Origin of the sequence: Hydrogenovibrio thermophilus, assembly GCF_004028275.1 — a bacterium.
Classification (GTDB): Bacteria; Pseudomonadota; Gammaproteobacteria; order Thiomicrospirales; family Thiomicrospiraceae; genus Hydrogenovibrio; species Hydrogenovibrio thermophilus.
Window position 1 is genome coordinate 2,157,844 of record NZ_CP035033.1, and the last position, 455,051, is coordinate 2,612,894.

Consider the following 455,051-nt stretch of genomic DNA (forward strand, 5'->3'; position numbering starts at 1 on the left):
ATTGGCCAACCTCATAACATCGTACGCCACTCGGATGTACCCAAGCGGGTGTTCAAAGACATGTGGCACACCCTGAAAATGGGGGCGACCTGGTCGCAAGTGGTGAAAAACCGCCGCAAAGACGGCGGTTACTACTGGGTCAAAGCCAATGTGTCGCCCATTTATGAAAACAACCGGCACGTCGGGTATCTATCGTTTCGGACCCACGTCTCGGAATCCGAGAAAGCCGCCACAGCCGAAGCCTACCGCCAAATCAATGCCGGAAAACGTCATATCCAGTACGGTAAAGTCTATCAAGGCATCAACTGGCCACAGATGAATTGGATGGCTCAAATGGCGCCGCAATGGCAACTGACGCTCTTGATGACGGTTTTTGCCGTCATCCCGTTTATCTGGCTGACGCAACACTTTTTGTCCGTCGGATTATTGGCGGCCATCAGCGCCATGATGTTGATTCCCGCCTTTCTTTACGGTTTACGGCTGTCCCGTTTTCAACAAAGCATTCAAAAAGCCCTGCAAAATGTCTCCGCCAACGAACCGATCAATATGAGCTGCCATCGCCCTAAACACTTCGTCGGGCAACTCATCAACCCAGTGATTTCAGCCGCCATTTCGATTCGCTATGCGATTGAAGACAATCAGGCCAAAGTCGATGAAGCGGCCAAACTGCAAACCGCCATCAACCAGATTTCCAGCAATTTGATGATTACCGACGCCAACCTCAACATCGTTTATATGAACGATGAAATGCAGCGTTTCATGCAGACGGAAGAAGCCAAGCTCAAAGAGTATCTCCCACAATTCGAGGCCGGCAACCTCATTGGCCAGAACATCGATATTTTTCACCACAACGCCCAGCATCAACGTCAATTGCTCAACGAATTGAAAGAGCCTTATGTCGCCAACATCCAAATCGGCGACACCCATTTGGAAGTGAACACCATTCCCATTTTCAATCGTGCCGGTAGCCGCACCGCCACTTTGGCGGAATGGCGAGATAAAACCCAGGAAATCCAGTTGATTAACCAGGTACAGAAAACGGTCAACGCGGCCAAAAACGGACTGTTGGATCAACGCATCGACCTGAGCCGTGTGTCGGGGCTGGCCCGAGAGCTAAGTGGCGCCATCAATGAAATGATGGAAACCATCGAACACCCGATCAGCCAAGCGGTGGACCTAGGGGTCGCGCTCTCGGAAGGCAATTTGACCCAGCACATGCAAGGTGAATTCAAAGGCCGATTCGCCCTATTACAAGACAGTCTGAATGTTGCCGTGGAAAATCTCTCCAATATGATGAACCAGACCCGCATCGCCATCCATAATGTCAACACCTGCGCCAATGAAATCAGCCAATCCAGTTTGAGTTTGAACGAGCGTACTCAGTCCCAGGCCGCCTCTTTGCAGCAAACCGCCGCCAGCATGGAACAGATGACCTCAGCCGTACAACAAAACGCCGATAATGCCGGCAAATCGAGTCAGGTCACCCAGACCACCGCACGCCAAGCGGCGCAAAGTGAAACCGTCATGAGCAAAGCGGAAGACTCGATGAAGCAAATTCACGAATCCAGCCAGAAAATAAACGAAATCATCGGTTTGATCGACAGCATCGCTTTCCAAACCAATCTATTGGCGCTGAACGCCGCCGTGGAAGCCGCCCGTGCCGGCGAGCACGGCAAAGGCTTTGCCGTCGTCGCCGGCGAAGTGCGTAGTTTGGCGGGTAAAAGTTCGGAAGCGGCACGTGATATTCGCCAGTTGATTGAAGACACGGTTTCCAAAGTATCGGAAGGCACCGACCAGGTTCGTGCCTCCGGCGAAGAACTGCATAACATTGTCGCCGCCATCGAAAACGTTAACGAAATGATTGACGACATTGCCGTGTCCAGCCACGAGCAATCGGAAGGCGTCAAACAAGCCAACCAGGCCATCGCCGACATCGACAGTGCCGTTCAGGAAAATGCGGCACTGGTCGAGGAAACCACCGCCATGGCCGAAGACCTCAGCGGCATGGCGGAGTCCATGGAATCCAATGTCGCCCAATTCACCTTGAAACCGCCCACACACGAACACAATGCCCTGAAAGTCGGTAACTTCGACTTTGCTGCTGCTCGCCGCGCGCACCGCCAGTGGCGAGTCAAAGTACGTGCTTACCTGAACGACTTCGAGATCGACTTCAACCGACAATCGGCCGATGACCCGACGCTCTGCCCCCTCGGCACCTGGCTCTATCAAGAAGGTCAGACGTATCAAAGCTTGCCGTCTTTTCAGGTACTGGAAAAATCCCACGCCAACCTGCATGCCTTCATCGGCCGCATTTTCGATTTGAAAGACATCGGCGATATGGAACAAGCCAATGACGAAATGCAAAAACTGGAAGGCCTCAGTCTCGAAGTGATTGAGCACATTCATGCACTGGAAGATGAAATATCAATGGGTGAAAGCCGACCGCAAAAAGCCATTAAACCTGAAATTCAAGCGCCTGAATCCAGTCAACCACAGCCGAACAAGGTTACCCGAATCCACCAGGCCTCGGCGCCGATTAAACAAGAACACCCAGACCTGGATCTCGCCGCCGCCACGCCCCAGTCCCCCTCGGAACCGGAGGACGACTGGAACGATTTTTAAAAACCACATTTGTTCCTCAAAGTGAAAAACGCCCCTGAAAGATGGATTTAAGGGGCGTTTTTGTTTGCAAACGCCGTATTTTCCCTTATGCTTAGACCGTCTTAGTTTAAACCGTTTTACCCGATTACGGAGAGTGTGCATGTTCGAAATTGCAAAGCAGCGATTAGGAGAAGTCTTCAAACACATTGAAGTGGACGAAGAGGTCATCAACCGGTTATCGGTTCCGAAACGTTCCATCAAAGCCAGTATCCCAGTACGAATGGATGACGGCAGTTTGCAAATATTCACCGGTTACCGCGTGCAATACGACGACACTCGCGGTCCGACAAAGGGCGGCATTCGTTATCACCCGCGCGTCAATCTGGACGAGGTCACCTCCCTGAGTTTCTGGATGACAGTCAAATGCGCCGTGGCCGGGTTACCCTTCGGCGGCGCCAAAGGCGGCATCACCGTGAACCCGAAAGAACTGTCGCAATTGGAAATCGAACGTTTGTCACGTGGCTACATTCGCGCCTTTGCCGATGTGCTGGGGGAAACGCGGGACATTCCCGCACCGGACATGTACACCAACGCCACTATCATGGGGTGGATGGCCGACGAATATTCCGTCATCGCCCGCCGCCAGATTCCCGGCATCATCACCGGGAAACCGCTGCACTTGAATGGATCGGAAGGCCGCACCCAAGCCACCGGACAAGGTGCCTTGTTCTGTCTGAGCGAATACGCCCGCCGCCAAGGCTGGGACATTCAAAACACCACCATCGCCGTGCAAGGCTTCGGTAACGCCGGTTACCATTTCGCCCGTCTGGCGCAACAGGCCGGCTATCGCGTCATTGCCGTGTCCGATTCAAAAGGGGCGGTTTGCACCGCCAGCGGACTAAACATCGACGACATCAAACAATTCAAAGACGAAACCAGTGAATTGAATTCCGTCTATTGCGACGGCTCGGTCTGCAATGTGATCGAACACGAAACCCTCACCAACGAAGAACTGCTGGAAATGGACGTCGATGTTTTGGTGCTGGCCGCCATGGAGAACCAAATCACTCAGGAAAACGCCGATAAAATTCGTGCAAAAACCCTATTGGAAATCGCCAACGGCCCCATTTCCCCTCAAGCGGATGAAATCCTGCAAGCGAAAGGCACCCAAGTCATTCCCGACGTACTCGCCAACTCCGGCGGGGTGACGGTCAGTTACTTCGAATGGGTCCAGAATCGTTCCGGCTTTTATTGGGACGCCGACGAAGTGGAAAGGCGCCTCGATAAAATCATGCGACGCGAAGCCAACGTGATTTACGATTTGGCGATTCGCTATCAAACCAGTTTAAGAACCGCCGCCTATATTCACGGCATCGACCGCCTGGCCGGCGCCATCGACCAACGCGGCAACCATAAACTCTTCAAAAAACCCATCTAATTCCCCCATCCGACGGACTGTTTTTTCAGTCCGTTGCCGCTATAATAGACACCCAATTCCCATTTGGACAGGCTTGGCAAACGGTACAGACCGTGAAACGCCCAACCAGCCAACGACAGACACGAGGTGATTTCTATGGATTCGACAATCTGCTTTATCGGTGCGGGCAATATGTCCCTCAGCCTCATGGGCGGCTTGCTGGCCAGCGGCTACCCGAAGGATAAAATTCTGGCGACCGACCCCAGCGCGGATCGACGCCAGGAAGTCACCCAGTCACTCGGCATACCCTGCCTGGAAAGCAATACTGAAACCGCCGCTCAGGCCGACATCATCCTGCTGGCGGTCAAACCGCAACAGTTGGAACCGGTCTGCAAGGAACTGGCCGACACGGTGAAAGCGAAAGGCGCACTGGTGATTTCCATTGCGGCGGGTGTCCGAACCAGTGACATCGCTTTCTGGCTGGGTGGCGAAGCGGCCATTGTCCGCACCATGCCCAACACCCCGGCCCTGATTCGCAGCGGTGCCACCGGCCTGTTCGCCACTTCGGCCGTTTCCGACAGCCAGAAAGACCAAGCCGAAAACATTCTGCGCGCGGCTGGCCTGACGGTTTGGGTGCCGCAGGAAAGCGACCTGGACATTGTCACCGCCATCTCCGGCAGCGGCCCGGCTTACTATTTTCTGTTTATGGAAGCCATGCAAGCCGCCGGCCAGAAACTCGGACTGGATGAGTCCACCGCCCGTCTGCTAACGATTCAGACCGCATTCGGCGCGTCGAAAATGGCCCTGGAAAGTCCGGATGATTGCGCCACCTTGCGCCAGAAAGTGACGTCGCCGAACGGTACCACGGAAAAAGCCATTCAGACATTCGAACAGCACGACTTACGTGCTATCATTGAGGAGGCTATGACCGCCGCGAAAGATCGCGCCATCAGTCTGGCCGATGAATTGGGCACGACCCACAACAATTCCTAATCGAGTACACAGGAGCAAAGCATGTCCCCAGTCGGTGAAGGCGGTTTATTTCTCATTCAATTTTTAGCAGGCCTGGTGATTTTCGTCTTGATTCTGCGCTTTTTCATGCGGGCCACGCATGTGGACTGGCGCCACCCGATCGTCAACTTTGTCGCCAAAGTCACCAACCCGCTGTGCGCGCCCTTGAATCTGGCGTTACCGAAACCGGGCCGCTGGGACTGGAGCGCGCTGCTCACCGCCATGATTGTTCAAGCTTTGTTCGTCGTACTACTGGGCTTCTTAACCGACCGCAGCTTCTCCGTCGGACTGATTGCGATTTCCTCGGTGACGGAAATTCTCAATCAAATGCTCGACATGATGTTCTGGTTAATCATCATTCAAGTGGTGTTAAGCTGGGTATCGCAAGGTTACAACCCGAATACGGCGATTTTCTATCAACTGGCCGAACCGATTCTGCGCCCTTTCCAAAAAGTGATTCCGCCGATCGGCGGCCTGGACTTATCGCCGATTGTGGCCATCATCGCCATCAAGCTGACCCAAATTATTGTGGTGGGGTCCATTGCTCAACTGGGGCAAAGCTTACTATAATAACGCCACGCTGGCGGTTTCTGGCAAACCGTCGGCCACCCCGTCTCATGGCACGTTCATGGATGAACCCTTAACTCAACGAAGATTGTAACGCAACAGATGACAGATTCGATTGGCCTCGTCGCGCCTCAAACAATGCATGTTTCGACCCCTCTGGAAATGGTCAGCGGTTCCGTATTGCCGGAATACGACCTGGTGTACGAAACCTATGGCACCTTGAATGACGATGCCTCCAATGCCGTGCTCATCTGTCACGCCCTCAGCGGCAACCACCATGTCGCCGGTCAATACGAAGGCGAAAAAGCGCGCGGCTGGTGGGACGGCTATATCGGCCCCGGCAAACCGATCGATACCGATCAATTTTTCGTGGTGTGCTCCAACAACCTGGGCGGTTGCCACGGTTCCACCGGCCCGGCCAGCATCAACCCGGAAACCGGCAAGGTCTACGGCCCGGACTTTCCGATTGTCACCTGTAAGGACTGGGTACACAGTCAAAACACCCTACGCGAGCATTTGAACATTGATCGCTGGGCCGCAGTCATCGGCGGTTCGATGGGCGGCATGCAGGTCATGCAGTGGGCCATGGACTATCCGGATAAAATCCGCCACGCCGTCGTGATCGCTTCGGCCCCGAAACTTTCCGCGCAAAACATCGCCTTTAATGAAGTGGCGCGCCGCGCCATTATGACCGACCCGGATTTCCACAACGGGCGTTTCATTGAAATGAACACCACCCCGAAACGTGGCTTGGCGCTGGCTCGCATGTTGGGGCATCTTACCTATTTGTCGGACGATATGATGGGCTCGAAGTTCGGTCGAGAACTACGTGAAGGCAAACTCAAATACAATTTCGACGTCGAATTCCAGGTGGAAAGTTACTTGCGTTACCAAGGCGAAAAATTTGCCACCAAACAAAACTTCGACGCCAACACCTACCTGCTGATGACCAAAGCCCTGGACTACTTCGACCCGGCGTCGGAATACGACGACAACCTCACCGAAGCCCTGGCCGGTGCCACGGCGAAATTCCTAGTGGTCTCCTTCACCACCGACTGGCGTTTTTCGCCGGAACGTTCGCATGAAATCGTCAAGGCGTTGCTCGATAACGACGCCGACGTCTGTTACGCCGAAGTCAGTTCGCAGCACGGTCACGACGCCTTTTTATTGCCGAACGACCATTACGAAGGCGTCTTCCGCACTTACATGAAGCGGGTGCTGACCGATATTCAGGAAACGTCCAACACGGAGGAGCACGCATGACTTTCAATCACATCTCCCCCGAATTCAAATTGATTGCCGATTGGATTGAACCCAACAGCCGCGTGCTGGACTTGGGCTGTGGCGAAGGTCAATTATTGGCCTATTTGAAACAGACCCATAACATCACCGGCTATGGCATGGAAATCGACCCGCAAAACAACATCAAGGCGATTGAAAACGGCATCAACGTCATTCAAAGCAATCTGAACAGCCACGATATTTGCGATTATTTCGATGAAGACTCATTCGATTTCGTCATTATGACCCAGGCACTGCAAGTGGTGAGCCGCCCGGATTTATTGCTGGACGAAATGCTCACCGTCGGCAAACAAAGCATTATCACCTTCCCGAACTTCGCGCACTGGCGCAACCGCGCGCAACTGTTCTTCGGCGGGCGTATGCCACAGAACGCCAGCTTGCCGAACCCCTGGTATAACACACCCAATATCCATCTCTGCACCTTCAACGATTTCGAAGACCTCTGCGAAGAAAAAGACATCGAAGTCGTGGCCCGAACCGTGGTCAACAGCAAACACCAGCCGTCTTTGGCGATGAAGTTCGCACCGAACTGGCTGGGTGAAATTGCCCTGTATCAAATCCAGCGTAAATAAAGTTTTTGTCATTTGACAAACATGAAATTTTTGTTAAGATTTCACATCCAAAATCAATAATAATTATCATTTATTTTATGAATCCAATTACAAAGCTCAATCAGGAAACCGTCAGCCTCGCGGATTGCCGCCAGGATCAGACCTGCCGCATCCTTGCCTTGACCGGCGATTTGGCCTGCAAACTGCATTTGGTCAACCTGGGCTTTCATACCGACAGCCACCTGAAACTGAGCATGATTCGCAATCAGTGCTACATTGTTTCCGTGGACGGTAGCCGTTTTGCATTGGATGCCAGCCTCGCCAAGAACATCCAGGTTCAACTGCTTTCATGAAACGACCGCTTCCGAATGCAACGCCGCATCATATCGCGTTGATCGGCAGCCCGAATTCCGGGAAAACCACGCTTTTCAACCGCCTGACCGGGGCCAACCAGACCACCGGCAACTGGCCGGGTGTGACCGTCGAGAAAAAAGTCGGTCATTTTCAAGTCGGCCATGAAGCTTATCAACTGACCGACCTACCGGGCATTTACAGCCTGGAAAACTCCTCCCATTCAGGGCTGGACGAACAGGTCGCGCGCGACTTCCTGCAACACGAACACCTGGATTTACTCATCAATGTGGTCGACGCCACTTGCCTGGAACGCCAACTGTTCCTGACCGCACAACTGCTGCACATGGGGCTGCCGGTGGTGGTGGCGTTGAATCGAATGGACCGCTTGGAAAAAGCCCACCTCGAAATTGACATCGACACTCTGTCCGAAAAACTCGGCTGCCCGGTCCTGCCGATTTCCGCCTATTACAATCAAGGCATCGACGAATTAAAAGAAAATCTACCAGGCCTGGCGGAAAAGCATACACCCCTGCATTTCGACCTGCCGGATGCCCTGCACCACTCGGTTCACAGCATCCGCGACCGTTTGTATGACGAGCCCAGTGCCGAGTCCTGCTGGCTGGCGTTGCAATACTTGATTGACCCGAACAAAGCGCCCTTTTCGTTACGGACCTTTGCCGCGGACGAAAAGCAGCGCCTGGAAGACCATTACGATGAAGAACTGGCCCTGATTGCGGCCGATTTATATTTCCAATTCGCCCACGAGGCTGCACACACCAGTCAAACCCATACCGACAAATTCACCCGCGACACCACCTCGATTATCGACCATTGGGCGCTACACCCCTGGCTGGGCATGCCGATTTTCCTCGGCATCATGTACTTGATTTTCGCCTTGTCGATTACCATCGGTAATGTCTTCATCGACTTTTTCGACATCGGCGCTCAAGCCTTATTCGTGGATGGCCCGGCTCAAGTGATGAACGCTCTGCACAGCCCCGAATGGCTGACAGTATTACTGACCCAGGGTGTCGGCGGCGGCTTGCAAGTCGTAGCGACGTTCATCCCGGTCATCGGCGGCCTATTCCTACTCTTATCGATACTGGAAGAAACCGGTTACATGCAACGCGCGGCGTTTATCATGGACCGCTTCATGCGCCGCCTCGGTTTGTCCGGCCAAGCGTTCATTCCGCTGGTGGTCGGTTTCGGCTGTAACATTCCGGCCGTGCTCGCCAGCCGTACCTTGCCGGACGAACGGGTTCGCATTATGACGGTCATGATGACGCCATTTATGTCTTGCAGCGCCCGTTTGACGGTCTATGTGCTGTTTGCCACTGCCTTCTTCGCCGATAACGCCACACTGCTCGTGTTCTCGCTGTACCTCATCGGAATCTTAGCCGCGGTCGTCACCGCGCTTTTGCTGAAACACACTTTGCTGCAAGGCGAAACCGCTCCGCTGCTGATGGAACTGCCGACTTACCACCGCCCGTCACTGATGAACATCGGGCTGAACACCTACAACAAAATGAAAGGCTTTATTTTCGGCGCGGGTAAAATCATCGTTGTCATCGTTTTACTGATTAATGTCTTCAACAGCCTTGGCACGGACGGCTCGTTCGGCCATGAAAACCAGTCGGATTCGGTCTTGAGCAGCATTGCCAAAACCGCGACCCCCATCGTCGAACCGCTGGGCGTGAATGAGGACAACTGGCCGGCGACCGTCGGTTTATTGACCGGGATTCTCGCCAAAGAAGTCGTGGTCGGTGCGCTGGATGCGCTGTATCAATCCATGGACGAAGTGCCGCAAGCGGAAACCACCGACGAATACGACTTCTGGGGTGAAATCGCCACCGCTTTCCAGACGATTCCGGAAAACCTGCAAAAATTCATCACCGACCTGACCGATCCACTTGGTTTGGAAGCCCTCACCAGCACCTCCGATTCCGAAAAAGCGGCCGAAGAACTGGACATCGCCGCCACGACATTGGATAAGATGGTCAAACACTTCAACGGTGAAGTCGCCGCTTATGCCTATTTGCTGTTGGTCTTGCTGTACTTCCCGTGCGTGGCGACCTTCGCCGCCATCAAAAAAGAACTGGGCTGGCGCTGGGCCAGTTACAGCGGCGTTTGGAGCCTCTTCCTCGGTTACAGCGTGGCCGTAAGCTTCTATCAAATCATGACGTTCAATGCGCACCCGGTTACCAGCAGTGTTTGGCTGGGGATTTTCGCCGCCGGTTATCTATTGCTGTACGCCCTCTTGAAACGCATCGGCCAAAAGTCGTATCATTCGATTAATACCCAATTTTAACCACGGTGGGGTCCAATGATTCTATTGGAGCTGAAACGTTACATCCGAACACACCAAAATGTCACAGAAGAAAACATTCTGAACCATTTTGACATCTCCCCCGATACGCTGGAAGGCTTGATTCGCCCCCTCATCGACCAAGGCCACATCAAGGAGTCTTTCGCCCAGGCCAGTTGCGCCAGCGGACAATGCCAATCCGGCTGCGGACACAATGACGCCGACAAACACTACTTCTGGACCGACAAACGCCACAAATCCCTGACGATTCCATTGGAAATCCAACCCGCCGCCCATTAAAAATTTTTTACCCCATTCCGGGAATTGGCATTGACTTTGCATGTAGGTTGGACAACTATAATGGGCACCTCGATTAACCCCGAATAAAATTCTGCGGGACTTAAAGGTCACTTATTCTAGGCGCGACTCGCCGGTCTTAGTCATTCTATGGCCAAGAGTCGTAACAACGAAGAAGTGGTCTTTAAGCCCCGCCCGAAGGGGCTTAGCCAAGTTCGCCAGTTCTACGTTGTGAACGTTTGCAAGGTCTAGACATTCCTTCACGTTCACGCCTTGATCTGACAAACTTGGCGTTGCCAGAATTCATTGGGGGTTAATCGAGGTGCCCTAATCCTACAACGAAACGAAGTAGCACCGCTCCCATGAATAGATGGTTTCAAAAAGGCAATTCCAGACGGTTTTTCCGAATCGACATGCCGGTTCGGCTTTTCATCACCCCGTCGTCTCCGATTAAGGATCGGGAAATTTATGCCACCGGCGTCGATTATTTTCCGCCGATTGTCCAAAAGCTGATTGCCAAACAAAAAAGCGACACCTTGTATTGGTTGGGCCGCATCCAGGATCAAAAAGTCCTGGTGACCGAGCTGTTCAACGAGGTCATCGACTTTGTGGAGTTTTTCGGCGAGTGCGCCAAGTCGCTTTCCCAGGGCATCAACCCCCGTCTGGACCCAAAGTACTGGGTGCAGATCAATCAGAAGAAACAAGGCTTCCAAAAGGTCGAGGCGCTTCACCAGTCGTCACCGAAGACCTACCGTTATTTCAAGATGATTGAAGAGAAATACATGACGTTTCTGGAGTCGATGATTCACAGCATCACCCACTCCACGGCCAGCCAGTTCGAAGCGAACATCCAACTGCCCTACGCCTTTAAAATCGACGAAACCATCGAGCTGTTCAAAAACGAGAAATTCGCCAAAATTCCACTGGTGCAATCGATTTATTCGCTGTGCTCCCTGATGGATACCTATCTGGAAGCCTATCGCCAGATCAACGACGACAATGTGATGCGACAATATCCGCAGGAATGGCGGCTGCAACAAGCCAACGTCAGTGCCTCAGGCCTGGCGGTTTTACTGAATAAGCGTTTTCAGCCCTTCGAAAAAGTCGATGTGTTTTTCTATTTCCCGTCCCACGACAAAACCTTGCAGTTCAGCGGCAATATTGTCGATATCCGCACCATCGACGATGCCTACAAGGAACGGGTCGCCATCAACTTTGAATTTCCGGATGGCAAGAGTCAGGATTTCCTGCAAAATGAAATTCAGCGCTTCGAAATCGAAGAATGCATGCACTTTAACTTCGCTTAGAGGAATTTGATTACACTATGCCAGGTCGCAATCACACAGTCGAAGCCGGATTTTTGGACGCCCTCCCCGCCTCCTATCGAGACGCGGCCGCCGACCTCCTGCATTTCTATCGTCTGAGTCAATTGCTGGACATGCGCCAGAACGGCGTTTACCCGGAAGTTCAGGATCGCTTCGACCTGAAACCGATACAGTGGTTTGAAATTCTGGACGCCGTCATCCTCACCAAAGTGAGCTATTTCGACGTCACCACCCAAATGAGCCCCAAACACATCAACAAACTGTTGGAAATCACCGCGTTTGCGTTACACCATCCCGGCGCGCCCTTATCGGAAATCTACCAACTGGTGGAAAAGGATTATCATTTTTTCGCCGACTGGCTGAAACAAGTGCAGGAAGTCCGTATGGAGTTCGTCAAACACGCCAAAGCCAAAGGCCTGCTCTAGCAACCTCTGATTCAATCAGTGGCTCCAACAATCAATAGAAAATGTCAGAACAGTGCCAAGCCGTTCTTTGACGCCAAAGACATGGCGTCCTGCAGTTCACGGTGCTGCTCGAACAGCGTGATGATTTCGGCGTGCTCACGGCTGAGAAACTCGAACTCCACCCCGATCTTATAGGCAAACTCGCTGTTTTTCAGCGCCTTATTCAATACGATTTTGCCGCGGCACACCAAAATATTATCGTCCAATTGCATGAAAATATTCATGTGCGCGAACTTTTCGAAGGTCTCGTTGGTGTTGAAACTGAAACCGCCCGCACTGATATTAACCGGCATCACCGGCCAGGAACCCGGGTCGGAAATCGAATGGTAAGCCTCTTTCAAGCGGGCGAAAACGGTTTCGTAAAAATTGAGTTTTTGAATCAATAATTCCAGTGCTTTGGCGGGCAAAATGCCGCGTTCGCTTAATTCACCTAAATTGGATACGTAATCGGTCTCGTCGAAGTTCGGTTTGATTTTACGCGGAAACAGGAAAATTTTACCGTCGATGCTGTTCTGCACCGACTCAATCAACTCATGAAGGTGATCGCTGACCTGCAGGTAAAAGCCCTCGATCAACGGGCCGACCTTGGAAACGTTACTGACTTCCGGCGGAGTGATTTTGCGGTCTTCGCGTAACCGGAACTTATAGTCGTGGCGTAAACGCGGATCGTGCCCTTCGATGATGTCGTCCAGCAACCAGGCCATGTAATCGATGCGGTGATTCAGCATGTGGAAAATCCGTAACGCATCGGATGTCGGCGAAAAAGCCTCGCTCAACAACTCCCGAATGTCATGATCCAGTTCTTCAAGATGAAACGCTTCCTGACGTTTAATCAACTTATCGCGGTTCACGCGCAAATGACGGCCCTGCACATCCACTGTTTCAAAATACAGCGGAATCTCCACATCGTATCGAAAAAAACGTCTTACATTCGCCACTCTTGGGCCGTCCTTTATTATGCTTGCTTAATCGTGATTCTAGCCAGGCCTGGTCATTTTTCGACCACTGTATTTTTATATCAGCAAATGGCGTTGAATGAAATGGGCAATATCACGGACTTCCTCGGCACACACCTGATGCGGCATCCCCGGATAGACGTGCCACTCCACCGCCCGCCCGAGCGTTTGCAAGGCGTCGCGTGACGACTCGGCCACGGTGAAAGGGCAAATCGGATCGGCCGTCCCATGCCCCAGAAAAATCGGGCAGGCATCCGGCTGGACATAAGCATCCGCCAGCGCATCCTGATGCGGAAAATAAGTCGACAACCCCATGATACCGGCCAGCGGCGCTTCATAACGCAACCCGGCTTGCAGGACAATCACCCCGCCTTGCGAAAACCCAGCCAGCAGAATGCGCTCGCTTGGAATCCCTTTCGTCTGTTCCGCCCGAATCCAACCGTGTACTTGGGCCAGACTTTGCTCAATACCCGGCCAATCAACCTGTTCCGTTAGATGAATGGTCTTAATGTCATACCAGGCCGTCATGGGTTCCCCCAAATTCACGGTGACCGGCTGCACCGGAGCATTCGGAAACACAAAACGAATGCCATGGTCTTCCGGTAACCCCAGATGCGGCAACAACCCTTCAAAGTCATGGCCGTCGGCTCCCAGACCATGCAGCCAAATCACGCTGGCGTTGGCGGTTCCTTGGCGGGGTTCAATGATAATGGGCGGTTTTCCTTCCGGCATTCGAGTTCCTCATTCCCTGTTCACGTCCGTTGATTGTCGATATTTTACCCAAACCCGCGCCTGCTCCGCCAACTTTCCGGCGCAAGATGCAATGTTTTTCATTTGCGGTACGGATAGGCTAAAATAGCGCCTTTAATCACACCGGGGATGGCCGACCATGTTTCGCTTCCAAAATGCAGGTTCTCAACACATAACGCGCAGGGCAACGGCCGTCAAAGCGTTATTCGGTGTTCTATTGCTTGCCATTGGCAGCATCAGCCTTTCCGGCTGCGGAAAAAAAGGGCCGCTATACCTGCCTGAAAAACCGCAGGAAGTGACCGAGGAATCGTCCACAACCGAGACGGCCACCGACAACGCGGCAGCCCCAGCGCCCGATACAGAACCGACCGAACAATCGACCGAACCCAAACAGGAAACACCATGAGCCAAATCCCACAACCTTTCCATTATCAGAACGACACCCTTTATGCCGAAGGCTGCCCGCTGGAGAGTCTGGCTCAGCAATACGGGACCCCGCTGTACGTTTACTCGCGTGAAGCCTTTGAAGAACGCTGGCAAGCGTTCGACACCGCTTTCGGCGACCAACCGCATCTGGTCTGCTACGCGGTCAAGACCAACTCCAATCTGGCGATTTTGAACCTTCTGGCACGCCTGGGTTCCGGCTTCGACATCGTCTCGCAAGGCGAGTTGGAACGCGTCTTGAAAGCCGGCGGCGATCCGGCCAAAGTGGTGTTTTCCGGTGTGGCGAAAAAACCGGCTGAAATCGAACGCGCCTTGACTGTCGGCATCCGCTGCTTCAATATCGAATCCCACGCCGAGTTGGACCGCATTCAATCGGTCGCGCAGCGCCTCGACATCGTTGCGCCGATTTCGATTCGCGTCAACCCGGATGTCGACGCCAAAACCCACCCCTATATTTCGACCGGCTTAAAAGACAACAAGTTCGGCGTGGACATCAACACCGCCCCGCAACTCTATGCCGATGCCCAAAAACTGTCTCATATCGATATCATCGGCATCGACTGCCACATCGGTTCGCAACTGACTGAAATCACCCCGTTTGTCGATGCGCTGGAACGGGTTTTGAAGCTGAAAACCGCTTTGGAAGCACAAGGCATTCACCTGCACCATCTGGACTTGGGCGGCGGCTTGGGCATCCAATACACCGACGAGCAGCCGCCGGCGGTGCGCGATTACATCCTGGCGATTCTCACCAAATTGAATGACCCGTCGATTGAAGTCATTATCGAGCCGGGCCGGGCCATTGCCGGAAACGCCGGCGTTCTGCTGACGGAAGTCGAATACCTTAAACCGACCGAGCACAAGAATTTCGCCATTATCGATGCCGCCATGAATGACCTGATTCGCCCGGCACTGTATCAGTCCTACCAGACCATTCAGCCGGTTACACAACGCAAAGACGGTGACGAGGCCGAATGGGATATCGTGGGGCCGGTATGCGAAACCGGCGACTTTTTAGGCAAAGACCGCCGCTTGAACTTGAAAGCCGGAGACATCTTGGCGGTCATGTCATCCGGCGCCTACGGTTTCACGATGAGTTCGAACTACAATACTCGCCCGCGCGCGGCCGAAGTGTTGGTGGACGGCGACCAGGCTTATGAAATCCGTCCGCGCGAAACCTACGACGATTTGATGGGATCGGAAAAATTATTACCTACCGTCTAAAAGATAAGAAATTTCCGGGCTAGTTTTCCGGGATTTCATAACGCCCGGCCAACCAAAGATGAATGGCACTGAGTTGCTCGGACGTCGGCAGCTGGTTTTCTCCCTGACGCACCCGCGCCAGCTTGGGCATTTCTCCCGGCGCGTCTCCCTTCGACGCCGTTTCGGACAGGTGCAACAAAATGCCCACCAATTCGCCATGCAACTGCCATACCCATAACGCGGCTTTACCGGCTTCGTAATCCGGCCAATCGGTCAACCAGTAGTGATTCTGCAAATGGCTCAAGGCCTCCCATTCGGCTTTTTGCGTCAAACGCACCGGATGACTGCACAAGTCCTCCGGCGGCAATGTGTGCGATGCGGATTCGGAAAACCACCAGGCCTGGTAGATTTTCTCCACATCCACCAGATAACGACAAGCACCGATGGCATCCAATTCGGACGCCGGTACGTGTAACCATTCGGCCGCGCGATAAACATCCTCCAACTGGGCAATCAAGCTTTGGCATTGCATCGGCCGACACGGCAATTGCGCCAGGGAACGATGCAAGCGGGAACCAATCAGTTGCGGAAAGCGTGCCGCCAAGGACAAGGCCATGGAATTCACCCTTGGCAAGGTTTGCAAGCCCTCCAAACGGTCTTCATCCATCACGCAGACTTCCACAAAATCGGAAATTTCTTCGGTCACATACCGTAAGCGCAACTTGCGTAGAAACTGCACGGTTTCCTGCTTGCCCGGCCAGCCGATTTCCGCCACCATCTGAGTACGTTTATCGTTCAACAATGCAACGATTTCCGCCTCCGGCAACCCGGAGGCAACCAGTCGCCACGCCAGCATCGGGGAATGGTCCAATAGCTCCAGCAATTGCGGATAGCGCCCCACATAATGCAACAGCGCCAATTGATGGGTCGGGAACAAGGCACAACTGTCTTTGACCCAATTGGGAATCTGTTTTCGCCAAGCACCGAGTTGACCGTAATCCGGCCAACTCAAAACGGCCAAGTCGTCGGGATAAGCCGGTACCGGTTCGGAACCGACCATCATATTGTCCCAGCCGGGAATGCCTAAAACTCCCATTTTCGGCATCCACTGACGCCCATCCACCCAAAGCACTTGGGCATCGATATCCCAATAACAGTGTTTGGCCAACTGTTTCTGTTGAATGGACAAGGCGGGTTTCATCATAGGACTCCGTCTTACCAGCTTTTGCCGACTTTAAAGAAGAAGGACTTGAGGTATTCGGTTTCCGGAATCGCCGGATGCACCGGATGATCCGGCGCTTGATGACATTGGTCGAACAACTGGATTTGACGGTCGACATGACGACTGGCTTGCTGAATTTGATTCAGCAAAGCGTCACGACTCATATGATGCGAACAGGAAGCCGACACCAGAATCCCATCGGTGTTCAATAAACGCATGGCCAATTCATTGATGCGGCGATAGCCTTCCGAACCGGCCTTGAAATCTTTCTTACGTTTGACGAACGCCGGAGGATCGACGATGACCACGTCGTATTTATGCGCTTCGGTCAACAAGGCTTTCAACACATCAAACGCATTGCCTTCGACGGTGATAACGCGATCAATCACCTCGTTCAGCACGGCGTTTTGTTCCAAACCGTCCAATGCAAAGGCCGAAGCATCCACACAGGTGACTTCCGAAGCACCCGCCACGGCCGCTTCCACGCCCCAGCCGCCCAAATAACTGAACACGTCCAGCACCGTCTTGCCTTTCACCAATGACTGCAAGCGTGAACGCGCCGAACGGTGGTCGTAAAACCAGCCGGTCTTCTGACCGTCTTCGGCGGGAATCACAAAACGGGCGCCGTTTTCTTGCATCTGAATGGATTCCGGTAAGGTTCCGATGGCCACTTCCGTGTACAGCGGCAGCCCTTCCAGTTCACGACTGCCGGTATCGTTACGCAACACCAATGCCTGCGGGTGATACAGGTTCTCGATGGTTTGCACCAGTTCGTCTTTCATGGCTTCCATACCCGCCGTGGTGATTTGCGCCACGAAAACGTCGCCGAAACGGTCGATGACCAAGCCCGGCAAACCGTCGGATTCACCAAAGACCAAACGATAATAAGGCGCATCGTAATTCAGTTCACGCAGAGCTTGCGCGGCTTGAATGCGTTTTTTCAAAAACGCCTGATTGAAGGATACTTTCGGGTTACGGCTCAACAGACGCCCGCAAATCAAGGTATTCGGATTGATGTAGGCCACACCGATGGCTTTTCCGTTGGCGGCTTCCACCGTCACCACCTGCCCGGGTTCGAAGTTTTTCAACGGTGAGACCTGCGTATCGACCTCGTTACTGAAAATCCACAGATGGCCTTGTTTGAGACGTTTTTCTTCGTTCTTTTTCAGTCTTAAAACCGCTTCGGTCATAGTGTTTCCTTAAGTGAATTTGGTGCCCTAAACAAAAAGGGCATCGAGCCCGCAGCGCAACGGCCGCGAGGCTTTATGCCCTTTTGAAATAATGCGACGAACGTCGGCTTACTGGTCGATCATCGCTTGATAGTCTTGGTCCGATAGAAGGTTGTCCAATTCGGACGCATCGTGCGGGGCGATTTTGAACAGCCAGCCGCCATCGTAAGGTTCGTCGTTGACCAGTTCCGGCTCGTCTTCCAATTCGGTATTCACCTCGACGATTTCACCGCTCAAAGGCGCAAAGATATCGGAAGCGGCCTTCACCGATTCCAACGACATGATTTCTTCGCCCTGGGAAATGTCGGTACCGACTTCCGGCAGGTGCGCCGCCATCAAATCGCCCAACGACTCCTGAGCGAAATCGGTGATACCGACAACGGCTTCACCGGATTCATTGATATACACCCATTCATGCGACTCCGCATACTTCAAATGATTTGGTAAAACGCTCACGGCGATACTCCATACAATTAAATTCGAATCTGCCGCAAATCATACCAAAAAACGCGATAAAAAACCGATAAAGACCGGAAGCGGAATCCAGCGAAAAAACCACCAGGCCTGGTGGTTTTCGGACGAAAGGGAGGTTACAGGGTGCGGTCGATTTCCACCCGGTTACGGCCTTGCTGCTTGGCCAGGTACAGCGCTCGGTCGGCGCGTTTATAGAAGCTTTGCAGGCTGTCATCGGCTTGAAGCTGCACCACCCCGAGACTGATAGTGACCGAAAGCCGTCCTTTGTCGACCGCCAAATCCGCCACGGCTTCACGATAGCGTTCCGCCAGAATCAAGGCGCTTTCCAACTGGGTGTCCGGCAGCATGACGGCGAATTCTTCGCCACCGACCCGGCAGACTTCGTCCCGGGCACGCAGCAGACTTTTCAGGGTTTGCGCCACTTCCACCAGCACCTTATCGCCCATATCGTGGCCGTGGGCATCGTTGACCTGTTTGAAGTGGTCGACATCTAGGAAAACCATACAGAAAGGGTTCGGACGTTCAGCCATGACCTTCTGAAGGTATTGATTGAAATAATGCCGATTGTGCACACCGGTCAATTCGTCGTGCACAATCAAGTGTTCCAAGCGGCTCTTATAATGTTCTTCTTCGGTGATGTCGGTCATCAGCACACTGACGTAATCGGTTCCGAAGTGCGACGAAATATCGGTGGCTTTGACCAAAAAAATGTAATCCCGGTCGTGCCATCGAATCTTGGCGTAGTGCGATTTATCCTTGTTTTCCACCACATAATCAAACCAGTAGGTGCCGTCCATATAGCGCCGCAAATAGCCCTCTTCCGGCACGAACAGCTCGCAGATGCAATGATACGACTGATGAAATTCCTCGACGTTCTGAAAGGTATCGAAGAATTCGAAAAACCGACGGTTGGCGAACAGAATGCGGCGATGGTTCGAAACATACACGATTTCCGTCGACGTATCGAACACCTCGAAGAAAAAGCGTTTTTCCAGCTCGGCCTGACGCTTGAAATACATCATCGCCAGCAGGAAAATCAGCAACAGCACGATGAACAGGGTCATAACGATGAACTGCTTCTGGGTATCGTACACGTGGATGAATTCAAAGCTGTCCAACGGCTTCAAGGTGACCCAGGTCGCCATCGGTTGACCGCTGAGATCGGAAATATGACGAGTCACCACCAGGTAACCGTCAAACACCATATAACCGGAGTGCTTAAACGCACGTTCGACCCCGTAACGTTCAATCAACGCGACATCCGGTTCGGTGGCATCGATATTCGCCACATAATAATCATCGATGAATTTGCCCGTGAAGGCGTTGGTCAATTGCTTACGATAGCGTTTATCCACCAGCACCACCGAATGGACATGACTCATTTCCGACAAGGCCTGGTCGATGGAGTCGATTTGCGAAATCACATCCACCATCCCCAAAAACCGGTCGTTATCATCGAAAATCGGCACCATGGATTTAAACGTCAAAGCAAACTTTCCGACACTGAAGTTATTGATCCGGCGCGGGTTTTCAATCATGGAAGCGATATCTTTTCGCACCGGAGTCAGGTTGTCGCCTTTTTTAGTGGTCCAACTCCGCGCCAAACTCACACCGTTTTTGTCCACCAACTGAATCCACACCCCTTTGTATTTGGTCAGGGTCTTTAACTGATGGGTGTAATGAGCCAGTTTTTTCTGTAAATCTGGGTCACCGTTGAGCAAAGCATTTTTGAAATTCGGCGGCGAGGTCATCGCCACGGCCAACGCCTGGGTAGTGTTTTGCTTTTCTTTGATCAAGACATCGACTTTTTCAATCAGGGACGATTGATAGAATTGGAATTCCTGATTGCGCGCCTCGTCGACCTGCCATGCGTAGAGCATATAGACTACCGGGGAAAGCAACAAAGTTCCCAATAGCATCAGCCAATACAAATGCTGGTTGATCAGGCGAAAAAAGTTCGGCATAGAATAGGCTTTAAAAAATAAAGGAAATTGTCCTGTTTTTCGGCTCCCGCGTCCAATAAAAGACTGAAGTACAAGAATAAAATAAACTAATTTTACTCCCTTGACCAGCTTCTTGAACCTGTCAGCCCCAAGCCTTATCGCCAAGTTCCTGAATCACCGAACGCAGTTCATAGCTGCAAGACATCCATATGGGTATGACTTTTGAACTGCTGAGATTCCATTTTTTGCAATACATCACTCAATAACCGTACCGCCTCGGTAATGTACGGACCTTTATTCAACATCACGCATTCCGCACGTTGCGACATAGCGGCATCGGTGATTTCCGGGCGCGAAATACGCCCGTCTTTGACAAAGGATTCCATCACTTGCGTGGCCCAAACAACAGGAATATGTGCCGCCTCACACACCCTTAGAATCTGGTCTTGCACTCCGGCCATGCGAACACTGCCTAACTCCACCGCCAAATCCCCCCGCGCCAACATCACGCCCAGTTCGATATTCCGCGCCAAGCCGACGGCCAAAATCGTCGGAAGCTGACGCACGGCTTTCGCCGTTTCGATTTTCGCCAGAATCGGCAAAGGTTCCACGCCTTTTTCACGCATCCGGTTATGTAACCGTAAAACATCTTCCGCGCATTCGGTAAACGACAGACCGACCATATCCGCATGCTGACAAACGAAATCGAGATCATGCTCATCTTTGTCGCTGAGTGTCGGTAACGCCAAATCCGTATTCGGAAAGTTGAGGCCCTTTTCCGGTTTCAAACGGACGCCGCCCGGCCCCACCTGAGTCATATCAATCAGCAGGGCCTCATCCCGTTTAGCCATCACCTCACCGCCCATTTTGCCATCATCAAACCAGACGCTGTCACCGATGGACACCATCGCAATCACATCCGGGCAAGTGACTGTCACCATGGCATGCACCGACAGGCCAAAGACCGCTTCCATCTCGGGAAAACGCGCTTTATCACGGCACAGAAGCACTTTGTCATGTCGGTGAATTTTCGGGTAAACGCCTTTTTGGCCCTTTTGCCCGCTTGCGAATTTTTCACGTGTTTTTTGCGATGCCGCCTGGCCGACCTGAATCTCCCCGGTGCGGATTTTGTGCCCCGCCAAATCCATCAAAATCGGACAGGTGACACCCAACGCCTCGGCCTCACCACGAATATGACGAACCATTTTTGACCAGGCCTGGTCATTATCATGTGCACAATTAATACGGGCGCAATTCATGCCCGCCGCCAAGAGCGACTCCACCAAGGCCGGGTGATCGGCCGCTTCGGAAGGCAGGGTCACCAAAATGTATTCGCTCCGGTTTTCTGGCCGAGCACCGAACAAACGACTTGCCCGCTTTTGCAACGCATGATAACCGGCTTCATATCCCAAGCACCATTCGGCCTTTTCAGGGACATAAGCCATCCCCTCCACCGCAAGCGATAGAACATTTAACACCGCATCGATATTGGACAGCACATGCGGCTCCACTCGCCCCAAGGACGACAGCCCGGCCGCCGCTAATCCCGATTGCAGCGCATGAAGATTTTCCCGGCGCATGACCTGATAATTGAGCAGATTATGCAAACTGAACAGTCGTCCGTCGTCGTTTGTTTGCACATCAATTGATTGCAACTCTGTTTGCGTCTCGCTCAGGATACGCGTTCTCAAAGCTTTCAAACGAACGAATAAACTTTCCAGGGAAACGGCTTCTCCCGGCTTCATTTCAAAATGCGTCATACCCACCTCGCTTCCAAGCCAACATCGTTTCAGAATAGCCACCGAAATTGACAACCAAATGAAACCTATTGGATTTTCCCAGGCGTCACAACAACGCACTTAACAGCGGTTCTGTGCTTTTCGGCGGATTCTGCTGTTAATACGCCAGCGAAACCCTTATAATGAGCGCGTTTCAAAAACACTTCCCATAACGCGCCCGTAGCTCAGCTGGATAGAGCGTTGCCCTCCGGAGGCAAAGGTCTGGGGTTCGAATCCCTTCGGGCGCGCCATTACACAGCCTTTCTTATCCATCAATAACGCATTCGGCCATACTCTCCCCTAGCCGGGCTATAAAAAATTACTTAGTTTTTTAGTGGATTGGATTGGGTATAATATTGTCATTATCTCTAAGAAAAAGACTGATTCAATGAGCGCAAAAGACAACCAATCCCTCGACCTCTACATCGGAAAAATCATCAATAATGTTCGGAAGAAACAAGGCCTGACCATCGCGGAAATTTCCGAACAGTCCGGTGTCAGCCGAGGGATGTTGAGCAAAATTGAAAACGGACAGGTGTCCCCAAGTCTGGACTCGTTGTTGAAAATCTCACGCGCGCTCGGCGTGCCGATTTCGGCGTTCTTCAAGGAATTCGATTCGGAAGAAGGCGGCGCTCAATTGGTCAAAGCGGAAGAAGCGCTTGAGGTGGTTCGTCGCGGCACCAAAGTCGGGCACACTTATCACCTGCTGGCTTACGACTCGGGCCCTCACAAAACCTTCGAGCCTTTCTTGATTTCCTTGGATAACAAAAGCGAGATCTTCCCGACCTTTGCGCACGAAGGTTCGGTGTTCATGTATCTGTTGGAAGGTGAAATGATCTATCGTCATGGCAAACAGACCTATCACATGAAGCCGGGCGACTCCTTGACCTACAACGCACAAATCTCCCACGGACCGGAAGAATTGCTGCAAGTGCCGATTAAATTTCTCAACATCATCTACTACAACCAGAGTGCACCAGAATAAAAAACTCCGTTTCCAACCCGGTGCAACAACTTTCCGATTTCATCTCAAATTCCTTTCAGATTAAAACTAATACCTTGAAATTAAATACAATTTAATTCTTGGTACTAAACTTCCTTTCTTCCTCGCAGGTATTTGTTCCATACCTAAAAAAACTTAACCAAATTACCTTTGCTATCAAAGGTAATTTGGTTCTTTTTAGTTTCTCGTTCAGGGGAGGTCGCATATGAAGTTAGTGAAAGCGATCATTAATCCTTACAAGTTGAATGATGTCCGTGACGCGCTTTCCGATTTAGGAAGCTACGGACTGACCACAACGGAAGTGAAGGGTTATGGTCGTCAAAAAGGACAAAAGGAAATCTATCGCGGTGCAGAATACGAAATCTCTTATGTACCCAAGATTATGATTGAATTGGCGATTTCGGACGATGCGCTCGACAGTGTCGTGGCTTGCATATCCGAAACAGCCAGAACCGGGAAAGTGGGAGATGGCAAAATTTTTGTCATGCCAATCGAAGAAGTCATCAGAGTTCGTACCGCTGAAACGGGAGATGACGCTTTATAAAAGAAGTGAACATGGAGTAATTTTATGGAAGGAAATTTTTTACAACTATCCTATGCACTGGATACGTTTTACTTTTTGATGAGCGCCGTGCTCGTCATGTGGATGGCCGCCGGGTTTGCCATGCTGGAAGCCGGTCTGGTTCGCAGCAAGAACACGGTTGAAATCTTAACCAAAAACGCACTGCTTTACAGTGTTGCCTGTACTATGTACCTGATTGTCGGGTATAACTTCATGTACCCTGGCGACCCAATCAGCGCTTACCTACCTAACATCTCGTTCCTGTTGGGCGCGGACAATGCGGTTGACGCCGTAGTCGCTGGCGGAGACGGTGCACCTTACTACTCAGGTATGTCTGACTTCATCTTCCAGGCGGTTTTCGCGGCTGCGACGATGTCGATTGTTTCCGGTGCGATTGCTGAGCGAATGAAGCTTTGGCCTTTCTTGGTGTTCGCGGTTGTCATGACGGCGTTCATCTACCCTATGGAAGGTTACTGGAAATGGGGCGGCGGCTGGTTGGATCAGCTAGGCTTCCAAGACTTCGCCGGTTCCGTTGTTGTTCACATGGCTGGTGCCGCTGCCGCTTTGGCTGCTGTAATCCTGGTCGGACCACGTCTTGGTAAATACGGTCCTAACGGTGAAGTCCGTGCGATTCCAGGTGCGAACCTTCCGATGGCAACCCTAGGTATGTTCATTCTTTGGATGGGCTGGTTCGGGTTCAACGGTGGTTCTGAGCTGATGATTTCCAATGTTGACGAAGCGAACGCCGTTGCTGCGATCTTCGTAAACACGAATGCGGCTGCTGCCGGTGGTATGATTGCCGCTGCATTGTTGGGACGCTTCATGTTCGGTAAGACCGACTTGACCATGGCGATCAACGGTGCCTTGGCCGGTCTGGTATCCATCACGGCTGAACCGCTAGCGCCAACACCTGGTTTGGCTCTGATCATCGGTATGGTCGGTGGTATCATCGTGGTACTTTCCGTCATCGGTATGGACAAAATGAAGCTTGACGATCCAGTCGGTGCGATCTCCGTTCACGGTACCGCCGGTATCTGGGGTATCTTCGCGGTATTGTTCAGCAACTCCGACGCGACTTTCATGGGTCAGTTGATCGGTACGGTTGCAACATTCGCTTGGATGTTCATCGCTTCGTTCATTGTTCTTTACATCATCAAGAAAGCGGTTGGCCTACGCCCAACTGAAGAACAAGAACAAGAAGGCTTGGACGTTGAAGAATGTGGTATGGAAGCTTACCCAGAATTCAACCAGAAAAACTAAGTCCGACTTAGATGTAAAGAAACGAAAAACCGCCGTTCTCATACGGCGGTTTTTTCATTTTTGAAAGCCCTTAATAAAAACGGGATTTTTTATTAAGTGTTTTTAAAAGGTAACTACAATAGATGTCAACGCAGATCAGACAAGCCTCTTTTCAGGACATTCCCGAAATGGTCGTCCTACTCAAATCCTTATTCGCGCTGGAAGCCGATTTCGATTTCGATATCGACAAGCAAGTCAAAGGCATCGGTTTCATCATCGAGAACAAGGATTGCTGTTATCTGGTGGCCGAATCGAATAACCACGTCATCGGTATCTGCAGTGCACAATGGGTGTATTCCACTTCGGAAGGCGCCAAGTCCGCCTGGATCGAAGATCTGATCGTCCACCCGACCCATCAAGGCAAAGGGATCGGCAAACTGTTATTGAACGCGATACTGGACTGGTGTGAACAGCAGGGCTGCACGAGAGCACAACTGGTGTATGACAAAGACAACATCAACGCCATTGCGTTTTATGAGAAAGCCGGCTGGCAAATGACGAATCTCGGCGTTTTGAAGATTCACCCGGCCGAGTAACAAGAAACGCCCGAGGAATCTCGAGCGCCATGTATCATAAATTTAAAGAAGTTCCGACAGAACGCCTCAAGCGTCCCGAACCAGATAGTCCAGCAAATCGAACAATACCGGCCGCACCGTCAGCATTTTAACTTCCGGTTCGGCCAACATAACGCCGGGTTGCTGAACATAGTCCCCTTCCGTCATCTGCTCGCCGATTTCATCAACCCACTCTTGAATAATCGTTGGCGTCACTTCCGGATGACATTGCAAACCGATGATGCGTTCACCAAGCTGGAACCCTTGATTCGGACAGACTTTACTTTCAATCAGACGCTTGGCCCCTTCCGGCAACGCAAAGGTTTCACCGTGCCAATTGAAAATCTCCAACGCGTCCGGAAAACGGAAAACCGTCGCGTCGTCGCTCACATTCGAGACGGTATGCCAACCGATTTCCACTTCCGGGTTATCGGTGACTTTCGCACCCAGTGCCGTGGCAATCAACTGCCCACCCAGGCAAATGCCCAATAACGGAATATCGGCTTCAATCACATCGCGAATATACTGCTTCTCCGCCACCAACCAAGGGTAATTGACCTCGTCATTCACACTCATCGGACCGCCTAATGCAATCACCAGGTCCGTGGATGCCAAATCAGGATAACGCACGTTGGGTTCATACAAAACCACGGTTTCGACCGAGGCCGATTTCGCCTGCAACCATACCTCGATTTGCCCGAGCCGTTCAAACGGCGCGTGCTTTAACACCACCACATTCATGCCCCATCTCCTATCAAGTCATTGCCTGTTTATCAGACACATTTAATCAAAAAAGCCTAACCGCCTAAAACAAAAAAAGCCGTGCGCCACACTCATGAAATGGCTAACACGGCAAACGAAACGAAAAATACAAACTTATGAAGAAACCATCATTTTTAAGACAGTTGATGTCGCTCGCAAGCGATCAAGGTGTTTTCCAGCAGGGTCGCAATGGTCATCGGCCCCACACCACCCGGTACTGGCGTGACATGGGCCGCCACGTCCATCGCCGCCTTATCGACATCGCCGGTCAGGGAACCGTCTTCCAAACGGTTGATACCCACATCGATGACGATGCAGCCCGGTTTCAACCAATCCGCCGGAATAAAGCCCGGCTTACCGACCGCCACCACCAGGATGTCGGCCATGGCGACGTGGGTTTTCAAGTCCGCCGTGAAGCGGTGACAAACCGTGGTTGTCGCACCGGCCAACAACAGCTCCAGCGACATCGGGCGGCCCACGATATTGGACGCGCCCACAATCACCGCATGCTTGCCTTTGGCGGACAAACCGTAATGGTTCAACAGCGTCATGCAACCGTATGGCGTACAGGGACGCAAGGTCGGCATCCGCACCGTCAAACGGCCGATGTTATACGGGTGGAAACCATCCACATCCTTATCGGGATGGATGTTCTCAATCACGGTTTCGGCATCGATGTGTTCCGGTAACGGCAACTGAACCAGAATCCCGTCAATCGAACTGTCGTCGTTCAATTGACGAATCAAATCCAATAGCTCGGTTTGCGTGGTCGAAGACGGCCAATGCCAGGACTTGGACACGAAGCCCACTTCCTCACACGCCCGTTTCTTGTTGTTCACGTAAACCGACGACGCCGGATCGTCACCAATCAGAATAACGGCCAGGCCTGGCGCTCTCAGGCCCTGCGACAAACGCATATCGACCTGATCTTTGATTTTGTCGCGAACCGCTTTTGAGACGGCCTTACCGTCAATAATCTTTGCGCTCATGGCTCAACCTTTAATAGTTTGATTTACCCGGAATCCAGCCTGTTCCTGCCAAAGGCACACCGGCCATCGCCGCCGCTTCGACATTCAAAGCCACCAGATCTTCCGGTTCCAGGTTGTGCAAGTGGGACTTACCACAGGCACGCGCCAACGTTTGCGCTTCCATCGTCAGCACTTGCAGATAGTTGGCCAAACGCTTACCGGCTTCTTCCGGATTCAGACGCGCCGCCAATTCGGTGTCTTGCGTGGAAATCCCCGCTGGGCATTTACCTTCATGGTAATCGTCGTAGAAACCGGCCGCTGAACCGATTTTTTGGTACTCGGCATCCCATTTCGGGTGGTTACAGCCCAACGCCACCAATGCAGCCGTTCCGATGGCGACAGCGTCCGCGCCCAACGCCATGGCTTTCGCCACATCGGCGCCACTGCGAATCCCGCCGGAAACAATCAACTGAACCTTACGGTGCATGTCCATTTCCTGCAAGGCGCGAACCGCCTGTGGAATCGCCGCCATGGTCGGAATCCCGACGTGCTCGATAAAGACGTCTTGCGTCGCCGCCGTACCGCCTTGCATACCATCGACAACGATGACATCCGCACCGGCTTTCACCGCCAACTTCACATCATAGTAAGTACGCGTTGCACCCACTTTGATGTAAATCGGTACTTGCCAATCGGTGATTTCACGCAATTCCTGAATCTTGATGGCCAAATCGTCCGGTCCTGTCCAGTCCGGGTGACGACAGGCACTGCGTTGGTCGATGCCTTTCGGCAGGTTACGCATCTGCGCGACACGGTCGGTGATTTTTTGCCCCAACAGCATCCCGCCGCCGCCCGGCTTGGCACCTTGCCCCAAAACCACTTCAATGGCGTCGGCCTTACGCAAATCATCCGGGTTCATCCCGTAACGAGACGGCAAGTATTGATAAACCAGCGTTTTGGACGTTTTACGCTCTTCCGGCGTCATCCCGCCGTCGCCGGTGGTGGTACTGGTGCCCACCATGTTGGCACCGCGTCCCAGAGCTTCTTTGGCATTGGCGGACAAGGCACCGAAACTCATCCCGGCAATGGTCACCGGAATATCCAACTTAATCGGGTTCTTGGCGAAACGCGTGCCCAAGGTCACGTCGGTACCGCATTTCTCACGGTAGCCTTCCAACGGATAACGCGACATACTGGCGCCCAGGAACAATAAATCATCGAAATGCGGGACCTTACGCTTCGCACCGAAACCGCGAATGTCGTAGATGCCCGTTTCCGCCGCACGTTGAATTTCATGAATCACGTCACGGCTAAAAGTTGCGGATTCGATTAATCCAGGTTGTTTCATCGTCATATCTGACTCCTTGCAATTAGGTTAATGCCTTAATACGCCGAGGCGTTATCGACTTTAAAGGTATACAGCTGGCGGGCTGAACCGTAACGGGTAAAGCTATGCGGGTCCTCATCACTACCGGCTTCTTTCAACAATGCGGACAGTTCCTCGATGTGCTCCGGACGCATTTCTTTCTGAATGCAATCCGCGCCCAGGGACTCGACCTTACCTTTGACATACAAATGGGCTTCGTACAAGGAATCCCCCAACGCCTCACCGGCGTCACCACAGACAACCAAACAACCCGACTGCCCCATAAAGGCACTCATGTGACCGACCGAGCCTTTCACAACGATGTTGACGCCTTTCATGGAAATACCGCAACGGGCGGCGGCATCGCCATCCACCACCAACAGGCCGCCATGTGCCGTGGCTGCGGCCGACTGGCTGGCATTGCCTTTGACGTGCACCTTACCGGACATCATATTTTCCGCCACGCCTTGACCGGCGTTACCGTTAACGATGATTTCCGCTTCTTTGTTCATGCCCGCGCAATAGTAACCGGCATGACCGTTCAAAGTAATCTTCGCAGGCTGGTCCATCCCGACCGCCAGGTTGTGGTCACCACTGATGCCGTTCACCACCACTTCCGTGGTTTTGTCTTTCGGCAAATCATGCAAGGCTTGATTCACCTCTCTGACCGTTTGTGTTTTCAAATCAAATTCCATGGCAATTCCTTTTTCTTATTCGTCTTGTTTCTCAATCAGCCTTTACCCCAGAAATACACTTTTCCTGGATCGGGTTCCCACAATTTAGCGTTCTCGATGCCCGGCAAGGAGGACAACGCATGGTACTCAGACGCCATGGCCACGTAATCGTCCGTTTCCGCCATGACCGCCGGCTTACACGCGATTGGGTCACGCACCACCGCGAAGCCGTCTTTGGTTCCGACCGTAAAGGTGAAAAAACCGTCCAAATCTTCAATGGCCCCTTCCAACGCTTCTTTTACGCTGGCGCCTTCACGCAAACGCCAGGTCAGGTAACCGGCCGCCACTTCGGAATCGTTTTCGGTTTCAAACTGGATACCTTTGTGCTCCAGCTCTTCACGCAGGCGGTTATGGTTCGACAAGGAACCGTTGTGCACCAGGCACAAATCCATCCCGGTCGAAAACGGATGCGAACCTTCCATCGTCACGCCGCTTTCCGTCGCCATACGGGTATGACCCACAATATGCGACCCTTTCATGCCCGCTAGGTTGAAACGTTCAGCGATGTTTTCTGGCAGTCCGACTTCTTTCAGAATCTCGATGGAACGCCCCACGCTCATGATGCGGATAGTCGAATCGAATTCAGCGATGGTTTCACGTACCGGCGCTTCTTCGGCTTTCATTTTCAGCACCGCCGCATTGGCGTTGTGCATCACGGAAACCGGCGTGCTATAGGTTTCTTCAAGCGCTTCGGCCAACATATGCCAAGGATAATGCTCGTCTTCATGTTGCAGCGTCAGCTTAATCATATCGTCGGACACTTCGTCCCCGTAAATCGCAAACCCGGCACTGTCCGGTCCGCGCCCTGTCATGGCAATCAGCATCGGCTCGAACAGCTTGCCGAGTTGACTCTCAAGTGCGCTGTTTTTCAAATATAACCCTACAATTCCACACATGAGCCTTCTCCTTTAAAAATACTCTGCATAACGGTTTAACTCCCAATCGGACACATGGCGCTGGTATTCAACCCATTCCATGCGTTTGATATCAATAAATTCTTTCATGAAGTTCTCGCCGAACTGTTCGACGAACAACGAATCTTCTTCCAACTCGTCCAAGGCTTCCGACAAGGATTGCGGCAGGGTATCAATCCCTCTTGCCTTGATTTCATCCAACGACAAGCCGTAGTGGTTGATATTTTGCGGCTCGCCCGGGTTCAATTTCTTCGCCACTCCGTCCAAGCCGGCGGCAATGATGGCGGCGGTCACCAGATACGGGTTGCACCCGGTATCCGGCAAACGGAACTCCAAACGCCCATAAGGCACGCGAACCATCGCCGAACGGTTGTTATCGCCGTAGCTGATAAACGCCGGCGCCCAGGTCGCGCCGGACAGAGAACGCCCGACGACCAGACGCTTATAGGAGTTCACCGTCGGCGCGGCAAACGCACATAACGCTTTCGCGTGATGCATCAATCCGCCCAAGAAGTCATAAGCCAGTTCCGACAATCCCATGTTGTTTTTGTCGGAATCGTCTTTGAACAGGTTATTTCCCTGGTCATCGGTAATCGACAAGTGGAAATGGAACCCGTTCCCGGTGCGGTTGGCATTCGGCTTCGGCATAAAAGAGCAGATCATGCCCATTTCATTGGCGATTTCGCTGCCGGCCATGCGCACAAAGGTGATGCGGTCTGCCGAAGTTTTCGCGTCGGAATAGGTGTAGTTGATTTCGAACTGACCGTTGGCGTCTTCGTGGTCAATCTGATAAACATCGAATCCGACCTGCTGCAGGGAATCGACGAATTTTTCCAAAAATGCGCGGGAACGCGACAAGCCTTTATAGTCGTAACACGGTTTGTCCAAGGTATCGCTTTCGTCATACGGCATCAAATGCCCGTCTTCATTGCGTTTCAGCAAGCTGAATTCTGGCTCGATCCCGGTGTTCAAGGTCCAGCCTTTTTCGCTCAAACGCTCGATTTGTTTCAACATGATGTGGCGCGTATCGTATTCATAAGGCTTATCATGCACGTGACCGGTACAGGCCACACGCGCATACCCCGGTTGCCAAGGGACGATACTCAAAGTGCTTAAATCCGCTTTGGCCATATAATCGCCGTCGTGCGGTTCCATGCCCAAGCCCCAGACGGCGAACCCGGCAAACCCGGCACCGTCTTCCACAATCGACTCCAGGCAACTGGCCGGAACCGACTTGGTTTTGGCGACACCGTGGATATCGACAAACTGGGCCAGAATGTATTTAATCTGGTTGTCTTCAAGGAATTTTTTGGCTTCTTCAATCGTCATCTTGGCACTCCATTTTTAAAAAAGGGGATTTTTGTATTTGCTGGCTCAAGGTTTCCTGGAAGTAGTGTCCAAAAGTCGGATCACACCCAAGAATGAGCGGTGCATCGGCTTCTGGAACCAACAGCCAGGCCGAGACACCCGCAATCGAGACCATCAGGAAATCACCCGGCTGACTTTGACGGAAGTCGTAAATACACACTTCCGACATCAAAGCTTTCCAGTTGCCCGACAGTTCAAAAATCGCATCCCCTCTTTGGAATGCATATTGGTTGTTTTCGGATACAGCTTCCAACGGTTGTTCAACGCAGACATAGAGTTCTTCTTCACCCAATTTGGCGACGAATTGGTCTTTCGCCACCGATTGATATTGAAAAACGTCCAGGCCTGACGCCCCGAAGGAAGCCAAAACATCATTAAGGCCTTCCCCGCGAAAATGCATTAGAGTCGGCATTGTCTTCGGTGTAATCTGTAAACTCATGCCGCGTCTCCTTCTGCCGTTTCGTCCGGTTTTTGCATTAACCCTTCCGGATCATAGAAAGGGGTTTTAACCACTTTTGCCTTCACAAATCGACCGTCGGTCAATTTGATGCTCAGCACATTATTCGCCATTGAATAATCGGTTGAAATCATCGCCAAACCGATGACCTTTTTCAGCGTGGCACTGCGACCGATACTGGTCACACGCCCAATCATCTCGTCGGCTTCAATCACAAGATTCGACTCCAGCGGCTGGTCGCTCGGGTTGTCAGACAACAATTCGAACCCAACCAGGGTACGCATCTTGGTTTCTTTCAATCTCACCAAACTCGGTTTGCCGAGGAAATACGGTTTTTTGAAATGCACCGCCCATGGCATATTGGCCTCGAACGGGTTGGTCAAGCCATCGGTATCTTGGCCGACAATGATGTGGCCTTTCTCCAAACGAAGCAGTCGTTGGGCTTCCACACCGAACGGCTTGATACCATAGGCTTGACCGGCACTCATCAGCGCCTTCCAAATGGTCAGTGCCGATTGCGAATCGGTATGGATTTCATACCCCAATTCGCCCACGAAACCGACCCGAATCAAGGTGACATCCAACCCCAGCATTTTGCCTTGGCGCATCGCCAGATACGGGAAGGCTTCCGTCGATAAGTCAATATCACAAAGCTGTTCCAGAATCTTGCGGCTGTTCGGACCGGCCAGGTTCATGGCACCAATCTGCCCAGTGCGGTTCAGTACCGTGACCTTCAAGCCCCACTCGATGACTTTTTTCTGAATCAAGCGGTAGGCCGAATCCGAAGTCGATGTCGTGGTGGTCACATAAAAATGTTCGTCGGAATATCGAATCGCGACACCGTCGTCGATGACCACACCGGAATCGTCCACCATCAAGGCATAACGACTGGCGCCAATCGCCATATTAGACATGCGCATGGTGTACAGTCGGTCCATCAACTCCCCGGCATCCCGTCCGAAAACATCCAGCTTGCCCAGCGTCGAAACGTCAATCAACCCGACGTAATTTCGTACCGCTTGCACTTCAGCCTGAATCGAGGCTTCACGGGTCATTTCGGTTGGATAATATTCCGGTCTCAACCAGTTACCGGCTTCCATAAAACAGGCGTTTTCTTCTTCGTGAAACGGATGGATCGGCGTCAAACGCTCCGGACGGAAACGCATCCCACCCAAGTGCGAAACCGGTGTTGGGTGGAACATTGGTCTCGCGGTCGTGGAACCGGTTTGGTCGATGGTTTTCCCCGTCAGCTTCGCCAACATGCGGATGCCATTCATATTGCTGTGTTTGCCTTGGCTTGGCCCCATACCGATGGTTGAGAAACGTTTCATCAACTCGATATTGTCGAACCCTTGCGCAATCGCCCCTTTCAAATCCTTGATCTGAATATCTTCATCGAAGTCGACAAACTCTTTCCCTTTCGGATGCGCCCAAATCGGGTACGGATGCGAATGCGCTTCTGTGGCACGGTAATCTTCAACTTCCGGCAATGCCTGGCCTTTCATATATAAAGCCGCCGCCAGCCCGGCTTGTTCGCCGTCCTTAATCCGGTTTTCAATGTCGTAAACACCGTTGATGCGGCCGCACGCGAACACACCTTCCGGCAAGGTCACCGGCAGCAACTGCTCCACGGTGGCGTTGTAACCGAATTTAGCGCCCGCCTGATACAAAGGTGCGCCGGCCGGTGCCCAGCCCACGCTCATCAACAAGCCGTCACACAACAAACGTTTTTCCATGCCGTTGGTTTTGAAAATCACGCCTTCCAGGTGTTTGCGCCCCAGCGCTTCGACCATTTCCGCGTTTTCATACACCACCATGCCGGCCTGTTTGGCTTGCTCGACCCACTCGCCTTCGGTGCGCCCGGTATCGATAATCGCCTTCACCACCAAACCGTTCTGATGCAAGTCGAGCGCCGCACGATAGCCTTCGGCATTAGCGGTCAGCACCACCGATTCGGCACAAGGGGCGACGGCATAACGCGTCATCAAACGTTGCGCGGCGGAAGCATTCATCACCCCCGGTAAATCGTTGTTACGAAACACCGCCGGTTGCTCAAACACGCCGGTGGCGACCACCACCGATTGCGCCGACAACTTGATCAATCCCTCTTCGGTATTGACCGACAGCCAGTGGTCGCCGTAATACCCGGCCACATAGGCGGATGTAATCACATGGATATTCGGTGTGGATTCGATGGTTTCTTTCAAGTAATGGCGGTTCAATGTCTGCGCACTTTCATTCACAAACTGATAATCCAACGAACCGCCGATGTGCGGATTTTCGTCAATCAAACAGACATCCACGCCTTGCTTGGCCGCTTGAATGGCCGCCGCCATCCCCGAAGGCCCGGCGCCGATGACCGCGACATCACAATGACGATAACGCTTTGGCTTACGTTCTTCAGTCCAACTTGTATCCACTTTGCCCAGGCCTGCCATCTCGCGAATCAATCGCTCCCATTTCGGGAACAGAAATTTCGGTGAATAAAAGGCTTTATAGTAGAAACCGACCGGCAGAAATTTTCCGATTAATTCCACCAAAGCGCCCTTGTCATTCGCCAGAGAGCCAAAGGTATTCACGGCGGTCAGTGACATGCCGTTTTCCGGCGTCACCACATCGCCGCGGACATTCGGTCTGTCCTCGGCCTGAAACAAGGCATTCACATCGTGGTTGGCCAAACTCATCACACCGCGACGACGGTGATATTTAAAGCTGCGGCCCAGCACTTTGGTGCCTTCGGCCCACAAAGCGCTAGTGATGACATCACCTTTGAAACCCTTGACCGGCTGCCCTTCGAATTCGAAGGTCACCGCCGCTTTGCGATCAATCCATTCCAATGGCTGTGGCGCGAGTCTAAGCTTCATGTGCAATTCCTTTATTCGCAAACTCGACCTGAGTGATTCGATCGGTCAACGTATTTCGTTCAAATAAAAACCAGATTCCCGTCGGACGGTGATACCACCATTCGGTCTGGGTTTGCGGCGCGCCGTTATGGTAGAAAACATAATCCGCCCATTCTTTTTCTGACACCGTTTCCTGATCCGGTTCGCGCTCCAGCCGCCCACCGTAGGTGAACTCGCTCAACGCTCTTCTTCCCAAACTTGGACACGTAACAAATTTCATACTGTCTCCTTAGTGACCGACCGACGCCGCGCCTTTCTCACCCACCAACTCAAACTTGGCGTAGCGATCCAGACTGAACGGCTTGATCAATTCGTGTGTCGAATCGGTGGCCACGGTATGCGCCATGGTTTTTCCGCTGACCGGTGTCGCTTTAAAGCCCCAGGTGCCCCAACCGGCATCCAGATAAAACCCTTCCACATCGGTTTTACCCATAATCGGTGCGAAATCCGGAGTGATATCACTCATCCCGGCCCACTGACGCATGATTTTCAAGCGACTGGTGAACGGGAACAAATCCATCATCTGGTCGGTCAAACCTTCCACAAAATCCAGCGTCGACCGAGTTGAATGCAATTCCGCCGGATCCACCGACGCCCCCATGACCAACTCACCACGCGACGACTGACTGACGTAAACGTGCAAACTGCCGGATACCACAATCGTGTCCATAAACGGTTTCACCGGTTCGGTCACGCAAGCCTGCAACGGGAAAATCTCAATCGGGGTTTTAATGTCCAGCATTTCGGTGATGCGTGGCGTAGAGCCTGCCACCATCGAAATCACTTTCTTGGCTTCGACAAACCCTTTGTCCGTTTCCACGCCGACAACCTTGCCGCCTTTGGTTTTAATATCCGTCACCTGGGTTTTCTGATGAATTTCCACCCCACGCATTTGCGCGCCTCGGGCATACCCCCAAGCCACCGCATCATGACGCGCCACCGAACCCGGTGCATGGTACAAAGCGCCCATCACCGGATGCTGACCGTTACAGGACATGTCCATGTAAGGCACTTCTTTTTTGATGGTGTCCACATCGACGACTTCACTGTCGATGCCGTGATGTTTATTCACCTCTGCACGCCATCTCATGGTGCGCATCGCACTATCGGTGTGCGCCAACGTAAAATGGCCTCGCGTCGAATAGAAGATGTTCAAATCGAAATCGTCGCTCAAATCCTCGAACAATTTCAGGCTCTCGTCGTAGAACTTAACCCCTTCAGACGTCAGGTAATTCGAGCGTACGATGGTGGTATTACGGCCGGTGTTTCCGCCGCCGATATACCCCTGCTCCAAAACCGCCACATTGGTGATACCGTGTTCTTTAGCCAGGTAATAAGCACAGGCCATTCCATGACCGCCGCCGCCGATAATCACGACGTCATAAGCCTTTTTCAGCGGCTTTTCTTCCGGGAAAAAACGCGGTTCGTCTTCCGATTTTTTCCAGGCGTATTTCAGTAATCTGAGTGGCATTCAAGTCTCCTAAGCGAACACAACGGTTTTATTGCCGTAAACCAACACTCGGTCTTGCAAGTGGTACTTCAAGCCGCGTGCCAATACATTCTTTTCAACATCTTTCCCGAGCACCACCATCTCTTCGGCGGACTCGCTGTGCGACACGCGCGCCACGTCCTGCTCGATAATCGGTCCGGCATCCAGATCTTCGGTGACATAATGACAAGTCGCCCCAATCAGCTTCACCCCGCGCTCGTACGCTTGATGATAAGGCTTGGCCCCGATAAACGACGGCAGGAAACTGTGGTGGATATTGATAATCTGGCCTGGGTATTTTTGGCATAACGCCGGCGGAATGATTTGCATGTAACGCGCCAACACGATGGTATCCGCTTGATAGTGATCCACCCAGTTAACGACCTCGTCAAACACCTGCGGCTTATTCTCAGGCGTTACCGGAATATGCAGATACGGAATGCCGTACCATTCGACCAAGCCTTTCATATCCAAATGGTTGGAAATCACGCACGGAATCTCGCAGTCGATTTCGCCACTGCTCCAGCGATACAACAAATCCGCCAGACAGTGATCCTGCTTACTCACCATAATCAACACTCGTTTTTTAAGGCTTGAGGCCGTCAACTGCCACTTCATGTCGAATTCGTCGGCGATTTTGGAAAAGGCTTCGCGAAACGCCGTTTCATCCATTTGGATGTCGGTGATTTCGTTACGCATAAAAAACTGACCGGTGTGTCTATCCGCGTGATGATTCGCCTCGGCGATCATGCAATCGTTTTCCGCCAAAAAAGTCGACACTTTGGCGACGATTCCCACACGATCCGGGCATGAGATGGTTAAAACATATGAATTTTGCTGCATTATTTTCCCCTCGAGAAACTTTGATTCATATATTAAGACTTCTTCATTTTCATTTCAAGAACTTTTTGTTCATTTTATGAAAATATTTTTAACGTAACGAAATGCCGGACTGAACCCAAGATTAAGGAGAAGGAAATGAATAGCGAGACAGCCCGGTTAGACAGGACTTGAAAGAAAAAGCGTCTAAAAAACCAAATGATGATGGCTTATATAAGATCGGTTAAAACGAAAATGAAACACCCAAAAAGGTATACCGACCGTTTGACGATCAAAATATCGACAGTCTCGTTATATAGACAGTTATATAAATGTATAAGAAAGTGGATATAAAAGGGTGGCGCTTTATAGAAAGGCCCTTAGCAGACTGTACGTCTTCTTTATAAAAGGACAATAAAATGCTTTTGAAAAATGAATCCGGGCTGGACGCTGAAATGCGGGCACAAAAAAACCCTCGTATTGAGAACCAATAAAAGGGCTTAAGAATGTAAAACAGAGATTATACGGCGGTAACGTTCTCTGCTTGTGGCCCTTTCTGACCTTGCGTCACTTCCATGGTAACCGATTGACCTTCGGCCAATGTCTTGCGGCCGGTTCCGTTAATGGCTGAGAAGTGAACGAACACATCCTTTCCGCCCTCTTGCTCGATGAAGCCGAAGCCTTTCTCATCGTTGAACCACTTAACTTTGCCTGTAACTAAATCTGACATGCTTTTTCCTTTCTAACAAATAAAACAACTCCCAAACCCTGACTGAAATTTAAAAAATTTAAACTTGTCAAAAACTTAGGAAATTTCATTATAAGGAAAATCCATAGAAATTCTTATTAATTTTTCGTATTTCCGAAAAAAGTCAAAAGTGTCGTAAAAAAGCCACAGAACAACAGCTTAACCGCTGAATCCCCTCTAACGATAAGCAGTGATTTCGGACCGCAAAGCCAACTCCGCCGGATAAGGGTGGAAAAACACCTGTGTTTCCAGGTAGTCGGAACCATAATGACTCAAGAACTGCTGCAACACCTTAATCACCGCAATCAACGGCACAATACCATTGCGGAACTCCTCAACCGTTTCCCGATAATGTGTCTTTTCCTGTTCGGTCAGCTGTTTTTTGAAGTAGCCGTAAAGATGGTCCAGCACATTAATCACACTGCCGCGCTTGGAGCGGTGTGCCAATAACGCATGCAATTTGGTTTCATACGCTTTCAAACAATCCGCCAGATTTTCCTGAGTGGTCTCCGCCACAATCGGCCCCATCTCCCGATAAATCGATTCAGACTTCGACAACAGCAGATATTTATGATCACGATGAAAGGCCTGAAAGGCTGCCACCGACGGATGCCCCGACATGAACTCACGCCAGCGCGCGGTGGTGAACACCCGCATCATAAAGTTTTCCCGCAACCAGGCATCCTGCAAACGGCCTTCTTCCTCCACCGCCAATTCAGGTGCCTGATGTTGCAATTCCGCGGTAAACAATCCCTGGCCCATTTTATCTTGCGAACCGAACCATTCCCCGCTCGGACGATAAATCTTGATGCGTTCCAGCCCGCAAGTGGGTGAACGCGACTTCACCACGGCGCCGTCAACCCCCTGCTGCAACAGCTTCGGCACCATTTTGTCGTTATAACGTTGAATGCCCTCGGTCACATCCTGCTCGGTGCGCGTGCCGCGCACACGAATCGTACCGTCGACATTCACCAGCCGAATGGTCTCTCTTGGCGTTCCCAGCACCGGCGCTTCCGGGCAGAACGGCAAAAAATCGGCGTATTTCGCCAAAGCTTGATTGATAAAGTCGTCCTGAGCATGACCACCGTTATAACGGCATTCCGTTCCCCGCAAGCAGTCGGACACGGCAATTTTCAATCTCGGAAAGTGTTCCCCGGAAGCGGGCAATGACGTCGACGTCGGCATAATCGGCTCCTTACAATATGACAAAATCATTCCAGGAATGATATGTTATACAAAACATATACAATATTGTACAACCACTACAATTCAATTATACTCTTTTCTCATCGACTGACATCCTTCCCAAGCGAAAGGAAACCGTCGCGCCGTTTACCTGACGGTAAAATCGGTCTAAAATGGCGCAAGCCCTTATCCGGAACCAGTACAGGAACCCTTATGGAATACAAAAACTACACCGCTTACCAACACGGTTCGGAACCCGCTGTCGGCGTTCTGATCACCAACCTGGGCACACCCGACGCCCCCACCAAAGAAGCGCTGAAACCCTATTTGAAAGAATTCCTGATGGATCCCCGCGTCGTGGAACCGCCACCGGCGCGCTGGTTATGGAAATTGATTCTGAACCTCATCATTCTGAACACCCGCCCGGCGAAATCGGCGGAAGCCTATGAAGAAGTTTGGGGACATTACGGCGAAGGTTCGCCTTTATTGGACATCAGCAACCGCCAGTTGGCCGACATCGAAGAAAAGGTGCGCGGCCATTTCAGCGGTCGCGTTGAATTTGCGCTGGGCATGCGTTACGGCAACCCGTCGATTGCCGATGCACTCAAATCCTTGCAGGAACGCAATGTACAACGCCTGATTGTTTTACCGTTGTATCCGCAATACGCCGGTGCCACCACCGCCTCCACCTTCGATGCCGTCACCGCGGAACTGCAAACCTGGCGCTGGATTCCGGAACTGCGCTTCGTGCGCAATTACCATAAACACCCCGGCTACATCAAAGCGCTGGCGAATAGCATCCGCGAACACCAGGAAAAACACGGCAAACCGGATTTACTGGTGATGTCATACCACGGCATCCCGAAACGTTATTTCGATAACGGCGACCCTTACCCATGCGAATGCCGCGCCACCTCACGACTGGTGGCCGAAGAACTCGGTATTGGCCCGGACGATTACATGGTCACCTTCCAGTCGCTGTTCGGGAAAGAGGAATGGGTCAAGCCTTACACCGACGCCACCTTGAAAGGCTTACCGTCCAAAGGCGTCAAACACCTGCAAGTCATCTGCCCGGGCTTCTCCGCCGATTGCTTGGAAACCATCGAAGAAATCGACCAGGAAAACCGCGAGTATTTCGAAGAAGCCGGTGGCGAAACCTTCAGTTACATCCCGGCGCTGAACGACCGCGACGATCACACCAACGCGTTAATGGAAGTGATTTTGCAACAGACCAAAGGCTGGCCGGAAAGAGACGGTTTTGATGAATCGGCCGCGCAAGCCGAACGGGAATTGCAAGCCAAGCTGGCGCGTGCGCAAGGCGCGAAGCATTAAAAGGCATTCCACCGACGTTCGACAAGCGCGTTAAACGAAACGGCGTTACGCTTTTTTCTGCCCGAGTGACACGGTCGAGCCCGTAGCATTCGGGCTGTCCATCAGAAAGCGCACCGCTTGCCAAATCGATGCCTCGCCCGGTTCCACCGGAATGGCGCTTTCCGCCAAACGCTTCTGGCGATACGCGTCGGAATCTTCAGGATGAAAAATCACCAGGCCTGGTGCAATGTTATTGACTTTAATGTGCGGCGCAAACGCTTGGGCAAACGATTGGGTCAAGGAGGCCAAGCCCGCCTTCGACGCCAGATAAGCCGCATAATCGGCATGGCCGTCCGCCACTTTCACATCCGTCAAGGCCACAATATCCGCGGTGGTGGCCGACGTCTTTTCCAGTAACGGACGGCAGGCCTGGTTAATTCGATACGGCGCGTCCACATGCACCGCCAACAGGTCGGCCAGCAAACCCGGTTGTGCATTCACTTGCGCATCGGTCGCCCAGAGCGAGGCGTTGTGAACAACCGCACGCAAGCTCGCGACCCGTTGCGGCAAACGCTGTAAGAAGGTGTTCAAAGAAGCGGAATCGGTGAAATCCACTTGAAACCCTAAAGCGCCCTGCGCTTTCAGCTCATCCACCGCCGGACGTTCGGTGCGGTACGTAAAGACCACCACTTGGCCTTGCGCCAAAAATTGTTTCGCCAGATACAAGCCGATGCGCTGCCCGGCTCCGGTAATCAAAACGGCGTCTTTTAGCATGGCAGTCAATGCGACAACTCCTTATTTCCAGGCCATTTTCCAGCCAAGGCCGTTTAAGCATTTTCGCCAGGCCTGGGCAAAGTTCATATTGCCCTATTCTAACGACTTTATGCGCCCTTTTATGCGGTTTTTGGCATCGGCTGCGCTTTCAGCACCAACAGCCCGGCCGACAACACCATCAACGCCGACAACCATAACGTCATTTCCATACCCGACACCTGATACACCCAGCCGGATAATACCGTGCCAGCCAGCCGCCCGGCGGCATTGGCCATATAGTAGAAACCGACGTCTTTAGAAGTGCCGTCCGCATCGGCATACGACACGATCAAATACGAATGCACCGCCGAGTTCAAGGCAAACACCACCCCGAACACCAGTAAACCGCCCACCAAAATCACTTGCGGAGAATAGGACAAGGTCGCCGCCATCAGCGCGGGCACAACCGCCAAGGCCAAGGCCAGTTTCATCGCCGTGGTGCGCGTCGGGTTGTGTTCTTGATCGGCGTCGCGCCCCTTTTTCAACCCGGTCCATTTCGGTGTGGTCGCCTGCACCACGCCATAACCGATAATCCACAGCGCCATAAAGGTGCCCACTTCGGTGTGCGACCATTGCAACACGCCTTGCAGATACACCGGCAAAGCCACCACAAACCATACGTCGCGTGCGCCGAACAAAAAGAAGCGCGCGCCGGACAACCAGTTAATGGCCGGCGACTTGGAAAACATTTCCTGGAATTTCGGCTTGTTTTGCGCCTTGCCCAATTGCCCGTCCAGATAAATAATCGAAAAGAACAGCGGCACCAGAATCAACATCACCAACACGAACAACGCATACTGAAAGCCCACCGCGCCCAGCAGCACCGCACCGACAAAAAATCCAACCCCTTTCAAGGCGTTTTTCGAACCGGTCAGCACCGATACCCAGCGATACAATTGCCCGTCCGTATCCGATGCCAAGCTTTTAATCGCGCTTTTCGCCGACATTTTATTGAGGTCTTTGGCAATACCGGACAAGGCCTGCGCCGCCATCACATAGGCCACGGTTAGCCACTCCGGCGACACCACCAACATCATCAAGGCAATGACCTGCAAACCCAGACCGATGTTCATGGTCACGTTCAGCCCCAGACGAGCGCCCAACCAACCGCCAAACAAGTTGGTGACGATGCCGAAAAACTCATAGAACAAAAACAGCATGGCAATTTCCAGCGGACTGTATCCCAACTGATAGAAAAACAACAATACCAACATGCGTAAAGCGCCGTCGGTGATGGTAAAGGCCCAATAATTCGCGGTAATCAAGCCGTATTGTTGTTTCAAAGACATCGCCATCCGTCTTACTCCTGAGCTGCCGCCCGCTGATTCAGATCGCCGACCTTCACCGCCAGTTCCATCATGCGGGTGACATAGCCGATCTCATTGTCGTACCAGGCCAGCAATTTCACTTGCGTGCCATTCACCACCATCGTCGAAGGTGCATCAATCACCGAGGAACAGGTTTCGCCCTCATAATCCACCGACACCAACGGACGCTCTTCATAGCCAAGAATGCCGTCCAGATAGGTTTCCGAGGCTTCTTTCAGTAGACGGTTCACTTCGTCCACCGAGGTTTCCCGTTGCATTTCCAACACCAAGTCCGTCAGAGACGCATTCATAAACGGCACCCGCACCGCTAGGCCATTCAGCTTACCGTTAAGTTCCGGGAAAATGGTACCAATGGCCTTGGCTGAACCGGTGGTGGTGGGAATCAGCGATTCAAATGAAGCCCGCGCACGGCGCAAGTCTTTATGACCGTGATCCACCACCTTCTGAGTGTTGGTGCGGTCGTGCATGGTGGTGATACTGCCATGCTGGATGCCGATTTTTTCGTGCATCACTTTTATCACCGGCGCAATGCAATTGGTGGTGCAGGACGCCGCTGTGACAATCGGGTCCAGGCCTGGCGAAAACACCGTATCATTGATGCCCATCACAATGTTCTTAATCTCTTCCTTCATCGGTGCGGCGACAATCACTTGCTTGACGCCCTGATCCAGATACGGCTGCAAAGCGGCACGAGTGCGAAATTCACCGGTGGCTTCAATCACCACATCCACGTCCAAGTCGCCCCAAGGCGTGTCGGCAATCGCCTCATTCGAGGAGTAACCGATCAGACAATCTTCGACCCGAATGCCGCCGTCTTCCACCTCGGCTTCATGCCACCAGCGTCCGTGCGCCGAGTCAAAATGCAGCAAATGCGCCGAGCCTTCAGCATCAGTCGCCGTCTCATTGATGTGTACAAATGCCACATCCGGCCAGTCGTAGGCCTCACGCAAGGCCAAGCGGCCCATGCGTCCGAATCCATTAATCGCCACTCGTAATTTTTTCATGCTCACTTCCTTATTATTCAGCTTCATCACCACGTTCTAGACCAATCTCATCCAGCTTCTGCTTCAACTTTAATCTTTCCAGTTTTTCAAAGGGCAAAATAGTAAACAACTTAATTCGGGTATCCAGAACCCGCAACACCTCTTTATACTGTTTCAAAGGGTTATCCCCTTCCACTCTTTGCGGGTCTTCCACGCCCCAATGCGCGGTCATCGGTTGACCCGGCCACACTGGACAAACTTCCCCTTTGGCTTTATCACACACGGTAATCACAAAATCCATTACAGGCGCACCCGGCTGAGCGAATTCATCCCAGCTTTTGGTGCGTGGAGGCTCCATTCGAATTTTTGAATGTTGTAACACCGTTAAGGCATCCTCATTGACCGAATCCTTAGGATGACTGCCCGCACTGTAAGCTTTAAACCGACCCTTGCCCCAATGATTCAATAAGGCCTCGGCCATCACACTGCGTTTGGAATTGCCGGTACATAAAAATAAAACATTAAACATTTAAAACTCCTAAAAAACACATAGTCTAAAAATACGTTTATTTCAACAAGCCAGTTCACCGGGTTCCATGACGCTTTTTTGAGGGTTTTATGACAACCAGGCTTTTATCTGTTCACGAGACGGAATACCGCCGGAATGCACCACGGCTTCATCGATCACCACACCGGGTGTACTCATGACCCCATAAGCCGCGATTTCCGCAAAATCCTCAACCTTTTCCAATTCAATCGCCACCTTCAACTCTTCGGCCACGCTTTCAATGAGCTTGGCCGTACTTTGACAATTGGCGCAGCCGCTGCCCAACACTTTCACGACCTTGGCATCTATTGCATTGTCACCACAGCAGGAAGTTTTTTCTGGTGCTGATTCTGCACCTTCACAAAATCCATTAGACGCCGATTGTTGAGACGAACTTTCCCCACAACAGCCGCCTTTTTCCGATGACTTGTCACCTGCCCCAGCCGGGGTCGGTGTTACCGGAGCCGAAGTCCCGCAAGTGCCGCCAGGACAACATTCGCCAGTTTTTGACAATTTACCCAGCATTTGCGACGGACACCAGCCAGTAAAAGTCGCCTGCAAGCCCATGCCGGCGGCAAACACCGCTAACCACAGCCAATTCCAGCCTGCCAAATCAGTTTGCCCGGTGGCGTGCGCCAACGCAATCGCCAACAACACCATCAGCGTCATCATCCGCACCATTAAGTTCCCTTTCATTGTTTCACTCTCCTAATCATTCAACACTCTCTAAATCGCCCAGGCCTGGCTAAAATCAACCAAACTTCGGTCACACCGCAAAAGCGGCATTAAAACCATAACCCACCAACACAAACGCCACGCACAAAACCCCAACAAACACCGCCAAGGCCGGCCAACGAATCACTTTTCGTAAAATCAGCAATTCCGGCAGCGACAAAGCCGCAATACTCATCATCAGTGCCAGACTGGTGCCAATGGGCACGCCTTTATTCAACATGGCCTCGATAATCGGAATCACTCCGGTCGCATTGGAATACAGCGGCACACCGACCAGCACGGCCGCGGGCACACTCCACCAGTTGCCCGCATCAGCCAAAGTGGATTCGATCCAGGCCTGCGGCACATAACCATGGAAAGCCGCTCCAACACCGATGCCCGCCAGTACCCAAACCCAAATGCGTTTAACAATAATTTTTACCTCATTCCAGGCAAAGGCATGACGACTGACCAAACCGCCGCTTTGTGCCTGAGCTTCCTGTGCCTGACGCATTTTGATGTCCCACACATAAGCTTCCACCCAGCGTTCCGGTTTAAACCATTCCATCACCATCGAGCCGATATAAGCCACCACCACACCGGCCAACACATACAGCAAAGCCACTTCCCAGCCGAGAATGCCGATCAGCAGCACCACTGCCACCTCGTTAATCATCGGGCTGGCAATCAAAAACGCGAAGGTGATGCCCAACGGAATACGCGCTTCCACAAAGCCGATGAACAACGGCACCGAGGAACAGGAACAAAACGGTGTCACGCCGCCCAAACCAATCGCCAACGAACGGCCCAGCCACTTCGGCTTACCGGCCACCACGTCGCGCACCTTTTCAGTCGACACAAAGGCCCGCAACAATCCCATCAAATAAATAATCACCACCAGCATGACAAAAATTTTCAGGGTATCCATCACAAAAAACTGAACGGCACTGCCCAGAGCGGACTCTTTCCCAAGCCCCAGCCATTCGAACGCAACCTGGTTTCCGATCATGTCAAACATTTCATTTCTCCATAAGCACGCCGCACAAATCAGAAAGCGCTTTTAAACAACACTAAATATGCATAAACAGATATATTAAAACCTCTTGACGGAAAATACAATCAAATCAATCACAAAATTGATACAATAACGTAACAATTAATACTGTTTTGCCGAGCCAGACCTGTGGGTATATTTGCTCAAATGGCTATCCGGCGCTATGATAAACGCTAGCACAACATAGGAATTCCACCCGTGACCTTAGACCGCACTGCACAGATTTTTAAAGCTCTCTCCGAACCGCTGCGTTTGCGTATTCTGCACTTGCTGTTGCTCCGGGATTCTCTGTGCGTTTGTGACTTGGTTACCGTTTTAGAACAAGGGCAAAGCACCATTTCGCGCCACCTCACGTATCTGAAAAACGCAGGCCTGGTGAAATCATGGCGAGAAGGCACCTGGATGCATTACGAACTGGTCAATAACACCCCGGCTCCGCTGTCCTTCGAAACCCTGAAAAACCACCTGACCCAGTTGCCGGAATGCGAAACCGACTTCGCCGCTTTGCAAGAATACGAAAAAAACCAACCGCGTTGCTGCCAGATCGACTGAAGGCCATCACGACATTCAATTCAACAACCTCCAAAAATTCCCATTAATCGCAATTAGTCAAACCCTAAAGAATTTTATATAATACTTGGCTCCCTGAATTCGAATGGATTGAAACTCCTATGCAAAATCGTACATTTGATGTCGTGATCGTCGGCGGTGGTATCACCGGAACCGCGCTCGCCTATACACTGGCTAAATACACCGACATCAAGTCCATCGCCATCCTGGAAAAATACGGCTCTTTATCCCCGTTGAACTCCAATGCGCGCAGCAACAGCCAAACGTTGCACTGCGGCGACATCGAAACCAACTACACTTTGGAAAAAGCCATTTCCGTCAAGCGTACCGCCAATATGCTGGTGAAGTACGCCGAACAGGTCGATAAAAACGATTTCCTGTATAAGTTCCCGAAAATGATTCTAGCCGTCGGCGACGACGAATGCGAGCGTCTGGAAAAACGCCATGAAGAATTCAAGGAAGGCTTCCCTTACATGGAACTGTGGGACGCCGAAAAAATTGCCGAAGTCGAACCCAAGGTTGCGCTGAAAGACGGCAAACCACGCCCGGAACGCATTTTAGCCAGCGGTTGTACCGACGAATATTCCGCCGTCAACTACGGCAACCTGTCGAAATCCTTTATCGACAGCGCCCGTAAAACCGGCAAGGATATCCGGGTTTCCCTCAGCTCCAAAGTGGACCGCATCATCGAACTGGAAGACCACTACGAACTGCAAACCGCGCACGGCACTTATGTCGGCCGTTTTGTCGTGGTGTCCGCCGGGGCGCACAGTTTGTTACTGGCCAACCAACTCGGCCACGGCATGAACCTGTCCACCCTGCCGATGGCCGGCAGCTTCTATTTCGCGCCGAAAGTGCTGAACGGCAAAGTCTACACCATGCAAAACGACAAACTGCCGTTCGCCGCACTGCATGGCGACCCCGACTTAACCGAGCCGGACAAAACCCGCCTAGGGCCAACCGCCCTGGTTCTGCCGAAACTGGAACGCTACACCGGCGGCACCTATATGGACTTCTGGCGCTCGCTGAAACTGGACACAAAAGTCCTGCGCGTGTTTTGGGATTTAATGAAAGACAGCACCATCCGTAATTACATTTTCCGCAACTTCCTGTTTGAAGTGCCGTGGTTGAACAAAAAGCTGTTCGTCAAAGACGCCCGCAAAATCCTACCGGATTTAACCACCAAAGACCTCACCTACGCGGAAGGTTACGGCGGCGTCCGCCCGCAGGTCATCGACAAGACCACCAAAGAACTCAAATTGGGCGAAGCCAGCATCGTGCCCGAGCACGACAACATCATCTTTAATATGACACCGTCGCCGGGTGCCACGACGTGTCTAGGCAACGCCTATCGCGATGCGAAAATCATCTGCGAACGTCTTGGCGTCAACCTGAAGCACGACGAACTCGTCAACGACTTGCTGGATGGCAAAGATCTCTGACACCCCAACTCCCGTTACCCTGGTAACGGGACTGCTCGGCAGCGGCAAAACCACCGCCATTCACCGACTGTTACAGCAACGCCCCGCCGGCGAAAACTGGGGCCTGCTCATCAATGAATTCGGCGAAATCGGCATTGACGCCGCTACCCTCGATGCCGACAGCCCATGGATTGAAGACGTCACCGGCGGTTGCATCTGCTGCAGCGCCCAATTCGGTTATCGCCAAGCTTTGCAAAAGCTGTTACAGCATCCATTGGACCGCATTTTGGTCGAACCCACCGGGCTCGGCCATCCGGCACAGGTCATCGACACCTTAAAACAATTCCAACCCCATATCCGAATCGCCGGTGTGTTGCTGGTCATCACCCCACAACAACTGACGCCGGAACGCTGGGCCAAATCGGCGGTGATGCGCGACCTGGTCAACCTCGCCGATACGGTTCTGCTCAATAAAACCGACCTCGCCAGCGACGACGACATCCGCCAGGCCAAACAACTGTTACAACAAACTTACCCGCCGAAAGAAGCGATTCTGCACACCCATTTGAATGCCGAATGCAACTTTCCGCCAGGCCTGGTGGATTTTAAACAAACCCAACCGGCCTTTACCCTGCTCAGCGGCCTGCATGAACACCAGCAACAAACGGATACCTGCACTCTACCGGGCGAATCCAAACTACCGCATTGCCTGCAACGCCAAGTCCAAACCGGCCACACCACCAGCGTCGGTTGGCAATTCGATGCCAATATTCAATTCAACCGTGTCGCCCTGAAAGCGTTTATTGAAGAGCAATCTCACCTGATTCGCGCCAAAGGCGTGCTGCGTACCGGCAACGAATGGCAATTACTGAACGTCGTCGACGGTCAAATCCAATGGCAGGACATGGCCTGGCGTCAAGACAGTCGGCTGGAATTATTATTCGAAACCGCCTCAGATAATGCCTCGAACACCTTTATCGACCAGTTGGAAACCGCCCTCAACACCTGCCTGATCGACCGCTCTTAAAATTACTTATGAGAAATTTTATTTATTATCATGAATTATTTTCACAGTAAATGATACCCATTCCCACAAGATATGGTATACTTCTCCTCTTTTTTAAAATATGAGCCCAACTTTGTTTTATCCGGGCGGACCGAACAAAGACCTCAATCAAAGCCGAAGGAAATTGCATGACGAAGCACATGCCCGATATCGCTTGCCAACCCCACCAAGACCCACAGGGAAAACTCAACTGGGTCGGAATGAGTGGCATTGAACTGCCAATCCAGCTACAACAAGATTCGCAAAACACCCTAACCCTATCCTCGCAGGTACAAGCCTACGTCAGCCTGGACGATCCTTTAAGCAAAGGGATCCACATGTCGCGCCTGTATCTGATTCTAGATGAAACCGGCTCGAAAGCGCCGTTAACACCGGCCAGCATCCAAAATATGCTGCAGGCCTTTATCGAATCGCACCAAGGGCTCAGCCAAAACGCCTTTGTCGAATTCCGTTTCGATTATTATGAAAGACGCCGCTCCCTGAAATCCGATAACTCCGGCTGGAAACACTATCCGTGTACGATGCGCGGTGAAATGCGAGACGGACAATACGAATGCGAAGTCAGCATCAGCGTGCCCTATTCCTCCACTTGCCCCTGTTCCGCAGCCCTGTCTCGCCAATTGATTCAGGAAGCCTTCGAACAGCAATTCAACGGTCAAGCGCTGGACTACAACCAGGTGCTGGAATGGCTCGGCACGCCGGAAGGCATCTGCGCCACGCCGCACAGCCAGCGCTCTTATGCGCAGATCAAACTGAAAGTGGATGCGTCGCACGACTTAAACCTCTCCACCGTCATCAACCAGATTGAAGACGCGGTGAAAACGCCGGTGCAATCCACCGTCAAGCGCGAAGACGAGCAGGAATTCGCCCGTCTGAACGCCACCAACCTGATGTTCTGTGAAGACGCCGCGCGTCGCATGCAAGCCAAACTGGAAAGCTGCACCGAATATCAAGACTATTGGGTGCGCGTCAACCACTTGGAAAGCCTGCACCCGCACGATGCGGTGGCGATTGTCACCAAAAACGTACCGGGCGGTTACAGCGACGAACCTAACTTTATGGATCGTTTCGAGCACTAAACGCACGACACTTGTGCCACCCATCAAAAAAGCCGCTTTTCAGCGGCTTTTTTATAATCGTCAAACAGATTCAAAAACGCCCAGGCCTGGGTATTTTTCAGATTCGGTTCAAACACGACTCAAGCAATCGGCAACGCCGTTTTATCCACCACTTTACGCAAGACAAAACTGGTGTGCACCCCGCTGACACCTTCGATTTGAGTAATGTGATTGAGCAGTAAATCCTGATAGGCCTCCAAATCCTTCACCACCACTTTCAACTGGTAATCGGCGGTTTGGCCCGTGAGCAGCAGACATTCCACCACATTCGGCAAGGCCTGTATCGCGTCGTCAAACGCTTCAAACCGTTCATGCGTGTGCTTGTCCATGGAAATGTGCACCAACGCCATTAAATCCAACCCCAATGAACGCGCGTCCAACAGCGCGCGGTAGCCGAGAATCACCCCGGCGGCTTCCAAAGCTTTAAAACGGCGCAGACACGCCGACGGCGACAAACCGATTTGATCGGCCAATTCCTGGTTGCTCAAACGGCCGTTATTTTGCAACGCATTGAGAATGGCTTTGTCGTATTTATCCAGTTTATTGAGCATATTCTTAACCATTTATTTAACGTTTATTTTTATCCTGGAAATAAAATATCAAATAAACAGATAAAATTGAAATTAAATTGCTAAAAATGTGCTTTTTAATCACGTTTTCACAATTTAATCGCTTCAAGATGTTGTTACAATTTTTGCCAGAGAGCAAAGAACTTGCACACTCTACGAGAACTCCAATTTTAAAACCGACAGGAAAACCGATGAACAGCATGAGACCTGAAAAATATCGCCCAACGGCCACCCCGGATTTACCCAATCGTCAGTGGCCGGACCGTCGCCTTACCCAGGCGCCGATTTGGGTGAGTGTCGACTTACGAGACGGCAACCAAGCTTTGGCCAACCCGATGACCGTCGAGCAAAAGCTGAAGCTGTGGGATCAGTTGGTTGCGATTGGCTTCAAAACCATTGAAATCGGCTTTCCGTCGGCCAGCCAATTGGAGTTTGACTTTACCCGCCGTTTGATTGAGGAAAATCGCATCCCCGAAGACGTGACCGTTCAGGTTCTGGTCCAGGCCAGGGAGCATTTGATCAAACGCACCTATGAAGCGCTGCAAGGCGTGAAACAAGCGGTGGTGCATGTTTACAACACCACTTCTACCGTACAACGCGAAAAAGTTTTCTGTAAATCGAAAGCGGATATCAAAACCATGGCGATTCAGGGCGCGCAATGGGTGAAAACCTATGCCGAACAATACCCGGAAACCCAATGGACCTTTGAATACTCCCCGGAAAGCTTTTCCCAAACCGAAACCGATTACGCCGTGGAGGTCTGCCAGGCGGTCATGGACGTTTGGCAACCGACAGTGCACAACCGTTGCATTTTGAACCTGCCATCCACCGTGGAAAGCACCTCGCCCAACCGTTATGCCGACCAGATCGAGTATTTCGTGACCCATTTGAAAAACCGCGATGCGGCGATTATTTCGGTCCACACCCATAACGACCGCGGCTGTGCCGTGGCGGCGGCCGAACTGGCGATGCTGGCCGGAGCCGAACGCGTGGAAGGCACCTTACTGGGCAACGGCGAACGCACCGGTAATATGGACATCGTCACGCTGGCGATGAACCTTTACAGCGAAGGCATCGACCCGCAATTGGATTTATCCCGCCCCGACGATTGGATTCCGGTGTTGGAAGAAGTCACCCGCATCGACACCCATATCCGTCATCCGTGGGTCGGCGAAGCGGTTTACACCGCCTATTCCGGCAGCCACCAGGACGCCATCCGAAAATGCCTGATGCGCCAACAGGACGACGAGCCTTGGGATGTGGCCTATTTACCGATCGACCCGATGGACATCCATCGCAGTTACGAAGCGATTATCCGCGTCAACAGCCAATCCGGCAAAGCCGGTGCCGCCTTTGTACTGACGCAGGAATATGGATTGAATCTGCCGAAATGGGTTCAGCAGGATTTCGCCCCCGTCGCACAATCGGTGGCGGAAGACGCCGGCGGCATTGTCAGTCATCAAACGCTGTTCGAGGCCTTCAACCGTCATTACGGCATCAACCAGCCGCAAGCCACCTTGAACAATTACCAACTGTCCCGAAAAGACGGCAAAGAACATTTGAGCGTGGAGGTCAACGGCGAAACCTGGCAAGGACAAGGCAACGGCACTTTGAGCGCGCTGTGTGATGCCTGGCAAAGACGCACCGGCAAGCAAGTGGACGTGTTGGACTACAGCGAACATGCCATGCAGCAAGGCAAGGAAGCGAAAGCCATCGCCTATGTGTATGTGAAACAAAAATCGCAAAACACCATCGGCATCGCCACGGCGGACGACACGGTTTCCGCCATGATTCAAGCGTTATTGTCCACCATCAAGCCCTAAGTCCAACGCCATTCGTCCCCGACAAAACCGCCAGGCCTGGCGGTTTTCGGGCTTTCACATTCCTTTCATAAATGCCCCCGTATTTTTGCTAAGATGAGCGTTCAACCGCTCAATCTTTTCGTTTTTTCATCAAGAGGAAATCACCATGTTATTGAAAAAACACCCTCTCGCCTGGGCGCTGGCCGCCTTATTGCCAACCCTCCCGTTCACGACCACTTTGGCCGATAACGCCCACTTGAAAGGTGTCGGGTTCGCCACACCGGAAGCCATGGAATACGAAGCCGACAGCGACACTTATCTGGTCGCCAACATCAACGGCAGCCCGTTTGAAAAAGACGACAACGGCTTTATTTCCAAGTTGTCACCGGACGGCGAAGTGATTGAATTGAAATGGTTGGATGGCGCCAGCGACGACATCGCACTCAACGCGCCGAAAGGCATGGTGACGCAAGACGGTAAACTCTATGTGGCCGACATTGACCGTCTGCGCGTGTTCGATTTGAGCAGCAAAAAACAATTGGACGACATCGTTTTTCCCGGCAGCAGCTTCATTAACGGCGTCAGCCCGGCACCGGACGGCGGCCTGTACGTCACCGACAGCGGCATGGCACCCGGCTTCAAACCGTCCGGCACCGAAGCGATTTACAAAGTCGATGCCGGAGGAAAAGTCATTAAACTGAAAAGCGGAAAACTCGGCCATCCGAACGGCGTTTACGCCAAAGGCGACACACTCTGGATGGTCACGCTTGGTTCCGGCCAGCTTCGCACCATGACACTGGACGGCACGGAAACCTCGCGCATGACCTTGCCGTTCAATCGTCTGGACGGCTTGATTGTGACCAATGACAACCGCCTCATCACCTCCAGCTGGAAAGCCAAAGGGGTTTACGAAATTACCCCTGACGACCATTTGGAATTGATTGTCGGCGACCTGGAATCTCCGGCGGACTTGGGCTACGACAGCAAACGCAACCGCTTGTTGATTCCGTTGTTCCTGAAGGACGAAGTGGTCATTTACTCATTGGAAGACTGAGTCTCTGACAACCAAACAGACAATAAAAAAGGGCCTTTCGGCCCTTTTTTATTCGTATCGAATTCAAAGCATTGACTTAAAAATCGCCGCCGGTGATTTCATTGTAAATGCGTCGGGCGTTGTTTTTCGCCGCTTGGTCAAAGACCGGACGATCTTTATACATCGATTGGTCGATGTTTTCAGCATCTTCCTGGTTACCACCGTTATCCACGACTTTCTGCACTTCTTTCTGCACATACTTGAAGTAGTCATAGGTTTGCTTCTTCACCGTGGCCATATCGGTCGGCGTTCCGTGCCCCGGAATCACATGCACGTCGGACGGAATTTGCGACATCATGTTTTCGAAAGACGCCACCCACTCCATGCTGTTGGTGTAAGCAAACATCACCGGCATCCGCTCGTTGAAGCCCAAATCACCGGTCATCAACACCTTACGGGTCGGAATGTACACGCTGGTAGACGCCGGCGTATGCCCTGGCCCAAAATCCATCAAAATGAACTTTTCACCGCCGCCGACATCGACGCTCAATTTATTATTGAAGGTGGTGAATTTGTCGGACACGTTGCGCGCCATATTGGTGATGGAATTGCCGACTCGCAAGGCCCATTCGGCCTTAATTGCATCAAACGACTGGTCAAACTGCATATTGGCCAATTCGCTGGAATACAGGTGCTTCACGCCGACATCCCACCAATAACTGGCCCCCAGATAGGCGTGGCCCTGGTTGTTTTCGACCGCGACCCACTTAACCGGTTTATTGGTGATGCGCTTGATTTGCTGATGCACGCTGTAGGCAATCGCCGGATTGGCCCCAGCGTTAAAAACAAACACACCATCCTTGAAAAGGACAAAGGAAATATTATTGTTCAGTCCAAAGTTGGACGGATTATGCCAGATTTGACTGCCGACAATGGTGTACACACCGTCGGTCACCTTCACCGCTTTCGGCAACGGCAGTTCGTCGCCAATGTAACCGGCTTTCTTCATGGTCGATTTGACTTCATTCACATAGGTATTGGCCGCGCTGGCGGCTACGTTACCATTCCCCATCTCTTTGGCCCAGGCTTCAAACCCGGCGGTATAAGGGTCTTCCGTATCGGCCGAAAACGTCTGCGGACTGACCAGAGCACTGCTGATCAGAATGATCGTACCTAACTTGGAAATGACTTTCATCTTTCCTCCATCTATTATCTTTTGTGTGTGGTTCACATCTTTACCTAGGGGCTGAAACAGGTTCAGTTACAGGCATCATAACATTCGTAATGCCTTATCCCCATTGATGTTTTTAATCGCTGACAAAAGTTTTCGATGAGTAAAAACCCTTAAAACGGATTTTCTTTTAGGTTCGGTCGAGTAAATCGGAATTTTTATGGGCGTAGACATCAAAGATGGTGATGGCCATGGCGGCGATGACCGGCCCGAAAAACAAACCGATCATACCGAAATGAATCAACCCGGCGAAGGTGGACAGCACCGTAATCAAGGTATGATTGGCCACCGCCAAATCATCCGTGCCACTGCCGATGGAGCGGGCGATTTTCTGAATCAGCATCGGGCGCACGATATTATCGATAACAAAACCGTTTACGAAAGCCCCGAAGAACACCACCACCCCGGCGCCGACATAATTACCCTGCGCCAGCAGCACCAACGTCAGCGGAATCCAAACCAACGCCGCGCCGACAATCGGAATAAACGACGTGATTGCAATCGCCATCCCGATAAACAAGCCAGGCAAGCCGAGTCCCCAGGAAACAAACGCAAACACCAGACCTTGCATAAACGCGATGCCCAGCACCGACAACAGCAAGATGCTCGATAGGTTGGAAAAACGATTCATGATCATGGTGTCGTAATAGTTTTCCAACGGCGATAAGACTTTCAGGTGATGCGCGATGCGGTGGCCGTCACGGTAGAAAAAGAATAACGCAAACACCGCCAGCAGAATAAAGGTCAAAAACGATGTGGTACTGCCGAAAACCCCGCTGACCAGAAACACGATGGTATCCTGCGCAAACTTGATGATTTTGCCGGAGTTCTCGCGCAATTGTTCAATCAATTGCGCTTGGGTTTCTTCCGGAATGGGGATGATCTTGACCAGGTTTTGGTTTAATTGCGCGAAACTGTCCGGCGTCTGCTGCGACAACCATTGCTGCGCCTGACCGAAAATATGCCCCACCTGCAAGCCCACTTCCAGCAGCAAATAGGTGACCGGTACAATCACCGTCAAAAACACCACCGTGCTCATGATCGCCGACGCATACGTTTCCGAGCGGTTGACTTTGGGTAGAATCTTCAAATACATTGTATAGGTCGCGGTCGCCAGAATCATGGCGAACAACAACGCTTCCAGAAACGGCGAGAAGAGCCACAGCAATCCAATGATGGCTGTCAGCAACAAAAGGATCAAAAAACCTTCTTCGTAGGGTGCGTTTGAGCGCATAATATCAACCTGTCAGAGAAAACAAGCACTAATCTATCATGAACAGCATCATCAAAAAAGTTTTAATTCGCCCGGCCGGCGCCCTGCAAATCCTCTCCTACAAAGAAGCCCAACAGCTTTGTGACCAGACCGAAACAGGCTTGAACGAAGTCTTCCGTCGTTGCAGTTTGGCGGTTCTCAACACCGGCACCAAAGACGACAACGGCATGGCGCTTTTGGAAGCGCATCCGGACTTTCAGATTCAGGTGCACATTAAAGGCCGCGGCTTGCAGATTGAAATCGACAACGCGCCGGAGAATGCCTTCGTCAACGGCGAGATGATTGAAGGTCTGCAAGAACATTTAACCGCTGTGATTCGTGATTTGATTTACGCTCAGAACGAAATCATCGACAGCCAGGAATTCAACCTGGAAACCCCATTCGGGCTGACCAATGCCATTTTCCACATTGCCCGTAACGCCTGCTTGATGAAGCCCGACGTCGACCCGAACATCGTCACCTGTTGGGGCGGCCATTCCATTCCGTTGGAAGAATACAAATACACCAAGCAGATCGGCTACCATCTTGGCCTACGTCGCTTGGACATCTGCACCGGCTGCGGACCGGGCGCCATGAAAGGCCCGATGAAAGGCGCCGTGCTTGGCCATGGCAAACAGCGCTACAAACACGCCCGCTTCATCGGCCTGACCGAACCGGGCATAATTGCCGCCGAAGCGCCGAATGCCATCGTCACCGAGCTGGCGATTTTCCCGGACATCGAAAAACGCCTCGAAGCCTTTATGCGCTTAGGGCACGGCATTATTATTTTCCCGGGCGGCGCCGGCACCATGGAAGAAATTCTCTACTTGCTGAGCGTGTTGCTGCACCCGCAAAACAACAACATCCCTTTCCCGGTGGTCTTGACCGCGCCCGAATCCGGACAGGCCTACTTCGATGCCGTGCTGGAATTCATCGAACACGCACTCGGCAAGGAAGCGGTGCGCAAACTGACCGTCCTCATTGATCGCCCGGAAGAAGTCGCCGACTTCATCGAAGAAGGCATCCAAGACGTCAAGGCCTTCCGTAAAGCTACCAGTGATGCTTACTACTACAACTGGAACCTGCACATTCCTTACGAACTGCAACAACCTTTCGTGCCGACACATGACAGCGTGGCCGCGCTGGAGCTGCATAAAGACCAACCGACTTACCATTTGGCGGGCCAGTTGCGCAATGTGTTCTCCGCCATCGTGGCCGGTAACGTCAAAAGCGAAGGCATCGCGCAGATCAATGAACGGGGTCCGTTTGAAATCAATGGCGACCCGGAAATCATGAAACGCATGGACAATCTGCTCAAGTCGTTCGTCGCTCAACGCCGCATGAAATTAGGCACGGAGCATTACGAGCCCTGCTATAATATCGCCACGGGCGAATAGCAAGCAAAACGCTTTCATTGTGTGAGTCCGACCGATCAACCGTGCTCAAGCCATCACGTGAGTCCAGCATGACATTTGAAGAATTAGACCTTGACCCGGTGCTGCTGAGCGCCATCGAAGAACAGCATTTCCACAAACCGACCCCGATTCAAGCGGAAGCGATTCCCGAAATGCTGCTCAGCAAGGACGTACTGGCTGGTGCCGCCACCGGCACGGGTAAAACCGCCGCCTTCGTGCTACCGGCCCTGCAATTCTTGCTGGATGTTCCCAAACCCAGCCGCCACCCTCGCGTGCTGATTCTGGCCCCGACGCGAGAGCTCGCATTTCAAATCCATAAGGTCGTCAAACAACTCGGCACCCACTGTCCTTTCCGTTCCAATATCGTCACCGGCGGTTTCGCCTCCGACAAGCAATTGGAAATTCTGAAAGCCGACATGGACATACTGGTCGCCACGCCGGGCCGTTTGCTGAACATCATGACCAAGGAATTCATCGACTTGTCCGATGTGGAACTTCTCATCATCGACGAAGCCGACCGCATGCTCGATATGGGGCAAGGGCCGGACGTTCTGGCGTTGATTGAAGCCATTCCCGGCGATTTTCAAGCCGCCTGCTTTTCCGCCACCCTCGGCGGGTCAGGACTGGCGAAATTCGCCGAAGAGATTCTGGATGAACCCAGCGTCATTCAAGTGGATGCGCCGAACCAACAATCCGACCAAATCCAACAATTCGCCTATCTGGCCAACGACAAGACCCATAAACAAGCGTTATTGAAATCGATTCTGGAAGACGACACCTGCCAAAGCGCGATTGTTTTCTGCAACAAAAAAGACCGCGCCATCGAACTGGCTGATTGGTTACAGGCCGAAGGCGTGTCCAGCACCGTATTGCACGGCGACTTTATTCAAGCCAAGCGTCTGGAAAAGACCAATAAATTCAAACAAGGTAAAATCAAGGTACTGGTTGCCACCGACGTCGCCGCTCGCGGTTTGGACATTCTCAATGTCACCCACGTCATCAACTACGACGTACCTTTCCGTGGAGATACTTATATCCACCGCATCGGTCGAACCGGCCGCGCACAACAAGTCGGCATTGCCATCAACCTAGTGGAACGCCATGACCTATCCAACCTGCAACGCATCGAATATCACCTCAAACAGCGCATTCCGCTGGCCAAAATTCCGGGGTTGGAGCCCAACTTCAAGCTCAAAGACACCCTGAAAAAACCGAAGAAGAAAAAGAAAAAAGACACCAAAGCGAAGAAAAAACGCTAAAACCCCTCCCACTTTTCCCTGCACATTTCTTTCACACTTTTCAGCTGGAAAAATTTAACTAAATAGTTAAACTATATAGTTAATTATTATGCATTTCTGAAGAAGCACTATGAAACCAAACACCCGAAAACCGAACGCAACCGCCCTGAAAATCCAGCTTTGTGCGACCGAAATGTTTGCTGAAAAAGGATATGAAGGCACCATCATGGATGAGTTGACGGAGCGAACCGGAGTCAACAAGGCCAGTATTTACTACCATTTCCGCGACAAAGCCACGCTCTATGAACATTGCCTGACCCAACTGTTCGCCAGCGTAGCCGCCCCGGTTGCCGATGCCGTCGACCAGGCTTCGACACCTCACGAAAAGCTTGCAATCTTCATTCAAAGCTTTGCCGAACAAGCCCGTGAAAAACCCGCCATGCCGTCGATACTGATGCGCGAAATCGCTTCCGGAGGCCAACACATGCCCGATACCGCGCGTCAACAAATGCAGCGTTTGCTATCGACCTTGAAAAACCTATTAAACCAGGGACAACAAGAAGGCATATTCGAGTCATTCAATGCTTTGACACCGCATTTCATGGTCATTGGCAGTCTGTGCTTTTTCCTCACCAGCCAACCCATGCGCGATCGCATCGACAGCCCGGAAAAGATCGACCCGGAACTGAACGAATTTACGCACCAACTGATTCGAATTCTACAATCAGGCCTGGCCAAAACCACCAAAGGAGCATGACATGAAAACCGTATTACAACGCCTCGCATTAAGCACCCTGTTCACTCTAATCTCACTTCCTGCATTCTCAGCCGATAACCGAACCGTCGTCTGGCTCAACGAAGAAGAACAAGCCATGTTGCTCAGCGAAATGCGCCAGTTTTTGGTTGCCAGCCAAAAAATTCTAGCGGCCAGCTTGAAAAATGACATGGAAACGGTTGAAGCAACCGCTCGTAACGTCGGCATTCAGCAAATGCGCTCGACACCGCCCAGCTTGAGAGCCAAACTGCCAAAAGGCTTTAAAGCTTTAGGACCACAAGTACATCGAGGTTTTGAAGACATCGCCAACGAGGCGGGAACTCTTGGAGATTCAACGGTGATATTGAAACGCCTCGCGCAACTGCAAAAAAACTGCATCGCCTGCCACGCGGCGTATCGAGTAAAAGCCACGGCAACCTTGACTGAAAAGTGACCAGGCCTGGTCAGAATTGCCATTTCAACGCCCAACTTCATCGGACGTTGAAATGGTGAATCGGTTCACGAAACGAACCGGAAAACGATGAGTCGTTAATCGATAATGGTATCCGCGTCACTTTTCGACCCAGGTTCCAATGACAGCTGGTCGAAGTAATAATGCGACAAGGCGATGACCGCCAGTACCGGTGCGAAAAAGCTGATAATCGGGAACACACTCAAAGCATACAGCACCCCGACGGCGAAAGTCGGCGGCCAGTTCGTCAGCGGCTTCAAGCGGCTGAACAAGGCTTCCGGCAGAATCACCTGCCCCACATCCAGCACCACCGCATAACGGAAAAACAAGAACCCGATCAACCAAAACCACACCACATTGATGAGCGGCACAAACAGCAGCGGGAAAGTCACAATCAACAGCAGCAAAATCAACAACCCGAATTTCACCAGTTTCCAAATCATGCCCAACATCGAGCCGTGACCGTGGTATTCGGTGTGCGGATAATGTTTGTCATGCACCGCTTTCACCAGCGAATCGGTCATAAAGCCGGTCACGATCATTGCGAACAACAGCACCAGATAACTGCCGAGCACGATGCCCAGCAACCCGGCAATCACCGCGACAGTAAAGCCCAAAAACCAGAGCACCAATCCGCCCACCAACGGAATCGCGCCGATGGTGTTCTCGGCTTGAAGCTTCCAACTTTCAAAGTCCTGTACAAACGCACTCTGCGTAATGAAGTCGCTCGTCAACAACAGGCCGAATACGCCATACCCCATCAACGAAACCAAAACCAGGCCAACGGCGAACGGAATAAACAGCCGAATCAGAATGGCCGGTTCTTTCAAATCGACCAGGGTTTTCCAGAGCAATGTCATTATTTAATCCAAATGCTTTTAATATTAGTGAATTCGCGAATGCCTTGTCCCGACAGTTCACGCCCGTAACCGGAATGCTTAATTCCTCCGAACGGCATGCGCGGATCGGAAAAGGTAATGCTGTTAACAAAGGTCGCGCCCGATTCCATGCCACGTGCCATGGTTTCCGCCGTGGCCGAATCATTCGACCAGATGGAACCGCCCAAACCGAAGTCGGTGGCATTGGCCAGCCCGAGTGCATGCGCCGGCTCGGTGGCTTTCAATACAATGGCGACCGGCCCGAAAAACTCCTCGCTGAACGCCGGCATATTGCTGGTCACATCCGTCAGAATGGTGGGCGCATAATAACACCCCGGGCGATCCAACTGATAACCGCCGGTGACGATTTTCGCCCCCATTTCAACCGACTTGGTGACTTGTTGATGCAACTCGTCGAGCAAATCCTGACGCGCCATCGGCGCCAAGGTCGCATCCGATTCCATCGGATCACCCGCTTCGAACTGTGACTCCACCGCCGTTTTAAAGCGCTCGATAAAGTCATCGATAATCCCCGCGTCCACGATAAAGCGCTTGGAAGCGATACAACTTTGCCCCATATTCATGAAACGCCCTTTCACCGCATTTTCCACCGCTGTCTGAATATCGGCGTTATCCAGCACGATAAAGGCATCGGAACCGCCCAATTCCAGCACGGATTTTTTCAACTCTTCCCCGGCGACACTGGCCACTTTACGACCGGCCGGTTCACTGCCGGTCAAAGACACGGCTTTGACCGCCGGATGGCGAATCACCGACTCCACCTTATCGGAACCGATCATCAAGGTCGTGAAGACCCCGTCCGGGTATCCGGCCTTACGGAACACTTCTTCAATCGCCAAAGCACACTGCGGCACGTTGGAAGCGTGTTTCAACAAACCGATGTTACCGGCGGTAACGGTCGGTACCGCAAACCGCAATGCCTGCCAGAACGGGAAATTCCACGGCATTACGCCCAGCACCACGCCCAGCGGCAAATAGGCCACATAGCTTTTGCTGGCATCGGTTTCAATCATTTCATCGGCCAGAAACCGCTCTGCATTTTCGGCATAGTAATCGCACAACCAGGCGCACTTTTCGATTTCGGCCACCGCTTCAGCGTAACGCTTGCCCATTTCCAGCGTAATCAACTCCGCCAAGACTTCCTTGTCGTCCAACAACACATCGCCCAGGCGATTCAACAATGCGATACGGTCGGACAGCGGCGTCAGTTTCGACCAGTCGGCAAAGCCGTAACCGGCTTGCGTGACCATCTCGTCGAGCGTGGCTTGATCCCAGGTATCGAATTCGGCTAACAGTTCATTGGTTGCGGGATTGATTGATTGCATCATAGTCGTTCCTTCTTTGGTTACGGCTGAACGTAAACACGGTCCATTCTAGAATGGCGGCCTCGCCGCCGAAAAGGTTAAGGGTTATCCATGGCCTGTTGCGCCCAAGCCGAGGCTGACAGCAGCAAATTGGCCAAATCGGAAATGCCGACTTCGCCATAACGAAGATTGGCGACGGTTTCTCCGGCACTTTCCAATTGTTTCAAGCACGACAGCGCTTCCCCCATCGGGCCACGATAATGAATCAAGGCCTCTTTCACTTCATCGGACAAAGGCATTTCGTCGAGAATTTCGGCAATCGGGGCGCGGAAAAACGCGCCCAGATTTGAGAAAAGGCCGACCAAAAAGAAAGTGTCGCGTTCACGGGCATGACCGGTTTTTTCAGCCAACTTTTCACAGAAATTAGCGCGCATCAGCGAGGTGGTCAAGAGTTCTTTCGGCGCATCTTCCAAATCGCCCAGCATCATCATATTGACCCAGAACTTCAAACGCTTCAGCCCCATGTATTTCAAGGCATCGGAAACCGACTCGACCTTGATGGGAATCATGGTCGCCGGATTGTTCACCGCCACCAATAACTTGTGCGTCAAGGCGACATCCTGGCTCAAAATGCCGGACAGTTCTTCGAATTTGGTTTTGGGGTCGTTGATTTTGGACATCAACTGCAACAAGGTCAGCTTGTTGCCGGTCAATTTCTGACCGTTCATCACCACTGGATTGGTGAAAAAGTAGCCCTGAAAATAATCGAAACCGATGCGTTTGAGATAATTGAACATCTCTTCGGTTTCCACCCGTTCCGCAATCACCTTGACGCCTTTTTCATGCAAATCCTGCAACATGGACTTCATTTTGACTTCGGAGTGAGCTTCGTTATCGATTTTGACGAAATCGCTAATCGAGGCCAACTTAACGCTGGATTCATCATCGATAAAGTTATCCAGCGCAATGGCGGAACCTTCCAGCTTCAAGGCCTTCAAGCTTTTGAGAATCTCGACGTCCTTATTCACGTCGTTGGGGATTTCCAACACGATGTTATGGTTCTGGTCGAAACTCGGCCATTTCGCTTTGGCAATCAACTCGCGCGGCAACTGCATCACCGCCGCATGAGAACCGACAATCGACTGAAACCCGATTTCGGATTCGGTCTTTTCCAACAATTGTTCAGTGGCTTCAATGGTGGTTTGGTTGGGGTTCAGTCCTTGATGAAATTCCAGCTCATACGCAAAGACTTTCATATTACGATCAAGAATCGGTTGGCGGCCAATAAAAACTTCTGACATGATTCATTCCTATTGCACTCAGAGTGACGCTTTCGTCGACGACGATTGTTATGTTTGATACGTTTTCACGCGTACCTCAAACTTTAACGCCGAGCCAGAACGAACGCAAGCAAAAATGGTTGGGCCAATCCGAAAGTTGGGCCAAATCATCTGACTTTCCGCCAGGCCTGGTGGTTTCGGGAATGTGATCGGCAGATGAACATCTCGCCGCCGACATGGCCTTACAATGGCATTTGAAATACATGCTTCCAAATACATTGGGCGTCGCCGCCCTGTCACAACGATTTACTGAAACCTAAGCGATGACCGTTAGAAATTCAATTTATAAAAATTTATTTCTGTATTCGCTAAAATTATAAAAACCGAATTGACGAAAAAGAGACCGACTATGGCATTTTCTTAAGGCATTTAGCGAACCTAAACAGACCCAGTGTCGGTCGACAGCCGGGCTGTCACCACTTATTTTGAACACACAACTTTTGAACCATATAACGGAAGCGCCTACTTCACGATCATACGGCGAACCCCATCTCTCTGATCTTGGGCCATTGATTATGACCGACATTCTAAAAATTAGCTTGCTGGGGGTTTTGTTATTCACCCTGACGTCTTGTGCAATCGCTCCCAAGCAAGCAACCGAAAGCAATGTCCAACTGGAACAGGAATTTAGGCCGTTATTTTTAAATTCCTCTCTCAAACACCCAATCCAAGCGGGGAAAGGCTTTTCCTATTATTTTTCCGAGAAAACATTAAACTCGCCAGAAAGCAGTGGATTTTTACCGTTAAGCGACCCGATGGATGCGTTTTCGGCCAGATTGTTTCTCATTGATAACGCCCGCGAGACAATCGATATTCAATATTATCTTTTTCACAATGGTGACACCACATCGATTCTGATTGATCACATTTTGCAGGCGGCGAACCGGGGCGTGAAAGTCCGAATATTGCTGGATGATTTGGACATCGCCAGCAAAGACAAAATCTTGTCGATGACCAATCTTCACCCCAATATTGAAATCAAACTGTTTAATCCAATTTATTTTCGAAAAGTCCTGCGAAACTGGTCCCTGGTTTTTAATATGGATACGTTGGGGCGGCGCATGCATAACAAATCTCTGACCGCAGATGGTTTGGCGACCATTATTGGCGGGCGCAATATTGGAGATGAATACTATGCCGCCGATGATGGTCGCTTGTTTCTAGACTTTGATTTGATGAGCGTCGGCCCTTTTGCGAAAGAGGTGGAATATCAATTTGATGTCTACTGGCAAAGTGATTGGGCGGTTGCCATTGATCAACTGGCCAAATATAAATTTGAAAGAGAAGACTTTAAAGAAAGTTTAGAGGCTTATGATTCATTATTGGAATCAAAAAACGTCCTCGAAACCAGACAAAAGCTGGCAAAGACTCCCTTTTCAAAACGCTTTCAGAAAACCGAAGGTTCCCATTATTTAGACGTCTTCTATGCTCGACCGAAATTTTACTTTGACCCGCCGAAAAAAGTCAGCGCGCAGATGGATCACAACAAAACCATCAGTGGTCAAATAGGTTCATCGATAAACGTTGAAAAAGAAATCATGATCGTTTCGCCTTACTTCATTCCTTCGCCTCAAACCATCAAGGATTTCGAACAGTGGATCCGTCAAGGCATCAAAGTCACGGTCATTACCAATTCAATGGCTTCCACCGATGTCGCCGTGGTCTACAGCGGTTATCGTGAGTACAGAGATGCATTATTACAAATGGGCGTTCATCTTTATGAGTTACGCCCTAGAGTCATTATCAATGAATACCCTCATTCGGTGAACCCTCGCGAACAGCATTTGTCTTTGCATACCAAATTAATGTTGATTGACGGGCGCTATCTCGTGGCCGGTTCGGCCAATATGGATCCAAGATCGAAACAGCTAAATACCGAATTGGTGGCCATCCTCGATCAGCCGGTACTGGCCCAACAAACCCAAACTCAAATAGAGAAAGTGCTCAATGGTCATTATGTTTACAAACTGGCTTGGGACCCGATTCCGGAAAGTGAAAAAGCCAATGCTTACGAAGACTATGGCGTAGCTTGGCATTATCTGGAGGATGGAAAACCCAAGGTGGCTTACCATTCCCCGGAAACCAGCCTCTGGCGCAAATTCTCCGTCGGCTTTATGTCTTTGTTTCCAATAGAAGGCTTGTTATAAACGCCTGAAAAGTCAAAAATTTTACCGTTCTGGCCACTCTGTCCACGACAGCACACGGAGTCTAATGCGCCTCATCGGCTTCATGCGTTCCATCGGTCACCGTTTTAGCCAGGCCTGGTGAAAATGCGGATTCCGCTTAACGGGTAAATGTCAGGCGTTGTCCTGGCGTAAACTCGGCGAATTTGCCTTGGTGGTATTTCAGTTCGCCATTAACGATGGTGCTCATCACCGACGATTTGAAGGTGTGGCCTTCCCAAGGCGACCAACCGCATTGGTAGAGATTATTTTCTCGGGTGTCGGTATGCGGACGGTTCATGTCCACCAACACCAAATCGGCGGCATACCCTTCACGGATAAAGCCGCGCTTTTCAATCTGGTAACGGATGGCGACGTTGTGCGAGGTTTTCTGCACCACGGTTTCCAAATCGAACACCCCGTCATGCACCATATCCAGTAACGCCGTCAGCGATTGCTGCACCTGTGGCAAACCGGCCGGCGTGCCGAAGTAGGAGTCACTTTGTTTTTCTTCCCAGGTGTGCGGCGCATGGTCGGTGGCAATGATGTCGATCCGCCCTTCTTTCACCGCTTGGCGAATGGCATCACGATCGGACTGTTGTTTGATGGCCGGGTTACATTTGATCAAACCGCCTTTTTCCGCGTAATCGTCGGCGGTAAACCACAAATGATGCACACAGGCTTCGGCGGTGATTTTTTTGCCTTCGACTGGCCCCGGGGCAAACAACGCCATTTCTTCGGCGGTGGTCAAATGCAGAATGTGCAAATCGGCCCCGGTTTTCTTCGCCAAATCCACCGCAAAAGACGACGACTTATAGCACGCCTCCCGACAGCGAATATCCGGATGGTATTGCATCGGAATCGCATCACCGTATTTTTCGCGATACAGGGCTTCCTGTTCTTTAATCATCGGCGTGTCTTCGCAATGTGTGGTAATCAAGGTCGGGCTGTGGGTGAAAATATCGGTCAACGCCTGCTCACGATCCACCAGCATGTTCCCGGTGGACGCTCCCATGAAAATCTTCACCCCGCAGGTCGCGTTCGGATCCAGTGCTTTGACTTCTTCGATGTTGTCGTTGGTGGCGCCCAGATAAAACGAGTGATTGGCCCAAGCGGTTTTGGCGGCCAGTTCATACTTGGCTTCCAAATTTTCCAACGTGGTGGTGGTCGGTTTCACGTTCGGCATGTCCATAAAGGTCGTTGTACCGCCCGCGATCGCCGCTTTCGATTCAGTCGCAATACTGCCTTTGGCCGGGAACCCAGGGTCGCGAAAATGCACTTGGTCATCGATAAACCCAGGCAATAAATGTTGGCCGGCCGCGTCGATGGTCACGTCCGCCGCCACCGACAACTGCGGTGCGATTTGCGCAATCACGCCATCTTGAATAAACACATCGGCTTCAAAAATTCGGCCTTCGTTAACGATTTTGGCTTGGGTAATCAATAAACTTTTCATAAAACGGACTCTTGTATTGCAATGCGAATAACATCATTTTAAACCCTTGAACCGATTTGCACAGCGAAAACCCATGAAATTTTCATATCCTGACAAAATCATCTTCACGCAACCGTGAATGTGATAAAGTAACACTTTCTATTTTCAACCGAGAAAACCGCTTCCGTCATGAACCCGTTCAAATGGCTTGTCATTCTGCCGATTCGCTTTTACCAGCTATTCATCAGTCCATTACTGGGGCCACGCTGTCGCTTTTATCCGAGCTGTTCCCACTACACCATTGAAGCGATACAACAACACGGTGTCTTGTGTGGATTATGGCTGGGCGTCAAACGGGTCTCCAAATGCCATCCCGGCAACCCTGGCGGTGTTGACCCGGTGCCGGAATGCGGTTGCTCGCATCATGACAAGAAGGCTTCGACCGCCGACAAGCCCCCGACTTCCGTATCTGAGTCCGAAGACCGTTCGAAAGACTGAGCGCAAATTTCATTTTATCGTCATCTAGCGGCTCTATACTGCCTGTCACGAACGGCTGTCTTTGCAACGCCACACCGAATCCCTCTTGTAAATCGGCCTAGAAAGAGGAAAATATGAAGGTTGGCACTCGGCCAGCTGCACAGTCGACCATAACAACAATATCAGAGGACGCCATGGAAACCGAAACGACGATTGACACCCCCTACATCAACCAAGAACGAAGCTTACTCGAGTTTAACCGTCGCGTTTTGGCCCAAGCGAAAAACCCCGACATTCCATTGTTGGAACGCTTGAAATTTCTATGTATTTCCAGCAGCAACATGGATGAATTCTTTGAGGTGCGCCTAGCCAGTCTGTATGAGTTGTGCAAAGATCCGTCCGCACGCACCCAACCCGACAACCTGACGCCGCACGACGCCATTGAGGTGTTGTCGGACGTGGCCCACGAATTGGTGGACGACCAATACCACACCCTTAATAACATTCTGATTCCCGAACTGGAAAAAGAAGGGGTTCGTTTTCTGCGCCGCAACCACTGGACCGACCAACAAAAAGAATGGATCCGTAACTATTTCATCAAATCCTTACAGCCGGTGATGAGTCCGATGGGGTTAGATCCGTCACACCCTTTCCCGAGACTGCTGAACAAGAGTTTGAACTTCATCGTCTCGTTGGAAGGCAAAGACGCTTTCGGACGCTCCAACGGTTTAGCCATCGTACAGGTACCGCGTTCCTTGCCGCGCATCATCAAACTGCCGCCGGAAGCCACCGACGGTTCGAACGATTTCGTTTTCCTATCATCCGTGTTGCACTCCAACGTCTCCAACCTCTTTCCGGGTATGACCGTGACCGGCTGTCACCAATTTCGTATCACCCGTAACACCAATTTGTTCATCGACGAAGAGGAAGTGGACGACATTATGAGCGCACTGGAAGGCGAACTGAGCAGCCGTCAATACGGCGGCGCCATTCGTCTGGAGGTCTCCGACAAGTGTCCGAAAAACATGTACGAATACCTGATGGACCGCTTCAACCTGAACGAAGAACAACTCTATCAGGTCAACGGTCCGGTGAACCTGCACCGCCTCAACGCCGTGCCGGATTTGGCCAAACGACCAGACCTGCTGTTCGAACCTTATTCACCGAGACAGTTGACGGTCAAGGAAGCCAAACAAGGCGCGTTCAAACTCTTTACCCGCAACAAGGCGCCGCAAACCCTGTTTGACCAAATTCAACAGCGCGACATCCTGTTGCACCACCCGTACGATTCTTTCACGCCGGTCATCGAGTTCCTGCAACAGGCCGCCAAGGACCCGAACGTACTAGCGATTCGCATGACCCTTTACCGAACCGGTGAAAAATCGGCGATTATCGACGCCTTGGAAAAAGCCGCCAAAAACGGCAAGGAAGTCACCGCCGTGGTAGAACTGCGTGCCCGCTTCGACGAGGACAACAACATCATCCAGGCCAACCGCCTGCAGGATGCCGGGGTCAATGTGGTTTACGGCGTGGTCGGTTACAAGACCCACGCCAAGATGATTCTGGTGGTGCGCCGCGAAGGCGAGCATTTACGCCATTACGTCCATCTCGGCACCGGTAACTATCACCACATCACCACACGTTTCTACACCGATTTCGGATTGTTTTCCGCCCACCCGGAAATGGGACGTGATGTCTCAAAAATCTTCCAACAACTGACCAGTTTGGGCGACACCAAAAACTTGCAGGTGCTGTTGCAGTCCCCGTTCACCTTACAGAGCGGCATGGTTGAACGCATTCAACGCGAAGCGGAAAACGCCCGGCAGGGCAAACCGGCGCGCATCATTGCCAAAATGAACGGTTTGCAGGAACAAGGCATGATTGACGCTCTCTACGAAGCGTCTCAGGCCGGCGTGGAAATCGACTTAATCGTGCGCGGCATTTGCAGCTTACGCCCCGGCGTGCCGGGCTTATCGGAAAACGTTCGGGTCACCAGCATCATCGGTCGTTTCCTGGAACACCACCGCGTCTATTACTTCGAAAACAGCCAGGGCGAGCCGGAACTTTTCTGTTCCAGTGCCGATTGGATGCGCCGCAACCTCTTCTCGCGCGTGGAAACCTGCTTCCCGATTCTGGACAAAAAACACTTCCAGCAAGTCTATACCGAAGGGTTGGCCATTTACCTAAACGACAACACCGGCGCTTGGCAACTGCAAGCCGATGGCTCCTACACTCAAAAAGCCCCGGCCGACGGCGAAGAACCCTTCAACGCCCAGCGCTGGCTGATTGAAAAATATTCCAGCTAAAACGATTGCCCGACCATTAACCGACTAAGCGCCGATGGTCAGTCGGCGTGGTTCATCGTTTGCGAATCATCCATTTTCACAGTAAGCTGTAACAGACAGGTCAGGGACGGCCGATTTTCATTTTCGCCAAAAGCGAGTAAACTATGCCCCTTTTTCGCCAACTCAGTAGCTTAAAATGACAGAAACGACCGCCGAACCGAATCAAAATATCTACGCCGCCATCGACCTCGGCTCCAACAGTTTCCACATGGTCATCGCTCGCGAAGTCCACGGTCAGCTACAGATCATCGACAAGCATAAAGAGATGATTCGGTTGCGGTCAGGCCTGGACAAAAAAGGTTATTTGACCCCACAAGCCTTTCAAAACGGCATCGAATGTCTGGAACGTTTCGGCCAGTTGATTAAAAACATTCCGTCCCACCAAGTCCGCGCCGTCGGCACCAATACCCTGCGCAACGCCAAGAACAGCCATGAGTTTCTCAGCCAGGCACGACAAGCCCTTGGCCACAGCATCCAAATCATCGCCGGACAGGAAGAGGCCCGCCTGATTTACCTCGGCGTGGCGCACGGTCTGCCGCAAAACGACGAGCAACGCCTGGTGATGGACATCGGCGGCGGCAGTACCGAATACATCATTGGTCAGAACTTCACCTACAGTCACCTCACCAGCACCGAAATGGGCTGCGTCAGCATCACCCAAAAGTTCTTTTCCAAGGAAGACATTACGGAAAAACGCATGAACAAAGCGATTTCCGCCTGCCGTCAAATCATCCGCCCGCACCTGTTGAAACTGACACGCCTTGGCTGGGACTGCGCTCTGGGCGCTTCCGGCACCATCAAGGCCATCGGCACCATCCTGAAAGACAATGACTGGAGCCCTTCCGGTATCACCTTAGACGGCATGTACCAGTTGCGGGACGCGATGATTGCCTCGGATTCGCTGGCCACTTCCGGCATTCAAGGCTTGAAAGACGAACGGGTGCCAGTGTTGCCGGGCGGCTTGGCGATTCTCATCGCCACCTTTGAGGAACTGAAAATCGATCAGATGCAGGTGTCTTCCAACGCCTTGCGCGAAGGCCTGATATTCGACACCCTTGGCCGCCTGTTCGCGGAAGACGTGCGCGAAACCAGTGTCGCCGCCGCCCAGGCCTGGTTAAAAATCGACTTACAACAGGCCAACGCCATCGCCCGTACCAGCGAGATGCTGTACAAACAGGCCCACAACAGTTGGCAATTGCACGACGGCGATTACAGTTATGAAAAGTTATTGAACTGGGCGGCGCGCCTGCACGAAGCCGGCATGGCGCTGAGCTACAAGCGTTACCGTCATCACAGTGCCTATTTGATTGAAAATTCCGAATTGGCGGGTTTCACCCAGGAAGAAAAGCAGATGCTGTCGGCCATGTTATTGAACCATCGCGGCAAGTTCGTGCCGGATGTCTACGACAAGTTCGATGCGCCACACAACAACAAACTCAAATACCTGACCGTCTTGCTGCGCTTGGCGGTGCGTATTCACCGCGGGCGTGAAACCGACATTCCGGACATTCTGCTCTACATTGAAGACGAGCGCAGCATTCGCCTGCAATTCGAAAACGACTGGCTGCCGGAACACCCACTCACCCAGCTTGACTTGGATGTCGAAGCCGGGCGTTTGGCCGCCGCCGGTTTTGAACTGACGTATCAGTAGAATCGCAATCAGTAAACGTCGAACTGCACCCGTCGGCTCTTTTTCCAGTCGTGCCACAGTGCTTCGGCAGCCGCTTCGTCCAACCCGCCCTCGGTTTGCAATATCTTCAGCAACACGCTTTCCACGCCCACTTTGAGCTGGTTTTTGTCGCCGCACAAATAAAAGAACGCTCCGTCCGACAATAATTTCCAAACCGCAGCACGGTCTTCCCAAAGTCGATCCTGCACATACACTTTATGCGCCTGGTCGCGGGAAAAGGCGGTGCGTAAATGCAAGCCTTGGGTTTCCCACTCCGCCAGAGTGGTCTCGAACAGATGACTTTTATCTCGATGGGTTTCCCCGAAAAACAACCAGGCCTGGTGATTTTGCACACAACGCTCTTCCAGAAACCACTCCTGCAAAAAACCGATAAACGGCGCAATACCGGTACCCGCACCCACCATAATGATCGGCGCCGGTTCACACAACGCATCTTCCAAAGCATGCGGCAATTTGAAGTTACGGTTTTTGCTCAAGGCGACATCAATGACGTCACCCGACTGCAACGCACTCAACGCCGTGGTGACCAGCCCTTTACGCTCCCGCTCGGCACGCTCGAACGCCACCTTGCGATACACCAAATCCACGCGTTTGTCGCCCACCGCCTTCGGGGCGGAAGCGATGGAATAATATCGCGGCGCCAAGGGCGCCAACAGTTCACAAAAGGACAGGCCTTTGAATTGTGGATACGCCTCCAGCAGATCGACGATGTCGCGCCCTTCGGCGTACGCCATCATCTCCGCACGGTCGGCCCAATCGTCCAATCCTTCCTGACGTTTGAGCTTGTTCAGAATCGCCGGACTCAGCTGCGTCAGTTCCAGATGATAATGCAAGGCTTCGCGCACCGGCATTTCACCCAACCGCCGTAGCTCAATCCGTTCGTCGCCGGACAGTTCCAGTTTCTGCAACACCAACTCGACCAGCTCGGGGGAATTTTCGGCCGACACCATCAACCAGTCTCCTGGCAGGTAATCGAGCGCGTCTTCGGTTTCCAGACCGATGTGAAACACATCTTTTTCCGGATGGTCAGGCGTCAAAAGTTCGTTGAATAGCACTTTGGCTTGCATGGAATGTCCTCACGATTCGTGTTGGCCATCCATTATAGGATGCAACGGCTTTTTTACAAAACCGTTGCCAGAGAGTAATAAGGATACAAAAAAGAAATCGGTCTGAATCAGCCACGCAGGTTTTCAATCAACACACTGAGCCACGGCGCAGTGGCCAGAATGGTCACCGCCGACATCAACCCGGAAATCAACCCGATACCGACCTGCGGAATCAGGTTATTGTTTTTGATTTCGATGTCGGACATTTGACGCTCGACGGCGGCGAAAATATCGACTTGTTTTTTCAGCAAACTGTTCAAGGTCCGAATCTGCTTGAACAGCAATTGCTGCTCTTTTTCGACCTTATCACGCGACTTTTCGGAAACCGCTTCCAGATCATGCATTTGTTTCGCCAACTGGCCAATGGAGGCATCCATCTGTTTGACCAGACTTTGAATCGCCACTTTATCGTCTTTCAGCCACTCGAAATCCGGCGAAACCATGTCTTCCATATCAATCGAATTGAACTCCTCCGCCTGGTTCTGGGCGCGATGACGTCTGAGCGCCTGTTCCAACAATACGCTTTTCGAGCCGAGAGGTTCCACTTTACTGAGGTCAATAGCCATTTTTCCGTCCTTTTATGAGTGATGCGAGGTGACAAAAAGTGTCAATATTCCGTCACCTGAATTGTCTTTGTGACATCACTTGCAGGATGTGTGCCAATTTCGTTTTTTCTGCACTACGCGATTTAACGGATGCCTGATAGAGCGCCTTTCGAGCGGACAGAAATGCATAAAAAAATATATGATTTCAGTGGCAAAAAACTTTATCCCTAAAGTGCTTGAGAAAAAAAAACCGCATGGTTAAGATAACCTGACGAAAAGGAATGAATACACACGAATGAACAAAGCAAAATTTATTGAATTTATCATGGAAGCCGGCGTCTTGAAGCTGGGCGAATTCACATTGAAATCGGGCCGTAAGAGCCCTTATTTTTTTAATGCCGGTCTCTTCAACACCGGCGGGCAACTTGCCCAGTTGGCGGAAGCTTACGCGGCCACCATCTCCGACAGCGGTGTCGGGTTCGACGTTCTCTTCGGCCCCGCTTATAAGGGCATTCCGCTGGCGGCCACCACCAGCGTCGCATTGGCGAAAGATTTTGCTTTAGACAAACCCTATGCGTTTAACCGCAAGGAAGCGAAGGATCATGGTGAAGGCGGCACCATTGTCGGCCACCCGTTGGAAGGCGATGTGCTGATTATTGATGATGTCATCACCGCCGGTACGGCGATTCGCGAATCGATGGAAATCATCCGTTCGCACGGTGCCCGGCCAGCCGGCGTGGTGGTTGCATTGGATCGAATGGAGCGCGGCCAGGGAACCCAATCCGCCATTCAGGAAGTGGAAGCGGAATATGGCATTCCGGTCTTCAGCGTGATTGACCTGAACGATATCATCGACTTTTTGACCGAACAAAGCGATGATTCGACCATTTTGGCATCCATGAAAGATTACCGTGCCAACTACGGCATTGACACCTGACGAATGTAAACAACCAGTGAGTAAGCGACGACGTGGCAAATAAACTTCGAGAGCTGCTGTTATTGCGGCATGCGAAATCCGACTGGAAAAAACCGGACACGGCCGACATCGACCGCCCGATTTCCGATAAAGGAAAAAAAGCCGCCTGCAAAATCGCTCATTGGTTCGGCGAACAGAACATTTGGCCAGACCTGGTGTGGGTCTCACCGGCCAAACGTGCGCAACAAACGCTCAAGCGCCTGAATTTGCCAAAAGACATTCCGGTCGAAACCCAGGACGCCTTGTATATGGCCGATCGAACCCAACTGCTGGCCTTATTGGCCAAGATACCGGATGGATTCGAACGGGTGTTGCTGATTGGCCACAACCCCGGCTTTGAGGACTTGATTCATTTTCTCATTGGCGACCCGAAAGAAGACGGTACCAAATTACTGCCGACGGCGGCGTTAGCGCAAATGGTATTAGGCCATAACTGGCAACATTTATCCGCGGGTGATGGACGTTTATCGCACATAACCCGTCCGAAAGACATCGCTCGGCCTTGCAAGGAAAAGGACGCTCCCGCAAGCTGACAAATTTGGCTGGGCATACTTTATGCTAAGCGATTGATTCAATAAGACAATAACAACGATAACAACTCAATAAAACTGTCAGAGGCACCGGTATGACACAAGCAAACAGACCCCTTATCGATGAACAAGTCGAAATTCCGGATTACTATCGGATCATTTCCCGAACCGACCTTCAAGGAACCATCCTGGAAGCCAATTCCGAATTCATCGAGGTCAGTGGCTATCCTACCGATGAAATCATCGGCCAACCCCACAACATTTTGCGTCACCCGGACGTGCCAAAAGCCGTCTTCAAGGACTTTTGGGATACGCTGAAAGCCGGACTTTCCTGGACGCAAATCGTCAAAAACCGCACTAAAGACGGTCGCCACTACTGGGTCAAGGCCAACGCCGCTCCGATTGTTGAAAACGGCAAATCCATCGGCTACATTTCCGTCCGCACGCCCGCCACCAAAGAAGAAATCGCCACCGCCTCAGCGGCCTATAAAGGCATTAATGCCGGGCGCCTAGTGATTCACCGCGGCAAAATCCAAAAACCATCCAGTTATCGTTTCGACCAACTCAATCCGTTTAATCGCATGAAAATCATGAGCAAACTGGCGGTCACCGGTTTGATCCTGGTCGTGCTCGGTTTTGCCATCAGCGCCACGCTTGCGGAAATCGACTACTTAAAGGCGGAAGACGAAAACGCACAAATTCGTAAAGAACAGATTGTTCGCGATCTCGACAACTACGTCTCCAAATATGAACTCGTCAGCTTGAATACAGCCATCGGATTAGCCGCCAACCCGGATGTGATTCGTTCACTGGAAAGCGGCGATAACCGTCTCGCCAAAAAAGCCTTGGACGAAGATTTCAATTTGATTAAAAAGGTATCCGGTCAAACGGTTCGTGCTCACATCCATGATGCACGCGGCCACTCTTTCCTACGTTCCTGGCGCGATAAATCCGGTGACGACCTGAAATCGTTCCGCTATACCGTCAACCAGGTTCGCGAACGCCAAACAGCCGTCACCGGCATTGAGCTGGGCCGTGCCGGTGCCGCTATCCGCAGCTTGTCACCAATATTCAGCGAAGACGGCTCCACGTTCCTCGGTTCCGTCGAAATCGTCTCCAGCATTAAATCCCTGGTGAAATTCCTGCAAAACGACGCCATTGATTACGTTTCACTGTTCACCCCTAACGCGTTGGATATCGCGGTCAAAGCCAAAGACAATCCGAAATTCGGTAACCTGACGCTGGCCAGCACCACGGATTTCGCACCGGAAACCGTCGAAAAATTGAAAGCCATCGATATCAATCGCTTGATTGATAAAGGTCAGTTGATTGCCAACGGCGCTTTCTACGCGTTGAAGCCGATTACCGATACCAATGGAGATATGATCGGTTACCACATTTTCATTGAGGACATGACCAAGCTCAATGGCTTAAACAAAGCGGCCGCCAACGCGGCCATCGATTCGGTCGTCAATGTCGGCGTTTCAATGCTGGCACTGATCATCATCTTCCTATTACTCATCAAAACCAATGTCATTCGTCCGTTGAAGCGTATTGTCGACGTCATGACTCACGCCACGGAATCCGGCGATTTGAGTACCCGTGTCGACGCGTCCCATAAAGATGAAATGGGGCAGTTGGCCGAAGCTTATAACAACCAGATGCAATCCGCACAAGTCTCACTGGGTGAAGCTGGCCGCATGATGAAAGACATCTCCGAAGGCCGCCTGAAAACCGAAACCATCATTCCGATGACCGGCGATTATCAGGTCATGAAAACCAATCTGAATAATGCCTCCAAAGCCTTGCAGGAAACCTTTGGCGAAGTGCGCGGTATCCTCAAGGAAATCCGCGCCGGTAACTTCAACTACGAAACACACCACCAGACCCGCGGCGATTTCAGCGATGCGATGAAAGACGCCCAAGCCGCCATGACCATTCTGAAAGGCGTTTTCTACGAAGTGAACGAACTGATGAGTCAAGTTGCGGAAGGCTTCTTCGGCCGCCGAATCACCTCAAAAGCCGAAGGTGAAATCCAGGAATTGAAAGACAACATCAATGCCTCACTGGACAAACTGGAAAGCATCATCCAACAAACCACCCAAGTCATGATTGCCCAAGGCACTGGCGATTTACGTGCGCGTATCGACATGGAAACCGACGGTACTTTGGCGGTTTTGAAAGCCGGGATCAACAGCTCCATCACCAACATCGGTAGCTTGCTGTCGCAATCGACCTATTCCATCAAAAAACTGTCCGATGGAACCATCAAGATTTCCAACGACATCTCCGATTTGTCGGCTCGCACTCAGCAGCAGGCCGCGTCATTGGAAGAAACCGCCGCGAGTATGGAACAAATCACCTCCACCATCCAGCAAACCGCCAATAACGCGAAAGAAGCCAATGAAGCCGCCACGGCGTCTTTATCGGAAGCCCGCGAAGCCAATCAAGTAGTGCACAAAACCATTGAGTCCATCAATGAAATCAACGAAGCCAGTGCCAAAATTTCCGAAATCACCGCACTCATTGACAGCATCGCTTTCCAAACTAACCTGCTAGCGTTGAACGCCGCAGTGGAAGCCGCGCGTGCCGGCGACCACGGCCGCGGCTTTGCCGTGGTAGCCGGTGAGGTCCGAACGCTGGCCGGTAAATCCGCCGATGCCGCGAAAGACATTCGTCAGTTAATCGACAATACTGTTGAAAAAGTCCACGAAGGCGCAAAACTGGCGGATGAATCCGGAAAGGCACTGGAACTGATCAACGACTCCATCGCTCGGATCGGCAGTTACGTCAGCGAGATTTCCCAAACCTCCGCCGAACAGGCCAAAGGGGTTGAACAGGTCAATATCGCTATCAGCAGCATTGACCAGGTGACGCAACAAAACTCCACGCTGGTGGATGAAACCGCCGAACGAACCGCAGAGATGAGTCGCTTGGCCGAAAGTGTCGATGAATTGATTGGCACCTTCAAAATCGATTTGGATCAAATCGCTTTCCGGACGGCGATGGAAAGCGGCATGTTTACCTTTGCCCACGCGCGCCGCGCCCACCGCCAATGGAAAGGCATCATCACCGCTTATGTGGAAGGCATCGACATTGAGTTTGACCATGCCGCGGCGACCGACCACCACAAATGTGCGCTCGGTCAATGGTATTACGGTCCGGAAGGTCAGAAATACATGCACCTTCAGGAAATGAAGGATGTTGAGAAATGGCACGCCGAGTTGCACGCCATCATCAAACGCATTCTGGAAGCCAATAAAGTCGACGATACCGAAGCGGTCAAACATGAATTCCGCAATCTTGACCACGCCAGCGAAGAAGTCATCAAATACTTGTCCTTGGCCGAAAAAGCCGTGGTCCGAGAAGCTAGGTTGCATGAAGACACCACACAGACATCCGCGGTTAGCGGTCGCCCCACCCCCAAACTGGCGGCGTCCAAAACCCCGGAAGCCAAACCGGAAAAACCGGCCGCGAAACCGGAGGACAAACCGACAAGCTCTGGTAGTAAGCCAAGTAAGCCGGCTCCGGAAGCTGGCTTGCAAAAACCGGCGCCTTCCCAACCGAAACAGGATAATGGTGATGAATGGGGTGAATTCTAAAACCTCATTGCTTAGCCCATTTCAACCCGCAAACAAAAAAGCCCCTTCAGATTTCTGAAGGGGCTTTTTTATAACATAGACACGACTAAATTGACTGGCTCAAACGGCTCTTACAATCAAAGCGACACCAACACACACCGTGACCACTTCAAAACTGCGTTTCACCAATTGATTGCCTTTGATAATTGAAAAATGCGCGCCCAGGTAACCACCGATTAGCGACCCCAGAATCAGGGCCGGCAACCAATCCCATTGAATGTGGCCAAGCCACCCTAACGTGGCGGCACCAAAGCCGTTCCAAAAAATCCCCACCAATACCAACGTATAAGCCACCGCGGCCTTATAGTCCAAACCAAACCACACAATCAACCAAAGGGTGACGAACAGCCCGGAACCGGATGTCAGAGAGCCATTCACGGCACCGATTGCAAACAAGACCAAACCGCCCAACAGCAGGCCTGGCAGGTTTCGGTGTTTAGGATCGGACACATGCCCTAAATCGGGTTTAAAATAAGAGTAAGCTCCCAGACTCAGCGTCAATATTCCCAGTGCCAATTGCGCCCAACGGTCATCCACCTGCAAAATGAGGTTGGCGCCCAGCAGCACTCCCGGCAAGCCTGACAGCAGGATCAAACCGACAAAACGGACATCGAATTGAGAGGATTGCAAATGCCGGGCCGTGGCGCCCAGCCCGAGAAACACACTGGCGACTTTATGAGTCGCAAGGGCCACGCTGAACGGCAACCCCAAAAACAATAACGCCGGTAGCTGTAACAGGCCGGCGCCCCCGCCCGCCAAGGCGGATAATAGATTGGCTACAAACGAAATAACGAATAACAGCAACTGATCCTGCATGTGTCGTTACCCGTTCCAGCCGTTAAATCGAACCACTATCGCGAAGTGATTAAGGTGCCGACACCTTCATCGGTGAAGACTTCCAGCATCACCGCATGTTCGACACGCCCGTCGATAATGTGTGCCGATTTCACGCCACTCTGCACCGCATCCAGTGCACACTGGATTTTCGGCAGCATACCGCCGTAAATGGTTCCGTCTTGAATCAACGCATCCACCGTGCTGGCATTCAACCCGGTGAGCAATTCACCTTGCTTGTCCAACAAGCCCGGGGTATTGGTCAACAACATCAATTTCTCGGCTTGCAGTGCTTCCGCGACCTTGCCCGCCACCAAATCGGCATTGATGTTATAGGAATGACCTTCGTAGTCGACCCCGACCGGTGCGATGACCGGAATAAAATCGTCCTGAATCAACATATCCAAGACCTTGGTATTGATGCGCACCACTTCACCGACATGCCCCAAATCAATTAACTCCGGCGCATTCAAGGATTCGTTAAAGGTCGTCATTTCCAGTTTACGGGCCTGAATCAAATTACCGTCCTTGCCGGTCAACCCCACGGCATTCCCCTTGTGTTGGTGAATGAGGTTAACGATTTCTTTATTGACCATGCCGCCTAACACCATTTCCACGATGTCCATGGTTTCCGAATCGGTTACACGCATCCCCTGGATGAATTCGGATTCCTTACCCACTCTCTCCAACAGGTTGCCGATTTGCGGGCCGCCGCCATGCACCACCACCGGGTTCATGCCCACCAGCTTCATCAAAACAATGTCACGTGCAAAGCCGTTTTTCAACGACTCTTCCGTCATGGCGTTGCCACCATATTTCACCACGATGGTTTTACCGGCAAATCGTTGAATATAAGGCAAGGCCTCCGCAAGAACGGAAGCGATGTTCTGAGCTTGAGCTTTATTTAAATTCATGGTGTTCTGAACTCTCATGACGGACTCTTAACAAAAGGGGTTAAAGCGCTTATTCTACCATTTTTGATCGCCGTCAACGCCTTAAACCGATTGGCTTTTGCTTGAGTCAAAGCCTGAGCATCGCTACAATGCAAGCATTCACACAAATTTAGGATGCACGTATGCGACTCCTCGTCTTACTTCTGACGGCCACAATGCTCGTCACCGGCTGCGAAAGCCTTTCCAAACAACCGTCTTCTCCGCAAGATGACGTCATGATTGACCTCAAAAACAAAAACAATGCCGATGCCACCAAAATTCTGTCCAATGTCTTGCAAGATAACGGCTACACCGTGCGCAAAGTCTCCCAGGATCAATTCATCGTGACCTATAACCAGCATAATTACATTCTGGAACCGAAATTGATGAAAAACAGCTTGAGCCGCATAGTGGTCAGCCGTTTGTTTGAAATCAAAGAAGAGTATCAACACTCGCCGAAACTGTTTGTTCTCGTGACCTCCTTGAACCGCGATCTGAACTTTGCCAAATTCTCGATTCTGCCCGGTAACCGGGCCGGCCATGTGCAAACCGCCATCACCTTCGCCCACGAAACCGTATCATTGGATGAAATCAAGCAATTCATTGCCTGGTTCGACGACAGCTTGGCGGAAGTCAAACAGATGGTTCCGCGCGAAGCGCTGGACATGATCAAGCACACCTCCCGCCAGTAAACACTCACCGCCGGTGTGCGAATCAGGTTCCGTCAGAATAGCGGCTTTCGATTTTTTCCAGCAACGCCTTTCGCTCGGCGATAGCCTGTCGAATGTATTCGAATAACTGTTCGAAAAAGTTTTTCGCGTCGTCGGGCTTGTCCGATTCGGTGGTATCAAATACCGATTGACCGGCTTGATTCAGACGTGCCTGCCAGCTATTCTGAGCCTGCTGCATTTGGTTCATCGCCACCGCAAAAGCTTCAAACTGTTCCACCTGACGCTCCGAAAACAAACCCGTCGCTTCGACGTCCAACTCATCATCCGAGACACGATCACTCAAATCGATGGACTGCGCCGTTCGAACCTCGCCGTCTTCCATCAAGACCATCCCGGCGGCTTTTACCTGCCCCAACAGTTCCCCTTGTGAGCTACGTAAATCGCCGCTTTGTTCAACGTTACCCAAATAAATCGCGCCCACGCCTTTGGAAGCCAAACTTACCAATTGAGTGTCGTTCGATTGATCCGTCCAAAGTTGTAATTGTTTAAAAATCGGGTCGGCCTCATCAATCCAGCCATTGCCGTCGACATCATACTTCGCCAAATCGGTGAAACCGTTACCGCTTTCGGTGCCGAACAGCTCGGAGCCATCATTCACCTGACCGTCGCCATTCAGGTCCAATACCAAGTAACCGCTGCCACTTCCCAACTGCGCCAGCGACTGTTCGTCGCCGTCACCATTTAAATCAAACTCAAAATATTGATCGCTCAAGGCCACCGAATCCGTTCCGAAATTGATGACCAACGGGTCGCTCATCACCTGAGCGCTCATGGTTGCTTTGGTCTCGGCGGAAATACTTGTCATCGAGGTATGCGAGGTAAACAAATTGAAATTGATGCTGCGGCCATCGGCCAGTGTCACCTGGCCTCCGGCCGACATAGCGGAATAGGACTGGGTCTGAATCGTCAATTGATGCGCAAACTCGAAGGTCACCTCACCACTGACACTCAAATTCGGACCGTCTCCGGCCGGAAACACTCTCTGGTTGGCGATACTGGCGGCTTCGCCGGCCAAACTGACTTGAACGAGCTGTTTCGTCAAGTACTCGCGCTGGTGTACGGTTTGAACGTCACCATCAGTGACTTCGGACGCCGACTCAAATCTCTGACGGGAATCGTTACGATAATGGAATTGCTCGGATTGCTGAAAATTGACACTCAGGTTCAAGGCTCTCAAACCACCTGGCGCCGTATTGATGCTCTCGCCGACGGCCACCACGGTTTTATCCGAGCGTTGCGCGTCATAGCGATGATACTGCTCGAGCTGAACAGCAGAAGATTGGATAATCATAAGTGTACTCCACGATATTAAACAACTTTCCCTTATTTAAATCACGGCACCACACACCGTGAATCGTAGAATCACATTTTCATTTCTGGTCGATGAACTGTGACAGCCTGGCGTTTGGAGGTTAGCCTCTCTGTGTATTATTAATCACCAAGCCTGATGTCTGTATCGACCGTCGGAGGATTTTATTGAGTATCAATCGCGGAAATTATTAAACTGTAATGGCATTTCCAGGTCTTCCATGCCTTTCAACAACTGCATCACCCCTTGCAGGTCATCGCGTTTTTTACCGGTCACACGAATGCTGTCTTCCTGCTTGGCCGCTTGCACTTTCAACTTGGAATCCTTAATGGCTTTAATGATTTTTTTCGCCAAGGCCGCATCCAAACCTTCTTTCATCTCCACTACCTGTTTGGCGGATTTCAACTGAATGTCCGGATCTTTGACGTCCATGCATTTCACATCGATGCCACGGCGATTGGCTTTTTGAATCAAAATGTCCAACATCTGCTGCAACTGAAAGTCGGACTCGGTTTTCATGGTCACCATGGAATCCTTCAGCTCGAAACTGGAACCGGTTCCCTTGAAGTCATAGCGGGTGGTCACTTCTTTATTGGCTTGGTCCACGGCATTGGTCAGTTCATGTTGGTCCAATTCGGAAACGATGTCGAATGAAGGCATAAGTTCTCCTAAAAATAATCATCCCTAAAAACGGCCAGGCCTGGGCGTTTTGGTTCAAGTCACAAAGCCGGATACCCTTTTGGGAACCACTTCAAAAATCGTATTTTAGCACTTAACATCGCCAGGATGTACTTTACAACCGACTGACCATTCCGAAAGGCTACCGGAACGTGATAGGATATTCTTTTTCAGCAACCCAATATCAGAACCGCTCCGCAATGAAATCATCCTCATCAGAACCTTACCCGATTGCGGACACCGCCCGCCAGATTCAACCGTTTCACGTCATGAAAATTCTCGGCGAGGCCAAAGCCCTTGAAGCGCAAGGACGCGACATCATTCACATGGAAATCGGCGAGCCGGATTTCAGCTCTCTACCGCAGGTACATGATGCCGTACAACAGGCGATGAATGCCGAACAAACGCATTACACCCCCACACTCGGCTTACCGGAGCTGCGCACAGCCCTATCGGACTTCTACCAAAACTTCTACGGCGCCGAAGTACCGTCAGAACGCATTATGCTCACCCCGGGCTCATCCAGCGGGTTACAACTGTTGTTGACCGCCTTGCTGAACCCCAAAGACAAGGTCTTGATGCCCGACCCGGCCTATCCTTGCAACCGCGAATTCGTGCGACTGCTGCAAGGCCAGCTCATCAGCGTGCCCGTCACCGAAAGCACCCGTTACCAGCTGACGTTATCGTCACTGAAATCTCATTGGCAAGACGGCATCAAAGTGGTGATGGTCGCCAGCCCTTCCAACCCCACCGGCACGGTTATTGAAGCCGATGAGCTGGTGGCCATGGCCGAGTTCGCGGCGCAAAAAGGTGCCTATTTGTTGGTGGATGAAATCTATCAGGGCTTGGTGTATGACCGTCCCGCCGAATCCATTCTGAGCCGCTGCGCCCACTTGGAGAATGTATTGGTCATCAACTCCTTCTCGAAATTTTTCTGCATGACCGGCTGGCGCCTGGGCTGGTTAGTGGCGCCGGATTTTCTAATACCGACATTGGAACGCTTGGGTCAAAACCTCTTCCTGTCCGCACCGACCCTATCACAATACGGCGCTTTAGCGGTTCTAAAACCGGACGCACTGGCCGAGCTGGAGCGACGGCGCCAAACCTTCCAACAGCGTCGCGACGCCTTGATGGACGCCATGCAATCGGCTGGGTTCGCACCGCGACTCTGTCCGGATGGGGCCTTTTATCTGTACTGGGATATTTCCGCGTTCAGCGACGATGCCGAAGCCTTTTGCCTGGAACTGCTGCATGAAACCGGTGTCGCCCTGACCCCCGGCACCGACTTCGGCGACTATCGCGCTAAACAACATGTCCGCCTTGCCTACACCAACGATGAAGCAACCCTGTTACGTGCCGTGGACAAACTAAAAGGGGCGCTCCTCAAGCGGGCGCCCCTTTCAGATACACCGAATTGAACCGTTTGGCCGGTTCGACAAATCAAGTCGAACCAATCAATACACGTCGCAACTCATTAATGGATTCGTTCGACAACATTAACTCTTCTTGCGCTTCAGCCAAGTACTGACGGGCTTCTTCGGTCATATAGGCCCCAAACGAGACTTCATTGACGATGACATTGGCGATTTTAACCATCGCCATCATGCCACGCACTTTTTCCTGACCGATATTGGAGTGCGACATGTGGTGCAACATAATCACATTCAGCATTTCCACCGGCAACTTCCACTTCTGGCCAATCAAAATACCGATATCGGTATGCGCCGAACCGTAACGCTCGATTTCTTTTTGCACCCCACTGACCGGGTTGGTGTTAATCAACGAAAACACTTTAAGGTAATTTTCAGGATCTTTGGTCGCCAACAACAAGCAACCCCCATTATGGAACAAACCTAGCAAGTAAGCTTCGTCACGCGAGACGCCATGCACGTATTCCGACAGTTCGGCACAACAAAAAGCCGTATCTTTGGAATGCTCGATGATTTCCTGAACCTCACGGGTATTGAACAAGTTTTGAATGGCCGCGGATAACACCAGGTTTTTCAAGTTGTTATAACCCAACACATCGACCGCTTCCCGAATCGATTTGACCGGCGTTTTCAACTTCATGATCGGGGAATTAACGATACGAATGACTTCGCCGGAAAGCTTGGTGTTGCTTTCGATGATTTCGGTGATTTGCTGGTTATTGGGAAATTTGCTGGAGAGTGCGGAATCCAACTCCATGATTTCTTTCGGTAGGTCGGGAATTTTCACTCCCTGAATGGCTTTTATCGCCCCTCTGAGTCGTTGCTCCATGAACGTTCACTGTCTTATCATTATATAATCGTGAATCCTATTTTAATCAGGACGCGCACATTACACAATATAAAACAGCGCATAAAATCCGGATATTTTCATACGCTTAAAACGGTAGCCTCAACGTCGGCTCGACCGCCAACATCAGCGCTTTGAAACGCTGCTGAATCCGGGCCAGCGCTTCCGGCGTTTCCCCTTCAAACCGCAAGACGATTACCGGCGACGTATTGGAAGGCCGAATTAGCCCCCAGCCATCGTCGAAATCGACCCGTAAACCGTCCAAGTCAAACACCTTGGCATCGCTGAAATCGGCTACGGCTTTGATTTTGTCCATAAAGGCATAATGCTGCCCTTCTTCAAACGGAATATCGATTTCCGGCGTGTTATAGGCATTCGGCAGCGCCGCGAATAGCTCGGCGGCGGTTTGCGACTGAGCGGACAAGATTTCCAGCATGCGGGCGGCGGTGTAAACCCCGTCGTCAAATCCATACCAACGCTCCTTGAAAAACATATGGCCGGACACTTCACCGCCCAACGCCGCGCCGGATTCGCGCATTTTGGCCTTCATATAGGAATGCCCGGTTTTCCACATGGTGGCGCGACCGCCTGCCGCTTCAATGACCTTCGGCAACAAGGCCGTGCATTTGATATCGTAAATCACTTCCGCACCCGGCTGGCGGGTTAACACATCCTGTGCGTACAACATCATTTGCCGGTCCGGATACAAAGGTTCTCCGCGATTATCCACCACGCCACACCGATCACCATCGCCATCAAATGCCAAACCCACATCGGCCTCCAACGCAACGACTTTTTCAGCCAGGTCTTGCAAATTCTTCAATTTCGCCGGGTCGGGATGGTGATTCGGGAAGGTGCCGTCCACCTCACAAAAAATCGCCGTCACATCGCACCCCAAGGCTTCGATAATCTCCGGTGCAAAGGCGCCGGCAATGCCGTTACCGGCATCCACCACCACTTTTAAAGGGCGTTTTAACGCGATACCGGAAAGGATACGCTCACGGTAGGCCGGAAAGATGTCGTAGGTCTGATAATCGCCAGGCCTGGCGGATTCGACAAAATCGTCGTTTTGAATACGTTGCAGCAGTTTTTGGATGTGTTCGCCATAAAGCGTGACGCCATCAATGACCATTTTGATGCCATTGTAGTCCGGTGGATTATGGGAGCCGGTAATGACTACACAGGAATGCCCGCCGGGCAAGGTCTCAGCGGCGAAATACACCATCGGCGTCATGACCGCACCGAGATCAATCACCTTGACGCCGGTCGAACGCAACCCTTCCGACATCAAATGCGCAAAGCGTTCACCGGACAAACGTCCGTCGCGGCCGAGCACGATCTGCGCCTCGCCGGCGGCCAACATTTCCGAACCCAGCGCCTGCCCGACATAATAGACCGTTTCCTCGGTCATGGCTTGGTCGACAATGCCACGGATGTCGTAAGTCCGAAAGATACGCGGGTCAACGTGAGCCATGAGGTTTCCTATTTCGAATCAAAATCATCGCGCCATCATACCGCCTTAACATAACAGGGATATGACAAGCTTTTGGGGCGTTCCGTTCAGTGTGTTCCGGTATGCCCAAAACCGCCTTCACCGCGCTCGGTGGCATCACCGAATTCCTCGACTTGGGTAAACACGGGTTGCAACACCGGCACAATCACCATTTGTGCAATGCGTTCACCCACCTCAATCCTATAGGCTTGATCGCTTCGATTCCAACAGGAAACCATCAAAGGACCTTGATAATCGGAGTCGATCAGTCCCACCAAATTGCCAAGCACAATACCATGTTTATGCCCAAGCCCCGAACGCGGCAACAACATCGCGGCCAATCCGGGGTCATCCAAATGAATCGCCATCCCGGTCGGAATCAACACCGTTTGCCCCGGCTCGATGGTCATGGCCTCGTCAATACAAGCACGCAAGTCCAATCCGGCGGAACCGCGTGTGCCGTAAGTCGGCAGTTCGATTTCATTCCCCAGACGCGGGTCGAGAATTTTGTATTGCACTTGCATGGTCATCCGTCTTTCCTTCTTCCAAATTGAAAACGAATTTATTCTACACCAACCGAGTCCACCATAAGACGCAAATAGACTGAGCAACACACCCCCGAAGAAGCTTTGACTCCACCCAAGACATCCAGTAGGATTGCAAACATCATTTTTACGGAAGCCTGCCTGTGAACGAACTCACTCTGATTTTATTATTGACCTTATTCGCCGGAGCCTGTATTCCACTGGGCGGTCTTTTGGGCTATTTTGAAAGCATCCGGCCGAGATGGCTGGAAAATGAACTGCGCCACGCCATCATCGCTTTCGGTGGCGGTATTCTGGTGGCTGCCGTGGCCTTGGTACTGGTGCCCGAAGGAAAGGAATACGTTCAGCACGACTTGGGAAGCGTGTTGATCTTCTTGGCGGGCGGCGTGTTCTTTTTTATGATGGAACGTTTTTTAGGCTTGAAACGCCGCGAAAAACCGCAGTTTACCGCCATGTTACTCGACTACCTGCCGGAGTCGTTAGCCTTAGGCGGAGCTTTCGCGCTGGGTTCACCGACGGCACCGTTACTGGCACTATTCATCGGCCTGCAAAACCTGCCGGAAGGCTTCAACGCCTACCGTGAACTGGTCGCTCAACCCGGCAGCAGCAAACGCAAAATTCTCGGTTTCATGCTGCTATTGGCTCTATTAGGCCCCATCATCGGCCTGCTGGGCTACACCTATTTTGCCGAAAGTGAAGCCCTGCTCGGTGCCGTGATGCTGTTTGCCTCCGGCGGTATCCTGTATTTGATTTTTCAGGACATCGCACCTCAGTCACGAATGCAACACCATTGGGCACCGCCATTAGGCGCGGTGCTTGGTTTCTGCCTGGGACTGCTGGGGCAAAGCCTGGTTACAAGCTAAGTCTCAACGCAAGACATGCAGGAAGTGCATGTGCTTGTGGTAGTGATCAATAATGTCTTGGATGATCGCTTGTTTCGACCAACCCATGACGTCATAATCCTGACCGCCTTCCTGCAAATGAATCTCCGCCCGGTAATAATGCGCGGTTTCGTCCATTTCATCTTCCGGTAACTCCACTTGCGTGAACTCCGGTTTCAAGTGCGAACGGCTGCGAACCTCATAAACAAAATCGGTTTCGTCCCCGTGCCGGACATTCAGTTTCACCCGATCTCGCTCCGAATCCAGCTCCACCACCGCGTCGAGTCCTTGCGTCTGCAACTCCCGGGTCACTTCGTCACAGGCCTGTTTCGCCACGGTACGAATGTAACGGCTGACGACGGTTTTACTCGGATAATCGACAATATTATGCAAGCGTTGCTTCCAGTTATCGTCCAAGGCGGACGGTGCCGGCGACACATTCATTTGCAAGCTTTCGCGTTTCGCCAAATCCACCCGTAACGCCATAATCAGGCCATAGGTCGCGACCAACAGTACCAGCGAGAACGGCAAGGCACTGGCAATGGTCATGGTTTGCAGCGCTCCCAGCCCACCGGCCAACAAGAGAATCGCGGCAATCAGCCCCACACCGATGACCCAATAAAGTCGCTGCCAAAGCGGCGTGTCATCCCGCCCGTTGGAACACAGCATATTAACCACCAGCGCTCCGGAATCTGCCGAGGTGACGAAAAAGATCACCACCATCAAAATGGCGATAAAGGACAAAATATCGCCAAACGGAAAATGCCCCAGGAACGCGAACAAGGCAATGGCGACATCTTCAGACACCACTTCGCCTAAGCTCGCCATGCCCTGGTTCATAATCATGTCGATGGCCGAGTTCCCGAAAAAGGTAAACCACATCATACTGAAGCCCACCGGCACGAACAGCACGCCGGTTGCAAATTCACGAATGGTGCGCCCGCGCGACACCCGTGCAATGAACAACCCCACAAACGGTGCCCAGGCCAGCCACCAGGCCCAGTAAAGGATGGTCCAACCGCCAATCCAATCGGTTTTTTCATACGCAAACAAGAAAAATGTCTCTTTGACGATGCTGGACACATAATTCCCGGCATTTTGAATCAACGCCTGCAACAAAAACACCGTGGACCCTAAAAACAGTACCAACAACATCAAGGTGACGGCCAGCCCCATATTCAATTCCGACAGACGACGAATGCCTTTATCCAACCCGGTCGCCACCGAAATGCCGGCCAAACCGGTCACAGCGACAATCAACACCACCTGTGTCCAGACGCCGACCGGCACATCGAACAGGTAATTCAAACCACTGTTCATCTGCAGCACCCCATAGCCGAGCGACGTGGCAATCCCGAAGATGGTGCCGATCACGGCGAAGACATCCACCGCATGCCCAATCGGCCCATAAATACGCTCACCGATAATCGGGTAAAGTGCCGAACGCAGTGTCAACGGCAAACCGTGTCGGTAGCTGAAAAACGCCAATATCAACGCGACGATGGCATAAATCGCCCAGGCGTGCATCCCCCAATGGAAAAAGGTGATTTTCATCGCACTGCGCGCCGCTTCAACACTTTCCGGTTCGCCAACCGGCGGTGATAAAAAGTGCATCACCGGTTCCGCGACCCCGAAAAACATCAGGCCGATGCCCATCCCGGCGGAAAACAACATTGAAAACCAGGTCAGGTTGGAATAGTCGGGCGTGGCGTGATCCGGCCCGAGCTTGATATCGCCATAACGCGACAGCCCCAGGAACACCACCGTGATGAGCAGAATCGCTACCGTTAAAACATAAAACCAGCTGCCGTTATCGACAATCACATCTTGCAAGTGCCCGAAAAAATTGTCCGCGTGGGTCGGCAATACCACCGCATAAAGCAGCAATAAAATGACCAGGCCTGATGCGGTATAAAAAACCGGCGGATTGAGTTTGGCGGCTTCCGGCTTTGTCTCTGGCGAATTGTCTGACGATGTCGTTTGATTCATGGGAGTGTCCTTATCGGTTATCGCTTGTCGGTTTTCAGTATTGAGAGTTGGGCGTAATCGCCACGCTTAGAAGTAAAAATCGACTGTGAGGTATAAGGCGGAAAAATCCCCTTCGCCGACATTGCCATCCATGCCGATATAACCGTCTTGCGTCAGATACTCGGCATACAACCAGCCGGGGCCGTAATCGTATTTGATGCCCGGCGCATAGGCCGACACCAAGCCCGCCGGATTGCCTTTGGTTTGCGAATCCGCCCAGGAAGCATCCAGATAATAAGTCCAGTTGCCGGTCGAGCGACCAATTTCAAAGGCATAACGTGTGTTTTCAATGTCTTTTTCCAAACCTTCACTGTCTGCATAATGGTCTGGCAAGCGGCGTTGGGTTTGAATCACCTGAGCATTGACGAATGTCGCTCCGAAATGGCCTTTGTAATAGACGACACCGGCGGCATGGTTACCGCTCACAGGGTGGTTGCCGACATCATCGCCATTCTCATCGTAAATATCTTGCAATTGACCGGTCTGTAACGATACCCCGACCTGATGGTCTTCATTCACGTTGACGGCAAAATTCCCCACCCAGGTCTGGACTTTTCGATAACGGGTTTTTCCCCCGCTGTGCGAACCCCAGTGGTTATTATCGTCCATGGTGTCACTGCTGGTATCACCGAAGTCGTCCTGATGATAATAGGCGAAATCGTATAAGATTTTTTCCGTCTGACCGTGCCATTTCAAGCCCACATCCATTTGATCGCCATAGCCACCGATGAGCATGTCGCCCGGCCAGAAGTTATAGGTTTTCCAGCCGAAAGGCACTTGGCTTTTACCGATTTTGAGGGTGTTGTTTTTAATCAGGTCAAACCCTACCCAAGCCCGTTTCATCGACATTTGGTTACCGGTGGAATTATGCTCCGGATCGGTGAAACTTCCCGGTCCCATACGCCATTCCGCCGAGTAAGACCAAATACCTTTGCCCGGGTCGGCCGCGCCGTCCGCATAGATGATAAAGGCCTCATCCCCAAAGTTACCGTTATTGGGTTCGTCGGAACCGTCATCAAAGCTGTAGTTGTAATTAAACCAGACACCGCCGGCAAAATTGTATTCGGCCTGAGCCGACGTGCCCAGTAAGGCTAATAACGAGAATAAACTGAGTTGTACCTGACGGACCGATGGCATAGATCACCTTATTGTTCTGATTTTCAAACATGCACCCAAGCGAATGACGGCTTGAATGAATTGGAACACGCTCGCTGGATTGAGCATGATTTGACCGAGATCAAAGACTCGAAAAACCACTTTTTGAAAGTGAAAAGACGTCGCAATGGCGCGACAAAACTGTTTTTATTGGGGTTATTCTACTGTGTTGGCGCTGGGCCGTCAAAATAACGGCTTGCAAAACACTCCGTCAGAACCTGGTTTCAGGCATTATCGGCATCGGCATACGCCGCTTTGATTTCCAGAATCTGCGGCAATATTGCGATAAAACACTCCACCAGGTAGGGGTCGAAATGCTCTCCTTTCTCGGACTCGATAAGGTGCACCGCTTTTTCAACACTCCAGGCTTTTTTGTAAGGGCGCTCGGAGGTTAGGGCGTCAAAGACATCGGCGATGGCGACAATTCGTCCGGAGATGGGAATATCCTCCCCCAGCAATCCTTTGGGATAGCCCTTGCCATTGTATTTTTCATGATGCGTCAGCGCGATTTCATAAGCGATTCTCAACACTTCCGAATCGTGCCCTTCAAGAATTTCCGCCCCGATTTCCACATGACGCTGCATTTCAAAGTATTCGTCGTCGGACAACTTGCCCGGTTTCAACATGATTTCGTCGGAAATCCCGATCTTACCGACATCGTGCATCGGCGAGGCAATCCGAATCATATGCGCCTTGTTTTTACCCAGGCCGGCCTTCAAGGCGATTTTTTCGGAATAAAAACTGACCCGTTTAACATGGTTTCCGGTTTCGTTATCACGGTATTCGGCTGCCCGCCCAAGCCGATAAATGATTTCGTGATGCGCATCTTCCAAGGCTTTGGTTCTTTCCCAGACCTTTTTTTCCAACATTTTATTCTGTTGGCGCAACATCTTTTTCATCAACCAATTTTCCAGCTGAATTTCGATACGCTTTAACAGCTCATAACGATTGAACGGTTTCATCACATAATCGCTGGCACCGCCTCTCAACGCTTTCACACGGTTATCCTGGTCATTTTGTGCCGTCAGCATAATGACCGGCGGCACGCTGTCGACGGTGAAATGCTGTTTAATCAATGCCAAGCACGCAAATCCATCCAATATCGGCATATTGATATCCAGCAACACCAAGTCAATGTCGAGCTGATTTAACAATAGGCTCAACTGCAACGGATCCTTAGTGGTATGGACATGGCGAAACCCCTCAACATCCAACAAATCCCGCACCAAATCTAGGTTCATTTGCTGGTCGTCAATGACCAGAATATTCGTCTCGTGAATTTGATCCCTAAACATCGGCCATTCCTTTCGCTTTGGCGATGATGGCCGTCACATCCGAGTCCGATAATTCGGCGGGCAGGATACAATCGACATCGTCCAGAACAAAATCGGCCATCAGACAGTAAATCATCCTGGCGGACTCGGCCATGATGTTTTTATAAGCGTGAATCGTTTCCGTTGCCTCTTGTGGTGCCAGGCGTTTGCCCAGCAAAACCAAGTTCGGTTGATAGGACGTCAGCATATCCAACCCCAATTCAAGCGTCGGCGCAATGTTCAATTCCACACCGTTCAAATCATGACTGGCTTCCGCCATCAATCGCATATTGTTCGGGTTATCATCCACCAACAACACCTTGACCAGACAATCCGAGCATTCAAATTCGGTCAACACCTCCGAGGCCTCGTCGACGGCCGTTACGCCGGATGGAGTCAACGGAAGCGCCACCCAGAAAGATGAACCCTTGCCTTCTTCACTGCTGAATCCGATTTCACCATCCATCAACTCGACCAGCTTTTGCGTGATACTGAGCCCGATACCGGTGCCTTCGATGTCCGACGTTTCCTGCCCAAGCCGTTTATAAGCCGCAAATACCTGGGGTTGCTTTTCCAACGGAATACCATAACCCGTGTCCGTCACCGCAATACGGACATGCTTTTGTCCTCCGGGTAATGCAATGGTCTGCGCCTTGAGTTCAAGAGTGCCGTTCGGACGGTTGTATTTCACGGCATTCGACAGTAAGTTCAGTAACACTTGTTTGAATCGCAACCCATCCACATCGATTTTACGGTCGAAATCCGGCCAGGCGATTGGCAACACATCGATACGGTGCTTTTTCGCCAAAGGTTCGATGGTCGACAGGCAACTTTTCACCAGATTCTCCAAGCACGTCGGCTCGATATTGATATCGACTTCCCCTTCCTCGATTTTGGAAAGCTCCAGCAGCTGATTAATCAGTGCCAACAGATGCTCACCACTGTCGGCGATATTGTGCACCTGCCGTAACTGACGTTCCGCCAAGCCGTCATCTTTCAGCAACTCGGCAAAGCCGATAATCGCATTCAGTGGCGTCCGAAGTTCATGACTCATGCTGGATAAGAAATCGCTTTTGGCTTGGTCGGCTTTTTCCGCGCGCTTGACCGCCTCAATCAAATTTTGTTCGGCTTGTTTACGTTCTGTGACATCCTGCACGATACCGAGCATTTTGATGGCTTCACCCGTTTCGGATCGCACCACATCACCGCGTTCCTGCAACCAGCGCACCGTGCCGTCACCCCAGACCACCCGGTGTTCCACATTGTAGTCCTCGCCCTTTTCGACACAGGCGGTAATGGCATCCAACACCGTTTGTCGGTCGTCTGGATGCAAGGCGTCGACAAAATTATCAAAATTGGATTCCATTTCAACGCGTTCGCCACCAAACAAAGGCGCAATCCGGTCGGACCAATAGAGTTCGCCCGTTTGAATATTCCAATCCCAGGTACCGATATTGGCAAAACTCTGGCTGCGGCTCAAACGATCTTCACTGGTTTTCAAAGCACTTTCCGCCAGTTTGACATCGGTAACATCCTGCGCGAAACCGGAAATGAAAATCACATTGCCAGCCTCATCAAACACCGGATGGCCTTGTTGCTGGATGTAACGCAGTGTTCCATCGGCTCGAATGATGCGATGCACAAACGCATAACCTTCGGGGTCCGCCAGTTTGGCTTTGGCGGCGACCACATAATCGTAGTCGTCCGGATGGACAATCGACTCGAACCCTTCGATATCCGGCGGGAAACTCTCACGGTCGTAACCGAAAATATCATAAATGGTGTCGGACCATTCCAAAGTCTGATCATTCACATTCAATTGCCAATAACTGATTTTGGCCATGGACTGCGCGTCCAACAGACGCTGCTCGGTTCGCTTGATATGTGTGACGTCGGTTCGGATGGAAATGTATTTTTCCGGGCGGCCTTTGGTATCGAGAATCGGGATGATACTCGACTCCACCCAGTAGAGTTCGCCCGACTTGGCTCGGTTGCACACTTCACCTCGCCAAGGGCGCCCGGAAGCGATGGTACGCCACATCTCGGCAAAAAACTCTTGCGGGTGTCGTCCTGAGTTGACAATGCGGTGATCCTGCCCCAACAACTCATCCCGCGTATAGCCACTGACACGACAGAAGGTGTCGTTGACTTCGATGATGCGCCCTTTGCGATCCGCCACGGAAATAATGTTATGGAAATCCAACCCGGTTTTATAGTCGATGGCTTTTTGCAGAGCGTTATCGGCCGCCTCGGTGAAATAACGCAAATCCCGTTCATGATCCAAACGCGCCAGGATTTGCGCCCCTAAACGGTAAACCGACGTCCCTTTCGGCAACACCACATCTTCCTGATAGTGATTAAAGGCATCCAGTTTCGCTAAATGCTCCGGGACGGTCTGAAAATGAAACACCGGCACCATTTTCATATTCGGAAACTGGCGCAACGCCGTGTGCATGGAGGCCGCGTCATCCGTCGCATCCTGATTCAGCACGATGGCGTTCGGCAGGCCGTTACGAACGGCCGCCAACGCTTGCGCCGCTTCGTAGTAATGCGCCGTGTGCACCCCCAATCCACGCAAATGCGTTTCTAGGTCCCGGCATTCATCACCCTGACCGATCAAACAAACGCGATAGGGTTGATACTGTGCCGCAATATTATGATAAAGCTGATAAAAATGACGCCGGAAATAGAAACTGTCTTCCGGCCAGACAAAAAAGAATTGGAACCCGTGCCGGGATAAATCCAATCGCAAGGCCATGTCTTCGCTGGACGCCAAGTAAATGGCCTGTTCCAACGGAAAATGCTGCGCCATGACATTGGCGAGAAACGACAGATTGTGCTGTTCGTTTTCAGGCAACGAGAAGACCAGAATATCCCGTCGACGTAGTCCGGACAATTCCGTCGGAGAGTGGAAAATCACTTCCTGCAAACTCAAACCGCTGGTTCGGCGTGACAAGTCGTTGATTTGTGAATCCGGGACACCGTAAAAACACAGTCTTGGCGCGTCCTCTTCCCGCAAGGATTCCGTCTCGACACTTTCCGCCAGTCGGTTCCGGAGCGCCTTCAACTCCACCAAAAAGTCATCGAACCCTTCAAACGTCGGATGGATATCGTTCATCATCCGCCGCTTCAAACGGGCAAACCCGTCGGAAAAAGCGTTCATGCCATAAGATTTCAACGTGTAAGACAGAGAATCCAACACACAGAAAAGCGTGTCCAGTTCCATCTCGAACGACATGGAATCGAAATCTGAAAACGGTTCGATCACCTCATCCAGTCGCTGAAGAATCAACGTCCGGAATTCGGCTTGTTTCGGTTGATACGAGTGCATAGTCTGTAATCTATTTTTCAGCCGGATTGGATTGTCCTATCCATTTGCTTTTTATCAGATTATACACATACACATAATTTTAGGAAGGAAATAAAAAATTCAAATGAATGGCGAGGGTTTCCGACCATAAGGCCCGAAAACCCACCCGAAAGGGCTTAATCGTCGACGAAGTCGTCACACGATTATTTTGCGCACTTATAAATGTCGAACTTTTGCATGCCGCCAATCACGGGGGAAACCGCAACCACCGAATCACCGCCCATGGTACCGGCGTCGTTCTTAGCGATATTGATCAGTTCTTTTTGAACCTTCTCTTCCGAAAATTCAACGCCCCCCAACGAACTCTGAACCTGAGCCGTGGTGGTGCCCAGCTTTTCACAGCCGGTGACATTAAACGCTTTCACCACAGAAACGCTTTTCGATGCCTCGGTCGGTTTATTAAAAGTACAGCCACTGACCGTTAACAAGGACGCGACAACCACGCTCGCCAATGGAAGAATGAAACGTTGCTTCAACGCTGGTGCTTTCATAATGCCTCACTTAATTTAGGATTACTTTGAAACAGGGAGTTCGTATCAAATTGTACGCGAGAAACGGCGGACGTTAAATACGGCCCCTTCCTTTCTCATGTAAATGAACATTAAATACGCTAGTCTAAAAATGCCCAGGCCTGGACGTTTTAAAAGGACGTTTCCGCAATGAACGCCAACAGCTCGAATGCTTGTTGCGACTTGGACGACGGCGTCAATGCCCGTTCCTGGGCTTCGGTCATCAAGGTCAACTGGTTGTCGTCGGTTTCAAACCCCAGCCCGTCCCCGACACGGTTGGCGCAAATCATGTCCAGCCCTTTTCGGGCGCGTTTTTCTCGCGCGTGCGCCAGCACATCGTCCGTTTCGGCGGCAAATCCCACCACGAAAACATCCGGATACTGTTGCGCCACCGTGGCGACGATATCGGGGTTCTTTACCAAACGCAAGGTCATGTCATCCTGACCGGCCTGTTTTTTCAACTTACGGTCATGCGCCGTTTCCGGCCGAAAGTCGGCCACCGCCGCCGCACTGATAAAGACATCCTGCTGTTTGACCTGCTCGGTCACCGCCGCCAACATCTCCTGAGCGGACACCACATCCACCCGTCGAATCTCGGGATGGGCGGACAGCGCGACCGGCCCGGCCACCAACGTCACGACCGCGCCTAACTTCCGGGCGGTTTCGGCAATGGCAAACCCCATTTTGCCGGAACTGCGGTTCCCCAGAAAACGCACCGGATCCATCGCTTCCTGCGTCGGCCCCGCCGACACCAACAAACGTTTGCCCTGCCAATGTTTCGCCAATTCCACCCAGGCCTGGGCGTTTTTCGTGATGTCCGCGATCTGCTGCTCCACCGCCACATAAATCGCCGGGGGTTCCGGCAGGCGCCCGGCACCGGTTTCGCCGCAGGCCTGCTCGCCTTCTCCCGGCGGAATCACTTGCCAACCGCGTTGCTGCAGTACCGCCAGGTTTTCCTGAGTGGCCTCATTTTGCCACATCAAACGGTTCATGGCCGGTGCCAACATTTTCGGCTTATCCGACGCCAGGCACAGAGTCGTCAACAAATCATCGGCGCGCCCCATTCGGAACTTAGCGAGGGTTTCCGCCGAACACGGCGCCACCAAAATCACATCCGGCCAGCGTGCCAATTCAATGTGGCCCATCCCTGCTTCCTGAGTTTCATCAAACAATTGGTCGCGCACCGGATGGCCCGACAAAGCTTGAAAAGACAACGGCTGAATAAACGCCTTGGCCCCCTCGGTCATCACCACCTGCACCTCATGCCCGGCTTTGACAAACAGTCGCACCAATTCCAGTGCTTTATAGGCGGCTATGCCGCCGGTGACGCCCAATAAAACCTTCATGACCGCTACCCGGCTTCCGATGCCTGGGAGGCCAATGCCAGCAATTCCGGAGTCATTCGCACCGGCCGACCGTTTTGCACAGTGGCGCCGTAAGTTTTCGCCGCCACCACCAAGGTGCCGTCTTCTTTATAAATGTTCTGGGCGAACACCACTTTAACACGTCCCTGCAGCACCACTTCCACCGTCACATAAAAACGGTCATGCGGGCGCAATGACGCTTTATAATCCACTTCGGCACGAATCACCATCAAGTCGATCCCTTGCGCCGCTAAAGCCGCGAAATCCACTTGGTTGGCCAATAAAAATTCGTGACGCGCATGCTCCAGATAATTTTGGTAAACGGCGTTATTGACCACGCCCTGCAGATCGCACTCATAATCGCGGACGGCCATTTCAAGTTTAAACATTGCCAGTGAAAACCCTTTTCATTAAGATGGCGATTATCTTACCAAAAATTCCGTAAAAACATGGCAATTACCGATTGGCACGAAAACGACCGTCCGCGTGAAAAACTCCTCAACTTCGGCCCCGAACACCTCAGTGACGCCGAACTGCTCGCCATTTTCCTACGCGTCGGCGTGCAAGGCAAAAGCGCCGTCGAACTGGCGCAGGATTTACTGGACCACTTCGGTAGTCTGCACCAACTGCTCAATGCCGACGAAACGGAATTTTGCGAAGCCAAGGGACTCGGGCAAGCCAAATTCGTTCAACTCCAAGCGGTTTTGGAAATCTCACGGCGCCACTTTGAATCCGGGTTGACCAAAGGCGACGCCTTGACTGACCCGGAAAACGTCGCTCGGTTATTGCAACACCACATCGGCCAGCAGGCACGGGAAACCTTTGGTTTGGTCTTGCTGGACCAGCAACACCATTTTATCGCCTTTGTCCCGCTCTTTACCGGCACCCTGAATCAAGCCTCGGTACACGCCCGTGAAGTCATCCAGACCGTTCTGGACCATCAGGCAGCGGCAGTGATACTGGCGCACAATCATCCGTCCGGCGACCCAACGCCCAGCCAAGCCGACCTGGATTTGACCCAACGCTTGAAGCAGGCCTTGGACATGATTGATGTGCGTTGCTTGGATCACATTATTTTGGGCGATCATGGACGGTGGACGTCCCTTGCACAGCAAGGGCATTTGTAACCATGCACCAAGCCCGATACTGGATAACGCCCTCTTTTTGGTTAGGTGTTATTTGGGTTTGGACGGGGTTTCTGCTATCGCTTTGGATCAGCTGGCACCTGTTGGCCAAAGCGGATTTCTTCTATCCGGTTTGGTACGACCACGCCGGCATTCACGAAAACATTGAACGTTATGCCCCCGACAACCGTTACCGAGAAGGGTTTGAGAATACCTCTCGCAGCGAACGTCTGGCGCTGTTTCACGGCATTGTCGAGTCGATTCAACACCAAGGGAAAGGGTTGGACACGTTGGTTTATCGTCATGAAGGGCAAAGCATTTTACTGTTACGCCCTCCGGAAATCGGTCATTTGCAGGATGTCGCCAACCTGGTCTCTTGGTTGAACCGAGCAGGCCTGGTCGTTTTCGGCATTTGGCTTCTTGTCGGTGCATGGCAACTCAAGCGCCACCAATACACGACTTTCCGCCAGGCCTGGTGGTTTCTGGGAATCGGCCTGGGGGTCACCGCACTGCTCTTGGCTCTGCTCGGAGCGGAAAAGGTATTCTACCAACTGCATGTCTGGGTGTTTCCGCCGGAACATCCCTGGTTCTTTTTCTACGAAGACTCGTTAATGAGCACTTTGATGAAGGCGCCGGATTTATTCGCGTACATCGCCATCGCATTGGTCGTGACCGCCGGATTGATTTTTAGCTTGCTACTCTACACCGCACAACGCTTCCAAACACAGGCGGACCGCCTAAAAAGCCGTTGAATTTACAGAAAAAAGATTTTTTTAACCCCCAACACAACATTTCCATGCGAGACGCTTGCTTTTTGATTGGATTTTATGGATAATTCCGCTTCTTGTTTTTCACAGTCTTACCCAGGCTGTTTTAACATAGAAATATTCGAATATTTTTAATGTCAGGGGTAGCGAGATTCGCTAACCTTTTTTGAGAGGAATTGAGAAATGTCCAAAGTCTGCCAAGTAACAGGAAAGAAGCCTGTAGTCGGTAACAATGTTTCCCACTCTCATCGTAAAACTCGTCGTCGTTTTTTACCTAACCTACAAACTCACCGTTTTTGGGTTGAGAACGAAAGCCGTTTTGTAAAACTACGCGTTTCCACTTCTGGAATGCGTGTTATTGATAAAAACGGTATTGAGTCAGTGCTTGCAGAAATGCGTGCACGTGGTGAGAAAGTTTAAGGGAGCCCGACATGCGCGATAAAATTAAACTTCAATCGACAGAAAGCGCTTATTTTTATACAACCGATAAAAACAAGCGTAACATGGCCGGAAAATTCGAGATCAAGAAATACGATCCGATTCTGCGCAAGCATGTTCTCTTCAAAGAAGCCAAAATCAAATAAGTTCTATCCGACTTAGATGATGACCCAGCTCAAAAGGCTGGGTTTTTTTATGCCTGAAATTCAGGCTCCGACACGGTTTCCTCACCCCAATGCATGCCAATGCCTGCGTTTCAAGCGACAGCGTCCGGCTTCACCATCACCACCTGATTGCGCCCCTGCTGTTTGGCCGCATAGAGCGCTTCGTCCACCAAATGGTAAACCTGATCTGTCCCCGACAGGTCTTGCGGTTGCAGGAAGGCGGCTCCCACGGAAATCGTCAGATAACCATGCTGCGAGCTTTCATTCCGAACTTTTAGCTCTTCCACGTCTCGGCACAGGTCTTGCAAGTGCTCCTGTAAAGCGGCTTGTGACTTGAAGTTTGCCAGCACAAAAAACTCTTCCCCGCCCATTCGGAAAATCACATCGGTTTCACGGGCAAAGTGTTTTTTCAGCAAATCCGCCACTTGCTTCAACACTTCGTCCCCTTTCTGATGACCGTAATGGTCATTGATTTTTTTGAAGAAATCGATATCGAGCATCGCCACCGACAAAGGGACTGCATCCCGTTGCGATCGTTTCAACTCCCGCCCGAACACTTGATTGAAATAACGACGGTTATACAAGTCGGTCAGGTCATCGGTAATGGAAATCTGCTCGATACGCTTACGGTCGGAAATGTCCACCCGGGTCGCCCAGACCTGGTCAACCCGCCCCCAGAGGTTGCGTACCGGCGTCAAGGTCAACTCCACCCAATAAGGTTTGTCGTCGGCGGTACGCCCTTCCATTTCCCCACGCCAGGTACGTCCTGCCAATACCCAGTTCTGAATATAATCCTGTTTACTTTTCGGCAGATCGTCGAGATAAGAGCGTCCTAACAGTTCTCGCTCGTTATAGCCGGTCAAACGGCAATAGGACTCGCTCACCCAATCGAAGGTCAAGGATTCCAGATCAATCAAGGTCGCATAGGTCAACTCGTGGATTTGATTGATGTAAACCTGTTGCTTGTTTTTTTGATAACGATAAAACATCACCAAAAACAGCATGGTCAACACCACCACCAAAATCACCAAAGCGACCTCAAACAACTGGCGTTTATCCAGACGATTCACCATTTCCAACTGAATCCAGTGATTGAAAATTTCCCGGCGCTCCTCATCACTGATGGACGCCAACCCTTTCTGTAGAATACTGAACAGAGCCGGCTTGTCTTTGCGCACCCCGATGGCCAGCTCGAAACGGTGTTCGGATTGCCCGATGACATGAATACCGGTCAAACCATATTTGTTGATGGCATAGTTAATCGCCCCCAGGTTACCGGAGTACACCATGGCTCGACCGTCAATCACGGCTTCCAGGCCTTCTTTCACCGAGTTCACCGGCAACAACTTGATTTGCGGGTAGTTTTTGGCCAATGTCTCATGCGACCAATAGCCTTTCACCACCGCCACCGTGTGGCCGTTTAATTGTTCATAATCCGGAATCACCGACAGCTCTTTTTGCCCGACCAATACCATCGGGAACGACAGGTACGGCTCGGTAAACTGCATATACTCGGAACGCTCCGGGGTCGCCACGGCGCAGGAAAAGGCATCGTATTCCCCCTCCTGCGCCAACTTCAACACCTCGGCCCAAGGTCGAGTTTGGTCGACCTGAAAACGCAACCCGGTTTTTTGCGACAACAGTTGAAAATATTCGGCGGCGATGCCTCGGTAACGTCCTTTGGAATCGATGAACTCAAACGGCTCCCAATCAATGTCATTCGCCAGATAAACTACTGGGTTCTGTTCGATATACGCCAATTCTTCCGGTGTAAACACATAACTGGCCGCATTGAAAATAAAGTCCTTCATATCGAGTTGATTGAACACCGAAGCCGAAATCAGCCCGACTTCCTTGGCTTCGGCCGCCGTGGCCAACAGTTTTGCCGGTTCAATCGTCCCGATCGGCGTCAACCCGGATTTCACATAGTGCACCGTCACCTTGGCTTCGTTGAGCAAGGCTTCCCGCGATTTGACCACCGGATAATGCGCCAAAATATAATCCACCACTTCAGGCTGATGCTGCAACGCATAGCGCCAACCCCGAATGGTGGCTTCCTTGAATCGCTGCACCACTTCAGGGTGACGGTTGGCAAAACGTTCGGAGGTGATAATCAAATCGCCGTAACTTTGCACCCCGAAGGTTTTCGGGTCCACGGCATAATAAGGGATGCCCTCTTGCTGAAGACGAAAAGGCTCATTGGTCATGTAGGCGCCATACAAGTCCACCCGGTGATTGATAAAGTCGTTCAAATCACCCGAAGGAGGAATCGACTTCAACGGCTTTTGGGTCACGGTATTGGCTTTGTTGATCAGGCTTTGAATCTGGAGGTTGCTGAAGTGCATGACATCCATGCCGCTCATGTCTTTGAGGTCTTCAACCGGCTTGTGGGCCAGCAACACCATCGGCGAAAACTGGAAAGAACTCATCACCAGCTTAATCGGCGCGCCTTTGGCGTAATCGACGATTACCGAACTGTAAGCCGTGGCAAAGTCAGCCCGACCGTTAACCACTTCATTGACCATATTGGTGCCGGGCTTCCAGCTTTTGACGGTCACATCCAACCCGGCATTTTGATAATAGCCTTGCTTGATGGCGGCGTAAAAACCGGCGAATTGAAATTGATGATTCCAGTTAACCTGAACGGTGATAGGCGTCAGTGTCTGAGAGAAAGCCTTGGCGGAAAACACCAAGCCGACCAGCAGTGCGGAAATCCATAAAGGGCGAAAGGGCATAGCGAGTGCAAACCGTTATTATTGTGTTTGCCATCATTATAAAAAATTTACCCTACTTTAAAAGAGATTAATTAGAATAAATTCACGCTGTCCTGCGCTCAATCACGTATGCATTGAACCCCGGCGTCAGGAAACGACGCCATACAAACGGCGTTTGGCTTCCCGCATCGCCGGCGGTACCTTGGCCCAGTTTTCCGGAAAATCCTTGGACTGAAATTCACGCAATGCATTATAAGCGTCTTCAATCAAGCTGAAACTCGCGACCACGCCGTCGTGATTGGCAACGCAATACCCTAATTCATCGCAGTCCACATAATAATCTTGTGTGTTCATTTGTTCACCCTCCTGATACTCGAAGGTTTTTTATTTTTTCCCTTGCCTTAATAGTGCTATCGACCATTTAACGGAAAGGTTAAGGCCTCATATTCTGAAAACTGGCTTTTTACGCCAACTGCATTAGAATATTGACACCTGAAATCGTTTAATCACATCAAGAAAGAAACATGCCAGAATTACCGGAAGTCGAGACCACCAAACGCGGCATTCAGCCGAATGTCGAACAACAAACCATCCGCGACATCATTATTCGCGATGCCCGCCTGCGTTGGCCGGTGGACACGACTCTGCCGAAAAAACTCCCAGGCCTGGTGATTTCCGCAATTCGCCGCCGTGCCAAATACTTACTGCTGGAAACCGAGCGCGGTCATCTCATCATCCATTTAGGCATGTCCGGTAACTTACGAGTCTTGCCGCACGACCATCCGCACGTCAAACACGACCACATCGATTTGGTTCTGGACAACGGCTATTTGCTGCGTTATCACGACCCGCGCCGTTTCGGCTGCTGGCTGTGGACGGAAGCCGCCCCCGAAGAGCACGACTTGCTTAAAACGCTGGGACCGGAGCCCTTAACCGATGCTTTCAACGCCGACCACCTGTTGCAAAAAGCTCAAAACCGAAAAGTGGCCGTCAAAACCTTCATCATGACCAACGCCGTGGTGGTCGGCGTCGGCAACATCTACGCCAACGAAGCCCTGTTTCTCAGCGGCCTGCATCCGACGCGCCCCGCGCACAGCCTGACGCACCCGGAAGCCGAACAGTTGGTCGACCACATCAAACAGGTGTTGGCCGCCGCCATCGAACAAGGCGGTACCACCTTGAAAGACTTTCTCAGCCCAAGTGGCCAGCCAGGCTATTTCGAACAAAAGCTGCACGTATACGGCCGCGACAAACAACCTTGTCCGACCTGTGGCCGTCCCGTGCAAAAAACCGTGCTGAATCAACGTGCCGCCTACTTCTGCGAACATTGTCAAAAGTAATGCACAACCCTGAAGATAGCCTGCGTGTCGTCCCTGACACCAAAAAGCGACTTGAGCGCATGAAAAAAAGCTTCTAATATAGCCACATAATAGCCACATAGATTTCACTGGACACTTCGATTCCGACGCAGGCCATATGAACACCTTCTTCTCGACAATCCGCTCGTTTCCTGTCTGGCTCGCCGTCGGACTGACATCACTGACGTTTGCACTGTCCAGTTGCGACTCGTCCTCGCCATCGAATATCGAGCAATGGCCGTTGAACGACGCCTGTGAGCTGCATCAGTCCGCCTGCCAAACTCAGCATGAAAAGCAAAACATCACCATCGACATACGCCCTAAACCGATTCGGGTGGCGCGCACCTTGACCGTCCGCGTCAAGCTCGACAACATTTACGCCAGCAAAGTGGAACTCGATATTTCCGGCTTGAATATGTACATGGGCTATAACCGCGTCACCCTTTTCCCATTACCGGGCCAACCCGGTTTTTACGAAGGCAAATCCATGCTGGCCTTCTGCACCAATGACCGCATGGACTGGCAACTGACCGTCATCGCCACTCAGGAAGATGGCGAAGTCATTCAAGCGCCCTTCTTATTGGTTACGCATAATCGCTGAATAATTCTTTAAAAGCCTCCGGCGTTTGTGTCAGAATAAAATCATTCTGTCCAACAACTTATCGCTGTAAGAGGTTTGAGATGAAGTGGTTTCAAAAAACGCCTGACGAGGTTTTACAACAGCTCGACAGCCACCGAGAGGAAGGGTTGTCCCCCGAGCACATCACCGAACGCCAACAGACCTTCGGTTCGAACAGTCTCACTCAAGCCGAAAGCATTTCACCGTTTCGGTTATTCCTGAAGCAGCTGAAAAATCCATTATTGGTGGTGCTGGCCTTCGGCGCGCTCTTATCGTTTTACACCGGGCATACCGTCGATGCCATGGCCATCACCATCATCATCCTCATCAATGCCCTGATTACGTTTTTTCAGGAGCTCAAAGCGCAAAAATCCATCGACGCCCTCAAAGATATGGCCGCACCCAAGTGCATGGTTCGCCGCGAGCGAAAATGGCAAGAGATTTCCGCCGCCGAATTGGTACCCGGCGACCTCATCAAGCTACAAACCGGCGACATCGTTCCCGCCGACGGCCGTTTAATCGAGGTCACCCGTTTGGAGGTCGACGAAGCACCGCTAACCGGCGAATCGGATTTGATTCATAAAAAAACCGAAGCCCTGAACGAGGCCGATCCGACACTGGGCGATCAGGTCAATATGGTGTTCATGAGCACCTCCGTCAACCACGGTCACGGTTTGGCGGTGGTCACCGCCACAGGAATGAAAACCGAGGTCGGCAAAATCGCCAGCTTGATGCAAAGCACCGACAACCGCCTGACGCCGCTCCAAAACCGCATCGCCAAACTGTCACACACCTTGATCTGGGCCGCCCTATTCATCGTCGCCGTCATTGTCGGCATCGGCTTACTGAAGGGGTTGGATCCCATAGGGATGGTCAACACCAGCATTTCCTTAGCCGTCGCCGCCATACCGGAAGGCTTGCCCACCGTCGTCACCATTGTGCTGACACTGGGCGCCAAACAAATGATGCGCAACAAGGCCCTGGCCAAACAATTGGCCTCGGTCGAAACATTGGGCTCCACTTCGGTTATTTGTTCGGACAAAACCGGCACCTTAACGCAAAACAAAATGCAAACCGTCAGTGTCTGGGCCGCGGGCGAATATTACCGAATCAGTGGACAAGGCTACGAGCCGACCGGCGACTACACCGACATCCACGGACGCACCCGAACCCCGAAACACCACTTTCATCTCAATCGCATGCTGGAAATGTCCGCGCTCTGCAACGATACCACCTTACTGGAAGAAGACGGTCATTACCGGATTCAGGGCGTTCCCACCGAAGGCGCGATTTTGGTGGCCGCCGCCAAAGCCGGCATTGACAAAGAGGCCTTGATGGCCACCCATCAACGAGTCGTGTCCCACCCGTTCGATCCCAAACGCAAAATGATGAGTGTCATTGTCCGTGATGCGGACGGCAATCACACGCTCATCGTCAAGGGTGCGCCGGACGTCATCCTCAAGCACTCCGAAGTCATCGAATACGCCGACCAACGTCGCGACATCGTCAGTAACCCCAACCTGATTGACGACGTCATCCACGAGTTCGGTACTCAGGCGTTACGTACTCTGGCGGTCGCTTATCGCCCGTTGCGTCCCGACGAGATTGAACAGCCGTTGGAAGAGTTGGAAAACCGTCTCATCATCACCGGCATTCACGGCATTATCGACCCGCCGCGCCCCGAAGCCACCCAAGCGGTCAAGGAATGCCATTCCGCCGGCATTCGCGTGGTGATGATTACCGGCGACCACGCCATCACCGCCAAAGCCATCGCCCGTCAGATGGACATCATCGACTCGGACGACGAACTGGTGATGACCGGTGCCGAATTGAATCAAATCAGCGATGAGGAACTGCAACGATTGGCACCGAAAACATCGGTCTTCGCACGGGTGACACCGGAACACAAACTGCGCATCGTCAAGGCCTTGCAGTCCAACGGCGAAGTCGTCGCCATGACCGGCGACGGCGTCAACGATTCCCCGGCTTTGCGTAAGGCCGACATCGGTATCGCCATGGGCATCACCGGCACCGGCGTCGCCAAAGAATCCGCCGACCTGATTTTGCTGGACGACAACTTCGCCACCATCGTCCATGCCGTGCAAGAAGGCCGCCGCATTTACGACAATATCCGCAAGTTCATCCGCCAGGGCCTCACCGCCAACGTCAGTGAGGTATCGGCGATACTCTTCTCGTTTCTGATTATGATTGGCGAACCGCTGCTGACATTGGCGCCCCTGATGATTCTCTGGATCAACCTGGTCAGCGACGGGATGCCTTCGCTGGCGCTGGGCGTCGATGAAGCGGAAGGCGACGTAATGCAACGTAAACCGCGGGCCGGCAACGAAAGCTTCTTCGCCGACAATCTCGGCACGCGCATCGTGATACGGGGGTTGATTATGGGCGGCCTGACCTTTGCGATGTTCATGTACGCGCTCAACCTGAACCTATCACTGGAATACGCTCAAACACTCGCCTTTATGACGTTGATTTTCGGCCAGCTGGTGCATGTGTTCGACGCGCGCACCTTCACCACGCTTTATCACCGCAACCCGTTCAGCAATCATTTGCTGCTGTGGGCGGTATTCGGATCGGCCTGTGTGTCATTGTTGATGGTCTACACACCGTTCGGCAACCTGGCGCTCGGCACCACGCCACTGGAACCGCAGCACTTGTTGATGACACTGTTCATCGCCGCACTGCCAACATTCATCCTGTCCGGCCTGAAAGAAATATTTCACATGAAATGGCTATAACGCCAACTGAAATGAAAAAATGCCCAGGCCTGGGCATTTTCCGGAAAGCGGACCGTCCGACAAGAAAGGAGGATTCGATGATTTATTCGGTCACCGCGACCGATTTAATCAGGGCAAAAACCGCCAGGCCTGGCTGAATCTTCAGTCGTTCCGCCGAGTGTTGGGTCACTTCCGAAAACAGTTGCTGGCCGTCCGACAAGCGTAAGCGCACCAACAAACGGTGCTGGCCTTGCGGAATCAACTCGGTGACTTCCGCGGGAAAATGGTTAATGATACTCAGGTCTTTCGGGTCGGACAGAGCCAAACTGACGTCCCGCGCCAATACCCGCACCCGAATGGTTTCCTTATCCTTCGGCACGGCCTCCGACAACCAAATGGTTTCGGTTTCGCCCAAACGCGCCGGTTGAAGCCCATCCTGCATTGGCAACGGACTCGCCTGCAACACCGACACCGCGCCCTGCTCGTCAAACAACGGCGAATCCGGACGCGCCAATGCCTGTTGCAACGTCTCGACGGTTTCAACCCGACCGTTTTGCATGAACAGCACCCGGTCGGCCAGACGCTCGACTTCCGCCGGCGCATGGGTGATGTAGAGCACCGGCAAACGGTAGGCCGCCACCAATTCTTCAATCAGCATCAGCATTTCCGCTTTGGCACGCCAATCCAATGCCGACAAGGGTTCGTCCATGCACAACAATTTCGGGCGCATCAACAACGCACGGGCAATCGCGACCCGCTGACGCTCGCCCCCGGACAAATACGTCACGGCACGGTCGAGTTTATCGGCAATGCCGACCCGCTGCACAATCTCCTCAAAGTTTTCCAGCTCGATGCCTTTCGGCAGGCGCTTGACGCCGTACATCAGATTCTGGCGTACCGTCATATGCGGAAACAGCGCCGCATCCTGAAACACGAAACCGATGTGGCGTTGCTGCGTCGGCAAGGCGGCTTTACCGTCCTGCCAAACCTCGTCACCCACTCGAAGTTCGCCGCGCGTTGCTTTATCCAAGCCACTGATGGCGCGTAGCAAAGTACTTTTGCCACTGCCGGAGCGGCCAAACAAAACCGTCACACCCTGCAACGGAATTTCAAAACGGCCGGAGTCCAAACAAAAACTGCCCAAGTCCAGTTGAAGACGGCCTTGCATCACAGGTTGCTTCTGCATCGTCTACCCTACCTTCACACTGAAACGGCGGTTGAGGGCATACACCAACATCAAAACCGATAATGAAAAAATCAACATCAAGGCCGACAGGAAATGCGCCTGATCGTATTCCAAACTTTCCACATGGTCGAAAATATCAATCGACACCATGCGGGTTTCCCCTGGAATATTGCCGCCGACCATCAGCACCACGCCGAATTCACCGACGGTATGCGCGAAAGTCAGCGTGGCTCCTACCAGAATCCCCCGACGCGACAACGGCAAAACAATGGTCCAGAAACGGTCTAAAAACGATGCGCGCATGGTCGCAGCCGCGTCCAGCAGGCGATGTGGAATCGCCTCAAAAGCATGCATCAACGGTTGAATGGTAAACGGCAGGGAATAGATAACGGAACCGATGACCAAACCGGTTTTACTGAAGGTCAACTGCCCCTCGAAACCGAACCAACGCAACACTTCGGTCACGGTGCCGTTGGGGTTGAACAAAATCAGCAGATAAAACCCCAGCACCGTCGGCGGCAGCACCAATGGTAAGGCCACCAACGCTTCCAAAAACACTTTGTTGGACGAGCGCATTTGCGCCATCCACCAGGCCAAAGGCGCCCCCAGCACCAGAAGAATAACCGTGGTCAAGGTCGCCACCTCCAGCGTCAGCCAGATCGGTTGCAAATTGATTTCCGTACCGAAGATTTCCAACATGATGTCTCTTTTCCGCTCCCATAAAAAAACGACCAGGCCTGGTCGTTTTTTTCAGACAAAGGCTATTGTAACTTAGCTGACGTTATAGCCATAACGTTTGATAATCTCGATGGCTTTCGGCGTCTTGATGAATGCCATAAAGGCTTTGGCCGCCGCATTCTTTTCACCTTGTTTAGTCAGAAGCGCGCCTTGGTTAATCGGCTTATAGTCCGACTGCGGCACCACCCAGTATTGACCTTTTTTGTACACCGGACTTTGCGGGTCCACCACTTGCGACATGGCGACAAACCCGATTTCGGCATTGCCGGTGGCGACGTATTGGAAAGCATGGGCGATGCTTTCACCATTGACAATTTTCGATTTCACGTCCTGATACAAACCTTCTTTTTTCAAGAACGCCACCGCACGTTCACCGTAAGGCGCGGTTTTCGGATTGGCGACCGCCAGGTGATTGTATTGTTTCGCTTTCAAGACCTCAATCGGACTGGTTTTCACCGGAAACTTCGCGCTGTACAACACAATTTGTCCTTGTGCATAGACAAAATAGCTGTCGGCCACCCCGATGCCGTCCTCAATGGTTTTCTTTGGACGACGCTCGTCCGCACCGAAAAACGCATCGAAGGGCGCCCCGTTTTTGATTTGAGCATAGAGCTTACCGGTCGGCCCGAAAGAGAACTTCACCTGATGGCCGGTCTCTTTTTCAAACACCTTGCCGATCTCTTCAATGGTTTTGGTGAAATTGGCCGCCACCGCAATTTTAGCGGTCTCCGCATACGCCATCGAGGCACTCAAAACACCCACAGCCAAGGCCAGGGTACGAATCATCGTTTTCATACAGTCACTCCGTTATGATAGTTAATACATATTACGTTTGATACATATCGTTAAATCAAAAAAATCCGACCTCAGTCGGAAACCGCCAACAATACATGACTGGCTTTGACCAGGGCGCAACATCTTGCCCCCACGGCCAGCCCCAAATTCTCGACACTCTGGTTTGTCACGATGGCAGAAATCATTTGCTCCCCTTCCAGTTGAATGGACACATCGCTGTTCACGGCGCCCTCATCCAGTTTTGTGACCACGCCGCAGAACTGGTTCCGTGCGCTGGTTTTCACCGTGCCGTTCAAGTCTTCGGTCAGAATGACCCAACTGGCTTTAATCAGGGCATACGCATCGGAACCGACTTCCAGCCCCAGACGCTCCAGACTGTCCAGCGTAATCTGCGCGATCACTTCGTTACCTTGCCCCACCGACAGGGTCACCTCACAATTCACCGCCCCTTTTTCAATTTCGGTAACGGTTCCGTGGAATAAATTTCGTGCACTTGTTTTCATGGAAATTTTCCTCATCAATTCCAATTGACTGAGCATGTTCGGCGACATCGCCTCCAGCTCCCGCATCCAATGTTGCATTTGTTCATTGAATAAGCGATAGGCCGCCAACAAGGCTTCACCGGCTTGGGTCAACACCATTCCACCACCGCCGGCACCGCCTTTCTGGGTGTGCACCAACGGTTCTTCCGCCAATTGATTCATGGCTTCAATGGCTTGCCAGGCGCCTTTGTAACTCATCCCACAAGCTTTCGCCGCCGCCGACAGGGAACCCAGTGATTCGATCTTGTTCAGCAGTTCCAAACGGCGCTGCCCGGAGCGAGACTGTTTGCTGCCCATCAAGAAAGATTGCACAAGCTGTTCGGGGAGATTGGATGCGTTCAAATGTCCGGCCTTCTTTATAACTTTAAGTACATAGCGAAGCATTATAGTCGAGCGATTGACCAACCGCAACGCCTAGGTGTTTAAATTATTTAATCGCCAAATAAATTCCCGACCTGGCTGGTAAAACTCAATTTTAACCGCCGCCAGCCATCATGTTAAGATACGCTTTTAATGCGCTATCTCTCAAGGACGAAGATGGACAGCCTCTCCCCCAAACAACCGCAAAACAACCGCATGGCCGACTTGCGGTCAACGATTCGCCGCTACCTCGGGGTCCGCGAAGCCGGCAGCAGTCATTCCGAAAAACTCATTTCAGGCCTGGGCGGTTTTCTGGCGATTCTGGTCATCCTGCTGATCAGCCACCGCTTTCTGGCACTCCCGGATGCGTTGGCCGTGGTCGCTTCCATGGGCGCCTCCGCCGTTTTGTTGTTTGCGGTTCCGCACGGTCCTTTATCACAACCCTGGCCGTTGATTGGCGGCAACCTGATTTCCGCCTTCATCGGCGTCAGCTGCGCACACTTGATCGACCCGCCGATTCTCGCCGCCAGCATTGCCGTCGGCGCGTCCATCAGCGCCATGTATTATTTGAAATGCATTCATCCGCCGGGCGGGGCCACCGCCTTGACCGCCGTCATCGGCGGCGAGAGCATCCATGCATTGGGTTACGAGTTTCTGTTGACGCCGGTATTATTGAATGTGCTTTCCATCCTGGCGATTGCCGTGTTGTTCAATGCTTTTTTTCATTGGCGGCGCTATCCGGCTTACTGGTACCAACAACAGACCGAGCCCCAACCGGCATCGCAGGACGGCTTTTCCCACAGCGATTTTTTAAATGCCTTAAAGGAAATCGATTCGTTCGTGGACATCAATGAATACGATTTGCGTCGCATTCTGGCTTTGATTGGTCATCCGAACACGCAACTTTCGTCGTCGGACATCGAACTCGGTCGAGTTTACAGCAATGGCTTGATTGGTCGGGATTGGTCGATGCGTCGCATCATTGACGAATCGGGCAGTGACGATCCGGAAAAGGACTTTGTGATTTTCAAACAAATCGCCGGTCAGGAACGCAAAACCACCGATTGCGTCACCCGCGAGGAATTCGCGCATTGGGCGAAATATGAAATGGTGCAGGAAAACGGGCTTTGGCACCGAAAAACCTCGTCAGAACCACATCCAACATTACGGAATGGATAGTTGAGAGGGAGCGTTGAAACCTTATCAACGAATAATAGAAGAATCGACCAGGCCTGGCGAAAACGGCTGTTTACAGACTGGCTTCGTCCAGCGCCTTGGCAACCACCGGGTGCACGAATTCCGAAACATCCCCGCCTAAAGCAGAGATTTCCCGCACCAGACTGGAGGAAATAAACGCGTATTGTTCCGCCGGGGTCATGAACATGGTTTCCACTTCCGGGGCCAGTTTACGATTCATCGACGCCAACTGGAATTCATACTCGAAATCGGAGACGGCTCGCAGCCCCCGCAGCAGCACGTTGCCGTCAATCTCACGCACAAAGTCCACCAATAACCCGCTGAAACCGATGACTTCGACATTGTCCATGCCCGACGTCACCTCTTTCGCCAGCGCCACACGCTTTTCCAGCGAAAACAATGAGGTTTTATTGCGGTTATCCGCCACGGCGATGACCAGCCGGTCGTAAAAACGCGCCGCCCGCTCGATTAAATCGAAATGGCCGCAGGTAATGGGATCGAAGGTGCCAGGGTAAACCGCTGTGATCGACATAATTTCACTCTTTCAGGGTAATGAATGGCGCCTATTCTACTTGAGATACGATTTCGGTTCCATGCCAAATCCGGTCGGTTATGATTTTTCGCACTGCGGCGACTTTTCCCATTCGCATACCCAATCCGGTAACGCCTCAGGTAACATCGGCCTGGCGATGGCATAGCCCTGCGCCAGTTCACACCCCATCGCCAACAGGGCTTCAAAATGCGCTTCGGTTTCCACCCCTTCGGCAATCACTTCGCGATCGAACGCTTGGGCCAGCTTCAAAATGCCGTCCACGATGGCTCGGTCATCCGAATCCATCAACATGTCGCGGATAAAGGTTTGGTCAATCTTGATGATTTTGGCCGGCAAGTGGCGCAAGTAAGTCAGGGAGGAATAACCGGTACCGAAATCGTCCAATGCAAAATGCACACCCAGTTCATGGCATTCCCGGATCAACAGACTGACATTGACGACGTCTTCCAGCGCACTGGTTTCCAAAATCTCGATTTCCAATGTAAACGGCGGTAAAGCCGGATAATCCGCCACGTATTCACGTAACGTTTCCATGAAATCGCGATGTTGGATGAAGTAGGCACCGATATTGACACTTACATTGATGTGCATGCCTTGTTCATGCCATATATTCGCTTGCTTCAACGCCGTGCGCAACACCCATTTATCCAGCTCGATACTCAGAGGCAAACCGTCCACGCTGGGCAGAAAATCGGCGGGCATCAGCAGGCCTTTTTCCGGATGCGGCCAACGCACCAAGGCCTCGACACCAATCACCCGACCTTCCTTGATATTGACCTTGGGCTGAAAGTGCAATTCCAACTGATTGTGTTCAATGGCATCGGCCATTTCGCGCTGGATGCGACTTTGCGACTTGACCATCGAATCATGGCTGACATCGAAGAAATGATAACGGTTCTTGCCTTCCTGCTTAGCCTGATACATGGCTTGGTCGGCATGGCGCATCAATTGGTCGGCATCGCCCTGGTCATCCGGATAGAAGGTCACACCGATACTGGCGGACACCGTCAAACTATGCCCCTGAACTTCAACCGGATCGGAAGCGGCCACCAACAGCCGATCCAAAATTTCCTCACAGTCCTGAATCCCTTCCAGATTGGTCAGCACCGCCACAAATTCATCGCCCCCGATTCGAGCCAGCGTGTCTTCTTCTCGTAAAGCGATTCGCATCCGCTTGGACACCTCCACCAGCAAATCGTCGCCAATGTCGTGCCCGAAGGAATCATTGATCGCTTTGAACTGATCTAGGTCGATAAACAACACCGCCAGATAACCGCCATGACGGTTAATGATGAGCATGGCCTGATTCAGCCGGTCGGCCAACAATGAACGGTTCGGCAGTTGCGTCAGTACATCGTAGTGGGCAATGTGTTCGAGTTGCTGTTGTTGCTCTTTCAATGAGGTTATGTCGGTGAACAGGCCGACGTAATTCTGGATGGAACCCTTGCCGTCTTTAATGGCACTGATGGTAATCAGCTGAGCGTAAATCGAACCGTTCTTGTCACGGTTCCACATTTCACCGGTCCAGTGCCCTTTATCAAACAGGGTTTTCCACATGGTATTGTAGAATTCTTTGGGCTGGCGTCCTGAGCTGAGAATGTTCGGATTTTTCCCGATCACTTCGTCACGTTCGTAACCGGTAATCAGCGTAAAGCCACGATTGACGTCGATAATCAATCCGTTCTTATCGGTGATGGTGATACCTTCTCGTGCATGCGTGAATACACTGGCGGCGAGGTTCAAACGCGCTTCGGCGGCACGTTTATCGGAAATATCTTCATAACTGATGACCAGACCATACTGAGGATGATCCAACGGCGTGGCGTTAACATTCAGCCAGGTACTGCCGTCCATGCGTCGAACTTCCATCAACTGATTTTTAATGGTTTTATGATCCTGCAAAGCGCGAACACTGGCATACTCATCCGGCCGCATCGGGGTACCGTCTTCCCGATAAATTTGCCAAACATCGTCGTCATAACGCCGCGAGGTATGCTCCTCTCGGGTGATACCCAACAGTTTTTCCGACGCGGAATTGCATTCTAAAATATGCCCGTCACGATCGGTCAGGGAAATGCCAATCGGCAGTATTTCAAAAATGGTTCTCAAGCGCTCTTCATTCATGGCAATCATATCTTCGACCTGCTTACGGTCGGAGACATCCATGTGCATCCCCACCATCCGGGTCGGATGCCCTTCATCGTCGCGCTCGACCACCTGCCCGCGCGATTCGATCCAAAGCCAGTCGTTATCCACCGTCGCAAGTCGATACTCGACGCTGTAGGTATCTTTATCCTCCAAATGCGCTTGCAAGCGCTCCACCGCGTGACAGTCATCCGGGTGCAACATCTGCCGCCATTTCTCGAAGCTGACTTTAAACGCATTTTCCTTAAAACCGAGCATCGTATAAGAACGTGCATCCCAAAGCATGACGTCATTGACGATGTCCCAATCCCATTGCCCGATATTGCTGGCTTCCAAAATCAGATTGAGCCGCTGGTCTTTTTCCGCCAACTGGCGTTCCTGACGCTTACGCAAGGAAATATCCCGCGCCAGCACCACAAACCTTGGTGTTTCGGTCGCATCCGACGGCGTTTTCCGTGACACGGACAGTTCGTAATATCGCCGTCCATCTTCAAAATCCAGTGCGTACTGTAATCCGAAGGATTGACCGGATTTATGGGCATTGTGCAAAGCCGTCATAATCACAATCGCCGGTTTTTCAGGTAAAACCGCTTCAACCGTCTTATTCAAAAACACATCCGGCGTCACATAAAGATGATCTGCTTCCGCCGAATGATAACTGAGAATCACGCCATTCAGGTCCACCTCAAACAACAAATCCGGCAAGGCATCGAATGTCGCTTTCAGCTCATTTCGCGCCGTTTCCAATGCCAACTGGGAAGCTTTCAATTCGGAAATATCCTGAACCAACCCCAAGTATCCGATCACATTACCCGCTTCATTCAAGATATTGGAGGCATACAGGCTGACTAAAAAACGAGAACCGTCTTTACGAATATAGGTCCACTCGCTTTGACGATGTTGATTGCCTTCCAACTGCTCGACAAAGACACCAAAGCCGTTCACCGGGCGCCCCAACAGACGCGAAAGCACGCCTTGTTGCGCCTTCACTTCCTCCTTGTCATGAAATTTCAACGGCGTCACTTTGCCGATGATTTCATCCGCGCGATACCCCAACAGCTTTTCGGCACCATGGTTGAAAGCCGTAATCATCCCCTCAGTATCCGTCGCGATAATACCGACCCCGGTAGCCGAGTTCATGATGTTGGTCAGCAGGGAGGCCACACCGTTTAAGGACTTTTGCAGTTTTTGACGCCGGTGCATCACCCACAGCAACAACAAAATCAAGAGCGCCTGAATCAGAATGCCCGCCACCAGAATCCAGGTTTGGCGCGCATAGGAGGCTTCAAGCTCCTGACGCTGGGCATCGACCATTTCTTCCAAACGGGTTTGATAGTGCCAGAAATCTTCCGACTTCTCGCGCAGAGGGGTCATGTCGTGAACCATGGACAGCAGCAAGGTGCGTCCATTGAAATCATAGGGTTCGGAATGGACTTCGACCGTACGAATTTCACCGTCCGCCAGCTCATGGCGGAAAATGAAATAATTACGGCCTTCGGATTTCGCCAGTCGGCGCTCTTCGGCCACTTGCTCCGGAGTCAGTTGATTGATTTCTTGAATGGTCATCCGCTGAAGTTGCGGAATGGAATAGCCGTAGAATTTGGCCGCCGCAGCGTTAGCTTCGACAATGTCACCGTTGGTTGGATCAACCAGCAACATGACGGAACCGCTGTCTTGAAAAAAGGTTTGAAACGTTGGATGCGCCTTCACCGCCCAAGATGCCATCAACATCCATGCAGCTAGCCATAACACACTAAATCGTTTGAGCGACATTTGCATCCATTAAGTCCCTCTTGCCTTCTGATAAACGGCTTCGGTTGCCATGATAGCCTCCCGCGCGTCATGGCAACCTCCCCTAATTTTATTCTAACGCAACGGCTCAGGCTTGCCTAACATTTCTCTTAATGACCGGATATACAAAACAATCCGTAACGCACTTCCGGGGTGGTCTTCTCACGGTGGCACCCCCAACCGTCCGGCAAGGTCGGCCAGTCCAGCGCTTTTTCCTGTTCCAAATACAGCCAGGCCTGGTCGTTTTTCAAATACTGCCCGGCAAACAGCTTATCCACCGCCGGCTGCATCAACCCTTGATGGAACGGCGGATCCAGAAACACCACGTCAAACGGTTGTCTGGCAGGTTGTTCCAACCAAACTAAACTGTCGGCTTGCACCACCTCGGCGTTCTTGGCTTGCAGTGTCGCCACATTCTGCTTGAGCTGCTCGGCATTCGACTTGGATAACTCCAAAAAAGTCACCGCGGCCGCGCCACGGGACAAGGCCTCAAACCCCAGCCCGCCGGACCCGGCAAATACATCCAGGCAATGTGCACCCGCCACATCAAACTGCAACCAGTTGAACAGTGTTTCCCGCACCCGGTCGGATGTCGGCCGCAAGCCTTGCGCATCCAACACCGGTAGCTTACGCCCCCGCCAGTCACCGCCGATAATACGGACAGCGCCCATCTGCACGGATTTTTTGCCAGCTTGTCGGCCCTGAGAACCATGTGTGCGTCGTTTTTTCGTCATTTTGTTAAGCCAGTATCGTTTATCTTTCCCGCCCATGATAACCAACTCTCACCAGGTCTGCGACTAAAAGCCCGAAAAACGCCTCGGTTTGACAAACCCTCCCCATCATTAGTAAGGTGGGCACTGGGAGTTGAAACCGCTTCTTTCATAGAAGCGGCCTTTACACGCACGAAATTGATCCGACGAGGTGAGAAATGAGTACGAGTAACAAACAAGCTTATCAAGCGAAACTCCAAGCCCAACTGGATGAATGGTCCGCCAACATTGATGCTTTGGAAGCCAAAGCCAGACAAGCCGATGCGCAGGCCCGCATCGACCTTCAAGCGGAAATCGATACGCTCAAAACCTATCAACACCAGGCGGAGGCCAAACTGGCCGAACTCAAAACCGCCAGCGACCAGGCCTGGCAAGATCTCAAACAAGGCATCGAGCAAGCACACGACAACCTAAAGCGGGCGTTACAGACGGCCACCGACCGTTTTTAAACATCAGCAGTCAAAACCACCGCTAGAAAGACTCGAAAGGCTTTCCGGAATGCTAACCGCTTAAATTCTAACCGTTTAAATAGCCGAAGCAGGGCCGGGCAAAATCACCGGGTTGCGGTTGACTCGATTCATCCCGGCCATCGCTAGCCATGACAAACCGTATTGGACAAGTCAAAGGAGGCACCATGCAACACTCAACCCGTTACCAAACCACAAAAACGCTGTCTCATACATTAAACCAGCGCCAAACCCGCAAAAGTTTGAAGCGCTCAATAAAGCCGACCAACTCAAAGCCAACTTCCAGCCAACAGGGGCGCCGGCACTTGAAGCGCCTTTTACACCCGGTATCGGAAGACCCCTGACCCAACACGCCGCAGCTCTGATCACTCGCGGCAAAGGAGGAATGAGATGAAAAAAATGTTTGAACTCATCATCAGCATCAGTTACTCCGCCGCCGCATTAGTGTTATTCGCCATGGCCTTCACCACTATCGGCTGGTCGATTTACGAAGTCGTGTCCGAAGTGGACAACGACAACCTATTGGACGGCGAATTTGTGTCGATGATGTTGCAGGCCGTCGGCGCCACCGTCATTTCGGTGGCGATCATCGACGTTGCCAAGTACATGATTGAAGAAGAGGTCTTTCGCAATAAGGAGTTGCGTTCGCCGGTTGAAGCACGCCAGACCATCACCAAAGTGATTGTCATTCTGTCGATTGCGGTCGGCATTGAAGGCTTGGTGTTCATTTTCAAAGCCGGGATTCAGGACATTACCTTATTGGTCTATCCGACGACGTTGGTGCTCGCCGCGGTGGTTCTGATCGTCGGCCTGGGGGTTTACCAGAAATTGAGCGCGACCGTTGAGAAAGAAACCTAAGGAACCGGCGCGCGTTCAACGCGCGTCTTATCAATCTTCGCTCGCTGACACCTGGTTTTTACCGTTGCGCTTGGCACGATACAGGTTGCGGTCGGCTCGGTCCACGCACTCGTTGACCGACTCTCCGGCGTGGTATTGCGCCACCCCCAAGCTGAAGGTCAAGCGTATGTCTTGCGAAAATTCAGTCGTCTCAATCGCCGCCCGCACCTTTTCAGCCAGTTGCGAGGCTTGATGCAAATCGGTTTCCGGGCAAATCAAAATGAACTCCTCTCCGCCCCAACGTCCGAAAGTATCGGTCTTCCGCACCAGATGGTGGATGGTTTCAACACTCTTGACCAACACTTCATCCCCGACCAGATGGCCGTAAGTGTCATTGACTCGCTTGAAATCGTCCAAATCCATCATCACCAGACTGAGCTTCGAATGATAACGATCTACACGCTCCACTTCGGCATCCAAAACCTGATCCAGGTATTGACGGTTATAAATTCCGGTCAAGTGATCCGTCACCGACAGAACCGACAACTTCTCATTGGAGGCGCGAAGCTCGTCTTGAGTATGCCGCAACTTGCGGTTAAAGAAAATAAACACCGCCAATAACAATAAAACCGGCGCGAGGATGAGCAACAGCTGTGTCCAGCTGTATTCTTTCTTGTAATTGATCTGAAGCCAACTGTTGGTCATTTCGACATAACGCGGTTTCGGTATTTGTTGCAACACCTTTTGAAAAATGCTCAAAAGTTCCGGCCAGTCCTGGCGAACGCCCATGGCGATATTGGCGTGGAACGGCATCTCTCCGGAAATCTGCAAATTGGTCAGACCGTACTTTTTGATGTGATAACCAATCACCGCCACATTATCGACGTAACCGAACACATCCCCGTTGGCGACGGCTTCCAAACCTTCTTTGGCATTATCGACCAACTTCAACGCCACATCCGGAAACACACTGTGTAATTTTTCATGCGCCGCATAATTCTTGACCACGGCGATGGTTTTGGAACGCAACTGGTTGAAATTGGCGATATAAGGCACCCCATCCCGCGTCGCCACCACCATCGGAAACTTCAAGTAAGCTTGCGTGAAGTTCATATAGGCCTTGCGCTCCTCGGTCTCGATCACCGCCGGCAGCACATCCTGCCGATGCGCCTTGAACTCGGCCAAGACTTCCGGCCATTTCAAATGCAGAGACGGCACAAATTCCAAGCCGGTACGCTGCGATATAAAATCCAGAAACTCGGGCGTAATGCCGGAATACTGTCCTTGTTCGTTCACGAACTCAACCGGAGCATAAGCGCGATCAACACCGATACGAATCACCGGATGTTGCTTGATCCACTCTTTTTCGCGCTGTGTTAATTGAAGTGTTTCATCCTCCGGCCGATAAATGCCTTTTTGCAAATCCACCGAGCCTTTCAACAGCCCTTGTTTCTGGAACAAGTCGGCAATGTATCGAAGCCGCCCTTCGTTTAAAGTGCCGATGGGCACACTATTCAAGTCCATCACGCTTTCAATCACCCGCGCTTCAAACATCAGGTGCTGAAAGGATTTTTTCAAGCCGTACTGTTTCAGGATATAGCGCGCCATTTCCTCTTGATGCGCCATCGCATACTGCCAACCTTTAATGGTCGCCCGGCGCATTTTGGCAACCCGTTCCGGATGCTGTTCGACCTCATCCCGCGTGGTGAATAACATATCACCATACAAGTCGATGCCATAGTTCATCGGGTTAATGACATCGTAGGGCACACCGTTTTTCTTGAAGAAGTAAGCTTCATTCGCCAGGTAACCGGCATAGGCGTCCACTTCCTTACGCACCAGCATGATAGGCGATTTATCGATAATCACCCGATCCATCACGGGTTTGACGTCCAGCTCCTCCAGCATCGCCAAAATCGGCAAACCGTCGGTGTCTTTTTTATAAAAGGCCAGTAATTTATCGTTTAATTTATAAGGGCTGTCCACCCCGGAAGACTTGAGAGTAAACAGGACTTGTGGAGAATGCTGAAAAATCGGCGCAACGATCACGATGGGTTTTTGGCGGGATTGATACAACAATAAGATACTGTCGGACACTCCATATTGCGCGTCGCCCTTCAAGACCTGTTCGATGTTGTTTTCCAGCAGGTCACGAGGATGTAGCGCAACCTCCAAACCTTCGTCTCGATAATAACCTTGCTTCTGTGCCGCGTAATATCCGGCAAACTGAAACTGATGGCGCCACTTGAGTTTGACGGTGACTTTTTCCAGCTTAGGACCGGACGACACCGGTAGGGTATTGTCCGCCGACACCGGTAGGGAGAAAAACAAGGATGAGATGACAAAGGCCAATACCGCTTGGATTATCGCCCCCCTTAACCACTGCCATGTTCGGGGCCTGTTCAGGCATGTCACCTCTACCACTGAAGTCATCCGTTTTTATCTATTATCAATATTCTTTATATGATAAACCGAACCGGCTTGCTGCACCAGCTTGGCGACAGAAAAACCTTAAAATTGAATTGGTTAAATCCGGCGTTCAACCACCTGAAAATTCGGTTTCAAAACAAGGCTAGCCAATGTAACAATGGCACCAACGTTGGAAGCACAATGGCCGTCAACACCGCCGAAAGCGCCATGGCCAAGCCGGAGAAGGCGCCCATTTCCGAACTGATTTGAAAACTGCGCGCGGTACCGATGCCATGCGCGGTTACCCCCATGGCGACTCCCTTGATGCTGTCGTCTCGAATGCCCAACCACTGAAACACCTTCACACCAATCACGGCACCGAGAATACCGGTTACCACCACCAATACGGCCGTCAACGACGGTAAGCCTCCGATCTTTTCGGAAATCCCCATTGCAATCGGCACCGTTACTGACTTTGGTGCCAGCGACAATAAGGTTTCCAGGCTCGCGCCGGTAACGTGCGCAATGGCAATCGAGCTGATTGCACCCGTCAACACCCCGGCCAACAAACCGAACGTCACCGGCAACCAGATTTTTTTCAATTTCGGGAACTGCTGATACAGGGGAATCGCCAGCGCCACGGTCGCCGGCCCCAGCAAGAAATGAATGAACTGCCCGCCTTCGAAGTAGGCTTCGTAATCCATCTCGGACAGGGTTAAAAATACGATCAGTAAGCCGATGGCGGTAATAACCGGATGCAGCAGGACATTTCGGTTCATACGCTCATACAACTTCAGCGCTAAGGTGTAGGCCACCAACGTCATCGTCAAACCGGTCAACGGCGAAGCCGACAGGTAGACCCAGAGATAAGTCAAATCACTTTCCGCCATCACCCGCCGCCTTTTTCGCCAATCGTTTTTGCGACCATTGCATCACCCACCACATGGTCAGGGCGGTTGTCACCATCGTAATCACGGTGCTGAGCAACAGCGTCAAACCGATGGGCAGCCATTCACTGGCAATACGGTGAAAATACACCATAATGCCGACCCCGGCCGGCACAAACAGTAACGACAAGTGACTCAACAAACCGTCGGACACCTCATCCAACGCTTCGGAGCTGCGCCCTCGCCACAGTAGTGCGGCAAACAACAGCATCATGCCGATGACCGGCCCGGGCACCGGCAGATTCAATACAATCGCCAACGACTCGCCTACAAGCTGAAAAATCAGCAACCAAGTTATTCCGTATAAAAACTTCATTTTCGATTTCCAAACGTTTCCATGAATCCATCTCGTGCAAAGCTCTCATTATAACTTTCAAGACGAATTGACACAGTTTTGGAATAAAAAAAACCGCCAGGCCTGGCGGTTTAAACAACGGAAAGCTTAAGTGGTCACTTTTCGATCGGTTTCACATTCGGTTCGCCGACCATCAACGTCAGCATTTTGTTTGGATGGATATGCTTACGCCAGGCGTTAAGGACGTCTTCCTTGGTCAGTTCCGCCATCTTTTTCGGAAAACGCTCCAAGTAATCCAGCGGCAAATCGTAAAAGCCGATCATCGCAATGTATCCGGCGATTTTTGAATTGCTATCGATGCGAAGCGGAAAGCCACCAATCAGGTTACTTTTAATTTCGGCCAACTTCTCATCCGGAAAATCCTTCATAAACTGCGCCAACGTTTGTTTGACGACTTCATCCGCTTCTTTGGCCGAAGCGTTTTTGGTGGACAAGCCGATTTGGAATGGCCCCGGCACTTTCATCGGATAAAAGCCGCTCGACACCCCATACACCAAGCCGCGTTTCTCACGCACTTCTTCCATTAACAACGACCCGAAGCCGCTGCCACCCAACAGATGGTTGCCGAGAAAGAGCGCATAATAGTCCGGGTCTCCGCGCTCCACACCCAATTGCGCCAAGGTATAGTACGTCTGGGTCGAGCCGAAACGGATGATTTTCGCCTGAGCTTTATCCAGCGGCTTAGGCTGCGGCAACGCCGCCGCTTTTTCGCCGGTCGCCAAGGAACGGGTCAAATCTTCCGCCATTTGCTCGGCCTGCTTGCGATCCACCGCGCCGACGATGGTCACTTGCGCATTGGCGGCCACATAATAACGCTTGTAAAAGGCCTTCAAATCCTCCACCGTCAAGGCCTCGACTGTTTTCAAGGTGCCCGGTACCGGATGAGCGTATGGGTGGTCGCCGTAGAGCTTCGCCCAGAGTTCATCCGACAACATCGCTTGCGGCTTGACGGTTTTTTGCTTCAAACCGGTCATCAGACGCGCTTTTTCACGCGCCATAATGTTTTGGCGAAACACCGGTTGCCCGACGATCTCGGCAAACAGCTTCATCGCCGGCGTCAAAATTTCCGACCGCGTCAGACTGCGTAAATGAATGCTGGCGGAATCGCGCCCTGCATTGGAACCGATTTGCACGCCCAAGTCGTTAAAGGCTTCAGAGATCTGATTTTCGTCATGCTCCGGCGTCGCCGTACCCAATAAATTCGAGGTAAAGGAGGCCACGCCCCATTGGTCGCCGTCTCGTGCCGAACCGGCATCGAACATTAATTCCACATCCACCATCGGCAGTTGCGGCGCATGGACGTACATCACCTTGGTGCCTTTGGCGGTCTGCCAAGTTTGAATATCGACTTTCGCCCAGGCCTGGGTACTTAACAAGCAGGCAAACGCGAATGCCCACACAGTCAGTTGCTTCATTCTCGTCACTATCGAACCCCTCCTTCCATCACCGGTACACTCGGGGTTTGCACGCCTTCCCCATTCGGCAGCAAGGTCGCCACCGTGACTTTATCGCGCGTCAGGTATTTTTTCGCCACGGCTTGCACCGCCTCCGGCGTGACCTGACGTAAATTTTCAACCCAGTTATCGTAGGTTTCGGTCGGCAATCCGATGCTGACCAGCGAGCCCAAGATCATCGCTTGAGATTGAATCGAATCCTGGTGAAACACATACTGGGCTTCACTTTGCGCCAGCACCCGTTTCAGTTCGTCTTCAGAAATCGGCTGTTGTTGCAACTGCTCGATTTGCTCCCAAAGCGCGGCTTCGGCTTCTTTCAACGTCTTGCCTTCCGAAGGCGTGATATTCACCATAAACAGGCTTTCCAGACGGCTGGTTTCATCGTAACTGGCGCCGGCGGACACCGCGACTTTGGAACCACGCACCAAGTGGCGCGGCAAACGCGCGCTGTCACCGCCGTCCAAAACACTGTTCAACACCGAAAGCGCATAGACTTCCTGACTGTCTTTAGCCGTCACCAACGACGGCGCATGGAAGCCCATAATCAAGCTCGGCGATTTGGTCGCGCCCTTCATCTGAATGCGGCGCTCGCCTTCCTGTTCGATTTCCACACGCGGTTTTGGCGGGGTAATGGTTTCCGGCTTATGCGCGCCGTAATAGCGTTTCGCCCATTCGTAGACCTGCTTCGGGTCGACGTCACCGACCACCACTAAGGTGGCGTTATTCGGCGCATACCACTGTTGATACCATTGCTGTAAGTCGTCGACCGTATAGGCACGGATGTCCGACATCCAGCCAATAACCGGATGATGCTGCGGACTGTTCACATAGGCCGACGCTTTGAACAATTCATAGAGTTTGGAACCCGGGCGGTCTTCAACACGCCAGCGGCGTTCTTCGGTCACCACATCACGCTCTTTTTGAAACTCCTCGTCTTTAATGACCAGGTTGCGCATGCGGTCCGATTCCAACTCCATGACTTTTTCCAGATTCTGAGTGCCGACGACTTGATAGTAAGCGGTGTAGTCATTCGACGTAAAAGCGTTATCCTGACCGCCCAACTTCGACACGACTTTGGAGAATTCACCCGGTTCCAACGACTCCGTCCCTTTGAACATCATGTGCTCCAGCATATGCGAAATGCCGGTAATGCCACCGTATTCATAATTGGAACCGACCCGGTACCAGACCTGCTGTACCACAACCGGCGCACGATGATCTTCTTTGACCAGCACTTGCATGCCGTTGTCGAGTTTGAACTTCGATATACTGGCTTGAGCCGGCCATGCCAGCGCCATCACCAGACCGAATAATCCAATTCTCACCATAGGGGAATCTCCTAAAATTAAACGAATTTCATTTATAATAACGTAATTGATTGCCGCAAGTATTGACGAAGCTTTAAAACAGGAAGCGACATGTTCAGTTTTTTAAAACGCAAAGACAAACCGTCATCCGACGAAACCCAGCCAAACGATTCAACCAGCCCCCCGGAAAACCCGGACACATCCATCGAAGCCCCCAATCCGGTCGAGACCCACGACGAGATGCCGGCACCGCCATCCGATAAAGCGGAAGATGCAGACGAAACGCCTCGCAAACCCGGCCTGTTCACCCGGCTGAAAAACAGCCTGAGTAAAACGCGTCGTAACTTTACCGACAGTCTGTCGACCTTGGTCATGGGGCGCAAAGAAATCGATGCGGATTTACTGGATGAGCTGGAAATGATTCTACTCACCGCCGATGTGGGTGTCGAAGCCACCGACAAAATTATCCAAAACCTGACGGACCAAGTCTCGCGCAAAGAGCTTAAAGAACCCGAAGCGTTAATTCAAGCACTAAAAAACCAATTGGAAGCGTTATTGGAACCGGTTTCGCAGCCTCTGAGCCTTTCAAACGACGACGGGCCCTTTGTGATTTTAATGGTCGGCGTCAACGGCGTCGGCAAAACCACCACCATTGGCAAGCTGGCGAAAAAATTCCAAAACGAAGGTAAGTCCGTAATGCTGGCGGCCGGGGACACCTTCCGCGCCGCCGCTGTAGAACAATTGGAAACCTGGGGCGAACGCAACCAAGTGCCGGTCATTGCCCAGAAAACCGGAGCCGATTCCGCCGCCGTCATTTTCGACGCCATTCAATCCGCCACCGCGAAAAAAGTCGATGTCCTCATTGCCGATACCGCCGGACGCTTGCACACGCAAGCCAACTTGATGGAAGAACTGAAAAAGGTCAAGCGCGTCATTCAAAAGGTCAACCCCAACGCACCACACGAAGTCATGCTGGTACTCGATGCCGGCACCGGGCAAAATGCCCTGAGCCAAGCACAGCAATTCCATGAAGCGGTCGATTTGACTGGATTGACCCTGACCAAACTGGACGGCACCGCCAAAGGGGGGATTGTCTTCGCCCTGGCCGAACAACTCGGCATTCCGGTTCGTTTTATTGGGGTCGGCGAAGCAATTGACGACTTGAGACCTTTCCAAGCCGATGAATTCGCTGAAGCGCTGTTCGATCAGACCGATAGCTGATTTCCATGAACCTGCCGGACACGGATAACGCCCATTACCATTACGCCTTTAAAAAAGGCTATCGCCTGGCCTTGGATGGTAAGCCCATGTCGCACATGCCCAGCAGCATCCGCCGGGATGCCGCTTTACGGGAATACTTTCAAATGGGCTGGAACCAACTGCAGGAAGAGGTCGCCAACGGCGAAGAGGACGATGCCAAAACACCTTGGCGAAGTCGTTTTGCCTGGTTCATGATGATGATGCTCGCCGGCATCGGCACCGCATCACTGATGATTACGCAAATCAACGACAAAAAAGCCGAACAACAAGCCCGTATCGATGCCCCGGCGAATGCTGAAACCGCCAGGCCTGGCGAAAATACCGCTTCCAAGGCCCCGGAAGTGAAATCGGAGCCATCTCCCGACCCCACCATTGACACCGCCATGAATACCGCGGATTTAAGCCTAATCGAAACCCCACCAGCCAACTCAACTTCTTTGCCTGAAATACCTTCTCCAGAAGCCATGACACCCAAAGCGCCCACCGAACCATCACCTTCGCATCCAGAGAAAACAGAGGCAACAAACGATGGTTTGTCATTGCTCTCCCCTCAGGCACGGCAAGATTTAGCCCAAACGCGCGAAGAAGTCCTTTATAATCAATCGGAAAAACGCGTTTCCATGGCTCCGGTTCAAGCCAGCGACATTCGAATTGAACAAGCCGTTTTGGCTGAAGAGGTGTCGAACCTAACACCAACTCAACCGCTTGGCCCCTTCGTACCGAAGTATGTACGGAAAGTGTTTTTCTTTACCCAAGTCGACCATGCCGCCGACCAGACGATATACCATCGCTGGATTTACAAAGACCGGGTGATGGCCACGGTGCCGTTGAAAATCACCAGCCAACGCTTCCGGACCTGGTCCAGCAAGCGCCTGAGCAGTGCCTGGCCGGGACAATGGCATGTCGAGGTATTGGATAACCAAGAACAAGTCATCTATCGATACTCGTTCAATTACATAACAGAAAGCGAGAGACCGTAAGCACCATGATTCGTCAGATTAAACCCGCCTTGATCTTCTTTGCACTCATTGGATTGGCCGGCTGCTCCAGCAACCCGCCAAAAGAAACCCACGATAACATTTGCTATATTTACGATCACGATTCCGACTGGGAAGAGGCCGCGCACGACTCGGCCAAGAAATGGGGCACACCGGAATACATTCTGATGGCGTTCATCCACCAGGAATCCCGTTTCACACACGATGCCCAACCACCACGGGAGTATGCATTGGGATTAATTCCGTTACCGAGAAGCTCATCCGCTTACGGCTACTGCCAAGCGCAGGACCCGGCTTGGTACGATTACCAAAAAGCCACCGGAAACTGGTCGGCACGCCGCACTGACATTGAGGACTCCCTCGACTTTATCGGTTGGTACAACTATCAATCTTACAAGCGCAACGGCATTTCACGAAACGACCCTTACAACCTTTACCTGGCCTATCACGAAGGCCAAGGCGGTTACTCCCGCAAGACCTATCAAAATAAGACCTGGCTGAAGAAAGTCGCCTATAAAGTCACTAAACGCTCAATGCTGTACAAAAAACAGTTACAAGTCTGTGACAAGCTTGCTGTAACGACTCCGGCCCCAAAGCCCCAAAAAGCTGAACCGGTCGTTCAAAACCGTACTCAACAAGCCAAGAGCCGAGGGGAATGCAATGCACCTTGGCCCTACTGTTAAATTGCCAGAGCGTCAAAAAACAGATACAAAAAAGCCGCTTTTCAGCGGCTTTTTTGTACACTCGATCTCCACGCAATGAAACGCGTCTCGATTATCCTTGGTATTTTTCAAAGACCAGAGATGCGTTGGTTCCACCGAAACCAAAGCTGTTACTCATCATCCGCGTCAACCCGGCATTTTCTTCAAGTGCCGTCACGATTGGCATCCCTTCACATTCCGGATCCATGGTCTCGATGTTAACCGATGGTGCGATGAAATCGTTTTCCAGCATCATCAAGCTGTAAATGAACTCATGTACACCCGCTGCCCCCAAAGAGTGGCCGGACAATGACTTGGTCGAACTGATTTTCGGCACTTTGGCGCCGAATACATCACGAATCGCCGCGGCTTCTTTGGTATCGCCCACCGGGGTGGACGTTCCATGTGGGTTGATGTAATCCACATCGCCGTTCACTGTCGACAACGCCAGCTCCATGCAACGTACCGCCCCTTCACCGGAAGGGGCAACCATGTCATAACCATCGGAGTTGGCACCGTAACCGGTGATTTCCGCATAGATTTTTGCACCACGCGCCAAAGCGTGTTCCAATTCCTCAACCACAACCATACCACCACCACCGGCGATGACAAAGCCATCACGGTCAGCGTCGTAAGCACGGGAGGCCTTTTCAGGCGTGTCATTATATTTGGTCGACAAAGCCCCCATGGCGTCGAACAAGACCGACATGGTCCAGTGCAATTCTTCACCGCCGCCGGCAAACACCACATCCTGCTTACCCAGTTGAATCTGCTCAACCGCGGTGCCGATGCAGTGTGCCGATGTGGAACAAGCCGAACTGATGGAGTAGTTAATGCCTTGGATTTTGAATGGCGTGGCCAAACAGGCTGACACAGTGCTCCCCATGGTACGCGTTACCATGTAAGGTCCAATACGCTTAACGCCACGCTCTTTGGCAATGCTGACGGCTTCCGTTGCATTGGAGTTGGAGCCGCCGCCGGAACCGGCCACCAGGCCGGTTCTCGGATTTGAAATTTGATCTTCGGTCAAACCGGAATCTTCCACCGCTTGTTTCATCGCAATGTAAGAGTAAGCAGCGGCATCGCCCATAAAGCGCAGTTGCTTACGATCGATATGCTCTTTGAAATCCAGGTTCTTAACCGCGCCATGAACTTGCGAGCGCATACCGTTCTCTTCGTATTCTGGGGCAAACACAATCCCGGAACGTCCGTTTTTCAAGGAATCCGTGACTTCATCTTTATTGTTTCCAAGGCTGGAAACAATCCCAACACCGGTGATAACAACTCTTTTCATGTTAAAAACTATCCGTATTTGTAAACAATCCGACTTTCAAGTCATCCGCTGAATAAATTTCACGCCCATCCACGAACAAATGAGCATTGGCAATGCCCATATATAACTTACGTTTGATGACCCGCTTGATATCAATCACATATTCGACTTTTTTGGCCTTCGGCAAGACCTGGCCATAAAATTTGACTTCACCGGCGCCTAGCGCACGTCCGCGTCCAGGACCACCGGTCCACCCCAGGTAGAAACCGATCAACTGCCACATGGCATCCAGCCCCAAGCAGCCCGGCATGACCGGATCGTTATTGAAATGGCATTCGAAAAACCACAGGTCTTCAGTTACGTCTAGCTCAGCGCGGATTTCTCCTTTCCCATAAGCCCCACCTTCTTCGGAAATGTGGCTGATACGATCAAACATTAACATCGGTGGCAATGGAAGTTGGGCGTTACCTGGGCCGAATAATTCGCCGCGCCCGCAAGATAAAAGTTCTTCTTTATTATAGCTAGACTGCTTTTCCATGTATTTTCCAAATTGACAAGTTATAAATCCTATTATAACAGTAGTGAGATTTCCATTACAACGCAATTCCCACATACAAAAAAGCCCGCGATTCCCTTTTGGAATGCGGGCTTGGAAGATGGTGCCGACAGAGGGACTTGAACCCCCAACCTACTGATTACAAATCAGTTGCACTACCAATTGTGCTATGTCGGCTGAATGCGGCGTATTATAAATTCTTACCAATTTATGTCAACTGTTTTTTATAAACTTTCGATGACCTCGACCATGCCTTGTAACGTCAGGTCTTCGACATAATCGAACGACTTATCCAGCAGGGGTTCAATGATCGGAAAGTCCCCGCCAGTCCCCACACAATCGAATCGTCGACCGGTTTCCTTTTCCAAGTCTGCCAGAAGAGCGTTCAGATAAGCCGCCACCATATAAAGCGTGCCGCCAGCCACGGCTTCAGCGGTATTGGTGGCCAACAAGCCGGAAGACATGGTCTCATCTTTCAGCTGCATTGCTTCAGGTTTCAGTGCGGTTTGATCCAACAGGCTTTGCTTCATAATCGCCAGGCCTGGCACGATAAAGCCGCCGATATGCTCTTTTTCAATGACGACATCCACGGTGATCGCCGTCCCGGCATCCACAATAAAGGTTGGCTTATTTTGCCCGGAACAGGCGCCGATAATGGCCATCCAACGATCGACTCCAAACGTCTCAAAAGCGTCATAGCCACACTGGATACCACAGCAGTTCGGCTGGGTTGCAAGATACGTCGGATAGAGTTTAAATGCCTGTTGAATCCATTCATTGAACTTCGCATTGGACTCCGAATCCACCACAGAACAGACATACACGGCATCCACATCGACACCCTGTAAACCCAAGTCGGTCAACAAGCTGTCTGAAGTCATCTCGGCATGATTGACGGATCCCAGATAGTCGTAACGGCCCTTTTTCAACGAAGCCGCTTTCAGCCGTGTATTTCCCAGTTCAAAAAAAATCAACATTCTTTATCTCACTCATAACGGCCGAATGGAAACCGCACCGGACTGGTAACGTTTCACTCGACCTTCAATCTCGACCATGGCACATGCCATCTCATCCAACCCAGTGTATCGGCCTGTTTCGGACGAGTCGTTATGATACACAATCACTTCCTGCCCCGGCGTAAAAAAATCATGATTTCGCCATTCGCCCAATTTAAAAACAGGGGGCATATCTACCATGAACAATTCATATAGTGCTACTGAAAACGATTGAAAAAAGCGCCCCGAATCCAAATCGTTCACATATTGGGCATCAAATCCGTCCCCCGATACCGGAGAACAATTCACACCCACCCCGATAATCAAATAACCTTCCTTACGCGAAGGTGACGGACTGAGCATTTCAATCAGACAGCCCGCCACTTTTTTTCCATCCAGAAAGACATCATTTGGCCACTTAACGGTCAAATTCGTGGCATGAGATGCCTCGGCAATCGATTGTCGTAGCAACAAGGCAATTTGCGCTGAAATAAACGGCATTTCGCCAATACGACCGTCGAAAGGCAGACCAATTGAAAACGTTAGCGAATCCAACGACTGCGTCCACGCACGGCCTCGCTGGCCATAACCAGCTGTCTGACTGTGCGCACGGCAAAAAATCGGTCCCGTCAACCGCCCCTCGGACAATTCGGTTTTCAGATAACGGTTGGTTGAATCAACTTCGCTTAATTCAATCGTTTGATACAGTTCAGACTTAAACGACATACACATCTCTTCAAAACCTGGAACCCCTATTGTATAAATTCCAGGCAAAAAAAAACCCATCATAAAGACGGGTTTTTAGGAATATAAGCTTGGGGATGACCTACTCTCACATGGGACCTCCCACACTACCATCGGCGCTAAGACGTTTCACTACTGAGTTCGGAATGGAATCAGGTGGTTCCATCTCGCTATGGTCCCCAAGCAATTTGGTTATGTAAGCTGTCTGTTAAACAGACAACCCACTGAATTCGGAAAAATCTCTTAAGCTTTTCTAGTCAGCTTATCTCATGCTATCTCACATGATGTCACAATGCGCTTAAAGCGTTCTTAATACTAAATCAAGCTCGAACACGTCTTCACGTCATACTTCGAGTCATTGCTCAAAAGTTACTTTTGAGTTGTATAGTTAAGCCTCACGGGTAATTAGTACTGGTTAGCTTCATCCATTACTGAACTTCCACACCCAGCCTATCAACGTCATAGTCTTTAACGGCCCTTAAGAAGACTTAAAGTCTAGGGAGAACTTATCTCGAGGCAGGTTTCCCACTTAGATGCTTTCAGCGGTTATCCTTTCCGAACATAGCTACCCGGCAGTGCCACTGGCGTGACAACCGGAACACCAGAGGTTCGTCCACTCCGGTCCTCTCGTACTAGGAGCAGCCCCTCTCAATTCTCCAACGCCCACGGCAGATAGGGACCGAACTGTCTCACGACGTTCTAAACCCAGCTCGCGTACCACTTTAAATGGCGAACAGCCATACCCTTGGGACCGACTTCAGCCCCAGGATGTGATGAGCCGACATCGAGGTGCCAAACACCGCCGTCGATATGAACTCTTGGGCGGTATCAGCCTGTTATCCCCGGAGTACCTTTTATCCGTTGAGCGATGGCCCTTCCACACAGAACCACCGGATCACTAGAACCTGCTTTCGCACCTGCTCGACGTGTCTGTCTCGCAGTCAAGCACCCTTTTACTCTTGCGCTCATTGCACGATGTCCGACCGTGCTGAGGGTACCTTCGCGCTCCTCCGTTACACTTTGGGAGGAGACCGCCCCAGTCAAACTACCCACCATACACTGTCCCTGAGCAGGATTCACTGCCCTAGGTTAGAACCTCAATAATATCAGGGTGGTATTTCAAGGATGGCTCCACAATGACTGGCGTCACTGCTTCAAAGCCTCCCACCTATCCTACACAGATAGTATCAAAGTCCAGTGCAAAGCTGTAGTAAAGGTTCACGGGGTCTTTCCGTCTAGCCGCGGGTACGCAGCATCTTAACTGCGAGTTCAATTTCGCTGAGTCTCGGGTGGAGACAGTGTGGCCATCATTACGCCATTCGTGCAGGTCGGAACTTACCCGACAAGGAATTTCGCTACCTTAGGACCGTTATAGTTACGGCCGCCGTTTACCGGGGCTTCGATCAAGAGCTTCGCCTAAGCTAACCCCATCAATTAACCTTCCGGCACCGGGCAGGCGTCACACCGTATACGTCATCTTTCGATTTTGCACAGTGCTATGTTTTTAGTAAACAGTTGCAGCCACCTGGTCTCTGCAACCCCCACTAGCTTAGAGAGCAAGTCTCATCACCGGCAGGGGCACACCTTCTCCCGAAGTTACGGTGTTATTTTGCCTAGTTCCTTCACCCGAGTTCTCTCAAGCGCCTTGGAATTCTCATCCTGACCACCTGTGTTGGTTTGGGGTACGATTCTTTATAACCTGAAGCTTAGAAGCTTTTCTTGGAAGCATGGCATCAACTACTTCGTCCAAAAGAGGACTCGTCATCAGTTCTCAGCATTAAGATCCCGGATTTGCCTAAGATCTCTGCCTACTACCTTAAACTTGCAACCATCAGCAAGCTAGTTTAGCCTTCTCCGTCCCTCCATCGCAGTTATAAAAAGTGCAGGAATATTAACCTGCTTCCCATCGACTACGCCTCTCGGCCTCGTCTTAGGGGTCGACTAACCCTACGTCGATTAACGTTGCGTAGGAAACCTTGGTCTTTCGGCGAGGGAGCTTTTCACTCCCTTTATCGCTACTCATGTCAGCATTCGCACTCGTGATACCTCCAGGATGCTTTACAACATCCCTTCGCAGGCTTACACGACGCTCCTCTACCATGCCATAAATGGCATCCACAGCTTCGGTACACTACTTAGCCCCGTTAAATCTTCGGCGCAGGCCGACTCGATCAGTGAGCTATTACGCTTTCTTTAAAGGGTGGCTGCTTCTAAGCCAACCTCCTGACTGTCTAAGCCTTCCCACATCCTTTCCCACTGAGTAGTGTTTAGGGACCTTAGCTGGTGGTCTGGGTTGTTTCCCTCTTGACTACGGACGTTAGCACCCGCAGTCTGTCTCCCATGATTGCACTTGCTGGTATTCGGAGTTTGCAATGGGCTGCTAAGCCTTGACGGCCCGCTAGACCATAACAGTGCTCTACCCCCAGCAGTGAGACATGAGGCTCTACCTAAATAGATTTCGAGGAGAACCAGCTATCTCCGGGCTTGATTAGCCTTTCACTCCGATCCACAGCTCATCCCCGCATTTTTCAACATACGTGGGTTCGGTCCTCCAGTACCTGTTACGGCACCTTCAACCTGGCCATGGATAGATCGCCCGGTTTCGGGTCTACGCCATGCTACTAGTCGCCCATTTAAGACTCGGTTTCCCTTCGGCTCCCTTATTCAGTTAACCTCGCAACATAACGTAAGTCGCTGACCCATTATACAAAAGGTACGCAGTCACCCCGAAGGGCTCCTACTGCTTGTACGTACACGGTTTCAGGTTCTATTTCACTCCCCTCCAGGGGTTCTTTTCGCCTTTCCCTCACGGTACTGGTTCACTATCGGTCGGTAGAGAGTATTTAGCCTTGGAGGGTGGTCCCCCCATGTTCAGACAGAATTTCACGTGTTCCGTCCTACTCGAATAACACTTAATAAGATTTCGCATACAGGACTATCACCTTGTATCGTCAGACTTTCCAGACTGTTCTGCTATCTTAATAAATGCTTTAGGGCTGGTCCCCGTTCGCTCGCCGCTACTTGGGGAATCTCGGTTGATTTCTTTTCCTCCGGGTACTTAGATGTTTCAGTTCTCCGGGTTAGCCTCCCACAAGGGGATATCCATAAAGGATGGGTTTTCCCATTCGGAAATCCACGGATCAAAGCTTGTTTACTAACTCCCCGTGGCTTATCGCAAGTTACTACGTCCTTCGTCGCCTTCTACCGCCTAGGCATCCACCGTGTACGCTTAGTCACTTAACTATACAACTCAAAAATAACCTTGACCTTTTGTGTTGATCCATCATCTTTTAAATACATAAAAAACCATGTCTCAATCAAAGCCTATTTCGCTGCAATGACTAAAGTTTTACGCTGACATGTTCTCGCTTGAGTTTGTATCATCACACTTGCGTGTGTTTGAACTCTTTAAGATACATTGTTACCTTGGCATTCAAGCTGTTGGAGTTGCTTGAATGCCGGTCATACAGAATATGTCGGTATTCTGTATGTTTCTAACTACACTGTCGTGCGTCCTTTCAATTTAACTTTTCAATATTGTTAAACCAAACATGACGCTCGACAGTCACTTAGAGATTTTTCCTAATTGTTAAAGATCTACTTTTCAGTCTATTGTCACCAATACGACTGTGAATAACCTCTGCTTTGTCTTTTAGTTAAAGCAGAACCTATTCACAGGTGTAGTGGTGGAGCTATGCGGGATCGAACCGCAGACCTCCTGCGTGCAAGGCAGGCGCTCTCCCAGCTGAGCTATAGCCCCATTCATTGGTGGGTCTGGGTGGATTTGAACCACCGACCTCACCCTTATCAGGGGTGCGCTCTAACCAACTGAGCTACAGACCCAGGTCGTTCTCGTTTTTCTCAGTAATTCAGAGACAATTTATGTGAAAGCTAACTTAGGCTCGCGGCCGTCTTTGTCTTAAAGGAGGTGATCCAGCCCCAGCTTCCGCTAGGGCTACCTTGTTACGACTTCACCCCAGTCATGAATCACAAAGTGGTGAGCGCCCTCCCGAAGGTTAGACTACCCACTTCTTTTGCAACCCACTCCCATGGTGTGACGGGCGGTGTGTACAAGGCCCGGGAACGTATTCACCGTGACATTCTGATTCACGATTACTAGCGATTCCGACTTCACGGAGTCGAGTTGCAGACTCCGATCCGGACTACGAGAGGTTTTATGAGATTCGCGCACTGTCGCCAGCTAGCTGCTCTTTGTACCCCCCATTGTAGCACGTGTGTAGCCCATCCCATAAGGGCCATGATGACTTGACGTCGTCCCCGCCTTCCTCCGGTTTATCACCGGCAGTCTCTTTAGAGTTCTCAACTAAATGGTAGCAACTAAAGATAAGGGTTGCGCTCGTTGCGGGACTTAACCCAACATCTCACGACACGAGCTGACGACAGCCATGCAGCACCTGTCACTGCGTTCCCGAAGGCACCAATCTATCTCTAGAAAGTTCGCAGGATGTCAAGGGATGGTAAGGTTCTTCGCGTTGCATCGAATTAAACCACATGCTCCACCGCTTGTGCGGGCCCCCGTCAATTCCTTTGAGTTTTAATCTTGCGACCGTACTCCCCAGGCGGTCAACTTAGCGCGTTAGCTACGCTACTAACCTTTTTAATAAGGCCAACAGCTAGTTGACATCGTTTACGGCGTGGACTACCGGGGTATCTAATCCCGTTCGCTACCCACGCTTTCGCACCTCAGCGTCAGTTTTAGGCCAGGAAGTCGCCTTCGCCACTGATGTTCCTCCTGATATCTACGCATTTCACTGCTACACCAGGAATTCCACTTCCCTCTCCTAAACTCTAGATTGCCAGTATCGGATGCAATTCCTAGGTTGAGCCCAGGGCTTTCACAACCGACTTAACAGTCCGCCTACGCGCGCTTTACGCCCAGTAATTCCGAATAACGCTTGCACCCTCTGTATTACCGCGGCTGCTGGCACAGAGTTAGCCGGTGCTTCTTCTAAAGTTAACGTCACAGCTAGCCGATATTAGCGACTAACCTTTCCTCACAATTGAAAGTGCTTTACAACCCTCGGGCCTTCTTCACACACGCGGCATGGCTGCATCAAGGTTTCCCTCATTGTGCAATATTCCCCACTGCTGCCTCCCGTAGGAGTCTGGGCCGTGTCTCAGTCCCAGTGTGGCTGATCATCCTCTCAAACCAGCTATAGATCGTCGCCTTGGTAGGCCTTTACCCCACCAACTAGCTAATCTAACGCGGGCTCATCCTTTAGCGATAGCTTACAAGTAGAGGCCACCTTTACTCCGTAGAGCATATTCGGTATTAGCATACGTTTCCATATGTTGTCCCCAACTAAAGGGTAGATTCCCACGCGTTACTCACCCGTCCGCCACTCGACGCCCAAGATCGCCCTCCGAAGAGTTTGTTCTTGTCGTTTCCGTTCGACTTGCATGTGTTAGGCCTGCCGCCAGCGTTCATTCTGAGCCAGGATCAAACTCTTCAGTTTAATCTTTTTACTCGATTTTTTTGTGTGCTTGTCTGCACGAATTAAACACTCGAAATTAACAGGTACATGTTTCACATAAATGTGATTAACCATATACATAGTTGTCGAGATATTTATTTTTGGACAGCTACTTACCTAAGCAACTTCCACATAAATTATCTCTGAATTACCTGATTTTTAAAGAACTCTTGGTCTTACTTTCCCTTAACTCAGTGCGCCGCACCCTGTCTCGGTAAGCCGCGTATTATAGGCGCTTGATTTTGTTTCCGTCAAGCTTTTTTTACGCTTTTTTTTCTTCCCCGTTTCCGCTTTATTCAACTCCGTTTACAGTGTTGTTTTGGCGTCTCCGTGAAAGAGATGCGTATTCTATAGCCTCTCCAGTTTTTTGCAATAGCTTTTTGCATCTTTTTTGAAAAAAATTTCAGGCCATTTTTAACAATTATTCGATTTCCCGTTTAATATCAAAGTACTTGTCGTTTTCGACCTCTTTAAAATAAAAAAACCGCCAGGCCTGGCGGTTTTTAAGACAGCGGTTTTCGCTTAAGCCTGAACGGTGATTCGGGCAAATTTTCGCTTACCGACTTGATAAACTTGCCCTTCACAATTTTCAACCGGTGCCCGGCTATCGGACACTTTTTCGCCATTCAACTTGACCGCACCTTGTTTCACCATACGATGTCCGTCGGAAGTCGACGCAACCAATCCGGCCTCTTTCAATACATTCGCCAACGGCATAACGTCGTGAAACGTGAATTCCGGCATATCATCCGGAATGGCGTTTTTGGAGAAACGGGTTTCGAAATCTTTCAACGCCGCTTCGGCACTTTCTTTATCATGGAAACGCTCAATCAACTCCAACGCCAACTTGATTTTAATGTTGCGCGGATTTTCGCCGTCTTTCACCGCCTGCTGATAACCGGCAATGGTTTCCAAGGTCTCAAACGACAAAAGTTCAAAATAACGCCACATCAATTCATCGGAAATCGACATCACTTTCCCGAACATATCATTCGGGGCATCTTTGATACCAATATAGTTCCCCAAGGACTTGGACATTTTTTGCACGCCGTCCAAGCCCTCCAAAATCGGCATCGTCAACGTACACTGAGCACTTTTACCGAAATGCTGTTGCAGGGTACGCCCCATCAACAAATTGAACTTCTGGTCGGTTCCACCCAGCTCGATGTCCGCATCCATCGCAACGGAGTCATACCCCTGCACCAACGGATACAGGAATTCGTGAATCGCAATCGGCGTATTGGATGCATAACGGTCACCAAAGTCGTTACGCTCTAACATGCGCGCCACCGTGGTGGTGCCAGCCAACTTAATCATATCCGCCGCCGTCAGCTTCGACATCCATTCGGAATTGAACACCACTTGGGTCTTGGCCGGATCCAAAATCTTGAACACCTGCTCTTTATAGGTTTCGGCATTGCGCAGCACATCGTCTTCCGACAACGGCGGGCGCGTCGCGCTTTTGCCGGTCGGGTCACCAATCATGGCGGTGAAGTCACCAATCAGGAACAAAATTTCATGCCCTAAATCCTGAAACTGCTTCAGTTTGTTAATCAAGACCGTGTGCCCTAAGTGCAAATCCGGCGCCGTCGGATCGAAACCGGCTTTCACCTTCAGCGGCTTGCCCGACTCCAATTTTTCCACCAATTCTTTCTCGACCAGAATCTCTTCGGCGCCCCGTTTGATAATCGCTAATTGTTCTTCTACTGTTTTCATCTCAATCTTTCTATTCAAAATCACTGTTTATTCTTTCTATATTCGGTTGTGCTTTACCCGCACAAAACGGTATCGGTGTTCAGCGTCAAGCGGCCCGTCATCTCGTTAACCGAGCGATAGCCGTGACGCTTCATATATCGCTCCACGCCTTTCGACACTTTTTTCACCAGCAGCGGGTCTTTGGCGATGGCGGTGCCGATGGCCACCATCGACGCTCCCGCCAGAATGAATTCAATCGCATCTTCCGCCGAGGCGATTCCGCCCAAACCGATAATCGGCACATCGTATTGCTTGGCCACTTGATAGACCTGATGCACTTTCAATAGCGCAATCGGCTTAATCGCCGGGCCGGAAAGCCCGCCTTGGTTATTACCCAATGTCGGCGTGGCGGAATCAATATCGATTTGCATGCCCATCATCGTATTAATCGCCGACAAGATATCCGCTCCGGCATCAATCACCCGGCGCGCGCCTTCGGCAATATCAGTCTGGTTCGGCGACAACTTCACAATCAACGGCTTGGTCGTACTGGCCCGACAAGCTTCGACCACGCGCGCGGCCATCTCCGGATCATTCCCGAAGGCCGCACCGCCCTTTTTCACATTCGGACACGAAATATTCACCTCGATGGCCGGCAAATCGGTTTGATCGAACAAGCGCACTACTTCCGCATACTCCTCCACCGAAGAGCCGGACACATTAATGATAAATTGTGTTTGGCTTAAATCGAGCTTTGGTAGATAATCTGCAATCACGGCATGCGCGCCCGGGTTTTGCAAACCGATGGAATTCAGCAACCCGCAAGGCGATTCCATGACGCGCTCCGGTTTGTTGCCGAGCTTCGGCTCCAAGGTGGTGCCTTTGAGAAAGACGGCCCCCACATCGCGATTGGAAAAACCGGACACCGCTTGGTACTCGAAACCGTAACCGGCATTACCGGAAGCCATCGCCACCGGGTTTGCAAACCGAATACCTTTTAAATCAACCGACAAATCAACCAAGTTTTTCACCATTACATTAAATTATGATTCACATTATTCTCTATGAACCGGAAATTCCTCAAAACACCGGCGCGCTGATTCGACTCAGCGCCAATATGGGCGCGCACCTGCATTTGATTCAACCCTATGCCTTCGACCTCAGCGAAAAGAAAGTCCGCCGCGCCGGTTTGGATTATGCCGAACTGGCCAACCTGCATGAGCACGCTTCACTCGACGCCTGTCTCGAAAACTTGCAGCCGAATCGAGTGTTCGCGTTGACGACCAAAACCGACCGTTATTATACCGAACCAAGCTTTGAAAACGGCGATGCCTTTTTATTCGGTCCGGAAAGCCGCGGCTTGCCTGCCGACGTATTGGAAAGCCTGCCCGCCGAACAGCGACTCACCATCCCAATGATACCGGGTGGCCGCAGCTTGAATCTGGCCAATGCGGTTTCCGTCATGGCTTATGAGGCCTGGCGCCAGCTCGACTTTGATATGGGTTTACCCGCCCACTGAACCGAAAAAACCACCAGGCCTGGTGGTTTTGGTGCCGATGCCAAATTGCAAACCGGCTTAAAAATGCTCGGTTTCGGAGCGCCCGTCACGGTGCATCAACGCACTCACCGCTTCTTGTGCGGTTTTTTCGCCGGTGATAATGCGATAGACCTGCTCCATAATCGGCAAATCCAACCCGTGCCGTTCCGCAATTCGCTTCACCGCTTTGGCGGCTTTGACGCCCTCCACTACCTGACCGATTTCGTCAATCACCGCATCCGACGACAAGCCCGACTGCGCCATGCGCAACCCGAAACGGCGGTTACGGGATAAATTATCGGTACAGGTTAAGACCAAATCGCCCAGGCCTGACAACCCCATCAAGGTTTCCGGCTCCGCGCCCAAGGCCGCGCCGAAACGCATCATCTCCTTCATGCCGCGTCCAATGAGCGCGGCACGCGCATTGGCCCCCAGCTGAAGTCCATCCGACAACCCGGTGGCAATCGCCATAATATTTTTATAGGCGCCACCCACTTCCACTCCGACAATATCGGACTGGGTGTACATACGAAACGTATCACAATGAAAGACATCCGCCCAGAACTGCGCTTCGGAGGCGTCGGCCGAGGCACTGACCATCGCCGTCGGTAAACCGCGCGCCACTTCATCGGCAAACGTCGGACCGGACAAAACCGCCACAGGGAAACGGTTGTGCAATTCCTGCTCGACGATCTGGTGCAACATCAAACTGCTGCCCGGCTCAAAGCCTTTGGTCGCCCAAGCGAAATGCACTGGCGCTTGATTCAAATCACGTACTTCGGCGACGTGATGCAGCACTTCGCGAAACACATGACTCGGCACCACCAGCAGAACCGCATCCGCCGAATGCAAGGCTTCGGCCAAATCACTGGTCACGGTCAAACGCTCCGGAAACGCGATTCCTTTAAGATAACGCTCGTTTTCGCGGTGTTTTTGCAACAAGCCTGCGCGTTTTGGGTCGTGTTCCCAAAGCTGAATATCGTGTCCATTCTTAGCCAAATGAATGGCCAAGGCCGAACCCCAGGCGCCAGCTCCGAGCACCGCAATACGTTGTTGAGAAGCGTTCGACGTCATGAGACCTTCAAATCAGGGATAGAAACTTTACTGCTGCGTCTCTTGCTGCTGCAAGTGGCTGGCGTACATCGCATCGAAGTTCACCGGTTCCAACAACAACTGCGGGAAACCGCCACGCGTGACCATTTCGGAAATCGCTTCACGCGCATAAGGGAACAACGTATTCGGGCATTGCGTTCCCAGCAAATAATTCAACTCGCCTTCATCAAAACCGACAATGCTGAAAATACCGGCCTGCTCGACTTCACACAAAAATGCGGTCTTATCGTCCACTTTTGTGGTCGCCGTGACACGCACCACGGCATGATACACGCCGTCTTCCAGCGAGGAGGTCTCGACATTCAAATCCACATCCAACTGTGGCTGAAACTCTTGCGTGAAAATCTCCGGTGCATTCGGTGATTCAAATGAAATGTTACGCGTGTAAATTTTTTGGATGGAAAACTGTTTTTCCTGTTGTTCTGCCATGTTCTTTCCTTAACAAGGTTAATCTGAATTCTGGATTATCCGGCCAAAAGCTTATACAGCTCTCCGGAATTGTCTGCCGCCGACAAATCGTCAAAGCCGCCGACGTGATGTTCGCCAACAAACACCTGAGGCACAGTGTTACGACCGGTCTTGGCTTGCAACTCGGCCCACATGGCACGGTCGTTACCGACATCGATCAATTGATATTCCACCCCTTTACCTTCCAGGAGATTTCTCGCCATGGTGCAGAACGGGCAGGTTTGGGTTGCGTAAACGACGACTTCCGGCATTTTCGAACTCACTTCTTTTCTCTTTTTAGTTTTTTTTTAGAAACCGGCTTATTCAAAGGCAACCCGGCGTTTTTCCAGGACAAAATCCCACCGCTCAGGTTATTCACTTCTTTAAAACCTTGTTTCACCAATTGTTTGGCCACGGAAGCCGAACGCATACCGGATTGGCAGTACACCAGCACCGGTTCGTCCTTATGCGGCAAAACCGCATCCATTTTTTTCGCCACTTCCGTGGAGGGAATATTTTCCGCTTCGCCGATGTAACCGGTCTTGAATTCCGCATCACTGCGCACATCCAACACCCAAGCACCCGAGTTATACAAACGAACCGCTTCGTCGGCATTCACACTCTTATAACCCGACACTTTGTCACCGAAATAACTGTAGAACAACATGGCGACAATCACGCCCAATGCGATGAACAGAAAAATTTGCTCTTGCACAAATTCAATAAACATTCATATTCCCTTAAATAACATCAGCCAAAATTCAAAGCTAATGATTTTAACAGTGAAACTGGTTACAATAAATGACATTTTAAAATTTTATTTGCTTTTGCGGCCAACCTACCCGAACCGCAAATATTCTTCTCAAAAGGAAACACCATGACAGACAAAGTGCAAATCGAACACAGACCAACGGGATTGATCATCTTGGATGGCTGGGGTCATCGTGAAGCGACGCAGCACAACGCCATTGCACAAGCCAGCACCCCGAACTGGGATAACCTGCTCAAACAATACCACCACACCCTGATCAACACCTCCGGCCTGGCGGTCGGCCTGCCGGAAGGGCAAATGGGGAACTCGGAAGTCGGCCACATGAACCTTGGCGCCGGGCGCGTGGTGTATCAGGAGCTGACCCGCATCCAGAAAGACATCGATGACGGTCGTTTCTTCCAAAACAACGCTTTATTGAAAGCCATCGATTCCGCCATTGACCGCAAGCGCAAGGTTCACATCCTCGGACTCTTGTCGGACGGCGGCGTGCATTCGCACATCAATCACATCAAAGCCAGCGTGCAGATGGCTCATGAGCGTGGCGCGGACATTTATGTGCACGTCTTCACCGACGGCCGCGACACCGCCCCGAAAAGCGCCATCCAGTACATTGAAGAACTGGAAAACTTCATGCAGGAGTTGGGCGGCGGCCAAATCGCTTCGGTAACCGGTCGCTACTACGCACTGGACCGCGACAACCGTTGGGATCGCGTCAAACAAACCTACGACGTCGTCGCCTGCGGCATCAGCGAACACGAAGCCAAAACCGCCAAAGAAGCGGTGGAAATGGCCTATGCGCGCGGCGAAACCGATGAATTCATTCTGGCCACCGCCATTCCACGAAAAGAAGACGGTAAACGCGTCCGCGTCAAAGACGGCGACTCGATTATTTTCATGAATTTCCGTTCGGACCGCGCCCGTCAGCTGACCAAAGCGTTCATCTTCGACGACTTCGAAGATTTCCACCGTTGCAATACACCGGTTCTGTCCGCGTTCGTCACCTTGACCGAATACAAAAAGAATTTTGAAAAATTCGGCGCTTTGATTGCCTACCGCCCGACCAAGCTGCGTAACACTTTCGGGGAATACGTCGCCAAGCAAGGCTTAAAACAGCTACGCATTGCCGAAACCGAAAAATACGCCCACGTCACCTTCTTCTTCAACGGCGGCGTGGAAGAGCCGAACGACGGCGAAGACCGCATTCTGATCAACTCGCCGAAAGTCGCCACTTACGACCTGCAACCGGAAATGAGTTTGCCGGAAGTGAAAGCCAAATTGATCGAAGCCATCAAAAGCGGCCAATACGACACGTTCATTTGCAACATTGCCAATCCGGACATGGTCGGGCATACTGGTAACTTCGACGCCTGCGTGAAAGCCGCCGAAGCGGTTGACGAAGCGCTGGGCGAAATTCTCGCCACCCTCAAGGAAGCCGGTGGCGAAGCCATTGTCACGGCCGACCATGGCAATATGGAAATGTTGTTCAACGAAGAAACCGGCAAACCGGTGACGTCACACACGACTTTCCCGGTGCCACTGGTTTATGTCGGGGATAAAAACTACCCACTGAAAACCGGCGGCGCCCTGTGCGACGTCATCCCAACCCTGTTTGACATGATGGGGCTGGAAAAACCAGAGGAAATGACGGGAACATCCTTGATCGACAAAGGATGATAAGCCTGATGGAAACGGCCAGGCCTGGCCGTTTTCACCCCTGACAAAGCCGTTCGACTCACCCGCCTCATCCTTTTGTCGGCCCACAACATTTCTCCGGGAAAGCCGGTCCGAGACATTGCGTTCAAGCCGCTAAAAAAGTATAATTTCGCACCATTTTAAATTTTTCGCACTCAGATACCCAAAAGTACCCCCAAAAAGTGCTTTTATAACAATACGTTATAAATGTTTACAGACAGGAAAACTGAATTATGAATTCACTCAACAGCTTACAAGGACTCTATTCACCCGAATTTGAACGAGAGAACTGCGGGTTTGGAATGATTGCCCAGATGGACGACAAACCAAGTCACTGGGCCGTTCAAACCGCCATCGAGTCCTTAGCCAACATGACACACCGCGGTGGCGTCGCTGCGGATTGCTGTACGGGAGACGGCTGTGGTCTATTGATCAAAAAACCGGATTCCTTCCTGCGTGAAGAAGCCAAGACGTTGGGGATGACGCTGTCTGAGAACTATGCGTGCGGGATGATTTTCCTGAATCAGGATACCGACAAGGCGGCCTTGGCGAAAAAGACTTTGGAAGACCTGCTGGCCAACAAAGGGCTTGAGGTTTGTGGTTGGCGTAAGGTACCGGTCGCATCTGATGTACTGGGGGAACAAGCCGCCAGTATGGAACCGTTGATCGAGCAGATCTTTATCAACGCCCCGGCCGACATGAGCGATGCCGACTTCAACCGTCTGCTGTTTGTCGCCCGCCGTAAAACCGAAATGGCCATCGAACCGAACGACCCGACCTTCTACATTGCCTCTTTGCACAGCCAGCTGATGTCTTATAAAGGCTTGGTCATGCCGAGAGAGCTGCCGGAATTTTACCTGGATTTGAAACAGGATCGTTTTGAATCCTCGTTGATTTCTTATCACCAACGTTTCTCCACCAATACGTTGCCACAATGGCGTCTGGCGCAGCCTTTCCGCTTTCTGGCGCACAATGGTGAATTGAACACCATCAAAGGGAACCGTAACTGGGCACTGGCACGTCAAAGCAAGTTCGAAACCCCATTAATCCCAGACCTGGCCAGTTTGAAACCATTGGTCGCTCAGGAAGGATCCGATTCCAACTCCTTGGATAACATGCTGGAAGTCCTAATGATGGGCGACATGCCTGTATTCCAGGCCCTGCGCCTGTTGATTCCACCGGCTTGGCAGAACATGCCGCACATGGACCCGGACCTGAAAGCCTTCCTGGAATACAACTCCATGCATATGGAACCGTGGGACGGTCCGGCCGGTATGGTTATCAACACCGGTAAATACGCCATCTGCGGCGTGGACCGTAACGGCTTGCGCCCAACGCGTTATGTCGTGACAAAAGACCGCCACATCACCTTTGCCTCCGAAATCGGGGTGTACAACTACCCGGCCGAAGACGTCGTCGAAAAAGGTCGCCTGAAGCCGGGGCAAGTGATTGCCGTGGATATGGAAGCCGGCCGCCTTCTGAAACCGGAAGACATCGACAACGGCTTGAAAAACGCCAAGCCATACCGTGAATGGATGGACAAAGGGTACATGCGCCTGGAAGAACGTTTGGATGCCGAAGCGCATATCTCCGACTGGGATAACGACACCGCCGACGTTTATCAGAAGTACTATCAAATCTCCTTTGAAGAACGCGACCAAGTCATCCGCGTCCTGGCCGAATCCAGTCAGGAAGCCATCGGCTCCATGGGCGACGATGCGCCGCTACCGGTGTTTTCAAGCAAAGAGCGTTCGGTATTCGACTACTTCCGTCAAATGTTCGCACAGGTCACCAACCCGCCGATCGATCCGTTGCGTGAAAACATCGTCATGTCTCTGAACACCTGTTTCGGCCGCGAGTTGAACATGTTCGACGAAGGCGAAGAACACGCACGCCGCTTGGAATCACAATCTCCGATTCTATCGCCATCCATGATGAAACAGTTGATCGGGCTGGTGGACGAAAATTATCGTAACCAACGTGTTTCACTGCACTACAATCCGGAAGAAAAAGGCCTGAAGCAAGCCATCGTCGACATGTGCGACGAAGCGGTCGAGGCCGTTAAAAACGGCACCGCCCTGCTAATTTTGAGCGACCTGGATATTGAGAAAGGTTTGATCACCATTCCATCGGCCATGGCGACCGGTGCCGTCCACCACCGCTTGATTACCGAAGGTTTGCGCCCAGAAGCCAATATCATTGTCGAAACCGGCGCCGCACGTGACCCACATCACTTCGCGGTCTTGTTCGGTTACGGTGCCACAGCCGTTTACCCTTACCTGGCGTATGAAACCATTCAGGACATGATTCGCAGTAAAGAACTGGACGAAAAAGTCGGCATTGACGCTTACATCAAAAACTACCGTAAAGGGGTGAATAAAGGTCTCTATAAAATTCTGTCCAAGATGGGGATTTCCACCATCACGTCTTACCGTGGTTCACAATTGTTTGAAGCCGTCGGGTTGAGTAAAGAGATTGTCGACTTGTGTTTTAAAGGCACTCCGACTCGCATTGAAGGGACACGCTTCGACAATTTGGAAGCCGACCTGATCAAAACCGCGAAAAACGCCTTTAACCCACGCAAATATTTGCAAGCCGGCGGCTTGTTGAAATACGTGCACGGTGGCGAATACCACGCCTATAACCCGGATGTGGTCAACTACCTGCGTGATGCTGTCCAGAAAGGCGACCAAGTGGCTTACAACAAATTTGCCAAGCTGGTCAATGAACGCCCGGCGATGACGGTTCGTGACCTGATTACCTTCAAGGACAATTTACCATCCATCGACATCAACGAAGTTGAGCCGATTGAATCGATTTTCAAACGCTTCGACTCGGCCGGTATTTCCCTTGGCGCCCTGTCTCCTGAAGCCCACGAAGCGCTGGCCATTGCCATGAACCGCATCGGCGCGCGCTCCAACTCTGGTGAAGGCGCCGAAGATCCGGCACGCTACGGCACCGAAAAAATGTCGAAAATCAAACAGATTGCGTCCGGGCGTTTCGGTGTCACCGCGCACTACTTGCGCAATGCCGAAGTCCTGCAAATCAAAGTCGCCCAAGGTGCGAAACCGGGTGAAGGCGGTCAGCTACCGGGCCACAAAGTGGATGCCACCATCGCTCGCCTGCGTCACTCGGTAGAAGGCGTGACCTTAATTTCACCGCCACCGCATCACGATATTTATTCGATTGAAGATTTGGCGCAACTGATTTTCGACTTGAAGCAAGTTAATCCAAACGCTCTGGTATCGGTCAAACTGGTGGCCGAACCAGGCGTCGGGACCATTGCAGCCGGTGTTGCCAAAGCCTATGCCGATTTGATTACTATTTCCGGTTACGACGGTGGGACCGGCGCCAGCCCGATTACCTCGGTGAAATACGCCGGTAACCCATTCGAAATGGGCTTGGTGGAAGCGCATCAGGTGCTGAGAGCCAACGATTTGCGTGGACAGGTCATTCTGCAAGCCGACGGCGGTCTGAAAACCGGCCTGGACGTTGTGAAAGCCGCCATCCTCGGGGCAGAATCGTTCGGCTTCGGGACCGCGCCAATGATCGCGCTGGGCTGTAAGTACCTGCGTATCTGCCACTTGAACACTTGTGCAGTGGGCGTTGCAACACAAGACGAGCGCTTGCGTAAAGAACACTTCATCGGCTTGCCGGAAATGGTCATCAACTACTTCCGCTTCGTGGCGGAAGAAACCCGCGAATGGCTGGCTAAATTGGGTGTAGCGCGCTTGGAAGACTTGGTCGGCCGCGTCGACCTGTTGAAGAAAATCGAACAACCGCTGACCGACAAGCAGCGCAACATTGACTTGACCGCCATCATTTCCGACGGCGGTGTCGATGCGAGCAAGCCGCAAACGGTACAAGTCGATCGTAACAACCCGTGGGATGACGGCCATATTGCCGAAGAGATCGTCAAGGAAGTCTTGCCGGCGATTGAAAGTAAGTCCGGTGGCGAATTCCAGTTCCATCTGGTGAACACCGCCCGTTCCATCGGCGCACGCGTTGCCGGTGAAATTGCCCAACGATACGGCAACCACGGTATGAAAGATCAACCGATTACCTTGAAATTGAACGGCATTGCCGGGCAATCCTTCGGGGTTTTCAACGTCGATGGTTTAAACCTGCACTTGGAGGGCGATGCCAACGACTACGTCGGTAAAGGCATGGCCGGCGGTGAAATCGTCATTCACCCACCGGAAAATCGTGCCTTTGACCCACATATGACGCCGATTGTCGGCAACACCTGTCTGTATGGCGCCACTGGCGGTAAGCTGTTCGCCAACGGTACCGGCGGTGAGCGTTTTGCCGTCCGTAACTCTGGCGCCGTCGCCGTTGTCGAAGGATTGGGGGATCATGGCTGTGAATACATGACCGGCGGAACCGTCGTCAGCTTGGGGTCGGTCGGTGTCAACTTCGGGGCTGGCATGTCCGGCGGCATGGCCTTCATCCTCGATCTGGATCGAACGCTACCGGATCGTCTGAACACCGAAATGGTTGAAGCAATTCGTATCGACACCGAATCCACCGAAGCGTATCGCATTTATCTGCGCGACCTTTTGACCGAGTACGTCGAAAAAACCGGCAGCGAGTTCGGCCAGGAAGTATTGAGTGACTTCAGCCGCTATCTGCATAACTTCTGGTTAGTCAAATCCAGAGCGATTGGTGTGGACAAACTATTGGATTTATTCGCCAACTGTGGTGATGGAGAGTAAGGGAGCGAATCATGGGAAATGTAAGACAATTTTTAGAACTTGATCGACAGCTTCCGTCCAAAAAAGAGGCGATGGAGCGTAAACAGAACTTCGAAGAAATCTACACGGAGTTTACCCCTGCTCACGCCCAAGCTCAGGCTGATCGTTGCCTGCACTGCGGTAACCCTTATTGCGAATGGGCTTGCCCGGTGCATAACTACATTCCGAACTGGTTGAAACTGGTTTCGGAAGGTAACATCATTGAAGCGGCCGAACTGTCGCACCAGACCAATTCTTTGCCGGAAATGTGCGGCCGCATCTGTCCGCAGGACCGTCTGTGCGAAGAAGCTTGTACCCTGGAAGACACTAATTTCGGCGCGGTCACCATCGGCGCGGTTGAAAAATACATCACCGACACCGCGACCGACATGGGTTGGACACCGACTCTGGAAAACGTCACTATGACGGATAAGAAAGTGGCGATTGTCGGCTCCGGACCGGCTGGCCTAGGGTGTGCTGACATTTTGATTCGCAATGGCGTTAAACCGGTGGTGTTTGAGAAAGAACAGGAAATCGGTGGCCTTCTGACGTTCGGGATTCCGCAATTCAAACTCGACAAAGACATTGTTCTGAAACGCCGCAGCATCCTGGAAGGCATGGGCGTGGAGTTCCATTGCAATACGGAAATCGGTAAAGATATCACCTTCGAACAGCTTCTAAACGATTATGATGCTGTCTTCTTGGGAATGGGGACTTATAAACCAATGGCCGGGCGCTTCCCAGGCGAAGACCTACCGCAAGTTTATAAAGCACTGGACTTCCTGATCGGCAATGTCAAACACGAACTGGGACTGAAACAGTCACCGGAGCCATTTGTTTCCATGAAAGGCAAGCGTGTTGTCGTACTGGGCGGTGGCGACACCACCATGGACTGTACCCGTACTTCGGTTCGTCAAGGCGCAGATGAAGTCTTCTGTGTCTATCGCCGCGACGAAGCCAACATGCCGGGTTCACGCGCCGAAGTGAAAAACGCCAAGGAAGAAGGCGTCCAGTTCAAGTTCAACCTGGCACCAGTGGAGGTTATCTCCGAAAACGGTCAGGTGACGGGATTGAAAGTCATCGAGACCCGCATGGGCGAGCCGGATGAAAACGGTCGTCGCCGTGCGGAAATGGTGGAAGGCTCCGAACACGTTATTGATTGTGACGCCGTGATTGTTGCCTTCGGTTTCCAACCCAACCCGCCGACTTGGTTCCGGGACCACAATATCGGTTTGACCGACTGGCAAACCGTTGTGGCTCAAGAAGAAGCCGAGTTCCCTTTCCAGACATCGAATGAAAAAGTGTTCGCTGGCGGGGATATGGTACGCGGCTCCAGCTTGGTGGTCCATGCCATCGCCGAAGGCCGAAAAGCCGCTGAAGGGATCTTGGATTATCTGGATGTTTAACCTCTTCTGAACAGCCCCCATCAAAAGGCCGGTTTTAACGGCCTTTTTTATGGCTCATTTTCTGCCACCGAATACCATAGCGCTGATATTGAATATGCTTTCAATTCAGAGTCCGAATCATTGGAGAATCGCCATGGCGTCGATTACAAATACCGACTATGCTTTGATATTGCCACAACAACGCCCAGCTGCACAGGGAAGTTCACAGCCGGCCGCCATCAAGCCGCCACCCAACTAGGAAACGGTCACTCTTTCCGCCATGGGACAAAAATTGGCATCGGCGACGGAAAATCATCCGGCAAACCGGCAAGTTCTGCCCGCAGAGAATGCCGATATGTCAGCCGGCGAAACCATCCAGTATCGAAATATCGGCGGTCTGAAAATCGCCGTTTCCGGGCACGATTACGATACGAGCCTTCCCGGCCGTTTTTCGAACCATTCACAACTCAGCACACGCGACCTCAATGACTGGTTAGCCAACAATCCCGACAAAATCAGTAAGACCGGCCTGCAGGAATTGGAGGCGACCCCGATCACCGAAGCAAACCGCTGGAAAGCTCCACAATCGGCGAGCTGGGATTCACTTTTCGTGTTGGGGTCCAGTATTGAACAGCAACTCGCCAATAAATCAGAAGATTTTGCCAGCTTAATACAGGCCACCAAACAACTTCAACAAGAATACGGTTCGGACATTAAGCTGGCCCGTGATCCGAACACCGAAAGCTATATCATGCTCAAGCCGGGCGATAATTTTTATGAGAGCGTGCAAACCGCCGATGAAGCTCTAAACGACTTCCGAAGCTATCTCTTCCATGCTGGAAGATCATCCTCCGCCATCGAACAGATTTTCAATCGACACGGCATTGCTCTTTAGTTGCAAGCCTCTCGCACTGAGTTAAATGTTTTGAATAAAGTTAAAATGACCAGGCCTGGTCATTTTCGGGTATTTGCGTCGTCACTAGAGGTTGGCGTGCCTGCCTCGCCATCTTGCCGAGAAAGCGTCTTGTCGGCAACCTGAGAGGTCATAGATTCACCGTCAGCGGTACCCTCTTGCTTGTTCTCAACGACTCCGGGCTCGTTAGATTCCTTTTTCTTTAGCTCTTCGTCGAATTCGTCATCCATAAAGATACTGTTGGCCGCGCCATCCAAGTCATCGAACTGCCCCGATTTCGCCATCCAGATAAACACCACCACGACCAAAAAGCCGAATAACAGCATCATCGGGATTAAACCAAATACAACGTCCATTTCCTCTCCTTGCTCAGGCTTTACCAGCCAAGCTTTGTCGTTTGCGCTTGGCCACGGCTTTTTTACTGTAGAAGCTGCGAATGCGCGCCGCGTTCCCAATGACCACCAGACTGCTCAACGGCATGGTGATGGCGGCGATCAGTGGCGTCAGTAATGCGGCCATCGCCAACGGCACCAAGGTAATATTATAAAGAATCGAGCTGGCAATGTTTTGTTTGATGGTCTTCAGGGTACGCTGAGACAAATCCACGGCCGTATCGACTGACAAAAGTTCGTTGTTAAGCAAAACAATGTCGGCGCAATCCATCGACACATCCGTTCCAGAACCGAGGGCAATACTGACATTGGCGCGAGCCATCGCCGGCGCATCGTTAATGCCGTCACCGACCATCGCCACCAATTCACCGTCTTTTTGATAGGCTTGAATCGCTTCGTGTTTTTGTTCCGGCAACACCTCGGCATGCACCGACATACCGCCCAATTTTTCTGCAACGGTTTCGGCCACAGCCTGGCGGTCGCCACTCAACAACGTCACTCGTTTGCCACGAGCTTTTAAACGAGCGATCATCTCGATGGCATCCTCGCGTAGCTCATCTTCCAGGAACAAAATGGCCACGACTTGTTGATCCTGAGCCACCCACACGCTGGTTTGCGCTTGCTGAGCTTTCTCGGCCTCCATTTGTACAAAATCATTCGGAAGTGAAACGCCGCTGGCTTGCAACCAAGGACCGGTTCCGATGTGATAGTGACGTCCCGTCACGGACGCCTCCACTCCTTTGCCGGGATGGGCCTGGAAAAAATCCACGCTCATATCCATATTTTTGAATTCCGGATGACGCTCCTGCAAGGTGTCGACAATGGCGCGCCCCAAAGAATGCTCGGAGTGGAATTCAATCCGTACCAAGTCTCGCCAAAGATCATTTTCCGCAACGTTTTTTCCAAAACGGGAATCCACTAACCGCATCTGGCCTTTGGTCAAGGTGCCGGTCTTATCAAACACGAAATGCTGAATATCGTTCAAAATTTCCAGCACCGCTCCGTTCTTAATCAGAATACCGTTTTGAGCCGAAACGCCGGAAGCCACCGCCGTCGCCATCGGCGTCGCCAAGCCAAACGCACACGGACAGGTGATAATCAGCACCGAAGTGGCCGCGATCATAGCTGTTTCGAAATCCGCATTGAGAATCCAGAACACAAAACTCAACGTCGCCAGCGCAATGACAACCGAGACGAACCAAGGCATGATCCGTTCGGCGGTGCACTGGATGGGTGCTTTTGAGCCTTGTGCATCTTCGACCATGTGTACGATCCGCCCGAGCATCGTATCTTGCAGAATCGATTGCACCCGTATCGACAAAGCACCATCCAGGTTCAAGGTGCCGGCCGAGACCGAGGCACCGTTTTGTTTCAGAATTTCACGTGACTCTCCGCTCAACATGGATTCATTGACATTGCCAACGCCCTCCACGACGGTGCCATCGACCGGAATTTGATCACCGGGTTTGACCAGCACCACATCCCCGGCTTTCAGTTTTCGAACCGGCACCACATCCACGCCGGACTCGGTTTTCATTCTCGCTACCTTCGGCTGCAGATCCATCAAACGGCGTGTGGAATCGATGGCTTTATTTTTGGAAATGGCTTCCAGATAGCGGCCAATCAGTAGCAAAAACATGAAGTCGATCATGGTGTCGTAATAGACGTTACCCGAATGCTGCGGGTCAATCGTTACCCAAAAGGAATACAGGTAGGTGGTCAGAATGCCCAATGAGATGGAGACATCCATCCCGACCGTTCGAGACTTCAACGATGTCCAGGCACCTGATAAAAATGGTTTCCCGGAATAGGCTAAGGTAATCGTGGCGATGATAAATTCGATCCAATGGAAGTAATGGCGGAATTCGGAATCCTGGTCCGCTCCGGCATACAGAGCCACCGAGAACCACATGACGTTCATCATGGCAAAACCGGCAAAACCAAGTCGATACAACAAATCTCGATTCGCTTTACGGAAAGCTTCTTCACTGTTGGAAGCATCATAAGGCGCCGCATCATAGCCGACGCGATTCAATTCCTGAATGATTTCGGACAACTTAATGACGTCGTTATCCCAACGCAGTTTAATTTGTTTATTGGTGAAATTGACCTTGGCCATCTGAATACCATCCAGTTTGGCCAACGTATGCTCAATTAGCCAGATACAAGCGGCACAATGAATCGCTTCGGAAATCAGAGTGATTTCGCGACGTTGAGAAAGGTCGGAAACGAATTGCGACTGAACTTCGTCGTAATCGAAAAACTCCGTATCTTTATTCGGAGGCGGAGGCGGCGACAGCAACTCGCCTTCGGGCGTACGGCGGTAGAAGCTGTCTAAACCGGCTTCATAAATTGCGTCACAGACACCGGCACAGCCGTGACAACAGAATTCTCGCTCAACCCCTTTAATGGGTTTAAGCACCCAGGCTCCCTGCTCAATCCCTTGACCGCAGTGATAGCACGTTTGTGTCATGAAAATACCTCTTAGGGCGCATCCTGAACCATAATGGAACGGCCAAGGTTAAACACTTCGTCCCCTTTGGTAATCTCCATCACCAAATCGTATTTGCCTTTTAAAGGTAAATTAATCACCCCTTTATATTCCCCCGTCTTCCCGGACGAGTTCAATTCAAGCTGCCCATCGTATTTTTTATTGGAAGGTCGGTAATAATACAAAACCGCAGTATCGACATCGAAGGCGTTATTGTCTTTGTCCAGAACGGTCACCGCCACCTCCTGGTCCTGACCTTCTTTCAAAATCGGCAAATCGATATCAAACTGCCAACCCAGCTCTTCCATATGTTTGCGGCGAGCGATGATTTCGCCCATGTTTTTGCCCTTTTCGTAGAAATCCGGTACGGTCAAGCCCGGTGCCGTCACGATCGCCATACTGACCATGAAGAAATTCACCGACAGCACGATAATCAAAATCGTGAACCAACCGATTACGAATGGGTTTTTCCAGGCGACACTCCAGTCCCGGGTATCCTTTTTAACATCTTTGTTGTCTTTGGCGTCCGTCAAGGCTTTTTCCCTCCATAAAAAAAGGCCCTTAAAATAAGGGCCTTCATTATACCTAAATTTCATTCACCACAGTATGCGTGTTTATGGAGACACTCTTAACGAACTTTCGGCCCGATAAACATGCTGCTGTAAGTGCTGCTAACCGCCGGATTATTCTGATCGGTCACCAGAATCTCGATTGGCGTATTCGCTTCCGTCAAATCTTTTTTCGGCACCCGGACCAGCAAAGTCGCAGTGCCGACATTCCCCGGTTCCACCTGAATGCTTTTCGGACCGATATAGAACAGACTTTCCGGCCCGGTCACTTCAATACTAGCATCCAAACGGGCATTGCCTTTATTCACGACCTTGACGTAATACTTGTTCTGAATCGTACGATCACTCATTTGAACGAACAGCGGTGCTCTTTCGTGCAACACTTTCACATCCAATGGTGACATGGTCGCAAGCCCCCAGATCATCGCGACCGCGGCAAAAGTCATAATACTGGAATATACAATGACACGCGGACGCTTGTATAACGGAACAAAAGCCTTGCCAGCAAATTCCGCCAGGGAAGCATAACGAATCAATCCTTTCGGCTTCTTGATTTTTTCCATCACCGAATCGCAGGCATCAATACACAAGCCACAGGTAATACAACCGAATTGCTGACCTTTACGAATATCCACGCCAGTCGGACAGACCGCAACGCACAAGTTACAATCAATACAATCACCCAGGTCTGGCTGTTCTTCACCCGGTTTAGCGCGTTTCATGCGACCGCGAGGCTCTCCTCGATCCACATCGTAAGTCGGCACAACGGTTTCGGTATCAATCATGGCCCCCTGAATACGCGCGTAAGGGCAGAAACCGATACAGACCTGCTCTCTTAAAAAGCCGGCGAAAAAAACCGTCGCCGCACCCAACGCCAGGATAATGGTCGCTTCGGTGCCGGACCACTCAAACGTGAACAAACGCGCCCACAAGCTCAGTGCAGGGTCAAAGTAAGCGACAAAGCTAAAACCGGTCATAAAACCAATGATGGCCCAAATAATCCATTTCGGCACTTTTTTACGTAATTTTGAAAAGCTAATCGGCTCTTGATCCAGCTTCATTCGTTTGTTCGGCAAACCTTCGAACTTTTCTTCCACCCAAGTGAAAATATCTGTCCACACGGTATGGAAACAAGCATAACCACACCACAAACGCCCGGCCACAGCAGTAGTGGCGGCCAGCAACAAGGCAAAGAACAACAAAATCATTGCCAATACCCAAATATCCTGCGGCAAGACCGTGATGCCAAAGAAGTGGAATTGACGATCCACTAAATTGAACAAAATGGCTTGCCGACCATCCCACTGTAGATAAGGCCCAATGAAGAACGATAGCCACATGGCGGCGATCACCCATTTAATGGTACGGAATTTACCCGGCATGCGCTTGGCATGCACCGTCCCTTCCGTGTGGACCGTTAGGAGTTCCACCCCAATGTTTTGCAGGTTTTTATTGGACGTATCCATTTCATCCAACAGCGATTTTGTTTGGTTGCTGTTTTCGTATGTGACTTTGCGTTCTTCGGACATAATCAATTCCTTCTGAATTTAACGCGACGATTGTATAAAAAAACCACTCTGACAATAAGTAATCTTTTTTATACGACCGCATAAATGAAAAAAGGCCTAATATAAAATTAGGCCTTTTTTCATAAGGTGTCCAGTGTTAAATGAATGGATTCATCAAGAATCGTCTTCATCCTTTTCCAGACCTTCCATGCCACGCGTAGCTTTCCACGCGAAGCCTACCAACGCAACAATGGTTAAAACCACGGCCCCGATGGAACCCCATAAAACCCAGTCATTATTTAACTCATTCATTTTCTGCTCCTTAATTGATACAGAATCAATTCATTCAATGAATAAAAAGCGGCGATCGGCTTATTGACCACCACCCAGTGAATAGACATAGACAGTTAAACGTTTAATGTTAACTTCTGGGTCAGGCAAACGGTCTTTAAACGCAGGCATAACAGCCAAACGAGTGCCTTTAATCGGCTCACCGTTCTTCTTAACGTTTACACCGTAAGTAATGGTTCGGATAACGTCCGCTTTATCACCACCAAAACGCCATACACCATCGGTAAAGTTGGTCGCACCCGTTGGAGCCAAAGGCTTACCAGCCGGTCCGTGACAGGCCAAACACATCCCTTTTGCATAAACTGCTTTACCGGCAGCATAGGCAGGTTCATTTCCTTTACCTTCACTCAACGCGATGACGTAATCGGCAACTTGATCGATTTCTTTGTCCGTCAAGTTCCCCATCATGCCGCGAGCCGGCATGTTACCGATACGACCGTTTGTGATGGACGCTTCGATTTGAGCGGGCTTACCGCCCCATAGCCAATCATCATCGGCCAACACAGGGAAGTCCGGGTTCCCTTGACCACCCGCACCGTGACAAGCGGCACAGTAATCACCAAACAGAACCTTAGAGGTTTTAACCGCATAGGTTTTCAACTCTTCGTTTTTCAGAATTTCGCTGACAGGCAGTGCAGCCAATTGCTCTTCCTGCTCTGCAAAACGTTTTTTACGCCAATTCTGAAGAACCTGAACCTCTTCATCATACTCTTCTATCTGTGTCCATCCGGCATACCCTTTAAACCAAGAGTTTTCCCATGGAATGGTTGGGTAATACAAGGCGTAAAACACGATCATGACGAAACCGGCATAGAAAGACAGCATCCACCACAGCGGTGGCGGGTTGTCCAGCTCGCGAATGTCTTCATCCCAAATGTGACCAGTATTTCCTTCATCTGGCCAAGGATTGTTATGTGCCATATTTTATTCTCCTCAGAATAACTTAATCATCTTCATCTAAAATCTTGAACTTTTCTTTTTCCAACTCCTCACGCTTGCTGGGACGTAATGTCCGCGCAAAGGTGTAAAGCATGCCGAAAAAGACAACGACCGTAATGATGAGACCAGCCCAATCCGACGTTGTCATGGCGGACCAGTCTGTATTCATATAGGCTTCAAGATTACTCACGATACGCCTTGCTATCGTCTAATTTAACCATTGTGCCCAACACTTGAAGGTAAGCCACCATCGCATCCATTTCGGTATAACCTTCAATGGCGGCATTGGCGTTTTCAATTTCTTCGTCGGTATAAGGCACACCCAAAGTACGCATGACCGCTAGACGTTTCGACATATCACGTTTCGTGCCGAAGAAGTCTTCGCTGACCGGATTCTCAGCCAACCAAGGATAAGCTGGCATTACAGACTCGGGTACCAAATCCTGAGGACGTAATAAGTGCATGACATGCCATTCATCAGAATATTTACCACCCAAACGCGCTAGATCAGGCCCAGTACGTTTTGAACCCCATTGCATCGGGTGATCGTAAATGGATTCTGTCGCAAGTGAATAGTGACCATAACGCTCACGTTCGTCGCGGAATGGACGAATCATTTGCGAGTGGCAGATATAACAACCTTCACGCAGGTAAAGGTCACGACCAGCTAATTCCAACGGAGTATAAGGACGAACACCGTCACCGGCTTTCCAATCGGCCAAGACCCATTGACCGTTACGGTCTTGCTTATACAAGGCCTTATCGGAAACTAGCTTACCGTTCTCATCCTGAGTAAAGGTTCTCTCCCAAACCAACTCCGGGAATTTTTCGTTCTTGACGTTACCGTACTTGTCGGTTTGTTCGGTATAGTCAACCGTTTGCTTTAGATAAAACAACGGTACGATTTCAACGATACCCGCAATCGAAACGGCTAACGCTGTCGCGATGAACAATCCAAAGATGTTTCTCTCTAGACGCTCTTGAAAATTTTTAGGTTTTTGATTATCTGACATGAGTCTATTGCTCCTCAACTCATCATTCTTAAGCTTGCGACGGGCTCCGCCCATCGCAACTGATTTAGTACGTTTTAGGCGTTCGCTGTGGCGGTCGCTGTTTGCTTAGCATTTGCCATACGGATCGTCATCACAACGTTATAAAGCATGACAACTGCACCTGAGAAGAACAACAGTCCCCCAACCGCACGCATTACATAGTAAGGGTGCATCGCAGCAACGGATTCCGCAAAGGTGTACGCCAAAGTTCCGTACTCATCATAAGCACGCCACATAAGACCCTGCATGATACCGGATACCCACATCGCAACGATGTAGAACACAGTACCGATTGTGGCAAGCCAGAAGTGGAAGTTGATCAACTTCATGGAATACATTTCCGTATTCCAAAGCTTCATCACCATGTGGTACAAGGCACCGATGGAAACCATCGCAACCCAGCCCAGTGCACCAGAGTGAACGTGACCAACCGTCCAGTCAGTATAGTGAGAAAGCGCATTGACAGTTTTCGCCGCCATGACCGGACCTTCGAAGGTGGACATCGCGTAGAAAGCCAAGGCAATGATCAAGAAACGCAAGATGTAGTCGGTACGCAGTCTGTCCCAAGCACCGGAAAGCGTCAACATCCCGTTAAGCGCCCCACCCCATGACGGAATGATCATCGCCAAAGAGATAACCGCACCCAAGGAACCGGTCCAGTCCGGTAGCGCTGTGTACTGAAGATGGTGAGCACCCAACCAAACATAACCGAACATCAACGCCCAAAAGTGGATCACGGATAAACGGTAAGAGTAAATCGGACGTTGTGCTTGCTTCGGAACGAAGTAATACATGATTGCCAAGAAACCGGCTGTCAGGAAGAAACCAACCGCGTTATGGCCCCACCACCACTGAATCATAGCGTCTTGAACACCAGAGAACAGCGAGTAAGAACGGAACAAAGAAACCGGAATCGCCAAACCGTTTACAACGTAAAGGTAAGTGATCGCAATCATCATCCCCAAGAAGAACCAGTTGGAAACGTAAACGTTTGGATGCGTTTCTTTATTACGTGACGCAATGGTCATCACGAAGTTCAACGTATAAAGCGTCCAGACTAATGCAATCGCAATCGCCAGAGGCCATTCTTGTTCATGGTATTCTTTACCAGTTGTCATCCCCAACGAGATAGTCACAACAACGGCAAGCAACCCAATCGTAAACAGAATCGCCGTCAACCAGGCCATCCCGTTACTCCATAAACGGACTCCATTCGTTCTTTGAACGGTATAGAAGGCCGTCGCCATCAATGTCATACCACCGAAGGCAAAGATAACAGTATTCGTGTGCATCACACGCAAACGCGCAAATGTAATTTCCGCGATATCAAAGTTTAACGCCGGCCATGCCAATTGCGCCGCGGCAAAGGTACCCATCAAGGTCCCCAATACCAAGAACGTAATCGCACCAACCGCTAAGTACTTCACAACACCATTATCATATTGTGGTTTTGCTGTAGTATCCATTAGTCGGATTCCCCCTTATAGTCAAAATTAATCAAGCCCACACAGCTTCCAGAGTGACCAATTCCAAAACGTCGGACTTACTTTCCTCAATGGCGAATTATAAGAATCTCCTACAACCGCACCAGCCCTGACATTCAAAAACTTAATCTAAATCAACAAATTGATTCAAAAAATGCCCGGAAAGCCTCTCCCTATGCAGAATTGACCTAAAAAATAACACGCCAATTATCGCAAAATTCAGATAAATTTTTGAACTTCTATGACAAATTTTTTTTATAACCCACATTAATTTTTCCTAACCAACCCAGGCCTGGTGGAAATTTAAACATCGAACTTCGTCAGAAAATCGCTATAATATCCGCTTTTAAAACACCCTAATTTTTATACCAAACGGGAGCATTCTCATGCGGCAAGCCACCATTGAGAGAAACACTTTGGAAACGCAAATCCGTTTATCGGTTAACCTGGATGGCGACGGAAAATCCGACCTATCCACCGGCGTTCCGTTTCTTGAACACATGCTGGACCAAATCGCCCGCCACGGTCTGATCGACCTGACGATCGATGCCAAAGGCGATACCCATATTGATGACCACCACACGGTGGAAGACATCGGTATCAGTCTGGGCATGGCGCTTCGTGAAGCCGTTGGGGACAAAAAAGGCATTAAACGTTACGGTCACGCTTACGTGCCGTTGGACGAGGCTTTGTCTCGCGTCGTCATCGACCTGTCCGGGCGCGCCGGCCTGACCTTCAACGCCGATTTCACCCGTGCCAGCATCGGTGGGTTCGACACCGAGTTGGTGGCCGAATTTTTCCAAGGCCTGACCAACCACGCCCAAGCGACGATTCACATCGACTGCCTGCGTGGCAAGAACGCTCACCACCAGGCCGAAACCATCTTCAAGGCCTTCGGCCGCGCCCTGAGAATGGCGTTGGAAACCGACGAGCGCATGGCCGACCAACTGCCGTCAACCAAAGGGGCGTTATAAGCTTATGTCCAACCAAAAGCTTGTTTCGGTCATTGATTACGGCATGGGCAACCTGCGCTCCGTCGCCAAAGCCGCGGAGCACGTCGCCCCAGAGCAGGTTCGCATTCAAATCACGGACGATGCCGACGTCATCCGTGATTCGGATGCGGTCATCTTCCCTGGCCAAGGCGCGGCCAAAGCCTGCATGAAGGCCTTGAACAACACCGGCATTGCCCACACTTTAATGAAAGCGGCGGCCGAAAAACCTTTTTTGGGCATTTGCATGGGCCTACAGGTACTCATGACCCACAGTCAGGAAAACGACGGCATCGACTGCCTGAACATCCTGCCCGGCGACGTCAAACAATTCGACTTGCAAAATCACCCAGACCTGAAGATGCCGCACATGGGCTGGAACCAAATCCACCAAACACAAGACCACCCGTTATGGCACGGCATCGAACAGGACAGTCGGTTTTATTTTGTCCACAGTTACTATGTGGTACCCACGGACACCGACACCATCGTCGGTGAAACCACACACGGCACCACTTTCGCTTCGGCTCTGGCCAAAGACAAACTGTTCGCCATTCAGGCCCACCCGGAAAAAAGCGCCGACGCCGGACTGCAATTATTCAAAAATTTTCTGAATTGGAACCAACTCTAAACCGAATCAGAATTTTCAAAGATTTAACGGAAGGAACACCATGCTACTCATCCCAGCAATTGATTTAAAAGACGGCGAATGCGTACGACTCCGCCAAGGCCTGATGGAAGACGCCACCGTATTTTCCGGCGACATCGTTGCCATGGCGGAACGCTGGGTCAACGAGGGCGCACGCCGCCTCCACATGGTTGACCTGAACGGCGCTTTCGAAGGCAAACCCGTCAACGGCTCGGCTGTTTATCAGGTGCGCGAGGCTTTCCCGGAATTGCCGATTCAAATCGGCGGCGGCATCCGCGACCTGAACACCATCGAAGCCTATCTCGAAGCGGGCGTCAGCTACTGCATCATCGGCACCAAAGCGGTTCACAACCCTGAGTTCGTCGCTGAAGCTTGCCAAGCGTTTCCCGGCCACATCATGGTCGGCCTGGACGCAAAAGAAGGCATGGTCGCCATCAACGGCTGGGCGGAAGTCACCGACCACCACGTGGCCGAACTGGGAAAACAATTTGAAAACGACGGTGTTGAAGCCATCATTTACACCGACATCGGGCGGGACGGCATGATGCAAGGCGTCAATATCGAAGCCACCCAAGCCCTGGCCCAAGCCTTGAACATTCCCATCATCGCTTCCGGCGGCATCACCAACCTAGATGACATTCGCGCCTTGGCCACCATCGAATCCGACGGCGTCACCGGGGCCATCACCGGGCGCGCCATTTACGAAGGCTCTTTGAACTTCCGTGAAGGCCAAACCCTTTCCGACGAGCTTTCCAAGGCATAAGGATTGACGCATGAGTTTAGCAAAACGCATTATTCCCTGCCTGGACGTCGATAACGGCCGCGTCGTCAAAGGTGTCCAGTTCGTGGACATCCGCGACGCCGGCGACCCAGTGGAAGTCGCCAAACGCTACGACCAGCAAGGCGCCGACGAAATCACTTTTTTGGACATCACCGCCACTGCACACGAGCGCGACACCATCGTTCACGTGGTCGAGGAAGTCGCCAGCCAAGTGTTTATTCCCTTAACCGTCGGCGGCGGCATCCGCTCGGTTGACGACATTCGTAAAATGCTCAACGCCGGCGCCGATAAGGTTGCCATCAATTCGGCAGCCATTTTCAATCCCGGCTTCGTTCAGGAAGCCTGCGACACCTTTGGATCACAATGCATTGTCGTCGCCATTGACGCCAAAAAGGTCAGTCTGGAAGGCGACCCTGACAAATGGGAAATCTTCACCCACGGCGGCCGAAAGGAAACCGGCATCGACGCCATTGAATGGGCCCAGAAAATGGAAGCGCTCGGCGCCGGTGAACTACTGCTGACCAGCATGGATCGTGACGGCACCAAAAGCGGTTTCGACATCGAACTCACACGTCGGATTGCCGATAGTGTTAAAATCCCCGTCATCGCATCCGGCGGCGTCGGTGAACTGTCGCATCTTTGCGATGGCATTCAGCTCGGCCATGCCGAAGCGGTGCTGGCCGCCAGCATTTTTCACTTCGGCGAACACACGGTGCAGGAAGCGAAAGAAATGATGCAACAATCCGGAATCGAGGTACGGTTATGAGCGATCAGATGAAGAATGACATACTGTCGCAACTTGACGCGGTTTTGGAAGCCCGTAAGTCGGAATCACCCGACACCTCCTACGTGGCCAGCCTCTACGCCAAAGGCATCGACAAGATTCTCAAAAAAGTCGGCGAAGAAGCGACCGAAACCGTCATGGCCGCCAAGGATGCCGAGCACACCGGCAAAACCGACAACCTGGTCTACGAAGTGGCCGACCTCTGGTTCCACACGCTGATATTGCTGTCCCAACAAGGACGCTCCGGCGACGATGTCATGCAAGAATTACAAAGACGTTTTGGCCTATCCGGCCACGACGAAAAGGCGAGTCGTTCACAAAACGACTCATAACCACACCCTAGAGAGCTTTGCACGAGTGGGGCGCGAGGAAAAAATGAGATAAAACTTTTCTGAATTAGGCGGAAAACGAAGCTAATAGCTGACTATTAACGAGTTTTTCAACGACATTCAGGAAAATTTTAGCCATTTTTAGCCGTGAATCCATCTCGTGCAAAGCTCTCCCCTAATAGGAAATGAACCATGACCCCTGAAAAAAGCATTTTCAGTCGCATTATCGACAAGGAAATTCCGTCCGAAATCGTCTACGAAGACGAAAAGTGTATCGTCATCAACGACATCAACCCGAAAGCCCGTGTGCATCTGCTCATCATTCCCAAAAAACCGATTCCGACATTGTTCGACTTGGCGCCGGAAGACAAAGACCTGATGGGCCACATGATGCTGCTTCTACCGCAATTGGCGCAGTCGCAAGGATTGGACGGATTCAAAACTCAAATCAATACCGGCGAGTCCGGTGGACAGGAAGTCTTCCACATCCACATCCACCTCATGGGCGAATAACCCAAGCGGATCCATCCATTAAATCGCTTAAATCACAACGAAGTGATTTGAAAAAAGACATTAGAGTCTGCTATTATTAGCGGTCATTTTACGAAAGGCCACCCTTTTTTTTACTGGAGAAACAAAATGGGCATCAGCATTTGGCAATTACTCATCATTCTAGCAATCGTTTTGGTCCTGTTCGGTGCCAAGCGTTTGAAAAACGTTGGTTCTGACTTGGGCGGCGCCATCAAAGGCTTCAAAAAAGCCGTTTCGGAAGACGAAAACAAAGACAAAGACGAGAAAGTCGCCGAACAGAAGCTTGAGAAAAAAGACGGCGAAAACGTTTTTGACGTCAAAGCCGAAGAAAAAGCGGAAGAAAAGAAAGACGAGCCTAAAGCGTAATCACGCTTTCGCCTTTCCCAACTTCCTTTTCTGCATATAACCATAGGCATGCGCTAGATGTTTGATATCGGTTTTCTTGAAATCATCGTCATCTTGGTCATCACCTTGATTGTCATCGGCCCGGAACGCATGCCCGAAGTGGCGCGTAAAATCGGCCAATTCGTCGGCAAGACCAAGCGCTTCATCAATTCCGTCAAAGACAATAGCGAAATCAGCGAAACGGTACGCGAACTGCAACACTCCATCAACTTGGAGGAGGAACGCAAACAGATTGAATCCGTAAGCCATTCTTTGCAAGATGACCTGACCAATATGCAGGACGAGTTCGGTATCGACGAACTTTCCCGTCCGTTTGGAAACGACCCGAACCAACCCGCCGAAGGATCCCAGTTCAACAAGGCGCCGGCCCAACCCGTCTTACCGGGTTCACAAGACGATAAGGCTCAACCCGACGACAAGACGGAAAAAGCCAACGCGTCCGAAGAGTCCTCGGAAAAACCGGCGACTCAAACCGCCGATACCAACAGTGTGGAAACGAATAAAACGTCATGAGCGATAGTGCCCTACCTCCTAACGACAAGGAAATGACCCTCGTCCAGCACCTGCTGGAACTGAGAAACTCCGTCACCAAAGGCATTTTGGCGATTTTGGTGCTGTTCGTCATACTGTTCCCGTTCGCCAACGACCTCTACATCTACATTTCCGAACCGTTGTCACGCTTCCTGCCGGAAGGCACCAGCATGATTGCCACCGGCGTCGCCTCGCCGTTCTTGACACCGTTCAAATTAAGCCTGGTGCTGGCCATCTACCTGGCAATGCCGTTTCTGCTGTATCAACTCTGGACCTTTATCGCGCCTGCGCTGTATAAACATGAACGCCAACTGGTCGGCCCTTTGCTGTTCTTCAGTTCCTTCTTGTTCTACGCCGGCGGCGCTTTTGCTTACTATGTCGTCTTCCCGTTGGTGTTCGGCTTTCTCTCCACGGCCGCTCCGGAAGGCGTCACCGTCGCCACCGACATCGCACTCTACCTCGATTTCGTCATCAAAATGTTCTTCGCATTCGGTTTGGCGTTTGAAGTTCCGATTGTCGTTGTCCTGCTCATCCTGACCGGCATGGTGTCACCGCAAAAACTCTCCCATGCACGCCCGTATGTCGTGGTCGGCGCCTTCATCATCGGCATGCTGCTGACACCACCGGACATCGTATCGCAAACGCTGTTAGCGATTCCGATGTGGTTGTTGTACGAAGCCGGCATCATCGTTGGTCGCACCGTGCTGAAAGCACGCAAATCCAAAGACGATGGCGCGGATGACGCTGACGAGGAATACGACAACAATGACGATTCAAAGACTCCGTCCAGCCATGCGACAAAACGCCAAGCGCCACCGGAAACCGATGACGACGAAGAATACGACACCCGTTACGCCGACCAACTCGAAGACGACGAAGACTGGGATCGAACCTTTGACGAAATCGACTCGGAATTTGCTATCCTTGAACGCGAGCATCAAAAGCGCAAAGCGGAAGAAGAAGCGCGCAAAAACGCGGATAAGCCAGCGGGAGAAGACGCCAATGACACCGACAAAACGGATGAAAAGGACACTCCAACTGACCAGCCTTCGGACTCGACCAAGCCGTCCGACGACTCATCCAGAACCGACAAATCGGATAAATAATTCCCAAAACCGACCAGGCCTGGCCGGTTTTCGTCCATTCGCATTTCGGATTGCTCGGTTGCTGCCGGTTTTATTCAGTCTGGTTGTCCTCCCCGCTTTTGCCACAACGCTGAACAATACCCTGACCAATCATCCTTCCCCTTATCTCGCCATGCACAGCGAGGATCCGGTTCACTGGCAAGAGTGGCAAGCGTCGGTTCTGAAAGACGCCCAGCGTGACAACAAACTGATTTTTCTATCCAGCGGCTATTTTGCTTGCCATTGGTGCCATGTCATGCAACAGGAAAATTACCAGGATAAAGACGTCGCCCGCCTGTTGAATCAACACTTCATCCCGGTCAAAATCGACCGCGAACTCTCCCCCGACCTCGACCGCTACCTGATTGAGTTCGCCGAAAAGGCCGCCGGTCACGCCGGCTGGCCTCAACACGTGATTCTCACCCCAAACGGCCTGCCCTTTTTCGCGTTCGTTTATCAACCCAAATCGCAACTGATGACCACTCTCCATCGCGTACAACGCCTGTGGGAGACTCAACCACAGCGCATTATTCAAGCGACGCAAAGCGGCCTCAACGAGACGCCATCTCACCCTCGACAAAATGCACCTGAACACCTGACACTGACATCATCCGAATTCCAGCGGCGTTTCAATCAGGCGCTCGGCCATCAAATGGACGACCTCAGCGGTGGCCTAAAAGGCAGCCATAAATTCCCGAACGCCAGCGTGCTATGGACAGCCTTGCAACCGAATAACACCGACGATTCTCAAGCTGAACATCGGCACGACTGGCTGCAATTGACATTGGACCAGATGCAGTCACAACATTTGTTCGATCATGTTCACGGCGGCTTTTACCGATACACCGTGGATCCGGAATGGCAAACCCCGCATTTTGAAAAAATGCTCTACAGCCAAGCCCAATTGGCCCAAGTGTATTTTCGTGCCGCACGGATTTTCCAACGCGACGATTATCTCGACACCGCGCTCCAAACACTGCGCTATGCCGAACAACACCTTTGGAACCCGGCGTCACACCTGTTTCGCGGTAGCCAATCCGCCATTGACGATCAGCAAGTGGAAGGCGGCCCCTACCTGTGGACAAAAACTGAATTACAGGCTCGCCTGACACCCGAAGAATATGCCGAAATTGACCAGGCCTGGTCATTACAGTCCTCGCCGCCCTATGAAGCCGGCTGGCACCCCAAACCGACCAACCAACACTGGGCCTCGATTCGTCGCAAATTGCAACGTGCTCCAAGCGACATCCCCACCGACGACAAAAGTTTGCTGGGCTGGAACGGGTTAATGCTTTCGGCCTACGCCGAGGCCGTTCGACAAGATGCCGCCAACCGGGCACACTGGCAAGCACAAGCCGAACAGCTTGCCAAACGCCTGATCGAACTCATGCAACAGCCACAACCACCACGCGCGCTATCGCTCGACAATCAACCTATCGGGCAGGCCAACCTGCAAGACTACGCTTATGTTCTGCAAGGTTTGAAAGATTGGCAAACCCAAGCCACTGCGCCCGCGTTAAAACAGGCCATTCACACTTTGCAACAGCAGGCGACCCAGCGCTTTTTCAGTCCGGAAGGCTGGCATTTCAGCGATGCGCCCCTGTTGCCGGGTCAGGTCGGCCACTGGGCCTTACCGGATGACGCTCTCCCCAGCCCAACCGCCATTTTGGATTGCGGAAACGCCGCACATCTGGCACACTCTCAAACGGAAATCGCACGTTATCCACTGCGTTACGCCAGTTACGGACACGCTTTGAATTGTCCGGAATCGAAATCAAACTAAGGGAAGTACACATCGCATGAGGGCGTTATGGGGTTATTGATCGTCGGGTTTATTTTATTGTTTGCGGTGACCTCGCTGCCCAACCTGTGGACCAATTACATCCTCAAGAAACACCGTCAGCCGCACCCCGACATTCCCGGCACCGGCGGCCAGTTCGCCGAACACCTGATAAAAAAGTATCGATTGCCGGTGACTCTTGAAGAAACACCGGGTGGCGATCACTACGACCCTATCGACAAAGTCGTGCGCATTTCATCGGAAAATTACCATTCCAATTCGCTGACCGCCATCACCACCGTGGCGCACGAAATCGGTCACGCCCTGCAAGATCAAGCCAACTACGAACCGTTGATGCAACGTACGGTGCTGATTGAACGTTCACAATGGATGCAAAAATTCAGCGGCATCGCGCTGATGGCCACGCCGGTGCTGATTCCGCTGTTGCACACGCCGTTGATTGGCCTGGTGACCTTCGGGGCCGGATTCATCGCCATGGGCGTGCCGGTCATCATTCACCTCACCACCTTGCCGGTGGAATTCGACGCCAGCTACAAACGCGCTTTGCCCTTGCTCAAGGAAGGCGAATACCTGGACGACGCCGACTTGAAAACGGCCCGTAAAATCCTCCAAGCCTGCGCCTTGACCTATGTGGCCGCGTCCTTATCGAGTCTGTTTAATTTATGGAAGTGGATTCGCGCCATCAAAGGGCGTTAATAGATTCAGAAAACAGACGCCTGGCATTATTGACCGGAAGCCCGCGCCAACACCCAAACCTGTATCCGCAATTCGGGAAATCGTTTTTTCAAGATTGACGCCAGCGCCTCCATGGTGGCGCCGGTGGTCATGACATCGTCCACCAGCGCCACTTCGCTCAATCCGAGCAAATCGGTCTCCGACGTCAGTGCAAAGGCACTTTTCAGATTTCGACGACGGTCTTTGGCGTTCAATAACGCTTGCGGTGGCGTTTGCTTGGCCCGCATCACCGACTGCGACAACACCGGCAGCCCCGTCCCTTTCGACAAGGATTTTGCCAACTCATAGGCTTGATTGAAGCCGCGTTCCAGCAGACGATTGACGTGCAGTGGCACCGGAATCAAAGCCTCCACGCCGCCAACGTCTAAATGCGGCGTCCAAAGCTCCGCCAGTAAACGTGCCTGGTAGAGTTGTTCGTGATATTTCAATCCCTGGATCAAATCCGCCATCACCGCTTCGTAGCGAAAACCCGCCTGGGTTTGCTCAAAACTCGGCGCCTGCGCCAAACAGGCACCGCAGACCTGAGGTGCCGACAGGGCCGGCAAGGGTTCGCCACACACCGGGCACGCCACACCAGGCCTGGCCATTTTCGCCATGACCGACTCGGACAAATCCAAATTCTGCCCGGCCGCATCCGTCACCACACAGGTCGGCGGAAACAACCACTTTTCAAACGAGTTCATATTTCTTAAGATTGTTGAACGGCTAAATACGCTATAATAACGTAACGTTACGCAACAATGGAAAGAAGAATATGGCCCTCGGTGACATTCGCAACGACTGGACGCTTGATGAAATCAAAACCATTATGAATCAACCGTTTAACGACTTGATCTTTCAAGCCCAAACGGTGCATCGCCAGTACTTCAACCCCAATGAAGTTCAGACCAGCACCCTGGTGAACATCAAGTCGGGCGGTTGTGCGGAAGACTGTGCCTATTGTTCGCAAAGCGCCCGTAACCAGACCGATGTCGAAAAAGAACAGATGATGGAAGTACAGGAAGTCATCGAGCAGGCGTTGGTCGCCAAGGAAAAAGGCGCCACTCGTCTATGCATGGGCGCCGCCTGGCGTAACCCGACCAAAAAAGATTTCCCTCGTGTGCTGGAAATGGTACGTGTCGTTAAGGATTTGGGGCTGGAAACCTGCCTGACCCTCGGCATGCTCAATGACGACCAGGTAGCGCAACTCAAGGAAGCCGGGCTGGACTACTACAACCACAATCTCGACACCTCCGAAGCCTTCTACCCGAAAATCATCACCACGCGTAATTATCAAGACCGTCTGGACACCATCGACAAGGTGCAGCAAGCCGGTATCAATGTGTGTTCCGGCGGCATTATCGGCATGGGCGAAGAACATAAGGATCGTGCCGAACTGATTCGCACCTTCGCCACCATGCGTCACCACCCGAATTCCGTACCGATTAACCTGCTGGTGCCGATTGAAGGGACCCCGCTGGCGCACATGAAAGGCCAGACCGATTCCTTTGAATTCATCCGCGTCATCGCCACCGCGCGCATCGTCATGCCGCAAACCTACGTGCGCTTGTCGGCCGGTCGAATGGAACTGCCGGACGAAGCCCAGGCTTTGTGTTTCCTGGCCGGTGCCAATTCCATTTTCTACGGTGACAAACTGCTGACCACCGACAATCCGGAAGGCGGGCACGACGAACAGTTATTCGCGAAACTCGGCATCACCATGCAGCAAAACGTCAAAGCCGAAATGGCCGCGAAAAAACTGGCGGAGCAAGCCACCGAACTGACCGCTTAACCTGAACAAGTCGGTTCCCGTCATGTCTCAAGAGTCCATCGAATCCCGTTTTGCGCCGATTTTAGCCGAACGGGAAAATGCCGCCCTCACCCGGCGCCGCCCACTCGCCACTTCGGCGCAAACCCCGGAAATGCAAATCAACGGCCTTCAAGTCGTGAATTTCTCGTCCAATGACTACCTGGGGCTCGCCAATCACCCGAAATTAAAACAAGCCCTGCAATCCGTGGACTCGCTCAGTTACGGCTCCGGCGCAGCGCACCTGGTGACCGGCCACCACCTCGAACATCATCTTCTGGAAGATGAAATCGCCGACTGGCTCGGATGTGAACGTGCGTTGCTGTTTTCCACCGGCTATATGGCCAATCTCGCTGTTCAGCAAACCTTGATGCAAAAAGGCGATTGGATTCTGGCCGACAAGCTTAATCACGCCTCTCTCATTGATGGCGCCCGCTTTTCCGACGCAGACCTGAAACGTTATCCGCACAACGACATGCAAGCGCTGGAAAAGCGCCTGAAACAGGCCCAGGCCGACAACCGCCAATGCCTGATTGTTACCGATGGAGTCTTCAGCATGGATGGCGATTTCGCCCCCTTGGATGAAATTCAAGCCTTAGCCAAAACCTACCAGGCCTGGTTGTTTGTCGATGATGCGCACGGCTTCGGCGCCGTCGGGCCGCATGGACAAGGCACCTTCGAGCATTTTGGCCTGACGCCGGACGACAACACCATTTTGATGGGCACGTTCGGCAAAGCCTTCGGCACCTCCGGCGCCTTTGTCGTCGGCAGCGAGATTCTGATTGAAACCCTGATTCAACTGGCACGCCCCTACATTTACACCACCGCCAGCTCGCCCATTAACGCCAAGGTGACGCGAGAAGCCTTGCGATTGGTACAAGACGCCGACGACGCGCGTCACCAATTGCAGCGCCACATCCAACATTTCCGCGACGGGGCCGCGCAAATCGGGCTGACGCTCTGGCCGTCGGAAAGCGCCATTCAACCGATTATGATCGGTGACAGCCAACGCGCACTGGATTGGTCGGACGCACTCAAACAGCAAGGCTATTGGGTCGGTGCGATTCGCCCACCGACAGTGCCCAAAAACACCGCACGCCTCCGCGTAACCTTATCGGCCAGCCACACGTCTGAGCAAATCGACGGCTTATTGGCCGCGCTGGCTCAGTGTGCCGATGCATTCCCATCCCAAAATTCCTAAAATAGCCGTACAATAACCGCCATGTCCGAAAACGCGAACATCACCCCCTTAACCCTTCACACCGACATGTTGCCCTATACGGGTGAAGGCGCTAAAGAAGCCGTCGAAAACCTGACCTTGATTCATGGTTGGGCCGCGGAAAACAGCATCTGGCAAGACTGGGCCATTGAATTTCTGTGTCCGCATTATCGGGTGCATTTAATCGAGTTGCCGGGCTTCGGGCAAAGCCCGCACTTTGAGCACTTGGAAAACGGCCGAATCGACCAGGCCTGGTTGGAATCCTTGATTCAGGCGTTACCCGACCACACCCACTTGCTGGGTTGGTCGCTTGGCGGGCTGCTGGCCCAGCAGATCGCCCTACGGGAGCCGGAACGAGTCAAAAGCTTGGTTTGCCTGGCCTCCACGCCCCGTTTCGTCCAGAACGACGGTTGGCGCTGGGCGGTCAGCCCGCCGTTGATGGCCGATTTCATCAAAGCACTCGGGGTGGAATACGTCGGCGTCTTAAAACAATTCTGGAACCTGCAACTGCAAGGCACCGAAAACGCCCGCCCGTTGATGAAACGCTTACGGCAACACATGAGCCATCGTAGCTTGCCGCATTATTCCGGCTTGTTGCAAGGTCTTTACTTGTTACGCGACATCGACAACCGCGACGCCTTACTGAACCTGACCCAGCCGACCCTTTGGCTGTTGGGCGAACACGACCCCTTGATTCCGAAAGAATTGATTCAAGCCTTGAGCGAACTGCAACCGGATGGTGAAACCCGCATATTACCCGGTGCCGGACACATGCCGTTCTTTTCCCATCCGGAAGACACCGCTCGCGAATTACTGGCTTTTTTACGCGCACATCCTTATCATTCATGACCATGCAACATTTCAGCCGCCCCCACATTCAACAACACTTCAATCACGCCGCCGTCAGTTACGACGAAGCGGCCGTATTGCAACGCGAAGTCGCCGCCCATCTGGACGAACGACTCGACTTGATTACCTTAGCGCCCAAAACCATTCTGGACGTCGGCGCCGGCACCGGTATCCTTACCGAAAAACTCGTCGAACGTTACCCGAAGGCTCAGGTCTTGGCGCTGGATTTATCAATTCAAATGCTGCAACGGGCTCACACACATTTAACGCGTCCGAAATGGCCGGCCTTGCCGAAAGCCCTGACCGACACCTTTAATTTGACCCGTCCCGGCGCTACCTGCCTGAATGGCGACGCCGCTCAACTGCCGTTAGCGGATGATTCGGTCGACCTCATCACCACCAACTTGATGCTGCAATGGTGCGACGACCTGGATGCGGTGTTTCAGGAGTTTCGCCGTGTGCTGCGCCCGGAAGGCTTGTTGATGCTGACCACCTTTGGACCGGACACCTTGAAAGAATTGCGCCAGGCCTGGTCGGAAGTGGATGAAACCCCGCACGTCAATACCTTCATCGATATGCACGATATCGGCGATGCCCTGATTCGTAATGGTTTCGGACAACCCGTCATGGATGTGGAACATTTCACCCTGACTTACAGCAAACCGATGGGCGTGCTGCGCGATCTCAAAGCCATCGGCGCCACCAACGCCACCGAAGGGCGTCAGCACGGCCTCATGGGGAAACAACGTTTCACCCGTATGTTGGAAGCATATGAACAGTTTCGACGCAACGGCGTGGTGCCAGCGACTTACGAAGTGATTCACGGCCATGCCTGGGCCGCGCAGGAAGTGGTGAAAGGCCCAAACCGCAGTCGCGATGGCTTGGTGGAGATCAGCCTGGACGAGTTCGCCAAACAAACCCGCCAACTTTAAAGCACAATTCAAGCGAAAAGGAATTAGTCGCCCTTGGCTGGCAGGAACGACACGCCGATCACGGCATTCAGGCCTTGCGATTGCAGTTGTTGTTGGAACTTCACGGTCAGGTTTTCACGCGCCTGTTCGAAGCTGTGCGTGGCCTGCCCTTTCAAATTCAGTTTATGACCGCCGATTTGCACGCCGTCGCTGAGCGCCTGAATGTTCAGCGCCATCCGCTCGATGTAAAAACCGTAAGCTTGCGACTGCGCCACCTCCGCCATCAAGCGAATCTGGGCCTTTTCGCCAGGCCTGGTCGTTTTGGCAATTTGAAACCCGGCCTGACTCAAAGCACTTTGCAAAGGCCCGACTAGGCGCTTCGTATCGTCGTCCGCCGTCACCACCAAGCGCATTTCGGCTTTCAAACGGGCGGTGCGCTGTTCAAACCGTTGCAGGAAATCGCTGTACGGCCGAGTATCGAAATCACGCTTTAAGGTTTCCAAAATCAATAAACGTTGCCGAAAGTCCGCCAGCGCATCGAGGCTACGGCGATAGAAAACGTATTGCCCTAAAGCACCGTCTTTCTGATGGGCGCTTTCGGCCGTTTGCAGCGTCTGCATTTGCGCATCCTGCTGACGTCGTAAATCCTCGAACAAGGCCTGACGATCTAACCCCACCAGTGCCACCGTCTTGCCGTAACCCAAACGCTCTGCACGTTCGACCTGATAATCCCGCAGCTGAATTTTTGCCACCTGGGATTGAATTTGTTTCTCCGAGGTGCGTTCCGCGTATTCATACGTGGATTGCGTGACCTGCAAACGGCTTTGGAAAGTGGCGGAAACCTGTACACTCAGTTTGGCGGCAATATCCACCAACGCGGCTTGCACCGCCTCTTCCCGCGTTCGACCTTCGCCCACCCCGTAGAGCTGGCGAGTCGTATCGGACGGTGGGTTCAGAAACCAGTCCGGCGTCGGCTTTTCAGTGGTGGAGAGCGGTTTCACGTCCTGACCGACACAAGCGGTCAGGGCGAACGAGAAAAAACAAAAGAGTAGGAATGATCTCATTGCGATATCTGCGACAGGGCTTTTTCGCGGTTGGCCATGACGTGATCGATTCGCATCACGGCCTCATTGATTTCGTCAACCGGTTCCAATTGCAGATCATCGGCCAGGTGATACAGGCGCTTGGCTTCAACCAAATCGCCTTGTGCTTCTTTGACCACGCCCAAATCGTACGCGGCGACGTAAGAACGATTACCGGTGGAATCCAGCAAGGTGCCCAGCAAACGCTCGGCCTTATCCAATCGCCCGGCTTCGATGTATTCGATGGCCAGCGACAACGTTTTCTTTTGCTCGGCGGTATAGTCGATGTCCGGGTCTTCCAACAAGGACACCGTCATATGCGTATAGTGCGGCGTCAGTTTATAGACGAAATCGGTCGCCACTTCCGACGCCAACAATTCCAGTCCGGCGGATTTGGAGGGCAGTGAACGCGAATCATCGCGGCAATGTTTCCAACGACGGCTTTTCATATAGGTATCGGCATGGATAATGTCGCCTTTTGCCACATCAATCATCTTGATATTGGCGCCCATGGAAATGGTGCGGATTTCGCACAGCACTTTATAGACGCGGAATTCGTTACATTTTTTGTCGGCGCACTGCATGCGTTCTTCGTAATGACGGTCGTCTCGTGCCGAGGCCGACGTCACCTCACCGGTTACGAAGGCTTGCGCACCGAGCAGTTCGCCCGCCTCCACCAGTTTGGCCTCATCCACCACGCCACTGTACTGAAAGCGCTGTTCTTTCAGCAACTGATCCACCTCGTTACGACTGACCGTGGTGAAATAATATTGGCCGTCCAGTTTTTGCTTGGCCAGGGTCGCTTCGATTTTTCCCGCCAACCCGACGGTGTCCTGCTCAAAAGGTGACACCGCAATCTGCTTGGTTTGAGCGGCCCGATCAATTTGCGCCGGCTCCAACACTTTCAGCTTCACGTTGGTCGCGCAGCCGACCATCGCCGACGCGCTTGCAACCAACAGACCGGCACGCGCCGCGCTCCAAATTTTCGTACTCATCATCAGAAGTTTCGTCCAAAGGGTAATTCAGAGTTTTCGACTCTCGGACCCAAAGGCCCGGATTCGTTATTATTGTATGGCCTCAACGTTGAGACTTAAGCCAGTTTTTTCTCCAGCGCATCCATCAAGTCCAGAATCGAATTCGACAGCTCCTGCACAATGATGAAGTGCACTTTCGCTTCATCGTCCTGCCCCTCGGCTTTCAAATCATAGGCTTTCATCAAGTCTTTACGCAAGTTCGGATACAGCTGCGCCATCAAAGCAAACTCCGCCACGTCGCCATAGCGTTCACGGCCTTCGCCTTGCAGCCAATGGGTAAACCCGGTCGGGTTATCGAAATCGGCTCGGGATGCGGAACCGATGTCATTGACATGGGCTTGCAGCTTGTTGACCCAGTTTTTAAAGGCACGACGCACCAAGGCACGATCCCAACTGTCTTCCGACTCCGATTTGGCCAAGGCGGAATGATCGACCTTAAAGCTCTCGATGACCGCCTGCCCACGCGTCAAACCGCGGCCCATCGTATCCTTCTGCAAATGAAAGAATCCGACCTGGCTACGCATCTGATCGGCTTCGCCACGCAAGGTGTCCGCCGCCGCCGCGGTTTCTTCAACCAAGGCCGCATTTTGCTGGGTGACACCATCCATACCTTCAATGGCGCGGTTGATTTGTTCGACACTTTGCGTCTGTTCGCCGTTGGCTAAGGCAATATCGGAAATGAACTGATGCATTTTCAAAATCACTTCCACAATGGACGCGAATTCTCTTTCGGAACGTTGCACCAGGGTTTCGCTGTGCGCGACCTGATTCACGCTGGTTTCGATCAGACTGCGAATCTCTTTCGCGGCATCCGCCGATTTACCGGCCAAAGTACGGACTTCACCGGCCACCACCGCGAATCCACGTCCCTGCTCTCCGGCACGCGCCGCTTCCACGGCGGCATTCAAGGCCAATAAATTTGTCTGGAACGCAATCGAATCAATCAAGCCGATGATGTCGGAAATCTTCTGACTCGATTCGGACAGTTCTTTCATCGACACCATGGTCTGCGACATGACCTCCGCCCCGTCATCCGCCTGCTGCTTGGCCGCGGAAGCCAGCGCCGAAGCCTCATTGGCGTTTTCGGCATTCTTACGAACCGTTTGCGTAATCATGTCCATCGACATCACCGTATCCTGCAACGTTGCAGCCTGATTTTGAATCCGATCCGACAAATCGGAACTGCCCGAAGCAATCTGGTCGGACGCATCATTCACGGTGCGAGACGACACCATCAATTCGGAAATCGCCCGCCCCATGTTTTCCAACGACGTATTGATGGCGTCTTTCATCACCCCGATTTTACCGAGATACTGGCCTTCGACGCGGCGCGTCAAATCGCCTTCCGACTGCGCGACCACCACTTCCACCGCTTCGGTGATACCGGCTTCCAGCTGATCCAGCGATTCGTTGATATTACGCTTCAGAGAATCCAGTTCGCCCGTTAACGGCGTAGTCAAACGGCTGGAAAAATTCCCTTCGGCAATGGCCTTCATCGTCTCATTGATACCGGACACGGCTTCATGGGTGTTACGCATGGCGTTTTGCAAGTCGTCCACCATCACTTTGAAGTCACCTTCAAAATGCGCTTGCGTTTCGAAATCGTACGTCGCTTCGATCAAACACTGGATAGCCCGTTCCAGTTCCGAAATCACATTCTGAATATTTTGCGCCGAATGGTTGACCTGCCCCTTGAGGATATTCAAATCGCCTTTGGCATCGGCTTTGATCCGGTATTGCAAATCCCCTTTCGACAGTGCCGAAATCATATCGGACACACTGATCATCAAATGCTGCACCGAGGTCACATAATGGTTGAAGTTACGCGCCATCTGGCCGATTTCATCGTCCACCACCACATCGGCACGTACCGACAAACTGCCTTCCTCCGAAGCGATCGACAACTTTTGCGTCAAGCGGCTCATTGGTTTCAGCACGTAATTACGCATCCGCCAGAAGACTTGAATCAGCAACAGGATAAAGCCGCCGGACATGGCCGCCTGGGCTACATAAATCATGAAGTAGGTGTCGCTGAGCAGTTTATCGAGAATGTTCATCGGCTCGGAAATCAAGTGGGCACCGATGACCTGATCCCCGGCATGGATTTTACCCAGCACCAAAAAGTCGTTGCCGACCACCGCATAACCGTTTTCCACCAACTGCGTGCGATCCGCCTGCCCCATCAAGGCTTTTAGCTTGGAATCCTCGAACCCTTTCGCAAAGCTGAACGACAGGTCCTTCGCTAAGTCCAACGCCGCATAATGGTGACGGGACTCTTTCTCCAAACCGGCAATTTGCTGTAACGGCAGGCTCACACCAACCAACCCGATGGTTTTATCCCCATAAGGCACCGGCACCAGCGCTTGAATGAACCCGCCCTCCGGCTGGAAAGTGATTCGGGTAATGGGTTCGTTCGGAATGCTATCCAGCGCAATCGGCACACCGCTGGACGCAACCTGCTTCAGGTTTTCATCGAAAATCGCCAAACCGATGCCCGGCATATTGGCACGCTTGACATACTGATCGTGGTTGACCTGCAGGATTTGCCACAAAACCGTATCCTGATGGTCGTACAGGCCGTAAATCACCGCGGAGTTCCCGGCGATCCCGACCGCATTGGTCAAGGCAATCTGGCTTTGACTGGCGATTTCCGAATCCAGGTTTTTCAGCAACAGTTCCTGGCGCTCGACCACCGCTCCAGCATAGAGGTTGTCGGCCACATTCTGCAAATACAGCTGCAAAGCGGCACTCCACACAATCGCCATCACAATCAACGGCAAAATGGTTTTGCCCATAATGCTTTTCTGCGGCAAAGGACTCCAGCGCGCCAGTCGTTGCGACAATGGCGTCACCAGCGCCCCTTTTTTAATCAGACGTTGACCGTTTTGAATCAATCGATAGGCGCTTTCCGCCAACTCGACTTCATCGTTTTTGATCGGGTTTCGAACCGACTTGTAGCCAACGATTTCACCGTTTTCCACCACCGGTGCGATATTGGCTTCCACCCAGTAGTGGTCGCCGTTCTTACGACGGTTTTTGACGTATTGATGCCACGGCTCGCCGCGCTTCAAACACGCCCAGAGGTCTTCAAAGACCTTTCCCGGCACATCCGGGTGCCGAATCATATTGTGCGGCTGGCCTTTCAGCTCAGCCCAGGTGTAGCCACTGACTTCGATAAAGGCTTCATTCGCGTAAACGATATTGCCCTGCAAATCGGTTTCCGACACCAAAATATAGCCCTGCGGAATTTGATATTCTTGTTGTGTAACAGGTCCATTGTCTCTCATTGTTATCTCTTTCCTGATGTTCGATGGCTTAAACGCACAAAAGCATCATGACTTTCAACTTCCTATCAAAAGCCTTTGCGAAATCCTCTGATTCGGTAATGTAATTATCCGTCAAAACTTAAATAAATTCTTCAGCTTGTCGCCTACGGCTTTTTCCGCTTCGCCCCCGGCTTGTTCTTTCACCAAGGATTCGAAGTCGAAATTCAGCATTTTATCCAGACTGGCGGTTTCTTTGCCCAATTCCGCTTTGTCGCCCAACAAACCATTCAACTGCTGGTTAATCGGCCCCAATTGCTCCTGAAGCTTGGCGTTCAATTGATCTTGGAATTCCGCCTTAACCTGTTGCAGCTCTTGCCCCAACACCTTGTTGAACGCGCCGGACATCAACTTATCCAGATTCGAGCTGGCGTTGATGCTCGGTGCCGTCACCTCGCCGGAAATGTCCGCTTTCACTTTGAAGGCTTTCACCTCGTCAAACAACGGCGCGATGTAACGTTTCACCTCTTTCGAAGCGCTTTGACTGACGTCCATCGCCACATCCTGATAAGCCATATCGACCACGGCATTGACTTCATCGACGCCGACCAGTGAAATCTTACCGGTCACATCCACCAAGCCCTGTTGCATCACCACCGGCAGCGTTTTGTCGCCGGAAATCGTCCAATCCGAAATTCGGTAGCCGTCCCAAACAATGTTAGCTTCGTTCAGCGGCGCTTGCGGGTCGGTAAAGTTACTTTCCCCAATCACACGCAAGGCCTGATCTTGTCCTTTCGGTTTGCCGAGCACTTCAAACAGCACCGGCAAACGGGTAGTCGGGTGATCAAACGTCACCTGACGGACACGAATGTCGATATCCCCCCAATCCAAGGTGCCGGAACCGTTGATGCGCTTGATGATGAAATCCGGTTGCGGGTCGTATTCCGGAAAAGCAACATCCACACCAAAGGCCCGCTGTGGCGCCTGTTTTTCGGTCTCGGCCGCCTGTTCGGCCTGCATGGTTTTCAGTTTGGCGATAAACGGTTCCAGTTTGCGATACCAGCTCAAACCTTCATCCGTCCAATATTGAATTTGCGGGCCGAACAACAGGTACGTCACGTTCGACAAACCGGACTGGTTCAGCGAATATTTCGACATCAGACGGTTGTAATCTTTTTCCGGCAGGTCTTTCAGCGCCACCACGTCTTTCTGGATTTTCGGTAGCTTGTTCTGTAATAAATCCTGGGCTTTTTCCAACGTTTTCTTTTTCGCTTCCAGCTCCGACTGCAGTTTTTCGAACTCGTCTTTTTTTGCCAGAATCGACTGCATATCGTTTTTACCGCCGGTCAGAGATTCGAACCGTTTTTGATAATCCTGAATTTCGGCATCGGACGGCAATTCTTTCTGCATTTCCGACCAGGCCTGGTCGATTTCGTCCAACTGCGCCTGCACCCGATTGGCCGCTTCCAAGGTTTCCAGTTTTTCGCGTGCCAGTATCTCGCTCGGGTCCGGCAAAGCCATGTCCGGCATGGCAAACCCGTCGGATTTCGAGTCTTTTTCCGTGGTATCGGTCGTCTCGGTTTTCGGCGCCTTCGCTAACGCACCGGACGTGTCACGCGGCTGGTGCATCGCCAGGCCGGTGAAATTGACGTCCTCAATCACCGTACGCCCGGCAATCAAATGATATAAATTCAAGGAAGCACTGAGGCGGCTCAACACCAACAGATTTTCCATCGGCTTGTCCGGATCGGTCACTTGCAATTCACGCAGCCCGACCTCAATCGGCATAATGCCCAAATCCAAACTGCCGATTTCGATTTTCGCCCCCCAGGCTTGGGAAGCATAATGTTCCAACTGACTCTTCAGAATGGTGGTGAAACTGAAATAGCCGATGGCGACCACCGCCACGACAATCCCGGCAAAAACGCCCAGGCCTGACCAACGCACCCAGCCTTTCGGTGCCGGTTGCGACGATTGTGTTTGCGTGTTGTTTGACGTTTCGCTCATTTCATCATCCCCGATACAAAACCGGCCCCTTCGGCGCCTTTTAACAATCGAATAATTTTGAATTTATTCGCCCACACCAAGAAGCGCTGACGGTAGGTTTTCACCAGCACCCAGAACAGCAGGAAGGCCGGCACACTCAACAGATACGCCGTCACCACACTGCCCATCACAATGGAATTATTGAAGTGCAGGAAGCGCCAGAAAGCACTGTTGTACAAGTCGGTAAACACCGGCTGCATCGTCTGCGCCTGCAAAATCCATAAACCGATTTGATTAAAGACCGGATCGAGCAGATACGCCAACCCGCTAAAGAAAAGCGTCGCCACAATGACCGCCGAAAGATTTACCCGCAAGAAGAAAATCAACGCCAACGTGATCAGGTTGTGCGGGAAAAAGAGTGGGGTTAAGCCCAGAATCATACCGAGCACGAATGAAAAGGCGATCTGACCGGAATGCTGGTTGGCATTCAACGCCTTGAACAACTTGATTAATAGGGACATGCTTTCTCCTCTAAACGGGATGAGTTAAGTCGTTTCCGGCCGTTGTCCGGAGGCCTTTAAATCGGTCGCCAAGCCATGTTTCAGGTCATCTCCTGTGGATCGACATCCAAGGACCAGCGTACCTTTTTCGCCTGGGGTGAGGTGTAAAGTTCACTTTCCACCTGCGCCAACCAAGTGTGCAACCAACCACGTTGTGCGCTTTGCAACAGCAACTGATAGCGGAACCGGCCTTGCCGGCGCAACATCGGCGCGCTGACCGGGCCAAACACCTCAAGTTCCGGCGCCTCGTCTGCCGACTCCGCCACCGAAAAATGCGAACGTAATAACTGCATTTTAGCAAAGTTCAGGCGGTTTTTAACATCATTTAAAAAGGTCCAACCGGACTGTGGGTCCACCGACTCGGCGCGCAACAGAATTTGATATTGAAACGGCGGCAACTCCGCCAAACGACGGCCTTGCAACGCCTGTTCTGCAAAGGCGCCGTAACCTTGCTCCACCAACACTTTCAATAATGGGTGTTCCGGGTGATGGGTTTGAATCAACACTTCACCGGCCTGTTCGGCGCGCCCGGCTCGACCCGACACCTGCACCACCAGTTGCGCCATCCGTTCGGCGGCGCGAAAGTCGCAACTGAACAACCCTTGGTCAATGTCCAACAACCCCACCAAGGTCACTTTCGGAAAATGATGGCCTTTGGCCAGCATTTGCGTGCCGATCAGAATATCCGCTTCGCCCTGGCTGGCCTGTTCGGTCAAGGCCATCATCTGGCCTTTATTGCGTGTGGTGTCGCGATCAACCCGCAACACCCGGTAACCCGGGAACCAAGCCGCCACGGCCTGTTCCAATCGTTCCGTGCCCTGGCCGACTTTAACGAATTCGCCGGAACCGCAATTCGGGCAAAGTGACGGCGCTTTTTCCTGGTGCCCGCAGTGATGACAGCGCAGTTCGCCCACTTGGTGATGGTAAGTCATATTGGCATCGCAACTCGGGCAGGCCGCTTGCCAACCACAGTCATGACACATCAACACCGGCGCATAACCGCGTCGGTTCAAAAACAGCAACACCTGCCCACCGCCCTGCAAATGCGCGTGCATCTGCGCTTTCAGGGTCTCGGACACACCTTCTTCCTGCGGCACACCGCGCACGTCCAGCAAACCGACCGTCGGCAAGGACGCGGTGCCGGCGCGTCGGGTCAGTTTCAGCCAATGGTAGCGGCCACTTTCGGCATTGTAGAGGGTTTCCAGCGACGGCGTCGCCGACCCCAACACCACCGGCACTTTTTCCAACTGCGCCCGGCGCACCAAACAATCCCGCGCCGAATAACGGAAACCGTCCTGTTGCTTGAATGACAAATCATGCTCTTCGTCCATAATGCACAAGCCAAGATTGTCAAACGGCGTAAAAATCGCCGAACGCGTTCCCAGCAACACCGATACCTGATGGGTTTTCACCAGCGACCAGGCGCAATGACGTTCCTTATCGTTCAAACCGGAATGCATCACCGCTACCGGCGCCTGTAAATAGGCTTCGAAACGTTTGACCGTTTGCGGTGTCAGACCGATTTCCGGCACCAGTACCAGCACTTGTTTGCCTTGCGCTATGATGGCTTCAATCAAGCCGAGATACACCTCGGTCTTGCCGCTGCCGGTCACCCCTTCCAAAAGATGCGCGCTGAAACCGTCTTGGGCCAACACCTGGTCCACCGCGGCCTGTTGTTCGGTATTCAAGATATGACCAGGCCTGGCCAGTTTTTCCCTGGACGGCAGGGCGTGCAGACAACTTTTTTCGATTTCCTCGACCCAGCCTTTTTCGATAAAACGCTTCATCGGCAAACGCCAACCGCTGAGCACCGAATTCAATTGCTCGGCGGTGACGGCGTCGGTTTGGGCGGACAGCGCTTTGAACAGCGCTTCTTGTTGAGTGGCGTTGGAAGCAATTTGGGATTCGGCGGTCTGTCCGGTTTCGGTCAACCGCCAAGCGGGCACGCCTTCCACCGTCAAAGATTCGCCCTGGCGAATCCGTTTCGGTAAGGCGGTTTGCATGACGTTGCCGATGGGTTCGTGATAATAATGACTGGCCCACTGCAACAGCGCCATTTCCGGCTCGGAGAAAATCGGGGCGGCGTCCAACACCGTGTCGATGGGTTTGATTTTGGCGGCATCGACCTCGGCTTCTTCGCTCAAAGCCATGACAATGCCGGTGTGACGCTTATTACGAAACGGCACTGTGACCCGACCACCGATCACCGGCAAAATATCTTTTTGCGTTGACGATTCGGAATCTCCTGCATCCGCCGAAGACTCATTCGGTTCCAGAGCCAATGACAGGTTTGCGGTCTCCGCATGAGCGCCATTCTCAGCGTCGTTCGAAACGGCTTGCAACGCATAATCCAACGGCGCCAAAAACGGTCCGGGCACGGCGACTTTCACAAACATAGCGCCTTCACCTTTTTTGCGGCAACCCCTCGACCGTTTTGCATGCGTTCCTTATCCACGACTGTGAAAAACCCCCTGAAAAATACGATTTATTGTACCCGCTTCTCGTCCTGAGTTCAGGTCGGCATCGCTTTTTTCGACGCAACAAATTTTCCTTATGGTGCATATGGAATTTCCATCGCCATTTACAGCTGAACCCGCTACACTATACGCACTCTTTACCCGTAGAACGGATTTTGAAAACCTGAACAAGGATGCTAAACGATGCTTGAAGACCGCCGTTATTTTACGTTGATCCACCGTGTGATTCACTGGGGCATCGCCCTGACGATGCTGTTTATTCTGCTGACCGTGCTGTTACGTATGGGATGGATGGAAAAGAACGGCATGGCCGAAGCGCTGACCTCGTCACCGCAACTAGAGGCTTACGACATCAGTCAAGAAGACGCCGTCAAAGCGGCCAAATCGATTCGCGGCAATATGTTTCAGTGGCACTTGTATGCCGGTTATTTGATGGGCGTGTTGCTACTGGCGCGTTTGGCGTATACCTACTCGCAAGGCATTTTCTACAAAGGTCCATTCAATCCGCAAGCCAGCATGCGTGAAAAGTTCCAGGCCTGGGTGTATATCGTGTTCTACACCGGCGTCGCCCTGTCGGTCATGACGGGGCTTTACATCAAGTTCGGCCCCGACGATGCGCTGGGAGACATCGCCAAAGACATGCACGTGCTTGCGTTGTGGTATCTGGTGCCTTTCCTGGTTTTGCACCTAGGTGGCATCGTACTGGGCGAAAACGGCAAGGAAAAAGGCATCGCTTCGAAAATGATCGGCGGGTAACCGCTGACGAGCTCAACCCCATAAAAAAACCGGCCACCCCATGACAGGGCGCCGGTTCACATCCAAAGCAGACCGTTCGGTTATTTTTTGTAATAAGCTTTTTTCGGGTCGATTTTATAGGTCCACGGCAAGCCGGCATTCTTCCAACCGTTTTTCAAACGAAAGCCTTTGTGCTCGCCTTCTTTGATTTTGCCGCCTTCAAAACCGTCCGTCATAATATAGACGTTTTTGTAACCGTACTGATCCAGCATTTTCGCCGCCGGTTGCGCACGGGACGAACCGGAACGGCACATCATAATATAGGTACTGTCTTCATTGGCACCCAACTTATAAGCGGCTTCTTCCAATTCGGAAACAAATGCATCGTTATTGATGGATTTATAACGCGGCTTTTTCGGATCCATTTCATTATAGACAAACAGCACCGACGGAATCATAATCTGCGCCATGTGTGTATGGCCGACGAACTGCCATTCTTCCGGTGTGCGAACATCCACCAGAATCACCTTATCGTCTTTTTTCATCATCTCATAGGCTTCTTTGGCGTCCACATACAACCCTTGCGGCGTGCGTTTTTTCGGGTCTTTGGGTTCCGGCGAGGCCATCGCTCCTTGAGCGAACAGGTTCACAAACAGGGTAGCCAATACAATCCATTGCAGTTTTTTCATATCGTTTCCTTTCATTCAATGTTAAAGAGATAATTGATGGGTAAAAAATGGGAAAAAACTGCACAACGGAGCAGAAGTGCAGAAAATCAGCTGTCATGATTTTTTTCGAGAGACGGGTTCCGCCGTTATTGAATCTTGATGTAGGAGGCACCGCCTTCCTGAAGCTCGGCCAAATACACCACACCGGAAGGCACAACTTCCACGCCCTCGTATAAGTCTGCGGCCTTCATACCGAACCCGGTCAGAGTGTTGTTGCACACCGCCAGCTTGACGTTACGCATGCTGTGCAGTCCGCTCAACCGCCCTTTAAGCTCGGCACGACGTTCTTTCAGTGGCCCGTTGATTCCGGCTTTGTCGGTATCGGTAATGAAACGCGCGCCTAAGCCGACAAACACAATACTGACGTCATACTCCTTAAACTGGTTTTCGTACTCATTGAGCATATTGTTGATGGACGTTAAGGTCGCCGAATAACGGTTCGTATCGTCAAAATCAACGTGATATACCACCTTGGCCACCTCCTCGGCCTGAGCCGGCAAGGCCCAGGTCAAGGGTAACCACAGCAGTAAAAACAACCAGTGAAATCCTTTCAATCGTTTCATAATCCCTCCCGGGTGGGTTAAAAGAGCGATTGCTCCGCTTCGGTATAAGCGAAGCTGACAAACTTCCCAATTTCGTCAAAGCCCTCGGTGTTGTCTTTGAACTGACTGACACGCGGGTCGGCCAGCACCATTTGTTTTGCTTCGGCGATGGTCATGCCTTCTTCCACCGCTTTGGCCGCGTTGTCGTAAATGCCGTGCATGATGTCTTCGTAGTTTTTCAGCAGTTTTTCATGCCCCGGCTTACCGTGGCCCGGCATCAACAGCCGGTCGCTCATGCCATCGCGAATCACCCCAAGTGTTTTGATATACCCTTGGAAAGACGTTTCGCTCGGGTTGCCGATACGATGATCCATAATGATATCGCCGACATACAGCGCCTTGTCCTCGACCACTTCCACCATAATGTCCACCGGCGAATGCGCCGGGCCGTAACTGTGCACCTTCAAGGTCACATCACCGTACTGGAAAGTTTGACCGTTTTTGACACCCACATTCGGAGCCGTCACCTTGGTACCGTCCACCGCGCCGTTGGTGGCCTTATGCATTTGATTCAGCCAGTCATCGCCCACTGCGTTGGTGATGGCGGTAATGGCATCCGGATGAGCGTAAATCGGTAACGACGGATTCGCTTCGATAAACGCATGATTGCCCAACCAATGGTCGCCGTGATAGTGGCTGTTGAAAGCGGCGATAATCGGCTTATTGAAGTGCTGTTTGATCATGCGAATCGCCATTTCACCGATTTGAACCGAGGTGCCGGTATCCAACACCACAATACCTTTCGGAGTATCGACCAAATAAATATTGGCGAAAAAGCCTTGGTTTTCAGGGGTCGGCCAAGCGCCTCGGGCATACAACACCCAAATATGGTCGGTTAACTTGACCGGCTTAACGTCTGGTACTTTGGCGCCTCTTTTCGGCATGGCCCAGGTCGCCGTCGAGGCCAGCGGCAAAACTGCCGCCCCGGCCGCGATCCCGAAAAAGCGTTTCATCAGGTCGCGTCGCACGCGATCCACCATTTGATCTTGCTGATCCTGTGAGAATTGTTGACTCATGTGTGTCTCTTTTTTGTTTCAATTAAGGTTGAAACCGGCCCTGCGACCGGCTGAATAAATGCATCATTGCTTCGGCTGGTTCACGGGCGATTCCGGGTCCAGCAAAAAGGCGACGATGTCAGCAATTTGCTCCGGCGTTAACAAATGTCCCTCACCGTTTCCGAAACGCGGCATCAGAGAACACGGATTAAACGACTTGGCATTAAAAATATATTCATAGGTATATTTTTGCATCGGCTCGCCTTGTCCCCGCATTTTGCCGAAGCCCGTCAAACTCGGCCCCATGTTACCGTTCTGCGGAAAATTCGGATCCACCGCATGGCAGGCATAACAGTTGGCACCGTTCAGTTTGGCCGGGTTGTCCGCATCCACAAATCCGGGATAACCGATACGCCCGCCATGTGCGCCTTCCACCCATTTTTTACCTTGTTTCCAATCGCCCATATAGCGGCCATGTTCCGGCAACACAATGGACGCTTTTTCACGTGCCAAAATCGACTTGGCTTGTTCCATATCCGGCTTATCATGACTGACGTTGCAGGTCTTCAATGTCGGGTCGGAAAACCGCTTCCATTCCTGTTCGTCATTCACCAGAAAACTGCGTTTCACGGCTTGCATGAACTCCGCTTCGGAGATGCGCTGACCGCGATCTTCCGCATCGTTTTTCGGGTCGTATTTGAGTTTGCGGCCATCTTCGGCGACAAAAGCACCTTCATCACTTTGGGTGGTCGCCTCGGTTTGAGGCGACGCCTCTTTCTTCGATTGCTCGTCCACACTGCCGCTCATCGACAGGGCTGACTGGCTCAAAATCAAAGCGGCCAGCGCCAGTGGAACAGACGTTAATTTTGTGTTTAAACGCATTTTGATTCCTGTTTCATCGGTTCGTTAAATTCACGACTCAAATCGATAATATTCACGATTGAGATATTCAGCGACGTCGCGGATTTCATCGTCAAACCAGCCGGTGTTGAAATTCTGGCTGCATCCGGCCACGCGTTTCACCAACGCATCAAAGGTCGGCGTCTTTTCACGGTCATAAGGTTGAGCGGCATGACAGGACAAACATTTGGCCTGCGCATGCAACTGCTGCCCCGCCGCCACATCGGCCTGCGCCGAAAACCCAATCAACATAAAGCTCAACAGTATCCATCCACGGTATTTCATCGTCGCCTCCTGATAGATGTCATTAGGCACGCGGCTTCAGACCGGGCACGCTGATTTCTTCTTTGCTTTCCGACGCTTTCTTGACTTGATATAAAATCAACGCCGCATCGATTTCCGAGCCGACTTTCAGCCACGGCAAGCGCATGGCCAATACACAACGCTCGTTACGCCACCATTGGGTACGGACATTGCCGTCCTTGTTGACGTAAGCCGGAAAGGCGCCCATCACTTTCCCCGCACGACGCGGATCGGTCATAATCGGCAGTTCCACGCCTCGAAGCACGCGCCCCGGCACGGCATGACAATGCGCGCACGACAAATCCATTGCGCCCATTCGGTGCCAGAAAGTCTTTTTTCCGAGTTCGTAAGCGTATTGCTCTTTCGGATGCTCCAAGCTCACCGAAAACGGCATGTCATTCGACTGAGCCGCCACATAGGTCGCCAATTGCGACAAGGGTGAAACACGACTGTCTTCTTCGGCGGCATTGAGATAATGAATATTCAGATACTGCTCTTGAATGTCTTCGTCGCTGAGCCCTTGCAAGGTTTTCATGCAGGTAATCAAACGACCTTCCAACGTCTCGACCTTATCGGTATCCGCAAAATAACGCGGCATTTGCGCATAAGCGCCTTCCACGACGCCCGGCCCTAAGCCAAAGTCGCATTTTTCCAGGCTGGCGTTTTTCGGCCCGGCTTTCGTGAAGAAAAGTTCTTCACCGTCGTCCACCCAGAATTCGCCCGGATTCCCTTCCTCAAGGGAATCCCGATATTCGGCAAATTTGGCATCGTCATTATCCGACGCCAATACCGGCATCGGCGTCAGACTGATCCAGGCAAAAGGCAAAACATATAGAAACTTTCTAAAATCTTGCATTGATTTCTCCCGTTGTTTGAACGGCATCGGTGGTGAGAACTCCCCGACACCTGTTGTTATCGTTCGTTAAGAGGTACTCGCCAAGCGAGGGTTTCGTTATTTCTTTTCGAACATAACGAATGCTATATCACGCTCTGTGCCAACCGATTCAAACACGGAAAATATTTTTTATTATTACTTCAATAACAACGAGTTAAAAAATAAAAAGTCAATAACACTCTCTTTTTATAGGGGCGTTTTTCATCTCAAAACGCATTGAATTTTGCAACGCGATTGCAGAATGCAATAAGGCACATCTCACTTGGACGCCTTGCCTTTCAGCTTTCGCCACAAGGTACTCGGGTCGATGCCCAACTGCTTGGAAGCCCGTAATTTATTGCCCTTATATTTATGCAGCGTCTGCTTGATCCAGTAGCTTTCAACCTCCTGAAGCGACAGATTTTCCGGAAACATCAAATGGCACGTATCTGGGTCAACCTCATCCAGTTGCGTGCTTTCCAGCAGTTCGACCGGCAGATCGCTCAACTCCACACGGTGCCCCTGACTCATAATCAGCGCACGCTGCACCACGTTCTCCAGCTCACGGACATTGCCCGGCCAGGCATACGCCCGCAAGGTATCCAGCACTCCCGGTCCACAGGCATTCACTTTCTTACCGAGGCGCGGCGCATGCTTGAACAGAAAACGCGCCGCCAGATACGAAATATCCTCCACGCGGTTGCGTAACGGTGGAATCTCCACCGGAAACACGTTCAACCGAAAATATAAATCTTCACGAAATTGGCCGCTGTCCACCAACGGCTTGAGCGGCTGATTGGTGGCGACGATCAAACGGACATCCACCTCCACTTCCGTGCGCGCACCGACCCGCAACAACTTTTTATCCTGGATGAATTGCAGTAATCGAACCTGCAACTCCGGAGTGGCGCTGTTGATTTCATCCAGAAACAAGGTGCCGCCATCCGCCGCCTCCAGCAAGCCGATGCGTCGGTCGGAAGCGCCGGTAAACGCACCCTTTTCATGCCCGAACAATTCCGACTCCAGCAGCGTCGGTGCAATCGCGCCGCAATTGACGGTCAGAAAATGGCTGTCGCGTCGCTGCCCGATCCGGTGCACGTAATTGGCAAGCACACTTTTTCCGGTACCGGTTTCGCCAATCAATAACACCGGCAGCTCCATGTCCGCCACCTGATTCAGCAGGTTCAACGTCTGTGTCATGGCGCCGCTGACCGCGACCGGGTCATTGCTCTGTTCTGGGTTCGCGTCAATACCGCCCTGTGTCAACAGGCGTTGACGGTGTTCGACAAATTGGCTGGCCCGCGCCATCACCGCCTGCAGCGATTCAACCTCGACCGGAAGCGTCAAAACATCAAACGCCCCCACCCGGAAAGATTCGATGCTTTCCTGCGCCTGGGTCGCATCCACCATCATAATCAGCAGCAATTGCGGGTTATGACGCCGTAAACGCAACCAGACATCACTGCCTTTTTGCTGATCGAATTCCGAAGTCACCATCAACACATCACTGTTACGCACGGTGTCTTCCTGCAATTCGAATAGAAATTCGTGCGCCGACACCGTCGCGCCTTCGTCTTCCAACAATGGCACGAGGGTTTCGAGAACAGCGGCGTCCGCCAGCAGATTCACTGAAATCATAAAAAGACCCTTTTCAATCAAAATTTGGAATGTCTTGAAATATCAAAATCGGCCAGGCCTGGCCGTTTGCCCGATTCGGCTAAGAAAATCCGCTGAACGCCGACGGCCAATGCGCCTCGGGAATATCGTAGAGTTGGCAGATATTGGAACGCGTCAACAGCGCCTGCGGTGCTCCGTCCCGCAGGATTTCCCCATTCTGCATCATGAGAGTTCGGGTGGCGGACATCATCGCTTGCTCCGGGTGGTGGGAGGTAAACAGAATGCAACGATGGTCCTCACCCAAGTCGCGGATTTTCTCCAGCAATTTAATCTGATTGCCGAAGTCCAATCCATTGGTGGGTTCGTCCATTAAAATATAAGGCGTCTCTTGCGCCAAGGCCCGGGCAATCAACACCAACTGGCGTTGCCCGCCGGACAATTCGGTGTAAGGACGCTGCTTCAAATGCCCGATGCCGAGCAAGTCCAGTGCATCTTCGGCCCGTTTTCGATCGGCCTGACCGGCACGATACCATTGCGATTCGGCGGCGACGACCCCCATCAGCACCATATCCAGCACGGCATACCCAAAAGCCAGCCGATGATACTGCGGTACATAACTGATCAAACGGGCCTGTGCTTTCGGCGTCAAGCTATCCGCGGCATCTCCATTGATCAGCACGCGCCCGGCCGTTTTCGGATGCAACCCCAACAGGGTTCGCAGCAAAGTGGTTTTACCACAACCGTTCGGGCCAAGCAGACTGATGATTTCACCGGCATTCAACGAGAGGTTCAAATCGGAAAACACCGTCCGTTCGCCATACGCCGCCGCCAAAGATTGAATCTGTATCATCGCCGCTCAATCCAGTCGTTGAATGCTCACGCCCAGGTCGGCCGGTTTGGCGTGGTAGAGCGAACTGAGCACGATGCCGTCCACGCCACTGGCGGCATAGGCCTCCACATTATCACGACGAATCCCGCCGGCGATCAACACGCTCAACGTTGGAAAAGACGCTTTCAGCGATTTACACCATAAAGTCAGGTCGCCGACCGGCACCTTGTCGAACTGAATGGCGTCGGCTCCGGCTTCCGCCGCTTGGATGGCTTGTGGCAAATGGTCGCATTCCACGGTGATTTTCTTTTCGCAGGCCGCCGCTTTCATTCCCCGTATCGCCGCGGGCAAGGCCTCGCGTCCGCCGATCACATTCAAATGGTTATCGAAAATCAAAACCGTTTCCGACAACCCTAAGCGATGCGGGTAAGCGCCGCCGGACAGCACCGCTTTCAGCAATTGCTTTTTCATGCCCGGCGCATGTTTGCGTGTCACCAGCAAGGGAATTTCTCCTGCTTGCTGTACCGCCGCGACCATATCGGCCGTGGCGGTGGCCACGCCACAGCCGGTTTCCAACAGATTCATCGCCACTTTCCAGCCCCGGTGCAAGGCATCGCCGCGCCCGGTGACCTTCAAAATTTCCGTTCCGGCATCGACCTGTCGTCCGCTCAGTTCACAAAAAACGGTGTCGGCACCCAATTGCTCGAAAAGACGCGCCGCTTCCTCGGTCAATGTCAGGCAGGTTGGGAGCCGAGTCGTGACCGTCAGTTCACAATATTGCGCCTCGATTCCCAGCAAGTGCGATGTCAAATCCACCAAAGGGGCGTCTTCGTTGATCCACTGCGCGATTTCTTCATTGCTAAACCAAACCATGCTGTTTGCTCCGTTATTCGCTCCGTTATTCAAGAGGCCCTATTATCGATAAAACCATCTCAAAATATACTTTATTACATATCGACTGTTCAAAAAAACACCCAGGCCTGGGTGTTTTTCCGTTTCCATCCGAAATGGTATCAGTCCACCGCGACCATCACGTTGCTGGCTTTGACGATGGCATAGGCTTCTTTCCCGACGGCCAACCCCAGAGACTCGGCGGAATTTTTAGTGATGATGGAGACCAGCTCCACGCCCGGTGCCACGACAATGACCACCTCGGTATTCACCGCGCCGGTTTGAATCGATTTGACGGTGCCTTTCACTTGATTTCTTGCACTGAATTTCATTTAAATAACTCCTATTTTATGGCATTACTTCGGTATGAAGTGAACGGCATATGACCTTTTATCCATATTACCAAAACAACATAACCAATTGATTTCATTGATATTTAAATCTTTTACATTACATTTAAAACCGATAGGAGATGTCAATCTCCATCGCTGAATTATTCGAGATTCTCTCAGGGCTGCCACCCTTTCCGGACGTTTTTCAGCGCCCAGGCAAACACCGGCAACCCAATCAACGCCGTCAAAATGCCGAGCGGAATTTCCACCGACAAGGCCAATCGAGCCACGTTATCGACCACCAGCAGATAAATCGCCCCAATCAGCGCCGATGCCGGCAGCAGAAGCCGGTTATCGGCCCCGAACAGCAAACGGGTCAGGTGTGGAATCACCAAACCGACCCAACCGATCATGCCGCCCAACGTCACGGTAATCGCGCCCAGAAAGGTCGCCAACACAATCACCAATAACCGTTTTCGCTCCACCGACACGCCCAGCGTTCGCGCTTCGTCGTCGCCAAGGCTGAGCACATTCAAGGTATGCCCCTGCGCCAACAGCAACCCCATGCCCGCCAGCATGAACGGCGCCACCCACAGCAGCAGGCCGCCCTCCACATTGGCCAGCGATCCCATCAACCAATAGACAATCGCCGGCAGCTTGTTGTAAGGGTCGGCGACGTATTTCACCACCGACAACAAGGCGGTGAACAGGGCGCCGGCAATCATCCCACCCAACACCAGAATCGTCAGATTATTACGCAGTTCACCCTTCGCCAGCATCAAGGCGATGAACACCGCCAGCAATCCGAACCCGAAACTCAATAACTGCATCATCCACACACTGTCGAACAGTAAAATGCCCAATGACGCCCCGAAAGCCGATCCGGATAACACGCCCAGCACGCCCGGCGACACCAGCGGATTCATAAACAGCGCCTGAAAAGCGGTGCCCGCCACGGCCAACGCCGCGCCAATCAACACCGCGGCAAGGATTCTCGGCAGGCGTACATCAAGCATGATATTGACCAGCAACTGATTGACTTCACCGTCCTGCGACGTCAACGACCACCATAACTGCGTCAAACTGGACAGCGGTGCAAAGTCGTAACGCCCCAACGTCAGCGACACCAAAGCCGTTAACACCAGCCCCCCGAACAGAAGTCCGAATGCGCCCAGCTTCATGTGCTGTGCCTCGCACTTAAATCCGCATTTAACGCCGCTTGCACCTGCGGCCAAACCGCCAACACGAACCACTCAAACTGTTTAAGACGTTGTTCAGGGCTGGACGTCAACGGATTCAAGGCCAAACGCGTGACGCCGGCACGATGCAACGTCAATACCTGCCCGACAATGTCCTGAGGCGTGCCCACCAGCATGCGCTGCAAGAGTTCGTCCGGCGATAACTTCGACATAGGACCTTGCCCTTTGCCCCAAAGCTGCGCTTTTTGCGCCCGGAAGGATTCGATATGTTGCCAAGCCAAGCGACGCGCCTGCTCCGGGTCGTCGTCCATAAACAGCCCGCGCGCCGCCATCAGGTCAGGCCTGGCGGATTTTGGATGTGCCTGTCGATACACGCCTGCATTCCGTTCAATCCGTTCCAAATCCCAAAACTGCGCGGCCATCAGCCCGACATCCTGACGGGCGGCCATCGTCAAACTGCTGTCATCGGCACTGGCGATAAAGGCCTCACGATGACTGAACCCGCCTTTCGGTGTCAAATCGACATTGTCCCACTGATAGAAATGGCCCTGATGCGTCACCGTCTCGCCCTTCAGCAAATCCAGCATGGCCGGCACGGCCTCGTTCATGCGCTCGCGCGACTCCGATTGCTCCGCTTTGAAAACCGCATTCTGAGATTCAAACGGCCCGCCTTTGGCAAAACCGCACAACACCCGTCCCGGTGCCAAAGCCGATAAGGTCGCCAATTGTTCCGCCACGTTAATCGGGTTATGAAATCCGACCAAAACCGCCGCCGCACCCAACTTCAAACGTCGCGTATTGGCCAGAAAGTGCGACATCAGCAAAGTGGGCACCGGCGTCAAACTGTAAGCATTGAAATGATGCTCCGTCACCCAGGCTTCTTCATAACCTAGGGTTTCCAACGACACCGCCAAATCGGTGAATCGCTGGTAGGTTCGGGTCGCGTCTTCATCCCCCAAAGGCGTGACGTGAAACATGGCCCCGAGCGTCAAGGATTTTTCAGCGCCCATTCAGCGTCCCTCCTCCCAGAATGTTACTCACCTGAACATCGGTCAGCGTCACTTGAAAAAACTGTTGATAGAAGCTTTTGACTTGCACCGCCATATCGATGCGCATCTGATCGCCGTACAACCGATTCATCAGCCATTGACTGGCCAGCAAGCGCATAAACGACGGCGGGCGATCCATCCAGCGGAAGGGCGTTTGTGGCATAAAGAACACCTGCTGATTGCGCACCGCTTTCAGATTGGCCCACTTGGGATCAAGATACACCTTGTCGTAAAAACGCCGTTCCTGTGTCACAATCGCGTCCGGGTCGTATTTCAAAAGCTGCTCGAAATTGATGGCGACTTTACCGAAACGGCTTTGCTGCGCCGAATCGCTCGGGCAAATATGCGGGTTTAAACCACCGGCCAAGGGGATCACCTCGGAATGAATGGAGCCCCGGCACTCGGTCGCCAGACCATTCGGTGATTCGGCGTAGTAAACGGTTTTGACCGGCACGCCGGACGCCGCCAGTAAATCACGGCGTTGCGCTTGCAAGGTCAAAACACGCTCGGCCGCTTGGGCCAAGGCCTCACCCCGCTCCGGCACGCCCAACCATTGACCGAGACGGCGAAACCCTAACGGGTAATCCGACAACACATCCAATTGCAACTGACACACCGGCACCCCCAGGTCCTTCAAGGTCTGCTGACGACTGAGGTGAACCGTCGCCCCGGACATCACAATCAAATCCGGTTGATTGGCCAGCAGCACTTCCATGTTCGGCGTGCGCCCTTGACCGAACCAACCACCGATGACCGGCAATTGAAAACTGGCTTCAGAGAAAATCCCTTTAGCCTGTGGCGGCGGCGGAAAGTTCCAACCGGCCAGTTTGTCCGGCGCGACGGCCATCACCAAATAGGCCAGCACCGGATTAGCGGCATAGACCTTAGAAACCGTTGCCGGCGGTTGACAGAAATCGTCCCCGGCCGACAATGCTGGGTGACTGACAAAACATAATGCGACGAATACCCCTATTCGTAAACGAAGACAGCGTGCAATAAGCATTCTAAACATCCAAATGGTCATCAAAGCTTCCGCTCTCATCGGAAGCCGAAAATAAAAAAGGTTCAAACACACAGAGTATGCTTGAACCAACCTCCCCCTAGGTAAATGACAGATAACAGAGTTAGAGGAAAACGGTTGCGGCGACTCGATCGCTAAAGTCGGCCGCGAAAATCAATAACTGGCATGCAGGTTCACCCACACAGTACGGCCCGGCATCGGGTCGCCCTCCGCCAATTCATAATCGGTGTCCATGACGTTTTTCAACACCACATTCGTGCTGAAGTGCTTGTTGATGTCGTAGGACGCCGTAGCGTTCCAAAGGTTGAACCCAGCCGTCGGACGCTCTCCGTCGGTACTGGTTTCCGACTGATCCTGATAATGCCAATCCACACCGAAATGCCATTTCGGCGCAGGGTACCAGTCCCCGTAAATGCTGACCTTGTTCTTCGGTGAATAAGTCGGCACCAAATCCTTCTCGCTCAGGTCACGATCCAAGTAGGCATACACCACGCCCAAATCCACCGTTTCGGTGACCGGCATATCCAATTGCACTTCCACCCCTTGCGAGGTCGCCGTGCCGACGTTTTGGTTCTGATTACAGGTCGTGCCGCCACACTCGGTGCTTTGCACCGTGACCGACTCGATGGCATCGGTAATGTCGGAATAGAACACATTGACCTGATAGTTCACGCGGCTCAGCTTCCCTTTGGCCCCGATTTCATAATGCGTAGCCTGTTCCGGTTCCAAATTGACGTTTGGAATGGCACTGCCCATACGATAGGAATACAAATCTTTCATATTCGGGAAACGCGACTTCAACGACACGCCGGCAAACAGGGTCTGCCCCTGAACGGTGTAATCCCCTTTGATCTGGAAGTTATTTTTGCCTTGTGTACCATCCGGGTCGTTTCTCGGGTCGCCGTCATCCGTTTTTGTCATTTCGAATTCGTCACGACGATAACCCAGCGTCAAATTGGCTTTTTCGGTCAACGCAATGGTGTCTTCCAAGCCCAAGGAATAGATATGGCTTTGGTAAGTACGCCAACTGTCGTCGAAGGTGGACGGCGAATTGTCTTTCGGCAAATCCCGTTCACGGTGCTCGTCGTACTTGATTTGCAAAGTCGCCCTCAAATCATGGTTGGCAATCGGCATGCCACCTTCCAAGCTACCGCCCATGCTGTAATCGTCATACTGCGAACGGAAAGCATAGCCTTTGGTGATGGTGTCGTAGTTGTCGTTATCATAGGAATAGAGCTTGTTTTTGAAGTTGTCGTAAAACAAACGCGACTTCACATAGCCTTTACCCACTTGCGTATGACCGACGTAATAGATACTTTCCTTATCCCACTCCGGCCAATCCCAGTAACGCACCGCCATCCCGGTATCGGAACTGCCGGCATATGGCGGCGATTCTTTCGTTCCTTCGGTACGGTAATAACTAATGGCGTATTCGTCGGTCGCATTCGGTGTGTAACCGAATTTCAGGTTCCCGGTGGCGCTTTCGCTGCCGGAATGGTCACGCGAGCCTTTCCCCTGCACGACATCGCCCGGCGCGTATTCGGTCGGACTGAAATCATCCGACAACGGATAATCGCCGCTTTCAAGACGGGAAATCCCGCCGGTCACATAAAATTTGTCCGCTCGACTGCCGACCTGAATGTTCTGGGCATTCTTGAATAAACCGTCTTCACCGGCTTCCACGCCGATGTCGGCTTCCACTTCCAATGGTCGATCCGGGCGACGGGTCACCAGGTTAATGGCACCGCCCATATTGTTCGGCCCTTCCAACAGTGACCCCAAACTCTTCGAGACTTCGATTCGGCTTAAATCACTGGTGCGGAAACGGCTCAAATCAATGTTACCGTCGTATGGAATGTAAATCGGAATGCCGTCCAGGTTGAGGGTAATCTGGCGGGAATCGAACCCGCGGATATTGGCTCGCGTCTCGGCGCGACGACCACCAACCTGCAAGGTCACACCCGGCACATATTCAATCGCCTGACCCACGTCGGTCTGGCCGTGTTGTCGGATTTCGTCCGGCGTCACCACATTCACCGGATTGGATTTCTCGGCCTGGGCCGACACCTGGATTTTCCCCAAGGTGAACACCTGGTCGTCCGAATCGTTTTGTTGCGGGTCCGCCCAAGCCGGTTGTGCAAGCAACGCGGCGATGGCGACGGTTAACTGGATATTTTTCTTATACGTCATAACAGTTTAAATCCTTTTACGTCCTCAAAATATACTTTGGTACATATCGAGAGCGTAAAAAATAGCCGTCGGCTCAACCCGCTTCTCAAACAGGTTCTGCGCGACAGCTTCCGGAGCGAATCCTCTTTCGCGCCGGATACGGAATATTTTTCGATATGTACAAAAAGAAATAACGAGGCGTTATTAGAACACGCTAATATGGTGGAATCAAACTTTTTGTAAATAAAAAAAATTATCACTCCATAAAACGGATTAATTTTCTTAAGGGCACTTATCTTGCCAGACGGCAACGCACCCTTTAAGATGGCCTTGAGATGACCTTTCACTGCCAACCGGGATTCAAACCATGAAAAAATTGCTCGCCTTGCCGTTTTTAACGCTCTCTTTGCACTTGCCGTCCGCCTTCGCGGAACCCGCCACTACCGACAGCGTTAAACAGTTGATGGAGACCACCGGCTCGACGCAAATGTCCCGCCAGATCGTACAGCAGATGATTCCGATGTTGAAAAAACTGGTGCCGGATGCACCGGATGATTTCTGGGACAGTTTTATGAAAGAGATTAACCCGGAGCAGATCAACGCCCTGGTGATTCCGATATACCAAAAATACCTGAACGAAGAAGACGTTCAAAAAATCAATGCGTTTTACGAAACTCCCACCGGCCAGAAACTCTTGAAGGTACAGCCGAAAATCGCACGGGAATCGATGCAAGCCGGCCAGGCCTGGGGCCGAGAAATCGCGCAAAAGGTGTTGAGCGAGTATGAAAAATCGCAGCGCCAGGCCACCCCGCCACCGCAAGACAACCTATTGGAGTAATTATTAAATTGATGTCAGTGGCCGAATAAGCGCGGTTGCCAATTTTCCAGTTTGCCGGACGCCAACCGCTTTTGCAACGTGCGATGCCAGGACGACGGCAGCGGCAAGTCCAATAAGGCTTCCAATTCAGAAACGTTTAAACCATCCCGATAAAACACCCGCATGATGCGCTCGATGCTCCAATCGGGATACGACCGCGCCAACAATTCGACCTCGTCTCCGGCCTGCACGTTTCCCGATTCCAACACACGCAAATACCACCCGACCTTCAGACTGTTCTGAACCTGTTGTGCCATATCCGCCACCCCGAAGCGCAGATTCAGTTTCCAGCAAGGCTGGCGTCCCTGCGACACCTCAAAACGGGCGGAACCGATCTGCCAAACATCCCCGAAACACACATCGGATTCCACCAGGCCTGACACCGACAGGTTCTCCCCAAACGCACCAGGCCTGGCCAATAATGGCGAATCAATCTGGGTTTGCCAGAAAGCATAATGCGCCGCCGGATACACATGCACCGCTTTATCCGGGCCGCCATGCACACGCAAATCCGCTTGTTGATCTCCGACCAACCCCAAGGGTTCGGCCATCACCGGGCCGGACACCGGGTGTTTGTCAATGCCACTTTCCGCCGCCTCACCCAACGCTGCCACGCGTCCGACCAAAACCGCCGCCACTTTACCGATTATCATAATTCCGCCTTTTCCTCGTGAGAACTCGACACGCGACTCGCCCCAGTTGATAGTTTTGTTTTAATACAATAAACTACTTGTATGGAATCATATAGAAAAACCCTCAACGCCGCAAGCATCGCCAATCACTTGGAAACGCAAATCCAAAATGGCGACCTGCCACCCGGCACGCCGCTGCCCACTGTTCGTGAGCTGGCCACACGCATGTCGGTTAACCCCAGCACAGTGGCCACCGCTTATCGTAACCTGCGTGCCGCCGGAATGATTGTCACCAACGGTCGAAAAGGTTCTCAAGTGGCACCGCCACCGGCGCAACTGGATTTGTCGGTCAGTTTTCCGACCGGACTGGAAGACTTCGCCAGCGGCAATGTCGACGTCGCTTTACTGCCAAAACCGGAAGCCGACTGGTTCAGCCAACAAACCGACCAAATCGGTTATGAAGCCAACCGTGACGACGACGCATTGTTGGCGTTATCCAAACAGTGGTTGGCGGCGCAACGGATTCCGCATGACAAAATCGGCTTTTTTTCCGGCACACTCGATGCCATGGAACGCATCCTGCGCCAGCGCGTCCGCCCCGGTGCGAGCGTTTTGGTGGAAGACCCTTGCTGGCCGCCGGTCATCGCATTACTGAAAAACCTCCACCTCAAAGCCATCCCGCTGGATTTGGACGAAGACGGCGCACGGGTGCCCGATGCATCGCATCAGGATGTGGCCGGTGTGATTTTGACCTTACGCGCCCACAACCCCACCGGCATCAGCCTGTCGCCGCAACGCTTCGAGGAATGGAAACAATTTCTGGAAGGCAACCCGAAAATCACCTTGATTATGGACGACTACTGGGGGCCGCTGTCCAAGCAGCCGCTGCCGGACTTGTCCGACGACTTACCGAAAAACTGGTTTTACCTGATGTCGGTCAGCAAAGCCCTCGGCCCCGATTTAAGACTCTGCATAGCCACCGGCAACACGCGCTTGATGGCAGAACTCAAACAGCACCAACTGGCCGGACCACGCTGGGTGAGTTTGTTGTTACAACGCCTGACCGCCCACCTTTGGCAAAAAATGATCGACGACAACGCTTTCGACGCGGTCGCCCAGGAATACGAGAACCGCCGTCGGTTGTTTGTCCAAGCCATGCAAAATCATCAGATACGGCTTTCGGTTCGGGAAGGACTGCACTTCTGGGTGCCGGTGCAGGACGAAGCCCTCGCGTTACAGGTGTTTTCCGCGGAGGGCATTGCGGTGCAATCCGGCCAGGCCTTCCGCATCCGCACCTCAAAAGCAATTCGCATCAGCGTCGCACATCTGACCGGCGATAAAATCCCGCAAATCGCAGACCTCACTGCAAAAGCCATGAAAGCCACATCGCAAAGGGTGCTGTAACCTCAGGTTGCCAACACCGACGCCACCCGTCGGCGTAAATCCGGCAACACCTCCCGTTCAAACCAAGGGTTCTTTTTCAGCCAATGACGGTTCAAAGGGGACGGGTGTGGCAACGGGATAATATCGGGCCAAAACTCGCGATAAGCGCGAACCGTTTCCGTCAACGACCCTTTATAAGCCGGGCCGAGATAATGTTTTTGGGCATACTGACCAATCAACAAGGTCAATTGAATCTGCGGCATCTGTGCTTTCAAGGCCTCGTGCCACAAAGGCGCGCACTCCTTGCGCGGTGGCAAATCCCCGCTGCGTCCCTTGCCCGGATAACACAATCCCATCGGCATTTGCGCAAACCAGGCCGGGTCGTAAAACACCGTGTCGTCCACCCCCAACCATTCGCGCAACAAATCACCGCTGGCATCGTTCCAGGGCAAGCCGCTTTCATGCACCTTTCGCCCCGGCGCCTGACCGACCACGAGGATGCGACTGTGTTCGCCGGCCTGCACCACCGGATTCGGTTCCAGATGCGCTTCACAGGCTCGGCATCCACGAATTTCGGTTAACAAGGTTTCCAGTTTCGACACCGCGATGCATTCCTTAAAATTTGACCAGGCCTGGCCATTTTTACCATTCGACTATTTTCATCTTTCGCCGGCCAGTGTATCCTTATAGCCTTTGCAGACACAAGTTCAGCTTAACCAGAATCATAAAAACATCCGCAGGAGTCGACATGTCTTATTTGAAAAATTTCCCCAATGCCGAAGGTTATTTTGGAGACTTCGGTGGCGCCTTTCTGCCGCCGGAGCTGGAACCGCATTTCGCCGAAATCAATCAGGCGTACCTGAACCTCGGGCGCTCGGCGGATTTTTTGAATGAGCTGAAATACATTCGCAAACATTATCAAGGCCGCCCCACACCGGTATATTACGCCCGCAACCTGAGCCGAGAAGTCGGCGCGCATATTTACATGAAACGCGAAGACCTCAACCACTCGGGCGCGCACAAACTGAATCACTGCATGGCCGAAGCGCTGCTGGCCAAACACATGGGCAAAACCAAACTGATTGCCGAAACCGGCGCCGGTCAACACGGCGTGGCTTTGGCGACCGCCGCCGCCTATTTCGGGATGGAGTGCGAAATCCACATGGGCGAAATCGACATCGCCAAGGAAGCCCCGAACGTCACCCGCATGAAATTGCTGGGCGCAACGGTCGTGCCGGTCTCGTTTGGCGGGCGTAGCCTGAAAGAAGCTGTCGATTCCGCTTTCCAATCTTACGTACCGCAAGCCGACACTGCTTTGTTCGCCATCGGTTCGGTGGTGGGGCCGCATCCCTTCCCGATGATGGTGCGCGACTTCCAATCCGTGGTCGGCCACGAAGCCCGTGAACAATACTTGGAAATGGTCGGCGAATTGCCGGATCAAGTCGGTGCCTGTGTCGGCGGCGGCTCCAACGCCATGGGCATGTTCGCCGGGTTCATCGAAGACGAAACCGTCACACTGAACGGCGTGGAACCGCTGGGCAAAGGCACCAAACTCGGTGAGCATTCCGCCACCATGACATACGGCAAACCGGGCATGATTCACGGCTTTAAATGCATGCTATTGTCCGACGACGAAGGCAACCCGGCGCCGGTTCACTCCATCGCCTCCGGCTTGGATTATCCAGGCGTCGGACCGGAACACTCCTTCCTGAAAACCGAAGGCAAGGTCAACTACCACGGCGTGACCGACCAGGAAACCCTGGACGCCTTCTACAAACTGTCCAGCATGGAAGGCATTATCCCGGCCTTGGAAAGCTCGCACGCCGTGGCCTGGGCCATGAAGCACGGCCGAGAGAATCCGGGCAGCACCCTGCTCATCAACTTGTCCGGTCGTGGCGACAAGGACATTGATTACGTTACCGAACACTTCGGTTTCGGCGAAAACGCATAATTGAAACAAGGCCCGGCTCCGGGCCTTGTTCAGCTGAACGCCCGTCCCATGCCGCACACCCTTTCCGTCAACGCCGAACCTTGCCCAGACAAAGCGCAAGCCTTGGCACAACGTTTAAATTTACCGTTAAACGAGGAATCAAACGCCCAAAACGATTTTGCTCTCGGCTGGTGGCCGGATCCCAAAGCCTTGTCCGAAACGCAAACGTTCAAACTGGCCTTGTTCCCGCCGACCAGCGGTCCGGTTTACGTCGATTTCGTCGGCGGCAAAAAGAACCATCGCCGCCAATTCGGCGGTGGCAAAGGCCAACCTCTGGCGAAAGCCGTGGCCATTCAGGATCGCCCACGCATACTGGACGCTACCGCCGGCATGGGCGGCGACGCCTTTGTCTTCGCCAGCCTGGGGTGCGACGTCACCTTGGTGGAACGCTCGCCTATCGTCGCCGCGTTACTGGCCGATGCGTTGGAACGCGGCCAGCAACCCGACGTACCGGAGGACATCCGTCAAATTGTGGAGCGCATGTCACTGGTGTGCGCCGATGCGGCCGACTATTTACGCGCGGAACGGCCGAACGTCGATGTCATTTACCTTGACCCGATGTACCCGGAAAAGAAAAAGGCCGCCGCGAAAAAGGACATGCAGGCCTTGCAAGCCCTCGTTGGCCCCGACTTGGACAGTGAAGCGTTACTGGCGGCGGCTTTGCATACCGCCGAAAAGCGCGTGGTCGTCAAACGCCCCAAAGGCGCGCCAGCGTTAAAAGGTCCCGAGCCGAATGCCACGGTGCAAAGCCCGAATACGCGATACGACATCTACAGTATCAAAGCTCTAAACCGGCCTTCTTAAGATTCAAAAGAATAAACTTTAAGAACCACTAGGAAACACTTTTGTTGTGTGGTTATTTTGGTAAAATGCTTTTACCCCCCCTTACTTAGGCGAGAAAGGATGCCCCTTTGTTTGACTCGATTGTACGACATAAGCGTCTACTGCTCCTGACACTGGGCCTATTGGTTCTGATTCAAATAACCAGTTACTATTGGATCAGCCGAATTAACGAGCAGATTGAAACCCTTCGCCACCAAAACATCGTCCAAACGCTTTCTCAGGACCTCTATCACCAAATTAGTGAAAAACAAGCGGCTTCCACGGCCATCGCGTTGACTCTGGCGAATGATGTCAGTCACCTGCTGGCCGAGCACAACGACGTTCAATACCAGGCCTTCAACGATTTGATTGCGCAAATCACCCAAAAATCCAATTATAAAAATCTTTGGGTACAGGTCATGGATTCGGATGGCGACATCGTTTACCGAAACTGGACGAAAGAAAGTACCAACGATGCGCCTGTTTCTGAGCTGAAGTTGCTACAGGCTCCGCGAAAAGACATCATCACCGATTCTTTCGATTTAACGATTCGCATCACCACACCGATTTTCCACCAGAAGCTACGCGTAGGTTTTCTGTGCTTAATTTCGCACTTCAATTCGATTCAACGCTATTTTGAAGGCAAGCACATCCAAACCCTGGCCGTCGTGCCGCCCGAACTTGCGCAAACCATGCAACACCCGTTCAGCGAACACCGTAAAGGCGGTTTCTATATCGCCAACCTGGACCCTAACCCGACGCTGATGAAGCAAATCACCGGCGCAGACCTACATCGTTGGACAAGCCAAAACGCCCGCCCCACGGTCTGGCAGGATAAACTGGTGGTTGCGATCCCGCTACGAAACCTGAATAAAGCACCACAGGGTACGCTACTGGCATTCTACCCCTTGGAAGCCACTCACCGCCTGGATGCCGGCGCGGAACTCTTAACCACCAAAAACATCACCTTAATCGCCAACATCACCCTGACATTATTATTGCTATCAGGCCTGGTCACTTTTCTCATTAAAAAACAACGCGATTATTTCCAGCGCATCATTAATGCCGAAGAAGAAATCGTACTGGTATCGAATGGCGAACGTTTGATTGATGCCAACCAACAGCTCTACAATCACTTTGATAATTTCCGTACCGACAAACGCGATTGCATTTGCGATTACTTTGTCGAAGAAGACGGATTCCTGCAAAAATACATGGGCGACCAACTCTGGCTGGACTATTTACTTGAACACCGGAACGATATTCACAGAGCCAAATGTGTCCTGCACGGAGAAACCTACATTTTCAAATTAAAGGCCCATACACTCCTACCTGGTAGCAATCTGGCTGTCGTGGTGCTGGTTGACATCACCGAGCTTGAAGCGCTCAGCGAACAACTGTTGGAACAATCCCGCATCGACGAGTTGACCCAGATCGGCAATCGGCGCTTTTTCAACGATTACATGGAACAACAAATCTCTCTGGCGAAACGTCATCGCCACCCCTTATCATTGATTTTTTTCGACATTGACCATTTCAAAAAGGTCAACGACGTTTACGGACACCAAACGGGCGATGTCGCGCTTCGTACCGTGGTCGACACCTTGTCGACACAGTTGCGCGAATCCGACGTGTTTTTCCGAGTCGGCGGCGAAGAGTTCATGATCGTGCTGGCACATCATCCACTCAATCAGGCTAAGGAAATCGCGGAACGGTTGCGCAAGCGAGTCGAACGCATTCAGGAAGCATCTCTACCGCACCTCACCATCAGTTTGGGGGTGGCCGAACTGGATACCCATGAAACCCTGGAGCAATTACTGCACCGTATCGATCTGGCTTTATATGAGGCGAAATCAAATGGGCGAAATTGCGTATGCACGGCATAGGGTCCACAAATTTTACACAATTAAAGACTGACCAAAGAGTTTAGCCGTGATAAAATTTTTTGCAAATCAATAACTAACACTGTCAAATACGAAAACCAACGTCATGCCGATACCCCTGCCCATCGCGCGCGCTATCGCTCGTTTATCGCACCGAATCCAAAGCCGAACCCGCATGGCCAGTCAGACGTTGATGTTTACCGCATTAAGCCTGATTTACCTCACCAGTCATGCACAGCAAACCCTGACCCTCGGCGTTTACGCCTACCTCACGCCGGAAAAGGTTTACCAGCAATACCAACCGCTGGCCGATTACCTCAGCCAACAACTCGGTCATACCAATATTCAACTGGCGGTACTCAACCACCGGGATCTGCGTCAGGCGTTGCGACAGGAAAAACTCGATCTGCTGCTTGTTAATCCGAGCCTGTATGAAATCGTCCGCAATGAAAACCGTTTGAGTGGCGCCATTGCCACACTGCAAACCAACTACAGCGGGCAACCGACAGCACAATTAGGCGGAGTGATCTTTACTCTGGCCACCCGACAAGACATTCAGTCCATTACCGATTTGTCGAAAAAAACCATTGCCACACCTTCCTTCAATAATGCAGGTGCCTACCGCATTCCGATTTATGAAACGCAACAATTGGGAATCCCCTCCCAACAAATGAAGTTCCTGCGCGTCGGTCAGAACGACAAGGTGGTGGAAGCCGTCCTGAACGGCCAGGCCGACGCCGGTTTTGTCCGAACCGGGATACTGGAAAACATGATTGATCAGGGCCTGTTATCTCCGGACCAGATTACCGTGTTAAACGCCCGGCAGTTTGATCATTTTCCTTTCATGGTGTCCACGCCGCTTTATCCCGAATGGCCATTCGTGGCACTGACCCATGTGGATGACGCCATGGTGCGCAAACTCTCCGTTGCCTTGTTTTCCCTCACCCCGGACAGTCCAACGTCTCAAGCCGCACGCATTGCCGGGTTTGTTCCACCACTGGACTACTTGCCGGTTGAAAATCTGCTGCGCGAACTGCACCTCGAACCGTATGACAAACCACCCGAACTGACCTGGAACATGGTTTGGAAAAACTACGCCTTCGAAATTCTGGCGGCATTCATTTTATTCCTGGCTTTGATTGCCGCGTTTTTACGCATCAGCCTGCTCAGCCAGCGTATCGCCACGGCAGCCAATCGTATCCAGGCGCAATCCACTAAACTCAGTAATGTATTGCACGCCACCCACTCGGTGACCTGGGAATGGGACGTCCCTTCCGATAAAGTTCACTTCAACACCGATATGTGGTCGAAAATCATGGGCTACGACGTCCAGGCCTATGAAGAATTCACCTTCGAAAACCGCCAAGAGCTCACCCACCCGGACGACCAAAAAGCCTTGCAAAGCGCTTTGCGTAATCACTTCAGCGGGGAAACCGATTTCTATCAGGTGGAGACCCGGATGCGTCACCAAAACGGCAGTTGGGTTTGGATTCTGTCACAAGGGAAAGTCATTGAATGGAGCGCCGACCAAAGACCTTTGAAGGTGTCGGGCACTCACACCGACATTACCCAAATCAAACAACAGGAAGCCCTGTTGGACTTCAAGTCCCAACGCGACCAGATATTGCTGAAATTGCCGGCTAATGTGGATAATTTGTCCAAAAAATCATTGATTCGTTATGCCCTGAACTTGACGGAAGAACTCACCGAAAGCCGACTCGGTTTTGTGCGCATTCTGGATGAATTCACACCGGACCAGCCACTCTCCTTCTGGTCCTCAGCCACATATGAACGTTTTTCGTCCGAGCAACTGGCACAGATCAAGCTGACGGAACGCACCTTTTGCCAAGCCGTCTTGCAGAACCGGAAATCGATGATTTTGAACGACGTCACCACCCTTGAAGACGCCGACTTTTCGGATGGTTTTACACCGAAAAAGCTATTGATCATCCCTGTGGTCGCCAACCAGCAGGTCGTCATGATTTTAGGGTTGGCCGACAAATCAACAGCTTATTCCGACATGGACCAAGAAGCCGCCGAACTGATCGCTTATGAGCTCTGGCGCATGATTCAACGCAAACGCGACCAACAACAGATTGAATCCCAGCAAGAGCAATACGAACGTCTTGTCGACGAAATCGGCCGGGATTATTGCGTTTTCAGCTTGGAGCCGGACACCGGCCGCATCACTTACATCAGTGACAGCGCCAAAGACATTTTCGGCCAACCCAAAAACGCCCTGCTCAAAACCAACATTCTGGCGGGCATCCACTGGCAGGACGACAGCCAACAGAACCTGAAAAAAGCCCTCGACAAGTTAGTGTCCCAGCACGAAAACGAAAACACGCTCGACTTGACCTTCAACACACCGCAAGGCGACGAACGCGCCATCAAGGTCATGCAGCATACGGTGCTGGATGACCAGAGTCGCTTGACATCCATTGACGGTTTGATTGAAAACATCACCGATAAAATTCAAACCGAGCACGACCTGATTCAGGCCGCCAACGTTTTCCGCCACTCTCAAGAGGCGATCCTCATCACCGACCGCCAAGGTCGTATCCTCAATATCAACGATGCCTTCACCCGCATCACCGGCTACAGTAAAGAGGAAGTATTAGGTGAAACCCCACGCGTTCTCAGCTCGGGAAAACACGATAAAACGTTTTACGCCGAACTTTGGCGCGAACTGTTCGACCAAGGCACCTGGTCCGGCGAAATCTGGAACCGTCGTAAAAACGGCGAAATCTATCCGGAAAAAATGACCGTCAGCTCGATTCTGGATGAAAACGGCTCGCCGAAAGAGTTCATCGCGCTGTTTTCGGACATCACCACCCAGAAAAAACAACAGTCGCAACTTGAGTACATCGCCCATTTCGATGCCTTGACCGGCCTACCGAACCGCACACTGCTGGCCGACCGTCTGAACCAGGCCATCACCTACTCCAAACGCCACCAATTGAATCTGGCGGTGCTGTTCATCGACCTGGACGGCTTTAAAGCCATCAACGACCTTTACGGCCATCAAGCCGGTGACGAACTGCTGATTACCATCGCCAAACGCTTCAAAAAGGCTTTGCGTGAAGAAGACACCATCGCCCGTATCGGCGGCGACGAGTTCGTGGCGGTAATTCTCGACATCGAAGATACCGGCGAAACCGACGCCTTATTGCAACGCTTGCTCGAAGATGCCAATAAATCGATGACCTTCGAAGACAACCTGCTCAAGGTCTCCGCCAGTATCGGCGCCAGCTTCTATAACCAGCAAAACGATTTGGACGCCGACCAAATCATCCGTCAAGCCGACCAAGCGATGTATCAAGCCAAAATGAAAGGCAAAAACCAGGTGTATGTGTTCGACGAAAAAACCCTCGGCAGCATGGCACAAACCCAGGAACTGATGGCTTTGGAACAAGGCGTCAAAAACGACGAGCTCCGCCTCTATTTCCAGCCGAAGATTCACCTGCGGGAAGGCCATGTACTCGGTTTTGAATCCCTGATACGCTGGCAACATCCGGAAAAAGGCCTGTTGTCGCCAGCCGCTTTCTTGCCATTGCTACGCGACCACCCGCTCAGCATCGACGTCGGCTTCTGGGTCATCGAAGCCGCCATGAAACAGATGCAGCAATGGAAAACACTCGGACTGGACATCAACCTCAGCATCAACCTTGAAGGCGAACTGTTGCAGGAACCGGATTTCATTCCACGCTTGGGTGACGTACTGAACCGTTACCCGGACATTCCGGCGCGTAACCTGACGCTGGAGATATTGGAAACCTCCGCTCTGGAAGACATTTTCAGCGTCTCGAAAACCATGACGGAATGCAGCACCAAATTGGGCGTCAACTTCTCCATCGACGACTTCGGAACCGGCTATGCGTCTCTGACCTACCTCAAGCACCTGCCGGTCACGGAATTGAAAGTCGACCAAAGTTTCGTCAAAGACCTGCACACCGAACCGCAAAGCTTGTCCATTATGGAGAGTATCATCGGCATGGGCGATGCCTTTAATCTGGACGTCATCGCCGAAGGGGTGGAAACCGACGAACAGGCCACCCTACTGCTCAAACTAGGCTGCAACATGGCACAGGGCTATCACATCAGCCGCCCCATGCCTCCGGCGGAAATCCCGGACTGGATAGCACAATGGCAACCGGCACCACACTGGCACCAAGTCGAAAAACTCGACAAACGGGATTTATCCCTGATTGCCGCCGCCACCGAACATCGCTCCTGGATCAACACCTTGCATAAATTCGTGCACGACCAAGTCGACGCCCCGCCACCACTGGAGTTATCACGTTGCGGTTTCGGTCAATGGCTCAATGCCAAAGGGCCGGAAATGATTCAGGATACAGAACGACTGGAAGCGATTCATTTAGTGCACAGCCAGGTCCATTACCTGGGCGAATTGATCATCGAGCTCAAACGTCATGGCAAGCAGGAAGATGCCATCGCCGAATTGCACCACCTCAACAGCATGAAAAACGAACTTTTGGCACACATCGACGCACTAGCAGACCAATTGTAGAAACATCCAGGCCTGGCTGAAATCACGTTTCCATACCGACCGGTTGATATTTAATCCTCAGACGATGCCATCCGCTTGCGGTGCGCCGCCAGCAACCGATCAAGATGATTGGCAAACGCCTGACGATCTTTTTGATTCAAGGGCGGCGGACCGCCACCGACTTCCACTCCGCTGGAACGCATGGACTCCATAAAATCCCGCATCGCGAGCTTCTGCTGAATGGTGCTGGTTTGATACAGCTCCCCTCGAGGATTCAAAGCATGAGCGCCTTTGGCGATCACTTCCGCCGCCAGCGGAATATCGGCCGTGACCACCAAATCGCCGGGCGAAACCCGCCGGACGATTTCATTGTCCGCCACATCGAAGCCTTTCGCCACCTGCAAAAAATGCAACCAAGGTGAAGACGGCACGCGTATGACATGATTCGCCACCAACGTCGTCGGGCATTCGGTGCGCACTGCGGCTTTGAACAGGATCTCTTTAATCACGGCCGGGCAAGCGTCCGCATCGACCCAGATATGCATTCCCTGCAATTGAGACGACACCATCTTAACGCGCCATCAACAAACGGCGGCCTTTCTGCCAGTGCCACACAAACATCAGCCCCATAACACCTCCCAACACCAAATGGATGATGCTGGCGGCCATCGACCAATCTTCATCTCCGAAATAGAAAATCCCCAACGCACTTAGCGTCAACACCAAGAGGCTACCGACCAGCAAACCGCCACTGACCCGTTGCAACTTACGCGCCCAGCCCGAGCGCATGTGAATGCTCCATAACGCCCCGACCAGCATCAAAAACAACAGACTCATGCCGGTGTGCAACGTCGCGGAAGGCGTGCGCCAGCTATTCGGAAAATCACTGAACCAATCGATATCAAGACGGAACGTAAACAAACTCGGAATCAGTAACAACCCGGTCACGAACACCACGACCACGGTCAACATCAGCGTGCCCAAAAAATACGGTGGATATCCTTTCATTCTTGCCTCTCTGAAATCACACTCTTAAAAACGCATGTCGAGCATTTTAAAGGCTTAGATGACGGGCGCCTAATTTTTTTGCCAGCGCGGAACGGGCTTCGGGTTCAGCCAAAGCCAACACCTTGGTGACACCGTCGGCCAACCAGGCAGAATCGGCTTGAACCGAAATCTCGACATCATCCGGAGAACCGCCATCGCTGTGAAAAATTTTCGACGGAAAATCCTCGCTGTGCGACGTATTCGAGCAAGCCAAGGCCGCGTTTTGCAACGTCAACGTCTGATAACCATCCGACGTCCGCAATGCCACCGGCAAAGTCACCGCCCCGAAACAGCGTAAATCCCCGCCCGCATTCACCCAGCCGTTTTCAACACCACACGCCTGCATGGCATTCACGGCGCGATCCACGGCAAACCCTTTGGCAATGCCGTCCAACGTCACCAACACCGGACGCCGCAACCGAACCGCTTCGCCGTCGATGTCTAAGTCCTCGGCCCGGCCGACCGGCAACGCCGAAGCATAACCCTCGTGTTCCGGCAAAATACCGTCTCGAACCAGATACCCGCCCACCGTACAATTGAACAGGTGATCCGAATCCAGCATCAGCTGCTTGGCCCGTTGCAGCAACGCCACCGTTGGCGCCTGCACCCTCACCCATTGGCCGGGCTGAGCATTGATTCGGCTGAGGTCGCTGTTCACATCGTGGAAACTCATTAAAGACACCACTTCTTCCAAGGCTTGAAAGGCGCGCTGAAACACCCACGCCACGTCCGATACCACCGCCGAGTCAAACCCGACTTCGACAAAAGTGCCCATCATCGGACGCATGCGTTTGGACCACGTCATTTCAAATGCTGAGAGTGGATGACCAGTAGGCGTTTCACGCCATTGGTGACGTTACGGCAGGACAAGGTGGCACCGGCGATATTGGTGATGTCTTTATTGAACTTCAGTCGGCTGGAGGCATCCGCTCCCACAAACTGTTCACGCCAGGACGCTTCCCGGACTTCGTCACCGTAAGTTTCCCGATAGTCCATGATTTCGATGCCGATCACATCGCCTTCCGGTGAAATGGCCGCTGCATAGGTAATGTATTCATGCTTGCCGATGACCTTATCAACCAGGAACCACCCCAGGAATTGGCCGTCCTTCTCGGCACGCCAGATTTGTTGTTCGTCCCAGCGTTGCCGGACATCGCTGACCTCTTCAATCCGATCTTTATCTTCATCGCTGAAGTGCAAGAAATGTTTCTGGAAAGCACTCGCCTCGGCAAACAAAGCCTGTTGTGCCTGCGGTATCGTTAAATATTCGGTCGCAAATGCCGGCTGCACAATAGCGGCCACCGGCAAGATCAACCAAGGGTTGAATGACGACATGAAGGCTCCTTAAAAGTTATAACCCAGCTTCAGACGCAACTCGTATTTCTCATGGTCCGCCAAGTGCAAGCCATTGCGGTTATCGTCACTTTCATCCGTGCCCACAATCTGTTGCGCATACGTCAGAGTGGCCCACCAAGCTTTAGCACCATAGTGAATACTCGGGCCGGCAAACACATCCCAATGATCGAACTCCCAAGTCCCGTCGGCCGGATCCAACATCTCCTGATCCACCCAGCCCTCGGCTCCGACATACCAGTTCGGCGCGAAGCGATAAGCCACACCGGTACGCAGTCGCGGTGCCACGGCCATTTCCGTGCCTTTCTCACCGTCGGTCTTCCAGGTTTCCATTTCCAACTCGATATTGGTCACCCACTGCAATTGCCCGTCCATATACGGCTTTTGCAGAATCAATTTGGTTTCCAACGCCCAACCTTCACCTTTTTCACCGGTATATGGAGTCCACCGTGTCGTATGTCAACTCACCGTAAAGCGAGAGACCCAAATCATCGGCATAAGGCGACAACACCATGTGCTTGATTTCGGCCGATACCCCACTCAACTGAAAATCGTTTTTGCTGCCGCTGATTTCTTCATCGCCGGTCGGACCGGCACATCCGGCACCGCAATCGTAGTCATGACGATAACCGTTGATGTAACCGGCAATCGACGTCCGGTTCGTCAAACCATATTCCAACTCCGCGCGCACCGCTTGCATGTTATAAGTTCCACGGCGCTTACCACCATGCTGGGTGATCCACAGATAAGCTTCTTTAGCGCCTTCCGGCAAGGTTTCCGCGCCGGTGGTGTAACCCAACAGGTTTTCATCCGCTTGAGCGACATTGCCCAAAGCGACGGCCGCCGTTAACAAGCCGGTTGCGAAGAGTCGTTGCAATTTCATTTAAGTCGTTTCTCCAGTAAAAATAAAATACAAAATCAAATCTAATTGAGATTGATTGGCATTTTAAATAAAAAGCCTTACTTATTTCAATAAAAATGCAAAAAATATTGATAATTGTTTTTATATAGAAGAATAAGGAATCGTTATTCGCAACAGACCGAGCGAACAGAACTAAACTAACAAGTTGATTTAAAATAAATTATTAGACTAAGCAAATCGCCAAATGAAATCGTACAATCTGTACCAAACTAGTTTGCACATTTCGTGCATATTTTAAATCCAGTACGGTCACGCTTGTTGCAATCGACGGAGTTCCGCCAGAAACTCAAAGCCATAACGCGCCAACTTACTTTCACCCACGCCACTGACTTGCAGCAGCTCGGCATCTGTTTGCGGCATCCGCTGCGCCATCTCGATGAGCGCCGCATCGCCGAACACCTGATATGCCGGGCGTTCTTCACTGTCGGCAATCTCTTTTCGCAAGCGTCGCAAAGTTTCGAAACGTTCCAGCTCCACACGGGACAAATCCGCTTTTTGCTGTTTTCCACCAGGCCTGGTGGTTTTTCCGATTGGATTACGGGGTTTGGCCAACTGCAAGCACACCTGCCCTTTCAGCACCTCCCCGGCTTTTTCGGTGAGCCGCAAGACCGAATATTGCTGAATGTCCTGCAGCAAGTAGCCCAAATGAATCAATTGCCGCAAAATACTGTCCCATTCCGCCGCCGAATGCTCCCGGCCAATGCCGTAAGTACTCAGCGCTTGATGGTTCAATTGCCGGATTCGTTCATTGTCCTGGCCGCGCAGCACTTCCACCACATGGCGTAAACCATACCCCTGATTCAACCGATAAACACAGGAAAGCGCTTTTTGCGCCGAAACAGTGGCATCGAAAAATTCGGGCGGGTTCAAACAAATGTCGCAATTCCCGCAATCGCTGTCGGTGGCTTCGCTGAAATAATTCAACAAAACACGACGGCGACAGGTCTGCGACTCGGCAAAATCCACCATGCTGCTCAACTTGAATCCTTCCACCCGACGCTGATGCTCATCCGGCTGATTTTCGACAAAATGCCGTGCCGTGACCACATCCTGCGCGCCATAAAGCAACAGGGCTTCGGAGGCCAGGCCGTCCCGGCCGGCACGCCCGGTTTCCTGATAATAACCTTCGATGTTTTTCGGCAAATCGTAATGCACCACGAAACGGACATTGGGCTTATCGATGCCCATGCCGAACGCCACCGTCGCCACCACGATATCCACCTCATCCCGGATGAAACGCTGGTGCACGCTGTGGCGAACCTCACCCGGCAAGCCGGCATGATACGCCTGCGCGTTATAACCGCCGGCCTGCAATTGCGACGCCACCTCTTCGACCCGCTTACGGCTCAGGCAGTAGACAATACCGCTTTCCTGCACCTCGCCGCGCGCCTCTAAAAACCGTAACAACTGCTTCATCGGCTGACGTTTTTCCAGCACGGTATAACGAATATTCGGACGGTCGAAACTGCTGATGTGAACTTTTGGCTGCTGTAAATGCAACCGCTGCAAAATGTCCTGACGGGTGGCTTCGTCGGCCGTCGCTGTCAGCGCAATGAAGGGGACCTGCGGGAAAAACGTTCTGAGCTGGCCGATTTGCCGGTATTCGGGCCGGAAATCATGCCCCCATTGCGACACGCAGTGCGCTTCGTCAATGGCGAACAAGGCGATGGGGAGCTGCTGAAGCTGTTGCAAAAACGTGTGGTTGAACAGCCTCTCCGGCGAAACATACAGCAAATCGAGCTGTCCGGTGTGCAACTGCATCAACACCTGATCGGCGGTCTGGACATCGAGCGTGGAATTGTAATAGGCGGCCTTGACGCCATTGGCTTTCAAGGCACTGACTTGGTCTTGCATCAAGGCAATCAACGGCGACACGACGATGGCCGTCCCGGATCGCAAGATAGCGGGCACTTGATAACATAAGGATTTTCCGCCCCCCGTTGGCATCAGCACAAAGCAATCTTGACCGGCCATGACATCCTCGATGATATCGGCCTGGTGCGAACGAAACACTTCGTAACCGAAAACGCTTTGCAACACGCCCAATGGCGTATTTGCACGCTCGGACGCCATCACCGAAGGGGCATTCATAAAACGAGATTGGATAATAGAGCGAAAGTCATGGCGCGTATTTTACAAAAAACCCGCCGTGATAAGAAAAGAGTTGGCGATATTTACTGGGTATCGATGCGCAACCTTGACCGATAAGGCCGCATCCGTTCAACGTCGGGCCGGCTTAGACGTAGACCCACAGCCATTTATCTTTCAAAACCGAGAACAACACTCCGTAAATCGTCACGAAATACACCACCAAATAGACGACTTCCCAAACCCAGGGTCTGAGCATCCGTTGCCAACGCGAGTGCACATAAACGGAAAATTTCGCAAAAATCGCCGACACCAAAACCACCAGCAGGACCATCATGACCAGCTGGCTGGAGGCCGCCTGCATTTTCGCGCTGAACAGAAAATACACAAACGTCAACAAAACGAATGCATATAGAAAGTACAGCACCAGATATTCGCGTTTATCCTGAACCAGTTTGTAGAAAGCGAACGCTAGCCCGTAAGCCGCGATCGCCAACACCAGAAAAGGAAGCACATCCATCCACTCAACGAACATACCACTCCCCATTTAATGAGCTCACATGAGTGCCTAAATTTAAGCCCACTCGAGTTTTACTATACCAAGCCTCAGCTTTAAAATACAAACAAAACGTATTTTTATTTACAATCATAATTAAACCAAACGGTCGTTCATTGAATGGCACATCCCGATAGAAATTGCTAGGATGTACCGATACCGAAAAGACTCTGACCAACGACCCGGTCACTTACCCAAGGAGGCCTGATGACCCTGTTTGACCATTTCCTGTCTCTGGCTCTGGAGTCCGCTCCCTGGCTGGTGCTCGGGTTGATTCTCGGCGGACTGATGAAAGTCCTGCTGCCAACCGACTTCCTCAACAAACATTTAAAACGTGATTCATTGGGCAGCGTGGCCAAAGCGACCCTACTGGGCGCCCCACTCCCGTTATGTTCTTGCGGCGTCGTGCCGGCCGCCGTCGGATTACGGCAAGCCGGCGCCTCCAAACCGGCCACCGTCTCCTTCTTGATTTCCACGCCGGAAACCGGCGTGGATTCCATCAGCGTGACCTATGCCCTAATGGGACCGGTCATGGCCGTCACGCGGGCCATCAGCGCCCTCGGTTCGGCTTTTTTTACCGGCTTACTGGTCTTGTTGTTCGATCGTTCATCCCGCGCCGAGAGTTCGGCCGCGACCTCTCCGGTTTCTGACCAATGCGAAGCCACATCCAGTTGTTGCAGCAACGGAAGTAACGAGAAACCCGCAACCTCGAGTTGCTGCGGTTCAACACCTCAACCTTCGTCCTCCGGCTGGCTGACATCCGCGACGCAAGGGCTGCATTACGCCTTTAACGACATGCTGGCCGACATCATCGGTTGGCTGACACTCGGGCTGGTATTTGCCGCGGCGGTGCAGACCTATCTGCCGCCGGATTTTCTCACCCAATGGGGTTCCGGGCTGCTGGCCATGATCATCATGCTGCTCATCGGCATCCCCATGTACGTTTGCGCCACCGCATCCACCCCAATAGCGGTGGGGCTGATTCTGGCCGGCATCTCCCCCGGCGTAGCACTGGTGTTCCTGCTGTCCGGCCCGGCCACCAATATTGGTACACTGGGCATCATCGCCAAACTGCTCGGCCGCCGCACCATGTGGCTTTACCTGTCCGGCACGGTTTTTTCAGCCCTGGCCGCCGGCTTACTGTTCGATGCTCTCCTGAATTACTGGGACTGGAACCTCACCGCAACCATGCAAGCTCACCATGACACTGTGCCGTTCTGGCTGCAAGCGGCGTGTTTGACCATTTTGGTGTTGGCGGCACTGAATATCTACCGTCGTAAATGGCGCACGGCCAAACAGGCCCCTGAACACGAATAAAACACTGAAACAAAAAAGCCCTTCCGAAGAAGGGCTGTTTTTTAGGCATATTTCCAAATATGGCCAGGCCTGGTCATGCTTCCTCTGAAATCTCGACCAAGTCGTTAAAGGCGTGCCAACTGGCGTAACCCAACAGCGGCAAAATCACCACCATCGCCACACCGGCGGTCGCCACACCGATACTGACCAGAACCCCTAAAGTCAAGGCCCATACCAGCATCACCCCTTTATGTTCCATGGTCACTTTATAACTCATGATCATGGCTTGGATGAAACCGACTTTACGGTCCGACAACATCAGCGGAATGGTCACCACACTGATGGCGAACACGAACGCCGCCACAAAGGCCCCGACGATAAAGAAGACCGTCAGGAATTCCAGCCCCGCTTCCGACATCAGGAAACCGAGCGCGCCCATGTCTTTTTCCACAATCAACAGCGATTGCGACTTGACCACCGCGACCAATAACCCGGAAATCCGCGTCCATACGGAGACCAGAACCGCCAGCGAGACGGCAAACAACGCAATATTGGTCAGGTTATGCCGCCAGACAAACATCGACTGGATTAAATCCGGCTTTCGTCCCTGCTCCAACTGCTGGGCGATGGAATAAAGCCCGGTCGCCAGGAAAGGCGCGATCATGACCACGGACGTTCCCAATGCAAATAACAGAAACGGGGTTTGACGGAACGTGGCCACCATGGCCAGAATGAAAAACAACATCATCAAGCCGTAAAACAGCGAGGCCAACGGGGCGTGAGCGATGTCCATCCACCCTTTTTTCAACCAGCTGCCGACTTGACTTACCTGTACATCTTTGGAAACGAGATGTTCGCCCGAAGGCATATACTCATCGAAACGATGGGCATGCGTTGAGATTGCACGTGGCATAACTCCCTCCTTGTCATCAGACATGATTCGGGCACTCATTGCCTTGGCTGTCGTCAAGCCGAGCAAAACGGCCCCTTGACCCGAACACTCAATAACGATTGCGAACAGCCGTTCAAGAGTGTCCAACGATTTGAATGGCATCAAGATGAAATCATTCAAATACTTGACTCCAGTTTAAGGTTATTAAGTCGATTTTCAAATGAATATTTGTTAGCATTTTCACCTAATCAATAGACAATTCGTAATATAATCAACCACTAATATCAATACTGCATAATTTTGGCAACGAATTTGCTTACCCTGTTTTCAGGTTCAATTACGACACGGATAATCAATTATGTTTTTGTGGAACACTAAAAAACCCAGCATCCTACGACGGATGTTTTCGGCCTTCATCGCTTTCGGTTTCTTCATGGGAGTATTCTTCCCCATATTCGCGCACTTGTTCGTCGAATGGAAACCCGGCATGCTGGGCTGGTTTATCTTGTCCTGCATCATCGCCGGAATCAGTATCGGGCTGTTCAATTACTGGCTGTTGAATGTCATGCTGTTGAACCGCCTCAAACGTATCGGTGAAGTGGCCAACGCCATCAGTAACAACGACGTGTCGCACAAGTGCAGCCTGGTCAGCCACGATTTCATCGGGGATATGGCCAACAGCTTCAACCTGATGTCCGGCAACCTGCGCAGCATGATCAGCCGCATCGCCGAGGTTTCGACTAAGTTGAACCAATCGGCCGAGCAGATGGTACACGTTACCCACGAAACCCAGAACAGCGTCAACCAACAGCAGCAAGGCACTGAGATGGTGGTGTCCGCCATCGACAACATGACCAGCACCGTCACCGAAATGACCAATAACACGTTTGCCGCTTCCGAAGCCGCTGAAAAAGCCAATAGTGCCACCCAGGACGGTTCGAAAGTGGTATTGGATACGGTCGCAGCGATTCAGTCGCTGGCCAACGAAGTCGAACAGACGGCCCACGCCATCCAGAACCTGAAAGAAGACAGTGAAAACATCGCCACCGTTTTGGACGTTATCAAAGACATTGCCGAACAAACCAACCTGTTGGCGCTGAATGCCGCCATTGAAGCGGCCCGTGCCGGAGAAAACGGTCGTGGGTTTGCCGTGGTGGCGGATGAAGTACGAACCCTGGCCAGCAAAACCCAGGAATCCGCCAAAAAGATCGAATCCATGATCGCGAATCTGCAGAACGCCGCCCAACAGGCGGTCGAGATTATGAATCAAGGGCGTGAACAAGCCAACAACAGCGTCACCAAGGCCAACGAAGCCGGACGCTCTTTAGAATACATTGCTTCCGCAGTGAAAACCATCAGCGACATGAACATTCAGATTGCGAATTCAGCGGAAACCCAACGCAACCAAACCGACGTGGTCAACGACAGCGTCAGCCAGATTCGCGAAACCGCCGGCACGGTCGCGCAAGGCGCCGCCAAAACCGACCAGGCCAGCAAAGAAGTGGATCTTTTTGCCACCCAGTTATCCGAGCTGATCGGTCAATTCAAAACACGTTAACGCATTCGGCAAACGCGGCGTTCGAAAACGAACCGTGTTCGCCGCTCCAGTTGATTCTATCAGGCCTTCTCTGCTTGACCGTTTGACTCGGCGCGTTCCGCCAAGGCAACGTCCAGTTCATGGGTTTTCGCCAGCGGCGAGCCGGTACGGCGGGCAATCAAGCCATAGGCCACCGGCACCACGAACAGGCTTAACAGCGTTGAAAACGCCACCCCCCACAACAGAACATACCCCAAAATCTGACGGGTCTCCGACCCGGCGCCTTCCGACAAAATCAACGGAACGGTTCCGGCACAGGTGGTGAACGCCGTCATCAAAATCGGCCGCAGACGCAATTGGGTGGCGGAAACAATTGCCGCATAGAACGACATCCCCCTATCCCGCAACTGATTGGCAAATTCCACAATCAGGATACCGTTTTTGGTTGCCAGCCCCAGCAGCAATACCAAGGCGATTTGGCTGTAGATATTCAAACTCATGCCATAGAACAGCAAAGCGAAAATCCCCCCGGCAAACGCCAGCGGCACCGTCAGCATGATGACAAACGGCTGAACAAAACTCTCGAACTGCGCCGCCAGCACCAGAAAGACCACCACCAAACCGAAAATGAACACGAAATACAATGAGCTGGACGACTTCTGGAAATCACGCGACTGGCCTTTGTATTCGATGGTCGCATGCGCCGGCAAGGTCTCCCGAACCAAATCGTTCAAATACGCCAAGCCATCGCCCAATGAATAGCCGTCCACCAAATTGGCCGAGAGGGTAATCGAGCGCACCCGATTATAACGGTTCAAACTCGAGGCCGTGGCATCTTCCGTCAACGATACGAGGTTCGACAACGGAATCATTTGCGAACCGTCGTCCGAGCTCAGGTAAATCTGATTCAGGTCCTGCGGGGATTGGAACCATTTCGGGTCGGCTTTCAACAGAATGTCGTATTCTTCGCCGTTATATTCAAAGGTCGTGGCTTTTTTCGACCCCAACAGAATCTGCAACGCCTCGGAAATTTCTTCATGCGAAATTCCCAGCGCGCGTGCTTTCGCGTAATCCACTTTCAAGCGCAATTGCGGTTTGGTCGGCTGATAGTCCCAATCCAAACCGGTTAAGCCCGGATTGGTTTGCTCGATGGCATCGTCCATCAAGCCTTTCCATTTTTCCAGTTCCTCATAACTAGAACCACCGATAACAAACTGAATCGGCTTCTGGATGCGACCGCCGATACTGGAACGCATCACCGGAATCGCTTTGACGCCGGACAAATCCGACAAATCCTTGCGCACCGCCTGCATGATGTCAAAACCGTTCCGTCGCTTGGCCCAGTCCTCCAGCACCACGATTACAAAACCGGAATTGAACACTTCGCTGTTGCTGAAAGAACGCGGTGCACGCACAATCAAACGCTTGGCTTCGCCGTTTTCCACCAACGGCATCAATCGGCTTTCGATTTCCGTCATGTAACTTTGCATGTAATCGAAAGTGGCCCCTTCCGGCCCTTTCACCATTACGAAAAAGACCCCACGATCCTCTTTCGGCACATATTCTTGCGGTACCTTCTGGGCATAATAAATCAGGGACGCCAACACAGTGAAAAAGGCCACCCACACCCATATCGGATGACGCAGGTTCTTAATCAGAAATTTCTTGAAGAAATGGTGATTCGACCAACGGGCACGGGCCGCACCAGGCCTGGTGGTTTTTGCGGTTTTGGTCGACTTGAGGATATTGGACGCCAAGGCCGGCGACAGCGTCAGCGCCACCCAGCTGGAAAACAGCACCGCCACCGCCAAAGTGATGGCGAACTCGGAAAAGAGCCGACCGATATTACCTTCCAAAAACCCAATCGGCAAAAACACCGCCACCAGCACGATGGTGGTGGCAATGACCGCAAACCCGACCTGCCGCGTTCCTAAATAAGCGGCGGCAATCGGTCGATAACCCATATCCAAATGCCGCTGGGTGTTTTCCAGCACCACGATGGCGTCGTCCACCACCAAACCGATCGCCAGCACCAACGCCAACAAGGTCAACAGGTTGACGGAAAAGCCCAGCATCCACAGTACCCAGAAGGTGGCAATCAACGACACCGGCAAGGTCACGGCGGGCACCAGTGCCGCACGCACGTTTTTCAGGAAGACCAGCATCACCAAGACCACCAGCCCGAGCGAGATGAACAAGGTCTTATACACCTCGTTCACTGCCTCCTGAACAAACACCGACGCATCGTAACTGTCTTTCAACTCCAAGCCGTCCGGTAAGGATTCGTTCACCAGCGTTTTACGCTCTCGCGCCAACTGCGCCACACTCAAGGTATTGGCGTTCGATTGTTTGATAATGCCGATACCGACCATCGGCATGCCATTACCTTTGAAGAAACGACGCCGCTCAATGGCGCCCATATAGACGTTGGCGACATCCTGTAAGGTAATCTGTCCGATTTGCGAACTTTGTTTGATGATCAGGTTTTTGAAATGCTCGACGGTTTGCAACGGTTTATCGGCCAGCAAGGTCAGCATAATGTGTTGTCCCTGCACCGAGCCGACCGGCAATTCCACATTCGAGGCACGAATCTGTGCCTCGATTTCCGACGCGGTCACGCCGTATTCGGCCATCTTTTTCGGATCCAGCCAAATCCTTAACGCAAAAGACTGCCCGCCGCCGATGCGTACCCGTGCCACGCCGTCCAACACCGAAAAGCGGTCCACAATATAACGTTCGGCAAAGTCGGTCAGTTCGGGGATGGTCATGCTGTCGCTGGCAAGGTTGAACCACATGATCGGGCTTTCATCCCCATCCACTTTCTCCACTTCCGGCGGATCGGCTTGCACCGGCAGGTCATCGGCAATGCGCGAGACCCGGTCGCGAATGTCGTTGGCGGCCGCATCAATGTCGCGGTTGATGCTGAATTCCACGGTGATTTTGGAACGGCCGTCGGTCGATTCGGACGACATGTATTCGATACCGGAAATCCCGGCGATGCGGTCTTCGATGCGTTTGGTGATGCGGCTTTCCACCACCTGAGCGGACGCCCCGAGATAGGTAGTGTCGATGGTCACCACCGGCGGATCGACATTCGGATATTCCCGCAAGCTCATGCGATCAAACGACATCATCCCGACCGCTAACAGCAGCAACGAGACCACCGTGGCCAGTACAGGCCGTTTAATGGACGTGTCCGACAACCACATTAGCGGTCACCCGCTGGCGTCGAGACATCCACAGCCGACTGGGACGAGGACTTTTTCAATAACTCCGGTTGCGGTTGTCCTTGCTGCATCGCCTTAATGCTCACCGGCCGATTCAGGGAAATGCCCATCAGCCCTTGGCTCACCACCCACTCGCCGGTTTCCAGACCACTGACCACTTGGGTCATGCGATTGCGGCGCTCACCGGTTTCGATTTCCACCCGTTCCAGCTTATAGACATCCGGTTTTTGGCCCGGCACGATGCGATAGACGAACTGACGATCGCCCAACATCAAAATCGCCGTGTTCGGCACCATCAGTTGTTCTTGCGTTGGCAGTTCAATGAACGCCTGCACCATCATCTGACTTTTCAGTTCGCCCTTAGGGTTATCCACCATGGCACGTGCTTTGACCATCCGAATGGTTTCGTCCACCCGCGGCGCAATCACTTCCAGCTGACCGCTGAAACGTCGTCCCGGATACGAGGTCGATTCGATTTCCACGGTTTGCCCCAGTTTCAAGTCTCGCAGATAACGGCTCGGCAGCAGCAAATCCAGACGCATCTGGCGCGTGTCATCCAATGATACGATTTTCGTGCCCGGTTGCACCAAGGCACCGACACTGATATTACGCAACCCGACCTGTCCGGCAAACGGCGCATAAATACGACGGTCGGCGATTTGCGCCTGAATCACTTTTCGTTTGGCTTCGGCGGTTTTCCACTGGCGATAACGTTCGTCAATCAGCGAGCGGGTCACGGTGCCGCGCCCTTCGATTTCTTTCACCCGGTCATACTGGCGCTTGGCTTCTTCCGCCGCCTCCTTGGCTTCTTCCAACAGCGCGAATTCCTCTTCGGCATTCAGCTCCACTAGCAACTGACTTTTGCGGACAAACTCGCCGTCCTTGAAATGCAGGGCTTTGACCCGCTCGGTGACATTGGCGGTAATGTCGACCGACTCTTTCGACTCCAGTCGCCCCAATACCTGTAAATGCACCGGGATGGCAATGGGCTTGACTTCATAGGCGATGACCGGAACCGGTGGCTTTTTCGTTTTTTGCACGGGGGCATCACTCGCCCACACCGCCGAAGCGGACAGACAGGTGGCCAGGAATAACAGAGCTGTTCGACGCATGTATTTCGCCTTTATCAAAAACTGCGGTTATAAAATTCAGATTATATTATGCCGGGAAGGAGCGAATGATTATGAAAATAAAATGCAATTACAATGCTTTTTCAAGCATTCGAGGATCGTTACAACTGATCCCAATAAGCGTTGTTGCCGAAACGCTCCACCAGAAAATCAATCAGCACCCGTGCTTTTTGCGACAGGAAACGGTTTTGCGGATAGACCGCATAGGCCGCGACCGGCGGGATTTCATAGTCGGTCATAATCGGCACCAGTTCACCTTTCGCCAAAGCTTTCCAGGCAATGAAGGTCGGTTGTAACACAATGCCGTGGCCGGATTTGGCCATGTTCAGCAAAAAATGGCCGTTATTGGAAAACATCTTAGCGTCCAGGTTCAGGTGATGTTCCTGTCCGTCCGGGCCGACCAATAGCCAACTCATGGCGGTTTTCGAACCGTAGCGCAACACTTGATGCTGCTTCAGGTCTTGGACGGTTTCCGGGGTACCGTGCTGTTGGAGATAATCGGGGCTGGCGCAGAGCACAAACCGAATCGGGGTGATTTTGCGCGCTTGGCTGGTCGAATCCTTCAGGTCGGTGATGCGAAAAGCCACATCGAACCCCTCTTCCACCAAATCCACTTCACGGTCGGAAAAATCGATCTGCATCGTCAGCTTCGGGTGTTGACTGGCGAACTCATCCAATAACGGTGACAAGTGTTCCAAGCCGAAAGACAGCGGCAAAGCCAACCGCAGACTGCCTTCCAGGTTATTTTTCTGTTCCCGCGTCACCTGATTCATTTCCGTCACCGCGTCCATGACATTCAGAGCACGCTGATAATACAATTGACCGGCGTCCGTGAGACTGGATTTACGCGTGGTGCGATGAATCAACTTGGTTTCCAGACGCGCTTCCAAGTCCGCCAGGCGACGGCTTACGGCCGACTTCGCCAGATTAAGCTGGTCCGCCGCCTTGCCGATACCGCCGGATTCCACCACCCGGATGAACACCTGAATATCTTCCAATTGTCCCATTTTCATCAATTCCTTAAGGTGATTTTTCGAAATTGTTCGCATTATCAGAACACTGTTTTTGCATTCTGGCGGTTTTTCCAAACGAAATCAAGCGGTAATCTATGCCCAATGGTTCCGTGCAGCACGGAAAGCGTCACACACATATTTTGGAGAAGCTTATGTCACACACCAAAGAAGTTACCTTAATCACCCGGGGCATGCCCGCTTCGGACGGCGCAGGCGTCCGCCTGACGCGTTTGATCGGCAACCCGCAACTGAAAGACCTCGACCCGTTTCTGATGCTGGACGCGTTCGAATCGGACAACCCGGACGATTACATCGCCGGTTTTCCGCCCCACCCGCACCGCGGGTTCGAAACCGTGACCTATTTATTGCACGGGCGGATGCGCCATCGCGATAACCAGGGCAACGAAGGCGTGGTTGAGCCGGGCGGCATTCAATGGATGACCGCCGGGCGCGGCGTCATCCACTCGGAAATGCCGGAACAGGAAAACGGACTGTTGCAAGGCTTCCAACTTTGGGTCAACTTGCCGTCCCACGCCAAAATGACCGAACCGGGCTATCAGGATTTCAGCCCCGAAGACGTACCGGTGGAAACCTGGGAAAACGGCACGGAAATCCGCGTCGTCACCGGCACCACCGAACGCGGTACCGTCGGGCCGGTCAAAAACGATTACGTCACGCCCACCTATCTGGATGTCAGCCTCACGGCGGACACGGAATTTGTTCAGGCATTGGAAAGCGGCAGTCACAGCTTCATTTACCTGATCGAAGGCCGGGTCTATGTCGGCGACAAAGAGGCGGCGGTGAGCCAGGGCCAATTGGCGGTGCTGTCGGACGGAGACCGGGTGCAACTGCGCGCAAGCGACAAGCCCGCGCGGTTTTTGCTGATTTCCGCCCAACCGCTGGAAGAACCGATTGCCCGCGGAGGGCCTTTTGTGATGAATACCCAAGCGGAACTGCAACAGGCGTTCGACGACTTTCGCAACAACCGTTTTTAAAATAGGGACAAAATCCACATTGGTTTCACAATCTCAACCAAGGCGATAAACCGCCAGGCCTGGCGGTTTATCGCCTTTAGAACTCCGTTTTCACGGCCGGACATGACTGGACTTTTGTCCCCGAAATCACTAGGCTGGCAAGACACAGTTTTAACAAAGAAGACAACAACGGTTACGGAGCACCCCATGAAAACGATTTCCCATCTTCCCCAACGCTTGATGCAATTACTGTTCGTGACGGCGACCAGCATCGCTTTGGCCTTCAGCCCGGTTTCCCAGGCTGCGGACGACGGTGCCAAGGCGGTTTACCATGTCGATTTCAAAGACCCGACACGTTATTCCGCTACCCTGACCTCCATCAACAACATCATCAATTATTACGAATCCGAATTGATGGAGCCGGAAATTCATTTGGTGTTTGTCGGTTACGGTCTACGCTTCACCACCGACGACGATTTGAAAGGCACGCCTTATGAAGCCGGCAAACCGTTGAAAGAACGTCGTGCCGAACTGAAAGGACGCCTGCAATCCTTAATGGACGTCCGTAACGTCAAGGTGCATTTGTGTGATAAAACCCGCGGCGAAGTCGGCCTCGACCCGTCAAAAGTGTATTCGGGCATTGAATTGACGCCGTCCGGCGTTGCCAAGATCGCCATCCTGCAAAGCGAAGGTTTTGCCTATTTGAAAATCCAATAGTTTCCTCCAGCAACGGAGTGAGGCATCGTAATTCAAACCTCCGTTGCTTTTTTCTTTCCCGCTCTACCCTTACATTTCCCCGGCTTTTTCCATTCGAGAATTGCGCTTTTTACCGTCTTTGGGGTAGAATAGCCCGAATTTGCTTATAAATGAACCAACTAGCGCCCTTCTTCAACGCTGACCGGGCCGGTTGTTTTTTTTGATTTCCCCAAGAACCCATGAGTTCGACATGACAGACTTACCGGCTTCAAGCTCCCTACCCGCCACACTGGTGCGCTTTATTCAACGACAAAACCAACTGCAACAAACCATCGGACATGCCTTTGCCTGGCTGGCGCTGACATTGGTGCTCCTGTCCGCTTTCGTGGTGTTGTACCGTTATGGCTTCAACAGCGGCTCCATCGCCCTGCAAGAAACCATTCTTTATAACCACGCCATCTTTTTCATGATGGGCATGGCTTACACTTTGCAGCAAGGCGGCCACGTGCGGGTGGATGTGTTCTACACCCGCATGAGCGAAAACCGCCAGGCCTGGGTGAATTTGATTGGCAGCCTGGTGTTGGCGTTACCGTCCATGGTCTTTATTTTCTGGGTCAGTTGGGATTACGTCACTGGAAGCTGGGCCATTCTGGAAGGTTCCTCCGAAGCCGGTGGCCTGCCGTTCCTGTACGTTCTGAAAAGTTTCATTTTAATCATGGCCTCCTTGATGGCGTTACAGATTCTCGCCAATGCCGTTGAAGCGTACTTGAAACTGTTCCAACGCCAGCAACCGGCGGTCATCGACTGGTTTCAACACCGTGAACCGGAACACGAGGAGAAACTGTAATGGAATTCCTCGCCCTGCTGTTATTCGCTCTGATTTTCATCGCCCTGATGATGGGCTTTCCGGTGGCCTTGACGCTTTCCGGCGTCTCGTTGATTTTCGCTTTGGTCGCCGTCCAGTTCGGCTGGTTTGACCTGGCCTTTTTGCAAAGCATCCCCAACCGCATTTTCGGCATCATGACCAACCCGACGCTGACAGCCGTGCCGTTGTTCGTGTTCATGGGCATCATGCTGGAAAAATCCAAACTGGCTGAGCAACTGCTCGGCACCATGGACGAAGTCATGCGCGGTTTCCGCGGCGGCCTGGGACTGTCGGTCATTCTGGTCGGCGCGCTTTTGGCGGCCAGTACCGGCATCGTCGGTGCCACCGTCGTCACCATGGGCTTACTGGCCTTACCGACCATGCTCAAACAGGGTTATTGCCCGAAACTCGCCACCGGTACCATCTGCGCCGCCGGCACGTTGGGGCAGATTATTCCGCCGTCCATCATTTTGATTCTGTTGGGAGACGTTTTGTCCTCGGCTTATCAACAGGCGCAACTGGAACAAGGCATCTTCTCGCCGGAAACCCTGTCGGTCGGCGATCTGTTTGTGGGCGCACTTTTCCCGGGCATGCTGTTGGTGGTGCTGTACATGGCGTATGTGTTCGCCATGGCAGTATTCAGACCGCACACGGTACCGGCCGATGCGAATGCCACGATTCCACCAGGCCTGGGCAAACGCGTCATTACCAGTTTGATTCCGCCGTTGGCGCTGATTGTATTAGTACTGGGTTCGATTCTCGGCGGCTTTTCCACCCCGACCGAAGCCGCTTCTCTCGGTGCCTTGGGCGCGATGCTGCTGGCCGCCGCCAAAAAACGTTTGAACCTGCAACGCCTGCAAGAAGTGATGCGCGGCACCCTGCAGGTATCCAGCATGATTTTCCTGATTTTCATCGGCGCAGCCTTCTTCTCACTGACTTTCCGCGGGCTGGGCGGCGATGATTTGATGCACGACTTCCTCACCAACCTGCCGGGCGGCGTCTTCACCGCCGTGCTGATGGTGATGGTGCTGATGTTCATTATCGGTTTCTTCCTCGATTTCATCGAAATCACCTACATCATCGTGCCGGTGGTGGCGCCGGTTCTGTTCATGATGGGGGTCGACCCGATCTGGTTGGGCATTATGATCGCCATCAACCTGCAAACCGCCTTCCTGACCCCGCCGTTCGGGTTCGCGCTCTTTTATTTGCGGGGCGTAACCCCGCCGTCGGTGGCGACCGTCGACATCTATAAAGGGGTGTTGCCGTACATTCTGATTCAGCTCTCGGTGCTGGTGATGCTGGCGGTTTGGCCGGAGTTGGCCACTTGGTTGCCAAGCGTGATTTATCAAGACTAAAAAAAGATTCTTGGCTTGGGTCAAAATACGCTATGATTAATGATATTGAGACCCAATCACATTTGTTGCACATTTATGGGAATGACAGTCGAATCGAATGCAGGCCGCTGAACTCGAAGAAAGGCATTTAAAAGCCTTAAAACTTTCTCACCAGCAGACACTCGAAATCATCAATCGTTTCGAGCAGGGGGTTATTCTCTTCACCGCCGACGCCAATCCGATTCTCTTCAACCAAACCTTCCTGCATTATTACCCGCAACTGGAGTCGTCCGAAGACTTCTTTAAAGACGTCGCACTCTTCACCCAGAAGCACCACGGCCACCGGTTCGAGTTGAAAGATTGGTTGAAACAACTGCACCAGAACATCGAATCCCCCCACCAGCAGGTCTGGTTGAAAAGCCCGCAATCCAAGGTATCGATTCCGGTTCGCTTGCAAGCCTATTGGATTGACCTCCACACCACGCCGCACATACTGTTGATTGTCTCCGACCAAACATTACACACCCAAGTCACGGCACAACGCAAACTGATGGAGGCCAGCTACGCCGGCCAGTTCGTCACCAATGCGCAAGGCTATATCCAGCATCCGAACCAGGCCTTCTCCGGCTACACCGGATTGACGCAAACCGAACTGAGCCGCATGACCTACATCGACTGGTTGCGCCAGCAGGTGTCGTTCAAAGTGCCGTTCGAAAAAGTCATTTCCGCGCTGTTGAAAGAACATTTCTGGACCGGCGAAGTGCAAGTACACGCCTCCGAAGAAAATGTTTTCTTCGCTGTGCTCAGCCTGTCGATGATTCTCGATGCGGAGCAAAACATCGAACATTTCGTCGGTCTGTTGCAAGACACTACTGACATCCGCGCGGCGCAAACCGAAATCCAGCAGTTGGCCTATTTCGACAAACTGACCGGCTTGCCGAACCAGACTTTACTGCACGACCGCATTGAACGCCTGCTGCAACAAACCGATTCGGAAACGCCCTACCATGCGCTGTACCTTATCAGCCTCGACGGTTTCAAATCCATCAACGACACTTTCGGTCATGACACCGGCGACGAACTGCTTCAACAGGTGGCCAACAAACTCAAACAGACGTTACCGGAACAAGCCTTTCTGGCACGCGTCGGCGGCGGTAACTTCTCGATACTTTACCCCAGCCAGTCACAAGACGAAGCCCTCTCGAAGCAGGACATCGCCCGTTATTCGGAAACCCTGCTGGATTTGATCGACGACCGCTACAAACTGGAAGACAGCTCGGTACACACCTCCGCCAGTATTGGCATCTGCCCTTTTGCATTGAACGACACCGTCCATTACGACAGCGACCAGTTAACCCGCTACACCAATATGGCGATGTACGAAGCCAAAAAACTGGGCGGCAACCAGGCGTATTTGTTTGAAGACACCTTAATGCAACGCGCCAAGCGCCGTTTGGAGCTGATCGAAGCACTCAACCATTCCGAACTGGACGACGAGTTTCAAATGTACTTCCAGCCGCAAGTCAATCGCGAAGGGCGTGTCGTCTCCGCCGAAACCCTATTGCGCTGGTTCCACCCGACGCTTGGCCTCGTCTCGCCGGCCAAGTTTATTCCGGTGGCCGAAGAAGGCCGACAAATCATCAAAATCGGTCTTTGGGTGTTGCACAAAGCCTTCTTGCAGGCCCGCGCCTGGAACGCCAAATACTGCGACATCCGCATCGCCATCAACGTTAGCCCGGTGCAGTTTCACGAGCAAAGCTTTATCGAGATGATCATCGGTCTCATCAAATTCACTCAGGTCAATCCACACAACATCACGCTGGAATTGACCGAAGGCGTGCTCATCAAAAACGCCAAACTCGCCCTGCAGAAAATCCAACACTTGGTCAGCCTCGGCTTTGAAGTCTCGATTGACGACTTCGGCACCGGCTACTCATCCTTGAGTTACTTGCAGAAACTGCCATTGCATGAATTGAAAATCGACAAAAGCTTCATTTCCGACGTACCCGGCAATGTCGACGACGAAGCGATTATCACCTCCATCATTCAACTGGCCGCCAGCAAACAACTCAAGATCGTCGCCGAAGGCGTCGAAACCCAAGCCCAGGCCGACTACCTGAACGCCCTCTATCCCGACATTCTGCAACAAGGGTATCTCTACGGCAAACCGCTACCGGCCGACGAATTCGAAGACGTCTTCGTCAAACCGCAAGCCAATAACAGAACCGCTTAAAACCAAACAGCCAGACCGAACTTCACCGAATTGTCACCAGGCCTGGTGATTTTTGAGATTTCACCGCGTTTTTCGCACACAACCCAAATAAAAACAGATATTTATTTCCAATTAAGGTAGAATGCCCGCTTCTTAGGAATCTTAAATGCAAAACGCCGGATTCCGATACTTTGATATGCCTGCCTGATCGTTATTCATTTTGAGATGTCCGACACAACCACATCTCATCTACTGGGGATTCGCAACTGAGATTGCAAACAGGGTGGCATTGATTCCGACTTTGCCCGAGAACAAACACAAAGTCGCCACCATGAAAAAGGAAACCTCATGAATACCGAGATCAAATTTGCCGATCTAGGGCTCTCTGCGCCCATTTTAAAAACCCTGACCGAAATCGGTTACGAAACACCGTCCCCGATTCAGGCCCAAGCCATTCCGGTTCTGCTGCAAGGCGGCGACATTCTGGGCATGGCCCAAACCGGAACCGGTAAAACCGCCGCTTTCGCGTTGCCGATTCTGTCGAATATCGACTTGAAACAAAAGTCACCGCAAGTGCTGGTGCTGGCCCCAACACGTGAACTCGCCATCCAGGTGGCCGAAGCTTTCCAGACCTTCTCACGCGGCATCAAAGGCCTGCACGTCCTGCCGATTTACGGTGGCTCGGAATACGGCACACAGATCCGTGCCCTGAAACGCGGCGTACACGTTGTCGTAGGAACGCCGGGCCGTGTCATGGACCACATCAAAAAAGGCACCTTGAAGCTGGATGAATTAAGCGCTATGGTGTTGGACGAAGCCGACGAAATGCTACGCATGGGCTTTATCGACGACGTCGAATGGATTTTGAAACACACGCCGGATTCGCGTCAAATCGCACTGTTTTCCGCCACCATGCCGAAAGAAGTGCATCGCATTGCCAACACTTACTTAAAAGATCCGACCGAAGTCATCATCAAGCAAAAAAGCTCGACGGCGTCCACCATCGACCAGAAATACTGGCTGGTGAGCGGCCTGCATAAGCTGGATGCCTTAACCCGTATTCTGGAAGCCGAAGAATTCGACGGCATCATTATTTTCGTGCGCACCAAAACCGCCACAGTCGAGCTGGCTGAAAAATTGGAAGCCCGTGGCTATGCCGCCGCGGCCTTGAACGGCGACATCGCCCAGAACCAACGGGAACGCATTGTCGACCAATTGAAATCCGGCAAGCTGGATATCCTGATTGCCACCGACGTCGTGGCGCGTGGTTTGGACGTCGAGCGTATCAGCCACGTCATCAACTACGACATTCCTTACGACAACGAATCCTACGTGCACCGTATCGGCCGTACCGGTCGTGCCGGTCGTAGCGGCACCGCCATTTTGTTTGTGGCCCCGCGTGAACGTCGTCTGTTGCGTTCCATCGAAGCATCCACCAAAAAGAAAATCCCGCAAATGGAATTGCCGACCGCGCAGGAAATCAACGACTCCCGCATCGTCCGTTTCAAAGACAAAATCGTCGACGCGGCTCAGTCCAACGATTTGGATTTCTATCAGAAAATGGTGGAAAGCATCGAAAGCGAACAGAACATTCCGGCCATCGAGATTGCGGCAGGCCTGGCGAAATTGTTGCAAGGCGACGTACCTTTCTTCCTGGACGAAAAACCGATTAAGAAAGCCGAGTTTTCCGACCGTGGCGGCGATCGCAATCGTCGCGAAAAAAGTGACCGCTCTCCACGTGGACGCCGCCAGACGCCACCAAACGAAGGCATGGAACGTTTCCGCATTGAAGTGGGTCGACAACACGGCGTCAAACCGGGCAATATCATCGGCTGTATCGCCAATGAAGCCGGTTTGGACGGTGAATTCATCCAAAAACTGAACATCGAAGATGATTACAGCTTGGTGGACTTGCCATCGCAGATGCCAAAAGATATTTTCAACGAATTGAAAAAGGCTTGGGTGTGCGGGCAACAATTAAAAATTGCACGCATCAAAGACGTTGCCCACAGCGCCAAACGTCGTCTTAAACCCCGCAAAAAACACTAACCCTTTATTTTAAAAGGGTTTTTCAAGTCTTTATTTCCAAACAACGGGCACCAATCTCTCAGGTGCCCGCTTCCCTCTTATACGCATATTAACTAAATTGTTGATTTTGAATTATTTTCATTAATATTAATCATAAGTATTTGTCTATGCAGATTCATAAAAGATTCTTTGTTGTTGCCCTGAAACCATAGTAAACTTAAGGAGAAATGTGAAAAAAAAGAGGAACAACGGCCATGTTCAAAACCATCCGCGCCAAACTGCTTGGCAGCTTCATTCTACTGACCGTTCTGGTCATCGGGATGTCGATTTTCAGTATCGTCCAAATCAATAAATCCGCCGACGGCTTCAAGGACTACCGCGAAATGGCGATTGACGGCACCGTTGCCAGCGAAGTTCAATCCAATATGTTGATGGTACGCTTGAACGTACTGGATTACATGGCGCGCCCGGCCGATGATAAGGTCAAAAATTTCCAAAAATATTACGACCAGACCGAACAAATCATTCAACAAGCACAAGCGCAAATTCAAAACCCGACCCGGGCCAAGCTGGTTGATCAAGTCGAAGAAGGTTTGGGCCAATATTACAAAGGTTTTTCGGAAATCCAGGCATTGGTCGCCCAGCGCAATGAAATTGTTTTCAACACCCTCAATGCCAACGGCCCGAAAATGGAGCAGCTTCTGACCAGCGTGCAACGCAGTGCACGGGAAGACGGGGATTCGGAAGCCGCGTTTGCCGCCGCGGAAGGTTTGAGAACCTTGCTTCTGGCACGCATCTACACCGTGAAATTCATTGAAGCCAACCTCAAAGAAGACATGGACCGCGTTCTATCGGAATTCGCCACATTGGAAGACAACATACATGCGTTGCAGCAAAGCATTCAAAACCCGGTGCGAGTCGATCAATTGAACCAGTTATTCGCCTTGACCGAAGCCTATACCAATGGCGTCAAAGCACTGAACCAAACCATCACCTCGCGCAATGAAATCTACGATACCCAGTTGGCGGTCATCGGGCCGCAAATCGCTAGCTGGTCGGAAGACATCAAGTCCTCTATCCGAGCGGAGCAGGATCGCATCGGACCGATGGTACAAGCCTTGAACGAAAACATCATCAGCACCTTGATTGTGATTTCCATTATCATCGCCGTGTTGTCGACACTGGTCGCGATTTTCATTCCGCGCACCATTGCCAACGGCTTGAGCAGCATTCAACAAAACCTGGCCAAAGTCAGCGACACCGGTGACTTCTCGATTCGTGCCAATGAAAGCCGCCAGGATGAAATCGGTGCCATGGGGCACTCGGTCAACCAATTGCTGGCCAATATGCAAGGCGCCATCAACGAAGCCAATAAAGTGGTCACCGCCATCGCGAAAGGCCAGTTCAATCAACGTGTGGAAATGGACTTGAACGGTGACCTGAACACCTTGAAAGAAGGCATCAACAATTCCGCCGATTCGGTCGATGAAACCATGCGTGAACTGGGTCAAGTGATGCAGTCCATGAACGACGGTAACTTCGACGTCTCCATGAACGTCCAAGTCGAAGGCGATTTCCTGAGAATGGTCAATAATGTCAGCGCGACCATGGAGGCTTTGAACCAAACCATCAGCGGCATCATCTCGGTGATGGACGCCATGCAGCAAGGCCAGTTCGAACACCGAGTCAATGTCGAAGCCAAAGGGGATTTGTTGCGCCTGAAAAACGGCATCAACGTCTCGATGGAAGCCTTGGAAAACGCTATTCAAGACGTGACCCGAGTGGTGGTCTCCCAGTCCGAGGGCGACCTGACCCACAACATCACCGCCGATTACCACGGTGAGCTGAAAACCCTGAAAGACGCGGTCAACACCTCCGCGGCTAAACTGACCGAGGTGGTCTCGCAAGCGGTCAACGCCACCAACGTGGTCAGCACGGCGTCTTCGGAAGTCTCGCAAGGCTCGATGGATTTGAGTCAGCGCGTACAGGAACAGGCGGCCGCGCTGGAAGAAACGTCTTCCACCATGGAAGAAATGAACTCGGCCGTTCAGAACAATACCGAACACGCCAAGCAAGCAACGGACGTCGCGCATCAAGTGCAACAGAAATCGACCGAAGGCTCGCAGGTCATGCAGGAAACCATTCAGGCCATGAACGCCATTCAGGAATCCAGCCACAAGATTTCGGAAATCGTGACCTTGATTGACGGCATTGCCTTCCAAACCAACCTGTTGGCCTTGAACGCCGCAGTTGAAGCCGCACGTGCCGGTGAACACGGCCGCGGGTTCGCGGTGGTAGCCGGTGAAGTCCGTGCCTTGGCGCAAAAATCCGCCGACGCCGCCAAAGACATCACCAACCTCATCAACGAAAGCGTCACCCGGATCGACCAAGGCACCAAACTGGCGTCCGAATCCGGTGAAATGCTGACCACCATCAACCAGTCGGTGGATGAAGTGGCGAAAATGATTGAGCAGATTGCGCAAGCATCGGTTCAACAGATGGAAGGCATCGAGCAAGTGCACCGTGCCATCAGCCAGATTGACGAAGTCACCCAGCAAAATGCCGCTCTGGTGGAAGAAACCTCCGCCGCCGCGGAAAGCATGAGTGAACAATCGGATATCCTGGCCCGAGACATGTCGTTCTTCAAAACCGGCAAAGCGGCTCAAATTGCCGCGCCGAAAGCGTCCGGTTCAAAGGCGGCCTTACCTGCCCCGAAAAAAGCCGACGCCAAACCGGCTGACAAGCCGAAAGCGGCTCAGCCGGAACCGATTCGCAGTCCGAATAAACCGGCGGCACCATCACAAGACGACGAATGGGGTGAGTTCTAAAACCCTCCTCTTTCCTTCGTTCCATAAAAAAGGCCGACAAATGTCGGCCTTTTTTATGTCTGACTTTATCCTTTCGGAATCATCATTCCAGGTACAAGTAATAAGACCCGGGACGCAGTTCCGTCAACGGACTTAGCAAATTGGTTCGAATCAAATTCATTTCCGGTGCCACGCGTCCATTCGCCATATTCGGTGAATAGGCATTGGCGTTGACATTCGCATCAAAACGATACGTCACCAAATCGCAGCGCTTGGCACCCGCCATTTGACAGGCTTGCTTCGAAGCAGCCGACAGATAGCCGACCGAATCCACCAAACCGGCTTGCACCGCATCTTTGCCCAAATAGACTTTGGCGGTTTTGATGCTTGCCATTTGCTGGTCGGTCAAGCCGCGTTCCGCTTTCACCAAACCGTAAAAGCGATTCGCCATTTCATCAATCAAACCTTGCAGATAGGTATCTTCTTCCGGCGTCATACGGCGAAACGGTGACCCCGTGTCTTTATTCGGCCCGGTTTTATAGGTTTTCACTTCCACCCCGATTTTATCGGACAACCCGACCACATTCGGCAAAATGGTGATGACCCCGACCGAGCCGGTCAAAGTGGTGGGATGCACTTGAATATGGTCCGCCGCCAACGACAGGTAATAGGCCCCGGAAGCGCCCACGTCCATCATTTGCACATACAGCGCCTTGCCGGTACGTTTTTTGAAGGACTTCAATTCGTGATAGAAAATATCGCTGGTCGTCACGCCACCGCCCGGCGAGTTGACCTTCAGCAACACCGCTTTGATGTCGTCGTCTTTTTCGGCACGACGCAACTGCATCATCACCTTATCGAGCAGCCCCGGCGAGCTGTCCAAAAAACCTTTGGAGGGCTCATTGGAAATGGCGCCTTCCACCGGAATCATCAACACCTTGCCATCCGACCCATCGACTTTTGCCACAACTTGTTCTTTCAGCGGCTCGTCGTAACTCGGGCCCAACTTGATCGTGGCGCAACCTGACAACAGACTCGCCCCCAACAATACCATTACACTTTTCTTGAACATGGGTTTTTCTCCTGTATAACGTTTCTCAGTGTACCGTTTTTCCGACCGCTGTAAAACGATATAAAAAAGCCCGACTCTGAATCAGGGCCGGGCAGGTGCTTGGAGAGCTTTTCTGAGGAAATCGTTATTGTTTTAAATCGGCGACATGATCACCTTATTGAAAACTGTACGTATCGTAAGCACGGCCATAAACGCGTCGTTTATCGGCACAGGCATCCCACGACCAACACAGCATTTTGTTGTCATACACTTCTTGATACAGCACTTTAGACGCGGCTTCGGTCCGTTTTTCTTTCACCAGCTTGGTCACGGCCTTTTCACTGCCGTCGAACGACCAAGTGTCTTCCGCTTTCGCATTGTGCATACCCAAAACAAACAAGGAAACCAGCATCACTTTGAACAAGTGTTTCATCTTTCACCTCCTGTCTTGATTCAATAAGAATATTTAATAGCAACATTATTGTTACTAATAACTAAGTTTACGGATAATGCTTTCCGATGCCAACCGAAAATAATGAAAATAACGTAAGATTCAGGGTTTCTTAAAGATTGGTCGAACGGCAAAAGATGACGTGAGCGCGCCGAAAGCAATTGTGAAAACGGCCAGGCCTGGCCGTTTTCTACACAAAAAAGAATTACAGGTTACGCGCGTTCAGGAACGCCAATTCCGAGACATTGGTCCACTTGGACACTTGCTCTTTAAAGGCTTTTTGCGACGCCCAAACTTTGGTGGACAGCGCATCTTCCGCGGCGGCTTCTTCAATGACTTCGGCCGAGAGTTTTTTCAATTCCTTCAAGACCGAATCCGGGAAGTAACGCAGTTCCACATTGTGCTTCTCAACCAATGTCTGCAACGCCTGCTGGTTACGAGCCATGTATTCCGACAACATTTCCAGATTCGCCACCTTCATCGCATTACGCACAATGCTCTGCAAATCCGCCGGCAGTGCATTGAAGGCTTCTTCGTTGATCATACATTCCATGGTGGTGCCCGGCTCGTGCCAGCCCGGTGTGTAATAGTATTTCGCCGCACGGTAAATGCCGAACGCCAAATCGTTATAAGGCCCGACCCATTCGGTGGCATCCAAGGCACCGGATTCCATCGATGGGAAAATATCCCCGCCCGGCAAGGACACCGGCACACCACCGGCTTTTTTCAGCACTTCGCCACCCAAGCCCGGCATACGCATTTTCAGGCCTTTCAAATCGGCCACGGAATTGATTTCCTTATTGAACCAACCGCCCATCTGGGTGCCGGAGTTCCCCGCCGGGTTGGGAATCAAACCAAACGGTTTGTAAGCTTCTTCCCACAGTTTCAAACCGTCGCCGTAATACAGCCAGGCGTTCATTTCATCCGGCGTCAAACCGAACGGCACCGACGAGAAAAACACCGAGGCCGGAACCTTGCCCTTCCAGTAATAGGCACCGGCGTGCCCTAGCTGCGCATTACCGCGTGACACCGCATCAAACACCTCAAAAGCGCCAACCATTTCACCGGCCCCATAGACCTTAACGTGAAGGCGACCGCCGGACATCTCATTAATCAGCTCCGCCACTCGGTTGGCGCCGGTGCCCAGGCCTGGGAAGTTTTTCGGCCAGGTGGTGACCATTTTCCATTCCACGGTTTCCATCGGTTGCATCGCCGCCGTTTTCGGTTCGTCTTTCTGTCCACAAGCGGTCATCGCCGTGGTGGCTGTCGCACCGGCAATCGCGCCGATAAAATCACGTCTTTTCATTGAATCTGTGCTTCCTTGTTAATGCTTTGACAATCAATTTAATGCCCCATATTTTGCCATTTTTTCAAGACGTTATCTTGCCTAATTTTAAATTCACCACCGGAAAATCCTTTCAAAAAAGTGGCCGGAACGCGGCTTGATGGAAAAACCACAGTCAAGAAGCATGCCTTTGATAAAATACTCCGCCAACGAAACCACCTGATTTCCAAACATCAAAGGAGCGACCATGACACTGGATGCCTTAACCGCCGAACTGAATCAACAACCCGTCGATTTCAACACGGTAATGCAAACCATCGATAGCCATTACGATTTCACCCCGACCCGCTTTCAAAACGGCGAACAAGTCAACGAGGCCGACACCAACAACGGCTCCTGCAAAATTTTCGCTTTCGCCAAATTAAACGGTCTGAGCGAACAAGCCACTCTCAATGCTTTCGGTGATTTTTATACACAGGATGTCCTGCAAAACCCGGACGGGCAAGACCATGGTAATATCCGCAATTTTATGAAAACCGGCTGGAGCGGCGTGCAATTCGATGCCATGCCACTCGCAGTGAAATAAAATGTTCGTTTTAGAAACGTCGCCCGATCGGGCGGCTTGAAAAGAAGTGTGAAAACCGTTTAAGCCTGCCTCAGGAAGAAGAAATGGCGGTCCACTTGTTGCAGTCGTCGTCCAACTCGCACAGTTTACTCTCGTAAACGGTATCCAGTTTTTCCTGCTCTTGCGGCAAAATACTGAGAATCCGCAAGCCATAAATGTACTCGCCGTTGAGTTCTTTCAACTCCACAACCTGCAATTGACAGAAATAAATGGTCAACCCGTCGATTTGAATATGGCAATCTTTCAGTTTTTGCCGACGATTGAAATGAAAGGCTTTCGCGCCCTGATTCGGGCAATGCACCCCTAAGCCTTCGCGACTGAGGCTACGCCCTTTCAACACTTCCTCCCCATTATGGAAACTAAAAGGGGTCGAAATGGCCGTCGAAATAATTTCGTCTTCTTGTGCTGTGACACCGTAAAACATGCGGGAACCTTGATAAATACTTTGATTGCGTGGAATTTCAAACTCAAAGGCAAACTTTAATAATAGTCAATTTCACTTAGTGTTCAAGCCCCAAAGGCATAATTTCCGTTAAAATTTAAATATCTCAATCCTTCCAGTGAATACCCTAAAAGACTAAATGAATACGAAATCGATGACAGCCCTTGAAAACCCTTGGCATCATCCCCATAAGCTAGTTAGCTTAAATTTTCAGGAAAAACAATGGAATATAAAGATTACTACGAAATCTTAGGTGTGGAACGCAGTGCCTCGGAAGCGGAGATTAAAAAAGCCTACCGCAAACTGGCCGCCAAGCATCACCCCGACAAACCGAGCGGGGACGAAACCAAATTCAAGGAAATCAATGAAGCCTACGAAGTATTGGGCGACACCGAAAAACGTCAAATGTACGACCAACTCGGCCCCAACTACCATAATGGCCAGAACTTCCAACCCCCACCGGACTTTGAAAGCATGTTCGGCGGCGGGTTTGGCGGTGCCGGTGGTCAGGCCGGAGGCTTCAGCGACTTTTTCGAATCCATGTTCGGCGGCGGGTTCGGCGGGCAAGGCGGTTTCGGACATCAGGGCCAAGGCTTCCAACAAAAAGGCGACGACCAAATCGTCAAGGTTTTGGTGACGCTGGAAGAAGCCGTCAATGGTGCGGCGAAATCCCTGAACCTGCAGATGCCGAACCCCAACCAGTTCGGCCAGGTCTCGCACCAACCGAAGCAATTGAAAGTGAAGATTCCGGCCGGCGTCAAACAAGGCTCGCGCATTCGTTTGAGCGGCCAAGGATCGCCCGGTTTCGGTGGCGGCCCGAACGGCGACCTATATTTGGAAGTGGACCTGCAAAACCACCCGCTTTATAAAGTGGAGGGCGACGACATTATCCTCAACCTGCCGCTGACGCCGTGGGAAGCCGCTTTAGGCACCAAGGTCGAAATCCCGACATTGAAAGGCAAGGTCAATATGAACATTCCGGCCGGCACTCAGTCCGGTTCGAAACTGCGCATCAAAGGCCGCGGTCTAGGCAAAGGCGACAAAGCCGGCAACCAATATATCTTGGTGCAAATCCACACACCACCGGCCGACAGCGACGAGGCCAAAGCCTTTTACGAGGAGATGGCGACCAAGATGCCATTCAACCCACGCGAACACTTCTAAAGCGTTCTCGCTCCTGAAATGAAAAAACCGCCAGGCCTGGCGGTTTTTTTATATTGATTTGATACCCATCGCCGACTGGAGTCGACGACGGTTCAAACATCAAATTTTGAACGGCAAACGTGCATGCAACTGGAAGTTACGTCCCATGCCCTGCGCATACCCTTTATAGGTATCGAGGAAGTCACGATACTGCACATCCATCAAGTTCTGCACGGTCAAATCCAAGTATAAGCGTTGCTTGCCGAACTTGACCCCGGTACCCGCTTCCAGATTCCACAACCAGTAATCTTTGGTAGAAGCCGTTCCGAACGGTGTGCTGTCAAACTGGCTGAAGGGTTCATAAGACCCGGCCGAATCCTTTTCGGCCACGTACTTCGTGCCCAAGCCAACGTAAGGCTTCGCCAGATACTGGCCGCTCCCAAACGTGTATTGCGCGCCTAAAGTGGCGTTATTCGCCGGCATCAAAGGCAGATCACGATTGTTTTTGGTATCGCGCCCTTGCATGATTTCCGCCGTGGCTTGCCATTGCAATTGCGGCGTCATGCGATAGGTCGCCGACCATTCAATCCCTTGAATCAAAGCATTCGTTTGTGAATTGATCATCAGACGATACGGATAATTCAAGTTCTGCGTTGGTTGGCAATTGCCGTCATGGTCGCAATACTCTTCGGTCTCGGTATTTTCCAACACGATATAATTATCCACCCAGTTGGAGTACACCGACAAAGTCGAGTGTAGATTTTCCGACTGCCAGGTCGCCGCCAATTCGGTGTTAATGGAGGTTTCCGCTTTCAAGTCCGGGTTACCCAGTTGATAGGCTTGCACCCCGCCGTGCGCGCCGGAAGCATAGAGTTCAAAAATAGACGGCGCGCGGAAGCTGCGTCCCAAGTTCCCGGTGAAGGTCCAGTTGGACGTATAGTGGTACGCCACGCCCAAAGCGCCGGACCAGTCCGAGAAGTCGCGTGAATTGTTCGAGCTGTTGTAAACCCCGGTTTCATCCCAGAAATGAGCATTTTCAGAACTTAATGGCGCTTTGACGTGCTGACTGTCGTAACGCGCACCCAATTCCACGTCCCAAGGGCCGAAGGATTGTTTCTCCACCATAAAGATGCCGGCACCGTCTTCGGTCGCGCTCGGCGTCAAATGACCGGAACGCAAATCCTGGTCTTTGGTGTAACCGCTGACACCGAATTCACCTTGCCATCCGAAGAACTCTGGATGCTCCACCGCCAATTGGTAGTCGTCGCGGTGAACAACGATGTCGAGATATTCCTCGTCATCCTTGTAATCGTCCATATCCTCATACGTCACTTCGTGCATCGCCTGACGCTGGTTGCGGGTATGAGCGTATTTCGGTTTGATGACCCAATCCCCGGCGAAAAACTCGGCCTTCAATTGGGTTTCGGAGTTGGTCAGATTCTGCCCGGCGGACGGAATCAATTCATATTCGCCCGGTGCCGCTTCCACCCCCAGATAGTTTTGTTTGGATTGCCAATAATTGTGGCGTAATTCCACTTCACCCCAATCGCCACGGTAACCTGCGCCGATCACGGCCGACTCGCCTTCAAAGTTGGTGTAAGGCGTGGTGCCTGTGACCAACGGCTTGGTGCCTGGCGGATCGCCCGGTGCCACATCACCCGCTTCCGGGCCGTCCGGCGTCACAAAGTCATTGCCGCGACGTTTGGTCACGCCCCCGACCAGACCGAAGCCATTGGAAGACAGTTTGGCCTTGGCGCCAATCATGGTTTCGTTATTATTGGAATTCACCTCGCCCATCAATTCTCCGGACGCTTTGGTCTCACCCGGCCCGGCGTAATCAATTTGCGGCCCGACCACATTCACCGCCGACTTCACCGCCTGGCTGGAATACTTCAAGCCTTGCGGCCCACGAATCACTTCCAGACGTTCGGTCAAAGCCGGGTCCACATTCGGGTTATGGCGTGTGCCTTCCGCCTGATATTCCATGGTCATGCCGTTGGACAACACCGGCAAACGCAAAGAAGTATCGCCGCGCACCACCGGCTTACCGGATTGCGGGCCGGTTTCCAGGGTATTCACGCCGGGCAAGCCGTCCAGCGCTTCACCGAGGGAAGCGGTGCCGTTGCGGTCCATTTCCGTTTTGGAGGGTTGTAAGGTGGTGGACGTACTGATATCGACCGGTTCCAACGGCGGATTCAATTGCGATTCCACGGAAATTTTCTGTAATTGGGTTGTTTGGGTCTGCTTGCTGTCTTCCGCCCAAGCCGCGTTCACCGACGCGCCACTGGCCAACAGAATCGCAGACACGAGTTTCTTGCGAAGCATGTCTTTCTCCTGAAAAGGATATCTCTTACTGATTATTAAGGGGGATTAAATAAAACGAATCAATCAGGAGAAGGCCGGCGGAGCGCGGCTGAAATAGACGGCCGCGAAGGTGGCGGCAAACGATAAAATGGAATCCGGGCGCCACACATCCCGGTAAACGGGTGTCTGCGGCAACTCGAAACTCGGCGTGAAGGCACTGGCTTGGTGCTCCACACCGTCGAAGACATTACACACTTCGGCGTGTTCATGGAACGGATGAATCTCGGCGTGCAGCAAAGCCGCCGTCTGCGCGAACAGCAACACGAACGCCAGCAACAGATGTCGCCAGGACACCGTGTCAGCGCCAAAAGGCTGAAGCCATCGCTTCGGCCGTGTGTTTGTCAGGGTTCGTCGATTCATCGTCAAAAAATACGAGTTCGTTACAGGTTGTTGGAGTATTCACTTAGCTGTTCTGAAACAACCCGCGTCGGTTACTTCTTTACATTTTCGTCATTACATTGTGTTACATAATAACATTCTCTATTTTAGCTCCTCCTGACATGAAATCCAGTGATAAATAAAATTTATTTCAAAAAGTCATCCAAATGGCCAGGCCTGGTGGTTTTTCGGTTTGTTTGACAGCTTTATGAAAGGCGCGGATTCGGCATGATTTTTTCAAACCGCATGGCTATAATGAAACCAATCGTTGCACAAAATCACTTACTAGAAGGATGCGCCATGTCTTTGTCACCCTACGCCGGAAAACCTGCCCCACAATCCATTCTGGAAAACATTCCCAAACTGATGACCGACTACTACAACCTGATTCCCGATGCCAGCAATCCGGATCAGGCGGTCGCCTTCGGCACCTCCGGCCACCGTGGCAGCGCCAGCAAAACCGCCTTCAATGAAAACCACATTGCCGCCATTTCACAAGCGATTGTCGAATACCGCGACGCGCAAGGCATCACCGGCCCGATCTACATCGGCATGGACAGCCACGCCCTGTCGGAAGCCGCTCACGCCACCGCCATCGAAGTCTTTGCCGGCAACAGTCTGGACGTCATTATCCAAGGCAAAGGCCGTTACACGCCGACGCCGGTCATTTCGCACGCCATTCTCACCTACAACGAAAACCGCACCGATGATTTGGCCGACGGCGTCATCATCACGCCATCGCACAATCCACCGGAAGACGGCGGCTTCAAATACAACCCGCCAAACGGCGGCCCGGCCGATACCGACGCCACCTCCGTAATTCAAGACCGCGCCAATGAAATCCTGATGTCCGACATGCAAGCCATCAACCGCATGCCGCTGGCCGAGGCGATGGCTTCCGAATTCGTCAAGGCCGAAGACCTCATCATGCCGTATGTCAAAGACCTCGACAAAATCGTCGATATGAAAGCCATCAAAGACGCCGGACTCAAGCTCGGCATCGACCCGCTCGGCGGAGCAGCGGTGGATTACTGGCAACCGATTGCCGACCATTACGGCTTGAATCTGGAAATCGTCAACAAACACGTCGACCCGACCTTCTCGTTCATGACGGTGGATAAAGACGGCAAAATCCGCATGGACTGCTCCTCGCCTTACGCCATGGCCAGCCTGATTGCACTGAAAGACGACTACGACATCGCCTTCGGCAACGACACCGACACCGACCGCCACGGCATCGTCACCCCGTCGGTCGGTTTAATGAACCCAAACCACTATCTCGCCGTCGCCATTCAATACCTGCTGACCCACCGTCCGAACTGGTCGGCGGACGTTAAAATCGGTAAAACGCTGGTGTCCAGCTCCATGATTGACCGCGTCGTCGCCTCCTTGGGCAAAACCCTGGCGGAAGTGCCGGTCGGTTTCAAATGGTTTGTGGACGGTTTGGTGTCCGGCGACTATGCCTTTGGTGGCGAAGAATCCGCCGGGGCGTCTTTCTTGAAAATGGATGGCACCGTCTGGAGCACCGACAAGGACGGCATTATCATGAATTTATTGGCGGCGGAAATCACCGCCGTCACCGGCAAAGACCCGGGGCAACTGTATCAAGAGCTAACTGAACAATTCGGCAACCCGGTATACAGCCGCATCGACGCACCGGCCAACCGTGAACAGAAAGCGATTTTGAAAAACCTGTCCCCGGAAATGGTCAAAGCCGACACTTTGGCGGGTGAACCGATTCTGGACAAACTCACCCATGCACCGGGCAACGGCGCGGCCATCGGTGGCCTGAAAATCACCACCGAAAACGGCTGGTTCGCCGCCCGCCCATCCGGCACCGAGGACATCTATAAAATCTACGCCGAAAGTTTTAAAGGCCAAGCGCATTTGGATGAAATTCTAAAAGAAGCGCAAGCGATTGTGAGTGAAGCTTTGAAAAAATAAAAGGATAAGAGCTTGGTTACGAGAAATGATATGAAAAAATGGATAATTGAAGGCTTGAAAGCTAATAATGGAAAAGGTTGGCCTAAAGAAATTTCAAAATACATATGGGAAAACTATGAAGCTCAATTGAAATCTTCTGGGGATTTGCTTTATACATGGCAGTATGATGTTAGGTGGGCAGCACAAAAACTTCGATATGAAGGCATCCTCAAGCCAGTTAATGGCCGCCGAGACTTACCATGGGAGTTAGCTTAAGCTCTAAAATGCATTTCAAAAAGCTTTTCTTGGTTACTAACTCGTTTCACCACCAACGCTTCCCCACTTTGAAAGCCCAAATGCAGGTCATGTTCCACGCGATTTGTTTTGTGTTTACGCGCGCTTCTGGGTTCAACTTTCCAATCGGCGATATCCGCTCGTTGAAAGCGGTGAATTTCCAGAGGAAACAGTAACACCATCTTGTCGTTGTCGGCATCCACAATCAGTTTTCGGCCCAAGCCTAAGTCCACTTCATTCACCGGTTGAAAGGCTTCGGTTTCCAACAGACGTTGGTAGGTTTGTGCCACTTCGGTTTTCAGCGCCTGATGTTGTTTAAAGCCATATCGCAATAACAGCAGCCCCGGCAACACCCACAGCCCCCAGATGGGTAAGGTGTGGATAAAACCGTTTGAGAGTTGGCTAATCGCCAACACCAAGCCGGATGCGACAATCAACGCCACCACCCACATCCATAATTTGAAGCGCGCTAAATGGCGCGGTGTAAACGTTTGATAAGCCATCCTTATATTTCCTGTTTTATTGCCTGTTTTGTTAAGAAGAGCAACTCAGTTGCAGCCCTTTTTGTTCCGGGCTTGGCGGTTTCTGAAATTCCGCCAGGCCTGGGTGTTCTTCGAAAGGTGAATGCAGCGCTTCCACCCACTGTTCTAACGGTTGATAATCACCATTTTCGGCGGCTTCGATAATGCCTTGTGCAATGTAGTTCCGCAAGACGATGGCCGGATTGACGGCCAAAATCCGTTGCTGGCGTTCCGATTCGGAAATGCCTTCCTGCTGCAAGCGGGCATCGTAACGCTGGAACCAATCGACAAAGGCGCCGGGTTGGTTCAATAACGTCATCAATTCACCTTCATCCGGTTGGTTCCATTTCGCCAAGCGGCGGAAAAACAAACTGAAATCCACCCGATGCTGATCCATCAACACCAATAAATCGCCAATCAGGTTTTTATCGTCGGGCTGTACGGTATGCAATCCGATTTTACAATTCATCTCATCGATGTACTGGCGATTATAGGTTTCCACAAAGGCTTCCAAGGCTTCGTTTTGCGCGGCTTCGTCCAACACTTTATCGAAGGCGTGCGCCAGCAGTTGGCAATTGGTGACACCGATTTTCGGTTGCTGATTATAAGCGTAACGCCCTTCGTAATCGGAATGATTGCAGATGTACTCGATTTGAAAATCGTCGAAAAAGGCATAAGGCCCGAAGTCGAAGGTTTCGCCGAGAATGGACATGTTATCGGAATTCATCACCCCGTGATTGAAGCCCACCGCTTGCCATTTCGCCATCAGCACCGCGGTGCGCTCGCAAACGGTTTTCAACAAGGCGGCACTGCGTTGCGGCTCTTCTAGCGACTGCAATTCCGGGTAATGATGTTCCACCACAAAATTGGTCAGGAATTCAAGGGTGGCCGGGCCTTTGGAGGCGGCCCACTGAAAATGCCCGAAACGGATGTGGCTGGGCGTGACACGCATCAAGCTGGCGCGCGGTTCGAAGGTTTCACGCTGCACTTGTTCGTCACTGGTGGCGATGGATAAGGCGCGCGTAGTGGGCACGCCCAGCCCGAACAAGGCTTCGGACGCCAAGTATTCGCGAATCACCGAACGCAAAACCGCCCGGCCGTCACCGCGCCGGGAATAAGGCGTGCGCCCGGCGCCTTTCAGGTGAAAGTCCCAGGCCTGGCCGTTTTTGTCTTCCCAACGCCCCAGCAACAATCCGCGGCCATCGCCCAAATCCGGGTTGTAATAGCCGAACTGGTGACCGGTGTATTTTTGTGCCAGTGGTTGCAAGTCGAACTCGGCCAAGCTGGCATCCTCCAATTGCCCGGCGGTGAGCGCAAGCAATTGTTCGTCACTCAAGTCGCAATCGATTTCCTGCATCAGCGCCCGGTTGACCGCGACGAGACGCGCGTTTTGCTGCGGCTCCGGCCAGACGGGTTGGAAAAAGGATTTCGGCAATTCGAGATACGGGTGCTGTAACATGGTTCAACCTGAGGTTTGGGGTGACGGAATCGCGCGAACGTTCTGCAAATATTCGGCAAATACTCGGCAAATACTCGGCAAAGACTGAGCGCGCTTTAAGGTTATTATAACGCGCCTTGTCAAATCCGACAGGTTTCAAAGAGCAGGTCTGGGCGTTTTTCTGTTTTCAGCTTTTTACCAACTGTGACAAGTTCAGACGCATCCGTGGGTCGAACAGTTTTTTCTGCGCCAGCCACAAGGCAATCAGCACACCCGAGGCGGTGGACACCGTAATCAGAAACATAATCATGATTTGGTATTTGACGGCTTCCATCGGGTCGATGCCGGCGAGGATTTGCCCCGTCATCATACCGGGCAAGGATACGATGCCGGCAGCGGCCAGCATATTGATGACCGGAATCATCGCCGTGTGCAGGCTTTGCTTTTTCAGGAACATCAGCGCTTCCTTGGCGGTGTAACCCAAGGCCAGTTGCGCTTCGATTTGCGCTTTCTGTTTCACGGCGCTTTTGGTCAGGGTATCCAACCCAAGGCCGATGGCGGTCATGCTATTGCCGAGAATCATCCCCAACAACGGAATGGCGTATTGCGCTTCGTACCAAGGTTGCGGCTGAATCACCAGCGTAAGCGAGAAAATCGTCAACACCAAAGCGGTCATCGACAACGACAACAATCCCACCACAAACGAGCCGGAGACCAAACCATTGGTTTGAAAACGGTAGGTCTGACGCTTGAGAATTTCATAACCGGCGAACAGCAGCATCACCACCGACACCAAGGCCACCAGCAACCAACTGTCGGCATTGAACACCCAGCTTAACCAAACGCCCATAAACAGCAGTTGCACCACCATGCGTGCGGACGCCACCCAAAGCTGGCGCGTTTGCTCGAAGCCGTTCAATAGCAGCAACAGGCCGAGCAGCAGAATCATCACCGATAAGCCGGCCAAATCATAATAACTCAGGGAAATCATTGTCATATTTTTGTTACACAACCGTCATTTGAAACTCACGCATTTGTCACTTCTACGTCAACTGGACAACTCAGAATAATACAGTTAATAGACGAGTAGAACCGCCGCACGTACCAGACGAGTCCTACGTGCCCTCCGAGCTATCCAAGAAGACGAGTTACGAAGAAACCATTATGCTGAATATCGAACAAACCATTCTCGAAAAATACCCCGATTTCAATCAGAAGCCGGGCGGCAAACAGCTGATTAAATTTCTGAAAAAGCTCACCTACGAAAACGAAATCAACCAGTTCATCGAAGAGAACAAGCACCTGCGCGGTTTTGCGTTCCTGGACAAAAGCCTGGAACATTATAACTTCACTTATCAGGTCAACAACCGTTCTTTCAACAATGTGCCGGCCGAAGGGCGCGTGGTCATCGTCGCCAATCACCCGATCGGTTCGCTGGACGGTTTGGCACTGTTGAAATTCATCCGCAGCATTCGCCCGGACGTGCGCATCGTCGCCAATGAAATGCTGGCCAATGTCGACCCCTTCCAGTCGCTGTTTTTAACGGTGGACAATATGTCCGACAAGGCCAACCATAAAGAACTTTTCAAAACCATGATCAAGGCGTTGGAGAACGAAGAGGCGGTGATTATTTTCCCGGCGGGCGAAGTCTCACGCATCCGCCCGAACGGCGTGCGCGATGGCAAATGGAAAAACGGTTTCCTCAAATTGGCGAAAAAGACCCAATCGCCGATTTTACCGATTTACATCGACGCCCGTAACTCCGCTTTGTTTTATGGTTTGTCCACCCTGTACAAACCGCTGGGCACGCTGATGCTGGTCAAGGAAATGTTCAATAAGAACGACCAACAAATCGCCTTCCATGTCGGACCGATGATTCCGTGGAAATCGGTGGCGAAATGCGACTGGCCGCTGACGAAAATCGCCAAGCTGCTCCGCAAACACGTTTACCGTTTGAACCACCCCGGCAAAGCGATTGCCAAACTGCCGTTCGAAACCGAAAACACCATCGCCCACCCGGTGAACCGCAAGGCCTTGAAAAAGGATTTGAAAAACGGCGAGCTACTGGGCCAGACGGTGGACGGCAAGAAAATCTTTCTGTTCGATTACGATGCCGATTCGCCGGTGATGCGTGAAATCGGTCGCTTGCGCGAACTGACCTTCCGCACGGTGGAAGAAGGCACCGGCGATGCCTTCGATTTGGACAAATACGATGCCGACTACCGCCACTTGGTGCTGTGGGACGAAGAGGATTTGGAAATTGTCGGCGCCTATCGCATCGGCGAATGCCAGAAAATCATCGAGAAAAACGGCATGGACGGGCTTTACACCAGCACCTTATTCGACTTGAAACCGGACATCGAACCTTATCTGCCCAATGCCCTGGAAATGGGCCGCAGTTTCGTGCAACCACGTTACTGGGGCAAGCGCAGCCTGGATTATCTATGGTACGGCATCGGCGCTTATGTAATGCGCCACCCGGAAACCAAATATTTCTTCGGCCCGGTGAGTTTGTCGGATGCCTATCCATTACGCGCCAAAGAACTGATTGTCGCCTTCTTCCAAACCCAGATGGGCTCACATCAGGATTTGGCCGTGGGGAAACGCCCTTTCGTACCGTCGCCGGATATTATAGAACTGGCGGAAAAAGAATTCAGCGGCGACTACAAAGAGAGTTACAAAAAGCTCAACAGCCTGCTGACCGAGTTCGGCGTCAAGGTGCCGACGTTGTTCAAACAATACGCGGAACTGTGCGAACCCGGCGGTTGCCGCTTTATCGACTTCAGTGTCGACCCGGATTTCAACGATTGCATCGACAGTTTGATTCTGGTGGAAATCGACAAAATCGTCCCGAAAAAACGCGAACGTTACCTGACGCCGGTCACATCCGATTAATCCATCATGCGGTCAAAGGCCGCAGCACCGAATAATAAAATATAACCGTTAAAACTTCCTTGTCTTGAACTCACCGATCGGTGAGTTTTTTTTGCCCATAAAAAAAGGGCCGGGGAAAATCCGCGGCCCTTGTAATGACAGATAAGATCATTCAATGGTTGGTTTGAATTCGATTTTGACTGAAACCTTCGTGGAAGATTATTTGACTTCCACCTTTTTGGTCTCGGCACTGCGTTCCTTTTTCGGCAGCACAACTTCCAGCACGCCGTCTTCCGAACTGGCGGATACGTTTTCGGCATCCACATTATCCGGCAGGGCAAAGCTACGCTCGAACTTGCCGTAACTGCTTTCCACGCGGTAATAGTCTTCGTCCTTGACCTCTTCCTTGGTTTTACGTTCACCGGAAATGGTCAGACGATTTTCTTTCACTTCCACATGGATATCGTCTTTTTTCACACCGGGTAAATCCACTTCGATGTGATAAGCGTAATCCCCTTCTCGTGTATTGACGGTCGGTGAAAACCCAGCCACATTCGATTCCGTGGGTTTCGGCATCATTTTTTGCAGCCGGTTTTCCAAATCCCGCAATTCACGAAACGGTTCCAACGTTCTTAAAAACATACTCATCGCACAACCCTCCTTATTAAAGAGAACAATACAACTTTCATTCAACGGTTATATGGGGTTAAGAAATTGTTATTCAAGTCTTTTCAATAAAAAACCGTACCACTAAAATATGACAAAATGCCGGACGCCCGTCAACACCTTTTAAGACTTTTTACTTAATACACATCAAGTTTTCAAAACAACCAGGCCTGGCCACTTTTCTTCTAATCGGAAGACCAGCGGTTGGACACTTTCGGCACTCCGGCTATACTGAATCACAGATACGTTTACTGCGGAGACGCCATGACCGATTCCACCCATACGCCGAAAGCGCTAAAAGCACTGGAAACGCTTTTGCATCAAGACATTCCGCTCACCCGGTCCATGGGCTTGCAGGTCATGGAGGCCACCGCCGACTCCCTGCGTTTACGCGCGCCTTTGCAAAACAACATCAACCACAAAAGCACCGCTTTCGGTGGCAGCCTGTACGCCACGGCCGTGCTCACCGGCTGGGGATTGATTCATCTCGCCCTCACCGAACACGATTTACACGGCCACATCGTCATTCAGGAAAGCCACACCCGTTTTTTGAAACCGGTGAAAGCCGACATCGAAACCCGTTGTCGATTCGAATCCGAACCGCAATTGGCGACCTTTCTGAAAATGTACCGCCGAAAAGGCCGCGCCCGCATTCAATTGACCACGGAAATATACAATGAAGCCCAGGAGCTGGCGACGGTGTTTGAAGGCCAATATGTGGTGCACCGCTGACCAAGTGAAAACGCGAATGCTTTTTATTCTTAAAGGCGCTCGCAACACCCTGTTTTATCAGCGCTTTAAGCGGATATTTCTTAAAAAACCCTTACCGGCTGTGGTAGCATTAAGGTAACTTTTTATTATGGTCAATAAACATGATAAATATAATAAAAGCCGTATTGCTAAGCGGTTTGATCGCACTCTCAGGTTGCGCCGAAAAACCCGATAAGACACTCAACATCATTGCCAATTCCTGGATTGGTTATTCGCCTCTATTCTATGCCAAGGAAAAAGGCTGGCTTGATGAACACGACATCCGTCTTTCCAGCGTGGTCTCCCTCGGCGAAAGTCTGCACATTTACCAATCCGCCAAGCTCGATGCTTTCGCCGGCACGCAATACGAATATCAGACCATGTACCGAAAAGACCCGTCGGTGATTCCGATTCTGCTGTTGGATCGCTCCAATGGCGGCGACATGATCATGGGGAATCGTTCACTCGACGCCATCAAATCCGAAAACGGTCCCATCAATGTTTATCTGGAAATCAACAGCATCAATTACCCCGTCTTCAACGACTTCATCCATCAGCACAAACTGGAAGGCAAAACCTTCAACTACATCAACAGCGACCAGATCAAACTGCAATCCGATGCCACAAATCGCACCGAACCGACACTGGTGGTGACATACACGCCGTATAACCACGAGCTGGAAAAACAAGGCTTCCAAACACTGGCCTCCACAGCAGACAGTTTAAACCTGCTGGTACTGGACGGAATATTCACCACCGAAAGCCGTTATCACGCCCACAAAGACCAGATGCTGGCACTGAAAACCCTGATCAACCACGCTATCCAGGCGCTGCATGATGACCCGAAAGAGTACTATGAAAAGGTCAAACCCTATCTGGAAAACAGCCGTTTCGAAGACTTTCAATCCAGTTTGAGCACCATCGAATGGTTGAATAAAGGTGTCTCTCCGGCGTTGCAACAACGTTTGGACGATGCCAACTTTCCCACGAGGGATCTGCTGTAAATGATCTCCATCCGCCGCTTCTTTATCACCGCTATCGTCGCTCTGGTTCTGGTTTTCTACGGAGTGTTCTTATATTACTTCCTCAACGACCAGCAAAAGAAAACCGACCTCATTCTGGAAAACATCCGCCACGACCTGTCGGAAACCGCTTACGTCGTTTCCACGGAAATGGCCACACCGCAAGAATTGCGCGAGTTCAAGTCTTTTCTGCACCGTAAAGTCGCCAACAATCCACTGGTCGCGGCCATGGCGATTGCGTCGGGCAGCAAAATCCTGATTACGACCGAACACGATATCCGTTCCGCGCCACCGAAAAAGAACACCCAGGACAAACTGAAAGGCTTATCGGCACATGAAATGTTGCGCTACGATATTTATGAAACCGATATTCCGTATTTCATCCAGAACCAACCGGCGTATTTGAAGCTATATCTGTATATCGACAAAGCCTATCTGGAAAACTATTTCGCCGAAAACACCACCAATTCACTGCTCTTTTTCGGCGTGGTGCCGTTACTGCTGCTCGGCTTGCTGTGGGGGCTGCTGAAACGCTTCGTCACCAACCCGTTGGAACTGTTACGCCAGTACGCCTATTACCAGTCGGAAATTCCAAAACGCTTCAAGCTACGTGAACTGGAATACATCCGCGCCTCCATGGTGCAGACCTTTACCCGCCTGGACGAAGAAAAAAGCGAATTGTATCGCCTGGCCCGAACCGACAACCTTTCCGGCCTCGCCAACCGAAACCATCTGAATGAACGCTTGAACTGGCTGATTTCCGAATTCTCCCGATCCGGACAGGAATTCGCCCTGCTTTTCATGGACTTGGATAATTTCAAAACCGTCAACGACACCCTGGGCCATGAAGTCGGCGACAAACTGTTGCGCAATGTTTCCAGCCTCATCAAACAGGTCTTGCGCGACTACGACATCATCGCCCGTGTCGGCGGCGACGAATTCGTCATCGTCGTCAACCACCACGGCAACGAACACGAGCTCATCAATATCATCCAACGCGTCATCGAAAAAATCAGCGACGTGCATTTGGTGGACAATCATCCCGTTAAAGTGTCCGCCAGTGTCGGCGTGGTGCTGTACCCGAAAGACGGCCAATCCATCACCACCCTGATGAAAAACGCCGACATCGCCATGTACGAAGCCAAAAACGCCGGTAAAAACCAATTCAAATTCTTTACCGAATCCCTGCATCAGCAGCTGGTGCATGAAATCGAATTGGAAAACAACATGCAACGCGCTCTGGACAACGGCGAATTTGAACTCTATTACCAGCCGAAAATCTCCGTCACCACCGGCCAAGTGACCGGCGCTGAAGCCTTGATTCGCTGGATTGACCCGAACAAAGGCGTGATTACACCGGACCGATTCATACCGTCGGCGGAAAAGTCCGGCTTGATGGTGCCATTGGGCGACTGGGTACTGGAAACGGCGGTACGCCAGCAAATCGACTGGAAAAAGCGTGGATTGGGTGACTTCCAAGTGTCCGTCAACCTGTCGCCGGTGCAACTGATCAACAATCACTTTGAAGAAAAACTCAATCGACTCATTCAGGAAAGCGGCATCACCCCCAGCAAGCTCGACGTGGAAATGACCGAATCGCAGTTCATGGAAAACTCCGAGCAAAACCTCAGCCTGTTGCACGCCATCCAACAAAAAGGCATTTCCATCTCGCTGGACGACTTCGGTACCGGCTATTCCTCACTGGCGTATTTGAAAAAATTCCCGATCAACACCCTGAAAATCGACAAAACCTTTATGGACGATTACGACACCGAATCCGGTGCGATTTTCATCGAAACCATTATCAAGATTGCTCAGACACTGAATCTGAATGTCGTGGCCGAAGGCATCGAACATCCGGAACAACTGGATTATCTGGTGAAGACGGGCTGCGAAACCTATCAAGGCTTCTTCTGTTCGCGGCCATTACCGGCGGCGGAATTTGAAAAGTTCCTGACGATGGAAAAGAGTTGCTGCCACTGACCCGGCCGCTCATCCAAAAACGTCCAGGCCTGGCGGATTTGGCTATTGACTCAAGCCGATAAATAACGCGAACGAATCGCCTGAATAAACGGTTTAAAAATGTCAGGCGTTGCGCCAGACCCGTCCGAATCCGGTTGCACCAACCACTCAAACAACGTCTGATCATTTTCCGCCAACAACGTTTCCAAAATTTCCATTTCCGCCACTTGCGATGGAACTTCCGGACTTAAATCCCGGCAATACGCCGAGAGCAAATGTTCGACTTCGGCATTACCGCGGCGGCAATTCAGTTGCAATCGTTTCCATTGCAGTTGGCGCTGTTCGAGGCTATCCGGCATCGTTTCTACCATCGTTTCCGCCACCTTTTTTAATCCAACTGTTTTTCAACCATCAAGCTTTTCAGCTCATTGATGGCCTGACTCGGGTTCAACCCTTTCGGGCAACTGGCGGTGCAGTTCTGGATATTACGACAGCGGAAGGTTTTAAACGGATCGTCCAAGGTTTCCAATCGCTCGCGCGTGGTGATGTCACGGCTGTCCACCACAAAACGCCGCGCCGCCAACAAGGCGGCCGGGCCGTGAAACTTATCCGGGTTCCACCAGAAAGACGGGCAACTGGTCGCACAACAACCGCACAGAATGCATTCGTAACTGCCATCGAGTTTTTCCCGCTCTTCGGGGCTTTGCAGGAACTCATGGTCCAAATCAACGTTTTGACCAGGCCTGGTCGCTTTCAGGAAAGGGTCCACCGCGCGGTAATGGTCGTAAAACAATTCCATATCGATAATCAAATCGCGAATCACCGGCAAGCCCGGTAACGGTTTCAACACCACCGGATCGCGTAGGCTGGACATTCGCGTAATGCAACTCAAATGGTTCTCGCCGTTGACGTTCATGCCGTCCGAGCCGCACACGCCTTCCTTGCAGGAACTGCGAAACGCCAGCGTCGGGTCTTGTTCGCGTAGCTTATCCAGCGCTTCCAGCAACATCATGTCGTCGCGAATCTCCGCATCCGGCAACTCATAATCTTGCATGTAAGGCTGCTCATCGACTTCCGGGTTGTAACGATAAATGGAAAACCGCATTGTTTTGTCCTTTTGTTAGTACACGCGAGGCTTGGGTTCGAATCCGGTCACGGTCAACGGCGTGACGCACACCGGCTTATAACGCAGACGATGGCCATCCAGAAAATACAGACTGTGTTGCAACCAGTTTTCGTCGTCACGCTCGGTAAAGTCCACGCGGGAATGCGCGCCGCGACTTTCCGTTCGTTCAATCGCGGAATGCACGGTGGCATACGCCAGCGTCATCAGGTTTTCCAGCTCCAGCGCTTCCATGCGTTCCAAGTTGAACGCCCGGCTGCGGTCGTGCAATACGGCTTCATCCAAACGCTGTTGAATCGGCTCCAAGGCTTCAATCAACGCCTGCATGGATTCCTGGTTGCGGAAAACCCCGCAACCTTCCTGCATGGCGGCTTGTAAATCGTGTTTGATGGCGGCAATGGACTCCTTGCGGTCATGCGCTGGCGCTTCCCATTTGTTCAGTCGCGCTTCCACCGGCGCCAAATCCAATCGGCGGTCGAAGTTGCGGTCCGATTTCTGCAAGTTCAACACCCGTTCGATTTCCTTGGCGGCGGCCCGTCCGAACACGACGATGTCCAATAAAGAATTCCCGCCCAAGCGGTTCGCACCGTGCACCGACACACAAGCGCATTCGCCCACCGCATACAAGCCCGGTACACTGATGGCCTGACCGCTTTCATCCAGCGTCTGCACCTGACCGTGGAAATTGGTCGGAATGCCGCCCATCATATAATGCGCGGTCGGATACACCGGAATCGGGTCGTCGCACATGTCCAAGCCCAAAAACGTCAAGCCGATGTCGCGAATGCCCGGCAAACGCTTTTTAATCATCTCCGAATCGAGATGAGTCAAATCCAGCAACACATGATCTTTATTCGGGCCGCAACCACGTCCTTCCTTCACCTCGATGGCAATGGCGCGTGACACCACATCCCGCGACGCCAAATCCTTCACATGCGGCGCATAACGCACCATAAAGGCTTCTCCTTCGGCATTGCGCAACACGCCGCCTTCGCCGCGCGCCGCTTCCGACAACAACATGCCTTTGTTCGCCACGCCGGTCGGGTGGAACTGCCAGAACTCCATGTCCTGCAACGGCAAGCCCGCGCGCAGTACCATCGCCAAACCATCGCCGGTGTTGATTTTGGCGTTGGTGTTGGTTTTGAATAGCTGGCAAGCGCCGCCCGTGGCCACCATCACTGCATGAGCGCGCAACAACTGATATTCACCGTTTTGCAGGTTCATCACCACCATACCGCCGATATGGCCAACTTCATCCTTGACCAAATCCACCGCAAAAAATTCATCAAAAAAGGTCGTGCCCGCCTGAATGTTCTGCTGATACAGGGTTTGCAAAATAGCATGTCCGGTGCGGTCCGCCGCCGCACAAGTGCGCGTGGCTTGGCTTTCGCCGAAATTGCGGCTTTGACCGCCGAACGGGCGTTGGTAGATTTTGCCTTGCTCGGTGCGGGAAAACGGCACCCCGAAATGCTCCAACTCGCGCACGATTTCCGTGGCTTCCCGGCACATGAATTCAATCGCATCCTGATCGCCCAGATAATCGCTGCCCTTGACGGTGTCGTACATATGCCAATGCCAGTTATCCTCGGTCAAGTTGCCCAAGGCCGCATTAATGCCGCCCTGCGCTGCCACCGTATGCGACCGGGTCGGAAACACTTTCGACACCACCGCCACCCGCAAATCCGACTTGGCCAATTGCAACGCAGCCCGAAGCCCCGCGCCCCCGGCTCCGACAATCACCGCATCAAAATGAAAGGTATCGACCTGCTGCAATGAAACCATTTCGCCTCTCTTCTCTTTATTCTTTAAAATCTCAGTTCGCAACCAACTGCACGGCTAAAAACACGCCATCAGCCAACACCAACAACCACACCAACGCCCAAAGCCATAATCCCGCTTGCAAGGCTCTGCGCGGCAGATAATCCAGCAACACATCCCGCAATCCGACCCAAGCGTGCACCATCAACAATCCAAAAGCCAGCAAGGACGGCCACAAAAACAGCCAATGCGACATCGCCGCTTGCAGCTGCGCGACGGATTCGGTCGGCGCTTGCCACCAGTACAACGCCGCCAAAGGGAAATACACCATCAGATACCAGGCGCTGAACCGTTGCCAAACATGCGCTCTCAAGCCGGATAACACGTTCATAACCAGACTCCCGCAAAAACCACCACCGCCCCAACGGCAAACAACGCCAATAACAGCAGGCCGGATTGCCGCCCTTTTTGCGGCTGGCTTTGCCATTGAAACGCATCATGTTCCATCATCAGATGCCGCACCCCAGCCAACCAGTGAAACCACAAGCTGACAGCAGCGAAAAACCAAATCAACTGCCCCAATGGATGCGTCAGGGCTTGCAAGGTGTCCGCTCTTTGTTCAGGAAACAAAACCCACAGATTCAACCAGACCAGGCCGGTCAACAGGAACAACAATAACCCCACACCGGTGATGCGGTGCAAAATGGAAAGAATGGCGTTTAACGGAAAGCGAAAGGCGAACAGATTGAGGTAAACGGGGCGTTTGCCGGGATGGCGATACATAAAAGAACTCCTAGCTTTTCACGACCGCTGCGTAGCGCCGTCGCGTTCATCCCCCGAATGACCGGAGGCATGACTGTCCATGAGATAATTCCAAGTATACTCCATACCCAAAATAAGGTTAACCCCACGATTTATAAAATTCACCAGGCCTGGTGAGATTATGCTTTTACGTAAAAATAAATACAGTTAAGATTAAAGCTATAGTAAATTTCAGATATATCGCGTTGACTTTATTTTAAATATGCAATATCTAAAAATAATTGGTTAATAAAATGAGATATCAATTACAAAAATGGTGGGAAATACAACAAAAGTTATGTTTAAAACTTAATCGTAGTCAGAAAATTTATCTAATCGCTTTATATACTCTGCCTATATCAACCTTATTATGGTTATTTCAATCTAATAATGACTCTATTTGGGCTTTTAGCTTTTCTATTGGCGCTCTATTTCTGGGTGTTCTCTCGGATGTAGCTTATCTATTTAACTACCTAAAAAAATACAAATTAGCAAAAAAGTTAACTATATACGGCTATGCCTTTATTTCATTTTTTTTATTGAGCTTCAGCTATCAAATAGTTAACCATTTAGCAGAGTTTGATGTAGGACTATTAACTAATACTGTTATTTTCACCTCTTTTGTTCTCCTTCCCCTCCTAATTTTTCTGGTAATTATCGTACTTCTTACTATCGGCTTGCTGCTTGCCGAAATTTATTTTTTTATTTCTCTTACCAGCACTAAGAGATTTAAAAGAACCAGCAATACTCTTTTTAAGATCAAGTCGGAAAGGTATCCAAAACACACATTTTTTGGAAGAATCGTTGCATACAGTCTGATTATTTTGATAACTTTTATGCTGGGAGCGTTCGCAAAAAAACCATACGAAAAATTACTATCCAAAAGTGTAGCTTGGTATATGTACCAATTTGAAGCCGTAAAGTACTCACGCTGCCAATTCCCAGAGGGAAAAGAAGGAAAGGCTATTTCATTAGACAATAATGAAATACTTTTTATTGAAAAAAAGAGTGATGGTTACCGGTTTCAGCCAATGAAATGTGTTGAGAAATTAAAATAATAAAAAGTAATGGTAGGAATAAGCATCCCTCTTTTTGTTTTCTTGTTTGTGGGCACCATTAGTGGTTTCCACAATTAAAACCAAAACGCCAACCCCACCCAAAACTTAATCAAAACCACGTATAAAAATAATTTTCAGGGCATTAAATTTTCCATACTCCATCGCCTATTGAAGGCATGTTATGATGCAGACTCACTACACTACGGAGGCCCCCATGAAAGCATCGGATCTGTTTGTCAAAGCGCTGGAAGCCGAAGGCGTGGAATACGTTTTCGGCATTCCAGGTGAAGAGAACCTGGATTTACTCAACTCCCTCAAAGACTCCCAAATCCAAGTCATCGTCACCCGCCACGAACAGGCCGCAGGTTTCATGGCCGCCACTTACGGCCGCCTTACCGGGATGGCCGGAGTTTGCATGTCCACCCTTGGGCCGGGCGCCACCAACCTGGTCACCGCCGCGGCTTACGCCCAACTCGGCGCCATGCCGATGGTAATGATCACCGGGCAAAAACCCGTCAAAACCAACCGACAGGGTCAGTTCCAGATTGTCGATGTGGTGGATATGATGCGCCCCATCACCAAATACACCTGCCAGATTCACAGCGGCCATAACATTCCGGCACGCATCCGCGAAGCCTTCCGCTCCGCCAAGACCGAGCGCCCCGGTGCCTCCCATTTGGAATTGCCGGAAGACATCGCCCGCGAAGAATCCGATTCGCCGGTGATCCAACAAGGCATGCACCGACGCCCGCTGGCGGAAGACAAGGCTGTGCGCAATGCGGTGGAAATGATTCAACGCGCCAAGCGCCCGCTGATTATGATTGGGGCCGGTGCCAACCGCAAAACCGCCGGGAAGATGCTGCGCCAGTTCATCGACAAGACCGGCATTCCGTTTTTCACCACTCAAATGGGGAAAGGCGTGGTGGACGAACGCCATCATTTGTATCTGGGCTGTGCTGCTCTGTCCGATAACGATTTCGTGCATTGCGCCATCCGCAATACGGATTTGATTATCAATGTCGGTCACGATGTGGTGGAAAAGCCGCCGTTCTTTATGGAACAGGACGGCTTCAAGGTGATTCACATTAACTTCACCAATGCCTCCGTCGACCCGGTGTATTTCCCCCAAGCCGACGTGGTGGGCGATATTGCCAACAGCATTTATCAAATCAAAGAACGCATCGAACGCCAGGATACCTGGAATTTCGACTGTTTTATGGAAGCCAAGCGCCAAATCGACAAAAACCTGTTGGAAGGCACCAACGACGGACGCTTCCCGATGTATCCACAGCGCGTGGTGGCGGACATCCGAAAAGTCATGCCCGACGACGGCATGATTACGCTGGACAACGGCATCTATAAAATCTGGTTTGCGCGTAACTATCTGGCTTACCAGCACAATACCATTTTGCTGGACAACGCGCTCGCCACCATGGGCGCCGGTTTGCCATCGGCCATCGCGGCCAAGTTGGTGTATCCGGAACGCCGGGTCATGGCCATCTGCGGCGACGGTGGTTTTATGATGAATTCACAGGAAATGGATACTGCCGTACGCCTCAAGCTGGATTTAGTTGTCGTCGTGCTTAACGACAACGCTTTCGGCATGATCAAGTGGAAGCAAGCCAATATGGGCTTCGAAGATTACGGGCTGGACTTGAACAATGCCGATTTCGTAATGTATGCGCAAAGTTATGGTGCCAAGGGGCATCGCATCCATAAAGCCGACGACTTGATTCCGACCCTGGAAGGCTGTTTCGAAGATGGCGGCGTGCATCTAGTCGAAATTCCAATGGATTACAGCGAAAACAACCAAATCTTGAATCATGACATTAAAGAGCTCAGCCAAGCGGTTTCGGAACAGATAAAAACCCTACTTTAAAAATGTTTCTCAAATAAAAACCTTTCTCAATCACTTGGTTTATCGCTGGGCTTATGATAAGGTGCGTTCGCAGAGTAAATTTTCTTTAATTAAAGTTTAACCACAGTAAACTTAAGGTTAAAATAAAATTAAAATACTCAGCGCACGCAGTACATAACAAGAAACATCGGACGTTTTCGGGGGAGCCATATCATGTTTGATTTCAGCCGTTCACTCAAGGCCAAAGTCATTGGAATTTCGACGCTGGTCGGTATCATCATTGCATTTTTAGTCGGCCTGACCATGTATCTGACAACGGTCAAGCCGGTGCCTGCACAAGTCGAAAAACGCATTTTCAAAGAAATGACCGCCTACATTGATGCGCAGGTCGATTTGAAAGTCAAAGGCGGCATTATCGGTGCCACCATGATTTCCCTGCAAAACAACGTCATCCAATCCCTCGCCGTGGAAGACCGCGATGCGCTGAAACCCTTTTTCGCCAATATCAAAGCCGGATTTGCCCGCAAGACCGGCTTCAAGAATATCGCCACCCAGCTGATTACCTACGATGGCCGCTCGCTCATTCGTTCCTGGGATTTGGAGAATTACGGTCAAAACGTCTCCAATAACCCGCTGATCCAGAAAGTCATGAAAGAGAAAAAAGCCTATGGTGCGCTGGGTGTCGGCGCGCGTGGCATTGGTGTTATTGCGGTGTCACCGATTTTTGAAGATGACTCGGTTCTGGGTTACACCACACTGGTACAGGGCATGGCTTCGGTCGCCAAAGATTTCCGCGCCAACCAAGGCGGCGAATGGGTGCTACTGGTGGATAAACGTTACATTGACGAGAAATACGGCAATATGCCAATCATCGAAAAGAACGAAACCATCACCGACCATTATCTGCTTGCCAGCAACCGCTGGTTCGATGCCGATACGGTTGCTTTGGTGAAGGACAGCTTTCAGCCGACTGAAGGCAAAACTCGCCGCCTTTACACCACTCAGGACAAGGTTGTGATCGACATTCCGGCGCTGGACGAGTCGGGCAACGTGATGGGCCGCCACCTGTTCGTTCTACCAAAAACCGAATACACCGGGCCAATCAATACAGCCATGAATACCGCCTGGATGTCTTTGGCGGGCGTCATTTTGGGCGTTCTTGCGCTGACAATTGCCCTGATCATTACCGTTACACGCATGGTCATCAACCCACTGAAACGCGTTCAAAAAGTCACCGGACAAATCATTGAAAGCGGCGACTTCGCGTTACGCGCGCCGGTCAACAGCCAGGATGAAGTCGGTCGTACCGGCGACGCCATCAACCAGCTTCTGGAACAGGTCTCGCAAGCCTTGACCCAAGCCAACCAAACCGTCGGCGCCATCGCCAAAGGCGATTTCTCCAAACGTCTCAACGGCGATTACAAAGGCGACCTGGAAACCCTGCAAACGGGCATCAATGAAAGTGTCGATATCATCGACCAAGTGATGAACGAACTGTCGGGCGTCATGCAAGCCATGCGCGACGGCCGCTTTGATGTTTCGCTCTCCAACCAGGGTGAAGGCGAATACCGTAAAATGATGGACAACGCCCAGCAAGCCATGTCCGAAACCAACAGCATCATCACCGACATCAATGCCGTGATGGAACACATGCGCCAAGGGGAATTCCAACACCGCGTGCAGGTAAACGCCAGCGGCGACTTGGACAGCTTGAAGCAACGTATTAATGAATCCCTCTCCACGCTGGACGAAGCGGTTTCGGACATTACTCGTGTCGTCGTCGCACAAAGTGAAGGCGACCTGACGCAAACCATCGACGCCGAATACCAGGGCGATTTGATGCGCCTGAAAAACGCCGTCAACCAATCGTTACGAAAGTTGTCGGACATCGTTTCCCAAGCCATCATCACGTCGCAAGTGGTCAACACTGCGTCGGAAGAAGTCGCCAAAGGCGCGTTGGATTTGAGTTCTCGCGTACAGGAACAAGCCGCCGCCATCGAGCAAACCTCGGCCACCATGGACGAAATGAACTCGGCGGTTCAGAACAATACCGACAACTCGCAACAAGCCGCGTCGGTAGCGCAAAAAGTGCAGACCGAATCCGAACAGGCGTCCAAAGTGATGCAACAGACCATCACCGCCATGAACACCATTCAGGAATCCAGTCACAAGATTTCCGAGATTGTCACCCTGATTGACAGCATCGCCTTCCAAACCAACCTGCTCGCGTTGAACGCCGCGGTGGAAGCGGCCCGAGCCGGTGATCACGGGCGCGGTTTCGCTGTCGTGGCCGGGGAAGTGCGTGCGCTGGCCCAGAAATCGGCCGACGCCGCCAAGGAAATCAACAGCCTGATTACCGAAAGCGTACAACGCATCGACGAAGGCACGCATTTGGCTGGCGAATCCGGTGAAGTCATCGGCAACATCACCCAGATGATCAATGAAATGTCGTTGATGATTAACCAGATTGCACAAGCCTCGACCGAGCAAGCGCAAGGTGTGGAACAAGTGCATAAAGCCATCGGTGAAATCGACGCCACCACGCAGCAAAACGCCGCCTTGGTGGAAGAAACGTCCGCCGCAGCCGAAAGCATGAGCGAACAGGCCACCGATTTGAGTCACAATATGGCCTTCTTCAAAACCAATACGGCCGGTCAACCAAAGGCCAATAAACCGGCCGCGCTATCGGCTCCGAAGCCGACACTGGAAGCGCCAAAGCCTGCGGCCCCCAAAACGGAGGCCCCAGCCAAACCGGCTCAGGCGGAAAAACCGGCCGACAAGCCAACGGAAACGGCGAAATCCATTACGCCGCCTCCACCGCCAAGCGCCGATGAATGGGAAGATTTCTAAACACTTTCTCTTTCCGTTCCAACTAAAAACGCCCGGTTCATCCGGGCGTTTTTGTTTCCAAAGTGAACAATGCTTACTGCAACGGTAAATAAATATCCGTCACCAGTTCATGCTCGTCCACTTCCGGAAACAGGTTTCGATAACGGACAAAACACGGAAAATCCCGCAAGCTTTCACCACTCTCCGGCAACCAGTCGCGATATAGAAAATACACGCTGGTGTCCATGGCATCGTGCGAGCCGTAATGCACCAGATGCGCACAACGCCCCGCCGGAAGTTCTTTATTCATCACGCCCTGAGGGTTGTCCGGAATCGGCGCTTTGACCGAGCCGCAGATATCGAACCGGAAATCCTCCGGTGCCACCGCGGCCGGGTCATCGTATAAAATGCCGAAGCTGTCGCTGGTGTCCACCGGCGAGTGGCTTGTCTGTTTGCGCCATTCGATAAAGCTCGCAATCGACTCATTCAATTGCTCATGCGACGCGCGGTGCTCTTTCACCGCAATCAATGTTTTGGGGAAATCGATGATTTCCACGGTTTTCGTTTGCATCGTTTGGTTTCCTTTTCTTGACGTTTCTGGATATTGTTGATGCCAAGAAACCCAATTCGGCTGCTTTCGAAACTGCGACGGCGTCTGCCCGAACGTTTTCTTAAACGCCCGTGAAAAGGCTTCCGAACTTTCAAATCCGGCCTGTAACGCCACATCCAACACGCGAAACTGTGGATAAAACGCCAACTGATACGACGCCCGCTTCATGCGCATTAACTGGATAAACCGGAAAACATTAATGCCCATGGCCTGCGAAAACTGCCGATGGAAATGGAATTTTGAAAAGTGCGCCACGTCGCACAACACCGCTAAGGATAAATCGTCATCGAGATGCTGCTCGATGTAATCACAAACTCGGTTCATACGCTGAAAATAAGATGCACGGCTCACTTAACAATTCCCTCTTCTTGACGGCCTCTATTATGTCCGTGCCTCGACCCGACATCCTGACCGAAATTGCGCAATTCGAAAAAGGCCCAGGCCTGGTCAAAAACCGGAATCGGCGGACTGTGCCCGGTGAAGTGTATCTTGACGATAATACTGTTTGAGTTGCTCGTATACGCCGGGAAAATGCTGTTTGAGCCGTTTCGGGGCGGTGAAGAAATACTCGGTCGTGACGGCGAAAAATTCCGCCGGAGACGTGGCGGCATAAGAATTGATGTCCGGGTTGTGGTAATGCGCCAATTGCGCCTGCAAATGCTCGAACGCCTGACTAAAAGCTTGCGTCCAAACCGCGCGGTTCATCTCCGCATGCAGTGGCGGCATGCCATTGGCTTTGCCGTTCAACATATCCAGTTTGTGCGCGAACTCATGCAACACCACATTGTGGCCGGGGTGGTTTTCCGACAATTCCGCTTCGGCTTCATCCCAAGCCAAGACCACCGGCCCGTCGTACGACCAGGACTCCCCCGCCAGAACGTTATCCTCCTGCCGCACCAAACCGAGTTCGTCGTGCGCTTCGCGCCGGACGCGAAAGGCGCTCGGATAAACGATGATGTCATTGCAGCCATCCAAGGTGTCCAACCCCAAATTCAACACCAAGAGCGCCGCCTGAGCGGAAATGGCCGCGCCCATTTCCGACGTCACCACCTGCCCTTGCGCGCCTTTGAAATATTTCCGATGCAAAAACACCGTTGCCATTTCCCGCAACCGCGCTTTTTCCACCGCACTCAAACCGTGAAACAACGGGTCGGCCGTCATCAAATGATGCCAAGTCTCATGCGGAATCGGGAAACGTTTGAGAATCCGCCGAACGCGGAAATGTTCGAGCCACTTGGCAATCATCGCGTCACTCCATCCGCTTATCGTTGCCCATCTCTTCTAACGCTTGATTAATGCGTTCTGTCAGATAATAAGGCACGTAATCATAAGCCCCGGAATTGACCATGCGTTTGCCGATTTCACTGCCGTCGGCATCGACAAAGACAATGGTCGGGAAGGTGGTGACATTATAGAGTTCTTGGAAAAAGGCATTATCGACCGGCTCGCCGTAAAAATCGCGAATGGTTTCGTCCTTGGCATCGACACGGATTTCCACCATATGCACGTAACCGTCCAGCAAGCCGTTTTCAATCATCGGCAAAATGGCGGCGTCCTTCAGCTTTTCGCACGCGCCGCAACGCACCCGGTTGAAATAAATGGCGATGGGCTGTTTATCCTGTTTGGCTTGCTTGGCCAATTGTTGGAAGTCCTCGGCCGGATTCAACGCCCAGGCATCGGCCCAAGCCGTCATGGGCGATACCCATAACCCGGCTAATAAAACCATCGCCAACCAGCCTGCAGCAGACTGTTTTATAACCTTTCGTCTCATCCTAATACGGCCTCGTGTTACATCCATGAAAAATTGCATTCCATGGATTTTACACTGGCGGGCACTATTTTTCTCGAATTAAGGCCTCGATTTGTTGAAGCGTGGCCGGATCGTCCCATTCGTGCCCGCCAAACAAGGCATAGCGAATGGTTCCTTTTTTGTCGATGACGTAGGTGCTCGGATAGGCAAAAACTCGCCAGGCCTGCACGGCGGAACCTTTCGGGTCCAGCAGAATGGGAAAGTTCACCGGATGATCGGTCAGAAACGACTCGATTTGCGGTTTTTCCTCCGCCAGATTGGCGGCGAGAATTTCAAACGGCTGGCCTTTTAAAGCAGTTTTCAAGCGGGTCATGGATGGAATTTCATGCACACAAGGCGGGCACCAACTGGCCCAGAAATTCAACAGCAGCACCTGCCCGCGATAGTCTTTCAGGTTGTGCGTCGTGCCTGCCATATCCACCAATTGCAACGGACGGTTTTGCGGCCCGGTGTAGGGTTGCAACCCCACCGAACCCGGTTTTGCCGCAACGTCAGACCTGGTCGTTTTATCGGTTTCGACTGTTTGGTTGGATTCAGAAGCCGTTTGACGCGTCGCGTCCATATAAGGAATCAACGTGTGGATCGCCGACAGCACATCCTGCAACAAGGTCTTCGCTTGCGCGTTTTCCACCGCCAAAGCATCGGGGCGGAAATAATAACGGTCGCGCACCTCCGGCATGAGCCGTAGAAACACGTCCGAGCCGCTCGCTCCCAAGGTTTCTTGCAATTCCGGTAAATGCCAACGCCAAGGGGACAGTTCCGCCTGAATCACATACACCGGCGCATCCAACCGCGACACCGACGGCCAATAATGCGCCTTTTGCCCGGCTTGCGGCGTTTCGACATACAGATTCGGATTAAGCAAAACCACCGCGATATCCGATTGCGGCGTTTGCATCGCCTCGACCAGTGCTTTCACTGCCAACGCCGCGCCCTGATTGGCGCTGATAACAATCAGCGGCAGCCCTTGCGCTTTCAGACGCTGGATTTCCTCGGCGATGACGGACGGCGGAATGCGCTCCAAACTGCTGGTGGTGGCGGGCAGGAAAAAGCTTTCGAACAGATTCGGCAAGGTGACGGTCAACCCTTTATCGGCCAAGCGTTCCGCCAGACGACGTTCCTGCGGCAACACGCCATGTTCGGACGGCACCCACAACACATTAGCTCGCGGTTGTTCCGCTTCGAACACCAACGACTCCAGCTCGCCTTCCAATCCGGTTTCCGCACGTGCCTCCAACACTGTGCCCGCCGCTTCGGCCGCCCAGCTTGACGGCCCGCTCAGCACCAGTAAACACGGCACTATCCAGTATGGCATCCATCGCATCCTTATCCACCTCTTTCCCATCCCAGGGTTATATCGACTCGGGTTTTGATCAAATTATACCGCTCGGCCGCCCACAAACCATTAGGGGAAACCCGATAAAAGCCCGATACCAATCAATAACCTTACTTTAAGTATTTGAATTTTATGGCGCAACCTTCTATATTGACACCTTAGCCAACGGTTGCCGGCACACACTGTGGTAATATTGGTTGGGCCGATTTCAAAAAACGGACGTTTTCGATTATGTGGCGTAAACTCAGCATTCAACTGCAATTGATGACTTTGATGATTGCCGTCACCGTCACGGTGGCGCTCAGTTCGCTTGCCGTGGCTTTCTGGCTCGACATTGAAGAACGCAAATCCCTCGCCATCGAACTCACCCAAACCGTGAAAAACGCCCTCGACCATGACTTGATCAACGGCATCACCCATCAGGACGCCGCCCTCTTCGCCAACCTCAAGCGACGTTTGCAAGGCTTCCCGAAAATCGACCGCGTTCTGGTTTTAAGCACCGCCGATGAGGTCATTTTCAACTATCAGCACAGTGACGAACACTACAACGACCTGGTGCAGAAAAGCACCAACAAGCCGCGTTTTTCAGGTGAAGACCTGTATGTTCGTTACCCTCTCACCGATGGGCAACAGCAATACGGCTCGGTGACCTTTATCGTCGACATTGAATCCTTCGCCACCCAGTTTCGACAACACCTGATTTTTTTGGTGATGGCGCTGCCGATTGAGTTGTTGCTGGCGATGATTCTGGCCTGGTGGATCAGCCGAAGCTACAACCAGCCGTTTACGGTGTTGGTGGAGGCGATGAAACGCAGTGATGTCGCCAACAACCGTTTCAAACGGGTTGAAACCGAGGCCCAGAACGAAGTCGGCGACCTGTTCGACGGCTATAACCACATGATCGAACGCATCGAAACCACCACCCGACAAATCCGTTTCCAATCCGAACACGACGCCCTGACCGGCCTATACAACCGCTTTTACATCGAAAATCGTTTGCGCCAAGCCCTCACCCAAGAAAGCGACAAGCCACACCTGCTGCTGTGTTTCGACCTCGACCGTTTCAAACTCATCAATGACGCAGCCGGTTACCGCGCCGGTGACGAACTGCTGAAAATGCTGGCACACAGTTGTCAGGAACAATTGCCTGACAAAGCGGTGATGGCTCGCCTCGGCGGCGATGATTTCTACGTTTTGTTGCCGGACACCGAGGCCGAGACCGGATTGAAGCAAGCGGAAAATTTACGGCAGTTGCTGGCCGACTACCGCTTTACCTGGGAAGGTTCGGCCTATTCGGTGTCCGCCACCTTCGGCGTAGTATGTTTCCGGGCGCACGACTTCACACTCGACGAACTGGTCAAAGCCACCGATTCAGCCTTTGCCGAAGCCAAATCACGCGGCCGCAACCAACTGCATCTGTATCAGCCCGACGAAGGTTACACCGAAAACCATCAACATCAGGTTCAGGTCGCCGGTTGGATAAAGGATGCCCTCAAGGCTCACTCCGGCTCACACCCCAGCCCCGGGACGGCCCGTTTCGAACTCTACGCCCAGGCCATCAAACCGTTACAAACCCAAACCTCGCAACTCGGTTACGAAGTGCTGCTGCGGATGCACGACGATCAAGGTCGTTTGATTGCACCGGATAATTTCCTCCCCACCGCCGAGCGCTACCAACTGATGACCGAAGTCGATATCTTCGTTCTCAACACCTACGTCGACACGGTGATGCAACAACCGGCGCATTTGGACAAACTCGGTCTCGTACACGTCAACCTGTCCGGTTCCAGCCTCAATCATCCGGACTTCCAGTCCAACCTCAAGCACCTGATCCAAACCCGTGATTTCCCTTGGCACAAATTGGAACTGGAAGTCACCGAAACCGCGGCGGTGGATAACTTCAACCAGGCCGTCACCTTCATTGAATACTGCAAATCGCAAGGCATCGGTCTGGCACTGGACGACTTCGGCACCGGCATGTCGTCATTCGAATACCTCAAAAGCCTGCCGTTCGATGTGGTGAAAATCGACGGCAGTTTCGTCAAAGACATGCATTCCGACCCGACCGACCACGCCGTCATTCGCTACATTCAGGAAATCAGCGCGTTACGCCACCAAAAAACCGTGGCCGAATACGTTGAGACCGAGCAGGATGTCCGGGCGCTGACCGACATCGGCGTCACCTACGGCCAAGGCTATTTCCTCGGCAAACCCAAACCGCTGACGGATTGGTTCTAACGGGGGACTCATGGTTTTACGGCTTCTGATTTATTTGCTGGTCGGCTTGTTCGTCGTGTGGTTTTTCACCGTCGGCTTAGAGCGTATCATGACCCCGCCCAAAGACCTTTCCGACATTCCGACACTGCAAAAAAACTACCAGAAAACGCCCGCCATTCGCCCGGTCACACCGCAAATGGCGCAAGCGCAGGAAGCGGAAGCCTTGCGATACCTCAACCGCATTCGTCAATCCTTGCAGCTCAACCCGCTCAGCGGCAATGCCAAACTGGCCGAGGCGGCCCGTCATCACGCCAATTATTCCACATTGAACAATATTCAGGCGCACCCGGAACAGCCAGGCCTGGCCGGTTTCACGGGTGAAACACCGCAGTTGCGCGCCAACGCCGCCGGATACCAAAGCCCGGTCGCAGAAGTCATCGCCTACAATCACGCCAGCCCCTACCCGATGGTGGACGACCTGATGTCCGCCATCTATCACCGACTCGGACTGCTGAACATGACTCAGGACCAAATCGGCATCGGCGTGGCGGGTAACGGCGAAGGCCAGGTCAAATCCGCACTAGTCGGACTGCTGGGCAATAAAACCTTGGAAACGCTGTGCGAGCAACCGCCAGCCCCCAAACCGGGCGCCTTAGCGTTCACCCAACTCTGCCCGTCCGGCGCCCCCATCCCGAAACGCGATGTCGCCCGCGCGATGAGTGCCGTCGCCAAAACCAACCCCAAACTGGTGGCCTGGCCCAAATCCGGCGCCACGGTGCCACCGGTGTTTTATGAAGAAAGCCCCGACCCGTTACCGGAGTGCAATGTCAGCGGTTATCCAGTGCACGTGCAAATCAACCCCATTTTTGTCGGTCGCATCCAATTCGATGCCGACAGTTTCCAACTTCATGAACTCATCGACGGAGAATCCCATCCGGTGGAAGCCGCCGCCATTTTCGGCAACCGCAACGACCCAAACCGACAGGAGGACGCTCCGGCGCCGAATAAAGACCAGTGGATCGCATTTTTCCCGCAACAACGTTTGAACTGGAACAGCCGTTATCAGGCGGAAATCCAGTATCGGGAAAATCACACCACCAAAACCATGCGTTGGAACTTCTTTACCGAAAAACAGCCAGGCCTGGTGGAAATCCGCCGCAGCCAAACGCTTAGCATCCGTGAAGGTCAGACGCTCACCCTCTACTTCCCGCCCAAGTCTTGTCACAACCCGGACGACATTCGCCTGCAACGCCAGATTCCGCCCGGCATCAACGCCCAGGCTCGCTTTGTGGACGGCGAAACATTACAAGTGACCTTGAAGTCCGCCCCATTCGGCGGGGCATTTAACCTGCGCTATCAGCCGGGCGATATTCAAATCCGATTTGAAGTGGACTCCTAACGTCTAAATGCCCCCATATCTAAAGCAGACGTCCGTAATGATTTCCGTTAAAATGCCGGTATGACTTCTTCCAATGCACCAAGCAACCCGGCTCAAATTTGGGCCGATGACTTATGCACACAGCTGGAACAACAGCGCCACCGTGCCTGCTTAGTGCTTTGCGGTTCAGCCGACTGGCACCAGGCCTGGTTAAAACGATTGATTCGACCCAACTGGCAAGGCCTGTTTATTGGCGAAACCAGTCCGCACCCGCAAGCGACGCCTCAAAACCCCAAACAACTCCGCCACCTACTCGGACAGGAAACCGACTTCGCGCTGTTCGACGCCGAAGCCGGTTTGGAAGCGGATGCCCTCGGCATTGTCGGCGGCTTGATTCGCGCCGGCGGTTTGTGCTTGATCTGTCTGCCGCCGAAAGCAGATTTTCTGAATCATCCCAATCCCGCTTTGGCGGCGTTTTTGAACTACCCGCTCACCCCGGAAGACAGTTTGAAAGGGTTCCAGGCACACCTGTGGCATCAGCTCCACCGACACGCGCTGTGGTTGGAAGAAAACCAAATCGACCCGGCCTGGCCAAATTTGCATCACTTACCGTCGGCCCCCTCAACACCGCCGTTAAACCGCGACGTCACCCAACCGACCGCCGACCAGGCCGAGGCCTTACACGCCATTCAACATGTGGCCTTCGGGCATCGCAAACGTCCGTTACTGCTCACCGCTGACCGGGGGCGTGGAAAATCAACCACACTCGGACTGGCCTGCGTCGCGTTATTGCAAGCCGGGAAGCGCCGCCTCACCCTTTCCGCCGCGCGCTTGCCACAGGTGCAAACAGCCTTCGATACGATTGAAAATGCGCTCCCGCAGTTGGCGCTCTCCGGTTTCGTGTTACGGGAAAAACGTCCAGGCCTGGTAATTTTCGACATCGACCAGGACGTCGCGGAAATTCGGTTCCGCGCGCCGGATGACTTAATCCGCGCACCGGCCGACACCGAACTCTTGCTGGTGGACGAAGCCGCCCATTTGCCACTACCAATGCTGTTTGCGCTGCTGAAAAGTCATTCCAGAACGGTTCTGGCCAGCACCGAACACGGGTACGAAGGCTCAGGGCGAGGCTTCCGCCTGAAGTTGACCGAACATCTTGATGCCCATTATCCGGGCTGGAAACGCCACACCCTGACCACGCCGATTCGCTGGGCGGACAAAGACCCGCTGGAAAACACGCTGAACCAACTGTTTTTGCTGGACACCGCTCCGGAAAAAGACATCACCGATCCAACCCTGATTCGTCAGGTGCAAATCGAACGCATCGACCACCCGGCCGAACTGGCCCAACCAGACAACCGTGCCGACCTGCAACGCCTGTTCCAACTGCTGACCCAAGCCCATTACCAAACTCGCCCCAACGACTTGATGCAGTTATTGGAAATTCCCAATCAACAACTCTGGGTGGCCCGAGCGCAGGGGCAAATCGTCGCCGTGCTGTTTGCGGTGGGCGAAGGCGGCTTGCCGAATGAACCCGGCCGCCGCTTTCAAGGCCACCTGTTCCCGCAACTGTTAAAACGTCATACCCATCATCCGGACTGGTTGTCATTAAACGGCTGGCGCATTCAGCGTTTGGCGGTCTGGCCTTCCGTACAGCGTCTCGGGCTAGGGCGCCAGTTGACAGCGCACTTTATCGAAGCCAACCAAACCGAAGCCGACACCCTGTCCGTCAGTTTCAGCGCCGACGCCGGATTGATTCGTTTCTGGACCTCGCTGGATTTTCAGCCATTACATCTCGGCTTGAAGCGCGACCAGGCCAGCGGCCAACATTCCGCCGCCTTGTGTTATCCGCTGACGGAAAAGGCGGCACGACTGACCCAACAAGCCCAACAACAATTCCAATCCGAATTCGCCTGGAACCTGACTCAGCCCTTCCAGCACCTGGAAAGCGATTTGGCTCTGGCGATTCTCCGTGGTCAACCGCCTGCCCTGCCGAGCCATTTTCCAAACGGTTACCTGCAAGACCAACCCTTTGAAAGCGTCGCTTTCGCCTTGCGCCAATGGACGCTGGGCCAACTCACCCAACTGGAAGATTCCGATACCTTGGCACTTTGGCTTCGCAAAGTCGTCCAGCATCAGGCCTGGTCGGATGTCGTTGCCGCATCACCTTTTCCGCACCGCAAAGCGCTGGAAGCCCACTTCAAAAACTGGTTAGCCCAACAACTGGCACCGATTTAGTCATCTTTTTTCTCGCCCGCTTCAAGGCATCTTCAAGCCTTTTTATCTCACCTGATTGATAAATTTCATGCGAATCCGGCATATAAGGGTTGCTCTAATAATTTATTTGAATACAATAATCATTATCATTAATATTAACTTAAGCGCTTAATTTCGTCTGCTGCATTTTCCGATAAGCGCCCATCAATAAACCGGCCAGACGGCATAGACGCTTTCGGCCAGATTTGGACACTGAATTGATATGGACATTTTAAAACTCTATCTCGACATTACGGTTTTCAGCCTCTTGGGACTGATGGCGTTCATCGCCACCTGGTTCACGCTGGAACGCCTGCTCGCTTACCGAAAAGTCGATGTCACCACCTACAACCATATCGATTTACTGACGGTCGACCTGACCCGTAACCTGACGATGATTTCCACCGTCGGTGCCAACGCGCCTTATGTCGGTCTGCTGGGCACCGTATTGGGCATTTTGGTGACGTTTTACGAGCTGGGCATGTCCGGCACCATGAACACCGGCGACATTATGGTCGGATTGGCGCTGGCACTGAAAGCCACCGCCGGCGGTATCGCCTTGGCGATTCCAAGCATCATTGCCTACAACCTGCTGATGCGCCGCGTCGAGGTCTGCCAAGCCGAATACCGTGCTTACGAAGCGTTGAACCAAGCCGGAGCCGCGCGCGGATGAAACGTTTCGACGACATCAATGTCATTCCGCTGATTGACGTCATGCTGGTGTTGCTGGCCGTGGTGCTGACCTCCGCCAGCTTCATCGTGCAGGATTCGCTGGACATCAAACTGCCGGAAACCGAAAGCACCACCGAATACGTGCCACCGAAAGAGAAAGTGGTGAATTTCGCCATTGATGCCGACGGCCAATTGTTTATGGATGAAAAACCGACCCAATACCCGGCGTTGCCGACCGTTTTGAAGCCGCTGAACCCGAAAACCCCGCTGGTCATTAAAGTGGACGACAAAGCGGAATTCGGACGATTCATTCAATTGGTGGACGCCCTGAAAGCCCATAACCTGACCAATCTGACGTTTTTAACCGAAAAAGCGCAGAGCGAATAGGAGGCCAAAATGCCAAAACGTACCCATACATCGCTCAAAGCCTTTGTGCTGACTCTGTTTCTATACAGCTCGGCCATCCTCGCCGCCGTCTGGCAATTCGACAGCCTGACCTACAGCGAAAAAACGCCGAACGTCCGCGAAGTGCCAATCAACATCAGCATGTATCAGACGCCAACACCGGTCAAGCCGGTTAAGGCCGTTGAACCACCGAAGCCTAAGCCTGCCGAGCCGGTAGAAGAAACCGTAACCGAACCGGAACCCATTGCGGAAATTCCGAAGCCGGAGCCGATTGCCAAGCCCAAACCAGCCAAGCAACCAAAGCCGGAACCTAAAAAAGTGGTCAAAAAAGAGGTTCCGAAGGTCGTTAAAAAGCCGGTCGAAAAACCGAAACAAACGGCCAAAAAAGCACCGACTCAGCCGGTGAAAAAAGTGGCGAAAGCCGCAACGCCGAAAGTGGTTGAACCGCAACCGGTGGAAAAAACCATTACCGAACAGCCCGCGCCTCCGACTTACAGCGCCTCGCAAATCGCCGATGCCGAAGACCGCTATCTTTCCGAACTGAGTCGCACCCTGGCGCAACTGGCGCAGGACAGTTATCCGCGACGTGCCAAACGTCGTCACTGGGAAGGCGAAGTGGTGCTGAAGTTCGTGCTCTATCGTAATGGCGACATCAAACAGCTTCAGATTGTCGACGGCGATCGTCGCACCGTTTTAAACGACGCGGCTGTTGGCATCATTAAAGACAAAATGGGAATGCGTTTCAAACCCTTCTATAAGGAAATCGAACGTAACCAATGGCACCTGACGGTGCCGGTCAACTTCTCATTGAACTGATTGAAGCATCGAAAAAAGACAAGGGCGGGATGAATCCCGCATCAGGCGCTGAACACCACCGTTTTGTTGCCGTGAATCAAAACCCGGTCTTCCAGGTGATAACGTAAACCGCGGGACAACACGGTTTTTTCGACATCCCGGCCAAGACGGCGCATATCGTCGATGCTGTGGGAGTGGCTGACGCGAATCACGTCCTGTTCGATAATCGGCCCCGCATCGAGCTCTTCGGTCACGTAATGGCAGGTTGCGCCAATCAATTTCACGCCGCGCTCGTAGGCTTGATGATACGGCTTAGCCCCGACAAAGGACGGCAGAAAGCTGTGGTGGATATTGATCACTTTTCCGGCGTAATCCACACACATTTGCGGCGGCAGAATCTGCATATACCGCGCCAACACAATGACATCGGCATCGTACCGCGCCACCAGTTCCTGCGATTTCGCGAAGGCTTCCGGTTTGGTGTCCGGCGTCACCGGCACATGATGGAACGGAATGTCATACCATTCCACCATGCGGCGCAAGTCGTCGTGATTGGCGATAACGCAGGCGACTTCACCCGGCAAATCGCCTTCGTGCCAGCGGTACAATAAGTCCGCCAAACAGTGCGATTCTTTGGACGCGAACAGTGCGATGCGTTTTGGCTGGGCCGAATCGGTGACCTGCCAATCCATTTGAAAGCGTTCCGCAATGGCGGCGAATTTCGTTTTGAAGCCTTCCAAATCGTCGTTCAACGACCCCGCCAGAATCTCGTGGCGCATAAAAAACCACTTGTTCATGGCATCGGTATGGTGATTGGCTTCCACAATGGAACCGCCTTCGTCGGCGATAAACCCGGCCACGGTGGCGACGATGCCGACCTGATCCGGACAGGAAATGATTAAACGAAACACACGACTCATTCGTTTGACGCTCTCTTAATTCGTTAACTGGTTAAAAAGAAAAGGTATTTTAGCAGAAGCGCCGCCCGACGGCACGAAAACAGAAACTATTCTCAAATCGGCCAGGCCTGGGCGTTTTACGACTGACGATTTTTCACCTCGATTGAAGGCTTGGGTATGGGGGTTTGATTCCCTTTCTGTTATACTTTTGTACCATTAATTTTATTTATTACTATTTTGCTAAACCTTACCCTGAGCGGGCCGGAATTCTATGAAAATCGTTTCTTTTAATGTCAACAGCGTGCGCATGCGCCTTCACCAACTGCAAGCTTTAACCGACCAATACGCGCCCGACATCATCGGGTTGCAGGAAACCAAGGTTCAGGACCATGAGTTCCCGATTAAAGACATCGAAGCCATGGGCTACCAAGCCATCTTCATGGGGCAAAAAACCCATTACGGTGTGGCCTTGCTTTTCAAGAACAACCTGACGTTGAAAGACAGCCAATTCGGTTGGGACCACGATGGCGACGACGCCCAAAAACGCATGATCATCGGCGACTTTGTCGATGCCGACGGAAATGAAGTCCGCGTCATCAACGGTTACTTCCCGCAAGGCGAAAACCGCAGCCATCCAACGAAATTTCCGGCCAAAGAAGCGTTTTATCAGGATTTGATGCAGTACCTGAACGAAAAGTGTTCACCGGAGCAGAACCTCATCGTAATGGGCGATTTCAATATCTCGCCGGAAGACAAAGACATCGGCATCGGCGAACCCAACCGTAAGCGCTGGTTGCGTGACGGCAAAACCAGCTTCCTGCCGGAAGAACGCGAATGGTGGGGCACGCTCATCAACTGGGGCCTGAAAGACACTTTCCGTCAAATCCACCCGGACGAAGATCGTATCTTCAGCTGGTTTGATTATCGCTCCAAAGGGTTTGCCGACGATCCGAAACGCGGACTGCGCATCGACACCTTATTGGCGACCAAACCGTTGGCGGCGAAAGCCACCGACAGCGGCGTGGCTTACGACATCCGCGCCATGGAAAAGCCGTCCGACCACGCGCCGGTCTGGACCGACTTTCAGTTTTAATGCCACGACACGCGCTTAACAGAAAACTTTAGGAACCATCATGCCGAATACCGAAATGCAGCCCATGACTCTCGTCGAAAAGCACTTGCTGAACGACACCACGCTGCTGATGAAACTCAAACCGTCCAAAGCTTTCGATTATCAAAGCGGGCAATACGTCATGCTCGGCTTGACCCCGACGGAACTCAAGCCCTTTTCCATCGCGTCCGCACCGAAAGACGACGGTTTGATTGAACTGCACATTCGCAATCAGGACAACTCCGAGTGGATGCAGGACTTGTTCGGCCTTGATACCGGTGTGACCCTATACATTCAAGGGCCGAACGACCAATATCGTTTGGATACGCCGGAGGCGCTCGCCAAAAAACAACGCACCATCTTCGTGGCCGGCGGCACCGGTTTTGCGCCGATGTTTGCGTTATTGGAAAGCTTGCTGGAACGCGGTCATGACCGACCGATTGAATTTTATTGGGGCGCTCAAATCCAAGCGGATCTTTACCGTGACGCGGAAATGAAAGCGCTGGCCGAACGTCATCCGTCATTGGGTTACACGACGGTTTTGTCTGGACAAGTGGATGAAAGCGCGCCGGAAAAACTGGTGCACCACCAAGTCTTGAAGGACTTCCCGGATTTGAGCGATGCCCGCGTCTATCTTTGTGGCCCTTGGCCGATGCAGGAAGCCGCCAAAGCCGATTTCATCGCCGCCGGCTTGCCCGCCGACGCCTTTAACTGATTCGATTCCGCTCAATCACTGGCCAGCTTTTTCAAGGCCTCAATGCGCGCCTCGTCAAAGCCTTCCGGCCACTTCTCGGGGTGCTCCAAATCTTTCAGGTGCACGCCCTCTTCCGGCAGTTTCGGTAACTCGAAGTGCGTTACCCAAGGCACATTATGTTGATACATATACGCGCCCTCGGTACTGTCGACCGCCGATAAATGATACAGGTGTTCAAACACTTCGTCGGCGTATTGCGGCGCCACAATGACGCGCAACATGTCCATTTCCTGCCAGTCTTTTTCCGACAACAGCGAATGCTGGTTACGGATCGACACATACTCCGTCGCCAGAATGTGGTCTCTTTGATACAGGTCATCCAAAATGGCTTTGGAGTGTCCACGCGACAGTACGCATACAATGGATTTGGCCTGCAGGCAATGGTCTTGATTCAACACAATTCCGTCTCCACTTATTGCTCAGGCATGGCGATGGTGGTCGCGGCGGTTTTCAAAGCGCGCTCTTTCTCAATGCGTTCGATGATGTTCGGCGGAATGTAAGCGGCGGCTTTTTCCAACGGCGTGACAAACATAATGCCCATGCCCGGCGTGTCCAACTGACCGGCGATGAACATCTCGGCAAAGACTTCCTCTTCCTGCTGTTTGGACACCATGATTTGGATAACTTCCTTTTCCGCCTCCACGGTGATACTCAACAGCCCCAAGCGTTCACGCACCCCGGCGCCCCGGCCGTAATGAATGGACGCGCCCTGCGCCCCGGCCGCCCTGGCCGCCGCCACAATGGCATCGCCCTTGCCGCGCGGCACCATGCAGGTAATCAGCGACACATCGGTCAAAATCGTCATTTCTTTCTGTAATTTCATCTTACGACTCCTTAGCGTCCATGGCGGTTTTCAGCGCAGCCTTTTCCTGGCGCATGCAACGTAATTTAATCCACAACCCGGTCAATAATACGGTGATGATCGGCCCAATGGAGGCCATCGACAGAATGCCGAATCCCTCCACCACACCGACGGCCTGACCCAGCCCCAACCCCATTGCCAGAACCAGTGGCACCGTGACCGGCCCGGTGGTCACCCCGGCACTGTCCCAGGCGACGTTCACAAACTCTTCCGACGACAACACCGTCAGCACCAACGCAAACAGGTAAGCCGGAATCAACAACCAGGCCAGTGACCAGTCGAAAATGATTTTCGACACCCCGACCGCGATACCGATACCGACGCCGAGCGACACCGCCATCATCAAGGTTTGTTTTTTGAAAGCCCCGTTGGTCAGGCGCTCCACCGTCATGCCCAAGGCATTCAAGGCCGGTTCCGCCAAAGTCGCCCCAAAGCCGAGCGCAAACGCAAACAATACCGTAATGGCAATGCCCATACTGAACCAGTACAGTGGCGATTCTTTAATGGATTCAATACCGGTAAACGCGCCGGGAATCATTTCACCGGCCTGACCGCCGAGTTTCGCCAACCCATAGGTCAGCCCCAGATTGAAAATAATCATCCCCACCACCGAAAACGCCAACCCAAGCATCACCACCTGAGCGTTTTGCAAACGATCCCGCAACAAGAACACCAGCACCAATCCCAGAAATAATACCAGCGGCACGATGGCGCGAATCCCGGCGATGATCTCCACATAAGGCGTGGTTTCATACCAAAAAACCGGAGCTTTATTCATGAAATGGCTCAAGGCTTCGATTTCCGCCACCGATACCGTGCTATGGATGTAAAGCGCCAATAATTGCACCCCCATAATCGGGAACAAGGACGCCAAGGTTACAATACCGAAGCCGGACAACGATTGATTGCCGCTCCCCGCCGCCGAGGCAATGCCGATGCCCAGCGCCAACACCAACGGCACCGTGACCGGCCCGGTGGTCACCGCTCCACTGTCCCACGCCAGTCCAATCAGATGCACCAGTTCGGGGTGCTGCATACTGTAAAGGGTAATCAACAAGGTCGGAATCACCGTCAAGAAAATCAGCGGTTTCAGACTCCAATCATAAATGAACCGCAAAGTGCCCAGCACGGCCGCCAATCCCACACCGCCGCCGACCACCAAAACCAGCATGCCCGGCCAATGGTTCAATAAAGCATACAGATAGGGCGCGCTTTTCGGGTCGACATTGGCTCCGGCGGCTTTCAAAGCGCCGATGGCCGGTTCCGCGAACGTCACCCCGATACCGAGCAGAAAAGCGATCAACAGCACCACCGGCAAGGTCGATTTCTGCGGTAGCTTATTACCGATTACCTCCCCGAATGGCATTAACCCGAGGCGCAGGCCCTCCATAAAAAACATCAGTCCGAAAATCACCGCCAACATGCCGCCGAGAATAATGGACGCATCGGCAACCGGCTGCCGCAAAATCAATATCTGAAACAACGCCAGATAAATCGTCAAAGGCATGACCGCTTTCAGCTGTTCAAAGACTTTGGATTGCAGATAAGGCCGCAATAAACGATAGGCATCAACCGGTTTGATTTGGAATTTCTGATACGCCGCTTCCGGCGAATGGGTCAGTTCATTGTAGGTGATGACTTTGGTGTTGAAACGTTCGTGTTGGACGATGTCGTGAAACGAGACCTTTTTCATGGGTCGAGAGTGCCTTAAGGGTTATTGGAATTATTTTTATAATCGATTGTTTTTATTATTTAAAACGCGGTTAATGCGTCGTTATGCTTAATGCTTGCAATCTTAGCAGGGAAATTTGCAAAGATAAACCAATCTGAACCGCTTCACACTGACCACGTGCGAAATCTGCAAAACCGCCAGGCCTGGCCGTTTTCAGGCCATCAACCAACACTTGGTTATAACGTTTTCAGCTGTTTCACCAAAGCCTGCACGGCTTGCGCACGGTGGCTGACCTGATTTTTAACCGCTTTCGGCAGCTCTGCCACGGCGCACTCGTGGGCGTCCATCCAAATCAACGGGTCATAACCGAAGCCGCCTTCACCGCGCGGTTCGGTCAGCACCTCGCCGCACCATTGCCCCAACCCGATGACGGGCACCGGGTCTTCGCTGTGGCGCACAAACACCATGGCACAGTAATAGCAGGCCTGGCGATTTTCCACATCGGCCATTTCGTCCAGCAGTTTCTGGTTATTCAAGGCATCGGAGGCCGGATGACCGTGATACCCTTCCGCATAACGCGCCGAATAAATGCCCGGCCGCCCTTGCAAGGCCTCCACTTCCAACCCGGAGTCGTCGGCGATGGCGGGCAAGCCGGTTTTCGCGCTGGCGAAGCGGGCTTTGATAATGGCGTTTTCGATAAAGCTCAAACCGTCTTCCACCGCTTCTTCGGCGAAGAATTCGGATTGCGCACGTACCTGACACCCCAACGGCGCCAGGAGTTCGCGCATTTCCGCCAGCTTACCGGCGTTGCCGGTCGCCAGCACCAGTTCACGCGGCATCGTCATCTCAAGCCCCTGCCAACATGTTTTTCTGCAAACCGATCAGTTCCTGAATGCCTTTTTGCCCCAAGGCAATCATCGCATTCATTTCCTCCAGCGAGTAAGGTTCCGCTTCCGCCGTGCCTTGTACTTCGATAAAACGGCCGTCCTCGGCCATCACCAAATTCATATCGGTTTCGGCATTGGAGTCTTCCGCATAATCCAAGTCCAGCACCGGCGTGCCCTGATAAATGCCCACCGACACCGAACCGACGTGATGCAAAATCGGGCTTTCCGTCAAAACGCCTTTGGCGATCAAACGTTCCACCGCCAGGGCCAGAGCCGCAAAACCGCCGGTAATGGAGGCGGTGCGCGTGCCGCCGTCGGCCTGAATCACATCGCAATCCACCACAATGGTTCTTTCGCCCAGTTTTTTCATGTCCACACCGGCGCGTAAGGAACGGCCAATCAAACGCTGAATCTCCACCGTGCGGCCGCCTTGTTTACCGGCATTGGCTTCACGACGCATGCGGCTATCGGTCGAGCGCGGCAACATACCGTATTCCGCGGTAATCCAACCCTGGCTCTGGCCTTTCAAAAACGGCGGCACCTTTTCTTCCACGGTGGCATTGCAAATGACTTTGGTATCGCCGAACTCGATCAATACCGACCCTTCTGCGTGTTTGGTAAAGTCCTTGGTCAAGGTCACGGCTCTTAATTGATCGGTTTGTCTGCCACTCGGTCTCATAGTCTCTTCCTTTCATTTCATAACGGAATCGATGACCAACGCCATCGACACCTGCAAAACGGTTCATAAATCTTTAAAATGGTGGCAATTATACCAATCCGATTCCCTGAACCGTCAAAAAATCCGGGTTCGACAATCGATGCACCGCCATAAGGACATACCTATGAAAAGCATGACCGCCTTTTTCATCCATCCACAGTCATTCGACTGGGGCGCGCTACGCTGGGAAATGCGTTCCGTCAACCACCGTTATCTGGAACTGCACCTCAAACTGCCCGACACCGCCAAAGCACTGGAACCGGCGATTCGCGAAACTATCAAACCGTTTCTGGCCCGCGGGAAAGTGGAACTGCAATTGCATCTATCCCCCACGCAAAACACCCAAAACTTCAGCCTCAACCAGCCATTGCTTTCCGGACTGACCGACGCCATCAACCAGATTCAAACCGCCTTGCCGGAAGCCACTCAGGTGAATCCGGTGGAATTGCTGAAATGGCCAGGCCTGGTGGAAACCGATGTGGAGAACAGCGTTCACACCGATGACATTCTCGCCGCACTCAACAATGGTTTGAGCGAATTCGACCAGATTCGCCAGCGCGAAGGCGAGGCTCTGAGCCAATTCATCCACGAAAAACTGCAAGCGATGCGTGAACACGTCACCCAGGCACGCCAACTGTTGCCCGGCATCCGCCAGCACTACGCCGACCAATTGAAACAACGCATCGCCGAACACACCGACACCTTGGATGAAGGGCGTTTTCATCAGGAAATCGCCATCCAGGCTCAGAAAATGGATGTCGCCGAAGAATTGGATCGGCTGGAAACCCACTTGAACGAAGTCGAGCGATTACGACATGAACCCGGGCTTATCGGACGGCGACTGGATTTCCTAATGCAAGAACTCAACCGCGAAGCCAACACGCTCGGCGCCAAGTCCATCGACAGCCGAACCGCGCAAATCGGCGTGGAACTGAAAGTATTGATTGAACAGATTCGCGAACAAGTACAAAATATCGAATAACAACCTCATCGAGCCAACACTATGCATGATTTGATACAGCAGTTCATTATCCTCTGGGCCGTCATTGACCCCATCGGCACCATTCCGGTCTTCCTCGCGGTCGCGGCGGGCTACACCGCCGTTCAGCAGCGCAAGCTTGCGCTCTTCGCCATCGTCACCTCTGCGGGCGTGTTATTGTTTTTCATCATTGCCGGCCAGTTACTGCTGGAATCGATGAACATCGCCTTGTCGGCCTTTCAAATCGCCGGCGGCATCGTGCTGTTCCTGTTCGCTTTGACGATGATTTTCGGCGAAGGCAAACCCCAGGAAGAAAAAGAATTGCTCGCCCAACAAGATACCCGTTCAAGCTCGCCGGTTAATCACGCTATTTTTCCGCTGGCCATTCCGTCCATCGCGTCGCCCGGCGCAATGATGGCGGTGGTCATGCTCACCGACAATCACCGTTTTGAAGTCATGGAACAGGGGATCACCGCCGGCTTGATGTTGCTGGTCTTGCTCATCACCTTTATTTTGTTGCTGGGTGCCACCTTTATCCACCGATTGATCGGCGATGCGGGTGCCAGTGTCATCAGTCGGGTCATGGGGTTGATTCTCGCCGCCGTCGCGACCAACAGTATTTTGGAAGGCATTAAAACCTACTTTGCGCTAAGTGTATGAATCCGTGCGGGATAGTGGACACCCAGAACCGAACGGCAGCCGAGTTCAACCTACAAAAAAACTTTTGCGATCATAAGGATTCTTTCTTGACCTCAATCAAGATTTTTATTTGAAATTTGACCCTAACGTCAGTATAGTTCGAAACTGTTGTAAGGATTCACAACTCATCTGAGGAATAAGAAATGAGCAATTTAATGAAAATGATCGGCGTCCTTTTGATCACTGTGGTCATTCCACTCGCCGTTTTACTAGGTATCTGGGCAGGTTATTTGCCACAGTCTCTACAGGTCGGCATCGGCATGTTCGGCGTTGTTGCGGCGATTGTGACCATTGTTGTCGGTAACCTTTACCTGATCTACAGCGACATCAAAACCAAACGTTACTCGAAATAATCTCGTTTTCATTTCGCTGATTGAAAAGCCCGGCCGATTGCCGGGCTTTTGTTTTCAGGCCTGTTTTCCAATCCCGTCTTTTGTATCGATTTGATTTCCCGTATAATTCGCGTGATAGCCGTCATGGCCCAACCGATTCGCCCAGTTCAACAAAATATCAAGACTTTAGCGCTCGATACGATATATAAAAGAACGAACGTCAAAAGATGAAACGCATCGGTTGACCACCCCCAACTTTGACATAAGACACCATAATGAACGACGAAACACAGAACAGCACACCTGAACAGGGCGCCGAGCAGGCGCCGAAACCGAAAAAGAAGCGCGGATTTTTCAAACGCTTTTTCTGGATTTCCACCTTTCTGGGTGCCATCGTCGCCCCGTTGGTCGTCGTCATCCTTTATGCCGTGACCATTTACCCGACCCTGCCGGACGCCTCGGCGCTGAAAGACGTCACCTATCAAGTACCGCTGAAAATCGTCACCCGCGACGGACAGCTCATCAGTGAAATCGGCACCAAAAAGCGCATTCCGCTCGACTACTCGGAAATTCCGGAACGCATGACGCAAGCCATCATCTCCTCGGAAGACGAGAACTTTTTCGAACACGGCGGCGTCGACTTCAAAGGCTTGGCGCGTGCCGCCTACGAGCTGATTACGACCGGCAGCAAACAATCCGGCGGCTCCACCATCACCATGCAGGTAGCACGGAACTTCTTCCTGAGCAAAAAGAAAACCTATTTGCGTAAGCTCAATGAAATCGTGCTGTCCTACAAAATCGAGCACCAGATTTCAAAACAGGAAATCCTCGCCATTTACCTGAACAAAATTTTCCTCGGTTACCGTTCTTACGGCGTGGCCGCAGCCGCCCAGACCTATTACGGCAAGCCCATCGACCAATTATCCCTTGACGAATACGCCATGATTGCCGGTCTGCCGAAAGCGCCTTCCCGTTACAATCCGATTTACAATCCGGAAAGAGCCAAGTTGCGCCGTAACTATGTTTTGCGCCGAATGTATGAAAACCACTACATCACCGAAGAGCAGATGAAAGAGGCGCAAGCCGTGCCGGTGCACGCCAAGCTGACCGGTGCCCGCATTGACATCGAAGCCGGTTACGTGGCGGAAATGGCACGCAGCTTCGCCATCGACAATTTCGGGGAAGATGCGCTGAAAAACGGCCTGACCATCACCACCACCATCGACAGCCAATTACAGAGCACCGCTAATTTGTCCGTCCGTAACGGTTTGCAGGATTACGAGCGTCGCCACGGCTACCGCGGACCGATTAAACATGTCGCCCCAACCTTGCTGACTAACAAAGAACAACTGCTGGAAGCCCTCGATCCAATCGAGAAATTCGGTTATCTGGAAACCGGCGTGGTGCTTCGCGTCACCGAAAAGACCGCCGATGTACTGGTTTCAAACGGCGAAGAAACCCAATTGCAGCTGGACAACATGCTGTGGGCGGCCCCTTACATCGACGTGAACAAAACCGGTTCCGAGCCACAATCGGTGGCCGAGGTTCTGAAGCGCGGCGACGTCATTTACCTGCAAAAACTCGACGACCAATGGCGCTTGGCGCAAGACCCAAAAACCGAAGCCGCCTTGGTCTCGGTTGACCCCAGCAATGGCCGCATCATTTCGTTGGTCGGCGGATTCGACTATTTCCGCAGCAAGTTCAACCGCGTCACCCAGGCGGTGCGTCAGGTCGGTTCCAACATCAAACCCTTCCTGTATTCCGCGGGCTTGAACAAAGGCATGACCGCCGCCACCATCATCAACGATGCGCCGGTGGTCTTCCACGACCGCGCACTGGAAGACACCTGGCGTCCGGAAAACTACTCCGGGCGCTTCTATGGCCCAACTCGTTTGAGAATGGCGCTGGCCCATTCCCGTAACCTGGTATCGATTCGCCTTTTGCAGCAAATCGGTATCCGTTACGCGGTCGATTATCTGGAACGGTTCGGCTTCCCGCAAGATCAGCTGAACGCGCACCGCGATTTGTCATTGGCGCTGGGCTCGGTGCAGTTGACACCGTTGCAAGTGGTGCGCGGCTACGCCACCTTCGCCAATACCGGCTATTTAATCGAACCCTACCTGATTGATTCGGTGCAGGACTTCAGCGGCCAGACCATTTATCAGGCCCAGCCGCAGCGCGCCTGTAACGCCCAGTGTGTGGAAGGCGACCCGCAAAACGCACCGCGTGTCGTCACCCCGCAGAACGCTTACATCATGACCTCGATGATGCAGGACGTCATCAACCACGGCTCCGGACGCAAAGCAAAAGTATTGGAACGCAATGACATCGCCGGGAAAACCGGGACCACCAACGACCAGAAAGACGCTTGGTTCTCAGGCTTCAACCCGGACATTGCCACCACCGTCTGGGTCGGCTTCGACACCCCAACCACATTGGGTCGTTCGGAAGTCGGTGGCCGCGCCGCCCTGCCGATTTGGATCGACTACATGCGCGAAGCTTTGAAACCTTATCCGAACGCCCCCTTCGGTTTACCGGAAGGTTTAGTGAACGTGCCCATCGACCGCTCAACCGGCTTGGCCGTGCCGGCGGACACTCCGGGCGCTTTCTTCGAAATCTTCCGCGAGCAGAACGCACCGGAAATTCCGGACATCTCCGAGACCAAAATGGAGCAAATCACCCAGGAACTGTTCGACTGACCGTCACGGTTCCCGACGCACCTTCAGCAAAGGAGTGACTATGAACTGGCAAGCCCTTTCCGAATCCATCGCCCTGAGCACCGGGCGCCCGTTCGACATCGAAAGCGCCGCACCGGTCTCGGGCGGCGACATCCATCGCTCCTACCATCTGCACACTCAGCAAGGCGAGTTTTTCCTCAAGACCAATCACAGCCATCTGTCACACCTGTTTGAAACCGAAGCCAACAGCCTCAATGCCTTAGGCAAAACCTTGAGCGTGCGGGTGCCGAAGGTAGTCGCCACCGGCCTCGAAAACGACCAGGCCTGGCTGGTTTTGGAATACCTGCCTTTGACGTCTCGCGGAGACGACGAGCAACGCGGTAAGGATTTGGCCTTGTTGCACCACCAAGTCAATGCGGACAATCGCTTCGGCTGGCCGGAAGACAATTACATCGGTCATACGTTGCAACCCAATACCTGGTCCGACGACTGGGTGGCATTTTACAGCCAGCAGCGACTGGCCCACCAACTGACTCTGGCGCAAGATCACGGCGCATCGAACAGCCTGGTCGAACAGGGGCAGGCACTGATCGAAGCTTTGCCGAAATTTTTCGACGACTATCAACCGGAAGCCTCACCCTTGCATGGCGACCTCTGGGGCGGCAACAGCGCCTTCACCACTGACGGCGACGCGGTGTTTTTCGACCCGGCCAGTTACTATGGCGACCGTGAAGCCGACTTGGCGATGACCGAACTTTTCGGTGGCTTTTCACCCGAATTCTATGCCGGTTATAACAGCGTTTTCCCGTTGGACAAAGGCTATGCGACCCGTAAGGAACTGTATAACCTCTACCATGTGTTGAATCATTTCAACCTGTTCGGCGGCGGTTATCAACAACAGGCGGCCCGAATGATTCAAACCCTTTTAAAGGAAGCCTCCATTCATTCGTGAACGGGCCTCTTGAGTCCAAAATTCGCCCTATCGGCACTGAAAAAACCCATTTTGACTCTCAATCGGCTCCGTCCAGAATTAATAGAGGTTCCCTTGTTCAATTTGATAAAATAGCCGCCACTGAATACGTACAACCTTAAGCGAGAACTGATTATGAAATTTATTCTTCTGGGCGCACCGGGCGCCGGAAAAGGGACACAAGCCCAATTCCTGACCAAAAAATTCGATATTCCGCAAATCTCCACCGGCGACATGCTACGCGCGGCCATCAAGGCCGAAACGCCGCTCGGGAAACAAGCCAAGGAATTCATGGATGCCGGTAAACTGGTCACGGACGAAATCATCATCGGTCTGGTCAAAGACCGCATTGCCGAACCGGATTGCGCCAACGGTTTCCTGCTGGACGGTTTCCCGAGAACGGTGCCGCAAGCGGATGCGTTGAAAGCCGCCGGTGTCGACATCGACGCCATCATTGAAATCGACGTGCCGGATTCCGAAATCGTCAACCGCATGGCAGGCCGTCGCGTGCATCCGGCTTCCGGCCGTACCTATCACCTGACTTACAACCCGCCGAAAGTGGAGGGCAAGGATGATGAAACCGGTGAAGATTTGATTCAGCGTGACGACGACAAAGCCGACGTGGTGTTGGATCGTTTGAAGGTGTATCACGAGCAAACGGCTCCATTGATCGGTTACTACACAGACGAAGCGGCCAAAAACGCTTCGTTGAAATACATCAAAGTCGACGGCACCCAAGCCATCGATAAAGTGGAAAACGCCATTCTGTCCGGCTTGAAATAAGCCGCGTATGCCTTTCGTCCAGCCGTGTCATCGGCTGGGCACCCAACCTGCCTCGTCGGCTCTATTGTTGCAATTCAAGCAACAGTTATTTGCTTTATCGCTGGTTTATTCACATTTTCTTTCTTTATAAAATAGTCTCAACCCAAGCAAATACCTTTTCAGGAGAAACCACTATGACCACGTTACTTCGTGTTGACAGCAGCGCCTTATCACAAGGTTCGCATTCCAAAGAACTGGCCGACTATTTCCTATCGAAATGGCAATCCCAGCACCACGATGCCGACATCCAGACAGTCGACTTGGCTGCCACTCCGCCGCCACACATGGACCAAGCCATGATCGGAGCCATGTACACCATGCCGAATGAACGCGACGAAGCACAAAAAAGCGCCCTGACCCTGTCAGAGCAATATGTGGCGCAAATCCGTGCCGCAGACACCCTTGTGCTGACCAGCCCGATGTATAACTTCGCCATTCCTTCCACGCTGAAAGCCTATCTGGACCACATCCTGCGTGTGGGCGAAACTTTCCAATACGGCGAAAACGGTCCGGAAGGATTGTTGAAAGGGAAAAAGGCCTATGTCTTCATCGCTTCCGGCGGGGATTACACCCAACCGCCAATGGACGCGTTGAATTTCGTCAAGCCGTATTTAAAAACCGCCTTGAACTTCATCGGCATCGAAGACATCACCTTTATCGAAGCCCCGGGCATGGGGATGGGCGACGACGCCGTCGCCCAATCCATCGAAGCGGCCAAAGCGCGTATCGATTCCTTGTTGTAATCGAATAAATGAAAACGCCCAGGCCTGGGCGTTTTTGAGATGCCTTCGGGTTTGGTTGTTTAGTGCAGAATCAGCACCGTCGCCAAGCCCAAGAAGGATAAGAAACCGACCACATCGGTCACGGTCGTGAGAATCACCGCGCCGGATAACGCCGGGTCGATTTTCATACGTTTCAATATTAATGGAATCGCGATACCGGACACATTGGCGACGGTCATATTGATGACAATGGCCAGCGTAATCACCAGACTCACGATCCAATTATCAAACCATAACTGCGCAATCACACCGACAACGAAGGCCCACACCAAACCGTTCAACACCCCGACCCAAAGTTCTTTATTGAACAACCACCAACGGTTGTTGCCCCCGACCTGCCCCATCGCCAAGCCGCGAATAATCACCGTCAAGGTCTGACTGCCGGCAATGCCGCCCATGCTCGCCACCACCGGCATCAATACCGCCAACGCCACCACCTGCGACAACACCGCCTCAAACTGACCGATGACGTAAGCCGCCAGAAACGCCGTCGCCAGATTGATGCCGAGCCAGACACCCCGGCTTTTCGCACTGGTCATCACCGGCGCGAACAGTTCCTCGTCGTCGCTGACACGGGACATCCCCAATAACGTATTGTCGGCGTCTTCACGGGTGATTTCCATGATGTTGTCGATGTTCAACTGCCCGACCAGAATGCCGTCGGCATTCACCACCGGTACAAAGCGCAATTCCTTGGAACGCAATACCACCGCGGCTTCGTGCACGTCCATTTCATCCAGCAACGACACCGACTGATGCATGAATTCCGTCACCTGCGCTTCCTGGTTGTTTTTCACCAAATCGACCAGACTCAAAGATCCCACCAGACGGTTTTCCTTATCTGTCACCATGAATTCCTGAGAACGCTCGTCCAACAACCCTTTGATGCGGATGTATCGTTGCACGGTTTCCAAGGTCACATCTTCCTTGACGTTGACGGTGTTCGGGTCCATATAACGCCCCACCGTATTGTCGCCATAGGCATGCAACACCTGCACCTGCTCACGGGTACTGTCATCCAGATTGTCGATGACCGCCTCTTTGACCGACGGCTCGACCGTATCGAGAATTTCCGCAATGTCCTGTGCGTCCAGATCGCGCGTCAGGTCGGAAACCGCTTCGGCCTCCATGTCGGACATCAAAGACGCCCGCACCTCTTCGCCGACCTCCGCCAGCACTTCCCCTTTCAACTCTTCCGGTACGCAAATCCAGATGCGTTCGCGGGCGCTGGCCGGGAAGGACTCCAACAAATGGGCAATTTCGGTGTCGTTCTGTTCTGCGAAGAATTCGCAGACTTTTTCCTGGTCGCCTTCGCTCAATAGGGTTTGCAGTTCAAGCAATTTTTCTTCGGAACGGGAGAGGGTTTCGTCGCTGGTGGTCATGGAATCATTTTCTTTTCGTCATGCGGTTTAAAAAGGTTGGTCGGTTTCAAAACGCTCAAAGGGGCTTAGCCGACGCCGCTCTCTTTATACCTTAAAAACGCCCGAAACGAAAGCGCCAATCATGGTTTTCGCCTGTCATAACAAGGTGTTGCAACACCATGAAAAAAGAGTATGAATTCCCCGTAAATTGACATAGAATTCCACTTAAAGGGTGTCGACATATCAAACCAAACATCGAGCCATCCAACGGACGCTCAAACAGCACCTACCCAGCTCAAAACCCGTTAACAACGCCGCACCCGCAACACAATACAACGGAAAGATTCACTTATGAAAATCGCTATTTTATCGCGCAACGCACACCTTTATTCCACCCGTCGATTGATTGAAGCGGCCGAGGAGCGCGGGCACGAAGTACGTGTCATCGACGCACTACGCTGCTACATGAACATCTCGGCAAACCACCCGCAAATCCATTACAAAGGCGAAATACTGGAAGGGTTCGACGCCATCATTCCTCGCATCGGCGCCTCCATTACCTTCTATGGCACTGCGGTTTTGCGTCAGTTCGAAATGATGGGCGTTTATCCTTTGAACGAATCGGTCGCCATTTCCCGTTCGCGCGATAAACTGCGCAGTTTGCAACTGTTGTCACGCCGCGGGGTCGGCCTGCCGGTGACCGGCTTTGCCCACTCGCCGGATGATGTCAACGACCTGCTGGAAACCGTTGGCGGCGCGCCGGTGGTCATCAAATTGTTGGAAGGCACGCAAGGCGTCGGCGTGGTGTTGGCCGAAACCCACTCGGCGGCCGAATCGGTCATCCAGGCCTTCAATGGCTTGAAGGCCAACATTCTGGTGCAGGAATTCATCAAAGAAGCCCGTGGGGCGGACTTGCGTTGTTTTGTCATCGGCGGCAAAGTGGTTGCGGCGATGAAGCGTCAGGCCAAGGAAGGTGAATTCCGTTCCAACCTGCACCAGGGCGGTAGCGCTTCGCTGGTCCGCATCACCCCCGAAGAACGTGCCACGGCGGTACGCGCGGCGAAAATCATGGGGCTGAATGTCTGCGGGGTCGATTTACTGCGCTCCAATCACGGGCCGGTGGTGATGGAAGTCAATTCCTCCCCGGGCATTGAAGGCATTGAATATGCCACCGGTAAAAACGTGGCGGGCCAAATCATCGAATTCATCGAAAAAAACGCCAAGCCACATCGCACCAAAACCCGCGGTAAGGGTTAAGACTAAGATGGTCGTCGCCACAGGAAAACCGCTATGAAAAAACCGGCCAATCACGCCATCACCATCGGTTCGGAAACCATCAAACCCGGCGAGCGTAAAACCGTCGATTTGCAAGTGGGCAAACTTTATACCCACGGCGAACTGAATATGCCGGTGCAGGTCATCAATGGCAAACGTAAAGGGCCGACGCTGTTCATCTGCGCCGCCATTCACGGCGACGAACTCAACGGTGTGGAAATCATTCGCCGCCTGATGAAGGTCAAAGCCTTACAACGCTTGAAAGGCACCCTCATTGCCGTGCCCATCGTCAACCTGCACGGTTTCATCAACCAAAGCCGCTACCTGCCCGACCGGCGCGACCTCAACCGCAGCTTTCCGGGGTCGTCAAAAGGCTCGCTGGCGAGCCGAATGGCTTACCTGTTCCTGAATGAAATCGTCGGCCAGTGCAGCCACGGCATCGACCTGCACACCGGCGCCATCAATCGCACCAACCTACCGCAGATTCGCGCCGATCTCGAAAACGACGAAACTCTGGCGATGGCCGAAGCCTTCGGCGCCCCCTTGATGATGAACGCCACCTTGCGCCCCGGCTCCCTCCGCGCTTCTGCGGTGAAAAAAGACATCCCCATTCTGCTGTACGAAGCGGGAGAGGCCTTGCGGTTCGACGAGTTCGCCATCCGTGCCGGTGTCAAAGGCGTGCTGAACGTTATGAAACACCTTGGCATGATTGCGCCTGGACGCGTGCCGAAAAAACCGGCGAAAAGCCCGGTCATCGCACGTTCCAGCTATTGGGTGCGTGCCCCGCACAGCGGTATTTTCCGGGCATTGGTCAAGGATGGCGACCGGGTACAGAAAGACCAAACCTTGCTCGGTGTGATTTCCGACCCTTTCGGTGAAGCGGAATTCGAGGTCTATGCCAATGCCAGCGGCATTGTCATCGGCCAAATGGTGATGCCGTTGGTCAACGAAGGCGAAGCGCTTTTCCACATCGCGCAATTTGCGCGCACCGACATCGCGGAAGAACGGGTCGAATCCTTTTCGGAAGAAATCTACGGCGACGAACGCCTGCCTTACGACTCGGACGACATCCCGTCGATTTAAACGAGTAACGTAACGGTTTCCCAATTTCGGCCAGGCCTGGTCGAAATTCATGTCATATCAATGCCTTGAATATTTAAATCCGAACGCTTTTGCTTTATAATCGCGCTCACGTTTTTAGAGAGACGTGGTCTATACACAATTAACGTCTCTGAATTTATGCCGAGGGGTGGTCGAAAGGCCTGAGATCCTGATGAAAGGGAACCCTTATAACCTGATCCAGTTAATACTGGCGTAGGAACAGGCTGCAACACTCGATCTTAGCCGCTTCACAGGCGACTGTCCGAATTGCATACCTGTCCTTTTTGGTGAACTGAAAAGGAAGCAACATGCACCTGAAACCCATTTTATCCGCCGTCATTCCGGCCTCATTCTTATCATTCGGTTTATTGCACCTCACACCGTCTCTGGCCGAGGAAACCGCCAGCGAGGCCAAAACCGTCAAACTCAAGCCGGTCCAAATTGAAGCCGATTTTCGGGAGGCCGACATTCAACAAAGTACCTCCAGTGTCACGGTGGTGACGCCGGCCGAGATGCAAGAGCGCGATGCCCAAAACATTGAAGATGTGATTGGTTTAATGCCGAATGTGAATGCCTCCAGTGGTGGCGCAACCGCGCACTATTATCAGATTCGCGGCATGGGAATCACAGAACAGTATTACACCCCCGTGAACTCCTCTGTTGGGGTATTAGTCGATGACTTCGATTACAGCCAAATGGGAGCGGCCGCCACAATGTTTGATGTCAAACAAGTGGAAGTATTGCGCGGTCCACAAGGGACACGTTTTGGCTCTTCTGCTCTGGCTGGCTTGATCCAGGTACAAACCAATGAAGCCTCTTATCAGCCCTCGGCCAGATTGGAAGGCACGGTGGGTTCGCATAATACCTATGCCGGTGGCGTGATGCTGAATGGCCCAATCGTAAAGGATAAATTAGCGGGGCGTTTGGCGGTGTACCAATACAATTCCGATGGGTATATGGAAAATGATTATTTGGATAAAAAGAACACCCAAAACCGAGATGAACTGACCGCCAGAGCGAACTTGAAATGGGATGTAAACGAACGCCTATCATTGGATTTAAAGCTTTTACACATTGATATTGACAATGGCTATGATGCCTTCAATTTTAAAAACGGTTACACCACCCTTTCGGATGAACCGGGGCAAGACACACTCAAGTCGGACGGCGTGGCTCTGAAAGCCGATTATGCGGTGAACCCATTCATCGACATGGTCGCGGCCATCACTCACATCAATAGCAAAAGCACTTATTCGTATGACGGTGATTGGGCCAACCCAGGATACGATCCCAGCCTGGTCACTCAAACGGATCATAACGAACGTAAACGGAACAACCAAACATTAGATTTACGTTTCTTATCCTCTGAAGATGGTCGTATTTTCAACGGAACAACAGACTGGGTGGCCGGTTTTTATTATCTGGCACAAGATGAAGACTACACAGGAGGCTATGATTACGGCGGCTATTTAACCCCTTCCGGATACGATTACAAAACCTCCAGCCAATCCCTGTACGGGCAATTAGACCATCATTTAACGGATAAATGGATATTGATGGCGGGTTTGAGAGTTGAAAACTATCATTACGATTATGACGGTACCGTCAGTGGGTTCAGCAAAAAATCCAGTGAGGTCCTTTACGGTGGGAAACTCGGTGCCAGTTACCAAATCACCCCAAACCATCTCAGCTTTATAACCTTATCCAGAGGTTATAAAGCGGGCGGCGTCAATGATGAAGGGCGTTTGCCGAGTGACAAACCGGTTCTTTATGATACCGAGACACTTTGGAACCTGGAAGGGGGCCTCAACTCATCCATGCTCAATAACCGCCTCAACACCCGTTTGAATGTTTTCTACGGGCAAAATCAAGACCGCCAAATTCCTGTGTCCTACTATGACACCCATGGAAACTGGATGCTTTATACCGAGAATGCGCCGAAATCAACCTATTACGGGTTAGAGGGACAAATGGATTGGCTGATTGTGGATGACTTCAGATTTTTAGGGTCTTTAGGGTTGTTAAAGAGCACCTATACGGACTATACCTATGAGGAACAAGGGCAACCGGATCTCGTCTTAGATGACCGAGAAACCGCTCGTTCGCCCAACTATACCTTTAGTGTCGGCGGCGAATATTTCTTGACCGATCATTGGACCTTGTCCGCCAATATCGAAGGGAAAGATGCGTATTACTTCTCCAGCACCCAACCGCAGAAGTCCAAAGCCTACTCCTTAGTCAACAGTGCCGTGACCTATCAACGTAAAAACTGGACCGTCATTGTATGGGGCAAAAACCTAGGCGATACGAAATATGCCACGGAAGGGTTTTATTTTAATGCCGACCCGAAAAGAACGGATGCCGCTTTATACACTCAACAGGGCGCGCCCAGAACCTATGGCGTGACCGTCGCTTACGATTATTAACGACCCTGTTTAAAGCGAAACGTTTAAACCCAATGCCGCATTAAGGAGATATTCATGCCATTACAAGCGTCCATCGACATCAGCATGTACCCATTGCAGGATCAATATTGTCAGCCGATTCTCGATTTCATCGAATCGCTGGAAAAACGGCCGGACATTCGTATCGCCCGCAATGCGATGAGCACGCAGATTTTCGGCGATTATCGCACCTTGATGGCCGCCCTCACCGACGACATCGAAACCGTGCTCGCCGACCAGCCCAAAACCGTTTTCGTGCTGAAACTGCTCGGCACGGATCGCTCCGAAGCGGATATTGAACGCTGTGGCGATTGAACAATTTGCCGACGGCATTCTGGCGTCCATGTCGGCCTTATCCGGCTGGGAAATCGTCGCCACGCTACTCGGTTTGGGCTACATCCTGTTTGCCATCCGTCAATCAGTTTGGGCCTGGCCCTGTGCCTTTTTCAGCACGCTGATCTACACCCTGCTGTTCTGGCAAGGCCAATTGCCCTTGCAGGCGGTGCTGAACGGCTATTATCTGTTGATGGCCATTTACGGCTTCTGGCTCTGGCGCCAACCGGTGAAAAGTGACAACGGCATTGCCGTGCATCGCAAATCGCTTGGGTTCCACTTGCTGTATTTGGTGACGGGGTTCAGTTTGACGTTCGCGCTGGGCGGTTTTCTGGAAAGCGGCGACCATTCACGCTTTCCGTATCTGGATGCGGGAGTCATGGTGTTTTCGGTCATGAACACCTATCTGATGGCGCGCAAAGTGCTGGAAAACTGGCTCTACTGGTTGGTCATCAATTCGGCCGCCATCGTGCTTTATTGGCAAAGCGGCTTCTACTTCACCATCGTGATGTTTGTGCTGTATTTCGGCCTGGCGATTGTCGGGTATCGGGAATGGCGTCAGGACTGGATACAACGCCAGCACTCCGAACCTTAAAAAAAGAAGCACTCGGTCAGTCTGGCTCAATCCAGCCAAACCGGCCGTTCCTGCCAGGCCTGGTAGTTTGATTCCCCAAAGACATTCATCAGAAACAACGCGGCGCGATACGGCTCACGAACCTCAGAAACCGTCGGAATTTCCGCCACTTTTTGATATTCGTTACAAAATTCATCAAATTGATTTTCGTTCAGCAGCAGTTCAACCAATACCCAATCCAAAGCGATCGGCCCGGCCACCAACGCATCCAAATCGGTCAAACCGGTCAATCGGCCGTCCTGTTGCAGAAACTGATCCCAACGTAAATCCGGCATAATGATGCCAAACGGCCCCGCATCGACATCCGGCTGAAAAACCTTATCACACTCGGCCAGCAAAGCGTCGCGCTCAGAAGCCGGCACACCCTTCTCCGGCGTCGCTTGTTGTTCCAACCACGTTTTCAAATGGTTTGACCAGGCCTGGTGGTTTTGCCGATTAAACTCTGGACAGGTGATGTCGCCAAATCCCTCGAAAGACACACGATGCAACCCCGCCAAATGGCGCGCCAACTGTGCCACCATTTCCGAAGTAACCGACTCGGCCGTCACCGCTCGGCCCGGCAAACAATCCGTGCGCAATCCCCACAGCCCGGCAGACGGTTTTAACCACAGTTGCCGAAGAGCCGGAATCCGCAACTCGGTCGCGTCCGCCACCATCGGATACAGGGTTTCAAACTTGGAAATCTGCTGCGGTAAATCCACATCGAATAACGCTTGCATTCCCTGCCAGAAGGGCCCGGCATCATGTGTAACGGAATTCAAAACCTTAATAACATCACGCTGTCCAGCGTCGTCGTAAAACCAAATTTGATGACTGCTGTCTTCAAACACCGTCGGCAAAACGGTAAACCGCCCGTTAAGCAAGTCTGGGAAATATTGGCAAAGTGTTTTCTGTAAATCGGATGTCATTAAAACAACTCGAAACCTTTAGATAAGCTGTTGGCAACACTATACCAAAAACGGCCAGACCTGGCCGTTTTCGTCCATCATTCGTTCACCCAAAATTGGTGCAACCCTGTAACAAATTAAAATATTTTTTGCCCAACATCGTCGCTATCTCTTTTATTTTTAAGTGTTTTTCCTAATCAGAACAAAAATTGCTTTTATACTGCAAAGAACTTATTTTAACTAATAGGAATTTTTCTGGAATTTCCATAGAATCTGATAGGAACTGAAATGCGCATAACGTTTGTTGGAATCGTCTTCATCAACCTTCTACTCGGAGCCTTGATATCGGCCTTGTATGTCAATAATCCCGACCTCAGCCCCTGGGGACTGGTACCGGCCGCTCTAGCCGTTGGGCTGGTGTCGGTGGCCATCTTTTATCAAAAACTCCTGTCACACCAACAAGCCTTTATCGCCGACTTACAGAAAGACCGGGAGGCCTCAGCGGACCTTCCCAGCGGTTTGCAGAACCAGCTACGCGCGCTCGTCGAAGTGCCGAGTTCCAATCAGGATTACGAAGTCTTGTTGGAAGCCTTCAAGACGGGGCAAACCGACGCGCTCGCCGAACAAGGCTTGCCGGAAAAAGTCGTCACCGAACTGAATGATCTGACCCGACAAAATCAACGCGCCGACCAGGTCATGAGCGACGTCATTGAAGCGATTCAATCCGCCGACTTTGGCGGGCAATTGACGTTGGTGAAAGCGGAAAACGACATCCAAACCGCCCAAACCGTGGTAGCAAAGATGGCGGACGACTTGCTGGCCCTGCACAAACAAGGAGCCGACCGCGAAACCGCCTTGAACCGCATTCAGGAACACCTGAAAGACAACCCGACGTTTCTGGCCTGCTGGAGCGGCTGGGAGCCGAATGCCTACGACGGCCAGGACACAAAATTTCAATCTAAGGACTGGCACGATGCCACCGGACGCTTTATGCCGTTTTGGGGGCGTTCCGGCGACCAGATGGCGTTGGAACCGCTGGTGGATTACGAAGTACCCGGCCTGGGCGATTTTTACCTGCAACCCTTGCAGACACGCCAACCGCAAATTGTCGAACCCTATATGTATCCAGTCGGTGACGACGAATTCCTCATCACCAGCGTGGTCACGCCAATTATCGATAACGGCACCGTCGTCGGGGTGGCCGGGATCGACATTTCCTTGTCGCAACACCTGGACGCCCTGTCCGACAACCTAATGCCACAGCATCAAAAAATCGTGCAAAACAGCGTTCAAGCGATGATGACATTGAAAAGCGCGCTGGCCGAAGTCACTCGCGTGATGTTCTTTATGGCCAACGGCCAATTCTCCTACCGTGTCGACCAAACCCTGCCGGGCGATTTGGAAGCACTGAAAACCACAGTCAACGATTCGGTCTCCGCTTTGGACAAGGCTTTCAGCGACATCAACCGAAGCATGAACGCTTTCTCACAAGGCGACTTAACCCAGCAGATTCAAAACCAGTACAGCGGCGACCTGGAAAACCTCAAACAAGGCATCAATCAGGCCATGGACAACCTGCACCAAATTCTGATTCAAACCGCCGAAACCGCCGACTCGGTGGTCGACAATATGCAAGCGCTCGGCCAGGACAACCAAAACCTGAACGCCCGCACCCAACAACAGGCGGCTTCCTTGGAAGAAACCGCCTCGAGCATGGAAGAACTCACCCACACCATCCGTAACACGGCGCAAGAGTCCAAAACGGCGATGCAACTGGGGAATCAGGTGAAATCGCACGTGGCACAAGGCAGCGACATCGCCAACCAAAGTCAAGAAGCCATGAATGAAATCAGTGCCGCCAGCCAGAAAATCGCCGACATTGTGCAAATCATCGACGGCATATCCTTCCAAACCAATCTCTTGGCCTTGAACGCTTCAGTGGAATCGGCCCGTGCCGGTGAGCATGGTCGCGGCTTTGCCGTGGTGGCGGGTGAAGTCCGCTCTTTGGCCTTGCGCGCCTCGCAATCGTCCAACGACATTAAAGAGCTGGTGGAGAAAAACCTGGCCTCGGTCAACCGCGGTCAGCAACTCTCGGAGCAATCCGCGCAGTCGCTGAACGAAATCAACCAGACCATTGACGAACTGGCGACCATCGTCACCGAAATCAGTGCGGCGGCCGATCAAGAAATGAGCAGCGTCGAACAGGTTAATCAAGCGGTGTCGCAATTGGACCAATTCACGCAGGAAAACGCGGCACTGTCCGACCAGTCGGCGCAGCTCAGTGCAACCATGACCAGCAAAGCGCAAGAACTGCAAAAAACCATGAACGCCATCAAGCTGTAAAAACGTTGGCGCCAACGCAAAAAGCCCGGAATATCCGGGCTTTTTTATAATGGAAAGAATCCATTAAACAGTAAAAGCGAAGCTTACCAAGCCTTATACGGCAGGAATTTTCCGTTCATGGTAATCACCACGCGATCACCGGCCGGATTCACTTCTTTGTCGATGTCCATGGAAAAGTCGATGGCGCTCATGATGCCGTCACCGAATTTTTCGTGAATCAGCTCTTTCATGGTCGGCCCGTAAACGCCCACGATTTCATACAAACGATAAATCAACGGGTCGGTCGGCACCGCCTTTTCCCAGGTTTTCATCGGGAACGCTTGCAAGGCCGTCGACACGCTGGCGTCCAATCCCAGATAAGCGGCCACCTTGTCCGCAACGTCCGGTTTCAAGCTGTTCATCCCCAAACAGGCGGACGTAACAAACACTTCACTCAAACCGGCGGCTTCCGCAATACTGCCCCAGGAAGCCCCTTTTTCGCTTTTGGCCAGAATGATGGCCTCGGTCATTTCGATTTTTGTCATCATCAGTTTTCTCCTCTTTTAACTGGCTAAATTCACCACTGTCGGCTGATCCTGTTCGGACGCATCGACCTTCTCGCCGGACAGTTCCTTGGAACGGTTGACCAGGAAGTCGACCAGGTGGTTACGAATCTTGTAATAATCGTCGTGGTGGATGATATCGGTGCGGTTCCGCGGCCGCGGAATTGTCACTTCGACCGACTCGGCCACACGGGCTTTCGGCCCGTTTGACATCAACAGAATGCGGTCCGACAACAGAATGGCTTCGTCCACGTCGTGCGTAATCATGAACACCGTCTGCTTGGATTCACTCCAAATCTTGATCAGCTCTTCCTGAATCACGCCACGCGTCAGAGCATCCAACGCCCCGAAAGGTTCATCCAACAACAGTAACTGCGGCTGGGTGGCGAAGGCGCGGGCAATACTGACCCGCTGACGCATCCCGCCGGACAACTCCGCCGGTTTACGGTTTTCCGCCCCTTTCAAGCCGACCAGCTCCAAATATTTACGGCTGTGTTCGGCAACCTTGTCTTTCGACCAGTCTTTCCAGCGTGCCTGCACCCCAAACATAATGTTCTGAAGCGCGGAGCGCCACGGCAACAGACTGTAGTTCTGAAACACAACGCCGCGGTCCAAACTTGGCCCGGCCACTTCGCGCCCGTTCATGAACACAAAACCGTCACTCGCCTCGTCCAGACCGGCGAGGATGTTCAAAATGGTCGATTTACCGCAACCGGAGTGACCGATGACGCAAACGAACTCACCCTTTTCAATATTGAAATTGACGTGATCGAAAATCACCGCATCCGGCGCTTTTCCTTCACCGGGATAACTTTTCTTTAACCCTTGTACTTCTAAAAAATGTCCCATTAAGTCCTCCTATTCCCGGTATGAAATCCAGCGTCCGGCATAGGCCAGAATCATATCCAGCACCATACCAACCACACCAATCATCAGAATCGAGAAAATCACGCTGGATAAATCCAGGTTATTCCACTCGTTCCAGACGTAGTAACCGATACCGGTTCCACCGACCAGCATTTCCGCGGCCACGATCACCAACCAGGCAATCCCGATGGAAATACGCATCCCCGTCAGAATCGTCGGCGCGGCGGCCGGCAAAATCACCAACCAGGCAGTTTTCAACGGACTCAGTTCATGCGTTTTCGCGACATTCACCCAGTCTTTACGGACATTGGCGACACCGAAGGCGGTGTTCAGCAACATCGGCCAGATGGAACAAATGAAAATCACGAAAATCGCCGAAATTTCGGAATCCTTAATCACAAACAACGCCAGCGGCATCCACGCCAGCGGCGAAATCGGCCGCAGGACTTGAATGAACGGATTCAAGGCGTTGTACATCAAAGGGGACATCCCGATCAGGAACCCGACCGGAATCGCTATAAGGGCCGCAAAAAAGAAGCCGACCAGCACCCGGTAAATGGAATACCCCAACTGAATGCCAATGCCCTTGTCATTCGGCCCGGCATCGTAGAACGGGTCGCTCAGCTCTTCATAACCCAGCTTAATGACTTCCGACGGCGGCGGCACCCGCGCCTCTTGCGAGGCACCGCCCATCAGCAGTTCGTACTCCGTGAGTGGCTTGGTGTCGGTTGGTGCCTGGTTAGTCCATTCCCAGATGCCAAGCAACACCACCAAAATCACGATGGATAACAGTATTGATTTGACTCTTAATCCAGTCAGCATAAAAACACCTTTGTTCTTTCTATATTAAGTTCGACGGATCTTGAAGCTTTCGATGTACTCTTCAGGCCTGTTGTAGTCGAACTCTTTCCCCATGATCATGTAGTTGGAATAAGTTTCCGTTGGCGGCTCATACCCCATTTCCTTCATGACCTTACCGGTGTCGGTCGCCAGATAGACCTCTTCGGCGATTTTCTTGTAATCGATGTCGCCTTTGACGTAGCCCCAACGCTTCATTTGCGTCAGAATCCAGACCCCCATCGAATGCCATGGGAAGGGGTCGAAGTCGATACGATCCGGCACGTCCATGACGGATCCCAGGCCGTCGGCATAACGCCCGGTCAGGACCTGGTTCACCACCGGCACCGGTTGGTTGAGGTAGTTTTTCGGCGAAATGGCCTCGGCGATTTCCTTACGGTTTTCCGGTTTGGCGGAATACTCGGTGGCATCAACAATGGAGCGCAGCAAAGCGCCGTATGTATTCGGATTCTCCATTGCGAATTCCTTACTGCACGCGAAAGCACAGCATGGATGCCCTTCCCAAATGTCTTTGGTCAACATGTGGATAAAGCCGACTTTCTCCCAAACCGCACGCTGGTTGAACGGATCCGGCGACAAATAACCGTCTAGGTTACCGGCACGCAGGTTCGCCACCATTTCCGGTGGTGGCACCACACGGATTTGAATGTCTTTATCCGGGTCCAACCCGAATTCGGCCACGTAATAACGCAGCAGGAAGTTATGCATGGAGTATTCAAACGGTACCCCGAATTTGAACCCTTTCCACTGTTTCGGGTCACGCTTGTCTTTGTGGTCGTTGTGCAGCACAATGGCTTGGCCATTGATGTTTTCGACCGTCGGCATCAGGAACGGTTTGGCGGTTGAACCGGCCCCCATCGACATCGCCAGCGGCATCGGCGTCAGCATGTGGGAAGCGTCGTATTCACCGGCCAGAGACTTGTCACGCGCCACCGCCCAACCGGCGGTTTTAATGACATCCACATCCAAACCGTAACGCTCATAGAAGCCCATCGGATGCGCCATGATAATCGGCGTCGCACAGGTAATCGGCACGAAACCGATATTGAGTTTTTTCTTCTCGAGTTTGCCCAACCCCATGGTTTCTTTCATGGCGGCTTTGGCTTCCTCCATCGGGAACACCGTGCTCAAGGCCGCGGCGGCGGTACCGGCACCGATCATGCTCAAAAACGAGCGACGACTGAATTCGTTATGGCCGAACACTTCGCGCACCACGGCACTTTCCACCGCTCGGTCGATAATGTCTTCGGACGACGTCAAGGCCGTATCTTGCGCTTCGACATGGGCACTGTGAGACGCGCTGGCACCATATTCCTCATCGACTCGACGTTCGATCATCTCCTGTTTTTCGTAATCGGACAGATGCGAACCAGACTTTTCCGTCTGGCAGACCGGGCAGTCGCAATCGGACTTATGCAGCAAACTTTTATTCGGGTTGAACGGATCACTCAAGCTTTTAAATGACATACAAAATACCTCGCACGATTTTGAGTTGAAGAATGTTCTTTATTAGTGCATCCGACAAACGTCGCCCAGATGACCCAGAAACGTTACCGCTATTACAGCATCGGTCATGCCATTCACACAAAACTGAAATAACCAGTTGTTTTAACAGATTTTTAACACCATTTCCCTAACAAAAAAATGCGATTAAATTTCGTCGAATTACGAGATTTCATATTCTTAAATACGATATTTCGTATTTTGGTCTGTTTATTGTTTATAAGCAGTTATCACACCTAATTGGACTGCTGAATCCATGATTTCGCCGTTTTTATATCAGACCCTGTTTCATCAAAGCCCGGATGCCATGCTGTTGATCGACCCCATCAACAATCGTGTCCTGCACAGCAATCGCGCCGCGACCGAATTATTGGCTCAAAGCTTCCAATCCCTGCAAAAAACCTCGGTTTCCGAACTGTTTCGTCCCAGCCTGGCCAAACTGGTGGTCTTTACCGAAGAAACCCTCGAAAACGGCCAGGCCTGGAGCGACGAACTGCAACTGCTGATCAACGGGAGAGAGTGCCTGGACCTGGAAACCACCGCCGTTCTGATTCGACACAACTCGCCGGTCACCATCAGTTTGATTCTGCGCAAGAAAAAACGCGAACAGCAACAGCTTTCCGAAGCCAACAAACTGCACCGTGAAGGCCTGGAGCAATGGAAGACCATCGAAAATGTCTTCCGGGAATTTGAACGCGAAAACCAACTGATTTTACAAGCCGCCGGGGAAGGCATTTACGGCGTCGACGCCAAAGGCGACACCACCTTCGTCAACCCGGCCGCCGAGCGCATTCTCGGCTGGAAGGCCAGCGAACTGAACGGCAAGAACATGCACGCCATGATTCACCACAGCCACAGCGACGGCAGCCAGTACGAAGGTCAGGATTGCCACATCTACGCCGCTTTTCGCGACGGCGAAGTGCGTCATATCGAAAACGAATTCTTCTGGCGCAAGGACGGTAAACCCATTCCGGTGGAATACACCAGTACGCCGATTATCGACAATGGCCGCCTGGTCGGCGCGGTGGTGATTTTCCGCGACATCAGCGAACGCAAACTGGCGGAAGAAAAGCTGCACGCCGCACTCAACGAAGTGCAAACCCTGAAAAAGCGCCTGGAAATGGAAAATGCCTATTTACAGGAAGAGTACCGCGCCGAACACAACTACAAAGAAATCGTCGGCCAAAGCGCCGCCATTCACAAAATCATCCAGCAAATCGACCTGGTCGCCCCCACCAACGCCAACGTCTTGATTAGCGGCGAATCCGGCACCGGTAAGGAACTGATTGCCCGCGCCATCCACGAAGCCAGCGGCCGCAAAAACCGGCCGCTGATTCGCGTCAATTGCGCTTCCATTCCACGGGAACTGTTTGAAAGCGAATTTTTCGGCCACATCAAAGGCGCCTTCACCGGCGCCGTCAACGACCGCGCCGGGCGTTTCGAGCTGGCCGACGGCGGTTCATTGTTTCTCGACGAAGTCGGGGAAATTCCGATGGAACTGCAAAGTAAATTGTTACGCGTATTGCAAGAACAGCAATTCGAACGCGTCGGCGATTCCAAAACCCGTTCGGTGGACGTGCGCATCATCGCCGCCACCAACCGTGATTTAAAACAAGCGGTTCAAGACCAAACGTTTCGCGAAGACCTCTATTTCCGACTGAACGTGTTCCCAATCGAATCCATTCCGTTGCGGGATCGGATTGAAGATATCCCTCTGCTGTCCAATCACTTCTTGAAAATCGCCTGCCAGAAATTCGGCAAACCGGAACGCAAGCTAACACTGGGGCACATCCAGAAAATGCAAGGTTACGCCTGGCCTGGTAATATTCGCGAATTGGTCAACGTCATTGAACGCGCCGTCATTCTCAGTCACGACCAGAAACTGGAACTCAACCTGCCACGCTTGAACGACACCGCGACCAACACCCCGAACGATTCCGACGGCGCCCCGATTGTCATTCAGACCCGTGACGAATTATTGGAACTGGAAAAACAGAACATCATCAAAGCCCTGAAGTGCTGTAACGGAAAAGTGTTCGGTGATGACGGCGCCGCCAAATTGTTGAAAATGAAACCCACCACCCTGACATCGCGCCTCAAAAAATTGGCCATCAACCGCCATCAATTCGTGCAACTCGATGCCTGAAAAAATACCCAAATCGCAAGCGGTTTCAACCGAAAACCCAAATAATCGAAACAACACCGATAATTTTCAAATAAAGGTTTGACAGCGCCTTGGGGCATCTCTATAATACGCCGAATTAATTCAGGCCACATAGCTCAGTCGGTAGAGCAAAGATTGAAAATCCTTTTACCCACACAAATTAGAAACAACACAAACATACTTAAACCGCTTTAAATAGCGGTTTTTTTATGCCTAAAGGAAAATAAATAGTGTCCTTTAAGGTTATTTACTTTGATTTATATCCTATAAAATGGAACAATTCTTAGTGTAGATATCGACATAAAGACTAATCAAAATGACCTCTTCTCCGTCAAGCCATAGTAACAATTTAGATGCTATTCGAACAGAGATTATTCGAACCTCTTTTTCAAACTTTCGACAGAAATTTTCTATTCAAAACAACTTGTTTTCATGCGTTCCTGGAATTAATTCAGAATTAGCTTCAAAGCTCTATGAACAAATCTCCCCTATCAGCTTAACTGAATACGATATAACACAAAAAAAACAACGGACGCACGTAGCAACACCATTAATTTTCATTGTTGATGCTTTAAAACACTTTGAGAAAATGCACGAAATATTGATTGATAATGAGCTTATTGAAAACAAGGATGAAATTTCAAATAGCTGGAATGAGATAAAAGAGGTCACAAGTATCGCCCTGCCTTTTTTTGAAAAGCAGTCAGAAACATACCCCTTTTTGAGTAGCGAAAAATTTATTCAAGCTATCCAACATAACTTCTCAAAACCGATTGATTCTGTTGAAATCGAAACCCAAATCCGACGATCAATTCATGGAATGAAAACTAAACAATTTGTTTACCTTTCTTTGATTGAACCAATTATTCACAATCCTTCAGAAGAAAAACAGCAATACATTCACGACTTGATGACACTAAAGGCAATCATATTCAATGCCTTTTTTTACCAACCTTTTTATTGCAATTTTAACCATTCTATCTCGAGTGCCCTGCGCGACTTGCATGAAGCAGAGTTAAAAATGCTAAACATTGAAGCTGAATATGAAGATACCGAAGACTGTTTAATCACATTGGAGTCTCTAAACAGCCAACTACGATCTAATGAATATCGTAGACTCGTTAAGAGCTTGAAAACTATTATAAATTTTTTGAAAAAGTTCTATAAAAAGGTCAGCTTAAGTAAGAGAAAAGGAGGGTCGGGCGGTCAAAAAGGAAATAAAACATCCCATAATTCATGGATAGAGATTAACCCTCAAACACTCATCAAAGAAACCTTTTTCGATTCTGAGCAAGCAATTAGAACAATAAACACTCTCTCTAAAACAGACCCTGAAGAGCTCAGAGATACCGCCAGTGATGAACTTATAGAAAACGTATATCTTGATGACACCTCTTCGAATAATAGCCTTCCTGAAGTCAGGGTTTTAAACCGCTCCTCTCAACTTCAACAAATTGAAAAACAAAATCAATTTTTAAAAGAAGAGTTAACACCAAATGAACTCGAACAAATTCTCATTGGCTTAGAAAAAACAGCATCCCAATCAAGCGTATCTGAAAAAAGAATTCGCGTATCGATCTTGCTCGCTGTGTCATTGTTTACAGGCTACAACCTTCTGCAGTCTCATTATTTACGCTGGCTTGCAATGAACCCAAAACTTAGACCCCGCTATATTAACTTAAGTGAAAATTGCGAATTTATATACATCCCTACACCAATATACCCCCATAGCCAATCATCAAAGGCTAGCTCTTTTTACTTCAACACTCAAAAAGCCATGGTAAAGCTTGCCGTACCTAGTCGATTCCAATCAATCCTGTTTAATTTACTTACCGCATATTACTCTCATGATAAAGCAAAAAAATCATCTGCTATACGCAATGACATAACTCAAAACGACATTAAAAAAGTCATTAAAAGCTATAAGTTAGACTCCCGAGTCACCATAAATTTAATTCAAAATAACTTTGCTAAAAACATCTTGTTTTATACAAATGGTGACTTATGGGCGACTGCTGCAATCTCTGGTCGTGAAGATGTGATCTCTTCAACACAAAAGCACTACACAACAGTTGAGCAACCTTATTTACAAGTAGCCTATCAACAAGCAATTAAAAATCTATTTTTTGAAGATATACCAATGAACGACAAACCAAATGCTAAATCCTTTTTAGCTCATGGCGATTCATTTAGACCCAAAAAATATGAAGTGGTTAAATTTTTGAACCACCTATCCAGAGTCATTCAAGAGACATATTCCATGTTGGCGCAACCCAATACAAACTGGTCGAGTAAATCCGTGGTTAATACACTTAATCTTTTAATGATTTTTATGGAAACGCATCAGAGTTATATAACAGGAGCCAGAGATATAAAAAATCCTTTTATATCTCCCTTACAACTGGATTCTGAGAACTTCTACACTTTGAATGACAAAAACATTAACAACGGCTATACCACCAGGCTAGGATATCTTCCGTCAAAACTGGTAACAGAGCTTGAACACTTTATAAAGCACATAGAAACCTTGTTATATAAATTAAAAAAACAGCCTAATTTTAAGAAGGCAACTCTTGATAAGGTTTCCCTTTCAGAGACTTGGTTGAACGCGAAATTAAGTGCTAAACGAGGGAATTCTTTTCCTGGTTTTTTCTTGATTGAATCGCGAAATGAGAATAAAAACTTTGTTGCGATACCCTATACACGAATTCAAGCGGCAAAGATTGCTTCCACTTTACTCGGAAAGGAAGCTGAAACATTTGCTTCACTCAAACCCAATGCCAATAGACACTTTTTCCGCTCTACCCTTATTGAACGAGGGTTAAATCCTGAATATATAGACGAGCTAATGGGGCACCGACATATCGGCACAGAGACATGGAATCCAAAGGGTCTATTTAACCCTAGAGACTTTCGCAAAGAAGTTAAGAAAACCATTGACCTGCTCTATAAGGATTTTGTGGTGGAATCGCCTTTTAAGAAAGGATTAACCGATGGAGCCAACTGACCTTGAAGAATTCAAACCCATTTTATTGACCGAAACAAAGATAATCCAATCAATACTGATTCAGTTTTGGACGAAAATCTTAGAAGACGCTGAAAATGATGAAATACGCCAACATATAAAGCTTACCCAATCTAGCGTCGCATCTAAATTAAAAAAACAAATGCCACCTAAAACGCCTGAACCATTTATTTATTCCTTTCTCATCTTCTTGTTTGAACCTACACATGGCATTGAGATTAACTCACAGCGCTATTCCAACATTCGCATCAAACCCGAACAGGTTGAAGAATGCTTTGGAAAATTGGATGTGGGAGTACATGTCTTAGCAACAGCGTCTCAAATATATAATATGCTCGTTGAGCAAGGTAATATAGAACAACTGTGGCAACTGCACTATATTCATGAAATCCATAAAGTTAATCGCATTACAAACCCCATTTCTGAACAAAAAGAGTGGCAACGATACCTATTTATAGAGACCTTACATCAAACCTATCAAGACGCGATTACAGCAGTCGGATTTCAACCTAAATTGCTGACTAGACAAGAACAATCCGCCTTGATAATACTCAGTCTGCTATTTGATAGCGGTGTGCCAAATCCCAAGTACCTAATGTCCTTGCTGAGACAACTTCATGCGCTCGAGAATTACCAATATTTTAAAGGGCGATTATTTTTTGAAATTATCACTCATTCAACTAACCCACCAAAAAAATTCTTTATTTCCAAACAAACTGAAGTGCTTCTCTACCGAATAAAGCCTTGGAAAATGCCATTAAAAAAACAAGATAAATCTCTTCATAAAGATCTACTCGAATCCATGCGAGCCATCTTAAAAAACTGGTCACTGAAGGTATCTATTTTTCCAACTAGCTTGCAGGGCTGGTGCCGATGGGTGTCGCTATATCAATCTAAATATTGGAGTCCTATCTTACTTGCTTGCAATAAGGGAAAGCACGTCAATCACTCCTTAAACGACTCTGCAACAAAAAGGCTGTTTCGAACTGAATCTAACATCCATTCAACGATAGAATTTGATGACGAAAGTAATCAGAAGCAAACAACGTTACGAAGCTATACCTTTTCTGAAATCCGGAAGGTTTTTGATATCAATGTTGGCAAATCAAACCATAAAAAACAATTTGATGAGATAAACGCCAAATACGCCTTACTCGCTCCAAAGCTTAAGGACAACTACTTGTTAATTTTAGACTGGGGAAAAAGCTATATACAATTAGACCATAAGGGTCAATTTAAGAAAAACCCTAAACAAATACTCAAGAAAATAAGCGCAATTGGCCGCCATCTTGTTGCGGTAGCAAACACACAGTTTTTACAAAAAATCAGTGCCGAAGAAAGAACCGCTATTTTTAGAGAGGTCATTGATCAGGCCATTTCAATAAAAAACAAAAACGACATTCAATATCACTTACGCGATTTTAATATTTGGTTAGAAAAATCACATCGTTCGGAAAAAATTCAACATAAGGAAGACGTCTTCGGCACCCCTTCTATGACCGACATGACAGTCAATGCGAACCTAATCAGTTTTGATGAATATGAATCCATAAAATCCTCACTCACCGAGTTAATCACGAAGTACCCAGAAGACGAATCTTACAAAGTCATGTTGGCTATTCTTATACTTGGGTTTAGACTTGGACTCCGTATAACGGAAGCCATTGAATTAAAGTTTATAGATTATCTATTTTGTAACACAAGTCCTCAAATTCTGATTAGAGAAAGTGAAGAAAGAAAAACCAAGAGCCTTAATGCAAAACGAGCTCAAAAACTGACGGATTTTCTGACGGATGATGAAGTTAAATTATTGAATGAGCATCACCAATTCCAACAAAAACGTTTCGGCCGCTTTACAAATGGTAAAAACAACTATTATTTCTTTTCTACAGAAGACAACGGCTGTAAATTAAAATCCGTAGAAGATATTAAAAAGAAGTTAATGCACCTTATTCGAGAAGTGTGTAAAGATACCAGCCTCAAATATCACCATTTAAGGCACAGTTTTGCCTCTTGGCACTTTTTCTCTTCCGCGATCTCTGAATTGGATTTAAATATCGGTGATTACTTTGCTCACCTGCCAAAAACAGAAGCCTGGCTGCAACAAGCTAACACTCGTAAACTTCAACACTTACCGACCCAGCTAAAAAGCAAAAAATACCCTTATTGGCTGGCTCAAAGAATTGGTCATGGTTCGATTGAAACCACTCTAGAGCATTACATTCACAGCGTAGATCTCATTAATATGCTTTATCAGGATTCATTGGTCTCCAATCTAACCATTAACGACTTGCACGGATTAACTAACATTCCAATCAGCACGTTAAAAAAACAAAAAAATCGTTTAGATTTTGCTTTAACCCGTCTTACAAATTCCATTCCTAAATTAAAAGCAAAAAAACATCAAAGCTTATTGAGCTTACGGGAAGAATGGCTTGCGCCTGAAGAGATTCAAAAGTGTATCGAACCGATTACTGCGAATCTGCCCTATTATCGCTACATGTCATTTCTTTACCACTCCAGCTCGACAGGCAATATTTCTAACTTAGGGTTTACACGAAAAGAAATTAAGCAATTGACCAGATTGTTTCAGGATACCCCTGCATTTCGAATTCGGGCTTTGAATATTGCTGAGCAATCTCTATTAGCAAGCTATTTAGATAAAATTATGGATGTCTATCAATTTACACCTAATAAAGATACTGCGTTTCCTCGCCGATTAGATGCCCTTTTGGATACCTTTAAGAGCAGACTTCATCCTTATTCGTCAGACACGGATAGCTTACAAATTCAGCGTAGCTATCACTTGATATTTAGAGATGAAACGAGTGGAAAAATATTGGTCGAATTTGCTCAAAAAATGAATATTCCCATAAAACTTATCTTAAGACACTCTGGTCAAATGAAACCTTTACATACCACGAAAGAAAAACGTTATTGGAAAAAGATCCTGGGGTTAAAGCACAATACTGCATTTACTACACAAAAAGACATAAACTCACGCTTAGGTGACCATGGTCGTGTTGAAATGGTGTTTTTAAGCCATACAGGCAAAAGAGATCATACAATGTATTTCTTACTTGTAATGTTAAATGTAGCTAGTCTATGGCAGTCAAAGCAAACCCTTTGATAGGATAAAGTCTTCGCTTTAACCGCTTCAAGAAAGCAGTCATAAGTCCAATTCATTCATATAACATTTAAATTGTTTAACAACTCTGCATGGACTTAGTCAATTAACTAATTAGTTAATTGGCTAAGTGATGTGAAAAAGAATGGCATTATGGGCCGTCAAAAAGTGCACACTTTTCTTATGACTTCGGAGAGTAAATAATAAAAATGGAAAAGAGCAAATCTTTTTGACATTACAATAACAAGAAAAAAATAAGCATTTCTATGAAGAGGCTAACATAATGACCGGTTTTTCCGACTGCACTTCAGAAGTTGATCAATACATTATGGGTTATCAGTACGATCCTGAAAAAGAAATGCGACCTATAGATATTGCCGTCATGTATAAAAAATTTGAAATGGTTTTTGGTTTTTGTATCGCAGACAGAACAAGCAACCGTTTGGGAAATAGAATCTTTGAACAGATAGAAGAACAAGTTAATAAGAATAAGTATGACAAGAAATGGTTAGATGAATCGAAAATTGAAGGATTGGCTGAATAACTCTATCGAGGGATTCATTCAGATTTCGGATTTGATTTACCAAAAACCATATACAAGACAATAAAACATAAAGCTAACGAAGAAGCCATTACTACAATGCCTAACAAGAATGTGGTAATCATTACTTCACCTAAAGTATTTTCTCTTTATAAAATTATAACACAAGCAGTATCCACCCCATAGAGCCGAACTATTTATTACTGGTAGCTTCAGCCCCGTCAAAACCCAAAACCTTAATAAAAGATTGACTGAATAAAGTTATCGAGGGGGTTATCAAAATCATTACATAAAACAGTAAGGCTTGAGGACTACATTCAACTCGATGCTCTAATCGGTGCCGCAAACTGAAGAAACGCTTCGTCTGAATTTTGAAAAAAACGATCGAAATATTCGTTTGATCCGATAAATACATAGCTTATATATTTATGCTTTTGAATAAAGGCTCTGATCTGCCAAACAAAACTAGACTCAATTAAATGGCTTGTATTAAAAAATCCATTTAGAACCACGGTAGCCCGCCCTTTTGCTCTACATGCCTCATCAACTTCATCCAGTATATTTCCAATGATAATTCCCGGTGACATAGGCATTTCCATGGAATCAAGATTGAGATCACGAAGGGGTTGATGTAAATATGGTCGAAATGTCTCTAAGCTAGAAAGGTCAAAATAGTAATAGGGAGTCGAATAACGCCTAAAGAGTTCTTCTATCGATTCTTGTGAGGGTTTATTCTCAACTATCATATAAACGGGCTGCCCGGATTCTAAACAATGCTCAAGCTCCACGTTATCTTTAAAATCAGTATAAAAAACATTGTCTGTATGATTCATGGTTGCTCACTTGCGATAAATAAAGAGAACCGCAGTAATACCTTTTCTGCGTATAGCGTTTAAAACATTAACATCATGCCGAAATACGCGTGTCCTATATTTTGAATTGCGAGCAGTGGTTTCCAAGCGAGCTCGATACTCATTCTGGGGACAAATTTAAAAATTGCATCCACAAAGAAGCAATCATTTGGCATTTGATGAACTTCAGTACTCATAACTCCTGACAGACGTTTTAGATCATTAAAACGTATCTATATAATTACATAGAATTAAATAAAAATAACCCTTAGAGTAAAAATTGGGTGATTAACTCATACACTTGTGCCAAACCGGATAACCTCGTTCGACAATCTGTTTTAGTGCTTCAATTTTAAATTCTTCAGGGTATCGTTGACAGCTCATTTAGCACCTCTTTTTTTGACCATTATAAAATGGCTAAGAAGTGTCTAGTAAATTAGTGGCGATTCAGTATATCTAAAAGCATTAAACGATTCGTCTGGCCTAAAGCTTTGCTTACTTGTGCTGTTTTCTAAGGTGTCTAAATAGCATTTTACTGCGCCAACCAAATATTTCATCTTCTAACTTTAAACTGCAGTTTAGTGAAGTTGGCAACAATTTAAAATCTTTACAAACTATATAATAATGATTATGATATTCATTCTTATTAACCCTATCAGTAATGGAAAGTTATGAAACCGTTAGTATTATTACAAATTATTTTAGGGAGTTTTTTCTACTCCACTTTAGCAACGGCTACGATGCCAAAATATGAGATTACCATTAAAGACCATCGGTTTTTGCCAGCTGAAATTACTATAGAAGCTGGCAAAAAGGTGTTATTAATTGTCCATAATCAAGATGCAACCGCAGAAGAATTTGAGAGCTACTCGCTTAATAGAGAAAAATTAATTCGTGGACAGACTAAAGCCAAAATATTTATTGGTCCTTTAAAGCCTGGTAAATATCCTTTTTTTGGCGAGTTTTTTCACAAAACTGCACAAGGCACCATTGTTGTTAAATAAGGAAATTTAAAATGTTTGAAACGGCCATTATTGTTTTTAGAGAAGTACTGGAAGCCGCCATTGTTATTGGTATTATGGCGGCCGCCACACAAGCCATTCCAAATAAGAATAAATGGCTATTGTCTGGTATTTTTTTGGGGTTGCTGGGAGCGGTGTTAGTGGCACTTTTAGGTAACCAACTGGGCGAGCTTGCCGATGGACTTGGGCAAGAGTTATTTAATGCCAGCGTGGTAGGTATTGCGGTTGTAATGCTTGCTTGGCAAACCATTTGGATGTCGACACAAGGAGCGTCGATCTCCAATGATGCTAAAAAAACGGGGATGGCGATTAAAGAAGGACAAAAAGCTTTGTCTGTTTTATTGGTTATCGTGGGCCTCGCCATTTTAAGAGAGGGTTCTGAAGTCGTTGTCTTTTTATATGGTATTTCGGCTTCGGGTGCACAAGCCAACTCAATGCTTTTGGGTGGAGGCATAGGGATTTTGTCTGGCATGCTAGTAGGATTCATTATTTACACTGGATTGTTACATCTTCCCATTGGCCTATTTTTTAAAGGCACAGCTATTTTAATAGCTTTTTTGTCCGCCGGAATGGCATCACAAGCAGCGAACTATCTGGTACAGGCAAATAAAATCCCCGTATTAGCGAGTCCTTTATGGGATTTGTCTTCTGTTCTGCCAAATGCATCTATTTTGGGGAGTTTTTTACAAACTCTTTTAGGCTATAACGCAAGACCTGATGGAATCCAAGTGGTGTTTTATGTTGTTACTCTGCTCACAATATTTTTTGCCATCAAGTGGTTAAATTACCGAAGTAAACGTTTAATACGCAAGGACGCAATGTTATGAAAAAATTAATAAAACCAACGGCCACTCTATTTTTGTCTTTAGGAGTGATGCATTCAAATGCCACTTTTGCTGGCGCTGCGGACTATGTCTATACACCTAACGTAGAAGAAGGTGAATTTGAAATAGACTTCAAATATGGCACAAGTGGCCGAACAGATACCTCGCCCAATCAAAAACAAAATGTGACCAGTCTTGGTTTTGGATATGGCGTCAGTGAAAAATGGTTTTCAGAGCTCTATCTTAAATCTGAAAAAGAAAATGGGAAACCAGCGCAGAATGTACTTGAGTTTGAAAATAAGTTTCAATTGACTCAAACGGGGCAATACCCAATCGACATTGGTCTTATTACCGAGCTTGAACTGCCCTCGAATGGCGAAGACCCATCGGAGTTTAAGGTAGGCCCACTGTTTCAAATAAATTCAGGAAAAATGCAGTATAACGTTAACCTTCTTTTTGAAGCGAAGTTTGGTGGTAATAATCCTGCCGCGAATGAAGTAGTCGGTCAATACCAATTGCAAGCAAAATATCGGTTAAAAAAAGCGTTTGAGTTTGGAGTACAAGGGTTTGGTGAGGTGGGTGCTTGGGATAAATGGCTGCCGGCTTCGCAGCAATCTCATAAGATAGGCCCTGCACTCTTTGGCAAAATTGGCAATATTAAGTACAACACCGCCTATTTATTTGGATTAACTAAAGCAACTGAAAATAGAACCGCACGATTGCAACTTGAATATGAATTTTAAGATTTATTTCTTAAAATAACTAAATATTTTTTGAGCTTCCCAAAACACCGTTTTTCAATGTCAAATCCAAACCTTTTGGTATGGACTGGCTTACTTTATAGTTAGCTTGTTGCTAACCGCCATTGTGATCGGCAGCTTTATTCTCTTGTGGTGGATTGTTTGGCTAATCACTCGCTCAATTAAAGGGTTGAGTGCATTGGAAAGACAAAAAGTCATTGAAGGCACTTTTTTTGGCTTTGACAATGAGCTCTCTTAAGTCTTAGTTGGGTCAATGTGTGACCCAACTTAATTTTAATATTCGTGAGGCACAAATAAATCAAGGTTGATTTGTTTAAGGAATCAATTTGTCTCCACGAATCTCATCAACATTTAAACCAAAATCTTGAAAATTACTTCGAACTGAATGCTTCTCAGATTGTATTTTTGAATTGTAATACCCCATTTCATTTCTGTCTTGTAATCTGTTCTGTAAATCAAAATTGGCACGGGGTTGAGCATTAATATATAAAGCAATATCTGCTACTTGCCTATCGTTCAATGTACCTCCTTGACCTAAAGGCATATTTTTTTGAATCCAGACAGGTGCCTTATGAAGCTTGCTCATTCCTGCGCCTGTGTTATAAGAAAGCCAATGGCCATTTTTTTCACCCCAAAGTGGTGGAAAGTGAGATAATCCGGCACCTTCTTTGCCATGACACACGCTACATTTTTGTATATAAAGCTTTTGACCGTTCAGATAATTTAAGTGTGTGGCTTTTTTCTGGAGTTTGGCAAATTTCTTAGCATTCTTTACCCAAAACTCTGAATATTTTGGGTTCACAGGACGCTTCGCATCCATTTTAATCGGAGTCCCTTCCGACAACCATGTAATGTAAGCAGCCATTGCAATACTGACTTCCGTATCAATAATCGGACGCTTGCCATTCATGCTACGCATAAAACAGTTGTTAATTCTATCTTGCAATGTCTGAACCGTTTTTTCTCTTGATGAATAGGCCGGAAAAGCTGCTGCTGTGCCAATAAATGTGCCTAAACTTGGAAAAGTGCCGGGCTTCCCATCTTTGCCTGGTAAATGACAACTCTTACACTGTAAACGATTACCAACTAAGTCTTTTGTCATGTCATGAGTATCAGTTTTGCTCATCACTTCTTCACCCAGACGTATCATTTTTCCAAGCTGACCTTCAGGGTAAGCTTCAGATGTTTTAAAACTATCAGCCAAAACCAGCACAGGTAAACTGACAAAAATAATTATCAATAATTTGTTAAGTAATCTCATTGGTGTCTTCCTCCAGTCCCTATTCACGTCCTTTCCGATTTAAAATGCACGTGGTGACTTAATCAAACGACATTAACGTGTAAAAATTAACGCCATACGAGATAAACATTATTCTTATACCAGTTAATGAATAACCGCTATTTGATGTCCCTCTCCTCTTGGTAAAGAAATGGCTTGTAGGACTTCAAAGGAGCGTTCATCTAACAACCATATGATCGGTTTTTGGCGGCTAGATACATAAACTTTATGCGTTCCTTTAATAGTATTTAAGTGGTAAGGTGACGGAGATAAAGATAAAAACTTAATAGCCCCCGTTTTTAATTGAATTGCTGCAACCTTATTATCTTTAATACTGCTTACAAATAACTGAGAGCCATCATTACTGATATCCAGTCCATGAACCTTTTTGCCAATTTCATACTCATTCACAATTTCACCGGTTTTACGGTCGATAGCTACAACAGTTTGCATACTCGGATTCGCAGCATAAATCATTTCCTGGTCTTTTGAAAAAATGAGGTGTGTCGGTTGATCTCCGCCATCCAGCTCTCTAACCACAGCCATCTTATCAAGGTCAATTTCACTAATATTATTACTACTCGTATTGCTAACATAAACATAGCGGCTATCCATACTCATAATGGCATAATTTGGAACCTTGCCAGTTTCTAAAGTTTTTATAACTTTATTTGTGGCTAAATCAGTAATACTAACCTGCTTAATCTTTAAATGTGTAGATACAACATAACTTCCATTCGGGGTAATTTCTAAATGATGGGTAACACTTGGAAGAGGTATGGTTTTGACAACCTTATGCGTTTTCGTAGAAATAAAATACAACTTTGGCTCTTTTAAACTACTGGCAATGACATGTTGGCCATCGGGTGTCGCGACTACTGCATGAGACATAGGAATGCCGGGAATTTCATATTTTATTTTTCCATCTGCCGCATCCATGACTACAACTTCATTCCCTGATCCTAAAGGAATATATACCAGCGGTGCAGCATAACTTCCAAAAGAAAGTAAGTATAACAACACACCTACTATTTTATTTAATGGCAATACGGTGTTCATATTAAGCTCCTTAAAATCGTTATAAAATTAAAATTTAACGTCAGGATATGATTCAGGTGAGTTCTCAACAAAATAAACACTGTGAAACTTATACTCCAACGCTCTCTACAGACTTAGAAAGTCTTAATAAGTTAAATCTATATTGCGTGCTATCTCTCGACCCTGAAGACGTACGTTCTAATTTTTAGAGAAGGCTACATTTACAACGAATTCCTGTGTATTGAATACCTAATCTATTATTCCTCTAGGAACATACTGTCAAACCGTGTCATCTTTGGCTCCTGAATGTTTTGTGTGGTAACTTAACCATTCTCAAGCCGATAATATCCACTTCCTTCTACAGGTTTCAGGTGGTGTGTTTATTATCTGAATCAGGATCAATTAAAGTAGTGCCTCAATATTTGCTTTAATAACTTCGTAGCCAATATTGCCATACAATTTTTGACGATTTTCATTCAACAACAAGGTCGGACTTCCATCAAGTTTTAGTTGTGGCTCAAGCTCGTAATCACTTAGTAATGATGCCATAGCTGAACCATCCTCTAGAAAGGGGGTAATTTGTACAGGATCTATGTTAGCGTTTTTTAATAAATCATCCAGAATTTTTGTATTAGAAATGTCTTTACCCTGTTCAAAAAAAAGCACTCTCATTTGCCAAAGTACTTCTTCACTTTTACGTTTTAGTGGATTTTGGTTATCAGATAAACTCATATTTTTTTGTTCCCATAACTGGATTGCCTTCATATATAGATGAGCCATAGAAGAAGTTTTGGGTTTGCAGTCTTTCCAAATGACTGGGTTGACGTTAATGTATCCAAGTTCATTTGCAACTGCTTGTAAGTGATTAGAGAAGCCAGAATAGCTTCCTTTATCATGCCAGCCGTCCTCTATAAATTTTTCAGCATCGCCGAACACGGAAATAAACCGATAATCAATTTCAATGCGGTCAGCATATTCATGCTTTAACTTTTCTAAGAGTGCATGAGTGGAGTAGGCCCAGACACAAAGAATGTCACCTAAAAATGTAATTTTGATCTTTCTAGTCATTTAATTGGCTCCTAACTTTAATTTTTTAAATTTCAGCACTGGTGCGTTAAAGGTAACGACAACAGTATTGAATGACATTAATATGACACTGAAAGCAGGCTGTAAGGAACACCCGTAGCTAAAGGTGTAGCGATAACGTTATAAACTTGCTGACTACGTATCATTGGCAATGTTTAAAACTCTGTGTCAGCATCGGATAATCCCTAAAATTTTATAAAAATCTATGATGTGGCTATACATTTAGTATCTCGTATTACTCATTCGATGCCACTTTGTTATTTTTTTAACAAATACTATTCTTTATTTTGTCAAACTAGAAGAGTTCGTTAGCCTCTGATTTCTGAGAAAGACAAATTCGACTATCGCTATGATTGCCATGCTTATTATCGCCACCCCGACAACCATTGGATCAGACATGATCTTAACCCACAGAAACCCACCAAGCACCAATAGATCAAGCATAATTGCTGTGAACAAAATTAGTAAATTGGCATGAATTTCTTTGCGTAAATAGCGCAGAATCCCCCACTGTACGGCTATGTCCATGATCAGGTAGAAAATAATACCCAGTGCAGCAATCCGGCTCAAGTCAAAAAATGCCGTCAAAAACAGACCGAGAACCACTGTGTAGAGAAGTGTATGTTTTTGGATGTTACCAGACATTCCAAAGTGACTGTGAGGCACAAGCTTCATCTCTGTGAGCATGGCGAGCATCCTAGATACTGCGAAAATGCTGGCTATTATGCCACCAGCTGTGGCCAACATCGCTAGAACTACCGTAAACCAGAGACCATAATTACCTAGTGCAGGTTTTGCGGCGGCAGCCAGAGAATAATTTTGAGTTGCGATAATATCACTCAGTGACAAATTGCTGGCCACAGCAAATCCCACCAGGGTGTAGATCACAACACAAAAGATGATGGAAATAGTAATGGCACGACCCACATTGTGATGAGGATCTTTTAGTTCTGAGCCGCTATTGGTGATGGTGGTAAACCCTTTGAACGCAAGAATTCCTAATGCTGTAGCACCAAGAAAGCCACTCAACGTCGAGGAGTCAGGCGTTGTTTGGGTAAAATCCATCGCAATATTATCAGCAGCCCATATGCCAACCAGACCAAAAATGATAATACCGCCTATCTTTAGAAAGCCAATGAAGGACGCAACACCTCCGATTAATCGATTCGTCGATAAATTAATGAGAAAAGCGACTAGTAACAGACCAACGCCCAAGGCTGGAACCCATATCTCATTATTGTCTGTATCAAAAAGTTGTAGGGTATATTCGCCGAAGGTTCGAGCCAGAAAGCTTTGAGCAATCACCATGGAAAAATACATCAGCAGCGCATTAAAAGCTGTCGATAGAGAGTTGCCATAAGCTTTGTAGAGGTACATACCAATGCCTCCTGCCGAAGGGTAGGCATTAGACATCTTCACATATGAGTAAGCGCTAAATGAAACAATGAGTGCGGCCGAGAGAAATGCCAGAGGGAAAAGTACCCCGGTCATTGTAGCCATTTGGCCAGTTAAGGCGAAAATGCCCGCTCCAATCATCACACCCGTTCCCAAGGCTACTGCGCCAATTAGTGTCAGGCTGTTTTCTTGGTATTTCGGTGTTCTATTTTCTGAGTGCTCCATATAAATCTCCAGTATGGTGGCCGAGCTATAACTAGTCATTCCAGAATTGGCTTTAGTACGTACGTAAAGCCATCTAAAATTGATTTTTTAAAACTTTATCGTTGCATCTTTGCTGACAAGTTTGATTAAACATCAAGCTAAAATGCTAGAGTTGAAAAGCGAGTCAGACGTTATTTTGATTTTCATTCGTTTATTTGTGGTCTTGCTAAACACCCCGTAATTCATATTTGAAAACGGGGCTAAATACTTTCTTATAGGCTTAAGTATGCGAATAAAAAAATATCCTCATTAGCTTGCAATGTAGATTAAATCATTCCTCAAACTTAATGCATTTTATGACTTCCCATTTCATCATCATGGTGATTGCCGGGTGACATGTAAGTATCATCCATCTGATTGCTCATCTTATTTTGATATTGACCATCATGCTCCATTTGTTGTTCTTGACCCGGTGGCATTGGTCTTAAAGGAACCCCTCGTTCTTTTGCTCTAGCTTTCATTTTTTGGTGGTTTAGACGTAAGATTTTTTCACGTTCTTCAGGGGTTTTAGCGTTTTCCATTTTTTGCTGATAGATATCTTTTTCCTCTGGGGTCATTAAGTGTCCGCCAATAATGTGAGTTCCTTCCATATTTTGTATGGCATGTGTACGAGGGTATGCATGGTCAGATGCAAAAGAGACTCCTGTAAACAACCCAATATTTCCAACGATAACAGTAATAAGTAGTTTTTGTTTTAACATGACTATGTCCTCTTAAATAAGTTGCTTAAATGTCTAAATCACCAACGCAACTTTTAATTGGTGACGAGTTTTTTCGCTTCGATAGGTTTAATGTTTAAATTCCTGTGTTTTTAGGGTTAGAATTTCACTTTCTTTAATCTCAAAGCATTACCAATCACAGACACGGAGCTAAAACTCATCGCCGCTGCGGCAATTATCGGTGACAACAATAGGCCAAAAACGGGGTACAAAACCCCTGCTGCAATTGGCACACCTAGAGCGTTATAGGCAAAGGCAAAAAATAGATTTTGACGAATATTTTTCATGGTTGCTTTACTTAATTTTCTGGCTCGGACAATACCTCTCAGGTCTCCTTTTACTAAAGTAATTGCGGCACTTTCCATGGCGACATCAGTTCCAGTGCCCATGGCAATCCCAACTTGGGCTTGTGCAAGAGCAGGAGCATCATTAACCCCGTCACCTGCCATGGCAACAACGTAACCTTCACTTTGAAAGCTTTTAATCCACTGAGCTTTTTCATCGGGTAATACACCCGCTTCAACTTGATCTATTTGCAGACGTGAAGCAACCGAATTTGCAGTTGTTGCATTATCACCCGTTAACATCACTACTCGAACCCCTTCTTGGTGAAGTGTCTTGATGGCTTCTTGACTTGTCGATTTGATAGGATCAGCCACGACGACAAATCCTGCAAAACGTTGGTCGATAGCGATAAACATGACCGATTGACCTTGCAATCTATAATTCTTGAGGATGTCATTCAATGGCGGTAAGTTGATTGAGAGTGCTTTCATTAATTGATCATTTCCAATGGCAATTGTTTGATTATTCACTTCACCCATAATCCCTTTTCCAATAAGCGATTTAAAACCATCTACTGATTCAAGAGAGAGTCCTTGTTTTTGTGCAGTGTCAATAATCGCTGTACCTAAAGGATGCTCACTACTGCGCTCTAAACTGGCAACCAACTGCAAAACCGTTTGTTGTTCAAATCCTGGTTCAACGTTAAATTCGACTAACTTAGGCTTGCCTTCAGTGATGGTTCCGGTTTTATCTATTACCAAAAGATTCACTTTTTCCATCATTTCAAGCGCTTCAGCATTTTTGATTAATACTCCATGGGTAGCTCCTCTTCCAGTACCGACCATAATTGAAATTGGAGTTGCTAATCCTAATGCACAAGGACAGGCAATAATAAGAACTGCGACAGCACTGACTAAGGCATAAGCGAGCTGTGGTTCCGGGCCAAAAAACCACCATACAAAAAATGCAATGATTGAAATAATCACCACAATAGGCACGAAGAATCCCGAGACAGTATCGGCTAACTTTTGAATTGGTGCACGAGAACGTTGCGCTTGCGCCACCATGTCAACTATTTGTGCGAGCAGGGTATCTTTGCCAATTTTTTCTGCTTGCATCAGTAAACTTCCGGAACCATTAATGGTGGCGCCAATTAAACGATCATTCATTTTTTTTGACACTGGAAAGGACTCTCCTGTGACCATGGATTCATCCACATAACTTTGACCTTTGGTGATAAAACCATCGACAGGCACCTTATCACCAGGACGAACTCGTAAGATATCCCCTACTTGAATTGCCTCTAATGGAATCTCTGTTTCAGAACCGTTCTCTTGGACTTTTATAGTTGTATTAGGGACGAGCCCTAATAGCATTTGGATGGCTGAATTGGTTTGAGAGCGAGCTTGTAATTCTAAAACTTGTCCCAATAATACTAAGGCGGTAATCACTGCAGCTGCTTCAAAATAAACAGCCACTAAACCTGCTTCAGATTGCATCGTAGCTGGAAATATATGCGGTACTAATAGTGCAGTGACACTATAGATCCAGGCAGCTCCAACCCCCATTGAAATTAGGGTAAACATGTTTAAATTCCAGGTTTTTATGGACAGCCAACCGCGCACAAAAAACGGGGACCCTCCCCATAAAACCACTGGTGTTGCCAAGACAAATTCTATCCACTGCACCGTGTGAAAGTTTAAACCTTGGGGCAAATATTGAGGGGCTATATCTGTCATCATGGCTAACACAAAAACAGGTAAAGCTAATGCAGTGCTGACCCAAAAACGAAGGCGCATTGATTTTAGTTCAGTGTCCTCACTCTTTTCAGAGAGCATTGGAGTGATTAATGGTTCAAGTGCCATGCCACAAATAGGACAGTTTCCCGAATGGTCTTGAATGATTTCAGGATGCATTGGACAGGTATATTGAATACCAGTAATGTCTAATTCTTTAACAGACTGTGAAGATAGATCCTGTAGATATTTTTCAGGATGACTGACAAATTTATGCTTGCAATTTTCACTGCAAAAATAAAATGTTTTGCCTTTATTTAAGGTATGAAAAGGCGTGTTTTCCGAAATCTCCATCTGGCAAACAGGGTCAATAATATTGCCCGTTACTTTTAAGGCTTGATTTGTCATTCTATCTCCAATATATCGATTTAGAGTGTCTATCCCACTATGATATACACTCTCTAATCAATGATGTTATTTCGCTTCATTAATCATTTGGATTAATTGCTTTTCAACCTCTTTTGCGATTTTATTTAAGGCCTCATCTGTTGATAATAAGCCGAGCATTTCGGAGGGTTCAATCATGCCAATAAAGGTTTTGTTGTTTTCTGTAAAAACAGAGATACGGCAGGGGAGTGCCATATTCAAACGCATATCGATTGCTAAAACCTCCACGGCCTTAACAGGGTTACATACTTCAAAAATTTTGCATTCATCCTTAAACTCAATACCCTTACTTCGTAAAGTGGCTCCTAAATCATGGATGTGTAACACACCAAAATTATGATTTTTAACAGCGGCTTCCAAATCCACCACTGCCTGCTCAAATGTTTTGTGACTTTCTACTTGAAAAAACATATCTCTTCCTTTGTCTAAAATGTACCTAATAAAATATTGAACCTTAACTAACGATTATTAGATTGAAATCTAAATATTGACCAGGCCTGCTTAAATTCGACCTGGATTTTTATTTGGATTTGATTCCGCTCTAAGAGTGCAGTGTTTTTTTCTGCTCTTCAAATTCCTCTTTTGTTATTTCGCCTTTGGCATATCGTTTTTTTAAAATATCCAAAGCGGTTTCATTTTGTTCTGAAGCAGAATTGGAAGATGTGTTGAAGTTTTTTATTAGTAAAAATATAACAATAATGAAAATTAACCAGAGTAACCACATTCCGCCTCCCATGAATCCCCAAGTATGATCGTAATTAAACATAGTGTTCTCCTTTTAAGTTGTTACGATAAATTGTCCCATCATTCCCGCATCTTCATGCTCTAAGATGTGACAGTGGTACATATAAGGTTCTTGATTGTTATAATAAGGACCAGTCGGTAACAATATGCGAACTGTTTCATCGCGATGAACAGTCACTGTATCTTTTAATCCTTGTTCCCATGGATAAGGCGCTTGGCCATTTCGATCCAAGACTTTGAATTGAGTGTTATGAATGTGAAAAGGGTGATGCATCATTGATGGGTTTTTAAGGTGCCATATTTCAAAGCTATTGGCGGTTAAACGTTCATTTATTACCTCCATTTGCATAGCTTGTCCATTGATTGTAAAACCACCTGAACCAAACATCATTCTAGGTCCCATTTGCATTTCTAAATTCATGGTTCGCGTTTGCGCTATTTCGACATTGGACCAGTCAGGTAATGGGATTAAACGCTCAATCATCGAGGGTTTAGTTGCTTCGGATTTTCTGGGGTCGATGTGAAATAAATCATAGTCTTGATCAAGCTTTGATGTATCTCTCATCATGCCGCCCATCCCCATCGATAAGTTTCCATAACCCGCTAGGGTTTTTAGTGAGACGGGTTGGTGATCGGAAAGATCAACCAGAATTTCGGCGCGTTCTGCTGGCGATAATCGAAGGCGGTTGAGGGTTTGTGGTGTTTCCAATAAACCGCCGTCTCCTGCAATGACTTGAAAAGAACGCTTGTCTGAAAACACCAAATCGTAAAAACGTGCATTGGAAGCATTGTGCAGTCTTAAACGAATACGATCTTTTTGAGGACGTAAAACGGAGTTGGCTCGGCCATTCACCAGCATGGTGTCGCCGTGCATGCCTTGCATTTTGTTCATCCGTTCATTGCTGTAGATGAATTCTCCGGTTTCGTCAAAAGCGCGATCCATGAGTATGACCGGGAAATCATCCATTCCATATTCATGAGGCAGCCCCAGTTCGGCATCGCGTTCTTCATCAACCACTTGCATCTGTCCGCCTAAACCACGCCAAACTTGGGATCCGGTATGTTGGTGCGTGTGTGAATGGTAAAATAATGTGGAGGGTTCATTAATCACGTCCCATTCGGCTATCCAGGTTTTTCCGGGGGAGATGGGTTGGTGAGGCCCGCCATCTTCTGTTGCAGGCAAAATCATGCCATGCCAGTGAAGTGCCGCCACTTCATTCAGTTGATTGGTGACTTCCATGCGAAGCTTTTGGCCTTTTTTGATCCGAATGACGGGGCCTAAAAAATCTTGATTGATGCCAATGGTCTGAGTCGTGACATCGGGCAGGATCTTCGTTTTTCCCTGTTGCAGTGTTAATGTAAAGCGCTGCTTTCCATTAAGAGGTTGACCCTGTTCTAAATCCGGAAGGTAAAAGTCCACTTTAGGAAAAACAGGATGGATAAAATCGTCCTGTCCAACCCCGCCAAGTAACGTTCCCATGGCATTGCCTGCCTGAGGAAGGAGCGTCAGCCCAATCAGGCTTTTTTGGATAAATTGTCGTCTGTTCATATTTTCTCCTGTCGTACGCTGTGAGGATTGATTGTTAGCGGTCATTTTTTAACCCTCCTCTTTCTAGCCAGGCCTGGTAGATTTTATTCGACCAGAAACTTTGAAAATAAGCGATGGCTTGTAGCCGTTCTTCCGGTGTTAATTTATTCTTAAAAGCCGGCATTGTTCCGCCAAGTGGAATTCCACCTTGTAAAATAGTTCTGTTAAGTCCGTTGAGAGAATGGTGCCATGCGTGCGCGGTTCCGTTGAGAGGTGGAGCAGGGTAACTGCCATCAACGAGTGGTTGCTTCCAGTCGGCGGCCAGCCCTTGAGCTTCTTCTCCATGACAGACAGCACAATGCTGTTTGAAGAGGTGCTGTCCTATTTTGACATCACTTGATGAATACCAACGTTTTGTGTTTTGGCTGGCTTCAGAGAGATCGTCTTTGGAAGAACAAGCAAATAGGTTCAAACTTGTTAATATTAAAACCAATAACTTCATGTCATATTCCTTGATTTAAAACAGAGAAAGTCTATTTTGACTTTCTCTTGTTGTTAAGTGTTAAAACCAAAAACGCAGTCCTGCCACAAGGCTGGTCTCTGATGTTTTAGCACCTTCCTCTTTTTTATAATCAGCCGTTGTTGCATAAGCCTGGTTCCATTTCACACCAATATAGGGTGCAAACTTTCGACTAAATTCATAACGTAGCCGCATCCCCAATTCTGTAGACGATAAGCCTGACCCAATCCCCATTTTTTTATCATCTGATGTATAGGCATTCAATTTAAGACTAGGAGTTAAAATCAATCGTTGTGTGAATAGCGCTTCATATTCTGCATCCAAGCGGAACCCTGCATTCTTGTCATTAACAAGTAATCTTGAATTTATTTCAAAAAAGTAAGGTGCTAAGCCTTGAAAACCAACTACTCCCCAAGTTTGGCTGTTTTCGGGGGTTTCGTCATAGCCTATCCCCGCCTGCAAATCCCAAAACCTTTCAACAGGGGTGCTGTATAACAACTGATTTTCGGATTCGGTCGAACCATTTGATGATTCCCCTTCCGAGGTTAGGTAAACCTTATGCCAGTTTTTTCCAGCCCAGGCTGATGCATCCCAGGATAACGGCTCACCTTGTTGGGTGGATTTTTCAAGCTGATTGACTCTTAAGCCCGCCAACAAAGGATCGTATTCGCTTAGCGCAAAAGAGGAATGGCTGTAAGTTGATGTGAAAAGTAATAATACTATCGGTAATTTCTTAATATGTGTATTCATGATGCTTCCTTCAAATAGGGTTGGTTCTTTAAACATGATTATCGGATTTGTACCTTTCTGAACATTCCCATCATGTGATAAAGCAAATGACAGTGATAAGCCCAGTCGCCTTTTGCGTCCATGGTGACTCGATAACTTATTTTAGAGCCAGGCTGGACAATGACTGTGTGCTTACGGGGAATATGGTTTTCATCTCCCGTTTCAAGGTCACTCCAAACGCCATGAAGGTGCATAGGGTGATTCATCATCGTGTCATTAATAAAGGTAATACGAATTCGATCACCATATTGAAAGTTAAGTGGTTCGGCCTTTTCAAAAGGAATGCCATTTATCGACCACATGTAACGCTCCATATTTCCGGTTAAATGCATAACCAGCTCCTTGGTCGGTTTCGGGTCATGACGGGTCGGGAAGCGATTTTTTAGGTCGGCATATGTCAAAACCTTCCGGCCATTTTCTCTAAGTCCGACCCCCGGATCATCCAGCCTATATTGAGGAGCCATTGCTCTCATACCAATTTGAGCACCCTCTGCTGAAGGTGTTTTTATTTGAGGTAACTGAGGGTTCATGTCCATCGGAATCGTAATATCATCCAGATTCACGTTCATGTTATCCATTCCATGAGCATGCTTGGAATGGTCAACATTGCTGACATCCATCCCCATTTGGCTTTTCTCCATAGCCAAAGCATGGCCATAGTCTTGTTGTTGCATGGAACTCATATCATGCTTCGTTCCATTCATCGAATTATGATCAGAATGTTTCATACTCTGGGAACCGTTACTCATGTCCATTGATTGAGATGAAGGGTTCATTCCTTCCATTTCACCATCCATATTCATTGGGTGTGACGTGGAACCCATGTCCATTTCCATGCCCATATCGGTCATGCTTAAGATGGGTAAAGGGTCCATTTCAGGCGTGTCGGCTAATTGAGTCGGATCCGATGTGATCGAACCCATAGCGAAGCCAGAGCGGTCAATTGCTTGTGCAAAAATTGCATAAGCCTGTTTCGACGTATCCGGTTCGACAATGACGTCATAAGTTTCGGCAACGCCAATACGGAATTCGTCAATTTCAACCGGTTGGACTAAATTTCCATCTGCTGCAACCACTGTCATTTTTAAGCCCGGGATACGGACATCAAAAAAAGTCATTGCAGAGCTGTTTACAAATCGTAATCTCACTTTTTTGCCTGATTCAATGACGGTACGCCAATGCGCTTTAGGCGACAGTCCATTCATTAAATAGGTATAGGTTGCTCCCGTGACATCGGATAAATCACGGTCTGTCATGCGCATTTGGTTCCACATTTTCCGTTTTTCCCATGCTTTGGAGAAGCCGTAGGTTTTGACTTCATGCCAAAAGTCACCCACCGTTCTTTGGCTGTAATTGTAATAGTCTCCCATTTTCTTTATGTTTGAATAAAGGGTCTCGGGCGCACTGTCTGACCAGTCTGACAGCTGAATCACGAAATCATGGTCGTAATCCAGTGGGTCTGCTTTTTTGGGTAAAATAACCAGTGCTCCATACAATCCGGTTTGCTCCTGAAATTCGGAATGACTGTGATACCAATAGGTCCCATGTTGCTGCACAGTAAATTGATAGGTGAATGTTTCACCAGGTTTGATGCCGTCATAACTTAAGCCCGGCACACCATCCATTTGAAAGGGAAGAATAATGCCATGCCAGTGAATTGACGTATCAACCGACAAAGTATTTTTTACGCGAATGGTTACAGTCTCTCCCTCACGCCAAACCAATGTTGGGGCGGGTAAAGAGTTGTTGATTAAGGTTGCTTTGACAGGAGAACCTGTAATATTGACAGGGGTTTCTGAAATAGTTAAATCAAATTCAGGTCCAATTAAAACGGGCTGTTTAGGGTTCAAATTCCCTGTACCGATTGCTGAAAATTCTTCTTTAGCCCAAGCTGAAGGCAGATGAGATCCTATGGCAGCTGAAATGGTGCTTAAAGCAATGCCTTTTACAAACTGGCGTCGGCCCAGTTGCGGTTGTACGCTTTTATTTGATGTATTCATGATTAACCTCTTAAAACATTCAATTAATTTAAAACAGATTTGTTTTGCAGTTGAGTGTTTTGGCAAAGTCATTGACTGAGTTTTTTCAATATGTCATTGAATACGTAACAATAAACGTTTCCAAATTTTTGAAGAGAGCTCTAGTGAATAAAGTTGCCGAGATTAAGCGGATGGTGGTGGGGTTTCTGGTTTTATTGCGTAATCGCGAACAGCGATTGTCAAGGTAGGGTAACCGGTTTGAATATTGGGGCTAGATTGCCATTGTGGAATGTTATTAAAATAATAAATTGGCGCAGCGTGAATGGAATAACAAAGTAAGTTATGACATTGACTGTCATCACAATTGGAACAATCCATTCCAGAAACGTTTATTTGTGCAGGCATAATACTACTGTCAATGGAACTCATTTTGCCAGCATTAACTTGCATTGTTTCAGGGTTTATATCCATCATTTGATGCATGATTTGCATTCTTGTTTTTTCAACATGGGTAAAATCCGACATAGAAACCCCACCCCAGGCAGTTGATGCCAGAGTTTGTGAGATAAAAATGATAAGGAAAAACCGTTTAAACATGATGTTTATTGCAACGCTTATTTGATAAATATGGTTTGATTCTAGTTGTTTAAACTAATAAATGCTAATTAATTTTTTAAATATGTTTTATTTTTTATATTTATCTAAAAAATACGGGGTTGCCCTAGATAACTAAAATTATTTAAAGATAGCACTATAAAAAAGTAAACTTAGCAGGTACAAACAAAGTAAGTTAATTGAGTTGTTTGTTGCCGATACAGCTGCCAGAATAACTTCATCACTTGTGAGTATTAACAAAGATTACAGCCAGTTTTTATTTTCAACTGTAGTGACATCACTTTACAATGATTTTAAGATCAAAAAAGACAATTGAAAAGTGTAACAAGATTCTAAAAACCTTTTATTGTGGGGTTTTTCATACGAGCCTGTAAATAATTTTGTGTAAATGCTCACCGTTAAAAAATAAAACTAGCTTCCTTTAGGAAAATCTTTTAAACAGCATTTTCCTGAAGGGTTTTGAACTTCGCAAGCGCAATGTTTCAATTTAGTTTGCTCAACTACAAATTCTCTAGTTCCTGGGTTATCTAAATAGTCTGTTTTAGACACTCCAAAACAATAGCATATCAAGTCATCATTAGTATCTGCTTTCGTATTCTTGAACAGACTTCGAATATCTGGTTTTTTGAAAATTGAACCCGAGTCAGAAAAGTAAATAACTTCACAGTCAGGGTCATCACAAAAATAATAAGTTACCTCTGCGGAAAAATTTTTCCAAGGCGCTAGCAGGTTATGAAGTACTGTAAGTGGAGATACGCTTTGATACAGCTTATTATTTACAGGGCATGTAAGCTTATCAGCCCGCTTTGAACAAGAATCGTCACTCGTGGAACAACAGCTCATACTAGTCTCCTTCGCTATAATTCTTACAGATACTTATCTAATCTATCTTCGTGAATAATCATAAACTGGTTCATAGCAGAATTCCAATCTCTAATTGGCATTGTCCACTTTTTAGAGGTTAACTCAATCGACAAAAATACAATTTTAAATGCCGAATTGTCATGATTGAAAATCTTACGGTTTTTAATGGATTTACGAATTACTGAGTTAAGTGATTCAATGGTATTGGTGGTATAAATCACTTTTCGAATCGCTTCTGGATACAGGAATAAAGTGGCAACATTATCCCATTTTCTTCTCCAAGACTTACTGATACTTGGAAACTTAGCCTTCCATTTTTGTTCAAACTTATCTAATTCAAGTAGGGCTTCCTCCTCGGTAACGGATTGATAAATTTGTTTTAAATCGGCAGCAACTTCTTTCCGTTCTTTATAGCCGACATACTTAAGTGTTGAAAGATTTAAATCATTATCAGAATGAACTCCTTAAAACGCTTCCATCATCAACTGCGAATTTAGTGAATCAATTAAAAATCTCAATACATCATCATAACCAACTGGTTCTTGGCTTAATTGATCCATCACCCAATACTTAAGGGCTTCATCATTTGTCTTGCATTCTCCGAAACCTAGAACAAAAGTCATATAATCACCTGGTTGAATATTAAATAGATATTTAAGATTATTAACCAGGCTCATAACCACTTTAGGATCTTCGATTAGATACCTTTCATGTCAAGTTGACTCAACATAATCTTGTGAGGCTTGTGAATTAAAAAGGGCTTTAAGTAAGTGATATTCATTGATTACCTCCTGAACGATAGTCTTGCGTGTTCTGCAAGATCTGATCCCAGAATGCAATTTCATTTTGTTGTTCAAGTACCTCAGAATTTTCTGGCTTCTCTTCATCAACGGTTTCCTTTTTATTAGCCGCTACATGAAAACCATCAATGTTCGACGCCAACAAACGTTCCATCGCTGAACCATCCTTACGGGTTAGGTTGGGAACGTAACGAGCGTAGACAGTAAAAAGCATCGAAGTAGTTGAATGCCCCATTTGTTTGGCAATCCAGTTTGGATTTTCCCCTGCTGCTAACCAAATCGTAGCGGCAGTGTGACGCGTTTGATAAGGTTTACGGTACTTGAGCTTAAGATAAGAAAGTAATGGCCTCCAAACCCTTCTTAAGAAGTTAGGTGTATGAACAGGCGCACCATTTCCAGTACAAAACACCAACTCAGATTTTGGGTCTCGTTCTTTAAACCGTTTTGATAAGGTGTTATAGACTAATGTGGACATCTCGATTTCTCGTTGAGACCCATCATTTTTGGTGTACTCCCATCGACCTGCAGAATAAGTCTCGCGAACAAGAATTTCTCGACGAGAAAAATCAACATGCTCCCACTTAAGACCGTCAATTTCTCCAGTACGCATCCCAGTAAAGAAACGAACTAATAAATAGTCTCGCCAATCAGGACGCACTTGTGCAAGAATCTGATTAACCTCTTCAATAGAAAAAGGATCGATATGTATCTTTTCTTCTTTCAAAGGCTTGATATTGAGGTGTGGTGGCGTAAAATCATATCGGTCAGCGGCTTCATTCATAACCATATTTAGACACTTAATAAATTTATTAATCGTCTTAGACTTTAACTTACCGGCGGACTGTTTGGCGACGTGTGCTCGGTACTTTAAGATCTCTGCTTTGGTGATGCTGCTGACCTCCATTTCTCCGAAATGCGGAATTAAACGCTTATCTAGATAACTTCGATAACCATCCGCAGTGGCTTTTCGCCATGTTGGTTCCATTTCTGAAAACCACTCCTCAACAAAATCTTTAAACAATGGTGTTTTGGTATAACCTGTCATCATCTCTGCTTGGATCTTGCGGATTTTTTCTACCATTGGACTTTTTGGAAAATACTTTTCGTATTCAAAAGTACCTAACGTAATCTCAGCTTCAATCCTATCCAATATCTTGGTTAACTTTTTACGGTTTGACTTAGTATCGGGTAAGGCGGTCTGCTCTCGGCACCTTTCATTTAAAATACGAAAATCAAAAAATAATTTTCCTGAACGGGCTCTAATGCTTGCCATAACAAACACCTCCGTTTGCCATAGGAACAGAGTAAATTGAGTTATTTGAAGCGTTATACATATCCTCTTCAATATTTTCCCAAATAAACAAAATTTTACGTTGACCAAATGGTCTAATGTAATGGCGCCCCTCTAGCAACACGCTATCTTTAAGATCATTACGAATTGTTCTGGCGTTGTACTTAATACGCTGAGATAATTCTTCAGTGGTTAAATAGGTAATATTCATGCTATCATTCTCCATTATTAAAAGATAAACAAAAAGATATAAAAGATAAATATATATATCTTTTAAGAATCATTATAAACACATTAATGCACGCGTCAAGCATTATTAGATATATATATGTATCTTTTTATTACTGGAATAGGCAATGATAAGATTTAAATTAAAAGAATTAATTGCAAAAAAAGAATTTCTAGATGGGCGAAGAGTTACTCTAAAACAAATTGCTGAAGCAACAGGAATCAATAGAATGACGCTTACCAAAATTAATACTCAGCATGGGTATAGCACATCAACTGAAACGCTCAACAAACTATGCAAATACTTTGACTGCGAAATAGCAGATTTAGTTGAATATATTTCAGATGAAAAGTTTCAAGAAATGACAAGTAAAGATTAAATAAGGTCTATTCACACATAGTTTTCAGTCCTGTTGTCGTTTTTAACAATTATTTAACAATCTGGGCTCTGATTGGGCACGATCTGGGCACTTAAAAAAATTCCAATAATTTTAAAATTAAATTTGACAGCCTCAGTGCCTCTCTATACAATACGCCGAATCAAAATACGGCCACATAGCTCAGTCGGTAGAGCAAAGGATTGAAAATCCTTGTGTCCCTGGTTCGATTCCAGGTGTGGCCACCACATTTTTGCGAGCGTGGTGGAATTGGTAGACACGCCAGATTTAGGTTCTGGTGCCTTTGGTGTGAGAGTTCGAGTCTCTCCGCTCGCACCACCTTTAAAGCCCGAGTTCATCTCGGGCTTTTTCATTTCCGGCACTCAAAAAAACCGGCCACCCTCATTCAAACTTCTTTTCCTGCTTGACAAGCGTCAAGCCATTGATAATAATGCGCCTTCCAAACATCATGCGGATGTGGCGGAATTGGTAGACGCGCAGGGTTCAGGTCTCTGTGGGGTAAAACCCGTGGGAGTTCAAGTCTCCCCATCCGCACCATTATCCTCGAAGGCGCTTCACCGCTTTCATCCTCTCTTTGACACCCGTCATCCATTTTTTAGTCATTTTCTGCTATCCCCTGCCGATACATTTTATGATAAAGTTTCAATATCTCCCCCAGAACCGCAAACCGGTTCATTGAAATCCCGAAAAACCTGTCATTGGGTATGCCGCTATGGGCAAACGAGAATTTAAAACCGAACTGGATAATGAAATCATCGACTGGTTGCTCACCTTACCGCTGGAGCAACGCAAGAAAGAATTGCTGCAATGCAATATGAATTCGCTCGCCCGTGCCATGGCGAAAAAATATACAGTCAGCAATGCCCAAAAAATGGCCAAAGGCCTGGGTAAAAACATGGAAGCGGAGTTCGTCAAAGCGGTGCGCATGTACAAAGGGGATTTGCCCTTCCCGACCAAAACCCGCAAAAAAATCATGCAAACCAGACCGCGCTACTGGCCGCCGATACTCGCCAGCCTGATTCTATTGCTGTTAATCGTTTTCCTCGACCGCCTCATGCCTTAAAACGGGTTTATGTCCACTGGCGCCCGAAACACAACACCCACCCAACCGCGAACAACTTCAGACACACCGGAATGACCCCGTACATCCACCACAAGGCCGTTATAGCCGATGTGGAACCCTGCTCCAATCCCAATAAATCCATGAGCGGCAAGGCTATACCCAACGACAACGCGATGGCGAGTTTTGTCAGCAGGCCCCACAACCCGAACAAGGTACCGGCCGCCTGAGCCGACTGTTTTTCCAAGCGGTGCACCAAATCCACTTGCAAGGAAGACGGCAAAGCCAAGTCTGCACCCAAACTCCAACCCGTCAATACACAGATGGCTAAATAAGCGTAAAAATCTCCGACCCCCACCCAAATCAAGCCGGTGAAACTGATGGCGGAAAACAACATGGAAAACGCCCAGGCCTGGTACTTTTCCACCTTGGTGGATAGCCAGAACCAAAAAGGCAACCCCAACACACCGGACACGAAAAACACCGCCAGTAACACGCCTGCTTGCGCTTCCATCTGCAATGCATCGCTCACAAAGAACATGAACAGCGTCGCCGGGAAGGCATTGGCCAACCCATTGAAAAAATACGCCGGCATAATGCCAAAACTCCAGCGATGATGACGCCACAACGACCGGATTGACGTCACCCGAACCGAATCGGGACGTTTACGTTTCAAGGTCTCACGAAATCGCCCGGACTGAACAGCCACCGCCACCAGCAGGGTCACCAGCAACACCCCGAACAACACCTCAAAGACCGGCTGAGACGTCGGCGTCTCCGACAGAATAACCGGCAGACTCAACGCCAACATCACCCCAGCCAGACCGAAACCTTCACGAAAAGACGTCAAACGGGTCTTCACGTCAGGATCATGCGTCAATCGGGACACCACGGCTTGATACGGCACCGCAAGCCAGGTCCACCCCAGAAAAGCGACAAAACTCCAAACCACCAAATAGCCGAATGTATACTGCTGAAAAAGAGACGCGAAAGGAAAAAACAACGGCCAGGTACCCACAATCAATAACACCGCACCGAATTGCGTTTGCCGCAAATAACCGAAACGCGACTCCCAACGGTCGGAATACAACCCGACCAAAGGGTCGGTGACCATATCGGCGATTCGAGTCACGAAAAGCGCCAAACCGATGGCCGCCAAGCTCACGCCCCAGTTTTCATACCAGTAATTCGGCATGTAAAAATAAAACGGCAACCCCAACAACGCCAGCGGTAAGCCCATCAAGCCATAACCGACGTCCACCGACCAGGAAGCCCCTGTTTTCCGGCCCGCAGTCAGGGGCTTAAACCTCATTTCGCCGGTCTCAATTTGCGGTTAATCCAACGGATAATGGCACCCAACACCGGCACTTTTTGATAAATATAAAGGCCGGTATCCCAATAATCGACGTGAGACAATACCCGACCCTGTGCATCAAACACCACTTTCGACGTGCCGTAGATTTTATGCCCCTGATACTGGCGGTCAAAAAACGTAAATTGCCATTCCAAAAACGCCGTATCGCCGTTCAAGGCACGCGTCAACACGTCGAATTTCGGATGATGCACGGTGTGAAACATGTGTTCGAAAATCGCTTCGATCGCCTCCCAACCATAAACCTGATTGAACGGGTCTTCAAAATAGGCCTGTTCGGCATAAAACGGCCCCAAATCGCTGGCCAGATTTTGAGGCGTCAAGGCTTCAAACGCCGCCGCATAAGCGTCCAAATCCGTTGTATGATCACGCATGTTTCAACATCCTCCGGGTCAAGGCAAACACCCAACGCGAGGGCAGACACCGCAACAACTTCAACACCCACGTCAATTTTTTCGGAAAATGCAATTCAAAACCATGAGAGTCGCTCGCCAACCAATCGGCGATGCGTTCCGCCGCCGCTTCCGGTGTCATTAGCCCCGGCATCTCAAAGGTATTCTTGGCCGTTAGACGGGTTTTCACAAAACCATGATTCACCACTTGCAGTCGAATGCCGGCTTGTTGCAATTCCGGCTGAAGCGATTCCGCCAGATTAAAAAGAGCGGCCTTCGGCGCGGAGTAACCGCCACCATACGGCAGCCCTACCTGACTGGCGATGCTCAGGTTCCACACCCAGCGCATCGGCGGTTTATCGTGGCGCAACCACACATCCCTTACCGCCAATTGCAACGCCACACAACCGAGGTAATTGACCTGCGTCATCGTCAGATAATCCGACCATTTGGCTTCCTGCCAGGGCGACGGCGTATAGGTTCCGGCATTGTAGAACCACACATCCACCTGCCCGAAAATCCGCCAGGCCTGGGCGGTTTTATCGGGCAAGGATTCCGGCACCGAAACATCCACATCCAAACAGGCCAACTGCCCGGGAAACTGTGATTTCAATGCCGACAAATCGGCACTTTTCTCGGCATTCCGGGCCGACGCCACCACCTGATAACCTGCCTGCAACAAGCGTTCCGTGAGCTGCAAACCGATACCGGACGACGCCCCGACAATCCACATTACCGCCATAATCGCCTCCTTAATCCGATTGAATTTGTAAAAACATTCTTGAATGGCTTGCACACATTGTACAACTTATGTATAAATATATACAAGAAGTTATACAAAAGGCTTTTTAAAGCGATTTCTTGCTAAGAGGCACGAAGATTATGACAAACGGAACAACGCAAACCCCTCGAATCGCCGTCATCGGCAGCGGCATCAGCGGACTGGCCAGCGCCTGGATGCTCAGCCAGCAATACGACGTGACCTTGTTGGAAAAAAACGATTACTTCGGCGGACACACTCATACGGTGTCGCTGGAGACGGCTGATTGCGGCCCGGTGGCCGTCGATACCGGTTTCATTGTGTATAACGAACCCAATTATCCGTTGCTGACCGACATGCTGGATTTCCTGAACATCGCCACCCAACCGACCGAGATGAGTTTTTCCGTGTCGATCAATCAGGGCGAAATCGAATATTCCGGCAACAACCTCAATACCTTGTTTGCCCAACGTCGCAACCTGTTTTCGCCCACCCACTGGCAAATGCTGACCGACATCATTCGTTTCAACCGACTGGGCAAACAAACTCTGGCCGCCGACCCGGCTTACACGCCCGAGCAAACATTGGAAACCTTCCTGACGGACAACAGCTTCAGTGACCCGCTGATTCATCATTACCTGCTGCCGATGGCGGCGGCCATCTGGTCGTGCCCGACCCAAACCATGCTCAAATTCCCGGTACGCAGCTTTTTGCAGTTTTTTGAAAACCACGGTTTGCTGAACATCGAAAACCGGCCACAATGGCAGACCATCTGCGGCGGCAGTCACCAATACATCCACGCCATTTTCGACAGGGTGGTTTCAAGCGGCGTTTTCAACGCCCACACCAACGCGCAAGTCGAAGCCATCACCCGGCACGGGAATCATTACAGCATCCAAACCCCGCAAGGCGTGTACGAAGGTTTTGACCACCTGGTGTTCGCCAGCCACGCCGACGAAAGCTATGCCTTGATACCGAACGCGCTGCAAGCGGAATTCCAAGCCTTAAGCGCTTTCCAATATCAAAAAAATATCGCTTACCTGCACAGTGACCGTGTACTCATGCCGAAACGCCGCATGACCTGGGCCGCCTGGAATTACCTGCGCAACACCGATGTGACCGAAAACCGTGTTGCCGTCACCTACTGGATGAACAAATTGCAATCCCTGCCCACCCAGCAAGATGTGTTTGTCACCCTCAACCCGACGCAAATACCCGAACCGCACTTGACCCAGGCCATCTTCGAATACAATCACCCGGTGTTCGACCAGGCTGCCATGGCCGCACAAGACGCGTTGGCACAATTACAAGGCCGCCACAACCTGTGGTTTGCCGGCGCTTACACCGGCTACGGTTTCCACGAAGACGGACTGCGCAGCGCCGTCAATATTGCCAAAGCCTTCGGCGTGACCCCACCCTGGCAAACGACGTCAGACGAACCGAAAGAGGTGCGCCATGCCTAGCGCCCTCTACGACGGCCAAGTCATGCACCAACGCTTTGGCGATGTACCGTATCGTTTCAAATACCGGGTATTGGGCCTTAAAATCGACATTGACCGTTTCGAAGAGGAAGTGCGGCCACTGCGCTGGCTCTCACTGAACCGCTTCAACCTGATTCAAGTCAACACCGCGGATTTCGGGGCACGAAACGGCCAGGCCTGGCGGGAATGGATAAATGAACTGTTAAAGCAATACGCCATCGACACGCCGCCAAACCGAGTGGAACTGGTCTGCATCCCACGGTTACTGGGAATGGCTTTCAACCCCTTGGCGGTCTGGTACGCCTTTGATGCCGACGACCGACTCATCGCCATCATCGGCGAAGTCAGCAACACCTTTGGGCAGAGGCATCATTACGTGCTCGCCAATCAGGGACAACCGCTGGACGAACAGGCACACACCATCCAAAGCTGTGCGGAAAAACGTTTTCACGTTTCGCCGTTTATCGGCATGAACAGCCATTACGAATTCCGCTTCGCCGCCCCGGGTGAACACTATCGACTCGGCATCAAACAATTCGAAGACGGTACTCCCCGCCTGCTCGCCACCCAATCCGGCAAACAACAGCCCTTGAAAGACAGCGTGCTACTGAAAGCCTTCCTGCGCTTTCCGTTCCACGCCCTCAAAGTGCTGGGACTGATTCACTGGTGGGCGCTGAAAATCTGGCTACGCGGCGGGAAATTTCACCGCACCCCGGAACACTTGAACGACATTCAACACAGCCACTCGGAGATGACACTATGTTCAAAATAATCACTCATCCGCTCGAACAACTCCTGCCGAACTTTGTCTGGCAACGGCTGATTAAACGCCTGCCGTTCGACCGCATTCAATTCGGCAGCTTGACCATCCGTTACCGCAATGAAGCCTATCGCTTTGAAGGCACCGAAAACGGCGTCCACGCCGATCTGACCATCACCGCCATGTTGCGTTTTCTGTTTTTATTGAAAACCCAGGGCGAACTCGGCGTCACCCAGGCGTACGTCGAACACACCATCGACAGCCCGTCTCTGTACCACCTGATGACCTTCGCTCACCAGAACCGGCAAGCGCTGGCGCATCTGCTAAACGCCCAAAAGCCACTCGGTTGGTGGCATCTGTGGCAACACCGCCGTCGGCATAATTCCCTGCAAAACAGTCGCCGCAACATCGCCGCCCACTACGACCTCGGCAACGATTTTTATCGCCGGTGGCTGGACTCGGGCATGACCTATTCCAGCGGTATTTTCGAAAACGATTCGACGGATTTGGCCCAAAGCCAACGCCGCAAATACCAACGCATTTTCGAACAACTCGACCTGCAACCGGGCGAAACGATTCTGGAAATCGGTTGCGGCTGGGGCGGTTTTCTGGAAGCCGCGGCGCAACGCAATGTGCGAACCAAAGGCTTAACCCTGTCGACAGAGCAACGGCAATACGCGGAAGAACGCCTCGCCAAACAGGAACTCTCCGTCTTTGCCCAACCGGTGTTACAGGATTACCGTCACGAAACCGGGCAATACGACCACATCGTGAGCATTGAAATGTTCGAAGCCGTCGGTCGCGAGTATTGGGACACCTACTTCACGCAACTGCAGCAAAACCTCAAACCGGGCGGCAAGGCGGTGTTGCAAATCATCACCATCGACGAAGCCGTGGCGGAAGACTACCAAAACAGCGTGGATTTCATCCAGGCCTACATTTTCCCGGGCGGTCTGCTTCCAAGCCTGACGCAACTGAAACAGCTGGCGGTGCGCCACCATTTTGACTGGCTGGACGACTTCGCTTTCGGGCAGGATTACGCCACCACCCTGCAACACTGGCAAACCGAATTCAATAAACACACGCTCGCCCTCGAATCGCTCGGATACGACGTGCATTTCCGCCGATTGTGGCGTTATTACCTGGATTATTGTCGGGTTGGGTTTGAGCAGGAACACATTTCCGTCTACCAAATCACCTTACAAAAACAATCCCCACAGGAGGTGTGCGCGTGTTGAAACGTATACTGTTGTGCCTCATGCCCTTAACCCTGACCGCTTGCAGTCACACACCGGTCAGCCAGTACGCATCGCTGGAACCCAAGTTCGACTTGTTTGAATACTTTGCCGGAAACACCCAGGCCTGGGGACAATTCCAGAACCGCAGCGGCGAACTGGTACGCCGTTTCACGGTGGACATTACCGGGACCGTGTCCCGAACCGAAGACGGTTTGCCGCAACTGATCCTCGACGAACGTTTCGTCTATGACGACGGGGAACGCCAAACCCGCATCTGGACCATCGTCGAAACCGCCCCAAACCAGTATCTCGGGCAAGCCGGTGACGTCATCGGGTTCGCCCGTGGGGAATCCGCCGGCCCGGCGCTGAACTGGCAATACACCCTTGATTTACCGTATCAGGACAGCACCATCCACGTTCAGTTTGACGACTGGATGTACCTACAAGACGCCACCACGCTGATTAATCGGGCGGAGGTGACGAAATGGGGCTTCAAAGTCGGGGAAGTGACCTTGTTTTTCCGTAAAGGCGGCAGCGCATGAAGCGCCTACTCGTGTTCGTTTTTAGCGGCCTCGGTTTATCGTCAGGCCTGGCGCAAACCGTTGCGCTCCAGCCGGTCGGCCAAGCCACCGGTTACTGGGCCGGGCTGATTCCGGTTTACGACGCCACCCTCTGGGCCCAGCCCGGCACCACGCAAACAGATCTTTTGTCCGACCAAACTCCATTGAAACTCGAACTGTGCTATCGCGTTGGCCTCACTGAAAAGGAATTCATCGAGGCCGCCGACCAAGCCCTGCCCAAACAACTTCCGGTCGCCCTGCGTCTGGCAACCGAACGGTTGCACCAGCACTATGAAGCCGTGCAACCGAAGGACTGTTATGAATTGGCGTATCAACCGGAAACCGGCGTACAATTACGTTTAAACAACAAACTGAAATACCAGGATCGCACGCAAGGCTTCAAAGCGGTTTATTTCGGCATTTGGCTGGGTGACACCCCCTTATCCGAAGCCGTCAAAACCGATTTGACCGACGCCTTGCCAACAACATCCAATTGAGGCACTTATGACGACATTGGTTTGGCTCCAACGCGAATTACGGCTTCAGCATCACCCGGCGCTGGAAACCGCTTTAAGCTCCGCCGCCCAAAACGACGATGCGGTGATTGTCGCCTATTTTCATGACCCGAAACACACCGTCGGCGACGCCAACTCGGCCTGGCTGGCGGACAGTTTGCTCGACCTGAAACAGCGCCTGGCCAACCAAAGCGGTGCCTTGTGGTTAATCGAAGGCGACTTTGCCGAGCGTTTTCAAACCTTGCTCGACACTTATTCAATCAAACGGGTGCATTACACCTTCCAACTGGGCGCCCCCTTTAAAACCCTGCAACAAACCGCGCTGACCATCTGCAAAGAACGGAACGTCACCTTAACGCCCTTCGAGACCGAAAACTGGCTGCCTTATGAAACGGTTCGCAACCAATCCGGCCAACCTTATAAAGTCTTCACCCCCTTTTACAACGCCCTGATGCAACGCATCGGCGACGTCGAGCCTTTCGACGAAACGCCATTGGACTTCCGTGTCACGGCGCGCATTGACTGCCCACCGGAACACGACCGCCTGCCGCAACATTTGTCGGCGCTTCGCAATCAACCCTGGGCGGAGAAAATCCTCAAACATTGGCAGGTCGGCGAAGTGCAGGCCTGGCAAAAAGTGGATGATTTCGTTGAAAACCGTTTGTCGCATTATGCCCATGACCGCGATTTTCCGGCCTTGGCCGCCACCAGCGAACTCTCCCCGCACCTGCATTTCGGCGAACTCCATAGCCGGGCGGTTTTACTGAGCTTATCACCGCTCAACCCCGATACCCCCACTGCGGCGGCGGGCTGGATTCGCCAGTTGGCGTGGCGCGAATTCGCCCGCGCCATCCTGTGGCATTTTCCCGACACCGAAACCACACCTTTTCAACCCAAATTCCAAGGCTTTTTCACCCCGTTATCGGAACAGGATGAAGCACATCAAGATTTCTACCAGGCCTGGTGCCGCGGTGAAACCGGCGTGCCCATGATTGACGCCGGCATGAAACAACTTTGGGAAACCGGCTGGATGCACAACCGGGTGCGGATGCTGGTGGCTTCCTGGCTCACCAAAAACGCCGACATCGATTGGCGGGCCGGCGAACACTGGTTTCGCCACACGTTGGTGGATGCCGACCCGGCCAATAATGTGATGGGCTGGCAATGGGTGGCCGGTTGCGGCGTGGATGCCGCGCCCTATTACCGGCTGTTCAACCCGATTCGTCAAAGCGAGAAATTCGATGCCGACGGTCGCTATCTCAGACAGTGGTTACCGACCTTGGCCAACTGGCGGAGCAAACGGATACACGCGCCCTGGATCAGCGGCGCACAACCCGATCTATGGTCGGAGACACCCGAACCTATCGTGGATCTGGAGGCCAGCCGTCAACGTCACTTGGAAAAGGTTCAGGCGCTGAAACAACGGCGCCTGCAAGATTGAATTGACGCTTGTATAGGTTTTGCATAAGATACGATCTATGAATACGAAGACATCCGACGCCCGCCTCGTTCCCATCCGAGAAGTGGCCAAAATCACCGGCTTGAACCCCATCACCCTGCGTGCCTGGGAAAGACGTTATGGTTTGATTGAACCGGTGCGCACCGAATCCGGCCACCGTCTTTACACCCCCGAACACATCGAAATGCTACAAGAAGCCATCCAGCTCACCGAACAGGGCATTCCCATCAGCCAAATCAAAGCGCTGCTTCCGGAGCCTAAAGCGTCCTTGCCGGATCAGAACGGCGACATTGCAACGCAATTGAAGACCACGACACAACAGCAGGATTTGGACAGCCTCAATGCACTACTCGACACCTTGCTGGCGGACTTTCCGGACAATTTTTGGATGGACACACTGATCAACACCCATCTGATGCTGCGTGACGAGGAAGCGGCCGTGGTGGTTTTCTGGGAAAGTGTCTTACTACCGAGGTTGTATTCCCGCCTGTATTTGACGCAACGCCATCGCAGACGGCGAAGTGGCACATCGGTTTGGGTTCAGAATCTGGCACCGCAGGATGCGGTATTGAAAGCGCTCATCGCGCTGCAACTGGAACAGGCCGGACGACGCCCGTTATTGTGCTCTTGGACGTTGCAACCGGATGCGCAAGCCGCGACGCAGCTCGAAGCCAACCGTTGCGCCGACATCGCCGTCATCGCGGGCGCCAGCGATGCCGATCTGAAAAATGCCCAGGCCTGGCAAAAATGGGCGGAAGCCCACCCCGGCCTGAGCGTGCAAATGTTTATGCCTTCCGGTTCAAAAGCGCCGAACGACGCCGCCGATTTCAGCGTCAGCTACCTCGGCACAAGCACGCATTAACCGATTCCGCTTACTTTGCCGGAAGCTGCGCTTCCAATTCAGCGATGCGAGCTTGCGCGGCTTCCAGTGACTGCTTCAACTCGACGATTTCGGTCACATCCTTTTGAATGCCAATATAATAGGTCAAGCCATCGGTCTTGTCATAAAACGGCGTGACGCTCAACTCGTTCCAAAACGGCGCGCCGTCCTTACGGTAATTTTTCAGAATGGTACGCACCGGCGCACTCTCGTCAATCGCTTGGCGGATTTGTTGCACCGGCACTTGTTCCGTGTCGTCGCCTTGCAAGAATCGGCAATCCTGATAGAGGATTTCATCCGACGTGTACCCCGTCAATTTTTCAAACGCCGGGTTCACATAAATCAACACCGTGTCCTGGTCTTCCTTTTCCGCGATGACGATTCCGTCCTGAGCATTTTCAACCAACTCTAAAAGCGTTTCGTAACGCAGCTTCGCATCTTTCATTTCATCACCGTTTATCCGAGATCACTGACGCCATTCTACCCAAAAACCGTCACCGCCGACACCACTGCAAAATTTTTTACACTTGACTTGCTTCCCAAAACCCTTAGCCTTTCAAACGATAGGTTTATTTCAAGAGACCTTTGTATGAGTGAGGCGCGTTAGGAAAATGAGAGAAAATTTCACAGGTTTTAGTGAAAAAACACGCCTAATAGCCAGCTATTAGGTAGTTTTTTGGCTGAAAGATGTGGAATTTTAGCCATTTTAATTCGTGCATTCACTCGTACAAAGGTCTCTCAAAGAGGAGAGATACATGAAAACAGCCCTTACGCTCATTGCGGCCGTCGGCTTTTCCGGCTCACTGTTCGCAATGGACATCAGTCCTTATAAAGTGGGCGAAAAACTCAATGCCGAACAGGCCAAGGAAATGGAAAAGCGCTTCAAGGAACGCCAGGTACAGGATTGGCAAGTCCCGAAAGCCGCCGATATCGACAAAGAGCCGAACGCCAAGGAAATTCGTTACGGCATTCAGTTGCTCGACAAAACCGTCGAGACCGTCGGCCCGAAAGTCGCCAATCCGAACCTGCGTTACTCCGGCAACTCCCTGAACTGTACCAGCTGCCACATCAAAGGTTCCGATGGGTTACCGGGCACCATGCCGTTCGGCATTCCATTCGTCAATGTCATGAACGACTACCCGAATTTTCGCAAACGCAGCATGACCATCGGTTCGCCAGAAGACCGAGTCAACGGCTGTATGACGCGTAGCCAGGGCGGCGGCAAGGCCATGCCGAACGATTCCACGGAAATGAAAGCCATCATCGCTTATTTCACCTGGCTGTCCAAGGGCACCAATCCGCATGACGCCATGCAATACACCGGCCTACCCAACGTTGACCTACCTAACCGCGCCGCCGACCCGAAAGCCGGCAAATCCTTGTATACGGAACATTGCGTCGCCTGCCACCAAGCCAACGGCCAAGGGTTGAAAACCGCGACTTACGGCAAAGACGGCAGTTACACTTTCCCGCCGTTGGCCGGTAACGACTCCTTCAACAACGGCGCGGGCATGAGCCGCATCATCACCGCCACCAAGTTCATTCACGCCAATATGCCGCTGGGTGCGACGTATAAATCGCCGGTGCTGAGCGTCGGCCAGGCTTATGATATTGCTGCCTATGTGGAATCTCTGCCGCGCGCCACCCATCCGGATCGCGCCAAGGATTTCCCGAATCCGAACTTCCGCCCGGCCGATTATCCGGTGCCGGCCTACTTCAACGGTGACAAAGCCGCGCTGGAAAAAGCTAAATACGGCCCTTTCGACAGCAAAAAATAACCGTTAAATAAACGACCCGAAACCATTCGGGTCATATCTTCACCTGCGGTTTTCTTTTATAATGTCGGTTTTCAACCGCATTTTAAGGAGCCGCTTTTCATGATTCGCACGTCCGGACTTGTCCCACTTTCTTTCATTGCTTTCGGCCTGTTCATCAGCGGCTGCTCCGAATCGGACACCCCCGCGCCAGCGGCCACGACCGACACAGCACAAACGGCGAAACCCGTTCAACAACCGGCATCCATACCCGAAAAGCCAATCGCCCCTCCGACACCGGCCAAAGTCGACGTCAAACAGCAAGCCCTGCCGGCGATTCCGAAATTCATCGACTTCCCGGCCGGTCCGCCGCGCAAGCAAGCGTTTTTCGATTTCATGACTCCTTTGGTTCACCGCGCCAATGACGCGGTACTGGAAAAACGCCACCGCTTGCAATCGATTATTCTGAAAAACGACCCCAGCCAAAACGACCAGGCCTGGCTAAAAGCGCAGGCCGACCTATACGGCGTGGAGCCGTTTGATTTCAACCAGGCCGCCGACCGCACCGCGCTGCTGAAACGCATCGACAAGGTGCCAACCGCTTTGGCGCTGGCGCAAGGCGCCAATGAAAGCGCCTGGGGCACCTCCCGATTTGCCCGCCAGGCCAATAACTATTTCGGCCAATGGTGTTTTACCGAAGGCTGCGGCTTGGTCCCGAAACAACGTAGCAAAGGCGCGATTCATGAAGTCCGGGCCTTCAAGCACCCTTACGATTCGGTGGTCAGTTACATCCACAATCTGAACAGCCACAGCACTTATGCCAAGCTGCGCAGCATCCGAGCGAAAACCCGCGCCGACAACCAACCCCTGACCGGTCTGGAAATGGCTGAAGGGTTGGTGAATTATTCCGCCCGAAAACACGAATATGTCAAAGAATTACAGAGCATGATTCGTTACAATAAGCTCACACAATACAATCAAAAACCTTAATATTATTAAGGTGTTAAGCGCACGTTACTTAACACAAAACACGAAAGGACAATCTTATGCCACTACTCGACAGCTTCACCGTTGACCACAAAATCATGAAAGCCCCGGCGGTTCGCGTCGCCAAAACCATGACAACCCCGGGCGGCGACACCATCACCGTGTTCGACCTGCGCTTCAACAAGCCGAATGTCGACATGATGGGCGAAAAAGGCATCCATACCTTGGAACACCTGTTTGCCGGTTTTATCCGTGCGCACCTCAATGCCGATGATGTCGAAATCATCGACGTATCGCCGATGGGTTGTCGCACCGGTTTTTACATGAGCTTGATTGGTACGCCGGACGAGCAACGCGTGGCCGATGCTTGGATGAAAGCCATGCAAGACGTCTTGAACGTGGCCAAAATGGAAGACATTCCGGAACTGAACGAATACCAGTGCGGCACTTACAAGATGCACTCGCTGGACGAAGCCAAAGCCATCGCCCAGAACATCATCGACCACGGCATCGGCATCAATAAAAACGACGAACTGGCGATGGACACCGACACCTTGCGCAAGCTTGGCAACGAGGTGTAATTCACATGAAAGTCGCCATTATCGGAGCCATGGAAGAAGAGGTGGCGTTGCTGCGCAACCAGATTCAAAACCTGACCACCGAAGTCCACGGTGGGTTTGAATATTATCTCGGTCAAATTGACGGACTGGACGTGGTGTTGCTACGTTCCGGCATCGGCAAAGTCAACGCCGCCATCGGCACCGCCTTGCTGATTAAGTTGTACGAACCGGATTACGTCATCAACACCGGTTCGGCGGGCGGCTTTCATGCGGACTTGGAGGTGGGCGATATTGTCATCAGCGCGGCCGTCTGCCATCACGATGTGGACGTCACGCCTTTCGGCTATGCCCGCGGCCAAGTTCCGGGCCACCCGGAAAACTACACCGCCGACCCAGGCCTGGTGGAAATCGCCAAAAACAGTATTGAAGCGTTACAGGAAGTCAGCCATATGCATGGTTTGATTGCCACCGGTGACCGTTTTATGCACTTGCCGGACGATGTGGAGACCACCCGCGGTCACTTTCCGGAAATGATTGCCTGTGAAATGGAAGCCGCCGCCGTGGCGCAAACCTGCCATGCTTTTGACGTGCCGTTTGTCATTATCCGCTCACTGTCGGACATTGCCGGCAAGGAAAACGCGGTGACATTCGAACAGTATCTCGATCAGGCGGCGACTCATTCGGCCCGTTTGATTTTGGAAATGTTAAAGGAAATGAAAACGCAATCCGCCGCTTAAACGGCGAACGCTTCAGGCGGCCTTCATCGTTAAGAAAAACGACGTTTTAGGTAAGAAGCTGCTCGAAGGATTGCGCATCGATGGGTTGCGTCCAATAAGGCCCTTGCCCCAATGAGCACCCCCATTGTTTCAGGGCCACGGCTTCAGACTCCTCATCCAACCCGGTGGCAATCATGCAGGCATCCAAGCCCTGCCCCATCTGAATCAACGCTTGAATCCATTTTCGACCGGCGGCCGAAGCCATTTGCGTTTTCAGCCAGGCCTGGTCGAATTTGAATTCCTGCACGTTCAATCCGGACAGCACCGGCAAATTCAGCGGCGTTGCGCCCAATCCGGTCAAGGTCATCTGAAAACCGGCTTCGGACAACTCTTTCAGCTTCTCGACCAACTGACCATCAAACTGATCGAATTTGTCCATGGCGAATGCCAATTGCAGTTGATTGGCGGTAATGCCATATTGCACCAGACGTTGCAGCAACAATGTCAAAAAGTCGTCTTTTTGCCATAACGCATCCAACACCGGCACTGTCACCACCAGTTCCGCATCACATTGCGACCACTGTCTCAGGTAAAAACAGGCCGTGTCCAACAGCCACAAACCCAGCGTCTCTTCATAACCACTGTTTTTCAGCAACACCTGCCAATCTTCAAAAGGCTGACGACTGCCATCCGCTTTGACCCATTCCAATGAAATGTAACCGCCGACAATACGGCTTTGTTTTAAGTCAATCTGCGGTTCGACATACGTCTGAAACTGCGATGCTTGAATCGCGTCTTCGAAAGCCTGTTGCAACTCATGCGACTTCACCGGCACTTCGAATTTCACGTCGTCGTAAAAACGGAAGGTTTTTTTGCCTTTCGATTTCGCCACGTATAAAGCTTCGTCGGCCTGTTCAATCAATTCGGAAGACAGTTTGGAATCCTGCGGGAATTGCGACACCCCGATGCTGGTGGACGTCAGCACTTCCACGCCATCAAACCAATAAGGGCGAGAAATTTCGGTCACGATGCGGTTACAAATAACTTCGATGTCCTCACGGGACGACACATCCGACAATAAAATCACGAATTCGTCACCGCCTAAGCGACTGACAATATCGCCGTCGCGCACCGACGACACCAAACGGCCGCTGACGTAACGCAGCAGCTCGTCACCAATGTGGTGACCAAGCGTATCATTGACCTGCTTAAAGCCGTCCAGATCCAAAAACAGCAATGAAAAAATGGTGTCCTTTTCCGTCGCGCCCTGAACCAGCTTATCGAGAATGTCATGAAAATAGCCGCGATTCGGCAAATGCGTCAAGGAATCGTAATTCGCTTTACGGTACAAGTCCGCCGTGCGCTGATTCACTTCCGATTCAATCAAATAAGCCACATCCACCGAATCGGAAAAGCGAGACTGCAATTCACCCAACAGCCGATGAAAATTGGCTTTATCGTCGGTTGATTCCGTCCCCCACAGTTCCGGCTCACCCGGCGCTTTTTTACTGCGGCGTTCGGTTTTCAACTGCTCCAGTCGTGGTTCCTGAGTCAAATTGTGTGCTAACTGAGTCATAATCTCTTTCCCTTGTCTCCGCATAATCAACCCGGTTCTTTTGACAGATTTTGTTTTTAGCGGAACATGAAATCTTCTATAATTGGCTCTCAACTTTCAGCTTTAGCGGCCGATATATAATGCTATTTTCTCGTTAACTTCTCATAAGCAAAGGGGATGCCATGTTACAGATTGGGACACCATTTTCACCGACCGCCACTAAAATTTTGCTCTGCGGATCCGGCGAATTGGGCAAAGAAGTGGCCATTGAAGCCCAGCGTCTCGGCCTGGAAGTCATCGCCTTGGACCGCTATGAAAATGCCCCTGCCATGCAGGTGGCGGACCGCAGCTACACCCTGAGCATGCTGGATGGCGATGCTTTACGCGCCATCATCGAAACGGAAAAACCGGATTACATCGTGCCGGAAATCGAAGCCATCGCCACCGACACCTTGGCGGAGTTGGAAGCGGAAGGCTACAATGTCGTCCCCACGGCCAAAGCCACCCAGTTGACCATGAACCGCGAAGGCATCCGCCGCCTGGCCGCGGAAACGCTTTCCTTGCCGACCAGCCCTTACGCGTTTGCCGATAACGAAGCGGACTTTTTTGCCGCCGTGGAACACATCGGCATGCCGTGCGTGGTGAAGCCGATTATGAGTTCCTCCGGTAAGGGTCAGAGCGTCATCAAAACCGCCAATGACATCGAATCCGCCTGGCAATACGCCCAAGAAGGCGGCCGTGCCGGAAAAGGCAAAGTCATCGTTGAAGGCTTTGTCGACTTCGATTATGAAATCACGCTACTGACCATCCGTCATAAAAATGGCACTGCATTCTGTGCGCCGATTGGCCACCACCAAGAAGATGGCGATTATCGCCAGTCCTGGCAACCGCACCCGATGTCAGACACCGCCATCGCCAAAGCCGAAGACATTGCCACTCAAATCACCGATGCATTAGGGGGACTCGGCTTGTTCGGCGTGGAGCTGTTCATCAAAGGCGATGAGGTCATTTTCAGTGAAGTCTCTCCGCGCCCGCACGATACCGGCTTGGTGACATTGATTTCACAAGACGTTTCCGAGTTTGCCTTGCACGTGCGCGCCATTCTCGGCCTGCCGATTCCCAATATCGCTCAGCACGGACCATCGGCTTCCAGCGTGATTTTGCCGACCGGGCAATCCACCCAAACCCGCTTTTCCGGTCTGGAAAACGCGCTGGCGGAACCGGACACTCAACTGCGCCTGTTCGGCAAACCGGAAATCGCCGGACGCCGCCGCATGGGGGTTGCCCTGGCACGCGCCGAAACCATTGAAGACGCCATCGAAAAAGCCAAACGGGCCGCCGCGGCGGTGCAGGTAGATTTTTAACGCCCCCTCCCCAGCCACCAAACAGTTATCTCAATCTCGCTGTGAACCTTGGCGGTTCACGGCCTTCCATTTTAGTCCCGACAGAACCCTAAACTAAAACCTGCCATTTTTTTGGCAATCGCTTTTCACCCCCACTTTTTTCCACAAAAATTGCCAGGCCTGGCCGTTTTTAAAAAACGAAATAACGTTAATATTCAACCGGTTAAGTTAAAAATAACTTTTGTGGCACGCTCTCTGCTGAACAATTCCCAACACGACAACGCATCGCTCAGCAACACAATATGAATAAGGGCGGATGTGACTTTCATTTGCACACAGGAGTTGAACCATGACAACCAACCACAATATGGCGACCGAAGTAAAAGCCCCGATTCTTCAGGAATACAACAAAAACCCAAATGCGGAATCCCACTTGGCGGACAACCCGAGCAAAACCATCCTATTGCTGTTGCAAGGCGTGGTCGATAAAGGCAACCTGGCCAAAGTCTGCCACCAAAGCAATGCTCTGGTTGAAAAAGGGTTCCACCTGGGCCGCATGACCACCATTCTGGACGCCCTGCGTGACCGTTTAAGCTTGACACAAAACAGCCCGTTGGCGTTCGATCTGGATGAACTTTACCGCTATGCGGACAAATCAATCCAAGAAGCGGTTTTTGAAAAAGACACCTTTTATTTGGACAGTGCCATTGAAATTCTGACTGAAGTCCGTGATGCCTGGCTGGAAATGATGCAACAATCCGGTCAAGTCGCGATGGACGACTAACCCCAGTTTCACCCATCGGCCGAAGTCTTATTCGGCCGTTTTAACCCTTCCAAACCGACTTTAATGTCCCTTTAGCACTCGCCAAGCACGGCAGCCTCCAACAGCCCATACACACCCAACACATAACTTTAATAGTTAAAAACAAGTTTATGTTTTTAAAGAATATTAATCTTTTAATATTTTGGTCATTTTTTGTCAAAAAACATTAGCACTCTCTTGACTTGACTGCTAAAAAAAGTGTAGTATGATGACATTAATGATTAAACCGAATACACAAGGAGAAAGCGCATGACAAATCAACTGATTCCGTTCGCGAATAATCTTACTCCTGGCCAGAACCTTGAAAGCTATTTGAGAACCGTTCAGACCATACCGCAATTGTCGGCTGAGGAAGAAAGAACGCTCGCGGAACAATTGTATTATCAGCAGGACCTGGAAGCGGCTCGCCAGCTGATTCTGTCCTCTCTACGCTATGTGGTGCCGATTGCCCGTTCGTACAAAGGGTACGGCTTGCCGCTGGGTGACATTATTCAAGAAGGCAACATTGGCTTGATGAAAGCGGTGAAACGCTTTAATCCGGCTGAGAATGTCCGCTTAATGACCTTTGCCGTGCATTGGGTACGCGCCGAAATCAATGAATACGTGATTCGTAACTGGCGTATCGTCAAAACCGCCACCACCAAAGCACAGCGCAAACTGTTCTTTAAACTGCGTAGCACGAAAAAATCGTTGGAATGGTTCGGTGATAAAGACGCCGACGCCGTGGCAGAAGAACTCGGCGTGACCCGTAAAGACGTACTGGAAATGGAAACCCGTCTGTATGGGCAGGACATGTCCGTTGATTTGCCGTCCGACGATGACGAGTCACCGGCAAAGAATTATCCGGTACTGGTCAGCCCGGAACTGGATCCGGAAACGCAACTGGTAAACGAATCCCAAGCGGATTATGAGCTGAACCAGATGAAACAAGCGTTGCTGAGCCTGGATGAACGTAGCCGCGACATTCTGCAACAACGCTGGTTAAGCGAAAGCAAAACCGGCCTAAAAGAATTGTCGGAAAAATACGGCGTGTCCATGGAGCGTATTCGCCAAATCGAACAACAGGCAATGAAAAAATTGCGTTCCAATATGGTCTTCGGCTGAGATTTCACCGCAACCCCACAAACTAAAACGGCGCTTTTCAGCGCCGTTTTTATTTCCGTCCGTTATCAATCGATTCACTATCAACCACTTAACTCGACTCGGCCGAATACGCCTGTTCCGTCAACATCATGCGCAAGGTGTGTTCGGAACCGGGAGCCACGGTCACGGCATTCTGCAGCACATTACCGGCTTCGACACACAGCATTTTCGGCCAGGCCTGGTCATTCATGTCGGCAAAACCTTTGATGATTTCCGGCCCCGGATTCCACACCACCGACGATACGGCCGATTCTTTTTCAATGCGTATGCAGCGGTTATAACCCGGATCCCGAATAATTACCGGCTCCGTCTGATCGATGAAGACCGAGTCAATCGGCGGCTGAATTTTAAGCGGTGCGGTTTGGAAATAGCTTTCGGCGTAAGTGAGCTTGTCAAAACACTCACTGCCCTGTAGCCCGTCAACCACAACCTCCGGCGCATTCGACACCGAAAAATAAGTATGCAGCGCTTCGGTAATATCGACCGGTTGATCGCTCAAATTATGCGTCGTCAAAGACAATGCCAGAGACTCCCCGATGGTGACCGTCAATTGCAGTTCAAAAGCGTGCGGCCATAATGCCAAAGTGTCGGGCGACGACGCTGAGGTCAGCACCAGCTTGGTTTGTGTCGGCGACACGGCGGAAACCGATGCCAGCTCCCAGACTTGGTTACGCACGAACCCGTGGGCCGGCAACCCCGGTTTATCGGCCTGCCCGAACCACGGCCAGCAAACTGGAATACCGCCACGGACCGGCTTTTCGCCACTGTAAACCGCGGACTCCGACACCCAAAGCCAATCTTGCTGGGAGGTTGCTTCCGACAAGGGCGTGAAGCTCAGCACACTGGCGCCGTGAGTCGTCAATAAAGCGTTTGCAGCCGCATTCCTCACTTCCACCATCACCAAACCGTCTTGGCGGTAAAAGCGTACGCCTTCCACGGAAAACGTTTGTTGCAATGCTTCGACACTCTGCATGGTCACTCCTTAAGGACGGTTAGGAAAGGTCTGATTGACTCAACGGTACTCGGTCAGAGTTCTTTCCAAAAGCGCCGGCGAATAATCGCCGGTGACATACGCTTGCCCAATGGCTTTCAGCAACACCAAACGAATCTTGCCGGCCTGGACTTTTTTATCCCCGGCCATCAATGCCAGAAAGCGTTCATTGGGCATGTCATCGGTGGACGGCGGCAACACCGGCAAACGCGCGGCACTTAAAATCGCCGCGGCGCGATCCTGATCGGCCTGGGTCAAATCGCCCATCAACTTGGACAGGTAAATCGCCTGCATCATCCCGGCACTCACGCCTTCGCCGTGCAGCCAAACGCCATAGCCCATTCCGGCCTCAATGGCGTGGCCGAACGTGTGCCCCAAATTAAACAGCGCCCGCAATCCGGCCTCTTTTTCATCCTTGGCGACAATGTCCGCTTTATTCTGACAGGAACGTTCGATGGCTTCCGCCAAAACATCGGCTTTGCGATCCAGCAGGCCTGGTAGATTTTGCTCCAACCACTCAAAGAACGGATAATCGACAATCAGACCGTACTTGATGACTTCCGCCAAGCCGGCGGACAATTCACGGTCTTCCAAGGTGTTCAAGGTATCGGTGTCGATGACCACACACTCGGGCTGATGAAACGCGCCGATCATGTTTTTGCCTTGTGGGTGGTTCACCCCGGTTTTACCGCCGACCGAAGAGTCCACCTGAGACAACAATGTCGTCGGCATTTGAATGAAATTCACCCCGCGCTGATAGGCCGCCGCGGCAAACCCGGTCATATCCCCAATGACCCCGCCGCCCAAGGCGACAAAGGTACACTTTCGGTCGAAATGATGTTCAATGGCAACGTCGAAAATGCGGTTCAAAATCTCCAGGTTTTTATACTGCTCGCCGTCCGGTAACACCACCGTTTGCACATCGTAATCGGAAAAGGTTTGTTTGACCCGCTCCAAATACAACGGCGCCACCGTGGTATTGGAGACAATCAGCACCTGCGTGCCGGTCACATAGGGTTGAATCAATTCCGGCTGGTCAATCAGGCCTTGACCGATGAAAATAGGGTAACTGCGATCCCCTAAATCGACTGTAAGAGTTTTCAATTGCTCATCCTTAAATCACTTGCTGTTGCTGAAGGCGGTCAACAATCTGTTTCACCACGCGATGCACCGACACCTGTTCGGTTTCAATCACCAAATCGGCCACTTCTTCGTACAAGGGGCCACGCTCCTCGATGACTTGACGCAACACCGCCTTCGGGTCTTCGGTTTGCAATAACGGACGGTTACGGTCGTGACGCGTTCGCTGCACCAAGGCTTCCACCGACGATTTCAAATACACCACGAACCCGCGTGTCCGAAGACACTTGCGGTTTTCCGCCATCAGCACCGCGCCGCCACCGGTCGCCAACACGATTTCCGGCCGCTGCGTCAACTCGTCAATCACGCCGGCCTCACGCGCCCGAAAACCGGACTCGCCTTCGATATCAAAAATCATCGGAATGGTGGCGCCGGTTTTTGCTTCGATTTCATGGTCGCTGTCGACGAATTCATAGCGGAGCTTTTCCGCCAGAAAACGGCCGACCGTCGACTTGCCCGCACCCATCGGACCCACTAAAAAAATACTTTTATTTTGCATATTTCTTATTGTAGCCTAATCGCAACAAATTTAGGTAAACTCTGTTAAAATGTCGTGTCTAAAATAAGCGATGCTGCCAATACGCTTACCGAATCAAGCGCCTTATCCGTCCAGCATCCTTTTCAGAACGATTGCAACAGACGAGACGCTAAGGAATCAAACTCTTATGGCTGGCACGCTTTTTATTATCTCCGCACCGTCCGGTGCCGGTAAAACGTCACTGGTAACCAAGCTGATTGAACGAGACAGCCGCATCCAAGCGTCCATTTCCAGCACGACCCGGCCGATTCGTCCCGGCGAAGAAGATGGCGTCAATTACCACTTTCTGACGACCGAAGCCTTCCAACAAAAAATCGACGACGGCGATTTCCTGGAACATGCCAAAGTGTTCGACAATTATTACGGCACGTCCAGAAGCGCGGTCGAGTCGACCTTGGCGGCGGAGAAAGATGTGATTCTGGAAATCGATTGGCAAGGCGCTCAACAAGTGCGAAAATTGATTCCGGACGCCATCAGCATTTTCATCTTGCCGCCCAGCTTGAAAGAACTGGAACGTCGTTTGACCGGCCGCGGAACCGACAGCCAGGAAGTTATCCAGCGCCGAATGGATGATGCCGTCAGCGAAATGCAGCATTTCGACGAATTCGACTATCTGGTGATCAACAACAATTTTGATATCGCCCTCAACGAATTGCACAGTATTTTCATGGCCACCCGCCAGCGTCTGAAGCGACAATATGCGGAACACGCCAATATGATTAACGAATTGACCCAACAAAACTAACCAAAGGACCCGAACGATGCCCGGTTTTGAACTTTTTGATGATGCCGAAAAACAACAGATTAACGAAGTCATGGAGAAAGGATTCACCTTTCGTTACAACTTCGACGGCATGCGTAACGATGTCTGGAAAGCCCGTGAACTGGAAGGCTTGATTTGCGACACTTTGAAAGTCAAACACGCTCACTTGGTGTCCAGCGGCACCAATGCCTTGTCAACCGCACTGGCTTCCGCCGGCATCGGAGCCGGTGATGAAGTCATCGTACCGCCGTTCACCTTCGTCGCCTCAGTGGAAGCCATTGTACTGGCGGGCGCCATTCCGGTGTTTGCGGAAATCGACGAAACCCTGACCTTGTCGCCGGAAGGCATCGAAGCAGTCATCACGCCGAAAACCAAAGCCGTGAACTTCGTCCACATGTGCGGCTCCATGGGCCACATGGACGAAATCAAAGCCATCTGCGATAAACACGACCTGGTTCTGCTGGAAGACGCCTGCCAAGCGACCGGCGGCACCTATAAAGGTCAAGCCCTGGGCACCATCGGCCAAGTCGGCGCCTTGTCCTTTGACTCGGTCAAAACCATTTCCTGCGGCGAAGGCGGCGCCATCCTGACAAATGACGACACCATTTACACCCATGCGCACCAATACTCGGATCATGGGCACGACCACATCGGGGCAGACCGCGGTGCGGAAAGCCACCCGATCATGGGGACCAACTACCGCATCTCCGAGATGAATGCCGCCATCGGTGTGGCGCAATGGAAAAAGCTGGATCGCATTCTTGACATCCAGCGCAAAAACAAACAAGCTTTAAAAAACGCTTTGTCGCAATACGACGAAGTCGCTTTCCGGGTGATCCCGGATGAAGCCGGTGATAACGCAGGATTCTTAAGCATCATCCTGCCATCGGAAACACGTACCCGCGAAGTGGTTAAAGCCTTGGGCGAAGCCGGCGTACCGGGCGTGTTCTATTGGTATGCCAACAACTGGCATTACTTCAAGAACTGGGACCACATCCAAAACATGACGGGCCCAGCCAAACTGCCGATTGAACTAATCGCTGACCGTCCCGACTACACCCAAGTCTCGACGCCAAAATCGGACGACATCATGAGCCGGACACTTTCCATGCTGATCAACCTGTCTTGGTCGGATGAAGACATCCAGATGCGCATTGATGCCTTTGCCAAAGTCTTTAAATAAACGTTTAAACACGAATTATCAACAGGAATAACCCAATGAAACATCGCAACTTTAAAACCGTGCCCAGAATGATTTTCGGACGCGGCTCCTTCGATCAACTGGATGACGTTTTGATGGAAGAACGCCAAAATGCCGACGACTATGTGGTTTTTTTGGTGGACGAAGTTCACAAAGACAAACCTCTTAAAGACCGTATCCCGAATCAATCGCATGACCTGGTAATCTGGCTGGACGTCACCGACGAACCGAAAACCACTTATGTCGATGCACTGACCGAACAAGTTCAGGCATTCGGCAACGGTAAAGACCCGGTCAGCGTCGTTGGGATCGGCGGCGGTTCCTCCATGGACATCGCTAAAGCCGTGGCTCTGCTGCTGACAAACCCGGGCGGTGCCGTGAAATACCAAGGTTGGGATTTGATCCAAAACCCGGCCATTCACCACATCGGTATCCCAACCATTTCCGGTACCGGTGCCGAAGCGTCTCGCACCACGGTTTTGACCGGGCCTGACAAAAAACTGGGCATGAACTCCGATTACACGGTTTTCGACCAGATCATCATGGATCCGGACCTGGTCGCCGGCGTACCAAAAGACCAATGGTTCTACACCGGTATGGATTGCTACATCCACAATGTCGAAGCTTTGAACGGCACTTACATCAACGAATTTGCCCGTGCTTTCGGTGAAAAATCATCCGACCTGTGCGACGAAGTGTTCTTGAAGGACCACCCGGAAGCCGACGAAAAATTGATGATGGCTTCCTACATGGGCGGCCAATCCATTGCTTACAGCCAGGTAGGCGCCTGTCACGCCCTGTCTTACGGTTTGGCGTATGTATTGGGCTACCATCACGGAATCGGTAACTGCATCGTCTTCAACGTATTGGACGACTTCTACCCGGAAGGCGTGAAAATCTTCCGCCAAATGATGGAAAAACACAACATCAACTTGCCGACCGGCATTTGTCAGGACCTTTCCGACGAACAAATGGACAAGATGATTCAGGTCGCATCCGGCTTGGCACCGCTTTGGGACAATGTCTACGGCCCGAACTGGAAAGAAAAAGTCACACCGGAATTGTTACGTTCCCTTTACCTGAAAATGTAAAACCTGTCGCCTAACAGGCCCGACTCCATGCGAGCGGGCCGATTCAAGGACACGAATTCTCTATGAAAACCTATGTTTTTATTCCGGCCCGTTACGGCTCGTCTCGTCTACCCGGCAAGCCATTAAAACTCATTAACGGCCAACCCATGATTCAACACGTTTTCGAGCGTATTTCGAAAGCGCGCGGCATCGAAGCCGTATACGTCGCCACCGATGATGAACGCATCAAAACGGTTGTGGAAGGGTTTGGCGGCCAAGTTGTCATGACGCCACCAGAGGCCGAATCGGGCACGGACCGTATCGCCCAAGCCGCCAAAGAGATCGGGTTAAGCGATGACGACTTGATTGTCAATGTGCAGGGCGACCAACCGCTGGTCAACCAAGGGTCGATTGAAGCGGTCATCGCGCCGTTCAAAGCCGCGGACTACGACGGCTCCTTCGAAATGAGTACTTTGTCTTTCAAAATTGTCAACGAGGCCGAAATCACCAGCCCGAAAGACGTCAAACTCGTCACCGACGTCAATGGGTTTGCACTGTATTTTTCACGCGCCACCATCCCGCATGGTCGCGACTACTGGGACCACGACTCTTTCAAACACCTGGGCGTTTACGCTTACACCAAACGGTTTGTCGATACCTTCAACACCTTACCGATGGGACGTTTGGAGGACATCGAAAAGCTGGAGCAATTACGCGCGCTCGAATTCGGTCATAAAATCAAAGTGGTAGAAAGCCAATGGGATTCACCAGAAGTGGACTTGCCCGGCGATATCGAAATCATGGAAGCTCTGCTCAACGCCGGCCATTAAAGCCCGTTGTTGCACCCAAAGATGATTCCAAGATGCTGTACCAACTTCTGATTCGCCTGCTCAGCCCGCTGGTTTTCCTGATTACGGTCCTGGAAGCCACCAAACGTCACGGTGGCTGGCGTTATTTTGCACAGCGGCTGGGCCTCTCATCACCTCGCTCCTCGGAACCGGGCAGCCTTTGGATTCATTGCGCATCGGTCGGCGAAGTCAAAGCGGCGGAAGCGCTGATTTGGCGCTTACAGCCAGACGAAAACCTGCTCGTCACCACCAATACCCCCACTGGCGCACAATTGGTCGAAAACCTGTTCCATCAAACCGTACGACATCATTATCTTCCACTGGACTATCCTTACGCCATCCGCCGATTTTTAAACAAACAACGACCGCACGCCCTCTGGGTGGTGGAAACCGAAATCTGGCCCAACCTATACCGCCTGACTCACCAGGCAGGCATTCCCATCCAACTGGTTAATGCTCGCCTATCGGTCAAAACCCTCAATAGTCCGGCTTGGCTGAAACGCCTCTATCGTGAAACGCTCGGCTATGTCCAAAATATTTATGCCCGTAATACTTCAGAAGCGGAACGCTTTCGCTCACTGGGTGCCGACGCCGACAAACTCCATGTTCTCGGCAACTTGAAGTACGCCGGATTAACATCGCAAACAGACTACCCCAATCCCATTAAAAAAGCGTCAAGCGCACATTCGGACTATGTGCTCGCCGCTTCCACGCATGCCGGAGAAGAAGAAGCATTGGTCCAACTCTGGCAAACATTACAACGCCCGGAACTGCTGGTCATCGTTCCCAGACACCCGAAGCGCCGCAACCACATTTTAAAAGCACTGACCGCAAACCGGTCACAACTCGCAGTACTGAGTTTAAACGAACCCATCACGACAAACACCCGGTTTTACCTTTACGACAAAATTGGTGCCCTGATGCCGCTCTATCAACATGCCAAACTGGTGATTATGGGCGGAGGCTTCGCCCCCAAAGGCGGACACAATGTACTGGAACCGGCGTCAGTGAAAGCCTGTATTTTGACCGGGCCTGACATGTCGGATTTTGAAGAGGAGACGCAAGAACTTCTCGATTACAACGGCTTAATTCAATTGACCCAACTGGATGATCTATACCAGGCTCTGCCGCCACTATTAGACGACGCCGACAAACGCCAGACAATGGGCCAAGCCGCTTTTGACGTCATTCAACAAAAAAGTCACATTCTCGACGACTATTTAGCCCACCTTCGCCCCGCCAATCGGGACAAATAATCCCTCTTATTCTTAATACTTATTGAAAGTCACCGAGGTTATTCGGTAAAATAATAATTTACTGAATTTTAAGGAAGAATACCGCTCATGGCACGCGTTACTGTAGAAGATTGTTTAGATCAAGTTGAAAACCGTTTTGAACTGGTCATTTTAGGCGCCAAACGTGCGCGTCAATTGTCCAACGGCGCCGAGCCGACTTTGGATTGGGACAAAGACAAGCCAACGGTCATGGCCCTGCGCGAATTGGCGGAAAACACCATCAATAAAGACGTGGTTATGTCCGACCCAGATACACCGCCATACTTCGGTTAATCCACAGGAGCCCCTTTATTATTTATGCCCACCCCAACTTCACTTGACGGCTTAATTGAGAAAGCATCGGTCTATCTCAAAAAAAAACACCTGAAACAACTCCGAGCCGCATTTGAATTTGGGGCGGAAGCCCACCAAGGGCAAACCCGTAAATCGGGTGGCGATTATATCTGGCACCCAGTGGCGGTCGCCGAAATCCTTGCGGAAATCCAGCTGGATCACGAAAGCTTGATTGCCGCCATCCTGCACGACGTCATTGAAGACACCCCCTTCACCAAACAAGACATTATTGATCGTTTCGGCGAAAACGTCGCGGAAATCGTCGACGGCGTCACCAAACTCGGGAAACTCGAATTCGACAACCCCCAGGAAGCACAAGCGGAAAACTTCCGCAAAATGGTACTGGCGATGGCCCGTGACATTCGGGTCATCCTCATCAAACTGGCCGACCGTCTCCATAATATGCGCACGCTCGGCGTCATGCGCCCGGACAAACAACGCCGCATCGCCCGCGAAACCTTGGAAATCTATGCCCCTATCGCCGCTCGCTTAGGCATCAACGCCATTCGAATCGAGCTTGAAGACTTGGGTTTCAAAGCCATGCACCCTTTCCGCTTCGCCGTGCTGGAAAACGCCGTGAAAAAAGCCCGCGGAAATCGCGCGGAAATCGTCGAACAAATCAACGAAGCCATTACGCAACGACTGCAGGAAGACAATATTCCCGCCCACGTCATCGGCCGGGAAAAGCACTTATACAGCCTCTACAAAAAAATGAAGTATAAGCAGCTGAGTTTTGACGAAATTCTCGATATTTTCGCCTTCCGGGTCGTGGTCAACAGCGCCGACGAATGCTATCGAGTACTTGGTTCCGTACACTCGCTTTACAAACCCTTTCCAGGCCGCTTCAAGGATTACATTGCCATCCCCAAAGCCAATGGCTACCAATCATTGCACACGGTGTTATTCGGTCCCTTCGGCGCCTACATTGAAATCCAGATCCGCACCAATGAGATGCATGAAGTATCCGAGCATGGCATTGCCGCCCATTGGGTGTATAAACAGAGCCTGGACGACGAACATGAAACCCACGGCGAACGCCCGCTTTCCGCCGTGGAAGTACGCGCTCAGGAATGGGTTAAGAACCTGCTGGAAATCCAGCAAGGGGCCGGGAACTCTCTGGACTTTTTGGAAAACGTCAAAATCGACCTGTTCCCGAATGTCATTTACGTCTTTACCCCAAAAGGCGACATCATCACACTCCCAGCCGGCGCGACCGCCGTGGATTTCGCCTACGCGGTTCACACCAATATCGGTCACGCCACCGTTGGCTGCCGTGTGGACAAAAAACTGATTCCATTACGCACCCATCTGGAAAGCGGTCAAACCGTAGAAATCATCCGCAGCAAGGAGCTGCAGCCGAACCCGTCCTGGCTGCATTTTGTCACCACGGCGAAAGCACGTTCGCAAATTCGTGCTTTTTTGAAAAACCAACAATCCGAATCGGCCCAAGCACTGGGGCAACGCTTACTGGAAAAAGGCCTGCGTAACTTCAATATGTCCTATAACGGCTTGACCGATGCCATCCGCGAAGGCATCGTCATTGAACTGAAACTGGAAAGCTGGGACCACTTATTGGAAGAAATCGGGCTTGGCAAACGCCTTGCCAAACTGGTTGCCAAACAAATTCACGACGTGGTACTCGGAAAAGAAGACTCGGTGTTACGCCATCCGGAACCTGACCAATCCATGCAACCCTTGGTCATTACCGGCACCGAAGGCATGGCCGTGAATTACGCCGGTTGCTGTCATCCGATTCCCGGCGATGAAATCATCGGCTTCATCAGTGCGGAAAAAGGGCTGGTGATTCACCGTCAGGAATGCAAAAACGTCAAACACTTCAAAAACCATCCTGAAAAATGGCTGGATGTGAACTGGGAAGAAAACATCACCCAGACCTTTGACGTGGAATTGCAGCTTGAAGTCCACAACCGTCGTGGGGCGCTGGCGACGATTGCCAGCAACATCGCGGAAATGAAGACCGACATCGACCGCGTGCGCTCCGAAGACAAGGATGAAACCTATAGTTTGATGAATATCGTCATTCGCGTACACACCCGCAAGCACTTGGCGGACGTCATGCGCAAACTCAAACGCCTTTCCATCGTCGAAAAAATCCAACGCCTCTAAAACCATACTCAAAGAAAGGTTAAGTTAAGTAATTTAACGAAGCTTTCACGCACCAAAACAAATCAATTCTCACCTGAAAAAGTGCTCCACTTCCGTAACATAACCTTCTGAAAAACCGTTCAAAATCGTACCTAACGCTTGTTTTAAAAACAAAACCATAACATGGCATTATTACTGCTTAAACTTCAGTAAATAATTATATATTGACCAACCACTTCAAACACATAACAAACGGTTGGCAACCCGATTCGATCTGAACGAATAGATTTAAAAATTATGGAACGTAACTCATGCAAGAACTTAAGCAATACACTCAGTATCTGCCGGAAGTAAAGCGCTATCTGGGCGAACTGGAACACCAGGATCTCTGGTGGACGACCGTGGCCATGGTCGGAAAAATAAACAATGAAAACATCGACCCGCAGCTGCTGGAATCGATTGTCGACACCCAAAAAGAATTCCAAAGCCTGCGCAACATGATGATTGAGGCCCTGGTCAGCCGTTACCTGAACCAAGCCAACAGCGAAATCGTACTGAAATCCCAGGCCACGATCGACATCTTGATTCGAAATCTGTTCGAACGAACCGCTGACGTAGGCTTTCTCGCCACCGACGACGATCTGGTCGACTTCCTCGCCAACCCGGAAACCACTGAAAACGACGCCGATTTTATCCACCGCCGGATTGAAGAGTACGTTGCTAAATACAGCGTCTACGACGACATTCTCTTACTGGACACCCGCGGTCAAGTTCGCGCCAAGCTCAATCCAAACAACCCGGTCACCATGAGTCGCGATCCGATTATCCAGGAAGCCTTGACCACCAACGAACCCTATACCGAGGTGTATCGTCATTCGGATTTATTTCCAAACAAACCGAAAAGTTTGATTTACGCCAAACGCATCGAAGCGACGGTGAGCGGGGAAAGCCAAACCGTCGGTGTCCTGTGCTTGAGCTTTGAGTTCGACGAAGAAATGGAATCCATCTTCCCCAAACTGAGCAGTGCGGAAGAAGGCTATGAAATCATGATTCTGGACGACCAGGGCAGTGTCATCGCCACCAACAACCCGGTCATTCATCCGCTGGACAAAAAATTTCCGGTCCCGGAACAGATGCGCACTCCCAAAGGCGATGACAAAGGCTTGAATTACATCACTCAAACCCACGGCTACCAAGGCTTCAAGGGACTACCATGGTTCTGCTACACTCACGCGGCGCATTCCGTCGCCTTTGCCAGCAGCAAAACCACCGAAGACCTGGGCGTGACCATCAATGAAGAATCGCCGATTTACCTCCGAGATCTCGATGAGACCAACTTGAAAGTCAGCACCTTGCTACTGATCGTGATTCTCAACGGCAAAATCACCTCGCTGAAAAAAGACGTGAAATCCTTTTTGCCGGTACTCGACAGTTTCCAGGACATCAGCCGTGACATCCAAGCCATTTTCAGCGACTTCATTCACCATATTCACACCGTTTTGGTGGAAACCATTCAGAACAAGGTCAAATTCAGCGCCACCCTGGCCATCGAAATCATGGACCGAAACCTGTATGAGCGGGCCAACGACTGCCGCTGGTGGGCACTGAACAGCACCTTCCGAAAGGTTTTGACGGATCACCAAGACCAGACTCCGATCGAGGAAGAAGAAACCGAGACGTTGACCGACATCCTCCAGTACATCAACCAGCTTTACACCGTCTACACCAACATTATGCTGTATGACCGCAAAGGCAAGATTCTCGCCGTTTCCAATCCGGCGGAAGCCCATCTTATCGGCACGATTTTACCTCAGCCGCAAGACACTTCCGCCTGCCTGGGCATTCAGGACACCCAAGCCTATGTAGTCTCCGACTTCCATAAAACCGAACTCTACAATGGCCGTTACACCTACATTTACCACGCCGCCGTCAAACACTGGCACAGCGAGCATAAAAACGTCGGCGGCATCGCACTGGTGTTCGACAGTGAGCCGGAATTCCTCGCCATGCTGGAAGACACCAAGCCGAAATACATCAACAAGACCGTCGACGAATCGACCTTCTGTCTGTTCACCACCCCGGACGGCGAAATCATTGCCAGCACCACGGACACTTACCCGGTCGGCACGCAAATCACCCTGCCAGACAAGGTCAAACACAGTGCCAACGGCGATTCCGGTTCTTTGCGCTGGGACATTGGCGAGTGCAAATACATTATGGGATACAAGATGTCGGAAGGTTACCGGGAATACAAGAACGGTGACGGTTACACCAACAACGTATTGTCACTGGTCTTTACCGGCATTTAAAGCCAAACCCGGTTCCAAACCGGAAACCAGGACGACTACTGAAAATCGCCAGGCCTGCTAACGAGCAGGCTTTTTCATATCCGAGGTCAGGCGCGGACCAAACGGCCTTGACGACGTGTTTTCAAAACTTGCAAAACCAACACCGTCGTCATCAACAACAGTCCGGCCATCACCGCAATCGACGCCGCAATCGAACTGTCCAACCAGACGGCCACCGCATAGCCTGCCAGCACGGAAAGCTGTGCATAGCCGGCCGCCAGCCACAGCATGCCTTTTAAGGACTTGGCCAACAAATAAGCCGCACTGGCCGGAATCACCAACAAGGCCACCACCAGAATCGCCCCCACCGCGTCGAAAGACGCCACTGTCGTCAACGACACCATCGTCATCAACAGATAATGCCAGAACACCACATTCACACCTAGGGATACCGCCAGCGCCGGATGGAACGCCACCAGCTTAAAACGTTCAAAACCAATCAACACCATCAACAGATTCAACAGGAACACCCCCAGAATCAACCAAAAAGCGCGCGGCCCAATATCGGACTCTCCCCAAACAACCGTATCAAACGGTACAAAAGCGATTTCGCCGTAAAGCACACATTCTTGATCCAAATCCACCTGACCGGCGTACACCGAAATCAAAATCACCCCGACGGCAAAAAACCAAGTGAAGATAATGCCGATGCTGGCATCGGTCTGTAACTTACTGACCCGATGCAAGGTGTTGGACAGCCAAGCCGTCAACAATCCGATGACCGTCGCACCAATCATCATCGCCACCACCGAGCGGCTGCCAACGGCCAAATACGCCAATACGATACCCAGCAAGACCGAATGACTGATGGCATCCCCCAACAAACTCATGCGGCGCAATACCAGAAAAACGCCCACCATCGAACAACTGACCGCCACCAGACTCGCCGTGGCCAGAATCCAAATATCCCCCATCATGATTCAGCCCCTTTCTGCTCCGACGCAACCTGCACCGCCGGGATCCGTCGTCCATGCGGGTCTTTCAATGAACCTTTCTGATCGCTTTGTAACTCCCGCTCCAAAGCCCGCGTCTCCTCGTCCGTCAATAAATGTTCGATCTGCTCGGCCTGAGAATGCACCCGATCCGGCGTCAAGTCCAACTGCTCAGTCAAATAGTTTTCCCACAGGCGATGACGACGTGTCAACGCCACGGCCCGTTCCACACCCTCCGGTGAAAGGGCCACGGCCCGCACCGTATCCGTCGCGGTCAACCACCCCAGTTTTTTCATTCTCGCCAGGGTCTCTTTCAATTCCGCCAACGGCATGGTGCGCAACGCCAAAATATCTTCTTCAGCAAACGGTAAGTCCAGCGCCAAAGCGTTTTGGGCATGATGGCTATTGGCGGGATGACGCTCATTCAATACATACAAGGTACGCAGCACATTTTCGTCACACACCTGGCGGCGCAGCCGACGCTGCTTCAACACACTGGAAATCAGACCGCGTTGCGGGGCGAACAGAAATGACACCGCAAACACCAACGACAAGACCACCACCATCCAAGGCCCGGTCGGCATCGCCGGAGCCATATAGGAAATATTGGCACTGAACAGCCCGCTGAGTCCGCCGATAAACCCGGCGGTCAGCAACATCACCGACAGACTGTGCCCCCAAAAACGGGCCGCCGCCACCGGCGTCAGCAAGACCGCCGCCATCAACACCACTCCGACAATCTGCAAACCGATGACCACCGACATCACAATCAGCAACGCCAACACCAGCTCGTAAAACGCGATGTTCAACCCCAACGATTGGGCATAGGTTCGGTTAAAGGCAATCAAACGGAATTTTTGGAAGAAAACCGCCACGGTCAGCAACACCACCAACGCCACCGCCGACAACAGATAAATATCACTCGGCAGCATTGCCGCCGCCTGCCCAAACAGAATTTTGTCCAGGCCTGACTTGCCCGCCACTTCCATGCCTTGAATGTATGACAACTCCATCAAGCCCAGTGCGAAGAAAAACGACAAGGTAATCGCCATGGCCGCATCCGGTTTGATTTTAGTGTGCTTGGGAATCCAATCCATCAGAAATAAACCGAGAAAACTGCTGATCAGAGCACCGAAAAACATCAACAACGGTGTATGGGCATGAAACAGAATAAAGGCCGTCATCACGCCGGGCAAAGCGGCATGTGCCAAGGCATCGCCCATCAAGGAGCGCTTGCGTAAAAAGGCAAATCCGCCAATCACCGACGCACTGATGCCCAGCAAAATCGAGCCAACCATTACCCAAACGGCGTTGGCGTCTTCGAACCGCCAGAACTCCAGAAACAGCGCCCAGTAATCCGGCGAATAAGCGACAAAATCACTCGTCATCGTGCACCTTATCCAGATTGGAACGATAAAGCTTTTCGGTCATTTCGCTCAACAGCGACAGGCGGCCACCGTAGGTTTTATTGAGGTTTTCCGGCGTCATCACGTCTTGCACCGGGCCGGCCGCCACCAAACGTGCATTCACCAGCAACACCCAATCGAAATAATCACCCACGGTATTCAAGTCGTGATGCACGCAAACAATGGTTTTGTTCTGGGATTTCAGTTCGTGGAACAATTCAATAATCGCTTTTTCGGTGGTGACATCCACCCCGGCAAAAGGTTCGTCCATCAGGTACAGGCTGGCTTTTTGCGCCAAGGCGCGCGCCAGAAACACCCGCTGCTGCTGACCGCCGGACAATTGACTGATTTGACGATCTTTGAAATCCAACATGCTGACCCGCGCCAACGCCTGCTCGGCAATCATCACGTCGTCGCGCGATGGACGCTGCCAGAACTTCAAGTGGCCGTGCCGCCCCATCAACACCACATCCATGACATTAATCGGAAAATCCCAATCCGACTCCTCGCGCTGCGGCACATAGGCCACCGACAACTGCTTCTGCTTCAACGGCTGCCCGAAAAAACGCACTTGTCCGCTCATCAAGGGCTCCAAGCCCATAATGCCTTTCAGCAAAGTGGACTTGCCCGCTCCGTTCGGCCCGACGATGGCGATGTTCTGGCCTTCCGGAATGGCGAAGCTGACATCCGTCAACACCGGTTTATACTGATAACGCATGCTGAGCTGGTTGACGATCAGCGGCGGATTTTCAATGGTTTTCCAAGCGTCCATATTATTTCAAGGCCCCAACAATGGTATTCACATTATGTTTCACCATACCGATATAGGTGCCCTCCGGCGTACCGGACAAGCCCATGGCGTCGGAATAGAGTTCGCCGCCAATGGCGAGATGGCCATCGGCTTCATTCACACCCGCCACCAACGATTTCAGGAATTTTTTCGGCACACTCGATTCCACAAACACCGCTTTGATATGACGCTCCAGAATCAAATCCTTCAAACGTTTGATGTCATGCAACCCAAACTCCGTGGCGGTACTGATACCCTGCAGCCCTCGCACTTCCATGCCGTAGGCGCGCCCGAAATACCCGAAAGCATCGTGCGCGGTAATCAAAACCCGCTGTCCGGCCGGAATCGTCTGCACCTGGTCTTTCACCCAAGCATTCAAATCCGCCAACTGTTGCAAATACACCTTGGCATTCTGGCGATAAAAATCCTGATTGGCCGGATCGTGCTGGATTAATTTTTCCAACACCAAACGACCGGCCTGCTCCCACAGACTGACATCAAACCAAACGTGCGGATCCGGTGCCTGTCCGAAGTGCAAAATCGCGTCCTTTGGAAATTCCGATGTCACCGCATAAACCGGCTTTTTCCGCGCCAGTTTTTCAAAGACTTCCTGCATTTTGCCTTCCAGGTGTAAGCCATTGAAAAAAATCACATCGGCTCGTTGCAGTCGCCGCAAATCACCATGGGTGGCTTTATACAAGTGCGGATCAACCCCCGCACCCATTAAGGCGGTCATCGTCACTTTATCCTGCCCAATATTGGTCACCAAGTCACCGATCATGCCGGTGGTCACCACCACATTCAAAGGCTTGGCCTGCACCTGAAGCGCCATAAAACCGATGCACACCAAGATCAATTTGCTCAAATACGTCTTCACAATATTTTTCTCATCTTATTGAAAACTTAGCCTAGGCTAATATTTTAAATACCCAAAGTATAGCATAAAGCAAGACACCCACAAAACCCTTTAAACAGCTTGAATGCCCATTACCAAAGCCGCCAGGCCTGGTCAAAACCGTTATAAGCTTTTGAGGCCGCCGCCGGTTTTCTCGTCGGTCACAGGTTCGACATTCTGTGCTAAAATCCAAACCACTGTTTACACATCCAACGAGGACACCACCATGCGAGAAATCATCGCCACCGACAAAGCTCCGCAAGCCATCGGCACTTATTCCCAGGCCGTCAAAGTCGACAACACCGTTTATCTTTCCGGTCAAATCGCTTTGATTCCCGACACCATGGAACTGAAAGAGGGTGAAATTTCCGAGCGCATCCATCAAGTCTTCAAAAACCTGTCAGCGGTTTGTGAAGCGGCGGGCGGCACCCTGCAAGACATCGTCAAACTGAATATTTTCCTGACCGACTTGAGTCACTTTGCCACCGTCAACGAAATCATGGCGCAGTATTTTGAACAACCTTATCCGGCCAGAGCCGCGGTCGGCGTCAAGGAACTGCCCAAAGGCACGGACGTCGAAATGGACGGCGTGATGATTTTATCCGCCTACTAAAGACGTAGAACCCTCCTAAAGCCCTAGACATCAGACGGAAATCGGCCTCAAACAAGTCGATTTCCGGGCACTTTCGCACTCAAAAAAAACAATACCACACCAAAAAAGCGCACTCCGACATCACATTTTTCAACCGGAAACCCGTTTTGTTTCAAACACTTTTATTTTATAAGCACATTTTAATAAAGGTATAAAATTTGCTTGTCAAAGATATTTACCCTGAGCGTAGGTATCGATAACGATGAGTGAACAACCGATTGATATTCTATGGGTTCTCATCAGCGCCGTTCTCGTCGCCATGATGCAACCTGGCTTTACCGCCCTTGAAGCTGGCGCCACCCGAACCAAAAACTCGATTTCGACCGCCATCAAAAATGTCAGTGACTTCCTGATCGCCTTTATGATTTTCGTCGTCATCGGTGCCAGCATTATGCTCGGCAGCAGCCAAAACGGCTGGATCGGCTGGGACAAGCTGTTCTTTTACGAAGACTCTTTATCCGGCCTAGTGCTGACTTTGTTCCACGCCATGTTCGCCTCCACGGCCGTCACCATCATTTCCGGTTCCATTGCCGAACGCACCAAATACACCTCTTACCTGATCATCGCCATCATCGTCTCCTTGTTCATTTACCCGGTTCAAGCACACTGGATTTGGAACAGCGACGGCTGGCTCGCTCAGATGGGGTTCATCGATTTCGCCGGTTCCACCGTGGTGCACTCGGTCGGCGGTTGGGCGGCTCTGGCCGCCATTTTGATTATCGGCCCGCGATTAGGCCGCTTTGAAAACAACGAACGGCCGTTTGAACAGGCCAACCTCGCTTACAGTGCCCTCGGCGTCTTTTTAATCTGGCTGGGGTGGATCGGCTTCAACGGCGGCAGTGTGCTGGCCTTGAATATCGAAACCGGGAAAGTGGTGCTGAACACCTTGATTGCGGGTGCGGTCGGCGGCATTGCCGGGCTCATCGTCAGCCGCCTGATGACCGGTTACTATCAGGTCATCGACATCATCAACGGCATTCTGGCCGGACTGGTGGCCATCACCGCCTGCGCTCATCTGGCCTCGCCATTCAGCGCCATGGTGGTCGGTGCCATCGGTTATCTGGCGTATTTAGTCGGCAAGATTCTACTCATCCGCTGGCGGATTGACGACGCCATCGAGGCCGTTCCGGTCCATTTATTTGCCGGCATCGCAGGCACCCTAGCCGTGGCGTTTCTGGTGGAGGAAGCGCTGTTCTGGCAGCAGTTCAAAACCCAAACCATCGGTATCTTTTTCGTAGGCCTCCTGACCTTCACGGTCACCTACATCATGCTGAAAATCATCAACCACTTTTACGCCTTGCGCGTCTCCGAAGCCAAAGAAATTCTCGGCTTAAACATCAGCGAGCACCAGGCTTCCACGTCCATGTTCGACTTGGCGCGTGCCATGAACGCCCAGGCCCAAGACCAGGATTTCAGCAAAAAAATCATGGTGGAACCTTATTCCGACGCCTCCCTGATTGCCACCTATTACAACCACGTGACCCAAGCCTTCAATCAATTGAACGACGAAAAAGAAGCACTGATCGAAGAGTCCTATCACATGGCCAACTATGACCAGTTGACCGGGTTGGCGAAACGCCGCCTGTTGGTGAACGAACTGTCACGCTCCATTCTACGGCTGGATCGCCAGGACCAGACCAATGCGATTCTGTTCATCGATCTGGACGGTTTCAAAGCCATCAATGACCAGTACGGTCATAATGCCGGCGATATCCTGCTGAAGGAAGCCGCCAACCGCATCCAAACCATTATCCGCAAAACCGATTTGGCCGCGCGTTTCGGTGGTGACGAATTTGTGATTCTGCTGGAAAACATTCAGAATGAAAGCTTCGCCGCCCAAGTTGCGGACAAGATCATCCACTCCATCAAACAGCCGATTCAACTGCCAAACGACGTCACCGGATGCGTGAATGCCTCCATTGGCCTCAAGGTCTTTGACGGCGGTTCGAAAAAGAACGTCGACGACATTTTGAACATGGCCGACAAAGCCATGTACGAAGCGAAACGCCGCGGCAAAGGACAGTGGGTGATTGCTTAACTATTTGGTCGGTCATTCTGGCCGACTGGGCCTGACGACCGTTAAGGCGCGACAGAATAACGCGCAATCAAATCAAAGACCGTATCGCCCGGCTCACTGCCCAGCGGTTCCAACACCGCCATTTCTCCCGGCTGCAATCGCTGGTAAATCAGCTCACCGATATTGGGGCGATGCGTGACCAGAATCAAATTTCCCTCACCGTTGAATTGACTGATCAATTGGCGCGTAACCTGCAAGTTCGCTTTCGCTTTCTCTTCCGGCAACGCCCGAATCAGGCGCAACTCGGGCATCACTTCAAATTCGCCAAAAGCCAAGCTCGCGGTGTCCTGGGTTCGGCAATGTGGGCTCGCCAGAACCTGATCGACTTGAATGCCGTGCGCTCGAAACTCTTCACCGATCTTCTTTGCCTGCGCCTTACCATCTTCATTTAAATTGCGTTCACTGAAACAACTGCTGTCCAACAAAAACGCATCGCCGAACTCGCGGTCAATTTGCGCATGCCGAATCAACACCACTTTTCCGCCTTCTTGCAACGCCGCCCAGAAATCGTCACCAGAGCCCTCGGCCCAACTCGCCGCCCCGAACAAACTCCAGACCCACACACTGCCGAACACCCATGCTTTCCATACCCGTTTCATGGCTTTTCCTCCGTTTTTCATCATCATACGCGGTTGACCATGCCGGATTTTGAAAAAAATAAGGTTTACGCCCGATGGCACAAACCCACCAGGCCTGGTGGTTTTCCGCCTTCCAGTGACGCCATCGAACCCACTGAAAAATAACGCTCAACAGGACTTGAAATTTATATGTTATGTTATAACATATCATTATTCATCCATTCGTGAGGACTCCGCCATGAAACAACTTCCCGTCACCGTGCTGTCCGGTTTTCTGGGCGCCGGTAAAACCACCCTGCTCAATCACATTCTGAACAACCGCCAGAATTTACGCGTCGCCGTCATCGTCAACGACATGAGCGAAATCAACATCGACGCCAGTTTGGTGGAAGGTGAAGTCAGCTTGAATCGTTCCGAAGAAAAAATGGTGGAAATGTCCAACGGCTGCATTTGCTGCACCTTACGTGAAGATTTACTTCTGGAAGTGTCCGCTCTGGCGAAGGCCGATAAATTCGATTATCTGGTCATCGAATCCACCGGCATCTCCGAACCGCTGCCGGTCGCTGAAACTTTCACCTTCGAAGACGAAAACGGCCTCTCCCTGTCGGACGTCGCACGGCTCGACACCATGGTCACGGTGGTGGACGGCGGCAATTTCCTCACCGATTTCCGTCAAGCCAAATCGTTGCAGGAAGCCGGGGAAAGCCTCGGGGACGAAGACGAACGCAGCGTTGCCGACCTCCTCATCGACCAAGTCGAATTCGCCGACGTGCTGCTCATCAGCAAAACCGATTTAATGACACACGACCAAATCGAAGAACTGCGCGCCATTCTGCATTCCCTGAATCCGCAAGCCGACATCCACACCTTGCAACACGGAAAGATTCCGCTCGAAACGGTACTCAACACCCAAAAATTCAATTTCGAAAAGGCCCAACAAGCGCCGGGCTGGTTGCAGGAAATGCGCGGCGAACACGTGCCGGAAACCGAAGAATACGGCATCGGCAGTTTCACCTTCACCGCCCGCAAACCGTTTCACCCGGTCAAGTTCCACCGTTTTCTGACCCAGCCTTGGCCAACGGGCAAACTCATCCGCTCCAAAGGGTATTTCTGGCTCGCCAGCCAACCGCAAATGGCGGGTATTTGGAGCCAAGCCGGCGGTATCGCCCACCATCACTGGGCCGGGATGTTCTGGAAAGCCGTGCCGGAAGACCGCTGGCCGGACGATCAGGAATCCCGCGACTTCATTCGCTCCAAATGGGTGGAACCTTTCGGCGACATGCGCCAGGAATTGGTATTCATCGGACAAGGTTTGGATGAACACGCCACTCGAAAACAGTTAGAATCCTGTTTATTGACCGATGAAGAACTTTACGCCGGCGTGACTTATTGGACACAAATGGACGACCCTTTTGCCGAATCCGCCGCGCCGAATGCTTGATAGGAGATGGCCATGACCGATATCGACGCACGCTTGAAACTCGCCCACGAAACCTGCCAAGCCAACGGCCAGCGCTTGACGGCGATTCGTGAAAAGGTGTTGCGCTTGCTGCTGGAAGCCGACAAACCCATGAGCGCTTACGAACTGCTGGAGCAGTACAAACTTGACGAACAAAGCGGCACCCAGCCGATGACCATTTACCGCGCCCTGAGCTTTTTGGAAGCGCAATCGCTGATTCACCGCCTGGCCTCGACGCGCCAATACGTGGCGTGCCACCATGCGCATGAAAAAGCCCCCCACAGCGAGCTCACCCAGTTTTTGATGTGCGACCACTGCGGCGGCATTGAAGAAACGCCTCTATCCGATGTGCTATGGCAGGCGATTCAAGCCAATGCCGAACTCACCCACTTTCACATCGACCAACCCAGCCTAGAAATTCACGGCACCTGCCGCACCTGCCAGCAACACGGAGCCTGATTCATGATTCGACACAACCCCAGCGGCGATTTGCCGCAAATTCATCCATCCGCCTTTGTGGACCCGACCGCGATTCTGTGCGGTAAAATCGTCGTGGCCGAAAACGTTTTCATCGGCCCTTACGCCGTTATCCGCGCCGACGAAGTCAATGAACAAGGCCAGATGGATCCCATCGTCATCGGCGCCCACTCCAACATTCAGGACGGCGTGGTCATTCACTCCAAAGCGGGGGCCGCCGTCACCATCGGGGAACGCACCTCCATCGCTCACCGCTCGATCATTCACGGCCCTTGCCAAATCGGTTCCGGCGTTTTCATCGGTTTCAACAGCGTGCTGTTCAATTGCGCCGTGGCCGACGAAGTGGTGGTGCGCCATAATTCCGTGGTTGACGGCTGCGACTTGCCGCACGGCTTCTATGTGCCGTCCACCGCACACATCGACCGTCACACTGATTTAAGCCTTTTCCCGGCCAAAACCGCTACACTGTCGGAGTTTTCCGAATCGGTCGTTCAGGCCAATAACCAATTGGTCAGCGGCTACAAAGCCATTCAAAACGAATTTTAAACACGGTTACCTTATCGAAGGAAATGACATGACACTTCGCCCGCTCACGCTTCTAATCTGTGCCGTCCCCGGTCTGCTCGCGGCCAATGTTCAAGCCGAAACCCATGCCGCCCACGAACACGGCGTGGCCGAACTCAATCTCGCCCAAGTGGAATCGGACATCCTATTGGAAATCAACAGCCCGGCGCATAATGTCTTCGGCTTTGAACATCCGCCGCATTCCGAAACGGAAAAAGACATGATCAAACAACGGCTTCAACAAATCAAAACCGAACCGCTGGTGACCTTTAATCCAGAAGCAAACTGTCAGCAACAGTCGGCGCTTATTGACAACCCATTCCACGCCAAGCATGAGCATGAGCATGAGCATGAGCATGAGCATGAGCATGAGCATGAAAAGTCTGGCCACACCCATAAAGATGTCCACATCGAATACACTTACCGTTGCCAAAATCCGCAGGCGCTGTCCTCCCTAGATTTGCAAAATCTTTTCCAACACTGGCCACAACTGGAAACGGTTCGCGCGCAATGGCTGCTCAGTGACCAGCAATCCGGCGGCACCTTATCGCGCAAGCAACCGAGCATTTCATTCAAATAACCGTCATCGAGTCGTTCCGCCATGCATGCATCCGCCGTGATTGAAATCGAACAGCTTCGCTATCGCTGGCCCGGCCAAGTGCAAGACACTCTGAACCTGCCTGAACTCCATGTCCGACGTGGCGAACACCTGTTCATCAAAGGGCCGAGCGGCAGCGGCAAAACCACTTTACTGAATTTGCTGGCGGGCGTGTTCACCGCCCAAAGCGGGCATTTAAACGTGCTGGGCACCGAGCTGGCCAGTTTATCGGCCCTGCAACGCGACCGGTTTCGCGGCGACCATCTCGGCGTCATTTTCCAACAATTCAACTTGCTGCCCTATTTGACCACTCTGGACAATATTCTGTTACCGCTGAGTTTTTCCAAACACCGCCGTCAACAGGAACCCGACCCGCAACACCAGGCGCAGGCCTGGTTAAAATTACTGCAACTGCCGGACAACATCCTGGCCCAGCCCGTCAACCGTCTCAGCATCGGCCAGCAACAGCGTGTCGCCATTGCCCGTGCATTGATGGGACGGCCGGAACTGATTATCGCCGACGAACCGACCTCCGCTTTGGACGCCGACAATCGCGACCGTTTCATTGACTGGCTGTTCGCCGCGGCAGAGCAATCCGGTGCCACGCTCGTATTCGTCAGCCACGACGCCCATTTGGCACAACACTTCCAACAGGAAATCGACCTGGCCCAACTCAATCAAGCCAGTGTTTCGGAGGCGGCGTCATGACCTTGCTGTCTCTTGCCCTCAAAAGCGCCTGGAACCGCAAAGGCAGTTTATTGCTGGCAATGTTTTCCATCACCATCAGCGTGGTGTTGCTGCTCGGCGTGGACACCTTGCGCAAGGAAACCAAAAACAGTTTCCTCAACACCTTGTCGCAAACCGACCTGATTGTCGGCGCTCGCAGCGGCCCGGTGAACCTGCTGCTTTACAGCGTATTCCACATCGGCAACGCCACCAACAACATCGACTACCAAACCTATTTAACACTCCAAAAGATGCCGGAGGTTGCCTGGGCCGTGCCCTTGTCGTTGGGCGATTCGCATCGCGGTTTTCGGGTCATCGGCACCTTGCCGAGCTTTTACCAACATTATCGTTACGGTGAGGAACAACCGCTCGCTTTCCAGAAAGGGCAGGCCTTCTCGGACTTATACGACGTGGTGCTCGGCGCGAAAGTCGCCCAGAAATACGGTTACCGACTCGGCGACCGCATCGTGTTGTCGCACGGCTTGTCTTCCGGACGCTTAGCGCCGCAGCACAACGACAAACCCTTTACCGTCAGCGGCATTCTTGCACCGACCGGCACGCCGGTAGACAACAGTTTACAAGTCTCGCTCGACGCCATCGAAGCCATCCACATCGACTGGCGTGGCGGCATGCAATCGCCGTTGAAGATATCCGCCGACCGGGCACGCAAGCTCATCGTGGAACCGGAAGCCATCACCGCAGTACTGGTCGGTTTGAAAAACAAACTCACCACTTTCAAAATGCAACGTCGTCTCAATGAATTTAAAGACGAACCGCTGCTGGCGATTCTGCCGGGCAGCACGCTGGCCAGCTTATGGCAAATCATGGCACCGTTTGAACGCGGATTGCTGGCAATTGCCAGCATGGTGTTGCTGGCAGGCCTGGTGGGAATGCTGATTACCTTGCTCAGCACGCTCAAGGAACGTCAACATGAAATCGCCGTGCTACGCGCCATCGGCATTCACGGTTACGACGTGCTGCTGCTGTTCGCTTTCGAAGCGCTGTTCATCCTGATACTCGGCACCCTGTTTGGCATCGTATTGCTTTACGGCGGCCTGGCCTGGCTGGCGCCGTATCTGGCGGAGCATTACGGTCTCTTTATCCAATTGCCTTGGCCCGACACCCAGCAATGGCTGTTTATCGGCTTGGCCTGGTTGCTGGGCGTGCTTATCAGCTTGATTCCGGGTATCATGGCGTATCGAACCAGTTTAACCAAAGGACTCAGCCGTTGACGACTCAACCCGCGTGGCTCAAAGCCGTTATAACGATTGTTTTCCCCGCTTTTTTATGGGCGCTGGTCGCTTCGGTGGCCGTCGCCGAAGAACCTCGTAAAATCAAGTGGAGCGATTTGATTCCGGAAGGCTATGAACCGGAAAAACTGTTGCAGGCCTACGAAGACGACATCAACCGGCTCAACGATCTGCCAGACAACAGCCCGGAAGGCATAGCGATTTTAGAAAAACTGCAGGACGTCATCGCCAACTCCCCCGTGAATGAAAAACTGGATGGCCAAACCATTGCGCTGGCCGGCTTCATTGCCCCGCTAGCGATTAAAAACGGTACCGTCACCCGCTTTTTGTTTGTGCCTTATTTCGGCGCCTGCATCCACGTTCCCGCCCCGCCGGTGAACCAGACCATTCTGGTTGACACTGCGCCGGGACAAGGAATCCAGCTGCATCAGGTGGATTTTCCATTTCTCGTCACCGGCAAGTTGACCTTGCAGCACACCCAAACCGACATCGGTTCGGCCGGCTATCATTTAATCGATGCCCACACCGAACAATACAAAGACGAAGTCTGGCTGGAATAAATTCGGTTCCAAATGTTAAAAACGCCCAGGCCTGGGTGTTTTTGCGGAATTTTTGCTAAAATTGATTTTATTTCACACGCTTCGAATCCGCCTCTATGCCCGCAACCGATAACCAGCCTTTGGCACAACAAAAATTGACGTCCCTGAAAGGCGTCGGCGATAAGTTGGCGGAAAAGCTCAATCGCCTGGGACTGTTCGTGGTGCAGGACTTGTTATTCCACCTGCCGTTGCGTTATCAGGATAAAACCAAACTCACTCCCATCGCCAATCTGTTCATCGGCCAGGAAGCCTTGATTGAAGGGGAAATCATCAGCCACCACATGACGCAGAGCCGCAACAGCAGCCTGATCGTCAAACTGGTGGACGAAAGCAGCCAAACCCTAAGCTGCCGCTTCTTCCATTTCCACTACCGGCAAGCCCAGCAATTCAAACGCGGCCAAATACTGCGCGGTTACGGCGAAGTGCGCTCCGGTCCCAGTGGACTGGAAATGGTGCACCCGGCGTATCAGCTTTTCCCTCGCGATAACACGCCGCCGCTGGAACAAACCCTGACGCCGGTTTATCCGGTCACCGAAGGACTGGGGCAACCAACCCTGTTGAAACTGATTCAGCAGGCGCTGACGTTACTCAAGCAATATCCGTTGGCGGAAGCCTTGCCCCCGCATTTATTGGATGAACTGCAACTGCCGCCCATCAACGAATCCCTGTTGCAGCTGCATCAACCGCAACCGGAAGACGACCTGTTTCTGATCAAACAGTTCCAGCACCCGGCGCAAAAACGCCTGATTCTGGAAGAATTGCTCACCAGCCAACTGAGCTTGCAACTGTTGCGGCAATCCGAAAAACAGCGCCAGGCACCGATCTTTCCACCCAGCCAAATCGCCAACCAACTGCTGGCCTCTTTGCCGTTTGAGCTCACCGGTGCTCAACAACGGGTGCTGGATGAAATCCGTCAGGACGTCAATCAACCGCACCCCATGCAGCGCCTGGTGCAAGGGGACGTCGGCTCCGGCAAAACCGTCATTGCCGCGCTCGCCGCCATTCAAGCCGCCGACGCCGGTTACCAGGTGGCCATTATGGCCCCGACGGAAATTCTCGCGGAACAGCACCGCAACCATTTTCAGGAATGGCTGGAACCGCTCGGCATTCCGGTCGCCTGGCTTAACGGCCGCATGAAAGCCGCCGAAAAACGCTTTATGCTGGCGCAAATCGAATCCAACGAGGCCAAAGTAATCATCGGCACCCACGCCCTGTTTCAGGAAAGCGTCACCTTCAACCGACTCGGGTTGGTCATCATCGACGAACAACACCGTTTCGGCGTGCACCAACGCTTGGCGTTGCACGATAAAAGCCAGCTTGACGACGACACCCATCCGCACCAGCTGATTATGACGGCCACGCCGATTCCACGCACCTTGGCGATGACCGCTTACGGCGACCTGGATTTGTCCATCATCGATGAACTGCCGCCCGGCCGCCAGCCCATCGACACCGCGGTATTGAACAATCAAAAGCGCTTTGAGGTGATGGAGCATCTGTATGCACAGTGCAAAGCCGGAGTGCAGGCCTACTGGGTCTGCCCGCTGATTGAAGAATCGGAATTACTGCACGCTCAGGCGGCGGAGGTCACCGCCCAACAATTCAAAGACCATTGGCCGGATTTACGCGTTGGCTTGATCCACGGCCGTTTGAAAGGCGACGAAAAAGCCGAGATGATGGCGGCTTTCCAGAACCATGAATTGGATTTACTGGTCGCCACCACCGTGATTGAAGTGGGCGTCAATGTGCCGAATGCCAGCTTGATGATTATCGAAAACGCCGAGCGACTCGGTCTGGCGCAGTTGCACCAGTTACGCGGACGCGTAGGCCGGGGACACAAAAAAAGCCACTGTGTGCTGTTGTACCAGGCCCCACTGGGCGAAACCGGCAAAGCGCGCCTCAACATCATGCGCGACACCAACGACGGTTTCCGCATTGCGGAAGAAGACTTGAAATTACGCGGCCCGGGCGAAATTCTCGGCACTCGACAAACCGGCGGCCTGCAATTTAGAATAGCCGACTTGAAGCGGGATCAGGAATGGATTCCAGTCGCCAAACATTGGGCCGAAACCCTGGCCGTCAGCGACCCGGACATTGTCGATGCCTTGCATACCCGCTGGATAGGAGAACGAATGGATTACAAACATGCCTGACCGTTTGCATTGGTACCCGGCCGCGCTGTTCGGACGCCTGGGCATCGAACCCGCTTACCGGGAATGGTTGCTGGAAACCGGTTCCTTGACCGCCAAAATCCGCCAGGCCTGCCCGGAAATGCACGTGACGGTTTTATCGGAAAGATGGGAAGTGCCGTTGCGCTTTGAGGCGGAACGTTTGAAACTGGCCGACAACCGCAAGGCCTGGGTACGATGTGTATTGCTAAAATGCGGCGATGAGCCTTTAGTGTACGGCCGTACCGTGATTCCCGACTGCGTGCCAGGCAATGCTTGGTACCGTCTGCGTCAACTGGGGAATCGTCCTTTGGGCGAAATCCTGTTTCAGCTTCCCAATGTACAACGGACGCCGTTTGAAATCGCCCACACCCAATCGACCGATTGGCCATACTTGCCCGAGACTGAACCGACCAGACCGGTCTATGCAAGGCAATCCACCTTCACACAAGACGGCGACACCCTGTTACTCTCGGAAGGCTTTCGCGTCCGCCCAGCCGGTTCACCGCCGTCTCAAGTACTGCCTTAAACAAGACGAAAGACGACCCTAGAACTTGTAGTACTTCCAACCTGTTTGCATACGGTTGACGATTTCGTCGATCGCGGTTTTATCCGACTCGACACCGTCAATCAACTTGGCCGGCTCGCCTTTGGCGGCTCGACGTTCCAAAGCCCGTTGACAGGCAATCAACTTGAGGTTGTCGTATTGTGCCAACAGGCTGATGATGGCTTCACGGCTCTGATTATCCTGCTCGAACAACTCGATGCCATGGTCGTTGGCCACGATTTCGATTTGCATCGGCGGCACACCCTCCTGCGCTTTGTTTTCCGCCAACAGGGTGCTGGCTTTTTGCAAAAGCGCTTGGGTTTTTTCCGGCTGGTTGGAATCGATATGCAACAGAATCCGACTGTCGGTCGCCTCATTCTGCACCACCGACACACCTTGCATCCCCGAATCGGCGGGCGAATAAGGCAATGCAAAGACGCCCAATGCCACCACCAGCGCAACCGATGCAGCCGCGGCCCAGTAAGTTCGGTTAGACCCTTGGCGTTCAAACGTCGGACGCGGCGGAACCGGCACCTTTTGATAGTGCTCCAGCATCTGCTGTTTGATTTTACGCAGCTCGCACACCTCATGGCGCAACGCCGGATCCAACTTCAATGCTTCTTCAAATCGCTGGCGTTCCTGCAACGATAATTCGCCGTCCAGGTAGGCATGGATTTCCTGCGGTGTCGTTTTCAATTTTTCCGTCATTTCGCGCTACTCTTCTTTAAAACGACCACATTGTCTGGATAACTGGGAATCAGTTTCTCACTGGTGACCAATTTCTTCAACTTTTCCCGAGCTCGGGAAAGACGGCTCATGACCGTGCCAACCGGCACTTCGGTGATTCCTGCCACTTCCTGATAGGAATAGCCTTGTAGGTCGACCAGAACGATGACTTCCCGTTGATCGATCGGCAGATTGCCGATGGCATCATGAATGTTCTGAATCGTCTGTTTGCGGATATACAAGGATTCAATCGATTCCGTTTTCAGTTGCTCGCCCACTTCGGCGACGTCCACCTGATGCCAACGGGCATTTTGCCGACAGTTATCGTAAAACAGGTTATGCATGATTTTGCACAACCATCGGTCCACGTTTTCAAAACACGTCAGTTGATCGGCTTTCTGCAACGATTTCAACATAGTGTCCTGAACCAAATCTTGCGCCAAGGACTCATCCTGACTCCAGGCGTAAGCAATTCGGTAAAGATTGGCGTAGTGCGATTCCAGCACCGCATTCAACTTCACCTGATTGGTTTTTAATTTAATCCAATTGCTAATCATTCAAACTCCCTTTTTTTCATCATAGGCAAAATTTTCGACCGCGACAAGCCTTTGTTTTACCTATCAGAATATAACTGTTTCATGAAATAAGGAGCCGTTATCCCATCATAGAAATAACCATCTCAGAAAGTTGGAATAAAGCCGGAAGGTTTTCCGTTATTGGGGAGAGCGCTCTTGAAGACGCATGAAACTTTGGAGGAAATAAAACGTGTTCAAACCTAAAACAAAACTGTTCATTCTTAGCTGGCTCGCCACTTTGTTGTTTTCAGCCAACATTATGGCCGCAGCCGAGGAACCGCCATTGCCGGATACTTTTGCCACTCACAAAGTCGTCCTGCAAATCAGCGACCCGGATCCATTCAAGCAGACTTTGGTGCTGAATGTGGCCAACAATCTGATGAAGCACTACGATGCCGGCGATTTGGATTTGGAAATCGTCGCCTTCGGCCCCGGCTTACGTTTGATGCTGGAAGGCAACGTCAATACGCCACGGATTAAAGCGCTCATGAGCGCCGGCGTGCGTTTCAGCGGCTGTGCCAATACCCTGAAGCATTTCACCAAAATTCTGGGAAGCAAACCAGCTTTGACCGAAGGCGTGACCGTGGTGCCAGCCGGTGCGGCCCGTATTCTGCAGTTGAATGCCGCCGGTTATCAAATACTGAAACCTTAATCAAACGACTCTAAGAGTCCGAGGAGACCATGATGCTTAACGTCACCAAATTGTTTGTCCTGACCTTGCTGTCCGGCTGGGTGCTGCTGTCTTCAGCGCAAGCCTCCGAAGGCTATGGCCATCAAAAAGTGGTTTATCACATCAATTATGACGATGCCAAAAAGCAGTCCAGCACCTTACGTAACATCCAGAACCACATCAATGCGGTCGGCGCGGATAATCTGGACATCAAAGTCGTGCTGCACGGCAACGGCCTGTCTTTACTGCTGAAAGAGGATGCCCTGAAAAACGTGCCGAAATTCAAGGCCGCCAATGCCACCACGGAGATGCAACAGAAGGTGGACAGTCTGCGCATGCAAGGCGTGGTGTTTGATGTCTGCGCCAACACCCTGAAGGGCCGGAACGTCGATTACAAACGTGATCTTTACGACGTTGACCAGAAGGACATCGTGCCCAGCGGCGTGGCCGAACTGGCACACCTGCAAGAAGAAGGGTTCGTTTACCTGAGACCTTGAACCACCTAACCCTTAAATAAACTGAATAGACCCTAAAAACAATAGAAAACACTAGAGAAGAGGCTTATGAAAAAACAATTTTTAACCAAACTGTTACCGGCCGCCATCATCGCGGCTTGCACCACCACTCCGGCGCACGCCACCAACTGGTTGATGCTGCAAGGCACCGAACCCGCCGACCAAGCGCCAAGAGCCAAGCTTTGGGGCTTTGTGCAACTGGACTATCAGCACACCGATGACACCAAACTGAAAGCGGGCCCAGGTAAAGGCAAACCGGCGGCCTTTAACCAAATGGCCCCTCAATTGGACAGCGCCAGCGGATTCAATGTCAAACGTGCCCGTATCGGGGTACGCGGCAACAACCTTCCGTTGGATAAAAAAGTGAACTATTTCCTGCTGGCGGAATTCGGGAACAACGGTATCACCACAGGCAAAGGCGCATCCCAAGGTCAACTGACCGACGCCAGTGTCACCTTAAATTACATTCCGGGTGCACGCGTACGCGCCGGTTTATTTAAAACACCCGGCTCGGAAGAAGGTCTGCAAGCCGCTTTCGTCGCCAATTACATCAACTTCTCGAATGCCACCGATCGCTTGCTGTTGGAAAGAGACTTTGAATACGAAAGCGGAAATACCGAGCGGGATGGCCCGGTCGGCGCTTTCCGGGATACCGGGGTGCAGGTATTCGACACCTTTAATCTCGGCGGTTGGGACACCAGTTATGCGGTTATGATCGGCAACGGCAGCGGTTTAGCCGTCACCAACAACAATGGAGATATGGACACCTACCTGTACGCCTCCACCGAAAAGGTTTTTGGCGACTCCAAAGGACCGCGCCGCCAAGGGTTTAAGCTGTATGCCTGGAACCAAAGCGGGAAGCGAGATTACAATGATGGCACCCCGACATCACCGGGCACAGAACAGAGTCAAAACCGTACTCGTAGCGGTGTAGGGACCACCTTCTTTAACGGCAAATATCGAATGGCGGCCGAATACATCATGGCCGACGGGATGATTTACGGCGGAACGTCTGGCGCGAGAACGCCAGACGATGGTGGCACCTTCAGTGTCTTACCGGATCAGAAAGCCGACGGTTATTACGTCAGTTTGGGGTATCGTCCGATTTCAACCGTGGAACTGGATGTGCGTTATGACAAACTGAACAGTGCCACCGATAAAAACGGTACGGGCGGTGCCAATGCCGAGCGTGTATTCGAAACCACAACGCTGGGCGCACAATACTTCTTCAATAAGAAGACGTCCCTGAAAGCCAACTACGAAATCCGCAGCGTTGACGCACCGAACTCTAACGATACCGTCAATGACATTCTGGATTCCATCGATAATCGTATTTCCGTACAGCTAACCGCTGTTTTCTAAGTTTCGTTGCTTGTCTAAAGTGCTTTGGCCTGCTTTGCAGGCCTTTTTTATATCCACTTATTTATGATCATAGAACTGCGCTTCCAGCATAAAGCGAATGCTGGCGTCGGCTTTATTGAAATTGGTATCATCGTAAAAACTGATTTCCGGATCGATCTCAAAGAACATCCAGTCCTTATAAATTCGCTCCCGCCAATTCACCCCAACCGAATAGGAACTTAAATTGAACCCAGGAGCATCCGGAGTCCAGTTCCAGTTCCAGCCAAGGTAATAGGCTAAGCCACGATGCACATTGACCTGATCGACAAAAATGAAATTCTGCGACAACGAATAGTTTTGATCTTTATCTTTCCAGTCCGCTTCGGTTTGCGAACGGAATAAAAACTGGTTATTGATTTGGCGGTCGAACACCTGACGGGAATTCAGCCCCACACCTTTATAACTTTCCCAATACAAATCCTGATACATCCGACTGTACCATTTAGGGCTGAGCTGCCACTTGTAATGCAACTTGATCCGCGCATAGGGATCCGGTTCAATAATATTACGAAAATTCAACCCCACATCGACAAAGGTAGCGGTAAAACCGGCAATGTCCAACGCATAACGCAAACCGACATTGGTGCCATCATCCTGCTGAGGCGAAGTGGCGCTCGACGCATTATTCAAAGGTGAATTATTGCCCGTTCCGGCCGTGCCAGCCGCCCCACCGGATGACAACTCCTTGATATTATCTTCCGCCGAACTGACAATCAAATGCCAGCGCCGATTGGTTCTTGGTAGGGCGATTTTGGTTCGAAATTTCACTTGAGTATCGATACTGCCGTCGGAATGAAACCGGACCGGCGTCATAATGTCCAAACGACTGCCTTTGGTTCGGTCAAAGGAGTCGTCGGTTCCGAAAAAGTCATCCGCCTGTTCGCCGAAATCATCTACCTTATGACTGAGCCAATCGTGCATGGTGTCCAGATACTTGAAAGTGAAGTTCAATAACGGGCTTTCCGTGCCTTCAAAAAAATAGGTTTTCTCCGGTGGCGGTTGAGTCGGTCCCTCCGATGTAGGCGGTGCATTGTCCGGGGCAGGCGATGACGAAGGGGATGCAACGGTTTCGGTCTGTGATTTGGCTTCGGCCGCGGAAGAATCGGATGCCGAATCGGCGGAATCCTCGGAAAAGACTGTTTGCGGTATGCACCACGCAATCCCGCTCAAAAGCAGTATAATGATTCTATTATTATGCAATCGAAAATGCCTCATGTCGGATCAAATCAAACAAATCCAAGCCACATATCAGCCCATTGAAGATCGAATCCTGTTCCAGCTGCATACCCAGCAACAACAGTGCATGCAAGCCTGGATTACCCGACGTTATCTGAAATTACTCATTCCGGCACTGCAAGGCCAACACCCGCAAACCGGCGAAACCATTGTTCAACACCAACACCCGGCGGAACGCCAACTGCGGCAAGAAAAAGCTCAGCTGGAAGGCGACTTCGAAAAACCCTACGAAGAGCCGGAAAATCTGGAGCACCCTTTGGGTGATACCCCTATTCTATTGGCGAAAATGACCTTTCGCAATCTGGATGGGCCGGAACCACAACTGGCCTTGGAACCCGACGAAGGGGCCGGCATCCAGCTGGGCTATAACCCGGAACTGATGGGGGTTCTGCTCAAGGTCTTGTCCAAGGCGTTGACCAAAGCCGATTGGTCGTTGGATTTGGAGCCGATTCTCGACATGCCGGATAATTTCACTCTGCAATAATTTAAAGAGTGCCTAGCCAGGGTATCACACTTTTATCCGCAACAATGCCGACCAAAATCACCACGCCCACCCAGTGATTGTTTAAAAACATCCGGAACGCCTGTTCGGGCTGTTGGAAATGCAATAACCACTGATGATAGACGAACAACCCAGCGGCGGCCAAAACGGACAAGTCATACACCCAGCCCAAATCGAACAATTGACCCAACCACACAAAACCGGCCAGCATTATCAGTTGAAAAGCGCCCACTATCCACTGGACCTTTTCACCGAACAAAATCGCCGTCGATTTGATACCGAGTTTCAAATCATCTTCCAAGTCCGCAATGGCATAGGCGGTATCGTAAATCAGCGCCCAAATCAGGGTTAATGTGAAAATCACCCAGGCCTGCCAGGGCACGTCATTCTGAACCGCCGCAAACGCCATCGGAATAGCCCAGGCAAAAGCCGCACCCAAAAACGCCTGCGGCCAATAAGTGTGCCGCTTCATAAACGGATACAAAACAGCTAGGAACAAAGCCCCCAACGAAAGCGCAATGGTCAGTGGATTCAGCATCAGCACCAAACCGAAGCCGACCAACCCCAACAGAACGAAAAAACGCAGCGCCTGTTTTTCCGTCAAGGCGCCGGTCGCCAGCGGGCGACAGCAAGTCCGTGACACGTCGCCATCGAAATGGCGGTCGGCATAATCATTGATGACACAACCCGCCGAACGCATAATGACGGCGCCCAAAATAAAAATCAGCACAATCGACCAAGGAGGCGTGCCATCCGCCGCCAACCAAAGCGCCCACAACGCCGGCCACAGCACCAAATAAATCCCCACCGGCCGGTTCAGCCGAGTCAGATCCAGATATGCCTGTAACGTTTCTCGAGTCATCATCTACAATTCGGCAACCAAGGCATCCATCAACGGCTTTGCAGGCGGGTTCATTTCCAGGTAGGCTTCCAGCTCACCGTGATTATCGGAATAATGCAAGGTCACTTCGGCCCGGCGTTCATCCTCCAAGGTCTTTTCCCATTTCATCATATAAGCCCAACCGATGAACTGGCTTTGGCCACCGTCTTGAAAGAAGAGCGACCACCCTTGCTCATTCATACGCTTTTGAAAGGCTTCCGCTTGTTGCGGTTCGATCATTAAATACACCATATCGACACCCGACGGTTTGGATAGTGAGCGGAAAGAATCGGCCAGGCCTGGTTATTTTTTAACCGGACGCTGCCAATCCTTAAAACTGATTTGCTTGGAACGCGACAGGGTCAGGGTTTCCGCCGGCGCGTCTTTGGTAATGGTGGAGCCGGCACCAATGGTCGCACCGTCATGCACCGTCACCGGAGCCACCAACTGCGTGTCCGACCCAACGAAAACCCGGTCACCAATGACGGTTTGATGCTTATTCACGCCATCATAATTACAGGTAATCGTGCCGGCACCGATATTCACGTCCTGTCCCATAACGGTATCGCCGACATAGGAAAGATGGTTGACCTTCGAGCCCTGCCCGATTTGTGCTTTTTTGGTTTCAACGAAGTTGCCAATCTTCACGCCTTCCGCTAACTCGGTTCCTGGGCGTAAACGCGCGTAAGGCCCAATTTGACAGGCTTGGCCGATGCGTGCCGATTCGATATGACTGAAAGTGTGAATCACTGTATTGTCGGCAATCACGGCATCCTTAATCACACAGTTCGCCTCAATCACCACATTATTCCCCAAAGTGACTTGACCTTCGAACACGACATTCACATCGATTTGCACATCCTGCCCCACATCCAACTGACCGCGAACATCTATACGGCTGGCATCAATTAGCGTCACACCTTGCACCATTAAATCCTCGGCTAAGGCCTGCTGATAACGTCGTTCCAAAGATTGTAACTGTAGTTTGTTATTCACGCCCAATACCTCAATTTCCGATTGCGGTTGCGTGGTATGCACTTCAAAACCATCGGCCACACACATGGCAATGATATCGGTCAGATAATATTCGCCTTGTGCATTGTCATTCGACAAACGCGCCAGCCATTGCTTCAAATAGATTCCGGACGCAGCCAAAATACCGGTATTCACTTCCCGGATCATTTTTTCCGCTGGGGAAGCATCCTTTTCCTCGACAATCGCCTGCACGGCATGATGCGGATCACGCACAATGCGTCCATAGCCGGTGGCATCGTCCAGGTTAATCGTCAACAGCGCCAAGGGATGTTGGTCATCAATCAAGCTCAGTAAATCCTGAAGCGTTTCGGCACGGGTCAAAGGCACATCACCATAGAGTATCAGAACCGTGTCTTCATCGGAAAAATGCGGTACCGCCTGTTGTACGGCATGGCCGGTACCCAGTTGTTCTTCCTGCATCGCAAAAGTCATATTCGGATGCCGGATTCGTTCCGCAACCAACTCGGCACCGTGACCAATCACCGTCACGATGTCCTGGCAATCGAGTCGGTCAGCCGTTGCGACAACGTGCCCTAAAAGCGGTTTTTGCGCCAATGGCTGCAGCACTTTCGGTAAATTCGAACGCATCCGCGTGCCTTTTCCGGCCGCCAAGATAACCACTTTTAGGGACATGAAAACTCCTGAAACTTCATAAAACCGCAATCAAACCCTTCCGTTAGGGTTGCTCTTAAACGTATTCTATCGAATTTGTTTGATTGCAATTCTAAAAAAAAAAGCACCCGAAGGTGCTTTTTCTAAAAGGACAATTGACTTAAGACAATCCTGTCTTGTGCAAACGATCACGCAACTTGCTAATCGTCTGAATCTGCGCAACGGCTTCCGCCAATTCGATTTGAGCACGTGCTACGTCTGTATCAGACTTCGCTTGCTCCATCGCATCTTCGGCACGACGTTTCGCTTCTTCAGCTGCAGCTTGATCCAAGTCTTCAGCGCGGATCGCGGTATCGGCCAGAATGGTAACAACACTTGGTTGCACTTCTAGCACACCGCTGTTGATGAAAAAGAAATCTTCTTCATCGCCACTGACGACACGAACCTGCCCTGGCTTTAACTGAGTTAATAGCTGGGTATGTTTTGGCAGGATGCCGACTTCACCATCGGCAGCCTGTGCAAAGACCATATCCGCTTTACCAGAGAACATTGAGCCCTCTGCACTTACAATATCGACTTGCATTGAGACTGCCATAATCAATTAATCCTTATATTTTTTAGCTTTTTCAAGCACTTCGTCGATATCACCGGCATACATAAATGCTTGCTCTGGAACATCGTCAAGTTCGCCGGAAAGAATCATTTTGAAACCACGGATGGTTTCTTTCAATGAAACATAACGTCCATCTTCACCGGTGAATACTTTCGCGACGAAATAAGGTTGAGAGAAGAAGCGTTGCATCTTACGAGCACGTGCTACCAGAGCACGGTCTTCTTCAGACAGCTCATCCATCCCTAGGATCGCGATGATGTCTTTCAACTCTTTATAACGCTGAAGTGTTTCTTGAACGCCACGAGCCGTATCATAGTGCTCGTTACCAACAACCAACGGATCCAGCTGACGAGAAGTCGAATCCAATGGATCGATCGCAGGATAGATACCGGTTTCGGCAATCGAACGGTTCAATACAACGGTTGCGTCCAAGTGAGCAAATGTTGTTGCTGGTGCCGGGTCAGTCAAGTCATCCGCCGGTACATAGACCGCTTGGATAGACGTGATGGAACCGGTTTTAGTGGACGTGATACGTTCCTGGATTTGACCCATTTCTTGGGCCAACGTTGGCTGATAACCTACCGCAGAAGGCATACGACCCAACAGGGCGGATACTTCGGTACCGGCTAGGGTATAACGGTAAATGTTATCAACGAAGAACAGGATGTCACGACCTTCGTCACGGAAGTACTCAGCCATGGTCAAACCAGTCAAAGCAACACGTAGACGGTTACCTGGTGGCTCATTCATCTGACCGTATACCAAGGCAACTTTGTCCAATACACCGGACTCTTCCATTTCATAATAGAAGTCGTTACCTTCACGTGTACGCTCACCCACACCCGCAAATACGGAATAACCGGAGTGCTCGATGGCGATGTTACGGATCAATTCCATCATGTTAACGGTTTTACCAACACCGGCACCACCGAACAGACCGACTTTACCACCCTTAGCGAATGGGCAGATCAAATCGATAACTTTAACACCCGTTTCCAACAACTCTTGAGAAGCCGCTAGCTCTTCAAACGCTGGTGCAGCGCGGTGAATGGTCATTTTCTCGTCGGACTCAACAGGACCCGCATTATCAATTGGGTTCCCTAGAACATCAAAGATACGACCCAGTGTTGGTTTACCAACCGGAACCGCAATCGCTTCACCGGTATTGGAAACAGCCATGCCACGTTTCAGACCGTCGGAAGAACCCATTGCGATGGCACGCACGACTTCATCACCAACTTGCTGTTGAACTTCAAGAGTTAGCCCTAGTTCATCAACAGTTAACGCGTCATAGATCTTTGGTAAATCAGCACCTTTAAACTCGACGTCGATTACCGCGCCGATTACTTGTACTATTTTTCCACTCATAATCTTTAACCTTTTATTGAAATACTTCAAACTTAAACAGCTGATGAACCAGCCACAATTTCCGAAAGTTCGGCTGTGATTGCTGCTTGACGAGCCTTGTTGTAAGACAGCTTAAGCTCGTTAATCATCTCACCCGCATTATCAGTCGCATTCTTCATTGCAATCATTCGAGCACCCTGTTCACAGGCCGCGTTTTCAACGACGGCACCGAAAACGGTACTTTCAACATAACGACGCATCAACAAGTTCAGAGCTGTTTTCGCATCGGGTTCGTAAATATAATCCCAATACGTCTCTTCTGTTGCTTCTTCATCGGATTGCAAAGGAACAAGCTGTTTAATCGTCGGAGATTGAGTCATCGTATTAACGAATTCGTTGGAAGCCAAATGTACTTCATCAACTTCACCGGCGTCAAAACGATCCAGAACCACTTTAATGGTTCCGACCAAATCTTCGATGTGTGGGGCATCGCCCAGATCAGTAACAGTGGCCACCACATTCCCGCCGTAGCTTTTAAAGAATGTTTGTGCTTTGTTACCGACCAGTGCAAGCTCAACTTCCACACCTTGCTCCTGCCACTTTTTAAGCAATGGCAATGCTTTGCGGAATAAGTTTGAATTTAAACCACCACATAGTCCACGGTCGGAAGAGACCATAATCAATGCCACGCGTTTTACCTGGTCGCGAACCTGGGTATAAGGATGCTTATACTCAGGGTGCGCACCGGAAACGTGATTGATGACTCTCTTCACTTTTTCGACATATGGGCGTGTGGCTTCCATGCGTGCTTGCGCTTTACGCATTTTGGAAGCCGCCACCATTTCCATGGCTTTGGTGATTTTCTTGGTATTTGTTACGGAAGCGATTTTCGCCCGTATTTCTTTACTACCGCCTGCCATGGCCTACCCCTTCTTAATAAACGCCGTTTGCTTTGAATGCTTCAACCATCGCTTTAACGTCTGTGATGATGTCATCATTCCAGTCGCCTTTTTCGTTGATTTTAGCCGCCAAATCAGCTTTTTCAGAGTTTAGATAGGCATGCAAGGCCGCTTCGAAGTCCAGTACTTTTTCGACTTCAACGTCATCCAAGTAACCTTCATTCGCCGCATATAGGGAAACGGCCATTTCTGCGATAGTCAAAGGTGAATACTGCTTCTGCTTCATCAACTCGGTGACGCGCTTACCACGCTCCAACTGAGCTTTTGTTGCAGGATCCAGGTCAGAAGCGAACTGGGCGAAAGCCGCCAATTCACGGTACTGAGCCAAATCAAGACGAATACCACCACCCAGCTTTTTGATCGCTTTTGTTTGGGCAGAACCACCAACACGCGATACCGATAGACCCGCGTTAACCGCCGGACGGATACCTTGTGTGAACAAACCAGTCTCTAGGAAGATTTGTCCATCTGTAATCGAGATTACGTTGGTTGGTACGAATGCAGATACGTCACCGGCTTGTGTTTCAATGATTGGTAGCGCGGTCAAAGAACCGGTCTTACCTTTCACTTCACCGTTAGTGAATTTTTCTACGTAGTCCGCGTTAACACGAGCGGCACGCTCAAGCAAACGAGAGTGAAGGTAGAAAACATCCCCAGGGAAAGCTTCACGTCCTGGTGGACGACGTAGCAACAAGGAAATCTGACGATACGCTTGCGCTTGCTTGGTCAGATCATCATAGATGATCAAAGCATCTTCACCGCGGTCACGATAGTATTCACCCATCGCACAACCGGCATAAGCCGCCATATATTGCAACGCAGCTGGATCAGAAGCGTTAGCCGCAACGATAACCGTGTTTTCCATGGCACCGTATTCTTCCAATTTACGCGCAACGTTGTTCACTGTGGAAGCTTTTTGACCCATTGCGACGTACACACATTTCACACCCGTGTTCTTTTGTGAAATGATGGCATCAATCGCGATAGCCGTTTTACCGGTTTGACGGTCACCGATGATCAACTCACGTTGACCACGACCAACAGGAATCATTGAGTCGATGGACTTGATACCTGTCATCATAGGCTGATCAACCGATTGACGATCGATAACGCCCGGCGCGATGCGCTCGATTGGCGAAGTCAATTTCGTGTCGATTGCACCTTTACCGTCGATTGGACGACCTAGACCGTCTACAACACGACCATTCAGTTCCGGACCAACCGGCACTTCCAAAATACGTCCAGTACAAGTGACTTTGTCACCTTCTGAGATGTGTTCATATTCACCTAGGACAACGACACCAACGGAATCACGCTCAAGGTTAAGCGCCATACCGAAAGTCTCTTCGTCAAATTGAACCATCTCACCATACATTACATCTGACACACCATGAATAAGTGCGATCCCGTCAGCAATACTGACGACCGTACCTTCACTGCCAGACTCTGCAGCCCCATCAAACCCTTTGATTCGGTCTTTGATTAGGTTACTGATTTCAGAGGCATTCAATTGCATGTGTTTCCTCTCCATTATTGGGCGATTGCTGCGCCAAGTTTGTTAAGTTGAGAACGCGCTGAGCCATCTACCACCCAGTCACCGACTTTAATCTTAATGCCTGCGATCAGCGTTGGATCTTCTTCATAACTGATCTCAACGTCGGCATCAAACTTAGCATTTAAAGCAGCACTTAATTTCTTCTTCTGCTCAACCGTCGCTTTGCGCGCTGAAACAACTGTCGCTCTAACACGCTTTTCGTCTTCGGCTTTCAATTGTTCAAACAATTCAGCCACATCGGAAAGCGCTGCAAGGCGTTTGTTTTCAGACATGATTGTTAGAAGATTCTTAGCTTCATTCGTCAAAGCCGTTCCCATCACACCAACGAAGATGTCCAAGACTTCTTCTTCGGTTGCAACCGGGTTCACCATAAAGGCCTGCATCGCATCATCAGAAGCGATGGCGGCCAAACTGGTTAACTGCTCTGACCATTCCGCTAGTTTATTTTCTTCTTTCGCCACGTCGAAAGCGGCTTCAGCGTACGGTCTTGCAATCGTTATTAATTCTGCCATAGAGTTATCCTTAGATTGATTTAACTAAGGTTTCAAGCATGTCGTTGTGTGCTGCTGCATCGACTTCTTTATTAAGAATTTTTTCTGCACCAGAAACAACCAGAGTGGAAACTTCTTTACGAAGCTCTTCTCTTGCGCGACTTACTTCTTGCTCTAATTCTGCTTGGGCGGAAGCCTTAATACGGTCAGCTTCTTCAGAGGCTTTGATCTTCGCATCTTCTACGATTTCAGACCCTCTTTTTTCTGCTTGACTCAATACATTTTGAGCTTGAGCTTTGGCTTCTTTCAGTACTTCTTTCGCACGTTGTTCAGCCAATTCAAGTTCATGCTTACCTTTCTCAGCGGCAGAAAGTCCGTCAGCAATACGCTTTTGACGGTCTTCCATTAGCTTAGACAGCGGCCCCCACAGCACTTTATTCACCAACCAAATCAATAGCACAAAAGCCAAGATTTGGATGAGAAGCGTTGCATTAATACTCACGGTGGTTACCTCGCCATTCGTTTATTTAAAAAATAGTTGGTTATGAAACTGTTTGGATTACGCACCCAAAGCAGCTTGCATAGCTCCGACGAATGGGTTAGCGAATAGGAACCACATTGCAAATGCCAAGATAATGAATGGGAAAGATTCCATCAAACCGGCGAAAATGAACATGTTTGTCATTAGCGCAGGACGCATTTCTGGCTGACGTGCGATACCTTCTAGAGTCTTAGAACAGATCAGACCCCAACCGATAGCTGAACCTAGACCAGCCGCAGCCAAGATCACACCCACACCAATTGCTGTAGCAGCATAAATGTCCGCAATAAATTGAGCTTCCATTTAGATTACTCCTTAAAGTTTTATACAAAGTTAAAGTTAAAAAAGCTTTTTACCGGCCACACCGTTGTTCAATGAAACCCGGCAGGTGCGCTTAAACCTTAAGGGAGACAAGCTCCCCGTTATTCCTTTTATCGTTTACCCTTAATGCTCTTCGTGAGCCATACCCAGATAAACAATGGTTAACACCATAAAGATAAAGGCCTGAAGCGTGATAACCAACAAGTGGAAAATCAACCAACCCAGGTCCAATACCGCTTGTAACGGCGCCCAGAATAAGGCAGCGGCACCCACTGCCAAAGTTCCACCGATCAAAGCGATCAGCAGGAATACCAATTCCCCTGCAAACATGTTACCGAACAAACGCAGCGCCAAGGACAAAGGCTTGGAGACTTCTTCGATCAGCGTCATCACAATGTTGACAGGAACTAAGAATTTACCGAAAGGGTGGAACAGGAACATCTTGATGAACCCAACAATCCCTTTCACTTTAATGTTGTAGTAAAGAATCAATGCGAATACGGTAAACGCCATCCCCAAGGTGGTATTCAAATCGGTGGTCGGAACCACTTTCAAATACGCATGCGGGTCGCCCGTAATGATCTGGAACAGGTATGGCAACAAATCAACCGGAATCAAATCCATGAAGTTCATCAACCACACCCATAGGAAGATGGTCAGCGCTAAAGGAGCGATCAATGGATTGTGTCCAGGGAAAGCGTCTCTTACATTGGTGGAAACAAAGTCCAGAATACTTTCGACAAAGTTTTGGAATCCGCCCGGTGTACCGGACTCAAGCTGCCGGCCCAAACGCATCGCCGCAAACACAATCAACGCGCCTAGCAGCACACTAAAAAAGATGGTATCCAGGTTAAATGTCCAGAAACCTTCTCCAATGCTATTATTGGTCAAGTGGTGTTGAATATACTCGACCGTCCCCATTTTTTCAGCACTCAAGGGTCTTCTCCTTAGTCAGTCAAACGCTGCTTCCCTTTCAAATTAAACACCTGGCCGACTTGCATGACCACAAAGGTCAACACCACCGGCAAGGGTGCCAATTCAAAAAGTTGCAACCCCAAAACAAATAACACAGCAAGCAGGATAAACCTAACCACTGCACTCAAATATAAAACCAATATGCCGCTTTTCGGGTCTGTCTTAGCTTTTTGGTTGGCAACTTTAAACGTCAATCCCAACAAAGCCACATTCACAACACCGATCAAAAAACCGAACGCAGCGGCAGAAAACTGTTCCTGCCAGGCAAACACCGCCACCATCAATAAACCCAACAAACCTTGAATCTGGATGGATTTACCCAAGCTGCTTGCCTGCATCTTCATTCCTTATCCGACTGCTTGGAATCGCTCACCGAACTCATCGGCTTTTCGTCTAACAATTCCATCTTTCCAAGCAGTTTATGTACTTTCATCATCCCGCCGACAAAACCAAGCACACCGCAACTCAACAAAAACAGCGGCGTGGTGTCGAACAACACATCAAATGCATAACCCACCAAAAAACCGGCGACGATCATACTGGTAAAAACGGAACCGGCGCTCAACAGCAAAAAATTCAGGGCCGGCTTATGTTTTCTTTCGTTTTGTCCAGCCTTTTTGGGTTCCAGTTCCGACACGGGACGTTCAATGCTCCGATAAATTATTCAGGTTCGACTTTCTTCTCAAGTCAAACGGTCAAGAATAATAGCGGTTTCTGATGCCAAAATCTAGTAATAATCCAATTAATTTTTTTTGCCCACAATATATTGGTTCGTTTCAAAAAACGAACACTAGAGGAGAATTTTTTACCGTCAAACCGAAGCAATAACCTTTTATTAAAAATGGTTATTAAATTGAACTAACTCACTGATTTAATTCGTGTAACAAGCGCTTCAATTCCTCTTCGGAACGGTAGGCGATTTCAATTTTTCCACGCCCCTTCGCGCCATGCGAAATCTTCACATCGGTGGCCATCTTTTCCGCCAAGCGTGCCTGGTGGTCTTCCGCAAATTTCGGCAACGCCGGTTTTTTGGACTTTTTCAGCTGACTCGGCACCAAGACATTCTGCACCGCTTGCTCGATTTCACGCACCGTCCACTGCTTCAAAATAGCCTTTTCCGCCAACTCTAATTGAATGGTTTCCGGCAAGGTAATAATGGCACGTGCATGCCCCATGGACAACTTGCCGTCATGCAACCAATTCTGCACCGGTTGCGGCAACTTCAACAACCGCAGAAGGTTGGTGACGGACGCACGGGAACGACCCACCGCATCGGCCACGGCTTGCTGCGTCAAATCAAACTCCTGCATCAAGCGCTTCAGACCCAAGGCGGTTTCAATCGGATTCAAGTCCTCACGCTGCATGTTTTCAATCAATGCCATCGCCAATGTCGCCTGGTTATCGGCTTTACGAATCACCACCGGTACCGACTCCAACCCGGCCTGCTTGGCCGCACGCCAACGACGTTCACCGGCGATGATTTCATAGCGATCGTCACCCAATGCCTTCACCACAATCGGTTGAACAATACCCTGAATGCGAATCGAGTCCGACAGTTCCTGGAGAGCCTCGGCGCCGAATTGCTGACGCGGCTGGTATTCACCCGGTACCAATTGATCAATTGCGATCTTATCAATCCGTAAATCCGACAGACTGTTTTCCGCTTTCTGCTTACCGCCAATCAGGGCACTGACCCCTCTTTTCCCCATGCCAGAACGTCTTTTTGCCATTACTCTTTACCCAGTTAGATTTTTGTTTTTCGGATCAATTCATTCGCCAACGCCAAATAGGCCACCGCGCCGTTCGAGCCCCGGTCGTAATCCAGTATCGACTCACCGTAACTTGGCGCTTCCGCCAAGCGGACATTTCGCGGCACGATGGTTTGCAGCACCTTCATACCGAAGTGCGCCACCAACTCGCTGGACACATCATTGGCCAGATTATTACGACGGTCATACATGGTGCGCAACAGGCCGTCGATGTGCAAATCCGGATTCAACTCCGTTTGCACCGCCTCAATCGTATCCATCAAGGCCGACAAACCTTCCAGCGCAAAATATTCACACTGCACCGGCACCACAATGCCGTCGGCGGCCGTTAATGCATTCAGGGTCAACATATTCAAAGTTGGCGGGCAGTCGATGAGAATCACATCGTATTTATCGCGCAATTTCTTTAACGCTTTTCGTAAACGTTTCGGGCCTTTTGATTCGTCGATCAAATCGACTTCCGCCGCGGTCAAATCGCCATTGGCGCCAATCAGATCGAGGTTTTCGACATTGGTTTCCATCACCGCATCACGGGCTTTAGTCTCGCCGACCAGCACATCGTAAGCGGACACGTTTAAATCGTCCTTTTCCACCCCGATCGCCACCGTGGCATTGCCTTGCGGATCCAGGTCAATCATCAGAACTTTCTTCTGCATTCGAGCCAACGCAGCGGATAAATTCACCGTCGATGTCGTCTTCCCGACACCCCCTTTCTGATTGGCGACCGCAATGATCCTACTCATTTATTTTTCCCGGCATTTTTCGATTTTAATCAACGTTCTTTGCGCGTCCAAATCGGGCACTTTCAAGTCAAAAACTTGCGACATTTTAGCAAACTCTGGCAGCTCTGCGACTTCATCTTGTGTTTTTTGCGCTTTCATCGCCCACCAGTGTCCACCGACCGCCAACAGGTGCTCGGTCCACGTCAACATATCGTCTAACGACGCAAACGCCCGTGACACCACGCCGTCATAAAGCTGTTCCGGGCGATAGGCTTCCACCCGCTGGTGTAGCACTGTGACGTTTTCCAACCCCAGTTCGGCCTTGGCCTGAATCAAAAAACGGGTTTTTTTACTGTTGCTGTCCAGCAAATCGATTTGACGCTCCGGGAACAGAATCGCCAACGGAATACCGGGCAAGCCACCGCCGGTGCCGACATCAATCAAACGTTCACTGTCGATAATGGCGGCCACGCTCAAACTGTCGAGCAAATGTTTGACGAACATCTCGTCCAGATCGCGAATCGCGGTCAGGTTGTAGGTTTTATTCCACTTTTCAAGCAGGGAAAGGTAATGCAGCAATTTCGACCAGGCCTGGGCGTTTTCGGGTAAACCGAACTGCTCAAACGCTGTAGTGAGACGACCGGAGAATTGATTATGACGAGCGCTATCCACGAACAAACGATCCCTCAACCAGCCGCTTTGCGCTGTTTTTTAATTGAAATCAGCAGCAGCGACACTGCCGCCGGCGTCACCCCGGAAATACGCGACGCCATGCCCAAGGTGGTCGGTTTGTGATCACGCAACTTCTGCTTCACTTCGTTCGACAGGCCGGAAATGGCATCCAAATCCAGGTTGGCTGGAATTTCAACGCTTTCGGCACGGCGCAACTTGTCGATTTCCTCTTGCTGGCGAGCGATGTAACCCGAGTACTTGGCTTCGATTTCAATCTGATCGACCACCGTTTCGTCCTGCAAACCGTCGCCGAACATATCCAACGAGGCCAGAGCGCCATAGGTCACTTTCGGGCGCTTGAGCAAGTCGTAAAGCGTTTGCTCTTTACTCAACGGCAAATCCATCAAGGCCTCGGCCTTTTTCGCCTCGGCATGTTGCGGATAAATCCAGGTTTCCTTCAAACGTGCCAACTCGGTTTCCATCTGTTCCATTTTGGCTTCAAACGCCATCCAACGCGCATCGTCAATCAAACCGAACTCGCGGGCAATCGGCGTCAAACGCTGATCAGCATTGTCTTCCCGCAACATCAGACGATACTCGGCGCGTGAGGTAAACATCCGGTAAGGTTCGGACGTCCCCAGCGTAATCAAATCATCCACCAACACACCGATATAAGCTTCGTCACGTCGCGGATACCATTGGGACTTTTCCTGCGCGCGGCGCGCGGCGTTCAAACCGGCCAACAAACCTTGTGCGGCCGCTTCTTCGTAACCGGTGGTGCCGTTGATTTGCCCGGCGAAGAACAAGCCGTGAACCGCTTGGGTTTCCAAGGTCGGTTTCAAACCGCGCGGGTCGAAATAATCATATTCAATGGCGTAACCGGGACGCATGATGCGGGCATTTTCCATCCCCTTCATGGATTGCACAATCTGCACCTGAGTTTCGAACGGCAAACTGGTGGAAATGCCGTTTGGATACAACTCATTCGACGTCAGACCTTCCGGCTCGATAAACACCTGATGGCGGTCACGTTCGGCAAAGCGCATCACCTTGTCTTCGATGGATGGACAATAACGCGGCCCAACACTGTCGATTTCACCGGCGTCGGAATACATCGGCGATTGATCCAGAGATTGACGGATAAACTCATGGGTTTGTTCATTGGTATAGGTAATGTAGCAAGGCATTTGCTGCGGATGCATCTCCGCTTTGCCCATAAAGGAAAACACCGGCATCGGCGTGTCGCCCGGCTGAATCTGCATAGCTTCGAAATCAACGGTACGCGCGTCGATGCGTGGTGGCGTGCCGGTTTTCAGGCGACCGACCGGCAAATCCAATTCACGCATTTTCTCCGCCAAGCCATTCGCGGGGGCATCCCCGGCGCGGCCACCTTCGTAGTTCTTCAAACCGATGTGAATGCGCCCGGCCAGAAAGGTTCCGGCGGTCAACACCACTTGCCGCGCATAGAAACGCAACCCCATCTTGGTCACGGCGCCGATGACTTCACCGCCCTCCAGAATCAAATCTTCCACCGATTGCTGAAAGATGGTCAGATTCACCTGGTTTTCCAAGCGCATGCGAATCGCCTGACGATACAACACGCGATCGGCCTGGGCACGAGTGGCGCGCACCGCCGGGCCTTTCGAGGCGTTCAGCGTACGGAATTGAATCCCCGCCTCATCAATTGCCAAGGCCATGGCGCCGCCCAATGCATCGACTTCTTTCACCAAATGACCTTTACCGATGCCGCCAATCGCCGGATTACAGGACATCTGTCCGAGCGTATCAATATTATGCGTTAATAGCAGGGTTTTCACGCCCATGCGCGCGGATGCCAGCGCGGCTTCCGTACCGGCATGCCCGCCCCCGACGACAATCACATCAAAATTGGTCACCGCGCTATCCATCGAAACAACTCCACCCGCCTGTTAATACGCCGACGCCGGAACCAGAAATCCCACCAGGCCTGGTCAAAACCGTCTTTTCGGCTGCCTATAAAAAAACGATGCATTATAGCATAAATTCCGCTTGGAATAATTTTACCTTTCATCCAAAATTTTCTTCTATAATGTTGAAAACACTCAACAAAAAGGCCTCGCTATGACATTGGTTTCCACACCTGTTCGTTTATCCGTATTGTTGGCTTTCCTATCCCTAAGCGCTTGCTCGCTGACGCCGCCCAAAAGCATGATGGACGTCCAAGCGGGTTACACTTTCACATTGAAAAAGCCGGTCACCGTTCCGGCGCATGATGCTCGGGCCTTCATTCAGGACGGTCAAATGACCACCCACCACGGCTTTAACCGCTACGAACAACATTGTGAACTTGAAGTAAAAGACTTGTCCCGCAAGCCGCAAGTGATTCAACCCGGCACCTTCACCATCACCAAAGTGCGTATCGACTCCGAAGCCATCGCCAGCCGCCAAGCGCCTACGGTTTTCTATGCGATGAACGACATCAATCCTTATCCGAACCAAACACTTCGTGACCTGCCGGCCCACGTCAATCTGGCCGACAATGACGGAGGTGCCGGCATTGACCCGACCATGGATTTGGTTTACCTCTACCTCGAGTCGAAAACCCAGCCCAATATTCTGCGTTTAACCTGTGCCGGTTCATTGAGCCGCGGCAACCCGTTGGATGCGCCTCGTAGCCAACGCCCACAGCAAAAACAAATCAACCAGATTCTCGGCAGCTACGGCGAAGTGGCGCCCTGACGTTGACTGAAAACTAAAAAATTCAACCGCCATATCGGCCTTTGCGCCGGCAAACGGTTATTTCTGTACGGAGCGGACAATGCAATATGGATTTCATATTCTCATCGTCGACGATGTCTCGGAAAACATTCAGGTCGCCATGAGCATACTGAAAGAAGAAGGCTACCAGTTTTCCTTCGCCATGGATGGCGAACAGGCGTTATCGCTGGTCGAGGAAAACGACTTCGACCTGATTCTGCTGGATGTGATGATGCCGCGGATGGACGGCTTCGAGGTCTGTCGGCGCTTGAAGTCACAGGCCCGCACCCAGGATATCCCCATTATCTTCCTGACCGCAAAAGTCGACATCGATTCGGTCAGCCAGGGGTTCCGGCTCGGTGCGGTCGATTACATCACCAAGCCCTTTCATGCCGAAGAACTCATTGCCCGCGTCAAAAACCACCTCGAACTCTCCGCCGCCAAACACCTCCTCAAACAAAACAACCTGACCCTCCAGAAAAACCTGGCCCACCGCGAAAAACGCTTCGCCACCGAGCTGGAAGAAAACCAGAAAGAAATCATTTTTGTCCTCACCGAATTGATGGAATCCACTTCCGACGAAACCGGCCAGCATATCCGGCGCGTCGCCGAATGCTCAAAATGCCTGGCGCATTATCATCCCAACCTATCGAGCGACGATGAAAGCGTAATTTACCACGCCGCTCCCATGCACGACATCGGTAAAATGACCGTGCCGCTGGAAATCCTGCACAAACCCGGCAAACTGACACCAGCCGAATTCCAAATCATCAAATCCCACACCACCACCGCTTACGACATGCTCAAGTTTTCCAAGCGCAAATTCATTCAGGCCGCGGCGGTGATTGCCTTGCAGCACCACGAAAAGTGGGACGGCAGCGGTTACCCCAACCGGCTGGCCGGGGAAAACATCCACATTTACGCCCGAATCGTCAGTGTCGCCGACGTTTTCGATGCCCTGACTCATAAACGGGAATACAAAGACGCCTGGCCGATTGACGACGCCGTGCAATACATCGTCGAACAAAAAGGCATTCAATTCGACCCGCAACTTGTGGACATCTTTACAGAACACCTTGATGATTTCATCCGTATTTCGCAAACTTAGCCGGTTTTTACGCCTACTGACCTGGCTGCTTTTCTGTTGGACGGGCGGCGCACAGGCACTCGACCTGACGCCTCAGGAAACCCGCTGGATTCAACAGCACCCGGAAATCACCCTCGGCGCCGATTACCAATGGCCACCGTATGAATTCAATGACGAACGAGGCCGTCACACCGGCATCTCCGCCGACATTCTGCAATTAATTGAACAAAAGACCGGCCTGGTCATTCATGTCCGTTCCGGCGTCTGGGCCGAAATTTTAAAGGATGCCAAACAAGGGAAGCTTGATGGACTGGCCTGTGCCGTCAAAACGCCGGAACGCCAAGAGTATTTTTCGTTCACCACCCCTTACACCCAGATGCCGCTGGCGGTCTTCGTGCGCAATGACAGTGCCCTCAAACGCCTCGGCTCGCTGGATGACCTCAAAGGCCTGACAGGCCAAAGCATTGCCATCAATCAAGATTCTTACCTTCATGAATGGCTGAAAACACACTATCCGGGGTTTCAATTTCGGCCCCAGCATTCGAACTTGGAAGCACTGGAAGCGGTTTCCTTCGGGCAGGCCGACGTTTACATCGGCAACTTGGCCGTGGCCACTTACCTCATCAAACACCATTATCTGACCAACCTCGACATTCTCGCCAAGGCCGACGATTACCAGACCGAAACCGCCATCGCCATCGATAAAGACCAACCCCTTCTCTTCAGCATCATCCAAAAGGCGCTCAACGACATCCAGCCCAGTGAAAAGAACGCCGTGCTCAATCGCTGGTTCATGGCCTCCCGCTCCGACCAACTCCATCTGACCGACGCAGAAGTCGCCTGGATTCAGGCCCACCCCGTCGTCAAAGTGGCCGGTGAACCGGATTGGGCTCCGTTCGATTTCGTCAACCTCAACGGCGACTATCAAGGCATCGCCAACGACTATCTGGCGCTCATTTCCCAGAAGACCGGCCTGCAATTCGACATTGAAACCGGCATATGGCAAAGCAACCTCGACCAAATCCGACGCGGCGAAGTCGATTTGCTCCCCGCCGCATTCGTCAACGACCGCCGTCGCCAATATGCGCTGTTCAGCGCGCCCTATTTCAAAACCCTGACCTATTTCTTTGTCCGTCAGGACGTCGACGTCAAACGGCTCGAAGATCTGAATGACCCGACCTTGGCCATCCCGAAAGGCTATGCGCAAGTCGATTATCTGAAAAAGCACTATCCGCACATCCAATTACTGGAAACCGATACGTTGAGCCAGGCGATTGACGCCGTCATCGAAGACAAAGCCCAACTGTTGTACGACAATTATTCCGTTTTGTCCTACACCCTGACGCAATTCGGCATCCGCAACATCAAGCCGTTTCGTTCCTCCCGGCAGGCAACGCAATCATTGCACTTTATGATTCGTCAGGACGCTCCGGAACTGCAATCCATCATCAACAAAGCGCTGGCCGCCTTCACCCCCGCCGAAAAACAACAAATCGACGACAAATGGCTCAATGTGCTCCCGACACCGCAATCGGTGCCCATCACACCCGATCAGCAAGCCTGGCTAAACGCCCACCCGATTGTCTCCTTCGGCGGTTCACCGGACTGGCGGCCGTTTGAAGCCTTCACAACCAAAGGGCGCTATGTCGGCATCGTCGCCGATTTTCTCCGCGCGCTGGAGCAAAAAATGCCGATTGAATTCCAGCCCCACTCGACCCGGACCTGGCAGGAAACCCTCAACCTGGCACGAAAAGGAACGCTGGATGTCATCTCCGGCGACATTGACGACCCGGTATTGGCCGAACACTATCACCCCATTACCCCGTATCTGAAAAGCCCGATTGTCATCGTCATGAAAGACCGCAACGAATTCGTCAACGGTTTGCCGGAACTGCGCGACCGTAAAATCGCTTTCGTGAAAGGCTTCGGTTACAGCCACGCCATCACCCGCGCCTATCCCGCCTACCATTTCCAACCCGTCGATTCGGCACAGGATGCCTTGGAAGGAGTTGCCATCGGCCGTTACGACGCGGCGCTGATGTCGCTGCCGAAAGCGAGTTATCTCATCAAACAGAACAATCTCCACACGCTCAGCATCGTCGGAAAAACCGACCTCTTCATGCAGATGACCTTATTCGTCTCGAAAGACAAACCGGAACTGCATCAACTGCTCAGCCTGGCAATGGACAGTCTCACCCAGGAGCAGAAACAGGCCATTCTCGACCGCTGGACGAAGATCGAATTCGCCCCGCAATTCGATTACATCCTGCTCATTCAAATCGCCGGCATTTTCCTGGCCGTTGTCCTGATGTTCCTTTACTGGAACCGCAAACTCGCACGTGAAATCGAACACCGCAAAGCCGCCGAAGCCCAACTCAGACACAACGAACTTCTATTGCAGGAAGCCAAGGAACAGGCGGAAGCCGCCAACCGTGCCAAATCGGAATTCTTGGCCAATATGAGTCATGAAATCCGCACCCCGATGAACGCCATCATCGGCTTTACCGAGCTGCTGAACGAACAGGTCTCGGAACCCCGTTTGAAAAATTTCATCCGCACCATTCAATCCGCCGGCAACACTCTGCTTATGCTCATCAACGACATCCTCGACCTGTCGAAAATCGAAGCCGGCAAAATGACGCTGCAAAAACAAGCCACCAATCCGCATGACCTCTTCAAGGATATCGGCCAGATATTCACCATAAACATGCAGAAAAAAGGCCTGGACTTCCTGGTGGACATTGACCCGAGTTTGCCCGATGCCCTGCTGTTGGATGCGGTTCGCTTACGTCAGATTCTGTTTAATCTGCTCGGCAATGCGGTCAAATTCACCGACACCGGCCACATCAAATTGTCGGTGAAATCCATGAACGTTCTGGAACATCTCAGCAAACTCGATATCCTCATCGAAGTGTCCGACACCGGCATCGGGATTCCACCAGAACAACAAACTCGCATCTTCAACGTCTTCGAACAGCAAGACGGCCAAAGCACCCATAAATTCGGCGGCACCGGTTTGGGGCTTTCCATCACTCAGCGACTGGTGGACATGATGGGCGGGCACATCAATCTCGAGAGCGAACCGGGCAAGGGCAGCACCTTCGGCATTCTCCTACCGAGTGTCGACATCGCCTCCATCCGCCATCATTCCGACGACCATCACGAACACGACACCCGGCATGGCCGAATCCGCTTCCAACCGGCTTCGGTGCTGGTGGTGGATGACATTGAAGACAACCGCGAACTGATCAAACACAACTTCGACGACACCGACATCCAAACAACCGAAGCCGAAAACGGTCAAGTGGCACTGGAACGCTGTCAGGCGCAAAACTTCGACCTGATTTTGATGGACATCCGCATGCCCGTCATGGATGGCTACGAGGCCGCCCAGGCCATCAAAAAACAATATCCGGCGTTACCGATTGTCGCCTTAACGGCCTCGGTCATGGAAGACACGGAAGAAAAAGCCAAACGCACCCATTTCGACGATTATCTGCGCAAACCGGTTTTGAAATCCGACCTGTTCCGAACCCTAAGCCATTTTCTGCCACACGATTACGAACCGCTTGAGTCCGATGACACCCCCTCGCTACGCCCGATTGTCAACGACATCATCCGACAAGACCCGACCTCATTCCTGCAAGCGTTGGAAAGTCTGCAACCCAAATACCAAAAAGCCCTCAAAACCAACAGCATCGCCGACATCAAACAATTTGCCGACCAATGTGCCGAACTGGGGCATCAATATCAATGCGTGCAATTCGACGAAATGGCGACCTTCTTGTTGGAAGCCCTCGACAGCTTCGACATCCCGAGCATCCAAGCCGGTTTGCAACGGTTTCCGAGTATCGAAACCGCACTTCGAAAAGCACTGAACGACACATCCGGCTAACCGGTCTCGACGCTCTTTACCCCAAAACGACCAGGCCTGGCCGTTTTCCACCTTTTAATGAACCCTTCTCAAACCCAGTTGGAATCAGGGCTAACGCGTCCATACATGCGATGCAGTCTATAGGTCGCATTTAATTTCCCAATTTTTCTTTCCCGCCCATCTCTCCTAACATTATCGCCATGTAATCTGCCTCAACTGTATTTGTGAAAGGAGTGTCTTATGGACGGTCATTGGATCGGAAATTGGCTATTAATACTCGTCCCGCTCGGATTTTTTCTGGGCGCACTGCTCAATGAAAAACGCGCTCGCTGGAACACGGCCGCCGCCATCAGCTTGACCGCGCTTGCCCTGGTCATCGTATTGGGCTTGCTGGAACGTTTCAATGTGGCGCCGGTCGTAAACACCGACAGCTGGATCACGCATTCACCGGTCGCCTACGTCATGCTCGGCCTCATCAGCTTTATCGCCTTCATCAATATCCGCTATTCCAGCGCCTACATGGCCGGGAATAAGGACGAGGAAAAACGCTACCTGCGCTGGCTGATGATCACATTGGGCAGTGTCGCGATGGTGGTCATCAGTAACCACATGCTGTTGATGATGACCGCCTGGATCGCCATCAGCCTGAGCTTGCACCAATTGTTGATTTTCTACCCGGAACGCCAACGGGCCGTGCTGGCCGCCCACAAAAAATACATTTTTGCCCGAGTGGCGGAACTGTGTCTGTTGAGTGCCATCCTGATTTTGCATTACGAGCACAACACCTGGTTCATCACCGACATCCATCGTACCATCGACTTGAACGGCATCACCCATCTCGATCAGGTCGCCGCCCTGATGGTCGCATTGGCCGCACTGGTGAAGTGTGCCCAGTTGCCGTTGCACGGCTGGTTGATCCAAGTGGTCGAAGCCCCCACGCCGGTTTCCGCGCTGTTGCACGCCGGCATCATCAACCTGGGTGGCTTCCTATTGATTATCTTCGCGCCTTTGATCGTGGTTTCCGACATCGCTCAATGGGTTCTGCTCATTATCGGCGGCATCACCACCGTGCTGGCCGCATTGGTCATGATGACCCGCGCCTCGGTCAAGGTGCGTCTCGCTTGGTCCACCATGTCGCAAATGGGCTTAATGCTGGTCGAATGCGCCCTGGGGTTATTCGAGCTGGCCCTACTGCACTTGGTCGCCCACTCCTGCTACAAGGCCTATGCATTCCTAAATTCGGGTTCCGAAGTCGAATCCAGTCTCAAACGCCGCCTGTCACAAGCGGTACCGCCCAGCCGAACCGAATGGATTCTGGCCGGACTGGCCTCACTGACACTGGTCGCCGCCTTGGTCGCCGTACTGGATTTGGACGGCCCTTACAGCCCATGGCTATTGTTCGCCATTGCCCTGACGCTGCTCATGGCCGAACGCCGAGGACGACTCAACACCGCTTCGGTCATCAGCATGATGACGCTGGGTGCGATTTTGATTGCGGCTTACAGCCTGCAAAAAGCCGGGGCTTACCTGGTCATTCCATCGATGACCACCAGCGTCGGCTGGGTCGGGGATGCCTGGATCGGCTTTTTGATGATCCTGTTTATGGCCGGTTACATCCTGCTGCGTTACCACACCGACCACCCGCTTGTCACCAAAGCGCGCCGCGCCTTTTATGCCGGGTTTTATCTGGACGAATGGGTGACGCGTCTTAATTTGCGGATCTATCCGACCCGTTTACCGGTTCGGTTGAAACCCAAAAAACTTCAGATTCCAAAAGAGGAGTTTTTCCAATGATGGCTGATAACATGACCAACCAAGCCACGGCGCTGAGGCCGAGTCTTCCAGACAATCAACGACGTTCCCTGCAAGCGGCCTGCAGCCGCATTGCGCCGACCTGGCCGCTTGACGAACTGATTGCCGTCAACCCTTGGTGGGAAATGCGTGACGAACACGTCAGTCAGGTTTCTGCCCGCCTCAGCGCCCTGACGCAGGCCAACTGTGTCATGCCGAAAGCCTATTTCCAGGAAATCTGGATGGAAACGCTGCAACCGCAACATTTGGAAACGGCCATCGCCGAGTTCGGCAAAGATTACAGCGTCGAAACCATGGAGCGCTACCTGCTCAACGAAGACGACCAAACCCACTGGCACAACATCAGTGACTTCGTCGACAGCGGCCCCAACCGCAAGTACAAAATGGCCTGGCGGGATGAGATTACCCACCAGATCAGTCAGTTCTGCGCGGACTTTTTTCGCCCCCAAAATGTCGAGTCCGCCCCTTACGCCAACACCTATCAAGGGCTTTACCTTGAGTGGTTGAGAACCACCCGGCAAGACAAAGGGATTGAAATTCTCATGGCGGAAGACGGCCTGACCGAACTGTTCAATGACTTGCCGGAAAGTGCCGAAGCCCTGCTGGCCGAAGCGCTGATTGGATTGCGAGTGCCGGAAGGTGAAACCGCCGAATACAGCCACGCCTTATTGTTGGACATCAACGGCTGGGCCTCCTGGGTGGCCTACCTGCGCTGGCAGGATCGTTTAAGCGGACATGACAATGACCTGATGATGGATTTGCTCGCCATCCGCATGGCTTGGGAATGGGTCCTTTGGCGTCACCAAAAACAAACCGACAAAGTCGTCTTCAACGAATTGAAAGTGATGTGGCGTCACCAGATGACCATCGTGCACGACTTGATTCAGAATCATCAAAATTCGCAGGAAAAATCCTGGATTTGGCAACGGGCCGCGGAAATCGCCTATCAATCGACGTTGCATCAACAACTGAAATACTCGCCCCATGCCGAACAGACCGACGCCGGTAAAACGCCGACCTTACAGGCCGCTTTCTGCATCGACGTGCGCTCGGAAATCATTCGACGTGCGCTGGAAGCGCAGGATGCCGGCATCGAAACCCTTGGCTTCGCCGGTTTCTTCGGGTTACCGATAGAATACCGCCCGGCCGGAACCGATATTATCCGGCCACAACTGCCAGGCCTGTTGAAATCCAACATTCAGGTAGCGCCCATTCTGCCGCAGCAAAAAACTGCGTCGATTCGGGAAAAGCTCAACAAGAAAGCCCGTTGGATTGAATGGAGCAATGCCCCACCGTCCGCTTTTACCATGGTGGAAGCGACCGGGTTGATATATGCCTTTAAGCTGTTGCGAAACAGTCTTTTCCCGGAAGATGACAGCCATCCGGTCAACCACCTTCCGGTGAGCGACGCCTTCGAACTGACACAGGGCCAAGACCCGCTCAGTCTGTCGCAAAAAGTCGATTTGGCTTACGGCATCCTCAACGCCATGGGGCTGACCGGACCCTTGGCGGAGACGGTGCTGTTGGTCGGGCACGGCAGCAGCAGTTGCAACAACCCGCACGCTTCCGGGCTGGACTGCGGAGCTTGCGGCGGCCAAACCGGCGAAATCAACGTTCGGGTTCTGGCCTATTTACTGAATGACCCAACCGTTCGCGATGGCTTGCAGGCAAAAGGCCTCACCATTCCAACGGCCACCCGTTTCGTCGCCGCCATGCACAACACCACCACGGACGAGTTCACTTGCTTCGGGGAAGACATCGCTCGCAATGAACCGGTTTCCAACTGGTTGGCCCGCGCCGGCGAAATGGCCCGTCAGGAACGTTCGATCCGTCTTGGCTTGGACCACCTGAAAGAACCGGTCTTGCACAAATCCATCAAGCACCGCGCCAAGGACTGGTCACAGGTACGGCCTGAATGGGGCCTGTCGAACAACGCCGCCTTCATCGTGGCACCGCGTTGGCGGACTCGTGGCATCAACCTGCAAGGTCGCGCCTTCCTGCACGATTACGAGGCGTCGCAAGACCCGGACGCCAGCTTGCTGACCCAAATCATGACCGCCCCGATGGTGGTCACCAACTGGATCAACCTGCAATACTATGCGTCGGTCTGCGACAACCACACCTATGGCAGTGGTAACAAAGTCCTGCACAATGTGGTGGACGGCTGCATCGGGGTGTTTGAAGGCAACGGCGGGGATTTACGCATTGGACTGCCGATGCAATCCCTGCACGACGGCAACAAATGGATGCACGAACCGCTTCGCCTCAGTGTCTATATCGATGCGCCGCGCAATGCCATCGCCAAAGTGGTGGCGGAAAACGAAGTGGTGCGTCAGCTCATCGACAACGAATGGCTGTTCTGTTTCCGTTGGGACTCTAATGGCAGCGTTGAAAGGTTTATTAAGCAAACTTGGCAAGCGCATCATAACTAAAAGTACATAGTTGGCTGGGTGCAATAGATGAAAACCACCAGGCCTGGTGGTTTTCATCTATTGCAAATAACTCAAATACCCCATTAGGTTCAAGTTGAATTTTCAACTGATCAGCCCGGCGACGTGGTGAGCTTATCCCTCTTTTTCAACTGAGAGAGTCAAGCTATCAAATGCAACATGCCTTTAAGCATTTTCAGAATCAAAAGGTTTAAAAAAACAAATGACACAGGAAAACATAAACACAGAAAATGCCCAAATATCGGATACAGGTTCGGCGGCCTTTCGAAAGGAGTACGCTTTACAAGATCTGCAAGCCGGCGTGATTACCGCAACCATGGCGATTCCCTTGTCCATCGGTATCGCTTTAATGTCGGATTACCCGATTCAGGTCGGCCTCGCGACGGTGGCATTTGCATCTTTCATTGGCTTTTTATTTGCCTGGTTTCGCCCAGGAAACTTTATCGGCGCGCCGGGTATTGCCGCTGGTTTAGCACCGATTTTAGCCTTGGGCATTGCTACCTTCGGCATCGAAAACATGGCGTTTATCATTTTTTTAACGGCGACTTTTCAGGCGTTGATTTGGAAGTTCAATTGGCAGCGATATTTGCTTATGGCCGTTCCCGGTTACTTGGTTGAAGGCTTATTGGCCGGAATTGGGTTAAAAATTGCCCTGAAATTTCTGCCGTTTTTATGGATGCTACCGGTCGGAGTGGCCGCCAGCGAAGATTTCTGGACGGAATCGCGTATGCAAGTGATTGCGTTATCCGCAGTCGGTGTTTTGTTGTTTTTGGGGCTATTTCAAAAATTTAAGGACACCAAACCGGCATTGCCTTATTTTGCACTGATTGTCTTTGGCATTATGGCCGCCTTCTTTGTGGAGGTGAAAATGCTCAAGGTCGAAGACATTGAGTTTAATATCGGTTTTCCGGTTCCCAACTTTGACAGTGTGTGGCTGTGGCTTTATGCCTTTTTCTTCGCGATGATGTTGGCTGTGGTGGATGTGATTGAGCAGGTGATGAGTAACGCCGCTATTGAAAAAATTGACCCTTTGAAACGACCCTGTAACTCCAATAATTCGCTGCTGGCGATTTGGGTGTCGAATATGGGGGCGTCTTTCTTTGGCGGGATGACCAATTTGGACGGTTTGGCAAAATCCTCTACCAATCGTTTGGCGGGCGCTTACACCAAATTATCGGTGCTGGTCATTGGATTACTGATTACTTTTTTTGTTTTTAATGTGCACCATCTTGACCATCTCCCATATTTTGCATTGGCGATTATCATGACGTTTGTCGGCATCAAGATGGTGTTGGGCCTGTTGCACATTGCCAAGCATGGTCCTTATGCTTTGCTGCTGGCCACGCTGTGTGGCATTTTGGTTTTTAAGGTCGGCATTTTCGAAGGCTTGATCATTACTCTGGTGATTCATGCACTGATTTATTATGTGATTTTTAAGAAGATTGATTGCCGTCCAACCGGCTCCATTCTCCGTCATTATTTCAAAAAATTTAAAGAAGACGATAAAGAATTAAATTGAGAGCTTTGCATGAGTGGGGCGCGATAGAAAAATGAGATAAAATTTTTCTGAATTAGGCGGAAAACGCAGCGAATAGCGAGCTATTTGCCAGTTTTTCAACGACATTCAGGGAAATTTTAGCCATTTTTATCCGTGCATCCATCTCGTACAAAGCTCTCAAATTAACGGTTTTCGTAAAGCCGTTTTAAATGAAAAGGAAATTATTATGAACGATCGTTATCCAATCAGCGGTACGGTGGGAATTGAGTGGGATGGCCAACAAAAAGTCAGTGTCAGCGGTTTTCAGTCGAGACAAAAAACCAGTTTGGTGACTCAACGCAATCTAAAAGCGCCGGTGGACACCGCCTATGCCAACGAGTCTTGCCATTGTGCGCCGGCCTCGGAAAAATTAGCCAAGGAGTTGTTTCAGCGCTGGAACCAAGCTCTGCTGAGCGAAAATGCCAAGTCGGTCGCCAATCTATATTGGGACGATGCGGTGTTGTTGCCGACGGTGTCTAATGTTCCTCGTATCAACCCGGCTGAAATTGAAGATTACTTTCAACACTTTTTGCAATCCAAGCCGAATGGCACCGTTTTATCGCGTAATTTAAAACAAGGATGCAACAAATTGACGGATGCGGGTGTCTACGAATTTGAAGTGGTTAAAGGCGGTAAAAAAAGCGTGGTGCCCGCCCGTTACACCTTCGTGTATGAGTTTCGTCATGGCGACTGGAAAATCATTCATCACCATTCTTCAATGATGCCGGAATCTTGATGCTGGATAAGCTCAGATAATGCAACAACTTAAAGAAATGCGACCCTTAATGGCGCCTTAATTTGGACGAAGTATCGGCCTGGCCCAAACGACAGAGATTACAGCAGAATACCGCTGTTCGGTTTCCGGCTGGGGCGTGCCAGAATTGGCAGGTACAATACCGTCAGCCATAAAAAGGCCAGGCTCCAACCCAACTGGCTGGCCTGAACCCACCAGACAGTGTACTCCGGCAACAGGAGCGGAAACGCCACCCGCAATACGGCGGAGGCCGCCAAAAGGGCGAACACCCAAACCAGACTTTTCGGCGGTTCAAACACATTCCGGTTGGTATGCCCCAACGAAATGCGCGCCATAATGGACGAACACAGCAAGCCAATGCCTCCGGCCGCCAGCGCATGCAAGGCAATCGATTCACTGACCCAACCCAGACCGACCAAGCCGTAGAGCGCCATGCCGGTCACCATAAACGCATAGGAAACGTGCAAGGGCCACAGCAGCAACACCGACCAGATGCGTGGATGGTACCAGGCCTTCAGTCGGATAAAATGCACGCCGGCCAACGGAAGCGCAATCAAACTGGTCGCCCAATGCTGCGGGAAAAACACCGCCGCCACCATCAACGCCAAAAAACCGACCAGCGCCAAGGCATCCAACCGTTTCGACTGCACGCTTTCCGGCAACCCCAACGCCTTTTCGGTGAAAAACGGAATCAGACGCCGCATCATCGTCAAGTTAATCGCCAGCACCAGAAAGAGCCCGAAAATCACCCCCAGGTGCACACCGTTATCGAGCCAGTTAAACGCCCCGGCGTAAAACACCCCATTGGCCGCCAACAACAAGGCAAACTTCGACGCCAACCCCATTTGCGGCCACAATTTTTGGCGCAACACCGGGCCGATGAACAGCCACAGCAGCCCGAGGTTAAACAGCAAATCGGACGTCGCCACCCAAATCAACGGCCAATCCAGCAAAAAACCGATTCGCGCCAAGGCCCAACAGGCAAACACCCAAGCCAGACGCCAACCCGAAGCCGAATTCTCCTTCGACCAGTTCATCACCGCCGTCAGCAAGAACCCTGTCACCGTCGCCAACGCATAACCGAACACCATTTCATGCGCATGCCAATACATCGACGGAATACCGGAGAAGGTCGTCATCGCAGCCGGATATTGCCAAAACCAGATCAACATCGCCACGCCGGTGAACAGACTGCCACCCAGAAAAAACGCGCGGAAAGCGCGATCGAAAAAGAATAACTGACTCGGAAGTCGTACCATTGCCTTCTCCTTTGAATTCGAATGGTATGAAGAAATCGACCAGGCCTGGTCAAAATCGTAGTCTATGAATGCCCACTTTCCAACAAGGTACAGAGTAAGGTTTGATGATTTTGATAACTCTCATCAAGGCTACGCCTAGCGACCAGCTTGAATCCATGGTCGCCCATCCACACTTTTTTTGTCGCAACATCATATCACAACACCAAAATCACGCTGACCAGCGCACGCCCCCGTCACTTGAAAAGTGAGCTCCCTTCCTAAAAATGCAATAATAATCCTTGTTAACGACTCATGAGTCGGTATATGATAACGGCATGATGCTTATATGTAACACTCGCCTCAAACCAGTGAGTTAGAAAAGACGGAACCAGCATGTTTTCACCCCCTAAACAGAATTCAATCACAAAGCACCTGTTACGCTTTTCGCCATTAGGGGTTGGTCTTCTACTGCTGTCACTGGCGGGCTGTTCCATGGCGCCCGAGTATCAACGCCCGGAAGCACCCATTCCATCCAAATTTCCGGCCCCTGAACAAGCGGCGAAGACTCTGGATGCCACCATGCCGGAAGATAAAGCCACACCGGACTGGCAAACCTACTTCAGCGACCCGGCACTGCAAAAAATCCTCAATGACGCGCTGGCCAACAACCGCGATTTGAGAATCGCGGCCGCCCGAGTCCGAGCTTCACGCGCCATTTACGGCATTCAGCGCTCCGATCTTTTCCCCGACATCAATGTCGGCGCACAAGGCAGCCGAACCCATACGCCCGCCGACCTTAGCTATACCGGCAGGGAAGTCACCTCGTCGAGTTATCAACTCAGCGCCAATTTAAGTATCTGGGAACTCGATTTCTGGGGCCGAATCCGCAGTTTGGAAGAAGCCGCATTACAAGATTACCTGTCGCAGGAAAGTTCGCAACAAGCGTTTAAAATCGCCTTAATTGCTCAGGTGACCAATGGCTACCTGAATTATCGGGAGTTGGATCAACGCCTGGTTCTGGCCCAAAAAACCCTGAGTTCCCGCGAAGAATCCTACCGTATTTTCAAGCGACGCTTTGAAATGGGTGTCATCTCCGAACTGGACCTGACACAGGTCGAAACTCTAGTCAAACAAGCTCAAACTCTGACCATCGAATTGGAGCAACTTAAAGAAAACCAACTCTACGACTTGTCCTATCTGGTCGGCAGTCCGGTGCAACTGAAGCATGTCGACAGCTATTTCGGCGAAGAGGCGGTATTTCAACCGATTTCACCAGGCCTGCCTTCCGAGCTGCTGAACAACCGGCCGGACATTCTCGCCGCCGAGCATTCACTGCGTTCCGCCACCGCTAATATCGGCGCGGCCAGAGCGGCCTTCTTCCCGAGCATTACCCTGACCGGCTATGCCGGCACCGCCAGTGCGGAACTGGACGGCCTTTTCGCCTCCGGCAGCGGTGCCTGGAGTTTTGCTCCCAGTATCAACCTGCCGATTTTTAACGGCGGGCGAAACCAGTCCAATCTGGATTTATCCAAGGCACGCCAAAACGAGGCCGTGTCCAACTACGAAAAAACCGTTCAAAACGCTTTCAAGGAAGTCTCGGTTTCATTGTCGAATCAGAAATGGTTAAAGAAACAATTGAAGGTGTTGGAAGATACCTTATCCATACAACAACGCCGAGCCCATCTGGCCGAACTTCGCTACAAAAGCGGCGCGACGCCTTTTTTGGAAGTTCTGGATGCCGAACGCGCCCGACTCAGTGCCGAACAGACGCTCGTCACCGCCCGGCGCGCTTTATCCAGCAGTCAGGTTGAACTTTACACCGCCATTGGCGGCGGCCTGACCCAGAAACAAAAATCCCCTGCCCCCCAAAAAACCGGAGAATAATCAACATGAATGCCCAACGCCTCAAACGCGCCATCGTCCTTATCATACTGGCTGCCATTGTTGGTTTCGGGGGCTGGCATTTTTGGAAGCAATGGAATGAAAACAATAAAAACGGCTATTTAATCAGTGGCAATGGCCGCATTGAAGCCGTTGAAATCGACATCGCCACCAAACTGCCCGGCCGTATTGAAAAAGTGCTGGTCGATGAAGGCGACTTTGTCCAAAAAGGCCAACTGCTTGCCATCATGCAGACCGATACCTTAAATGCCCAACTGGCGGAAGCCGAAGCCCAATACAAACAAGCCCAAAATGCCGTCAAAAGTGCCGAAGCTCAAGTGGCGGTACGCAAAAGCGACGTGGCCGCCGCGAATGCCGGGGTGGTGCAGCGTGAAGCCGAACTGGATGCCGCCAAACGGCGCCTGGCCCGCTCCGAGGTACTGTCTAAGGAAAATGCCTCCTCCATACAGGAACTGGATGACAATCGTGCGCAGGTTCGCAGCGCCAAAGCCGCCGTCATTGCGGCCCAGGCACAAGTGACCGCCGCTCAAGCCGCCGTTACCGCCGCCGAAGCGCAAGTCACCGGCGCCAAATCTCAGGTTGTCGCCGTGGAAGCCACCATTGAACGCATTCGCGCCGACATCAACGACAGCCAACTGACATCACCGAAAAACGGCCGCATCCAATACCGCATCGCCCAACCCGGAGAAGTCCTTGGCGCAGGCGGAAAACTGCTGAATCTGGTGGATTTAAGCGATGTGTATATGACCTTTTTCGTGCCGGAAACCGATGCCGGTAAACTCGCCATCGGCCAGGACGTTCACATCATTCTGGATGCCGCACCCGGTTTTGTGATCCCAGCCCATATTTCCTTCGTCGACAGTGTGGCTCAGTTCACCCCCAAAACGGTCGAAACGGCTAAGGAACGTCAAAAACTCATGTTCCGCGTCAAAGCACAGATTCCGGAAGAACTTTTGCAGGCGCATATCGACAAAGTAAAAACCGGTTTGCCCGGCTTGGCTTGGCTCAAAATGGACCCAGACAAAGACTGGCCGGAAAACTTGCGTGTAGCGCTACCCGATTAAACCATGGGACACACATCCGAATCCTACATCGTCGAGCTTGAACACGTTTCTCTCGCTTATAAAGAAACGGTTGCGCTGGACGATATTTCCCTGCAAATACCGGCCGGCAAAATGGTGGGGCTGATCGGGCCGGATGGTGTCGGGAAATCCAGCTTACTGGCATTGATTTCCGGCGCGCGCATCATACAAAAAGGCCATGTCCATGTGCTGGGCGGCGACATGAAAGATGGCGGTCACCGCGACCGGGTCTGTCCGCAAATTGCTTATATGCCGCAGGGACTCGGCAAAAACCTCTATGCCACCTTATCCGTGGAAGAGAACCTGCAATTTTTTGGGCGCCTGTTCGGGCACAACAAAGCCGAACGGCGTAAACGCATCGACGACCTCACCCAAAGCACAGGCTTATATCCGTTCCTTGACCGCCCAGTGGGAAAACTATCCGGTGGTATGAAGCAGAAACTGGGATTATGCTGCGCCCTGATTCACGACCCCAAATTGCTGATACTGGATGAACCCACCACCGGGGTTGACCCTCTGGCCCGGTCGCAATTTTGGGACCTGATTGACCGAATCCGTCAGAAACAGCCGGACATGAGCGTCATCGTCGCCACGGCTTACATGGACGAAGCCCAACGCTTTGACTGTCTGGTGATGATGGACGACGGAAAGGTCCTTGATACCGATAGCCCTCAAGCCTTGCTGGCAAAAACGCAAATGGATAACCTCGAATCGGCTTTTATTGCGTTACAGCCCGAAGCCAAACGTAAAAAACACCAAGCGGTCGACATTCCACCATTACATTTGGACAGCCAAAACGATGTCGCCATCGAGGCCACTGATTTAACCATGCGATTTGGTGACTTCACGGCCGTCAATCATGTGAATTTCCGTATTTTGAAAGGCGAGATTTTCGGTTTTCTCGGCTCCAACGGGTGCGGCAAATCGACGACCATGAAAATGCTAACCGGCTTACTGACCGCCTCCGAAGGACAAGCCCTGCTCTTCGGCCAGAAAATCAATCCGGGCGACATGACCACTCGGAAACGGGTCGGCTATATGTCGCAAGCCTTTTCTCTCTACACCGAACTGACCGTACACCAAAACCTGGTGTTACACGCCAGACTGTTCGGTGTGCCGGAAGCGGACATCCCGGCACGCGTCGACGAAATGGTCGAGCGTTTCAACTTGCAGCACGTGATCGACAGTTTGCCGAACAGTTTGCCGCTGGGCGTCAAACAACGCCTTTCCCTGGCCGTGGCCATGGTGCATAAACCCGAGTTGCTGATTCTTGACGAACCAACTTCCGGCGTCGACCCCATTGCGCGTGATAACTTCTGGCGCCTGATGATTGAACTGGCTCGCAACGATAAAGTGACCATTTTCATTTCCACCCATTTTATGAATGAAGCCGAACGATGTGACCGCATTTCGCTCATGCATGCCGGCAATGTCCTCATCAGCGACACCCCGGCAAACATCGTGCAATCCAAGCAAGCCGACTCACTGGAGCAGGCCTTTATCCAGTACTTGAAAGAGTCCGACCCATCAAACTCAGACTCGCCGGAACAAACACTACAAGAAACATTTTCCACGGGCGCCACCACACGAAAACCCCAGGGATTCAGTTTAAAGAGAACTTTCAGCTATTCCTGGCGCGAATCCTTGGAACTCACGCGTGACCCGATTCGGCTGACGCTGGCACTGCTCGGTTCCATCATCTTGATGACGGTACTCGGCCTTGGGATTTCGTTTGACGTCGAAGATTTGAATTATGCCATTCTGGATCGGGATCAAACGACACTGAGCCAAAATTACGCCCTCAACCTGTCCGGTTCACGCTATTTTACCGAGAAGCCCCCTATCCGCGATTACCAGGATTTGGAAAAACGCTTGCGAAAAGGGGAAATCTCCCTCGCCATTGAAATTCCGCCCGGGTTCGCACGAAACATCAAACACGGTCGTGATGTTGAAATTGCGGCCTGGATAGACGGCTCCATGCCCACTCGCGCCGAAACCATTAACGGTTATGTGCAGGGCATGCACCAAAACTGGATGGCGTACCAGGCCAGGGTGAACTTAGGTCAACGCGAGGCGGGCAATTTCACCATTGAGACCCGTTACCGTTATAACCCCGATGTGGAAAGTCTGCCGGCCATGATTCCCGCCGTCATTCCATTGTTAATGTTGATGTTCCCAGCCATGCTCACCGCCTTATCCATAGTGCGTGAAAAAGAACTGGGGTCCATCATCAATCTTTATGTCACTCCCGTGACTCGGACCGAATTTCTGCTGGGCAAACAACTGCCCTACATTGTCTTAGCCACAGTCAATTTCATTTTATTATTGATTTTGTCGGTCACCGCTTTTCAGGTTCCCATTACCGGGAGCGTGTTGGCGTTATTATTGGCGGGTGTTTTATTCAACATCGTCGCCACCGGAATCGGCCTGTTCGCCTCGACGTTCACCAAAAGCCAGATTGCCGCAATGGTACTGACCATGATCGGCACCATGATTCCGGCGGTGCAATTTTCCGGACTGTTGAATCCGGTGGATTCAATGGAAGGGGCCGGACGAATCGTCGGTGAAACCTACCCGGCCACCTACATGTTTGAAATCAGCCGTGGCGCGTTCAGTAAGGCACTCGGGTTTCCCGACTTACACCAGTCTTTCTGGCCGATTATGATTGCCATTCCGGTCATTCTGACCTTGGCGATCGTCCTACTGAAAAAGCAGGAGCGTTGAACCATGCAAGCGCTTAAAAACATTATCCGTCTCGGCGTCAAAGAACTGTGGAGCCTGTATCGGGACCCCGGCATGATGATACTGATTCTGTACATCTTCACTTTCGCCATTTACAGCTCGGCCACGGCCAAACCCGACACCCTGCATATGGCGCCCATCGCCGTCGTAGACGAAGACGATTCCCGACTGTCGCAACGCATCGTGTCGGCGTTTTTTCCGCCCAAATTCGAAACACCGGCCAAGCTCTCCATCAACCAGATCGACCGAGCGCTGGATTCCGGGCATTATACCTTTGTTATCAATATTCCACCCAATTTCCAACGTGATATCCTCGCCGGTAAAAAAACCGAAATTCAGTTGAACATCGACGCCACCCGCATGAGTCAATCTTTCAGCGGCAACAATTACATTCAACAGATCATCAATCAGGAAGTCTCGGAATTTTTACAAGGCTATCGCACCAATGAAGCCGGCCAAGTCGCCATCGTCAATCGAATGCGCTTCAACCCCAACCTCGAAGGTTCCTGGTTCGGTGCCATTATGGAAATCATCAATAACGTCACCATGCTGTCGATTATGCTAACCGGCGCGGCCTTGATTCGAGAACGGGAACACGGCACGATTGAACACTTGCTGGTCATGCCCGTCACCCCGGCGGAAATCATGATCGCCAAAATCTGGTCCATGTCTCTGGTGGTGATCGTATCGACGTTTTTATCCCTGAATCTGGTGGTGCGTGGCGCATTGGACGTCCCCATAGAAGGGTCGACCTTACTGTTTCTAGTGGGCGCTTTACTGCACCTGTTCGCGACGACCTCCATGGGCATTTTTCTGGCCACCATTGCCCGCAGCATGCCGCAATTTGGCATGCTGATCGTATTGGTTCTTTTGCCGTTGCAAATCCTGTCGGGCGGGACGACACCGCGTGAAAGCATGCCGGAAATCATTCAAAACATCATGCTGATGGCTCCGACCACACATTTTGTGGAGTTGAGTCAGGCCATCTTGTACCGCGCCGCCGGATTCGACGTGGTCTGGCCACAGTTTCTGGCCTTGTTCTGCATCGGCAACGCGCTGTTCATATTTTCATTAATGCGCTTCCGCAAAACCATCAGTCAGATGGCGTAAACCCAAGCCGACAACAAATAGAGAAAACGCCCAGGCCTGGCCATTTTAGGATCACGTCGATAAAACTTAATCAACCAAAAAACCGAAAGCCCATTTCAGCAACAGCGTCACCAATAGCAACACCAGCACGCCGGCAAGGTACAAACCAACAAACCAGCGCCAGGACGATTTCGACTTGGCCTCAGTAGCCTTCTTCAAAATCTTCCACCTTACCCGCGAAGATGCGATAGCCCCAAAGCGTATAGGCTAACACCAACGGTAAGAAAATCAAGACGCCCGGCAGGGTGAACCACAAACTGCTTTCCGGTGCATGCAATTCCCACAAGGTCATCTGATGCGGTAGCAGGAATGGAAAAAGCCCGGCCACCAAACCGACAAACCCCATCACGAATAAGCCCACCGCCAGCCAGAAAGGCCGTGCACCGCACTCATTGCCATCCAAAGCGCGATACAACCAAAAACCGAACACCGCACTCAAGACCGGCATCGGCAACAGATACAAGGCATTCAACCCTTCCAGCCAGCGGGTGCGTACCCACTCATTGCTGTACAGCATCCACAAACTGACAATGACCAAACTCACCATCATCACCACCACCAAACGACGCCCCAATCGCGCCGCTCGCATCAGCAAATCCCCACGGGTTTTCAACACCAGATAACAGCTTCCCAGCAAAGCATACCCCGCCACCACGGACAAACCGGTAAAGATGGTAAACGGCGTAAACCAATGCAAGACAAACATCTCACCAACCATGTCACCGCCTTGCACCACCGCGCCCAGCACCATGCCCTGACACATCGCCGCCAAGGTGGAACCACCGAAGAAGGCGGCATCCCAAAGGCGTCTGGAACGCACCGACTTAAAACGGTATTCAAACGCCACGCCTCGCAGAATCAACCCAAACAGCATCAACACCAATGGCACATACAAAGAAGACAACAGGTGCGCATAAGCCGTCGGAAAGGCCGCAAAAAGCACCACACCGCCAAACACCAACCAGGTTTCATTACCGTCCCATACGTGCGAAATGGAACGCATCACCGTATCACGCTCACTGTCATCGTCGAGCCAAGGGTAAAGCACGCCCAACCCCAAATCGAAACCATCCAAAATCACGTACATCAATACGCCGAAGCCCAGCACCAAAAAATAAAATAACGCCAATTCCTGTTCCATTATCGCGCTCCTCCTTCGGTGGGTTTGTCGGCCACCTGCTTCACCAGCGCCTTGGCATATCCGGGCAAATCCGGCGCATTTAACTGCGACTCCAGCGCTTCAAGCGACGGCGCACCTTTGCGCAACAATTTGCGCATGAAATACAAATAAGCCAGCAACAAACTGCCGTACAACACCACAAACGTGCTCAAAGACCACAACACCTTTTCCGCCGGTAACGGCGACGCCACCTCCATGGTGCGCACCAGCCCTTCCACCAACCAGGGTTGTCGGCCGGTTTCGGTCACATACCAGCCCGCCAAGGTCGCTATGGAACCCACCGGCCACATCCAGCGCGCCACCGTCAAAAACGGTTTGTTTTCATACAAACGGTTCTTGCGGCGTAACCACAAGGCCCACAGGCTCACAAACAACATCAAGAAACCGATGCCGACCATCACTCGAAACGAGAAAAACACGATCGGTACATAAGGGCGATCTTCCGGCGGCACCGACTTTAAGCCCTGCGCACCGCCATCCAAGCTGTGCGTCAAAATCAGCGAGCCCAAATGCGGAACCGCTACTTCGTAATCGTTGCGTTCTTCTTCCATATTCGGCCAGGCAAACAATACCAACGGCAAAGGCTGCTCGTGTTCCGGCCAAATCCCTTCAATCGCCGCTAACTTCACCGGCTGATATTCCTTAACGTTCAAGCCGTGGCCGTCGCCAACAAAAATCTGCAACGGCACTAAGACCAGCGTGCCCCACAACGCCATCGACAAACTTTTCTTCGCCCAAAGCGCTGTTTTATCGCGCAACACATGCCAAGCACTCACCGCAATGATAATGAACGACGCCGTCAGCATCGCCGCCAGCAGCATATGCGCCACACGGTGCGGCATGGATGGATTGAACACCACTTCCCACCAATCACTCGCCTGAAAACGTCCGTCCACCAACTCATAACCCGCCGGGGTCTGCATCCAGGAGTTGGCCGATAAAATCCAAAACGCCGACAACCAAGTGCCCAGCATGACGATGACCGTGGCGAAAAAGTGCAATCGCTCGCTGACACGCTGCCAGCCGAACAACATCACGCCGAGAAACCCGGCTTCGAGGAAAAACGCCGTCAGCACTTCATACGCCAGCAGCGGCCCCAGCACCGGGCCGACCTTCTCGGAAAAACCGGAAAAATTGGTGCCGAATTCAAACGATAAAACAATGCCGCTGACCACGCCCATGCCGAAGGTCACGGCAAACGGCTTGATCCAAAATTTCGCCAATTGAAAATACACCGGGTTGCGGGTTTTCAGCCACAGGCCTTCCCAAATGGCGATGGCAGTGGCTAAACCGATGGTAATGGAAGGAAAAAGAATGTGAAAGCTCACCGTAAAGGCGAACTGCATACGGGACAAAATCGCGGCATCGAGTTCCATAGGACGTCCTGAAGCTGGTTGGAAGAGGTACGCACATTCTAGTACAAAATCATACAGATAGTAAGTGTATAAATTTCCAACCCTCGTCAGCCGGACACTGAACGGGCATCATGCAAATATCACCAGGCCTGGTGATATTTGATACTTGAAAAGATTTGGAGGCGGACGGTTAAGCGTCAGTCGGCCGGAGCCGATTCAATGCGGTTTCGGCCACCCTTTTTCGCCGCATACAAAAACTGGTCAGCGGCTTCGATTAAGGAATAGGACGCCAGGGTCGCGTCCGGTGTCACCGTCGCCACCCCCTGACTGACCGTCACCACCGGCGCGGTTTGCGACGCCACATGGGGAATGGCCAAAGCCTGAATCGCATCGGCGCAGCGTTCCGCCAGAGTTTTCGCCTGAACGGCATCCGTCCCAGGCAACAACAAGGCAAACTCCTCGCCGCCGTAACGCGCCAGCAAGCCCGGCGACTCCACCACGTCCGACAAAGCCTTCGCCACTTGAATCAGGCACTCATCGCCTTTGTAATGACCGTAATGGTCGTTATAAGCTTTGAAAGCATCAATATCCAACAGAATCATCGACACCGGCGTTTTCGTACGACCGGCTTCCGCCCAGGCGTCATCCAGCTTTCGGTCGAAGCGGCGGCGGTTCGGCACATGGGTCAGCCCGTCCAGAAACGACATCCGTTCCAATTCGCGGTTCAACTCTTTCAAGGCTTCTTCGTTTTGCTTGCGTTCGGTAATGTCGAACATAAAACCCACCAGGGATTCCACCTCGCCGTCGTCCTTGCGCACCACATGCACCACGTCCCGAATCCAAATGTAATCACCACTCTTGGTCAGCGCGCGATAATCGGCTTCATGGTCGATGCCGCTTTTGGATTGCGACACGCAGAAATTCACCACACGCTCACGGTCGTCCGGATGCATGCGTTCCACCCAGTCGTCAATCGACTTCCAACTGTTCTGGGGCCAGCCCAGCAGGGTTTCAATTTGCGGGCCGATATAGGAAAACGTCAGGGTTGGCCAGTCAATCTGCCACGGAATCGCCTTGGTGGATTCCAATAATGTCTGGTAAAGATCGTCGTTCATCGTTCGGATTGGCTTGGGAGTTAAATGCGAAGCTTAGAGTATAAGGTTTTTACTCCCCGACGTGGCAGATTTATTTCCCGAAAACCACCAGGCCTGGGCATTTCGGGATTCTTGACGTTTCGGGTTTTGAATCGGTTAAGGCGCTTTGGTGACGGATTCTTCCGTTTCCGTCGGTGCCGCGTCCGTCGCCATGACGCGCAGAATCACAAACAGCGACAATACCGTAAACGCCAGCGACACCAGCAGAATAGCTTTGTAGCCCACGAACTCGGCAATGTAACCCGCCCCCAGCGCGGAAATCACACACGCCAACGCGGTGGTGGAATTGAAAATCCCCAACGCCTCGCCTTGCGACAAGGAGCTGAGTTCCGCACTCCAGGAAGTGCCGCCCACAATCAACGGCGACCAGGACGCCGGAATCAATACAAACGCCAAACCGCCGATGAAAAACGCCAAGCCGTGGAAATTGAAATAGGCGAAAAACGCCATCAATCCGACCGCTAACAAACTGGCGAGAATGCCCGCCAACACCACTTTTCCGTCGCCGATTTTCTCACCCAGCATCCCCGCCGGCGCATACAGGAAAATGCCGATAATCGCCCCCAAAGCATTGTAAACCGACGACACATCCGCATCCATGTCGAACACCGAGCGCATCAACAGCGGATACAGGTTATACAGCAACCAATTACCGAGCATAATGAAAAACCAACCGACAATGAACAAGCCGAAACGCGACGTCAACAACGCCGGGATTTTCAAAATCGCCTGATGAAACGACAACTCCAGTTTGCTCAACAACACCATCGGCGAACGAAACGGCAAATGGCGTTTATGCTCGAATTCACCGCGCAATTTAGGATGAGCTTCCTGTTTACGCATCGACGGAATCGACGCATACCCCACCAACATGCCAGGAATCATCAAGGCCGCCGCCAGCAGATACGCCACCGCCGGTTCCGGGAACAACACCGCCGCCGCAGCCAAACCAATCGCCTGCCCGACACCGTACAGTGTTTGCATCACGCCGATGCGCTCGTCCCATTCCGACTTTTCATAACGCTCGACAATGAAAATCCCCGCTACCGTGTTCGACGCCACCGACCCGAAGCCTTGCAAAAAGGCCAGAATCAACCAAAAGCTCGTGGCCTGCACATACGGGAAAAACACCAGCGCCCCGCCCAGCAACACAAACCCGGACAAATACAACGGCTTGTGCAAGGCAAAGCGGTCGCTCAACATCCCTACCAAAGGCCCGAGCAATTGCCCCACGTAAAAGCTCGCCACCACCAGCCCGGCTGTGGACGCGCCTGCGTGTTCCGACACAATCAACGGCATCAGAATCGGCACAATCCCCAATACCACGATGCCCTGAAAACCGTAACCGTAAAACCACGGCGAGCCGAAACGCTTAAAACTTGCCCACTTCATCCCATTGTCCTTTTTGCTGTTTGCCGGATTCAAAGGCGCCATAAACTCACCGCGCTGACCGCGACAATGGAAAACACACCAGACAGGCACCCGCTTGACGAACACCCGGAAGACAGGCCGAAACAGCCCAGCCTATGAACGGCTTTAAAACAGTTTTGAATCGCCCGAGCGTACCAGCGTACACGGACGTCTATTTGAAAATTTGCGTCCCCATTCTAGCATCTTTACGCAAAAATTAGGATTCGCCCGCACAATTGCCGAGTGCAATCTCGCGGGAATGGATTACAATAAGGCTTCGCACAACCGGCCACACAGTCGGCAAGACGTTTCTGAACCCGAAAAACGATATGACAACATCCAGACCCATCGGCGTATTCGATTCCGGCATCGGCGGCCTGCCCATTGCCCGTCAAATCCGCGCACTGCTCCCCAACGAAAACATCGTCTATGTCGCCGACACCTTGCACACCCCTTACGGCGAAAAAACCGAAGACTATATTCTGCAACGCTCGCTGGCCGTAACCGATTTTCTGCTGGCGCAAAACGCCAAAGCCATTGTCGTGGCCTGCAACACCGCCACCATGGTCAGCATCAAAACCCTGCGCGAGCGCCATGCCCTGCCGTTTATCGGCGTGGAACCCGGCGTCAAGCCCGCCGCCATTCACACCCAAACCGGCGTCATCGGCGTGCTCGCCACGGAAAAAACCCTCACCAGCGATGCCTTCAACCAATTGGCAAAGCGCGTCGCCGGAAACGTGCAAATGGAAATCCAACCCTGCCCGAAACTCGTACGGCTGGTGGAATCCTTGCAACTCAGCGGTCAGGACGCCGTGCAAGCCGTGGAAGATTATGTGCATCCCTTGCTTGAAAAAGGCGCAGACACCATTATCCTCGGCTGCACCCACTTCGCCCACCTTGCGCCCATTATCGAACAAGTGGCAGGCCTGGGCGTTTCCGTCATCAGCACCGAAACCGCCGTAGCTAAAGAAGTCGCCCGCCGCTTGCAAACCGCTGGACGCCTCAACCCAAGCACCACGCGCCCCGCCAATCCCATCACCTTCTACACCAACAGCAACCTAAACACCTTCCAAAAACAAATCGCCCACCTCTGGGGCGAAAACGCCAGCGTTAAAGGATTTTAGCCCTGCAGTGAGCGCATCAAGTCCTGCTTTCAAAAATCCAAAATAACACCCATCGATTTCGTGGTTTCGAATAAAAGTGGTCTAGTATTTGCTTTTCAAATTACACAATATTACTTACTAATAACACGACACTGCGGAGAATATTTTTATGACCGTTTCTTCATTCAACTCGGTGGTGCCGACGACCTCGGTAACCGCTACTGCTTCAAAAGACATTGCCACTTATTCAGACAACTCGGTTGCTCAGACGAACCCGAACGATTCCGTTCAACTCTCGCCGGAAGCCATACAGGCGCAACGCCAAGAGAAATATGCTTTAAAAACCGACCCGATGGAATTTTATAACGATTGGCTGAACACCAGTCCGCGTTATTTAAAATTGGAAGGCGAGAAACCCTATGAAAAGCTGTTGCCAGAAACTCAAGCCTATGTTGACCAATTACATGAACGGTTAAAAAACGCTCAATCGCCTTCAGAGCGGCGGGATATTGAAGCTTATATTTCCGGCGCATCTAGCTTTGGCGATAAAGAAATGGTTCAAAGCGACCATGATTTGGAAACACGTTGGAAAGTGGAAGGCGTGGCCATGAATATGCAGCTGGCACATTTAGCCATTCATAACGAAGAAATCGCGGTGCCGGAGGGTTTCGAAAAACCGGATATTTCTGACCGCTATAACATCCTGACTCGTGAAGATATTATACGCGGCAATGAAAAAATCGGCATTTCCAGAGAGCAGACGCTCGCTAATTTTGCCGAAATCGATCGACAAAATCGTCAAAACCTGGAAGATTTTTACTATGGCTGGATGAATGGCACCCGAACGTTGGACGATGCGTTTTTGACCAGGCCTGAAGATCAATGGGACGGCCCGACCACTTACATAAACAATTAGAAATCGATGGGTAAATCGATGTTAAGACTCGGTTTATCTTGTCGGCTGACGCTCATTAAAACCAGTGAGTTTCCAGAAACAAAAGGCCAGACCTGACCCTAGTGTTTACAGCTTTATCGCCAGGCCTGGCTGAAATCAGTGTAATTGATTCATATTAACGTCAATGCTATCTGCTCGAGTCAAATGCCTTCGGATGCCGTTAAAAATACTTTCTGAAAGCTCAGGCGACAAAGCATTCGCATGAATAAACGTTCGGTAAATCAAAGCCGCTAGCCGTCTAGAAGCCGAAAACCTGCTCGCCCAACCGGCTGAGCCAACCACACAAGCGGCTTCCGCCGAATTCTGGAGCAACAGCGACTTACCGCTGTTCCAAAAGCAAGTCGCCGCGCTCTGGGGGCCCGAGAGCCAGCACGACATCCAAATCAAATCCTTCTAACCAGCCCTTCAAACGTCGCAAAGCCTGACAAAACGTTTGAAATGGCGTCTTGCCCTTGAAACTCGCAACCTGTTTCCATACTCTAAACATTCGATCGGGATCACCTGATGCATTTATCCTCCGATTTATTTCTCCCTAAGGAACCTAAATAACAAGGAGTTTACGATGAAAAAATCCATCACACTGATGCTGGCCTCTCTGGCCGGAACCGCGTTTATCAGCACCGGCGCCATGGCCGCCAAAGGGTCAGACAAAGACCCGTACACCGCGTCCATGCAAAGCTATGCCAAAGAAAACCCGGCCTTATCCCAATCCCTCAAGGCCTATCAGCAAGAACTCAAAAAAGTCATGAAAAAGCACCCGGAGTTGGACGAAGGGGCCTCCAAGTCAGAGAATGGCGAATAACGCCTTATGAAGCGGCGGTGCCAGCCAGCGCCGCTTTTGTGAGACCGAATTTACCTGTCTTTCCCGCTCAATGACCAACTCAATAACCAGTCCAATAACGCACCATCAAATCGATTCAAAATAAACAAAACCGTCGGGATGTCGATTTTCTTCAATCCTTTTGCCGCGCCCTTTTCTAACATGACTCCTGACACAACCACAGGAGGTCAACATGACAAAACGAATCGATTACGCCGCCATTTCACCGGAAGCGATTAAAATCCTGCACCAGCAGGAAGCTTACCTGCGCCACCAATTCCAACACAGCGACACCGTGCCCGTCTCCACTTGGGAATTGGTCAAACTGCGCGTCTCGCAAATCAACCAATGCGCGTTTTGCATCGACATGCACAGCAAAGATGCCCTGTCGATGGGCGAAACCGCAGAACGCATTTACGGTCTCAGTGCCTGGCGGGATATGCCGATGTATTCCGACGCCGAATGCGTCGCTTTGGGCTGGGCGGAACGAGTCACCTCGGGCCAGACGATTGATGAGGAAACCTACCAACACGCCTTGGATGGTTTTGGTCCGCAAAGTCTGGTAGATTTGACCCTAGCGATCAACGCCATCAACAGTTGGAATCGCATTGTGAAAGTCTTCAAACCTGAGGTGGGACGCTATCAACCGCGAAAATAACCTTCATCGTTTGCAGGACGGCACCTTTTCCCTGCGGTTATTCAAACCGCAGGGAAAGCTGTCGCCTTATGTGCAAGCCATCTGGTCGCTGACGATTTCCAAAACCAACCGTTCCGACCTGACAAAATGGTTGCAGGTGGACGCCTGCAGCGGCATTTTGTTCAACCTCACCGAAGCGGTGTATCTGGACGACCACTTCTACTCGGAAAAAGTCATCTTACTGCCCGTCGAAAAACACGCCCACTCCATGACCTGGCCGCCGGGTACGCAATTGAGCGGCATCCGTTTTCACCCCGGCATCAGTTTCGGCGTCTTCAACGAACATTACGAACAACCTTTCGCCCTGCAAGACTCGGAACTGCCCGCCAATTTACACCAACTCACCCGCCGCATGACCGACTCGCCCAGCCATTTCTCCCGGCTTATCCGCCTGTATCAATGGCTCGACAAAGACCTGCCCTTTTCCGACAAAATCGCCCCGGCCTGGCGGCCGGTATTGAACTGGATGCGCCAATCCGAAAACCCGGCCGACTTGCCCATCGGGCAACGCCAAATCGAACGGCAATTCCGCCAACTGCTCGGCATGACACCCAAACAATTCCAGCGCATCAAACGCATTCAAAGCACCCAGAAAACCTTAAAACAAAACCCCGACATCGACCTGGCCGAACTCGCCCTAATGCACGGCTTCGCCGACCAAGCCCACATGACACGGGAATTCAAACAGATTGCCCGAATCACGCCGCAGAAATATCGGAAGATCATTACCCCATAAAAATCTAATTAAAACAATAAATTACAAAATATTTGGCTATACTTATCATAAAATTTCTGTCGATCAACAATAGGATATGAGGTTAAATAAAACTTAAAAGATATGGAGGGAAGGCCATTGGAGCAAGATTTACAAACATTTTTAAAGGAAAGTTATCTAACGGAAGATGAGTGGAAAAATTCAAACTTTGAATGGGAGGAATTAAAAAAAATTGGAACCCACCATCAAAATAATTTTTCAAACTTAAGTGACGTTGCAGAATTTGTTGCGAAAACATTGCAATCCTGTCCAGAAGTCCATTCTGTAAGATGGAGAATCAAAGACACAAATCATCTCATGGCTAAACTGGTCAGAAAAAGAGTTGAAAAAAATGAAAAATATACTGACCTTTCTATAGAAAACTACACAGAAAAAGTTACAGATTTAGTGGGAATAAGGGTTCTTCACCTGTTCAAAAATGAATGGGAAACGATAGATGGTTTCATACGAAATAGATGGGAAACTGTCGAACCTGTCGTTGCTTATATTCGCGAAGGAGATGACAGAGAACCTTACGAAAATAAAAATTGTGAAATTGAAGATCACCCTGTAGGTTATCGGTCAATTCATTACATTGTAGGAGCTTCGCCAACTAAAGAGAAAGTAGTCTCTGAAATTCAAGTTAGAACACTATTTGAAGAAGGCTGGAGTGAAATTGATCACCGGGTAAGGTATCCAAAATTTTCTGATAATAGGGTATTAAGCTATTATTTAAAAGTCTTCAATCGTATGGCTGGTAGTGCTGATGAGATGGGGTCTTTTGTCAATGAGTTAACAAACAATATTAAAACTTATGAACAAGAGTTGTCTAAAGTTAGAGTTGAAAATAAGAAACACCTTGAAAAGATAGATTCATTAATTAATGAATTGGAAAGCGAAAAAGATATTTCAGATAATATGAAATCCAAATTAAATTCCATGAGTAAAGAACTTAATAAGTTAAAGCCAAAGAACCATGGGAATTTTGGATTATCGAAAGAGAGGTCCGAAAACCAGACAGAAAAACCAACAAACAGTGGAAATTTTGGTTTAGCGGATTATGCAGACATGGTAGGTCATTTAACGGATTATTCAAATATGGTAGACCCCCTAACTAAAAGTTTGACAGATTATTACATTAACAATCCACCATCGTGGCTAGGTCTAACAAGAGAAGAAATGGCTATGTATGATCTAAAGCAAAATGATGACAAAAAAAAATAATTCATTAATAAAAAACCACCAGGCCTGGTGGTTTTTATATGATTTAAGAAAGGTTAATTAAAAGCCAATTAAGCACTTTTCATCTGCGCTTCAAACTGTTTTCTTAACACCTTGGCGGCTTCGACCATATTCGTCAGTGCCGGTTCGGTTTCTTGCCAGCCCCTTGTTTTCAAACCGCAGTCCGGGTTCACCCACAGGCGTTCCGCCGGGATGTTTTCCGCTGCCTTTTGAATCAAGTCCACCATTTGCTCCACGGTCGGAATGTTCGGCGAATGAATGTCGTACACGCCCGGCCCGATTTCGTTCGGGTATTGGAAATCCACAAAGGCATCCAGCAATTTCATCTGCGATTTGGAAGTTTCGATGGTGATGACATCGGCATCCATTTTCGCCACCGCTTCGATAATGTCGTTGAACTCGGAATAACACATATGGGTGTGAATCTGGGTGTCGTTCTGCACGCCGGAAGTGGTCATGCGGAAACTGTTCACCGCCCAACGCAGATAAGCCACCCAATCCGATTTTTTCAACGGCAAACCTTCACGCAACGCCGCTTCGTCGATTTGAATCATGTGGATGCCGGCGGTTTCCAAATCCAACACTTCGTCGCGCAAGGCTAAGGCAATCTGGTTACAGGTGGCTTCGCGGGTTTGATCGTTACGCACGAACGACCATTGCAACACGGTGACTGCGCCGGTGAGCATGCCTTTCATGGTTTTGTCGGTTTGACTTTGCGCGTATTGCGACCAGAAAACCGTCATCGGTTTCGGGCGCGAAACGTCCCCGAAAATAATCGGCGGTTTCACGCAACGCGAACCATAAGATTGCACCCAACCGAATTGGGTAAAGGCGAAACCGTCCAACTGTTCACCGAAGTATTCCACCATGTCATTACGTTCCGGCTCACCGTGCACGAAAACGTCGATGCCGATGCGTTCCTGACGTTCACACACATCGCGGATTTCCGCCTGCATGGCGTCGATGTATTGCGCTTCGGACATCTCGCCTTTTTTGAATTTCAGACGGGTTTGGCGAATGGCCTGCGTTTGCGGGAAGGAACCGATGGTCGTGGTCGGGAACAATGGCAAATCGAACTTGGGCTTCTGAACGGCGGCACGCTCGGCATAAGGCGCGGCGCGATCCAAGGCAACCTGATCCAATTTAGCGATTCGCGCTTGCACGTCGGCATTGTGAATCAGTTTGGACTGTTGCTTATCGGCAATGGCTTGAGCGTTCGCGGCCAACGCTTTTTCACCGACCTGACCGTTTAAGGCGTCCGCCAGCAGTTTGATTTCCGCCAGTTTTTGTTTGGCGAAGGCGAGGTAGTTTTTCAGTTCCGAATTAAGTTTTTCTTCCACCTCCAGATTGACCGGCACGTGCAATAACGAACAGCTTGGCGCCACCCACAGGTTATCGCCGAATTTGGCTTTGGCGTCCTGAAGTTGGGCAATCGCGTCGGTGACATCGGTTTTCCAGATATTGCGCCCGTCCACCAAACCGATGGACAGCACTTTATCGGCTGGGTATTGCGCGACGACGTCGTTTAACTGTTTCGCGCCGCGTAAGCCGTCGTAATGCAATCCGGCCACCGGCAAGTCGCACGCCAGCGAGAGGTTATCGCCCAGCGTTTCAAAGTAGGTCGCCAACAGCAATTTAAGCGGCGCTTGACTCGACGGCTGTTTCGACGACTGACTCAAAGCGTCATAGGCTTGTTGGAACGCCTGTTGCCATTCGTCGGCCAGTTCCAGCACCAGAATCGGCTCGTCGATTTGCACCCATTCAATGCCTTGGTCGGCCAGGCGTTGCAAGATTTCGCTATACACCGCCAGCAATTCCGGCAAGCGGCTCAGCTTCGGAATCGCCGTGCCTTTGTTTTCGGCCAGATACAAATAGGTGATCGGTCCAACCAACACCGGTTTGACGTTTTTCGCCAGGCCTGCCACTTCAACGGCTTCCGCCACTTCGTCAAACAAACGCGTGTCGGTCAAGGCAAAGGCGGTATCGTCTTCCAGTTCCGGCACAATGTAATGGTAATTGGTGTCGAACCATTTTTTCATCGCCCCGGCGTAATCCGCTTTAGATGTTTGTTCCGAATGTTCATGACCGGCATGCCCGGCGCAACACGCCGCCGCGTCATCGGACGGTGCGCGGCCACGCGCCATGCGAAACGCCACCTCCAAATCATAGTGTTCTTGACGGAAGCGTTTTGGAATCACGCCCAGCAAGGTGCTCATGTTCAGGAACTGGTCGTAATAAGCGAAATCGTTGGCGGGCAACAAGTCCACACCTGCGTCCAACTGGGTTTGCCAGTTTCGACGGCGAATGTCTTTTGCCACGGCGGCCAATTCGGCCTCGCTTTGCTCGCCTTTCCAGTAAGTTTCCAATGCGAATTTCAATTCCCGTTTATCGCCAATGCGCGGGTAGCCTAAATTATGGAGTGTCATGATTGTTTCCTTTGAATTGGGGCACCTCGAACAACCCCAGTGAGATTCTGCGGGTTGTTCGAGGTGCCCTTTGATTTCTATTTGTACGAAAACAATGATAGAATCCTCAAAACATGAAAACAAACGAATAATATTCAGAAATATATGAGAATTATTAATAATGATTGACGTTCGCCACCTTAAGACCCTGCTGGCGCTGCAACAACACAACAGCGTCAGCCTGGCCGCGCAGACCTTGTGCATGACGCAATCGGCGCTGTCGCATCAAATCAAACAACTGGAGCACAGTCTCGGTTTGAAGCTGTTCGAGCGCAAAAGCTCGCCGATTCGATTCACCCCCGCCGGCAAAATGCTGCTGAAAACCGCTCAGGAAATCGTGCCCAAGCTGGAACAAACCGAGATGGCGCTGAAAAGTTTCGAGGCGGGCGAGCAAGGGCGTTTGTTCATCGGCGTGGAATGCCACACCTGTTTTGAATGGCTTCTGCCGGTGATGCGCAGTTATCAACAGGCCTGGCAGGGTGTGGACATGGACGTGGTCAATAGCTTGTCCGGCGCGGCGAACAATCAAGCGCTCTCCAACCTGCAACGCCAGAAGCTAGATTTGGTCATCACCTCCGACCCAATCGAATTGAGCGGTGTGATCTACAAGGAATTATTCAGTTACGAATCCGTTCTGGTAACCGCCGCCGGGCACCCGCTGGCGGAATCCGACTGGATTACCCCGCAGGATTTGAAACACGAAACCCTGATTCATTATCCGGTTCCGAAAGAAAAGCTGGATGTGTTCAAACATTTTCTGATGCCAGCGGACATTTCACCGAACGAACGTTTATCGGAAATGACGTTGATGATGCTGCAATTAGTGGAAAGCCGTAAAGGCGTGTGTGTTCTGCCAAAGTGGCTGCTGGCGACCTTGCCGGAATTCCAGCATTTACCGACCCTTCGGCTCGGCACGCAAGGTTTGTGGTCGAAGCTTTACGCCGCCATTCATGAAGATGCGGAAAACAAAGCCTACATCGGCGCATTTATCGACAGAATCAAACAGGAAATGCAAAATACCTGAATAGTAAGATTCACCAGGCCTGGTGGTTTTCGGGAAACGGAAATTCAAAAAGGATTTGGATGAGGGGAATAAAAAGGAGGGCCTGGACGGCCCTCAAACCCTGAGGAACTAACTAGAAGGAACTTTTAAAAGAGGCTTCAACCGAAGCCTCGAAAACTAAAACTTAGGAGATAAGAATGAATCGATTACTTCGTCAAATCGATCATTGAAAACTCTTTGTAGCTCAATTGGCCGTCTTGGTCGACATCCAACAAGCTCCACTGCGCTTGAACCTGGTCAGACGCTTTCGCTTCGTCTGCGCTCAGCGCGTCATTTTTGTCGGCGTTCAAATCAGACCAAAGTTGATCCACTTGCGATTCACCCATCGCAACGCCTGCCATACCGATAGAAGCCAAAAATGCTGTGATCAGTCTAAATTTTTTCATTTGATTACTCCTTTTAAAAATTAAGTGAAACAATCAAAAGGCGACCGAATGAACTCCCCCAATTCGACCGCATGATGATTGCTTTCGAGGTCTATACAGCATCGGCTATGCCAACTTTTAAAAATAAAATAACCTATTGATATAAAAGATATTTTTTAACTAAAAACCGTTTTTTTAAAACCCAGGCTTCAAATCGGCCGAAAACAGCGTTTTTTTGTATGCATATCCCGACACTTTTCAGTTTGGAACATTCCGAATCCCCCGAAAAATACGCATTGTTCTGGCATGACAACCAGGCGCTAGGTCGTGTGAACCCTAAGTCCATGACATCTCAAGAAAAATTTTTTCGCTTAAAGGCCGCATTATTTTTGAATGGCTTGAAAAACTGTTGCCGAATGGCGACACCTGATAAAGACGTTCCGGAATCGATAGATTGAACTGAGCGATAATTCGCTGATTCGACAGGTTTTTTGATTCTGTCGCCGGACGGCGACAGAAATGGAGTTACGAGGATTTTTTCTTGAATTCCGCCGGTTTCAACTGGTGGCGTTCCAACAAACGATAGAACTCGGTGCGATTGCGTTGCGCAATCCGCGCCGCGTGCGTGACGTTACCATTGACCAGTTTCAGCAGGCGAATGAGGTAATCCCGCTCGAAATTCTGCTTCGCTTCATTGAACGACATCATCGACAGGTTTTTCTGTTGCAAGGCCTTTTCAATCAGGCTCGCCGGAATCAGCGGCGCCGTCGCAAAAGTGCAGGCTTGCTCGATGACGTTTTTCAACTCACGGATGTTCCCCGGCCAATCGTAGCCCAGCAACATTTCCATCGCTTCGTTGGACAGCTTCTTGGCCTTGGTCTTCTGCTGTGCAATGAAATGGTTCGCCAGCAACGGAATATCTTCCGGCCGGTCGGTCAAACTCGGCAACCGCAAGGTGACGATGTTCAAGCGGTAATACAAATCCAGCCGGAACTGCTTTTCGTCCACCAGTTGTTTCAAATCCTTATGGCTGGCCGACACCACCCGCACATCGATGGAAACGGTTTTGCTCTCACCGACCGGGCGGATTTCGCCTTCCTGCAAGGCACGCAACAGCTTGACCTGAAACGCGGGCGACATATCGCCGATTTCATCCAGAAACAGAACACCACCGTGCGCCAGTTCGAACAACCCTTTGCGGTTTTCGATGGCACCGGAAAAAGCGCCCCGCTTGTGGCCGAATAATTCCGATTCCAGCAAGTCTTCCGGGATGGCGCTGCAATTGACCGCGATAAACGGTTTGTTGCGCCGCGGACTGGCGGCGTGAATCGCCTGGGCAATCAATTCCTTCCCAGTGCCGCTTTCGCCTTGGATGTACACGCTGATGTCGCTCTGGGCGACGTGATACAAATCCTGTAACAGCGCTTCAATCACATGGCTTTGGCCAATGATGTTCTTGCGCCATTTGGCTTGCTCGTCACCGGAGCCGACCGCGGTATGGATATTCAAGGCCTGGCGGATTTTTTCGTTCAGCTCGACGTGGTCAATCGGTTTGGTGATGAAACCGAACACCCCGCGGCTGGTGGCGTCCACCGCTTCCTGAATGGTACCGTGCGCCGTCATGATAATGACCGGCAAGGTCGGATAATGCTGGTGAATCTGTTCGTACAGCGCCAAGCCGTCCATTTCTTCCATCCGCAAATCGGTGAGCACCAGATGCGGGTTGAAGGTGGGCAGTTTGGCCAAGGCTTCCGCGCCGCTGCCGACGGTTTCCACTTCCAGTCCGAGAGACCGTAAGCGAATGGACAACAACGTCAGCAAGCTGGCGTCGTCGTCCACCAATAATAATCGTTGCCCGTCAAAATCGGGCGTTGCTTCCGAGTCAACGCTCATCGTCTATCCTTTTATTTAAGGTTTTTTCGATTGATTTCAGTGCTTGAATCTGCGATTTCAGCACAGCGTTTTCCTTCCGCAGTTCCTCGAGCTCATGAGTCTGAGCTTCTATTTTCTGTTCCAATACGTCCTGATTGGCTTTCAAGGTATCGATAACTTCCAGTGTCTGTTCTTGGCTTTCGTTGAGCCACGTCAACAGACGGTTTTGGTTTTGTGCCGGGCGTTGGTTCAAATCGTTCAGAATCGCCAACCGCTCCTTATGGGTGATGCAGCTTTTCTTGTCGGAAAAGCTGTACGCCAGCAGCCAACCGGCCTGCCAGACCTGTTTTTCGCGGTATTGCTGCGCCAGGCTGTGGCAGACCCGTTGACGGTGTTCGCCTTCCAGGTTGCAATAATAAGCGCCTTGTTTCAATAACCGCACCGCTTCCTTATCGGTCAGGCTGCAAAACAACGGTTCGCTGACCTTATCCTGGTCTTCGGGGAATGCCAGCGGAAACTGCATCTTGTCCGACGTCCCGGCAGGCTTGGGGGCAAACGCACTGCATCCCGTCAACAGGGCCAAGCCCAATCCGATAATGGCGATGAATCTCATGTCACTGGCTCCACAGGTAAATCCAAAGCAAAACGCGCTCCAGAATAATGTTCGTTCGGTGGCAACAGATGTATCTCGCCGCCGTGTTTATCCACATAATAACCGACAATCGCCAACCCGAGTCCGGTGCCTTTCATGGTCGAACCGGGTTGCATCTCGCCCTGAAAAAAGTCTTCGAAAATCGCTTTATGCAATTCTTCCGGAATGCCCGGGCCCTGATCTTCCACCAGAAAACGCAATCCAGTATCGGTGCGTGTCACCGACAAACCAATGTGGTCGCCCGACCCGGAAAACTTGATGGCGTTGGACAGGAAGTTACTCAAAATCATCTTCAACTTGGCGGCGTCCGCCACAATTTTAAACCTTGGCACCGCCACATCCAAGACAACGCCCTTGTTCTGCACCAACAATTGATAATCGGCGACCAGTTGCGCCACCAGTTTGGACACATCCACGTCACCCAGATCGAGCCGGGATTGAATCGACACCGCTTTCTGGTATTCCAACAGGTTGGCGACCAGGTTCATGATATTGAAGTTACCGACCTGCATCAGTTGCACCACTTCTTTCTGCTCCGACGTCAGGGAGCCGATCAGTTCCTCCGACAGCAAGTCCGTGCCTTCTTTCAACGTGGCCAGCGGTGTTTTCAGTTCATGGGAGATGTTGCGGATGAACTGCTGTTTCTCATTTTCGAGGTGCTTCAATTCCTGCCGCAAACCTTCCAGATTGGCGCCCAGTTCGCGCACATCGCGCGGCCCGGCGGAAATCTCGATGGGCGTTTCAAAATCGTCCTTCACCAAACGGCGAATCACCGAACCAGTCTTGCGAATCGGCTTGGTGATGAAATGCACGAACACCACGCTCAACAAAAACGCCAACAAGCCGCTGGCCAGCACGATGTAAAACACCCGTTCGCGCACCGACGCTTCGTATTCCGACAAGGCCTGCACTTCGAGTGATTGCTGGCGCGACCCCATTTCAATGATTTGTTTGGCCTGATTGGTCAGTATCTCAAACTGGCCGACGTCTTCCGCCAGCACCGGTTTTTGCTCGAAAAACGCGCGGTTGTACACCGACTCGAACAGTTCCATTTCCAGCTGCTTCAACTGGTTCAGTTTCTTCGCCAAATCGGAATCGATGTCGTAGGGTTTGGACGCATCCACCAGACTGATGAACTTTTGATGATGGGTCAGAAACGCATCCAGCAGCGAGGTTTCTTTCAACACCTGATATTGGCGGATACTGCGTTCCATCGACACCAGACGTTCCAGAATCAAGCGACTGTTTTCGGTGACCATCACCGTCTGAAACACGGTTTTATGCGCCTGTTTGGAGTAACTGTCCATCGACACCAGGGCGTACACTATCGCAAACATCAACGGCAAACTCACCACTACGAAACTGCCGAGCATCCACTGGTACAGGGAACCTTCCCAAACCGGTTTCAGTTTGGCGCTCAACTGTTGGCGGAAATTCGACCAGGCCTGGTTAAACATGCGACTCCTGCCCGGCCAGCTCAATGGCGGCGGCCACAGCAGCGCGTGCTTGCGGACTGTTTTTCCAACAAGAGGTTCTCAACTTGTCCGCGACGGTTTCAACCACCTCATCCACACTGTAGGTTCGCAAAACGTCAAAGGAATCAATACCGATTTCTTCCAAGCGTTGGATAACCGTGGGCCCCACTCCTTTCAAGGCCAATAACTGCGTCGTTTCCTGCTTGGAAAATGCCATGATGCGCTCACTATCGAAAAAATCAAAAACATCATTGTAAAACGACGGCCGGGAAAAATCGGAAAATTTTGGAGAAGCATGGATTCGACGGGAATCAATCCATCTGATTGAATGAACGGCACCAGCCGAGGAATTCTTCCGGCGGCAATGGCCGACTGAAGCCGAAGCCTTGCGCCAGCAAGCAGCCTTTGTCGTGCAGGAATTTGGCCTGCAACTCGGTTTCGACGCCCTCGGCGATGACTTCCACCCCGACGGCTTTTCCGACCGCGATAATGGCTTCGACAATGGCTAGGTCTTCGGCATCGTCGGGCAGCGACTGCACGAAAGACTGGTCGATTTTCAACTGGTCCAACGGCAGTTTCTTCAAATAGGACAAAGACGAGAAGCCGGTCCCGAAATCGTCCATCGACAAGGCCACACCCAATTCCTTCAAAGCGTAGAGAACTTCAATGCCCTGTTGCTCGTTTTGCAACAGGAAGCTTTCGGTCACTTCCAGTTCCAGCACCGCCGGATTGATGCCGGTTTCCGCCAGTACCTCGGCCACCGAAGACACAAAGTCCTGATGCATCAACTGGATGGTGGAAACGTTCACCGATATGCGCTCCAACTCGAATCCCTGTTTTTGCCAGGCCTGCCAGTGGCGGCAGGCCTGGGCGAGAATCTCGCGTCCCAATGGAATAATCAAGCCAGTGGATTCGCTGATGCCGATGAATTTGCTCGGCGGTACCACACCCATTTCCGGGTGTAACCAACGCACCAGCGCTTCGGCTCCGATCACCCGATTGGCTTTCAGGCAGATTTGTGGTTGGAAATAGGTAATCAGCTCTTTGTTTTCAATGCCCTGACGCAACGCTTTTTCGTAGAAGAAGTATTCCGAGGTGGTGGTGGTCAATTCCGAGGAATGGAAAGCGTAACCGCTGTGCGGCAGTTTCTTGGCTTCAAACAAGGCTTCGTCGGCGGATTTCATCAAATCCAAGGCTTCGTCGCCGTCCAGAGACGACAAGGCGATACCGATTTTGACGTCGAGCACATGATCCTGACCGTCAATGCTGAAAGGTTCCAGGAAAGCTTCAATCAACTGCTCGGCGAATTCGGCCGTTTCGTTCTTATTTTGGATGTCTTCCATCAGAATCAGGAAATTGTCCGCCCCCAAACGCGCCACGGAATCTTCCGAATCCAGCAGTTGGTTCAAACGTTGCGCCACGGCTTTCAGTAATTGGTCGCCGTATTCGTAGCCTACGGCATCGTTGAACATCTTGAAACGGGCGATGTCCACAATCAACAATGCGACCTTCTGGGATTCCCGAGAGGATTTTTTGATGGACTGCTGCAAGCGGTTTTTGAACAGCGACACATTCGGCAAGCCGGTCAAAATGTCGTAAAACGACAGGCGGTTGATTTCCTGTTCGGTGGCCTTTTGCTGGCTCAAATCGTTCATCAAGCCGACGTAGTGCATCACTTCGCCGGTTTTGTTTTTCACCGCGTTGATAGTCAACCATTCCGGATAGATGGTGCCGTCTTTCTTACGGTTCCAGATTTCGCCCTGCCAGGTGCCGGTGGCATTCAGCGAGGCCCACATTTCGCGATAGAAGTTTTCCGCTTGCTTACCGGAACTGAGCATCGACGGGTCTTTGCCTGCGACATCCTTGAAGTCGTAGCCGGTGATGTCTTCGAACTTACGATTGACCAGCACGAAGCGGTTACGGGCGTCGGTGACGAGAATGCCTTCCCCGGCATTGTCGAACACCGAACGGGTCAGCATCTGGAACCGCTCGGTTTCATGCCGGAAACTCAAATCGTTCATCACCACCAAATGCGCCGGTTCGGCGTGATAGGTAATCGGTTTATGCGACAGTTCCACCGAGACCCGGCGATTGTCGTGACACAGCAATTTCTGTTCGATGTAGGCCGGATGGTGATGTTCCATTTCCCGCAAACGCAAGGCAAAAGCTTCCCGTTCGGTCTCCGGCACCAGATCCAACAGCGATTTTTCCATCAGATCGCACTCCTGATAGCCCAACAGGTTATAGACTTCGTGGTTGGCGTAGGCGATGCGGTCGTTTTGATAAATCAGCACACCATGCATCGACATGCTCAGCAAGTCGCGATACAGGGTTTCCGCTTCCAATACCCGCTGTTCTTTCTCTTTGATGCTGATGCTGGTCTGGTAATGGAAGTTTTCTTCGATACGGTGCAACAGTTCGGAAAAGCTGATTAAATCCAGTAAGGTGCCGTCGTCGTCTTCCACGCCGATATGGTGGAATTTTCGCTCCATCATGAAATGGCGCACATACGACAGACTTTGATCGTGAGACACACTGATCAACGGCCAGGAAGCGATGTCCTTAACCGTCAGGTCATCGTAATTTTCCAGCAGCGCAAAACACTTCAGCAAATCCCGCATCGAGACAATCCCGAGTTCGTCTTCCTTGCGCACCACCAAGGCGTCCACGTCTTTTTCCGCCATCATCGCCAATACCTCGTTGAGGTCGGCATGGGCGTCGATGAAGTGCAAGTGCCCGCTCAGCAATTCACGGATGGCGACGCCTTCCAGAAAATGTTCGCTGGCCTTGGCGTTGACCAGGTCGGATTGCGCCAAAACGCCCACCGGACGTTCGTCGCAATCGACGACCAGCAGATGATGGATGTGTTTCTTGTGGAACAGATACGTGGCGGACGACACCAGTTCGTCTTTATGAACGCGCCAAACCGGCGTGTTCATCACCATAGCAATGGGGGCTTGTAACACTTCCGGTTTGGAGACGTCGAGACGCAACAAATCGGTACGCGTCCAGATGCCTTCGATTTCACCGTTGTCCTCGACCAGGATGGAGCCGATGTTTTTCTGGCTCAAGAGACCAATCACCGATTTGATGCTCATATCCGGCGGACAGGTTTCCAGCCCATGATGCATAAAATGGGAAACGGTCAAGGATTCTTGCGACGTTGCAAAAAGCGGAATGTTACTTGGGTGTTTCATGACGAAAATTTTACACCAAGCGTCACGGGAAGACCACCGAAGTTAACGGAAAAGAAGACACCTTCTTGATGCGGGTCAAACAAGTATCGTCATTGGCGAACCAGACGCCGCAAATCGAAGTCGGTCTCGAAGTTGGAACGGTAAGGATTGATGTCGAGTCCGCCCCGTCGGACATAGCGCGCATAGACGGTCAATTTTTCCGGCTGACAGTGGCGCATCAAGTCGACGAAGACCCGTTCCACGCATTGTTCATGGAACTCGTTGTGTTCACGAAACGACACCAGGTATTTCAACAGGTTTTCGCGGTCGATTTGCGGCCCTTCATAACGGATGACGATGCTGCCCCAATCCGGCTGACCGGTCACCAGACAATTCGATTTGAGCAAATGGCTGTAGAGGGTTTCCGACACCGGTGTCGACGACACGGTCGTCAACAACTCCGGTCGAACCTGATAATCGCTCACCTCGATGTCCAAGTTGTCCAGGCACTCGCCCGGCGGGGCGCCGATTAAGGTTTGCGGCTCATCCAAACCGTACAATTCCACCTTGACCTCACCGCCGCAGGCCTGGGATAAATCGGTTATCCAGTGCTGTTTGACCGCCTCCGCCGAGGCAAAGCGGGTGCCGTTAAACGAATTCAAATACAACTTAAAGGATTTCGATTCAATCAAATACGGCGATGCCGCCGGAAAGAAAAACAGCGCCCAGCCGACTTGCGGCTTGCCCTGATCGTTCAACCAGGAAATCTCGAACCCGGTCCAGACATCCTGGCCGGAAAACGGTAGCGCATCCGGCGAAATGTCCAATTCGTCGCGTTTTTCCTGACGCGGTACCGGAAACAAAATGCTCGGATCGTACTGACGGCAATAAGGCGTGGCACGCCCCAGCAAACTTTGGTTGGCGGTGGATTCGGATTGCGGTGAAACGGGGTTTGTCATAAATCTCTCAAAAACTTCGATGGTGATTTTAGGTATTATACGAAAACGATTACAGAGAAACAGAAAGGTTCACCCGTGTTAACGACGTTGATTTATGGCATGTTGCTGACGGCTTTGGTTTTGGCCGCTCTTTGGTTGGGATTTCGATTCCTGCGCCGCTTTCCGGCGTTTGACAGTTTCAACAGCCGCACCGCGAACAAGCGCATGTTGCAATTGACGTTGATTCTGTATTTCAGCGGCGTGGTGCTGACCGTCTATTGGATGATGGACGCCAATTAACGACTACAATTTCGACAACCGCCGCTGCAATACAGCGCTTTGCTCCTGAAAGTCCGCCATTTTCGCCTCGTAAACCGCTTGAATCGCAGTCCAGTGCTCCGACCAGAGTTCCGATTGGGATAGCGTCTCTTTTAAGCGACTCTCCAAAATCATGAAGTCGTGCTCCCGCCCGAGCAAATCGCCCAGTTCATCCAGGCACTGAATGCGTTTGCGTTGCCCGCGCAATCCGAGCTGGCGCAGTATTTTCAACTGATAATAACCGTATTTAACCCATTTCCGCCAGGCGTGGCGTTGTTCGAGGTTATCCGGCTGGAACGCCTGTTTGCCCAGCGCGCGGCATCGGGTAAAGGTCATGGCCAAACCATCCTGCAAGGCGGTGTCGGATTGAAAGTCGAATTTCAGTTTTCGCCAGGCCTGACGTTCCTTTTTCAGAGCGTGAATCACTTTGTCCCATGGAATCGGTTCAGGTGGCGGCTCCGTCATCCAGGCTTTCAGCACCTCCATCAGACAGGCCTTTTCGGATTCGGGCGCTGACTCGACCAAATCCAGAAGCGTGTCCATCAGAACTTCACGGTCACGCATGGCGGATAACTGTTTGCCGGTCAGGCGCATGCGTTTTTTGGCGGCTTGAAAAGTGAGGCGCGGCACCGCGAATCGGACCAGTTGCCAATAGGCGCGGAGATGTTTGAGTAGGACACGCAGGGCATGCACCGATTCTTTGTCGTCACGGTGTTTGGATTGCGCCAACGCAAGGGCGTTTTCCAACAAGGAAAGAATTTCCTGTTGCAGTTGTGCCAGCCGCTCGGCATCGGACGCCTGACCGAAAAACGGCTCGGCCCAGTCCACCGCGGATTTTTTCATGTCTGACTCCAAACGCCACCCGAATGAAGCCATCTTAACCTAAGTCTATGACATGATTATGAAAGTTTCCCGACGGCGTGCCGCCCCGGCCATCCGAACAAAAAATCAGCGTCCGTCGTTTTCGCATTCAAGCGCACAGCCCAGTGCATCCATCGCTGCTTGAAAATCGGGCAAGGCTTGCTCGGGCAGTTGCACCTGCATCATGACCTGGCTGTGGTAATCCACCGACACCACCTCTCCATCCACCAAACCGAGCTGGTGGCGCACCGGTTGTTCCTGCGCGAAATCGCAGGAGACCCGGCACTCCGCTAAATCCACCTGTTCCACCACCGACAAGGTTTCCATCACCGCTTGCGCGGCTTGGCCGTAAGCGCGCGTCAGGCCGCCCGCGCCCAGCTTGATGCCGCCGAAATATCGCACCACCACAATCATGATGTCGCCGACGCCTTTGTGTTGCAACACATTCAGAATCGGTTTCCCGGCGGTGCCGGAAGGCTCGCCGTCATCACCCATACCGGCGTTGCTCGCGCATTGCGGGTTGCCCAGCAGATAGGCCCAACAGTGATGGCGGGCGTCCGGATACTGTACTTTCAATTCGTCCAACCACGCCATGCCCTCGGCCCGGTCTCGAATGCCTTTGGCATAGGCAATGAAGCGGCTTTTTTTGATTTCGATTTCGGCGCGGCTCAATTCCGCGGGGACAGGATACGACATGCTGGACTTCTCTTAGGACCCGGCTTTTCGGCCAGGCCTGGTCAGTTTTCGGTTTTCGTGGTGTCAGTGTGGTTTTCACCAATGCTGCGCATCACCCAAATCGGCTGGGCGGTGTAAATCACGTCCAACGACAAGTAATCGTAGGTTTGCTTCAGGTGATGATACAGACGGTCACGGTAAACATCCTGCTGACGGATATCGAACGGTGTTTCGTCGTCCAACTGAATATAGACTTGTACATACATCATCCGCCCGGCTTGCAGGTAACGGGTTTTCATATCGAGATACGCCACCGGTTCAAACACCTGCTCCACTTCCTGATTCAAAAAGCGCATCAGCTCGGCGTCGTCGGTGCGGCCGATGATCTGCAACCCGTTTTCCTTGAGGATTTTCAACGGAATCGGCAACATCAATAAAATCAGAATCAGTATGACCACCGGGTCGGTATAAGGCACCCACTCTTCATGACCGATGGCTTCCATCCAGATGGCCGCGCCGAACGACAAACCGACCGCGATACTGAGAATGCCGCCGGTCAACCAGCCCTGCAAATCGACATGAATCAACGACGATTGGGCGGTCTTATTCATGTGGTACAACACATACGCCAGCCCGAAGCCGAGCACCGAGGCGATGACGGAATAAAACACGGCGATATGAGCATCAATGTGGCGGCCGCCGTGGAAAATCGCTTCCACCGAGGCGTAAAACGCCACCAGAATGACCAACAGAATCAACACGCCTTTGATGAAGTTCAAAACCGGTTCGAAAATGGCGTAACCGAATGGTTGGGATTGACTGGCCTGCTGCGCCATCAAGCTCACCACCCGCAAGGTCAACAACCCGGCGACCAAGTCGATGAACGGGTAGACCCCGTCCATCAGGATGGCCTGGGATTCGGTCAGATAATAGAACACCAGCCCCAGCACCGCCATGAGGATATCGCCGACCATCACCAGTTTGATGGCACGTTTTTCCGTGGCGATCTTGTGATCCAAAGGGATTTTTCGATTTGACATCAGTAATTCGAGATTCCGTATGTGTTATGTATTTTTGTTCAAACTCGCGGAAAGCAACCGGCACCGGGTACCGTCAATCAGCGGAAGACGGCGCGCCTTTGCGCCGTAATCGATAACGCGGATTGGTTTCGTATAAATCGTCCCAACCATCGTCGAATTCGTTATCGCTGTATTCGCGTTCGTAAGGCCGGGTGTCACGCACCCATTCATAACCGAACCAGCCGAACACCCAATTCAACAGTTTTAACATATCACTTTCCGATACAAAAAGAGGTGAAAATGCGCCCCAGCAAATCGTCCGAGGTGAATTGCCCGGTGATTTCCGACAAGGCCTGTTGTGCCTGACGCAGGTCTTCCGCCAGCAACTCTCCAGCGGCATAGGCTTCCAATTGCTGCTGACCGGTCTGCACGAATTCCAGCGCACGATTCAAAGCGTCCAAATGACGTTTACGCGCCATGAACACGCCTTCTTGGGTTTGCGCATACCCCATTTGGGTTTTCAAATGCTGCTTGAGCAAGTCCAGCCCAAGCTGATGCTTGGCCGACAACCAGATTTCCGCCGTTTCGACGGTTTCATCCAGGCCTGGCGATTTTTCAATCAAATCGATTTTATTGTGAATCAAGGTCACCGGAATATGCGATGGCATCCGTGCCAGAATCGCCTGATCTTCCGGGTGAATATTCTCATTGGCCTGCACCACCACCAGAATCCGATCGGCCTCTTCAATCGCGGCCCAGGCACGTTGGATACCGATTTGTTCCACTGCGTCGGTCGCTTCGCGCAACCCGGCGGTGTCCAGCACATGCAGCGGCATGCCGTCGATTTGAATCTCTTCTTTGACGATGTCGCGCGTGGTGCCGGCGATGTCGGTCACAATCGCCGATTCACGCCCCGACAAGGCATTCAACAGGCTGGACTTGCCGGCATTCGGGCGCCCCAGAATCACCACCGACATACCTTCCCGTAACAACACGCCTTGTTGTGCCGACGCCAGCACTTGATGCAACCGCTCCAGAATGTGCTGCAACTCCCCGGCGACCTTGCCGTCGGACAGAAAATCGATTTCCTCTTCCGGAAAATCGATGGCGGCTTCCACATAAATGCGCAATTGAATCAGTTCTTCAACCAGCTCGTTGACCTGCTTGGAAAACTCGCCCTGTAAGGACTTTAACGCCGATTTAGCCGCCTGCTGCGAGCTGGCGTCGATCAAATCGGCAATCGCTTCGGCCTGCGCCAAATCCAGTTTATCGTTCAAGAACGCCTGCTTGGAAAACTCGCCCGGCTCCGCCAACCGCGCGCCAAGTTGCACGGTTCGTTCCAACAGCCATTGCAGAATGATCGGCCCGCCGTGGCCCTGTAATTCTAAAACATCTTCACCGGTAAAGGAGTTCGGCCCCGGAAAAAACAGCGCGATGCCTTCATCCAACACTTCACCGTTCGCCCCGTAAAACGGGCCGTAATGCGCAAAACGCGGTTTCGGGGTCAAGCCAAGGATCGTCTCAGCCATGGCGCGGGACTGCGGACCGGACACCCGAACGATGCCCACGCCGCCGCGTCCCGGCGCGGTGGCAACCGCTGTAATGGTGTCATTCGATGCAAACGTCATCTGGATTCCTGTTCAATCGTTGGTGCTTCTGAAATGCAAAGCGCCCTTAACGGGCGCTAAACAGATAAATTTTTCGACGGGCGTCGCCGAAAACAATCGAGACCGAAACTTAACCGGCCAACACTTGATAGGTGGTGGTCTGCAAGTCGGTCACAAACGGTTTCTGGCTCAATTTAGCCACCGTTTTATCGAGTTTCTTTTTCGACTTGAACGTCATTTCTTCGGCTTCGTCGTTAATCTTGAACGACAGCACATACAAAGGCTGTGTGTCCACGGAGGCGGCGGTCGGTGCCGCTTGCACCGCACTGCCTTCCAGCGGCACATAACCGTTTTGGGTCTTATAACAAATCGGCGTGGTGCCATCCATCACCAACCAATCCACTTGGCCGTATTTCGGGTGGTCTTTACCCGGTTTTTCGTACGTTAACTGCATGGTGTTTCCTTATTATTTTTCTTCGCCCGATTCAATTTTCTTGGTGATGTACCATTGCTGTGCGACCGACAAGATGTTGTTGACCACCCAGTAAAGCACCAAACCGGCCGGGAAGAACATGAAGAAGATGGTGAAAATAAACGGCAAGGCTTTCATCACCTTCTGCTGCATTTCGTCCATCATCGCTGACGGATTCAGCTTTTGCTGCACCCACATGGAAATCCCCATCAGCACCGGCAGGATGTAATACGGGTCTTTGGCCGACAAGTCCTGAATCCATAGAATCCAAGGCGCCTGACGCATTTCCGCCGAGTACAGCAATACCCAGTAAAGCGCGATGAACACCGGCATTTGAACCAGAATCGGCAGACAACCGCCCAATGGGTTGATCTTCTCTTCCTTGTACAGCTTCATCAATTTTTGCTGGAAGATGGCCTTGTCATCGCCATAGTTTTCTTTCAACTGCTGTAGCTTCGGCTGAAATTTCTTCAGGCGCGCCATGGAACGATAAGACGTTTCCGACAGCTTGTAGAACAGCAGTTTGATCAAAATCGTCAATAGGATAATCGACCAACCCCAGTTGCCGACCAGCGCGTGGATTTTTTCCAGCACCCAGAAAATCGGCTCGGCGATGATGGTCAAGACGCCGTAATCCACGGTCAGTTCCAGACCGGGTGCGATTTTTTCCAGGTTATCCTGAATGATCGGCCCGATATACAATTCGGACGTCAAATTACCGGTTTGGCCCGGTTCGACCGATACCATCGGTTCGACCACTCCGGCGACGTAATCGCCTTCACCCAGCGGCTTGGCGTAATAACGGTTCTGACCTTCCTGGTTCGGAATCACCGCCGACATGAAGTAATGCTGAATCATCGCCGCCCAGCCGCCTTCAACCGACAGGTTATTGACCGGTTCGGTGTTCAAATCATCGAACGGGTGCTTGTTGTATTTGCTTTCGGCATGTCCGTTATACAACACCGGGCCGGTGTAGGTGTACATCATCGCATTGTGATCCGGATCATAGGTGTTGCGCACCAACTGTGAATACAGACTGCCGCTCCATTCGGTTTGTGCCTGATTCTCGACGCGATAGTCGATGTTGATCAGGTAACGGCCTTTCTGGAAACGATAGATTTTGGTGACCTTGACGCCGTCCTGTTCCCAGGTCAACGGCACTTCCAGCGTATCACCGGTCAGTTCATAGTGGGTTTGCGCCGATTGATACAATGACTTGTGCGTCGGAGCCGGCAGGGTCGCTTTTTTCTGCAAGGCGATACCGTTTTGCGCGATGTACATCATCGGCGCTTCGTCGCCCATCAATTGGAACGGCTGGGAATGATCTTTTGTCGCGGCGTACTTCAGCAGCTTCACGTCACGGATGTCACCGCCTTGGGTGTCGATGACAATATCCAACACGTCGGTTTTGACGGTGATGCGCTGCGCTTGCTGAATTTTCGCTTTGGCGGTCGGCACATCCTGCGTGGCTTGGTGTGCGCCCGGCACTGCATCCGCTTCATTCACTTCCGGCACGGTGGCATCCGCCGCCGTTTGCGAGGTCGATTGGGTGGCGGTCGTCGGTGCCTGGGTTTGTGGGTTTTGGAATTGCGTCCATTGCAACCAAATCCAGAGCAATGTGAAAGCTAACGCCAGCCACCAGAAAGATCTCATATTCATCCGTTATTTCCTGCTTCTCAATCGTTACGGTTCACGAAAACCGAGTGATATCTATTCATTACATCTAATGTTATAGATAAGTTTAAAAGTATTAAAATTCCATTGCCATGCCGAATCGGGTCGGCATCACGCTTTATCCGGCCGCTTTTTCGCGGCAGAGGGTCTTGCGGCCGGGCGTCGTTGCTTGCCGTCTTTCAAACCACTCTGCTTCACTTTCCGGATCAGGTGCTCAAAACTGTTGATCAGAACGCGGTTTTCGACATCCTGCATGCCTCTACGTCCTAAAACGACAATATCATACCCGCTTACTGCTTGTTTATGTTGACGAAATGCCTCTCTCGCCAATCTTTTTACCCGATTGCGCCAGACGGATTTCATCAATTGTTTCTTGGCGATGGCTAATCCCAGCCGTGGATACGGCAATCCATTCGGACGAACGATAAAGGTCCAGTGGCGATTGGAGAACTTCTCCGCCTTGGCGAATACATATTGAAACTGTTTGGGACTTAGGAGTCGAAGGGACTTGGGAAAGTGATTTCGGGAGAAATCGTGATGAGAGAGTTCCAGGTTGTCTAGACTTAACCCCGAACCCGACTCATCAGAATTTTGTGGCTGCTGCTCAATCATTAAAATGAATGATTACACAGTCAAACGCTTACGTCCTTTTGCACGACGAGCCGCCAAAACTTTACGGCCGTTCTTTGTTGCCATGCGAGCACGGAAACCATGCGTACGAGCGCGTTTGATAACACTTGGTTGAAATGTACGTTTCATGATATCAATCCTATTAGAAAATTACTTCTTTCGAAAGAATCGCGCATTTTAATCGAATCCCTTTTAAATAACAACCAGATAATCAATTATTTTGGCCAGGCCTGGTCAAAAATCGAATTCCCGCACCTAATCACGGTACACACAATCAACCTCAAGGTATTTCAAGCCTTTTCAACGGCCGTTTTCGGCAAACTGTGCTATAGTTCACCGCCATGTTAATCGAACTTTCCATCTATCTGCTGACCGGGGTCATCGCCGGCTTTTTCGCCGGACTGCTTGGCATCGGCGGCGGCTTGATCATCGTGCCGGTGCTGACCACGGCGTTTGTGTATTTTCTGCACACGCCTCATTTGGTGCACTTGGCCATCGGCACCTCGATGGCGACTATTCTGGTCACGGCCGTGGCGTCGATTCGTGCCCACCAAAAGCACGACGCCATCCGCTGGGACATTGTCAAAACCCTCACGCCGGGCATTTTACTGGGCGGTTTATTCGGCGGCTGGGTGTCACAATTTTTCAATGCCAATACCCTCGCACAGATTTTCGCCGTCATCGAACTGGTCATCGCCATTAAAATGCTAACGGACGCTCAACCGAATCCGCACCGCGAATTGCCGGGGCTGGCGGCGCGTTCGGTGGCCGGGACGTTTATCGGGGCCATTTCCTCGCTGGTCGGCATCGGCGGCGGCGCACTGAACACACCCTATATGGTGTGGCATAACGTGTCGGTCCGTCAGGCCATCGCCACCTCGGCCGCCTGCAGCCTGCCGGTCGCGACGGCGGGCACTTTAGGCTTCCTCATCGGCGGCTGGAATGCCACCGATTTGCCCGCTTACGCCACCGGTTACATCTACTGGCCGGCCTTTTTCGGCATCGTCGTCGCCAGCTTCTTTGTCGCACCCATCGGCGCCGCCTTAACCCACCGTCTGCCGGTCAAGCTTTTGAAACGCGTCTTCGGCATCCTACTGATCATCCTCGCAATCAAAATGTTCTGGTTCTGAGTGGCTACAAATTCTGAAGGGCATCTCGACTAACCCTCGATGCGATTCTGCGGGCCTTAAAGGCTACTTATTCTAGGCGTGCGTCGCCGACCTTAGTCATTCTAAGGTCAAGGCGCACAACACTGAAGAAGTGGTCTTTAAGCCCCGCCCGAAGGGGCTTAGCCAAATTTATCAGCTC

At 51.2% G+C, this 455,051-nt stretch carries 408 protein-coding genes, 7 tRNA genes, 3 rRNA genes, 1 pseudogene and 1 riboswitch (1 of these 420 running past the window's edge); of the genes and pseudogenes, 189 read left to right on the top strand and 230 right to left on the bottom strand.

The annotated features are described in order from the left end of the window. The 11 genes from EPV75_RS10120 to EPV75_RS10170 all read left to right on the top strand — a co-directional run. On the top strand, positions 1-2,622 hold the 3' portion of the coding sequence (locus EPV75_RS10120) for a methyl-accepting chemotaxis protein (protein WP_128385307.1). It extends 153 nt beyond the left edge of the window; the window shows 2,622 of its 2,775 coding nt (coding positions 154-2,775); the start codon falls outside the window, past its left edge; it ends in the stop codon at positions 2,620-2,622. Between the two features lie 139 nt (positions 2,623-2,761). Further along, positions 2,762-4,039, top strand: coding sequence for a Glu/Leu/Phe/Val family dehydrogenase (locus EPV75_RS10125; protein WP_029938781.1), 1,278 nt, complete (start codon positions 2,762-2,764; stop codon positions 4,037-4,039). A gap of 135 nt (positions 4,040-4,174) precedes the next feature. Beyond that, the gene (gene proC / locus EPV75_RS10130) at positions 4,175-5,011 is read left to right on the top strand and encodes a pyrroline-5-carboxylate reductase (protein WP_128385308.1); all 837 of its coding nucleotides are present in this window, start codon (positions 4,175-4,177) and stop codon (positions 5,009-5,011) included. Positions 5,012-5,032: 21 nt separating this feature from the next. Beyond that, positions 5,033-5,599, top strand: coding sequence for a YggT family protein (locus tag EPV75_RS10135; RefSeq protein ID WP_128385309.1), 567 nt, complete (start codon positions 5,033-5,035; stop codon positions 5,597-5,599). A gap of 99 nt (positions 5,600-5,698) precedes the next feature. Further along, positions 5,699-6,859 carry a homoserine O-succinyltransferase MetX gene (gene metX, locus EPV75_RS10140; RefSeq protein WP_128385310.1) on the top strand — a complete coding sequence of 387 codons (1,161 nt, stop codon included), beginning with the start codon at positions 5,699-5,701 and terminating at the stop codon, positions 6,857-6,859. After that, positions 6,856-7,470 carry a methionine biosynthesis protein MetW gene (gene metW, locus EPV75_RS10145; protein ID WP_127119298.1) on the top strand — a complete coding sequence of 205 codons (615 nt, stop codon included), beginning with the start codon at positions 6,856-6,858 and terminating at the stop codon, positions 7,468-7,470. Before metX ends, metW begins: the two co-directional genes overlap by 4 nt. Positions 7,471-7,547: 77 nt before the next feature. Further along, positions 7,548-7,802, top strand: a complete 255-nt coding sequence (locus EPV75_RS10150; protein ID WP_029938786.1) for a FeoA family protein — start codon at positions 7,548-7,550, stop codon at positions 7,800-7,802. Next, the gene (gene feoB / locus EPV75_RS10155) at positions 7,799-10,111 is read left to right on the top strand and encodes a Fe(2+) transporter permease subunit FeoB (RefSeq protein WP_128385311.1); all 2,313 of its coding nucleotides are present in this window, start codon (positions 7,799-7,801) and stop codon (positions 10,109-10,111) included. Before EPV75_RS10150 ends, feoB begins: the two co-directional genes overlap by 4 nt. Before the next feature lie 15 nt (positions 10,112-10,126). Continuing rightward, on the top strand, positions 10,127-10,408 hold the full coding sequence (locus EPV75_RS10160; RefSeq protein ID WP_127119296.1) for a FeoC-like transcriptional regulator: 282 nt from the start codon (positions 10,127-10,129) through the stop codon (positions 10,406-10,408). 359 nt (positions 10,409-10,767) lie between these two features. Beyond that, positions 10,768-11,712, top strand: coding sequence for a PilZ domain-containing protein (locus EPV75_RS10165; RefSeq protein ID WP_128385312.1), 945 nt, complete (start codon positions 10,768-10,770; stop codon positions 11,710-11,712). A gap of 17 nt (positions 11,713-11,729) precedes the next feature. Then, positions 11,730-12,155, top strand: coding sequence for a hypothetical protein (locus EPV75_RS10170; protein ID WP_029938790.1), 426 nt, complete (start codon positions 11,730-11,732; stop codon positions 12,153-12,155). Positions 12,156-12,199: 44 nt separating this feature from the next. Here the strand turns inward: EPV75_RS10170 and EPV75_RS10175 are convergent, their stop codons facing one another. Next, positions 12,200-13,132 (bottom strand): PilZ domain-containing protein, encoded by a 933-nt coding sequence (locus EPV75_RS10175; RefSeq protein WP_128385313.1) that lies wholly within the window; start codon positions 13,130-13,132, stop codon positions 12,200-12,202. A 75-nt stretch (positions 13,133-13,207) separates the two neighbouring features. Beyond that, positions 13,208-13,882, bottom strand: coding sequence for an alpha/beta hydrolase (locus EPV75_RS10180; protein WP_128385314.1), 675 nt, complete (start codon positions 13,880-13,882; stop codon positions 13,208-13,210). 157 nt (positions 13,883-14,039) lie between these two features. Between EPV75_RS10180 and lptM the strand changes: the two genes are divergently transcribed. Together lptM and lysA are read left to right on the top strand one after the other, a co-directional pair. Then, a complete protein-coding gene (gene lptM, locus EPV75_RS10185; RefSeq protein ID WP_128385315.1) occupies positions 14,040-14,306 on the top strand; it encodes an LPS translocon maturation chaperone LptM in 267 nt (88 codons plus the stop codon). After that, positions 14,303-15,568 carry a diaminopimelate decarboxylase gene (gene lysA / locus EPV75_RS10190; RefSeq protein ID WP_128385316.1) on the top strand — a complete coding sequence of 422 codons (1,266 nt, stop codon included), beginning with the start codon at positions 14,303-14,305 and terminating at the stop codon, positions 15,566-15,568. Before lptM ends, lysA begins: the two co-directional genes overlap by 4 nt. A 19-nt stretch (positions 15,569-15,587) precedes the next feature. Here lysA and EPV75_RS10195 read toward each other — a convergent pair whose 3' ends face one another. The 5 genes from EPV75_RS10195 to EPV75_RS10215 form a co-directional block, all read right to left on the bottom strand. Then, positions 15,588-16,751: a hypothetical protein gene (locus tag EPV75_RS10195; RefSeq protein ID WP_225972317.1), complete on the bottom strand. Its 1,164-nt coding sequence runs from the start codon at positions 16,749-16,751 to the stop codon at positions 15,588-15,590. Between the two features lie 11 nt (positions 16,752-16,762). Further along, entirely contained in the window at positions 16,763-17,959 is a 1,197-nt protein-coding gene (locus EPV75_RS10200) for a class I SAM-dependent rRNA methyltransferase (RefSeq protein ID WP_128385317.1), read from the bottom strand. A gap of 108 nt (positions 17,960-18,067) precedes the next feature. Continuing rightward, positions 18,068-18,454: a glycine cleavage system protein GcvH gene (gene gcvH, locus EPV75_RS10205; protein WP_127119289.1), complete on the bottom strand. Its 387-nt coding sequence runs from the start codon at positions 18,452-18,454 to the stop codon at positions 18,068-18,070. Between the two features lie 134 nt (positions 18,455-18,588). After that, positions 18,589-20,436, bottom strand: a complete 1,848-nt coding sequence (locus EPV75_RS10210) for a sensor domain-containing diguanylate cyclase (protein WP_128385318.1) — start codon at positions 20,434-20,436, stop codon at positions 18,589-18,591. A gap of 167 nt (positions 20,437-20,603) precedes the next feature. Next, a complete protein-coding gene (locus tag EPV75_RS10215; protein WP_128385319.1) occupies positions 20,604-22,175 on the bottom strand; it encodes a pyruvate kinase in 1,572 nt (523 codons plus the stop codon). Between the two features lie 192 nt (positions 22,176-22,367). Here EPV75_RS10215 and EPV75_RS10220 point away from each other — a divergent pair. The 5 genes from EPV75_RS10220 to EPV75_RS10240 all read left to right on the top strand — a co-directional run bounded on the left by EPV75_RS10220 (position 22,368) and on the right by EPV75_RS10240 (position 25,593). Further along, a tRNA-Arg gene (locus EPV75_RS10220) sits at positions 22,368-22,444 on the top strand. A 137-nt stretch (positions 22,445-22,581) separates the two neighbouring features. Next, positions 22,582-23,178, top strand: coding sequence for a helix-turn-helix domain-containing protein (locus EPV75_RS10225; RefSeq protein WP_029938799.1), 597 nt, complete (start codon positions 22,582-22,584; stop codon positions 23,176-23,178). A 223-nt stretch (positions 23,179-23,401) separates the two neighbouring features. Then, on the top strand, positions 23,402-23,740 hold the full coding sequence (locus tag EPV75_RS10230) for a P-II family nitrogen regulator (protein ID WP_029938800.1): 339 nt from the start codon (positions 23,402-23,404) through the stop codon (positions 23,738-23,740). A gap of 24 nt (positions 23,741-23,764) precedes the next feature. Next, complete coding sequence (locus EPV75_RS10235) at positions 23,765-25,018, top strand: ammonium transporter (RefSeq protein WP_128385320.1); 1,254 nt, start codon at positions 23,765-23,767, stop codon at positions 25,016-25,018. 122 nt (positions 25,019-25,140) lie between these two features. Then, on the top strand, positions 25,141-25,593 hold the full coding sequence (locus tag EPV75_RS10240) for a GNAT family N-acetyltransferase (protein WP_128385321.1): 453 nt from the start codon (positions 25,141-25,143) through the stop codon (positions 25,591-25,593). Positions 25,594-25,659: 66 nt separating this feature from the next. Here the strand turns inward: EPV75_RS10240 and EPV75_RS10245 are convergent, their stop codons facing one another. From EPV75_RS10245 to EPV75_RS10305, 13 genes are all read right to left on the bottom strand, one after another. Further along, complete coding sequence (locus EPV75_RS10245) at positions 25,660-26,352, bottom strand: type 1 glutamine amidotransferase (protein WP_128385322.1); 693 nt, start codon at positions 26,350-26,352, stop codon at positions 25,660-25,662. 155 nt (positions 26,353-26,507) lie between these two features. Continuing rightward, positions 26,508-27,362: a bifunctional methylenetetrahydrofolate dehydrogenase/methenyltetrahydrofolate cyclohydrolase FolD gene (gene folD, locus EPV75_RS10250; RefSeq protein WP_029938804.1), complete on the bottom strand. Its 855-nt coding sequence runs from the start codon at positions 27,360-27,362 to the stop codon at positions 26,508-26,510. A 10-nt stretch (positions 27,363-27,372) separates the two neighbouring features. After that, positions 27,373-28,695 carry an FMN-binding glutamate synthase family protein gene (locus EPV75_RS10255; RefSeq protein ID WP_029938805.1) on the bottom strand — a complete coding sequence of 441 codons (1,323 nt, stop codon included), beginning with the start codon at positions 28,693-28,695 and terminating at the stop codon, positions 27,373-27,375. Positions 28,696-28,724: 29 nt separating this feature from the next. Then, entirely contained in the window at positions 28,725-29,402 is a 678-nt protein-coding gene (locus EPV75_RS10260; protein WP_128385323.1) for a GltB/FmdC/FwdC-like GXGXG domain-containing protein, read from the bottom strand. Between the two features lie 35 nt (positions 29,403-29,437). Then, positions 29,438-30,337 carry a class II glutamine amidotransferase gene (locus tag EPV75_RS10265; RefSeq protein WP_128385324.1) on the bottom strand — a complete coding sequence of 300 codons (900 nt, stop codon included), beginning with the start codon at positions 30,335-30,337 and terminating at the stop codon, positions 29,438-29,440. A 12-nt stretch (positions 30,338-30,349) separates the two neighbouring features. Beyond that, positions 30,350-31,684, bottom strand: coding sequence for a type III glutamate--ammonia ligase (gene glnT / locus EPV75_RS10270; RefSeq protein ID WP_127119283.1), 1,335 nt, complete (start codon positions 31,682-31,684; stop codon positions 30,350-30,352). Further along, positions 31,674-32,162, bottom strand: a complete 489-nt coding sequence (locus tag EPV75_RS10275) for a hypothetical protein (protein WP_128385325.1) — start codon at positions 32,160-32,162, stop codon at positions 31,674-31,676. Before EPV75_RS10275 ends, glnT begins: the two co-directional genes overlap by 11 nt. After that, complete coding sequence (locus EPV75_RS10280; RefSeq protein WP_128385326.1) at positions 32,159-35,044, bottom strand: 2Fe-2S iron-sulfur cluster-binding protein; 2,886 nt, start codon at positions 35,042-35,044, stop codon at positions 32,159-32,161. Before EPV75_RS10280 ends, EPV75_RS10275 begins: the two co-directional genes overlap by 4 nt. After that, positions 35,034-35,303 (bottom strand): sarcosine oxidase subunit delta, encoded by a 270-nt coding sequence (locus tag EPV75_RS10285; RefSeq protein ID WP_128385327.1) that lies wholly within the window; start codon positions 35,301-35,303, stop codon positions 35,034-35,036. The genes EPV75_RS10280 and EPV75_RS10285 overlap by 11 nt, the downstream gene beginning before the upstream one ends. A 9-nt stretch (positions 35,304-35,312) precedes the next feature. Further along, positions 35,313-36,554, bottom strand: a complete 1,242-nt coding sequence (locus tag EPV75_RS10290; protein WP_029938812.1) for an FAD-dependent oxidoreductase — start codon at positions 36,552-36,554, stop codon at positions 35,313-35,315. A gap of 9 nt (positions 36,555-36,563) precedes the next feature. Beyond that, positions 36,564-37,415: a formyltetrahydrofolate deformylase gene (gene purU, locus EPV75_RS10295; RefSeq protein ID WP_128385328.1), complete on the bottom strand. Its 852-nt coding sequence runs from the start codon at positions 37,413-37,415 to the stop codon at positions 36,564-36,566. Between the two features lie 496 nt (positions 37,416-37,911). Beyond that, on the bottom strand, positions 37,912-38,121 hold the full coding sequence (locus tag EPV75_RS10300; RefSeq protein ID WP_029938814.1) for a cold-shock protein: 210 nt from the start codon (positions 38,119-38,121) through the stop codon (positions 37,912-37,914). Positions 38,122-38,316: 195 nt separating this feature from the next. Next, positions 38,317-39,324: a YbgA family protein gene (locus EPV75_RS10305; protein WP_128385329.1), complete on the bottom strand. Its 1,008-nt coding sequence runs from the start codon at positions 39,322-39,324 to the stop codon at positions 38,317-38,319. Positions 39,325-39,537: 213 nt separating this feature from the next. Between EPV75_RS10305 and hemH the strand changes: the two genes are divergently transcribed. Beyond that, complete coding sequence (gene hemH, locus EPV75_RS10310; RefSeq protein WP_128385330.1) at positions 39,538-40,656, top strand: ferrochelatase; 1,119 nt, start codon at positions 39,538-39,540, stop codon at positions 40,654-40,656. A gap of 45 nt (positions 40,657-40,701) precedes the next feature. On the opposite strand, the gene folM is transcribed toward hemH, so the two are convergent. The 6 genes from folM to EPV75_RS10340 form a co-directional block, all read right to left on the bottom strand. Further along, a complete protein-coding gene (gene folM, locus EPV75_RS10315; RefSeq protein ID WP_128385685.1) occupies positions 40,702-41,409 on the bottom strand; it encodes a dihydromonapterin reductase in 708 nt (235 codons plus the stop codon). Between the two features lie 119 nt (positions 41,410-41,528). Continuing rightward, entirely contained in the window at positions 41,529-42,737 is a 1,209-nt protein-coding gene (gene arsJ / locus EPV75_RS10320) for an organoarsenical effux MFS transporter ArsJ (RefSeq protein WP_128385686.1), read from the bottom strand. Positions 42,738-42,748: 11 nt separating this feature from the next. Then, positions 42,749-43,780 carry an ArsJ-associated glyceraldehyde-3-phosphate dehydrogenase gene (locus tag EPV75_RS10325; RefSeq protein ID WP_128385331.1) on the bottom strand — a complete coding sequence of 344 codons (1,032 nt, stop codon included), beginning with the start codon at positions 43,778-43,780 and terminating at the stop codon, positions 42,749-42,751. 13 nt (positions 43,781-43,793) lie between these two features. Continuing rightward, a complete protein-coding gene (locus EPV75_RS10330) occupies positions 43,794-44,288 on the bottom strand; it encodes an arsenate reductase ArsC (protein ID WP_128385332.1) in 495 nt (164 codons plus the stop codon). An 87-nt stretch (positions 44,289-44,375) separates the two neighbouring features. After that, a complete protein-coding gene (locus EPV75_RS10335; RefSeq protein WP_128385333.1) occupies positions 44,376-45,002 on the bottom strand; it encodes an MTH895/ArsE family thioredoxin-like protein in 627 nt (208 codons plus the stop codon). Between the two features lie 70 nt (positions 45,003-45,072). Then, positions 45,073-46,038 (bottom strand): permease, encoded by a 966-nt coding sequence (locus tag EPV75_RS10340; protein ID WP_128385334.1) that lies wholly within the window; start codon positions 46,036-46,038, stop codon positions 45,073-45,075. 234 nt (positions 46,039-46,272) lie between these two features. Between EPV75_RS10340 and EPV75_RS10345 the strand changes: the two genes are divergently transcribed. The 4 genes from EPV75_RS10345 (at position 46,273) to folE2 (ending at position 50,210) form a co-directional block, all read left to right on the top strand. Further along, positions 46,273-46,626 carry an ArsR/SmtB family transcription factor gene (locus tag EPV75_RS10345; protein ID WP_128385335.1) on the top strand — a complete coding sequence of 118 codons (354 nt, stop codon included), beginning with the start codon at positions 46,273-46,275 and terminating at the stop codon, positions 46,624-46,626. 119 nt (positions 46,627-46,745) lie between these two features. Next, positions 46,746-48,086, top strand: coding sequence for an FAD-dependent oxidoreductase (locus tag EPV75_RS10350; RefSeq protein ID WP_128385336.1), 1,341 nt, complete (start codon positions 46,746-46,748; stop codon positions 48,084-48,086). Then, the gene (locus EPV75_RS10355) at positions 48,070-49,092 is read left to right on the top strand and encodes a CobW family GTP-binding protein (protein WP_128385337.1); all 1,023 of its coding nucleotides are present in this window, start codon (positions 48,070-48,072) and stop codon (positions 49,090-49,092) included. The genes EPV75_RS10350 and EPV75_RS10355 overlap by 17 nt, the downstream gene beginning before the upstream one ends. A 167-nt stretch (positions 49,093-49,259) precedes the next feature. Beyond that, positions 49,260-50,210, top strand: coding sequence for a GTP cyclohydrolase FolE2 (gene folE2 / locus EPV75_RS10360; protein ID WP_128385338.1), 951 nt, complete (start codon positions 49,260-49,262; stop codon positions 50,208-50,210). Between the two features lie 119 nt (positions 50,211-50,329). Here folE2 and EPV75_RS10365 read toward each other — a convergent pair whose 3' ends face one another. Beyond that, positions 50,330-50,800: an Lrp/AsnC family transcriptional regulator gene (locus EPV75_RS10365; protein WP_225972318.1), complete on the bottom strand. Its 471-nt coding sequence runs from the start codon at positions 50,798-50,800 to the stop codon at positions 50,330-50,332. 209 nt (positions 50,801-51,009) lie between these two features. Here EPV75_RS10365 and EPV75_RS10370 point away from each other — a divergent pair, with 209 nt between their 5' ends. Together EPV75_RS10370 and EPV75_RS10375 are read left to right on the top strand one after the other, a co-directional pair. After that, positions 51,010-52,641 (top strand): 2-isopropylmalate synthase, encoded by a 1,632-nt coding sequence (locus EPV75_RS10370; RefSeq protein ID WP_225972319.1) that lies wholly within the window; start codon positions 51,010-51,012, stop codon positions 52,639-52,641. Positions 52,642-52,786: 145 nt separating this feature from the next. Further along, entirely contained in the window at positions 52,787-53,674 is an 888-nt protein-coding gene (locus EPV75_RS10375; protein WP_128385340.1) for an SMP-30/gluconolactonase/LRE family protein, read from the top strand. Positions 53,675-53,750: 76 nt separating this feature from the next. On the opposite strand, the gene EPV75_RS10380 is transcribed toward EPV75_RS10375, so the two are convergent. Together EPV75_RS10380 and EPV75_RS10385 are read right to left on the bottom strand one after the other, a co-directional pair. Further along, a complete protein-coding gene (locus EPV75_RS10380) occupies positions 53,751-54,848 on the bottom strand; it encodes an MBL fold metallo-hydrolase (protein WP_128385341.1) in 1,098 nt (365 codons plus the stop codon). Between the two features lie 166 nt (positions 54,849-55,014). Beyond that, positions 55,015-56,118, bottom strand: coding sequence for an AI-2E family transporter (locus EPV75_RS10385; protein ID WP_128385342.1), 1,104 nt, complete (start codon positions 56,116-56,118; stop codon positions 55,015-55,017). Positions 56,119-56,156: 38 nt separating this feature from the next. Between EPV75_RS10385 and ppnN the strand changes: the two genes are divergently transcribed. From ppnN to EPV75_RS10405, 4 genes are all read left to right on the top strand, one after another. Continuing rightward, positions 56,157-57,533 carry a nucleotide 5'-monophosphate nucleosidase PpnN gene (ppnN, locus tag EPV75_RS10390; RefSeq protein WP_128385343.1) on the top strand — a complete coding sequence of 459 codons (1,377 nt, stop codon included), beginning with the start codon at positions 56,157-56,159 and terminating at the stop codon, positions 57,531-57,533. A gap of 68 nt (positions 57,534-57,601) precedes the next feature. Beyond that, positions 57,602-58,810: a DEAD/DEAH box helicase gene (locus EPV75_RS10395; RefSeq protein ID WP_128385344.1), complete on the top strand. Its 1,209-nt coding sequence runs from the start codon at positions 57,602-57,604 to the stop codon at positions 58,808-58,810. A gap of 109 nt (positions 58,811-58,919) precedes the next feature. After that, positions 58,920-59,546, top strand: coding sequence for a TetR/AcrR family transcriptional regulator (locus EPV75_RS10400; RefSeq protein ID WP_128385345.1), 627 nt, complete (start codon positions 58,920-58,922; stop codon positions 59,544-59,546). A 1-nt stretch (position 59,547) separates the two neighbouring features. Then, positions 59,548-59,997 carry a hypothetical protein gene (locus EPV75_RS10405; RefSeq protein WP_128385346.1) on the top strand — a complete coding sequence of 150 codons (450 nt, stop codon included), beginning with the start codon at positions 59,548-59,550 and terminating at the stop codon, positions 59,995-59,997. A 95-nt stretch (positions 59,998-60,092) separates the two neighbouring features. Here EPV75_RS10405 and EPV75_RS10410 read toward each other — a convergent pair whose 3' ends face one another. The 3 genes from EPV75_RS10410 to EPV75_RS10420 form a co-directional block, all read right to left on the bottom strand. After that, on the bottom strand, positions 60,093-60,875 hold the full coding sequence (locus tag EPV75_RS10410; protein WP_068649526.1) for an EI24 domain-containing protein: 783 nt from the start codon (positions 60,873-60,875) through the stop codon (positions 60,093-60,095). After that, positions 60,875-62,242: an NAD-dependent succinate-semialdehyde dehydrogenase gene (locus EPV75_RS10415; RefSeq protein ID WP_128385347.1), complete on the bottom strand. Its 1,368-nt coding sequence runs from the start codon at positions 62,240-62,242 to the stop codon at positions 60,875-60,877. Before EPV75_RS10415 ends, EPV75_RS10410 begins: the two co-directional genes overlap by 1 nt. Before the next feature lie 74 nt (positions 62,243-62,316). Beyond that, positions 62,317-63,519 (bottom strand): EAL and HDOD domain-containing protein, encoded by a 1,203-nt coding sequence (locus EPV75_RS10420; RefSeq protein WP_127119266.1) that lies wholly within the window; start codon positions 63,517-63,519, stop codon positions 62,317-62,319. Positions 63,520-64,073: 554 nt separating this feature from the next. Between EPV75_RS10420 and EPV75_RS10425 the strand changes: the two genes are divergently transcribed. Next, complete coding sequence (locus EPV75_RS10425; RefSeq protein WP_128385348.1) at positions 64,074-65,705, top strand: phospholipase D family protein; 1,632 nt, start codon at positions 64,074-64,076, stop codon at positions 65,703-65,705. A gap of 136 nt (positions 65,706-65,841) precedes the next feature. On the opposite strand, the gene EPV75_RS10430 is transcribed toward EPV75_RS10425, so the two are convergent. Continuing rightward, positions 65,842-67,176 carry a dihydroorotase gene (locus EPV75_RS10430; protein ID WP_128385349.1) on the bottom strand — a complete coding sequence of 445 codons (1,335 nt, stop codon included), beginning with the start codon at positions 67,174-67,176 and terminating at the stop codon, positions 65,842-65,844. Positions 67,177-67,344: 168 nt separating this feature from the next. On the opposite strand from EPV75_RS10430, the gene yidD reads away from it, so the two are divergent. The 3 genes from yidD (at position 67,345) to ppx (ending at position 71,628) form a co-directional block, all read left to right on the top strand. Further along, positions 67,345-67,653, top strand: a complete 309-nt coding sequence (gene yidD / locus EPV75_RS10435) for a membrane protein insertion efficiency factor YidD (protein ID WP_128385350.1) — start codon at positions 67,345-67,347, stop codon at positions 67,651-67,653. A 173-nt stretch (positions 67,654-67,826) separates the two neighbouring features. Next, on the top strand, positions 67,827-69,938 hold the full coding sequence (gene ppk1, locus EPV75_RS10440) for a polyphosphate kinase 1 (RefSeq protein ID WP_128385351.1): 2,112 nt from the start codon (positions 67,827-67,829) through the stop codon (positions 69,936-69,938). Between the two features lie 175 nt (positions 69,939-70,113). Further along, positions 70,114-71,628: an exopolyphosphatase gene (gene ppx, locus EPV75_RS10445; protein ID WP_127119263.1), complete on the top strand. Its 1,515-nt coding sequence runs from the start codon at positions 70,114-70,116 to the stop codon at positions 71,626-71,628. A gap of 8 nt (positions 71,629-71,636) precedes the next feature. On the opposite strand, the gene EPV75_RS10450 is transcribed toward ppx, so the two are convergent. Together EPV75_RS10450 and EPV75_RS10455 are read right to left on the bottom strand one after the other, a co-directional pair. Then, positions 71,637-72,734 (bottom strand): ferredoxin reductase domain-containing protein, encoded by a 1,098-nt coding sequence (locus tag EPV75_RS10450; RefSeq protein WP_029938846.1) that lies wholly within the window; start codon positions 72,732-72,734, stop codon positions 71,637-71,639. A 107-nt stretch (positions 72,735-72,841) separates the two neighbouring features. Continuing rightward, on the bottom strand, positions 72,842-73,339 hold the full coding sequence (locus tag EPV75_RS10455; protein WP_029938847.1) for a hypothetical protein: 498 nt from the start codon (positions 73,337-73,339) through the stop codon (positions 72,842-72,844). Between the two features lie 274 nt (positions 73,340-73,613). Here EPV75_RS10455 and pyrE point away from each other — a divergent pair, with 274 nt between their 5' ends. From pyrE to EPV75_RS10470, 3 genes are all read left to right on the top strand, one after another. Then, positions 73,614-74,255: an orotate phosphoribosyltransferase gene (gene pyrE, locus EPV75_RS10460; protein WP_128385352.1), complete on the top strand. Its 642-nt coding sequence runs from the start codon at positions 73,614-73,616 to the stop codon at positions 74,253-74,255. 32 nt (positions 74,256-74,287) lie between these two features. Continuing rightward, the gene (locus tag EPV75_RS10465; RefSeq protein ID WP_127119260.1) at positions 74,288-74,827 is read left to right on the top strand and encodes a SixA phosphatase family protein; all 540 of its coding nucleotides are present in this window, start codon (positions 74,288-74,290) and stop codon (positions 74,825-74,827) included. A 92-nt stretch (positions 74,828-74,919) separates the two neighbouring features. Beyond that, entirely contained in the window at positions 74,920-78,426 is a 3,507-nt protein-coding gene (locus EPV75_RS10470) for a methyl-accepting chemotaxis protein (RefSeq protein ID WP_128385353.1), read from the top strand. 99 nt (positions 78,427-78,525) lie between these two features. Here the strand turns inward: EPV75_RS10470 and EPV75_RS10475 are convergent, their stop codons facing one another. Continuing rightward, on the bottom strand, positions 78,526-79,281 hold the full coding sequence (locus EPV75_RS10475; RefSeq protein WP_029938851.1) for a sulfite exporter TauE/SafE family protein: 756 nt from the start codon (positions 79,279-79,281) through the stop codon (positions 78,526-78,528). Between the two features lie 35 nt (positions 79,282-79,316). Continuing rightward, the gene (argB, locus tag EPV75_RS10480; RefSeq protein ID WP_029938852.1) at positions 79,317-80,231 is read right to left on the bottom strand and encodes an acetylglutamate kinase; all 915 of its coding nucleotides are present in this window, start codon (positions 80,229-80,231) and stop codon (positions 79,317-79,319) included. A 143-nt stretch (positions 80,232-80,374) separates the two neighbouring features. On the opposite strand from argB, the gene EPV75_RS10485 reads away from it, so the two are divergent. After that, the gene (locus tag EPV75_RS10485; RefSeq protein ID WP_128385354.1) at positions 80,375-80,923 is read left to right on the top strand and encodes a YbjN domain-containing protein; all 549 of its coding nucleotides are present in this window, start codon (positions 80,375-80,377) and stop codon (positions 80,921-80,923) included. Between the two features lie 22 nt (positions 80,924-80,945). Here EPV75_RS10485 and EPV75_RS10490 read toward each other — a convergent pair whose 3' ends face one another. Both EPV75_RS10490 and EPV75_RS10495 read right to left on the bottom strand, forming a co-directional pair. Continuing rightward, entirely contained in the window at positions 80,946-82,253 is a 1,308-nt protein-coding gene (locus EPV75_RS10490; protein WP_128385355.1) for a hypothetical protein, read from the bottom strand. A 192-nt stretch (positions 82,254-82,445) separates the two neighbouring features. Then, positions 82,446-82,931: a YajQ family cyclic di-GMP-binding protein gene (locus EPV75_RS10495; protein ID WP_029938855.1), complete on the bottom strand. Its 486-nt coding sequence runs from the start codon at positions 82,929-82,931 to the stop codon at positions 82,446-82,448. Positions 82,932-83,149: 218 nt separating this feature from the next. Between EPV75_RS10495 and EPV75_RS10500 the strand changes: the two genes are divergently transcribed. After that, positions 83,150-84,367: an aminotransferase class I/II-fold pyridoxal phosphate-dependent enzyme gene (locus EPV75_RS10500; protein WP_128385356.1), complete on the top strand. Its 1,218-nt coding sequence runs from the start codon at positions 83,150-83,152 to the stop codon at positions 84,365-84,367. Between the two features lie 22 nt (positions 84,368-84,389). On the opposite strand, the gene EPV75_RS10505 is transcribed toward EPV75_RS10500, so the two are convergent. The 3 genes from EPV75_RS10505 to dut all read right to left on the bottom strand — a co-directional run bounded on the left by EPV75_RS10505 (position 84,390) and on the right by dut (position 87,248). Further along, the gene (locus EPV75_RS10505) at positions 84,390-85,208 is read right to left on the bottom strand and encodes an HDOD domain-containing protein (RefSeq protein WP_128385357.1); all 819 of its coding nucleotides are present in this window, start codon (positions 85,206-85,208) and stop codon (positions 84,390-84,392) included. Positions 85,209-85,314: 106 nt separating this feature from the next. Continuing rightward, positions 85,315-86,700: a phosphomannomutase/phosphoglucomutase gene (locus EPV75_RS10510; protein ID WP_128385358.1), complete on the bottom strand. Its 1,386-nt coding sequence runs from the start codon at positions 86,698-86,700 to the stop codon at positions 85,315-85,317. Positions 86,701-86,786: 86 nt separating this feature from the next. After that, a complete protein-coding gene (dut, locus tag EPV75_RS10515) occupies positions 86,787-87,248 on the bottom strand; it encodes a dUTP diphosphatase (RefSeq protein ID WP_128385359.1) in 462 nt (153 codons plus the stop codon). Between the two features lie 158 nt (positions 87,249-87,406). Between dut and EPV75_RS10520 the strand changes: the two genes are divergently transcribed. After that, positions 87,407-88,126 (top strand): ZIP family metal transporter, encoded by a 720-nt coding sequence (locus EPV75_RS10520; RefSeq protein ID WP_128385360.1) that lies wholly within the window; start codon positions 87,407-87,409, stop codon positions 88,124-88,126. A gap of 3 nt (positions 88,127-88,129) precedes the next feature. On the opposite strand, the gene EPV75_RS10525 is transcribed toward EPV75_RS10520, so the two are convergent. The 7 genes from EPV75_RS10525 to EPV75_RS10555 all read right to left on the bottom strand — a co-directional run bounded on the left by EPV75_RS10525 (position 88,130) and on the right by EPV75_RS10555 (position 98,272). Then, positions 88,130-90,133 carry a BCCT family transporter gene (locus EPV75_RS10525; protein WP_128385361.1) on the bottom strand — a complete coding sequence of 668 codons (2,004 nt, stop codon included), beginning with the start codon at positions 90,131-90,133 and terminating at the stop codon, positions 88,130-88,132. A 66-nt stretch (positions 90,134-90,199) separates the two neighbouring features. Further along, positions 90,200-91,309 carry a hypothetical protein gene (locus EPV75_RS10530; protein ID WP_128385362.1) on the bottom strand — a complete coding sequence of 370 codons (1,110 nt, stop codon included), beginning with the start codon at positions 91,307-91,309 and terminating at the stop codon, positions 90,200-90,202. A 242-nt stretch (positions 91,310-91,551) separates the two neighbouring features. Beyond that, positions 91,552-92,622, bottom strand: coding sequence for an HD domain-containing phosphohydrolase (locus EPV75_RS10535; RefSeq protein ID WP_127119250.1), 1,071 nt, complete (start codon positions 92,620-92,622; stop codon positions 91,552-91,554). Then, a complete protein-coding gene (locus EPV75_RS10540; RefSeq protein ID WP_128385363.1) occupies positions 92,615-95,971 on the bottom strand; it encodes a hybrid sensor histidine kinase/response regulator in 3,357 nt (1,118 codons plus the stop codon). The genes EPV75_RS10535 and EPV75_RS10540 overlap by 8 nt, the downstream gene beginning before the upstream one ends. A 182-nt stretch (positions 95,972-96,153) precedes the next feature. Continuing rightward, a complete protein-coding gene (locus EPV75_RS10545) occupies positions 96,154-96,501 on the bottom strand; it encodes a DUF4156 domain-containing protein (RefSeq protein ID WP_051673430.1) in 348 nt (115 codons plus the stop codon). A gap of 149 nt (positions 96,502-96,650) precedes the next feature. Further along, positions 96,651-97,865, bottom strand: coding sequence for a bifunctional phosphopantothenoylcysteine decarboxylase/phosphopantothenate--cysteine ligase CoaBC (coaBC, locus tag EPV75_RS10550; RefSeq protein ID WP_128385364.1), 1,215 nt, complete (start codon positions 97,863-97,865; stop codon positions 96,651-96,653). A gap of 5 nt (positions 97,866-97,870) precedes the next feature. Beyond that, positions 97,871-98,272: an acyl-CoA thioesterase gene (locus EPV75_RS10555; RefSeq protein WP_128385365.1), complete on the bottom strand. Its 402-nt coding sequence runs from the start codon at positions 98,270-98,272 to the stop codon at positions 97,871-97,873. Positions 98,273-98,332: 60 nt separating this feature from the next. Between EPV75_RS10555 and radC the strand changes: the two genes are divergently transcribed. The 4 genes from radC to rpmG all read left to right on the top strand — a co-directional run bounded on the left by radC (position 98,333) and on the right by rpmG (position 100,358). Continuing rightward, positions 98,333-99,010, top strand: a complete 678-nt coding sequence (radC, locus tag EPV75_RS10560) for a RadC family protein (RefSeq protein WP_127119247.1) — start codon at positions 98,333-98,335, stop codon at positions 99,008-99,010. 2 nt (positions 99,011-99,012) lie between these two features. After that, a complete protein-coding gene (locus EPV75_RS10565; protein WP_128385366.1) occupies positions 99,013-99,759 on the top strand; it encodes a lipoprotein intramolecular transacylase Lit in 747 nt (248 codons plus the stop codon). Positions 99,760-99,957: 198 nt separating this feature from the next. After that, positions 99,958-100,194, top strand: a complete 237-nt coding sequence (rpmB, locus tag EPV75_RS10570) for a 50S ribosomal protein L28 (RefSeq protein WP_081836833.1) — start codon at positions 99,958-99,960, stop codon at positions 100,192-100,194. Positions 100,195-100,205: 11 nt separating this feature from the next. Further along, the gene (gene rpmG, locus EPV75_RS10575) at positions 100,206-100,358 is read left to right on the top strand and encodes a 50S ribosomal protein L33 (RefSeq protein ID WP_029938870.1); all 153 of its coding nucleotides are present in this window, start codon (positions 100,206-100,208) and stop codon (positions 100,356-100,358) included. 110 nt (positions 100,359-100,468) lie between these two features. Here the strand turns inward: rpmG and EPV75_RS10580 are convergent, their stop codons facing one another. Together EPV75_RS10580 and EPV75_RS10585 are read right to left on the bottom strand one after the other, a co-directional pair. Further along, positions 100,469-103,111, bottom strand: a complete 2,643-nt coding sequence (locus EPV75_RS10580) for a diguanylate cyclase (RefSeq protein ID WP_128385367.1) — start codon at positions 103,109-103,111, stop codon at positions 100,469-100,471. Positions 103,112-103,237: 126 nt separating this feature from the next. Next, positions 103,238-103,444 (bottom strand): hypothetical protein, encoded by a 207-nt coding sequence (locus EPV75_RS10585; protein ID WP_128385368.1) that lies wholly within the window; start codon positions 103,442-103,444, stop codon positions 103,238-103,240. A gap of 170 nt (positions 103,445-103,614) precedes the next feature. Between EPV75_RS10585 and mutM the strand changes: the two genes are divergently transcribed. The 3 genes from mutM (at position 103,615) to EPV75_RS10600 (ending at position 107,823) form a co-directional block, all read left to right on the top strand. Further along, positions 103,615-104,430, top strand: a complete 816-nt coding sequence (mutM, locus tag EPV75_RS10590) for a bifunctional DNA-formamidopyrimidine glycosylase/DNA-(apurinic or apyrimidinic site) lyase (RefSeq protein ID WP_128385369.1) — start codon at positions 103,615-103,617, stop codon at positions 104,428-104,430. Positions 104,431-104,566: 136 nt separating this feature from the next. Beyond that, positions 104,567-105,049 carry a hypothetical protein gene (locus tag EPV75_RS10595; RefSeq protein ID WP_127119244.1) on the top strand — a complete coding sequence of 161 codons (483 nt, stop codon included), beginning with the start codon at positions 104,567-104,569 and terminating at the stop codon, positions 105,047-105,049. Positions 105,050-105,129: 80 nt separating this feature from the next. Then, on the top strand, positions 105,130-107,823 hold the full coding sequence (locus EPV75_RS10600; protein ID WP_128385370.1) for a cation-translocating P-type ATPase: 2,694 nt from the start codon (positions 105,130-105,132) through the stop codon (positions 107,821-107,823). Positions 107,824-107,905: 82 nt separating this feature from the next. Here the strand turns inward: EPV75_RS10600 and modC are convergent, their stop codons facing one another. The 4 genes from modC to EPV75_RS10620 form a co-directional block, all read right to left on the bottom strand. Then, positions 107,906-108,988 (bottom strand): molybdenum ABC transporter ATP-binding protein, encoded by a 1,083-nt coding sequence (modC, locus tag EPV75_RS10605; protein ID WP_128385371.1) that lies wholly within the window; start codon positions 108,986-108,988, stop codon positions 107,906-107,908. A gap of 3 nt (positions 108,989-108,991) precedes the next feature. Beyond that, positions 108,992-109,687 (bottom strand): molybdate ABC transporter permease subunit, encoded by a 696-nt coding sequence (gene modB, locus EPV75_RS10610; RefSeq protein ID WP_128385372.1) that lies wholly within the window; start codon positions 109,685-109,687, stop codon positions 108,992-108,994. A 72-nt stretch (positions 109,688-109,759) separates the two neighbouring features. Further along, a complete protein-coding gene (gene modA, locus EPV75_RS10615) occupies positions 109,760-110,521 on the bottom strand; it encodes a molybdate ABC transporter substrate-binding protein (protein ID WP_128385373.1) in 762 nt (253 codons plus the stop codon). A gap of 71 nt (positions 110,522-110,592) precedes the next feature. After that, positions 110,593-111,405 (bottom strand): TOBE domain-containing protein, encoded by an 813-nt coding sequence (locus EPV75_RS10620; RefSeq protein WP_225972320.1) that lies wholly within the window; start codon positions 111,403-111,405, stop codon positions 110,593-110,595. Positions 111,406-111,600: 195 nt separating this feature from the next. Between EPV75_RS10620 and EPV75_RS10625 the strand changes: the two genes are divergently transcribed. After that, positions 111,601-112,602: an HPP family protein gene (locus EPV75_RS10625; protein WP_225972321.1), complete on the top strand. Its 1,002-nt coding sequence runs from the start codon at positions 111,601-111,603 to the stop codon at positions 112,600-112,602. Positions 112,603-112,672: 70 nt separating this feature from the next. Here the strand turns inward: EPV75_RS10625 and coaD are convergent, their stop codons facing one another. The 3 genes from coaD to rsmD all read right to left on the bottom strand — a co-directional run bounded on the left by coaD (position 112,673) and on the right by rsmD (position 117,843). Beyond that, positions 112,673-113,152 carry a pantetheine-phosphate adenylyltransferase gene (coaD, locus tag EPV75_RS10630; RefSeq protein WP_029938881.1) on the bottom strand — a complete coding sequence of 160 codons (480 nt, stop codon included), beginning with the start codon at positions 113,150-113,152 and terminating at the stop codon, positions 112,673-112,675. A gap of 78 nt (positions 113,153-113,230) precedes the next feature. Next, positions 113,231-117,049, bottom strand: a complete 3,819-nt coding sequence (locus tag EPV75_RS10635) for a bifunctional diguanylate cyclase/phosphodiesterase (RefSeq protein WP_192893985.1) — start codon at positions 117,047-117,049, stop codon at positions 113,231-113,233. A 170-nt stretch (positions 117,050-117,219) separates the two neighbouring features. Further along, a complete protein-coding gene (rsmD, locus tag EPV75_RS10640; RefSeq protein WP_128385375.1) occupies positions 117,220-117,843 on the bottom strand; it encodes a 16S rRNA (guanine(966)-N(2))-methyltransferase RsmD in 624 nt (207 codons plus the stop codon). Positions 117,844-118,037: 194 nt separating this feature from the next. Between rsmD and EPV75_RS10645 the strand changes: the two genes are divergently transcribed. Both EPV75_RS10645 and EPV75_RS10650 read left to right on the top strand, forming a co-directional pair. Then, positions 118,038-118,328 carry a sll1863 family stress response protein gene (locus EPV75_RS10645; RefSeq protein WP_128385376.1) on the top strand — a complete coding sequence of 97 codons (291 nt, stop codon included), beginning with the start codon at positions 118,038-118,040 and terminating at the stop codon, positions 118,326-118,328. Between the two features lie 408 nt (positions 118,329-118,736). Next, complete coding sequence (locus EPV75_RS10650) at positions 118,737-119,204, top strand: hypothetical protein (protein WP_029938884.1); 468 nt, start codon at positions 118,737-118,739, stop codon at positions 119,202-119,204. Between the two features lie 30 nt (positions 119,205-119,234). Here EPV75_RS10650 and EPV75_RS10655 read toward each other — a convergent pair whose 3' ends face one another. The 5 genes from EPV75_RS10655 to EPV75_RS10675 form a co-directional block, all read right to left on the bottom strand. Further along, positions 119,235-121,535: a transporter substrate-binding domain-containing diguanylate cyclase gene (locus tag EPV75_RS10655; protein WP_192893986.1), complete on the bottom strand. Its 2,301-nt coding sequence runs from the start codon at positions 121,533-121,535 to the stop codon at positions 119,235-119,237. Positions 121,536-121,744: 209 nt separating this feature from the next. Beyond that, complete coding sequence (locus tag EPV75_RS10660; RefSeq protein WP_128385378.1) at positions 121,745-122,482, bottom strand: LrgB family protein; 738 nt, start codon at positions 122,480-122,482, stop codon at positions 121,745-121,747. After that, a complete protein-coding gene (locus EPV75_RS10665; RefSeq protein ID WP_029938887.1) occupies positions 122,469-122,855 on the bottom strand; it encodes a CidA/LrgA family protein in 387 nt (128 codons plus the stop codon). Before EPV75_RS10665 ends, EPV75_RS10660 begins: the two co-directional genes overlap by 14 nt. Before the next feature lie 134 nt (positions 122,856-122,989). After that, entirely contained in the window at positions 122,990-124,309 is a 1,320-nt protein-coding gene (locus tag EPV75_RS10670) for a M16 family metallopeptidase (protein WP_128385379.1), read from the bottom strand. A gap of 8 nt (positions 124,310-124,317) precedes the next feature. Further along, positions 124,318-125,676: a M16 family metallopeptidase gene (locus EPV75_RS10675; RefSeq protein WP_128385380.1), complete on the bottom strand. Its 1,359-nt coding sequence runs from the start codon at positions 125,674-125,676 to the stop codon at positions 124,318-124,320. Between the two features lie 90 nt (positions 125,677-125,766). Here EPV75_RS10675 and ftsY point away from each other — a divergent pair, with 90 nt between their 5' ends. The 3 genes from ftsY to EPV75_RS10690 are packed head-to-tail and all read left to right on the top strand — an operon-like array spanning position 125,767 to position 128,596. Then, positions 125,767-126,876: a signal recognition particle-docking protein FtsY gene (ftsY, locus tag EPV75_RS10680; RefSeq protein WP_128385381.1), complete on the top strand. Its 1,110-nt coding sequence runs from the start codon at positions 125,767-125,769 to the stop codon at positions 126,874-126,876. Positions 126,877-126,881: 5 nt separating this feature from the next. Next, complete coding sequence (locus tag EPV75_RS10685) at positions 126,882-127,895, top strand: DUF2914 domain-containing protein (RefSeq protein WP_128385382.1); 1,014 nt, start codon at positions 126,882-126,884, stop codon at positions 127,893-127,895. A 5-nt stretch (positions 127,896-127,900) separates the two neighbouring features. Further along, positions 127,901-128,596: a transglycosylase SLT domain-containing protein gene (locus EPV75_RS10690; RefSeq protein ID WP_128385383.1), complete on the top strand. Its 696-nt coding sequence runs from the start codon at positions 127,901-127,903 to the stop codon at positions 128,594-128,596. 91 nt (positions 128,597-128,687) lie between these two features. On the opposite strand, the gene fabB is transcribed toward EPV75_RS10690, so the two are convergent. The 12 genes from fabB to EPV75_RS10750 all read right to left on the bottom strand — a co-directional run bounded on the left by fabB (position 128,688) and on the right by EPV75_RS10750 (position 140,394). Next, positions 128,688-129,908, bottom strand: a complete 1,221-nt coding sequence (gene fabB / locus EPV75_RS10695) for a beta-ketoacyl-ACP synthase I (protein WP_029938893.1) — start codon at positions 129,906-129,908, stop codon at positions 128,688-128,690. Between the two features lies 1 nt (position 129,909). Continuing rightward, entirely contained in the window at positions 129,910-130,425 is a 516-nt protein-coding gene (gene fabA, locus EPV75_RS10700) for a 3-hydroxyacyl-[acyl-carrier-protein] dehydratase FabA (RefSeq protein WP_029938894.1), read from the bottom strand. Positions 130,426-130,544: 119 nt separating this feature from the next. Then, positions 130,545-130,620 (bottom strand) — tRNA-Thr (locus EPV75_RS10705). Positions 130,621-130,667: 47 nt separating this feature from the next. After that, positions 130,668-131,420: a type III pantothenate kinase gene (locus tag EPV75_RS10710; RefSeq protein WP_128385384.1), complete on the bottom strand. Its 753-nt coding sequence runs from the start codon at positions 131,418-131,420 to the stop codon at positions 130,668-130,670. Positions 131,421-131,432: 12 nt separating this feature from the next. After that, entirely contained in the window at positions 131,433-132,164 is a 732-nt protein-coding gene (locus tag EPV75_RS10715; protein ID WP_192893987.1) for a biotin--[acetyl-CoA-carboxylase] ligase, read from the bottom strand. An 87-nt stretch (positions 132,165-132,251) separates the two neighbouring features. Further along, positions 132,252-132,366: ribosomal RNA gene (rrf, locus tag EPV75_RS10720) — 5S ribosomal RNA — on the bottom strand. Positions 132,367-132,566: 200 nt separating this feature from the next. Further along, a 23S ribosomal RNA gene (locus EPV75_RS10725) occupies positions 132,567-135,425 on the bottom strand. Between the two features lie 441 nt (positions 135,426-135,866). Then, positions 135,867-135,942 (bottom strand) — tRNA-Ala (locus EPV75_RS10730). A gap of 6 nt (positions 135,943-135,948) precedes the next feature. Beyond that, positions 135,949-136,025, bottom strand: a tRNA-Ile gene (locus EPV75_RS10735). 78 nt (positions 136,026-136,103) lie between these two features. After that, positions 136,104-137,659: ribosomal RNA gene (locus tag EPV75_RS10740) — 16S ribosomal RNA — on the bottom strand. Together the 16S, 23S and 5S rRNA genes with 2 tRNA genes alongside form the textbook arrangement of a ribosomal RNA operon. A gap of 540 nt (positions 137,660-138,199) precedes the next feature. After that, on the bottom strand, positions 138,200-139,393 hold the full coding sequence (gene tyrS, locus EPV75_RS10745; protein ID WP_128385386.1) for a tyrosine--tRNA ligase: 1,194 nt from the start codon (positions 139,391-139,393) through the stop codon (positions 138,200-138,202). 53 nt (positions 139,394-139,446) lie between these two features. After that, positions 139,447-140,394 (bottom strand): dihydroorotate dehydrogenase, encoded by a 948-nt coding sequence (locus EPV75_RS10750; protein ID WP_128385387.1) that lies wholly within the window; start codon positions 140,392-140,394, stop codon positions 139,447-139,449. 23 nt (positions 140,395-140,417) lie between these two features. Here EPV75_RS10750 and EPV75_RS10755 point away from each other — a divergent pair, with 23 nt between their 5' ends. Next, positions 140,418-140,891 carry a tRNA (cytidine(34)-2'-O)-methyltransferase gene (locus tag EPV75_RS10755; protein WP_128385388.1) on the top strand — a complete coding sequence of 158 codons (474 nt, stop codon included), beginning with the start codon at positions 140,418-140,420 and terminating at the stop codon, positions 140,889-140,891. Between the two features lie 57 nt (positions 140,892-140,948). Here the strand turns inward: EPV75_RS10755 and EPV75_RS10760 are convergent, their stop codons facing one another. The 4 genes from EPV75_RS10760 to EPV75_RS10775 are packed head-to-tail and all read right to left on the bottom strand — an operon-like array spanning position 140,949 to position 143,199. Beyond that, a complete protein-coding gene (locus tag EPV75_RS10760; RefSeq protein WP_128385389.1) occupies positions 140,949-141,983 on the bottom strand; it encodes an NAD(P)H-dependent glycerol-3-phosphate dehydrogenase in 1,035 nt (344 codons plus the stop codon). A gap of 27 nt (positions 141,984-142,010) precedes the next feature. Beyond that, on the bottom strand, positions 142,011-142,451 hold the full coding sequence (gene secB / locus EPV75_RS10765; RefSeq protein ID WP_029938901.1) for a protein-export chaperone SecB: 441 nt from the start codon (positions 142,449-142,451) through the stop codon (positions 142,011-142,013). Positions 142,452-142,486: 35 nt separating this feature from the next. Continuing rightward, positions 142,487-142,753: a glutaredoxin 3 gene (grxC, locus tag EPV75_RS10770; RefSeq protein WP_225972322.1), complete on the bottom strand. Its 267-nt coding sequence runs from the start codon at positions 142,751-142,753 to the stop codon at positions 142,487-142,489. Then, positions 142,750-143,199, bottom strand: a complete 450-nt coding sequence (locus tag EPV75_RS10775; RefSeq protein ID WP_128385390.1) for a rhodanese-like domain-containing protein — start codon at positions 143,197-143,199, stop codon at positions 142,750-142,752. Before EPV75_RS10775 ends, grxC begins: the two co-directional genes overlap by 4 nt. 147 nt (positions 143,200-143,346) lie before the next feature. Between EPV75_RS10775 and gpmI the strand changes: the two genes are divergently transcribed. The 4 genes from gpmI (at position 143,347) to EPV75_RS10795 (ending at position 151,946) form a co-directional block, all read left to right on the top strand. Beyond that, positions 143,347-144,915 (top strand): 2,3-bisphosphoglycerate-independent phosphoglycerate mutase, encoded by a 1,569-nt coding sequence (gene gpmI / locus EPV75_RS10780; protein ID WP_128385391.1) that lies wholly within the window; start codon positions 143,347-143,349, stop codon positions 144,913-144,915. 251 nt (positions 144,916-145,166) lie between these two features. Beyond that, the gene (gltB, locus tag EPV75_RS10785) at positions 145,167-149,648 is read left to right on the top strand and encodes a glutamate synthase large subunit (protein ID WP_029938905.1); all 4,482 of its coding nucleotides are present in this window, start codon (positions 145,167-145,169) and stop codon (positions 149,646-149,648) included. A gap of 11 nt (positions 149,649-149,659) precedes the next feature. Next, complete coding sequence (locus tag EPV75_RS10790; protein ID WP_128385392.1) at positions 149,660-151,072, top strand: glutamate synthase subunit beta; 1,413 nt, start codon at positions 149,660-149,662, stop codon at positions 151,070-151,072. A 259-nt stretch (positions 151,073-151,331) separates the two neighbouring features. Further along, a complete protein-coding gene (locus EPV75_RS10795; protein ID WP_128385393.1) occupies positions 151,332-151,946 on the top strand; it encodes a hypothetical protein in 615 nt (204 codons plus the stop codon). Between the two features lie 59 nt (positions 151,947-152,005). Here EPV75_RS10795 and ccoS read toward each other — a convergent pair whose 3' ends face one another. The 9 genes from ccoS to ccoN all read right to left on the bottom strand — a co-directional run bounded on the left by ccoS (position 152,006) and on the right by ccoN (position 160,732). Continuing rightward, positions 152,006-152,320 carry a cbb3-type cytochrome oxidase assembly protein CcoS gene (gene ccoS, locus EPV75_RS12340; protein ID WP_225972323.1) on the bottom strand — a complete coding sequence of 105 codons (315 nt, stop codon included), beginning with the start codon at positions 152,318-152,320 and terminating at the stop codon, positions 152,006-152,008. 13 nt (positions 152,321-152,333) lie between these two features. Then, complete coding sequence (locus EPV75_RS10805; protein WP_128385394.1) at positions 152,334-154,829, bottom strand: heavy metal translocating P-type ATPase; 2,496 nt, start codon at positions 154,827-154,829, stop codon at positions 152,334-152,336. A gap of 11 nt (positions 154,830-154,840) precedes the next feature. Continuing rightward, a complete protein-coding gene (locus tag EPV75_RS10810) occupies positions 154,841-155,380 on the bottom strand; it encodes a FixH family protein (RefSeq protein ID WP_029938910.1) in 540 nt (179 codons plus the stop codon). 95 nt (positions 155,381-155,475) lie between these two features. After that, complete coding sequence (gene ccoG, locus EPV75_RS10815) at positions 155,476-156,945, bottom strand: cytochrome c oxidase accessory protein CcoG (RefSeq protein WP_128385395.1); 1,470 nt, start codon at positions 156,943-156,945, stop codon at positions 155,476-155,478. A gap of 153 nt (positions 156,946-157,098) precedes the next feature. Then, complete coding sequence (locus EPV75_RS12285) at positions 157,099-157,236, bottom strand: hypothetical protein (RefSeq protein ID WP_164730727.1); 138 nt, start codon at positions 157,234-157,236, stop codon at positions 157,099-157,101. 60 nt (positions 157,237-157,296) lie between these two features. Further along, positions 157,297-158,196 carry a cytochrome-c oxidase, cbb3-type subunit III gene (ccoP, locus tag EPV75_RS10820; protein WP_128385396.1) on the bottom strand — a complete coding sequence of 300 codons (900 nt, stop codon included), beginning with the start codon at positions 158,194-158,196 and terminating at the stop codon, positions 157,297-157,299. Positions 158,197-158,218: 22 nt separating this feature from the next. Then, the gene (locus tag EPV75_RS10825) at positions 158,219-158,404 is read right to left on the bottom strand and encodes a hypothetical protein (protein WP_153186942.1); all 186 of its coding nucleotides are present in this window, start codon (positions 158,402-158,404) and stop codon (positions 158,219-158,221) included. Next, positions 158,397-159,227 (bottom strand): cytochrome-c oxidase, cbb3-type subunit II, encoded by an 831-nt coding sequence (gene ccoO / locus EPV75_RS10830; RefSeq protein WP_029938914.1) that lies wholly within the window; start codon positions 159,225-159,227, stop codon positions 158,397-158,399. Before ccoO ends, EPV75_RS10825 begins: the two co-directional genes overlap by 8 nt. Before the next feature lie 74 nt (positions 159,228-159,301). Further along, positions 159,302-160,732, bottom strand: a complete 1,431-nt coding sequence (gene ccoN, locus EPV75_RS10835; RefSeq protein ID WP_068646125.1) for a cytochrome-c oxidase, cbb3-type subunit I — start codon at positions 160,730-160,732, stop codon at positions 159,302-159,304. Between the two features lie 404 nt (positions 160,733-161,136). Between ccoN and hisB the strand changes: the two genes are divergently transcribed. The 11 genes from hisB (at position 161,137) to EPV75_RS10890 (ending at position 169,370) form a co-directional block, all read left to right on the top strand. Beyond that, positions 161,137-161,724, top strand: a complete 588-nt coding sequence (gene hisB, locus EPV75_RS10840; RefSeq protein WP_029938916.1) for an imidazoleglycerol-phosphate dehydratase HisB — start codon at positions 161,137-161,139, stop codon at positions 161,722-161,724. Between the two features lie 4 nt (positions 161,725-161,728). Further along, a complete protein-coding gene (gene hisH / locus EPV75_RS10845) occupies positions 161,729-162,370 on the top strand; it encodes an imidazole glycerol phosphate synthase subunit HisH (protein WP_128385397.1) in 642 nt (213 codons plus the stop codon). A 40-nt stretch (positions 162,371-162,410) separates the two neighbouring features. Next, the gene (gene hisA / locus EPV75_RS10850; protein WP_128385398.1) at positions 162,411-163,151 is read left to right on the top strand and encodes a 1-(5-phosphoribosyl)-5-[(5-phosphoribosylamino)methylideneamino]imidazole-4-carboxamide isomerase; all 741 of its coding nucleotides are present in this window, start codon (positions 162,411-162,413) and stop codon (positions 163,149-163,151) included. Positions 163,152-163,161: 10 nt separating this feature from the next. Next, positions 163,162-163,935, top strand: coding sequence for an imidazole glycerol phosphate synthase subunit HisF (gene hisF, locus EPV75_RS10855; protein WP_128385399.1), 774 nt, complete (start codon positions 163,162-163,164; stop codon positions 163,933-163,935). Positions 163,936-163,943: 8 nt separating this feature from the next. Then, entirely contained in the window at positions 163,944-164,285 is a 342-nt protein-coding gene (locus EPV75_RS10860) for a phosphoribosyl-ATP diphosphatase (protein ID WP_128385691.1), read from the top strand. A 189-nt stretch (positions 164,286-164,474) separates the two neighbouring features. Next, the gene (locus EPV75_RS10865) at positions 164,475-164,795 is read left to right on the top strand and encodes a histidine triad nucleotide-binding protein (RefSeq protein ID WP_029938921.1); all 321 of its coding nucleotides are present in this window, start codon (positions 164,475-164,477) and stop codon (positions 164,793-164,795) included. A gap of 126 nt (positions 164,796-164,921) precedes the next feature. Then, the gene (tatA, locus tag EPV75_RS10870) at positions 164,922-165,179 is read left to right on the top strand and encodes a twin-arginine translocase TatA/TatE family subunit (RefSeq protein WP_029938922.1); all 258 of its coding nucleotides are present in this window, start codon (positions 164,922-164,924) and stop codon (positions 165,177-165,179) included. Positions 165,180-165,236: 57 nt separating this feature from the next. Beyond that, positions 165,237-165,731, top strand: a complete 495-nt coding sequence (tatB, locus tag EPV75_RS10875; protein ID WP_029938923.1) for a Sec-independent protein translocase protein TatB — start codon at positions 165,237-165,239, stop codon at positions 165,729-165,731. Next, positions 165,728-166,855 carry a twin-arginine translocase subunit TatC gene (gene tatC, locus EPV75_RS10880; RefSeq protein ID WP_128385400.1) on the top strand — a complete coding sequence of 376 codons (1,128 nt, stop codon included), beginning with the start codon at positions 165,728-165,730 and terminating at the stop codon, positions 166,853-166,855. The genes tatB and tatC overlap by 4 nt, the downstream gene beginning before the upstream one ends. 58 nt (positions 166,856-166,913) lie before the next feature. Next, entirely contained in the window at positions 166,914-168,656 is a 1,743-nt protein-coding gene (locus EPV75_RS10885; protein ID WP_192893989.1) for a thioredoxin domain-containing protein, read from the top strand. 27 nt (positions 168,657-168,683) lie between these two features. Next, complete coding sequence (locus EPV75_RS10890) at positions 168,684-169,370, top strand: zinc metallopeptidase (RefSeq protein WP_128385402.1); 687 nt, start codon at positions 168,684-168,686, stop codon at positions 169,368-169,370. Between the two features lie 26 nt (positions 169,371-169,396). Here the strand turns inward: EPV75_RS10890 and EPV75_RS10895 are convergent, their stop codons facing one another. Further along, on the bottom strand, positions 169,397-170,092 hold the full coding sequence (locus EPV75_RS10895; protein WP_128385403.1) for a ComF family protein: 696 nt from the start codon (positions 170,090-170,092) through the stop codon (positions 169,397-169,399). Between the two features lie 71 nt (positions 170,093-170,163). Here EPV75_RS10895 and bioB point away from each other — a divergent pair, with 71 nt between their 5' ends. From bioB to bioC, 4 genes are read left to right on the top strand one after another with little or no spacing between them, the layout of a single operon-like run. After that, positions 170,164-171,180: a biotin synthase BioB gene (gene bioB, locus EPV75_RS10900; RefSeq protein WP_029938928.1), complete on the top strand. Its 1,017-nt coding sequence runs from the start codon at positions 170,164-170,166 to the stop codon at positions 171,178-171,180. A gap of 22 nt (positions 171,181-171,202) precedes the next feature. Further along, positions 171,203-172,396, top strand: coding sequence for an 8-amino-7-oxononanoate synthase (gene bioF / locus EPV75_RS10905; RefSeq protein ID WP_128385404.1), 1,194 nt, complete (start codon positions 171,203-171,205; stop codon positions 172,394-172,396). Positions 172,397-172,417: 21 nt separating this feature from the next. Then, entirely contained in the window at positions 172,418-173,263 is an 846-nt protein-coding gene (gene bioH / locus EPV75_RS10910) for a pimeloyl-ACP methyl ester esterase BioH (RefSeq protein ID WP_225972325.1), read from the top strand. Then, positions 173,260-174,195 carry a malonyl-ACP O-methyltransferase BioC gene (gene bioC, locus EPV75_RS10915; protein WP_318779043.1) on the top strand — a complete coding sequence of 312 codons (936 nt, stop codon included), beginning with the start codon at positions 173,260-173,262 and terminating at the stop codon, positions 174,193-174,195. Before bioH ends, bioC begins: the two co-directional genes overlap by 4 nt. Before the next feature lie 23 nt (positions 174,196-174,218). On the opposite strand, the gene EPV75_RS10920 is transcribed toward bioC, so the two are convergent. The 6 genes from EPV75_RS10920 to EPV75_RS10945 form a co-directional block, all read right to left on the bottom strand. Next, on the bottom strand, positions 174,219-175,238 hold the full coding sequence (locus EPV75_RS10920) for an LPP20 family lipoprotein (RefSeq protein WP_128385405.1): 1,020 nt from the start codon (positions 175,236-175,238) through the stop codon (positions 174,219-174,221). Then, positions 175,235-176,254 carry a CsgG/HfaB family protein gene (locus tag EPV75_RS10925; protein WP_225972326.1) on the bottom strand — a complete coding sequence of 340 codons (1,020 nt, stop codon included), beginning with the start codon at positions 176,252-176,254 and terminating at the stop codon, positions 175,235-175,237. The genes EPV75_RS10920 and EPV75_RS10925 overlap by 4 nt, the downstream gene beginning before the upstream one ends. 92 nt (positions 176,255-176,346) lie before the next feature. Further along, a complete protein-coding gene (locus EPV75_RS10930) occupies positions 176,347-179,577 on the bottom strand; it encodes a methyl-accepting chemotaxis protein (protein ID WP_128385406.1) in 3,231 nt (1,076 codons plus the stop codon). 111 nt (positions 179,578-179,688) lie between these two features. Continuing rightward, complete coding sequence (locus tag EPV75_RS10935; protein WP_128385407.1) at positions 179,689-181,560, bottom strand: TIGR03545 family protein; 1,872 nt, start codon at positions 181,558-181,560, stop codon at positions 179,689-179,691. Further along, positions 181,557-182,060 carry a DUF2062 domain-containing protein gene (locus tag EPV75_RS10940; protein WP_029938936.1) on the bottom strand — a complete coding sequence of 168 codons (504 nt, stop codon included), beginning with the start codon at positions 182,058-182,060 and terminating at the stop codon, positions 181,557-181,559. The genes EPV75_RS10935 and EPV75_RS10940 overlap by 4 nt, the downstream gene beginning before the upstream one ends. An 80-nt stretch (positions 182,061-182,140) precedes the next feature. Then, a complete protein-coding gene (locus tag EPV75_RS10945) occupies positions 182,141-184,495 on the bottom strand; it encodes a primosomal protein N' (protein ID WP_128385408.1) in 2,355 nt (784 codons plus the stop codon). A 264-nt stretch (positions 184,496-184,759) separates the two neighbouring features. Here EPV75_RS10945 and EPV75_RS10950 point away from each other — a divergent pair, with 264 nt between their 5' ends. Continuing rightward, positions 184,760-185,332 (top strand): cytochrome b/b6 domain-containing protein, encoded by a 573-nt coding sequence (locus EPV75_RS10950; RefSeq protein ID WP_128385409.1) that lies wholly within the window; start codon positions 184,760-184,762, stop codon positions 185,330-185,332. Between the two features lie 80 nt (positions 185,333-185,412). Here the strand turns inward: EPV75_RS10950 and EPV75_RS10955 are convergent, their stop codons facing one another. The 14 genes from EPV75_RS10955 to EPV75_RS11020 form a co-directional block, all read right to left on the bottom strand. Then, a complete protein-coding gene (locus EPV75_RS10955; protein ID WP_029938945.1) occupies positions 185,413-186,000 on the bottom strand; it encodes a rhodanese-like domain-containing protein in 588 nt (195 codons plus the stop codon). Between the two features lie 125 nt (positions 186,001-186,125). Then, entirely contained in the window at positions 186,126-186,602 is a 477-nt protein-coding gene (locus tag EPV75_RS10960; RefSeq protein ID WP_128385410.1) for a DsrE family protein, read from the bottom strand. Positions 186,603-186,619: 17 nt separating this feature from the next. After that, positions 186,620-187,657 (bottom strand): MBL fold metallo-hydrolase, encoded by a 1,038-nt coding sequence (locus tag EPV75_RS10965; protein ID WP_128385411.1) that lies wholly within the window; start codon positions 187,655-187,657, stop codon positions 186,620-186,622. A gap of 63 nt (positions 187,658-187,720) precedes the next feature. Then, positions 187,721-188,518, bottom strand: a complete 798-nt coding sequence (gene soxX / locus EPV75_RS10970) for a sulfur oxidation c-type cytochrome SoxX (protein ID WP_128385412.1) — start codon at positions 188,516-188,518, stop codon at positions 187,721-187,723. Between the two features lie 30 nt (positions 188,519-188,548). Next, a complete protein-coding gene (locus tag EPV75_RS10975) occupies positions 188,549-188,821 on the bottom strand; it encodes a cytochrome c (RefSeq protein WP_128385413.1) in 273 nt (90 codons plus the stop codon). A gap of 22 nt (positions 188,822-188,843) precedes the next feature. Continuing rightward, on the bottom strand, positions 188,844-189,695 hold the full coding sequence (gene soxA, locus EPV75_RS10980; protein ID WP_029938950.1) for a sulfur oxidation c-type cytochrome SoxA: 852 nt from the start codon (positions 189,693-189,695) through the stop codon (positions 188,844-188,846). Positions 189,696-189,992: 297 nt separating this feature from the next. Beyond that, positions 189,993-191,351, bottom strand: coding sequence for a sigma-54-dependent transcriptional regulator (locus EPV75_RS10985; protein WP_128385414.1), 1,359 nt, complete (start codon positions 191,349-191,351; stop codon positions 189,993-189,995). Between the two features lie 79 nt (positions 191,352-191,430). After that, a complete protein-coding gene (locus EPV75_RS10990; RefSeq protein ID WP_029938952.1) occupies positions 191,431-192,180 on the bottom strand; it encodes an ABC transporter ATP-binding protein in 750 nt (249 codons plus the stop codon). A 6-nt stretch (positions 192,181-192,186) separates the two neighbouring features. Next, positions 192,187-193,032 (bottom strand): ModD protein, encoded by an 846-nt coding sequence (gene modD / locus EPV75_RS10995; RefSeq protein ID WP_128385415.1) that lies wholly within the window; start codon positions 193,030-193,032, stop codon positions 192,187-192,189. 140 nt (positions 193,033-193,172) lie between these two features. After that, complete coding sequence (locus EPV75_RS11000) at positions 193,173-193,382, bottom strand: TOBE domain-containing protein (protein WP_029938954.1); 210 nt, start codon at positions 193,380-193,382, stop codon at positions 193,173-193,175. Positions 193,383-193,558: 176 nt separating this feature from the next. After that, positions 193,559-194,563, bottom strand: coding sequence for a FecCD family ABC transporter permease (locus EPV75_RS11005; protein ID WP_128385416.1), 1,005 nt, complete (start codon positions 194,561-194,563; stop codon positions 193,559-193,561). Further along, positions 194,560-195,591, bottom strand: coding sequence for an LLM class flavin-dependent oxidoreductase (locus EPV75_RS11010; RefSeq protein WP_128385417.1), 1,032 nt, complete (start codon positions 195,589-195,591; stop codon positions 194,560-194,562). The genes EPV75_RS11005 and EPV75_RS11010 overlap by 4 nt, the downstream gene beginning before the upstream one ends. Next, positions 195,581-196,633, bottom strand: a complete 1,053-nt coding sequence (locus EPV75_RS11015) for an ABC transporter substrate-binding protein (RefSeq protein WP_192893990.1) — start codon at positions 196,631-196,633, stop codon at positions 195,581-195,583. Before EPV75_RS11015 ends, EPV75_RS11010 begins: the two co-directional genes overlap by 11 nt. 171 nt (positions 196,634-196,804) lie before the next feature. Next, positions 196,805-198,841 (bottom strand): TonB-dependent receptor plug domain-containing protein, encoded by a 2,037-nt coding sequence (locus EPV75_RS11020; protein ID WP_029938958.1) that lies wholly within the window; start codon positions 198,839-198,841, stop codon positions 196,805-196,807. Positions 198,842-199,187: 346 nt separating this feature from the next. Here EPV75_RS11020 and EPV75_RS11025 point away from each other — a divergent pair, with 346 nt between their 5' ends. Continuing rightward, on the top strand, positions 199,188-199,658 hold the full coding sequence (locus tag EPV75_RS11025; RefSeq protein ID WP_128385419.1) for a DUF2059 domain-containing protein: 471 nt from the start codon (positions 199,188-199,190) through the stop codon (positions 199,656-199,658). A 14-nt stretch (positions 199,659-199,672) separates the two neighbouring features. Here EPV75_RS11025 and EPV75_RS11030 read toward each other — a convergent pair whose 3' ends face one another. Next, positions 199,673-200,350 (bottom strand): MOSC domain-containing protein, encoded by a 678-nt coding sequence (locus EPV75_RS11030; RefSeq protein WP_128385420.1) that lies wholly within the window; start codon positions 200,348-200,350, stop codon positions 199,673-199,675. Between the two features lie 81 nt (positions 200,351-200,431). Between EPV75_RS11030 and EPV75_RS11035 the strand changes: the two genes are divergently transcribed. Further along, positions 200,432-201,733: an aminotransferase class I/II-fold pyridoxal phosphate-dependent enzyme gene (locus EPV75_RS11035; RefSeq protein WP_128385421.1), complete on the top strand. Its 1,302-nt coding sequence runs from the start codon at positions 200,432-200,434 to the stop codon at positions 201,731-201,733. 2 nt (positions 201,734-201,735) lie between these two features. Here EPV75_RS11035 and EPV75_RS11040 read toward each other — a convergent pair whose 3' ends face one another. Then, positions 201,736-202,314, bottom strand: a complete 579-nt coding sequence (locus tag EPV75_RS11040; RefSeq protein ID WP_128385422.1) for a uracil-DNA glycosylase family protein — start codon at positions 202,312-202,314, stop codon at positions 201,736-201,738. A gap of 146 nt (positions 202,315-202,460) precedes the next feature. On the opposite strand from EPV75_RS11040, the gene trpB reads away from it, so the two are divergent. From trpB to EPV75_RS11060, 4 genes are all read left to right on the top strand, one after another. After that, positions 202,461-203,663 (top strand): tryptophan synthase subunit beta, encoded by a 1,203-nt coding sequence (gene trpB / locus EPV75_RS11045; protein WP_128385423.1) that lies wholly within the window; start codon positions 202,461-202,463, stop codon positions 203,661-203,663. Positions 203,664-203,711: 48 nt separating this feature from the next. Next, positions 203,712-204,506 (top strand): class I SAM-dependent methyltransferase, encoded by a 795-nt coding sequence (locus EPV75_RS11050; RefSeq protein WP_128385424.1) that lies wholly within the window; start codon positions 203,712-203,714, stop codon positions 204,504-204,506. Positions 204,507-204,613: 107 nt separating this feature from the next. Continuing rightward, on the top strand, positions 204,614-206,410 hold the full coding sequence (locus tag EPV75_RS11055; protein WP_128385425.1) for a sensor domain-containing diguanylate cyclase: 1,797 nt from the start codon (positions 204,614-204,616) through the stop codon (positions 206,408-206,410). A 103-nt stretch (positions 206,411-206,513) separates the two neighbouring features. Then, entirely contained in the window at positions 206,514-210,938 is a 4,425-nt protein-coding gene (locus EPV75_RS11060; RefSeq protein WP_128385426.1) for an EAL domain-containing protein, read from the top strand. 50 nt (positions 210,939-210,988) lie between these two features. Here the strand turns inward: EPV75_RS11060 and EPV75_RS11065 are convergent, their stop codons facing one another. The 8 genes from EPV75_RS11065 to EPV75_RS11095 all read right to left on the bottom strand — a co-directional run bounded on the left by EPV75_RS11065 (position 210,989) and on the right by EPV75_RS11095 (position 216,862). Then, positions 210,989-211,462, bottom strand: coding sequence for a YaiI/YqxD family protein (locus EPV75_RS11065; RefSeq protein ID WP_029938968.1), 474 nt, complete (start codon positions 211,460-211,462; stop codon positions 210,989-210,991). 25 nt (positions 211,463-211,487) lie between these two features. Next, entirely contained in the window at positions 211,488-211,925 is a 438-nt protein-coding gene (locus EPV75_RS11070) for a hypothetical protein (protein WP_128385427.1), read from the bottom strand. 46 nt (positions 211,926-211,971) lie between these two features. Continuing rightward, entirely contained in the window at positions 211,972-212,769 is a 798-nt protein-coding gene (locus EPV75_RS11075) for an FAD:protein FMN transferase (protein WP_128385428.1), read from the bottom strand. Beyond that, the gene (locus EPV75_RS11080; RefSeq protein ID WP_128385429.1) at positions 212,766-213,299 is read right to left on the bottom strand and encodes an FMN-binding protein; all 534 of its coding nucleotides are present in this window, start codon (positions 213,297-213,299) and stop codon (positions 212,766-212,768) included. The genes EPV75_RS11075 and EPV75_RS11080 overlap by 4 nt, the downstream gene beginning before the upstream one ends. A 9-nt stretch (positions 213,300-213,308) precedes the next feature. After that, a complete protein-coding gene (locus tag EPV75_RS12345) occupies positions 213,309-213,725 on the bottom strand; it encodes a DUF6662 family protein (RefSeq protein ID WP_225972327.1) in 417 nt (138 codons plus the stop codon). Between the two features lie 19 nt (positions 213,726-213,744). Further along, positions 213,745-214,200 (bottom strand): DUF6662 family protein, encoded by a 456-nt coding sequence (locus tag EPV75_RS12350; protein WP_225972328.1) that lies wholly within the window; start codon positions 214,198-214,200, stop codon positions 213,745-213,747. 288 nt (positions 214,201-214,488) lie between these two features. Further along, on the bottom strand, positions 214,489-216,330 hold the full coding sequence (gene recQ / locus EPV75_RS11090) for a DNA helicase RecQ (protein ID WP_225972329.1): 1,842 nt from the start codon (positions 216,328-216,330) through the stop codon (positions 214,489-214,491). Between the two features lie 145 nt (positions 216,331-216,475). Next, complete coding sequence (locus tag EPV75_RS11095) at positions 216,476-216,862, bottom strand: hypothetical protein (protein WP_128385430.1); 387 nt, start codon at positions 216,860-216,862, stop codon at positions 216,476-216,478. Positions 216,863-217,090: 228 nt separating this feature from the next. On the opposite strand from EPV75_RS11095, the gene EPV75_RS11100 reads away from it, so the two are divergent. After that, positions 217,091-218,200, top strand: coding sequence for an SO_0444 family Cu/Zn efflux transporter (locus EPV75_RS11100; protein WP_128385431.1), 1,110 nt, complete (start codon positions 217,091-217,093; stop codon positions 218,198-218,200). 73 nt (positions 218,201-218,273) lie between these two features. Here the strand turns inward: EPV75_RS11100 and EPV75_RS11105 are convergent, their stop codons facing one another. Then, positions 218,274-219,092 carry a DUF2189 domain-containing protein gene (locus tag EPV75_RS11105; RefSeq protein ID WP_128385432.1) on the bottom strand — a complete coding sequence of 273 codons (819 nt, stop codon included), beginning with the start codon at positions 219,090-219,092 and terminating at the stop codon, positions 218,274-218,276. A gap of 337 nt (positions 219,093-219,429) precedes the next feature. On the opposite strand from EPV75_RS11105, the gene EPV75_RS11110 reads away from it, so the two are divergent. Further along, a complete protein-coding gene (locus EPV75_RS11110; protein ID WP_128385433.1) occupies positions 219,430-220,629 on the top strand; it encodes a methyl-accepting chemotaxis protein in 1,200 nt (399 codons plus the stop codon). 59 nt (positions 220,630-220,688) lie between these two features. Here EPV75_RS11110 and EPV75_RS11115 read toward each other — a convergent pair whose 3' ends face one another. The 3 genes from EPV75_RS11115 to EPV75_RS11125 form a co-directional block, all read right to left on the bottom strand. Continuing rightward, complete coding sequence (locus EPV75_RS11115) at positions 220,689-223,817, bottom strand: efflux RND transporter permease subunit (RefSeq protein WP_128385434.1); 3,129 nt, start codon at positions 223,815-223,817, stop codon at positions 220,689-220,691. After that, entirely contained in the window at positions 223,817-224,947 is a 1,131-nt protein-coding gene (locus tag EPV75_RS11120; RefSeq protein ID WP_128385435.1) for an efflux RND transporter periplasmic adaptor subunit, read from the bottom strand. Before EPV75_RS11120 ends, EPV75_RS11115 begins: the two co-directional genes overlap by 1 nt. Before the next feature lie 119 nt (positions 224,948-225,066). Then, the gene (locus EPV75_RS11125; RefSeq protein ID WP_128385436.1) at positions 225,067-225,972 is read right to left on the bottom strand and encodes a LysR family transcriptional regulator; all 906 of its coding nucleotides are present in this window, start codon (positions 225,970-225,972) and stop codon (positions 225,067-225,069) included. A 158-nt stretch (positions 225,973-226,130) separates the two neighbouring features. Here EPV75_RS11125 and EPV75_RS11130 point away from each other — a divergent pair, with 158 nt between their 5' ends. The 7 genes from EPV75_RS11130 to EPV75_RS11160 all read left to right on the top strand — a co-directional run bounded on the left by EPV75_RS11130 (position 226,131) and on the right by EPV75_RS11160 (position 236,915). Continuing rightward, a complete protein-coding gene (locus EPV75_RS11130; RefSeq protein ID WP_128385437.1) occupies positions 226,131-226,973 on the top strand; it encodes a pirin family protein in 843 nt (280 codons plus the stop codon). 186 nt (positions 226,974-227,159) lie between these two features. After that, positions 227,160-227,669, top strand: a complete 510-nt coding sequence (locus EPV75_RS11135) for a DsrE family protein (protein WP_225972330.1) — start codon at positions 227,160-227,162, stop codon at positions 227,667-227,669. 229 nt (positions 227,670-227,898) lie between these two features. After that, on the top strand, positions 227,899-228,495 hold the full coding sequence (locus tag EPV75_RS11140) for a TRAP transporter small permease subunit (RefSeq protein WP_128385438.1): 597 nt from the start codon (positions 227,899-227,901) through the stop codon (positions 228,493-228,495). Further along, the gene (locus tag EPV75_RS11145) at positions 228,495-229,868 is read left to right on the top strand and encodes a TRAP transporter large permease (protein ID WP_128385439.1); all 1,374 of its coding nucleotides are present in this window, start codon (positions 228,495-228,497) and stop codon (positions 229,866-229,868) included. Before EPV75_RS11140 ends, EPV75_RS11145 begins: the two co-directional genes overlap by 1 nt. A 97-nt stretch (positions 229,869-229,965) precedes the next feature. Continuing rightward, positions 229,966-232,080: a sensor domain-containing protein gene (locus EPV75_RS11150; protein ID WP_128385440.1), complete on the top strand. Its 2,115-nt coding sequence runs from the start codon at positions 229,966-229,968 to the stop codon at positions 232,078-232,080. 327 nt (positions 232,081-232,407) lie between these two features. Further along, positions 232,408-234,108, top strand: a complete 1,701-nt coding sequence (locus EPV75_RS11155; RefSeq protein WP_128385441.1) for a DEAD/DEAH box helicase — start codon at positions 232,408-232,410, stop codon at positions 234,106-234,108. A 233-nt stretch (positions 234,109-234,341) separates the two neighbouring features. Next, on the top strand, positions 234,342-236,915 hold the full coding sequence (locus EPV75_RS11160) for a methyl-accepting chemotaxis protein (RefSeq protein ID WP_128385442.1): 2,574 nt from the start codon (positions 234,342-234,344) through the stop codon (positions 236,913-236,915). 82 nt (positions 236,916-236,997) lie between these two features. On the opposite strand, the gene sppA is transcribed toward EPV75_RS11160, so the two are convergent. From sppA to EPV75_RS11175, 3 genes are all read right to left on the bottom strand, one after another. Further along, a complete protein-coding gene (gene sppA / locus EPV75_RS11165; RefSeq protein ID WP_128385443.1) occupies positions 236,998-237,966 on the bottom strand; it encodes a signal peptide peptidase SppA in 969 nt (322 codons plus the stop codon). Positions 237,967-238,120: 154 nt separating this feature from the next. Beyond that, positions 238,121-238,378 carry a hypothetical protein gene (locus EPV75_RS11170; protein WP_029938986.1) on the bottom strand — a complete coding sequence of 86 codons (258 nt, stop codon included), beginning with the start codon at positions 238,376-238,378 and terminating at the stop codon, positions 238,121-238,123. A gap of 223 nt (positions 238,379-238,601) precedes the next feature. Next, complete coding sequence (locus tag EPV75_RS11175) at positions 238,602-239,702, bottom strand: TRAP transporter substrate-binding protein (protein ID WP_128385444.1); 1,101 nt, start codon at positions 239,700-239,702, stop codon at positions 238,602-238,604. Between the two features lie 226 nt (positions 239,703-239,928). On the opposite strand from EPV75_RS11175, the gene EPV75_RS11180 reads away from it, so the two are divergent. Beyond that, complete coding sequence (locus EPV75_RS11180) at positions 239,929-240,267, top strand: HopJ type III effector protein (RefSeq protein ID WP_128385445.1); 339 nt, start codon at positions 239,929-239,931, stop codon at positions 240,265-240,267. A 70-nt stretch (positions 240,268-240,337) separates the two neighbouring features. On the opposite strand, the gene EPV75_RS11185 is transcribed toward EPV75_RS11180, so the two are convergent. Continuing rightward, positions 240,338-240,730, bottom strand: a complete 393-nt coding sequence (locus EPV75_RS11185) for a hypothetical protein (RefSeq protein WP_029938990.1) — start codon at positions 240,728-240,730, stop codon at positions 240,338-240,340. Positions 240,731-240,970: 240 nt separating this feature from the next. Here EPV75_RS11185 and EPV75_RS11190 point away from each other — a divergent pair, with 240 nt between their 5' ends. Continuing rightward, the gene (locus tag EPV75_RS11190) at positions 240,971-241,912 is read left to right on the top strand and encodes a DnaJ C-terminal domain-containing protein (RefSeq protein ID WP_128385446.1); all 942 of its coding nucleotides are present in this window, start codon (positions 240,971-240,973) and stop codon (positions 241,910-241,912) included. Between the two features lie 99 nt (positions 241,913-242,011). Here the strand turns inward: EPV75_RS11190 and EPV75_RS11195 are convergent, their stop codons facing one another. Together EPV75_RS11195 and EPV75_RS11200 are read right to left on the bottom strand one after the other, a co-directional pair. Beyond that, on the bottom strand, positions 242,012-244,216 hold the full coding sequence (locus EPV75_RS11195; protein ID WP_128385447.1) for a TonB-dependent receptor: 2,205 nt from the start codon (positions 244,214-244,216) through the stop codon (positions 242,012-242,014). A gap of 63 nt (positions 244,217-244,279) precedes the next feature. Next, the gene (locus EPV75_RS11200) at positions 244,280-244,549 is read right to left on the bottom strand and encodes a hypothetical protein (protein WP_128385448.1); all 270 of its coding nucleotides are present in this window, start codon (positions 244,547-244,549) and stop codon (positions 244,280-244,282) included. 384 nt (positions 244,550-244,933) lie between these two features. Here EPV75_RS11200 and pgm point away from each other — a divergent pair, with 384 nt between their 5' ends. Beyond that, on the top strand, positions 244,934-246,577 hold the full coding sequence (gene pgm, locus EPV75_RS11205; protein ID WP_128385449.1) for a phosphoglucomutase (alpha-D-glucose-1,6-bisphosphate-dependent): 1,644 nt from the start codon (positions 244,934-244,936) through the stop codon (positions 246,575-246,577). Positions 246,578-246,607: 30 nt separating this feature from the next. Beyond that, the gene (locus tag EPV75_RS11210) at positions 246,608-246,832 is read left to right on the top strand and encodes a hypothetical protein (protein WP_128385450.1); all 225 of its coding nucleotides are present in this window, start codon (positions 246,608-246,610) and stop codon (positions 246,830-246,832) included. On the opposite strand, the gene EPV75_RS11215 is transcribed toward EPV75_RS11210, so the two are convergent. From EPV75_RS11215 to EPV75_RS11225, 3 genes are all read right to left on the bottom strand, one after another. Beyond that, a complete protein-coding gene (locus EPV75_RS11215) occupies positions 246,829-247,353 on the bottom strand; it encodes a hypothetical protein (RefSeq protein WP_128385451.1) in 525 nt (174 codons plus the stop codon). The two genes, EPV75_RS11210 and EPV75_RS11215, sit on opposite strands and share 4 nt — an antisense overlap. A gap of 31 nt (positions 247,354-247,384) precedes the next feature. Then, complete coding sequence (locus EPV75_RS11220) at positions 247,385-248,830, bottom strand: protein adenylyltransferase SelO (protein ID WP_128385452.1); 1,446 nt, start codon at positions 248,828-248,830, stop codon at positions 247,385-247,387. Between the two features lie 166 nt (positions 248,831-248,996). Further along, positions 248,997-249,806: an ABC transporter permease gene (locus EPV75_RS11225; RefSeq protein ID WP_225972331.1), complete on the bottom strand. Its 810-nt coding sequence runs from the start codon at positions 249,804-249,806 to the stop codon at positions 248,997-248,999. Positions 249,807-249,973: 167 nt separating this feature from the next. On the opposite strand from EPV75_RS11225, the gene EPV75_RS11230 reads away from it, so the two are divergent. Then, positions 249,974-251,704, top strand: a complete 1,731-nt coding sequence (locus EPV75_RS11230) for a GNAT family N-acyltransferase (RefSeq protein ID WP_128385453.1) — start codon at positions 249,974-249,976, stop codon at positions 251,702-251,704. Between the two features lie 198 nt (positions 251,705-251,902). On the opposite strand, the gene EPV75_RS11235 is transcribed toward EPV75_RS11230, so the two are convergent. Then, positions 251,903-252,331: an Hsp20/alpha crystallin family protein gene (locus EPV75_RS11235; protein ID WP_206197891.1), complete on the bottom strand. Its 429-nt coding sequence runs from the start codon at positions 252,329-252,331 to the stop codon at positions 251,903-251,905. 282 nt (positions 252,332-252,613) lie between these two features. Here EPV75_RS11235 and EPV75_RS11240 point away from each other — a divergent pair, with 282 nt between their 5' ends. From EPV75_RS11240 to EPV75_RS11250, 3 genes are all read left to right on the top strand, one after another. Further along, positions 252,614-253,081 (top strand): thioesterase domain-containing protein, encoded by a 468-nt coding sequence (locus EPV75_RS11240; RefSeq protein ID WP_128385454.1) that lies wholly within the window; start codon positions 252,614-252,616, stop codon positions 253,079-253,081. 140 nt (positions 253,082-253,221) lie between these two features. Further along, positions 253,222-254,103 carry an ABC transporter substrate-binding protein gene (locus tag EPV75_RS11245; protein ID WP_128385455.1) on the top strand — a complete coding sequence of 294 codons (882 nt, stop codon included), beginning with the start codon at positions 253,222-253,224 and terminating at the stop codon, positions 254,101-254,103. Beyond that, complete coding sequence (locus tag EPV75_RS11250; protein WP_128385456.1) at positions 254,104-256,104, top strand: putative bifunctional diguanylate cyclase/phosphodiesterase; 2,001 nt, start codon at positions 254,104-254,106, stop codon at positions 256,102-256,104. Between the two features lie 50 nt (positions 256,105-256,154). Here the strand turns inward: EPV75_RS11250 and EPV75_RS11255 are convergent, their stop codons facing one another. Genes EPV75_RS11255 through sdhC form a run of 5 tightly spaced genes read right to left on the bottom strand, consistent with a single transcriptional unit; the run spans position 256,155 to position 259,747 of the window. Next, positions 256,155-256,454 (bottom strand): succinate dehydrogenase assembly factor 2, encoded by a 300-nt coding sequence (locus EPV75_RS11255; protein WP_128385457.1) that lies wholly within the window; start codon positions 256,452-256,454, stop codon positions 256,155-256,157. A 17-nt stretch (positions 256,455-256,471) separates the two neighbouring features. Further along, positions 256,472-257,188: a succinate dehydrogenase iron-sulfur subunit gene (locus EPV75_RS11260; RefSeq protein ID WP_068646343.1), complete on the bottom strand. Its 717-nt coding sequence runs from the start codon at positions 257,186-257,188 to the stop codon at positions 256,472-256,474. Positions 257,189-257,203: 15 nt separating this feature from the next. Beyond that, a complete protein-coding gene (gene sdhA, locus EPV75_RS11265; RefSeq protein WP_128385458.1) occupies positions 257,204-258,988 on the bottom strand; it encodes a succinate dehydrogenase flavoprotein subunit in 1,785 nt (594 codons plus the stop codon). A 31-nt stretch (positions 258,989-259,019) separates the two neighbouring features. After that, positions 259,020-259,355, bottom strand: coding sequence for a succinate dehydrogenase, hydrophobic membrane anchor protein (gene sdhD / locus EPV75_RS11270; RefSeq protein WP_192893991.1), 336 nt, complete (start codon positions 259,353-259,355; stop codon positions 259,020-259,022). Then, entirely contained in the window at positions 259,352-259,747 is a 396-nt protein-coding gene (gene sdhC / locus EPV75_RS11275) for a succinate dehydrogenase, cytochrome b556 subunit (protein ID WP_128385460.1), read from the bottom strand. Before sdhC ends, sdhD begins: the two co-directional genes overlap by 4 nt. Before the next feature lie 272 nt (positions 259,748-260,019). Here sdhC and EPV75_RS11280 point away from each other — a divergent pair, with 272 nt between their 5' ends. The 3 genes from EPV75_RS11280 (at position 260,020) to EPV75_RS11290 (ending at position 265,531) form a co-directional block, all read left to right on the top strand. After that, complete coding sequence (locus EPV75_RS11280; protein WP_128385461.1) at positions 260,020-260,823, top strand: hypothetical protein; 804 nt, start codon at positions 260,020-260,022, stop codon at positions 260,821-260,823. Positions 260,824-261,037: 214 nt separating this feature from the next. Continuing rightward, positions 261,038-262,702: an acetolactate synthase large subunit gene (locus EPV75_RS11285; RefSeq protein ID WP_068646355.1), complete on the top strand. Its 1,665-nt coding sequence runs from the start codon at positions 261,038-261,040 to the stop codon at positions 262,700-262,702. A gap of 192 nt (positions 262,703-262,894) precedes the next feature. Next, entirely contained in the window at positions 262,895-265,531 is a 2,637-nt protein-coding gene (locus EPV75_RS11290; protein ID WP_128385462.1) for a methyl-accepting chemotaxis protein, read from the top strand. Positions 265,532-265,604: 73 nt separating this feature from the next. Here EPV75_RS11290 and EPV75_RS11295 read toward each other — a convergent pair whose 3' ends face one another. The 4 genes from EPV75_RS11295 to EPV75_RS11310 all read right to left on the bottom strand — a co-directional run bounded on the left by EPV75_RS11295 (position 265,605) and on the right by EPV75_RS11310 (position 269,245). After that, entirely contained in the window at positions 265,605-266,471 is an 867-nt protein-coding gene (locus EPV75_RS11295; RefSeq protein WP_225972332.1) for an AraC family transcriptional regulator, read from the bottom strand. A 96-nt stretch (positions 266,472-266,567) separates the two neighbouring features. Continuing rightward, entirely contained in the window at positions 266,568-267,365 is a 798-nt protein-coding gene (locus EPV75_RS11300) for a M90 family metallopeptidase (protein WP_128385463.1), read from the bottom strand. Between the two features lie 4 nt (positions 267,366-267,369). Then, positions 267,370-267,846, bottom strand: coding sequence for a thioredoxin family protein (locus EPV75_RS11305; protein WP_192893992.1), 477 nt, complete (start codon positions 267,844-267,846; stop codon positions 267,370-267,372). Positions 267,847-267,955: 109 nt separating this feature from the next. After that, entirely contained in the window at positions 267,956-269,245 is a 1,290-nt protein-coding gene (locus tag EPV75_RS11310; protein WP_192893993.1) for a TlpA disulfide reductase family protein, read from the bottom strand. A 252-nt stretch (positions 269,246-269,497) separates the two neighbouring features. Between EPV75_RS11310 and EPV75_RS11315 the strand changes: the two genes are divergently transcribed. The 6 genes from EPV75_RS11315 (at position 269,498) to EPV75_RS11340 (ending at position 277,010) form a co-directional block, all read left to right on the top strand. Further along, positions 269,498-271,504, top strand: coding sequence for a putative bifunctional diguanylate cyclase/phosphodiesterase (locus tag EPV75_RS11315; protein ID WP_029939015.1), 2,007 nt, complete (start codon positions 269,498-269,500; stop codon positions 271,502-271,504). Positions 271,505-271,514: 10 nt separating this feature from the next. Beyond that, a complete protein-coding gene (locus EPV75_RS11320; protein ID WP_128385466.1) occupies positions 271,515-272,882 on the top strand; it encodes a CAP domain-containing protein in 1,368 nt (455 codons plus the stop codon). Between the two features lie 60 nt (positions 272,883-272,942). After that, positions 272,943-275,099, top strand: coding sequence for a GNAT family N-acetyltransferase (locus EPV75_RS11325; protein ID WP_128385467.1), 2,157 nt, complete (start codon positions 272,943-272,945; stop codon positions 275,097-275,099). 241 nt (positions 275,100-275,340) lie between these two features. Continuing rightward, the gene (gene exbB / locus EPV75_RS11330) at positions 275,341-275,790 is read left to right on the top strand and encodes a TonB-system energizer ExbB (protein ID WP_128385468.1); all 450 of its coding nucleotides are present in this window, start codon (positions 275,341-275,343) and stop codon (positions 275,788-275,790) included. Then, the gene (locus EPV75_RS11335) at positions 275,787-276,176 is read left to right on the top strand and encodes an ExbD/TolR family protein (RefSeq protein WP_029939019.1); all 390 of its coding nucleotides are present in this window, start codon (positions 275,787-275,789) and stop codon (positions 276,174-276,176) included. The genes exbB and EPV75_RS11335 overlap by 4 nt, the downstream gene beginning before the upstream one ends. A 9-nt stretch (positions 276,177-276,185) precedes the next feature. Then, complete coding sequence (locus EPV75_RS11340) at positions 276,186-277,010, top strand: energy transducer TonB (RefSeq protein ID WP_128385469.1); 825 nt, start codon at positions 276,186-276,188, stop codon at positions 277,008-277,010. A gap of 41 nt (positions 277,011-277,051) precedes the next feature. Here EPV75_RS11340 and purU (EPV75_RS11345) read toward each other — a convergent pair whose 3' ends face one another. Then, a complete protein-coding gene (gene purU / locus EPV75_RS11345) occupies positions 277,052-277,909 on the bottom strand; it encodes a formyltetrahydrofolate deformylase (protein WP_128385470.1) in 858 nt (285 codons plus the stop codon). Between the two features lie 250 nt (positions 277,910-278,159). On the opposite strand from purU (EPV75_RS11345), the gene xthA reads away from it, so the two are divergent. Beyond that, positions 278,160-278,981, top strand: coding sequence for an exodeoxyribonuclease III (gene xthA, locus EPV75_RS11350; protein ID WP_128385471.1), 822 nt, complete (start codon positions 278,160-278,162; stop codon positions 278,979-278,981). Between the two features lie 40 nt (positions 278,982-279,021). Beyond that, entirely contained in the window at positions 279,022-279,714 is a 693-nt protein-coding gene (locus EPV75_RS11355) for an FAD-binding oxidoreductase (RefSeq protein WP_128385472.1), read from the top strand. 11 nt (positions 279,715-279,725) lie between these two features. On the opposite strand, the gene EPV75_RS11360 is transcribed toward EPV75_RS11355, so the two are convergent. The 5 genes from EPV75_RS11360 to rph all read right to left on the bottom strand — a co-directional run bounded on the left by EPV75_RS11360 (position 279,726) and on the right by rph (position 283,853). After that, positions 279,726-280,151 carry a hypothetical protein gene (locus tag EPV75_RS11360; RefSeq protein ID WP_051673451.1) on the bottom strand — a complete coding sequence of 142 codons (426 nt, stop codon included), beginning with the start codon at positions 280,149-280,151 and terminating at the stop codon, positions 279,726-279,728. Between the two features lie 14 nt (positions 280,152-280,165). Further along, positions 280,166-280,576, bottom strand: coding sequence for a P-II family nitrogen regulator (locus tag EPV75_RS11365; protein ID WP_051673452.1), 411 nt, complete (start codon positions 280,574-280,576; stop codon positions 280,166-280,168). A gap of 1 nt (position 280,577) precedes the next feature. Beyond that, a complete protein-coding gene (locus EPV75_RS11370) occupies positions 280,578-282,308 on the bottom strand; it encodes a DUF1538 domain-containing protein (protein WP_128385473.1) in 1,731 nt (576 codons plus the stop codon). 215 nt (positions 282,309-282,523) lie between these two features. Next, entirely contained in the window at positions 282,524-283,126 is a 603-nt protein-coding gene (rdgB, locus tag EPV75_RS11375) for an RdgB/HAM1 family non-canonical purine NTP pyrophosphatase (RefSeq protein ID WP_128385698.1), read from the bottom strand. A 7-nt stretch (positions 283,127-283,133) separates the two neighbouring features. Then, positions 283,134-283,853 (bottom strand): ribonuclease PH, encoded by a 720-nt coding sequence (gene rph, locus EPV75_RS11380; protein ID WP_128385474.1) that lies wholly within the window; start codon positions 283,851-283,853, stop codon positions 283,134-283,136. Between the two features lie 163 nt (positions 283,854-284,016). On the opposite strand from rph, the gene EPV75_RS11385 reads away from it, so the two are divergent. The 7 genes from EPV75_RS11385 (at position 284,017) to EPV75_RS11415 (ending at position 291,115) form a co-directional block, all read left to right on the top strand. Beyond that, positions 284,017-284,874 (top strand): YicC/YloC family endoribonuclease, encoded by an 858-nt coding sequence (locus tag EPV75_RS11385; RefSeq protein ID WP_128385475.1) that lies wholly within the window; start codon positions 284,017-284,019, stop codon positions 284,872-284,874. 21 nt (positions 284,875-284,895) lie between these two features. Further along, entirely contained in the window at positions 284,896-285,531 is a 636-nt protein-coding gene (locus EPV75_RS11390) for a MarC family protein (RefSeq protein WP_128385476.1), read from the top strand. A 182-nt stretch (positions 285,532-285,713) separates the two neighbouring features. Then, positions 285,714-285,923 (top strand): hypothetical protein, encoded by a 210-nt coding sequence (locus EPV75_RS11395; RefSeq protein WP_029939033.1) that lies wholly within the window; start codon positions 285,714-285,716, stop codon positions 285,921-285,923. 254 nt (positions 285,924-286,177) lie between these two features. Then, positions 286,178-288,601, top strand: coding sequence for a penicillin-binding protein 1A (locus tag EPV75_RS11400; protein WP_128385477.1), 2,424 nt, complete (start codon positions 286,178-286,180; stop codon positions 288,599-288,601). Between the two features lie 40 nt (positions 288,602-288,641). Next, positions 288,642-289,532, top strand: a complete 891-nt coding sequence (locus tag EPV75_RS11405) for a fructosamine kinase family protein (RefSeq protein WP_128385478.1) — start codon at positions 288,642-288,644, stop codon at positions 289,530-289,532. 153 nt (positions 289,533-289,685) lie between these two features. Next, positions 289,686-290,333, top strand: coding sequence for an adenylate kinase (gene adk, locus EPV75_RS11410; RefSeq protein ID WP_128385479.1), 648 nt, complete (start codon positions 289,686-289,688; stop codon positions 290,331-290,333). Positions 290,334-290,506: 173 nt separating this feature from the next. Beyond that, the gene (locus EPV75_RS11415; RefSeq protein WP_128385480.1) at positions 290,507-291,115 is read left to right on the top strand and encodes an FMN-dependent NADH-azoreductase; all 609 of its coding nucleotides are present in this window, start codon (positions 290,507-290,509) and stop codon (positions 291,113-291,115) included. Between the two features lie 59 nt (positions 291,116-291,174). Here the strand turns inward: EPV75_RS11415 and mgtE are convergent, their stop codons facing one another. Further along, positions 291,175-292,536 carry a magnesium transporter gene (gene mgtE / locus EPV75_RS11420; RefSeq protein WP_128385481.1) on the bottom strand — a complete coding sequence of 454 codons (1,362 nt, stop codon included), beginning with the start codon at positions 292,534-292,536 and terminating at the stop codon, positions 291,175-291,177. Positions 292,537-292,866: 330 nt separating this feature from the next. On the opposite strand from mgtE, the gene rimK reads away from it, so the two are divergent. The 5 genes from rimK to pnuC all read left to right on the top strand — a co-directional run bounded on the left by rimK (position 292,867) and on the right by pnuC (position 298,263). Then, on the top strand, positions 292,867-293,772 hold the full coding sequence (gene rimK / locus EPV75_RS11425) for a 30S ribosomal protein S6--L-glutamate ligase (RefSeq protein WP_029939039.1): 906 nt from the start codon (positions 292,867-292,869) through the stop codon (positions 293,770-293,772). Positions 293,773-293,805: 33 nt separating this feature from the next. After that, positions 293,806-294,873, top strand: coding sequence for a succinylglutamate desuccinylase/aspartoacylase family protein (locus EPV75_RS11430; protein ID WP_128385482.1), 1,068 nt, complete (start codon positions 293,806-293,808; stop codon positions 294,871-294,873). Positions 294,874-295,025: 152 nt separating this feature from the next. Then, a riboswitch (TPP riboswitch) is annotated at positions 295,026-295,129 on the top strand. Positions 295,130-295,199: 70 nt separating this feature from the next. Further along, the gene (locus EPV75_RS11435) at positions 295,200-297,317 is read left to right on the top strand and encodes a TonB-dependent receptor (protein ID WP_128385483.1); all 2,118 of its coding nucleotides are present in this window, start codon (positions 295,200-295,202) and stop codon (positions 297,315-297,317) included. 54 nt (positions 297,318-297,371) lie between these two features. Continuing rightward, complete coding sequence (locus EPV75_RS11440) at positions 297,372-297,650, top strand: hypothetical protein (RefSeq protein ID WP_128385484.1); 279 nt, start codon at positions 297,372-297,374, stop codon at positions 297,648-297,650. Positions 297,651-297,678: 28 nt separating this feature from the next. Further along, the gene (pnuC, locus tag EPV75_RS11445; RefSeq protein WP_192894058.1) at positions 297,679-298,263 is read left to right on the top strand and encodes a nicotinamide riboside transporter PnuC; all 585 of its coding nucleotides are present in this window, start codon (positions 297,679-297,681) and stop codon (positions 298,261-298,263) included. A gap of 26 nt (positions 298,264-298,289) precedes the next feature. Here pnuC and EPV75_RS11450 read toward each other — a convergent pair whose 3' ends face one another. After that, a complete protein-coding gene (locus tag EPV75_RS11450; protein WP_128385485.1) occupies positions 298,290-299,210 on the bottom strand; it encodes a phosphotransferase in 921 nt (306 codons plus the stop codon). Positions 299,211-299,477: 267 nt separating this feature from the next. Here EPV75_RS11450 and EPV75_RS11455 point away from each other — a divergent pair, with 267 nt between their 5' ends. Further along, on the top strand, positions 299,478-301,532 hold the full coding sequence (locus tag EPV75_RS11455) for a methyl-accepting chemotaxis protein (RefSeq protein WP_128385486.1): 2,055 nt from the start codon (positions 299,478-299,480) through the stop codon (positions 301,530-301,532). 83 nt (positions 301,533-301,615) lie between these two features. Here EPV75_RS11455 and cynS read toward each other — a convergent pair whose 3' ends face one another. The 4 genes from cynS to EPV75_RS11475 are packed head-to-tail and all read right to left on the bottom strand — an operon-like array spanning position 301,616 to position 305,266. Continuing rightward, the gene (gene cynS, locus EPV75_RS11460; RefSeq protein WP_192893994.1) at positions 301,616-302,059 is read right to left on the bottom strand and encodes a cyanase; all 444 of its coding nucleotides are present in this window, start codon (positions 302,057-302,059) and stop codon (positions 301,616-301,618) included. 15 nt (positions 302,060-302,074) lie between these two features. After that, complete coding sequence (locus tag EPV75_RS11465; RefSeq protein WP_128385488.1) at positions 302,075-302,923, bottom strand: ABC transporter ATP-binding protein; 849 nt, start codon at positions 302,921-302,923, stop codon at positions 302,075-302,077. A 9-nt stretch (positions 302,924-302,932) separates the two neighbouring features. Then, a complete protein-coding gene (gene ntrB, locus EPV75_RS11470; protein WP_225972333.1) occupies positions 302,933-303,763 on the bottom strand; it encodes a nitrate ABC transporter permease in 831 nt (276 codons plus the stop codon). A gap of 24 nt (positions 303,764-303,787) precedes the next feature. Continuing rightward, positions 303,788-305,266, bottom strand: a complete 1,479-nt coding sequence (locus EPV75_RS11475; protein WP_128385489.1) for an ABC transporter substrate-binding protein — start codon at positions 305,264-305,266, stop codon at positions 303,788-303,790. A 292-nt stretch (positions 305,267-305,558) separates the two neighbouring features. Between EPV75_RS11475 and EPV75_RS11480 the strand changes: the two genes are divergently transcribed. From EPV75_RS11480 to EPV75_RS11495, 4 genes are all read left to right on the top strand, one after another. Continuing rightward, a complete protein-coding gene (locus EPV75_RS11480; RefSeq protein ID WP_128385490.1) occupies positions 305,559-307,448 on the top strand; it encodes a sigma 54-interacting transcriptional regulator in 1,890 nt (629 codons plus the stop codon). Positions 307,449-307,782: 334 nt separating this feature from the next. Then, positions 307,783-310,473, top strand: a complete 2,691-nt coding sequence (locus tag EPV75_RS11485) for a hypothetical protein (RefSeq protein ID WP_128385491.1) — start codon at positions 307,783-307,785, stop codon at positions 310,471-310,473. Then, complete coding sequence (locus tag EPV75_RS11490) at positions 310,460-313,621, top strand: site-specific integrase (protein WP_225972334.1); 3,162 nt, start codon at positions 310,460-310,462, stop codon at positions 313,619-313,621. Before EPV75_RS11485 ends, EPV75_RS11490 begins: the two co-directional genes overlap by 14 nt. 280 nt (positions 313,622-313,901) lie before the next feature. Further along, positions 313,902-314,162 (top strand): hypothetical protein, encoded by a 261-nt coding sequence (locus tag EPV75_RS11495; RefSeq protein ID WP_128385492.1) that lies wholly within the window; start codon positions 313,902-313,904, stop codon positions 314,160-314,162. 314 nt (positions 314,163-314,476) lie between these two features. Here EPV75_RS11495 and EPV75_RS11500 read toward each other — a convergent pair whose 3' ends face one another. Beyond that, on the bottom strand, positions 314,477-314,992 hold the full coding sequence (locus EPV75_RS11500) for a hypothetical protein (protein ID WP_128385493.1): 516 nt from the start codon (positions 314,990-314,992) through the stop codon (positions 314,477-314,479). A gap of 689 nt (positions 314,993-315,681) precedes the next feature. Between EPV75_RS11500 and EPV75_RS11505 the strand changes: the two genes are divergently transcribed. From EPV75_RS11505 to EPV75_RS11515, 3 genes are read left to right on the top strand one after another with little or no spacing between them, the layout of a single operon-like run. After that, positions 315,682-316,014, top strand: a complete 333-nt coding sequence (locus EPV75_RS11505; RefSeq protein WP_011371513.1) for a cupredoxin domain-containing protein — start codon at positions 315,682-315,684, stop codon at positions 316,012-316,014. A gap of 11 nt (positions 316,015-316,025) precedes the next feature. Continuing rightward, positions 316,026-316,859 carry an FTR1 family iron permease gene (locus EPV75_RS11510; protein ID WP_011371514.1) on the top strand — a complete coding sequence of 278 codons (834 nt, stop codon included), beginning with the start codon at positions 316,026-316,028 and terminating at the stop codon, positions 316,857-316,859. Beyond that, the gene (locus tag EPV75_RS11515; RefSeq protein ID WP_011371515.1) at positions 316,856-317,599 is read left to right on the top strand and encodes a hypothetical protein; all 744 of its coding nucleotides are present in this window, start codon (positions 316,856-316,858) and stop codon (positions 317,597-317,599) included. Before EPV75_RS11510 ends, EPV75_RS11515 begins: the two co-directional genes overlap by 4 nt. A gap of 331 nt (positions 317,600-317,930) precedes the next feature. Here EPV75_RS11515 and EPV75_RS11525 read toward each other — a convergent pair whose 3' ends face one another. The 18 genes and pseudogenes from EPV75_RS11525 to EPV75_RS11610 all read right to left on the bottom strand — a co-directional run bounded on the left by EPV75_RS11525 (position 317,931) and on the right by EPV75_RS11610 (position 335,207). Further along, complete coding sequence (locus EPV75_RS11525; RefSeq protein WP_011371516.1) at positions 317,931-318,878, bottom strand: c-type cytochrome; 948 nt, start codon at positions 318,876-318,878, stop codon at positions 317,931-317,933. Between the two features lie 123 nt (positions 318,879-319,001). Then, complete coding sequence (locus EPV75_RS11530; protein WP_011371517.1) at positions 319,002-319,955, bottom strand: YncE family protein; 954 nt, start codon at positions 319,953-319,955, stop codon at positions 319,002-319,004. 381 nt (positions 319,956-320,336) lie between these two features. Further along, complete coding sequence (locus tag EPV75_RS11535) at positions 320,337-321,002, bottom strand: DsbA family oxidoreductase (RefSeq protein WP_011371518.1); 666 nt, start codon at positions 321,000-321,002, stop codon at positions 320,337-320,339. A 300-nt stretch (positions 321,003-321,302) separates the two neighbouring features. Then, on the bottom strand, positions 321,303-322,640 hold the full coding sequence (locus EPV75_RS11540) for an APC family permease (protein ID WP_128385494.1): 1,338 nt from the start codon (positions 322,638-322,640) through the stop codon (positions 321,303-321,305). A gap of 323 nt (positions 322,641-322,963) precedes the next feature. Continuing rightward, the gene (locus tag EPV75_RS11545; RefSeq protein ID WP_011371520.1) at positions 322,964-323,380 is read right to left on the bottom strand and encodes a hypothetical protein; all 417 of its coding nucleotides are present in this window, start codon (positions 323,378-323,380) and stop codon (positions 322,964-322,966) included. Positions 323,381-323,496: 116 nt separating this feature from the next. Beyond that, entirely contained in the window at positions 323,497-325,827 is a 2,331-nt protein-coding gene (locus EPV75_RS11550; protein ID WP_011371521.1) for a heavy metal translocating P-type ATPase, read from the bottom strand. 66 nt (positions 325,828-325,893) lie between these two features. After that, positions 325,894-326,277: a DUF302 domain-containing protein gene (locus tag EPV75_RS11555; RefSeq protein ID WP_011371522.1), complete on the bottom strand. Its 384-nt coding sequence runs from the start codon at positions 326,275-326,277 to the stop codon at positions 325,894-325,896. Positions 326,278-326,407: 130 nt separating this feature from the next. Further along, positions 326,408-326,632, bottom strand: coding sequence for an SHOCT domain-containing protein (locus EPV75_RS11560; protein WP_011370998.1), 225 nt, complete (start codon positions 326,630-326,632; stop codon positions 326,408-326,410). Positions 326,633-326,644: 12 nt separating this feature from the next. Next, a complete protein-coding gene (locus EPV75_RS11565) occupies positions 326,645-328,204 on the bottom strand; it encodes a multicopper oxidase family protein (protein WP_011371523.1) in 1,560 nt (519 codons plus the stop codon). After that, positions 328,194-328,640 carry a c-type cytochrome gene (locus EPV75_RS11570; RefSeq protein WP_029939051.1) on the bottom strand — a complete coding sequence of 149 codons (447 nt, stop codon included), beginning with the start codon at positions 328,638-328,640 and terminating at the stop codon, positions 328,194-328,196. The genes EPV75_RS11565 and EPV75_RS11570 overlap by 11 nt, the downstream gene beginning before the upstream one ends. A gap of 60 nt (positions 328,641-328,700) precedes the next feature. Beyond that, entirely contained in the window at positions 328,701-329,408 is a 708-nt protein-coding gene (locus EPV75_RS11575) for a copper resistance protein B (RefSeq protein ID WP_029939052.1), read from the bottom strand. A gap of 38 nt (positions 329,409-329,446) precedes the next feature. Beyond that, positions 329,447-331,447, bottom strand: coding sequence for a copper resistance system multicopper oxidase (locus tag EPV75_RS11580; RefSeq protein WP_128385495.1), 2,001 nt, complete (start codon positions 331,445-331,447; stop codon positions 329,447-329,449). A gap of 162 nt (positions 331,448-331,609) precedes the next feature. Then, the gene (locus tag EPV75_RS11585) at positions 331,610-331,951 is read right to left on the bottom strand and encodes a hypothetical protein (RefSeq protein WP_127119120.1); all 342 of its coding nucleotides are present in this window, start codon (positions 331,949-331,951) and stop codon (positions 331,610-331,612) included. Between the two features lie 501 nt (positions 331,952-332,452). Continuing rightward, positions 332,453-332,884: a putative iron-sulfur cluster-binding metallochaperone gene (locus EPV75_RS11590; RefSeq protein WP_164730718.1), complete on the bottom strand. Its 432-nt coding sequence runs from the start codon at positions 332,882-332,884 to the stop codon at positions 332,453-332,455. A 23-nt stretch (positions 332,885-332,907) separates the two neighbouring features. Then, a pseudogene (locus EPV75_RS11595) lies at positions 332,908-333,339 on the bottom strand (transposase); the annotation flags it as partial. 30 nt (positions 333,340-333,369) lie between these two features. Next, positions 333,370-333,582, bottom strand: a complete 213-nt coding sequence (locus tag EPV75_RS11600; protein ID WP_128385496.1) for a hypothetical protein — start codon at positions 333,580-333,582, stop codon at positions 333,370-333,372. A gap of 100 nt (positions 333,583-333,682) precedes the next feature. Continuing rightward, a complete protein-coding gene (locus EPV75_RS11605; protein WP_128385497.1) occupies positions 333,683-334,978 on the bottom strand; it encodes a site-specific integrase in 1,296 nt (431 codons plus the stop codon). Continuing rightward, the gene (locus tag EPV75_RS11610; RefSeq protein WP_128385498.1) at positions 334,965-335,207 is read right to left on the bottom strand and encodes a hypothetical protein; all 243 of its coding nucleotides are present in this window, start codon (positions 335,205-335,207) and stop codon (positions 334,965-334,967) included. Before EPV75_RS11610 ends, EPV75_RS11605 begins: the two co-directional genes overlap by 14 nt. A gap of 145 nt (positions 335,208-335,352) precedes the next feature. Between EPV75_RS11610 and EPV75_RS11615 the strand changes: the two genes are divergently transcribed. The 5 genes from EPV75_RS11615 to EPV75_RS11635 all read left to right on the top strand — a co-directional run bounded on the left by EPV75_RS11615 (position 335,353) and on the right by EPV75_RS11635 (position 336,685). Then, complete coding sequence (locus EPV75_RS11615) at positions 335,353-335,604, top strand: helix-turn-helix domain-containing protein (RefSeq protein WP_128385499.1); 252 nt, start codon at positions 335,353-335,355, stop codon at positions 335,602-335,604. A gap of 169 nt (positions 335,605-335,773) precedes the next feature. Continuing rightward, positions 335,774-335,849, top strand: a tRNA-Phe gene (locus tag EPV75_RS11620). A 7-nt stretch (positions 335,850-335,856) separates the two neighbouring features. Further along, a tRNA-Leu gene (locus EPV75_RS11625) sits at positions 335,857-335,940 on the top strand. 132 nt (positions 335,941-336,072) lie between these two features. Further along, a tRNA-Leu gene (locus EPV75_RS11630) sits at positions 336,073-336,159 on the top strand. Between the two features lie 175 nt (positions 336,160-336,334). After that, positions 336,335-336,685 carry a hypothetical protein gene (locus EPV75_RS11635; RefSeq protein ID WP_128385500.1) on the top strand — a complete coding sequence of 117 codons (351 nt, stop codon included), beginning with the start codon at positions 336,335-336,337 and terminating at the stop codon, positions 336,683-336,685. Between the two features lie 7 nt (positions 336,686-336,692). On the opposite strand, the gene EPV75_RS11640 is transcribed toward EPV75_RS11635, so the two are convergent. From EPV75_RS11640 to EPV75_RS11650, 3 genes are read right to left on the bottom strand one after another with little or no spacing between them, the layout of a single operon-like run. Next, a complete protein-coding gene (locus EPV75_RS11640) occupies positions 336,693-337,994 on the bottom strand; it encodes an MFS transporter (RefSeq protein ID WP_128385501.1) in 1,302 nt (433 codons plus the stop codon). Further along, positions 337,991-338,428, bottom strand: a complete 438-nt coding sequence (locus EPV75_RS11645) for a nuclear transport factor 2 family protein (RefSeq protein WP_128385502.1) — start codon at positions 338,426-338,428, stop codon at positions 337,991-337,993. The genes EPV75_RS11640 and EPV75_RS11645 overlap by 4 nt, the downstream gene beginning before the upstream one ends. Further along, positions 338,421-339,188 carry an SDR family NAD(P)-dependent oxidoreductase gene (locus tag EPV75_RS11650; protein ID WP_128385503.1) on the bottom strand — a complete coding sequence of 256 codons (768 nt, stop codon included), beginning with the start codon at positions 339,186-339,188 and terminating at the stop codon, positions 338,421-338,423. The genes EPV75_RS11645 and EPV75_RS11650 overlap by 8 nt, the downstream gene beginning before the upstream one ends. A 140-nt stretch (positions 339,189-339,328) precedes the next feature. Here EPV75_RS11650 and EPV75_RS11655 point away from each other — a divergent pair, with 140 nt between their 5' ends. Genes EPV75_RS11655 through EPV75_RS11685 form a run of 7 tightly spaced genes read left to right on the top strand, consistent with a single transcriptional unit; the run spans position 339,329 to position 346,081 of the window. Next, on the top strand, positions 339,329-340,669 hold the full coding sequence (locus tag EPV75_RS11655; protein WP_128385504.1) for an NAD(P)/FAD-dependent oxidoreductase: 1,341 nt from the start codon (positions 339,329-339,331) through the stop codon (positions 340,667-340,669). Further along, a complete protein-coding gene (locus EPV75_RS11660) occupies positions 340,662-341,459 on the top strand; it encodes a DUF1365 domain-containing protein (RefSeq protein ID WP_128385505.1) in 798 nt (265 codons plus the stop codon). The genes EPV75_RS11655 and EPV75_RS11660 overlap by 8 nt, the downstream gene beginning before the upstream one ends. After that, the gene (locus EPV75_RS11665; RefSeq protein ID WP_128385506.1) at positions 341,447-342,685 is read left to right on the top strand and encodes an SAM-dependent methyltransferase; all 1,239 of its coding nucleotides are present in this window, start codon (positions 341,447-341,449) and stop codon (positions 342,683-342,685) included. Before EPV75_RS11660 ends, EPV75_RS11665 begins: the two co-directional genes overlap by 13 nt. Further along, positions 342,679-343,227: a DUF3833 domain-containing protein gene (locus tag EPV75_RS11670; RefSeq protein WP_225972335.1), complete on the top strand. Its 549-nt coding sequence runs from the start codon at positions 342,679-342,681 to the stop codon at positions 343,225-343,227. Before EPV75_RS11665 ends, EPV75_RS11670 begins: the two co-directional genes overlap by 7 nt. After that, positions 343,224-343,742, top strand: coding sequence for a chalcone isomerase family protein (locus tag EPV75_RS11675; protein WP_128385507.1), 519 nt, complete (start codon positions 343,224-343,226; stop codon positions 343,740-343,742). The genes EPV75_RS11670 and EPV75_RS11675 overlap by 4 nt, the downstream gene beginning before the upstream one ends. A gap of 7 nt (positions 343,743-343,749) precedes the next feature. Continuing rightward, positions 343,750-345,201: a cryptochrome/photolyase family protein gene (locus EPV75_RS11680; protein WP_128385508.1), complete on the top strand. Its 1,452-nt coding sequence runs from the start codon at positions 343,750-343,752 to the stop codon at positions 345,199-345,201. A gap of 37 nt (positions 345,202-345,238) precedes the next feature. Then, positions 345,239-346,081, top strand: coding sequence for a MerR family transcriptional regulator (locus EPV75_RS11685; RefSeq protein ID WP_128385509.1), 843 nt, complete (start codon positions 345,239-345,241; stop codon positions 346,079-346,081). 10 nt (positions 346,082-346,091) lie between these two features. Here the strand turns inward: EPV75_RS11685 and EPV75_RS11690 are convergent, their stop codons facing one another. After that, complete coding sequence (locus EPV75_RS11690; protein WP_128385510.1) at positions 346,092-346,544, bottom strand: PAS domain-containing protein; 453 nt, start codon at positions 346,542-346,544, stop codon at positions 346,092-346,094. A gap of 310 nt (positions 346,545-346,854) precedes the next feature. Here EPV75_RS11690 and EPV75_RS11695 point away from each other — a divergent pair, with 310 nt between their 5' ends. The 4 genes from EPV75_RS11695 (at position 346,855) to mtnN (ending at position 350,137) form a co-directional block, all read left to right on the top strand. Continuing rightward, the gene (locus tag EPV75_RS11695) at positions 346,855-347,877 is read left to right on the top strand and encodes a c-type cytochrome (protein WP_128385511.1); all 1,023 of its coding nucleotides are present in this window, start codon (positions 346,855-346,857) and stop codon (positions 347,875-347,877) included. 99 nt (positions 347,878-347,976) lie between these two features. Then, positions 347,977-348,843: a glucosaminidase domain-containing protein gene (locus tag EPV75_RS11700; RefSeq protein ID WP_128385512.1), complete on the top strand. Its 867-nt coding sequence runs from the start codon at positions 347,977-347,979 to the stop codon at positions 348,841-348,843. A 56-nt stretch (positions 348,844-348,899) separates the two neighbouring features. Beyond that, a complete protein-coding gene (gene luxS / locus EPV75_RS11705) occupies positions 348,900-349,421 on the top strand; it encodes an S-ribosylhomocysteine lyase (RefSeq protein ID WP_029939117.1) in 522 nt (173 codons plus the stop codon). Between the two features lie 5 nt (positions 349,422-349,426). Beyond that, positions 349,427-350,137: a 5'-methylthioadenosine/S-adenosylhomocysteine nucleosidase gene (mtnN, locus tag EPV75_RS11710; RefSeq protein ID WP_128385513.1), complete on the top strand. Its 711-nt coding sequence runs from the start codon at positions 349,427-349,429 to the stop codon at positions 350,135-350,137. A gap of 46 nt (positions 350,138-350,183) precedes the next feature. Here mtnN and EPV75_RS11715 read toward each other — a convergent pair whose 3' ends face one another. Continuing rightward, entirely contained in the window at positions 350,184-351,692 is a 1,509-nt protein-coding gene (locus tag EPV75_RS11715) for a putative bifunctional diguanylate cyclase/phosphodiesterase (RefSeq protein ID WP_164730714.1), read from the bottom strand. 161 nt (positions 351,693-351,853) lie between these two features. Between EPV75_RS11715 and purT the strand changes: the two genes are divergently transcribed. The 3 genes from purT (at position 351,854) to rpoH (ending at position 354,941) form a co-directional block, all read left to right on the top strand. Next, the gene (gene purT, locus EPV75_RS11720; protein WP_128385515.1) at positions 351,854-353,035 is read left to right on the top strand and encodes a formate-dependent phosphoribosylglycinamide formyltransferase; all 1,182 of its coding nucleotides are present in this window, start codon (positions 351,854-351,856) and stop codon (positions 353,033-353,035) included. Positions 353,036-353,363: 328 nt separating this feature from the next. Further along, positions 353,364-353,798, top strand: a complete 435-nt coding sequence (locus tag EPV75_RS11725; protein ID WP_029939121.1) for a flagellar export chaperone FliS — start codon at positions 353,364-353,366, stop codon at positions 353,796-353,798. Positions 353,799-354,086: 288 nt separating this feature from the next. Then, complete coding sequence (gene rpoH / locus EPV75_RS11730) at positions 354,087-354,941, top strand: RNA polymerase sigma factor RpoH (RefSeq protein WP_128385516.1); 855 nt, start codon at positions 354,087-354,089, stop codon at positions 354,939-354,941. Positions 354,942-355,029: 88 nt separating this feature from the next. On the opposite strand, the gene EPV75_RS11735 is transcribed toward rpoH, so the two are convergent. The 3 genes from EPV75_RS11735 to aroK are packed head-to-tail and all read right to left on the bottom strand — an operon-like array spanning position 355,030 to position 357,610. After that, on the bottom strand, positions 355,030-355,953 hold the full coding sequence (locus EPV75_RS11735; protein ID WP_128385517.1) for a D-hexose-6-phosphate mutarotase: 924 nt from the start codon (positions 355,951-355,953) through the stop codon (positions 355,030-355,032). Positions 355,954-355,992: 39 nt separating this feature from the next. Beyond that, positions 355,993-357,075, bottom strand: coding sequence for a 3-dehydroquinate synthase (gene aroB, locus EPV75_RS11740; protein WP_128385518.1), 1,083 nt, complete (start codon positions 357,073-357,075; stop codon positions 355,993-355,995). A gap of 10 nt (positions 357,076-357,085) precedes the next feature. Next, positions 357,086-357,610 carry a shikimate kinase AroK gene (gene aroK, locus EPV75_RS11745; protein WP_029939125.1) on the bottom strand — a complete coding sequence of 175 codons (525 nt, stop codon included), beginning with the start codon at positions 357,608-357,610 and terminating at the stop codon, positions 357,086-357,088. Positions 357,611-357,776: 166 nt separating this feature from the next. On the opposite strand from aroK, the gene gmk reads away from it, so the two are divergent. From gmk to EPV75_RS11785, 8 genes are all read left to right on the top strand, one after another. Continuing rightward, positions 357,777-358,394: a guanylate kinase gene (gene gmk / locus EPV75_RS11750; RefSeq protein ID WP_128385519.1), complete on the top strand. Its 618-nt coding sequence runs from the start codon at positions 357,777-357,779 to the stop codon at positions 358,392-358,394. Positions 358,395-358,410: 16 nt separating this feature from the next. Further along, positions 358,411-359,595: a DegT/DnrJ/EryC1/StrS family aminotransferase gene (locus EPV75_RS11755; protein WP_029939127.1), complete on the top strand. Its 1,185-nt coding sequence runs from the start codon at positions 358,411-358,413 to the stop codon at positions 359,593-359,595. A gap of 35 nt (positions 359,596-359,630) precedes the next feature. Then, positions 359,631-360,704: an iron-containing alcohol dehydrogenase family protein gene (locus EPV75_RS11760; RefSeq protein WP_029939128.1), complete on the top strand. Its 1,074-nt coding sequence runs from the start codon at positions 359,631-359,633 to the stop codon at positions 360,702-360,704. Positions 360,705-360,766: 62 nt separating this feature from the next. Beyond that, positions 360,767-361,513, top strand: a complete 747-nt coding sequence (kdsB, locus tag EPV75_RS11765; protein WP_128385520.1) for a 3-deoxy-manno-octulosonate cytidylyltransferase — start codon at positions 360,767-360,769, stop codon at positions 361,511-361,513. A gap of 32 nt (positions 361,514-361,545) precedes the next feature. Then, on the top strand, positions 361,546-362,787 hold the full coding sequence (locus EPV75_RS11770; RefSeq protein ID WP_128385521.1) for a 3-deoxy-D-manno-octulosonic acid transferase: 1,242 nt from the start codon (positions 361,546-361,548) through the stop codon (positions 362,785-362,787). Positions 362,788-362,874: 87 nt separating this feature from the next. Next, on the top strand, positions 362,875-363,099 hold the full coding sequence (rpoZ, locus tag EPV75_RS11775) for a DNA-directed RNA polymerase subunit omega (protein WP_029939131.1): 225 nt from the start codon (positions 362,875-362,877) through the stop codon (positions 363,097-363,099). Between the two features lie 24 nt (positions 363,100-363,123). Further along, positions 363,124-365,286 carry a RelA/SpoT family protein gene (locus EPV75_RS11780; protein ID WP_127119081.1) on the top strand — a complete coding sequence of 721 codons (2,163 nt, stop codon included), beginning with the start codon at positions 363,124-363,126 and terminating at the stop codon, positions 365,284-365,286. A gap of 290 nt (positions 365,287-365,576) precedes the next feature. Next, the gene (locus tag EPV75_RS11785; RefSeq protein ID WP_128385522.1) at positions 365,577-367,574 is read left to right on the top strand and encodes a cache domain-containing protein; all 1,998 of its coding nucleotides are present in this window, start codon (positions 365,577-365,579) and stop codon (positions 367,572-367,574) included. An 86-nt stretch (positions 367,575-367,660) separates the two neighbouring features. On the opposite strand, the gene EPV75_RS11790 is transcribed toward EPV75_RS11785, so the two are convergent. The 4 genes from EPV75_RS11790 to EPV75_RS11805 are packed head-to-tail and all read right to left on the bottom strand — an operon-like array spanning position 367,661 to position 371,606. Then, a complete protein-coding gene (locus tag EPV75_RS11790) occupies positions 367,661-368,530 on the bottom strand; it encodes a metal ABC transporter permease (RefSeq protein ID WP_128385523.1) in 870 nt (289 codons plus the stop codon). Beyond that, entirely contained in the window at positions 368,527-369,933 is a 1,407-nt protein-coding gene (locus tag EPV75_RS11795) for a metal ABC transporter permease (protein WP_128385524.1), read from the bottom strand. The genes EPV75_RS11790 and EPV75_RS11795 overlap by 4 nt, the downstream gene beginning before the upstream one ends. After that, positions 369,923-370,723, bottom strand: coding sequence for a metal ABC transporter ATP-binding protein (locus EPV75_RS11800; RefSeq protein WP_128385525.1), 801 nt, complete (start codon positions 370,721-370,723; stop codon positions 369,923-369,925). Before EPV75_RS11800 ends, EPV75_RS11795 begins: the two co-directional genes overlap by 11 nt. Before the next feature lies 1 nt (position 370,724). Further along, a complete protein-coding gene (locus tag EPV75_RS11805) occupies positions 370,725-371,606 on the bottom strand; it encodes a metal ABC transporter solute-binding protein, Zn/Mn family (RefSeq protein ID WP_225972336.1) in 882 nt (293 codons plus the stop codon). A gap of 256 nt (positions 371,607-371,862) precedes the next feature. Here EPV75_RS11805 and EPV75_RS11810 point away from each other — a divergent pair, with 256 nt between their 5' ends. Together EPV75_RS11810 and amt are read left to right on the top strand one after the other, a co-directional pair. After that, complete coding sequence (locus EPV75_RS11810; protein ID WP_029939138.1) at positions 371,863-372,249, top strand: RidA family protein; 387 nt, start codon at positions 371,863-371,865, stop codon at positions 372,247-372,249. A 241-nt stretch (positions 372,250-372,490) separates the two neighbouring features. Continuing rightward, positions 372,491-374,326, top strand: coding sequence for an ammonium transporter (gene amt, locus EPV75_RS11815; protein ID WP_128385526.1), 1,836 nt, complete (start codon positions 372,491-372,493; stop codon positions 374,324-374,326). Positions 374,327-374,367: 41 nt separating this feature from the next. Here the strand turns inward: amt and EPV75_RS11820 are convergent, their stop codons facing one another. Beyond that, the gene (locus EPV75_RS11820; RefSeq protein ID WP_192893995.1) at positions 374,368-374,964 is read right to left on the bottom strand and encodes a histidine phosphatase family protein; all 597 of its coding nucleotides are present in this window, start codon (positions 374,962-374,964) and stop codon (positions 374,368-374,370) included. 217 nt (positions 374,965-375,181) lie between these two features. Between EPV75_RS11820 and zigA the strand changes: the two genes are divergently transcribed. From zigA to EPV75_RS11865, 9 genes are all read left to right on the top strand, one after another. Continuing rightward, a complete protein-coding gene (gene zigA / locus EPV75_RS11825) occupies positions 375,182-376,384 on the top strand; it encodes a zinc metallochaperone GTPase ZigA (protein WP_128385528.1) in 1,203 nt (400 codons plus the stop codon). Positions 376,385-376,396: 12 nt separating this feature from the next. Next, the gene (locus tag EPV75_RS11830; protein WP_192893996.1) at positions 376,397-376,861 is read left to right on the top strand and encodes a Fur family transcriptional regulator; all 465 of its coding nucleotides are present in this window, start codon (positions 376,397-376,399) and stop codon (positions 376,859-376,861) included. A 3-nt stretch (positions 376,862-376,864) separates the two neighbouring features. Then, positions 376,865-377,425, top strand: a complete 561-nt coding sequence (locus EPV75_RS11835; RefSeq protein ID WP_128385530.1) for an LbetaH domain-containing protein — start codon at positions 376,865-376,867, stop codon at positions 377,423-377,425. Between the two features lie 28 nt (positions 377,426-377,453). Continuing rightward, complete coding sequence (locus EPV75_RS11840; RefSeq protein WP_128385531.1) at positions 377,454-378,023, top strand: ZrgA family zinc uptake protein; 570 nt, start codon at positions 377,454-377,456, stop codon at positions 378,021-378,023. 21 nt (positions 378,024-378,044) lie between these two features. Beyond that, a complete protein-coding gene (locus tag EPV75_RS11845; protein WP_128385532.1) occupies positions 378,045-378,749 on the top strand; it encodes an ABC transporter ATP-binding protein in 705 nt (234 codons plus the stop codon). Further along, positions 378,746-379,999, top strand: coding sequence for an ABC transporter permease (locus EPV75_RS11850; protein WP_128385533.1), 1,254 nt, complete (start codon positions 378,746-378,748; stop codon positions 379,997-379,999). Before EPV75_RS11845 ends, EPV75_RS11850 begins: the two co-directional genes overlap by 4 nt. Further along, entirely contained in the window at positions 379,996-380,577 is a 582-nt protein-coding gene (locus tag EPV75_RS11855) for a DUF3299 domain-containing protein (protein ID WP_192893997.1), read from the top strand. Before EPV75_RS11850 ends, EPV75_RS11855 begins: the two co-directional genes overlap by 4 nt. A gap of 95 nt (positions 380,578-380,672) precedes the next feature. Then, positions 380,673-382,769, top strand: coding sequence for an ATP-dependent DNA helicase RecG (gene recG, locus EPV75_RS11860; RefSeq protein ID WP_128385535.1), 2,097 nt, complete (start codon positions 380,673-380,675; stop codon positions 382,767-382,769). Further along, on the top strand, positions 382,762-383,313 hold the full coding sequence (locus EPV75_RS11865; RefSeq protein WP_128385536.1) for a chorismate--pyruvate lyase family protein: 552 nt from the start codon (positions 382,762-382,764) through the stop codon (positions 383,311-383,313). The genes recG and EPV75_RS11865 overlap by 8 nt, the downstream gene beginning before the upstream one ends. 18 nt (positions 383,314-383,331) lie before the next feature. Here the strand turns inward: EPV75_RS11865 and EPV75_RS11870 are convergent, their stop codons facing one another. Together EPV75_RS11870 and EPV75_RS11875 are read right to left on the bottom strand one after the other, a co-directional pair. After that, a complete protein-coding gene (locus EPV75_RS11870; protein WP_128385537.1) occupies positions 383,332-384,039 on the bottom strand; it encodes a zf-HC2 domain-containing protein in 708 nt (235 codons plus the stop codon). After that, positions 384,036-384,614 carry an RNA polymerase sigma factor gene (locus tag EPV75_RS11875; protein ID WP_051673471.1) on the bottom strand — a complete coding sequence of 193 codons (579 nt, stop codon included), beginning with the start codon at positions 384,612-384,614 and terminating at the stop codon, positions 384,036-384,038. The genes EPV75_RS11870 and EPV75_RS11875 overlap by 4 nt, the downstream gene beginning before the upstream one ends. A gap of 208 nt (positions 384,615-384,822) precedes the next feature. Between EPV75_RS11875 and EPV75_RS11880 the strand changes: the two genes are divergently transcribed. The 3 genes from EPV75_RS11880 (at position 384,823) to EPV75_RS11890 (ending at position 387,179) form a co-directional block, all read left to right on the top strand. Next, positions 384,823-385,284 carry a DsrE family protein gene (locus EPV75_RS11880; protein WP_068646526.1) on the top strand — a complete coding sequence of 154 codons (462 nt, stop codon included), beginning with the start codon at positions 384,823-384,825 and terminating at the stop codon, positions 385,282-385,284. Between the two features lie 29 nt (positions 385,285-385,313). Further along, positions 385,314-385,799, top strand: a complete 486-nt coding sequence (locus tag EPV75_RS11885; RefSeq protein WP_225972337.1) for a DsrE family protein — start codon at positions 385,314-385,316, stop codon at positions 385,797-385,799. A gap of 66 nt (positions 385,800-385,865) precedes the next feature. Next, a complete protein-coding gene (locus tag EPV75_RS11890) occupies positions 385,866-387,179 on the top strand; it encodes a porin family protein (protein ID WP_128385538.1) in 1,314 nt (437 codons plus the stop codon). A 57-nt stretch (positions 387,180-387,236) separates the two neighbouring features. Here EPV75_RS11890 and EPV75_RS11895 read toward each other — a convergent pair whose 3' ends face one another. Continuing rightward, the gene (locus tag EPV75_RS11895; protein WP_128385539.1) at positions 387,237-388,388 is read right to left on the bottom strand and encodes a hypothetical protein; all 1,152 of its coding nucleotides are present in this window, start codon (positions 388,386-388,388) and stop codon (positions 387,237-387,239) included. A gap of 43 nt (positions 388,389-388,431) precedes the next feature. Between EPV75_RS11895 and EPV75_RS11900 the strand changes: the two genes are divergently transcribed. Further along, positions 388,432-388,938, top strand: a complete 507-nt coding sequence (locus EPV75_RS11900) for a hypothetical protein (protein WP_128385540.1) — start codon at positions 388,432-388,434, stop codon at positions 388,936-388,938. Position 388,939: 1 nt separating this feature from the next. Here the strand turns inward: EPV75_RS11900 and ubiA are convergent, their stop codons facing one another. The 17 genes from ubiA to mnmG all read right to left on the bottom strand — a co-directional run bounded on the left by ubiA (position 388,940) and on the right by mnmG (position 403,355). Next, entirely contained in the window at positions 388,940-389,818 is an 879-nt protein-coding gene (gene ubiA, locus EPV75_RS11905; protein WP_404811346.1) for a 4-hydroxybenzoate octaprenyltransferase, read from the bottom strand. 3 nt (positions 389,819-389,821) lie between these two features. Continuing rightward, entirely contained in the window at positions 389,822-390,076 is a 255-nt protein-coding gene (locus tag EPV75_RS11910) for a hypothetical protein (RefSeq protein WP_225972338.1), read from the bottom strand. 63 nt (positions 390,077-390,139) lie between these two features. Further along, complete coding sequence (glmU, locus tag EPV75_RS11915; RefSeq protein ID WP_128385542.1) at positions 390,140-391,504, bottom strand: bifunctional UDP-N-acetylglucosamine diphosphorylase/glucosamine-1-phosphate N-acetyltransferase GlmU; 1,365 nt, start codon at positions 391,502-391,504, stop codon at positions 390,140-390,142. Positions 391,505-391,643: 139 nt separating this feature from the next. Further along, complete coding sequence (locus EPV75_RS11920) at positions 391,644-392,078, bottom strand: F0F1 ATP synthase subunit epsilon (RefSeq protein WP_029939160.1); 435 nt, start codon at positions 392,076-392,078, stop codon at positions 391,644-391,646. Positions 392,079-392,084: 6 nt separating this feature from the next. Then, positions 392,085-393,467, bottom strand: coding sequence for a F0F1 ATP synthase subunit beta (gene atpD, locus EPV75_RS11925; protein ID WP_185748180.1), 1,383 nt, complete (start codon positions 393,465-393,467; stop codon positions 392,085-392,087). A 29-nt stretch (positions 393,468-393,496) separates the two neighbouring features. After that, positions 393,497-394,363, bottom strand: a complete 867-nt coding sequence (gene atpG / locus EPV75_RS11930) for a F0F1 ATP synthase subunit gamma (RefSeq protein WP_029939162.1) — start codon at positions 394,361-394,363, stop codon at positions 393,497-393,499. A gap of 13 nt (positions 394,364-394,376) precedes the next feature. Continuing rightward, on the bottom strand, positions 394,377-395,918 hold the full coding sequence (atpA, locus tag EPV75_RS11935; RefSeq protein ID WP_029939163.1) for a F0F1 ATP synthase subunit alpha: 1,542 nt from the start codon (positions 395,916-395,918) through the stop codon (positions 394,377-394,379). A 14-nt stretch (positions 395,919-395,932) separates the two neighbouring features. Next, positions 395,933-396,469 carry a F0F1 ATP synthase subunit delta gene (locus EPV75_RS11940; protein WP_029939164.1) on the bottom strand — a complete coding sequence of 179 codons (537 nt, stop codon included), beginning with the start codon at positions 396,467-396,469 and terminating at the stop codon, positions 395,933-395,935. Between the two features lie 10 nt (positions 396,470-396,479). Beyond that, complete coding sequence (locus tag EPV75_RS11945; protein WP_128385543.1) at positions 396,480-396,950, bottom strand: F0F1 ATP synthase subunit B; 471 nt, start codon at positions 396,948-396,950, stop codon at positions 396,480-396,482. A 57-nt stretch (positions 396,951-397,007) separates the two neighbouring features. Next, complete coding sequence (gene atpE, locus EPV75_RS11950; protein ID WP_011371579.1) at positions 397,008-397,292, bottom strand: F0F1 ATP synthase subunit C; 285 nt, start codon at positions 397,290-397,292, stop codon at positions 397,008-397,010. Between the two features lie 141 nt (positions 397,293-397,433). Continuing rightward, positions 397,434-398,246: a F0F1 ATP synthase subunit A gene (gene atpB, locus EPV75_RS11955; RefSeq protein WP_038151778.1), complete on the bottom strand. Its 813-nt coding sequence runs from the start codon at positions 398,244-398,246 to the stop codon at positions 397,434-397,436. An 11-nt stretch (positions 398,247-398,257) separates the two neighbouring features. Next, positions 398,258-398,623, bottom strand: a complete 366-nt coding sequence (locus EPV75_RS11960; protein WP_192893998.1) for an ATP synthase subunit I — start codon at positions 398,621-398,623, stop codon at positions 398,258-398,260. A gap of 2 nt (positions 398,624-398,625) precedes the next feature. Beyond that, on the bottom strand, positions 398,626-398,922 hold the full coding sequence (locus EPV75_RS11965; RefSeq protein ID WP_225972339.1) for an AtpZ/AtpI family protein: 297 nt from the start codon (positions 398,920-398,922) through the stop codon (positions 398,626-398,628). Between the two features lie 226 nt (positions 398,923-399,148). Beyond that, on the bottom strand, positions 399,149-400,015 hold the full coding sequence (locus EPV75_RS11970) for a ParB/RepB/Spo0J family partition protein (protein WP_029939169.1): 867 nt from the start codon (positions 400,013-400,015) through the stop codon (positions 399,149-399,151). Between the two features lie 14 nt (positions 400,016-400,029). Then, a complete protein-coding gene (locus EPV75_RS11975; RefSeq protein ID WP_029939170.1) occupies positions 400,030-400,797 on the bottom strand; it encodes a ParA family protein in 768 nt (255 codons plus the stop codon). Next, complete coding sequence (rsmG, locus tag EPV75_RS11980) at positions 400,798-401,448, bottom strand: 16S rRNA (guanine(527)-N(7))-methyltransferase RsmG (RefSeq protein WP_128385544.1); 651 nt, start codon at positions 401,446-401,448, stop codon at positions 400,798-400,800. A 14-nt stretch (positions 401,449-401,462) separates the two neighbouring features. Continuing rightward, positions 401,463-403,355 carry a tRNA uridine-5-carboxymethylaminomethyl(34) synthesis enzyme MnmG gene (gene mnmG / locus EPV75_RS11985; protein ID WP_128385545.1) on the bottom strand — a complete coding sequence of 631 codons (1,893 nt, stop codon included), beginning with the start codon at positions 403,353-403,355 and terminating at the stop codon, positions 401,463-401,465. A gap of 193 nt (positions 403,356-403,548) precedes the next feature. On the opposite strand from mnmG, the gene EPV75_RS11990 reads away from it, so the two are divergent. From EPV75_RS11990 to EPV75_RS12020, 7 genes are all read left to right on the top strand, one after another. Further along, on the top strand, positions 403,549-404,166 hold the full coding sequence (locus EPV75_RS11990) for a hypothetical protein (RefSeq protein WP_128385546.1): 618 nt from the start codon (positions 403,549-403,551) through the stop codon (positions 404,164-404,166). A gap of 79 nt (positions 404,167-404,245) precedes the next feature. Further along, positions 404,246-405,292: an HD domain-containing phosphohydrolase gene (locus EPV75_RS11995; protein WP_128385547.1), complete on the top strand. Its 1,047-nt coding sequence runs from the start codon at positions 404,246-404,248 to the stop codon at positions 405,290-405,292. Then, complete coding sequence (locus tag EPV75_RS12000; protein ID WP_128385548.1) at positions 405,264-409,166, top strand: transporter substrate-binding domain-containing protein; 3,903 nt, start codon at positions 405,264-405,266, stop codon at positions 409,164-409,166. The genes EPV75_RS11995 and EPV75_RS12000 overlap by 29 nt, the downstream gene beginning before the upstream one ends. Before the next feature lie 219 nt (positions 409,167-409,385). Then, complete coding sequence (locus EPV75_RS12005) at positions 409,386-410,939, top strand: NADH-quinone oxidoreductase subunit L (RefSeq protein ID WP_128385549.1); 1,554 nt, start codon at positions 409,386-409,388, stop codon at positions 410,937-410,939. Continuing rightward, positions 410,936-413,389 carry a YbcC family protein gene (locus EPV75_RS12010; protein ID WP_128385550.1) on the top strand — a complete coding sequence of 818 codons (2,454 nt, stop codon included), beginning with the start codon at positions 410,936-410,938 and terminating at the stop codon, positions 413,387-413,389. Before EPV75_RS12005 ends, EPV75_RS12010 begins: the two co-directional genes overlap by 4 nt. 220 nt (positions 413,390-413,609) lie before the next feature. Next, on the top strand, positions 413,610-414,926 hold the full coding sequence (locus EPV75_RS12015; protein WP_128385551.1) for a SulP family inorganic anion transporter: 1,317 nt from the start codon (positions 413,610-413,612) through the stop codon (positions 414,924-414,926). Positions 414,927-415,131: 205 nt separating this feature from the next. Next, positions 415,132-415,680 (top strand): SgcJ/EcaC family oxidoreductase, encoded by a 549-nt coding sequence (locus EPV75_RS12020; protein ID WP_128385552.1) that lies wholly within the window; start codon positions 415,132-415,134, stop codon positions 415,678-415,680. A 98-nt stretch (positions 415,681-415,778) separates the two neighbouring features. Here the strand turns inward: EPV75_RS12020 and EPV75_RS12025 are convergent, their stop codons facing one another. Continuing rightward, the gene (locus EPV75_RS12025; protein WP_128385553.1) at positions 415,779-416,957 is read right to left on the bottom strand and encodes an NnrS family protein; all 1,179 of its coding nucleotides are present in this window, start codon (positions 416,955-416,957) and stop codon (positions 415,779-415,781) included. Between the two features lie 372 nt (positions 416,958-417,329). Here EPV75_RS12025 and EPV75_RS12030 point away from each other — a divergent pair, with 372 nt between their 5' ends. Genes EPV75_RS12030 through EPV75_RS12045 form a run of 4 tightly spaced genes read left to right on the top strand, consistent with a single transcriptional unit; the run spans position 417,330 to position 423,772 of the window. Then, positions 417,330-418,820: an efflux transporter outer membrane subunit gene (locus EPV75_RS12030; protein ID WP_128385554.1), complete on the top strand. Its 1,491-nt coding sequence runs from the start codon at positions 417,330-417,332 to the stop codon at positions 418,818-418,820. A gap of 5 nt (positions 418,821-418,825) precedes the next feature. Beyond that, positions 418,826-419,902, top strand: coding sequence for an HlyD family secretion protein (locus tag EPV75_RS12035; RefSeq protein ID WP_128385555.1), 1,077 nt, complete (start codon positions 418,826-418,828; stop codon positions 419,900-419,902). Positions 419,903-419,905: 3 nt separating this feature from the next. Beyond that, entirely contained in the window at positions 419,906-422,644 is a 2,739-nt protein-coding gene (rbbA, locus tag EPV75_RS12040; protein ID WP_128385556.1) for a ribosome-associated ATPase/putative transporter RbbA, read from the top strand. Between the two features lie 3 nt (positions 422,645-422,647). Continuing rightward, positions 422,648-423,772 carry an ABC-2 transporter permease gene (locus EPV75_RS12045; protein ID WP_029939181.1) on the top strand — a complete coding sequence of 375 codons (1,125 nt, stop codon included), beginning with the start codon at positions 422,648-422,650 and terminating at the stop codon, positions 423,770-423,772. A 66-nt stretch (positions 423,773-423,838) separates the two neighbouring features. On the opposite strand, the gene EPV75_RS12400 is transcribed toward EPV75_RS12045, so the two are convergent. From EPV75_RS12400 to EPV75_RS12065, 5 genes are all read right to left on the bottom strand, one after another. Continuing rightward, entirely contained in the window at positions 423,839-423,970 is a 132-nt protein-coding gene (locus tag EPV75_RS12400) for a hypothetical protein (protein ID WP_257791232.1), read from the bottom strand. Next, a complete protein-coding gene (gene cydB, locus EPV75_RS12050; protein WP_128385557.1) occupies positions 423,954-424,952 on the bottom strand; it encodes a cytochrome d ubiquinol oxidase subunit II in 999 nt (332 codons plus the stop codon). Before cydB ends, EPV75_RS12400 begins: the two co-directional genes overlap by 17 nt. After that, positions 424,952-426,367 carry a cytochrome ubiquinol oxidase subunit I gene (locus EPV75_RS12055; protein ID WP_128385558.1) on the bottom strand — a complete coding sequence of 472 codons (1,416 nt, stop codon included), beginning with the start codon at positions 426,365-426,367 and terminating at the stop codon, positions 424,952-424,954. Before EPV75_RS12055 ends, cydB begins: the two co-directional genes overlap by 1 nt. Before the next feature lie 176 nt (positions 426,368-426,543). Then, positions 426,544-427,461 (bottom strand): GGDEF domain-containing protein, encoded by a 918-nt coding sequence (locus EPV75_RS12060; RefSeq protein ID WP_128385559.1) that lies wholly within the window; start codon positions 427,459-427,461, stop codon positions 426,544-426,546. A gap of 135 nt (positions 427,462-427,596) precedes the next feature. Then, a complete protein-coding gene (locus EPV75_RS12065; RefSeq protein WP_192893999.1) occupies positions 427,597-428,892 on the bottom strand; it encodes an MFS transporter in 1,296 nt (431 codons plus the stop codon). Between the two features lie 347 nt (positions 428,893-429,239). Between EPV75_RS12065 and murI the strand changes: the two genes are divergently transcribed. The 3 genes from murI to EPV75_RS12080 all read left to right on the top strand — a co-directional run bounded on the left by murI (position 429,240) and on the right by EPV75_RS12080 (position 431,770). Next, positions 429,240-430,034: a glutamate racemase gene (gene murI / locus EPV75_RS12070; protein ID WP_128385561.1), complete on the top strand. Its 795-nt coding sequence runs from the start codon at positions 429,240-429,242 to the stop codon at positions 430,032-430,034. Positions 430,035-430,182: 148 nt separating this feature from the next. Continuing rightward, positions 430,183-430,929: a hypothetical protein gene (locus tag EPV75_RS12075; protein ID WP_128385562.1), complete on the top strand. Its 747-nt coding sequence runs from the start codon at positions 430,183-430,185 to the stop codon at positions 430,927-430,929. A 601-nt stretch (positions 430,930-431,530) separates the two neighbouring features. Continuing rightward, a complete protein-coding gene (locus EPV75_RS12080; protein WP_128385563.1) occupies positions 431,531-431,770 on the top strand; it encodes a hypothetical protein in 240 nt (79 codons plus the stop codon). 50 nt (positions 431,771-431,820) lie between these two features. Here EPV75_RS12080 and EPV75_RS12405 read toward each other — a convergent pair whose 3' ends face one another. Next, positions 431,821-431,952, bottom strand: coding sequence for a hypothetical protein (locus EPV75_RS12405; protein WP_264080564.1), 132 nt, complete (start codon positions 431,950-431,952; stop codon positions 431,821-431,823). Between the two features lie 29 nt (positions 431,953-431,981). On the opposite strand from EPV75_RS12405, the gene EPV75_RS12085 reads away from it, so the two are divergent. The 3 genes from EPV75_RS12085 to EPV75_RS12095 all read left to right on the top strand — a co-directional run bounded on the left by EPV75_RS12085 (position 431,982) and on the right by EPV75_RS12095 (position 434,463). Further along, a complete protein-coding gene (locus tag EPV75_RS12085) occupies positions 431,982-432,446 on the top strand; it encodes a carboxymuconolactone decarboxylase family protein (RefSeq protein ID WP_128385564.1) in 465 nt (154 codons plus the stop codon). A gap of 10 nt (positions 432,447-432,456) precedes the next feature. Next, the gene (locus EPV75_RS12090) at positions 432,457-433,221 is read left to right on the top strand and encodes an AraC family transcriptional regulator (RefSeq protein ID WP_128385565.1); all 765 of its coding nucleotides are present in this window, start codon (positions 432,457-432,459) and stop codon (positions 433,219-433,221) included. A gap of 117 nt (positions 433,222-433,338) precedes the next feature. Next, the gene (locus EPV75_RS12095) at positions 433,339-434,463 is read left to right on the top strand and encodes a RelA/SpoT domain-containing protein (RefSeq protein ID WP_192894000.1); all 1,125 of its coding nucleotides are present in this window, start codon (positions 433,339-433,341) and stop codon (positions 434,461-434,463) included. A 68-nt stretch (positions 434,464-434,531) separates the two neighbouring features. On the opposite strand, the gene metE is transcribed toward EPV75_RS12095, so the two are convergent. Further along, complete coding sequence (metE, locus tag EPV75_RS12100; protein WP_192894001.1) at positions 434,532-436,907, bottom strand: 5-methyltetrahydropteroyltriglutamate--homocysteine S-methyltransferase; 2,376 nt, start codon at positions 436,905-436,907, stop codon at positions 434,532-434,534. Positions 436,908-437,067: 160 nt separating this feature from the next. Here metE and EPV75_RS12105 point away from each other — a divergent pair, with 160 nt between their 5' ends. Then, complete coding sequence (locus EPV75_RS12105; protein WP_128385567.1) at positions 437,068-437,970, top strand: LysR substrate-binding domain-containing protein; 903 nt, start codon at positions 437,068-437,070, stop codon at positions 437,968-437,970. Positions 437,971-438,155: 185 nt separating this feature from the next. Here EPV75_RS12105 and EPV75_RS12110 read toward each other — a convergent pair whose 3' ends face one another. The 7 genes from EPV75_RS12110 to queF all read right to left on the bottom strand — a co-directional run bounded on the left by EPV75_RS12110 (position 438,156) and on the right by queF (position 446,508). Then, entirely contained in the window at positions 438,156-438,395 is a 240-nt protein-coding gene (locus tag EPV75_RS12110; protein WP_127119051.1) for an EF-hand domain-containing protein, read from the bottom strand. A 504-nt stretch (positions 438,396-438,899) separates the two neighbouring features. After that, complete coding sequence (locus EPV75_RS12115) at positions 438,900-440,267, bottom strand: sigma 54-interacting transcriptional regulator (RefSeq protein WP_128385568.1); 1,368 nt, start codon at positions 440,265-440,267, stop codon at positions 438,900-438,902. After that, a complete protein-coding gene (locus EPV75_RS12120; RefSeq protein ID WP_128385569.1) occupies positions 440,257-440,859 on the bottom strand; it encodes a hypothetical protein in 603 nt (200 codons plus the stop codon). Before EPV75_RS12120 ends, EPV75_RS12115 begins: the two co-directional genes overlap by 11 nt. Further along, entirely contained in the window at positions 440,856-442,355 is a 1,500-nt protein-coding gene (locus EPV75_RS12125) for a sensor histidine kinase (RefSeq protein WP_128385570.1), read from the bottom strand. Before EPV75_RS12125 ends, EPV75_RS12120 begins: the two co-directional genes overlap by 4 nt. Next, positions 442,348-442,590, bottom strand: a complete 243-nt coding sequence (locus EPV75_RS12130) for a helix-hairpin-helix domain-containing protein (RefSeq protein ID WP_127119047.1) — start codon at positions 442,588-442,590, stop codon at positions 442,348-442,350. Before EPV75_RS12130 ends, EPV75_RS12125 begins: the two co-directional genes overlap by 8 nt. A gap of 94 nt (positions 442,591-442,684) precedes the next feature. Beyond that, positions 442,685-445,570, bottom strand: coding sequence for an EAL domain-containing protein (locus EPV75_RS12135; protein ID WP_128385571.1), 2,886 nt, complete (start codon positions 445,568-445,570; stop codon positions 442,685-442,687). Positions 445,571-445,659: 89 nt separating this feature from the next. Continuing rightward, the gene (queF, locus tag EPV75_RS12140; protein WP_128385572.1) at positions 445,660-446,508 is read right to left on the bottom strand and encodes an NADPH-dependent 7-cyano-7-deazaguanine reductase QueF; all 849 of its coding nucleotides are present in this window, start codon (positions 446,506-446,508) and stop codon (positions 445,660-445,662) included. 75 nt (positions 446,509-446,583) lie between these two features. Here queF and EPV75_RS12145 point away from each other — a divergent pair, with 75 nt between their 5' ends. Continuing rightward, on the top strand, positions 446,584-446,787 hold the full coding sequence (locus EPV75_RS12145) for a hypothetical protein (RefSeq protein ID WP_128385573.1): 204 nt from the start codon (positions 446,584-446,586) through the stop codon (positions 446,785-446,787). A gap of 3 nt (positions 446,788-446,790) precedes the next feature. Here the strand turns inward: EPV75_RS12145 and EPV75_RS12150 are convergent, their stop codons facing one another. From EPV75_RS12150 to rpmH, 9 genes are all read right to left on the bottom strand, one after another. Next, complete coding sequence (locus EPV75_RS12150) at positions 446,791-447,648, bottom strand: CHAD domain-containing protein (RefSeq protein WP_192894002.1); 858 nt, start codon at positions 447,646-447,648, stop codon at positions 446,791-446,793. A 105-nt stretch (positions 447,649-447,753) separates the two neighbouring features. Next, positions 447,754-448,362 (bottom strand): YigZ family protein, encoded by a 609-nt coding sequence (locus tag EPV75_RS12155; protein WP_128385575.1) that lies wholly within the window; start codon positions 448,360-448,362, stop codon positions 447,754-447,756. Positions 448,363-448,403: 41 nt separating this feature from the next. Next, positions 448,404-449,381 carry a cation diffusion facilitator family transporter gene (locus EPV75_RS12160; protein ID WP_127119042.1) on the bottom strand — a complete coding sequence of 326 codons (978 nt, stop codon included), beginning with the start codon at positions 449,379-449,381 and terminating at the stop codon, positions 448,404-448,406. Between the two features lie 73 nt (positions 449,382-449,454). Then, the gene (locus EPV75_RS12290) at positions 449,455-449,631 is read right to left on the bottom strand and encodes a hypothetical protein (protein WP_192894003.1); all 177 of its coding nucleotides are present in this window, start codon (positions 449,629-449,631) and stop codon (positions 449,455-449,457) included. A gap of 1 nt (position 449,632) precedes the next feature. Beyond that, positions 449,633-450,988 (bottom strand): tRNA uridine-5-carboxymethylaminomethyl(34) synthesis GTPase MnmE, encoded by a 1,356-nt coding sequence (mnmE, locus tag EPV75_RS12165; RefSeq protein ID WP_128385576.1) that lies wholly within the window; start codon positions 450,986-450,988, stop codon positions 449,633-449,635. A 109-nt stretch (positions 450,989-451,097) separates the two neighbouring features. Further along, a complete protein-coding gene (locus EPV75_RS12170; protein WP_128385577.1) occupies positions 451,098-451,421 on the bottom strand; it encodes a hypothetical protein in 324 nt (107 codons plus the stop codon). 12 nt (positions 451,422-451,433) lie between these two features. After that, positions 451,434-453,098, bottom strand: a complete 1,665-nt coding sequence (yidC, locus tag EPV75_RS12175; RefSeq protein WP_128385578.1) for a membrane protein insertase YidC — start codon at positions 453,096-453,098, stop codon at positions 451,434-451,436. A 126-nt stretch (positions 453,099-453,224) separates the two neighbouring features. Beyond that, positions 453,225-453,725, bottom strand: a complete 501-nt coding sequence (rnpA, locus tag EPV75_RS12180; RefSeq protein WP_128385579.1) for a ribonuclease P protein component — start codon at positions 453,723-453,725, stop codon at positions 453,225-453,227. A gap of 12 nt (positions 453,726-453,737) precedes the next feature. Further along, entirely contained in the window at positions 453,738-453,872 is a 135-nt protein-coding gene (gene rpmH, locus EPV75_RS12185; protein WP_024852172.1) for a 50S ribosomal protein L34, read from the bottom strand. A gap of 212 nt (positions 453,873-454,084) precedes the next feature. Between rpmH and EPV75_RS12190 the strand changes: the two genes are divergently transcribed. After that, positions 454,085-454,873 carry a sulfite exporter TauE/SafE family protein gene (locus EPV75_RS12190; protein ID WP_128385580.1) on the top strand — a complete coding sequence of 263 codons (789 nt, stop codon included), beginning with the start codon at positions 454,085-454,087 and terminating at the stop codon, positions 454,871-454,873. Positions 454,874-455,051: the final 178 nt, after the last annotated feature.

Bases quoted from the DNA above. Each gene is read 5' to 3' on its own strand.
- EPV75_RS10125 (WP_029938781.1), top strand. From the start codon at position 2,762: ATGTTCGAAATTGCAAAGCAGCGATTAGGAGAAGTCTTCAAACACATT.
- proC (WP_128385308.1), top strand. From the start codon at position 4,175: ATGGATTCGACAATCTGCTTTATCGGTGCGGGCAATATGTCCCTCAGC.
- EPV75_RS10135 (WP_128385309.1), top strand. From the start codon at position 5,033: ATGTCCCCAGTCGGTGAAGGCGGTTTATTTCTCATTCAATTTTTAGCA.
- metX (WP_128385310.1), top strand. From the start codon at position 5,699: ATGACAGATTCGATTGGCCTCGTCGCGCCTCAAACAATGCATGTTTCG.
- metW (WP_127119298.1), top strand. From the start codon at position 6,856: ATGACTTTCAATCACATCTCCCCCGAATTCAAATTGATTGCCGATTGG.
- EPV75_RS10150 (WP_029938786.1), top strand. From the start codon at position 7,548: ATGAATCCAATTACAAAGCTCAATCAGGAAACCGTCAGCCTCGCGGAT.
- feoB (WP_128385311.1), top strand. From the start codon at position 7,799: ATGAAACGACCGCTTCCGAATGCAACGCCGCATCATATCGCGTTGATC.
- EPV75_RS10160 (WP_127119296.1), top strand. From the start codon at position 10,127: ATGATTCTATTGGAGCTGAAACGTTACATCCGAACACACCAAAATGTC.
- EPV75_RS10165 (WP_128385312.1), top strand. From the start codon at position 10,768: ATGAATAGATGGTTTCAAAAAGGCAATTCCAGACGGTTTTTCCGAATC.
- EPV75_RS10170 (WP_029938790.1), top strand. From the start codon at position 11,730: ATGCCAGGTCGCAATCACACAGTCGAAGCCGGATTTTTGGACGCCCTC.
- EPV75_RS10180 (WP_128385314.1), bottom strand. From the start codon at position 13,882: ATGCCGGAAGGAAAACCGCCCATTATCATTGAACCCCGCCAAGGAACC.
- lptM (WP_128385315.1), top strand. From the start codon at position 14,040: ATGTTTCGCTTCCAAAATGCAGGTTCTCAACACATAACGCGCAGGGCA.
- lysA (WP_128385316.1), top strand. From the start codon at position 14,303: ATGAGCCAAATCCCACAACCTTTCCATTATCAGAACGACACCCTTTAT.
- EPV75_RS10195 (WP_225972317.1), bottom strand. From the start codon at position 16,751: ATGATGAAACCCGCCTTGTCCATTCAACAGAAACAGTTGGCCAAACAC.
- EPV75_RS10200 (WP_128385317.1), bottom strand. From the start codon at position 17,959: ATGACCGAAGCGGTTTTAAGACTGAAAAAGAACGAAGAAAAACGTCTC.
- EPV75_RS10210 (WP_128385318.1), bottom strand. From the start codon at position 20,436: ATGCCGAACTTTTTTCGCCTGATCAACCAGCATTTGTATTGGCTGATG.
- EPV75_RS10215 (WP_128385319.1), bottom strand. From the start codon at position 22,175: ATGACGCATTTTGAAATGAAGCCGGGAGAAGCCGTTTCCCTGGAAAGT.
- EPV75_RS10225 (WP_029938799.1), top strand. From the start codon at position 22,582: ATGAGCGCAAAAGACAACCAATCCCTCGACCTCTACATCGGAAAAATC.
- EPV75_RS10230 (WP_029938800.1), top strand. From the start codon at position 23,402: ATGAAGTTAGTGAAAGCGATCATTAATCCTTACAAGTTGAATGATGTC.
- EPV75_RS10235 (WP_128385320.1), top strand. From the start codon at position 23,765: ATGGAAGGAAATTTTTTACAACTATCCTATGCACTGGATACGTTTTAC.
- EPV75_RS10240 (WP_128385321.1), top strand. From the start codon at position 25,141: ATGTCAACGCAGATCAGACAAGCCTCTTTTCAGGACATTCCCGAAATG.
- EPV75_RS10245 (WP_128385322.1), bottom strand. From the start codon at position 26,352: ATGAATGTGGTGGTGTTAAAGCACGCGCCGTTTGAACGGCTCGGGCAA.
- folD (WP_029938804.1), bottom strand. From the start codon at position 27,362: ATGAGCGCAAAGATTATTGACGGTAAGGCCGTCTCAAAAGCGGTTCGC.
- EPV75_RS10255 (WP_029938805.1), bottom strand. From the start codon at position 28,695: ATGACGATGAAACAACCTGGATTAATCGAATCCGCAACTTTTAGCCGT.
- EPV75_RS10260 (WP_128385323.1), bottom strand. From the start codon at position 29,402: ATGGAATTTGATTTGAAAACACAAACGGTCAGAGAGGTGAATCAAGCC.
- EPV75_RS10265 (WP_128385324.1), bottom strand. From the start codon at position 30,337: ATGTGTGGAATTGTAGGGTTATATTTGAAAAACAGCGCACTTGAGAGT.
- glnT (WP_127119283.1), bottom strand. From the start codon at position 31,684: ATGACGATTGAAGAAGCCAAAAAATTCCTTGAAGACAACCAGATTAAA.
- EPV75_RS10275 (WP_128385325.1), bottom strand. From the start codon at position 32,162: ATGAGTTTACAGATTACACCGAAGACAATGCCGACTCTAATGCATTTT.
- EPV75_RS10280 (WP_128385326.1), bottom strand. From the start codon at position 35,044: ATGAAGCTTAGACTCGCGCCACAGCCATTGGAATGGATTGATCGCAAA.
- EPV75_RS10285 (WP_128385327.1), bottom strand. From the start codon at position 35,303: ATGAAATTTGTTACGTGTCCAAGTTTGGGAAGAAGAGCGTTGAGCGAG.
- EPV75_RS10290 (WP_029938812.1), bottom strand. From the start codon at position 36,554: ATGCCACTCAGATTACTGAAATACGCCTGGAAAAAATCGGAAGACGAA.
- purU (WP_128385328.1), bottom strand. From the start codon at position 37,415: ATGCAGCAAAATTCATATGTTTTAACCATCTCATGCCCGGATCGTGTG.
- EPV75_RS10300 (WP_029938814.1), bottom strand. From the start codon at position 38,121: ATGTCAGATTTAGTTACAGGCAAAGTTAAGTGGTTCAACGATGAGAAA.
- EPV75_RS10305 (WP_128385329.1), bottom strand. From the start codon at position 39,324: ATGCCGACGTCGACGTCATTGCCCGCTTCCGGGGAACACTTTCCGAGA.
- hemH (WP_128385330.1), top strand. From the start codon at position 39,538: ATGGAATACAAAAACTACACCGCTTACCAACACGGTTCGGAACCCGCT.
- folM (WP_128385685.1), bottom strand. From the start codon at position 41,409: ATGCTAAAAGACGCCGTTTTGATTACCGGAGCCGGGCAGCGCATCGGC.
- arsJ (WP_128385686.1), bottom strand. From the start codon at position 42,737: ATGTCTTTGAAACAACAATACGGCTTGATTACCGCGAATTATTGGGCC.
- EPV75_RS10325 (WP_128385331.1), bottom strand. From the start codon at position 43,780: ATGAAAAAATTACGAGTGGCGATTAATGGATTCGGACGCATGGGCCGC.
- EPV75_RS10330 (WP_128385332.1), bottom strand. From the start codon at position 44,288: ATGTTTAATGTTTTATTTTTATGTACCGGCAATTCCAAACGCAGTGTG.
- EPV75_RS10335 (WP_128385333.1), bottom strand. From the start codon at position 45,002: ATGAAAGGGAACTTAATGGTGCGGATGATGACGCTGATGGTGTTGTTG.
- EPV75_RS10340 (WP_128385334.1), bottom strand. From the start codon at position 46,038: ATGTTTGACATGATCGGAAACCAGGTTGCGTTCGAATGGCTGGGGCTT.
- EPV75_RS10350 (WP_128385336.1), top strand. From the start codon at position 46,746: ATGCAAAATCGTACATTTGATGTCGTGATCGTCGGCGGTGGTATCACC.
- EPV75_RS10355 (WP_128385337.1), top strand. From the start codon at position 48,070: ATGGCAAAGATCTCTGACACCCCAACTCCCGTTACCCTGGTAACGGGA.
- folE2 (WP_128385338.1), top strand. From the start codon at position 49,260: ATGACGAAGCACATGCCCGATATCGCTTGCCAACCCCACCAAGACCCA.
- EPV75_RS10365 (WP_225972318.1), bottom strand. From the start codon at position 50,800: ATGCTCAATAAACTGGATAAATACGACAAAGCCATTCTCAATGCGTTG.
- EPV75_RS10370 (WP_225972319.1), top strand. From the start codon at position 51,010: ATGAACAGCATGAGACCTGAAAAATATCGCCCAACGGCCACCCCGGAT.
- EPV75_RS10375 (WP_128385340.1), top strand. From the start codon at position 52,787: ATGTTATTGAAAAAACACCCTCTCGCCTGGGCGCTGGCCGCCTTATTG.
- EPV75_RS10380 (WP_128385341.1), bottom strand. From the start codon at position 54,848: ATGAAAGTCATTTCCAAGTTAGGTACGATCATTCTGATCAGCAGTGCT.
- EPV75_RS10385 (WP_128385342.1), bottom strand. From the start codon at position 56,118: ATGCGCTCAAACGCACCCTACGAAGAAGGTTTTTTGATCCTTTTGTTG.
- ppnN (WP_128385343.1), top strand. From the start codon at position 56,157: ATGAACAGCATCATCAAAAAAGTTTTAATTCGCCCGGCCGGCGCCCTG.
- EPV75_RS10395 (WP_128385344.1), top strand. From the start codon at position 57,602: ATGACATTTGAAGAATTAGACCTTGACCCGGTGCTGCTGAGCGCCATC.
- EPV75_RS10400 (WP_128385345.1), top strand. From the start codon at position 58,920: ATGAAACCAAACACCCGAAAACCGAACGCAACCGCCCTGAAAATCCAG.
- EPV75_RS10405 (WP_128385346.1), top strand. From the start codon at position 59,548: ATGAAAACCGTATTACAACGCCTCGCATTAAGCACCCTGTTCACTCTA.
- EPV75_RS10410 (WP_068649526.1), bottom strand. From the start codon at position 60,875: ATGACATTGCTCTGGAAAACCCTGGTCGATTTGAAAGAACCGGCCATT.
- EPV75_RS10415 (WP_128385347.1), bottom strand. From the start codon at position 62,242: ATGATGCAATCAATCAATCCCGCAACCAATGAACTGTTAGCCGAATTC.
- EPV75_RS10420 (WP_127119266.1), bottom strand. From the start codon at position 63,519: ATGTCAGAAGTTTTTATTGGCCGCCAACCGATTCTTGATCGTAATATG.
- EPV75_RS10425 (WP_128385348.1), top strand. From the start codon at position 64,074: ATGACCGACATTCTAAAAATTAGCTTGCTGGGGGTTTTGTTATTCACC.
- EPV75_RS10430 (WP_128385349.1), bottom strand. From the start codon at position 67,176: ATGAAAAGTTTATTGATTACCCAAGCCAAAATCGTTAACGAAGGCCGA.
- yidD (WP_128385350.1), top strand. From the start codon at position 67,345: ATGAACCCGTTCAAATGGCTTGTCATTCTGCCGATTCGCTTTTACCAG.
- ppk1 (WP_128385351.1), top strand. From the start codon at position 67,827: ATGGAAACCGAAACGACGATTGACACCCCCTACATCAACCAAGAACGA.
- ppx (WP_127119263.1), top strand. From the start codon at position 70,114: ATGACAGAAACGACCGCCGAACCGAATCAAAATATCTACGCCGCCATC.
- EPV75_RS10450 (WP_029938846.1), bottom strand. From the start codon at position 72,734: ATGCAAGCCAAAGTGCTATTCAACGAACTTTTGACGCCTGACCATCCG.
- EPV75_RS10455 (WP_029938847.1), bottom strand. From the start codon at position 73,339: ATGGCTATTGACCTCAGTAAAGTGGAACCTCTCGGCTCGAAAAGCGTA.
- pyrE (WP_128385352.1), top strand. From the start codon at position 73,614: ATGAACAAAGCAAAATTTATTGAATTTATCATGGAAGCCGGCGTCTTG.
- EPV75_RS10470 (WP_128385353.1), top strand. From the start codon at position 74,920: ATGACACAAGCAAACAGACCCCTTATCGATGAACAAGTCGAAATTCCG.
- EPV75_RS10475 (WP_029938851.1), bottom strand. From the start codon at position 79,281: ATGCAGGATCAGTTGCTGTTATTCGTTATTTCGTTTGTAGCCAATCTA.
- argB (WP_029938852.1), bottom strand. From the start codon at position 80,231: ATGAGAGTTCAGAACACCATGAATTTAAATAAAGCTCAAGCTCAGAAC.
- EPV75_RS10485 (WP_128385354.1), top strand. From the start codon at position 80,375: ATGCGACTCCTCGTCTTACTTCTGACGGCCACAATGCTCGTCACCGGC.
- EPV75_RS10490 (WP_128385355.1), bottom strand. From the start codon at position 82,253: ATGATTATCCAATCTTCTGCTGTTCAGCTCGAGCAGTATCATCGCTAT.
- EPV75_RS10495 (WP_029938855.1), bottom strand. From the start codon at position 82,931: ATGCCTTCATTCGACATCGTTTCCGAATTGGACCAACATGAACTGACC.
- EPV75_RS10500 (WP_128385356.1), top strand. From the start codon at position 83,150: ATGAAATCATCCTCATCAGAACCTTACCCGATTGCGGACACCGCCCGC.
- EPV75_RS10505 (WP_128385357.1), bottom strand. From the start codon at position 85,208: ATGGAGCAACGACTCAGAGGGGCGATAAAAGCCATTCAGGGAGTGAAA.
- EPV75_RS10510 (WP_128385358.1), bottom strand. From the start codon at position 86,700: ATGGCTCACGTTGACCCGCGTATCTTTCGGACTTACGACATCCGTGGC.
- dut (WP_128385359.1), bottom strand. From the start codon at position 87,248: ATGACCATGCAAGTGCAATACAAAATTCTCGACCCGCGTCTGGGGAAT.
- EPV75_RS10525 (WP_128385361.1), bottom strand. From the start codon at position 90,133: ATGAATCAAACGACATCGTCAGACAATTCGCCAGAGACAAAGCCGGAA.
- EPV75_RS10530 (WP_128385362.1), bottom strand. From the start codon at position 91,309: ATGCCATCGGTCCGTCAGGTACAACTCAGTTTATTCTCGTTATTAGCC.
- EPV75_RS10535 (WP_127119250.1), bottom strand. From the start codon at position 92,622: ATGTTTAGGGATCAAATTCACGAGACGAATATTCTGGTCATTGACGAC.
- EPV75_RS10540 (WP_128385363.1), bottom strand. From the start codon at position 95,971: ATGCACTCGTATCAACCGAAACAAGCCGAATTCCGGACGTTGATTCTT.
- EPV75_RS10545 (WP_051673430.1), bottom strand. From the start codon at position 96,501: ATGAAAGCACCAGCGTTGAAGCAACGTTTCATTCTTCCATTGGCGAGC.
- coaBC (WP_128385364.1), bottom strand. From the start codon at position 97,865: ATGAAGGTTTTATTGGGCGTCACCGGCGGCATAGCCGCCTATAAAGCA.
- EPV75_RS10555 (WP_128385365.1), bottom strand. From the start codon at position 98,272: ATGTTTAAACTTGAAATGGCCGTCCGCGATTATGAGTGCGATCTGCAG.
- radC (WP_127119247.1), top strand. From the start codon at position 98,333: ATGGCAATTACCGATTGGCACGAAAACGACCGTCCGCGTGAAAAACTC.
- EPV75_RS10565 (WP_128385366.1), top strand. From the start codon at position 99,013: ATGCACCAAGCCCGATACTGGATAACGCCCTCTTTTTGGTTAGGTGTT.
- rpmB (WP_081836833.1), top strand. From the start codon at position 99,958: ATGTCCAAAGTCTGCCAAGTAACAGGAAAGAAGCCTGTAGTCGGTAAC.
- rpmG (WP_029938870.1), top strand. From the start codon at position 100,206: ATGCGCGATAAAATTAAACTTCAATCGACAGAAAGCGCTTATTTTTAT.
- EPV75_RS10580 (WP_128385367.1), bottom strand. From the start codon at position 103,111: ATGCCCTTTCGCCCTTTATGGATTTCCGCACTGCTGGTCGGCTTGGTG.
- EPV75_RS10585 (WP_128385368.1), bottom strand. From the start codon at position 103,444: ATGAACACACAAGATTATTATGTGGACTGCGATGAATTAGGGTATTGC.
- mutM (WP_128385369.1), top strand. From the start codon at position 103,615: ATGCCAGAATTACCGGAAGTCGAGACCACCAAACGCGGCATTCAGCCG.
- EPV75_RS10595 (WP_127119244.1), top strand. From the start codon at position 104,567: ATGAACACCTTCTTCTCGACAATCCGCTCGTTTCCTGTCTGGCTCGCC.
- EPV75_RS10600 (WP_128385370.1), top strand. From the start codon at position 105,130: ATGAAGTGGTTTCAAAAAACGCCTGACGAGGTTTTACAACAGCTCGAC.
- modC (WP_128385371.1), bottom strand. From the start codon at position 108,988: ATGCAGAAGCAACCTGTGATGCAAGGCCGTCTTCAACTGGACTTGGGC.
- modB (WP_128385372.1), bottom strand. From the start codon at position 109,687: ATGTTGGAAATCTTCGGTACGGAAATCAATTTGCAACCGATCTGGCTG.
- modA (WP_128385373.1), bottom strand. From the start codon at position 110,521: ATGAAAACGATGATTCGTACCCTGGCCTTGGCTGTGGGTGTTTTGAGT.
- EPV75_RS10625 (WP_225972321.1), top strand. From the start codon at position 111,601: ATGGACAGCCTCTCCCCCAAACAACCGCAAAACAACCGCATGGCCGAC.
- coaD (WP_029938881.1), bottom strand. From the start codon at position 113,152: ATGTCGATCACAGCGGTTTACCCTGGCACCTTCGATCCCATTACCTGC.
- EPV75_RS10635 (WP_192893985.1), bottom strand. From the start codon at position 117,049: ATGTTGATGGCATCTTGGGCGGTGAAGGCGCATCCAACGTTTCAAACC.
- rsmD (WP_128385375.1), bottom strand. From the start codon at position 117,843: ATGACGAAAAAACGACGCACACATGGTTCTCAGGGCCGACAAGCTGGC.
- EPV75_RS10645 (WP_128385376.1), top strand. From the start codon at position 118,038: ATGAGTACGAGTAACAAACAAGCTTATCAAGCGAAACTCCAAGCCCAA.
- EPV75_RS10650 (WP_029938884.1), top strand. From the start codon at position 118,737: ATGAAAAAAATGTTTGAACTCATCATCAGCATCAGTTACTCCGCCGCC.
- EPV75_RS10660 (WP_128385378.1), bottom strand. From the start codon at position 122,482: ATGGCGGAAAGTGATTTGACTTATCTCTGGGTCTACCTGTCGGCTTCG.
- EPV75_RS10665 (WP_029938887.1), bottom strand. From the start codon at position 122,855: ATGAAGTTTTTATACGGAATAACTTGGTTGCTGATTTTTCAGCTTGTA.
- EPV75_RS10670 (WP_128385379.1), bottom strand. From the start codon at position 124,309: ATGAAGCAACTGACTGTGTGGGCATTCGCGTTTGCCTGCTTGTTAAGT.
- EPV75_RS10675 (WP_128385380.1), bottom strand. From the start codon at position 125,676: ATGGTGAGAATTGGATTATTCGGTCTGGTGATGGCGCTGGCATGGCCG.
- ftsY (WP_128385381.1), top strand. From the start codon at position 125,767: ATGTTCAGTTTTTTAAAACGCAAAGACAAACCGTCATCCGACGAAACC.
- EPV75_RS10685 (WP_128385382.1), top strand. From the start codon at position 126,882: ATGAACCTGCCGGACACGGATAACGCCCATTACCATTACGCCTTTAAA.
- EPV75_RS10690 (WP_128385383.1), top strand. From the start codon at position 127,901: ATGATTCGTCAGATTAAACCCGCCTTGATCTTCTTTGCACTCATTGGA.
- fabB (WP_029938893.1), bottom strand. From the start codon at position 129,908: ATGAAAAGAGTTGTTATCACCGGTGTTGGGATTGTTTCCAGCCTTGGA.
- fabA (WP_029938894.1), bottom strand. From the start codon at position 130,425: ATGGAAAAGCAGTCTAGCTATAATAAAGAAGAACTTTTATCTTGCGGG.
- EPV75_RS10710 (WP_128385384.1), bottom strand. From the start codon at position 131,420: ATGTTGATTTTTTTTGAACTGGGAAATACACGGCTGAAAGCGGCTTCG.
- EPV75_RS10715 (WP_192893987.1), bottom strand. From the start codon at position 132,164: ATGTCGTTTAAGTCTGAACTGTATCAAACGATTGAATTAAGCGAAGTT.
- tyrS (WP_128385386.1), bottom strand. From the start codon at position 139,393: ATGAAAACAGTAGAAGAACAATTAGCGATTATCAAACGGGGCGCCGAA.
- EPV75_RS10755 (WP_128385388.1), top strand. From the start codon at position 140,418: ATGATTCACATTATTCTCTATGAACCGGAAATTCCTCAAAACACCGGC.
- EPV75_RS10760 (WP_128385389.1), bottom strand. From the start codon at position 141,983: ATGACGTCGAACGCTTCTCAACAACGTATTGCGGTGCTCGGAGCTGGC.
- secB (WP_029938901.1), bottom strand. From the start codon at position 142,451: ATGGCAGAACAACAGGAAAAACAGTTTTCCATCCAAAAAATTTACACG.
- EPV75_RS10775 (WP_128385390.1), bottom strand. From the start codon at position 143,199: ATGTTTATTGAATTTGTGCAAGAGCAAATTTTTCTGTTCATCGCATTG.
- gpmI (WP_128385391.1), top strand. From the start codon at position 143,347: ATGACAGACAAAGTGCAAATCGAACACAGACCAACGGGATTGATCATC.
- gltB (WP_029938905.1), top strand. From the start codon at position 145,167: ATGAATTCACTCAACAGCTTACAAGGACTCTATTCACCCGAATTTGAA.
- EPV75_RS10790 (WP_128385392.1), top strand. From the start codon at position 149,660: ATGGGAAATGTAAGACAATTTTTAGAACTTGATCGACAGCTTCCGTCC.
- EPV75_RS10795 (WP_128385393.1), top strand. From the start codon at position 151,332: ATGGGACAAAAATTGGCATCGGCGACGGAAAATCATCCGGCAAACCGG.
- ccoS (WP_225972323.1), bottom strand. From the start codon at position 152,320: ATGGACGTTGTATTTGGTTTAATCCCGATGATGCTGTTATTCGGCTTT.
- EPV75_RS10805 (WP_128385394.1), bottom strand. From the start codon at position 154,829: ATGACACAAACGTGCTATCACTGCGGTCAAGGGATTGAGCAGGGAGCC.
- ccoG (WP_128385395.1), bottom strand. From the start codon at position 156,945: ATGTCCGAAGAACGCAAAGTCACATACGAAAACAGCAACCAAACAAAA.
- EPV75_RS12285 (WP_164730727.1), bottom strand. From the start codon at position 157,236: ATGAATGAGTTAAATAATGACTGGGTTTTATGGGGTTCCATCGGGGCC.
- ccoP (WP_128385396.1), bottom strand. From the start codon at position 158,196: ATGGCACATAACAATCCTTGGCCAGATGAAGGAAATACTGGTCACATT.
- ccoO (WP_029938914.1), bottom strand. From the start codon at position 159,227: ATGTCAGATAATCAAAAACCTAAAAATTTTCAAGAGCGTCTAGAGAGA.
- ccoN (WP_068646125.1), bottom strand. From the start codon at position 160,732: ATGGATACTACAGCAAAACCACAATATGATAATGGTGTTGTGAAGTAC.
- hisB (WP_029938916.1), top strand. From the start codon at position 161,137: ATGCGGCAAGCCACCATTGAGAGAAACACTTTGGAAACGCAAATCCGT.
- hisH (WP_128385397.1), top strand. From the start codon at position 161,729: ATGTCCAACCAAAAGCTTGTTTCGGTCATTGATTACGGCATGGGCAAC.
- hisA (WP_128385398.1), top strand. From the start codon at position 162,411: ATGCTACTCATCCCAGCAATTGATTTAAAAGACGGCGAATGCGTACGA.
- hisF (WP_128385399.1), top strand. From the start codon at position 163,162: ATGAGTTTAGCAAAACGCATTATTCCCTGCCTGGACGTCGATAACGGC.
- EPV75_RS10860 (WP_128385691.1), top strand. From the start codon at position 163,944: ATGAAGAATGACATACTGTCGCAACTTGACGCGGTTTTGGAAGCCCGT.
- EPV75_RS10865 (WP_029938921.1), top strand. From the start codon at position 164,475: ATGACCCCTGAAAAAAGCATTTTCAGTCGCATTATCGACAAGGAAATT.
- tatA (WP_029938922.1), top strand. From the start codon at position 164,922: ATGGGCATCAGCATTTGGCAATTACTCATCATTCTAGCAATCGTTTTG.
- tatB (WP_029938923.1), top strand. From the start codon at position 165,237: ATGTTTGATATCGGTTTTCTTGAAATCATCGTCATCTTGGTCATCACC.
- tatC (WP_128385400.1), top strand. From the start codon at position 165,728: ATGAGCGATAGTGCCCTACCTCCTAACGACAAGGAAATGACCCTCGTC.
- EPV75_RS10890 (WP_128385402.1), top strand. From the start codon at position 168,684: ATGGGGTTATTGATCGTCGGGTTTATTTTATTGTTTGCGGTGACCTCG.
- EPV75_RS10895 (WP_128385403.1), bottom strand. From the start codon at position 170,092: ATGAACTCGTTTGAAAAGTGGTTGTTTCCGCCGACCTGTGTGGTGACG.
- bioB (WP_029938928.1), top strand. From the start codon at position 170,164: ATGGCCCTCGGTGACATTCGCAACGACTGGACGCTTGATGAAATCAAA.
- bioF (WP_128385404.1), top strand. From the start codon at position 171,203: ATGTCTCAAGAGTCCATCGAATCCCGTTTTGCGCCGATTTTAGCCGAA.
- bioH (WP_225972325.1), top strand. From the start codon at position 172,418: ATGTCCGAAAACGCGAACATCACCCCCTTAACCCTTCACACCGACATG.
- bioC (WP_318779043.1), top strand. From the start codon at position 173,260: ATGACCATGCAACATTTCAGCCGCCCCCACATTCAACAACACTTCAAT.
- EPV75_RS10920 (WP_128385405.1), bottom strand. From the start codon at position 175,238: ATGAGATCATTCCTACTCTTTTGTTTTTTCTCGTTCGCCCTGACCGCT.
- EPV75_RS10925 (WP_225972326.1), bottom strand. From the start codon at position 176,254: ATGATGAGTACGAAAATTTGGAGCGCGGCGCGTGCCGGTCTGTTGGTT.
- EPV75_RS10930 (WP_128385406.1), bottom strand. From the start codon at position 179,577: ATGAGAGACAATGGACCTGTTACACAACAAGAATATCAAATTCCGCAG.
- EPV75_RS10935 (WP_128385407.1), bottom strand. From the start codon at position 181,560: ATGAGCGAAACGTCAAACAACACGCAAACACAATCGTCGCAACCGGCA.
- EPV75_RS10940 (WP_029938936.1), bottom strand. From the start codon at position 182,060: ATGTCCCTATTAATCAAGTTGTTCAAGGCGTTGAATGCCAACCAGCAT.
- EPV75_RS10945 (WP_128385408.1), bottom strand. From the start codon at position 184,495: ATGTTTGTGAAAGTCGCCGTGCCCGGACCGTTTTTGGCGCCGTTGGAT.
- EPV75_RS10950 (WP_128385409.1), top strand. From the start codon at position 184,760: ATGCTTGAAGACCGCCGTTATTTTACGTTGATCCACCGTGTGATTCAC.
- EPV75_RS10955 (WP_029938945.1), bottom strand. From the start codon at position 186,000: ATGAAAAAACTGCAATGGATTGTATTGGCTACCCTGTTTGTGAACCTG.
- EPV75_RS10960 (WP_128385410.1), bottom strand. From the start codon at position 186,602: ATGAAACGATTGAAAGGATTTCACTGGTTGTTTTTACTGCTGTGGTTA.
- EPV75_RS10965 (WP_128385411.1), bottom strand. From the start codon at position 187,657: ATGAGTCAACAATTCTCACAGGATCAGCAAGATCAAATGGTGGATCGC.
- soxX (WP_128385412.1), bottom strand. From the start codon at position 188,518: ATGCGTTTAAACACAAAATTAACGTCTGTTCCACTGGCGCTGGCCGCT.
- EPV75_RS10975 (WP_128385413.1), bottom strand. From the start codon at position 188,821: ATGAAATACCGTGGATGGATACTGTTGAGCTTTATGTTGATTGGGTTT.
- soxA (WP_029938950.1), bottom strand. From the start codon at position 189,695: ATGCAAGATTTTAGAAAGTTTCTATATGTTTTGCCTTTTGCCTGGATC.
- EPV75_RS10985 (WP_128385414.1), bottom strand. From the start codon at position 191,351: ATGATTTCAGTGAATCTGCTGGCGGACGCCGCTGTTCTCGAAACCCTC.
- EPV75_RS10990 (WP_029938952.1), bottom strand. From the start codon at position 192,180: ATGATACAGATTCAATCTTTGGCGGCGGCGTATGGCGAACGGACGGTG.
- modD (WP_128385415.1), bottom strand. From the start codon at position 193,032: ATGGTTTGGTTTAGCAATGAAGAAATCGCGCAGTGGATCAACGAAGAC.
- EPV75_RS11000 (WP_029938954.1), bottom strand. From the start codon at position 193,382: ATGAAATTCAGTGCAAGAAATCAAGTGAAAGGCACCGTCAAATCGATT.
- EPV75_RS11005 (WP_128385416.1), bottom strand. From the start codon at position 194,563: ATGAAGCTGGGCGCATTCGGACTTCTGTTCGGGGGGCTGGTGTTAACG.
- EPV75_RS11010 (WP_128385417.1), bottom strand. From the start codon at position 195,591: ATGGGCGCTGAAAAATCCTTGACGCTCGGGGCCATGTTTCACGTCACG.
- EPV75_RS11015 (WP_192893990.1), bottom strand. From the start codon at position 196,633: ATGCTTATTGCACGCTGTCTTCGTTTACGAATAGGGGTATTCGTCGCA.
- EPV75_RS11020 (WP_029938958.1), bottom strand. From the start codon at position 198,841: ATGACGTATAAGAAAAATATCCAGTTAACCGTCGCCATCGCCGCGTTG.
- EPV75_RS11025 (WP_128385419.1), top strand. From the start codon at position 199,188: ATGAAAAAATTGCTCGCCTTGCCGTTTTTAACGCTCTCTTTGCACTTG.
- EPV75_RS11030 (WP_128385420.1), bottom strand. From the start codon at position 200,350: ATGATAATCGGTAAAGTGGCGGCGGTTTTGGTCGGACGCGTGGCAGCG.
- EPV75_RS11035 (WP_128385421.1), top strand. From the start codon at position 200,432: ATGGAATCATATAGAAAAACCCTCAACGCCGCAAGCATCGCCAATCAC.
- trpB (WP_128385423.1), top strand. From the start codon at position 202,461: ATGTCTTATTTGAAAAATTTCCCCAATGCCGAAGGTTATTTTGGAGAC.
- EPV75_RS11050 (WP_128385424.1), top strand. From the start codon at position 203,712: ATGCCGCACACCCTTTCCGTCAACGCCGAACCTTGCCCAGACAAAGCG.
- EPV75_RS11060 (WP_128385426.1), top strand. From the start codon at position 206,514: ATGCCGATACCCCTGCCCATCGCGCGCGCTATCGCTCGTTTATCGCAC.
- EPV75_RS11065 (WP_029938968.1), bottom strand. From the start codon at position 211,462: ATGCATATCTGGGTCGATGCGGACGCTTGCCCGGCCGTGATTAAAGAG.
- EPV75_RS11070 (WP_128385427.1), bottom strand. From the start codon at position 211,925: ATGAAAGGATATCCACCGTATTTTTTGGGCACGCTGATGTTGACCGTG.
- EPV75_RS11075 (WP_128385428.1), bottom strand. From the start codon at position 212,769: ATGACGTGGTCCAAACGCATGCGTCCGATGATGGGCACTTTTGTCGAA.
- EPV75_RS11080 (WP_128385429.1), bottom strand. From the start codon at position 213,299: ATGTCGTCATTCAACCCTTGGTTGATCTTGCCGGTGGCCGCTATTGTG.
- EPV75_RS12350 (WP_225972328.1), bottom strand. From the start codon at position 214,200: ATGAAATTGCAACGACTCTTCGCAACCGGCTTGTTAACGGCGGCCGTC.
- recQ (WP_225972329.1), bottom strand. From the start codon at position 216,330: ATGAATGCCCCTTCGGTGATGGCGTCCGAGCGTGCAAATACGCCATTG.
- EPV75_RS11095 (WP_128385430.1), bottom strand. From the start codon at position 216,862: ATGTTCGTTGAGTGGATGGATGTGCTTCCTTTTCTGGTGTTGGCGATC.
- EPV75_RS11100 (WP_128385431.1), top strand. From the start codon at position 217,091: ATGACCCTGTTTGACCATTTCCTGTCTCTGGCTCTGGAGTCCGCTCCC.
- EPV75_RS11105 (WP_128385432.1), bottom strand. From the start codon at position 219,092: ATGCCACGTGCAATCTCAACGCATGCCCATCGTTTCGATGAGTATATG.
- EPV75_RS11110 (WP_128385433.1), top strand. From the start codon at position 219,430: ATGTTTTTGTGGAACACTAAAAAACCCAGCATCCTACGACGGATGTTT.
- EPV75_RS11115 (WP_128385434.1), bottom strand. From the start codon at position 223,817: ATGTGGTTGTCGGACACGTCCATTAAACGGCCTGTACTGGCCACGGTG.
- EPV75_RS11120 (WP_128385435.1), bottom strand. From the start codon at position 224,947: ATGCGTCGAACAGCTCTGTTATTCCTGGCCACCTGTCTGTCCGCTTCG.
- EPV75_RS11125 (WP_128385436.1), bottom strand. From the start codon at position 225,972: ATGGGACAATTGGAAGATATTCAGGTGTTCATCCGGGTGGTGGAATCC.
- EPV75_RS11130 (WP_128385437.1), top strand. From the start codon at position 226,131: ATGTCACACACCAAAGAAGTTACCTTAATCACCCGGGGCATGCCCGCT.
- EPV75_RS11135 (WP_225972330.1), top strand. From the start codon at position 227,160: ATGAAAACGATTTCCCATCTTCCCCAACGCTTGATGCAATTACTGTTC.
- EPV75_RS11140 (WP_128385438.1), top strand. From the start codon at position 227,899: ATGACAGACTTACCGGCTTCAAGCTCCCTACCCGCCACACTGGTGCGC.
- EPV75_RS11145 (WP_128385439.1), top strand. From the start codon at position 228,495: ATGGAATTCCTCGCCCTGCTGTTATTCGCTCTGATTTTCATCGCCCTG.
- EPV75_RS11150 (WP_128385440.1), top strand. From the start codon at position 229,966: ATGCAGGCCGCTGAACTCGAAGAAAGGCATTTAAAAGCCTTAAAACTT.
- EPV75_RS11155 (WP_128385441.1), top strand. From the start codon at position 232,408: ATGAATACCGAGATCAAATTTGCCGATCTAGGGCTCTCTGCGCCCATT.
- EPV75_RS11160 (WP_128385442.1), top strand. From the start codon at position 234,342: ATGTTCAAAACCATCCGCGCCAAACTGCTTGGCAGCTTCATTCTACTG.
- sppA (WP_128385443.1), bottom strand. From the start codon at position 237,966: ATGTTCAAGAAAAGTGTAATGGTATTGTTGGGGGCGAGTCTGTTGTCA.
- EPV75_RS11170 (WP_029938986.1), bottom strand. From the start codon at position 238,378: ATGAAACACTTGTTCAAAGTGATGCTGGTTTCCTTGTTTGTTTTGGGT.
- EPV75_RS11175 (WP_128385444.1), bottom strand. From the start codon at position 239,702: ATGAAAAGACGTGATTTTATCGGCGCGATTGCCGGTGCGACAGCCACC.
- EPV75_RS11180 (WP_128385445.1), top strand. From the start codon at position 239,929: ATGACACTGGATGCCTTAACCGCCGAACTGAATCAACAACCCGTCGAT.
- EPV75_RS11185 (WP_029938990.1), bottom strand. From the start codon at position 240,730: ATGTTTTACGGTGTCACAGCACAAGAAGACGAAATTATTTCGACGGCC.
- EPV75_RS11190 (WP_128385446.1), top strand. From the start codon at position 240,971: ATGGAATATAAAGATTACTACGAAATCTTAGGTGTGGAACGCAGTGCC.
- EPV75_RS11195 (WP_128385447.1), bottom strand. From the start codon at position 244,216: ATGCTTCGCAAGAAACTCGTGTCTGCGATTCTGTTGGCCAGTGGCGCG.
- pgm (WP_128385449.1), top strand. From the start codon at position 244,934: ATGTCTTTGTCACCCTACGCCGGAAAACCTGCCCCACAATCCATTCTG.
- EPV75_RS11210 (WP_128385450.1), top strand. From the start codon at position 246,608: ATGAAAAAATGGATAATTGAAGGCTTGAAAGCTAATAATGGAAAAGGT.
- EPV75_RS11215 (WP_128385451.1), bottom strand. From the start codon at position 247,353: ATGGCTTATCAAACGTTTACACCGCGCCATTTAGCGCGCTTCAAATTA.
- EPV75_RS11220 (WP_128385452.1), bottom strand. From the start codon at position 248,830: ATGTTACAGCACCCGTATCTCGAATTGCCGAAATCCTTTTTCCAACCC.
- EPV75_RS11225 (WP_225972331.1), bottom strand. From the start codon at position 249,806: ATGACAATGATTTCCCTGAGTTATTATGATTTGGCCGGCTTATCGGTG.
- EPV75_RS11230 (WP_128385453.1), top strand. From the start codon at position 249,974: ATGCTGAATATCGAACAAACCATTCTCGAAAAATACCCCGATTTCAAT.
- EPV75_RS11235 (WP_206197891.1), bottom strand. From the start codon at position 252,331: ATGAGTATGTTTTTAAGAACGTTGGAACCGTTTCGTGAATTGCGGGAT.
- EPV75_RS11240 (WP_128385454.1), top strand. From the start codon at position 252,614: ATGACCGATTCCACCCATACGCCGAAAGCGCTAAAAGCACTGGAAACG.
- EPV75_RS11245 (WP_128385455.1), top strand. From the start codon at position 253,222: ATGATAAATATAATAAAAGCCGTATTGCTAAGCGGTTTGATCGCACTC.
- EPV75_RS11250 (WP_128385456.1), top strand. From the start codon at position 254,104: ATGATCTCCATCCGCCGCTTCTTTATCACCGCTATCGTCGCTCTGGTT.
- EPV75_RS11255 (WP_128385457.1), bottom strand. From the start codon at position 256,454: ATGGTAGAAACGATGCCGGATAGCCTCGAACAGCGCCAACTGCAATGG.
- EPV75_RS11260 (WP_068646343.1), bottom strand. From the start codon at position 257,188: ATGCGGTTTTCCATTTATCGTTACAACCCGGAAGTCGATGAGCAGCCT.
- sdhA (WP_128385458.1), bottom strand. From the start codon at position 258,988: ATGGTTTCATTGCAGCAGGTCGATACCTTTCATTTTGATGCGGTGATT.
- sdhD (WP_192893991.1), bottom strand. From the start codon at position 259,355: ATGAACGTGTTATCCGGCTTGAGAGCGCATGTTTGGCAACGGTTCAGC.
- sdhC (WP_128385460.1), bottom strand. From the start codon at position 259,747: ATGTATCGCCATCCCGGCAAACGCCCCGTTTACCTCAATCTGTTCGCC.
- EPV75_RS11280 (WP_128385461.1), top strand. From the start codon at position 260,020: ATGAGATATCAATTACAAAAATGGTGGGAAATACAACAAAAGTTATGT.
- EPV75_RS11285 (WP_068646355.1), top strand. From the start codon at position 261,038: ATGAAAGCATCGGATCTGTTTGTCAAAGCGCTGGAAGCCGAAGGCGTG.
- EPV75_RS11290 (WP_128385462.1), top strand. From the start codon at position 262,895: ATGTTTGATTTCAGCCGTTCACTCAAGGCCAAAGTCATTGGAATTTCG.
- EPV75_RS11300 (WP_128385463.1), bottom strand. From the start codon at position 267,365: ATGATTGCCAAGTGGCTCGAACATTTCCGCGTTCGGCGGATTCTCAAA.
- EPV75_RS11305 (WP_192893992.1), bottom strand. From the start codon at position 267,846: ATGGTTTTATTAGCCGGGTTATGGGTATCGCCCATGACGGCTTGGGCC.
- EPV75_RS11310 (WP_192893993.1), bottom strand. From the start codon at position 269,245: ATGCCATACTGGATAGTGCCGTGTTTACTGGTGCTGAGCGGGCCGTCA.
- EPV75_RS11315 (WP_029939015.1), top strand. From the start codon at position 269,498: ATGTGGCGTAAACTCAGCATTCAACTGCAATTGATGACTTTGATGATT.
- EPV75_RS11320 (WP_128385466.1), top strand. From the start codon at position 271,515: ATGGTTTTACGGCTTCTGATTTATTTGCTGGTCGGCTTGTTCGTCGTG.
- EPV75_RS11325 (WP_128385467.1), top strand. From the start codon at position 272,943: ATGACTTCTTCCAATGCACCAAGCAACCCGGCTCAAATTTGGGCCGAT.
- exbB (WP_128385468.1), top strand. From the start codon at position 275,341: ATGGACATTTTAAAACTCTATCTCGACATTACGGTTTTCAGCCTCTTG.
- EPV75_RS11335 (WP_029939019.1), top strand. From the start codon at position 275,787: ATGAAACGTTTCGACGACATCAATGTCATTCCGCTGATTGACGTCATG.
- EPV75_RS11340 (WP_128385469.1), top strand. From the start codon at position 276,186: ATGCCAAAACGTACCCATACATCGCTCAAAGCCTTTGTGCTGACTCTG.
- purU (WP_128385470.1), bottom strand. From the start codon at position 277,909: ATGAGTCGTGTGTTTCGTTTAATCATTTCCTGTCCGGATCAGGTCGGC.
- xthA (WP_128385471.1), top strand. From the start codon at position 278,160: ATGAAAATCGTTTCTTTTAATGTCAACAGCGTGCGCATGCGCCTTCAC.
- EPV75_RS11355 (WP_128385472.1), top strand. From the start codon at position 279,022: ATGCCGAATACCGAAATGCAGCCCATGACTCTCGTCGAAAAGCACTTG.
- EPV75_RS11365 (WP_051673452.1), bottom strand. From the start codon at position 280,576: ATGAAATTACAGAAAGAAATGACGATTTTGACCGATGTGTCGCTGATT.
- EPV75_RS11370 (WP_128385473.1), bottom strand. From the start codon at position 282,308: ATGAAAAAGGTCTCGTTTCACGACATCGTCCAACACGAACGTTTCAAC.
- rdgB (WP_128385698.1), bottom strand. From the start codon at position 283,126: ATGCCGCGTGAACTGGTGCTGGCGACCGGCAACGCCGGTAAGCTGGCG.
- rph (WP_128385474.1), bottom strand. From the start codon at position 283,853: ATGAGACCGAGTGGCAGACAAACCGATCAATTAAGAGCCGTGACCTTG.
- EPV75_RS11385 (WP_128385475.1), top strand. From the start codon at position 284,017: ATGAAAAGCATGACCGCCTTTTTCATCCATCCACAGTCATTCGACTGG.
- EPV75_RS11390 (WP_128385476.1), top strand. From the start codon at position 284,896: ATGCATGATTTGATACAGCAGTTCATTATCCTCTGGGCCGTCATTGAC.
- EPV75_RS11395 (WP_029939033.1), top strand. From the start codon at position 285,714: ATGAGCAATTTAATGAAAATGATCGGCGTCCTTTTGATCACTGTGGTC.
- EPV75_RS11400 (WP_128385477.1), top strand. From the start codon at position 286,178: ATGAACGACGAAACACAGAACAGCACACCTGAACAGGGCGCCGAGCAG.
- EPV75_RS11405 (WP_128385478.1), top strand. From the start codon at position 288,642: ATGAACTGGCAAGCCCTTTCCGAATCCATCGCCCTGAGCACCGGGCGC.
- adk (WP_128385479.1), top strand. From the start codon at position 289,686: ATGAAATTTATTCTTCTGGGCGCACCGGGCGCCGGAAAAGGGACACAA.
- EPV75_RS11415 (WP_128385480.1), top strand. From the start codon at position 290,507: ATGACCACGTTACTTCGTGTTGACAGCAGCGCCTTATCACAAGGTTCG.
- mgtE (WP_128385481.1), bottom strand. From the start codon at position 292,536: ATGACCACCAGCGACGAAACCCTCTCCCGTTCCGAAGAAAAATTGCTT.
- rimK (WP_029939039.1), top strand. From the start codon at position 292,867: ATGAAAATCGCTATTTTATCGCGCAACGCACACCTTTATTCCACCCGT.
- EPV75_RS11430 (WP_128385482.1), top strand. From the start codon at position 293,806: ATGAAAAAACCGGCCAATCACGCCATCACCATCGGTTCGGAAACCATC.
- EPV75_RS11435 (WP_128385483.1), top strand. From the start codon at position 295,200: ATGCACCTGAAACCCATTTTATCCGCCGTCATTCCGGCCTCATTCTTA.
- EPV75_RS11440 (WP_128385484.1), top strand. From the start codon at position 297,372: ATGCCATTACAAGCGTCCATCGACATCAGCATGTACCCATTGCAGGAT.
- pnuC (WP_192894058.1), top strand. From the start codon at position 297,679: ATGTCGGCCTTATCCGGCTGGGAAATCGTCGCCACGCTACTCGGTTTG.
- EPV75_RS11450 (WP_128385485.1), bottom strand. From the start codon at position 299,210: ATGACATCCGATTTACAGAAAACACTTTGCCAATATTTCCCAGACTTG.
- EPV75_RS11455 (WP_128385486.1), top strand. From the start codon at position 299,478: ATGCGCATAACGTTTGTTGGAATCGTCTTCATCAACCTTCTACTCGGA.
- cynS (WP_192893994.1), bottom strand. From the start codon at position 302,059: ATGATGACAAAAATCGAAATGACCGAGGCCATCATTCTGGCCAAAAGC.
- EPV75_RS11465 (WP_128385488.1), bottom strand. From the start codon at position 302,923: ATGGGACATTTTTTAGAAGTACAAGGGTTAAAGAAAAGTTATCCCGGT.
- ntrB (WP_225972333.1), bottom strand. From the start codon at position 303,763: ATGCTGACTGGATTAAGAGTCAAATCAATACTGTTATCCATCGTGATT.
- EPV75_RS11475 (WP_128385489.1), bottom strand. From the start codon at position 305,266: ATGTCATTTAAAAGCTTGAGTGATCCGTTCAACCCGAATAAAAGTTTG.
- EPV75_RS11480 (WP_128385490.1), top strand. From the start codon at position 305,559: ATGATTTCGCCGTTTTTATATCAGACCCTGTTTCATCAAAGCCCGGAT.
- EPV75_RS11485 (WP_128385491.1), top strand. From the start codon at position 307,783: ATGACCTCTTCTCCGTCAAGCCATAGTAACAATTTAGATGCTATTCGA.
- EPV75_RS11490 (WP_225972334.1), top strand. From the start codon at position 310,460: ATGGAGCCAACTGACCTTGAAGAATTCAAACCCATTTTATTGACCGAA.
- EPV75_RS11495 (WP_128385492.1), top strand. From the start codon at position 313,902: ATGACCGGTTTTTCCGACTGCACTTCAGAAGTTGATCAATACATTATG.
- EPV75_RS11500 (WP_128385493.1), bottom strand. From the start codon at position 314,992: ATGAATCATACAGACAATGTTTTTTATACTGATTTTAAAGATAACGTG.
- EPV75_RS11505 (WP_011371513.1), top strand. From the start codon at position 315,682: ATGAAACCGTTAGTATTATTACAAATTATTTTAGGGAGTTTTTTCTAC.
- EPV75_RS11510 (WP_011371514.1), top strand. From the start codon at position 316,026: ATGTTTGAAACGGCCATTATTGTTTTTAGAGAAGTACTGGAAGCCGCC.
- EPV75_RS11515 (WP_011371515.1), top strand. From the start codon at position 316,856: ATGAAAAAATTAATAAAACCAACGGCCACTCTATTTTTGTCTTTAGGA.
- EPV75_RS11525 (WP_011371516.1), bottom strand. From the start codon at position 318,878: ATGAGATTACTTAACAAATTATTGATAATTATTTTTGTCAGTTTACCT.
- EPV75_RS11530 (WP_011371517.1), bottom strand. From the start codon at position 319,955: ATGAACACCGTATTGCCATTAAATAAAATAGTAGGTGTGTTGTTATAC.
- EPV75_RS11535 (WP_011371518.1), bottom strand. From the start codon at position 321,002: ATGACTAGAAAGATCAAAATTACATTTTTAGGTGACATTCTTTGTGTC.
- EPV75_RS11540 (WP_128385494.1), bottom strand. From the start codon at position 322,640: ATGGAGCACTCAGAAAATAGAACACCGAAATACCAAGAAAACAGCCTG.
- EPV75_RS11545 (WP_011371520.1), bottom strand. From the start codon at position 323,380: ATGTTAAAACAAAAACTACTTATTACTGTTATCGTTGGAAATATTGGG.
- EPV75_RS11550 (WP_011371521.1), bottom strand. From the start codon at position 325,827: ATGACAAATCAAGCCTTAAAAGTAACGGGCAATATTATTGACCCTGTT.
- EPV75_RS11555 (WP_011371522.1), bottom strand. From the start codon at position 326,277: ATGTTTTTTCAAGTAGAAAGTCACAAAACATTTGAGCAGGCAGTGGTG.
- EPV75_RS11560 (WP_011370998.1), bottom strand. From the start codon at position 326,632: ATGTTTAATTACGATCATACTTGGGGATTCATGGGAGGCGGAATGTGG.
- EPV75_RS11565 (WP_011371523.1), bottom strand. From the start codon at position 328,204: ATGACCGCTAACAATCAATCCTCACAGCGTACGACAGGAGAAAATATG.
- EPV75_RS11570 (WP_029939051.1), bottom strand. From the start codon at position 328,640: ATGAAGTTATTGGTTTTAATATTAACAAGTTTGAACCTATTTGCTTGT.
- EPV75_RS11575 (WP_029939052.1), bottom strand. From the start codon at position 329,408: ATGAATACACATATTAAGAAATTACCGATAGTATTATTACTTTTCACA.
- EPV75_RS11580 (WP_128385495.1), bottom strand. From the start codon at position 331,447: ATGAATACATCAAATAAAAGCGTACAACCGCAACTGGGCCGACGCCAG.
- EPV75_RS11585 (WP_127119120.1), bottom strand. From the start codon at position 331,951: ATGTCGGATTTTACCCATGTTGAAAAAACAAGAATGCAAATCATGCAT.
- EPV75_RS11590 (WP_164730718.1), bottom strand. From the start codon at position 332,884: ATGAGCTGTTGTTCCACGAGTGACGATTCTTGTTCAAAGCGGGCTGAT.
- EPV75_RS11600 (WP_128385496.1), bottom strand. From the start codon at position 333,582: ATGAGCCTGGTTAATAATCTTAAATATCTATTTAATATTCAACCAGGT.
- EPV75_RS11605 (WP_128385497.1), bottom strand. From the start codon at position 334,978: ATGGCAAGCATTAGAGCCCGTTCAGGAAAATTATTTTTTGATTTTCGT.
- EPV75_RS11610 (WP_128385498.1), bottom strand. From the start codon at position 335,207: ATGAATATTACCTATTTAACCACTGAAGAATTATCTCAGCGTATTAAG.
- EPV75_RS11615 (WP_128385499.1), top strand. From the start codon at position 335,353: ATGATAAGATTTAAATTAAAAGAATTAATTGCAAAAAAAGAATTTCTA.
- EPV75_RS11635 (WP_128385500.1), top strand. From the start codon at position 336,335: ATGGGCAAACGAGAATTTAAAACCGAACTGGATAATGAAATCATCGAC.
- EPV75_RS11640 (WP_128385501.1), bottom strand. From the start codon at position 337,994: ATGAGGTTTAAGCCCCTGACTGCGGGCCGGAAAACAGGGGCTTCCTGG.
- EPV75_RS11645 (WP_128385502.1), bottom strand. From the start codon at position 338,428: ATGCGTGATCATACAACGGATTTGGACGCTTATGCGGCGGCGTTTGAA.
- EPV75_RS11650 (WP_128385503.1), bottom strand. From the start codon at position 339,188: ATGGCGGTAATGTGGATTGTCGGGGCGTCGTCCGGTATCGGTTTGCAG.
- EPV75_RS11655 (WP_128385504.1), top strand. From the start codon at position 339,329: ATGACAAACGGAACAACGCAAACCCCTCGAATCGCCGTCATCGGCAGC.
- EPV75_RS11660 (WP_128385505.1), top strand. From the start codon at position 340,662: ATGCCTAGCGCCCTCTACGACGGCCAAGTCATGCACCAACGCTTTGGC.
- EPV75_RS11665 (WP_128385506.1), top strand. From the start codon at position 341,447: ATGTTCAAAATAATCACTCATCCGCTCGAACAACTCCTGCCGAACTTT.
- EPV75_RS11675 (WP_128385507.1), top strand. From the start codon at position 343,224: ATGAAGCGCCTACTCGTGTTCGTTTTTAGCGGCCTCGGTTTATCGTCA.
- EPV75_RS11680 (WP_128385508.1), top strand. From the start codon at position 343,750: ATGACGACATTGGTTTGGCTCCAACGCGAATTACGGCTTCAGCATCAC.
- EPV75_RS11685 (WP_128385509.1), top strand. From the start codon at position 345,239: ATGAATACGAAGACATCCGACGCCCGCCTCGTTCCCATCCGAGAAGTG.
- EPV75_RS11690 (WP_128385510.1), bottom strand. From the start codon at position 346,544: ATGAAAGATGCGAAGCTGCGTTACGAAACGCTTTTAGAGTTGGTTGAA.
- EPV75_RS11695 (WP_128385511.1), top strand. From the start codon at position 346,855: ATGAAAACAGCCCTTACGCTCATTGCGGCCGTCGGCTTTTCCGGCTCA.
- EPV75_RS11700 (WP_128385512.1), top strand. From the start codon at position 347,977: ATGATTCGCACGTCCGGACTTGTCCCACTTTCTTTCATTGCTTTCGGC.
- luxS (WP_029939117.1), top strand. From the start codon at position 348,900: ATGCCACTACTCGACAGCTTCACCGTTGACCACAAAATCATGAAAGCC.
- mtnN (WP_128385513.1), top strand. From the start codon at position 349,427: ATGAAAGTCGCCATTATCGGAGCCATGGAAGAAGAGGTGGCGTTGCTG.
- EPV75_RS11715 (WP_164730714.1), bottom strand. From the start codon at position 351,692: ATGACTCAGTTAGCACACAATTTGACTCAGGAACCACGACTGGAGCAG.
- purT (WP_128385515.1), top strand. From the start codon at position 351,854: ATGTTACAGATTGGGACACCATTTTCACCGACCGCCACTAAAATTTTG.
- EPV75_RS11725 (WP_029939121.1), top strand. From the start codon at position 353,364: ATGACAACCAACCACAATATGGCGACCGAAGTAAAAGCCCCGATTCTT.
- rpoH (WP_128385516.1), top strand. From the start codon at position 354,087: ATGACAAATCAACTGATTCCGTTCGCGAATAATCTTACTCCTGGCCAG.
- EPV75_RS11735 (WP_128385517.1), bottom strand. From the start codon at position 355,953: ATGCAGAGTGTCGAAGCATTGCAACAAACGTTTTCCGTGGAAGGCGTA.
- aroK (WP_029939125.1), bottom strand. From the start codon at position 357,610: ATGCAAAATAAAAGTATTTTTTTAGTGGGTCCGATGGGTGCGGGCAAG.
- gmk (WP_128385519.1), top strand. From the start codon at position 357,777: ATGGCTGGCACGCTTTTTATTATCTCCGCACCGTCCGGTGCCGGTAAA.
- EPV75_RS11755 (WP_029939127.1), top strand. From the start codon at position 358,411: ATGCCCGGTTTTGAACTTTTTGATGATGCCGAAAAACAACAGATTAAC.
- EPV75_RS11760 (WP_029939128.1), top strand. From the start codon at position 359,631: ATGAAACATCGCAACTTTAAAACCGTGCCCAGAATGATTTTCGGACGC.
- kdsB (WP_128385520.1), top strand. From the start codon at position 360,767: ATGAAAACCTATGTTTTTATTCCGGCCCGTTACGGCTCGTCTCGTCTA.
- EPV75_RS11770 (WP_128385521.1), top strand. From the start codon at position 361,546: ATGCTGTACCAACTTCTGATTCGCCTGCTCAGCCCGCTGGTTTTCCTG.
- rpoZ (WP_029939131.1), top strand. From the start codon at position 362,875: ATGGCACGCGTTACTGTAGAAGATTGTTTAGATCAAGTTGAAAACCGT.
- EPV75_RS11780 (WP_127119081.1), top strand. From the start codon at position 363,124: ATGCCCACCCCAACTTCACTTGACGGCTTAATTGAGAAAGCATCGGTC.
- EPV75_RS11785 (WP_128385522.1), top strand. From the start codon at position 365,577: ATGCAAGAACTTAAGCAATACACTCAGTATCTGCCGGAAGTAAAGCGC.
- EPV75_RS11790 (WP_128385523.1), bottom strand. From the start codon at position 368,530: ATGATGGGGGATATTTGGATTCTGGCCACGGCGAGTCTGGTGGCGGTC.
- EPV75_RS11795 (WP_128385524.1), bottom strand. From the start codon at position 369,933: ATGACGAGTGATTTTGTCGCTTATTCGCCGGATTACTGGGCGCTGTTT.
- EPV75_RS11800 (WP_128385525.1), bottom strand. From the start codon at position 370,723: ATGGACGCTTGGAAAACCATTGAAAATCCGCCGCTGATCGTCAACCAG.
- EPV75_RS11810 (WP_029939138.1), top strand. From the start codon at position 371,863: ATGCGAGAAATCATCGCCACCGACAAAGCTCCGCAAGCCATCGGCACT.
- amt (WP_128385526.1), top strand. From the start codon at position 372,491: ATGAGTGAACAACCGATTGATATTCTATGGGTTCTCATCAGCGCCGTT.
- EPV75_RS11820 (WP_192893995.1), bottom strand. From the start codon at position 374,964: ATGAAACGGGTATGGAAAGCATGGGTGTTCGGCAGTGTGTGGGTCTGG.
- zigA (WP_128385528.1), top strand. From the start codon at position 375,182: ATGAAACAACTTCCCGTCACCGTGCTGTCCGGTTTTCTGGGCGCCGGT.
- EPV75_RS11830 (WP_192893996.1), top strand. From the start codon at position 376,397: ATGACCGATATCGACGCACGCTTGAAACTCGCCCACGAAACCTGCCAA.
- EPV75_RS11835 (WP_128385530.1), top strand. From the start codon at position 376,865: ATGATTCGACACAACCCCAGCGGCGATTTGCCGCAAATTCATCCATCC.
- EPV75_RS11840 (WP_128385531.1), top strand. From the start codon at position 377,454: ATGACACTTCGCCCGCTCACGCTTCTAATCTGTGCCGTCCCCGGTCTG.
- EPV75_RS11845 (WP_128385532.1), top strand. From the start codon at position 378,045: ATGCATGCATCCGCCGTGATTGAAATCGAACAGCTTCGCTATCGCTGG.
- EPV75_RS11850 (WP_128385533.1), top strand. From the start codon at position 378,746: ATGACCTTGCTGTCTCTTGCCCTCAAAAGCGCCTGGAACCGCAAAGGC.
- recG (WP_128385535.1), top strand. From the start codon at position 380,673: ATGCCCGCAACCGATAACCAGCCTTTGGCACAACAAAAATTGACGTCC.
- EPV75_RS11865 (WP_128385536.1), top strand. From the start codon at position 382,762: ATGCCTGACCGTTTGCATTGGTACCCGGCCGCGCTGTTCGGACGCCTG.
- EPV75_RS11870 (WP_128385537.1), bottom strand. From the start codon at position 384,039: ATGACGGAAAAATTGAAAACGACACCGCAGGAAATCCATGCCTACCTG.
- EPV75_RS11875 (WP_051673471.1), bottom strand. From the start codon at position 384,614: ATGATTAGCAATTGGATTAAATTAAAAACCAATCAGGTGAAGTTGAAT.
- EPV75_RS11885 (WP_225972337.1), top strand. From the start codon at position 385,314: ATGATGCTTAACGTCACCAAATTGTTTGTCCTGACCTTGCTGTCCGGC.
- EPV75_RS11890 (WP_128385538.1), top strand. From the start codon at position 385,866: ATGAAAAAACAATTTTTAACCAAACTGTTACCGGCCGCCATCATCGCG.
- EPV75_RS11900 (WP_128385540.1), top strand. From the start codon at position 388,432: ATGTCGGATCAAATCAAACAAATCCAAGCCACATATCAGCCCATTGAA.
- ubiA (WP_404811346.1), bottom strand. From the start codon at position 389,818: ATGACTCGAGAAACGTTACAGGCATATCTGGATCTGACTCGGCTGAAC.
- EPV75_RS11910 (WP_225972338.1), bottom strand. From the start codon at position 390,076: ATGATCGAACCGCAACAAGCGGAAGCCTTTCAAAAGCGTATGAATGAG.
- glmU (WP_128385542.1), bottom strand. From the start codon at position 391,504: ATGTCCCTAAAAGTGGTTATCTTGGCGGCCGGAAAAGGCACGCGGATG.
- EPV75_RS11920 (WP_029939160.1), bottom strand. From the start codon at position 392,078: ATGGCAGTCTCAATGCAAGTCGATATTGTAAGTGCAGAGGGCTCAATG.
- atpG (WP_029939162.1), bottom strand. From the start codon at position 394,363: ATGGCAGGCGGTAGTAAAGAAATACGGGCGAAAATCGCTTCCGTAACA.
- atpA (WP_029939163.1), bottom strand. From the start codon at position 395,918: ATGCAATTGAATGCCTCTGAAATCAGTAACCTAATCAAAGACCGAATC.
- EPV75_RS11940 (WP_029939164.1), bottom strand. From the start codon at position 396,469: ATGGCAGAATTAATAACGATTGCAAGACCGTACGCTGAAGCCGCTTTC.
- atpE (WP_011371579.1), bottom strand. From the start codon at position 397,292: ATGGAAGCTCAATTTATTGCGGACATTTATGCTGCTACAGCAATTGGT.
- EPV75_RS11960 (WP_192893998.1), bottom strand. From the start codon at position 398,623: ATGCAGGCAAGCAGCTTGGGTAAATCCATCCAGATTCAAGGTTTGTTG.
- EPV75_RS11970 (WP_029939169.1), bottom strand. From the start codon at position 400,015: ATGGCAAAAAGACGTTCTGGCATGGGGAAAAGAGGGGTCAGTGCCCTG.
- EPV75_RS11975 (WP_029939170.1), bottom strand. From the start codon at position 400,797: ATGAGTAGGATCATTGCGGTCGCCAATCAGAAAGGGGGTGTCGGGAAG.
- mnmG (WP_128385545.1), bottom strand. From the start codon at position 403,355: ATGGATAGCGCGGTGACCAATTTTGATGTGATTGTCGTCGGGGGCGGG.
- EPV75_RS11990 (WP_128385546.1), top strand. From the start codon at position 403,549: ATGACATTGGTTTCCACACCTGTTCGTTTATCCGTATTGTTGGCTTTC.
- EPV75_RS11995 (WP_128385547.1), top strand. From the start codon at position 404,246: ATGCAATATGGATTTCATATTCTCATCGTCGACGATGTCTCGGAAAAC.
- EPV75_RS12000 (WP_128385548.1), top strand. From the start codon at position 405,264: ATGATTTCATCCGTATTTCGCAAACTTAGCCGGTTTTTACGCCTACTG.
- EPV75_RS12005 (WP_128385549.1), top strand. From the start codon at position 409,386: ATGGACGGTCATTGGATCGGAAATTGGCTATTAATACTCGTCCCGCTC.
- EPV75_RS12010 (WP_128385550.1), top strand. From the start codon at position 410,936: ATGATGGCTGATAACATGACCAACCAAGCCACGGCGCTGAGGCCGAGT.
- EPV75_RS12015 (WP_128385551.1), top strand. From the start codon at position 413,610: ATGACACAGGAAAACATAAACACAGAAAATGCCCAAATATCGGATACA.
- EPV75_RS12020 (WP_128385552.1), top strand. From the start codon at position 415,132: ATGAACGATCGTTATCCAATCAGCGGTACGGTGGGAATTGAGTGGGAT.
- EPV75_RS12025 (WP_128385553.1), bottom strand. From the start codon at position 416,957: ATGGTACGACTTCCGAGTCAGTTATTCTTTTTCGATCGCGCTTTCCGC.
- EPV75_RS12030 (WP_128385554.1), top strand. From the start codon at position 417,330: ATGTTTTCACCCCCTAAACAGAATTCAATCACAAAGCACCTGTTACGC.
- EPV75_RS12035 (WP_128385555.1), top strand. From the start codon at position 418,826: ATGAATGCCCAACGCCTCAAACGCGCCATCGTCCTTATCATACTGGCT.
- rbbA (WP_128385556.1), top strand. From the start codon at position 419,906: ATGGGACACACATCCGAATCCTACATCGTCGAGCTTGAACACGTTTCT.
- EPV75_RS12045 (WP_029939181.1), top strand. From the start codon at position 422,648: ATGCAAGCGCTTAAAAACATTATCCGTCTCGGCGTCAAAGAACTGTGG.
- cydB (WP_128385557.1), bottom strand. From the start codon at position 424,952: ATGGAACAGGAATTGGCGTTATTTTATTTTTTGGTGCTGGGCTTCGGC.
- EPV75_RS12055 (WP_128385558.1), bottom strand. From the start codon at position 426,367: ATGGAACTCGATGCCGCGATTTTGTCCCGTATGCAGTTCGCCTTTACG.
- EPV75_RS12060 (WP_128385559.1), bottom strand. From the start codon at position 427,461: ATGAACGACGATCTTTACCAGACATTATTGGAATCCACCAAGGCGATT.
- EPV75_RS12065 (WP_192893999.1), bottom strand. From the start codon at position 428,892: ATGAAGTGGGCAAGTTTTAAGCGTTTCGGCTCGCCGTGGTTTTACGGT.
- murI (WP_128385561.1), top strand. From the start codon at position 429,240: ATGACAACATCCAGACCCATCGGCGTATTCGATTCCGGCATCGGCGGC.
- EPV75_RS12075 (WP_128385562.1), top strand. From the start codon at position 430,183: ATGACCGTTTCTTCATTCAACTCGGTGGTGCCGACGACCTCGGTAACC.
- EPV75_RS12080 (WP_128385563.1), top strand. From the start codon at position 431,531: ATGAAAAAATCCATCACACTGATGCTGGCCTCTCTGGCCGGAACCGCG.
- EPV75_RS12405 (WP_264080564.1), bottom strand. From the start codon at position 431,952: ATGTTAGAAAAGGGCGCGGCAAAAGGATTGAAGAAAATCGACATCCCG.
- EPV75_RS12085 (WP_128385564.1), top strand. From the start codon at position 431,982: ATGACAAAACGAATCGATTACGCCGCCATTTCACCGGAAGCGATTAAA.
- metE (WP_192894001.1), bottom strand. From the start codon at position 436,907: ATGACACTCCATAATTTAGGCTACCCGCGCATTGGCGATAAACGGGAA.
- EPV75_RS12105 (WP_128385567.1), top strand. From the start codon at position 437,068: ATGATTGACGTTCGCCACCTTAAGACCCTGCTGGCGCTGCAACAACAC.
- EPV75_RS12110 (WP_127119051.1), bottom strand. From the start codon at position 438,395: ATGAAAAAATTTAGACTGATCACAGCATTTTTGGCTTCTATCGGTATG.
- EPV75_RS12115 (WP_128385568.1), bottom strand. From the start codon at position 440,267: ATGAGCGTTGACTCGGAAGCAACGCCCGATTTTGACGGGCAACGATTA.
- EPV75_RS12120 (WP_128385569.1), bottom strand. From the start codon at position 440,859: ATGAGATTCATCGCCATTATCGGATTGGGCTTGGCCCTGTTGACGGGA.
- EPV75_RS12125 (WP_128385570.1), bottom strand. From the start codon at position 442,355: ATGTTTAACCAGGCCTGGTCGAATTTCCGCCAACAGTTGAGCGCCAAA.
- EPV75_RS12130 (WP_127119047.1), bottom strand. From the start codon at position 442,590: ATGGCATTTTCCAAGCAGGAAACGACGCAGTTATTGGCCTTGAAAGGA.
- EPV75_RS12135 (WP_128385571.1), bottom strand. From the start codon at position 445,570: ATGAAACACCCAAGTAACATTCCGCTTTTTGCAACGTCGCAAGAATCC.
- queF (WP_128385572.1), bottom strand. From the start codon at position 446,508: ATGACAAACCCCGTTTCACCGCAATCCGAATCCACCGCCAACCAAAGT.
- EPV75_RS12150 (WP_192894002.1), bottom strand. From the start codon at position 447,648: ATGAAAAAATCCGCGGTGGACTGGGCCGAGCCGTTTTTCGGTCAGGCG.
- EPV75_RS12155 (WP_128385575.1), bottom strand. From the start codon at position 448,362: ATGTCGTATCCTGTCCCCGCGGAATTGAGCCGCGCCGAAATCGAAATC.
- EPV75_RS12160 (WP_127119042.1), bottom strand. From the start codon at position 449,381: ATGTCAAATCGAAAAATCCCTTTGGATCACAAGATCGCCACGGAAAAA.
- EPV75_RS12290 (WP_192894003.1), bottom strand. From the start codon at position 449,631: ATGTTAAAACTGTTGAATTGGGTGTTCGGCTGGTTCGGTTATGAATGG.
- mnmE (WP_128385576.1), bottom strand. From the start codon at position 450,988: ATGACGTTTGCATCGAATGACACCATTACAGCGGTTGCCACCGCGCCG.
- EPV75_RS12170 (WP_128385577.1), bottom strand. From the start codon at position 451,421: ATGCAGTTAACGTACGAAAAACCGGGTAAAGACCACCCGAAATACGGC.
- yidC (WP_128385578.1), bottom strand. From the start codon at position 453,098: ATGAATATGAGATCTTTCTGGTGGCTGGCGTTAGCTTTCACATTGCTC.
- rnpA (WP_128385579.1), bottom strand. From the start codon at position 453,725: ATGATTGAGCAGCAGCCACAAAATTCTGATGAGTCGGGTTCGGGGTTA.
- rpmH (WP_024852172.1), bottom strand. From the start codon at position 453,872: ATGAAACGTACATTTCAACCAAGTGTTATCAAACGCGCTCGTACGCAT.
- EPV75_RS12190 (WP_128385580.1), top strand. From the start codon at position 454,085: ATGTTAATCGAACTTTCCATCTATCTGCTGACCGGGGTCATCGCCGGC.